At 59.0% G+C, this 461,373-nt stretch carries 392 protein-coding genes, 4 tRNA genes, 3 pseudogenes and 2 riboswitches (1 of these 401 cut by a window edge); of the genes and pseudogenes, 175 read left to right on the forward strand and 224 right to left on the reverse strand.

Going from position 1 to position 461,373, the window contains the following annotated elements:
- On the reverse strand, positions 1 to 313 hold the 5' portion of the coding sequence (locus EDC38_RS07290) for an ExbD/TolR family protein (RefSeq protein WP_123637935.1). 113 nt of this gene lie to the left of the window's left edge; 313 of the gene's 426 nt are visible here — the first part of the coding sequence; it begins with the start codon at positions 311 to 313; its stop codon lies beyond the left edge, outside the window.
- Between the two features lie 199 nt (positions 314 to 512).
- Positions 513 to 1,571: a DNA polymerase IV gene (gene dinB / locus EDC38_RS07295; RefSeq protein WP_123637936.1), complete on the reverse strand. Its 1,059-nt coding sequence runs from the start codon at positions 1,569 to 1,571 to the stop codon at positions 513 to 515.
- Positions 1,572 to 1,879: 308 nt separating this feature from the next.
- Here dinB and EDC38_RS07300 point away from each other — a divergent pair, with 308 nt between their 5' ends.
- Positions 1,880 to 2,695, forward strand: a complete 816-nt coding sequence (locus tag EDC38_RS07300; RefSeq protein ID WP_123637937.1) for a hypothetical protein — start codon at positions 1,880 to 1,882, stop codon at positions 2,693 to 2,695.
- Positions 2,696 to 2,760: 65 nt separating this feature from the next.
- On the opposite strand, the gene EDC38_RS07305 is transcribed toward EDC38_RS07300, so the two are convergent.
- From EDC38_RS07305 to EDC38_RS07315, 3 genes are all read right to left on the reverse strand, one after another.
- Positions 2,761 to 3,513 carry a hypothetical protein gene (locus EDC38_RS07305; RefSeq protein WP_123637938.1) on the reverse strand — a complete coding sequence of 251 codons (753 nt, stop codon included), beginning with the start codon at positions 3,511 to 3,513 and terminating at the stop codon, positions 2,761 to 2,763.
- Complete coding sequence (locus tag EDC38_RS07310) at positions 3,485 to 4,162, reverse strand: flagellar brake protein (protein WP_123637939.1); 678 nt, start codon at positions 4,160 to 4,162, stop codon at positions 3,485 to 3,487. Before EDC38_RS07310 ends, EDC38_RS07305 begins: the two co-directional genes overlap by 29 nt.
- Before the next feature lie 85 nt (positions 4,163 to 4,247).
- A complete protein-coding gene (locus tag EDC38_RS07315; RefSeq protein WP_123637940.1) occupies positions 4,248 to 4,892 on the reverse strand; it encodes a cyclic nucleotide-binding domain-containing protein in 645 nt (214 codons plus the stop codon).
- 310 nt (positions 4,893 to 5,202) lie between these two features.
- Between EDC38_RS07315 and EDC38_RS07320 the strand changes: the two genes are divergently transcribed.
- Positions 5,203 to 6,348, forward strand: a complete 1,146-nt coding sequence (locus tag EDC38_RS07320) for a TonB family protein (RefSeq protein ID WP_123637941.1) — start codon at positions 5,203 to 5,205, stop codon at positions 6,346 to 6,348.
- 77 nt (positions 6,349 to 6,425) lie between these two features.
- Here the strand turns inward: EDC38_RS07320 and EDC38_RS07325 are convergent, their stop codons facing one another.
- The 6 genes from EDC38_RS07325 to EDC38_RS07350 form a co-directional block, all read right to left on the reverse strand.
- Positions 6,426 to 8,009, reverse strand: a complete 1,584-nt coding sequence (locus tag EDC38_RS07325) for a peptide chain release factor 3 (protein WP_123637942.1) — start codon at positions 8,007 to 8,009, stop codon at positions 6,426 to 6,428.
- Between the two features lie 92 nt (positions 8,010 to 8,101).
- A complete protein-coding gene (locus EDC38_RS07330) occupies positions 8,102 to 8,623 on the reverse strand; it encodes a response regulator transcription factor (protein ID WP_211331049.1) in 522 nt (173 codons plus the stop codon).
- Positions 8,616 to 9,842: an ATP-binding protein gene (locus EDC38_RS07335; RefSeq protein ID WP_123637944.1), complete on the reverse strand. Its 1,227-nt coding sequence runs from the start codon at positions 9,840 to 9,842 to the stop codon at positions 8,616 to 8,618. The genes EDC38_RS07330 and EDC38_RS07335 overlap by 8 nt, the downstream gene beginning before the upstream one ends.
- The gene (locus tag EDC38_RS07340; RefSeq protein ID WP_123637945.1) at positions 9,829 to 11,226 is read right to left on the reverse strand and encodes an MATE family efflux transporter; all 1,398 of its coding nucleotides are present in this window, start codon (positions 11,224 to 11,226) and stop codon (positions 9,829 to 9,831) included. Before EDC38_RS07340 ends, EDC38_RS07335 begins: the two co-directional genes overlap by 14 nt.
- Positions 11,227 to 11,384: 158 nt before the next feature.
- Positions 11,385 to 11,876 carry a ribosomal protein S18-alanine N-acetyltransferase gene (rimI, locus tag EDC38_RS07345; RefSeq protein ID WP_123637946.1) on the reverse strand — a complete coding sequence of 164 codons (492 nt, stop codon included), beginning with the start codon at positions 11,874 to 11,876 and terminating at the stop codon, positions 11,385 to 11,387.
- A 14-nt stretch (positions 11,877 to 11,890) separates the two neighbouring features.
- Entirely contained in the window at positions 11,891 to 12,664 is a 774-nt protein-coding gene (locus tag EDC38_RS07350; RefSeq protein WP_123637947.1) for a hypothetical protein, read from the reverse strand.
- A 265-nt stretch (positions 12,665 to 12,929) separates the two neighbouring features.
- On the opposite strand from EDC38_RS07350, the gene cysQ reads away from it, so the two are divergent.
- The 5 genes from cysQ (at position 12,930) to EDC38_RS07375 (ending at position 15,961) form a co-directional block, all read left to right on the forward strand.
- Positions 12,930 to 13,700, forward strand: a complete 771-nt coding sequence (gene cysQ, locus EDC38_RS07355) for a 3'(2'),5'-bisphosphate nucleotidase CysQ (RefSeq protein WP_123637948.1) — start codon at positions 12,930 to 12,932, stop codon at positions 13,698 to 13,700.
- A gap of 4 nt (positions 13,701 to 13,704) precedes the next feature.
- Positions 13,705 to 14,268, forward strand: a complete 564-nt coding sequence (locus tag EDC38_RS16655) for a sugar O-acetyltransferase (RefSeq protein ID WP_281273513.1) — start codon at positions 13,705 to 13,707, stop codon at positions 14,266 to 14,268.
- 228 nt (positions 14,269 to 14,496) lie between these two features.
- A complete protein-coding gene (locus EDC38_RS07365) occupies positions 14,497 to 14,886 on the forward strand; it encodes a nucleotidyltransferase family protein (RefSeq protein WP_123637949.1) in 390 nt (129 codons plus the stop codon).
- Positions 14,876 to 15,292 carry a type VII toxin-antitoxin system HepT family RNase toxin gene (hepT, locus tag EDC38_RS07370; RefSeq protein WP_123637950.1) on the forward strand — a complete coding sequence of 139 codons (417 nt, stop codon included), beginning with the start codon at positions 14,876 to 14,878 and terminating at the stop codon, positions 15,290 to 15,292. Before EDC38_RS07365 ends, hepT begins: the two co-directional genes overlap by 11 nt.
- A gap of 51 nt (positions 15,293 to 15,343) precedes the next feature.
- Positions 15,344 to 15,961: a GNAT family N-acetyltransferase gene (locus tag EDC38_RS07375; protein ID WP_123637951.1), complete on the forward strand. Its 618-nt coding sequence runs from the start codon at positions 15,344 to 15,346 to the stop codon at positions 15,959 to 15,961.
- Here the strand turns inward: EDC38_RS07375 and EDC38_RS07380 are convergent.
- Both EDC38_RS07380 and EDC38_RS16505 read right to left on the reverse strand, forming a co-directional pair.
- Positions 15,949 to 17,130 (reverse strand): serine hydrolase domain-containing protein, encoded by a 1,182-nt coding sequence (locus EDC38_RS07380; RefSeq protein WP_123637952.1) that lies wholly within the window; start codon positions 17,128 to 17,130, stop codon positions 15,949 to 15,951. The genes EDC38_RS07375 and EDC38_RS07380 overlap by 13 nt on opposite strands.
- A gap of 155 nt (positions 17,131 to 17,285) precedes the next feature.
- A complete protein-coding gene (locus EDC38_RS16505; protein WP_123637953.1) occupies positions 17,286 to 17,780 on the reverse strand; it encodes a pilin in 495 nt (164 codons plus the stop codon).
- 456 nt (positions 17,781 to 18,236) lie between these two features.
- On the opposite strand from EDC38_RS16505, the gene pilB reads away from it, so the two are divergent.
- From pilB to maoP, 12 genes are all read left to right on the forward strand, one after another.
- On the forward strand, positions 18,237 to 19,961 hold the full coding sequence (gene pilB, locus EDC38_RS07390; RefSeq protein WP_123637954.1) for a type IV-A pilus assembly ATPase PilB: 1,725 nt from the start codon (positions 18,237 to 18,239) through the stop codon (positions 19,959 to 19,961).
- Positions 19,962 to 19,966: 5 nt separating this feature from the next.
- Entirely contained in the window at positions 19,967 to 21,241 is a 1,275-nt protein-coding gene (locus EDC38_RS07395; RefSeq protein ID WP_123637955.1) for a type II secretion system F family protein, read from the forward strand.
- A gap of 10 nt (positions 21,242 to 21,251) precedes the next feature.
- Positions 21,252 to 22,115 carry a prepilin peptidase gene (locus EDC38_RS07400; protein ID WP_246004429.1) on the forward strand — a complete coding sequence of 288 codons (864 nt, stop codon included), beginning with the start codon at positions 21,252 to 21,254 and terminating at the stop codon, positions 22,113 to 22,115.
- A gap of 3 nt (positions 22,116 to 22,118) precedes the next feature.
- Positions 22,119 to 22,709: a dephospho-CoA kinase gene (gene coaE / locus EDC38_RS07405; protein WP_123637957.1), complete on the forward strand. Its 591-nt coding sequence runs from the start codon at positions 22,119 to 22,121 to the stop codon at positions 22,707 to 22,709.
- A 373-nt stretch (positions 22,710 to 23,082) separates the two neighbouring features.
- Complete coding sequence (locus EDC38_RS07410) at positions 23,083 to 25,896, forward strand: monovalent cation/H+ antiporter subunit A (protein ID WP_123637958.1); 2,814 nt, start codon at positions 23,083 to 23,085, stop codon at positions 25,894 to 25,896.
- Positions 25,896 to 26,243 (forward strand): Na+/H+ antiporter subunit C, encoded by a 348-nt coding sequence (locus tag EDC38_RS07415; RefSeq protein ID WP_123637959.1) that lies wholly within the window; start codon positions 25,896 to 25,898, stop codon positions 26,241 to 26,243. Before EDC38_RS07410 ends, EDC38_RS07415 begins: the two co-directional genes overlap by 1 nt.
- Positions 26,240 to 27,757, forward strand: a complete 1,518-nt coding sequence (locus EDC38_RS07420) for a monovalent cation/H+ antiporter subunit D (protein ID WP_123637960.1) — start codon at positions 26,240 to 26,242, stop codon at positions 27,755 to 27,757. The genes EDC38_RS07415 and EDC38_RS07420 overlap by 4 nt, the downstream gene beginning before the upstream one ends.
- A complete protein-coding gene (locus tag EDC38_RS07425; RefSeq protein ID WP_123637961.1) occupies positions 27,754 to 28,281 on the forward strand; it encodes a Na+/H+ antiporter subunit E in 528 nt (175 codons plus the stop codon). The genes EDC38_RS07420 and EDC38_RS07425 overlap by 4 nt, the downstream gene beginning before the upstream one ends.
- Complete coding sequence (locus EDC38_RS07430) at positions 28,266 to 28,535, forward strand: K+/H+ antiporter subunit F (RefSeq protein WP_024460871.1); 270 nt, start codon at positions 28,266 to 28,268, stop codon at positions 28,533 to 28,535. The genes EDC38_RS07425 and EDC38_RS07430 overlap by 16 nt, the downstream gene beginning before the upstream one ends.
- A 10-nt stretch (positions 28,536 to 28,545) precedes the next feature.
- A complete protein-coding gene (locus tag EDC38_RS07435) occupies positions 28,546 to 28,884 on the forward strand; it encodes a Na+/H+ antiporter subunit G (RefSeq protein WP_024460872.1) in 339 nt (112 codons plus the stop codon).
- Positions 28,885 to 28,988: 104 nt separating this feature from the next.
- Positions 28,989 to 29,255: a 30S ribosomal protein S20 gene (rpsT, locus tag EDC38_RS07440; protein WP_123637962.1), complete on the forward strand. Its 267-nt coding sequence runs from the start codon at positions 28,989 to 28,991 to the stop codon at positions 29,253 to 29,255.
- Between the two features lie 202 nt (positions 29,256 to 29,457).
- Positions 29,458 to 29,751: a DUF413 domain-containing protein gene (gene maoP, locus EDC38_RS07445; RefSeq protein ID WP_123637963.1), complete on the forward strand. Its 294-nt coding sequence runs from the start codon at positions 29,458 to 29,460 to the stop codon at positions 29,749 to 29,751.
- Positions 29,752 to 29,758: 7 nt separating this feature from the next.
- On the opposite strand, the gene EDC38_RS07450 is transcribed toward maoP, so the two are convergent.
- Positions 29,759 to 30,793 carry a LacI family DNA-binding transcriptional regulator gene (locus EDC38_RS07450; RefSeq protein ID WP_123637964.1) on the reverse strand — a complete coding sequence of 345 codons (1,035 nt, stop codon included), beginning with the start codon at positions 30,791 to 30,793 and terminating at the stop codon, positions 29,759 to 29,761.
- A gap of 125 nt (positions 30,794 to 30,918) precedes the next feature.
- Between EDC38_RS07450 and EDC38_RS07455 the strand changes: the two genes are divergently transcribed.
- The 3 genes from EDC38_RS07455 to EDC38_RS07465 all read left to right on the forward strand — a co-directional run bounded on the left by EDC38_RS07455 (position 30,919) and on the right by EDC38_RS07465 (position 34,983).
- Positions 30,919 to 31,443, forward strand: a complete 525-nt coding sequence (locus EDC38_RS07455) for a gluconokinase (RefSeq protein ID WP_246004359.1) — start codon at positions 30,919 to 30,921, stop codon at positions 31,441 to 31,443.
- A 35-nt stretch (positions 31,444 to 31,478) separates the two neighbouring features.
- Positions 31,479 to 32,828, forward strand: a complete 1,350-nt coding sequence (locus tag EDC38_RS07460) for a GntP family permease (RefSeq protein WP_123637965.1) — start codon at positions 31,479 to 31,481, stop codon at positions 32,826 to 32,828.
- 403 nt (positions 32,829 to 33,231) lie between these two features.
- Positions 33,232 to 34,983 carry an alpha-amylase family glycosyl hydrolase gene (locus EDC38_RS07465; protein ID WP_211331050.1) on the forward strand — a complete coding sequence of 584 codons (1,752 nt, stop codon included), beginning with the start codon at positions 33,232 to 33,234 and terminating at the stop codon, positions 34,981 to 34,983.
- 202 nt (positions 34,984 to 35,185) lie between these two features.
- Here the strand turns inward: EDC38_RS07465 and EDC38_RS07470 are convergent, their stop codons facing one another.
- The 3 genes from EDC38_RS07470 to EDC38_RS07480 are packed head-to-tail and all read right to left on the reverse strand — an operon-like array spanning position 35,186 to position 38,210.
- Positions 35,186 to 36,397, reverse strand: a complete 1,212-nt coding sequence (locus EDC38_RS07470; protein WP_024460879.1) for a glycosyltransferase family protein — start codon at positions 36,395 to 36,397, stop codon at positions 35,186 to 35,188.
- A 26-nt stretch (positions 36,398 to 36,423) separates the two neighbouring features.
- A complete protein-coding gene (locus EDC38_RS07475; RefSeq protein WP_123637966.1) occupies positions 36,424 to 37,242 on the reverse strand; it encodes an HAD-IIB family hydrolase in 819 nt (272 codons plus the stop codon).
- Positions 37,239 to 38,210 (reverse strand): kinase, encoded by a 972-nt coding sequence (locus EDC38_RS07480; RefSeq protein WP_123637967.1) that lies wholly within the window; start codon positions 38,208 to 38,210, stop codon positions 37,239 to 37,241. Before EDC38_RS07480 ends, EDC38_RS07475 begins: the two co-directional genes overlap by 4 nt.
- Positions 38,211 to 38,353: 143 nt before the next feature.
- On the opposite strand from EDC38_RS07480, the gene EDC38_RS07485 reads away from it, so the two are divergent.
- The 4 genes from EDC38_RS07485 to EDC38_RS07500 all read left to right on the forward strand — a co-directional run bounded on the left by EDC38_RS07485 (position 38,354) and on the right by EDC38_RS07500 (position 43,161).
- A complete protein-coding gene (locus EDC38_RS07485; protein ID WP_342769064.1) occupies positions 38,354 to 38,899 on the forward strand; it encodes a GbsR/MarR family transcriptional regulator in 546 nt (181 codons plus the stop codon).
- A gap of 154 nt (positions 38,900 to 39,053) precedes the next feature.
- On the forward strand, positions 39,054 to 40,424 hold the full coding sequence (locus EDC38_RS07490) for a cytochrome ubiquinol oxidase subunit I (protein ID WP_123637968.1): 1,371 nt from the start codon (positions 39,054 to 39,056) through the stop codon (positions 40,422 to 40,424).
- Positions 40,424 to 41,428 carry a cytochrome d ubiquinol oxidase subunit II gene (locus tag EDC38_RS07495; RefSeq protein WP_123638888.1) on the forward strand — a complete coding sequence of 335 codons (1,005 nt, stop codon included), beginning with the start codon at positions 40,424 to 40,426 and terminating at the stop codon, positions 41,426 to 41,428. Before EDC38_RS07490 ends, EDC38_RS07495 begins: the two co-directional genes overlap by 1 nt.
- A 257-nt stretch (positions 41,429 to 41,685) precedes the next feature.
- Positions 41,686 to 43,161: an AAA family ATPase gene (locus tag EDC38_RS07500; protein WP_123637969.1), complete on the forward strand. Its 1,476-nt coding sequence runs from the start codon at positions 41,686 to 41,688 to the stop codon at positions 43,159 to 43,161.
- Between the two features lie 6 nt (positions 43,162 to 43,167).
- Here EDC38_RS07500 and EDC38_RS07505 read toward each other — a convergent pair whose 3' ends face one another.
- The 7 genes from EDC38_RS07505 to EDC38_RS07535 all read right to left on the reverse strand — a co-directional run bounded on the left by EDC38_RS07505 (position 43,168) and on the right by EDC38_RS07535 (position 49,290).
- On the reverse strand, positions 43,168 to 43,629 hold the full coding sequence (locus EDC38_RS07505) for a DUF4442 domain-containing protein (protein ID WP_123637970.1): 462 nt from the start codon (positions 43,627 to 43,629) through the stop codon (positions 43,168 to 43,170).
- Between the two features lie 3 nt (positions 43,630 to 43,632).
- Positions 43,633 to 44,760: a glutamate 5-kinase gene (gene proB, locus EDC38_RS07510; protein WP_123637971.1), complete on the reverse strand. Its 1,128-nt coding sequence runs from the start codon at positions 44,758 to 44,760 to the stop codon at positions 43,633 to 43,635.
- Positions 44,761 to 44,776: 16 nt separating this feature from the next.
- Positions 44,777 to 45,970 carry an Obg family GTPase CgtA gene (gene cgtA, locus EDC38_RS07515; RefSeq protein WP_123637972.1) on the reverse strand — a complete coding sequence of 398 codons (1,194 nt, stop codon included), beginning with the start codon at positions 45,968 to 45,970 and terminating at the stop codon, positions 44,777 to 44,779.
- A gap of 467 nt (positions 45,971 to 46,437) precedes the next feature.
- Positions 46,438 to 46,695, reverse strand: coding sequence for a 50S ribosomal protein L27 (rpmA, locus tag EDC38_RS07520; RefSeq protein ID WP_024460889.1), 258 nt, complete (start codon positions 46,693 to 46,695; stop codon positions 46,438 to 46,440).
- Positions 46,696 to 46,709: 14 nt separating this feature from the next.
- Positions 46,710 to 47,021: a 50S ribosomal protein L21 gene (gene rplU, locus EDC38_RS07525; protein WP_024460890.1), complete on the reverse strand. Its 312-nt coding sequence runs from the start codon at positions 47,019 to 47,021 to the stop codon at positions 46,710 to 46,712.
- A 365-nt stretch (positions 47,022 to 47,386) separates the two neighbouring features.
- A complete protein-coding gene (locus tag EDC38_RS07530) occupies positions 47,387 to 48,160 on the reverse strand; it encodes a rhamnogalacturonan acetylesterase (protein WP_123637973.1) in 774 nt (257 codons plus the stop codon).
- Between the two features lie 215 nt (positions 48,161 to 48,375).
- Entirely contained in the window at positions 48,376 to 49,290 is a 915-nt protein-coding gene (locus EDC38_RS07535) for an alpha/beta hydrolase (protein WP_123637974.1), read from the reverse strand.
- 155 nt (positions 49,291 to 49,445) lie between these two features.
- On the opposite strand from EDC38_RS07535, the gene leuS reads away from it, so the two are divergent.
- The 5 genes from leuS to EDC38_RS07565 all read left to right on the forward strand — a co-directional run bounded on the left by leuS (position 49,446) and on the right by EDC38_RS07565 (position 57,548).
- Entirely contained in the window at positions 49,446 to 51,908 is a 2,463-nt protein-coding gene (leuS, locus tag EDC38_RS07540; RefSeq protein ID WP_123637975.1) for a leucine--tRNA ligase, read from the forward strand.
- Between the two features lie 57 nt (positions 51,909 to 51,965).
- Complete coding sequence (locus tag EDC38_RS07545; RefSeq protein ID WP_123637976.1) at positions 51,966 to 52,532, forward strand: LPS-assembly lipoprotein LptE; 567 nt, start codon at positions 51,966 to 51,968, stop codon at positions 52,530 to 52,532.
- Positions 52,513 to 53,562 (forward strand): DNA polymerase III subunit delta, encoded by a 1,050-nt coding sequence (gene holA, locus EDC38_RS07550; RefSeq protein WP_123637977.1) that lies wholly within the window; start codon positions 52,513 to 52,515, stop codon positions 53,560 to 53,562. The genes EDC38_RS07545 and holA overlap by 20 nt, the downstream gene beginning before the upstream one ends.
- 287 nt (positions 53,563 to 53,849) lie before the next feature.
- Positions 53,850 to 55,550 carry a family 15 carbohydrate-binding domain-containing protein gene (locus EDC38_RS07560; protein WP_170162872.1) on the forward strand — a complete coding sequence of 567 codons (1,701 nt, stop codon included), beginning with the start codon at positions 53,850 to 53,852 and terminating at the stop codon, positions 55,548 to 55,550.
- A 327-nt stretch (positions 55,551 to 55,877) separates the two neighbouring features.
- The gene (locus EDC38_RS07565; protein WP_123637980.1) at positions 55,878 to 57,548 is read left to right on the forward strand and encodes a hypothetical protein; all 1,671 of its coding nucleotides are present in this window, start codon (positions 55,878 to 55,880) and stop codon (positions 57,546 to 57,548) included.
- A gap of 67 nt (positions 57,549 to 57,615) precedes the next feature.
- Here the strand turns inward: EDC38_RS07565 and EDC38_RS07570 are convergent, their stop codons facing one another.
- Positions 57,616 to 60,141, reverse strand: a complete 2,526-nt coding sequence (locus tag EDC38_RS07570) for an efflux RND transporter permease subunit (protein WP_123637981.1) — start codon at positions 60,139 to 60,141, stop codon at positions 57,616 to 57,618.
- A gap of 187 nt (positions 60,142 to 60,328) precedes the next feature.
- Between EDC38_RS07570 and EDC38_RS07575 the strand changes: the two genes are divergently transcribed.
- Positions 60,329 to 61,162: an FHA domain-containing protein gene (locus EDC38_RS07575; RefSeq protein ID WP_123637982.1), complete on the forward strand. Its 834-nt coding sequence runs from the start codon at positions 60,329 to 60,331 to the stop codon at positions 61,160 to 61,162.
- A gap of 72 nt (positions 61,163 to 61,234) precedes the next feature.
- Positions 61,235 to 61,768 (forward strand): inorganic diphosphatase, encoded by a 534-nt coding sequence (gene ppa / locus EDC38_RS07580; RefSeq protein ID WP_024460900.1) that lies wholly within the window; start codon positions 61,235 to 61,237, stop codon positions 61,766 to 61,768.
- Here ppa and EDC38_RS07585 read toward each other — a convergent pair.
- A complete protein-coding gene (locus EDC38_RS07585; RefSeq protein ID WP_123637983.1) occupies positions 61,765 to 62,487 on the reverse strand; it encodes a hypothetical protein in 723 nt (240 codons plus the stop codon). The two genes, ppa and EDC38_RS07585, sit on opposite strands and share 4 nt — an antisense overlap.
- Before the next feature lie 196 nt (positions 62,488 to 62,683).
- Here EDC38_RS07585 and EDC38_RS07590 point away from each other — a divergent pair, with 196 nt between their 5' ends.
- Positions 62,684 to 62,932 (forward strand): hypothetical protein, encoded by a 249-nt coding sequence (locus EDC38_RS07590; RefSeq protein WP_123637984.1) that lies wholly within the window; start codon positions 62,684 to 62,686, stop codon positions 62,930 to 62,932.
- Here EDC38_RS07590 and cysE (EDC38_RS07595) read toward each other — a convergent pair whose 3' ends face one another.
- The 3 genes from cysE (EDC38_RS07595) to EDC38_RS07605 are packed head-to-tail and all read right to left on the reverse strand — an operon-like array spanning position 62,933 to position 65,759.
- A complete protein-coding gene (gene cysE, locus EDC38_RS07595; RefSeq protein ID WP_211331107.1) occupies positions 62,933 to 63,730 on the reverse strand; it encodes a serine O-acetyltransferase in 798 nt (265 codons plus the stop codon).
- 53 nt (positions 63,731 to 63,783) lie between these two features.
- Entirely contained in the window at positions 63,784 to 65,133 is a 1,350-nt protein-coding gene (locus tag EDC38_RS07600) for an MFS transporter (RefSeq protein ID WP_123637986.1), read from the reverse strand.
- The gene (locus tag EDC38_RS07605; RefSeq protein ID WP_170162873.1) at positions 65,130 to 65,759 is read right to left on the reverse strand and encodes a M15 family metallopeptidase; all 630 of its coding nucleotides are present in this window, start codon (positions 65,757 to 65,759) and stop codon (positions 65,130 to 65,132) included. The genes EDC38_RS07600 and EDC38_RS07605 overlap by 4 nt, the downstream gene beginning before the upstream one ends.
- 302 nt (positions 65,760 to 66,061) lie before the next feature.
- On the opposite strand from EDC38_RS07605, the gene EDC38_RS07610 reads away from it, so the two are divergent.
- The 4 genes from EDC38_RS07610 (at position 66,062) to EDC38_RS07625 (ending at position 69,515) form a co-directional block, all read left to right on the forward strand.
- On the forward strand, positions 66,062 to 66,340 hold the full coding sequence (locus tag EDC38_RS07610) for a TfoX/Sxy family protein (RefSeq protein WP_024460906.1): 279 nt from the start codon (positions 66,062 to 66,064) through the stop codon (positions 66,338 to 66,340).
- Between the two features lie 45 nt (positions 66,341 to 66,385).
- Complete coding sequence (locus EDC38_RS07615) at positions 66,386 to 67,156, forward strand: cyclic nucleotide-binding domain-containing protein (protein WP_123637988.1); 771 nt, start codon at positions 66,386 to 66,388, stop codon at positions 67,154 to 67,156.
- 401 nt (positions 67,157 to 67,557) lie between these two features.
- Positions 67,558 to 68,448 (forward strand): protease HtpX, encoded by an 891-nt coding sequence (gene htpX / locus EDC38_RS07620; protein WP_211331051.1) that lies wholly within the window; start codon positions 67,558 to 67,560, stop codon positions 68,446 to 68,448.
- Positions 68,449 to 68,468: 20 nt separating this feature from the next.
- Positions 68,469 to 69,515 (forward strand): S1C family serine protease, encoded by a 1,047-nt coding sequence (locus EDC38_RS07625; RefSeq protein ID WP_123637990.1) that lies wholly within the window; start codon positions 68,469 to 68,471, stop codon positions 69,513 to 69,515.
- Between the two features lie 13 nt (positions 69,516 to 69,528).
- Here EDC38_RS07625 and sfsA read toward each other — a convergent pair whose 3' ends face one another.
- Positions 69,529 to 70,263: a DNA/RNA nuclease SfsA gene (gene sfsA, locus EDC38_RS07630; protein WP_051174352.1), complete on the reverse strand. Its 735-nt coding sequence runs from the start codon at positions 70,261 to 70,263 to the stop codon at positions 69,529 to 69,531.
- Between the two features lie 252 nt (positions 70,264 to 70,515).
- Here sfsA and dksA point away from each other — a divergent pair, with 252 nt between their 5' ends.
- The 10 genes from dksA to pelA all read left to right on the forward strand — a co-directional run bounded on the left by dksA (position 70,516) and on the right by pelA (position 82,208).
- Positions 70,516 to 70,959, forward strand: coding sequence for an RNA polymerase-binding protein DksA (gene dksA / locus EDC38_RS07635; protein WP_024460912.1), 444 nt, complete (start codon positions 70,516 to 70,518; stop codon positions 70,957 to 70,959).
- Between the two features lie 48 nt (positions 70,960 to 71,007).
- Positions 71,008 to 72,015, forward strand: coding sequence for a tRNA glutamyl-Q(34) synthetase GluQRS (gene gluQRS, locus EDC38_RS07640; RefSeq protein WP_123637991.1), 1,008 nt, complete (start codon positions 71,008 to 71,010; stop codon positions 72,013 to 72,015).
- The gene (locus EDC38_RS07645; protein ID WP_024460914.1) at positions 72,008 to 72,187 is read left to right on the forward strand and encodes a hypothetical protein; all 180 of its coding nucleotides are present in this window, start codon (positions 72,008 to 72,010) and stop codon (positions 72,185 to 72,187) included. The genes gluQRS and EDC38_RS07645 overlap by 8 nt, the downstream gene beginning before the upstream one ends.
- Positions 72,177 to 75,143: an ATP-binding protein gene (locus EDC38_RS07650; protein WP_123637992.1), complete on the forward strand. Its 2,967-nt coding sequence runs from the start codon at positions 72,177 to 72,179 to the stop codon at positions 75,141 to 75,143. Before EDC38_RS07645 ends, EDC38_RS07650 begins: the two co-directional genes overlap by 11 nt.
- Positions 75,144 to 75,237: 94 nt before the next feature.
- Positions 75,238 to 76,641 (forward strand): sigma-54-dependent transcriptional regulator, encoded by a 1,404-nt coding sequence (locus EDC38_RS07655; protein WP_123637993.1) that lies wholly within the window; start codon positions 75,238 to 75,240, stop codon positions 76,639 to 76,641.
- An 874-nt stretch (positions 76,642 to 77,515) separates the two neighbouring features.
- A complete protein-coding gene (gene pcnB / locus EDC38_RS07660) occupies positions 77,516 to 78,859 on the forward strand; it encodes a polynucleotide adenylyltransferase PcnB (protein WP_024460917.1) in 1,344 nt (447 codons plus the stop codon).
- 2 nt (positions 78,860 to 78,861) lie between these two features.
- Positions 78,862 to 79,362 carry a 2-amino-4-hydroxy-6-hydroxymethyldihydropteridine diphosphokinase gene (gene folK / locus EDC38_RS07665; RefSeq protein ID WP_123637994.1) on the forward strand — a complete coding sequence of 167 codons (501 nt, stop codon included), beginning with the start codon at positions 78,862 to 78,864 and terminating at the stop codon, positions 79,360 to 79,362.
- Positions 79,363 to 79,374: 12 nt separating this feature from the next.
- The gene (locus EDC38_RS07670; RefSeq protein ID WP_123638889.1) at positions 79,375 to 80,049 is read left to right on the forward strand and encodes a deoxynucleoside kinase; all 675 of its coding nucleotides are present in this window, start codon (positions 79,375 to 79,377) and stop codon (positions 80,047 to 80,049) included.
- A gap of 19 nt (positions 80,050 to 80,068) precedes the next feature.
- Complete coding sequence (panB, locus tag EDC38_RS07675) at positions 80,069 to 80,893, forward strand: 3-methyl-2-oxobutanoate hydroxymethyltransferase (RefSeq protein WP_123637995.1); 825 nt, start codon at positions 80,069 to 80,071, stop codon at positions 80,891 to 80,893.
- A 115-nt stretch (positions 80,894 to 81,008) separates the two neighbouring features.
- Complete coding sequence (gene pelA / locus EDC38_RS07680) at positions 81,009 to 82,208, forward strand: pectate lyase (RefSeq protein WP_123637996.1); 1,200 nt, start codon at positions 81,009 to 81,011, stop codon at positions 82,206 to 82,208.
- On the opposite strand, the gene EDC38_RS07685 is transcribed toward pelA, so the two are convergent.
- Together EDC38_RS07685 and EDC38_RS07690 are read right to left on the reverse strand one after the other, a co-directional pair.
- Complete coding sequence (locus tag EDC38_RS07685) at positions 82,205 to 83,242, reverse strand: Gfo/Idh/MocA family protein (RefSeq protein WP_123637997.1); 1,038 nt, start codon at positions 83,240 to 83,242, stop codon at positions 82,205 to 82,207. The two genes, pelA and EDC38_RS07685, sit on opposite strands and share 4 nt — an antisense overlap.
- A complete protein-coding gene (locus tag EDC38_RS07690; RefSeq protein ID WP_123637998.1) occupies positions 83,182 to 83,646 on the reverse strand; it encodes a nuclear transport factor 2 family protein in 465 nt (154 codons plus the stop codon). The genes EDC38_RS07685 and EDC38_RS07690 overlap by 61 nt, the downstream gene beginning before the upstream one ends.
- Before the next feature lie 578 nt (positions 83,647 to 84,224).
- Here EDC38_RS07690 and EDC38_RS07695 point away from each other — a divergent pair.
- Positions 84,225 to 85,244 carry a hypothetical protein gene (locus tag EDC38_RS07695; protein WP_123637999.1) on the forward strand — a complete coding sequence of 340 codons (1,020 nt, stop codon included), beginning with the start codon at positions 84,225 to 84,227 and terminating at the stop codon, positions 85,242 to 85,244.
- A 30-nt stretch (positions 85,245 to 85,274) separates the two neighbouring features.
- Positions 85,275 to 85,880 (forward strand): hypothetical protein, encoded by a 606-nt coding sequence (locus tag EDC38_RS07700; protein WP_123638000.1) that lies wholly within the window; start codon positions 85,275 to 85,277, stop codon positions 85,878 to 85,880.
- A gap of 9 nt (positions 85,881 to 85,889) precedes the next feature.
- Here EDC38_RS07700 and EDC38_RS07705 read toward each other — a convergent pair whose 3' ends face one another.
- The 4 genes from EDC38_RS07705 to EDC38_RS07725 form a co-directional block, all read right to left on the reverse strand.
- Positions 85,890 to 86,531: a hypothetical protein gene (locus EDC38_RS07705; RefSeq protein ID WP_123638001.1), complete on the reverse strand. Its 642-nt coding sequence runs from the start codon at positions 86,529 to 86,531 to the stop codon at positions 85,890 to 85,892.
- Between the two features lie 55 nt (positions 86,532 to 86,586).
- Positions 86,587 to 86,829: a helix-turn-helix domain-containing protein gene (locus EDC38_RS07710; protein ID WP_123638002.1), complete on the reverse strand. Its 243-nt coding sequence runs from the start codon at positions 86,827 to 86,829 to the stop codon at positions 86,587 to 86,589.
- A 632-nt stretch (positions 86,830 to 87,461) separates the two neighbouring features.
- On the reverse strand, positions 87,462 to 87,911 hold the full coding sequence (locus EDC38_RS07720) for a hypothetical protein (protein WP_123638003.1): 450 nt from the start codon (positions 87,909 to 87,911) through the stop codon (positions 87,462 to 87,464).
- A 248-nt stretch (positions 87,912 to 88,159) separates the two neighbouring features.
- Positions 88,160 to 88,236, reverse strand: a tRNA-Pro gene (locus EDC38_RS07725).
- Positions 88,237 to 88,414: 178 nt separating this feature from the next.
- Between EDC38_RS07725 and EDC38_RS07730 the strand changes: the two genes are divergently transcribed.
- Positions 88,415 to 88,813 carry a tetratricopeptide repeat protein gene (locus EDC38_RS07730; protein ID WP_024460925.1) on the forward strand — a complete coding sequence of 133 codons (399 nt, stop codon included), beginning with the start codon at positions 88,415 to 88,417 and terminating at the stop codon, positions 88,811 to 88,813.
- 270 nt (positions 88,814 to 89,083) lie between these two features.
- On the opposite strand, the gene mrcB is transcribed toward EDC38_RS07730, so the two are convergent.
- Positions 89,084 to 91,423, reverse strand: coding sequence for a penicillin-binding protein 1B (gene mrcB, locus EDC38_RS07735; protein ID WP_024460926.1), 2,340 nt, complete (start codon positions 91,421 to 91,423; stop codon positions 89,084 to 89,086).
- 142 nt (positions 91,424 to 91,565) lie between these two features.
- Here mrcB and EDC38_RS07740 point away from each other — a divergent pair, with 142 nt between their 5' ends.
- A complete protein-coding gene (locus EDC38_RS07740) occupies positions 91,566 to 92,567 on the forward strand; it encodes an adenosine kinase (protein WP_123638004.1) in 1,002 nt (333 codons plus the stop codon).
- A gap of 90 nt (positions 92,568 to 92,657) precedes the next feature.
- Here EDC38_RS07740 and EDC38_RS07745 read toward each other — a convergent pair whose 3' ends face one another.
- The 4 genes from EDC38_RS07745 to hemA are packed head-to-tail and all read right to left on the reverse strand — an operon-like array spanning position 92,658 to position 96,622.
- On the reverse strand, positions 92,658 to 93,407 hold the full coding sequence (locus tag EDC38_RS07745; RefSeq protein WP_211331108.1) for a HesA/MoeB/ThiF family protein: 750 nt from the start codon (positions 93,405 to 93,407) through the stop codon (positions 92,658 to 92,660).
- Positions 93,397 to 94,263, reverse strand: coding sequence for a peptide chain release factor N(5)-glutamine methyltransferase (prmC, locus tag EDC38_RS07750; protein WP_123638006.1), 867 nt, complete (start codon positions 94,261 to 94,263; stop codon positions 93,397 to 93,399). Before prmC ends, EDC38_RS07745 begins: the two co-directional genes overlap by 11 nt.
- Entirely contained in the window at positions 94,263 to 95,339 is a 1,077-nt protein-coding gene (prfA, locus tag EDC38_RS07755) for a peptide chain release factor 1 (RefSeq protein WP_024460930.1), read from the reverse strand. Before prfA ends, prmC begins: the two co-directional genes overlap by 1 nt.
- A complete protein-coding gene (hemA, locus tag EDC38_RS07760; RefSeq protein ID WP_123638007.1) occupies positions 95,336 to 96,622 on the reverse strand; it encodes a glutamyl-tRNA reductase in 1,287 nt (428 codons plus the stop codon). Before hemA ends, prfA begins: the two co-directional genes overlap by 4 nt.
- A gap of 206 nt (positions 96,623 to 96,828) precedes the next feature.
- On the opposite strand from hemA, the gene EDC38_RS07765 reads away from it, so the two are divergent.
- The 7 genes from EDC38_RS07765 (at position 96,829) to pth (ending at position 102,742) form a co-directional block, all read left to right on the forward strand.
- On the forward strand, positions 96,829 to 98,613 hold the full coding sequence (locus EDC38_RS07765; protein ID WP_123638008.1) for a tetratricopeptide repeat protein: 1,785 nt from the start codon (positions 96,829 to 96,831) through the stop codon (positions 98,611 to 98,613).
- Positions 98,610 to 99,197: a lipoprotein insertase outer membrane protein LolB gene (lolB, locus tag EDC38_RS07770; RefSeq protein WP_123638009.1), complete on the forward strand. Its 588-nt coding sequence runs from the start codon at positions 98,610 to 98,612 to the stop codon at positions 99,195 to 99,197. The genes EDC38_RS07765 and lolB overlap by 4 nt, the downstream gene beginning before the upstream one ends.
- A complete protein-coding gene (gene ispE, locus EDC38_RS07775; RefSeq protein ID WP_123638010.1) occupies positions 99,194 to 100,042 on the forward strand; it encodes a 4-(cytidine 5'-diphospho)-2-C-methyl-D-erythritol kinase in 849 nt (282 codons plus the stop codon). Before lolB ends, ispE begins: the two co-directional genes overlap by 4 nt.
- A gap of 53 nt (positions 100,043 to 100,095) precedes the next feature.
- Positions 100,096 to 100,170, forward strand: a tRNA-Gln gene (locus EDC38_RS07780).
- A 224-nt stretch (positions 100,171 to 100,394) separates the two neighbouring features.
- Positions 100,395 to 101,324, forward strand: coding sequence for a ribose-phosphate pyrophosphokinase (locus tag EDC38_RS07785; RefSeq protein ID WP_036160594.1), 930 nt, complete (start codon positions 100,395 to 100,397; stop codon positions 101,322 to 101,324).
- Positions 101,325 to 101,432: 108 nt separating this feature from the next.
- A complete protein-coding gene (locus EDC38_RS07790) occupies positions 101,433 to 102,083 on the forward strand; it encodes a 50S ribosomal protein L25/general stress protein Ctc (protein WP_211331052.1) in 651 nt (216 codons plus the stop codon).
- Between the two features lie 74 nt (positions 102,084 to 102,157).
- Positions 102,158 to 102,742, forward strand: coding sequence for an aminoacyl-tRNA hydrolase (pth, locus tag EDC38_RS07795; RefSeq protein ID WP_123638012.1), 585 nt, complete (start codon positions 102,158 to 102,160; stop codon positions 102,740 to 102,742).
- Here the strand turns inward: pth and EDC38_RS07800 are convergent.
- The 4 genes from EDC38_RS07800 to EDC38_RS07815 form a co-directional block, all read right to left on the reverse strand.
- Complete coding sequence (locus EDC38_RS07800) at positions 102,725 to 104,890, reverse strand: glycoside hydrolase family 32 protein (protein WP_123638013.1); 2,166 nt, start codon at positions 104,888 to 104,890, stop codon at positions 102,725 to 102,727. The genes pth and EDC38_RS07800 overlap by 18 nt on opposite strands.
- Positions 104,891 to 105,006: 116 nt before the next feature.
- Positions 105,007 to 108,216: a LamG-like jellyroll fold domain-containing protein gene (locus EDC38_RS07805; RefSeq protein ID WP_123638014.1), complete on the reverse strand. Its 3,210-nt coding sequence runs from the start codon at positions 108,214 to 108,216 to the stop codon at positions 105,007 to 105,009.
- A 246-nt stretch (positions 108,217 to 108,462) separates the two neighbouring features.
- Positions 108,463 to 110,796: a GH32 C-terminal domain-containing protein gene (locus EDC38_RS07810; protein WP_123638015.1), complete on the reverse strand. Its 2,334-nt coding sequence runs from the start codon at positions 110,794 to 110,796 to the stop codon at positions 108,463 to 108,465.
- A 76-nt stretch (positions 110,797 to 110,872) separates the two neighbouring features.
- The gene (locus tag EDC38_RS07815; RefSeq protein ID WP_123638016.1) at positions 110,873 to 113,416 is read right to left on the reverse strand and encodes a hypothetical protein; all 2,544 of its coding nucleotides are present in this window, start codon (positions 113,414 to 113,416) and stop codon (positions 110,873 to 110,875) included.
- A gap of 430 nt (positions 113,417 to 113,846) precedes the next feature.
- Between EDC38_RS07815 and ychF the strand changes: the two genes are divergently transcribed.
- The 3 genes from ychF (at position 113,847) to hpf (ending at position 115,633) form a co-directional block, all read left to right on the forward strand.
- Complete coding sequence (gene ychF, locus EDC38_RS07820) at positions 113,847 to 114,938, forward strand: redox-regulated ATPase YchF (protein WP_123638890.1); 1,092 nt, start codon at positions 113,847 to 113,849, stop codon at positions 114,936 to 114,938.
- Positions 114,939 to 115,000: 62 nt separating this feature from the next.
- A tRNA-Met gene (locus EDC38_RS07825) sits at positions 115,001 to 115,077 on the forward strand.
- Positions 115,078 to 115,294: 217 nt separating this feature from the next.
- Positions 115,295 to 115,633, forward strand: coding sequence for a ribosome hibernation-promoting factor, HPF/YfiA family (hpf, locus tag EDC38_RS07830; RefSeq protein WP_123638017.1), 339 nt, complete (start codon positions 115,295 to 115,297; stop codon positions 115,631 to 115,633).
- 80 nt (positions 115,634 to 115,713) lie between these two features.
- Here hpf and EDC38_RS07835 read toward each other — a convergent pair whose 3' ends face one another.
- From EDC38_RS07835 to EDC38_RS07860, 6 genes are all read right to left on the reverse strand, one after another.
- A complete protein-coding gene (locus tag EDC38_RS07835; RefSeq protein ID WP_123638018.1) occupies positions 115,714 to 117,219 on the reverse strand; it encodes a tryptophan halogenase family protein in 1,506 nt (501 codons plus the stop codon).
- Between the two features lie 29 nt (positions 117,220 to 117,248).
- Positions 117,249 to 118,760, reverse strand: a complete 1,512-nt coding sequence (locus EDC38_RS07840) for a putative 2OG-Fe(II) oxygenase (RefSeq protein WP_123638019.1) — start codon at positions 118,758 to 118,760, stop codon at positions 117,249 to 117,251.
- Between the two features lie 143 nt (positions 118,761 to 118,903).
- Positions 118,904 to 121,417 (reverse strand): TonB-dependent receptor, encoded by a 2,514-nt coding sequence (locus EDC38_RS07845; protein ID WP_211331053.1) that lies wholly within the window; start codon positions 121,415 to 121,417, stop codon positions 118,904 to 118,906.
- Between the two features lie 632 nt (positions 121,418 to 122,049).
- Entirely contained in the window at positions 122,050 to 123,774 is a 1,725-nt protein-coding gene (locus tag EDC38_RS07850; protein ID WP_123638020.1) for a RagB/SusD family nutrient uptake outer membrane protein, read from the reverse strand.
- 49 nt (positions 123,775 to 123,823) lie between these two features.
- Positions 123,824 to 126,739, reverse strand: coding sequence for a SusC/RagA family TonB-linked outer membrane protein (locus tag EDC38_RS07855; RefSeq protein ID WP_211331054.1), 2,916 nt, complete (start codon positions 126,737 to 126,739; stop codon positions 123,824 to 123,826).
- 69 nt (positions 126,740 to 126,808) lie between these two features.
- Positions 126,809 to 129,541, reverse strand: coding sequence for a glycoside hydrolase family protein (locus tag EDC38_RS07860; RefSeq protein ID WP_123638022.1), 2,733 nt, complete (start codon positions 129,539 to 129,541; stop codon positions 126,809 to 126,811).
- 314 nt (positions 129,542 to 129,855) lie between these two features.
- Between EDC38_RS07860 and EDC38_RS07865 the strand changes: the two genes are divergently transcribed.
- The 3 genes from EDC38_RS07865 to EDC38_RS07875 all read left to right on the forward strand — a co-directional run bounded on the left by EDC38_RS07865 (position 129,856) and on the right by EDC38_RS07875 (position 133,935).
- A complete protein-coding gene (locus tag EDC38_RS07865; RefSeq protein WP_246004361.1) occupies positions 129,856 to 130,782 on the forward strand; it encodes an ROK family protein in 927 nt (308 codons plus the stop codon).
- Between the two features lie 87 nt (positions 130,783 to 130,869).
- Positions 130,870 to 132,267, forward strand: coding sequence for a sugar porter family MFS transporter (locus EDC38_RS07870; RefSeq protein ID WP_123638024.1), 1,398 nt, complete (start codon positions 130,870 to 130,872; stop codon positions 132,265 to 132,267).
- Positions 132,268 to 132,312: 45 nt separating this feature from the next.
- Complete coding sequence (locus tag EDC38_RS07875) at positions 132,313 to 133,935, forward strand: glycoside hydrolase family 32 protein (RefSeq protein WP_123638025.1); 1,623 nt, start codon at positions 132,313 to 132,315, stop codon at positions 133,933 to 133,935.
- Positions 133,936 to 134,018: 83 nt separating this feature from the next.
- Here EDC38_RS07875 and EDC38_RS07880 read toward each other — a convergent pair whose 3' ends face one another.
- The 4 genes from EDC38_RS07880 to EDC38_RS07895 form a co-directional block, all read right to left on the reverse strand.
- Entirely contained in the window at positions 134,019 to 135,239 is a 1,221-nt protein-coding gene (locus tag EDC38_RS07880; protein ID WP_123638026.1) for an ROK family transcriptional regulator, read from the reverse strand.
- A gap of 175 nt (positions 135,240 to 135,414) precedes the next feature.
- Positions 135,415 to 135,951, reverse strand: a complete 537-nt coding sequence (locus tag EDC38_RS07885; RefSeq protein ID WP_123638027.1) for a hypothetical protein — start codon at positions 135,949 to 135,951, stop codon at positions 135,415 to 135,417.
- Positions 135,952 to 136,034: 83 nt separating this feature from the next.
- The gene (locus EDC38_RS07890) at positions 136,035 to 136,802 is read right to left on the reverse strand and encodes a sulfite exporter TauE/SafE family protein (RefSeq protein ID WP_024460947.1); all 768 of its coding nucleotides are present in this window, start codon (positions 136,800 to 136,802) and stop codon (positions 136,035 to 136,037) included.
- Positions 136,803 to 136,859: 57 nt separating this feature from the next.
- A complete protein-coding gene (locus EDC38_RS07895; protein ID WP_024460948.1) occupies positions 136,860 to 137,093 on the reverse strand; it encodes a hypothetical protein in 234 nt (77 codons plus the stop codon).
- 79 nt (positions 137,094 to 137,172) lie between these two features.
- Here EDC38_RS07895 and EDC38_RS07900 point away from each other — a divergent pair, with 79 nt between their 5' ends.
- The 8 genes from EDC38_RS07900 (at position 137,173) to EDC38_RS07935 (ending at position 146,497) form a co-directional block, all read left to right on the forward strand.
- On the forward strand, positions 137,173 to 137,730 hold the full coding sequence (locus EDC38_RS07900; RefSeq protein WP_123638028.1) for a glutathione S-transferase family protein: 558 nt from the start codon (positions 137,173 to 137,175) through the stop codon (positions 137,728 to 137,730).
- 90 nt (positions 137,731 to 137,820) lie between these two features.
- Positions 137,821 to 138,849: a LacI family DNA-binding transcriptional regulator gene (locus EDC38_RS07905; protein ID WP_123638029.1), complete on the forward strand. Its 1,029-nt coding sequence runs from the start codon at positions 137,821 to 137,823 to the stop codon at positions 138,847 to 138,849.
- 118 nt (positions 138,850 to 138,967) lie between these two features.
- On the forward strand, positions 138,968 to 140,710 hold the full coding sequence (gene araD / locus EDC38_RS07910; protein ID WP_123638030.1) for an L-arabinonate dehydratase: 1,743 nt from the start codon (positions 138,968 to 138,970) through the stop codon (positions 140,708 to 140,710).
- A gap of 57 nt (positions 140,711 to 140,767) precedes the next feature.
- Positions 140,768 to 141,661, forward strand: coding sequence for a dihydrodipicolinate synthase family protein (locus EDC38_RS07915; RefSeq protein WP_211331055.1), 894 nt, complete (start codon positions 140,768 to 140,770; stop codon positions 141,659 to 141,661).
- Between the two features lie 370 nt (positions 141,662 to 142,031).
- Positions 142,032 to 142,973, forward strand: a complete 942-nt coding sequence (locus tag EDC38_RS07920; protein ID WP_123638031.1) for a tripartite tricarboxylate transporter substrate binding protein — start codon at positions 142,032 to 142,034, stop codon at positions 142,971 to 142,973.
- Complete coding sequence (locus EDC38_RS07925; RefSeq protein WP_123638032.1) at positions 142,970 to 143,491, forward strand: tripartite tricarboxylate transporter TctB family protein; 522 nt, start codon at positions 142,970 to 142,972, stop codon at positions 143,489 to 143,491. The genes EDC38_RS07920 and EDC38_RS07925 overlap by 4 nt, the downstream gene beginning before the upstream one ends.
- The gene (locus EDC38_RS07930) at positions 143,484 to 144,968 is read left to right on the forward strand and encodes a tripartite tricarboxylate transporter permease (RefSeq protein ID WP_123638033.1); all 1,485 of its coding nucleotides are present in this window, start codon (positions 143,484 to 143,486) and stop codon (positions 144,966 to 144,968) included. Before EDC38_RS07925 ends, EDC38_RS07930 begins: the two co-directional genes overlap by 8 nt.
- The gene (locus EDC38_RS07935; protein WP_123638034.1) at positions 144,965 to 146,497 is read left to right on the forward strand and encodes an aldehyde dehydrogenase (NADP(+)); all 1,533 of its coding nucleotides are present in this window, start codon (positions 144,965 to 144,967) and stop codon (positions 146,495 to 146,497) included. Before EDC38_RS07930 ends, EDC38_RS07935 begins: the two co-directional genes overlap by 4 nt.
- A 179-nt stretch (positions 146,498 to 146,676) precedes the next feature.
- On the opposite strand, the gene EDC38_RS07940 is transcribed toward EDC38_RS07935, so the two are convergent.
- From EDC38_RS07940 to EDC38_RS07950, 3 genes are all read right to left on the reverse strand, one after another.
- The gene (locus tag EDC38_RS07940) at positions 146,677 to 148,047 is read right to left on the reverse strand and encodes a glycoside hydrolase family 28 protein (RefSeq protein WP_123638035.1); all 1,371 of its coding nucleotides are present in this window, start codon (positions 148,045 to 148,047) and stop codon (positions 146,677 to 146,679) included.
- A gap of 92 nt (positions 148,048 to 148,139) precedes the next feature.
- Positions 148,140 to 149,384: a glycoside hydrolase family 88/105 protein gene (locus EDC38_RS07945; protein WP_123638036.1), complete on the reverse strand. Its 1,245-nt coding sequence runs from the start codon at positions 149,382 to 149,384 to the stop codon at positions 148,140 to 148,142.
- A gap of 144 nt (positions 149,385 to 149,528) precedes the next feature.
- A complete protein-coding gene (locus EDC38_RS07950; RefSeq protein WP_123638037.1) occupies positions 149,529 to 150,959 on the reverse strand; it encodes a Gfo/Idh/MocA family protein in 1,431 nt (476 codons plus the stop codon).
- 180 nt (positions 150,960 to 151,139) lie between these two features.
- Between EDC38_RS07950 and EDC38_RS07955 the strand changes: the two genes are divergently transcribed.
- Both EDC38_RS07955 and coq7 read left to right on the forward strand, forming a co-directional pair.
- On the forward strand, positions 151,140 to 151,868 hold the full coding sequence (locus tag EDC38_RS07955; RefSeq protein WP_123638038.1) for a type 2 periplasmic-binding domain-containing protein: 729 nt from the start codon (positions 151,140 to 151,142) through the stop codon (positions 151,866 to 151,868).
- A gap of 87 nt (positions 151,869 to 151,955) precedes the next feature.
- Positions 151,956 to 152,600 carry a 2-polyprenyl-3-methyl-6-methoxy-1,4-benzoquinone monooxygenase gene (gene coq7 / locus EDC38_RS07960; RefSeq protein WP_123638039.1) on the forward strand — a complete coding sequence of 215 codons (645 nt, stop codon included), beginning with the start codon at positions 151,956 to 151,958 and terminating at the stop codon, positions 152,598 to 152,600.
- 247 nt (positions 152,601 to 152,847) lie between these two features.
- Here coq7 and EDC38_RS07965 read toward each other — a convergent pair whose 3' ends face one another.
- Positions 152,848 to 153,270: an OsmC family protein gene (locus EDC38_RS07965; RefSeq protein ID WP_123638040.1), complete on the reverse strand. Its 423-nt coding sequence runs from the start codon at positions 153,268 to 153,270 to the stop codon at positions 152,848 to 152,850.
- Positions 153,271 to 153,546: 276 nt separating this feature from the next.
- Here EDC38_RS07965 and crp point away from each other — a divergent pair, with 276 nt between their 5' ends.
- The gene (gene crp / locus EDC38_RS07970; protein WP_024460962.1) at positions 153,547 to 154,182 is read left to right on the forward strand and encodes a cAMP-activated global transcriptional regulator CRP; all 636 of its coding nucleotides are present in this window, start codon (positions 153,547 to 153,549) and stop codon (positions 154,180 to 154,182) included.
- 127 nt (positions 154,183 to 154,309) lie between these two features.
- On the opposite strand, the gene trpC is transcribed toward crp, so the two are convergent.
- The 5 genes from trpC to rpe all read right to left on the reverse strand — a co-directional run bounded on the left by trpC (position 154,310) and on the right by rpe (position 159,444).
- Positions 154,310 to 155,107: an indole-3-glycerol phosphate synthase TrpC gene (gene trpC, locus EDC38_RS07975; RefSeq protein ID WP_123638041.1), complete on the reverse strand. Its 798-nt coding sequence runs from the start codon at positions 155,105 to 155,107 to the stop codon at positions 154,310 to 154,312.
- A gap of 35 nt (positions 155,108 to 155,142) precedes the next feature.
- A complete protein-coding gene (trpD, locus tag EDC38_RS07980) occupies positions 155,143 to 156,183 on the reverse strand; it encodes an anthranilate phosphoribosyltransferase (protein ID WP_024460964.1) in 1,041 nt (346 codons plus the stop codon).
- A 158-nt stretch (positions 156,184 to 156,341) separates the two neighbouring features.
- Positions 156,342 to 156,920 carry an anthranilate synthase component II gene (locus EDC38_RS07985; RefSeq protein ID WP_123638042.1) on the reverse strand — a complete coding sequence of 193 codons (579 nt, stop codon included), beginning with the start codon at positions 156,918 to 156,920 and terminating at the stop codon, positions 156,342 to 156,344.
- Positions 156,917 to 158,458, reverse strand: coding sequence for an anthranilate synthase component I (gene trpE / locus EDC38_RS07990; RefSeq protein ID WP_123638043.1), 1,542 nt, complete (start codon positions 158,456 to 158,458; stop codon positions 156,917 to 156,919). The genes EDC38_RS07985 and trpE overlap by 4 nt, the downstream gene beginning before the upstream one ends.
- Positions 158,459 to 158,763: 305 nt before the next feature.
- A complete protein-coding gene (gene rpe / locus EDC38_RS07995; RefSeq protein WP_123638044.1) occupies positions 158,764 to 159,444 on the reverse strand; it encodes a ribulose-phosphate 3-epimerase in 681 nt (226 codons plus the stop codon).
- Positions 159,445 to 159,544: 100 nt separating this feature from the next.
- On the opposite strand from rpe, the gene EDC38_RS08000 reads away from it, so the two are divergent.
- Entirely contained in the window at positions 159,545 to 160,669 is a 1,125-nt protein-coding gene (locus EDC38_RS08000) for a DUF3530 family protein (RefSeq protein ID WP_123638045.1), read from the forward strand.
- Between the two features lie 27 nt (positions 160,670 to 160,696).
- On the opposite strand, the gene EDC38_RS08005 is transcribed toward EDC38_RS08000, so the two are convergent.
- Positions 160,697 to 161,893, reverse strand: coding sequence for an amino acid aminotransferase (locus tag EDC38_RS08005; RefSeq protein ID WP_123638046.1), 1,197 nt, complete (start codon positions 161,891 to 161,893; stop codon positions 160,697 to 160,699).
- 725 nt (positions 161,894 to 162,618) lie between these two features.
- Between EDC38_RS08005 and hisC the strand changes: the two genes are divergently transcribed.
- Together hisC and EDC38_RS08015 are read left to right on the forward strand one after the other, a co-directional pair.
- Positions 162,619 to 163,680, forward strand: coding sequence for a histidinol-phosphate transaminase (gene hisC / locus EDC38_RS08010; RefSeq protein ID WP_123638047.1), 1,062 nt, complete (start codon positions 162,619 to 162,621; stop codon positions 163,678 to 163,680).
- A 303-nt stretch (positions 163,681 to 163,983) separates the two neighbouring features.
- Complete coding sequence (locus tag EDC38_RS08015; RefSeq protein WP_123638048.1) at positions 163,984 to 166,275, forward strand: putative bifunctional diguanylate cyclase/phosphodiesterase; 2,292 nt, start codon at positions 163,984 to 163,986, stop codon at positions 166,273 to 166,275.
- Between the two features lie 115 nt (positions 166,276 to 166,390).
- Here the strand turns inward: EDC38_RS08015 and EDC38_RS08020 are convergent, their stop codons facing one another.
- The 4 genes from EDC38_RS08020 to EDC38_RS16350 are packed head-to-tail and all read right to left on the reverse strand — an operon-like array spanning position 166,391 to position 169,091.
- Entirely contained in the window at positions 166,391 to 167,503 is a 1,113-nt protein-coding gene (locus EDC38_RS08020) for a succinylglutamate desuccinylase/aspartoacylase family protein (protein ID WP_123638049.1), read from the reverse strand.
- 5 nt (positions 167,504 to 167,508) lie between these two features.
- Positions 167,509 to 168,417 carry a 30S ribosomal protein S6--L-glutamate ligase gene (gene rimK, locus EDC38_RS08025; protein ID WP_024460973.1) on the reverse strand — a complete coding sequence of 303 codons (909 nt, stop codon included), beginning with the start codon at positions 168,415 to 168,417 and terminating at the stop codon, positions 167,509 to 167,511.
- A 20-nt stretch (positions 168,418 to 168,437) separates the two neighbouring features.
- On the reverse strand, positions 168,438 to 168,920 hold the full coding sequence (locus tag EDC38_RS08030) for a putative ATP-dependent zinc protease (protein WP_051174362.1): 483 nt from the start codon (positions 168,918 to 168,920) through the stop codon (positions 168,438 to 168,440).
- A gap of 3 nt (positions 168,921 to 168,923) precedes the next feature.
- Complete coding sequence (locus EDC38_RS16350) at positions 168,924 to 169,091, reverse strand: hypothetical protein (RefSeq protein ID WP_170162874.1); 168 nt, start codon at positions 169,089 to 169,091, stop codon at positions 168,924 to 168,926.
- Here EDC38_RS16350 and EDC38_RS08035 point away from each other — a divergent pair.
- Complete coding sequence (locus tag EDC38_RS08035) at positions 169,090 to 169,302, forward strand: PA3496 family putative envelope integrity protein (RefSeq protein WP_238559225.1); 213 nt, start codon at positions 169,090 to 169,092, stop codon at positions 169,300 to 169,302. The two genes, EDC38_RS16350 and EDC38_RS08035, sit on opposite strands and share 2 nt — an antisense overlap.
- On the opposite strand, the gene EDC38_RS08040 is transcribed toward EDC38_RS08035, so the two are convergent.
- From EDC38_RS08040 to EDC38_RS08075, 8 genes are all read right to left on the reverse strand, one after another.
- Positions 169,299 to 170,150 carry a LysR family transcriptional regulator gene (locus EDC38_RS08040; RefSeq protein WP_123638050.1) on the reverse strand — a complete coding sequence of 284 codons (852 nt, stop codon included), beginning with the start codon at positions 170,148 to 170,150 and terminating at the stop codon, positions 169,299 to 169,301. The genes EDC38_RS08035 and EDC38_RS08040 overlap by 4 nt on opposite strands.
- Before the next feature lie 130 nt (positions 170,151 to 170,280).
- Positions 170,281 to 170,988: a putative porin gene (locus tag EDC38_RS08045; RefSeq protein WP_170162875.1), complete on the reverse strand. Its 708-nt coding sequence runs from the start codon at positions 170,986 to 170,988 to the stop codon at positions 170,281 to 170,283.
- A 119-nt stretch (positions 170,989 to 171,107) separates the two neighbouring features.
- Complete coding sequence (locus tag EDC38_RS08050; RefSeq protein WP_123638052.1) at positions 171,108 to 171,932, reverse strand: symmetrical bis(5'-nucleosyl)-tetraphosphatase; 825 nt, start codon at positions 171,930 to 171,932, stop codon at positions 171,108 to 171,110.
- A gap of 11 nt (positions 171,933 to 171,943) precedes the next feature.
- On the reverse strand, positions 171,944 to 172,315 hold the full coding sequence (apaG, locus tag EDC38_RS08055; protein ID WP_123638053.1) for a Co2+/Mg2+ efflux protein ApaG: 372 nt from the start codon (positions 172,313 to 172,315) through the stop codon (positions 171,944 to 171,946).
- 76 nt (positions 172,316 to 172,391) lie between these two features.
- On the reverse strand, positions 172,392 to 173,225 hold the full coding sequence (rsmA, locus tag EDC38_RS08060; RefSeq protein ID WP_246004362.1) for a 16S rRNA (adenine(1518)-N(6)/adenine(1519)-N(6))-dimethyltransferase RsmA: 834 nt from the start codon (positions 173,223 to 173,225) through the stop codon (positions 172,392 to 172,394).
- Entirely contained in the window at positions 173,222 to 174,232 is a 1,011-nt protein-coding gene (gene pdxA, locus EDC38_RS08065; RefSeq protein ID WP_123638054.1) for a 4-hydroxythreonine-4-phosphate dehydrogenase PdxA, read from the reverse strand. Before pdxA ends, rsmA begins: the two co-directional genes overlap by 4 nt.
- Positions 174,229 to 175,533, reverse strand: coding sequence for a peptidylprolyl isomerase (locus EDC38_RS08070; RefSeq protein ID WP_123638055.1), 1,305 nt, complete (start codon positions 175,531 to 175,533; stop codon positions 174,229 to 174,231). Before EDC38_RS08070 ends, pdxA begins: the two co-directional genes overlap by 4 nt.
- A 22-nt stretch (positions 175,534 to 175,555) precedes the next feature.
- Positions 175,556 to 178,135, reverse strand: a complete 2,580-nt coding sequence (locus tag EDC38_RS08075) for an LPS-assembly protein LptD (RefSeq protein WP_170162876.1) — start codon at positions 178,133 to 178,135, stop codon at positions 175,556 to 175,558.
- 260 nt (positions 178,136 to 178,395) lie between these two features.
- On the opposite strand from EDC38_RS08075, the gene EDC38_RS08080 reads away from it, so the two are divergent.
- From EDC38_RS08080 to EDC38_RS08090, 3 genes are read left to right on the forward strand one after another with little or no spacing between them, the layout of a single operon-like run.
- Positions 178,396 to 179,463 carry an aminoglycoside phosphotransferase family protein gene (locus EDC38_RS08080; RefSeq protein WP_123638057.1) on the forward strand — a complete coding sequence of 356 codons (1,068 nt, stop codon included), beginning with the start codon at positions 178,396 to 178,398 and terminating at the stop codon, positions 179,461 to 179,463.
- A 5-nt stretch (positions 179,464 to 179,468) separates the two neighbouring features.
- Positions 179,469 to 180,146 (forward strand): N-acetylmuramate alpha-1-phosphate uridylyltransferase MurU, encoded by a 678-nt coding sequence (gene murU, locus EDC38_RS08085; RefSeq protein ID WP_342769072.1) that lies wholly within the window; start codon positions 179,469 to 179,471, stop codon positions 180,144 to 180,146.
- A 5-nt stretch (positions 180,147 to 180,151) separates the two neighbouring features.
- Positions 180,152 to 180,841 carry a glycerophosphodiester phosphodiesterase gene (locus EDC38_RS08090; protein ID WP_246004363.1) on the forward strand — a complete coding sequence of 230 codons (690 nt, stop codon included), beginning with the start codon at positions 180,152 to 180,154 and terminating at the stop codon, positions 180,839 to 180,841.
- Positions 180,842 to 180,854: 13 nt separating this feature from the next.
- On the opposite strand, the gene EDC38_RS08095 is transcribed toward EDC38_RS08090, so the two are convergent.
- The 3 genes from EDC38_RS08095 to EDC38_RS08105 all read right to left on the reverse strand — a co-directional run bounded on the left by EDC38_RS08095 (position 180,855) and on the right by EDC38_RS08105 (position 185,211).
- Positions 180,855 to 183,140, reverse strand: a complete 2,286-nt coding sequence (locus tag EDC38_RS08095; protein ID WP_170162877.1) for a TonB-dependent receptor — start codon at positions 183,138 to 183,140, stop codon at positions 180,855 to 180,857.
- A gap of 270 nt (positions 183,141 to 183,410) precedes the next feature.
- Positions 183,411 to 184,067 carry a TorF family putative porin gene (locus EDC38_RS08100; RefSeq protein WP_123638061.1) on the reverse strand — a complete coding sequence of 219 codons (657 nt, stop codon included), beginning with the start codon at positions 184,065 to 184,067 and terminating at the stop codon, positions 183,411 to 183,413.
- Between the two features lie 235 nt (positions 184,068 to 184,302).
- A complete protein-coding gene (locus EDC38_RS08105) occupies positions 184,303 to 185,211 on the reverse strand; it encodes a DMT family transporter (protein WP_123638062.1) in 909 nt (302 codons plus the stop codon).
- Between the two features lie 371 nt (positions 185,212 to 185,582).
- Between EDC38_RS08105 and EDC38_RS08110 the strand changes: the two genes are divergently transcribed.
- Complete coding sequence (locus EDC38_RS08110; protein WP_123638063.1) at positions 185,583 to 186,812, forward strand: multifunctional CCA addition/repair protein; 1,230 nt, start codon at positions 185,583 to 185,585, stop codon at positions 186,810 to 186,812.
- A 185-nt stretch (positions 186,813 to 186,997) separates the two neighbouring features.
- Here the strand turns inward: EDC38_RS08110 and EDC38_RS08115 are convergent, their stop codons facing one another.
- Positions 186,998 to 189,559 (reverse strand): PQQ-dependent sugar dehydrogenase, encoded by a 2,562-nt coding sequence (locus EDC38_RS08115; protein WP_170162878.1) that lies wholly within the window; start codon positions 189,557 to 189,559, stop codon positions 186,998 to 187,000.
- Between the two features lie 97 nt (positions 189,560 to 189,656).
- Here EDC38_RS08115 and EDC38_RS08120 point away from each other — a divergent pair, with 97 nt between their 5' ends.
- Positions 189,657 to 190,400: a pteridine reductase gene (locus EDC38_RS08120; RefSeq protein ID WP_123638065.1), complete on the forward strand. Its 744-nt coding sequence runs from the start codon at positions 189,657 to 189,659 to the stop codon at positions 190,398 to 190,400.
- A gap of 115 nt (positions 190,401 to 190,515) precedes the next feature.
- Positions 190,516 to 190,947, forward strand: coding sequence for an Hsp20/alpha crystallin family protein (locus tag EDC38_RS08125; RefSeq protein WP_123638066.1), 432 nt, complete (start codon positions 190,516 to 190,518; stop codon positions 190,945 to 190,947).
- A gap of 32 nt (positions 190,948 to 190,979) precedes the next feature.
- On the opposite strand, the gene EDC38_RS08130 is transcribed toward EDC38_RS08125, so the two are convergent.
- From EDC38_RS08130 to tsaD, 4 genes are all read right to left on the reverse strand, one after another.
- Complete coding sequence (locus EDC38_RS08130; protein ID WP_246004364.1) at positions 190,980 to 192,389, reverse strand: MFS transporter; 1,410 nt, start codon at positions 192,387 to 192,389, stop codon at positions 190,980 to 190,982.
- A gap of 67 nt (positions 192,390 to 192,456) precedes the next feature.
- Positions 192,457 to 192,975, reverse strand: a complete 519-nt coding sequence (gene folK / locus EDC38_RS08135) for a 2-amino-4-hydroxy-6-hydroxymethyldihydropteridine diphosphokinase (RefSeq protein WP_123638067.1) — start codon at positions 192,973 to 192,975, stop codon at positions 192,457 to 192,459.
- Positions 192,972 to 193,331: a dihydroneopterin aldolase gene (gene folB / locus EDC38_RS08140; RefSeq protein ID WP_024460995.1), complete on the reverse strand. Its 360-nt coding sequence runs from the start codon at positions 193,329 to 193,331 to the stop codon at positions 192,972 to 192,974. The genes folK (EDC38_RS08135) and folB overlap by 4 nt, the downstream gene beginning before the upstream one ends.
- 12 nt (positions 193,332 to 193,343) lie before the next feature.
- Positions 193,344 to 194,378: a tRNA (adenosine(37)-N6)-threonylcarbamoyltransferase complex transferase subunit TsaD gene (tsaD, locus tag EDC38_RS08145; protein ID WP_123638068.1), complete on the reverse strand. Its 1,035-nt coding sequence runs from the start codon at positions 194,376 to 194,378 to the stop codon at positions 193,344 to 193,346.
- A 191-nt stretch (positions 194,379 to 194,569) separates the two neighbouring features.
- On the opposite strand from tsaD, the gene rpsU reads away from it, so the two are divergent.
- The 6 genes from rpsU to rdgC all read left to right on the forward strand — a co-directional run bounded on the left by rpsU (position 194,570) and on the right by rdgC (position 202,029).
- Positions 194,570 to 194,785 (forward strand): 30S ribosomal protein S21, encoded by a 216-nt coding sequence (gene rpsU, locus EDC38_RS08150; protein ID WP_024460997.1) that lies wholly within the window; start codon positions 194,570 to 194,572, stop codon positions 194,783 to 194,785.
- Positions 194,786 to 194,874: 89 nt separating this feature from the next.
- Positions 194,875 to 195,327, forward strand: coding sequence for a GatB/YqeY domain-containing protein (locus EDC38_RS08155; protein WP_123638069.1), 453 nt, complete (start codon positions 194,875 to 194,877; stop codon positions 195,325 to 195,327).
- Between the two features lie 222 nt (positions 195,328 to 195,549).
- Positions 195,550 to 197,538 (forward strand): DNA primase, encoded by a 1,989-nt coding sequence (gene dnaG / locus EDC38_RS08160; protein ID WP_123638070.1) that lies wholly within the window; start codon positions 195,550 to 195,552, stop codon positions 197,536 to 197,538.
- A gap of 96 nt (positions 197,539 to 197,634) precedes the next feature.
- On the forward strand, positions 197,635 to 199,512 hold the full coding sequence (gene rpoD / locus EDC38_RS08165) for an RNA polymerase sigma factor RpoD (protein ID WP_123638071.1): 1,878 nt from the start codon (positions 197,635 to 197,637) through the stop codon (positions 199,510 to 199,512).
- Positions 199,513 to 199,933: 421 nt separating this feature from the next.
- Positions 199,934 to 201,022: an AI-2E family transporter gene (locus EDC38_RS08170; protein ID WP_123638072.1), complete on the forward strand. Its 1,089-nt coding sequence runs from the start codon at positions 199,934 to 199,936 to the stop codon at positions 201,020 to 201,022.
- A gap of 89 nt (positions 201,023 to 201,111) precedes the next feature.
- Complete coding sequence (rdgC, locus tag EDC38_RS08175; RefSeq protein ID WP_123638073.1) at positions 201,112 to 202,029, forward strand: recombination-associated protein RdgC; 918 nt, start codon at positions 201,112 to 201,114, stop codon at positions 202,027 to 202,029.
- A 245-nt stretch (positions 202,030 to 202,274) separates the two neighbouring features.
- Here rdgC and EDC38_RS08180 read toward each other — a convergent pair whose 3' ends face one another.
- The 13 genes from EDC38_RS08180 to EDC38_RS08240 form a co-directional block, all read right to left on the reverse strand.
- On the reverse strand, positions 202,275 to 202,814 hold the full coding sequence (locus EDC38_RS08180) for a GNAT family N-acetyltransferase (RefSeq protein WP_123638074.1): 540 nt from the start codon (positions 202,812 to 202,814) through the stop codon (positions 202,275 to 202,277).
- Positions 202,815 to 202,822: 8 nt separating this feature from the next.
- Complete coding sequence (lipA, locus tag EDC38_RS08185) at positions 202,823 to 203,836, reverse strand: lipoyl synthase (RefSeq protein WP_024461004.1); 1,014 nt, start codon at positions 203,834 to 203,836, stop codon at positions 202,823 to 202,825.
- Positions 203,837 to 203,928: 92 nt separating this feature from the next.
- A complete protein-coding gene (gene lipB / locus EDC38_RS08190) occupies positions 203,929 to 204,594 on the reverse strand; it encodes a lipoyl(octanoyl) transferase LipB (RefSeq protein WP_246004365.1) in 666 nt (221 codons plus the stop codon).
- Between the two features lie 4 nt (positions 204,595 to 204,598).
- Positions 204,599 to 204,877 (reverse strand): YbeD family protein, encoded by a 279-nt coding sequence (locus EDC38_RS08195; protein ID WP_024461006.1) that lies wholly within the window; start codon positions 204,875 to 204,877, stop codon positions 204,599 to 204,601.
- 109 nt (positions 204,878 to 204,986) lie between these two features.
- The gene (locus tag EDC38_RS08200) at positions 204,987 to 206,135 is read right to left on the reverse strand and encodes a D-alanyl-D-alanine carboxypeptidase family protein (RefSeq protein ID WP_123638895.1); all 1,149 of its coding nucleotides are present in this window, start codon (positions 206,133 to 206,135) and stop codon (positions 204,987 to 204,989) included.
- A 70-nt stretch (positions 206,136 to 206,205) separates the two neighbouring features.
- Positions 206,206 to 207,018 carry a septal ring lytic transglycosylase RlpA family protein gene (locus EDC38_RS08205; protein ID WP_123638075.1) on the reverse strand — a complete coding sequence of 271 codons (813 nt, stop codon included), beginning with the start codon at positions 207,016 to 207,018 and terminating at the stop codon, positions 206,206 to 206,208.
- Positions 207,015 to 208,016 carry a lytic murein transglycosylase B gene (gene mltB, locus EDC38_RS08210; RefSeq protein ID WP_123638076.1) on the reverse strand — a complete coding sequence of 334 codons (1,002 nt, stop codon included), beginning with the start codon at positions 208,014 to 208,016 and terminating at the stop codon, positions 207,015 to 207,017. The genes EDC38_RS08205 and mltB overlap by 4 nt, the downstream gene beginning before the upstream one ends.
- 9 nt (positions 208,017 to 208,025) lie before the next feature.
- A complete protein-coding gene (gene rodA, locus EDC38_RS08215) occupies positions 208,026 to 209,177 on the reverse strand; it encodes a rod shape-determining protein RodA (RefSeq protein WP_123638077.1) in 1,152 nt (383 codons plus the stop codon).
- Entirely contained in the window at positions 209,174 to 211,051 is a 1,878-nt protein-coding gene (gene mrdA, locus EDC38_RS08220; RefSeq protein ID WP_123638078.1) for a penicillin-binding protein 2, read from the reverse strand. The genes rodA and mrdA overlap by 4 nt, the downstream gene beginning before the upstream one ends.
- A gap of 26 nt (positions 211,052 to 211,077) precedes the next feature.
- Complete coding sequence (rlmH, locus tag EDC38_RS08225; RefSeq protein WP_123638079.1) at positions 211,078 to 211,545, reverse strand: 23S rRNA (pseudouridine(1915)-N(3))-methyltransferase RlmH; 468 nt, start codon at positions 211,543 to 211,545, stop codon at positions 211,078 to 211,080.
- A 3-nt stretch (positions 211,546 to 211,548) separates the two neighbouring features.
- Entirely contained in the window at positions 211,549 to 211,890 is a 342-nt protein-coding gene (rsfS, locus tag EDC38_RS08230; protein ID WP_123638080.1) for a ribosome silencing factor, read from the reverse strand.
- A gap of 42 nt (positions 211,891 to 211,932) precedes the next feature.
- Positions 211,933 to 212,577, reverse strand: a complete 645-nt coding sequence (gene nadD, locus EDC38_RS08235) for a nicotinate-nucleotide adenylyltransferase (protein WP_123638081.1) — start codon at positions 212,575 to 212,577, stop codon at positions 211,933 to 211,935.
- Between the two features lie 3 nt (positions 212,578 to 212,580).
- Entirely contained in the window at positions 212,581 to 213,846 is a 1,266-nt protein-coding gene (locus EDC38_RS08240) for a glutamate-5-semialdehyde dehydrogenase (protein WP_123638082.1), read from the reverse strand.
- 178 nt (positions 213,847 to 214,024) lie between these two features.
- Here EDC38_RS08240 and EDC38_RS08245 point away from each other — a divergent pair, with 178 nt between their 5' ends.
- From EDC38_RS08245 to EDC38_RS08260, 4 genes are all read left to right on the forward strand, one after another.
- The gene (locus EDC38_RS08245) at positions 214,025 to 214,342 is read left to right on the forward strand and encodes a PepSY domain-containing protein (RefSeq protein ID WP_123638083.1); all 318 of its coding nucleotides are present in this window, start codon (positions 214,025 to 214,027) and stop codon (positions 214,340 to 214,342) included.
- Between the two features lie 22 nt (positions 214,343 to 214,364).
- Complete coding sequence (locus tag EDC38_RS08250) at positions 214,365 to 215,054, forward strand: response regulator transcription factor (protein WP_123638084.1); 690 nt, start codon at positions 214,365 to 214,367, stop codon at positions 215,052 to 215,054.
- Positions 215,051 to 216,421, forward strand: a complete 1,371-nt coding sequence (locus tag EDC38_RS08255; RefSeq protein ID WP_123638085.1) for an ATP-binding protein — start codon at positions 215,051 to 215,053, stop codon at positions 216,419 to 216,421. The genes EDC38_RS08250 and EDC38_RS08255 overlap by 4 nt, the downstream gene beginning before the upstream one ends.
- Positions 216,422 to 216,652: 231 nt before the next feature.
- Positions 216,653 to 217,597: a DegV family protein gene (locus EDC38_RS08260; RefSeq protein WP_123638086.1), complete on the forward strand. Its 945-nt coding sequence runs from the start codon at positions 216,653 to 216,655 to the stop codon at positions 217,595 to 217,597.
- A 177-nt stretch (positions 217,598 to 217,774) separates the two neighbouring features.
- Here EDC38_RS08260 and EDC38_RS08265 read toward each other — a convergent pair whose 3' ends face one another.
- Both EDC38_RS08265 and galE read right to left on the reverse strand, forming a co-directional pair.
- Complete coding sequence (locus tag EDC38_RS08265) at positions 217,775 to 218,725, reverse strand: calcium/sodium antiporter (RefSeq protein ID WP_123638087.1); 951 nt, start codon at positions 218,723 to 218,725, stop codon at positions 217,775 to 217,777.
- 138 nt (positions 218,726 to 218,863) lie between these two features.
- Entirely contained in the window at positions 218,864 to 219,922 is a 1,059-nt protein-coding gene (galE, locus tag EDC38_RS08270) for a UDP-glucose 4-epimerase GalE (RefSeq protein WP_123638088.1), read from the reverse strand.
- 75 nt (positions 219,923 to 219,997) lie between these two features.
- On the opposite strand from galE, the gene EDC38_RS08275 reads away from it, so the two are divergent.
- From EDC38_RS08275 to EDC38_RS08305, 7 genes are all read left to right on the forward strand, one after another.
- Complete coding sequence (locus EDC38_RS08275; RefSeq protein ID WP_123638089.1) at positions 219,998 to 220,210, forward strand: hypothetical protein; 213 nt, start codon at positions 219,998 to 220,000, stop codon at positions 220,208 to 220,210.
- 85 nt (positions 220,211 to 220,295) lie between these two features.
- Positions 220,296 to 222,218: a PrkA family serine protein kinase gene (locus tag EDC38_RS08280; protein WP_123638090.1), complete on the forward strand. Its 1,923-nt coding sequence runs from the start codon at positions 220,296 to 220,298 to the stop codon at positions 222,216 to 222,218.
- Positions 222,219 to 222,267: 49 nt separating this feature from the next.
- A complete protein-coding gene (locus tag EDC38_RS08285) occupies positions 222,268 to 223,554 on the forward strand; it encodes a YeaH/YhbH family protein (protein WP_123638091.1) in 1,287 nt (428 codons plus the stop codon).
- A gap of 3 nt (positions 223,555 to 223,557) precedes the next feature.
- Positions 223,558 to 225,066 (forward strand): SpoVR family protein, encoded by a 1,509-nt coding sequence (locus tag EDC38_RS08290; protein ID WP_123638092.1) that lies wholly within the window; start codon positions 223,558 to 223,560, stop codon positions 225,064 to 225,066.
- Between the two features lie 372 nt (positions 225,067 to 225,438).
- Positions 225,439 to 226,320, forward strand: coding sequence for a hypothetical protein (locus tag EDC38_RS08295; RefSeq protein ID WP_123638093.1), 882 nt, complete (start codon positions 225,439 to 225,441; stop codon positions 226,318 to 226,320).
- Between the two features lie 70 nt (positions 226,321 to 226,390).
- Entirely contained in the window at positions 226,391 to 227,422 is a 1,032-nt protein-coding gene (locus tag EDC38_RS08300; RefSeq protein ID WP_123638094.1) for a YaaC family protein, read from the forward strand.
- A gap of 102 nt (positions 227,423 to 227,524) precedes the next feature.
- Positions 227,525 to 229,258 carry an ATP-dependent nuclease gene (locus EDC38_RS08305; RefSeq protein WP_123638095.1) on the forward strand — a complete coding sequence of 578 codons (1,734 nt, stop codon included), beginning with the start codon at positions 227,525 to 227,527 and terminating at the stop codon, positions 229,256 to 229,258.
- 109 nt (positions 229,259 to 229,367) lie between these two features.
- On the opposite strand, the gene EDC38_RS08310 is transcribed toward EDC38_RS08305, so the two are convergent.
- Both EDC38_RS08310 and EDC38_RS08315 read right to left on the reverse strand, forming a co-directional pair.
- The gene (locus tag EDC38_RS08310) at positions 229,368 to 229,853 is read right to left on the reverse strand and encodes a VOC family protein (protein ID WP_123638096.1); all 486 of its coding nucleotides are present in this window, start codon (positions 229,851 to 229,853) and stop codon (positions 229,368 to 229,370) included.
- Between the two features lie 20 nt (positions 229,854 to 229,873).
- The gene (locus tag EDC38_RS08315) at positions 229,874 to 230,668 is read right to left on the reverse strand and encodes a VOC family protein (RefSeq protein WP_123638097.1); all 795 of its coding nucleotides are present in this window, start codon (positions 230,666 to 230,668) and stop codon (positions 229,874 to 229,876) included.
- A gap of 427 nt (positions 230,669 to 231,095) precedes the next feature.
- Between EDC38_RS08315 and EDC38_RS08320 the strand changes: the two genes are divergently transcribed.
- Together EDC38_RS08320 and EDC38_RS08325 are read left to right on the forward strand one after the other, a co-directional pair.
- Complete coding sequence (locus EDC38_RS08320; RefSeq protein ID WP_211331057.1) at positions 231,096 to 232,574, forward strand: TolB family protein; 1,479 nt, start codon at positions 231,096 to 231,098, stop codon at positions 232,572 to 232,574.
- Between the two features lie 18 nt (positions 232,575 to 232,592).
- Complete coding sequence (locus EDC38_RS08325; RefSeq protein WP_024461040.1) at positions 232,593 to 232,793, forward strand: DUF2905 domain-containing protein; 201 nt, start codon at positions 232,593 to 232,595, stop codon at positions 232,791 to 232,793.
- A gap of 1,166 nt (positions 232,794 to 233,959) precedes the next feature.
- On the opposite strand, the gene EDC38_RS08330 is transcribed toward EDC38_RS08325, so the two are convergent.
- The 9 genes from EDC38_RS08330 to EDC38_RS08370 form a co-directional block, all read right to left on the reverse strand.
- The gene (locus tag EDC38_RS08330) at positions 233,960 to 235,066 is read right to left on the reverse strand and encodes a sulfite exporter TauE/SafE family protein (protein WP_123638099.1); all 1,107 of its coding nucleotides are present in this window, start codon (positions 235,064 to 235,066) and stop codon (positions 233,960 to 233,962) included.
- Complete coding sequence (locus EDC38_RS08335; protein ID WP_123638100.1) at positions 235,056 to 236,645, reverse strand: NAD(P)-binding domain-containing protein; 1,590 nt, start codon at positions 236,643 to 236,645, stop codon at positions 235,056 to 235,058. The genes EDC38_RS08330 and EDC38_RS08335 overlap by 11 nt, the downstream gene beginning before the upstream one ends.
- Entirely contained in the window at positions 236,642 to 238,309 is a 1,668-nt protein-coding gene (locus EDC38_RS08340) for an aromatic amino acid ammonia-lyase (RefSeq protein ID WP_123638101.1), read from the reverse strand. The genes EDC38_RS08335 and EDC38_RS08340 overlap by 4 nt, the downstream gene beginning before the upstream one ends.
- A 23-nt stretch (positions 238,310 to 238,332) precedes the next feature.
- Positions 238,333 to 240,279, reverse strand: a complete 1,947-nt coding sequence (locus EDC38_RS08345; RefSeq protein ID WP_123638102.1) for an NAD(P)-binding domain-containing protein — start codon at positions 240,277 to 240,279, stop codon at positions 238,333 to 238,335.
- Between the two features lie 156 nt (positions 240,280 to 240,435).
- Positions 240,436 to 242,118, reverse strand: coding sequence for an FAD-dependent monooxygenase (locus tag EDC38_RS08350; RefSeq protein ID WP_123638103.1), 1,683 nt, complete (start codon positions 242,116 to 242,118; stop codon positions 240,436 to 240,438).
- A 50-nt stretch (positions 242,119 to 242,168) separates the two neighbouring features.
- Positions 242,169 to 243,389 carry a hypothetical protein gene (locus tag EDC38_RS08355; RefSeq protein ID WP_123638104.1) on the reverse strand — a complete coding sequence of 407 codons (1,221 nt, stop codon included), beginning with the start codon at positions 243,387 to 243,389 and terminating at the stop codon, positions 242,169 to 242,171.
- Positions 243,390 to 243,415: 26 nt separating this feature from the next.
- On the reverse strand, positions 243,416 to 244,237 hold the full coding sequence (locus EDC38_RS08360; RefSeq protein ID WP_123638105.1) for an outer membrane lipoprotein-sorting protein: 822 nt from the start codon (positions 244,235 to 244,237) through the stop codon (positions 243,416 to 243,418).
- Positions 244,218 to 246,590, reverse strand: a complete 2,373-nt coding sequence (locus EDC38_RS08365; protein ID WP_123638106.1) for an efflux RND transporter permease subunit — start codon at positions 246,588 to 246,590, stop codon at positions 244,218 to 244,220. The genes EDC38_RS08360 and EDC38_RS08365 overlap by 20 nt, the downstream gene beginning before the upstream one ends.
- A gap of 117 nt (positions 246,591 to 246,707) precedes the next feature.
- Positions 246,708 to 247,238, reverse strand: coding sequence for a redoxin domain-containing protein (locus EDC38_RS08370; RefSeq protein ID WP_123638107.1), 531 nt, complete (start codon positions 247,236 to 247,238; stop codon positions 246,708 to 246,710).
- A gap of 297 nt (positions 247,239 to 247,535) precedes the next feature.
- On the opposite strand from EDC38_RS08370, the gene EDC38_RS16720 reads away from it, so the two are divergent.
- Positions 247,536 to 248,090 (forward strand): TetR/AcrR family transcriptional regulator, encoded by a 555-nt coding sequence (locus EDC38_RS16720; protein WP_425462028.1) that lies wholly within the window; start codon positions 247,536 to 247,538, stop codon positions 248,088 to 248,090.
- A gap of 40 nt (positions 248,091 to 248,130) precedes the next feature.
- Positions 248,131 to 249,546: a hypothetical protein gene (locus EDC38_RS08380; protein ID WP_123638109.1), complete on the forward strand. Its 1,416-nt coding sequence runs from the start codon at positions 248,131 to 248,133 to the stop codon at positions 249,544 to 249,546.
- Between the two features lie 93 nt (positions 249,547 to 249,639).
- Here EDC38_RS08380 and EDC38_RS08385 read toward each other — a convergent pair whose 3' ends face one another.
- Together EDC38_RS08385 and EDC38_RS08390 are read right to left on the reverse strand one after the other, a co-directional pair.
- Entirely contained in the window at positions 249,640 to 250,488 is an 849-nt protein-coding gene (locus EDC38_RS08385; protein ID WP_123638110.1) for a hypothetical protein, read from the reverse strand.
- Positions 250,489 to 250,763: 275 nt separating this feature from the next.
- Positions 250,764 to 252,005, reverse strand: a pseudogene (locus EDC38_RS08390) (methyl-accepting chemotaxis protein); the annotation flags it as partial.
- 242 nt (positions 252,006 to 252,247) lie between these two features.
- On the opposite strand from EDC38_RS08390, the gene EDC38_RS08395 reads away from it, so the two are divergent.
- The 3 genes from EDC38_RS08395 to EDC38_RS08405 all read left to right on the forward strand — a co-directional run bounded on the left by EDC38_RS08395 (position 252,248) and on the right by EDC38_RS08405 (position 255,028).
- Positions 252,248 to 253,861 carry an ABC-F family ATP-binding cassette domain-containing protein gene (locus EDC38_RS08395; RefSeq protein ID WP_123638112.1) on the forward strand — a complete coding sequence of 538 codons (1,614 nt, stop codon included), beginning with the start codon at positions 252,248 to 252,250 and terminating at the stop codon, positions 253,859 to 253,861.
- Positions 253,862 to 254,005: 144 nt separating this feature from the next.
- Complete coding sequence (locus EDC38_RS08400) at positions 254,006 to 254,464, forward strand: SRPBCC family protein (protein WP_123638113.1); 459 nt, start codon at positions 254,006 to 254,008, stop codon at positions 254,462 to 254,464.
- Positions 254,465 to 254,602: 138 nt separating this feature from the next.
- Positions 254,603 to 255,028 carry a glycosyltransferase family protein gene (locus tag EDC38_RS08405; RefSeq protein WP_123638114.1) on the forward strand — a complete coding sequence of 142 codons (426 nt, stop codon included), beginning with the start codon at positions 254,603 to 254,605 and terminating at the stop codon, positions 255,026 to 255,028.
- Between the two features lie 54 nt (positions 255,029 to 255,082).
- Here EDC38_RS08405 and EDC38_RS08410 read toward each other — a convergent pair whose 3' ends face one another.
- Positions 255,083 to 257,002: a CHRD domain-containing protein gene (locus EDC38_RS08410; RefSeq protein WP_170162879.1), complete on the reverse strand. Its 1,920-nt coding sequence runs from the start codon at positions 257,000 to 257,002 to the stop codon at positions 255,083 to 255,085.
- A gap of 425 nt (positions 257,003 to 257,427) precedes the next feature.
- Here EDC38_RS08410 and EDC38_RS08415 point away from each other — a divergent pair, with 425 nt between their 5' ends.
- The gene (locus tag EDC38_RS08415) at positions 257,428 to 258,402 is read left to right on the forward strand and encodes a glycoside hydrolase family 5 protein (RefSeq protein ID WP_123638116.1); all 975 of its coding nucleotides are present in this window, start codon (positions 257,428 to 257,430) and stop codon (positions 258,400 to 258,402) included.
- Between the two features lie 60 nt (positions 258,403 to 258,462).
- Here EDC38_RS08415 and EDC38_RS08420 read toward each other — a convergent pair whose 3' ends face one another.
- The 3 genes and pseudogenes from EDC38_RS08420 to EDC38_RS16680 form a co-directional block, all read right to left on the reverse strand.
- Positions 258,463 to 259,014 carry a hypothetical protein gene (locus tag EDC38_RS08420; protein ID WP_123638117.1) on the reverse strand — a complete coding sequence of 184 codons (552 nt, stop codon included), beginning with the start codon at positions 259,012 to 259,014 and terminating at the stop codon, positions 258,463 to 258,465.
- Positions 259,015 to 259,292: 278 nt separating this feature from the next.
- A pseudogene (locus EDC38_RS08425) lies at positions 259,293 to 260,618 on the reverse strand (endo-1,4-beta-xylanase); the annotation flags it as partial.
- 21 nt (positions 260,619 to 260,639) lie between these two features.
- Positions 260,640 to 260,990 (reverse strand): annotated as a pseudogene (locus EDC38_RS16680) (cellulose binding domain-containing protein); the annotation flags it as partial.
- Between the two features lie 475 nt (positions 260,991 to 261,465).
- Here EDC38_RS16680 and EDC38_RS08430 point away from each other — a divergent pair.
- The 3 genes from EDC38_RS08430 (at position 261,466) to EDC38_RS08440 (ending at position 267,075) form a co-directional block, all read left to right on the forward strand.
- Entirely contained in the window at positions 261,466 to 264,366 is a 2,901-nt protein-coding gene (locus EDC38_RS08430) for a TonB-dependent receptor (RefSeq protein ID WP_123638119.1), read from the forward strand.
- A 165-nt stretch (positions 264,367 to 264,531) separates the two neighbouring features.
- Positions 264,532 to 265,365, forward strand: a complete 834-nt coding sequence (locus tag EDC38_RS08435; RefSeq protein WP_123638120.1) for a 3-keto-disaccharide hydrolase — start codon at positions 264,532 to 264,534, stop codon at positions 265,363 to 265,365.
- 150 nt (positions 265,366 to 265,515) lie between these two features.
- Entirely contained in the window at positions 265,516 to 267,075 is a 1,560-nt protein-coding gene (locus tag EDC38_RS08440; protein WP_123638121.1) for a cation:proton antiporter family protein, read from the forward strand.
- On the opposite strand, the gene EDC38_RS08445 is transcribed toward EDC38_RS08440, so the two are convergent.
- Together EDC38_RS08445 and EDC38_RS08450 are read right to left on the reverse strand one after the other, a co-directional pair.
- Complete coding sequence (locus EDC38_RS08445; protein ID WP_170162880.1) at positions 267,076 to 267,783, reverse strand: glutamine amidotransferase-related protein; 708 nt, start codon at positions 267,781 to 267,783, stop codon at positions 267,076 to 267,078.
- Between the two features lie 22 nt (positions 267,784 to 267,805).
- Positions 267,806 to 268,765 (reverse strand): HPP family protein, encoded by a 960-nt coding sequence (locus EDC38_RS08450; RefSeq protein WP_246004366.1) that lies wholly within the window; start codon positions 268,763 to 268,765, stop codon positions 267,806 to 267,808.
- A gap of 106 nt (positions 268,766 to 268,871) precedes the next feature.
- Here EDC38_RS08450 and trhA point away from each other — a divergent pair, with 106 nt between their 5' ends.
- On the forward strand, positions 268,872 to 269,531 hold the full coding sequence (trhA, locus tag EDC38_RS08455; protein ID WP_123638124.1) for a PAQR family membrane homeostasis protein TrhA: 660 nt from the start codon (positions 268,872 to 268,874) through the stop codon (positions 269,529 to 269,531).
- A 28-nt stretch (positions 269,532 to 269,559) separates the two neighbouring features.
- Here the strand turns inward: trhA and EDC38_RS08460 are convergent, their stop codons facing one another.
- From EDC38_RS08460 to EDC38_RS08495, 8 genes are all read right to left on the reverse strand, one after another.
- Positions 269,560 to 269,874: a hypothetical protein gene (locus EDC38_RS08460; RefSeq protein WP_123638125.1), complete on the reverse strand. Its 315-nt coding sequence runs from the start codon at positions 269,872 to 269,874 to the stop codon at positions 269,560 to 269,562.
- Positions 269,874 to 270,263: a PH domain-containing protein gene (locus EDC38_RS08465; RefSeq protein ID WP_024461068.1), complete on the reverse strand. Its 390-nt coding sequence runs from the start codon at positions 270,261 to 270,263 to the stop codon at positions 269,874 to 269,876. Before EDC38_RS08465 ends, EDC38_RS08460 begins: the two co-directional genes overlap by 1 nt.
- A gap of 98 nt (positions 270,264 to 270,361) precedes the next feature.
- The gene (locus EDC38_RS08470) at positions 270,362 to 272,701 is read right to left on the reverse strand and encodes a hypothetical protein (RefSeq protein ID WP_123638126.1); all 2,340 of its coding nucleotides are present in this window, start codon (positions 272,699 to 272,701) and stop codon (positions 270,362 to 270,364) included.
- A gap of 75 nt (positions 272,702 to 272,776) precedes the next feature.
- Positions 272,777 to 273,553, reverse strand: coding sequence for an energy transducer TonB (locus tag EDC38_RS08475; RefSeq protein WP_123638127.1), 777 nt, complete (start codon positions 273,551 to 273,553; stop codon positions 272,777 to 272,779).
- The gene (locus EDC38_RS08480; protein ID WP_024461072.1) at positions 273,550 to 273,966 is read right to left on the reverse strand and encodes an ExbD/TolR family protein; all 417 of its coding nucleotides are present in this window, start codon (positions 273,964 to 273,966) and stop codon (positions 273,550 to 273,552) included. The genes EDC38_RS08475 and EDC38_RS08480 overlap by 4 nt, the downstream gene beginning before the upstream one ends.
- A gap of 30 nt (positions 273,967 to 273,996) precedes the next feature.
- Positions 273,997 to 274,392, reverse strand: coding sequence for an ExbD/TolR family protein (locus tag EDC38_RS08485; RefSeq protein ID WP_123638128.1), 396 nt, complete (start codon positions 274,390 to 274,392; stop codon positions 273,997 to 273,999).
- Positions 274,382 to 275,125 carry a MotA/TolQ/ExbB proton channel family protein gene (locus EDC38_RS08490; RefSeq protein WP_123638129.1) on the reverse strand — a complete coding sequence of 248 codons (744 nt, stop codon included), beginning with the start codon at positions 275,123 to 275,125 and terminating at the stop codon, positions 274,382 to 274,384. The genes EDC38_RS08485 and EDC38_RS08490 overlap by 11 nt, the downstream gene beginning before the upstream one ends.
- 92 nt (positions 275,126 to 275,217) lie before the next feature.
- On the reverse strand, positions 275,218 to 276,549 hold the full coding sequence (locus tag EDC38_RS08495) for an alkaline phosphatase PhoX (protein WP_123638130.1): 1,332 nt from the start codon (positions 276,547 to 276,549) through the stop codon (positions 275,218 to 275,220).
- Positions 276,550 to 276,892: 343 nt separating this feature from the next.
- Here EDC38_RS08495 and EDC38_RS08500 point away from each other — a divergent pair, with 343 nt between their 5' ends.
- From EDC38_RS08500 to EDC38_RS08515, 4 genes are all read left to right on the forward strand, one after another.
- Positions 276,893 to 279,730 (forward strand): TonB-dependent receptor, encoded by a 2,838-nt coding sequence (locus tag EDC38_RS08500; RefSeq protein WP_123638131.1) that lies wholly within the window; start codon positions 276,893 to 276,895, stop codon positions 279,728 to 279,730.
- 167 nt (positions 279,731 to 279,897) lie between these two features.
- A complete protein-coding gene (locus EDC38_RS08505) occupies positions 279,898 to 280,980 on the forward strand; it encodes an SO_0444 family Cu/Zn efflux transporter (RefSeq protein ID WP_123638132.1) in 1,083 nt (360 codons plus the stop codon).
- 519 nt (positions 280,981 to 281,499) lie between these two features.
- Positions 281,500 to 282,573: a glycoside hydrolase family 11 protein gene (locus EDC38_RS16660; protein ID WP_123638133.1), complete on the forward strand. Its 1,074-nt coding sequence runs from the start codon at positions 281,500 to 281,502 to the stop codon at positions 282,571 to 282,573.
- A 73-nt stretch (positions 282,574 to 282,646) separates the two neighbouring features.
- Entirely contained in the window at positions 282,647 to 282,913 is a 267-nt protein-coding gene (locus tag EDC38_RS08515) for a hypothetical protein (protein WP_123638134.1), read from the forward strand.
- A gap of 21 nt (positions 282,914 to 282,934) precedes the next feature.
- Here EDC38_RS08515 and EDC38_RS08520 read toward each other — a convergent pair whose 3' ends face one another.
- From EDC38_RS08520 to EDC38_RS08535, 4 genes are all read right to left on the reverse strand, one after another.
- Positions 282,935 to 283,648, reverse strand: a complete 714-nt coding sequence (locus EDC38_RS08520; RefSeq protein WP_246004367.1) for a GntR family transcriptional regulator — start codon at positions 283,646 to 283,648, stop codon at positions 282,935 to 282,937.
- A 101-nt stretch (positions 283,649 to 283,749) separates the two neighbouring features.
- Entirely contained in the window at positions 283,750 to 285,948 is a 2,199-nt protein-coding gene (locus tag EDC38_RS08525) for an alpha-glucuronidase family glycosyl hydrolase (RefSeq protein WP_123638135.1), read from the reverse strand.
- 139 nt (positions 285,949 to 286,087) lie between these two features.
- Positions 286,088 to 286,438 carry a PilZ domain-containing protein gene (locus tag EDC38_RS08530; RefSeq protein WP_024461082.1) on the reverse strand — a complete coding sequence of 117 codons (351 nt, stop codon included), beginning with the start codon at positions 286,436 to 286,438 and terminating at the stop codon, positions 286,088 to 286,090.
- Positions 286,431 to 288,773, reverse strand: a complete 2,343-nt coding sequence (locus EDC38_RS08535) for a DUF1631 family protein (RefSeq protein ID WP_123638136.1) — start codon at positions 288,771 to 288,773, stop codon at positions 286,431 to 286,433. Before EDC38_RS08535 ends, EDC38_RS08530 begins: the two co-directional genes overlap by 8 nt.
- A 636-nt stretch (positions 288,774 to 289,409) precedes the next feature.
- Here EDC38_RS08535 and EDC38_RS08540 point away from each other — a divergent pair.
- Positions 289,410 to 289,991 (forward strand): sigma-70 family RNA polymerase sigma factor, encoded by a 582-nt coding sequence (locus EDC38_RS08540; protein WP_024461084.1) that lies wholly within the window; start codon positions 289,410 to 289,412, stop codon positions 289,989 to 289,991.
- Entirely contained in the window at positions 289,988 to 290,698 is a 711-nt protein-coding gene (locus EDC38_RS08545) for a ChrR family anti-sigma-E factor (protein ID WP_123638137.1), read from the forward strand. The genes EDC38_RS08540 and EDC38_RS08545 overlap by 4 nt, the downstream gene beginning before the upstream one ends.
- A 128-nt stretch (positions 290,699 to 290,826) precedes the next feature.
- Here the strand turns inward: EDC38_RS08545 and pnp are convergent, their stop codons facing one another.
- The 8 genes from pnp to EDC38_RS08585 all read right to left on the reverse strand — a co-directional run bounded on the left by pnp (position 290,827) and on the right by EDC38_RS08585 (position 300,178).
- The gene (pnp, locus tag EDC38_RS08550; protein WP_123638138.1) at positions 290,827 to 292,959 is read right to left on the reverse strand and encodes a polyribonucleotide nucleotidyltransferase; all 2,133 of its coding nucleotides are present in this window, start codon (positions 292,957 to 292,959) and stop codon (positions 290,827 to 290,829) included.
- Positions 292,960 to 293,184: 225 nt separating this feature from the next.
- Positions 293,185 to 293,454: a 30S ribosomal protein S15 gene (gene rpsO / locus EDC38_RS08555; RefSeq protein WP_024461087.1), complete on the reverse strand. Its 270-nt coding sequence runs from the start codon at positions 293,452 to 293,454 to the stop codon at positions 293,185 to 293,187.
- Between the two features lie 133 nt (positions 293,455 to 293,587).
- Positions 293,588 to 294,553 carry a tRNA pseudouridine(55) synthase TruB gene (gene truB, locus EDC38_RS08560; RefSeq protein WP_123638139.1) on the reverse strand — a complete coding sequence of 322 codons (966 nt, stop codon included), beginning with the start codon at positions 294,551 to 294,553 and terminating at the stop codon, positions 293,588 to 293,590.
- Positions 294,553 to 294,948 (reverse strand): 30S ribosome-binding factor RbfA, encoded by a 396-nt coding sequence (gene rbfA / locus EDC38_RS08565; RefSeq protein WP_123638140.1) that lies wholly within the window; start codon positions 294,946 to 294,948, stop codon positions 294,553 to 294,555. The genes truB and rbfA overlap by 1 nt, the downstream gene beginning before the upstream one ends.
- A 97-nt stretch (positions 294,949 to 295,045) precedes the next feature.
- Complete coding sequence (gene infB / locus EDC38_RS08570) at positions 295,046 to 297,772, reverse strand: translation initiation factor IF-2 (protein WP_123638141.1); 2,727 nt, start codon at positions 297,770 to 297,772, stop codon at positions 295,046 to 295,048.
- 65 nt (positions 297,773 to 297,837) lie between these two features.
- Complete coding sequence (gene nusA, locus EDC38_RS08575; protein WP_123638142.1) at positions 297,838 to 299,310, reverse strand: transcription termination factor NusA; 1,473 nt, start codon at positions 299,308 to 299,310, stop codon at positions 297,838 to 297,840.
- A gap of 35 nt (positions 299,311 to 299,345) precedes the next feature.
- Positions 299,346 to 299,807 carry a ribosome maturation factor RimP gene (gene rimP, locus EDC38_RS08580; protein ID WP_123638143.1) on the reverse strand — a complete coding sequence of 154 codons (462 nt, stop codon included), beginning with the start codon at positions 299,805 to 299,807 and terminating at the stop codon, positions 299,346 to 299,348.
- Positions 299,808 to 300,101: 294 nt separating this feature from the next.
- Positions 300,102 to 300,178 (reverse strand) — tRNA-Met (locus EDC38_RS08585).
- Between the two features lie 210 nt (positions 300,179 to 300,388).
- On the opposite strand from EDC38_RS08585, the gene EDC38_RS08590 reads away from it, so the two are divergent.
- Positions 300,389 to 300,802 (forward strand): DUF4399 domain-containing protein, encoded by a 414-nt coding sequence (locus EDC38_RS08590; RefSeq protein ID WP_123638144.1) that lies wholly within the window; start codon positions 300,389 to 300,391, stop codon positions 300,800 to 300,802.
- Positions 300,803 to 300,847: 45 nt separating this feature from the next.
- Here the strand turns inward: EDC38_RS08590 and EDC38_RS08595 are convergent, their stop codons facing one another.
- The 7 genes from EDC38_RS08595 to bioB all read right to left on the reverse strand — a co-directional run bounded on the left by EDC38_RS08595 (position 300,848) and on the right by bioB (position 307,153).
- Positions 300,848 to 301,030, reverse strand: coding sequence for a DUF3094 family protein (locus tag EDC38_RS08595; protein ID WP_246004368.1), 183 nt, complete (start codon positions 301,028 to 301,030; stop codon positions 300,848 to 300,850).
- A 108-nt stretch (positions 301,031 to 301,138) separates the two neighbouring features.
- Entirely contained in the window at positions 301,139 to 302,164 is a 1,026-nt protein-coding gene (locus tag EDC38_RS08600; RefSeq protein ID WP_123638146.1) for a putative metalloprotease CJM1_0395 family protein, read from the reverse strand.
- 15 nt (positions 302,165 to 302,179) lie between these two features.
- Positions 302,180 to 302,425: a hypothetical protein gene (locus tag EDC38_RS08605; RefSeq protein WP_024461096.1), complete on the reverse strand. Its 246-nt coding sequence runs from the start codon at positions 302,423 to 302,425 to the stop codon at positions 302,180 to 302,182.
- A gap of 148 nt (positions 302,426 to 302,573) precedes the next feature.
- Complete coding sequence (bioD, locus tag EDC38_RS08610; RefSeq protein WP_123638147.1) at positions 302,574 to 303,257, reverse strand: dethiobiotin synthase; 684 nt, start codon at positions 303,255 to 303,257, stop codon at positions 302,574 to 302,576.
- A 27-nt stretch (positions 303,258 to 303,284) separates the two neighbouring features.
- The gene (gene bioC / locus EDC38_RS08615) at positions 303,285 to 304,898 is read right to left on the reverse strand and encodes a malonyl-ACP O-methyltransferase BioC (RefSeq protein ID WP_246004369.1); all 1,614 of its coding nucleotides are present in this window, start codon (positions 304,896 to 304,898) and stop codon (positions 303,285 to 303,287) included.
- The gene (gene bioF, locus EDC38_RS08620) at positions 304,895 to 306,088 is read right to left on the reverse strand and encodes an 8-amino-7-oxononanoate synthase (protein WP_123638148.1); all 1,194 of its coding nucleotides are present in this window, start codon (positions 306,086 to 306,088) and stop codon (positions 304,895 to 304,897) included. The genes bioC and bioF overlap by 4 nt, the downstream gene beginning before the upstream one ends.
- Before the next feature lie 3 nt (positions 306,089 to 306,091).
- Positions 306,092 to 307,153 (reverse strand): biotin synthase BioB, encoded by a 1,062-nt coding sequence (gene bioB / locus EDC38_RS08625; RefSeq protein WP_123638149.1) that lies wholly within the window; start codon positions 307,151 to 307,153, stop codon positions 306,092 to 306,094.
- A 204-nt stretch (positions 307,154 to 307,357) separates the two neighbouring features.
- On the opposite strand from bioB, the gene EDC38_RS08630 reads away from it, so the two are divergent.
- The 3 genes from EDC38_RS08630 (at position 307,358) to EDC38_RS08640 (ending at position 310,906) form a co-directional block, all read left to right on the forward strand.
- Positions 307,358 to 308,143 carry a ComF family protein gene (locus EDC38_RS08630; RefSeq protein WP_123638150.1) on the forward strand — a complete coding sequence of 262 codons (786 nt, stop codon included), beginning with the start codon at positions 307,358 to 307,360 and terminating at the stop codon, positions 308,141 to 308,143.
- 123 nt (positions 308,144 to 308,266) lie between these two features.
- Positions 308,267 to 309,868 carry a glycoside hydrolase family 43 protein gene (locus tag EDC38_RS08635; protein ID WP_123638151.1) on the forward strand — a complete coding sequence of 534 codons (1,602 nt, stop codon included), beginning with the start codon at positions 308,267 to 308,269 and terminating at the stop codon, positions 309,866 to 309,868.
- Between the two features lie 51 nt (positions 309,869 to 309,919).
- Positions 309,920 to 310,906, forward strand: a complete 987-nt coding sequence (locus EDC38_RS08640; RefSeq protein WP_123638152.1) for a serine/threonine protein kinase — start codon at positions 309,920 to 309,922, stop codon at positions 310,904 to 310,906.
- A gap of 29 nt (positions 310,907 to 310,935) precedes the next feature.
- Here the strand turns inward: EDC38_RS08640 and hflC (EDC38_RS08645) are convergent, their stop codons facing one another.
- From hflC (EDC38_RS08645) to EDC38_RS08655, 3 genes are all read right to left on the reverse strand, one after another.
- On the reverse strand, positions 310,936 to 311,874 hold the full coding sequence (gene hflC / locus EDC38_RS08645) for a protease modulator HflC (protein WP_123638153.1): 939 nt from the start codon (positions 311,872 to 311,874) through the stop codon (positions 310,936 to 310,938).
- Positions 311,874 to 312,884, reverse strand: a complete 1,011-nt coding sequence (hflK, locus tag EDC38_RS08650) for an FtsH protease activity modulator HflK (protein ID WP_123638154.1) — start codon at positions 312,882 to 312,884, stop codon at positions 311,874 to 311,876. Before hflK (EDC38_RS08650) ends, hflC (EDC38_RS08645) begins: the two co-directional genes overlap by 1 nt.
- A gap of 95 nt (positions 312,885 to 312,979) precedes the next feature.
- Positions 312,980 to 313,699 (reverse strand): glycerophosphodiester phosphodiesterase, encoded by a 720-nt coding sequence (locus tag EDC38_RS08655; RefSeq protein WP_123638155.1) that lies wholly within the window; start codon positions 313,697 to 313,699, stop codon positions 312,980 to 312,982.
- Positions 313,700 to 313,821: 122 nt separating this feature from the next.
- Between EDC38_RS08655 and EDC38_RS08660 the strand changes: the two genes are divergently transcribed.
- On the forward strand, positions 313,822 to 315,249 hold the full coding sequence (locus EDC38_RS08660) for a phospholipase D-like domain-containing protein (protein ID WP_123638156.1): 1,428 nt from the start codon (positions 313,822 to 313,824) through the stop codon (positions 315,247 to 315,249).
- 38 nt (positions 315,250 to 315,287) lie between these two features.
- Positions 315,288 to 316,010, forward strand: coding sequence for a DUF599 domain-containing protein (locus EDC38_RS08665; RefSeq protein WP_246004370.1), 723 nt, complete (start codon positions 315,288 to 315,290; stop codon positions 316,008 to 316,010).
- Positions 316,011 to 316,016: 6 nt separating this feature from the next.
- Here EDC38_RS08665 and EDC38_RS08670 read toward each other — a convergent pair whose 3' ends face one another.
- Positions 316,017 to 316,901, reverse strand: coding sequence for a cation diffusion facilitator family transporter (locus EDC38_RS08670; RefSeq protein WP_123638158.1), 885 nt, complete (start codon positions 316,899 to 316,901; stop codon positions 316,017 to 316,019).
- A 122-nt stretch (positions 316,902 to 317,023) separates the two neighbouring features.
- Here EDC38_RS08670 and cysE (EDC38_RS08675) point away from each other — a divergent pair, with 122 nt between their 5' ends.
- From cysE (EDC38_RS08675) to EDC38_RS08695, 5 genes are all read left to right on the forward strand, one after another.
- Positions 317,024 to 317,824, forward strand: a complete 801-nt coding sequence (gene cysE, locus EDC38_RS08675; protein ID WP_123638159.1) for a serine O-acetyltransferase — start codon at positions 317,024 to 317,026, stop codon at positions 317,822 to 317,824.
- A gap of 1 nt (position 317,825) precedes the next feature.
- On the forward strand, positions 317,826 to 318,347 hold the full coding sequence (locus EDC38_RS08680; RefSeq protein ID WP_123638160.1) for a DUF411 domain-containing protein: 522 nt from the start codon (positions 317,826 to 317,828) through the stop codon (positions 318,345 to 318,347).
- A 643-nt stretch (positions 318,348 to 318,990) separates the two neighbouring features.
- Entirely contained in the window at positions 318,991 to 319,365 is a 375-nt protein-coding gene (locus EDC38_RS08685; protein ID WP_024461112.1) for a hypothetical protein, read from the forward strand.
- Positions 319,366 to 319,466: 101 nt separating this feature from the next.
- Positions 319,467 to 320,003, forward strand: coding sequence for a DUF6436 domain-containing protein (locus EDC38_RS08690; RefSeq protein ID WP_123638161.1), 537 nt, complete (start codon positions 319,467 to 319,469; stop codon positions 320,001 to 320,003).
- A 61-nt stretch (positions 320,004 to 320,064) separates the two neighbouring features.
- Positions 320,065 to 321,561: a methyl-accepting chemotaxis protein gene (locus EDC38_RS08695; RefSeq protein WP_123638162.1), complete on the forward strand. Its 1,497-nt coding sequence runs from the start codon at positions 320,065 to 320,067 to the stop codon at positions 321,559 to 321,561.
- A gap of 26 nt (positions 321,562 to 321,587) precedes the next feature.
- On the opposite strand, the gene EDC38_RS08700 is transcribed toward EDC38_RS08695, so the two are convergent.
- The 3 genes from EDC38_RS08700 to pomA all read right to left on the reverse strand — a co-directional run bounded on the left by EDC38_RS08700 (position 321,588) and on the right by pomA (position 324,330).
- Positions 321,588 to 322,160, reverse strand: a complete 573-nt coding sequence (locus tag EDC38_RS08700) for an HNH endonuclease (RefSeq protein ID WP_123638163.1) — start codon at positions 322,158 to 322,160, stop codon at positions 321,588 to 321,590.
- A gap of 405 nt (positions 322,161 to 322,565) precedes the next feature.
- Positions 322,566 to 323,549, reverse strand: coding sequence for a MotB family protein (locus EDC38_RS08705; protein ID WP_123638164.1), 984 nt, complete (start codon positions 323,547 to 323,549; stop codon positions 322,566 to 322,568).
- 13 nt (positions 323,550 to 323,562) lie between these two features.
- Complete coding sequence (gene pomA, locus EDC38_RS08710) at positions 323,563 to 324,330, reverse strand: flagellar motor protein PomA (RefSeq protein ID WP_123638165.1); 768 nt, start codon at positions 324,328 to 324,330, stop codon at positions 323,563 to 323,565.
- A 183-nt stretch (positions 324,331 to 324,513) separates the two neighbouring features.
- On the opposite strand from pomA, the gene EDC38_RS08715 reads away from it, so the two are divergent.
- From EDC38_RS08715 to EDC38_RS08735, 5 genes are all read left to right on the forward strand, one after another.
- Positions 324,514 to 324,765 (forward strand): exodeoxyribonuclease VII small subunit, encoded by a 252-nt coding sequence (locus EDC38_RS08715; RefSeq protein WP_024461118.1) that lies wholly within the window; start codon positions 324,514 to 324,516, stop codon positions 324,763 to 324,765.
- Positions 324,762 to 325,652, forward strand: a complete 891-nt coding sequence (gene ispA, locus EDC38_RS08720; protein ID WP_123638166.1) for a (2E,6E)-farnesyl diphosphate synthase — start codon at positions 324,762 to 324,764, stop codon at positions 325,650 to 325,652. The genes EDC38_RS08715 and ispA overlap by 4 nt, the downstream gene beginning before the upstream one ends.
- 64 nt (positions 325,653 to 325,716) lie before the next feature.
- Entirely contained in the window at positions 325,717 to 327,585 is a 1,869-nt protein-coding gene (gene dxs / locus EDC38_RS08725) for a 1-deoxy-D-xylulose-5-phosphate synthase (RefSeq protein ID WP_123638167.1), read from the forward strand.
- 356 nt (positions 327,586 to 327,941) lie between these two features.
- The gene (locus tag EDC38_RS08730; RefSeq protein ID WP_123638168.1) at positions 327,942 to 329,171 is read left to right on the forward strand and encodes a cellulase family glycosylhydrolase; all 1,230 of its coding nucleotides are present in this window, start codon (positions 327,942 to 327,944) and stop codon (positions 329,169 to 329,171) included.
- Positions 329,172 to 329,268: 97 nt separating this feature from the next.
- On the forward strand, positions 329,269 to 330,294 hold the full coding sequence (locus tag EDC38_RS08735; RefSeq protein ID WP_211331058.1) for a cupin-like domain-containing protein: 1,026 nt from the start codon (positions 329,269 to 329,271) through the stop codon (positions 330,292 to 330,294).
- A gap of 77 nt (positions 330,295 to 330,371) precedes the next feature.
- Here EDC38_RS08735 and EDC38_RS08740 read toward each other — a convergent pair whose 3' ends face one another.
- From EDC38_RS08740 to grpE, 6 genes are all read right to left on the reverse strand, one after another.
- Positions 330,372 to 331,961 carry an MFS transporter gene (locus EDC38_RS08740; protein WP_123638169.1) on the reverse strand — a complete coding sequence of 530 codons (1,590 nt, stop codon included), beginning with the start codon at positions 331,959 to 331,961 and terminating at the stop codon, positions 330,372 to 330,374.
- 107 nt (positions 331,962 to 332,068) lie between these two features.
- Positions 332,069 to 333,220, reverse strand: coding sequence for a Gfo/Idh/MocA family protein (locus EDC38_RS08745; RefSeq protein WP_123638170.1), 1,152 nt, complete (start codon positions 333,218 to 333,220; stop codon positions 332,069 to 332,071).
- Positions 333,220 to 334,281: a sugar phosphate isomerase/epimerase family protein gene (locus tag EDC38_RS08750; protein WP_123638171.1), complete on the reverse strand. Its 1,062-nt coding sequence runs from the start codon at positions 334,279 to 334,281 to the stop codon at positions 333,220 to 333,222. Before EDC38_RS08750 ends, EDC38_RS08745 begins: the two co-directional genes overlap by 1 nt.
- Before the next feature lie 481 nt (positions 334,282 to 334,762).
- Positions 334,763 to 335,893: a molecular chaperone DnaJ gene (dnaJ, locus tag EDC38_RS08755; RefSeq protein ID WP_123638172.1), complete on the reverse strand. Its 1,131-nt coding sequence runs from the start codon at positions 335,891 to 335,893 to the stop codon at positions 334,763 to 334,765.
- Positions 335,894 to 335,988: 95 nt separating this feature from the next.
- Complete coding sequence (gene dnaK / locus EDC38_RS08760; RefSeq protein WP_123638173.1) at positions 335,989 to 337,917, reverse strand: molecular chaperone DnaK; 1,929 nt, start codon at positions 337,915 to 337,917, stop codon at positions 335,989 to 335,991.
- Positions 337,918 to 338,091: 174 nt separating this feature from the next.
- Positions 338,092 to 338,682 carry a nucleotide exchange factor GrpE gene (gene grpE, locus EDC38_RS08765; RefSeq protein ID WP_281273517.1) on the reverse strand — a complete coding sequence of 197 codons (591 nt, stop codon included), beginning with the start codon at positions 338,680 to 338,682 and terminating at the stop codon, positions 338,092 to 338,094.
- 196 nt (positions 338,683 to 338,878) lie between these two features.
- Here grpE and recN point away from each other — a divergent pair, with 196 nt between their 5' ends.
- The gene (gene recN, locus EDC38_RS08770) at positions 338,879 to 340,555 is read left to right on the forward strand and encodes a DNA repair protein RecN (protein WP_123638175.1); all 1,677 of its coding nucleotides are present in this window, start codon (positions 338,879 to 338,881) and stop codon (positions 340,553 to 340,555) included.
- 67 nt (positions 340,556 to 340,622) lie between these two features.
- On the opposite strand, the gene fur is transcribed toward recN, so the two are convergent.
- Positions 340,623 to 341,030, reverse strand: coding sequence for a ferric iron uptake transcriptional regulator (gene fur, locus EDC38_RS08775; RefSeq protein WP_024461128.1), 408 nt, complete (start codon positions 341,028 to 341,030; stop codon positions 340,623 to 340,625).
- A 77-nt stretch (positions 341,031 to 341,107) separates the two neighbouring features.
- Between fur and EDC38_RS08780 the strand changes: the two genes are divergently transcribed.
- Positions 341,108 to 341,569, forward strand: coding sequence for an outer membrane protein assembly factor BamE (locus EDC38_RS08780; protein ID WP_024461129.1), 462 nt, complete (start codon positions 341,108 to 341,110; stop codon positions 341,567 to 341,569).
- 59 nt (positions 341,570 to 341,628) lie between these two features.
- Here the strand turns inward: EDC38_RS08780 and EDC38_RS08785 are convergent, their stop codons facing one another.
- The 3 genes from EDC38_RS08785 to EDC38_RS08795 are packed head-to-tail and all read right to left on the reverse strand — an operon-like array spanning position 341,629 to position 343,783.
- Positions 341,629 to 341,949 (reverse strand): RnfH family protein, encoded by a 321-nt coding sequence (locus EDC38_RS08785; protein WP_123638176.1) that lies wholly within the window; start codon positions 341,947 to 341,949, stop codon positions 341,629 to 341,631.
- Positions 341,950 to 341,961: 12 nt separating this feature from the next.
- Complete coding sequence (locus tag EDC38_RS08790) at positions 341,962 to 342,396, reverse strand: type II toxin-antitoxin system RatA family toxin (protein WP_123638177.1); 435 nt, start codon at positions 342,394 to 342,396, stop codon at positions 341,962 to 341,964.
- 28 nt (positions 342,397 to 342,424) lie between these two features.
- The gene (locus tag EDC38_RS08795; protein WP_123638178.1) at positions 342,425 to 343,783 is read right to left on the reverse strand and encodes a sodium-dependent transporter; all 1,359 of its coding nucleotides are present in this window, start codon (positions 343,781 to 343,783) and stop codon (positions 342,425 to 342,427) included.
- Positions 343,784 to 343,982: 199 nt separating this feature from the next.
- On the opposite strand from EDC38_RS08795, the gene smpB reads away from it, so the two are divergent.
- On the forward strand, positions 343,983 to 344,465 hold the full coding sequence (gene smpB, locus EDC38_RS08800; RefSeq protein WP_024461133.1) for an SsrA-binding protein SmpB: 483 nt from the start codon (positions 343,983 to 343,985) through the stop codon (positions 344,463 to 344,465).
- A 417-nt stretch (positions 344,466 to 344,882) separates the two neighbouring features.
- On the opposite strand, the gene EDC38_RS08805 is transcribed toward smpB, so the two are convergent.
- From EDC38_RS08805 to EDC38_RS08860, 12 genes are all read right to left on the reverse strand, one after another.
- Complete coding sequence (locus EDC38_RS08805) at positions 344,883 to 346,178, reverse strand: adenylosuccinate synthase (protein ID WP_123638179.1); 1,296 nt, start codon at positions 346,176 to 346,178, stop codon at positions 344,883 to 344,885.
- Between the two features lie 45 nt (positions 346,179 to 346,223).
- Positions 346,224 to 347,402, reverse strand: a complete 1,179-nt coding sequence (locus EDC38_RS08810) for an ATP phosphoribosyltransferase regulatory subunit (protein ID WP_123638180.1) — start codon at positions 347,400 to 347,402, stop codon at positions 346,224 to 346,226.
- A 60-nt stretch (positions 347,403 to 347,462) separates the two neighbouring features.
- Positions 347,463 to 347,648 carry a DUF2065 domain-containing protein gene (locus EDC38_RS08815; protein ID WP_123638181.1) on the reverse strand — a complete coding sequence of 62 codons (186 nt, stop codon included), beginning with the start codon at positions 347,646 to 347,648 and terminating at the stop codon, positions 347,463 to 347,465.
- Positions 347,649 to 347,747: 99 nt separating this feature from the next.
- Complete coding sequence (hflC, locus tag EDC38_RS08820; protein ID WP_123638182.1) at positions 347,748 to 348,623, reverse strand: protease modulator HflC; 876 nt, start codon at positions 348,621 to 348,623, stop codon at positions 347,748 to 347,750.
- Positions 348,623 to 349,789 carry an FtsH protease activity modulator HflK gene (gene hflK, locus EDC38_RS08825; RefSeq protein WP_123638183.1) on the reverse strand — a complete coding sequence of 389 codons (1,167 nt, stop codon included), beginning with the start codon at positions 349,787 to 349,789 and terminating at the stop codon, positions 348,623 to 348,625. Before hflK (EDC38_RS08825) ends, hflC (EDC38_RS08820) begins: the two co-directional genes overlap by 1 nt.
- 119 nt (positions 349,790 to 349,908) lie before the next feature.
- A complete protein-coding gene (gene hflX, locus EDC38_RS08830) occupies positions 349,909 to 351,225 on the reverse strand; it encodes a ribosome rescue GTPase HflX (RefSeq protein ID WP_123638184.1) in 1,317 nt (438 codons plus the stop codon).
- Positions 351,226 to 351,245: 20 nt separating this feature from the next.
- Positions 351,246 to 351,506: an RNA chaperone Hfq gene (gene hfq, locus EDC38_RS08835; RefSeq protein ID WP_024461140.1), complete on the reverse strand. Its 261-nt coding sequence runs from the start codon at positions 351,504 to 351,506 to the stop codon at positions 351,246 to 351,248.
- Between the two features lie 112 nt (positions 351,507 to 351,618).
- On the reverse strand, positions 351,619 to 352,611 hold the full coding sequence (gene miaA / locus EDC38_RS08840) for a tRNA (adenosine(37)-N6)-dimethylallyltransferase MiaA (RefSeq protein WP_123638185.1): 993 nt from the start codon (positions 352,609 to 352,611) through the stop codon (positions 351,619 to 351,621).
- Between the two features lie 619 nt (positions 352,612 to 353,230).
- Positions 353,231 to 355,102: a DNA mismatch repair endonuclease MutL gene (gene mutL / locus EDC38_RS08845; RefSeq protein ID WP_123638186.1), complete on the reverse strand. Its 1,872-nt coding sequence runs from the start codon at positions 355,100 to 355,102 to the stop codon at positions 353,231 to 353,233.
- A gap of 45 nt (positions 355,103 to 355,147) precedes the next feature.
- Positions 355,148 to 356,440, reverse strand: a complete 1,293-nt coding sequence (locus EDC38_RS08850; RefSeq protein ID WP_123638187.1) for an N-acetylmuramoyl-L-alanine amidase — start codon at positions 356,438 to 356,440, stop codon at positions 355,148 to 355,150.
- Between the two features lie 145 nt (positions 356,441 to 356,585).
- Entirely contained in the window at positions 356,586 to 357,098 is a 513-nt protein-coding gene (gene tsaE, locus EDC38_RS08855; RefSeq protein ID WP_123638188.1) for a tRNA (adenosine(37)-N6)-threonylcarbamoyltransferase complex ATPase subunit type 1 TsaE, read from the reverse strand.
- Positions 357,091 to 358,614 (reverse strand): NAD(P)H-hydrate dehydratase, encoded by a 1,524-nt coding sequence (locus EDC38_RS08860; RefSeq protein ID WP_123638189.1) that lies wholly within the window; start codon positions 358,612 to 358,614, stop codon positions 357,091 to 357,093. Before EDC38_RS08860 ends, tsaE begins: the two co-directional genes overlap by 8 nt.
- Before the next feature lie 69 nt (positions 358,615 to 358,683).
- Here EDC38_RS08860 and queG point away from each other — a divergent pair, with 69 nt between their 5' ends.
- Together queG and gnd are read left to right on the forward strand one after the other, a co-directional pair.
- Positions 358,684 to 359,799 (forward strand): tRNA epoxyqueuosine(34) reductase QueG, encoded by a 1,116-nt coding sequence (gene queG, locus EDC38_RS08865; RefSeq protein ID WP_123638190.1) that lies wholly within the window; start codon positions 358,684 to 358,686, stop codon positions 359,797 to 359,799.
- Between the two features lie 195 nt (positions 359,800 to 359,994).
- Positions 359,995 to 361,446, forward strand: a complete 1,452-nt coding sequence (gnd, locus tag EDC38_RS08870) for a decarboxylating NADP(+)-dependent phosphogluconate dehydrogenase (RefSeq protein ID WP_123638191.1) — start codon at positions 359,995 to 359,997, stop codon at positions 361,444 to 361,446.
- A 136-nt stretch (positions 361,447 to 361,582) separates the two neighbouring features.
- On the opposite strand, the gene orn is transcribed toward gnd, so the two are convergent.
- The gene (gene orn / locus EDC38_RS08875; RefSeq protein ID WP_123638192.1) at positions 361,583 to 362,143 is read right to left on the reverse strand and encodes an oligoribonuclease; all 561 of its coding nucleotides are present in this window, start codon (positions 362,141 to 362,143) and stop codon (positions 361,583 to 361,585) included.
- 144 nt (positions 362,144 to 362,287) lie between these two features.
- On the opposite strand from orn, the gene rsgA reads away from it, so the two are divergent.
- The 3 genes from rsgA (at position 362,288) to EDC38_RS08890 (ending at position 365,699) form a co-directional block, all read left to right on the forward strand.
- Positions 362,288 to 363,298, forward strand: coding sequence for a small ribosomal subunit biogenesis GTPase RsgA (gene rsgA, locus EDC38_RS08880; RefSeq protein WP_123638193.1), 1,011 nt, complete (start codon positions 362,288 to 362,290; stop codon positions 363,296 to 363,298).
- Between the two features lie 102 nt (positions 363,299 to 363,400).
- Entirely contained in the window at positions 363,401 to 364,210 is an 810-nt protein-coding gene (locus EDC38_RS08885) for a sulfurtransferase (RefSeq protein WP_123638194.1), read from the forward strand.
- A 4-nt stretch (positions 364,211 to 364,214) separates the two neighbouring features.
- Complete coding sequence (locus tag EDC38_RS08890) at positions 364,215 to 365,699, forward strand: RimK family protein (RefSeq protein WP_123638195.1); 1,485 nt, start codon at positions 364,215 to 364,217, stop codon at positions 365,697 to 365,699.
- 16 nt (positions 365,700 to 365,715) lie between these two features.
- On the opposite strand, the gene EDC38_RS08895 is transcribed toward EDC38_RS08890, so the two are convergent.
- The 7 genes from EDC38_RS08895 to EDC38_RS08925 all read right to left on the reverse strand — a co-directional run bounded on the left by EDC38_RS08895 (position 365,716) and on the right by EDC38_RS08925 (position 374,342).
- Positions 365,716 to 366,105 carry a DUF3859 domain-containing protein gene (locus tag EDC38_RS08895; protein WP_123638196.1) on the reverse strand — a complete coding sequence of 130 codons (390 nt, stop codon included), beginning with the start codon at positions 366,103 to 366,105 and terminating at the stop codon, positions 365,716 to 365,718.
- A 431-nt stretch (positions 366,106 to 366,536) separates the two neighbouring features.
- Positions 366,537 to 370,151, reverse strand: coding sequence for an urea carboxylase (gene uca / locus EDC38_RS08900; protein ID WP_123638197.1), 3,615 nt, complete (start codon positions 370,149 to 370,151; stop codon positions 366,537 to 366,539).
- Positions 370,152 to 370,434: 283 nt separating this feature from the next.
- Positions 370,435 to 371,073 carry an urea amidolyase associated protein UAAP2 gene (locus tag EDC38_RS08905; protein ID WP_123638198.1) on the reverse strand — a complete coding sequence of 213 codons (639 nt, stop codon included), beginning with the start codon at positions 371,071 to 371,073 and terminating at the stop codon, positions 370,435 to 370,437.
- A 22-nt stretch (positions 371,074 to 371,095) separates the two neighbouring features.
- Positions 371,096 to 371,815: an urea amidolyase associated protein UAAP1 gene (locus EDC38_RS08910; RefSeq protein ID WP_123638199.1), complete on the reverse strand. Its 720-nt coding sequence runs from the start codon at positions 371,813 to 371,815 to the stop codon at positions 371,096 to 371,098.
- Positions 371,805 to 372,605 carry an ABC transporter ATP-binding protein gene (locus tag EDC38_RS08915; protein ID WP_123638200.1) on the reverse strand — a complete coding sequence of 267 codons (801 nt, stop codon included), beginning with the start codon at positions 372,603 to 372,605 and terminating at the stop codon, positions 371,805 to 371,807. The genes EDC38_RS08910 and EDC38_RS08915 overlap by 11 nt, the downstream gene beginning before the upstream one ends.
- Before the next feature lie 6 nt (positions 372,606 to 372,611).
- Positions 372,612 to 373,439, reverse strand: coding sequence for an ABC transporter permease (locus tag EDC38_RS08920; protein ID WP_123638201.1), 828 nt, complete (start codon positions 373,437 to 373,439; stop codon positions 372,612 to 372,614).
- Positions 373,440 to 373,678: 239 nt separating this feature from the next.
- Positions 373,679 to 373,809, reverse strand: a riboswitch (guanidine-I (ykkC/yxkD leader).
- A 332-nt stretch (positions 373,810 to 374,141) separates the two neighbouring features.
- Complete coding sequence (locus EDC38_RS08925) at positions 374,142 to 374,342, reverse strand: hypothetical protein (RefSeq protein ID WP_123638202.1); 201 nt, start codon at positions 374,340 to 374,342, stop codon at positions 374,142 to 374,144.
- Positions 374,343 to 374,640: 298 nt separating this feature from the next.
- On the opposite strand from EDC38_RS08925, the gene EDC38_RS08930 reads away from it, so the two are divergent.
- Positions 374,641 to 374,805, forward strand: coding sequence for a DUF1328 domain-containing protein (locus EDC38_RS08930; RefSeq protein WP_123638203.1), 165 nt, complete (start codon positions 374,641 to 374,643; stop codon positions 374,803 to 374,805).
- 74 nt (positions 374,806 to 374,879) lie between these two features.
- Here EDC38_RS08930 and EDC38_RS08935 read toward each other — a convergent pair whose 3' ends face one another.
- The 3 genes from EDC38_RS08935 to EDC38_RS08945 form a co-directional block, all read right to left on the reverse strand.
- On the reverse strand, positions 374,880 to 375,167 hold the full coding sequence (locus EDC38_RS08935) for a hypothetical protein (RefSeq protein ID WP_123638204.1): 288 nt from the start codon (positions 375,165 to 375,167) through the stop codon (positions 374,880 to 374,882).
- 71 nt (positions 375,168 to 375,238) lie between these two features.
- Complete coding sequence (locus EDC38_RS08940; RefSeq protein WP_123638205.1) at positions 375,239 to 376,825, reverse strand: carbon-nitrogen hydrolase family protein; 1,587 nt, start codon at positions 376,823 to 376,825, stop codon at positions 375,239 to 375,241.
- 35 nt (positions 376,826 to 376,860) lie between these two features.
- On the reverse strand, positions 376,861 to 378,204 hold the full coding sequence (locus tag EDC38_RS08945; protein ID WP_211331059.1) for an MFS transporter: 1,344 nt from the start codon (positions 378,202 to 378,204) through the stop codon (positions 376,861 to 376,863).
- A 114-nt stretch (positions 378,205 to 378,318) separates the two neighbouring features.
- Between EDC38_RS08945 and EDC38_RS08950 the strand changes: the two genes are divergently transcribed.
- Positions 378,319 to 380,667, forward strand: a complete 2,349-nt coding sequence (locus EDC38_RS08950) for a fatty acid cis/trans isomerase (RefSeq protein WP_246004371.1) — start codon at positions 378,319 to 378,321, stop codon at positions 380,665 to 380,667.
- A 4-nt stretch (positions 380,668 to 380,671) separates the two neighbouring features.
- Here the strand turns inward: EDC38_RS08950 and EDC38_RS08955 are convergent, their stop codons facing one another.
- From EDC38_RS08955 to purE, 6 genes are all read right to left on the reverse strand, one after another.
- Positions 380,672 to 382,348: a putative bifunctional diguanylate cyclase/phosphodiesterase gene (locus EDC38_RS08955; protein WP_123638206.1), complete on the reverse strand. Its 1,677-nt coding sequence runs from the start codon at positions 382,346 to 382,348 to the stop codon at positions 380,672 to 380,674.
- Positions 382,349 to 382,525: 177 nt separating this feature from the next.
- Positions 382,526 to 382,801: a helix-turn-helix domain-containing protein gene (locus tag EDC38_RS08960; protein ID WP_024461165.1), complete on the reverse strand. Its 276-nt coding sequence runs from the start codon at positions 382,799 to 382,801 to the stop codon at positions 382,526 to 382,528.
- Between the two features lie 177 nt (positions 382,802 to 382,978).
- On the reverse strand, positions 382,979 to 383,797 hold the full coding sequence (locus EDC38_RS08965; RefSeq protein ID WP_170162881.1) for a M90 family metallopeptidase: 819 nt from the start codon (positions 383,795 to 383,797) through the stop codon (positions 382,979 to 382,981).
- A gap of 46 nt (positions 383,798 to 383,843) precedes the next feature.
- A complete protein-coding gene (gene hemN / locus EDC38_RS08970; RefSeq protein ID WP_123638208.1) occupies positions 383,844 to 385,235 on the reverse strand; it encodes an oxygen-independent coproporphyrinogen III oxidase in 1,392 nt (463 codons plus the stop codon).
- Between the two features lie 318 nt (positions 385,236 to 385,553).
- Entirely contained in the window at positions 385,554 to 386,618 is a 1,065-nt protein-coding gene (gene purK / locus EDC38_RS08975) for a 5-(carboxyamino)imidazole ribonucleotide synthase (RefSeq protein ID WP_123638209.1), read from the reverse strand.
- 5 nt (positions 386,619 to 386,623) lie between these two features.
- Positions 386,624 to 387,133 carry a 5-(carboxyamino)imidazole ribonucleotide mutase gene (purE, locus tag EDC38_RS08980; RefSeq protein ID WP_123638210.1) on the reverse strand — a complete coding sequence of 170 codons (510 nt, stop codon included), beginning with the start codon at positions 387,131 to 387,133 and terminating at the stop codon, positions 386,624 to 386,626.
- Positions 387,134 to 387,327: 194 nt separating this feature from the next.
- Between purE and senA the strand changes: the two genes are divergently transcribed.
- Together senA and EDC38_RS08990 are read left to right on the forward strand one after the other, a co-directional pair.
- Positions 387,328 to 388,665: a selenoneine synthase SenA gene (gene senA / locus EDC38_RS08985; RefSeq protein WP_123638211.1), complete on the forward strand. Its 1,338-nt coding sequence runs from the start codon at positions 387,328 to 387,330 to the stop codon at positions 388,663 to 388,665.
- A gap of 3 nt (positions 388,666 to 388,668) precedes the next feature.
- Entirely contained in the window at positions 388,669 to 389,412 is a 744-nt protein-coding gene (locus tag EDC38_RS08990; protein WP_123638212.1) for a putative 4-mercaptohistidine N1-methyltransferase, read from the forward strand.
- Between the two features lie 93 nt (positions 389,413 to 389,505).
- On the opposite strand, the gene EDC38_RS08995 is transcribed toward EDC38_RS08990, so the two are convergent.
- The gene (locus EDC38_RS08995) at positions 389,506 to 390,099 is read right to left on the reverse strand and encodes a hypothetical protein (protein ID WP_123638213.1); all 594 of its coding nucleotides are present in this window, start codon (positions 390,097 to 390,099) and stop codon (positions 389,506 to 389,508) included.
- Between the two features lie 239 nt (positions 390,100 to 390,338).
- Between EDC38_RS08995 and groES the strand changes: the two genes are divergently transcribed.
- From groES to selD, 3 genes are all read left to right on the forward strand, one after another.
- Positions 390,339 to 390,653, forward strand: a complete 315-nt coding sequence (gene groES, locus EDC38_RS09000) for a co-chaperone GroES (protein WP_123638214.1) — start codon at positions 390,339 to 390,341, stop codon at positions 390,651 to 390,653.
- The gene (groL, locus tag EDC38_RS09005) at positions 390,650 to 392,278 is read left to right on the forward strand and encodes a chaperonin GroEL (protein ID WP_123638215.1); all 1,629 of its coding nucleotides are present in this window, start codon (positions 390,650 to 390,652) and stop codon (positions 392,276 to 392,278) included. The genes groES and groL overlap by 4 nt, the downstream gene beginning before the upstream one ends.
- Before the next feature lie 135 nt (positions 392,279 to 392,413).
- The gene (gene selD, locus EDC38_RS09010) at positions 392,414 to 394,690 is read left to right on the forward strand and encodes a selenide, water dikinase SelD (RefSeq protein ID WP_123638216.1); all 2,277 of its coding nucleotides are present in this window, start codon (positions 392,414 to 392,416) and stop codon (positions 394,688 to 394,690) included.
- Between the two features lie 176 nt (positions 394,691 to 394,866).
- On the opposite strand, the gene EDC38_RS09015 is transcribed toward selD, so the two are convergent.
- The 4 genes from EDC38_RS09015 to EDC38_RS09030 all read right to left on the reverse strand — a co-directional run bounded on the left by EDC38_RS09015 (position 394,867) and on the right by EDC38_RS09030 (position 397,828).
- Positions 394,867 to 395,265, reverse strand: a complete 399-nt coding sequence (locus EDC38_RS09015) for a hypothetical protein (RefSeq protein WP_123638217.1) — start codon at positions 395,263 to 395,265, stop codon at positions 394,867 to 394,869.
- Positions 395,266 to 395,321: 56 nt separating this feature from the next.
- Positions 395,322 to 395,720, reverse strand: a complete 399-nt coding sequence (locus EDC38_RS09020) for a hypothetical protein (RefSeq protein WP_123638218.1) — start codon at positions 395,718 to 395,720, stop codon at positions 395,322 to 395,324.
- Between the two features lie 23 nt (positions 395,721 to 395,743).
- Complete coding sequence (locus EDC38_RS09025) at positions 395,744 to 396,778, reverse strand: LysM peptidoglycan-binding domain-containing protein (protein ID WP_123638219.1); 1,035 nt, start codon at positions 396,776 to 396,778, stop codon at positions 395,744 to 395,746.
- A gap of 507 nt (positions 396,779 to 397,285) precedes the next feature.
- On the reverse strand, positions 397,286 to 397,828 hold the full coding sequence (locus tag EDC38_RS09030) for a ferritin-like domain-containing protein (protein WP_123638220.1): 543 nt from the start codon (positions 397,826 to 397,828) through the stop codon (positions 397,286 to 397,288).
- A 265-nt stretch (positions 397,829 to 398,093) separates the two neighbouring features.
- On the opposite strand from EDC38_RS09030, the gene EDC38_RS09035 reads away from it, so the two are divergent.
- The 3 genes from EDC38_RS09035 to EDC38_RS09045 are packed head-to-tail and all read left to right on the forward strand — an operon-like array spanning position 398,094 to position 402,174.
- Positions 398,094 to 399,374, forward strand: coding sequence for a cytochrome c (locus EDC38_RS09035; RefSeq protein ID WP_123638221.1), 1,281 nt, complete (start codon positions 398,094 to 398,096; stop codon positions 399,372 to 399,374).
- A gap of 6 nt (positions 399,375 to 399,380) precedes the next feature.
- The gene (locus tag EDC38_RS09040) at positions 399,381 to 399,875 is read left to right on the forward strand and encodes a (2Fe-2S)-binding protein (protein ID WP_024461177.1); all 495 of its coding nucleotides are present in this window, start codon (positions 399,381 to 399,383) and stop codon (positions 399,873 to 399,875) included.
- Positions 399,868 to 402,174: a xanthine dehydrogenase family protein molybdopterin-binding subunit gene (locus EDC38_RS09045; RefSeq protein WP_123638222.1), complete on the forward strand. Its 2,307-nt coding sequence runs from the start codon at positions 399,868 to 399,870 to the stop codon at positions 402,172 to 402,174. The genes EDC38_RS09040 and EDC38_RS09045 overlap by 8 nt, the downstream gene beginning before the upstream one ends.
- Positions 402,175 to 402,517: 343 nt before the next feature.
- Here EDC38_RS09045 and EDC38_RS09050 read toward each other — a convergent pair whose 3' ends face one another.
- Entirely contained in the window at positions 402,518 to 403,114 is a 597-nt protein-coding gene (locus EDC38_RS09050; protein ID WP_123638223.1) for a nucleotidyltransferase family protein, read from the reverse strand.
- Positions 403,104 to 404,072, reverse strand: coding sequence for an XdhC family protein (locus tag EDC38_RS09055; protein ID WP_123638224.1), 969 nt, complete (start codon positions 404,070 to 404,072; stop codon positions 403,104 to 403,106). Before EDC38_RS09055 ends, EDC38_RS09050 begins: the two co-directional genes overlap by 11 nt.
- Before the next feature lie 264 nt (positions 404,073 to 404,336).
- Here EDC38_RS09055 and EDC38_RS09060 point away from each other — a divergent pair, with 264 nt between their 5' ends.
- Both EDC38_RS09060 and EDC38_RS09065 read left to right on the forward strand, forming a co-directional pair.
- Positions 404,337 to 405,248, forward strand: coding sequence for a histone deacetylase family protein (locus tag EDC38_RS09060; protein WP_123638225.1), 912 nt, complete (start codon positions 404,337 to 404,339; stop codon positions 405,246 to 405,248).
- Positions 405,249 to 405,531: 283 nt separating this feature from the next.
- On the forward strand, positions 405,532 to 406,497 hold the full coding sequence (locus tag EDC38_RS09065) for a pectinesterase family protein (RefSeq protein ID WP_123638226.1): 966 nt from the start codon (positions 405,532 to 405,534) through the stop codon (positions 406,495 to 406,497).
- A gap of 21 nt (positions 406,498 to 406,518) precedes the next feature.
- Here the strand turns inward: EDC38_RS09065 and EDC38_RS09070 are convergent, their stop codons facing one another.
- The 5 genes from EDC38_RS09070 to senB all read right to left on the reverse strand — a co-directional run bounded on the left by EDC38_RS09070 (position 406,519) and on the right by senB (position 411,488).
- Positions 406,519 to 407,442 (reverse strand): metal ABC transporter permease, encoded by a 924-nt coding sequence (locus EDC38_RS09070; RefSeq protein WP_123638227.1) that lies wholly within the window; start codon positions 407,440 to 407,442, stop codon positions 406,519 to 406,521.
- The gene (locus EDC38_RS09075) at positions 407,439 to 408,650 is read right to left on the reverse strand and encodes a metal ABC transporter permease (RefSeq protein WP_211331060.1); all 1,212 of its coding nucleotides are present in this window, start codon (positions 408,648 to 408,650) and stop codon (positions 407,439 to 407,441) included. The genes EDC38_RS09070 and EDC38_RS09075 overlap by 4 nt, the downstream gene beginning before the upstream one ends.
- On the reverse strand, positions 408,647 to 409,441 hold the full coding sequence (locus EDC38_RS09080) for a metal ABC transporter ATP-binding protein (protein WP_123638228.1): 795 nt from the start codon (positions 409,439 to 409,441) through the stop codon (positions 408,647 to 408,649). Before EDC38_RS09080 ends, EDC38_RS09075 begins: the two co-directional genes overlap by 4 nt.
- Positions 409,438 to 410,415: a metal ABC transporter solute-binding protein, Zn/Mn family gene (locus EDC38_RS09085; RefSeq protein ID WP_211331061.1), complete on the reverse strand. Its 978-nt coding sequence runs from the start codon at positions 410,413 to 410,415 to the stop codon at positions 409,438 to 409,440. The genes EDC38_RS09080 and EDC38_RS09085 overlap by 4 nt, the downstream gene beginning before the upstream one ends.
- An 89-nt stretch (positions 410,416 to 410,504) precedes the next feature.
- Positions 410,505 to 411,488: a selenoneine biosynthesis selenosugar synthase SenB gene (gene senB / locus EDC38_RS09090; protein WP_211331062.1), complete on the reverse strand. Its 984-nt coding sequence runs from the start codon at positions 411,486 to 411,488 to the stop codon at positions 410,505 to 410,507.
- Positions 411,489 to 411,725: 237 nt separating this feature from the next.
- On the opposite strand from senB, the gene EDC38_RS09095 reads away from it, so the two are divergent.
- From EDC38_RS09095 to EDC38_RS09105, 3 genes are read left to right on the forward strand one after another with little or no spacing between them, the layout of a single operon-like run.
- Entirely contained in the window at positions 411,726 to 412,595 is an 870-nt protein-coding gene (locus EDC38_RS09095) for a putative selenate ABC transporter substrate-binding protein (RefSeq protein ID WP_123638230.1), read from the forward strand.
- Positions 412,595 to 413,248, forward strand: a complete 654-nt coding sequence (locus tag EDC38_RS09100; protein ID WP_123638231.1) for an ATP-binding cassette domain-containing protein — start codon at positions 412,595 to 412,597, stop codon at positions 413,246 to 413,248. Before EDC38_RS09095 ends, EDC38_RS09100 begins: the two co-directional genes overlap by 1 nt.
- 19 nt (positions 413,249 to 413,267) lie before the next feature.
- On the forward strand, positions 413,268 to 414,740 hold the full coding sequence (locus EDC38_RS09105; RefSeq protein WP_123638232.1) for a PhnE/PtxC family ABC transporter permease: 1,473 nt from the start codon (positions 413,268 to 413,270) through the stop codon (positions 414,738 to 414,740).
- A 14-nt stretch (positions 414,741 to 414,754) separates the two neighbouring features.
- On the opposite strand, the gene EDC38_RS09110 is transcribed toward EDC38_RS09105, so the two are convergent.
- The 5 genes from EDC38_RS09110 to EDC38_RS09130 form a co-directional block, all read right to left on the reverse strand.
- Positions 414,755 to 415,522, reverse strand: coding sequence for a peptidylprolyl isomerase (locus EDC38_RS09110; RefSeq protein ID WP_123638233.1), 768 nt, complete (start codon positions 415,520 to 415,522; stop codon positions 414,755 to 414,757).
- Between the two features lie 136 nt (positions 415,523 to 415,658).
- Positions 415,659 to 416,357, reverse strand: coding sequence for a respiratory nitrate reductase subunit gamma (gene narI / locus EDC38_RS09115; RefSeq protein WP_246004372.1), 699 nt, complete (start codon positions 416,355 to 416,357; stop codon positions 415,659 to 415,661).
- Positions 416,354 to 417,079 (reverse strand): nitrate reductase molybdenum cofactor assembly chaperone, encoded by a 726-nt coding sequence (narJ, locus tag EDC38_RS09120; RefSeq protein ID WP_123638234.1) that lies wholly within the window; start codon positions 417,077 to 417,079, stop codon positions 416,354 to 416,356. The genes narI and narJ overlap by 4 nt, the downstream gene beginning before the upstream one ends.
- An 11-nt stretch (positions 417,080 to 417,090) precedes the next feature.
- Positions 417,091 to 418,623: a nitrate reductase subunit beta gene (gene narH / locus EDC38_RS09125; RefSeq protein ID WP_024461195.1), complete on the reverse strand. Its 1,533-nt coding sequence runs from the start codon at positions 418,621 to 418,623 to the stop codon at positions 417,091 to 417,093.
- 8 nt (positions 418,624 to 418,631) lie between these two features.
- Complete coding sequence (locus tag EDC38_RS09130; RefSeq protein WP_123638235.1) at positions 418,632 to 422,396, reverse strand: nitrate reductase subunit alpha; 3,765 nt, start codon at positions 422,394 to 422,396, stop codon at positions 418,632 to 418,634.
- 359 nt (positions 422,397 to 422,755) lie between these two features.
- On the opposite strand from EDC38_RS09130, the gene EDC38_RS09135 reads away from it, so the two are divergent.
- The 3 genes from EDC38_RS09135 to chrA all read left to right on the forward strand — a co-directional run bounded on the left by EDC38_RS09135 (position 422,756) and on the right by chrA (position 427,152).
- Positions 422,756 to 424,033 (forward strand): O-acetylhomoserine aminocarboxypropyltransferase/cysteine synthase family protein, encoded by a 1,278-nt coding sequence (locus EDC38_RS09135; protein WP_123638236.1) that lies wholly within the window; start codon positions 422,756 to 422,758, stop codon positions 424,031 to 424,033.
- A gap of 62 nt (positions 424,034 to 424,095) precedes the next feature.
- A complete protein-coding gene (locus EDC38_RS09140; RefSeq protein WP_123638237.1) occupies positions 424,096 to 425,916 on the forward strand; it encodes an ATP-binding protein in 1,821 nt (606 codons plus the stop codon).
- Between the two features lie 21 nt (positions 425,917 to 425,937).
- The gene (gene chrA, locus EDC38_RS09145; RefSeq protein ID WP_246004373.1) at positions 425,938 to 427,152 is read left to right on the forward strand and encodes a chromate efflux transporter; all 1,215 of its coding nucleotides are present in this window, start codon (positions 425,938 to 425,940) and stop codon (positions 427,150 to 427,152) included.
- Positions 427,153 to 427,158: 6 nt separating this feature from the next.
- Here chrA and EDC38_RS09150 read toward each other — a convergent pair whose 3' ends face one another.
- The gene (locus tag EDC38_RS09150) at positions 427,159 to 428,520 is read right to left on the reverse strand and encodes an alpha-amylase family glycosyl hydrolase (RefSeq protein WP_123638239.1); all 1,362 of its coding nucleotides are present in this window, start codon (positions 428,518 to 428,520) and stop codon (positions 427,159 to 427,161) included.
- Between the two features lie 303 nt (positions 428,521 to 428,823).
- On the opposite strand from EDC38_RS09150, the gene EDC38_RS09155 reads away from it, so the two are divergent.
- From EDC38_RS09155 to gloA, 4 genes are all read left to right on the forward strand, one after another.
- Entirely contained in the window at positions 428,824 to 429,354 is a 531-nt protein-coding gene (locus EDC38_RS09155; protein WP_123638240.1) for a protein tyrosine phosphatase family protein, read from the forward strand.
- A gap of 158 nt (positions 429,355 to 429,512) precedes the next feature.
- Positions 429,513 to 431,180 carry a hypothetical protein gene (locus tag EDC38_RS09160; RefSeq protein WP_123638241.1) on the forward strand — a complete coding sequence of 556 codons (1,668 nt, stop codon included), beginning with the start codon at positions 429,513 to 429,515 and terminating at the stop codon, positions 431,178 to 431,180.
- Between the two features lie 180 nt (positions 431,181 to 431,360).
- On the forward strand, positions 431,361 to 432,530 hold the full coding sequence (locus EDC38_RS09165) for a helix-turn-helix transcriptional regulator (protein WP_123638242.1): 1,170 nt from the start codon (positions 431,361 to 431,363) through the stop codon (positions 432,528 to 432,530).
- Between the two features lie 52 nt (positions 432,531 to 432,582).
- Positions 432,583 to 433,113, forward strand: a complete 531-nt coding sequence (gene gloA, locus EDC38_RS09170; protein WP_123638243.1) for a lactoylglutathione lyase — start codon at positions 432,583 to 432,585, stop codon at positions 433,111 to 433,113.
- A 15-nt stretch (positions 433,114 to 433,128) separates the two neighbouring features.
- On the opposite strand, the gene EDC38_RS09175 is transcribed toward gloA, so the two are convergent.
- From EDC38_RS09175 to EDC38_RS09195, 5 genes are all read right to left on the reverse strand, one after another.
- Positions 433,129 to 435,396: a xanthine dehydrogenase family protein molybdopterin-binding subunit gene (locus EDC38_RS09175; protein ID WP_123638244.1), complete on the reverse strand. Its 2,268-nt coding sequence runs from the start codon at positions 435,394 to 435,396 to the stop codon at positions 433,129 to 433,131.
- A 12-nt stretch (positions 435,397 to 435,408) separates the two neighbouring features.
- Positions 435,409 to 435,864: a (2Fe-2S)-binding protein gene (locus EDC38_RS09180; RefSeq protein WP_024461204.1), complete on the reverse strand. Its 456-nt coding sequence runs from the start codon at positions 435,862 to 435,864 to the stop codon at positions 435,409 to 435,411.
- A gap of 58 nt (positions 435,865 to 435,922) precedes the next feature.
- Complete coding sequence (locus EDC38_RS09185) at positions 435,923 to 436,897, reverse strand: AraC family transcriptional regulator (protein WP_123638245.1); 975 nt, start codon at positions 436,895 to 436,897, stop codon at positions 435,923 to 435,925.
- Positions 436,898 to 437,072: 175 nt separating this feature from the next.
- Positions 437,073 to 437,531 carry a nuclear transport factor 2 family protein gene (locus EDC38_RS09190; RefSeq protein WP_123638246.1) on the reverse strand — a complete coding sequence of 153 codons (459 nt, stop codon included), beginning with the start codon at positions 437,529 to 437,531 and terminating at the stop codon, positions 437,073 to 437,075.
- A 98-nt stretch (positions 437,532 to 437,629) separates the two neighbouring features.
- Positions 437,630 to 438,532, reverse strand: coding sequence for a LysR family transcriptional regulator (locus EDC38_RS09195; RefSeq protein WP_123638247.1), 903 nt, complete (start codon positions 438,530 to 438,532; stop codon positions 437,630 to 437,632).
- Between the two features lie 341 nt (positions 438,533 to 438,873).
- Here EDC38_RS09195 and EDC38_RS09200 point away from each other — a divergent pair, with 341 nt between their 5' ends.
- Both EDC38_RS09200 and EDC38_RS09205 read left to right on the forward strand, forming a co-directional pair.
- Positions 438,874 to 439,998 (forward strand): alpha/beta hydrolase, encoded by a 1,125-nt coding sequence (locus EDC38_RS09200; RefSeq protein WP_123638248.1) that lies wholly within the window; start codon positions 438,874 to 438,876, stop codon positions 439,996 to 439,998.
- A gap of 160 nt (positions 439,999 to 440,158) precedes the next feature.
- The gene (locus tag EDC38_RS09205; RefSeq protein ID WP_211331063.1) at positions 440,159 to 441,301 is read left to right on the forward strand and encodes a cupin domain-containing protein; all 1,143 of its coding nucleotides are present in this window, start codon (positions 440,159 to 440,161) and stop codon (positions 441,299 to 441,301) included.
- Between the two features lie 79 nt (positions 441,302 to 441,380).
- On the opposite strand, the gene EDC38_RS09210 is transcribed toward EDC38_RS09205, so the two are convergent.
- A complete protein-coding gene (locus EDC38_RS09210) occupies positions 441,381 to 442,022 on the reverse strand; it encodes a flavodoxin (RefSeq protein ID WP_123638249.1) in 642 nt (213 codons plus the stop codon).
- A gap of 395 nt (positions 442,023 to 442,417) precedes the next feature.
- Here EDC38_RS09210 and EDC38_RS09215 point away from each other — a divergent pair, with 395 nt between their 5' ends.
- A complete protein-coding gene (locus tag EDC38_RS09215) occupies positions 442,418 to 442,906 on the forward strand; it encodes a (2Fe-2S)-binding protein (RefSeq protein WP_123638250.1) in 489 nt (162 codons plus the stop codon).
- Positions 442,893 to 445,094 carry a molybdopterin cofactor-binding domain-containing protein gene (locus EDC38_RS09220; RefSeq protein ID WP_123638251.1) on the forward strand — a complete coding sequence of 734 codons (2,202 nt, stop codon included), beginning with the start codon at positions 442,893 to 442,895 and terminating at the stop codon, positions 445,092 to 445,094. The genes EDC38_RS09215 and EDC38_RS09220 overlap by 14 nt, the downstream gene beginning before the upstream one ends.
- Before the next feature lie 41 nt (positions 445,095 to 445,135).
- Here EDC38_RS09220 and EDC38_RS09225 read toward each other — a convergent pair whose 3' ends face one another.
- Together EDC38_RS09225 and EDC38_RS09230 are read right to left on the reverse strand one after the other, a co-directional pair.
- Complete coding sequence (locus tag EDC38_RS09225) at positions 445,136 to 447,796, reverse strand: nitrate/nitrite transporter (protein WP_123638252.1); 2,661 nt, start codon at positions 447,794 to 447,796, stop codon at positions 445,136 to 445,138.
- Positions 447,797 to 447,959: 163 nt separating this feature from the next.
- A complete protein-coding gene (locus EDC38_RS09230; RefSeq protein ID WP_123638253.1) occupies positions 447,960 to 449,459 on the reverse strand; it encodes a hypothetical protein in 1,500 nt (499 codons plus the stop codon).
- 238 nt (positions 449,460 to 449,697) lie between these two features.
- Here EDC38_RS09230 and narL point away from each other — a divergent pair, with 238 nt between their 5' ends.
- Positions 449,698 to 450,348 (forward strand): two-component system response regulator NarL, encoded by a 651-nt coding sequence (narL, locus tag EDC38_RS09235; RefSeq protein WP_024461215.1) that lies wholly within the window; start codon positions 449,698 to 449,700, stop codon positions 450,346 to 450,348.
- On the forward strand, positions 450,348 to 451,571 hold the full coding sequence (moeA, locus tag EDC38_RS09240; protein WP_123638254.1) for a molybdopterin molybdotransferase MoeA: 1,224 nt from the start codon (positions 450,348 to 450,350) through the stop codon (positions 451,569 to 451,571). The genes narL and moeA overlap by 1 nt, the downstream gene beginning before the upstream one ends.
- Before the next feature lie 283 nt (positions 451,572 to 451,854).
- Here moeA and EDC38_RS09245 read toward each other — a convergent pair whose 3' ends face one another.
- The 3 genes from EDC38_RS09245 to trhP form a co-directional block, all read right to left on the reverse strand.
- Positions 451,855 to 454,263 (reverse strand): M56 family metallopeptidase, encoded by a 2,409-nt coding sequence (locus EDC38_RS09245; RefSeq protein ID WP_123638255.1) that lies wholly within the window; start codon positions 454,261 to 454,263, stop codon positions 451,855 to 451,857.
- On the reverse strand, positions 454,260 to 454,649 hold the full coding sequence (locus tag EDC38_RS09250) for a BlaI/MecI/CopY family transcriptional regulator (RefSeq protein WP_123638256.1): 390 nt from the start codon (positions 454,647 to 454,649) through the stop codon (positions 454,260 to 454,262). Before EDC38_RS09250 ends, EDC38_RS09245 begins: the two co-directional genes overlap by 4 nt.
- A 277-nt stretch (positions 454,650 to 454,926) precedes the next feature.
- The gene (trhP, locus tag EDC38_RS09255; protein ID WP_123638257.1) at positions 454,927 to 456,192 is read right to left on the reverse strand and encodes a prephenate-dependent tRNA uridine(34) hydroxylase TrhP; all 1,266 of its coding nucleotides are present in this window, start codon (positions 456,190 to 456,192) and stop codon (positions 454,927 to 454,929) included.
- 186 nt (positions 456,193 to 456,378) lie between these two features.
- A riboswitch (molybdenum cofactor riboswitch) is annotated at positions 456,379 to 456,532 on the forward strand.
- Here trhP and moaA point away from each other — a divergent pair.
- Both moaA and moaB read left to right on the forward strand, forming a co-directional pair.
- On the forward strand, positions 456,521 to 457,498 hold the full coding sequence (gene moaA, locus EDC38_RS09260) for a GTP 3',8-cyclase MoaA (RefSeq protein ID WP_123638258.1): 978 nt from the start codon (positions 456,521 to 456,523) through the stop codon (positions 457,496 to 457,498). (Overlaps the previous riboswitch by 12 nt.)
- A gap of 41 nt (positions 457,499 to 457,539) precedes the next feature.
- Positions 457,540 to 458,055, forward strand: a complete 516-nt coding sequence (gene moaB, locus EDC38_RS09265; protein ID WP_024461221.1) for a molybdenum cofactor biosynthesis protein B — start codon at positions 457,540 to 457,542, stop codon at positions 458,053 to 458,055.
- 9 nt (positions 458,056 to 458,064) lie between these two features.
- Here the strand turns inward: moaB and EDC38_RS09270 are convergent, their stop codons facing one another.
- The 3 genes from EDC38_RS09270 to EDC38_RS09280 form a co-directional block, all read right to left on the reverse strand.
- Positions 458,065 to 458,439 carry a putative zinc-binding protein gene (locus EDC38_RS09270; protein WP_123638259.1) on the reverse strand — a complete coding sequence of 125 codons (375 nt, stop codon included), beginning with the start codon at positions 458,437 to 458,439 and terminating at the stop codon, positions 458,065 to 458,067.
- Between the two features lie 91 nt (positions 458,440 to 458,530).
- Entirely contained in the window at positions 458,531 to 459,193 is a 663-nt protein-coding gene (locus EDC38_RS09275; RefSeq protein WP_024461223.1) for a TSCPD domain-containing protein, read from the reverse strand.
- Positions 459,194 to 459,207: 14 nt separating this feature from the next.
- Positions 459,208 to 461,346 (reverse strand): adenosylcobalamin-dependent ribonucleoside-diphosphate reductase, encoded by a 2,139-nt coding sequence (locus EDC38_RS09280; RefSeq protein WP_123638260.1) that lies wholly within the window; start codon positions 461,344 to 461,346, stop codon positions 459,208 to 459,210.
- Positions 461,347 to 461,373: the final 27 nt, after the last annotated feature.

The following is a 461,373-nucleotide window of genomic DNA, read 5'->3' on the forward strand; positions in this document are numbered from 1 at the left end:
TACGAATAATCACGGTAGCGTCCGGCAACTCCGCCCGCATCCGCTCAATGTTTGAACGAATTGCCCGGGTATCCACTCGACGGTTCTCCATCCACACCTGGTTATCCTGACGGATATCGACCACGATGTTGGGATCCGCATCTTCCGGCGGCGGCTGGTCATTCTCTTCGGGAACATTGGTGTCGAGGCCGATCTCTTTGACGAACGACGCCGTCACAATAAAGAAGATCAACATAATGAACACCACGTCCAACATGGGGGTCAAATCGATATCGTTACTATCATCACCGCTACGGCTCTTCTTTCTTCTCACCGCACTTACTCCCGTTCTTATCTGAAATCACTGGGTGTCTGAAATCACTGGGCGCCCTTGAGCCCCCCAGAAACAGACCCGAATACTAACAGCTTTTACCGCTGCATGACCATCGCTTTCTTGCCATTGTGGCCATCCCAGCGCCCGCTAATAGTCCTTTTTACACCTTGATGGGTGTAAAAATGCCCTAAAAATGCGGCTAAGAGAATAAATCAAGCTGGTAAAAAGCCTGATCTTCCCGTAAATCCACAAACCGCACCCCAACGCCGAGCAGCCTGACCGGTCGATCACCGCGCACAAACGCTTCCTCACACAACGCCCGGTAAGCCGCCTGATTGACATCGGTACCGGCACGCTCAAGGGTTGTGGAGGTGAAATCCTCAAACTTCAGCTTCACGAACCGCTTGACCACCCGATAATCGCCATCGACCCGGCGCAACCTGAGGGCCAGTGACTGCAGCAGCCCCGGCAACTGCCCTAGGCAATGCTCGAGATCCGGCAGGTCCTGGGCAAAGGTGTGCTCCACACTCAGGGATTTGCGACGTCGACTGACTGTCACCGCCCGCTCGTCACGCCCGTGGCACAGGTGGTGCAGACGTACGCCGAAGGCCCCGAAGCGCTCACTGAGCTCGAACACATCAAAAGCCTGCAGGTCGCCACAGGTTGCCACACCCATCTGCGCCAGTCTCTGCGCTGTGGCCCGGCCGACACCGGGCACGCGCTCCACGGGCAACGCCCGAACAAACTCCGCCACCTGCTTTGGCGGCACCACGTACAACCCGTCAGGCTTGCGCCAATCACTGGCCACTTTGGCCAGAAATTTATTGGGTGCAACGCCCGCCGAAATGGTGATACCCAGCGCGTCATGAACCCGCTCGCGAATCGCCTCGGCAATCCGGGTGGCGCTACCTTGACAGTGTTCACTGTCGGTTACATCCAGATAGGCCTCATCCAACGACAAAGGTTCCACTCGTTCGGAAAAATCATAGAACACATGACGCATTTGCAGGGACGCTTCCCGATAGGCATCCATCCGGTGCGGGACAATCAGCAGGTCCGGACACAAACGCTTGGCGTAAGCCGAAGCCATAGCCGAGCGAACACCGTACCGGCGCGCCTCATAATTACAGGTGGAGATGACGCCACGCCGATCCGAGCTGCCCCCTACCGCAATCGGACGATGACGGAGACTCGGATCGTCCCGCATCTCGATCGCGGCAAAAAAACAGTCCGCATCACAATGAATAATTTTACGCACAAAGCGTGTCCCGCCCCTGAATCATACCTGTGATTATATACAGAAAACGCACTCAAGGATAACGCCCGCAGTCCACTGACGAATCAGGGACGAGCTTTCCGCCAAACCACAAAGCGACTGGCAAACAGTTCAATCGACGGATCAAAAAACCCGAAAACGGGTTTTTTTTACGAAAAAGCGGTTTATTTTCCTGATTTCGCAATAAAAAACTTGAATTTTCACCACAAAGTTTTAACTTATCACCTGTTTGTATTTTGCTTTTTATTCATCCTTCATTTTTTCTTCCAAAACAATAAGGGAAGCAAACCATGGCTGCACGCAAAAAATCGTCCGTTGACGCTGTTGCGCAACTGGAAAAAGAGCTCGCTCAGGTCAAAGCTCAACTGAGCAAAGCCCGCACTCAACAGGAAACCGATGCCCAGAAAACCGTAACAGCACTGACCAAGGAAGCCACCAAAGCGGCGACCAAAGTCAAGTCAGCCCGTGCCAAGCTGGCCACCGCGCGCAAGAAGAAAACTCCCGCCGCGGCCAAGCAGGCAGAAGCCGCCAAGGCCGCAGTAAACACGGCGAAGGCCGCTCACGATACGGTCAAGGCTGATCTGGCAGCCGCCAAGCAGACCCTGGCTGAAATCAAGGCCGCCAACAAACTGGCCAATGAGCACGACAAAGCCGTAGCCAAAGCCGAAGCCGCCATGGCCAAGGTTCAGCAGGCCGCCGCTCGTAAAGAAGCCGCTCGCGCCAAAGCCGCCGCCAAGAAAGCGGCCGCCAAAGCCAAAGCGAAAGCCAAAAAAGAAGCCGCCCGCGCCCGCGCCGCCGCCAAGAAACTGGCAGCACGCCAGAAAGTAGCGGCCAAGAAAGCCGCCGCCAAGGCCAAGGCGAAAGCCAAGAAAGCCGCGGCCAAAGCAAAGGCAGCCACCAAAAAGACCACCGCTAAGAAAAAAGCGGCGACCAAAAAGCCAGCAACCAAGAAAACCGCTGCGCGTAAGAGCACTGCCAAGAAGACCGCCACCAAGAAAACCGGCACCCGCAAAACAGCGGCCAAAAAAACCACCGCTAAAAAAGCAGCGGCGAAAAAGGCCGGCGCCCGCCGTGGCCGCCCTGCCAAGGCAACCCCTAGCGCCTAAACGCTGATGGCGGTTCCCCAAAAAAGGGTCCTCAGGGACCCTTTTTTGTGTCTGACCATTTTTATCTAGTCCCTTCGCGCCTTGATATCCAGCTCTAGTTCCCGTTGGTCGTCCTGGCGACAAGACGCCCGATAAAACAGCGCCTCGCCATAATAGCTCTCTGCATTGAAGTCGATCACATAGGTGAGCGGCGGATGGCTTTCCAGGTTTGGCTCCTGCCCCAACTCGGGCTCAGGACGCTCGGTAGTCAGCCATTCTAGTGCCTGCATCCCGCCCACTCGCTGCTCCAGTGCCGCGACACATTCCTTCCAGAACGTCTCCCGCCGGGCAAACTCATCCTCCCACCATTGCAACCACTGTTGGCGCTCCTGCTCGGTCTGTTGCTTTTGCGCTTCCAGTGCGGCGAGCTCTCGGGCCTTCTCTTGTCGCTCCCGCTCACGCTGCTGAGCCAGCTCATACTCTTCCCGCAGTTGCTCGAAGGACACCAGGCCACCGGGACGGGTGTCATCCACTTTCATCAGGCTGGGGCCGTCGACCATCAGGCTGAAAGTCTGGCCCGATGGATTGCGGCACTTGAGGGTGAAGACGGGATGCTCGAGTGTGCTCCGTCCGAGATGACTGGTGCCCTCCAGCAGCTCTTCACAGCCCGGGGATTCCTCCACCAGGCGCGCAGCGTCATACAGACGGGGAAGATGTCGTAGATAGGATTTGGGCAGCCACAGCTGCTCCAGTTCAACCGACTGGACCGGAGCGGCCGCGCTCAGACACAGGCACAACGCCAGACCGGCGCTAAGGTGTGGGTAATTGATCCTGGGCAATTTTCGCATACACATAGGCGGCCAACAGCAAGCGGCGATCTTCATCTGCCTCAACGAATTCCAGCCCGTACACTACCGGGGTGTTCTGCTTGAGTTCCTGGGTACTGCGCTCAACCCGGGAGCGGATGACCGCTTCGAGGCGCAGGTCGCGATAGAGCCCGGCCACTTCAACCTGGGCGGTAATGGATACTTTATCTCCGATATCGCCCAGAATACGATCCAACTCCAGGCGCGCACCCGACAGGCTGATATCAACCACACGAGCGTCTACTTCAGAGGCCTCGAGGCTACTCTGATTGAGCACGACGACCGGCAATGCAATTTCCACACGGGTGGATTGTCGAATGCCTTTAAAGCCGACTTCCTCGGGGTAATCAAGGTGTAGCAGTGGGTAGGGATCCGTGGCCTGGCTCTCCACCGAGCAGGTAAAAACCCCGACCCCGTTCGCCACCATCATCCGGGCCACGACCTTCTGCCCTGGACGCAAGCGCAGAAAACGACCATTGACACGGGGCACGGACAGCAATAGCGCCCGCCCTGGCATGGCCCCCACAAAGCGGCACGGATAACGCTCGGACATCCCGGTACTGGTTTCGACTTGGACTTGAAGCGGGTAGCCCGGCCGAAGTTTCAAATCGTCAAAGTTCATAGCGGCCCTGAACAGAGTACAATCGGACCCGGCCGTTGGCCGCCGGGCGCGTAACAAACCTCATGATAGCAAATTTACAGGCCAGCTAACGACGCGCTGCTCCAAATTCACCATTCCACTCCAGCAACAGGCGCGCCAGCGATTGCGCCTGGGCGTGCAGGGCTGAAAGCTCCTCGCGGGTGTCTTTGGGGCCAGTGTACAACCGGATCTGTCGATGGCGATTGGCAAAGCTGTGCTGCGGATTCTGGGCGCGGTACACCTCCAGCTTCCAGCGCAGGCTGTGCACGGTATTCCGATAGTAGGCGATCTTGGTGGCCAAAGTGATCGGCCGATTGGACTCCAGGTTGGCAAACTCGCTGAAGTCCGAGGCCAATACAACCACTTGCCGGCAACCCGGTGAGGCGATGAGGGTCGCCGTGCGCTCATGACCAATCAGCATGGCCAGGTCGCCGAACACTTCGCCCGGTGTAATCTGATTGATGGAGGGGCCTTCCACCTGCTCATTGGGGTACACATCCAATTGCCCTCTCAGCAGAAAATACAGCCACTGATCCCGCTCACCGCGCTGCAGTACCTGTTCACCGGGTTCGTAATAGGCGATATGGGCCCGATCCAGCAGAATTTCGAACTGCCAGTTGTCTTGCTGTTTGACGGTTTTGTAAAAAGGAATGGTGAGCAACCAACGTTCAACGGTATCTCGGGGAAATTTGTTGAGGGGTTTTATTTCCATAGTTGCCAAGTTCTCTGCCCCGGAGCGGTCAGTATATTGTTTATTATTCCCCCCCGGCCGGCTCCACCGCCCACAGGGGTTGCTCCGCATCATAGCCTTGTCCATTGACGTCTGACAACCGGCGCTGCTCCGTGTTGAGAAATCTGCACGGTTATGACACAAAGGAATAGACCTGCCCCATTTTCGCCCAAATTCGTCCGACCCACCGTGCCCATCGAATCAACATTTTATTGTATGATAGCTGTCTGATGCCCGACGAAGTGCGGAATTACGGGACGCACATAATAATGATGTGAATTGGGATTCGCTTATGTTCAAAGCCTCAGTAATGTCTGTCTTGCTCTCGTTTGCCTTGTACCTCGCCCCCTCGGCAATGGCGGCGTCAAGCCTGAACGGCCTGGCGTCTCATCAGGAACTGGGCAATGAAATGTTCATTGGTGCACTCTATCTTGAGTCCAGAACTGATAGCGCCGACACGGCACTCAACAGCCCTGGCGCCAAGCGTATGGAGCTGCGTATCACGGCCGACAACGGCATCCCGTCCCGACGCTTCAGCCGGATGTGGATTGAAGGGGTCTCCATCAATAATAGCGGCAGTGCCCTCACGGCGCAGGCCGACAACATGGTGGCCTTCTCCAATCTGTTCCGGGGGCGTTTGCGTCGAAACGATGTTGTCACCATTGAGCTCAACCCCGGCACTGGCGTTGCAGTGGGCTTGAATGGCGTTGAGCTCGGCGTGATTGAGGATGAGCCCTTCTTCAACCTGCTGGCCCGCGCCTGGGTGGGCAATGTCCCCCTGTCATCGACCTTCCGGGACAACCTGCTCTCTCCGAGCGAGATCCCCGGTGACCTGCGTTCGCGCTTTGAAGCCATCGAGCCTTCAGCCGCACGGATTGAAACCGTGGCCCAGTGGAACCAGCCGGAGCCGGAACCTGAGCCAGCGCCCGAGCCGGAATCCAGTGCGCCGCCGGTCGCCGCGACCGCCCCGCTGGTGACTGCTCTGGACATGCCGAAGGCGTCTCTGGAGCCAGAGCCGGAGCCCGAACCAGCGCCAGAACCCGAGCCTCAGCCAGAACCGGAGCCCGAGCCTGAACCCGAACCGGCGGTAGTTGCCGAAGAAGAGGAAGAGGATGACGAGCCTCTACTGACCGCCGAGTCTCTGCGGGCGCAACAGCTGTATTTCTCCAACCTGATGCGCAGCATCCTGCAAAACACCAGCTACCCTCGACGCGCCCTTCAGCGCGGACAGGAAGGGGAGATTCGCGTGGCAGTGGTAATCGATCGCGCGGGCGCCATCCAGAGCATGAATATGCTGGAAGAGTCGGAACACTCCCTGCTCAACCGGGAGGCCGAGCGGGCCATCCGGGAAGCAGCACCCTTCCCGGACGTGCCCGAGGTCATTCGCGGAGACGTGTACGAGTTCTCGGTACCCTTTACCTTCGTGGTCCCGGAATAGCAGCGCCGAAACCGTTGTACCGATACGAAAACGGCGCCTTAAGGCGCCGTTTTCGTAATCAGAACATGATCCGTTGATCAGTGCTCCCGTGTCGCCCGCAGATTCACCTCGGGGTAACGTTCCTCGGTCAGGGACAGGTTGACCCGGGTTGGCGCCAGATAGGTGAGGTAGCCACCCCCATCCAGGGCGAGATTGTCCGCACACTTGCGCTTGAACTCCTCGAGCTTTTTCGGATCTTCACACTCCGCCCAGCGCGCGGTCGCCACATTGACCGGCTCGTAGATGGCCTCAACCTTGTATTCGTCTTTCAGCCGGTAGGCCACCACCTCGAACTGCAGCACCCCAACGGCGCCGACCACGATATCGTTGTTATTGAGCGGGAAAAACACCTGGGTAGACCCCTCTTCCGCCAACTGCTGCAAGCCCTTCTGCAACTGCTTGGTTTTGAGCGGATCTTTCAGGCGGATGCGACGGAACAGTTCCGGGGCAAAGTGCGGGATGCCGGTAAACTTCAGCGGTTCACCCTCCGTGAAGGTATCGCCAATCTGAATCGTACCGTGGTTGTGAAGCCCGATGATATCGCCAGCAATGGCCTCATCCACCGCACTGCGGTCGCCGGCCATGAAGGTCACCGCATCGGCAATCTTCACATCCTTACCCAGGCGCACATGACGCATCTTCATGCCCTGGCGGTAGGTGCCCGAGCAGATGCGCATAAACGCAATACGGTCCCGGTGTTTCGGGTCCATGTTCGCCTGAATCTTGAACACAAAGCCTGACAGTTTTTCTTCGTTGGGCTGTACTTCCCGATCATGGGTCATGCGAGGCATGGGCTTGGGCGCCCAGTCCACAAAGTGATCCAGCATTTCGCGAACACCAAAGTTGCCCAGGGCCGTACCGAAAAACACCGGCGTCATACGTCCCGCCAGGTATTCCTCGACATCAAAGGGCGAGGTCGCGCCGCGCACAAACTCGATCTGCTCGCGAATATCCTCGGCATCATCACCCAGCAGCTCACTGGCTTCGGCGCTGTCCAGCCCCTGAATCTGAGTGTCAGCGGGAATGGTGTGTCCCTGACCTTTCTCGTACACGTGAATAGTGTCCGTGTACAGGTTATAAACGCCCTTGAAATCAACCCCCATACCCAGCGGCCAGTTGACCGGAGCGGCGGTGATGTTCAGAACCGACTCGATTTCATCCAACAGGTCAACCGGATCCCGGGCTTCCCGGTCCAGCTTGTTCACGAAAGACAGAATCGGGGTATCGCGCAACCGGCAGACATCCATCAGTTTGATGGTTCGGTCTTCCACACCCTTGGCCCCGTCCAGCACCATCAGCACCGAGTCCACGGCGGTGAGGGTGCGGTAGGTGTCTTCCGAGAAATCTTCGTGCCCGGGGGTATCGAGCAGGTTGACGATGCGCTCCTTGTAGGGGAACTGCATCACCGAGGAGGTCACGGAAATACCGCGCTCCTGCTCCATGGTCATCCAGTCCGACTTGGCATGGGGCCCACGCTTACCTTTGACCGAGCCGGCCTGCTGGATCGCGCTTCCGAACAGCAGCAGCTTTTCAGTGATGGTGGTTTTACCGGCGTCCGGGTGGGAAATGATGGCAAAAGTGCGCCGGCGCTGGATTTTCTCGGCAAAGCTGCCAGATGACATAGTCAATCGACCTCGGAGTTGCGCAAAAAACGCGCATCATACCGGAATTCCGGACGCCTGGCAGCCGTGTATCGCGGCCGACCGATGCCCGGCTAGAAAGGCGAGTGCTTTTTCAGCTTGCGCTGCAGAGTGCGCCGGTGCATACCCAGGGCCCGGGCGGTGGAGGAAATATTGCCATCGTGCTCCAGCAGCACCCGCTGCAGATGCTCCCATTCCAGCTCGGCGGGGGTGACGTGACGGCCTGCAAGCGGCGCGGTTTGTGCCACGTCGGAGCCTCTGAGCACCTTGAGGAGCTGGGTCAGGTCCACCGGCTTGGCCAAGTAGTTGGTGGCACCGCGCTTCATCGCTTCCACAGTGGTGGCGATGCTTGCGTAACCGGTGAGCACCACCAATTCACGGGGCTGAAAGCGCTGCTTGAGTTCCGCAATCAGGTCCAGCCCGGACCGCTCGCCCAACATCAGGTCGAGCAGAATCGCATCCAGGGGCTCGGGATCAAAGGCGAGCGCGTCCGCCGCATCGGCGCAGGCGCTGACCTCAAAGCCCTCGCGACCCAGGCGGCGAGTCATCAGGTCGCGAAACAGCGCATCATCGTCGATCAGCAACAGCCTAGTCACCTTCAAAACACTCCTGAATGGGCAATTCCAACCGGGTTCGAGTGCTGCGATCGTCACCGGACCAGTACACCCGCCCGCCAAACCGCTCCAGCGTGGCGTAGCTGACCAGCGCGCCCAAGCCAAACCCGTCATCGCTGGGCAGACATTCGGCCCCCAGACGCGCCCGCTGCTCCGGTGTCAGAGGCCGGCCGGTGTTATCGATGTCGAGTCGCCACAGACCTTCAGAACAGTAACCACTCACCCGCACCGAGCCGCCCGCATCCAGGGCATTGTTGAGCAGGCTCAGGATGGCCGGCATCAGCGTGCGATCGGCCCGCACACAATAACCGGCCAGCCCTTCCATCTCGCCCCACTCCACCGGCTCTCCGGGACGCGTAATGCTCAACAGCTGACGGACCGACTGAATCAGTTGGTCCAGTGGCAACGCTTGCACGCGTCGCGCGCGGACATCCTCGGCAATCAGTCGCCAATCAGCCAACAACCCCTGAATACGCGCAAGCTGCTGGCGGATCAATTGGCGTTCGGTCTCCGTCACTTGACGGTCGGCGGGCGCCAGAGCGAGCTCCACTTCCTCCAACAACAAGCCGATCGACTGCACCGGTGTGGCCATTTCGTGGGTCAACTGGGCGGCGGCGGTTCCCACCGCCAGGAGTTGCTCATCGCGCAACTGGGTTTCCCGCAGCCGCTGCAGATCCAGATCCCGCTGATGCAGTTGCCGGCGAAGATAGAGTAAAGTCAAAGCCAGCAACAGGGCCGCGATCACAAAACCCGCCACCATGGCCTGAAAGTGGCCGCCCATGGCGCCTTGCCCCAGGTGCGTACCGGACACCGCCATCAGTTGTACCAGCTGACCCGCAATACTCGCGATCAACAGCAGAGCTGCCCACGGCCAGGGCAACAACAGGAAGGCCAACACCAGAGGAATCAACAGCAACGCGGCGAAGGGGTTGGTAGCACCGCCGGTGAGCCAGACCACCCCATTCCAGAGCGCAATATCGCATAACAGATGGAGACTGAGCCGCCGATGTTCAGCACGCGGCCACGGCGAGTAAGCGACGAGCTGCACCGCCAGGGCAAAGCACCACAAGCCCAGCCAGCCATCCACCGTCAGCGCGGCCCCGGACAGGACGTCTTGACCCATGGGCACCAGCAGCACGGCAATCAGCAGCCAGCGCACCCACTGAAGGTACTGCTCCGGGCTGCGCTCAGCGGGGGTCATGGCCCGCCTCCACCGGCGTCAATGCGCGCTCACCGCCCTCGGACCGAACCTGCTGGACGTAGCGGCGCAGCCACTCCCAGGCCCAGAGGCCGACCAGACAGTTGGCCAGCGCCGTGGCCATAAAGATGCCTTCCAGCCCCCAGATCCACTGGCCCAGCAGCGCCAGCGGCAAAAACACGTAGGCTACCCGACCAGCGGACAGCGCCATTGCCGGCATCGGACGCCCCAGGCCGTTAAAGGCGGCATTGACCGACATCACTATGCCGTAAGCGCCGTAACTGAAAGGCACCACGGCCAGATAGAAAGCCGCCACCCGCAACACTTCTTCATGCTCACTGAACAGGCTCGCCAGCAACCCGCCAAAAAGCCACAGAAAGACCGCGAGCAGCAGACCAAAGCCCAGGCAGAAGAGCGACAGCACCTTCACCGCTTCATTCAACCGATGGTGTTGCCCGGCCCCGAAATTCTGCCCGAAAAACGGGCCGATAACGCCGGACAGCGCATAAAACACGATCAGCATCAGCGGCTCGATACGCATGGCCACGCCCAGCCCGGCCACCGCGTCGGTCCCGTAGCGGGCGACCATGACCGTCACCACCGCACTGGCCAGCGGGACAATCACGTTGGTGGCCATGGCGGGAACACCGACATGCACAATGGTTTTCCAGGAGCGCATAAGCGCCTGCCAGGCCACCCAGGGGTAGGTCAGCAGCCGAACCCGCACGGCGAGAATGTAAAAGGCCACCAGAAAGGTCAGCAGACGGGTAATCAAGGTAGCCAGCGCCGCGCCCTGAAGCTCCAGGGCCGGAAAGCCCCACAGCCCAAAAATCAGCAGCGGGTCCAGCGCGGCATTGAACAGCGCCGCCGCGCTCATCAGGTATCCCTGGATATGGCTCATCCCCAGAGCGCGCAGGGCCGACAGGCAGACCATGGGCACCATCAGAAAGGGCGCGCTGATAAACCAGATGGACATGTAGTCGCGAATCAGGGGCAACAGATCGGGCGTGGCGCCCAGGAGGCTGAACAGCGGGTCCATCAACAGCCAGCCGAGCAGGCACATGCTGGCCGATACCAGAAAGGTCAGGCTGATCGCATCGGTGGCCAGGCGGCGGGCGTAACTGGCGTCCCCTTCACCGATGGCGCGGGAGATGGCCGACGAGGAGCCCGCTCCCAGGCCGATGCCCAGGCTGGTAATGATCATCACGATCGGGAAGGTAAAGCTCATCGCCGCCAGTGGCTGGTTGCCCAACTGCGCCACGTAGAAGGTATCCACCACATTGAATGACATGGTGGCCAGCAACCCCCAGACCATGGGAATGGCCAGGGTCCGCAGCTGGCCGGCCACGGGACCTTCGGTGAGCGTTGCAGTAAGCGGTCGTGACATAAACCCCACGGCGGCAGGCGGATTCAAAGCGGGACAGTATACCCGAATGACAAGGACGGGCGGCACTGAAGGTACCCGTAGGGCGGATCGGTCCGACGCATCGGAGGGCAAAGCCCGCATCCGCCGTCACCCAAACGACGCCTACATACGTCAAACGCCTACAACTGCCGCGCCAAAATCAACGCATCCTCCCGCCCCCGGGCAGTAGGATAATAATTCGGCCGCTGCCCCAGCTCGAAAAACTGCTCCCGCTCATAAAACGCGATTGCCGAGTGATTGGACACCCGCACCTCAAGAAACACCATACTGGCAAAGGGCTTGACCTGTGCCAGCATCAGATCCAACAGCGCCTGCCCCACGCCCTGGCGCTGTCGATTCGGCGCGACCGCAATATTGAGCAGCTCGGCATCCCCCGCGGCCCAGGTCACCACCACAAAGCCCACCAACTGCCCCCGATGCTCGGCGAGCCAGCAGTGATGACGACCGGTCAGGCAGTCGTCATAACTGGAGCGTCGCCAGGGGTGGCTCTGAACCTGCTTCTCCAGCGCCATGACGACCTCGATATCGGCGGACGCCAAAGGTCGAAAAGTCAGCTCAAGACCGGTGGCCGTGGTTACCCTGGAGGGCGAGGGATGGGGAGTCAGCGTCATGGAGGTCAAGGGGATCAGCTCGCGGGCACGTCCATTGGCAACCAGGGCTGCACTGCCGCCCAGAGCGGCCTTTTCAGGTCCGGGTTACGCAGTATTTCCAGCAGACTGGGCGCGACCAGCGTTGGCATGTCGAACGGCGAGAGGGGCAGCGACTGCCAGAGAACCTCATCGTATGGCTTGTCTTCCGGCAACAGGAAGCGCGCGGCCGACTCCCCCATCAGCAACAGATGGCGCACCGGCCGGTTGGTCAGCTCGGTTTCCAGCCAGGTACTCAGCTCCGCCCGGGCATCATCGGCGCTCAGACGCACCGCCTTATGGTTGACCAGCGGCCAGGGCAACACCTCTTCGCTGACCCGCTGCGCATCGTGGGGCGCCAGCGCCTGCAGCAGATTGCGCAGCAACCGGTCCGTGGGCATGGCCGCGCGGGGCTGGCGGGCATCCACCACCAAAATTGGCAGGGGCGAGCGCCAGATACTGAGGGTAAAGGGCTCGATGCGCTCGGCGGGCGGCTCCGCCGCGGCCACCCTCTCCGGCTCCGGCGGCGCTTCCCGCCGCGTCGGTTTGGCCGGTTCGCGCATATCATTCAGGAAATCCGCCACCGGACGCGGTGTCTCAGCGGGCGCCCGCTCAGTTGCAGGCTCCCGAGCCACCGCAGGCGCCGCCGACGGCGGCTCAACCACAGGGAGCTCGCAGGCGGTGGGCATTGGCGCATAAGGCATCAGCCAGCGCGGAACATACTGCTCCATGCCCAGGGCGTCCAGATAAGCCTGTCGCTGATATTCATTCATAAAAAAGGTCACAGTGCCCAACCAGATCAATCCACCATTCTAGCAAACATCACCCACAATGTCGGGCTGGTTACGGCGGATGCGCTTCGCTTATCCGCCCTACGCAAACCACGGCGGATCGCGTAGGGCGGATAAGGGCGAAGCCCGCATCCGCCGTAAACCAACGTGCCCCCCAAAAACCACCCCTACTCGGCCCCCACCCCACTTTTCGGTATACTCCACCCACACGTTCGGCACCCACTCTCTCAAGGAGCTTTACCCAAAGATGCCAACCATCCCCTATTCCGACATCATCCAGGCCGCCCAAGCCGCCGGCGACGCCATCATGACCGTCTACCAGAAGGACTTCGAGGTCTATCAAAAGAACGATGACAGCCCCCTCACCGAAGCGGACCTGGCGGCCCACCGCGTCATCGTCGACGCCCTGCAGCGCCTGACACCAGACCTGCCCATTCTGTCCGAAGAAAGCGAAAATGCCCCTTGGGACGAACGCAAAACCTGGGACCGCTATTGGCTGGTGGACCCCCTGGACGGCACCAAGGAATTCGTGAAGAAAAACGACGAATTCACCGTCAACATTGCCCTGATCGAGCACGGCGAACCCACCTGGGGCGTGGTGGACGCGCCGGCACTGGGCTGTACCTACCACGGCGGAACCGCGACTCAAGGCGCCTGGAAATCCGTGAACGGACAGGACACACCAATCACCGTCAGTAAAGCACCCGAAAGCAACGCCGGCTGGCGCATCGTGGGCAGCCGCTCGCACCAGAGCGACGCCTTCAAGGCCTTTCTTGACGACTTCGACGCCCCGGAAATCAAAAGCATGGGCAGCTCCCTGAAAATCTGCCTGATCGCCGAGGGCGAGGCCGACCTCTACCCCCGCCTGGGACCCACCAGCGAGTGGGACACCGGCGCCGCCCACGCGGTACTGCTCGGCGCTGGCGGACAGCTGAACGTCGCCGAAAGCGGCGAACCGCTGCGCTACAACCAGGAAGAGTCGGTACTGAACCCCTTCTTCATTGCCCGAGGCGCCTGATGCTGTGAGCGATCACCAAACCGAGCGGGAGAAAATGCTGACGGGGGCGCTGTACGACCCCATGGATGCCGAACTCTGCGCCGCCCGTCGCCGGGCGCGTCTGCTGTTCGAAAGCCTCAATGCCAGCCGGGATAACGAAGTGAGAAAGCGTCGCCAGCTACTGCGCGAGCTGATTCCCGACGGCGGCGATACCGTCTGGATGCAGCCGCCCTTCTATTGCGACTACGGCGACAACATCCACCTGGGTGAAAAGGTGTTCTTCAACTTCAACTGCGTGGTGCTCGACGTGGCGGATGTCTACATCGGCGCCCGCACCCTGTTCGGCCCCGCCGCCCAGGTGTACACCGCCACCCACCCAATGAATGCCCAAGAGCGCGCCTCGGGGCTGGAGTCCGGCAAACCGATCACCATCGGCGAAGACGTCTGGATCGGTGGCGGCGCCATCATCTGCCCCGGCGTCACCATCGGTGACCGCTCCGTCATCGGCGCCGGCTCCGTGGTCACCAAAGACATCCCCGCCGACCACGTCGCCGCTGGCAACCCCGCCCGCATCATCCGCCCAATCTAAAACTCAGCTCCCCATAAGGTCCGCGTAGGGCGGATCGGTCCGACGTTTCGGAGCGAAGCGCATCCGCCGTAACTGCACGAAACGCTGCCCCACCCACTGCGATAACAAAACCCCAACCAAGACGAACGCAAGCCGCGCTAATAACGCACGATATCCACCCAACTTGCCGCCCGCCACTCCGCCCCGTAGAATCAAACCATAACCTCATGAACCAGACCCGCAACGGCTATGACAAACAATGACCTTGATCGCTTGAGCGCCCACCTAGCTAACCGTTTCCCGGAGCTGGAAATTTGTGCGCTTATCGGCAGCCGGGCCAGAGGAGACGCCCACCCCGACAGCGACTGGGATTTTGCCATCCAGTGGGTCAAAGCGCCGAACGATACATGGAGCACGCTCACCCAAACGGAAACATTACGACTGGATCTCGCCAACTGGCTGTCAGTCCCGGCAGAAGCCATCGATCTGGTGGAGCTACCGACGGCGGGACTGGCCATGAGAGCGGCGGTTGCTGAAGAAGGGCTCCCGCTGATAACCCGGCTTCCCTGGTTTCATTTTTTAAGCCGAACCTGGCGCGATCTGGAAGAACACTACTGGAACGATGTCTATGCAGCTTGATCTGTATTTACAGGAAACGGCCCGACTCGCAGAGCGGCAAGGACGTCTATTAAACCAGGCCGCTCAGCGTGTCCGTTCAGGAGAGACTCTGACAGAGCTGGAACAGAATGGTGTGCTCCACGCCATTCAAGTGCTTACCGAAAACGCGATAGGTAAGGCCAAGCATCTCTTGAAAACCAAAGGGCATCAAGTCCCCGTATCCGCCTATGATGCGTTCCGGGCCTTATCGGAGGCAGAGGTTATTTCCAAAGAGGACCTGACAAGCTGGAATGCCATCGTGGGTCTGAGAAACCGCATCGTGCACGATTACCTGAATATCGACTTTCACATCATTGAAACATTGCTCGTTGAGAGTCACCACCAGATCATTGTGGATTTCCTCACCCGCAAAGAAGAGATTCGCTAATCGCGCGCGGCTCTTCACCGGCCTGAGACATAGCACCCTGGACAACTATCCATGCACACAATCCGACCGCTACGTCTCTCCGACAATGACCAAGTAACCAACATCTGTGGCCGCACCGGCTTTAACGGTGGAGAAACACGTGAACTAATTCGCGAAGACGGGATAATCGCCAATTACTTTGCCTTACCCTATCTCGCCTACCCCGAGGCGCTGGCCTTGGGCATTGACACGCCATCGGGGCTTGGCGGTTACATTCTCGGCGTGCCGTCCACTGACGCTTTTAACCAATGGATGAACCGGCATTGGCTCACCAACGTTCGAAACCGCTACCCGGTCACCCTGGAACCGCAGAGCGACTTCGAACAGTTCCTGCTGGACTGTATTCATCGTGACTGCATTTTCCCAGACTTCTGCGCGGGCTACCCCGGCCACCTACATATTGACTTGCTGCCTGCTCTCCAAGGTCAAGGCTGGGGAAGAGCGCTGATGGATAGGTTCCTGCAGGAGCTGCGCGAACAGGGCTGCCCCGGCGTGCATCTGGCGGTGAGCACCAACAACCCCGGCGCGATTCAGTTTTATCTTGCGCTCGGGTTCACTGTTATTCAGGAGGAACCTGGCACAATGTTTATGGGGAGGAGAACAAAACGCACGAAAAACTACTCGTGTTGATTCAGCAATAACTTCACAACCTCACCCGCCATTCGATCTCTGTATTTTGCCTCAAGAGGTGCGCCCGGCGCCGTCCATACCAGCACTTCGCCGCGAGAACTGATCGCAACCAGAGAGCTGGCTCCTGGCAAATAACCTTGCTGTACTCCGACCTTGATGCCATTGTCACCCTCGTGAATGACAAATGTATTTGAGTAACAACGATCAAGGCCCTTTTCGCGGCACTGCTGCAAATTGGCCGCATTGAGCACATCCGGGTTATCACGGTATAAATGCCAAACCAGTCGAGCGAACTCTTCTGGCTTACCCATCAACCCCGCCGCAGGTGCGATGGCATGGAAGTCCAGCCAAGACACGTAGGACTCATCAAAACGATAATCGTTGGAGAAGTCATAAGCCGGTTCTGTCGGCAAAAACTCTCCCTGAATGAACTGCAAAGACGGATATTGAGACAAATAATTTTGCTCGATATATTTCTGGTACTCAACGCCTGAAACACGAGAAATCACTTCTCCGAGAAGACAGTAAGCCACATTACTGTACAAGTGGTTGGTGCCAGGCTCGCCGGCAAGGCGAATGGTTTCCATTGCCGCAAGGTTATCGGGGCACCACGGTGACTCACCTTGCTTGATCATGTTGTCCGAGCCGAACGGGCCACCGAGACCTGAAGAATGATTGAGTAAGTGCCTGAGGGTAATTCTAAGGACTCTCTCGTCCTGCACCTTCTCCAGGCTTAACTCAGGAAAGTAGGAAACAACCGGTGTGTTGAGGCTAATTGAAAGAGATTCCGCGACTTCCAGCATCGCGACCCCTGTCAAAACTTTGGTCATACTGGCAAACCGGAAAATCTCCGCATTCGGAGCGACTCCCGTATTGACTCCGCAACGCCCCACATGTCCCTTACTGTCGATGAACACAAGCTGGCCGTCCAGCGAGAAAAAAGGAAGGGAAATTTGCCTGAGCAGATCATCCAGACCGGTCGGCACTGCAGCACGGCACTCAACATCGAATCCTGCTCGGAACGCGTTGGCAAAATATGGCAGCTTTTTAACATATAGAGGATAGACAACGTAGACGTGAATCAGCGCAGCGAACACGGCTATTAGGACGCCATACCCAAGGAAACGCAACAGCATGGTTTTCAGCCAGCAAGAAGCTAACACTTTCACGTTTAACTAGACCTCGGCATAAGAGAACTGGGGCAAAGTCAAAACTTTGGCTTTACTCGAATACTTGGCGCATCGACCGAAGAGTCAGGAGCCAAAATAAAAGAGGGCGCCTAAGGGCGCCCTCTTTGGTACTAACGGCTGTCAAGTGCGACCACTTATCCCGCAGCAGGTTCCTCTGCAGCTCCACCGAGATCAGTAGTGCAGCCAGCTGGACGGTAGCGAGTATCTACGTTAGTGGAGCAAGTCCAAACACCAGCATCACTACGAGCCCACTGGAGTTGATCGCCATCAAGAGCAGCTGCCGCATTGCCCCCGAAAGTAGCATCAATCAGAGCAGTATTATCAGCAGCAGTAATCGTAATAGACAGACCTGGATCCTGAACCGCAACTTGTCCAAGAAGGTTGCTGTTGGTCCAGCCAACATTACACTCTGCCGGCCCTGGATCACCGGTTACAACGGTAGTGCGGCCTTGCAGCATACAATTTTCAATAGCTGTGCGCAGAGCGCCAGTCTCGCTCATAACACGAGAAACCTGAGAGCCAGAGATATAGTTCTGGTACTGCGGAATGGCTACTGCAGCCAGAATACCGATAATCGCAACAACGATCATCAGTTCGATCAATGTAAAACCTTTTTGCATCTGTTTCATGGTGTGTATCTCCGTTGGTGGAAAAAGTTACAGACAGGGGTGAGGTAGCATAAGCCGTGCCAAACCGTCCAAGCCCACCACCTGAGCCATGACCGACACCTCAATCAACCCAACGCCATCTAAAACAATGATTTTAGCGACAAATCTGGACGCGGCCCGCCGGCTAGTGACATTTTTCGTCACACCGGCCGGTCGGGCGAAGCTTTTCCCGGCTAAACAGTCAGACAGAGCCACCCCTCGATTCTCAATATTGTGAACCACATCACATTCTGTCTCAGGGCTGGGGATTGGGTGTAAAAACACCAAGAACGATTCCTGCGCTAGAATTGTAGATATCCCATGGACTTATCGTATACAGTTAAGATTCTGCTTTGACTTTCACGCCACCGGCCGGCCTCTATCAGCCGTGGTACATTGTCAGCAAACAGAATAAAAGCTCTTGGAAATCAGGCATTTATGAATACCTCTGCACCCGCTCTCAGCGGCCTGGCACGCCGGTTGGTCCACGATGGCCTACTGGATTCCGATTTGGCGAGCCAGGCTCAGGCCCAGGCGGCACGCGATCGCGTGCCTTTTGTGCAGCATGTGGTCACCCATCAGATTCTCGATGCTTCCACCGTCGCCCGGGTGGCCGCTGATGAGTTCGGTACCCCGGTATTCGACCTCGACAGTCTGTCCACCACCGCCATCCCCACAAAGCTGGTGGACCAGAAGCTGATCCAGAAGCACCATACTCTGCCCCTGATGAAGCGGGGCAATCGGCTCTTCCTGGCGGTGGCCGACCCGACCAATCTGCACGCGCTGGACGAGATCAAGTTCAACACCGGCCTGAACACAGACCCGATTCTGGTGGAGGCGGACAAGCTGGCTGCCGCCATTGAGCGCTATGTAAACGCTCAGGAAGAGTCCATCGGGGATACTCTGGGCGGGCTCGACGACGATGCACTTGATGGTCTTGAGACTGAGGGTGGCGAGCCAGAGGCGCCGAAGGATGAGGGGAAAGAAGAAGACGAGGCCCCGATTGTCCGTTTTATCAACAAGATTCTGTTGGACGCCATCAAAGGCGGTGCGTCAGACATTCATTTCGAGCCCTATGAAAAGGCCTATCGGGTGCGGTTTCGCACCGACGGCATCCTGCAGGAGGTGGCCAAGCCGCCAATAAACCTGGCGACCCGCCTGGCAGCGCGCCTGAAGGTAATGTCCCAGATGGACATTTCCGAGCGCCGGGTGCCGCAGGATGGCCGGATCAAGATGAAGATTTCCAAGAGCCGGGCAATCGACTTCCGGGTGAACACTCTGCCTACCCTGTTTGGAGAGAAGGTCGTGCTGCGGATTCTTGATCCCAGCTCCGCCAAAATGGGTATTGATGCACTCGGTTACGAGGATTATCAGAAGCAGCTTTATATGGACGCTCTGGAGCAGCCGCAGGGCATGATTCTGGTGACCGGTCCCACGGGGTCCGGTAAAACGGTGTCTCTCTATACCGGCCTGAATATCCTCAATACCAGTGAACGCAATATTTCCACCGCCGAGGACCCCGTGGAAATCAATCTGGAGGGGATCAACCAGGTTCAGGTGAATACCCGGGTGGGGCTGACCTTTGCGGAGTCCCTGCGCTCCTTCCTGCGTCAGGACCCGGACGTGGTGATGGTGGGGGAAATCCGGGACCTGGAGACGGCGGAAATCGCCATCAAGGCCGCTCAGACGGGCCACCTGGTGCTTTCCACTCTGCACACCAACAGCGCCCCGGAAACGCTGACCCGCCTGCTCAATATGGGCGTACCGGCCTTTAACGTGGCCACGAGCGTGAGCCTGATTATCGCTCAGCGCCTGGCCCGTCGACTGTGTAAAAGCTGCAAGAAGCCCGCAACGGATATTCCGGATGCCGTACTGAGTGAAGAAGGCTTCGATGAGATCGGAATTCCCCGCAGCGAACTGGAGCTATATCATCCGGTGGGCTGCGCACAGTGTACCAATGGTTATAAGGGTCGTGTCGGGGTCTATGAAGTGGTTCGCATCACACCGACCATCGCCAGCCTTATAATGGAGGGAGGCAACTCCCTGCAAATTGCCAAAGCCGCCAAAGAGGCGGGCTTTAATAACCTGCGGATTTCAGCCCTACGCAAAGCGGCCCAAGGGTTGACCAGCCTTGAAGAAGCCAACCGAGTCACCAAGGATTAACGCTTATGGCCACCACCGCCCAAGCCCAAAAAGCCGCGCCCACCGCGACCCGCAAAAAGCCGGTTGCGAAAGGCTCCACGTCGGCAACCTACACCTATAAAGGCCTGGACAAAAAAGGCAATAAAATTGAGGGTGAGCTGGAAGGTGTCAGCCCAGCTCTGGTCAAGGCTCAGTTATTGAAGCAGGGCATCCGCGCCAATCAGGTGCGCAAAAAGCCGAAGCCCCTGTTTGGGGGCGGCGGCAAGAAAATCAAACCGAGCGATATCGCGGTCTTTTCACGGCAGATGGCCACCATGATGAAAGCCGGGGTGCCGCTGGTGCAGTCTTTCGAGATTGTCGCTGACGGGCTGGACAACCCAAGCCTGCGTAAACTGGTCATGCAGATTCGAGAGGATGTCGCAGCCGGTGGCGGTTTTGCGGCGGCGCTTCGCAAGCATCCTAAGTATTTTGACGATCTCTTTTGCAACCTGGTGGAAGCAGGCGAGCAATCCGGTGCGCTTGAAACCATGCTGGATCGGATTGCAACCTATAAGGAAAAGACGGAAGCGTTAAAAGCGAAAATCAAAAAAGCGATGACTTACCCTATCGCGGTAGTTGTGGTCGCAATGATCGTTACGGCCGTGCTGTTGATCAAGGTGGTACCCGCGTTCGCCGAGACATTCACCAGCTTTGGCGCCGAACTGCCAGCCTTCACCCTCTTCGTTATGGGGTTATCCGACCTCATGATTGCCTATTGGTTGTATGTGCTATTGGGAATAATTGGGGTGTTCGCCCTTTTCAAAGAGGGCAAAAAACGGTCAAAAGGCTTCGCGTATGCCGTAGACAAATACGTTCTGAAAATACCAATCGTCGGCCAGATTTTGTACCTCTCGGTGATGGCCCGTTTCGCTCGGACACTATCGACCACCTTCGCCGCCGGTGTGCCGCTAATCGATGCCCTTACCTCGGTTGCGGGGGCTGCTGGTAACCGGATTTACAGCGACGCCATCTATAAAATTCGCGAAGAGGTCTCAACCGGTATTCAACTCAACACCGCGATTCGGGCTCAAAAGCTGTTCCCCAGCCTGCTTATTCAGATGGCCGCTATTGGTGAAGAATCCGGCGCTCTGGATGAGATGCTGGAGAAAGTTGCGGTCTACTACGAAAATGAAGTCGACAACATGGTCGACAGCCTGACCTCCCTTCTGGAGCCCATTATCATGTCCGTGCTCGGCGTTCTGGTCGGCGGCCTGTTGATCGCCATGTACCTGCCAATCTTCCAGATGGGGTCGGTTATTTAACGTGTCCTCCATATCCGAAGTTTTCGTTCTCTACCCCTCAGTGGCGCTCATCAGCGCCACTGTTTTAGGTCTGCTGGTTGGCAGCTTCCTCAATGTGGTGATCTATCGTCTGCCCAAAATGCTCCAGTCGGAGTGGCGGTCGCAGTGCTGCGAGCTGCTGGAACAGGCACCGCCGGAGCCGCAGACAACGTTCAACCTGATCACCCCCAACTCCACCTGCCCCCACTGCGGGCATGGGATCAAGCCCTGGGAGAACGTCCCGGTGATCAGTTACCTGGTGCTGCGGGGCAAGTGCTCGGCCTGCAAAGGCCGGATTTCCGCCCGCTACCCGATCATTGAGTTGGTGACGGGCCTGTTGAGCCTGTTTGTGATTCACCAGTTTGGCGTGACCGGCGTCGGCCTGGCGGCACTGGTGTTTACCTGGTCGCTGATTGCGCTCACGATGATCGATATCGATACCCAACTGCTGCCCGATGTCATCACGCTGCCGCTGCTCTGGCTCGGACTGATCGTCAATCATCTGGGGGGCTTTGTACCGCTGGAGGACGCCCTCTGGGGCGCGGTGGCGGGCTACCTGTCGCTCTGGTCGATTTACTGGCTGTTCAAGCTGCTGACCGGCAAGGAAGGCATGGGTTACGGCGATTTCAAACTGCTCGGCGCGCTGGGCGCCTGGCTCGGCTGGCAGATGCTGCCCCTGGTGGTACTACTGTCTTCCCTGGTGGGCGCGGTGATCGGCATCGGCATGATGCTGATCCTGGGCCGGGACAAAAACATCCCCATTCCCTTCGGCCCCTACCTGGCCATTGCGGGCTGGATTGCCTTTATCTGGGGCGACAGTCTGCTCCAACAGTACCTTCAGTTCGCGGCTCCCTGAATCATGGCGGAGCGGGTTATCGGCGTTACCGGAGGCATCGGCAGCGGCAAGTCTTCCGTCATGCGGGCCTTCCAGGCAAAAGGCATTGAGGCCGTGGATGCGGACGATATGGCGCGGGTGGTGGTCGAACCCGGCCAGCCCGCGCTGAATGCCATTGCCGAACACTTCGGCCCGGATATTCTGACGCCCGAGGGCACCCTGAACCGCCCATCCCTGCGCACCATCATCTTTTCCGATCCCGACGCGAAAACCTGGCTTGAGGCTTTGCTGCACCCTCTGATCAACCGCGAGTTGCGCTCGCGGCTTGCTGCGGCGCAAGGCCCCTACGCACTGCTGGTGTCTCCCCTGCTGTTTGAGACCGGGCAGGACAAGCTGGTCGACCGGATTCTGGTGGTGGATGTGCCGGAGTCCGTCCAGCTCGCGCGAGCCAGTGCCCGGGACGGTGCGGACCCGGAGCAGATTCGGCGGATCATGGCCAGTCAGATGTCCCGGGAGGAGCGGTTACGCCGGGCGGATGATGTGTTGGATAACAGTGGGGATTTGGCGGATTTGGAGCGGCAGGTTGGGGAGTTGCATGGGAAGTATAGGGTGTAAGGTGGGGAGCGGCGGATGCGCTCCGCTCCGATACGTCGGACCGATCCGCCCTACGCGGCTACTCGGCCCACTGTCGGTTGGTTAACATAGGTTAAGAGGCCTCTGCAATACTGGTACTGGGCCCCCTTAACAGTGTATAAAAGCATTTGCCGGTTTCTGGTACGACGTCCACAACGACCTAAGACACGGGAATGACCGCGATGCCGCACCACCATGAGCCCCAAGGCTTCACTTTGAAACGCCGCCCCTTCTTTACCGACCCACCCGCGTCGCTGTAACCCCGTCTGTTCTTACCCACAACGAATCTCAAGGTATCCCCGGTTATACTTGTCCGGGCGGAGATGAATAATACCCACAAGGTGTGAGAGACCTTATGACACTGCTATTGATTGTATTCCTGCCGCTCCTGGGCGCGCTGGTCCCCCTCGCCACGGAGCGCTTCGGGCGCAACCTGTGCGCCTGGTCGGCGGCGCTGGCGCCTTTGATCTCCCTGGGGCTGTTGCTTTACCTGACGCCAGCGGTGCTGGCCGGCGAGACCTTTCGTTTCCATCAGGCGTGGCTACCCGGGCTGGGATTGGACCTGAGCCTTCGCCTGGACGGCCTGGGGCTGATGTTCGCCTTGCTGATCACCGGGATCGGCCTGCTAGTCATGCTGTACGCCCGTTACTACCTGTCTTCACGGGACTCTCTGGGCAAGCTCTACGCCCTGCTGCAGATATTCATGCTGGCGATGCTCGGCATTGTGCTGTCGGACAACATCCTTCTGATGTTGGTGTTCTGGGAGCTCACCAGCCTGAGCTCGTTCCTTCTGATCGGCTATTGGTCCCACCAGTCCGAGGCCCGTAAAGGGGCGCGGATGGCGCTGGCGATTACCGGGGCGGGCGGCCTCTGCCTGCTCGCGGGTGCACTGCTGCTGGGACACATTGTCGGCAGCTTTAATCTGACCGAGATTCTCGCCGCCGGGGATCAGATCCGCGCCCACGCGCTCTACCCGATCACCCTGATTCTGGTTCTGCTGGGCGCCTTTACCAAGTCCGCCCAGTTCCCGTTCCATTTCTGGCTGCCGCACGCCATGTCCGCCCCCACCCCCGTGTCGGCTTATCTGCACTCGGCCACCATGGTCAAGGCCGGGGTGTTTCTGCTTGCCCGGATGTACCCGGCACTGGCGGGCACCGAGCTGTGGTTCTTTATTGTCAGCTTCGTGGGCCTTGCCACGCTGGTGTACGCCGCCTATACGGCCCTGTTCAAACACGACCTGAAAGGCCTGCTGGCCTACTCCACCATCAGCCACCTGGGCTTGATTACCCTGCTGTTCGGCTTCAGTACCGAGCTGGCGGCGGCGGCAGCGGTGTTTCACATCATCAACCACGCCACCTTCAAGGCGTCGCTGTTCATGGCAGCCGGGATCATCGATCACGAAACCGGCACCCGGGATATGCGCAAGATCAATGGCCTGTGGAAGTACATGCCGCATACCGCGCTACTGGCCATGGTCGCGTCCGCCGCCATGGCCGGCGTACCGCTCCTGAACGGCTTCCTGAGCAAGGAGATGTTCTTTGCCGAGAGCCTGCACCTGGAGTATCTCGGTCAGTTCTGGTGGATCATGCCGATGCTGGCCACTCTCGGGGCCCTGTTTTCAGTGGCGTATTCCTGGCGCTTTATCCACGATGTCTTTTTCAATGGCGAGCCTCAGGATCTACCCAAGTATCCGCCCCACGAGCCGCCCCGCTACATGAAAGTACCGGTGGAGATTCTGGTGGTGCTCTGTCTGGTGCTGGGCATTTTGCCCCACTACACCATTGAGCCCTTTATCCACGCGGCTGCCACGGCGGTTCTCGGGCACGAGATGCCGGAGTACCACATTGCGCTCTGGCACGGGTTCAACCTGCCGTTGTTGATGAGCGCCATCGCCCTGGCCGGCGGCATTCTCCTCTACACCCAACGCAAAGGGCTGTTTGCGTTTTACGAGCGCAAGTTCCGCAAGGACGAGAAGCTGGTGTTCGAGCATCGGGTACAACGCAGCGTCCTTGCCGCCCAATGGGTTACCGACCGGCTTGAGAACGGCTCGCTCCAGCGCTATCTGGCGCTGTTCTTCGGTTCAGCCCTGGTCGTGGGCGCCGCGGGGCTCTGGCCTCTGGCCGAGTGGACCGGTTCCGCTTCGCTGACCCCGATGGACCCTGTAAGCCTGGTCGCCACCGCCTTGCTGGTGATCGCGGCGTTCGGCACGGTACTGATTCATCACAACCGATTTGCGGCCCTGCTGATGCTGAGCGTGGTGGGCCTGATCGTATCGCTGACCTTCATCCGGTTTTCCGCCCCGGACCTGGCGCTGACCCAGCTGTCGGTTGAAGTGGTCACCATCGTTCTGCTGATGCTCGCGCTCTACTTCCTGCCCCAGATGACACCCAACGAGTCACCACCCAAACGCGTGGTTCGGGATATTGCCATTGCCGGCAGCGCCGGGGTGGGCATTGGCGCCCTGTGCTGGGCGGTGCTGACCCGGCCGTTCACCCCCATTTCCAACTACTTCCTGGAAAACAGCGTCAGTGGTGGCGGTGGCACCAACGTAGTCAACGTGATTCTGGTCGACTTCCGCGGTTTCGATACCCTCGGAGAGATCACCGTGCTGGCTCTGGCGGCCGTTGGTATCTATGCGATGCTGCACGGCCTGAAGCTGCCACTGCCTCAGGCTGACGGCGATGGTCGTCGCTGGGCCCGTGAGCCGCATCCGCCGATTCTGTCGGTGATGACCCGCATCCTGCTCCCGCTTGCCATCATGGTGTCCCTGTACATCTTCCTGCGCGGTCACAATATGCCCGGCGGCGGGTTCATTGCCGGGTTGGTCACCAGTGTGGCGCTGATCCTTCAATATATTTCCACCGGTACCGAGTGGATGCAGCAGCGCCTGCGCTGGAATTACCGGAAAGTGGCCGCCACCGGCGTGTTGATCGCCACGCTCACCGGGCTGGCAAGCTGGTTGTTCGGTTATCCGTTCCTGACCTCGACCTTCACGCATGTGCATTGGCCCTTTGTGGGCGACTTTGAGCTCGCCTCCGCCATGGCCTTCGATGTCGGCGTCTATGTCACGGTCGTGGGTGCCACCATGCTGATTCTGGCGCACTTGGGCAAGCTGGCGCAGACCACCCACGAAGCCCCGGCCACCAATGAACAAGGGGAGAAGATTTAATGGAGCTGTTGATTTCAATCATGATCGCGGTGATGACCGCCTGCGGCGTGTACCTGATGCTGCGCGGCCGGACCTTTCCGGTCATTGTCGGGCTGACCCTGTTTACCTATGCGGTCAACTTGTTCATTTTTGTGATGGGACGTTTGACCTCCGGCGCACCGCCGGTGATCGGCACCAGCGATCACTACGCCGACCCACTGCCTCAGGCTCTGGTGCTGACCGCCATTGTGATCAGTTTTGCCATGACCGCCTTTGTCCTGGTGCTCGCCCTGCGGGCACGGGCAGAACTTGGCAATGATCATGTCGACGGTACGCTGAGCGACGCGTCGCAGGAGGACCGGGCATGAGTCACCTGATTGCACTGCCGGTGCTTTTGCCACTGATCACCGGGGTCCTCCTGCTGCTACTGGCCGGCAAAGGCTTTGTGCTGACCCGCACAGTCAGCCTGATCAGCGCAGGCCTGCTGGTCGTCGTTTCCCTGTTGCTGTTCTATACCGCCAGCAGTGGCGTCATTCAAGTCTATGCCATGGGGGACTGGGCGCCGCCGTTTGGCATCGTTCTGGTTCTGGATCGGCTCAGTGCCTTCATGGTGTTGGTGACCAGTGTGCTGGCGTTTTTTGCCATCTGGTACGCGGCGAGCACCATGGACCACCCGGCCTACAACCTGAACGGCCTGCTGCACCTGCTGCTGCTTGGCGTCAATGGCGCCTTTCTCACAGGCGACCTGTTCAACCTGTTTGTCTGTTTTGAGGTGTTGCTGCTCGCCTCCTACGCACTGCTGGTGCAGGGCGGAGGCCAGGAGCGGGCGCGAGCCGGTCTGCACTATGTGGTTTTGAACCTGGCAGGGTCCAGCCTGTTCCTGATTGCCGTGGCCACCCTGTACGGGATTACCGGCACCCTGAACATGGCGGATATGGCCGCCAAGGTGGCCAACCTGCCCGCCCAGGACGCGCCGATTGTGGCTGCTGCGGGCCTGCTGTTTATGGTGGTATTTGGGCTCAAGGCCGCTATGGTGCCTTTGTACTTCTGGTTGCCCCGGGCCTATAGTGCGGCCAGTGCTCCGGTTGCGGCCATGTTCGCCATCATGACCAAAATCGGGGTCTACTCCATCGCCCGGGTCTACACATTGATCTTTGGCGATCACGCCGGCGAACTGGCCAACCTGATCCAACCCTGGCTGTGGCCACTAGCCCTGGTCACCCTCGCGCTGGGGGTTATTGGTGTACTGGCCGCCCGCAACCTGCGTATGCAGGTGTCCTACCTGGTGATCATCTCGGTGGGTACCCTGCTCGCCGGTCTGGCCCTGAACACCGCAGAGGCGCTGAGTGCGACCTTTTACTATCTGGCCCACTCCACCTGGGTGTGCGGGGCACTGTATCTGATTGTCGACCTGATCCGCCGCCAGCGTCAGGACGGTAGCGACGCCATCCATACCGGCCCCGCCCTGCCCCAGAGCACAACCTTGGGGCTGATGTTTTTTGTGGCTGCCCTGAGTGTGGCCGGCATGCCGCCTTTGAGTGGCTTTGTCGGCAAGGTACTGCTGTTGCAATCGGCCGGTACCGGCTATGCCGCCATCTGGCTGTGGGGGCTGGTGCTGCTTGGCGGACTTGCCTCCATTACCGCCCTGAGTCGCAGTGGCAGTACTTTTTTCTGGCGTACCACGGAAGTAGTGGCCAATACCCAGAAAGCCTCTCTGCTGCCGCTGGCCGCTGCGCTGGGCCTGCTGGCAACGACACCGGCGCTGGCGCTGTGGGGCGAGCCGATCATCGCCTACACCGACGCCTTGGCCGAGCAGTTATTGAACCCGGGTCAGTACATCGACAGCGTACTGCGCCACACCACTGTAGGGGGTAACCCATGAACACCCTGACCAATACCCGACGCCGGCGCCGGCGGCTTTTACCGCACCCGGTACTCAGTCTGTTCATGCTGTTTCTGTGGTTTCTTCTGGCCAATGACGTCAGCGGTGGCCACTTGGTTCTGGGCGGCCTGCTCGCCTGGTTCATCCCCTTTGTCACCCAGTCCTTCTGGCCCCAGGAAATGACCCTGAGCCGCCCGGGTGTGGCATTCAAGTTTGTGGCAGTGGTGCTCTGGGATATCGTGGTTGCCAACTGGACCGTAGCACGCCTGATCCTGGGCTCCCCCAAGTCCCTCAAACCGGCCTTCATGACCCTGGAGCTGGACCTGGAACAGGACTTTGCGATCACCATTCTGGCGAGCACCATCTCCCTGACTCCGGGGACCGTGTCCGCCGATTTAAGCGCCGATGGCAAGCGGTTGATCATCCACACGCTTCACGTGAATGATCCGGCCGAAGCTGTGGCTACCATCAAACAGCGTTATGAAGCGCCGCTTAAGGAGATTTTCGAATGCTCGACATCGTAATCCAGATCAGCCTGGTGATGATGAGCCTGGCACTGGTGCTGAACCTGTGGCGCCTGGCGGTAGGTCCGTCGCTGCCGGATCGGATCCTCGCGCTGGACACCATGTATATCAATTCCATCGCTCTGCTGGTGCTGTATGGGCTCTCGAAGGAGTCCATGCTGTACTTCGAGGCGGCGCTGCTGATTGCCGTCATGGGCTTTGTCGGCACCGTAGCCCTGTCCAAGTACCTGTTGCGCGGCGACATCATCGAATAGGAGCAAGACCATGAGCGAGACAAGCTGGATCGAATGGCTGGTGTCCATTCTGTTGTTGATTGGCGCCTCCTTTGCGCTGATCGGCTCCTTTGGGCTGGCGCGTCTGCCGGACTTTTTTATGCGCCTGCACGGCCCCACCAAGGCCACGACTCTGGGCGTGGGGAGCATGATCGTCGCCTCCATGGTGTTTTTCAGCACCCGCGGCGACGGCCTGAGCCTGCACGAGCTGCTGATTGCGCTGTTTTTGTTTATCACCGCGCCGGTGAGCGCTCATATTGTGGCCAAGGCCGCCCTGCATGTGCGCCTGCCCTACCGCAAGGATACGCGTCATTGGCATCGGGACAGTTGACATACGGCTCCAAATGGGCATAATGTCGCGTCCTTGATTCCGGCTTGTGCGAATGGCTGCCGGACGACCGAATTTCAGTCTGATTACGTAACAGGAGCTCCACGGTGGCAAATACACCTCAATCCAAGAAGCGCGCTCGCCAGAACGAAAAGGCTCGCAAGCACAACGCCAGCCTGCGCTCCATGACGCGCACCTACCTCAAGAACGTGGTCAAGGCCATCGAATCCGGCGACCAGGAAGCGGCCAAAACCGCTTACACCGCCGCTGTTCCGGTCATCGACCGCATGGCCGACAAGGGCCTGATGCACAAGAACAAGGCCGCTCGTCATAAGAGCCGCCTGAACGGCCACATCAAGGCGATGGCTTCCTGAGCCTGACCTGACTGTGACCCGCGCCACGGCCTGACCGCGGCGCCAGAAAAAACCGGCCTCGTGCCGGTTTTTTTGTGCCTGGGAGTCCGGCCTCAGGTGGCTGCTGAAAAATTCACTCCGCGCTGACATATTTCTGCCAGAAACATCGTATAACGTGATCGAGGTGTCAATTCCACCCACGTTACGGTAAAGGAGAGCAACCATGTTGCCGCGCGAGCACTACCTCAAGCAGCCCTTTCAGGACCGGGAGCACTTTCCCGCCGGTTTTGACCACTCCAGCCAGTTATCCGGCATCCAGGCCCGCCTGATCCGCAAACACGGCGCGCTGATCCACGCCCTGTGCCGAGGCGAGGTGACCGACCCCACTGATGAGGACCGCCACCTGCTCAAGGTCATCGCCAAACAGGCCGCCCCGAAGAATCCCGTGGAACAGGCCTGGCTGAAATACCTGAGCATCGTCCAGAACTCGTCAACCGGTCTGCGCAAAAGCGCCTGATGCGCTCTTAGAGATGATCGGTAGACTGTCGGAGCGCGACTTCAAAACCGAGGTCGCGCCTCTTCTGCCCGACCTCACCGCCGTTCAAGGCGGTAATGATCATCTCCGCCGCCGTCACCCCCATCTGGTATCGGGGCACGGCCACGCTGCTCAATGACGGGTTGGTAAATGCCGACACTTCGAAGTCGTTGAAGCCGCACAGGCCAATATCACCCGGCACATCCAGGCCCATACGCTGACTTTCGAATAACGCCCCCAGGGCCAGGTCGTCGTTGCAGCAGAACACCGCGTCCACTACGCCGCCGGCTTGCCCCATGAGCGCCCGAAACAGCTCGCCCCCCAACTCGATGGATGAGGGCCGATCGGTCACCTGGACGAAGTTCCGCCAGAACCGCCCCCGGCTTTCCAGCACCGACTTGAAGCCCGCCAGACGCTCCCGAACCCGCTTGTCCATACGGGCACCGATAAAGCCCAACTGACCGTACCCCGCCGACAGCAGTTGCTCCGCCACGGCGGCACCGGCCTCAAAGTGCGATACCCCGACGTTCATATCCATTGGCTCATCCAGCAGGTCCATGATCTGGACCACCGGGATCTTGGCCTTCAGCAGCAGGCGCTCACAGGCCTGGGTCTGCTCACCACCGGTGAGAATCATGGCCTCGGGCGACTGACTGAGCAGGGTGCGTACCATGCGCTCCTCCTCCAGCGCCGAGTAGTGGGTGTCCACCATCAGCACTTTATAGCCCGAGGTGCCCGCGACATCGTAGATGCCGCGCAATACATCGGTGAATACAATATTCGACAGCGACGGAATCGCCACGCCGATCACGCGTGAGCGCGCTGATGCCAGAGAACTGGCGGATTGATTGGGAATGTAACCCAGCATATCGATTGCCTCCTGCACGGCCTGCCGCGTTGCCTGCGACACTTTATTAGGATGGTTAATGACCCTCGATACAGTGATACCGCTGACGCCGGCGTATTGCGCCACATCCGCCAGGGTGACGGCCTGGGAGTGCTTTTTTCTCGCCCGGGTGCTCACTGTCCAACTCCCTCTTCCAAAAACCGGCAGATTATCACAGCCCAAATGTTTGCGCTAACATAATAAGTGCGCTAACCTCCTCCCGCGTTATAATCCGTATTTTTTGGGAATGAGGGTGACACACCTTGGCAACTCTGCTGATCATGATGGGCGTCTCCGGGGCGGGCAAATCCACGATGGCCTCAGCGCTGTCGGAACACTTCGGCTTTACCTACCTGGATGCGGACGACTTTCACAGTGACGCGGCCAAAGCGCACATGGCGGCGGGCAAACCCCTGACCGATGAAATGCGCGCGCCGTGGATTGCCCGGATGTGCGACTACCTGAAAGAGCATGCCGACAGCGATGCCACCTTTGTCCTTGCCTTCTCCGGCCTGAAGCGCAGCCATCGTGAACCCTTCCGGCACTGCGGTCTCGATACCCACTTCCTGTTTCTGGACGGCGATGCGGACACTATCGCCGACCGGATCAGCGCCCGTCAGGGGCATTTCATGCCCCCGGAGCTGCTGGACAGCCAGTTCGAGGCCCTGGAGCGCCCGGACCTGCAGAAAGAGCCCGATGTCACCCCCCTGAACATTCACCCACCGGTACCCGGCGTGCTGGACCAGGCCATTGATTACATAGAATCCCTCAAGGCCCGCTCCGACTAAAACGGCGCCCACAAACGACAGGAGATAATAACAACATGTCAGCCACCTACTTGCTCTCGGTCACCGTTGTCAGCATCGGTGTTCTACTGTTTCTGATCATGGCCCTGCGTCTGCAGGCCTTTGTCGCCCTCCTGCTGGTGAGCATGGGGGTTGCCATCGCCGGCGGCGTGCCCCTGCCCGAAGTGGCGGACGTCATCCAGCAGGGCATGGGCGGCACCCTGGGCTATATCGCCATCGTGATCGGGCTGGGCACCATGATCGGGGAAATCCTGCAGGTTTCCGGCGGCGCCCAGCAGATTGCCAACACCCTCACCCGCAAAGCCGGCGAAGACAAAGCCCCTTGGGCCCTGATGACCCTCGGCCTGATTGTCGCCATTCCGGTCTTTTTCGAGGTGGCGCTGATCCTCTTTATTCCACTGGTCTACAGCCTGGCCAAGCGCACGGGCAAATCCTTGCTGTTTTACGGCATGCCACTGGTGGCGGGTATTGCCGTGGCCCACTCGTTCATCCCCCCGACCCCCGGCCCCGTGGCGGTCGCCTCGCTGCTGGGCGCTGACCTCGGCTGGGTCATTCTGGTGGGCCTGCTGGCGGGCATTCCCGCCGCGATTCTCGGCGGCATCGTCTTCGGGCGCTTTATCGGCAACCGCATCCACGCCGAGTTACCAGACACCGCTCAGGTCCAGATGGACAGCCACCACCAGAACGATCGCCCACAGCCGGGTTTCGCCCTGGTATTGAGCATTATCCTGGTGCCCCTGGCGATGATCCTGCTCAACACCGCCACCAAAACCTGGCTCGGCGAAAGCCACGATGCGGCCCAGATTATGGCCTTTGTCGGCCACCCCTTCACCGCCCTGCTGGTCGCCGCCCTGCTCTCCTTCTACTTCCTGGGCACCCGCCTGGGCTTCAGCCGAGACGAAATCCAACGAGTGGCGACCCGCTCCATGGAGCCGGTGGGCATGATCATCCTGCTGACAGGCGCCGGCGGCGTATTCGGCAAAGTCCTCATCGCCGCCGGCGTGGGCGATGCACTGGTGGAGGCCATGACCGCCTCAAACCTCCCGGTCGTCCTGTTCGCCTTCCTGGTCGCCACCGTCATCCGCGTCTCCCAGGGCTCCGCCACCGTGGCCATGGTCACCAGCGCCGGGCTGGTGGCGCCCCTGGTCAGCGCCGGCGGTTACTCTGACGGCGTAACGGCCTGCATCGTCATTGCCATTGCCTGCGGCGCCACGGTGCTGTCCCACGTCAACGATTCGGGGTTCTGGCTGGTGAAGCAGTTTATGGGGCTGACCGAGCGCCAGACTCTGGCTTCCTGGACGGTTCTGGAAACCATCCTCGGGGTGGTTGGCCTGATTGTTGTGGTGATTTTGAGTACGGTTTTGTAGCTTCTAATCCGGTGCGAGGGTGGGCGCAGGGTAGAGCGGTTGGAGACCCGCCGTGAATACATCCCTGTAGGCTTCTCGTCGGCTCCCTGCCTCCGAGAGTCTCCAACCGCTCTACCCTGCGCCCGTCACGCTCATTCGCACAGATCACCTACTGGCACGGAGGTTTGGTGTGGGGAATGGTCCTCCAAGACCGTGGAGCGGGGGACCCGCGATCCGAGCCCCCAGGGGCCGCTCTATGGCTCCTGCCACCGCGGCATTCGTGCTTCCATGCACATCATGGGTTTACGGCGTGTCTTGGGGGACCATTCCCCACACCAAACCGGACTGCGACAACACTCATCGGTATAGATCTTGCAGCTCTTAAAGAGCAATCTGGCCCCATACCGAAGAGAGAGCCCCGTCTATGACCACCGACTTCCTGTCCCTGCCCGAACTGAAAAACAAACTGGGGGCTCTGCTCAACTACCTCTACCCCAATGCCGACACCGACGCACTGACCCAACAGTGCCTCGAGGCCATCGGGCCGCGGATCAACCGCGCCATCGTACCGCCCGAGCAACTCTGGTCCGAACAGGACGCCCTGCTGATCACCTACGGCAACTCCATTCGTAGCCCCAACGAAAAACCCCTCGATACCCTCGAACAGTTCCTGCACAAACACCTGCAGGACACCTTCAGCGCCGTGCACGTGCTGCCCTTCTTCCCCCACAGCTCCGACGGCGGCTTTGCCGTCATCGACTACACCCAGGTCGACGCCGAGCTGGGCGAATGGGACGATATTGAAACTCTGGGGCAAGACTTCAAACTCATGGGCGATCTGGTGATCAACCATGTGTCCAGCCAGAGCGGCTGGTTCCGCAACTACCAATATGGCAAAGACCCGGGTCGGGATTACTTTGTCGAGGCGAGCCCCCACTACGACCTGTCCATGGTCGTGCGGCCGCGCACCAGCCCGCTACTGCGCGCAGTGGAAACCAACGAAGGCGTGAAGCACGTCTGGTGTACGTTCAGTCATGACCAGATTGATGTCGACTTCCGCAACCCCAAGGTGCTACTCGAATACCTGAAGATCATCGGGCTCTATCTCGACAAGGGCGTTCAGTGGCTTCGTCTGGATGCCGTGGCCTTTCTGTGGAAGGAAATCGGAACGCCCTGTATACACCTGCCGCAAACCCACGAAGTCATCAAGCTGCTGCGGCTGCTGATGGAGTACAAAAATGCCCACGCGATTCTGATCAGCGAAACCAATGTGCCCAACCGGGAAAACCTGACGTACTTCGGCAACAGTAACGAAGCGCACATGATCTACAACTTCAGCCTGCCACCACTGGTGATTCACGCGCTGCTGTCCGGCAACGGCCAGTATCTGAAAGGCTGGTTGATGAGCATGCCGCCCTCGCCGGTCGGCTGTGCCTATCTGAATTTTACCGCCTCCCACGACGGTATCGGGTTGCGTCCGGCGGAAGGGTTATTGTCCGACGAGGAGCTGGAAACCTTCCTGAAAACGCTGCAGTCCTTTGGCGGTCGCATTTCCAGCCGCACCGGACAGAATGGCGAAAGCAAACCTTACGAGGCCAACATCAGTCTGTTCGATGCCTTCAAGGGTACCTATCAGGGTACCGATCGCTGGCAGGAGGCACGGTTGCTCTGTTCACAGATCATCATGTTGGCCCTGGAGGGTATACCGGCGTTTTATATTCACACCCTGTTTGCGACGCCCAATGACCTGGACAAACTGGAAGCCACCCAGCACAACCGTTCCATCAACCGGACCAACTGGCACAAGGGTGAACTCGAAACGCTTCTAGCCGACCCGGAAACACCTCAACACCGAATCTTCAATGCGCTGCAGAGACTGATCCGGATCCGCTGTGCGCAGCCGGCGTTTCACCCGAATGCTACTCAGTTCACTTTGCACTTGCAGCCGGAGGTGTTTGGTTTCTGGCGGCAGAGCCTGCGCCGGACCCAGAGTATTTTCTGTCTGAATAACCTGAGCGATCGGCCGCAGGAAATCAGTTTGACCAATATCAATTTGATCAGTACAGAGAATTGGCGGGATTTGATCAGTGGGGAGGCGGTGACGGATCTGTACGGGACTTTGACTCTGGCGCCGTATCAATGTGTCTGGTTGACGAATTATGAGAAGAAAGTTTGAGGTATATTTTGGGTTGGGTAACGGCGGATGCGCTTCGCTTATCCGCCCTACGCGGACTGCCGTGGTATGCGTAGGGCGGATCGGTCCGACGCTTCGGAGCCGAAGGCGCATCCGCCGTAATCCAAATGTGAACCCCAGTTGTATGCGTAGGGCGGATAAGGGCGCAGCCCGCATCCGCCGTCACCAAACGAGCGCAACCCACTCACCCCCGATCCTGCGCAACCGCCTCCAACAACTGATCGTACACATCCGGCACGGCGCTTAACACGCGCGACCAATTGGCCATGAATGGCCGCTCGGTGGGATCGTTCAAAAACTGCTCCCCCGCCCGCATGATGCACTTGGTAAACAGCTCCACGGTGTTCTCTTCCTGGTTGCGGTCCAACGTCATGCCGTTGATGACGGCATCGTTGTGATACCGGTCAATCAGATCCAGCGCGAGGCGATAATAACTCGCCTTGATGGTACGAAACGCTTCTGGCGTAAACACGGTGCCTTTGATTGCCAGTTTTCGGAACAGCGATTTGGAAATGTCCGTGCTCATTTTCGACAGCCCACCCTCCGGGTTGTCTTTGGACAGATCCTGATGCTTGTGATCGTAGGCATCGGCAATATCCACCTGACAGACCCGCTCGTCGGAGTAGCGACGATTCACTTCCGACAGCACACCAATTTCCAGGCCCCAGTCGCTGGGAATCCGGATGGAACTGACCACATCCATGATCATGGAAAACTCACCCGCCAGCGGGTAGCGAAAGCTGTCAATGAATTCCAGATAATCGTCGCGGCCAAACACTTTCTCCAGCGCCCGCACCAGCGGCGATACCAACAGTCGACTCACGCGACCGTTGAGTTTGCCGTTGGCCGCACGATAGTAATACCCCTTGCAGAAGGCGTAATTGAATGTGGGATGGACCACCGGATAAAACAGCTTGGCAACAATATCCCGCTTGTAGGTGAGAATGTCGCAGTCGTGCAGCGCGACGGCTTTGGCCCGCCCCTGAGCCAGCGCATAGCCCAGGCAATACCAGACATTGCGCCCCTTCCCCAATTCGTTGGGCGCGAGGCCATATTCATCGAGGACCTTATCAATGGCCTTCAGGCGCGGCCCGTCATTCCACAGAATGTGGTGACGCTGAGGCAGTCGGGAAAAAAACGTCTTGGCATGCTCGAATTCTTCTTCGGTAGCGCGATCAAGCCCGATGATGATCTCATCAAGGTAGGTGACCTTACTCAGTTCCTGAATGATGTTTTCCAACGCCGGCCCCTGTAGCTCAGAGTAGAGACAGGGCAACACCAGGCACATGGGCTTTTTCTCCGCCCATTCATTCAGCTCCGCCTCCATCGCCTCCAGCGGGCGATCCCCCAGGTTGTGCAAAGTGGCAATACGACCGTTCTGGAAAAAATCACTCATCGGTTCATCCTCGTCAGTGCGATCGCCTATTGGTCGATCAGGGTAAGAACGGCGGTATTCCACCCCGCCGCGCCCTCTTTTGGTGCAATGAAGGCCCGTTTTAGTGCAGGGTCCTCCAGGTGTGAACCATCGCTGTGCGGAATGATGGCCGGTGCATCCACCGCTTTGAGCATGTCCAGATCGTTGGGGCTATCCCCCAGGGCAATACTGAACGGTGCTGCGCCGAAGTGGTGCTCATAGCGTTTTTGCAAGTACCGTACCGCATCGCCTTTATCGCACTGTCCCATGACGTGATAGAAGCGCCCTCCCTTGACCACGCGGAGATTGTGACGGGTCAGTCGCTCGGTGAACTCCGCCAGAGCCTCCGGCGTATCGCGCCACACAATAGGCTCCGAGGCCTTACGCTGGCTGGCCAAGCGGGCGGCCTCCAACGTCAGGCCGGTATGTTGGGCGATGTCCTCATCGGTCATCCAGGCAAAACCGGTAAACCGATAATCCGCCTTCAGCTCGTTGAGCAGCGTCAGAATCTGCTCCCGTGACAGGCCCCGGTATTCGTAGTGGTACCCATCGCTGATCAGGCGCGAGTCCGCCGACAAGCCCAGCGCCTCCAGCAGGTTCTCTGGTATCAGAAGCAGGCTGCCGTTCTCACAGACCAGAGGATCCGTGTTGCCCAGCGCACGGCGCAGCTCGAGCATCTCCACATCGGTTTTGCTGGAAACCAGGACCAGAGGAACCTTGCGCTGTTTGAGCGCGGCCAGCGCCGGCTTCGCCGCCGACCAGTCGTAGTCATCATGATTAAGCAGGGTGCCGTCGAGATCGGTAAATACCACCATGGGTGTGCTCATAACCTGGTTGCTCCAGAGGCCGTAATCCGCTCAACGCGGTGATGGGTGTCCAGCGCCAACACCAGGTCGGCCCGCTCCGGCATTTCCTGGAGAATCCAGCGGGTGAGCCGTTCGTAGTGATCGATGAAGCGCTGCAACATGGGGGGTGTCATCAGGTGAGTGCCGGTACGCCGCTCATCCTCGAGCTGCTTTTTCAGAGCGGCTTCCTGCTCGGAGCGCCACTGAAACACCTGCTCAAACGACGGTGCCCGCAATAGAATCAGGTGATTGAGACGGGCAAACAGACGTTGGTAGCCCTTCAGTTGCTCATTGACATAGCGACGCCAGCGGCCGTCGGGGTCTTCCTCACGTTCCAGGGCATTGAGCGCGGGCTCCAGCGCCGCCTCCTCCTGGGGTCGGGCGCCGACGCACCAGCCTTCGAAAATGATCAAATGAGGGCGACCCTGCCACAGCTCACCTTCCGCACGGCGGTCATCCTGGGCTTTGTCAAAACGCGGCAGGGTCACCCGGGTATCGGCATCGGCCTGTGTCAGCGCCTGCAGCAACGCCTCCCCCATGGCGATATCATGGGTGCCCGGCACCCCCCGGGTTGCCAGTAGCGGGTGCACCTCGTCCGCCAGCCGTCGCCGCTCAGTCCGGGTCAGGTACAGGTCATCAATGGACAAACGACACACCTGGAACCCTCGCAGCTCAAGAAGATGCGCTATCACCTCCGCCGCGGTGGACTTCCCCGTCCCCTGGGCGCCGTTTATGCCCAACACCAGGGGGTCAGAGCGCGTGGGCAGGCAGCGCGCCAGGCGCTCCGCCAGCGGGCTATACAGCCGAGCCAGGTAGCCCGCCAAAGCTTCGGTGACACGGAGATGCCGGGAAAGCAATGGGATATCGGCCGGGGCTTCTCGCCCCCTGACACCCCACCCCTCCAGCAAAGCAGCCGGCCATAGTGCTGTGGTTTCCTCCAAATCAATCATGACGCAATCCTTCTGGTTAACTCGAACCCACACCTGGGACCTTATAAGCATAGCAGTGCAGGATTTGGGCCACCGGACACTTGACGGCTACCACCCGTTACTGTAATTTCAGTAATTACTGAAATTTGTGGAGTACCCCATTCGTGTCAGACCAACTTACCCCGATGATTCAATCCTGCGTGCTGCACTTCGGTGAAATGGGTAGCCGTTGGGGCATCAATCGCACCGTGGGCCAGATGTACGCTCTTTTGGTGTTGAGCGAAGAACCTCTGTGCGCAGAGCAGATTGCCCAGGCACTGGGCTTCTCACGCTCCAATGTCAGCATGGGACTCAAAGAGCTGCAGTCATGGGAGTTGGTGCGTCTGCAACATATTCCCGGCGAGCGCAAAGAGTTTTTCTCCGCTCCGGATGATGTCTGGGAAATCGCCAAGACGCTGATCGAGCAGCGGCGCAAGCGGGAAATCGACCCGACCCTGTCGACCCTGCGCGGCCTGCTGCTGGAGCAGCCGGCCAATCGCCAGGAGGAGTACGCTCAGGCGCGCATGCAGGAAATGCACGAACTGATCGAGATGCTGACCCAGTGGACCACGGAAATTCAGCGGCTCAATCAGAGCAATCTGAAGAGCCTGCTAAAGCTCGGAGGGAGCCTGGGCAAAGTGTTGGATATGAAGGATCGGTTTTTGAAGTAGAGGCGCTTGCATCGACGTATTGTTACGGCGGATGCGCTGCGCTTATCCGCCTTACGGATAACACGGCGGGTTGCGTAGGGCGGATAAGCGCAGCGCATCCGCCGTTACCAGTCCCCGCGCATCCGCCGTCACCTGAACCAACGAGGTACCAACAATGGAAACCCTGTTGTTATCGCGCATCCAATTCGCCGCGAATATCAGTTTCCACATTCTGTTCCCCACCATCACCATCGCCCTGGCGTGGTTTCTGTTCTATTTCCGGGTTCAGCACAACCGCACCGGTGACGAAGTGTGGATGCGGGCCTACCGCTTCTGGGTGAAGGTGTTTGCGCTGAGCTTTGCCCTCGGCGTGGTCAGCGGTATCACCATGTCCTTTCAGTTCGGCACTAACTGGCCAGGCTTTATGGAAACCGTGGGCAATATCGCCGGGCCACTGCTCGGCTATGAAGTGCTGACTGCCTTTTTCATGGAGGCGACTTTCCTGGGCATCATGCTGTTCGGCATCAACCGGGTCTCCAATCGGGTTCACACCATCGCCACCTTTCTGGTGGCCGTCGGTACCAGCCTGTCCGCCTTCTGGATTCTGTCCCTCAACTCCTGGATGCACACGCCCACCGGTTTTGAAATGCGCGATGGGGTGGCCTTTCCGGTGGACTGGTGGGCCATCATATTCAACCCATCCATGCCCTACCGACTGGCCCACATGCTGGTCGCATCCGGGCTGACGGCGGCCTTTTTGATGGCGGGCCTATCGGCTTATCGCCTGCTCAAGGGCGATCACAAGCCCGCTCCACGCCTGGCATTGAAAACCGGCGTCTATGCCGCCGCACTTCTGATTCCACTGCAGATCCTGCTGGGCGATCTACACGGGCTGAACACCCTGAAACATCAGCCCGCCAAAGTGGCGGCCATGGAAGGCCTGTGGGAAACCACCGAAGGGGCCCCTCTGGTGCTTTTCGGGCTTCCCGACGAAGAACAGAAACGCAACCATTTTGCCCTGGAAATTCCCGGCGGTGCCAGTTTCATCCTCACCCACGACTGGCAGGGTAAGGTGCAGGGGCTGAACGAATTTACCGATGAACATCCGCCCGTCGCGCCGGTGTTCTGGGGTTTTCGCATCATGGTCGGGCTGGGCTTTCTGATGCTCGCGGCTTCCTGGTTAGGGGCCTGGCAGCTGTGGCGGCGCGCCTCGGTGCCCCCCTGGATGCTCAAGGTATTCGTGGCCATGACCTTCTCGGGCTGGGTCGCCACCCTCGCCGGTTGGTACGTCACCGAAATTGGCCGCCAACCCTGGCTGGTAACCGGCGTTCTGAGCACCAGCGAGGCCGTCACCACCGTCCCCGGAGGCAATGTGGCCATATCGCTCGCCATCTACCTGACGCTGTATGCCGGTCTTCTGGTGGCCTACATCAGCGCCCTGTTCCTGATCGCCCGCAAGGCGGTACTGGTCGACCGCGAAGAAGAGGTCAACACCCTGCAGGATCAATACAACCCGATGGTCCGCAATGAAGGAGGTGCCCTGTGATGCCGACCGGAGAAGCCTTTTGGCTACCTTTGATCTTCATGGCACTGATGGGTGTGGCGTTTCTCATCTATGCCATTCTTGACGGTTATGACCTCGGAGTGGGCATCCTGTTGCCGCGAGACTCGGAGCGCCAGCGCGACACCATGATCGCGTCCATCGGCCCCTTTTGGGACGCCAATGAAACCTGGCTGGTGTTGGGTGTCGGCATTATTCTGATTGCCTTTCCCGCCGCCCACAATGTGATCCTGTTTCAGCTGTATATGCCCGTAACGCTGATGCTGGCCGGATTGATTCTGCGCGGTGTCGCCTTTGACTTTCGGGCCAAAGCGCCGGTGGATCACAAAACCCGCTGGGACTTCGCATTCTGGGCCGGCTCACTGCTGGCGACCTTATCCCAGGGTTACATGCTCGGGCTTTACGTCATGGGCTTTGAACAGAGCCTCGCCGCCTACGCCTTTGCCGCTCTCAGCGCGGTGTGCGTGACCGCCGGCTACTGCCTGATTGGCGCCGCCTGGCTGGTGATGAAAACCGAAGGCGAGCTGCAGCTGCGGGCGGCTCGCTGGGCACGCCGCTGCGCCTGGTTGATGGCGTTGGGGCTGGTCGCCGTATCGGTCATCAACCCGATGATCAGCGAGCGGGTGTTCGACAAGTGGCTGGGGGGAGACCTGACGCTTCTGCTGCTGATCATCCCGGTACTCAGCTTCTTCCTGTTTTTGATCAATGACCGCTACCTGTCCAACTTTCCCTACGACAATGACTTTGGCTGCTGGCTGCCATTTGCCATCGCCATCGCCCTGTTCGTGCTCGCGTTTTCCGCCTTGGCGTACAGTTTTTTCCCCTACGTGGTGCCCGAACAGCTCACCTTTTGGGAAGCCGCCAGCGCCCCGGAATCGCTCAAGTTCATTCTGGTGGGTGTGGTGATTGTGTTGCCGGCGATCATTGCCTACACGCTGTTTGCCTACCGCGTATTCTGGGGTAAGGCGCGGGAGTTGACGTATTACTAAGGCTACAAAATTGCTCGTGTTAACGGCGGATGCGCTTCAATACCGCTGCGCTCGGCCCCTACGCGACCTGCCGTGCTATCCGTAGGGCGGATAAGCGAAGCGCACCCGCCGTTGCCACACCAGCCGTCACATAAGATGGATCGGTCCGATGCATCGGGGCGAAGCGCATCCGCCGTTACCCCTCTTCGCCTATTGACAAGCGAGACGCCGCTTCCTATCGTTTCAGCGTCACTTTTCAGTTAAGGAACACCAATAAGATGCAAGACGCACACGATCTGTCGCTGATGCTGGACTCCAAAGTCCCGCTGGTGGTCATTGAGACTCATGAAGAAAACAAGGCCATCAACTTACTCCAGCGGGTCGCGCGGGATAAAGCGCGGCCGCTGTATCGCTGGTCGGTGACCGACGGATTGACCACGATGGGTTTCGGCCCCCAATTGGTTCCCAAAGGGCGTGAACATCAGGAGCCGGCCGAAGTGCTGGAGCACATCAAGGCACAGGATACGCCGGGAATTTATCTGCTGTGCGATTTGCACCCCTACCTGAACGATCAACCCCATACTGTGCGTCTTCTCAAGGACATTGCGCTTAAACACGAGCAGACACCCCATGCCATCGTGTTGCTGAGTCACCGGCTGACGCTGCCGCCGGAAATCAGCCGCTACAGCGCCTCCTTCCAACTGTCTCTGCCCACGGACGAACGCATTCTGGCGATCATCCGGGAAGAGGCGCGTCACTACGCCGAGCAGAACGGTCAGAAGCGTATCAAAACCGACAACAATACCCTGCGCCGACTGATGGCCAACCTCCAGGGATTGAGCGCCAGCGATGTACGGCGATTGGTGCGGGTGGCCATATGGCAGGACGGCGCCATCACCGAAGAGGATCTGCCGGCGGTCAATAAAGCCAAGTTTTCCCTGCTGGATATGGGCGGGGTCATGAGTTACGAGTACGAGACGGCCGACTTCTCCCAAGTGGCGGGGCTGCACAACCTAAAACGCTGGCTGGAGGCGCGCGGCAAGGCCTTTCACAGTCGGGACCCGGGGGTAGAACAACCCCGGGGCATCCTGTTGCTCGGGGTCCAGGGTGGCGGTAAAAGCCTGGCCGCAAAGGCCGTGGCCGGCACCTGGAACCTGCCGTTGCTGCGCCTGGACATCGGTGCTTTGTACAATAAGTACCACGGCGAGACCGAGCGCAACCTGCGCGAAGCTTTGGCGATGGCGGATGCCATGGCGCCCTGCGTTCTCTGGCTGGATGAAATCGAAAAGGGCCTGGCACAGGGCAACAGTGACGACGGCACCTCACGTCGGATGCTCGGCACCCTGCTCACCTGGATGGCGGAGCGCAAAAACTCGGTCTTTTTCACCGCCACCAGCAACGATATCAGCAAGCTGCCACCGGAGCTGATTCGCAAAGGTCGGGTCGACGAGATCTTTTTTGTCGATCTACCCGATGCCGACGTGCGCCGGGCAATTTTTGACATTCACCTACGCAAGCGGGATTTGAACCCCGAGCAGTTTGACCTGGCACTGTTGAGTGAAGCGAGCGACGGTTTTAGCGGTGCCGAGATTGAGCAGGCCATTGTCGCTGCGCGCTACAGCGAGGGGCGAGACGGGATTCGTACCGAGTGCATTCTAAGGGAGATAGGCAACACCAGCCCACTCTCGGTGGTGATGGCAGAGCCGCTTAGGCAGTTGCGGGAGTGGGCCGCGGAGCGCACCATCCCCGCCTGAGCCGCGTCAGCCTAGCGGGCGTTTGTGCGGTTTGGCGCGCACATACAGCGTGCGATGTACACGAGCCACCAGGTGGCCATTATCGTCGACAATATCGATCGCAAAATTGGGCAGATACTTTTTCCCATCGGCGGTATGGGCCCGGATGCGCTCCAGGGTGGCATCATCAAGATTGAACACCGCTCGGACCGCCGTGCGTCCCGGGGCGATAAAATCGATGTGAGCGCTTTTGTCCCAGACAAAATAATCCCTTCCCAGGTTGTAGGTCAGCATCATCATGTACCAGGGGTCGGTCATGGCAAACAGGCTACCCCCAAACTGGGTACCCACCATATTGCGGGTGTGGAAGCGGCGCTTTAAAACCACCTCGATGCGCCGAAAATCTTCACTGATTGACGTCGCTTTGATGCCGGCAAAAAACAACGGTGGCCAGAAATTTACCAGCCGACGGGCCCATTTCCAGTTCATTCCCTACCCTTCCGTGAGCACCAGGTTATCCCGGTGAATCAGTTCATCGTCGTCCTTGTAACCCAATAAGGCCAGAATATCGCCGCTGGGTCGACCGAGAATCTTGCGCGCCTCATCAGCGGAATAATTGACCAGACCCCGGGCAATTTCCGTCCCATCGGGTCCGACACACACCACCATATCGCCCCGGGTAAAAGCCCCCCGGATTGATTTGACGCCCACCGGCAGCAGGCTGCGGCCTTTCTCCCGCAGCACCCTGACCGCCCCCTCATCCAGAACCAGAGTGCCACGGGTCTGCAACTGACCGGCGATCCAGCGCTTGCGCGCCGCCTGTGGTTCCTGACCGGCATGCAGCAGAGTTCCCAGCGGTTCGCCCGCCCGGGCACGCAGCAGCGCCCGCTCGGTGCGTCCGCCGAGAATCAGGGTATCGGCACCAGAGCGAGCGGCGACCCGCGCGGCTCTAACTTTGGTCAACATACCGCCGCGCCCCAGAGCACCGCCTCCGCCGGCCATGGCTTCCAGGGTCGGATCATCTGCGGACAGTTCCGGCAGCAGCTTCGCGTCGGGGTTGGAGCGCGGATCGCTGTCGTACATGCCGGACTGGTCCGTCAGAATGACCAGCAGATCCGCTTCAATCAGGTTGGCCACCAACGCACCCAGGGTATCGTTATCACCAAACCGGATTTCGTCGGTGACCACGGTGTCGTTTTCATTCACGACGGGCAACACGCCCAGATCGAGCAGCGTGCGCAACGTGGAGCGGGCATTCAGGTAGCGCTGGCGGGACGAGAGGTCATCGTGGTCGAGCAGCACCTGAGCGGTGTGCAGACCGTATTGCTGGAAGGCGCTTTCGTAGGTCTGCACCAGCACCATCTGGCCGACCGCCGCAGCGGCCTGCAGCTGATGCACCGCGGTCGGGCGACGCGTCCAGCCGAGCCGGGTCAGGCCGGCGGCCACCGCGCCGGAAGAAACCAATACAATCTCGACACCGGCATGACGCAGTTCGGCCATTTGCGCCACCCAGTCGTTAATCGCGCGGACATCGAGCCCTCGGCCATCGTTGGTCAGCAGGGAACTGCCAATTTTAACGACCCAGCGCTGAGTGGTGGTTACCGAACTTCTGTCTGCCATGTTGAAAGGGTTCCGTTTAACGTACGTATTCTACTTCGACATCATAATCGTCATCATCGAAGTCGTCATCATCGTCGTCACCCTTACGGGCCGCACGGCGACGCAAGCGAAGCTCCTCGACACGTTCGCGCACTTCCGCAGCCATATCTGCCTGGAATTGCGCCTCGCGCTCGCGGGCCTCTTCATTTTCGGATTCGGTTTCCCAGATGTTTTCCAGATGCGTCATCAGCTCGCCGCACAGGGGCTCTGTGCCCTGCCGTTGCAGCGCCGAGATACGGAACACCGGCCCTTCCCAACCGAGCTTGTCCACCAGGGCCTGGCAGCGCGCGTCGGCTTCATCCTCCGGCAGCAGGTCGATTTTATTCAACAACAACCAGCGCTCCCGCGTGGCCAGGGTTGGGCTGAAACTCTCCAGCTCGTTGGCAATGGTGCGCACCTGCTCGACCGGGTCAGAGTCGTCCAGCGGCGCCATGTCGACGATATGCAACAACACCCGGCAGCGGGTGAGGTGCTTGAGAAAGCGAATACCCAGGCCGGCGCCATCCGCGGCACCTTCGATCAATCCCGGAATGTCGGCGACCACAAAGCTGCGATGTTTCTGTACTTTGACCACACCGAGGTTGGGCACCAAGGTGGTAAAGGGGTAGTCGGCCACTTTCGGTTTGGCGGAGCTGATGGCGCGAATGAAGCTGGATTTGCCGGCATTGGGCAACCCGAGCAGGCCAACATCGGCCAATACTTTCAGTTCCAGTTTGAGGTTGCGCATTTCGCCTTCGGTACCATGGCTGGTCTGCCGGGGCGCGCGGTTGACGCTGGATTTGAAGCGGGTGTTACCCAGCCCGTGAAAGCCGCCCTGGGCGACTTTGAGTTTCTGACCGATTTCGGTCAAATCGCCAAGCTGTTCGCCGGTGTCGCTATCGATGACGGTGGTGCCGACGGGTACCGGCAGCAGCAGGTCTTCGCCTTTGCTGCCGGTGCAGTTTTTACTCCCGCCTTTTTCGCCATTCTGGGCGCGGTAGCGGGGCTGGAACCGATAGTCGATGAGGGTGTTGAGGGCTTCGTCAGCCACCAGGTACACACTCCCGCCGTCGCCACCATCACCCCCATCAGGGCCACCTTTGGCAATAAATTTTTCCCGTCGGAAGCTGAGGCAACCGTTGCCGCCTTTGCCCGCTTCGACGTGAATGGGCGCTTCATCTACAAATTTCACTTTCTTACTCCCGACAGAATCTATTTAACTGGTGCCAATGGTGGGGCCAGCCAGGAAGGCGGTGTACTGATCCCGGACACGCCGTAAACCCATCCCTGGGGGCTCGGATCGCGGGTCCCCCGCTCTACGGTCCGGGATCAGTACACCGCCTTCCTGGCCTAAGTGCCATCATTTGAGTTGAGTTCGCTTTCTACCCACTCTCAATAACCTTGCGTTTGTGTGGGGAGCTGCCCAACGTGAAGGGCTCGGCGGGGTATACCCTTGCAAGACCGTAGAGCGGGGGACCCGCGATCCGAGCCTACAGGGACGTATGTACGGCGTGTCTTGCAAGGGTATACCCCGCCGAGCCCCCGCTCCCAACTTCCCCAAAGAAACCAGTCTAAACCAACAAAAAAGCCCCATCGATAGTTCGACAGGGCTTTCCGAGGTGTGTTCGCCCGAGGGCGACAACCGTATTTAAGGACGTCTTAAGCGACTTCGACGCTGACGAACTTACGGTTTTTCTCACCTTTGGTTTCAAACTTCACCCGGCCTTCGGCCTTGGCGAACAGGGTGTGGTCCTTACCAATACCCACATTCACACCGGGGTGAAATTGAGTGCCGCGCTGGCGAACGATGATGCCGCCGGCGGGGATGGCCTGGCCACCGTATACTTTAACGCCAAGGCGTTTACTTTCGGAATCGCGCCCGTTGCGCGTACTACCGCCTGCTTTTTTGTGAGCCATTGTCTAAACTCCTCTTAACCTTTGATTCCAGTGATTTTCACTTCAGTGAACCACTGACGGTGACCCTGACGCTTCATGGAGTGCTTACGGCGACGGAACTTGATGATCCGCACCTTTTCGCCACGACCGTGGCTGACCACTTCGGCGGTCACTTTGGCGCCGTCTACGACGGGAGCGCCCACTTTTACGTCGTCGCCATTGGCAACCAGATAAACCTTGTCGAATTCCACGGTTTCACCGGTGGCGACTTCGATTTTTTCCAGCTTGAGGGTTTCCCCTTCCACGACGCGGTGCTGTTTGCCACCACTTTCAAAAATTGCGTACATAGTTGCTCCAAATACTCAGTTTGGACGACACGAAGCAGCGTTCAGGGCGCTTTCCGGGGCTTGCGTCGTTGGTTCGGTTTTTCAAGGGCGGCGATTGTATGCGAAGTGGCGCCCGATAGCAATAGGCTTGTTCTACAGCACCTTTCCTTGGAATCGAACTGACGTCAGCTCGCCCGGCCTGAGGCGGAGAAGCCCTTTCAAGACACGCCGTAAACCCTTGATGTGCATGGAAGCACGAATGCCGCGATGGCATGGATGCCAGAGAGCGGCCCCTGGGGGCTCGACGCGCGGAGTCCCTCCGCTTACGGTCTTGAAAGGACTGCTCCGCCTCAGATCTCATTGCCACAAATAACGTCGGGCGGGCGCTAGCGGAAATAGTCGGCTAGAGGCAGGGATTGACGGCGGACGCCCTGGACGAAAAGCTCCGCGACCTGTCGGGCGCCCCGGCGCTGCAGGTGGGTATTGTCGTCTTTGCCATCGGGCAGGTTGGCGTACTCGCCTGCCGGAATCTGCATATAAATGTTGGCTGAGCCCGCTACGCCGGCATCCAACAGCAGCTGGCGGGTCATGACATTCAGATCCACCAGAGGCACGCCCCGCTCGCTGGCGACGGCGCGGGTCACCTCCGGGTAGTCACCCAGGGTAGCTTCGGGCTGCCCGTCATCGGTGAATGCCCGGCGGTAAATGGAGGTTACCAGGATGGGCTTAGCGCCCCGGGCCAATACGTCATCGACCATCCGCTCCAGATTGGCCCGATAGTCCGTCCAGGGGGCGGCGTAGCGGGTTTCATCGTAGTCTTTCTGGTCGTTATGGCCGAAGCCCATCACCACGAAATCCCCAGCCTGAAGCCGCTCCATGACGGCCTCCCAGCGCCCCTCGTCGATAAAACTCTTGGTGCTGCGTCCGTTTTTGGCGTGGTTTTCCACTTCGATGTCGTCGGTCAGATATTCCGGCAGCGCTTGGCCCCAGCCGGTTTCCGGGTATTTTTCTTTCGGCTGGTCCGCCATGGTGGAGTCGCCGACCAGGAACAGGGTGGGCTTGGTCGCCTCCTCGACGGGGGCCTGGGTGGCGCAGCCAACCAGGAGGGCAGCGGCGGCCAGTAAGGGGGTGAGGCTGTGTAAAAAGGAGGTTGATGTCATTGCTCTGGTTCTCTCTGTATTTATGGTGCTTTTAAAATTGGGTTGCGGCGGATGCGGGCTGCGCCCTTATCCGCCCTACGGGTGGCTCGGAGGTTGCGTAGGGCGGATAAGCGAAGCGCATCCGCCGTAACCGACGTCAATGTAACACCCATACGTTGTGCAGGGCGGATCGGTCCGACGTATCGGAGCGAAGCGCATCCGCCGTTACAGTCTACCTACTCGCCCAACACTTCGTTCAGCCGCAGCCAATCCTCGGCGGCGCGGGGCCAATTAGAAGCAGTGCCCTCATTGGGCTCCAGGCCAAAACCGTGGCGATCGGTCTGGTAAATGTGCAGTTCCGAGGCCGGGCTGTGGGGCAGCGCCGCTTGATAGAGCTGCAGGCTGTTGGCCACCGGTACACTCTGATCGCCGTTGCCGTGCACCAGAAACAGGGGCGGCGCTCCCGGTTTGACTTGATTTTCCAGAGAGTGTTCAGCGCGATCCTGCGCACTCGGCTCTTCCCCCAGCAGCGCCTGGCGGGATCCCTTATGCGTATAGGGGTCCTCCATGGTCGCCACTGGGTAAAGCAGCATAGCGAAATCCGGCCGCGCTCTGACACGCCCCCAGGGGTCGTCCTTCAGACTCTCGTGGGTAAACCCTGAGCGCAGCGCCACGCTGCCCGCGAGATGCCCTCCGGCCGAAAAGCCCAGTACGCCAATGCGCTCCGGGTCCAACCCCCAGGTGGCGGCATGCACCCGCACATACCGAACCGCCCTCAGGCCGTCCAGCAGCGGTGCCGGGTGGCCGTAGTCTTCCAGGCGGTACTTGACCACAAAGGCAGCCACCCCTAGCTCATTCAGCCAGCGCGCCGCCTTGACGCCCTCTTTTTCAAACGCCAGCCACTTATAGCCACCGCCCGGAAAAATCACGACGGCCGCGCCGTTCGGCTTTTCCGGCCAGAAAGGCGTGATACTGGGGTTATCGACCGCCACGACACGGTCATTGCGAATATGCTCACGGTCCGGCTCGACGGGCGCCTGCTCGGACCAGATCCGGAACGGAGATTGTGGGCGCTCACTCTGGGCCTGAGCCACAAGGGGCAGGCACAGCAGCACGCTCAGGACAGTATAAAACCTAAGACTCTCTCTCATGGAAACTCCCTCTGTTGTGGGGCAATTGTTCTGTTTATAGGCGACCAGAGCTTACCATAATCAAACGGCGTCCGCGGCCCTTCGCTTTATCGCCTCCAAGGCTCTATAATTGCGCCTTTTACCATTTCGCAGACCGAAACAGGCCCAACACCCCGATGGAAGAGCAATATCATCCCGCGCATGTCGAAACCCAGGCCCAGAGTTACTGGGACGAGCATCAGACCTTCAAGGTCGTGGAAGATCGCAGCCGCGAAAAGTTCTACTGCCTGTCCATGTTCCCCTACCCCAGCGGCAAGCTGCACATGGGCCATGTGCGCAACTACACCATCTCCGATGTGATCGCTCGCTATCAGCGGATGCAGGGTAAGAACGTGCTCCACCCGATGGGTTGGGACGCATTCGGTCTGCCGGCGGAAAACGCCGCCATCAAGCACCACACCGCGCCCGCAAAATGGACCTACGCCAACACCGACGCCATGCGTCAGCAGCTCAAGGAACTGGGGTTCGGCTTTGACTGGTCCCGCGAAGTAACCACTTGCAAACCCGACTACTACCGCTGGGAGCAGTGGTTCTTTACCCGCCTGTACGAAAAAGGGCTGGTGTACAAAAAGAACTCGGCGGTGAACTGGTGCCCGGAAGACCAGACCGTACTGGCCAATGAACAGGTAGAGGAAGGCTGCTGCTGGCGCTGCGGCACCCAGGTGGAACGCCGGGAGCTGGCCCAGTGGTTCATCAAGATCACCGACTACGCCGATCAGCTGCTGGCCGACCTGGACAAGCTGCCCCACTGGCCGGATCAGGTCAAAACCATGCAGCGCAACTGGATCGGCAAGAGCCGGGGCGTGGAAATGCGCTTTGAGCTGGTCGAACCGGTGGCGAAGCACCAGAGCTTTGATGTTTACACCACGCGTCCCGATACCCTGATGGGCGTCACCTACGTCAGCCTTGCCGCTGAACACCCGATCAGCCTGGCGTTGGCGGAAAACAACCCGGAACTGGCGACCTTTATCGAGGCCTGTAAAAAGCAGTCCGTGTCCGAGGCCGATATGGCCAACATGGAAAAGAAAGGCATGGATACCGGCATCAAGGCCAAGCACCCGATTACCGGCGAGCCGGTTCCGGTCTGGATCGCCAACTATGTGCTGATGGACTACGGTTCCGGCGCTGTCATGGCGGTGCCCGCCCACGACCAGCGGGATTTCGAGTTTGCCCATAAGTACGATCTGCCGATCAAACAGGTGATCGCACCGAAAGGCGATGAGCCCTGTGATATCAGCCAGGAGGCCTTTACCGAAAAAGGCGTGCTGGTCAACTCCGGCGAATACGATGGTCTGGATTTTGATGCGGCCTTTGAGGTGATCGCCCAGGCCCTGAAAGCCGCCGGTCAAGGCAAAGTCACCGAGAATTACCGCTTGCGCGACTGGGGGGTCTCCCGTCAGCGCTACTGGGGTGCACCCATCCCGATGTACAACCTGCCCGACGGCGGCGAAATCCCGGTGCCAGCGGACAAACTGCCGGTATTGCTGCCCGAAGAGGTGGTCATGGACGGCGTCCAGTCGCCGATCAAGGCCGACCCCGAATGGCGTAAGGCGGAACTCGACGGCCAGGCAGTGGAAAAGGAGACCGACACCTTTGACACCTTTATGGAATCGTCTTGGTACTACGCCCGCTATACCTGCCCGCAGTACGACAAAGGGATGCTGGACCCGGAAGCCACCGCCTACTGGTTGCCCGTGGACCAGTATGTGGGCGGCATCGAGCACGCCATCCTGCACCTGCTGTACGCCCGCTTCTTCCACAAGCTGATGCGCGATGAGGGCCTGGTCAGTTGCGACGAGCCGTTCGACCGCCTGCTCTGCCAGGGCATGGTGCTCAAAGACGGCGCCAAAATGAGCAAGTCCAAAGGCAACACCGTGGACCCGGGCGAATTGATTGAACAATACGGCGCCGACACCGTGCGTCTGTTCTCCATGTTTGCCGCTCCGCCGGAGCAGAGCATGGAGTGGAGCGACTCCGGTGTGGAGGGTGCCCACCGGTTCCTGCGCCGGCTCTGGAAAACCGTGCACGCCCACCTGCAGGCTGGTGAGCCGGGCGACCTGAATGCCGACACCCTGCCGGACAGCCAGAAAGATCTGCGCCGCAAAACCCACGAAACCATCGCCAAGGTCAGCGATGACTACGGCCGTCGCCAGACCTTCAACACCGCCATTGCGGCGGTGATGGAGCTGATGAACGAAGTGGGCAAGCGGGCCGATCGGGCAACCCCGGAGGGGCTCGCGGTGGAGCGCGAGGCACTGGAAGCCTCGGTCCTGCTGCTCGCCCCCATCGTGCCCCACATCACCCAGGCGCTGTGGTCGGCACTGGGGCACCAGGATATTCCGCTGGACGCCCGCTGGCCCGCGCTGGATGAGTCCGCCCTGACCCGCTCGAGCATTGAAATCGTGGTTCAGGTCAACGGCAAGGTACGGGACAAGATGCAGGCGCCGGTTGACGCCCCCAAAGACGACATCGAGCAGCAAGCCAAAACCCTGCCCAATGTTCAGCGCTTTCTCGACGGGGTGACGGTACGCAAGGTGATTGTCGTACCCAACAAACTGGTCAATATCGTCGCCAACTGAGTCCTGCCGGGCGGGAGTTTCCCGCCCGGCGCGATCGCGAGTGCCAAGGGGGCCTCAATGTCTGTCCGCTCAATGATGATTGCTGTTTTGATACTGCTGACCGGCGCCTGTGGCTGGCAATTGCGCGGCTCCGTCGCCCTCTCCAGCCTGACAGACACCCTGCACCTGACCAGCCCGGACGATTATGGCGCGCTCATGGTCGAGTTGCGCAACCGGTTGTCGGCGGATGATATCCGGCTCACCGACTCACCGACCGAGGCCCGGTATACCTTGCGGGTCAATCGGGAGCTGGTGGACAAGCGGGTCGCCGCCGTTGGTAGCGATGCCTTGGCCAGCGCCTACGAGCTCACCCTGAGGGCCGAGTTTGACGTGCTGGACCAGCGCGGCATCCCCATCGCCACCCGCTTGGTCAGCAGCGTGACCCGCTCCTACAACGCCAGCTCCGGCAGCGCCGGCAGCAGCGCCCAGGAAGAAGTGCTGCTGACCCGGGAGATGCGCACCGAGTTGGCTCAGCAGATACTCCGCCAACTGCAGGCCGCGATCAATGCGGCACAAGCCGAGGGACTGGTTTCCGACGCACCCGACGCTCCGGATGAGACCCCCAATGGCGAAACTACGCCCTGAACAACTCGGTCAGGCTCTGAATAAAAGCCTAGCGCCCATTTATCTGGTCAGTGGTGATGAGCCCCTGCTCGTCCAGGAAGCCTGTGACCAGATTCGCGCCGCCGCCCGCTCCCAGGGGTTCGGGGAACGGGAGCTCTATCATGCCGACGCCAGTTTTGACTGGACTCAGCTGCTCAGCGCCGCCAACAGCCTGTCGCTGTTCGCCGACCGGAAGATTCTGGAAGTCCGCCTGCCCACGGGCAAACCCGGCGACAAGGGAGGCAAAGTGCTGCAGGAGTACGCCAAGGCGCCGTCGGAAGACAATCTCCTGCTGGTGGTCACCGGCAAACTGGATCGCAACGCGCTGAAAGCCAAGTGGCTCAAGGCCCTGGAAGACAGCGGCAGCCACGTGCAGGTCTGGCCGGTTACCCCCGCCCAACTGCCCCGCTGGATCGCCCAGCGGATGAAAGCTGCGGGCCTCACCGCCGACTCGGCAGCCATCGACCTGTTGGCCTCCCGCGTCGAAGGGAACCTGCTGGCGGCCGCCCAGGAGGTCGAAAAACTCAAACTCCTGACCGACAGCCCGGAAATCAGTACCGAACTCATGGCCTCGGTGGTCGCCGACAGCGCCCGCTACGACGTCTTCGGCCTGGTGGACAAGGCCCTTCATGGAGACGCCCGCGGGGCCGTAAAATCGCTCCAGGGGCTGAAAGTGGAAGGTACCGAGCCCATTGCCCTACTCTGGGCCCTGGCCCGGGACCTACGCGCGCTGGTCCAGATTTCCCAGGCCGCCTCTCAGGGCATTCCGTTTGAACGGGCGGCCCAGGCCGCCGGCATCTGGAATAAACGCCAACCGCTGGTACAGTCCGCCCTGCGCCGCCTCTCCCCGGGCCAGCTACAACAACTCCTGCGCAAAGCCAACGGCATCGACCGGGCCATCAAGGGGATGCGTCAGGCCGACCCCTGGGCCGAGCTGCTGGACCTGACGCTTAACCTCGCCGGAGTGCAGAGCCTGCAGCCGGCCAACGAGCGACTGTCGCTCAAGTTATAACCTTCCAGCCCCTGCCCGCCGGGGCCTCCCCGCCTTTTTTCACATCTCTTATGGCGTTGTCAGCGGTTTTGGCATAACAATATCGTCATTATGACCATAAAATTTTACGCGACTTATGGTCAGTTAGAACATTTGTGTGCTATGTTATCGCTCATGCAGTCTCTCCGAGGGCTTTTGGCCCCAACATACCCCGCCGGGCCCCGGGGGAAGACCGCAAGAAAGATGGCGGCAAGCCAGCCGAGTTCGGTCAACTTACGCTAAAGACTAGAATAATAGAGGGTTTAGATATGTTACAAAAACTGCTCATCGCGCTCTGCACAATTTTTGTGCTCTCCGCCTGTGGCGGGGACCTTGATCTGGGGCCGGACACTCTGCCTAACCAGAACCCCGACAATCCCGAAGAACCGGAAGAGCCAGAAGAACCCGAGGAGCCTGCTGAACCTCGGATCCTGACATTTGTTCCGTTTAACGAAGCTGCACAGGCCGACGGCTGGGCCAGCCGTTGCGTTGAAACCTGCAACGCCACTGCCGAGCTGAGCTGGAATGAGTCCGAGGAAGTCCTCGCCATTGAGCCCGCTTGGGCCAGCGATGAAGACCAGTTGGAAGTTTTCAGCCCCATTGATGAAGTCAATGACCTGGAAGGCTCACACATCAGCGCCTGGGTCTTTGTCACCGACGCCTATGTCAGCGATGGCAACCTGGCGGCGCACCTGGTTCTGGGCAACGCCGCTGGCGGCACCGCCTACAGCCGTGCCTTCGAGGTCGAGGCTGGCTGGAACCGCATCGAGATGTGGGAAATGATGGCCGGTACCGGCGAAACCGTCATCGACGATGAAGGCAACGAGTCGGTAGACTATGGCACCTTCCTCACCCACTCCGACGGCTTTGAGCTGCGCAACGTCAACGAATTCGGTGTCGCCTTTGCCGCCAATGGCAAACCCACCGATGTCGTCGGCCAGCTCTGGTTGGACAACGTGACCGTCACTCCGGCTTCCGGAACCGGCCCGCTGATCGTTGAGGCGGATGACGAAGCATGGACCGTGATGGACGCGCCCGGCGAAGTGACCGTTCAGCGTGACGGCGAAGGCGGCGTTTACTACGAGCCGACCGCAGCCGATCAGAAGCTGGTTTATCTGCTGGAAGGTCCGGTGGACCTCGTCGGTCGCAGCTTCGACATGACCTTTACCGTCGACCAGGCGTTCAAAGACTCTGGTGCCGATGTCCAGCCCATCATTCAGCAGAATTTCGGCAGCTATACCGGCGAATTCGGCTGCTACGTGGGCAACGGCTCACTGACCGCAGGCGAACCCTATGAAGTGACCTGTGCTACCGAAAACGAAGCGTTTGTCGCTGAAGAAGGCCAGAACATCCGTGTCGGCCTGCAGGTGAAAAACGAAGTCGCTGGTCGCGTCACCATCAACAGCATGCAGATCAACATTGTTTCCAGCAGCGGCGACTCGGGTCCGTTTACCATCACACCGACTCAGGAAGCCATTGATGCCGGAACTTGGGATGTCGACAACTGGCAAGGCCTCGCCGGCGCAGCTGAGCTTTCCTTCGATGCAGGCCAGGGCGCACTGAGTATCGCCCCCAACTGGCAAGTGACCGATCCAGACGAGCAGTACAGCGAAGGCGAGCGCACCGTCATGTACGTCGCGGGCGAAGGGGAGCTGCCAGATCTTGAAGGCGCGACCGTGGGTGTAGAGCTCTACCTCGGCAACTACTACACCACCGAGAACCCGGGCCTGGCACTGCAGATTTTCATCCAGCAGAACAGCGGCAGCTACACCGGCAACTATGGCAGCAACATCGCCGTCGCCGCGGCCGAAGATCTGGGTGATGGCTGGTACCGGTTCGAGCGGGTCATGACCGGAGTGCCCACTGAGCCTACCGCGCAACGCGTGGGACTGAAGCTGCAGGGCGCCGGACTTGAAACCCGGGAAGCGGAAGCAGAACCGATTCTGCTGCGTGCCATTACGGTCGAATAAAAGACCGGCAACACCTGAAGTAAATAAAAAACCCGGCTCTGGCTCAGAGTCGGGTTTTTTTTGTTTTTGAGTACTCCCGCCCGCAATACCGACCTTCCCGTATAAAGCGAATTTAGCCTTATAAAAAGTGGCGTCTAAATAGCAAAAAATTATTGAGACGACTTATAGTCTTTTAGAACATTTGTGTGCTATGTTTAGTGAACCAGCCTGGGAGTGGCCAGCGTTTTCAGCGCCGGGTCACGTCGCTATCTGGCTCTGTGAGTGGCCCCTGGCCCCGACAGTCATCAAGCCTCTCACCATTTACAATAACGATAGAGGAACAACACGATGTTACAGAAATTCATGATTGCACTGTGTGCAGTGTTTGCACTTTCCGCTTGCGGCGGCGACGATCAAGACGATCAGAGCCGTATCGTTCTCAACCCACCGGAAGACCTTAATGCTGGCGAAGATGAAGAGCCAGAAGAGGAAGAGGAGCCGGAAGAAGAGCCTCCGGTAGAACCCTGGGTGAGCGTGACCTTCGATGCTGAAACCGACATCGACTCCTGGGAGGCCGTGTGTGTTAGCGCCGAATGCAACGCCACGACCACTCTCGCCTATAACGCTGACGCTCAGGCCATGGACGTAACGCCCGACTGGCTTACGGCGGGCGACGAGATCGAAGTGTCCACGCCGATTGATCCGGAAATCGCTGACCTGAGTGGCGGATTTGCCCACCTGAACCTCTTTGTGCCCGTGAGTCATTCCGGCATGATCGCCCAGGTATTCTTCCAGGATGCGTCCGACCGTAAAGGTTACATCGGGTACACAACGACTACCGCCGGCTGGAACACTTTCTATCTTGAGAGCATCGCCCTTGAAGACTTTGGCTTTGCCAACGAGGGCTTTGACCTGACTGCAATCAACCGGATGGGCGTTCAGATCCAGAGCGCTGAGGGTTTTCTTGATCTAAATGACACCCTGCATATCGATGATGCCATCATTTCCTCCGAGGCGATTACCGTCGAGGAAAAACCGGTCATGCCAGTGACACTTGAGCCTCTGGCCACCGGTGATGAAAGCTTTACCTTTGACAGCGATGTTCAGGGCTGGAGCAATGACGGCAGCGCCGGTTCTGCGGTAAGCCACGACGCGGATGCCGGTGCGCTGGTGATCACCCCTGATTGGGACAACGCCGATGAAGGCGGCAACCGTCCCAAAGCCATGGGCGTAACCACCAACGTAATCAGCAACGCGACCGTCCGTATGATTGTCACCCTGACCGAAGCCCAGGTCGAAGGTGGCATGGGTGTGCAGCCCTATATCCAGCAAAACTCAGGCTCCTACACGCAAGCCTTTGGCCCTATCATTACCGACGGTCTGGTCGCCGGTGACAATCTGGTCACCTACGAAGCCGGCGAACTGGCAGACGCCATGCGTATTGGTGTGCAATTGGTCGGTCCCATCACCGAAGGCTTGGGGGACGTAGCGCTCATCAAGCAGGTGGAAGTCGATCTTCCTGGCACCGGTGGTGACGAAGAACCGTCTCTGGACCCTCTGACCACTGGCGATGAAAGCTTCACCTTTGCCTCTGGCGTTGAGGGCTGGGGCGTTGACGGTTCCAGCGGTTCATCGGTCAGCCACGACGCCACGGCCGAAGCACTGGTCATTGAGCCGGACTGGGCCAATGCCGATGAAGGCGGCAACCGCCCGAAAGCCATGGGGGTTACAACCAATGTCATTACCGGTGCGACCGTTCGCTTCGTCGTGACACTGACCCAGGCTCATATCGACGCCGGCCTGCAACTGCAACCCTACGCTCAGCAAAACTCAGGCAGCTACTCACAGGAGTTCGGAGGCTACATCAGCAGCCTGACGGCGGGTGACAACGAGCTCAGCTATACTGTGCCAGCGAGCTTGGCGGACGCACAGCGGTTTGGCATTCAGCTTATTGGCGGCACCACCCCTTCTGGGGAAAACGTTCTGGTCAAACAAGTGGAAGTCGACCTCGCTGAGTAGATCAATTCCTGAACCACAAAAAAACCCGGCCTAGTGCCGGGTTTTTTCGTTTTCATACCGCTACGGCTTACTCTTCTTCCTTACCAAATGGGCGAGTCATCAAGATCAACTTGGGCAGCAGCGTCAGCGATCCCAGAATGGCCGCAAACATGGCCAGCGCGGTCAGCAACCCGAAATAGATGGAAGGAATAAACTCCGACAGCGCCAGTATCGAAAACCCGACGATGATGATCACCGCCGTGTAGTACATGGCGCGGCCGATGGATCCGTGGGAAGCGTGCATGGAGTCCACGTAATTCTTCCGCTGCGAAAACTCATTGCGGAAGCGGTACAGGTAATGAATGGCATGGTCGACACCGACGCCCACCGTAATGGCAGCGATGGTGATGGTCATCATGTCCAGCGGTATACCCGCCAGCCCCATGCCGCCAAGCACCACCCCCGCCGCCAACATATTGGGCAGGATGGCGATGATGGCAATGGTCAGCGAGTGGAACAGCACCAGGAACATCACCATGATGCCTATGAAGACCGCCCCCAGGGTCACAATCTGGGAGCTGAACAGGCTCTGCAACATGTTGTTATACAACACCAGCATGCCGGTAAAGCGGATATTGTCTTCCTCAAAGCCCAGCTCCTGCACCGCATGCGTGCGAATTTTCTCCACCAGTTCGGTGCGTTTGAGTTCCGGGCTGGTTTCCTGGACCCGCAGAGAAATACGGGCCTCGTTGTGCTCATCCGACAGGTAAGGCTCAATCAGCACCTGTTTGATGTTGTCCGGCAGGGCATTGCGCATCACCCCCAACTCAAAATTATTGAGCCGCCCGCCGTTGATATCGGAAGCCACTTCATAGGCGATGGCCAGGGAATTCACCTTGCCGATTTCCGGGAGCGATTCCAGGTACTGGTGCAGCGACTGAACCTGCTCCAGTCCGGCGCGGGTAAACCAGACGCTGTCGTTGCTGGCCTCTCCCTGGTCGCCTTCGGTGGCAAACGGGTCGTCGCTCTGCGGCGTCGCAAAAGGGTCGGCCTCCTGCTCCGGTTCGGCGAACGGATCGTCCTCTCCAGCGGCTTCTTCCTCCGGACTCTTGGTAAGAATAATGTCCAGATTGATGGTACCGCCCAGCTGCTTGTCGATAACCGACATGCCCTGGTAGATCTCGGTATCTTCATGGAAGTAATCGATAAACCGGTTTTCCACCTCCAGGCGTGTGCTGCCATAGGCGCTGACCAGTGCGGCGGTCAGGGCAATAAAAATCACCAGCGCCCCGTGGCGCTCGGCAAACCGGGAGAAGATCAGAGTGAAGGCCCCGGACTGATCGCCCTTGTCTTTGGGCTCCCCTTTACGCCATAGCATCAGTCCGGCCGGAATTACCACGAACGCCAGCACGAATGCCACACTCAGACCGATGGTCATCATCCAGCCGAAATCGATCACCGGCCGAATATCGCTGACCACCAGAGAGACGAAGGCCACAATGGTGGTCAGGGCCGTATACAGACAGGGCCGTGCCATAAAGCGCACGGTGGTGAGCACCAGCTCGTCTTTGGATGTCTCGGGCGACTGCCGGTGGAGCTCGCGAAAACGCACAATCAGGTGAATGGTCAGTGCCAGGGTCATGATCAGCAGCAGGGCGACAAAGTTGGAAGAGATGACGGTCATGCGCCAATCGATCCAACTGAGCCAACCCAGCATCAAGACCACGGAGAGCACACAGGTCGACAGAGGCAGAATCACAAAACGCCACTGCCGGAAGATGATGGCCAGCATGGCAATGATGAACACCAGAATGGCACTGCCAAACACCACCAGATCGCTCTTGATGAAGGCGATCATGTCCGCCGTGATCATGCTCACGCCACCCAGAAACAACTCGGCCCGGTCTTCGTAGCGACTGAGAATATCCCGAACCTCTTCCACCCGGGCGTGATCCCGCTCGGTCAGCTCGGTGCGATAGGCCCGAAACTCCTCGCTCACCGCCTCCAGCTCTTGAGCTTCCCCTTCATCGAGTTCACCCTTAGAAGCCTTCGCCCGCAGGGCATCGCGTTTTCGAGCCAGGTTGAGGTAGCGATTGTTTACCTCGAGGTTCAACTGGATAGCCGTGGTTTCCAGGTCGTCACTGAGCAGCGTGTCGCGGTAGATGGGGCTGGTCAGAAACTCTTCTTTGGCCGCTTCCCGGTCTACACCGTCGGTCAACAGCGTCCGTGTCGACTCCTGCTGCTCGGACAGCGGGCGCATCGGGCTGTAGAGCAGGGGCACATCCAGAATCGAGTTGATACTGGCCACGCCGCCCACCTCGGCCAGGTCATCCCGCAGGGCCTTGAGCGTATCGATGGACTCGTCGGAAAACATCTCGGCTTCGGGGCTGTAGGTCACCACCAGGAAGTCGCCACTCTGGTACCGCTGGTTGATCTCACGGAAGTAGTCGATTGACCGATCATTTTCGAGGGTCAATGAATCTGCCGATGCATCCAGCTTAAGGTTGGGCAGCCCGGCCGCCGCCACCGCGGCAAGCAGAACCACGACCGCCAGTGCAATGCCGGGGTGGCGCAGAACCGTTGCCCGATACAGGGCATCAAGCATTTTCAGCATAGGTGAACCTTAAAATCCATAGAGGGTCAGGGGCCCACAGTGTACCCGAAACCGCGGATGCAGGCGGTGCCCGGCCCAACATTCCTTTACCTTCTCCCACCAGATTTGCCAACCGGGTTATGGTAAAGTCAGGAAAACACCCGATATAATCGGGCATTGACCGCATTCGCTCGAGATGGAAGAGGTTATGCTCAAGCTCCAGTTCAAGGATCAGCGACAACCCGCCTTCTGGGTGGCGGAAAAGCTGTACAGTATTGGAAGCGACAGCAACAACCACCTGGTCCTGCCGGATGATGGCATTGCCCCCCTTCAGGCCCGGCTCATCACCACCGCGGACAAAATCTTCCTCAAGGACAATAACAGCCCCAGCGGCTGCTTCGTCAACGGCCAGCGCATCACCCAGAAAGAGATTCTGCCCGGCGACGAGATCCGTCTGGGACCGGTCGCATTCGATGTTCTGCCCCCCAACGACGCGCCAGACCCCGGAAACAACCCCGCCGACCCCTGGCGTCTGGTCGCCAGCGGCAGTTGGTTGGCCGGACAGAGTTATGAGATCCCTCCTGAGGGTACGGTGGTGCTCGGACGCTCCAACCAGTGTGATATCGTCATCCCGGGCACCCACCTGTCCCGACGCCACGTCGAGCTCAGGGTTCAGGGCGGCAGCCTAAGGGTCAAGGACCTGGGATCGGTGAACGGCACCTACCTCAACGACCGCCCCGTCACCGACGCGCTGGCCCACGGCGGCGATCAACTGCGCCTCGATGTGTACACCTTCAAAGTGGTCAGCCCGTCCGGTGACCGGGAGCGCACCCGCCTGCGGGCCACCAGCACGGTCAACCGTCCCCCGGAGCCACGCCCGAAAAAGCCCCTGGACGACAAGCCCCGCCGCTGGAAAACCCGCCCCACCTCGCCGGGGAACCGGCAGGAGCCCACCTATCAGGAGCGCCGCCAGGAGCTGTGGCTCTGGCTGGTGGTTCTGGCGGCGGCCATGCTCCTGATTGGCGGTTTCTACTGGGTGTGAGTGGGTCCTCCGGGGAACTGTGGTAAAATCCCGCCGCTTTTTCATTCATTGAACCAGTAGGATCATCAACCCATGAGCTTTGACAAGGTAGCTTCCGGCAAAAACCTGCCCGACGACATCAACGTCATCATCGAAATTCCGATGAACGGCGAGCCCATCAAGTACGAAGTGGATAAGGACAGCGGCGCGATTTTCGTGGACCGCCTGCTGGGCACCTCCATGCACTACCCCTGTAACTACGGCTACGTGCCCCACACCCTGTGCGGCGATGGCGATCCGGTGGATGTGCTGGTGGTATTCCCCCACGCCCTGCCCGCCGGCTCGGTCATTCGCTGCCGCCCGATTGGCGTGCTCAAAATGACCGACGAATCCGGGGAAGACGCGAAGGTCCTGGCCGTGCCGATCGACAAGGTCACGCCGATCTACAGCCAGGTGAAAGAAGCTCAGGATCTGCCCGAGCTGACCCTGAATCAGATCAGCCACTTCTTTGAGCATTACAAGGATCTGGAAAAAGGCAAGTGGGTCAAGATTGATGGCTGGGCCAACGCCGAAGCGGCTCGCCAGGAAATTCTGGACTCCGTGGAACTGTACAAGAAAGAGGGCTAACCCTCTCCTTCCAGTCGCAGACCGCTGATATCGGGCGCCACAGGCGCCCGATCTCGTTTCAGCTCCCCCATATCGGCACCCACCGGCGCCACCTCAAAGTGGGGAGCCGCCACCGGTGGCGGTTCGGGCGCACGCTCCTCGGCCCGGAGCAGTTCGGCGCCAACGTCCGCCAGACCCCAATCGTCCGGCTCCACCGCCATCAGGGGCAGATCGGCCCGCTCATGCTCCGGGAGCAAATCCTCTCCGGGCTCGGCCAGTTCAAACGTTGGTATCGGCACGTCCTTCACCTCGCCCGAGGCCCTTTCGCTGGCATCCAACAGAAGCCCCTGTGCCGGGCGGAGGCTCAGCCCGCTGATATCCACCGACACGGGAGTCAGGCGCGGTCGCTCAGAGGGCTTCAGCAATGGCCCTACCGGCGCGAGGCTCAGACCTGGTGCAGCCGGGCGCTGGGGACGGCTGGGCCCGGCGCCCCTATCCGCCTCGGCACGGGCCGGCATGAGTTCAACCAGTGCACCGGCCTTTTGCAGGACCTGTTGGTACTTCTGCGCCGTGGCCCGATCCAGCCGCCGCTTGACCGCCACCGGCCGGCCGGTGAACAGCCGCTCAATGGTCGCCGCATCGGCCTTGAACAGCTGCTGCAGACGCTCCTTGACCTTTGCCAGAGGCTGCCCGAGGACGATGTCCCCCCGAAAAATCAGATCGTACCGCTCATCTGCCATGCCAGGCTCCGTCAGGTGAAAACCGCGGTGTTATAGAGTAATACCATACCCTGATCTTAATCAGCCCTATGCTCACTCGCAATATAAACCCGCTCTTTTAGTGACAAAACAGTCTCTGATAATGCTGGCGGCTGATCAATATTCGGCCAATACTGAAGGTCCGGATTTTGATTCGGACAACCTTGGAGGGTAGCTTATGAATGCCTATTCACGTCCACAGCTGGTGTCCCAAGGCCAGTTGAAGCAGGCCGATGAGGTTCGGCGGAAAGTGGAGCAGGATATCGCCTTCCTTTGCGACCGCATTGCCGCCCTGGAAGCTCAATCGCGCCCCAACCGGCCGGTGATTGAGACCTACCGGACCATGCTAGCGAGCCGCCAATCCGTTCTCAAATGGTTGCAGGATGGGGAGCTCCGGCACCAGGCACCACGCGCCCGCGCCCTCTAGTCAGTCTGAATCGGTCCCATTCAAACCCTGATCCATATCCCTGGCGGGCACGTCTCCTTTTGGGTGACCCACTACTCGTGCCGGCACGCCAGCGACCGTGGTATGGGGTGGCACGGGATGAAGTACCACACTTCCGGCACCGATCTTCGCACAATCGCCGATATCGATATTTCCCAGAATTTTGGCACCGGTACTGATAAGCACACCCCGCCCCACTTTGGGGTGCCGATCGCCACTGAGCCGCCCGGCACCGCCCAAGGTGACCGAGTGCAACATGGAGACATCATTGCCAATGACGGCCGTCTCTCCAATCACTACCCCAGTAGCGTGATCAATCATGATGCCACTGCCGATGCGGGCCCCCGGATGGATGTCCACGCCAAACGCCTCAGAGATCTGATTCTGTAGATACAGCGCCAGGCCCCGCCGTCCCTTCAGCCAGAGGTGGTGAGCAAACCGGTAGGACTGCAGCGCATGAAACCCTTTGAAGAACAGAAAGGGCGTGGAGTATTTCTCGCAGGCCGGATCCCGTTCACAGTGCGCGTAAATATCAGCTCGCATGGCCGATTCGATCTCCGGCGATTCGGCCATCGCCGCTTCAAACACTTCCCGGATCATCATCGCCGGGACCGCCTGGCTATCGAGTTTATTGGCCAGATGGAAGCTCATGGCACTGGCAAAACTGTCGTGATTGAGCAGGGTGGCGTGATAAAAACTCGCCAGCGCCGGCTCCTCCTCGGAAGCCGCCTGGGCTTCTCGCCGAATCGAGTGCCAGAGTTCATCGGTAAGCGGGGTCAAGGGCAAAGTGTGTTCTCCTGAGTTCGCCGTATGCGGTCTGTTGTCACGACGCCCTATTGTCGCACAGGCACAAAGCGTGCGCGAAACCGCACCAGGAATTCAGGCTGCTTCAGAAACACCCCGATACACAGCAGGACATGCAGCACCGCCACGGTGAGAAACAACTGGGGAATGGAAAGCCCCAGGCCGCCCAGCGCGCCCAGCCCCACCAGCGCCGCCGCCACCATGAACAGGGCGTTGATCACATTACCGGCCGCAATCACCTGCGCCCGGTGCGTCGGTCGGCTGCGCTCCTGGATCAGGGCCGTCAGCGGCACCACATAGAGACCGCCGGCCACCCCCAGCATCAACACATCCACCGCCACCCGCCAGGTACGGGACCACTGGGCCATGGATGCCAAGGGGTGCAAGGCCCCCTCGACCGCCGGATGTGCCGCCGCGAACGACTGCCCGGCCAGGGCCAGATCCACCCCGAACACCAACACCAGAAGCGCCCCCAAGGGCACCAGTGCCGGTTCGATGTGCCCGCGGCTCAAGCGGGCACACAGCAGGGCCCCAATACAGATACCCACCAGAAACAGCACCAACAGCAGGCTGACCACCAGCGAGGCGCCAGAGAGCACACTGCGGGTAAAGTTGGGCAGTTGGGTCAGATACACCGAGCCCAGAAACCAGTACCAGGAATTGCCAATGATGCACCAGAACACCATCGGGTTCTCCCGCGCACAGGCCAGCGTTCGCAGCGTCTGCTTGTAAGGGTTGGCCTCCAGGCGTAACTCCGGGTCCGCCGAGGGCGCCGGCGGAATCCGCAGACTGGCACGCCAGCCCAACCAGGCAACCAACAGTGCGCCCGCCGCCACCCACCAGTAGCCCCCGGCCACACTCAGGGCCAGGGTGCCAGCAATCATGCCCAGAAAAATCGCGAGGGACGTGCCGGTATGCATCAGGCCGTTACCTCCGGTCAGCGCCTCCGCCGACAGGTGCTGAGGCAGGATCGCGTATTTGAGCGGGCTGAAGCAAGCCGATTGGGTCCCGGTCAGAAAGAGGACCAGCAATAACAGCGCGGCACTGTTCAGCCAGAGCGCGACCGCCCCCAGCGACATGATCGCGATTTCGGCGACTTTGATTCCGCGAATAAAACGGGACTTTTCGAATTTGTCGGCGTACTGGCCGGCAATGGGGGCGAACAAAAGGAAAGGTATGATCAGGGTCGCCGCCACCAGATTATTGATGACGTCGATACTCAGCCCCCAGCGCTCAATGCCGCCGTAAGTAAACAGCATCAGCAGCGCGCTTTTGTAAAAGTTATCGTTGAAGGCTCCGCCAAGCTGGGTCAGAAACAGCGGCAGGAAACGCCGTTGCGAGAGCAACGAAAACTGGGGGGACGCTTCAGGCGAGCTCACAGGGAGGGCTCCGGCCCCGGGGGCACGGTCACGTAACGCTGGAACAGTTCGGGCAGGTGCGCCATCACGGTCTCCTTTAACGCAAACGATTCGGTCTGCAAGTAATTCGCCAACACCTCGGGCGTCATCGCCCTGGCGTAACGGTTCGCCAAGGGCGCATAACTCAGGTGCCAGGGCTCCGGCGACACGCCACCGCGGTCCCGATCGTAGGGCCGGTAAAAACCGGGGTTATCCGGGCCCGTCAGGTACCCATCCAGCCAGTCGTGAAAGGCCTCGAATGGCCCTCCGGGTTCGCTTTCCCGACGGGTCAGTTGCACGGTTTCACCCTCCGCCAGGCCACCGGCATCATACACATCAATATCGGTTCCCCAGTGATGGCGCGAACTCCCCGGCAAGGCCGACCAGCGCAATATCGCATGGACCAGTGCCAACTCATCCAGCGCAGCGGTGTCGAGCGGCGCTCCCTGCTCATCCAGCACCGGTCGTGCGCCCCCGGCCTTGGCATTCCAGATGGCACACTGGCGATCAAAGCCACGATAGCCGCTGGCCAACTTCAGCGTGAACCCGGCTCCCTCGGCCGCCTCGGCCAACCTCATGAGAGGGTGGTAGAGGTCCCGATGAATCAAACCGCTTCCCCAAGGGCAGCTTACCAGCGCTGATTCATCGCGCCCACAGAGCTGCTCTGGCGTCAGAGTTTCCAAGGCAGGCGAGTCGTCTGCCGGGCGTTTTCCGGGGATATTATCCGCCGATTGTGTCAATGTTTGGCCCCCACGACTGTAAAATGCGCCAATGCGCGGAAATGTTTTGCGCTCGCGGTTTAAACCGGTACTATTGGACTCATGCAGTGGCTTTTGTGTACCGGATGGCACGCACTGCATTGGGACAATATCACAACCATAATCATAATGAAGAATGGAGCGTAACCCGTATGACCGCCAGTCATAGTGAATTACTCCAGCTCAAAAACCTGGGGATGGCGACGGTAAACATTCTGCACGCCATTGGCATCAACAGCTATGCCGAGCTACGCGAAATCGGCGCCGTTGAAGCCTATCGTCGTATCAAAGCCCGCGACATCAATGTTTCCAAAGTGATGCTCTATGCGCTTCAGGGTGCACTGATGGATGTTCACTGGAACGACCTGTCGCCGGACCTGAAACAACAGTTGGTGATCGAGGCCGAACAGGATACGCTAAGCGAAGCCTGAGTTCCGGCATTGCCGGCGAGGCGCGCAGTCAATTCTGGAGGTTCTATGTATTTGCCCCATAAGCAGTCGGATACCATCACTGACTGCGCCGCCCAGCTCGATGAAGCCGGCGCGGAACTGATGGCCTCGCTGAGCCCGTGCGGTGCTCCGGTCAACCACAACACCAACCATGACCTGTTGGCCGAGAGCGACAATCAGACCGTGTGGCTGATCACTGACGGCGAGGCCTATTACCGGGTTGGTGGCAAACAGGTAGTGCGCTTGAGCGCCGGTGATCTCATCGGTCTGCCGACGCTGGATTGCGAACAGGGCGTCTACGGGACCACGGGCCCCCTGACCATGGAGCCCTACCGCCTCGTGGATATCACTGGACGCCACCCCACCCGCTTTATCCGCTACCTGATCTGTGCCAACGCCTTTCACCGGGCAGCCCTGGCCCAGGAAATCCGGGCGGAATTCCAGCCCTCGGCCGGCTTTATGCACTTCCACGCCGGAGAGACCATCATTCAGCAGGGCGCGGAGGCCGACCGGGTCTATACCCTGCTCGAAGGGGAAGCCCACGCGTTGCGCGATGGCGTGAAGGTCGGAGAGATTCAGGCGGACGAGATTTTCGGTGCGCTGGCGGTGTTCACCCGTCAGAAGCGCATGGCGTCTGTGGTGGCCGTGAGTGACTGCACGGTACTGGCCGTGCGCAAGGAGGAGTTCGCCGACCTGGTTGAGCTGCAACCCCAGATCTGCCTGGGCCTGGTGGAAGAGCTGGCGGCCAAGATCAATCAGCTCAACGGTCAACTGCTGGCCTCGCAAGCGAAAGGCTGATCGGGCAACCATCAAAAAGCCGAGACAACGCTTGACAACGATAATGGTAATAATTATCATTTGAGTTGTTGAGTGATTGCATCTCCCCACTCAACGAGGTGAAGGCGGTACGAGACGCTGCCCAGCGTAGCCTCTGTCGCGCACGCCGGATCTTCTCCTTTGAGGTCAGGCAAGTCCCTCTCCGGGCTTGAAGACCTTTGGCTAATCACGGTTGCTTGGGCCACCCTCTGGGTGGCCATTTTCTTCCGCCCTACCCGTTTTCTCACACATCGCATCTTTACACATCCGCGATATTGAATTTCTTGCGCCGGCACCTATATAACCGGGAGAATAGCGGAGCACTGCCGGACGGGCCGGCAGCGCTCCGCACTGTGTGCGACCGACTGTAGGAGATCACCGCTTTGATGCGCATTGGCTTGTTTTTATTAACCAACCTGGCCGTTCTGATGGTGGCCAGCGTCACCCTGTCTCTTTTGGGCGTGGACCACTACCTGCAACAAAACGGCAACCTCGATCTGCAGAGCCTGTTGATTTTTTGCGCGATTTTCGGCTTTGCCGGCTCGTTCATTTCCCTGTTTCTGTCCAAGTTTATTGCCAAGAAAACCACCGGCACCCAGATCATTGAAACGCCGCGCACGGCCGATGAACAGTGGCTGGTCAGTACCGTGCAACAACTGGCGCGGGAAGCGGGCATCAAGACGCCGGAAATCGGTATTTTCCCCGCGCCCCAGGCCAATGCGTTCGCCACCGGCTGGAATCGCAACGCGTCGCTGGTCGCCGTCAGTCAGGGCCTGATGCAGCGCTTTGATCGCGACGAGGTGCGCGCCGTGCTGGCCCACGAAATCGGTCACGTCGCCAACGGCGACATGATCACTTTGGCCCTGATTCAGGGCGTGGTGAACACCTTTGTGATGTTCTTCGCCCGGATTATTGGCCACACTGTCGACCGGGTGATTTTCAAGAACGAGCGCGGCCACGGCATCGGCTTCTATGTGGTGACCTTCATTACCGAAATTATTCTCGCCGTGCTCGCCTCGATGATCGTGATGGCCTTCTCCCGCTACCGGGAGTACCGGGCGGATGCCGCCGGCGCCAAGCTGGCCGGCCGCGGCGCCATGATCCGGGCGCTCCAGCGGCTGCAGGCCGAAGTGCAGGCCGGTGTGGAGAACCCCATGCCCGACAGTATGAAAGCCTTTGGCATCAGCGGTGGCTTCAAACAGAATCTGGGTAAACTGTTCGCCAGCCACCCGCCACTGGAAGAACGCATTGCGGCGCTGCAGAACGCCCGCTAATTAGAGAAAGGAGTTTCACCATGGGAACTCGGACCCTGCTCGTCGTCGCCCTGTTGTTGCTGCCCTGGAACCCACTGCAGGCCCAGGAGTTCGCTACCGACGACGAGCGCAACACAATCGAAGTGTTCGAGTACGCCAGCCCCAGTGTCGTTTATGTGACCAACCAGCAGGTCGTGCGGGACCCGCGCTCCTTCGACCTGCTGACCGTACCCCGTGGCGCCGGCACCGGCTTTGTCTGGGATGAACGCGGCTATATCGTGACCAACTTCCACGTCATCGAGAACGCCCGCAAAGTTGTCATTACCCTGCAGGACCAGAGCATCTGGCCCGCCGAGGTCGTGGGCCTGGCACCCGAAAAAGACCTCGCCGTCCTGAAAATCAACGCCCCGGACAAAAAGCTCCAGCCCCTGCGTCGGGGCGACTCCAGCGAGCTCATGGTGGGGCGCAAGGTGCTCGCCATCGGCAACCCTTTTGGCCTGGACGCCACGCTGACCACCGGCGTGGTCAGCGCTCTGGGGCGGGAAATCGAAGCCCCCAACCAGCGCAAAATCCGCAACGTGATCCAGACCGATGCCGCCATCAACCCCGGCAACTCCGGCGGCCCGCTGCTGAACTCTCAGGCCGAACTGATCGGCGTCAACACCATGATTTACAGCCCGAGCGGCGCCAGCGCCGGCATCGGGTTCGCCATCCCGGTGAACACCCTGAAAGACATAGTGCCGCAACTGATTGAACACGGGCGGATTGTGCGACCGGTGATTGGCATCGATATCGCGCCCGACCAGTGGGCTCGGCAATCCGGCGTCAAAGGGGTGGCGGTGCTGCGGGTCGCACCGGGCTCTCCGGCCGACCGGGCGGGCTTGCGCGGAGCACAGCGCAGCCGCTGGGGCACCATTATCCTGGGCGACATAATCACCGCCATTGACCAACACCCCACCCGCAACTACGACGAGCTGATGACCGCACTGGAAAAATACGCGCCTGGCGACCGGGTGGAGTTGGTGTTTGCGCGCGACGGGAAAACCGAACGGCGCTCACTGACCCTCGCCGCTCCGGACGGGCTCTAATGTATTCCCACCACTAATAGCGAACCGGCACCGGGTGGACCAGCTCAATGTGGGCGTCATCCGGTCGGATGTCCGCCCGGTAGGCCAGCATCTCGACCCCAGCGGCGGCCGCCTCCCGCAGCGCCTTACCGTACGCCGGATCGATGGCATCCGCCGGCTCCACCCACTCCACGCCCGTGTGCTGGACGCAGAACAGCAGCACCGCCCGGTCGCCCTGCTGGGCAATGCTTGCCAGCTCCCGCAGGTGCTTGCGCCCGCGCTCGCTGACCGCGTCGGGAAACAGCCCCTGCCCCGGCTGCTCCATCAGCGTCACACTTTTGACCTCCACATAGCACGGAGCCCTGCCATCCTCCGTGAGCAGAAAGTCGATGCGCGAGCGCTCCTGTCCGTAGGGCACCTCGCGGCGGACCGTCGAGTAGCCGGCAAGCGCCTTAATCCGACCCGCCGTCAGCGCGGCCTCCACCAGGTGATTGGCCCGACCGGTATTGACCCCGGCCAGGTGCCCACCAGGCACCGTGGCCACTTCCCAGGTATGGCGATATTTGCGCTTGGGGTTGCCGGAATCCGAAAACCAGCAGGGTGAGTCCGGCACCACACAGTGGCGCATGGAACCGGTATTGGGGCAATGAATGGTCATTTCCGTGCCATCGGCGAGACGAACATCAGCCATAAAGCGCTTGTAGCGCCGCAACAGCGTCCCGGATTGCCAAAGCTGACTCAATTTCACCTCCTGATAGCACGCATTCATCGAAAAGTCCGCTATTGTTACAGTTAGGGTCCACGGGCTCAAACCAGGCTGTCATTAAGCGCCGAAACAGGCAAAAAAATACTGGCGGAGCCCCGGGATATCTGGTAGCTTGCCAACCCTTCAAATTTCACGGCCCTAAAGCCGGTGAACAGGAGCAGAATGACGGTCAGGGCCAAGGCGCCCAAAGGGTGAAACCCCGGCCAGTCATGACTGTCGGCCAGTTAAATGGGAAGTCATACGAGGCGCGCAACCATGCCGAAAAGTTCATCTACCGCGGAAAACTATTCAATGAGTAACTTCACCCCTTACAAGGAGAAGAAGGGCGAGGAGTACATGAACGAAAATCAGCAAGAACATTTTCGTCAGTTGCTGCTGGCCTGGCGGCGCGAGTTGATGGAAGAAGTCGACCGCACCATGAGCCACCTGAAAGACGAAGCGGCCAACTTCCCGGACCCGGCCGATCGCGCCAGCCAAGAAGAAGAGTTCAGCCTGGAGCTGCGCACCCGGGACCGCGAGCGCAAGCTGATCAAAAAGATCGACAGCACCCTTGAGCTGATCGAGAACGACGATTACGGTTTCTGCCACGCCTGTGGTGTGGAAATCGGCATCCGTCGCCTGGAAGCCCGTCCGACCGCCACACTGTGTGTCGACTGCAAAACCCTTGATGAAATCAAGGAAAAGCAAGTCGGAGGTTAATCGCCGGTCGGGGCTCGCGCCCGCGTGAGCCCGGCGGCAAACCGCCGTATGCCGTACCCAACCTCTGCCAATGCTTCAACGCCCCAGGGCGCTGCCGAACCCTATGTGGGCCGGTTCGCGCCCTCCCCAACCGGCCCTTTGCACTTCGGCTCTCTCGTCAGCGCACTGGCGAGCTATGCTCACGCCCGGAAAGCCGGCGGCCGTTGGCGGGTGCGGATGGAAAATCTGGACCCACCCCGAGAGGAACCCGGCGCCGACGACGAGATTCTGCGTTCACTCGAAGCCCACGGACTGCACTGGGACGGCGAGGTGCTCCACCAGAGCGACCGACTCGACGCCTACGCCCAAACGCTGGATGAGTTGCAGAGGCAGGGCCTAGCCTACCGCTGCCAATGCACCCGCAAGGATATTCATGCGCTGGGCGGTGTCTATGATGGCCGCTGCCGGAACCGGGTTATCAAGCCGACCGAGCCCCACGCCTGGCGGCTGAAACTGTACGACGTACCCGAGGGCTGCCCTGAACCCGCCGATCCCTACACCTGGCACGATCTGTTTCAGGGGCCTCAGACGTTGAGCCTGCGCCGCGATGTGGGCGATCCGATCATCAAGCGCAAGGATGGACTGTTCGCCTATCAGTTGGCAGTGGTGGTGGATGATATTCACCAGGGCATCACCCACATTATTCGCGGCGCCGATCTGCTACCGGTCAGCGCCGGTCAGGTCGCCAGCTTCGCCCTGCTGGGCGGACAGACGCCGGCGTTCGGGCACGTGCCGGTCGCCCTGAATGAACGGGATCAGAAACTGAGCAAGCAGCACCACGCACCGGCGCTCGACCCCGACCGGGCCGGTGCGAACCTGTGGCACGCACTGCACTTTTTAAGGCAGAATCCACCCAGGGAGTTGTTAGATGCCACCCCCGAAGCCCTGCTCGACTGGACCCGCGAACACTGGCGCAACGATCTCGTCCGGGGCATGCAGGCCCGGGCTCCGGAGGCTATTTTGAACCCAGACGACGCACGCAGCTCCGATACCGCTCAGAGGATGCCCCATGAATAATCAGCGCCTGGTGATCCTGCTGCTGCTGATCGCCTACATCTTTTCGCCCACCCTGTTCACCTGGATCATCAATCCCGAGGGTGCCTGGTTCCGTCCTTACATCATCTGGGCGCTGGTCATTGTCATTGCCTACGCCGTTCAAAACCGCAAGAAGAGGCCCCATGATCTTTGAGTTAAGCCATGTGGCGCTGATCGGCGTCAGCTACTTGCTGGTTTTGTTCGGTATCGCCTGGATCACTGAAAAGGGCTGGATTCCCGACGCGGTCACCCAGCACCCTCTGACCTACATTCTGTCCCTGGGCATCTTTGCCAGTGCCTGGGCGTTTTACGGGGTCATCGATCTGGCCTTCCAGTTTGGCTACGGCGCCCTGGCCTATTACCTGGGCACCGGCGCCCTGTTTCTGTTCGCCCCGGTCGCCCTGGCACCGCTGGCGGAGCTGGCCCGGCGCCATCAGGTGCACTCCCTCGCCGACCTGCTGGTATTCCGCTATCACAGCCACGGTGTCGGTGCCCTGACCACCCTGTGCATGCTGCTGGGCATTCTGCCGCTGATGGCGCTGAACATTCAGGCCATTGCCGACACCATGTACATTCTGACGGTGAGCAGTAATCCCAGCCTGCCGGCCATGGGCACCGGCTTTACCTTCAAGGACCTGATGGCCATGGCGTACTGCGCCCTGCTCGCGGTGTTCACCATCCTGTTCGGCTCCAGCCGCGACCAGCACCGCGGCCTGTTCACCGCCATGGCGTTCGAGTCCCTGATCAAGGTCTTCGCCCTGTGTGCCATCGGCCTGCTCGCGGTGTACGGCGTGTTCGACGGCTTCAGTGGCCTGGACCAGTGGCTCTCCCAGAACCCGGAAAACCTCGCCCTGCTCCACGCCCCCATTCAGGACGGCGCCGCCCACACTCTGCTGCTGGTGTTTGTGGCCACCGCCATCACCATGCCGCACATCTTTCATATGGGCGTGACCGAGAACCTGCTCACCCGCAACGTGCACACCATTACCTGGGCGTTCCCGCTGTTCCTGCTGCTGATGGCGCTGCCGATCTTCCCGATTCTGTGGGCGGGCTTCGAGCTGTCTGTTCCGCTACCCGCCCAGTATTTCACCCTCGGGGTACCGATTCTCGCGGAGTCCACGGGTCTGACCGTGCTCGCCTTTATCGGTGGCCTGTCCGCCGCCACCGGGGCCATGGTGGTGATGATGCTCGCCCTGGCCACCATGGTGATGAACCACTGGATTCTGCCGGCGCTGAGTCTGCGCAACCGGGATGACCTCTACCGGCAGCTGCTGTGGTTGCGCCGAGTGCTGATCGCCACCCTGTTTTTCGGGGGCTATTTCTTTTACTGGTTGCTGGACAACCGCCACAGCCTGACCAACCTGGCACTGCTCACCTTTATTGAAACCCTGCAGTTTCTGCCCGGCATGTTTGCCATCGTGTTCTGGCCTCAGGGGAACCGGCGCGGCCTGCTGAGCGGTTTGACGGTGGGCACACTGATCTGGGCGGTAGGCCTGCTGTTGCCGGTACTGACCGGTCTGACCTCGCTTCCCCTGCCGGGAACCGACCTGGTTCTGCCCCTCGGAATGGAGCAGTGGAGTGCCATTGCCCTGTTGTCGGTCGGCGCCAACACCGCCATATTCGTCGGGCTGTCGCTCATCACCCGGCAAACCGAAGAAGAGCAGTACAGTGCCGAGCTGTGCGCCGCCGACGAACTCAGCCAGCCGGTGCGGCAGGCTCTGGATGTGCACAGCGCGGCGGAGTTCAAAACCCGCCTGGCCAAATCCTTGGGCAAGGTCACCGCCAGCCGTGAGGTGGATGTCGCCCTGAGCGAGCTGGGGCTGCGCATCACCGAGCGGCGCCCCTACGCCCTGCGCCGGCTGCGGGACCAGATTGAAGCCAACCTCTCCGGCCTGATGGGCATTCATGTCGCCGGCGAAATCATGGACCGCCACCTGCCCTACACCCTGGCGGAGCGGCGCGACACGTTGGACATCAACCTGATTGAAAACCGCCTGGCCCAGTACCGGGACCACCTGACGGGCATGGCGGCCGAGCTTAACAACCTGCGGCTCTACCACCGGAAAACCCTGGAAGAGCTGCCCATGGCCGTGTGCTCCCTGGGCCGCGACGGTGAAATCCTGATGTGGAACCGGGCCATGGAGCTGCTGACCCAGACCCCGAGCGATGATGTCACCGGCTCGCGCCTGGACGACCTGTCCGAGCCCTGGCGGGCCCTGTTGATCGATTTCAGCGAAAGCACCGAGCCCCACTACTACCGCCAGGAGATCGATCTGAACGGGCGTCCGCACTGGATCAGCCTGCACAAAGCCAATATTGAGGGTAGCATCCACAGCGGCGAGTACGACCAGGTAATCCTGCTCGAAGACGTGACCGAGACCCAATTGCTGGAGCAGGAGCTGATTCACAGTGAGCGTCTGGCCTCGGTGGGCCGACTGGCCGCCGGCGTGGCCCACGAGATCGGTAACCCCATTACCGGCATTTCCAGCCTGGCCCAGAACCTGCGCTACGAGTCCGACGCCCCGGAAGTGTTGGAAACCGCCGAGCACATCCTGAGCCAGACCGACCGGGTGACCCGCATCGTCCAGTCCCTGGTGAGCTTCTCGCACAGCGGGCAGAACAAGAAGAGCGAGTTCGAGGCGGTGGACCTGCGCGCCTGCGCCAACGAGGCCATTCAGCTGCTGTCGCTGCAGAAAGACAAAAATCAGGTGGAGTACGTCAACAATATCGCCCAAAACGCCATTATTGCGGGCGACAGCCAGCACCTGATCCAGGTTTTCATCAACCTGCTCTCCAATGCCCGGGATGCCAGCCCAGCCGGCAGCCGTGTTATGCTGGACAGCAGCGAAGATGAATACAGCATCATTTTCTCCGTGACCGACCAGGGCAGCGGCATCCCGGCGGACAAGATGGACCAGATTCTCGAACCCTTCTTTACCACCAAGGACCCGGGGGATGGCACGGGGCTCGGGTTGGCCATGGTGTACAGTATTGTGGAGGATCACGGCGGCAAGCTCGACATCAAGAGCCCGGTGGATACCGTGCACCAACGTGGCGCACAATTCACCATCAAATTACCGCGCCATATTGATTCCATGCGGCCGGAGTGATATTTTCCGGCATCAAACAGGCCTGCAGGGGCCCGGCGAACGGCAGCGCCCGGCCCCTTTCGCAACCTGCCAGACCATAGGCGATGTGAGCACTATGAGCAAAATCCTGATCGTTGAAGACGAACCCATCATCCGCACCGCGTTGCGCCGCCTGCTGGAGCGCAACAAGTACGAGGTGAGCGAAGCGCCCTCGGTCAAAGAGGCCACCGGCAAGTTCACCCTCGCGGATTTTGACCTGATCATCAGCGACCTCAGACTGCCCGGCGCGCCCGGGACCGACCTGATCAAGCTCGCCGACAGCGTGCCCGTGCTGATCATGACCAGCTATGCCAGCCTGCGCTCGGCCGTCGACTCCATGCGCATGGGCGCGGTTGACTACATCGCCAAGCCGTTCGACCACGAAGAGATGGTCACCGCCGTCAAGCGGGTCATTGGCAAGGCCAACGCTGCCAACCTGCAAAAACACAGCTCCACCACCGCCAGCCATGCCATAGCCGGCATGATCGGCGCCAGTGACGTGATGCACGACCTGTACAACCGGATTCACAAGGTGGCCCCCACCAAGGCCACCGTGCTGGTGCGCGGCGAAACCGGTACCGGCAAGGAGCTGGTGGCCCGGGCCCTCCATGAAGAGAGCCCCCGGCGGGAAAAGACCATGATCTCCGTCAACTGCGCGGCCATCCCGGAAACCCTGATTGAATCCGAGCTGTTCGGCCATGAAAAAGGCGCTTTCACCGGTGCCGCCAGCACTCGCGAGGGCCTGGTAGCGGCGGCCGACGGCAGCACCCTGTTCCTCGATGAGATTGGCGAGCTGCCCCTGGAGGCCCAGGCGCGCCTGCTGCGGGTCCTGCAGGAGGGCGAGGTACGCCCGATCGGCTCGGTGGAGTCCCACAAGGTGGATGTCCGCCTGGTCGCCGCCACCCACCGGGACCTGCGCAAACTGGCTCAGGAGGGCAAGTTCCGGGAAGACCTGTACTTCCGCATCAACGTGGTGCAGCTGGAGCTGCCCCCGCTACGCGACCGAGGTAAAGACATCATCACCCTGGCCGAGGCTCTGCTGGCCCGCTATTGCCAGGAAATGGAAAAACCCAACCTGAAGCTGTCCCCAGAGGCGGTGCAGGCCATTACCACCTACACCTGGCCGGGGAACGTGCGCGAGCTGGAAAACGCCATGCAGCGCGCGGTCATCCTGTGCGAAGACACCCAGGAAATCAGCCACGAGCTGCTGGATATTGATCTGGATCTGGTGCGTTTTGAAGAGGATGACGAGGACGATACCCGCTCCTCACCCGAGCGCATCCAACCGCGCGGCAAGGCGCCCCAGGACCCGAACGAGGATCTCTCTCTGGAAGACTATTTCCAGCGCTTCGTGTTGGAGCATCAGGACACCATGAGCGAAACCGAGCTGGCCCGTAAACTGGGCGTCAGCCGCAAGTGTCTCTGGGAGCGTCGGCAGCGCTTCGGCATTCCCCGCAACAAGGCCGCTGGCGCCAAGTAAGCCCCTTCTCCCCTCCTTTTCTCGATCCTTCGGCGCGCACCCTCAGCGCCGGAGGGCTCTGCCTGTCTAACCGCCGTAACACCCAGAAAGACCTTTAATGTGCCACAAAAACGATTTTGGCGCCATAAGCGTTACGCAGGGTTACCCCCGGCCAAGGCTGTTACCTGCACCAGAGTTGTTACCCCCCACAAACGACGTAACAGTCTGGCTCAGGAACTGTAACCGTTCGAAATGGATCAGGATGACGAGAGATCATACAAATAAACTAACTTATTGATTTTATTGAACTTTACATTTCTGGCACGGGACGTGCTCTATATCCGGGCACATAACAACAACAAACAATAAAAAGCACGCCAACAATAACAACAACAAACAATAAGAAATGAAACGAACATAATTACAACAATAGACAATAAGAAAAGAAGAAGTTCAAAAATAACAACAACAAACAATAAAAAACGAAAGCAACATAATAACGACAAGAAACAATAAAAATAGAAACGTAAATAATAATAACGAAACAACAATAAAAAGAAGCGAAAGCCTTGTGCTTTACGCCCATAAAAAAATGATAATGATAACTACACAAGAAAAGCGGAAAGACTGACTAGACACTGGAGCGGGATTGCAAGCACGCACACTTGATACGAGGGCACGGACGCGCCGATTTGCAGGCCAAGGGAACCTTGGCGAATCGATCCCACGGGAAAGCTTCGGCTTTCCCGTTTTGCTTTCTGACCCCCGTCAACACGGGCCCCTCCCGGCTCCCAACGTTTCCACCATCCCCCGCCCGTGCTAAACTGCCCGGCTTTCAGACTCGAGTCCGGCACGGCTGCCGGCGAAAGCACTCACTGACAGTAACCCAATGCCCATGCTTAGACGGCTTATCGACAAACTGCGCCCCCGTTCACGCCCCACCCCCCAACTCCGGGTTATCCCCCGCGACCAGCACAAGGTCTCCCGCCGGGACATCAGTCAGGCGGCCCTGCGTATCATGAAACGCCTGGACGAAGCGGGTTATCAGGCCTTCCTGGTCGGCGGCGGCGTGCGGGACCTGCTCCTGGGCGGTCACCCCAAGGACTTTGATGTGGCCACTGACGCCACTCCAGAGCAGATCAAGCGGCTGTTCCGCGGAGCGCGCATCATTGGCCGGCGCTTTCAGATTGTGCACGTACGCATGGGACGGGAGATCATTGAGGTCACCACCTTCCGGGGCCACCACGAGCAGTCCCGCAGTGAAGACGGCATGCTCCTGCGGGACAACGTCTACGGCTCCCTGGAAACCGACGCCGTGCGGCGGGATTTCACCGTCAACGCGCTCTACTACACCCTCAATGACTTCGCCATCCACGACTATACCGGTGGTCTGAAGGACCTGGAGAAGCGCACCCTGCGCATTATTGGCGACCCGGAAACCCGCTATAAGGAAGATCCGGTGCGGATGCTGCGCGCGGTGCGCTTTGCCGCCAAACTGGGCTTCAAGATAGAGCCCGGCACCGCCGATCCGATTCTGGAGCTGGGCGAGTTGCTGCGCAACATCCCCCCGGCGCGCCTGTTTGAAGAAGTGTTGAAGCTGTTTATGGCCGGCTCGGCGACCGCCACCTTTACGCTGATGCGCGATTACCACCTGCTCGAGCACCTGTTCCCGGGCACCGAGGCAGCGCTGCAGGCCGGCGACGAGCAAGGCCTGGCCCTGATCGAAGAGACCATGGCCAACACCGACAAGCGGGTGCGGGCCGACAAACCGGTGACGCCGGCCTTCATTTACGCCGCGCTGCTCTGGCCGCCAATGCGCGCCCGGGCCGACGAGCTGGTCAAGAACATGCCACCGCAAGCGGCCTATCAGCAGGCCGCCACCGAAGTCATCGGCCAACAGCTGGGACACACCGCCCTGCCCAAGCGCTTCCTGATACCCATGCGGGAAATGTGGGACATGCAGCACCGCCTGGTACAGCGCCGCCACCCCCAGAAGCTGCTGGAGCAGTCCCGGTTCCGCGCTGCTTACGACTTCCTGATTCTGCGCGAAGCCTCCGGCGAGCGCCTGGATGGCGCGGGCAGCTGGTGGACCCGATTCCAGGAAGTGGATGAACCGGAGCAGCAGAAAATGATTGCCGAGGCCCGCCGTCAGGGGCCGGGCGGCAAGAGCGGCCGGCGACGCAACCGGAAACGGCGTGCGCCCCGCCAGGAAAGTCCGACCCCCAGTTCCCAGGACTGAGCGTGACCCCTTGCTATATCGGCCTCGGCAGCAACCTGGACGATCCGTTCGGGCAACTGAGCCGCGCCTTCGAGGCGTTGGCCGGGCTGCCGGAGAGCACCCTGGTGGCGCGCTCGCCACTGTATTCCAGCAAACCGGTGGGCCCGCCCCAACCGGATTACCTCAACGCCGTCGCCCGCCTCGATACCCGCCTGGAACCACTGGCACTGCTGGATGCCCTACAGGGCATCGAACAGGCCCACCAGCGGGTGCGCAGCCAACACTGGGGGCCGAGAACCCTGGACCTGGACCTGTTGCTCTACGGCGACGAGACCCTGAGCACACCGCGCCTGACCGTTCCCCACCCGGAAATGACCCGGCGCGCCTTTGTTCTCTACCCTTTAGCGGATATCGCCCCGCACCTGACCCTTCCCACGGGCACCTCACTTGCGTCATTATTGAAGGCCTGCCCTTACGAGGGGCTGGAGCGGTTCAACCCTGACAGTCAACACCGGGAGTCGTAACGCGTGGCAGCGATGTTTGACGATCAACAACTGGATTTTTCCCAGGCCGACCTTCCCCGCTACATTGCCGTGGAAGGGCCAATTGGTGTCGGGAAAACCACCCTGGCCAAAAACCTGGCCCAACTGTTCAATTACGACGTGTTGCTTGAGCAGCCGGAAGAGAACCCGTTTCTGGAGCGTTTCTACCGCTCCCCGAAAACCGCCGCCCTGCAGACTCAACTGTTCTTTCTGTTCCAGCGTGCCAACCAGCTTGAGCAACTGCGCCAGAACGACATGTTCGAGCCGGTACGGGTCGCCGATTTTCTGATCGAGAAAGATCAGTTGTTCGCCCAGGTCACCCTGGACGATGACGAATTGGCCATTTACCAACAGGTGTACGATCGGCTCACACTGGACGCCCCTCGACCCGATCTGGTGATTTATCTTCAGGCCCCCTCGCGCGTTCTGAACGAGCGCATCCGCGAGCGCGGTATCGCCAGCGAACAGCGCATAAGCCCGGAGTACATTGAGGCCCTGAACGAGGCCTACACCCAGTTTTTTCACTATTACGACAGCTCACCCCTGCTGATCGTCAACGCCCAGGATCTGGATCTCGCCCGAAACCGGGAACACTTCCAGCAACTGATCGAAACCCTGTTAACCATCAAGAGCGGGCGCCACTACTACAACCCGACGCCCGCCCTCTAAGCCCGTTACGGAGAACCCTATGCCTTACGGAGCCAACGCCGATACCGCCCTGAACAAGCCGGTGACCGTCAAAACCCTGCAGAAGCTCAAGGGCTCCGATGAGAAGTTTGTGGTGGTGGCCCTGTACGATGCCCCCATGGCCGCCATGGCCCAGAAATGCGGGGTCGAAGCCGTACTGGTGGGGGACTCCCTGGGCATGACGGTACTGGGCTACCAGAGCACTATTCCGGTCACCATGGAGCAGATGATCTACCACGTGGAGGCGGTGGCGCGCGGCAACCAGAAATCCCTGATCATCGCCGACCTGCCGTTCATGACCTACGCCACCCTGGACGATGCCCTGAAAAACGCCACCCGCCTGATGCAGGCCGGCGCCCAGATGATCAAAATCGAGGGTGGCCGCTGGCTGACCGAGACCGTGCGCCGCCTGTCCGAGTGCGGTATTCCGGTATGCGCCCACCTGGGCCTCACGCCGCAATCGGTCAACAAGTTCGGCGGTTTTCGGGTGCAGGGGCGGGATGCCGCCCAGGCCGATGAAATCGCCGAGGATGCCGCACTGCTGGCCGAGGCGGGCGCCGATCTGGTGGTGCTCGAGTGTGTGCCCTCGGCACTCGCCGCCAGAATCACCCAAAACACCCCCATTCCGACCATCGGCATCGGTGCTGGCCGGGATACCGACGCACAAGTGCTGGTGATCAATGACATTCTGGGCCTGACTGAGCAGCCGCCGAAGTTTTCCAAAAACTTCCTGACCGAAGCCGGCGACATTCCCGGTGCCATGAAAAAGTACGTGGCCGACGTCAAGTCCGGCGTATTCCCTGGCGACGACCATATATTTCTGTAAACTGTAATCGCGATACTGAAAACACCGGCACCCACCCCAAACCACAACATCAACCCGGGTGCCGGGGCTCCCCGGAGCCACCCATAAAAAATAGACCGTGAGAGTGAGAGACACTATGAACATACGCATCCCCGCCTGGTGGGCGGTACTGGGCTGCGCCAGCCTATTGTTGGCTTGCCAGAATCAACCGGCCGAGCCGGAACCTGCCGACACCATCGCCACCTCCGACGCCGCCTGGGAGGATTACCGGGCCCGCTCCGATCATTGGCGCTCAGTCGATCGGGACTTCATTCGCGGGGAAGTGGCCGCCGAAGGCCTCGACAATCCCAGGCGACCCGCCCGTACCCACCGCTTCGGGTTCGACCCCAATCAACCCACCGAGTGGTACAGCACCGACGAAGGGCGCCGAATCGCCGACATCGTGCTGTCTTTTCAGACGCCTTCCGGCGGCTGGTCCAAACGCACCGACATGAGCAAGCGACCACGCCAGCCCGGCGAGCACTTCGGGTATGAATTCAGCTACATTCCCACCTTCGACAACAGTGCCACCACCACCCAGATCGAGCTGCTGGCCAAAGCACACACCGCCACCGGTGATACTCGTTACTTGGAAGCCTACGTGCGTGGCGTCGAGCTGATTCTGGAAGCCCAGTACCCCAACGGCGGCTGGCCCCAGAACTTCCCCCTGCGCGGCGGATACCATGACTACATCACCTACAACGATCAGGTCATGGAAAACAATATGACCGCGCTGCACCGTGTCAGCCTGGGCAAAGCGCCGTTCGCGCAGGCCCCGAACGACCTGCGGGCCGAATCCGCCGCCGCCCTCGACCGGGCCCTGGACGCCGCACTGGCCACGCAGGTGGTGGTGAACGGCAAGCCCACCCTGTGGGGTGGACAGCATGCCCCCAGAACCCTGGAGCCCATGAAAGCCCGCGCCTATGAAATGGTCGCCCTGGCCACCGCCGAGAGCGTCTCATTGCTGGATTTCATGATGGATCTGGACGATCCCTCCGCCGAGATACAGCACGCCATTCACTCCGCCATGGCGTGGTATGAAAACAACGTGATCACCGGCTACCGATGGGACAGTGACACCCGGGAAATCGTACCCGAGGCGGACGCGCCACCCATCTGGTCCCGCTTTGCCGAAATCGGCACCAACCGCCCCCTGTTTGGCGACCGGGACCACTCAGTGCATTACGACATCAAAGACATTTCCATGGAACGCCGCGAAGGCTACGGCTGGTACACCACCGCCCCGAGCGAGGTCCTGGAAAAATACGAAGACTGGAAGCGTCGCTTTCCGCGTTAAACCGCGTTCTGATAAATCGACAGAATCAGCTCCGTGGTCAGTCGGGCCGAGGTCGCTCCGGCCAGAGGTTCACGGCCATCACGAACGGCCGCTTCAAAATCCTCGATGATTGCCTGATGCGCGGTAGTGTCCGTCACCGCCGCGCTGGTCGCGCCATCGTGCTGATAGTGATCCCCGGGTGCACTCGGGTTGTCCACCCCATCCACCACCCACTGGGTTACCACATCGTCGGTCAGGGTAAAACTGCCGCGCTCGGCATGCACTTCCATCCGCGCCGCAAAACCGGGCCGGGCCGCAGTTGAAGCCACCACCGTACCGATCATCCCATCCTCGTGACGCATCAGCGCCGCACCGTGATCCTCCGCCTCAATATCGTGGGCAAAGGTCCCCAACATACTGACCACCTGCCCGGGTAAACCGAACAGCCAGGTATAAATATCCAGGTTATGACAGGCCTGCTGCATGAAGGGACCGCCACCATCCAGTGCCAGGCCACCGCGATAATCGCCGCTGTCATAGTAGGCCTGATCCCGATAAAACTTGGCTGCCAGATCCACCGCGTAAATTCGTCCGAAGGCACTCTGCGCCATCAAGGCCTTGATGGCCTGATTATCCGGTCGGGTGCGCCGCTGGTAACAGACCGCCAGCACCACACCCGCCCTGTTACAGGCGTCGGTCATCCGATCCATCGCCTCGATACTGATATCCAGCGGTTTCTCGGTCAGCACATGCTTGCCCCGCGCCGCCGCATCGATCGCGCCCTGGTGATGCAACCCATTGGGCGTGGCCAGAATCACCGCATCGAAATCGGCATCCACCGCGTCAATCGAAGGCCAGACCGGCAGTTCCGGCGCCGCTGACAGCGGCCGTCCGGAACGGGACACCGCCCCCACCAGCTCACTGCCCGGCCGCTCGGTCAGCGCATTGATATAAGTATTGCTGATATTCCCGGTACCTACGACCACATAGCGCATCAGTTCACCTCCTCTTCCGAGCTCCAGACCTTCATGGTCTGATTGGAGAGCAGGTGACATTCACCCTCCACCGCAACGTAGGTGCGCATAAAGTGATACTTGTTGCCCCGCACCTCACCCCCTTCTTCACGAGGCGCCTTCTCTACCGTGGTAAAGCCACTGAGCACCGCCGTGTTATCCAGACGCCGATACGCCACCTGCTCCGAACGACGGGCCAAGGGCACTTCATGCCCTTCACCCAATCGACCGACCAGCGTCGCTTTATCCTCCGCCGCCACGGCATGGTTGTGCACCCAGACAAAGTCATCGGCCAGAAGAACGCGCATAAACTCAGGATTGCCCACCCGCAGCGCGTCTTCGTACTGGCCATCCAGACGTTTGAGGGCATCCGCCTCCAGGCAATCAGCAGAAAACGCTGGGGTGGAACACAGGACAAGCGCCGCAGCGCCAAGGAAGGCTTTCATAGGGGTAACTCCGGTGGTTGATTTGTTATGCCACCGAGTTTAGCAAACTCATGCAGGGGTACGCGGGTGTTTCAGTTGTTTGAAAAGCGACCTGGCAGGACGACTCAGGAGCGGAAAAATTACAGCAACAGGGAGGGTAAAAACTAAAATCCCCCTATGATTCACTAGTAAAATTAGTAACTTACGGGATTCTGTAGTGGTCGGAGCGTGAGGGTTCGAATACGTCTTTTCCCTACTTCATAGCACACCATGAACCATAATACCTTTAAAATCAGTCATTTAGCGAAATAAGGCGACCACAGTAGAACACTGTGCATCACAGCGTTTTCGACGCTAGTGGTTACAAACGCCAATTCAACGTGTAAGCTTTCTACTCATAAACAATAGAGAGAAGGATGATAGCTGTCACGCTTCGCTGCTTTCGCATACTCCGGCGCTTGCTCCGAACTTTTCGCATTGTGAAGCACACCCTCGCTTGTCACTCGTCCTACCTATCTCTTCCTTTTTCAATTAGGTTGGTATTTATCCATTCCACAAGTGCTTAATAAAACCATACGCAGCGTGTTACAGGAGGTTTCGTGCCAGATATAAGGTACCCATCAAATTGCAGCGCTAGAGCGATCTTTAACTTTTGTGATGAAATTGAACAATATTCCGGTTCAGATCGAGTATTAATAGATTTTTCGGGTATGTATCGGATTGAACCCTTCACGATGGTATATGTAGCAAAATACATTAGGGAGTTTAATCGCAGAAATAAAAAAACTAAAGTCTCCTGCATTGGCCACAAGAATAAGGATTACGCCGCCAACATGGGTTTTTTCAGAGCGTTTGGCCTAAAACATGGAAGAGAGCCCAATTGCGTCGACGGCAACGACAGATTCGTTCCCTACACAATCCTTCGAACACAAACTATTATCGATGAAGCTACTAAGGACTGGGAGCCCGAACAAGATGTTATTGAGCGTCGTGCTGCCCATTTGTCCGAGATTCTTGCACAACAATCAACCGGTAATTTAGTAGACGCTCTCACCTACTCTATTCGGGAGATAATGCGCAATGTTTATGAACACAGTCAATCCAAAAGTTTAGATTATTGTGCCCAGTACTGGCCTTACTATAACCGAGTTGAAATAGCTATTGTTGACCACGGAATAGGCCTAAGATCATCGCTACAGAAAAACCCTTTCGTCCAGGTCGATTCTGATAGCGACGCCATTCAGCAAGCATTGATGCCAGCAATCTCAAGCATAAACTACAGGGGCGCGGTCATCGACACTAACGATCCTTGGCATAACTCTGGGTTTGGACTGTACATGAGCAACAGAATTTGCAGGCTTGGTGGAAGCTTCTTAATTTGTTCTGGCGATCATGGCATTAAACTTGATGAAAATGGGAAAGAGCACATAGAACTCCCACATAAATGCAGAGGCACTGCTGTCAGAATGGTTCTCAACACCAAAAGATTAACCGAACTTGCAGATATGCTAGCTACGTTCAGAGAAGATGGATACCGCATCGCTAGACAAATTAAAGGTGTCGGCGCTTACGAGGCTTCCGCCGCATCCCAAATGCTTTCAAGAGATTTTACCAAGTAAATTGACACATAAATGAACACGGGGTCGACTATGCCTTTAAAAATCGAGAACGACGATCAGTTAAGGGGTGTTCAGTATCAAGTTAGCGAAGGGGTACAAGCCATACAGGACTACTTAGTTCACAGAAATTGCGAAGACGGAAGAATAAAGTTTCCGTGGGGTTACATCAGGAGAGCCAATATCCACTTGGAGCGATACTTCTTTATTAGTGATCAAATTCTTAGACGCAATTTTGCATACGCACTTATAGGCTCCGACGTTTTTCGCTGGATACTCAATAGAACTACCATCAAGGGCGTTGCTAGAGACATGATAATAAAAGAGAATATATGCCTTATGGCTCAATTAATAGAGAGCCTTACATACGACATTCTTAGGCCGCACTACTCAAAAAAACAAATAAACAACTATAAAAAAAGAACCAATCTTTTACATGAAGCAGGAATCATAACCGAAAAATTGCGCACCGAACTGAACTGGGTTTGGGATGCAAGACAAAGCCAACACCTTTTTCTAATGGAAATACGTGAACATGATCACTATGACATAAAACAATCAAACAGAGCTGTTCGCGCAGCAAGTAAACTAAGGGACTTGGTAGAGGCTCGCTTTAACGAAAGAGGTTCGTTAATGTAACCACAAAAATTAGTACAACAAACTAATAACAATCGCAAATATTGCAAAAATATAAGGAGCAAATATTTCTATGCTATACCTCATTTGAAAAACAACCGATAACTGACACCTAAACTCCACCCACAATATTTTGAGAAAATCAAAAGCTGACCATTTTTCATTAAATTTATTTAGGCTAATATATACTCTTTCGCTCGGAGCCTCTGGATCTACTGATCTCCAATAAACAACTCCTCTTCTGAAACACCCTCCAACCACGTATTCTGCACTTAGGATAGATGGATCTGGGATATCGCCAGTAACCTTAGTTAAGTGGCCAAAAATTAAATCATGCTCACTGCTTAGTTCAAAAACTTCCGGATCACTCATTAGCTTCTTTGCCCATAGCGATGAAAGCTCCTTTCTTATTTCTTCAGAGAACCCGTAATATCTTATAACCAAAAAAATCAGAAGAATATACAAAAGGTTCTTTACGTTATTAAAACTTCCCACTGAAAACTCTATAAAAAAAGTGTTCACTTTATGAACTTCTATCTCTCCCATAGCAATTACAGCAATCACTATAGATAAGGATAGAACCTGCCTTTTTATGCTTTTAAGCCCTCTATCTCCCTCAATTTTTTCTCCAATCCTGTTTATCGTATTGTGCACCTAGCTTTTCCCTCTCTATCTATCTGCAAACATCAGCTTTATGACCTCAATTCTTTCAGTCTTTACTTTCCGGGCTTATCTGTCCTGCTTCTGGAAGCTCTTCTCCAAATACTATCCAATGTTTATCTTCCGGAAATGCTTTTCCTGTTAATACGATCTCTTCGGGCCGCATCACTCCTCTGTTATTCATCAAATTATGCCACCGGGCATAGTTCATCCCCGTTTTTGATACCAGCTCTTCCCGCGTCAATCCCTCCGATTTACATATAACTTTAATTCGCTCTATGACGTCGCCCATATCCGCAACTCATATAAAAATAAGCATGCAATTAAAAACTATGCTTAAATTGATATGTAATTTAATACATATCAAGATTAACACGCCCAATGTGAAACATAGTGAGACAAAGTGCATTGACTTTCAAGATGTAGATTCAAACACCCTTCTAGGCGCCCCACCGGTCTTCCCCTGGACCCTCTTCGCCGACTGGATCGGCCTAGGCGATGAGCCCCAAGTAGTCCAGGGCTGGCTGGATCGCGGCCACCCCCTCCATCCGCATTGGCAAACGCCTAATGGTCAACGTCGAACTGTCTCGCAAAGTAACATAGGATGAATGACAAGGGCGATCATTTATCAATGACCGGTTTACACACCCCTTCGATAACCTTTGAAAGCCACCAGTTCAGAAGCGTGTGTGTTTGTGAAACACCCGATCTGGACAAAATAGACTGATGTTGGCAACAGAGAACAACTTACACGGCCTTAGTTTCCGAAAAATTCCCGCTGACCAATCCGTATTCTTTCCAGTCTATAAAATCTGTTCGTCAGCTAATCTGGGAACGTGAGCTACACTTTTCTGTTTTCGAAACGGTTGGCGTGTCGCGTCTTGGATTAATACGATCTCTCAGTCTCTGATAGCACATAAAGCACTAGTAGCAGTGTCTTAATGCAGCTTTTCCATAACAGCTCTTCCCTGTACCGTAATTTATGTAGTAACCACTGGACTCTGTATATGTCCAATAGTTTTTGTTTGAATCATAACCTTTCATATCACCATTTTCGGAAAAGTAAGTCACCCAGCTGGTTCCATTAGAATAGTTGTAACCATTAAGCTTTAGAGTGCCGTCCGCCATCCAGTTACAATGATATGAGTTACCTGACTGGTAGTCATAAGAAGAACCTGTAGAAGCACATTGGCCAATTCCAGAATCATCGGTTGTGCCCTGATAGTACGCCCGCGCCCCTGTTTGTTGCCGACTTGCGCCAGCTAGCATGCCAGCTACCAACGCGTCCAGTTGAGCCTGAGTTAACGATTCGCAGCCCAATAAACACAAAATAGCCACGGAGACCGCAGCTGCTCGACCAGATATGAGAACCATCAGCCTCTCCGTGTATATTGCATTCAATAGTTGCTCACTTCAGGGCATCCAGCATCTACCCAGCTCCACTCGACAGATGTGGATGCTACAAAATATAGAGGACGTACCTCATTTAACCGATTATGGCTCAAAGGACTGGGGTTCGCTGAATTTCCAAGGCGGAATTAGTAGCTACGGTACAGAAAGGGTTTAAAACGAAAAGGCCCCCGAATTTCTCTAGGAAAATCAGGGGCTTAGACTGGAATTAGTGGTCGGAGCGAGAGGATTCGAACCTCCGACCCCCTCGTCCCGAACGAGGTGCGCTACCAGACTGCGCTACGCTCCGACTGGGTTGGCCTGTGCCAACGAGGGCGGAATTATAACAGCTGTTTTTCTGCTGTAAATGGGGAATTGGCATTTCTTGCGTCACAGTTTGATGGATTGGCGGGAGGATGGAGCCCCATGGCGGGCCGCAACTGGTATCATGCGCCCATTATTGTCTGACCCGAATGAGGAATTGACGCGTGAACGCCGCTTTTCGACTTGCTGCTGTAACCACTCTGGCTCTGGTAATGACCGCCTGCGTGGGCCCGCTGGACCGACCCGATGAGCCGGAAGGCCCCCAGGTGGACCCCCAGGCGGCCGCTGTGGTCAGCCTGATCGATCAGGCTCGCCTGGCCTATGAGCAGGGCGACTATATGGGTGCCATCGCTGCCGCTGAGCGCGGCCTGCGGATCGATCGGCGCGAGCCCGAGCTGTATCTGGTGTTGGCCCAGAGCTACTTTGACCTGGCGCAGATGGAGCAGGCCCGTCAGTTTGCGGAACAGGGGCTGCGCCATAGCCCGCCGGACTCCCGCCTGTATCAGGCCCTGGAAGCGGTGCGCGGCCGCGCAGCCCAGAGCACCGGCACCCTGCGCTTTTAGCCTTCCCCCTGGGCGTCACTGCATGAGATTCGGCTAATATATAGCCAAATCTCATGTACAAGCCCAAAGCTATTTCCAATTGGTTTAATTAAGCGGCCGGAAAAACTGGCGATTTTCTGATCAGCGCCGATACTGTAAGTAACTGGTGTTGGCAATCCTCTGGTTTTATCAACCACCAGTTGGGTCCGGTGGACCTTGTCAGGAAACTTTCCTTATTGTGTACTCCTATCTTGCCGGTGCTTGAAGCACCGGCTTTTTTTGGTGCGGCGCTCATTGCCAGAGGCGCTGCCACCAGCTGGGGCGGGACGAGCGGTCGATGCGACACCCAGCGGATTCCTCCAGAACCTGACCTTCCCGCAGCGGCAACCAGACGGCGCCCTCGCAGCGCTCGGCGCTGAGCTTTCCGGTGGCGCTGTCGATCCAGTCAAAACTCACATCGCCCGGCGGCGTGAGGGGCAGCCCCTGAGTGGGCAGGTCCGCCATCATGTCCGCCCAGGCATGCAGGGCGCCCGAGGAGCCGGTGAGCGGGGTTTCCTCGTTGTTGTCCCGCCCGAGCCAGACCACCGCCAGGTGCTGACCGCTGAAGCCGGCAAACCAGCTGTCCCGGTAGTCGTTACTGGTGCCGGTTTTACCGGCCATGGCCAGTCCTTCCGGTAACCGCTGGTAGACCGACCGACCGGTGCCTTCGCGCAGAGCAAGCTGCAGCAGGTACTGCATCTGGAAGCTGGCCTCGGGGCTGAACCGCTGCTCCATCTTCAACGGATAGCGGCGTAGCGGGTCGCCCTCGGCGGTCAGCACTTCGCGAATCGCCCGCAGCGGGGTATAGACGCCTTCGGCGGCGAGGGTGTGGTAAATACCGGAGACCTCGTAGGGTGTCATTTCCACCGCGCCAAGAAGGATGGCCGGTACCCCGGGGATAGTCCCCTCAAAGCCGGCGGCACGCAGTGTGTCGTACACCGAGCCGAGCCCCAGGTTCATACCCAGCCGGGCGGTGGCCTGGTTGTAGGAGTGCACCAGCCCCTGATAGAGAGGCACTTCCCCGTGATCTTCCAGGCTGGCGTTGCGGGGTTCCCACAGGGTGCCATCGCCCGCTTCCACGGTGACCGGGTCATCGCTGATCAGGGTGCCGGGGTGATACTCATCCGGACGCTCCAGAGCCGTGAGATACACGAAGGGTTTGACCAGCGAGCCGATCGGACGGCGGGCATCCAGGGCGCGATTGAAGCCATTGAACCGCCCGTTGCGATCGCCCACCAGGGCCAGCACCTCACCGGCGCCCACCGAGGTGACCATGGCGGCGCCCTGCAGGCCTTCGGTGCCGTGTGCCTGCTCCAGGCGGTGTAACCGCTCACTGATCACCCGCTCCAGGCGCCGTTGAATCATCGGCGAGAGGCTGGTGAAGATGCGGAGCCCTTCGCTGCGCAGGTCTTCCTCCCGGTAATCCCGACGCAGTTGCCGATTCACCAGTTCGATAAAAGCCGGGTAACTCTGCAGGCTGTAATCAACGTCCGGCACGATGCCCAGAGGGGCTTCGGTGGCCGCGTCCAGTTCAGCCTGGTCAATCAGCCCTTCCCGGTGCATGACCCGCAAAACCAGATCCCGGCGCTCCTTGGCCCGCTCCGGGTGACGCCAGGGATTGTAGTAGGACGCCCCTTTGACAATGGCAATCAGCAGCGCGATCTGCTCAGTTTTCAGTTCGTTCAGGGGCTGGCGAAAGTAATGCTGCGCGCCCAGGGCAAAGCCGTGTACCCCCCGGGAGCCACTCTGGCCCAGGTAGACTTCGTTGATGTAGGTTTCAAGAATTTCCGACTTGCTGTAATGCACTTCCAGCAGCACGGACATGATGGCTTCCTGGAATTTGCGTTGCAGGCTGCGCTCATGGGTGAGATAAAAGTTTTTCACCAGTTGCTGGGTCAGCGTACTGCCGCCCTGCACCACCCGCCCCGCCTGCAGGTTGGCCCAGGCCGCGCGCAGAATGGCTGTGGGCGATACCCCGAAGTGGTCCAGGAAGTCGCGGTCCTCCACCGCGAGCAGGGTTTCGCCGAGCAACGGCGGCAGGTCTTCCAGGCGCACCAGTAACCGGTCCTCGCCGTGGGCAGGGAATATGCCACCGATCTCTTCGGGCTCCAGCCGCATCAGTGGCAGCGGCTCCCCCTGCCCGCCCTGCAGACGGGTGACCCGACCGGCGTCCAGCGTCATCCTAAAACGCCGGGCCGGCTCGTCGCCGTCCCAGAACTCAAAGCCGCGGCTGTAAACGTCATAGTGCCGGGTGTTGCCCTCAAACCGGCGCGCGTACTGCCCGGGGCCACTGACGCGCTCCACCGGCCGGTAACCCAGTGCCAGCATTTCCTGCTCAAACAGGTCGGGGGGCAGCGACACCCCTTCGTACAACTCCAGCGGACGGGCGTAGACCCGCGCGGGCACCGACCACTTTTTGCCCTCAAATTTCTCGCGCACCACGCCGTTCAGATAGATCACCCAGAGCACAAACAGCAGGGCAATCACGCCCGCCGCATACAGCAGCCATAGGCGCAACAGCGCCCAGCCGTGGCGCCCCTGAGTGGGTCGTCCTTTGCGGCGGGTTCGGGTTTTGTGGCGACGTCGGGTCATAATCGGAGGTCAACTCGTTACTGGTGAAGCCCCGCGCGTTCGGGGCGCTTTCGTACGGGGCGCTTATTTTGCATAATGGTCGGCCAAAACCCAACCGGAAGCGCCACATAGCGCTCAATTTCGGACAGACAGCGAGGCATTCATGAACGATCACTATCACATCTACGGCATTGGCGCGGCTCTGGTGGACACCGAAATCGAAGTCAGTGACGCCGACCTGAAAGCCATGGCGGTCGCCAAAGGTGTGATGACGTTGGTCGATGAGCCCCGCCAGTCTGAGCTGATTGACTACCTGAGCGACCACTTGGTTCATTCCAATCGCGCCAGCGGCGGCTCCGGGGCCAATACCGTGATTGCCGCCAGCTACTTCGGTTGCCGCAGTTTTTATTCCTGCCGGGTCGCCAATGACGAGAACGGCGAATTCTACCTGAACGACATCAAGGCCGCCGGCGTGGACTATCCCGAGCACCTGGGCAGCGATGAGGGCATCACCGGTAAATGCCTGGTGATGATCACCCCGGATGCCGAGCGCAGCATGAACACCTTCCTCGGCATCAGCGCCGGACTGTCGGTGAACCAGCTGCACACTCCCGCCATTGATGCGGCGGACTATGTGTATATCGAAGGTTACCTGGTCAGCTCCGACACCGGTCGGGCCGCCGCCATTGAACTGCGCGAGCGGGCGGAGAAGCGTAACACATTGACCGCGCTGAGCCTGTCGGACCCGGCCATGGTGCAGTTCTTCCGCGACGGACTGCTGGAGATGATCGGCAAGGGCGTGGACCTGCTGTTCTGCAACCGCGAGGAGGCCATGGGCTTTACCGGCACCAACACGCTGGAAGAAGCCGCTCAGTCACTGCAGGATTACTGCCGCTCCTTTGCCATCACCTGCGGCGCAGACGGCGCGCTGGTCTTTGATGGCCGCCACTCGTATCACATTGATGCCCAGCCGGTGAAAGCGGTGGACACCAACGGTGCCGGCGATATGTTTGCCGGTGCGTTTCTGTACGCGCTGAGCCAAGGGCACGGGTACGATGTCGCCGGTCGGTTTGCCAGTCTGGCCGCCAGCAAGGTGGTGACCCAGTACGGCCCGCGGTTACGCCCCGAGCAGCATCAAGAGTTGAAGCAGGCGTTTTTTGGGTAGTTAAATTCGAGAGCTGGCAACGGCGGATGCGGCCTTTATATCGCTGCGCTCGGCCCCTACGCATACCTGTGTGCCACACTCCAGCCCAATTTAATGGACGCTGCTGCAGACCGGGCAGTCCGGGTCGCGGGGGAGTTTGAGTTCGCGCCATTGGCTGGTGGTGGCATCGAACAGCAGCAGCCGGCCGGCGAGGCTGGTGCCGACACCGGCGAGCAGTTTTACCGCCTCAAGTGCCTGCATGCTGCCGATGACGCCCACCAAGGGTGCCAGTACGCCGCTGCTGGCGCAGTTGAGTTGCTCGTCTTCACTCACGTCGTACAGGCAGCGATAGCAGGGGCTGTCATCGCGGCGCGAGTCGAACACCGTGACCTGCCCTTCCAGGCGAATCGCGGCGCCGGACACCAGCGGTGTACGGGTAGCGACACAGGCTTCGTTGATGGCGTAGCGCACGCTGAAGTTGTCCGTGGCATCAATGACCAGATCCACCTCGCGCACGCGGGCGATGAGCGCCTCGCCGCTGAGTTTTTCTTCAATGGGAACCAGTCGTACGTCCGGATTCAACGCCTGCAGGGCGGCGGCGGCCGAGCGCACCTTGGGCTCGCCGACACGTTCAGTGGTGTGCACTATCTGCCGCTGAAGGTTGGACAGGTCGACCTCATCGTGGTCCGCCAGCCATAGCTCGCCGACCCCGGAGGCGGCGAGATACATTGCCACCGGTGCGCCCAGGCCGCCGAGGCCCACGATCAACACCCGGGCGTTCAGCAGTCGCTCCTGCCCTTCGACATCCACCTCGGGTAACAGGATGTGTCGGCTGTAGCGCAGCAGTTGGTTATCGTTCATCATCGGCCACCTCCTTTGCGGGCCATTGCCCCAGTGTGACTCGGTCGCGTTCGTTCAGGTCCTGCTCGGTGCGCACGGCGCGAAAGCCCCGTACCGTGAACAGCTCTCGCACCGCCGATCCCTGTTCCCAGCCATGCTCTATCAACAACCAGCCGCCGGGCAACAAATGCCGGGGCGAGAGATTCACGATGTGCTCAATGTCCGCCAGCCCCTGGCGTTCGGCCACCAACGCTGAGCGGGGCTCAAAGCGCACATCGCCCCGGTTCAGGTGCGGATCGCAGTCAGCAATATAGGGCGGATTGCTCATTACCAGCTCAAACCGCTCGTCCATTGGCAATGCCGAATACCAGTCGCTGTGCAGGCAGCGGACTCGCTCCAACCCGAGGCGCCTGGCGTTGCGCCGGGCAAGCTCGATCGCCGCCGTCGAGGCATCCAGAGCGGTTACCTCCCAGGCCGGTCGCTCACTGGCAAACGCCAGCGCGAGGGCACCGGTGCCCGTGCCGAGATCCAGCGCGCGGCCAGAGGGGGCGCTTTCCGTCAGCGCCAACGCCAATTCCACCAGTCGCTCGGAATCCGGGCGGGGAATCAGTGTGCTGGCATTGACGTACAGCGGCAGCGACCAGAACTCCCGTTCGCCCATGATATGGGCAATCGGCTCGCCTTTGCGGCGCCGGGACAGCGCCCGGTCAAACTCGGCCTGCTGAGCGTCGCTCAGTTCGGTTTCCGGCCAGGTGTACAGCCAGACCCGCTCCTTGCCAAGCACCCAACTCAACAATAGCTCCACATCAAGGCGAGGAGAGTCACTTACCGGGCTCAGTTCGATGGCCCGGCGCAGCGCTTCACTGACGGTGCGCATCACTCCGCCAGGGACGCGAGCTGGTCGGCCTGATACTCATGCACCAGGGGCTGTACCACTTCATCGAGCGCGCCCTGAATCACCTCATCCAGTTTATAAAGGGTCAGGTTGATGCGGTGATCCGTCACCCGCCCCTGAGGAAAGTTGTAGGTGCGAATACGCTCGGAGCGATCGCCCGAGCCCACCAGGTTGCGCCGCTCGTCCGACAGGCTTTTGGCGGCGGCCTCTTCGCTCTGGCTCTTCAGTTTGGAAGCCAGCAGTGACATGGCCCGGGCCCGGTTTTTGTGCTGGGAGCGCTCGTCCTGACACTCCACCACAATGCCGGTGGGAATGTGGGTAATGCGAATCGCCGAATCGGTTTTGTTCACGTGCTGACCGCCGGCGCCGGAAGCGCGGAAGGTATCGACCCGGATATCCGCTTTGCTGATGTCCACCGCTTCCACTTCGTCGGCTTCGGGCAATACCGCCACGGTACAGGCCGAGGTATGAATGCGACCCTGGGACTCGGTTTCGGGCACACGCTGCACCCGATGCGCGCCGGATTCAAATTTCAGGCTGGCGTACACGCTGTCACCGGACACCCGACTGATGATTTCCTTATAGCCGCCGTGTTCACCCTCGTTCTGACTGATGATTTCGATACGCCACTTTTTCTGTTCAGCGTATTTGCTGTACATGCGGAACAGGTCGCCGGCGAAAATGGCCGCCTCGTCACCGCCGGTGCCGGCGCGAATTTCCAGAAACACGTTCTTGCCATCGTTGGGATCTTTAGGCAGCAATAGGCGCTGCAACTCTTCTTCCATCGGCCCCAACTGTTCGTCACAGGCATCCAGCTCCTCGCGGGCCATGTCACGCATTTCCGGGTCGGACAGCAAGGTTTCCGCCTCGTCGCGGTCGGCCTTCATCTGATGGTAGCGCGAATAGCTCTGCACCACCGGCTCCAGCTCGGCGTACTCTTTGGACAAGTCCCGAAACCGATTCTGGTTGCCGATGATGTCCGGATCGGACAACAGCTGGCCGACTTCTTCGTAGCGCTCGGTCAGGCGGGACAGTTTTTCTTCAATGGATGCTTTCATTCGGGTTCGCTTTTCTCTTGGGTCTCGATGTCATCCGCCTGCAGCCCAAACAGTTCGCGCGCCGCGGCGACCAGTTCTGTGCGCCCCTCGGCGCTGGCCTGACGCAAAGCCACACTGGGCGGATGCAATAATTTGTTGGTGACGGCGCGGGACAATTGCGCCATCAACTGGGCCGGATCACCGCCGGCCTCCAGCGCCTTCTGGGCTTTGGTCAGCTCCCGGGCCGCCAACGCTTCAGCCTGCTGCCGATACGAGCGGATGGTGACCGCCGCGTCCTGGGCGCGTTGCATTTTCAGGTATTGGCCGACGCCTTCGGCAATAATTTCCCGGGCCTTGTCGGCGGCGGCCTCCCGGGACTTTTTGTTCTGATCAATGACCGCGTGCAGATCGTCCACCGTGTACAGGTAGACATCGTCCAGCGAGCCCACCTCCTCTTCGATATCCCGGGGAACCGCAATATCAAGCATGAACATCGGTTTGTGTTTGCGCTTTTTCAGCGCCGACTCCACCGCCCCCTTGCCCAGCAGGGGCAACTGGCTGGCGGTGGAGGAAATCACAATATCGGCCTTGTGCAGGTGTTCCGGAATGTCCGCCAGCAGAATCGCCTCGGCCCCCAGTTCCTGGGAAATGACGTGCGCCCGCTCCAGGGTCCGATTGGCCACAACCAGCCGGCGAATTCCCTGCTCTTTGAGGTGCCGGGCCACCAACTGGATGGTTTCACCGGCGCCAATAAGCAGAGCGGTGTCTTCTTTGAGATCGGAGAAGATCTGTTGGGCCAGGGTAACCGCCGCGTAGGCCACGGACACCGGATTCTCGCCGATGGCGGTTTCCGAGCGGACCCGCTTGGCCACTCCGAACACCTGCTGAAACGCCGAATGCAGAGTCGCCCCCACGGTACCCGCCTGGCTGGCCACAGCGTAAGCGGATTTCATCTGGCCCAGAATCTGGGGCTCCCCCAACACCAATGAGTCCAGCCCGCCGGCGACTTTCATCATATGCCCCACCGCCTCGGCATCTTCAAAGCAGTAGTAACACCGGCTCAGGGCGTCCTCATCCATCTGGGTATGCTCTAGCAGCCAGGCCAACAGGGCGTGAACCTCGGCGTCGCTGGCGGCGTATATCTCGGTGCGGTTGCAGGTCGAGAGGATGGCGACTTCATTCAACCCCGCCCGCTCGCGGGCCTGCATCAACGCATGCTCCAGGCTGTCGGGTCCGAACGCCACGCGCTCGCGGATCGCCAGGGGAGCCGTATTGTGATTGATACCGAACGCCAACAGGGTCATAGAGTAGGAGCAGGTTTTGCCAGCAAAAGGGACGCCATTGTCCGGCCCTGGAGGGCCGGGCGCAAGGGGCGAGCAAGGAAAACGCTCTCCACCCCGGGAATTATCGCCGCAATGGGGCGTCGAAGCCAGCCGGAGAGCAACCCGACTGGCGAACCCGGCCCGCTCTGTTTATGATGCCGGAATAGCCAATCAACCGATGAGACCTTATGAACGCCAGTGTCCCGTTAGTGACCGCCTTGGCGCTAAGTGCGCTGCTACTCGGCTGCGCCCAACAGCCCACAGGGCCCGAGCGCGAGCCAGCGTCGGCCAGCGAACCGGCTGAGCCCTCGTCCGACCGCGCGGACGCGGCCCAGAAGCCCGAGCCCCGCGCCGCGCAACCGGCGCCCACTCGCCCATTCACCAGCGATACCCTGTACGCGCTGCTCGCGGCGGAAATTGCCGGTAGCCGGCAGCAGTTTGATATTGCGCTGTCCAACTATCTCCAGCAGGCCCACCAGACCCGGGACCCGCAGGTGGCGGCCCGGGCCACCCATATCGCCCGCTTTCTCTCGGCCAACAACGCCCTGCTCGATGCGGCACTGCTCTGGGTAGAGGTCGCCCCGGACGACACCGAAGCCCAACTGAATGCCGCCCTGGCCCTGGTGCAGAACGGTCGACTGCAGGAGGCCTTCGACCTGTCCCGGAAGCTGCAGGCCAAGGGCGAGCACACTCTGTTCCAGAACATTGCCGCCAGCGCCTCCGAGGCCACAGACACCCAGCGTGAGCGACTGATCGACGGCTACCTGACTCTCCTGGAAGAGTACCCGGAGCACCAGGAGCTGCTGATTGGCACCGGCCTACTGATGCAGCAACAGGGGGACCTGGAGCCGGCCCTGGACTATGCCTCTCGCGCACTGAAGGAAGCGCCGGACAGCGTGGCGGCCACCATCCTCAAGGCCACACTGCTGAACCAGCTGGAGCGATCCGACGAGGCCCTGCAGACGGTGGTGGGAGCTTTGGAGGATAACCCGGAAAGCCTGCGCCTACGGCTGCAATACGCCCGTCTGCTCACCCAGCATGACCTGGCGATGGCCCAGGAGCAGTTTGAGGTGCTGGTACGTCAAGAGCCCCGGGACCCGGATCTGCGACTGTCACTGGGTATTGTCGCTCTGGAACGGGGCGACACCGAGACCGCCCAGACCAGTTTTGAAAGCCTGCTCGACAGCGACGAACACGCCTCCAGCGCCAACTTCTACCTGGGTCAATTGGCCGAGCGGCAAGGGCGCAACGAGGAGGCGCTGCTGTACTACCTACAGGTTGAACCGGGCAGTGATTTTCTTCAGGCCACCATCAACATCATGGAACTGCTGATTGACAGCGGTCAGCTGGAAGCCGCCAACGATCATATGAACCGGATGCGTAACCGCTTCCCGGACCGTGCCGCCGACCTCTATCTGTTCCAGGCCCGGGTTCTGCTCCAGAAGGGCCACGAGGAGTCCGCTGAAGCCCTGCTGGTCAACGCGCTGGAGGCGCATCCGACGCACAGCGACCTGCTCTACTCCCGCGCCATGCTGTACGACCAGCAGGGCCGCCTGGAGGCCGCCGAGCGGGACCTGCGCAACATCCTGACCTACGACCCTCACAATGCCACGGCGCTCAATGCGCTCGGCTACATCCTGACGGACAAAACGGATCGTCACGAAGAGGCCTATGAACTGATTCGCCAGGCCCTGGCTCTCAACCCGGAAGAACCGGCCATTCTCGACAGCATGGGCTGGGTGCTCTACAACCTCGGCCGCCCCGAAGAGGCCCTGCCGTACCTGCAGGACGCCATGAGCGCTTATCCGGATCAGGAAATTGCCGCCCACCTGGGCGAGGTTCTGTGGCAACTGGGCCGAAAAGAGGAAGCAAGGGCCGTCTGGCAGCAGGGTCTGGAAACCGACCCGGAAAGCGAGCTGATACCCGCCACCCGCGAACGCCTGGGCGTCGATGCGGAGGGCGCGAATCAATGAGCCGCGTCCTCGCTCTGACACTGATGCTGCTGGTCGTCGGCTGTGCCCGCCAACCGCTGCAGCCCGTCGAGGACTGGGAGCGCCACCAGGCCGCTGCCCAGCGGCTCAACAGCTGGCAACTCAGCGGCAAGCTGGGAGCGAGGCTCCCCGACAACAGCGGCAGCGCCCGGCTGCGCTGGCATCAGGACCAGAGCAACTACCGGATCGACCTGAGCGGCCCCTTCGGCCAGGGGCGGGTCATCATCGAAACCACCGATAGCGGCGTACGTCTACGCCAGGGCGGTGAGCCACCCCTGGAGGCCGCCAGCGCCGAAGCCCTGATGTGGCAGACCACCGGCTGGCGCGTGCCGGTGGCGGAACTCACTTACTGGGTGCGGGGCATCCCCGCCCCGGACAGTCGCCATCGGATACTTGAGCGCACCCCCCAGGGACTGCTGAAAACCCTGCGCCAGAGCGGCTGGACACTGCACTACAGCGACTATGAGGCCGTCGGCCTGCTACCGCTGCCCGGTCGCATTGTGGCCGAACGCAAAGACACCCGGCTGACCCTGATTGTCTACGATTGGTCACTCCCCGAATCATGAACCCATCAGTCACCCTGCCCGCGCCGGCCAAGCTGAACCTGTGCCTGCACATCGTCGGTCGACGCCCCGACGGCTACCATGAGCTGCAGACCGCCTTTCAACTGCTGGACTATGGCGATGAGCTGACTTTCAGCCCGAGGTCAGACACCGACATCCATCTGCACCCGGCCATTGAAGGCGTGCCCCTGAAGGACAACCTCATCTGGCGGGCGGCCCAGCTTCTGCGTCCACGCGCCCGGGCCTATACCGGTGTCGATATCACGCTGCTCAAACGCCTTCCCATGGGGGGCGGCCTGGGTGGCGGCAGTAGCGATGCGGCCACAACGCTGCTGGCACTCAACCAACTGTGGGACTGCCAGTACTCCAACAAGGAACTGCAGACGGTGGGATTACAGCTTGGCGCCGACGTCCCGGTGTTTGTCGCCGGCCACAGCGCCTGGGCGGAAGGCATTGGCGAACAACTGGTGCCCATCGAACTGCCCGAACGCTGGTTTCTGGTGGTCACGCCACCCACGCCCGTGGCCACTGGCACAATTTTTTGTCACAAAGATTTGACAAGAGACACAGCGCCCATTACAGTAGCGGCCTTTCTCGAGCGGGGCGGCAAAAACGATTGCCAACCACTGGTCAGAGAACTTTATCCGGAAGTTGATAAAGCGCTGATTTGGTTGGAAAATTTTGTCAGCAACGCTACAATGTCCGGCACCGGCGCAAGCGTCTTCGCCAGCTTCGAGAGTGAAACCGAAGCGCGGGAAGTACAGGGAAAAACGCCCACTGATTGGTCCAGTTTTGTGGCCAGAGGCGTCAACCTTTCACCGGTGCACGATCGACTGTTCAATGCATGATGACAGTCGAACATTGTAAAAGCGGTTTCCGTAATCGCTGAAACGACGACTACTGGGGCGTAGCCAAGCGGTAAGGCAGCGGGTTTTGATCCCGTCACGCGTAGGTTCGAATCCTACCGCCCCAGCCATTATTCGTTAACGCGCCGCTGCCTCAGCGGCGCTGTTCGTTTGGGTCGATGCCTATAGCACCTCTCCTACGTGTTTCCCGCGGATCAGATAACGGAACCGGCAACCTGCCTCACCAAGAGCTCAGTTTTCCCTCCATCTGTCCCGCATTGGCTCGACGCCAGACAAGAATACGGCTGTAATAAAGCGGCAATGCAAACAAAAGGTACCGAACGTGACTGAGTTAATGGTATTCACCGGCAACGCCAACCCGGAACTGTCCCAGAAGATTGTGGACTGCCTGGGCATCGACCTTGGAGACGTATCGGTCTCCCAGTTTTCCGATGGCGAAATTGCCGTTGAACTGAACACCAACGTTCGTGGCCGCGACGTATTTATCGTCCAGCCCACCTGCGCGCCCACCAACCGCAACATCATGGAACTGATGATCATGATTGATGCGTTGCGCCGCGCCTCCGCCGGACGCATTACCGCGGTGGTCCCCTACTTCGGCTACGCCCGCCAGGATCGACGCGTTCGCTCCGCCCGGGTCCCCATTACCGCCAAAGTGGTGGCCGATATGCTCGTGGGCGTGGGTATTGACCGCCTGCTGACTGTGGACCTGCACGCGGAGCAGATCCAGGGCTTTTTCGACGTGCCCGTGGATAACGTTTACGGCTCGCCGGTATTGCTGGAAGACGTCGAAAAACAGAATTTTGAAGACCTGATTGTGGTCTCTCCGGACATCGGCGGCGTGGTTCGCGCCCGCGCGGTGGCCAAACAGCTTGGCGTGGACCTGGCCATCATCGACAAGCGCCGCCCCAACCCGAATGTGGCGGAAGTAATGAACATCATCGGTGAAGTGGATGGCCGCACCTGCCTGCTGGTGGACGACATGGTCGATACCGCCGGCACCCTGTGCAACGCCGCCGTCGCCCTGAAAAAGCAGGGTGCCAACAAAGTGGTGGCCTACTGTACCCACCCGGTACTGTCCGGCAGCGCCATTGACCGCCTGGACAACTCGCAACTGGATGAGCTGGTCGTGACCGACTCCATCCCGTTGAGTGAAGCGGCGCGCAACTGCTCACGGGTACGCACCCTGACACTGTCGCGCATGCTCGCCGAAGCGGTTCGCCGCCTGAGCAATGAAGAATCCCTGAGTGCAATGTTCAACTGAAGAACGGTGCACTCAGCTAACCGCGGCCGACACGACTGTCCGGTCGCTTTTTGAACCCCGCTGGTGATTCTGGTCGCGGATTCCAGCGGATAACATCGAGGACTTATCATGTCTGAAGATTTTAAATTGAACGCCGAAGCCCGAGAAGACCTGGGGAAAGGTGCGAGCCGCCGCCTGCGTCGTCTCGAGGGCAAAGTACCCGCCATCGTGTACGGCGGCAAAGCCAAGAAGCCTGCCTCCATCATGGTCAGCCAGAAAGAACTGACCAAGCACCTGGAGAGCGAAGCTTTCTTCTCGCACATCATTGAGCTGAACATTGACGGCAAATCCGAAAATGTGATCCTCAAGGATCTGCAGCGTCACCCGGCCAAGGGTTACACCATGCACGCTGACTTCCAGCGCGTATCCAAAACCACCAAGCTGAACACCAGTGTACCGCTGCACTTCCTCAACGAGGAAACCGCCAAGGGCGTTAAAATGCAGGGCGGCAAGATTGTGCACAACATGGTTCAGCTGGAAATCAGCTGCCTGCCGGCCGATCTGCCCGAGTACATCGAAGTGGACGTGGCCGACCTGGAGCTGGGTCACAGCCTGCACATCTCTGACCTGAAACTGCCCAAGGGCGTTGAGTCCGTGGAACTTAGCCACGGCGCGGATCACGACCAGCCGGTTGTATCCATCAACAAGCCGCGCGGCATGGCCACTGATGACGCCGACAGCGAAGACGGTGAAGAAGAAGGCGGCGAAGAGGAGAAGTAAGCCTCACTCGCCCGAAAACACACCCCGACGGGCTCTGCCCTCGGGGTGTTTTTCTATCTGAAAGGTGAACCCCCATGGACACGCCCCTACAGATGATTGTCGGCCTGGGTAATCCGGGCACCGAATACGACCGCACCCGCCACAACGCCGGAGCCGACTTTGTCACCGAGCTGGCCTACCGAAACGGCGCGACACTTACGCCCGAGAACAAATTCCACGGCCTGACCGCCCGCATCACCCTGGACGGGCAAGACCTGCGCCTGCTGATTCCCACCACCTTCATGAACCGCAGCGGTCAGGCGATCAGCGCCATGGCGCAGTTTTTCAAGATTCCGCCCGAGGCCATTCTGGTCGCCCACGACGAGCTGGATCTGCCCCCCGGCACCGCCCGCCTCAAGCACGGCGGCGGCCACGGCGGCCACAACGGCCTGCGCGATACCATCAAGGCCCTGGGCAACAACAAGGAGTTCAATCGCCTGCGCCTGGGCATTGGCCACCCGGGCTCGGCGCCACAGGTCGTGGGCTTTGTACTGAAGAAAGCGCCCACCAGCGAACAGCAGGCACTTCACGACGCCATTGACCGGGCCATCGACGTACTACCACTCGCCGCGAAGGGCGAGTGGGCGAAGGCGATGAATCAGCTACATACCAAAGCCTGACGGCCAGATGGAAGTGAGCTCCCAGGCCTCTGCGGAGCTCACTTCGGCGGCGCCACCTTTGCTGTAAAGGTGCAGCGTGCGCTCGCCCTCCGACATGAAAAACCGGCTTGCCAGTACGGTTTCCCCACCGTTACCAAAAATTTCCACCATCGACCGGTCAAAATAAACACGGATCTCGACCTCCTCGTTGGTCACCGACAATGGCCCCTCGTATAAGCTATTGAAGTCTGGATGAATAAACTGTCGATTCGCTTTCCGGCGATCCACAAAAAGCGCTCCCTCTTCGACAGAAAACCCTATAGTCAGAGATTCGCCTTCCCCAGACTCAAGACGAATGCCAACCTCGTCCGCCGAACCGAGTGTCAACCGCACGTTCACTTCTGCGACTCGCGGGTCAATCAAGCCCTCACCCAAGGGCGTCGATTCATTGTCTAGCGTAACTTCAGGCAAAGCGGTATAGGTAGATTCATCCCTAAGGTCCTGAACCTCCCTAACCGGAGTTTGAACAAGCTGAATTTCCCCATCGACCGTCTCAAGGCTCAATTCACGCGCAAGGCTCATGCTACCCCGCCAGCCGCTTGTAGGGATCGCTCCCGCATAGCGCCAGTTATTGGCCCAACCCATGGCGACACGTCGATCAGCCGGCATATTATCGAAAGTGATCGGTGCGTAAAAATCCGGGCCATAGTCCATCCAGAGTGCGGTGTCTTGTGGTTCAAAGGGTTCGTCAGAAAACCAGATGTGATCGACATTGATATGCCCCCACCCTCCAGTATTCTGATCGACAATGCGAAGCTTCGCCTCATCGCCACGGTATTCGCTGACATCAAAAGAGTGCCACCGCAGTTGCTCGGCATCCTCACCGGTCGCTGACTCCACCCTCTGGCCGTCAACAAGGAGATTGAACGTGGTCTCGTTGCTCCCGGTTGCCGGATGATGTCCACCACCAATCAGAAAATGAATATAATCTGCGTTGATGGTGAACGTCTCTGAAGTCAGTGTCCCAGTGCTGGCATCTCCGTTGCGGTAGGAATTGACCAGATGGTGGCCCTCGTAGCCAGAGACCATTTGCTGATCCGGGAGCGTCCCCTCGGCTGGTGATGATCCGAAGGCTTCACCGATAACGGTCCACTGACCGTAACCAGCCTCAAAGTCTTCGAACAGTTCTCCATCGTGGGCCTCGACAGCTTCGCCCTGAGTGTTGTCGGCGGTAAAGGTGGTGCCATCAAAGTCACCCACAAAGTACTGTACGCCGGAACCACCATTGGGTGCTCCGCCATCGCCCACGCTGAGCAACATGACCCATTTGACGTTATTTTCATCGCCATCAACCGGTAGAGGAAACAGATCCGGCATTTCCCAGAGTCCATCAACAGCATTCACCGGACCAAAGGTACTGGCCAGATTCCAGTCAATCAGATTGGTGGACTCGTATATGGCCACCTTACGCTCGACCGATAGAGTGACCAGCATCACCCACTTTTTGGAATCACCGTCGATATAGGGAATCACTTTCGGGTCTCGAAAGTCCGCCGATCCGATATCAATCAGCGGATTGCCTTCATACCGAGCCCAGGTGGTTCCGCCATCGAGGCTGTAGGCCAGCGACTGGGCCTGAATCAACCGACCCGGATATTGTGGCGAGCCCTTCGGGTAGTGGCTTGTATAAAACGCCAATAACGCATTGTCTCCAAATCCGGCCAGATTCTGCTCGTCGAGCACCGCCGAACCGGAGAAAATCATCTCGGTCAAAGCATCTGCGGAAGTGGTCTGACTGGGCTGATAGGACAACGCAAGATCCTGCTCGTCCCAGTGCACGAGATCGGTACTGGTCGCATGCCCCCAAGACATGAACCCCCAGCCTGTTCCGTTGGGGTTGTACTGGTAAAACATATGATAGGTGCCATCGGCGTACACCAGCCCGTTCGGGTCATTCAACCAGTTCTCCTTCGGAGAAAACCGACTCTGATTCCGGTCGGGCTCTTGGTAAAGCTGGCCTGAAGAATTACTGGTGGAGCTTGAGTTGGCCTCGGAGCTGGAAAGACTCGAGTCGGCCCCCTGCCCGTCGCCTCCCCCACCGCAACCGGTCGATATAATGCTCATCAGGGAGAAAGCCGATATTCCGGCAAGCGTTGCGGTTATACGCATGAAATTTGTCCTGTAATCGATACTTATTGCGAGAGATCCATGCGCACACTGTCAATGCACGCATGAATTTACTGTCTGAAATGCCCTTCCAGAGCAAGGAAAACTCTACGCTGAACTTAATCAGGCACCACCGGCGCCCGAATATAATCGAGGTTCAGGTGGCCCCACCCTCCTGTAGAATTGTCCACCGCTTTCAGATAAACCGGCCGGCCCACCGAATCGCGGCCATTCAACTGCTTTTCAACCAGCGTCTCGCTGTCGTTACCAGTGATCCGATCCAGTTCAATATCGAACTCCGCATCCATCAGCGCCAGATACTGGTTATTGATGTCCGCCCCACCGCTGATCAATACATCAATCAGCCCGTCTCCGGACAGAGTGAAAGTGTCCGAGTGCAGCTCACCGGTCAGATCGTCTCCTCCATCCTTGAATCCCCAAAGGTGATAATCACCTTCACGGTCAAAACTGAAACATTCGATCCAATAGCAGGCGTCATCACTTACATCCGCGACGGAGAATGCGTCACCGTAAGCCGTCCAGCCGGTCAGGTCACCGCTTTCAAAATCAAACACCCGAACTTCCACAGGCAGTGCCGCCGGCGCCGGTCGAGCCAAGGGAACCTGTACCGCATCCAGATTCAGGTGTCCCCAGCCACCGGTCGCATCATCCACGGCCTTCAGGTAACAGCTCTGGCCCACGCAGGCCGAGCCGTCGAGCTCCCGGTAACTGAGTGCCTCGCTGTCGGTACCGGTCACCCGGTCCAACTCCAACCCGGAGTCACCGCCGATCAGTGCCACATAAAGATTGTTGAGGTTGTCGCCGCCGCCGATCAGCAGTCCGACGGTACCGTCGCCACCCAGCTCAAACGTCGGGGATTGCAACTCACCGAGCTGATCGTCCCCACCGTCTTTGAATCCCCACACGTGGAAGTTCCCGTTGCGTTCGAAAGGGTAGCACTCAACCCAGTAGCAACTGTCATCCGCAACATCCAGCGAAGAGAATGCATCGCCGGTCGGTGTCCAGCCATTCAGGTCGCCCTCAAAGTCATACATGAGGCCGTCATTGTCGGCTCCCTGCAAGGGAAATGCCTGCACGGAGGTAAACGTCGTGGTGCCGCCGTCGGCTATCAGCCCCACCTGAACGCTGTCTTTCCGGGAGGGGTAAATTCGATGATGAAAGGCCGCCTTGTCATTGATGAACACCGCGATCACCGAGTGATCAATGTATACCCTGAACGTTTCCGGCTCACCGAAGGCAACTTCGTCGTAACTGCCAACATAAACCCCACTCTCTTCCATTCCGGCGTACTGGCTCATGTTGCTCTTATCAATGATCAGGTCTTCCCCATCGTAGTAGATGCGCGTGACCTCCTGCATATCCGGCGAAGCAGCGACATAGAAACCGTATTGATTGCCGGTGCTGTTGGGGTCCAACTCGATCAGAAGCTCGACTTGAGCGCTACCGAAATCCAGTGAAGTGTCTGAATCGATCGACAGATTCCCGGCCAGGTTGCGCGCCTCGTGCGTTCTCAAGCTTTCCAGTTCAGTGAGAGGCCGCTGACCCAGGGTTTCTCCGTCGTCAAGCAAGCGCCACTCCACCGGCAGGCTGAAGGTATGAGCCCAACCCAGATCATTCTGCATCTGGGAATTGGTTCGCTCATCCACAATTCCGATGGCCACCAATTCACCATTGCGGCGCGCGATGGTCGGCGAGAGATGGCCGTGCAGTACATCCAGGTTTTTAGGCTGATCATAATCCGGCACAAACTGGCCCACCCCCTGGCCATCTACCTGCCAGGTTCCCGTCCAGTACTTGCTGCGAATGAAGGGGGTGCTGTTCTTCTGCATGCTCCCGCCAATCGGGGACACTACCAGCACGTATTTATCCACCCCATTCACGGTTCCCAGGTACTCGAATACCGGCATCTCCCAAATGGCGGAACCGGGATCCATGGAAGCGTAAGGGATGGACGTAAAGCCGGCCGATGACCGCTCCCAGTAGCCGTCGCCCAAGTGCGTCGTATGGTAATACTCGAGGCCACCGCCATTTTGCGTGGCTGCGCCGATGATCATGTGCCAGCGGCCATCCGAATGCCACACATAGGGGTCGCGCAAATCCAGGACGTTGCCCGGGTTGGGATCGTTTTTGTCGATGATCCCACCATACTGGGTCCAGCGCTCAAGATTTCCATCATTGCTGGTGGCCCAGGCCACACCCGGATTGAAATCGCCATCGTAGTTCACCGTGGTATAGAAGGCATGCGCCCAACCGTTGTCCATCACTACATCGCCGGACCAGATACCCTTGGATCCCAGGCCAGATTGACCGCCCGTATTCTCTTTTGGATAAAAGGCGTCCTTGGTGTTGGTCCAGCTCACCAGATCGTCGGAGAACATATGCCCCCAGTGCATCATCCATTTGTAGGGGCCGTTGGGCGTGCGCTGATAGAACATATGAAAGCGACCATCGTGCTCCACCAGCCCGTGGGGCTCGTTGGTCCAGTTAGCGGGGGGAAGGGGATGGTAGCGAGGACGCAGGTGATCATCGGCGAAGCGGGTATCCGGCACAACAAGTGCACTCTGCCAGGGCGTAAACCGATGCGCTTCATACCGACTCTTCAGCTCCGCCTGAGAGACCGCCACATCTTCAATGGCCGTTTCATCGTAGGCGGCGCTGATGGCGTTCACTTCAAAAACCCCAAAGGAAATCTGCGGGTTACTGCTTCGCCCAACCACCAGCTCACCGTTGGTGGGCAATTGAATGTCGGTCGCCGGAAAGCTCTGGGACGCCTGCTCTACGCCATTGATATACAGCGTGACGGTTCCCGCATCGACGGTCGCCGCCACATGGGTCCAGGCATACAGAGGGAAAGGTTCCGGCGCAAACACCGTCCGCGCCTGCCCGCCAATGTAAACGTGAAACCACCAGTTACCGTAAGTATCAATGCCCAGATTGAAATCGTCCTCACCGGTTGCGTGAATCAATGACGACGCCTGATGGTTGCCCTCCTCGGTCGAGGGATAGCTCTCCAGCGCAATCCAGGTCGATAGTGTCATCTGGTCGCTAACTGACACGGACAGGTCCCCGGACAACCAGGTAGAGTAACCGTCGGTACGCAGAGCGTTCCCTGTCACTCCGGGCACTCGCTCCGGCGGGTTGTTGACGTGGCGAATGGAATACACCTGACCCGCCACCTGGTCGATGACATCCTCCTCGCCATTTGATTCATCGTACTTCAGATACAAAACGGATGAGGAGTAAGCATGGGCCTGAAGCGAAAACAGGCTCAAAGAAACAATCAGTAGTGCGACGTGTTTTATTGTCATAAGGCCTCCAAGGGACCGGGCACGCTGACTCGGACTTCATGACTCGCAGGTCATTTGAGAACGTAAAACCCCGGTTATTATGGTTAGTCGGGTTTTTTTGAAATACAACACTTCAGGGGTACATCAGTAATGGGAGCCTGTCCTTGGCTCAGGGGAATTCATCAGTGGCACCGCATGGGTGTCCTACGGTGGTTGCGGGCTCTGGTCTCCGCGCCGTCAGCGTAGGGCGCCCATGGGGTGCCGACTTTAGGGTTGGCGCAAGGTCCAGGCCTCTACGTTCACGACCTCCGTCTCACCCCCGTCAGAAAACAGGTAGACGTTGTCGCTGTCGTCCCGGGTGGGATAGATCCGGAAGGAGAAAGCGGCGCTGTCGTTGATGAAGACATCCACCACTGATCCGTCCACGAAGACATGGAAGGTATGCGGTTTGCCAAAGGCCACTTCATCGTAGGCTTCACGGTAAACCTTTTTGTCTTCGACCTGATCCGAGAGGCTGGATTTGAATTTATTCAGCACCACTTCCTGACGCTCGGCATCGTAGCTCAGCCGGGTCACCTCTTCCTGATCCGGCGAGGTCGCCAACATAAGGCCGTACTGAGAGCCGGTCACCTCGGGATTCACTTCCACCCGGATTTCTTTCTGCCGTCCCTCAATGCCCGGATCAAATTCGCCGGTCACAGCGCCAGGGGCAATACTGAGATGAGAATCCGGGTCACGCAGGGTCTGCAAGTCATCCGCGGGAGACTGTCCCAGAGTTTCCCCGTCTTCCAGCAAACGCCACTCGCGAGGGAAGCTGAAGGTATGGGTCCAACCGGCATCCAACTGAGCCTGGGAAGAGCGTCGCTCGTCAACAATGCCAATACCTACCAATTGATTCTCACCATTGCGGGCGACGGTAGGTGACAGATGGCCGGCGATGACATCCAGATTCTTGGGTGTCAGGTAATCCGGCGTAAAGGAGCCGTTTTCCCAAGTGCCCGTCCAGTAGACGCCGCGAGTGGGTTTGTCGTCATCGTACTTGCCAACTTCACCACCAATCGGGTTGACCACCAGAATATGCTTGCCATCACCCAGCGGCTCAAACACCGGCATTTCCCAGATCGCGGATCCGATATCCATCTGGGAGTAGGCAGGCACCGTGAAGCGTGACTTGCGGGACCAGTTGTAGAGATCGGTGGAGGTATAGTAATCAAGGCCGCCACCTCCACTGACCCGGGCGCCAATGATCATGTGCCAGGTATCACCTTCTTTCCACAAGTAGGGATCGCGGAAATCTTCCACCCGGTCGGAATCAATGATCGGCCCCTGCTTCTCCCAGTCCCGCAGGTTTTCATGGTCACTGGTCGCCAGTGCTACACCCGGGTTGTAGGGGCCAGAGTGATTGACGTTGGTATAGAAGGCGTAGGCCGTGCCATTTTCATACACCACATCACCGGACCAGATGCCTTTCATATCATAGCCACGCGTGTCTGATAGCTCCAGCGTCGGCCAAAGCGCATCTTCTTCATCTTTCCACTGCACCAGATCATCCGAGTACATATGCCCCCAGTGCATCTGGGTTTTGAAGGGACCGTTGGGCGTACGCTGGTAAAACATGTGGAATCGGCCATCCACATTGACCAGACCATGAGGTTCGTTGGTCCAGTTGGCGGGCGGCATGGCATGGAATTGCGGCCGCTGCAGGTCACCGGCAAACCGGCTATCCGGCACGATCAGTGAGTCGTGCGCAGCGCCATCGGCTTGCGCCACATTCACATCCAGGCTGTCCTGAATCAGTTCCGGGGTGCGTGCACCCGGGTAAACTCGGGTTTCATCAAAGGCGCCGTTGAGCGCATTGACCAGGAAGATTCCCAAATACTTGTCGGTGTGACTTTTGCCAACCAGAAGATCACCGCCGGCATAACTGATTTGGCTGTCTTCGGAAATGGTTTCACTGGCCACCGGTTCGCCGTTCAGATACAACGACACGGATTCGTTGGGCGTATCCACCACGGCGGCCACATGGACCCACTCATACAGCGGGAACACATCCGGCGCATTCAGCATTACCGCTTCGCCATCCAGATACACGGTAAAGCCCCACTGTCCAAAGGTGTTGATGTCCAGCGAGAAGCCCGCCAACTCATTCCGTTGACTGATAAACGAAGAGGGCGTCAGTGCAGCGTGCGGCACTTCCGCATCCGAGGGATAGCTTTCCAGAGCCACCCAGGTTTCCACGGTCAGGGTTTTATTCGAGGCTGGGTCCAGATCCGCGTTCACCCAGGTTGAGTAGCCATCCGTGCGCAGCGCCTGCCCCTCGACGCCGGGCACCAGCTCCGGCGCATCGAAGGCGTTTTCAACGGGAAAGTTGTTAGTGCCCGCCTCATTGCTGACCCTCACGCCATCGACCAGCGTGTTGTAATCCAGATGTATCAACGCACCGGCGTCGGGTGACGGGATCTCATCAGCCGGCGGCTCATCATCCGGATCCTGTGGCGTCGGGTCGTCGCCATTGGAGCCGCCACCTCCGCCACCACAACCGTTCAGGGCAACCAACAGTGCGAGGCTGGTCAGAGTGAGGGTTCGTTTTTCGAAAAACATCGTGTTGACCTCATTGGTTTGCGACAAGGCCCCGGCATGAATGCCGGGGCCTGTGCTACGGAACGCGTCCGGTTGATCAGGGCGTATAAACCGTTCCACTGGTCATATGCACGTGGTCGAAGCTGACGAAACCGCAGCCTCCGGGCTCGTTGTCATAGATCTCGACTTTGACATCGTCACCGGCGTAGGCGCTCAGATCAATCTCGACCCAATCGTCGTCACCATCAATATGAGATGGACCACAGCTGTTTGGCGTGTAGTTTTCCAGCTCGCTGTCATCTGCAGCAGACAGCACCCGCAGGCCGACCGGCGCGGTGCCATTACCACCCTTCATCATGAACGCCAGAGTGGGCTTGTCAGCCGACACGGTAAAGGTCGGCGAGGTCAGCGTACCAGTTGGGGCATCACAGCCGGAGGCATTGTTATTCAGCTCACAGGTGCTGACCGCACCCACACCGATGTGCGCCGCCGCGGCAATTTCATCACGGGTAGTCCCCTGCCACGCCTGGCCGTCAGCCGGGTTGGCGAAGTCGCCCGTCGCCACCCAGCCAGCGGCCAGCTCGGCTTCGGCATCGTCAAAACGACCGATGACCGTTTCATTGGAGTCTGCGTACGGCAGCGAGCTGTTAAAGCCAATCGACTGCATCTGGGTATCATCCAGGAAGATGGCCCCACCGTTGGTCATATCCGCCGGCAATACCCCATCGGTCGACGCCGGATCACGGTCGGTCTGATAGAGGTGATCGAAGCTGACAAAGCCGCAGCCGCCCGCCTCTTCATCATAGAGTTGGTAATGCACCTTGGCGCCCTGAATCAGGGACTGATCAATAAAGGTCCAATCGTCGTTGCCATCGATGTGGGAAGGACCACAGGTGGCGGGCGAGTAATTGATCAACTCGTTGCCAATGGAGTCCAGAACCCGAAGGCCCACCGGTGCATCGCCATTGCCACCGGCCATCAGGAAGTACAGATAGGGGTCGATGATGGTTGTCAGCGGTGAGGTCAGAGCGCCCACCGGGGCATCGCAACCGGCCGCGTTATCGTTCAGCTCACAGGTACTCACCGCCTGAATACCGACTCGTGCCGAGGCATCTACTACCGTGGTCCCCGCCCAGGCAGTCTCGCTCGCCGGGCTTGCGAAGTCTCCGCTGGCCGTCCAGCCGGCGTCCAGCATGGCCTGCGGGTCATCAAAGTTGGCGACAACCGCACCTTCCTCAAAGGCATCTGCGGCCACTTCGACGTTATAGCTCTTGAACTCCGCCGGAATATCTGCCACGCCACCCACATCGGGAATCACCTCAACGCCATCGTCATCTTCAAAGGACAGTGCGCTGGTCTGGTAGGCGTGATCGATGCTGATGAAGCCACACGCTTCCGTCGAGTTGTCCACGATTTCCAGCCGCACGTTCTGGCCCTGAATGGCACTGACGTCCATGTGATACCAGTCATCATCGCCATTCATATATGTGGGATCACAGGTTTCCGGGGTGAAGCTGGCCAGAACCTCGTTGGTGCCAGCGCGCAACAGGTTGATACTGACCTCCTGGTTGTCCGCCGAACCGCCCGCCGCGAGGAAACGGATGTAATCACTGTTGATTGCGAAGGCCGCGGAGGTGATGGTACCGGTCTGCGCTTCGCAGGCGGTATCGCCGGTTGCACAACTGGAGAAACCACGATCACCAATGCGCGCCGCGTTCAGGTTGCCTGAATTACCCTGCCAGGCATCGACACTGGCGGGCGCTTCAAAATCACCCGTGGCGGACCAGCCTTCACCGTTCTCTTCCACGCTGGTGGTCATTTTCACGGCGTTATCGAACCGGCTGATCACATTGGCGGAGGCATCCTCCGGCAATGTCACATTGAACGGTTCCAACGGAACCTCGGCCACATCACCGACCGCACCAACCGCCATGCCACTCTGGTAGAAGTGATCGAAGCTGATGAAGCCACAACCACCTTCTTCGTTGTCGAACAGGTACAGCTGAACCTCTTCGCCGCGCAACGCACTGATATCAAAGTGGAACCAGTCATCGTTATCGGTAATGGTGGCTCTGCCACAAGAGTTGGGCTGGAAGGCAGCCAACACGGTATCGGTACCGGCGAGACGAATTTCGGCACCCACGGCGGTGGCCCCACCGGTCATCAGGAAATTGAGGTAATCAGAGGTGACGGTAAACGGTGGTGTCAGGATGGAGCCGACATTGGAGTCGCAGTCATTGCCGCCGATTTCACAGGTGCTTACCGCTGCGCTTCCCACTCGGGCCGCCCCTTCGATGGAGCTGGTCACCCCGGTCCAGTCGTCCACATCGGCAAATACACCGGTCAGGGTCCAGCCGCTGCCGGACGCCTGAATGGCGTCGATATCTTCGAAATCAGCCACGATATTCGCTTGAACAAACAGGTCGGGATCGTCGTTGCTGACGTTGACCAGCTCTTCATTGTAGGTTTCATCGCCCGGTTCTTCGGGCTGCTCGGGCTCTTCCGGCTCACCGATCACCACATCCAGGTTCTTGCCCGGCAGGGTGTCGGGCACATCGGAATCCGAACTGCCGCACGCCGCCAATACCAGACAACTGACGGCCAACGGGACCAACCCCATTCGCTCACTAAACTTATTCATATTATTTATCCTCTATTATGGTCGCTGTTCTCAAAGCCCCCGGACACAACGCAATTGCCATATCCGTGAAGAGGCCTTTCGATTAACTTACATCACTATTAATTAAATATCAATTATTTGGTCACACCACAGAACAATAATCTTTTATTCTATAAATCATGCACTTATAAGACATAACTTGCGTTATTTATTTTTTACATACTGTTATTTAAATTTATTCCACAAAATCAGCGTGATAGAAGTCATCGCACAGAGAGCATGCCACCTCCCCCGGAGCCATTGACCCGAAACCCGAAAAGAGCCGGGACCTGGTGGAACAGTGCCCACTGGCGGATTACGTCCCCGCGAGCCCAATTCGACCTACTACGTCGCTGGCTGGATCTGTATAATCCGGGCCTGTTTTTTCATTCTCTGGCTGGATATCAATTTCATGGGCTTTAACTGCGGCATCGTTGGCTTGCCCAACGTCGGAAAATCCACTCTTTTCAACGCACTGACCAAGGCGGGCATTGGCGCCGAGAACTTTCCGTTCTGCACCATTGAGCCCAACGCGGGGTTGGTCATGGTCCCCGACCCGCGCCAGGAGAAGCTCGCCGAGATCGTCAAACCGGAGAAGGTGGTCCCCACCACCATGGAGTTTGTGGACATCGCCGGGCTCGTGGCGGGCGCCTCCAAGGGTGAGGGGCTGGGGAACAAGTTCCTCGCCAACATTCGCGAAACCGACGCCATCGCCCACGTGGTGCGCTGCTTTGAGGACGACAACGTCATTCACGTGGCCAACAGCGTCGATCCGGCGGCCGATATTGACGTGATCAACACCGAACTGGCCCTGGCGGACCTGGAAACCGTGGACAAGGCAATGCAGCGCTACGCCAAGGCCGCCAAGGGCCAGGACAAGCACGCTATCGCTATGAAAGCACTGCTCGAGAAGGTTCAACCCCATCTGGACGAAGCCAAGCCCCTGCGCTCCTTTGGCCTGTCTGACGACGAGCTGGACCAGCTGCGCGAGCTGAACCTGTTGACCGTCAAGCCGACCATGTATATTGCCAACGTCTCCGAAGACGGCTTTGAGAACAACCCACTGCTGGACAAGGTGCGGGCCATTGCCGAGGAAGAGAAGGCCGTGGTGGTACCCATCTGCAACAAGCTGGAAGCGGAAATTGCCGAGCTGGAAGACGACGAAAAGGCGGAGTTCCTGGAAGAAATGGGCATGGACGAGCCGGGCCTGGACCGGGTGATCCGCGCAGGCTATGAGCTGCTGGGCCTGCACACCTACTTTACCGCCGGGGTGAAAGAGGTGCGCGCCTGGACCATTCCCGTCGGCGCCAGCGCCCCCCAGGCGGCCGGCAAGATCCACACTGACTTCGAAAAGGGCTTTATCCGGGCGGAAGTGGTCGCCTACGACGACTTTGTGGCCTATAAAGGGGAGCAGGGGGCCAAGGACGCTGGAAAATGGCGCCTGGAAGGCAAGGACTACATCGTCAAAGACGGCGACGTGGTGCACTTCCGCTTCAACGTATAAAACCCGCGAATCAGGGTTGACTTTAGGGGTGCAGACAGGGAAAATACGCGCCCTCACCAAGTGGCTAGGTAGCTCAGCTGGTTAGAGCACAGCACTCATAATGCTGGGGTCGGCGGTTCAAGTCCGCCCCTAGCTACCACTTTTGAGAAAACCCGCGCCTTGCGCGGGTTTTTTTTATGGGTATTCATCTCCACCTGCCTTGACTTTCCCTCTCCTCGGACACATGTTTGTAACAGGAGGACAGAAAACGGGTTGGCACCGGGAACTCGCGGCCCAACCACGCAGTCCTCTTCCTTGAAGGCCTGGCCACGGCGTGGCAGGTCAGGGTTGCAAACTGAAAAGGTATTGGAGTCACTATGAATATACAGTTGTCCGGTCACCACGTGGATATCACCGACGGCATCCGCGAGGCCGTTGATAGCCGCTTCAAGAAGATCCAGAACCACTACCCCGACCTTGGAGACCTCTCCATGGCCCTCACCGTCGAACGGCACGCACAGGCCGTCGAGGTTACCACCCAGTTCAAAGGCGCTAAGGTGGCCGTACACGCCGAATCCCAAGATCTGTATGCCGCCATTGCCGATTCCGCCAAAAAGCTGGATGCCGCGCTAGCCAAGCGCAAAGGAACAACCCAATCCCACCGTCATGAAAAACCGGAACTTATGACTGAAGAGCCAGAATCCCTCAAAGATTGAGTCGTCTCCCCTGGATCCCTCGCGGGAGGGCCCAGGGGAGTATTAAAGGGGGGCAATCCGCCTTAGACCATTGTAATTTATTAACCGCCTGAGCAATATTTGTGAATAAATGCCTGATGCTCTGGCATTTGGTCTGCCGCCGCTGTCACGGCGGCACGCAGCTTTTCCAGCCAAGTACCGCCGTCCACAGTTCTGAACGCCAATAGCGGATCCACACGCTTCGGCCAGTGGTTCTGACCGACATGTACCGCCAGCCAACTATCCGGCCCGAAAAGATCAGCGCCATCCGCGATCAACCGGCCATAAGCGCCAAAGTGGTAAAGTTTGTTTTCCAGCGGTGTCGGCACGGACATATCCCGACACTCCCGCCACAGGGGAGCATCGTCCCGCTCTGTGAGCTTATAGTGCAGAATCAGAAAATCTCGTATACGCTCAAACTCGTTGATGGTTATGCGGTTGTACTCGTCGATGACCGCCGAGTCAAAATCCCGATCCGGGAAGAAGCCGAGCAACCTGGATATAGCCGCCTGCACAAGATGTAGACTGGTGGACTCCAGCGGCTCCATAAAGCCACTGGAAAGACCAACCGCCACGACATTTTTTTCCCAGAATTTTTCCCTTCGTCCGGTAGTGAACGCCAGCTCCCTGGGCTCGCCGAGGCGTTCGCCATCAAGATGCTTCAGCAAAGTCGCCGCTGCCTCATCGCTGCTGATATGGCGACTGCAGTACACATAACCATTACCGGTCCGATGCTGTAGCGGAATACGCCACTGCCAGCCGGCTGCATGTGCTGTTGAGCGCGTGTAGGGCGTAAGCTCACCTGGCGCACTGGCGACGGTCACCGCCCGATCGCAGGGCAACCAATCGCTCCAGTCCCGGTACCCGACCTTCATAGCCTCACCAATTAGCAAGGCTCTAAATCCCGAGCAATCGATAAACAGGTCGCCCTCAATTCGATCCCCGCTTGCCATCTGCACCGATTCAACAAAACCGTTTTCAGGATTCAAAAGAACGTCGGTGACGGTACCCTCCCGGCGCTCCACACCCTTGGCTTCAGAATACTCGCGCAAAAAAGCCGCGTAGAGGCCAGCATCGAAATGATAGGCGTAATCGTAAGTGGAACGTACATTGCGGGGATCTTGCACCGGAGGTGCGAATCGATTGCGGGAGGCCGCCGCCCAGGCCATGCTGTGTTCGTGCAACGGTGTGCTGGTCTCCCCACTCTCCCGTGACCGAAGCCAATGGTGGTGCAGCGAGACGGTATCAAAATTCCGGCCGTGGGGACCGAAGGGGTGGAAATAACTGTGCCCCTGATGCGCCCAGTCGACGAACTGGATACCCAACTTGAACGTACCTTTCGTGCGCCGCAAAAACTCTCGTTCATCCAACCCGAGAACCCGATTGAACAGTCTTATCGGAGGTATCGTGGCCTCGCCCACGCCAACCGTGCCTATTGCATCGGATTCCACCAGGGTGATTGCACACTGCCCTTGCGTCGCGTTGGCGAGCGCAGCAGCCGACATCCAGCCGGCGCTGCCTCCGCCTACAATCACTATTCGGCGGAGTCGACGATCATCAGTATTCATTTGCTGTCATCCTGTCATTTCCGGCTGCATCAACGCCCGGTAGCGGCAGGTGCCGCCACCGGCGGCGCCTGCACGTCAAACGCAACCGCCAGGCGCTCGCCATCATTAAAAGGGACGGTAGAATGCCACAAGGTTGAGGGGAACAGCACCAACCGAGCGGCTTTGGGCTCAACCTTCTTGTAGGCCTGGAGATCAAGCTCAAGTTCCGGCGGTGGTGTACCGAACTGAAGCCAGCCCGCTGGCGGCTGCCCCATCCGCTCCCCCTTGGGCAGAGAAATATAGAGCGCCGAGCTGATCCAGCCCACCGGATGGGTATGACTGACATTGTAACCCTGGGATTTCAGACGCACCGACCAACTGCCGGAAAAGTGGACCCGCCCCCGCAACACTTCCCGTCGGTTCACTCCCAGTAGGGGATGACCGACCGCTGGCTCCGGCAAACGGCTGACATAGTTTTGCACCGCCGATTGAACACGCGCTCTCAAATCTCGCAGTATGGGTTCGTGACGCAGGAACAGGTTCTGGTCGGTTTGCGTGCCTCCACGGACCGACTGCTCTGCATAGGGCGAGCGGGCGGTGTGCAGTTGCCGCAAGAGCAGGGTGAGCTGAGCGAGTTCATCCCCGCTCAGCTCCAGCTCAAACGTTTGCGCACGCCGGGCTCCCTCGTCCAGCCACTCGGCGCGAGGATCCTTACGCAGCCGCCAGATCAGAGACAGATAAGGCCAGATGACCGGCGCGGAGCGCGTATTCATATGGCGCAGCGCCGCCTGTTCTGCACGCTCCGGGTCACCCCGGCGCAGACTGTACCGGATCAGCGCCATATCACGCACCACATCTTTGACCGAGGTGGTCTGTTCAAACAGCGTGGCTGCGCGCTCATCATCACCCGACTCACTCGCGACAAACAGCTCGGCCACCGTCAGCTGGGGATGTCCCTCAAAACGCTTTTCGGCCGCCTCAAGTACGCGACGGGATCCGATCCAGTCGCGAACCTGGGCAAGACTCCGGAACCATTCCAGCCACAAGGCCAGGTTGTCGGGCTGCCGAGCGCAGGCATCCTTGAAGCTATCGGTAAAATGCGTGGCATCACCACCAGTAAAGCGCAGACTGGCGATACTTTTATGGCCAGCCAACCAGCCGGGTTGCTGCTTCAAAGCATCCTGCAGAAGACCAATGGCCTTATCCCGTTGCCGCTCGGCGGCCAGCGCCGAGGTATAACCCCGCAATACATTAAGGTCATGAGGCGCCAGCTGCAAAACACGCTCAAAGGAGGCCGTTGACGGAAGGCCGGCCAGAAACCGGCTTTGAGCCAACGCCATCGCCGTATCCGCATTTCTCCCATCCAGCGCACAGGCCCGGGCGAAGGCCTCAGCGGCTTCCGGCTCCCACTGTTCCTGATGCAGCGCAAATCCCAACTGAGTCCAGATCGCTGCGCTATCGGGGTATTGCCCGGAAGCAGCCCGCAGTCGCTCAACCGCAAGGTCCGCGCGCCCTTCATTCATAGCCTGCTGTGCGTTTTGCAACACTTTATCGGTGGACACCACGTTACTCCGCCAGCACTGTCATCCACAAAAAAAACGGGGCCGTGCCTCTTGCCACCACCCCGTGTACATTCGAAAAAGCCCACCGCCCCTGAACGCCAGGTTGCGGCGATCAGGGACAACGGGCTTGGGACCATCCCGTCTTAGAACAGGACTTTGATGGAGGCCCGGGCCGTCCGACCCAGGGCGGCGTTGCCGCTCAACACCGCTGGCGTAACCGACGTATCGTTTACGCCTCCCGCCCCGCGAAGATCTAACTCGTCCAGCAGATTATAGACCTGAAGTCCGAGCTCGAGGTTCTCTGTGGGGCTGTACTTGGCATTCGCCCCCCAGGTCGCCGAACCGGGCCACTCCCGCTGACCCGCATCCAGAGTATCGGTTTGCCCGGTCACGTTGAGTCCCACACTGAACTGGTCGGTCAGCTCATAGCTGGAGTAAATGGTGTAGGTCAGATCCGGAATACCACTGGCGCGACGGAAACTTTCATCACCCACACCCAACTGCTCGGCATCGGTAAAGGTGGCATTGGCGGTCACCGACAGACGGTCCCAGAAATAGGTGCCCAAGAGCTCGAAACCCTGCGACTTGTACTCGGCATCGATGATACAGCCACCGACATCCCCGAAGCCCAGGTCCCGACACACGGTCTGTGACAGCTCAAAGGTACTTTGTTTGAAATCACCTTTGAGTAGCGTCAGCTCAATCGAGTAGAGACCATCAAACAGCTCCCCGCGATTTTTGATACCCACCTCGTATTGATTGACGAAGTCGACATCGGCCACTCGGCCTGACTCATTCAGCGAACCATCAGCATTGATTTTTCCACTGACGGTCTGGCGATCCCCGTTGAAACGCCCGCCTTCGGAAGCACGTACAAACAGACTGGTATCGCTGGACGCCTTCCACAAACCGCCCACCGTCCAACTCTCATAGCTGGTGTCATAGTCCAGATTTTCCCGAGCGCCCTGCGCCTCCATGGTAGGAATCATCACGGTGACCTGATCACCGTTGAAGTCGGTGGTTTGCACGGGGGTATCGCCGGTCACCAAGCCGGCAACCGTCCATCCCGAGGATTTCACGTTCTCAAATCGGGTACTGACATCAAAGATGAACAGATCATTCTCCCAGTCCAACACGACATAGGGTGCCGTATTCGTGTAAGAAAGATCGTAATCCCTGGAACAGCAGTCCCCCCAGTTATCGTTGAACCCGGCAATACCACGGGCGGTGAGCAAGTTACCTTCATCGTCATACAGGTCCAGCATCGCCGGGTTATCACCACTCACTTCGGTATAGGCCCGATTGATGTGCCAATCCATGGCGATATCCTGCTTCATATGGAAATAGCCGGCACGTACCGTCAGATCACCATCTCCCAGCCAATACTCACCAATCAGGGTCAGGTCATTCACAAAGCTGCCCACATCACGCATATTGGTGTGCACATTGGGGCCGTTATCCAGATACTCCCGGTCATACAACTGGCCGGCATTCGGGCCGTTGGCGTAACGGATTTCACCGACGGTCGCGCCGTTCACCATTGAGCCGGTCACGCTATCGGCACGAACCACGTTCTGAAACGGCGAGTAGAAGGTACCGCTCTGTTCGGTCCAGCGCATTTTGTTTTCGGCCCGAAGGTTATCGGTAAAGACGTACTGGAGCTCATTACCAATGGCCGTGGTTTTTGTGGCAATGCCATTCATCGGAACGGTTTCCAGATCGCCCTCACGGTTCACAATCTGGTTCTGATTATTCAGGATAGAGTAATTCGACTGGTCTCTGCCATCAAAGCCGGGAAACGCCTTGATGTTACTCACCCTGTCGCCGTTAACACTACCGAGAAACGGGCTGCCAGTGTAATTGGCTTCCTGAGTATCCGCGAACTTCCCCAAGAACCGGATATAGCCCTGGTTGTCGTCAAAGTACTTGGTGATATTACCTTTGATCTGAACACTATCGCTGGCTCCGTAGGGAATTTCCAGCGGCCCTTCACCTTGCCGAACGAAACCGCCGATGTGGTAGTTGACCGAGTCGCTCGCGGGTCCACCGTAACGAAAGTCGATACGACTCTCATCAAAGCCCAAACCGGTGTTCGCCTGTATATAGCCACCTTCCTCCTGACCATAGTTACTGATGTAGTTAATGATCGCCCCAGGAGCCTGGGAGGTGTAGGTTCCCGCCGTACCACCACGAATACCTTCGACCTTATCCACCGATGCGTCAAAGCGGGTCCAGTAGTCATTGTTGCCAAACTGGATATCACCAAACAGGACCGTGGGCAACCCATCTTCCTGAATCTGAACAAAAGGCGAACCGCCGGTCGCGACCGGAAGACCACGTACGGCGATATTGGCGTTACCGCCCGGCCCGGAGGTACCAGACACCTGAATCCCCGGAATCATCCGCAGCACCTCTGACTCGGAGCTGGGCTGAAAATCCTGAATGGCGTCGGTATTTACAGCAGTTACCGCGACGGAGCTTTCAATCTGCGATCGCCCACCACCGGCCGCGGCCGTGACCAGGATCTCTTCCAGGGCTGGCTGTTGCTGAGCTTGAGCGCTGAAGGGAAAGGCCAAAGCCAACACTGACGATGACGCCAGAGCCATTTTGATGGCTGAAGCCAGAGGGGCTTTTTTGATACCCGGTTGTTTATCCACGTTACACCTCACATGTCTTAGTGATGAGGAGCCTATATGAGTCAACCGCCCGGCCATGGCGGACATCAGAGGAGGATTGCGCCGACGGGAACACTACATGCCCGAGCAGAACAACAGATTACTTACTCATAATAGCTCACACTTTTATTGTTTGCCCTACTACCTGCAACCCCAACTCGCCGGGCTCCAGATAAAAGGAGAGCTCTATTTTGAAAGCTGAACGACCGCTTCCGGTATTGACCTGAATTTATCCCTAGCCTTTTACCGCTTCTTCCATGCAGAGCAACTTACAGAATTCCCCGACTTATTTCAACACGTTTATTAAATAACAGGATTTGGAAATAATGTAATATAATTACTGCAACCTTCTGTTTTTAAAGGGTTTTATAATTACTGTTATAATGAACACACTGTTATATATTAATTTACGATATTGATTCCGGAATGATAACTCTCGCTATCGCCGGAATACCATTCAAACAAAAAAGCGCGACCCCTTAGGGCCGCGCCTGCACTAACGTTGTGCCAATATAGGGAGAGACATTCCCTGGGAGAGCTCCAGCACCCAACACGCTGGAGAGCGTCCTGCACCACGGAGAGCCGGGCGCAGGACGTGTTCAAAACACCCGGTTTCAGTAGCCCGGGTTCTGCTGGTAAGCACCGCCACTGAGGTTAATCTGCTGCTGCGGGATCGGCATATACTCATGCTTGCCGGCGGTGAACTCCGCATCGGTCAGATACTCTTTGCGCGTCTGCTCGACTTCCAGGTACGTGTCCAGCGTTTCTTTGGCCACCCCCCAACGAACCAGATCGAAGAACCGATGCCCTTCCAGACCCAGCTCCAGGCGACGCTCCCAGCGCAAGGCCTGACGGGCTTCGTCCTGATCGGCAAAATCGCTGTAGGTGCCAATGTTGTAGATGCTGAAGTTGTTACCGAGACGACCGGTACTGCCCGCTGCTCGCTGACGAATCCGGTTGATGATCGGCAGTGCCTCATCTTCGCGATTCAGCTCAATCAGTGCCTCGGCCTTCCACAGCAGAACATCGGCATAGCGAACCAGAATCGTATTTTTGGAGGTCACGGTAAATGGACCATTCTGCATACGACACTCACAGTCCGGGTGCTCCAACTCTTTCATGGACACAAAATTACCGTAGGTCGCTGGGTTACGCGCCCAGGAATCACCATCTTCGATAATCAGATCTTCATCGTATTTGAACGGCTTGTCTTCCATCCCTACGGTGTGATCCAGGCGCGGGTCAACCATATCGGAGGACGCGTCGTAATTGGCATCGTTGAAGGTATCAAACAGGGGTAGACCATCAGCCCCGGTTTTGAAGGCATTGACAAAGTTTTCGGTCGGCACATGGAAACCACAGCACCCGAAACCACCGGCCATTGGGGTATTCAGAGCCACGCCCCAGGAGCCTCGGCCATCGGGGCTGCCATCTTCACGGGAACGCTGAATTTCAAACACGGACTCGCGATTGTTCTCGAACTCCCACAAGAAGTTCTCCGCGTAGTCATTTACCAGTCCATAGTGGCCATTTTCTTCAATGTCATCGACCAAACTGACCACCTCTTCCAGGTTGTCGGAATCGATACTGGTCACCTGGTGGTTCTCGTCCTGCACGTAGGCCTGATAGAGAAGCGTCTTGGCCAGGTAGGCGCGCGCCGCATCACGATCCGCCCGGCCCACTTGCGCCTGATCCTGAGGCAACGGCAGGTTTTCCACACCAAAGCGGAAATCAGCAGCGATCTTGTCCCACAACTCTTGCGAGGTCAGATCCACATTGCTCGCGGTTTCCACCTGCTCTGGAGTCATGGTTTCATCGATCCAGGGCACCTGGTCGTAGTGGATTTTAAGGTCGAAGTAAAACACCCCGCGGATGAAGCGAAGCTCCGCCTGACGAGCCGCTTTGTTCGGGTAGACACTTTCGTCCACCTCGTTCATGACCTGAAGCGCCGAGTTCACCCGGGAAATACCCGTGAAATCACGTACCCACTTTTTGTTGTTCAGGTCAATGAAATCCGGCGGGAAGGACTCACCGTCGGCCACCAGAGGCTCGTACAGCGACAGAGCGTGATAGGCGAAAATGTCCGCCGCACCGTTACCGCCCTTGTGTGCATCACCCGCGCGCAGGTTGCCCGTCGGCCACAGGTACATCGGGGCCGTGTAGTGGTCGTTGCCCAGGTAAGAGTAGGCTGACGTCACCAGAGCATCCAGATTATCAACGGTTTTTACCTGATCTTCACTCAAGGCCGACTTCGGCTCAACGTCCAGAGAGTCGCTGCCACACGCCGTAATGGCAAAGGCCATCACCGCGGACAGTGCTAACTTATAAGTCTTATTCATGATGTTAACCTCAATTGTTCAATATTTGAATTCGTTATAGGGTCCCGGTTTAGAAGGTGACATTCACACCCACATTGATGCTGCGCGGAATCGGGAAAGTCGCTCCCGGCGTTTCCGGGTCCTGAGCCAGGGTGCCGTCCGGCGTAATGGTCAGCAGGTTCTGCCCCTGAATATAGAAGCGACCTGTGCTGGCACCAATGGCACCCCAGAAGGTATCCGACGGGGTGTAACCCACTGACAGGTCACGCAACTTGATGTAGGACGCATCTTCCCAGAAGAATGTGGAAGAGCGGGCTTCGTTGTTGTTGTCGACCAGGGTCAGCGCCGGCACATTGCTGCCGGTATTGTCCGGGCTCCAGGCTCCCAGTACGCGATCACCGTAGTTGGAACCGGCGTTGAGCGAGGTGAAGTCGGTGAAGAAGCGCCAGTGGTTACGAATCTGCCCACCGTGAACGCCTTGCCAGAACATATTGAAGTCCCAGTTTTCATAGCCGAGCTTGAAGTTCACGCCATAAATCAGATCCGGATCGGAAGTCGTGAAGAAGGTCTGGTCCGCCTCGGTGATTTCGCCGTCGCCATTGAGGTCGGAGTAGCGAATTCGACCTGGCGCCGCGCCGCCCTGAGTCGCATGCGCGTCGACTTCGTCCTGATTCTGGAACAGGCCGTCAGCTACGTAACCATACACCGCATTAATGGACTGACCGAGAATAGTCTTGTCACGCCCATCACCCGGGAAGGAGTTCACCACGTCGGCGGGCAGTGAGATGACCTCATTCTCGGCACTTGAGACGTTACCGCTGATCTCATAATTGAATACACCGACGCCATCAATCTCGAAGTCATTGGCATAGTTCAGCACCAGCTCGAAACCGGAGTTCTCGATGGTACCGCCGTTAACAATCTGGGAGGCGCCTTCACCCTGAGTTGCCAGAGGCTGGGTGCGGGTCAGAATATCTTCGGTGGTCTTGTCGAACCAGTCCAGTGAACCCCAGAAGGAACCACCGAACATTTCAAAATCGATACCCACGTTGGTCTGTACCGATGTCTCCCACTTCAGGTCCGGGTTACCGATCTGCACCCGGGCGAAGCCCGACGGCAGGTTGCCGGTATCCGCACCATTCAGGTCGTACGCGGTGCCCTCATCCTGCTGAGTGGTAAACAGAGAGGTCGTCGCATAACGGCTTTCGTAGATGGTGGAGGTCGCCCGGGTATCGATTTCCTGGTTACCGTTTTCACCCCAGCTTGCACGCAGCTTCAGCTCGTCGATAAAATCGACGTCGAAAAAGGCCTCATCAGAAACGAACCAACCAGCCGAAACGGCCGGGAAAGTACCGTACTGATTGTTGTCACCAAACCGGGAAGAGCCATCGCGCCGCACTGTGACAGACGCCAGATAGCGACCTTCAAAATCGTAGTCAATCTGAGTGAAATAGGACTGCATATTCCAGGCGTCACCGGAGCCGCCCACCTCAGTCCCGGATGTACCCTGAGACAGGAATGCAAAGTCGCGACTATCCGAGGCGTAACCCTGGTTGCTACCGGAAAACCCTTCGGTTTCAAAATCAACCGTTTCCGCACCCACCAGCACTTTCAGGAAGTGGCCACCGTCAAAGTCCCAGCTCTGCTCGGCCGTATTGGTCCAGACCAGTGTTTTGTTCCAGTTATGGTTGGTATTCAACTGATCTTCAAAGTTGAGGTTGCCCGCCTGAAAGGCACGCGTGTAATCGCGATAATAGAACTGACCGTAATCTACCCCCACATTGGACCGCAGGATCAGATCATCCAGTGGACGGTATTCAACATAGGCGTTACCGACCATCCGGTTATAGGTGTTTTCATTGTCCTTGTTCATCTCGATCAGACGCACAGGGTTGTCCCGGTCGGTGATACCCGCGGCCGGCCCCCCCCAGCCCAGACCATCTTCCGTGCGGATCGGTACAATGGATTGCTGTTCAATGGACAGATTGAGAGCCCCTTCGGCCAAATCATTGACTTTATTGGACACCTGATTGGTAAAAGTGAAATTCTCACCAATCGTCACATCGCCATCAAGAAAATCCAAACTGGAGTTCACACGAAAGGCCAGACGCTCAAACTCTGACTCATCCACAACGCCCTGCGCATTGTAGTAGCCAAATGACGCGTATACGTTGGACCTATCGGAGGAGTTCCCCATGGAAACATGCAGATCGCTCACCTTGGCAGTTCGGGTTACCGCATCAAACCAATTGGTGTCAGCCGGTCGCATTGTCTGCGCCGAATCGAGATATTCGGGCAAGCGAATCTCATTAAGCTGGGGATTACTGAAATCCCCGTTCCAGTCATAGTTATACAAGGGGCTGGCATTGTTGGGATCAGAGCCATCATTGACGGCTGCCTGAAATACGGCACGCGCCCGCTGCTGAGTATTCAGAGGGTTCAGGTCATAGGAGTAATCCTGATAAGACTGATTGAGCTTGACTTGAACACCTTCCGCGTCAGAACCCTTCTTGGTGGTGATCACGATGACACCGTTGGCAGCTCGGGCACCGTAGACGCTGCCGGTCGCCGCGTCCCGCAGGACCTGGATGGAGGCAATATCGTTGGGGTTCAGCTCATGCATGCCTTTGGTGGTTGGCACGCCATCAATCACGTAGAGCGGGTCATTGAAACCAAGGCCGCCAATACCCTGCCCCCGAATACGCACGCGAGAGGATGGATTGGGGTTGCCGTTTGAGCTGATCTGAACACCCGGAAGGCGCCCCTGGAGGTTCTGCATGATATTACCGGAAGGTAAGTCCTGAACGTCGTCCAGGTTCACCGCATTTACGGCACCAAGCAGTTTCTTCTCCTCGGTCGTGCTGTAGCCTGTAACTACAACCTCTTCCAGCGGCTGCATCGCTGGGCCACTGTCAGACTGCGCATAGGCCAGGCCCGGCGTTATCGCGCACGCCAGTGCGCTTAAGGTAAATAGTGACTTGTTCATAGAGTGCATCCTCTTACTTATTGTTGAAACATGGTCATCTCAATGACTCAGAATGAAAACGGGTTGGCGTTACTCAAATCGCTTTATAGAACTGACATTCAGGCCCGACTCGGAATAAAGGCCTATGTCGTACTGCTCCAGCTCGTAAAAGCGGAAGGTCAATGCACGGAAGTCATCGATGTAAACGACGCCATACTCCAGAACCGGATCCAGCAAAATCTCCAGCTCTATGGGTTCACCTTCAGTCAGCGGGGCGCTGACGATCGGGTCGAGGGGGTTACCCCGACTACCATCCAGCGAGAAAGACACTTCATTCGCACTGGCATCAAACGCTACGCGGGCCATTCTGCCTGTTCCTGCATCTTTGAAATCGACACCAAAAGACGCATCCACTGGAAATTGGTCAATACTTAGTGTCATCCGAGTCAACTGGTTGACAGCCTCAAACAGGACCGAACTTTCGCCCGTAAGCACAGCATTTCCATCGCTCACCGCGGCCCCATCTGTTTGAGCTACGACGTTTAACGCTACCTCGGTGGAAAGCTCTGCGCGTAGCGCATCAGGCAAAGCGACTGCCAACCCCTCGGCATCCGTTTTATACAATTGGTGCGTTACCAAATCACCGCCCCAACGGAATCGGCCACTATCGACTGATCCCAATTTGTGTGGCACCCAGCCAAATAGTAGCTTATTACTCTCCGGGCCAGCGGATCGACCAGCGTAGTAACCACGGCCGTCCAATGCGTCAAACTCCGGGTACTCCCAGTCACCCGCACCGTCGGGCACCAGGTGTCGAACCTGCCGGGAAGCGTCTCTCTGATCTGAATAAATCAAGTACTCATCACCGGACAACTGAAGCAAGTCAGGGACTTCGAGGTTAAGATCAGAGGACTCCTGGTACAGAGGCGCTTCAGCGGTCCATGAATCAAGATCAGGGGAAGTGTATAGAGCAATCGCAGCCTGACTGTTGTAACGGGAAGTCAGCAGCATCCAGTAGGCGTTGTCACTCTCATTCCAGAACACCCATGGATCACGGAAATCAAAGTCGCTGTAACCGTCGCCTCCGGTAAAGGTTGCCTCGGCCTGTTTGGTCCAGCTATCCGAGTCAGGGCTATCCGCCGTTGCCAGCATGACGGCTTCGACGGGTTGAATCGTCTGGTTATGGCCGGTGTAGTACATACGGTACTGACCCAGGTCATCTTTAATGACACTTCCGGAGCCGGTCCAGTAATCCTGACTATCAGACTCGCTCCCGGGAGAGAGAACCTCGTAGGCGCTAGAGAAGTTCACCAGATCGTCTGTTTGGGAAAGATACCAGGGGTGTCGTCCGTCATCATGAAGGTAGTACAGATAGAATGTGCCGTCCTCATAATAGGGATTTGGATCACCCACCTTCAGGCGACTGGCCAGAGGCCCCGGCAACGTATTGGTTACCACGCTATCTTCCGCAGGTTCCACCGCCACCTTGTCAGCAGCCCGGAATTCGTCTGCGAGGATATAGGGGAGAGCCTCATCAGAGCCATCATCCGGGTGCATATCAATAATTTCGATCACCCCTTTATGACCTTTCAGCGCAGAAACATCCCAGCTCACCCAGGCCAATGCATTTTCAACATTGGCGCCCGAAGCATGGCGAACGACTTCGCCCTCAACTCGCAGAACCACTGCGGTGGCATTGGGTTCGTTATAGTGGTTGTCACCACCGCCAACCAAAAAGTTGATGAAGTTACTACCAATGACAAATTCCGGGGAGCTCAACCGCCCCCTGGCATTCCAGCCCAGGAAGAAGTTTCCCTCATCCTGATCAAAGGCATTACCGAAGCTCGCGAACACACGCTCTCCCTGCCTGCCGTCAAATGCTTCGGCCCACTCTCCTCCATCAAGGTAGACAAAGTCCCCGGTCACACCAAAGCTGTGCTCCTGGTATGTATCAAAACCACCACAGCAGAATTCAAAACCGGCGATATTCTGTTCAGATCCGGGGCGGGAAAACAGGCTGAAGCCTTCGGTTTCGGGAGCGTCGGTAAATACCAGCTCGACTTCACCGCCTTCAGTTACTCCAGAGGGAGTTGTCTCGGCACTGGAGCTGGCTTCAAACCGATCTGCAAGGATCATGGGAAGAGATCCATCATCGCCTGCATCGTCATGTCCATCAATAATTTCTATGCGCGCCATCTGGCCGATGTAGTCCTGCACATCCCAGGTCACTAACGACAGAGTCGCTTCCTGACCGTTACCTACAGCGTGCCGAACAATATCGCCACCCACTTTCAGTACAATGGCCGTTGGGCGCTCAGAGTCAAATGGATTGGTTCCACCGCCCGCCAGAAAATTAATATAACGAGCCGGAATCTCGAATTCAGGCGACGTCAGAGAACCGGTGAGCTCCCAACCTTTCCACTCGGCGGTGGAATCTCCTTCATCATCGAAGCCATCACCAAAGCTGGCAAACACCCGCTCTCCCTCGGCACCATCTATATCGGCCGCCCATTGGCCTCCATCCAGCATCTGAACAACGCCGGAAGCAGCAAAGCCGTGTGACTCGTACGTCCCAAACCCTCCACAACAGAACTCAAAGCCTGAATGCTCAAAAAGAGGTGTGGGCGGGTAATTTTCAGAGCTGCTTGAAGAAGAGCTGCTGGCGCCACCAGCACTTGAACTTGCGGAGCTGCCTGATTCAGCCACCACATCAACAACGCTTTGCGGCGGGCTATCCTCGGGACCCATCTTACAGCCCACTACTGAGGCTGTGATGACCATGAGGAAAGCCGGGAGCACTTTGACTTCTTTGTATAGTTTCATCGCTTTGTCCTCGCTGCGCCATCACTCATCTAGCTCAGTACAGAGCCTTCAGGTGAGGCGTTATTTGTTTTATATGCTGACTTCCGGTGATCTTATAATTCCATTGCCACCCAAATTACAGAATGATTTATTTTATTTCAACTACTTTATTAACCTTGTGTTAAGAATATATATTATATAGGCCCCGTTTTTAGAGCGCAAAATCATATAAATACCAATAAAACCAACATTGACACACATTCTTAACCGTGATTTACTTAGTCGGAATGAGCGTAAGCCACTATTCAGCAAACCTAATAAGAGCGAGAATCAACGTGAAGTCACTACCCTGCCTGTATGCAGGCATCGAAGCCGGCGGCACCAAGTTCAATTGTGTGCTGGGTCGCTCTCCGACGGAGATTCTGGAGCGCGCCAGCTTTCCGACGACCCGCCCGGATGAAACCCTCGGTGCCGCCATCCAGTTTTTTGAGCAGGCCCAGGCCCGGCACGGTGCCATCGCATCGCTTGGAGTGGCCTGCTTTGGCCCGGTGGACCTGTCTCTGGAGTCCCCTACTTACGGCTTCATCACGGACACACCCAAGGCGCATTGGTCAAATACCGATGTGGTGGGGACGCTGTCTAAAGCATTGGGCGTACCGGTGGCCTTTGATACCGACGTCAACGGCTCCGCATTGGGGGAAGGTTCTCTGGGCGCCGCTCAGGGGCTGGACGACTATGTGTATGTCACCATCGGCACGGGCGTGGGCGCCGGCATTGTGGCCAATGGCCAACCGGTGAAGGGGGCCATGCACCCGGAGGTCGGCCATATGCTCCTGCCCCATGACCGGGAGGTCGACCCCTTTCCCGGCGCCTGCCCTTTTCATGGAGACTGTGTCGAGGGCCTGGCCTCCGGCCCGGCGATCGAAAAACGCTGGCAGCAGAAGGCCGATACCCTCCCCCAGAATCACGAGGCGTGGGATATTCAGGCTGATTATCTGGCCGCCCTGTGCTGGAACCTGACTGTCACCTACTCCCCCCAGCGGATCATTCTCGGCGGCGGGGTAATGAAGCAGGACCATCTGTTCCCGCGAATTCACCAGCGCTTTCAGGGCCATATCAATGGCTACCCCTGCGGCGCCGCTGCCAAAAACCCGCAAGACTATATTGTGGCCCCCGAGCTCGGCGGTCATGCGGGCGAAGTCGGTGCACTATTGATGGCACAGGCCATTGCGCCTTCGATGACTTCAACCGCAGCCGGCTGACGGCTCTGATCATTCATTAATACAGAGGAGCCACGCACGATGGCTCCCTAAAAAATCACAAACAATAATCCAAGCGAGGTAGTAACCATGAACTATTCACCGGGGGCCGCGCCGCCCCGTTCTCATCGAGTTGTCATCTTCAGCACCATCGTGGCCGCCCTCGGGGGGCTACTGTTCGGCTTTGATACCGCCGTTATTTCCGGCACCACCGGTGCACTGGAGCGGGAATTTGAACTCAGCAGCAACGGGCTGGGCTTTACCGTTGCCATCGCGCTGATCGGTACGGTCATCGGCGCATTGAGCGTGGGTAAACCGGCCGACTGGCTGGGCCGCAAGCGCTCCCTGATGGTCATTGCGGTGATGTATTTCATCTCTGCCGTGGGCAGCGCACTGGCCACGGTCTGGGGTGAGTTTCTGGTCTATCGTCTGATTGGCGGTCTGGCGGTGGGTGCCGCCTCGGTGGTAGCACCGATGTATATCGCGGAAATTTCCCCCGCCGCCATGCGCGGCCGGCTGGTGGCGATCAATCAGTTGAACGTGGTCGGTGGCATTCTGCTGGCGTTTCTATCCAACTATGTGATTGGCCTGTCCATTGACGATGCGACGGCATGGCGCTGGATGCTGGGTATCGAAGCGGTACCCGCGGCACTGTTCCTCGCCCTGCTGTTCCTCATTCCCTACAGCCCGCGTTGGTTGGTCAAGAAAGGTCGCACCGTTGAAGCCCACGACGTTCTGGTCAAAATGGGCGAGCCCAACGTCGAGCAGGAGCTGGCGGATATCGAACGTTCACTGAAAGATAACGACAACGGCGCTTCGGACCGCCTGTTCCAGCGCAAATATATGTTCCCGATTTTCTGCGCCTGGGCCATTGCCATGTTCAATCAGCTCTCGGGCATCAATGCGTTAATGTACTACGCGCCCCGCATTTTTGAGAGCGCTGGCTTCAGCACCGAGGCATCCCTGCTGCAGGCGGTTCTGGTGGGTGGCACCAATTTCATGTTCACCGTCATCGCCCTGTTCATGATCGACAAGCTCGGCCGTCGTCCCCTGCTGTTCATCGGCTCCATCGGTACCGCCGCCTCGCTGTTTCTGGTCAGCTTCCAGTTTATGGCCGAGGAAATCTCCGGCAGCCTGGTGCTCTACGGTCTGCTAGGCTTTATTGCAGCCTTTGCCATCTCTCAGGGCGCCGTCATCTGGGTGTTCATCTCGGAAATTTTCCCCAACCGGGTGCGAGCCAAAGGCCAGGCGTTTGGCAGTTTCACCCACTGGTTCATGGCGGCCGCGGTGTCCTGGCTGTTCCCGGTGTTTGCCGACGGCAATGGCGGGCTGGTGTTTATTTTCTTCGGTCTGATGATGGTCCTGCAGTTCCTGTTTGTCTGGAAAATCATGCCGGAAACCAAAGGCACATCACTGGAAGATCTGGAGTACACACTACACGTGCGCGACAACGCACCCGACAACGCGAAAACCGCCGCATCGGCCTGAATCAGCGAATAATCAATCACCATAAATCGTATAGCGAGGTTTACCATGCGCAAGACATTCACCCTTCCCCTGACCTCCGCGCTGGCGCTGGCCATCGCCGGCTGTACTGGCAGTAACACCACCAGCACACCGAACGACACCGCCGCGTCAGCAGAAACCAGCGGTCCGGCAACCACGGCTCCTTACCAGGAGACGTTCCGTCCGCAGTTCCACTTCACCCCCAAAGAGAACTGGATGAACGACCCCAACGGGCTGGTATACCACAACGGTGAATACCACATGTTCTACCAGTACAACCCCTACGGCGACAAATGGGGCCACATGAGCTGGGGTCACGCCATCAGCAAAGACCTGGTGCACTGGGAAGAACAGAAGGTGGCCATTCCCGAAGACGAGGAGTACATGATCTTCTCGGGCAGCGCTGTGGTGGACCATCACAACACCTCCGGCTTCGGCACCAAGGACAACCCACCGATGGTGGCCATCTATACCGGCCACAAACAGGAACCGGAAAAGGGGCAGGATCAGCAACTGGCCTACAGCCTGGATAACGGTCGCACCTGGACCAAGTATGCGGGCAACCCGGTGCTGGATGAAGGCATGGAGAACTTCCGTGACCCGAAAGTGATCTGGCACGAAGAGAGCGAGCAGTGGATCATGGTGGTGGCCTTGTCGACTGACTACAAGATCGCCTTTTACAGCTCACCCAACCTGAAGGATTGGACCTTCCTGAGCCACTTCGAATCCCCGGGATCCGAGCTGGGCATCTGGGAATGCCCGGATCTGTTTGCTCTGCCGATTGACGGCGATGAAGACAAGCGCAAATGGGTGCTGGAAGTGGACCTGGGTGCGGGCGAGGAAGGCTCTGTGGCCGGGGGTTCCGGTGGCCTCTACTTTGTGGGCGAGTTTGATGGCAAGCAGTTCATCCCCGATGAAGATGCCATGCCCGAGAGCGAATCCGGCCCGCACCAGTGGGTGGACTACGGTAAGGACTTTTACGCCGCCGTTTCCTGGTCCGACGTGCCGGAAGAAGACGGGCGCCGTATCTGGGTCGGCTGGATGAACAACTGGCAGTACGCTCAGGAGCTGCCCACCTCGCCCTGGCGCAGTTCCCAGAGCATTCCGCGCACCCTGGAGCTGGCGAGCCACGACGGCGGCCTGAAAATGGTTCAGGAGCCGGTGGATGAACTGCAGACCTTACGGGGCGAGCAAAAATCACTGAGCAACCTGACCGTCACCAATGACACCCGTTCACTGGCCGACTGGAACATTCAGGGCAAGGCACTGGAAATGAAAGTGACCTTCACTCCGGGCAATGCCGAGGTGGTTGGCCTCAACCTGCGCACCGGTAACGATGAAAAAACCGTGCTGCGCTACGACGTGAGCGAGGAAACGCTGGCGCTGGATCGCACCCAGTCCGGACAGGTGGACTTCCACGCGGATTTCCCGGGCGTTCATGTGGCACCGCTGCCGCTGGATAACGGTCAGGTGGAGCTGCACGTGTTTATCGACTGGTCCTCGGTGGAAGTCTTTGCGCACGACGGCGTGGTCGCCATCAGTGACAAGATTTTCCCACAACCGGACAGCGAGGGCGTTGAAGTGTTTGTCGAAGGCGGTAGCGCCACCTTTGACCGCATCGAAGCCTGGCCGCTCAAGTCCATCTGGTAAGCGCTCACCGAAGCAACGTAACAAAAAAGCCCCGGCACTTGCCGGGGCTTTTTTGTTGGAGCCGCCATTACATCGACGCCGACTCAGATCATGCGCCGCTCCGGCACACTGCCCTTGAGCAGTACGGTTTTATCCGCGCCGAAAGACGAATAGAACGGCAGAATGCCGCCGCCCACCGCAATCGCGTCCGGGCCCAGTTGCCCCGGAATGATGGCCGGCACAAAAATATCCTTGGCCGCCATGCTACCCAGGCGCCGCTCTACCATCGCCACCAGCTCTTCAATGATAAAGCGCGGCAGGTTGGCATCGATCACAATGGCTTTCAGATCCAGAATGCTGATCGCCGAAAGAAAGGCAAACACCATGGCATCGGCACAGTCGTTCATCCACTCCTGGATGTAGATACGGGCATTATCGATGTGCTCGGGCAGCTCGCCGATGTGACTGATCTCGATGCCCTTCTGGTTCAGGTACCGGCGGAGTGTCAGCAGCGACGCCCGCTGGGTCAACATGTCAAAACCGCCCTTGCCCGGCTCATGGCCGAACAGCTCGGAGTGGGGAACAGGCATTGACGCCAGCTCCGCCGCGTTGCCATGCACACCGGGCTCCAGGTTACCGTGCAGCACCAGGCCACCGCCGATAAAGGCGCCGATATTGACGTACAGAAAATCCGAAATATCCCGCCCGACGCCGAGCTGCAACTCCGCCACGGCCGCAGCGGCCCCGTCGTTTTCAAAAAACACTGGCAGGTCAATACGACTGGAAATCTCTTCGCTCAAATTGATATTGCGCCAGCGCTCAGACAGCTCATCGGCCATTTCCAGATCGCTCGGCCAGGCGCCCAGGAACCAGGGCATGGCCACTCCGACCCCACGCAGGCGCTTCTGACCGGATTTGTCCAGGTGGTTGCGCAACTCGGGCAGCAGCAGATCGATCTGTTCGATGATGTAGTCCGGATCCGGCTGATCGAATTCGCGCTTGAACTGGGCCAGGGTCTTGCCGCTGAAGTCCAGCAACAGCAGCTCCAGATCGCGCCGCCCGATCTTGATGCCAATGGAGTAAGCACCGGCCGGGTTGATGGCGTAGAGGGTCGAGGGCTGACCGAGACCACCGAGGCGGCGTCCTTCACGAACCACCAGCTCGTTCTGCTCGAGATCATCGACGATGCGGGTCACCGCCTGGGGCGTGAGGTTGGTGGCCCGCGCCAGATCGGATTTGGACGCGGTGCGGTATTTGCGCAAATGGGTGAGCATCACCCGTTCGTTGTAGCGACGCAGGCCGCTGGAATTACTGCCCTGACTCATGTGTTCCGGCTCCCGATTGGACTGACGGCTACCGAATCGATGATTGAATGCGTATTCAACGGCAGCCCTTTGTCAAACATCACCGCAGTTTAACAAGGCGCGGACCATTAAGGCTAGCACCTTGTCAGTTCTGGGCTGGAACCCCAGCAGTCCGGTTCATTAGTCTTGCAGCTTATTATTCCAGCCAGACCGGATAGTAGTCGTACTCGCAGTAGCTGGAGTCCAGATCACACACTTCCAGTACCGCATAGAGCTTCTCGGGCAATTCGTAAATCAGCGGGCTCACATCGGTCACATAATCATCCAGGCCGCAGGCCATGGTCAGGTCCGGGTAGTACTGACAGATGCGGATGGCCTCCTGGTCACAGGGCAGACCTTCGCCGCAGACTTCGGTATACACCCCATAGCTGCCGGTCAATGACGGGCGGTCGTTCAGGCGGAAACTCACCTGATAATCTTCCAGGCTGTTCACCTGCCAGTCGATCTCGAAAATGCCCGCATCCACATAGGGATCAAACGTCAGCGGCACCCCCGGATCCAGCGCGGTATCCACACCATAGCTGTCGATGATATTGAAGGTTTTGAGATAGGGCACAAAGTCCGAACCCCGATGGGGACTATCGTTGACGTGCGTGACCTGCACATGGCTTTCATCGCACCCCATCAGGATCAACGAGGCAGTCATCACGATCAGGCTCAGTATACGATTCACGGGGCACCCCCTATGCATTCCGGTTAACGTAATGCCAGATTACCCTCCGGGATCTGAATCGAAACTGAACGCGCGGGCGAAAATCAGGCGGCAAGCAAGCCGGCCGCCCCCTCCACCAGAAGCTTGATGCCGGCGACCAGCAACAGGCCATAGCAGGTCCAGTAGAACCAGCGATCGGACACCCGCTTGTGCAGGTAAACGCCCAACAGCACCCCCAGGGGCGCGAATGGCAGAAGCACCAGTGCGGTGGTGATATTGCCGATATTCAACTGACCAAAGAAGGCATAGGGCACCAGCTTGGTGTAGTTGACCACACTGAAAAACAGCACCGTGGTGCCCACAAACACGGTTTTGGGCAGATGCTGAGGCAAGAGATAAATCGCAATGGGTGGGCCGCCGGCGTGAGCGATATAGCTGACGTAGCCGGACACACCGCTCCAGAAACCGCCTCGCCAGACGCTGGGCCCGTGGGCATGGAGCCGCTGCAACAGGTATTTGCCCCAGAGGTAGTGGCCCACAAAGTAGAGCGCCATGACGCCGATCATCAGGCGGATCATGTCCACGCTCATGTACTGAAAGGTCAATGCACCGCCGAGCAGGCCCACCATGGCCCAGGGAAACATGATCTTCAGGTTGGCCCAGTCCCAGCGGCCGCGAAAGCTCCACAGGCTGACCAGATCCATGGTGCACAGAATGGGCAGAAGGATACCGGCGGCCATCCGGGGGTCGATCATCAGGCTCAGCGCCGGCACCGCCAGGGTGCCCAGGCCGCCACCAAAACCGCCTTTGGACAGGCCAACAAGCAACACCACCGGAATCGCCAGTGCGTAGAACTCCCAACCGCCAATCATCCGCCGCTCCCGTCAAAAAGCGGCCATTGTACCAGTGAGTTACCCCCTCAAGCGCTGCTATCCTTTATCGGGATCGCCACTTGAGCCCCCGGGGCCTTCTTTGTCCAGTCGCTCCAGTTCTTTCTGGTAGGCTTCCAGATCCTCCCAGTCATAAGGCGTCCCGGCGTTCAGGTGATCCGGGTGACGGGCCCGCTCTTTGGCATGGGCCTGCAGGGAGTGATCCTCCTGTTCATGTTCTTTGGCTTTTTCGCGCTCACGCTCGTACTTTTTCAGAAATTCCGACGCTTTCATCGCACACCTCCGGGCCCATTGGCCCCAAAAACCACACTTTTCCGTTATCATTAGGACAACACCAGAGGAGTCACTATCCATGCAACTGTTTGGCAGCTACACCTCCCCCTATGTTCGCCACTGCCGCATCGCGCTGGCCGAAGCCGGCTTGCGTTGCGAGTTCATTGAAAGCGACACCCGCACCAGCGCCGAGCGCTCGCCCAGTCAGAAACTGCCCTTTCTACAGGACGGTGAACTGCTGTTGACCGACTCGTCTTCCATTCTGCGCTATCTACGGGAAAAAGCCGGCCAAAGCTTCTTTCCCAGTCTTCGGGATTACGACGATTTCTGCCTGACCAATACCCTGATGGATGCCGCTCAGATTCTCCTGGTGCTGGAGCGTGACGGCCTGACCCCGGAACAAAGCCCCTACCTGGAGCGCCAGCGCCGTCGTATCGACACCTGCCTCGATGCGCTGGCCCAACGCCCTCTGAGCGGCCAGGCGCCCTACAGCGACTTTGAACTGCGCCTGGGGTGCGTTCTGGCCTGGGGCCGCTACCGGGACCGCTTCAACTTTCACCAGTACCCGAGTCTTACGGAGCTGCTGGAAGGCCTGGATCAATATGCGCCATTTGCCGACACGGCGCCACCTCAGTGATCCGACTGAGTAACGCGTCAGTATTTTTATAAGAAGACCGACCGCTTCCGAGGCGGTCGACTCCGACCAACCACGAGAATCAACACGACCATGACTGAGCGACAGACCCAGCACCCACAACGCGGCCGGGCGCCCACTCTGATCGACGTGGCCAAAGTGGCGGGCGTCTCGCCCATTACCGTTTCCCGGGCACTGAACCAGCCCGAACGGGTGTCGGAAAAGGCGCGAGCCAAAGTCACCGCCGCGGTCGAGAAAACCGGCTACCTGCCCAACATGCTTGCCGGCAGCCTGGCCACCCAGAGCAGCCGCCTGGTGGCGCTGATCGTACCGACGATCGCCAACCCGATTTTCGCCGAAACCGTCCGGGCCATCACCGAAACCCTGGAACAGGCCGGTTACCAGACCTTGCTCGGGTTATCCGGGTACTCCGAGGCCCAGGAGCAAGACCTGCTGGAGGCCATTCTCTGTCGCCGTCCGGATGGCATCATCCTCACCGGTCTGAACCACACCGACATCAGCCGAACCCGCCTCAAGGCCGCCGCGATTCCCATTGTCGAAACCTGGGATCTGGGGGATCAGCCCCTCGATGCCCTGGTCGGCTTCTCGCACCTGGACGTGGGCCGCAGTGTCGGGCAGTACCTGCTGAACCAGGGACACCGACGCTTCGCGGCCATCAGTGCCGACGACCAGCGAGCCGAAGACCGTCTCGCAGGCTTCATTCAGGTCCTGGACGAGGCCGGTATCAGCCCCGACGCCGTGGAGCGACTGGAAACTCCCGCCCGCTTCAGCCAGGGCCGGCAGGCCTTTGCCCGCCTTCTGGAGCAGGAAATCCGGGCCGAGGCGGTTTACTGCAGCTCCGACACCCTCGCCCAAGGGGTATTGACCGAGGCCAGGGCTCGGAACATCGACATCCCCGGCGACATGGCGTTAATCGGGTTTGGCGACCTGGATTTCGCCGCCCACACCCTGCCCTCGCTCACCTCGGTGCAGATCAACGGCGCCGAAATCGGGTATCGCGCGGCCCAGCACCTGCTCAGCGCCATGACCGGCGAACACCCTCCGACCGAGCCCGTGACCATCGACGTGGGCTTCCAGATCGTCAAACGCGACAGCGCCTGATTTTCCGTCTTTTTGCCATCGGGTCTTGCAATCCAAAAATGATTGCGCAATCATAGCAGCCATCAACCGGGCCCAGACGGCCTTAAAACAGCTATAAAAACACGACAGAGAGAACCCTATGAGCCAGCCCAAACGCTCTCCCGAAGAGCTGCGCAGTCACCGCTGGTACGGCGTCAAAGACCTGCGCTCCTTCGGCCACCGATCCCGGACCGCCCAGATGGGCTACACCCGCGACGACTACGCCGGCAAGCCGGTGATTGCCATCGTCAATACCTGGAGCGACATCAACCCGTGCCATACCCACTTCAAACAGCGAGTGGAAGAGGTCAAGCGCGGCGTCTGGCAAGCGGGGGGCTTCCCGGTGGAGCTGCCGGCGTCCACCCTGTCCGAGCCCTTCCAGAAACCCACCGCCATGCTCTATCGCAATATGCTGGCCATGGAAACCGAAGAGCTGTTGCGCGCCTATCCGGCCGACGGTGTAGTGCTGATGGGCGGCTGCGATAAAACCACCCCCGCCCTGATCATGGGGGCCATTTCCGCCAACCTGCCCGCGATTTTTGTACCCGCCGGGCCCATGCTGCGCGGAAACTGGCAGGGCAAGACCCTGGGCAGTGGTTCCGACACCTGGAAATACTGGGCCGAACTGCGCGCCGGCAACATCACCGAGGAAGACTGGCAGGGCGTGGAAAGCGGCATTGCCCGCTCCCCGGGGCACTGCATGACCATGGGCACCGCCTCCACCATGACCAGCGTGGCCGAGACTCTGGGCCTGAGCCTGACCGGCGCCGCCTCCATTCCCGCGCCGGATTCGCGCCACGCCCAGATGGCCTGTAGCACCGGCAAGCGCATCGTGGAAATGGTCTGGGAGGATCTGACCCCGAAAGACATTCTCACCGAGACGTCATTCGACAACGCCATCAAAGTCGCGCTGGCTCTGTCCGGCTCCACCAACTCGATCGTGCACATCATCGCCATGGCCCGGCGCGCCGGTTTCCCACTGACCCTCGACCGCTTTGACGCCCTGGCTCGACACACCCCGGTGATCGCCAACCTGCGCCCCGCCGGCGCTTACCTGATGGAAGACTTCTACTACGCCGGAGGCCTGCCCGCCCTGCAGGAAGTGATGAAGTCCCTGCTGGATCTGAACCAACTCACCGTCACCGGCAAAACCCTCGGCGAAAACATCGCCGGCGCACGGGTCTTCAACGACGATGTCATTCGCTCCCTCGACAACGCGCTGTCCGAGCGGGACGGCATTGCCGTGCTGCGTGGCAATCTGGCCCCCGATGGCGCGGTGATCAAACCCCCCGCCGCGGAACCGCACCTGCTGGTGCATACCGGCCCGGCGGTGGTGTTTGAAAACCATCAGGAAATGAGCGAGCGCATCGATGACCCGGCCCTGGAGATCACCGAAAACTCCATCATCGTACTCAAAAGCGCCGGCCCTCAGGGCGCACCAGGCATGCCCGAGTGGGGCCAATTGCCCATCCCGAAAAAACTGTTGGAAAAAGGCGTGCGCGACATGCTGCGCATTTCAGACGCGCGCATGAGCGGCACCAGCTACGGCGCCTGCGTCCTGCACGTCGCCCCCGAGTCCCATGTGGGCGGTCCCCTGGCCTTCGTGCAGACCGGCGACCAGATTGAATTGAACGTACCCGAGCGCAAACTCAATCTGCTGATCGACGAGGACGAAATGGCCCGCCGCCGTGCCACCTGGAAAGCCCCGGAACCCAAGTTCAGCCGCGGCTGGGGCGCGCTCTATCAATCCCATGTGAGCCAGGCCAACGAAGGCTGTGATTTCGACTTCCTGGAAACCATTCCGGTGACCGACATCACCGATCAGGAACCCGATATTCACTGAGGCCGCCACGCGGTAAAAAACACTCGCGAGCAACACAAAAAACACGAGAGAACTGTTATGTACGAAGCCATGCGCAACGCCCTGAACGGCATCTCCGGAGTACACATCACCCCCTATGACAGCGCGGGGGAAGTCGACCAGTCGCTGCTGCACAAGGTGGTCGATCGCATCGCCAGCGCCGGGATTCACAACATCGTCACCGGCGGAAACACCGGCGAGTTTTACGCCCAGGACCTGGACGAAGTCGTGCTCGGTTACCGGATCGCTGTTGAAGCCAACGCCGGGCGCGCCAAAGTCACCGCTGGCGTGGGCCGCAGCGGTCGGGAGGCGATTCGTCTGGCAAAACAGGCACAAGAGGCCGGTGCCGACGCCCTGATGATCCACCAGCCACCGGACCCCTTCTGCTCGCCCCGGTTGGTCATCGACTATATTCAACAGATCGCCGACAGCACCGACCTGCCCATCATTGCCTACGCCCGCAGCCCGGGCCTGGAGCCGGGGCACTTCGTTCGCCTGGCGGAAATAGAGAATGTGGTAGCGGTCAAGTATGCTGTACCCGACCCGATCCGTCTGGGTGAATGCATCCGCGCCACTCAGGGCAGCCCCCTGCAGTGGTTGTGCGGTCTGGCTGAAAGCTGGGCCCTACCCTTCTACGCTTGCGGCGCCCGGGGTTTTACTTCGGGACTGGTGAATGTGGCCCCGGAGTTGTCTCTGGCGATTCACGCGGCGCTGGAGCGCGAGGCGATGAGTGAGGCTCGGGCTTTGGTGGACCGGATTGCCGAGTTTGAAAAAATGCGCACCTTCGAAGCCAATGGCGCGAACGTGACGGTGGTGAAAGAGGCGATGCAGATTCAGGGATGGCCCGTGGGGCCGACGCGGGCGCCGGGGGTGACTGAGTTGAGTGAGACACAGCGAGAGGCGTTGAAGGAAATTTTGAAGGGTTGGGAATGACAACGGTCTTCAGGAGACAGCGCTTCGAACGGAATGCTGCGGTTGGGTAGGGCGGATAAGGGCAAAGCCCGCATCCGCCGTTACCCAAGTTGCAGTACATAAGGGGCTATTCCCCGCGTCAAGTTCAGTAACGGCGGATGCGCCTTCGGCTTATCCGCCCTACGCGATCTTTGGGTGCTAGCTCCCGAAACGATACGATGCTGCCGCGGAGGCTGGGTATACCCTTGTGAGACCGTCACCCGCCTGGACGGCGGGTGTCGAGCCCCCACGGATAGGTTCACGGCGTGTCTCACAAGGGTATACCCAGCCGCAGCACTCTATTCAGAGTACCGCTTTTAAAAAACACATAACAACCAACAGGTGAGAGACTATGCGACGGTTGATCGACCGCTGCTTGATGATAGTGGTCCTGATGATGATCGCGGGGCCACTGCAGGCAGACGACCACTACCCGGCTGAGCTGGTGAAAATTTATGTTCCCTCTTCACCGGGCGGATCCACCGATGCCATTGCCCGGGTGTTTGCCAAACACTTTGAGCAGGTGACCGGCAGCGCCGTGGCCATCGTCAACCAGACCGGCGGTGGCGGCGTCATCGCCGCGCACTCCGTCGCGCGCTCCAAACCCAACGGCGGCACCCTGCTGCTCTACCACACCGCTCTGCACGTCTCCCACGCCCTTGGGCGTTCACCTTATCAATACAAAGACTTTACCCCACTGGCCACCCTCAGCATGGTCAACGACGTCTATGCCGTGCGCGCCGATGCGCCCTATAAAACCCTGCAAGAACTGCTCGACTACACCCGCAAGCACGAAGGCAAAATCACCGTGGGCTCACAGTTCGGTGCCACCACCCAGATCAAGGGCCAGGCGCTGACCCAGTTGTATCCCGAAGGCTTCCGGGTGGTGGACTCGGGCAGCGAATCCAAACGAATTACCGCCCTGCTGGGTGAGAAAGTGGACCTGATCAGTATGAGCGTTGCGAGCGCACTACAGTTCGAGCGCAATGGCGATGTGCGCATTCTCGGGGTCATGAACAACACCCCGGACGCCTTCGCGCCAGATTGGCCCACCGCGCCCAGCCAGGGAGTGCCCGCGCATCTGCCACAAGTGTTTGCCGTTTACGGTCCGGCCGAACTACCGCAACCGATCATCGATCAGTTCGACAGAATCATGGCCGGGATTCAGCAGGACCTCGCCTATCAAGAGGCAATCAGGAAGGTGCGCCAGAGTCCCGAATACCGGAACCACAAAGACGCGGCCATTTTTCTGGCCGACGAGTACCGGTTTATTGAAAAAGTGGTGAACCCATGAGCCGGTCCTTCACTGAGCGTCTGAATACGGTGCCCACCGACCGCTGGTTTGGCCTCGCCACCATCGGCTGCTCCGGTCTGCTGTATAGCATTTTCTGGCAGGACACTTTGAAGCCCACCCTGGGCGATCCGGGACCGACCTTGCTGCCCGGATTGATCGCCGTACTGCTGACCCTGATGGGGTTGATTCTACTCATCAGACCTCCGACGGACCGCGAACCGGCAGAGGAAACGGATAACGCCGGGACCTTTCGGCCCTGGCGCGGCGCTTTTTCCATTGTCGCGGTCCTCGCCTACGCGTGGGTACTGCCCAATCTAGGCTACGCGGTCAGCACCGCGGTCTTCTTTGCCCTGAGTACCTGGCTGCTCGGTCGACTGTCATTGAGGGCCGGCGTGCAGTGTTGCCTCATTGCGATTCTGGTCGCCGTTGCCACTCACTATCTGCTCGCCTCGGTACTGAACGTCAGCTTACCCGAGGGGGAATGGCTCTACGCATTGAAAGGAGTGCTTTATGATTGAGCTGTTCGCCGCCGGTGTCTGGGAACTGTTGCAGCCCCAGGTACTGATCGTGCTGTTTCTGGCCTGTATCGTCGGCCTGGTGATTGGGGCTCTGCCCGGGCTTAACGCCACCATGGCGGTGGCGATCATTTTGCCCCTGACCTTCAGCTTCAACGCTCACCTGGGAATGGCGACTCTGGTGGCCGTGTATATCGGTGGTATCTGTGGCGGACTGGTATCGGCCATTCTGCTGCGGATTCCGGGCACGCCTTCATCGGTGGCCACCACCTTTGACGGCTATCCGCTCGCCCAGCAGGGGCAGGCGGTCAAAGCCTTGGGCACTGCCATGCTCGCCTCCTACGCCGGGGGCATGTTCAGCCTGCTGGTGCTGGTCATGTTTGCCCCGATGGTGGCGCGCCTGGCGATCAATTTCGGCCCCGCCGAGTACTTTGCCCTATCGGTCATGGCGCTGACCATGGTGGCCGCGCTGGCCGGCAAGAGTCTGGTCAAGGGCGCGATCACCGCGCTGTTGGGTATGGCGTTCAGCATGGTGGGCATGGCGCCGATTGATGGCACCCCGCGTTTTACTTTTGGGGAAATCAACCTCTGGGCCGGGATCGGGCTGGTACCATTCATGATCGGCCTGTTTGCGATCTCCCAGGTACTGCGTGAACTGTTTCGGGAAACACCCCGGCCCAAGGTGGATATGACCATCAAAGGCGTGGGCGTCACCCTCAAAGAAATCAGGCGCAACCTGGTCAATGTGTTCCGCTCATCCGGCATCGGTGTGGGCATTGGCGTGCTGCCGGGGATCGGCGGCGCGGCCTCGAACATGATCGCCTACGCCACCGCCCGCCAGAGCTCGAAAAACCCGGACAGTTTTGGCAAAGGCAATGTCGACGGCGTCTGGGCGTCCGAGTCGGCGGGCAATGCCAGTATCGGCGGCGCGCTGCTGCCACTGATCACACTGGGGATTCCCGGCGATGGAGTCACCGCCATCATCATCGGCGGCTTCATGATTCACGGATTGCAGCCGGGCCCCCTGCTGTTTACCGACAATCCCGACATCGTCGGTATCATCTACGCCGCTTTCTTTATTGCCTGCACCCTGACATTGCTGTTCCAGTTGGCGACCCTGAGAATTTTCCCTCGGGTGCTGTTGATGCCGCGCCGTTATTTACTGCCCGCCATTACCGTCCTGGCGGTGGTGGGCGCCTACGCGGCGGACAATAACCCGTTTGATATTGGCGTAATGCTCGCTTTCGGGGTGCTGGGTTTTGTTCTGGAAAAATACCGCTACCCGCTCAGCCCCATGGTGCTCGGCTTTATCCTCGGACCCATTCTGGAAACCAACCTGCGTCGGGCGCTGATGCTCACCGACGGCCAGGTATTACCCATGGTGACCCAACCGGTGGCCGCCGGCTTTCTGGTGGTTGCTCTGGCCATTCTGATTATTTCACTCATCCCACACATTCGCCGCAAACAGGTGTCAACATGAAACTGACCGGACAGGCTTTTATCGGTGCCACCCGGGTCGCGGGACAGGGCGATGCTCTGCAGGCCATCGACCCGGCCAACAACACACCCCTCGACCCGGTGTACGCCAGCAACCAAACGCGGGACGTCGACCGCGCCTGCGAGCTCGCGCAGCAAGCGTTCAGACCTTACCGCAAAACCGACTCAGAGACACGGGCCCGTTTTCTGGAGACCATCGCAGAGAACATTCTCGAACTCGGTGACGCCCTGATCGAGCGGGCGATGGCCGAAACCGGCTTACCGCGACCGAGACTGGAAGGCGAGCGGGGTCGCACCGTCAACCAGTTGAAACTGTTTGCCGAGGTGCTGCGCAAAGGCCTTTGGCTCGGCATTGAGCATGATCCGGCACTTGGGGAACGCACCCCGCCGCGCCCGGACCTGCGCTCGCGCAATATTCCCGTGGGCCCGGTGGTCGTATTCGGTGCGAGCAATTTCCCGCTGGCGTTTTCGGTCGCCGGCGGTGACACCGCCTCGGCACTGGCCGCCGGTTGCCCGGTGATCGTCAAGGCCCACCCGGCTCACCCCGGCACCTCGGAGTTGGTCGGACAGGCCCTTCAGCGGGCCGTCCAACAATGCGATCTGGACGAAGGTGTGTTCTCCATGCTGTTCGATGCCGGCCACAACGTCGGCGCCGCTCTGGTGGCTCATCCTGCTATCAAGGCGGTCGGTTTTACTGGTTCCCGCAAGGGCGGGACGGCGCTCATGGCCATTGCCGCCGCGCGTCCGGAGCCCATTCCGGTGTATGCGGAAATGAGCAGCATCAACCCGCTGTTTCTGCTCACGGATGCGCTGGAAGCCGACCCCGAGGCTCTGGCCGAACAGTATGTGGATTCCCTGCAGATGGGCGCGGGGCAGTTCTGCACCAACCCGGGCCTGCTGATTGCCCGCACTGGCCCGGCACTTGACCGTTTTATCACCCGGGCCACTGAGAAGCTGCAGGGCTCCCAGGGTCAGACCATGCTGACCCCGGGCATCGCCCAGGCGTACAACTCCGGTCTTACGTCTCTGGCTGAGCAGCCTGGAGTGGAACTGATTGCCCGCGCGCCCGACGTTCAGAGCCCCAACCAATGTCAGAGCTCACTGCTCGGTACAGGGGCAGAGCAGTTTCTGGCACAGCCGGAACTTCAATCAGAAGTGTTTGGTTCAGCGGCCTTGTTGGTGCAATGTGACAGCGATGCACAGATGCTGGCCATCGCCGAGGGATTGGAAGGGCAACTGACGGCGGGACTGCACTTGACCGATCAAACCGATAGTGCATTGGCGGCCGAGCTGATCGACCGGCTGGAAACCAAGGCCGGTCGATTGCTGATCAATGGTTTTCCCACCGGGGTCGAGGTGTGCAGCGCCATGGTGCACGGCGGTCCCTATCCCGCCACCTCGGACGGGCGCACCACTTCAGTGGGCACCCGGGCGATTGACCGTTTTCTGCGGCCGGTTTGTTATCAGAATTTTCCAGAGGCTCTGTTGCCGCTTGAACTTCGGGGTGTTTAACGTCGAATGGGTCGGGACGTTCCTACGCATTGGCGCGAAGCGTGATCCGACACCACACAGCTGTTCTTGTCGGATTACGCTTCGCTAATCCGACCTACGTCGACCGCGGAATGCACTCACGGCTTTCTGAAATGAAAAGGCGGGCCTTGGCCCGCCTTTTCATTCCGCTCAACGGGAGTTTATTTCCAGTCGAGCTGACCGTTTACCCGGTTGCCATTGATTTTGACATTGTCGAACACCAGGTTCTGGACATTGTCGAGAACAAACAGGTCGTCGGCTTTCTTGATGGTAATGTTGCGCAGTGTCACATCCTGCAGCGGATAGCCTTCGGGCGCATACACTTCCAGCACACTACCGGTGGATTCCACGGTAATATCTTCGAACACCAGATCGCGATAGACCGTCGGGTAGTTACCGCCCAACTCACCAGGGTAGTTCAACTGAAACCAGAACAGTTGATCAAAGGACTCAATGGTCATGTTGCGCACCCGGATATGCTCGGCCACACCACCACGATCCAGGTTGGCTTTGAAGCGCACCGCCGCCTTTCCGCTGCGCAGAATGTTATCGGTAAAGTAGACGTGGCGAATACCGCCGGACATTTCGCTACCCAGGGCGATACCATCTTCGCCCCCCATGTCATTGTTACGTACCACCACATACTCACTGGGGCGGCCGACCTGGCGGCCATCGTAGTCCCGACCGGATTTGATCACCACCGAATCGTCCCCGGTGCGGAAGAAATTGTTCTCCACAATCACATAGCGACTGGAGTCCACATCAATCCCATCGTTGTTCGGGAACATGCTGTCCACTTTCAGGCCGCGCACAATGGCATGATCGGTATAGACCAGGTGGTTGATCCAGAAAGGTGAGTTTTTGATGGTGTAGTCTTCCAGCAATACACGCTGGGCATCGACAATCTGCAGCATGCTCGGGCGCAGGAAGTGCCCCTCGGCAAACTGACGCTCTTCCACCGGGTTCCCTGCGGCACCCATGGCTCGAAGCGCGTCCATATCCGGACGCTGTTTGTCGTACCAGGGGTGAAATTCGCTGTCTTCGTTGCCATCCAGTGTGCCTTTGCCGGTCACCGCGACATCCTGTACCTGGTAGGCGTAAATCAGAGGCGAGTAGCCATACATTTCGGTCCCTTCCCAACGGGTCAGCACGGCGGGCAGGTAATCTTCCGGCTCGGGACTGAACAACAGCGTGGCCCCTTCGCTGATGTGCAGATTGATCCGGCTTTTCAGATGAATCGGACCGTGACTCTCCCATTTGCCCTCGGGAATGATGACCCGGCCACCGCCGTCCGCACTGGCCTGTTCGATTGCCGCCATGATTGCCGGGCGGGCATCGCTGCGTTTGGCATCGAAGTCGGTGATCAGATAATCGCGATTGGGAATATTCGGTGGCTGGACCGCCTGGACAATTTCAGAGGCTTTATTCCAGTCCGCCTGGGTGTCATCGTGGCTGTCCAGCGCCTGGCTCAGGGATGCCGAGGTGGCCAGCACCGCGGCAAGCCCCCAGCGGAACAATGGGTTGATGGTCATAGGATCCTCACTACTGCTGAGTTGTTGTCATGATTTATAGAGGCGCTCTCACACGCCCCGACTATTGAAAAGCAAGTCTCGTCCGAACGCAATCAGCGGTCAAGCTCCAGTGCGGCGAGAATAAACGGACCGGTACCATGGGGGTCGTTCACGCGAATCGCCTCACCCACATAGTACTCGAAGGTTCCCGGCCGATAGGGGTCATTACCCAGGCCGGCGCTGCCACAGATCTGGGTCAGATGGATCTCGCCATTGGCTTCCACGTCCACCAGTTCCTGAATCAGGCCGTCGAAACCCCGTTCGGCCACCGCCTGGAACTTCTCCGGCAAGTAGCCCATGCGCACGCCCTTGGCCATGGCGTAGACGAACATGGAGGAACCGGAGGCTTCCAGATAGTTACCATAGCGATCGCCCTGATCCGTCACCTGATACCAGAGGCCAGACTCGTGTTGCACCTTCTCCAATGCCACCACCAGACGATTGAGAATATCGATCAGCGCCTGACGGTCGGGGTGGTCTTCGGGGAAGAAGTCCAGGGTATCCACCAGCGCCATGGCGTACCAGCCCATGGCCCGGGACCAGAAGTGCTCGGAAAGGCCCGTCTCATCATCGGCCCAGGTCTGGAGGGTACTTTCGTCCCAACCGTGGTACAGCAGCCCACTCTCCAGATCGCGGGTTTTGGATTCAATCAGTTTGAACTGATGGGCGATATCGGAAAAGCTCTCGTCGGAGTCTTCAAAGGTGGCTGCGTACTGGGCCCAGTATGCCGCGCCCATGTACAGACCATCGAGCCACATCTGCCAGGGGTAGATGCGCTTGTGCCACAGGCCGCCGGAACGGGTGCGCGGCTGCCAGTCCAGCTGCTTGCGCAGGGTCTGCATGGCCGTCAGGTAACGTTCGTCCTGGTATTTTTCATACAGCAGGAACAACAATTTGCCCGCATTGACATCGTCAATATTGAAGTCCCAGATGTGATAGTTCTTGATCTGGCCCTGATCATCAATCAACTGATCCACATACACTTTCCCGTATTGCAGATAGCGGTCATCGCCGGTGCGCTCATAGGCTTTCTGCATCGAATACAAGGTCAGTCCGTAGGTGTAAGCCCACTGGGGAGAACCCAGCAGTTTGTAGTCGCGCATGGCCCAGGCTTCCGGGCTGCGTTTGATGGTAGACAACGCCATCCGGTCCGACCACTTGCCGTCTTGCGGCACAGTGACGGTCGACTCGCCGGTCTGGGCGCTGGCACACCCCATGGTCAGACTGACCAGTGCCAACACCATCAATGGGAAGCGGATCCCAAGCTTGATCCATTGGCCTATCGGGTTGATCAACATGTCTCTCTCCTATCGTTATATCAGGTGGTAATGTGTTGGGGGTTGAGCAAAACGTAATCCAGCGGTTAAAAAAAGGCGCTGCCGGCGTAGGTCCGGACAGCGCCAAGCTGGAGGCAAGCAGTACACCATGAAAACTTATCTGACTCAGGCCTTCATGCGTTTGACCTGAGGCTTGAGATCGGTCAGCTCTTCGATTTTTACCGGACGGCCCTCGTCAATACTTTTTCGCGCCGCCACGCCGATCAGCACCGACATGGCACCATCGCGAAAGTTGGCCTTCTGACCGAAATTACGCTCGGGTGGAATTCCCTTGAACACATGGGCATTGAGAATCGGGTCACCGCCCCAGTGCGCTTTGCGAATATAGGGCAACTCAATGCGCTGGTAGTCACCAAAGTTTTTGGCGATGATCAATTCGTGTCGACCCTCTTCGCGGGTGCTGTGACTGGTCAGCCCCATTTCCTTTTCATACACCTTGGATTGATCGGTTTCCTGCTCTTCCAACCAGGGGATGCCTTCCCAGGTTTCCACCCGGCCATGCTTACCGTTCAGCGCCAGACGAAAGCCTTCAAATGGCGAATAAGTGGTCAGCGAGTAATTGACGATAACGTTGTTCGCGTAGCGCACCTGCACGCTCATCTTGTCGAAAATGTCGATTTCTTCGCGCCACAGGCAATTGTCGCGGATGTATCCGTCGTGGTGCTCATTTTCAACGTAGAGCTTGGTGGCCAGCTCGTCTTTGGTGATGTCCCAGTAGTAATCGCATTTTTTCTGATGCGGGCACTCCCGGCAGTTTTTACCCCGGAAGTCATTATTGTGGCCGTAGTGCTCCAGCGCACCGTAGGCGGATACCTCTACCGGGTCGGATTCGATAAACCAGTTCAGCAGATCAAAGTGATGGGCCGACTTGTGCAACAGCAGCGTACCGCCCTTTTCACGCAGACCGTGCCAGCGCCGGAAATAGGAGGCACCGTGGTAGGTGTTCAGATACCAGTTGAAGTCCACCGACACCACATCACCGATCTCCTTGCGATCAAGCACCTCCTTGAGCGAGGTGAACATGTGACCGTAGCGGTAGTTGAAGCTCATGATCAGCTCGGCGTCGGAACGCTCCACCGCTTTCTGGATGGCGGCACATTTGTGCTCATCCGTGGTCATGGGCTTTTCGGTGATGACATTGATATTGCGATCCAGCGCCTTGACGATAATCTCATCGTGGCTGGCATCATCGGTGGTCACCATCACCATGTCGATGGGGCCGCTGTCGAGCAGGGCATCAATGTCGGTAAAGGTAGGGCAATCGACCCCGATATAGTCTTGGGCGAACTGCAGGCGGCCCGGGTTGGTATCGCACAGGCCGACAAATTCCACGGCGTCGGAAAAGCCCTGCACGAGATCGCGCCCCCAGAAGCGGATGCCCCGGATGCCGGTACCGACCAGGGCCACGCGCATCTTGCGGCTGGCTTTCTCCGCCATGGCGCCAGCACTGGACGACACGAGCGCTGTTCCCGCCAGAATCTGGCCACTGCCGCGCAGGAAGGCACGACGATCAATCAAGCTGGTTGATTTGCTCATAGTTCTCTCGCTTTATTGTTATCTTTAAGACTCTCACGACCAAAATGATTGCGCAATCACTATAGATTTGCAAGTGAAAAAGTGAAAAGTTGCTTTTGTGTGATATTTGCCGCCAAAATGGTGCCCATAAATGTCTGGGGCGGGTAGCACCTGGACCGATCCGCCCGCACTGGAGGGTCCATGACAAGCCGACACCGACGTTGCCATCACGTCTTCCTGCTTCTGGGCTGGCTCCTATTCTCATCTGCCGCCCTTGCAGAAGAGTCTCGCCCCAAGATTGTGTTTTCCTGCTGGATTCCGGCGACCGTGCCCCTGCATCAGCGGGTGAACACCCTGTTCTCCGAGTCCTTCGATGCCCTGGGCTACGATTTCAGTATGCATTACCGCCCCAACCAACGCTCCTTGATGGAGGCCAACGCGGGCATCAGTGACGGCGACTGCGCGCGCACGCGGGGCTACCGCGACAATAACCCTGAAAGCAACCTGATTCGCATTGACGTACTACTGGCGCGAACCTCCATGGAGGCCTGGAGCCGCAATCCGGAACTCACCCTGAACACCGAACAGGACCTGACCCGTGAGTCCCTGCGCATCGGCTATGTGCGGGGTCATGTCGTGATCAAGGAGTTGATGCAGCGCCACGAGCTGCCAAACGTGATCTCGGTAACCAGCACCGAACATGGGTTGAAGATGGTCAGTGCCGGACGGCTGGACCTGTTTATCGGCACCTCCGTATCAACGCGGCAGGAAATGCAGCAGATCGAGCTGACCCAGCCCATCTACTCGGCCGGCCATGTTCTGGAGATTGAGGGATATGCTTACCTGAACGAGGCACACCGCGCACTGCTGCCGTCGCTGGAGCGGGAACTGCGCGAGCGACTGCCCACCGATGGCTGGCAGTTCGAGTGACCCGATCAACGCTGGGCAGGCCATTTCATCCGCGAGTACAATAGCCGCGTATACCCCTCTGAATCAGACCCGAACAAGGCAATCACCATGACACAGCGAGCCCTGTCCCGACTGGACCAAATGATTATCGGCATCGACCGGGTGGTGCGCACCCTGGCGGACACGCCGGGAGAAGAGCGCCGCCCCTCCCCCGCTCGAGACCTGCCAAAATCCGAGCTGGATGACGCCGAGCGCCGCCACGCCGCAGGCCTGATGCGGGTGAACCACTCCGGCGAGGTCTGTGCCCAAGCGCTTTACCAGGGCCAGGCCCTGACCGCCAAGCTGCCCCAGGTACGCGCGGAAATGGAACATGCCGCCGAGGAGGAAATTGATCACCTGGTCTGGTGCCGACAACGGTTGGACGACCTGAACAGCCATACCAGCTACCTGAACCCGCTGTGGTACGGCCTGTCCTTCGCATTGGGGGCGGGGGCTGGTCTGGTCAGTGACCGGGTCAGCCTGGGGTTTGTGGCAGCGACCGAGGAGCGCGTGTGTCAGCACCTGCAAACACACCTGGAGCAGTTACCCGAAACCGACCGGCAGAGCCGGGCGGTGGTGCAACAGATGCTGACCGACGAAGCCAAACACGCCCAGACCGCCCTCGCCGCCGGCGGCCTGGATTTCCCGGCACCGGTAAAAACGGCGATGAGTCTCGTAGCCAGGGCGATGACCGCTTCCAGCTATAGGCTTTGAGACAAACCTTAATCGGTGGATGACGCCGCAGTGCGGCTTATCCACCCTACGCGACGATTGGCACTGAGGGACGGGAAGGGGAAGCCCTTTCAAGACCGTAGAGCGGGGGACCCGCGATCCGAGCCCCCAGGGACGGGTTTACGGCGTGTCTTGAAAGGGCTTCCCCTTCCCGGCCCGGACGAGACAACAACCTCCCAGGGTGGATAAGCCGTACCGCGGCGTCATCCACCACAGTATGTGAAAGTATTTACTCCGCGTCGCGGATTTCGTAATCATGGGTGATTTCCACGCCCGCCGCTTCCAGCATGATCGACGCGGAACAGTACTTGGTGGCCGACAGTTCCACCGCGCGCTTGACGTGCGCTTCCTTGAGATCCTTACCGGTCACCACAAAGTGCAGGTGGATTTTGGTGAAGGGTGACGGCACGCCATCGGCCCGCTCAGCGTCCATATCCACATAGCAGTCCGTGACCTTCTGGCGGGACTTGCCCAGTATGCTCATCACATCAAAAGAAGAGCAGCCGCCGAGCCCGAGTAGCAACATCTCCATCGGGCGCACACCGGTGTTGCGGCCGCCATGATCCGGCGGGCCGTCCATCAGTACGGTATGACCACTGCCGGATTCACCCAGAAACTGGGCGCCATCTATCCACTTTACCTTACCTTTCATGCAACCTACCTCGCCGTAACCTGTGGGCCTGATATCAATGGCGCAGAAGGTTACCATAACCGCTCCAAAAACCCATCACCGACGTCTACCTGTCGCCCCTTTCATCCTTCACCAGCCTTCTGCGAGGTTCTACTGGACATGAAGGCGCCTTGGGCTTATAACTGGTTCACAAACTTGCTAGCATGTAATCGGTGCCAACTGGCAAGGGCTCGCGTTTAGGTTCATAATGCCCGCCGTTAACCCATTGATAACTCAGAAAAAAGCAGGAGCTGCACCTTGGTCGCCGTATCCTTGACACCCCACATTACCCATGTGGACGAGTTTCTCAGCCATTGCCATCGCCGCCGTTACCCGGCCAAAAGCACCATTATTTACGCTGGGGACAAGAGCGATTCTCTCTACTATATTGTGCGCGGTTCGGTCACGGTTCTGATTGAGGACGATGAAGGCCGGGAAATGATTGTCGCTTATCTCAACGACGGAGATTTCTTCGGCGAAATGGGCCTGTTTGATCAGGAAGACTCGCGCAGCGCCTGGGTACGAGCGAAAACGGAATGCGAAGTGGCTGAAATCAGCTACAGCAAATTCCAGGAGATCGCCGGTGAGAACCCGGAGTTCGTTTTCGCTCTGAGCAGCCAGATGGCCCGCCGTCTGCGCGCCACCACCCGCAAGGTGGGGGACCTCGCGTTTCTGGACGTTACCGGCCGGGTGGCCCGGACGCTACTGGACCTGTGTAAGGAGCCGGACGCCATCACCCACCCGGATGGCATGCAGATCAAGATCACCCGCCAGGAGATTGGCCGGATTGTGGGCTGCTCCCGGGAGATGGTCGGTCGGGTTCTGAAGACTCTGGAAGATCAGGGATTGGTGGAAGTGCGCGGCAAAACCATGGTGGTTTACGGAACGCGGTAGCGGCCTGGGCAGACTGTGTGGGGATGTCGGATTACGCTTTCGCTAATCCGACCTACCAGGAAGCTCGATCAAATCCCACAGTATCCGTAGGTCGGGTTAGCGCAACGCGCGTAACCCGACGCATCACTCAATTGAAAAACCGCGCCAGGGCCTCACCTGGATCATCGGCGCGCATGAACGCTTCGCCCACCAGAAAGCTGTGCACGTGACGGCGGCGCATTTCCCACACGTCGTCCGGCGACAGAATTCCACTCTCTGTGACTACTATGCGTTCGCTATCGATGGCGGGCAGCAGGTCGTAGGTGGTTTTCAGGTCCACCTCAAAGGTGTGCAGGTTACGGTTGTTGATACCGATCAGTTTGTTGGGGAGCTCCAGCGCCAACTCCAGCTCGGCCAGATTGTGCACCTCGACCAGAACATCCAGCCCAAGCTCCAGAGCCAAGGTGTTCAGCGCGCGCATCTGGCTGGGTTCCAGTGCTGCGGCAATCAGCAATATGCAGTCCGCCCCCAGCGCTCGCGCCTCATAGACTTGATACTCATCGACGATGAAGTCCTTCCGGATCACCGGCAGGCTCACCGCTTCTCTGGCCTGTTGCAGGTAGGCATCGGCACCCTGGAAAAAATCGACATCGGTCAATACCGACAGGCAAGTGGCGCCACCTCGCTCATAGCTGCGAGCCAACTCGGCCGGTTCAAAATGCTCCCTGATAACACCCTTGCTGGGCGACGCTTTCTTGATCTCGGCAATCACCGCCGCCTGCCCATCGGCAATCCGGTTGGCAATGGCCTGAACAAATCCGCGAGTTTCCGGCGCCTGCACCAGGCTCTGACGCAACTCATCGAGAGAGCGTTGCTGTTTGCGCTCGGCCACTTCCTCGTGCTTGCGGGCAATAATTTTGCGCAGCACCGTCGGGGTGTCACTCACGGGTCAATCCTCTTGGTTCATATTCAATTCGGTGTTCAGCTGTCGCTTTTAAAGCACTGGGTAAAGGCCGCCAGTTCGCGAATCTTTTCGCCGGCCAGGCTGCTGCCAATGGCATCCCGCGCCAATTCCACCCCTTCTTCCAGGCTTTCCGCCACGCCGCTGACGTAAATCGCGGCACCGGCATTCAGGGTAATAATATCCGCCGCTTTTTCAGCGTACTGCCCGCGCCGGTTGCCCAGCGCATCTTTGATCAGCGCCAGAGACTCCTCGGCATTGGTCACGCCCAGGCCAATCAGACTTTTGCTCTGGATGCCGAAGTCTTCCGGCTTGATTTCGTATTCGGTGACTTTTCCGTCTTTCAGTTCGGCCACATGGGTTTCAGAGGCCAGGCTGATTTCATCGAGACCATCTTTGGCGTGAACCACCATCACGTGTTCACTGCCCAGGCGGTGCAGCACCTCGGCCATGGGGCGACACAGCTCACCATTGAACACGCCAATCACCTGGCGGCGCACATTGGCGGGGTTGGTCATGGGGCCGAGCATGTTGAAGATGGTGCGCAACCCCAGCTCTTTGCGCGGGCCAACGGCAAACTTCATGGCGCCGTGATGCACCGGAGCAAACATGAAGCCCACGCCGATCTCCCGGACACAGCGGGCCACTTCCTCCGGGGAAATATTCAGATTGATACCGGCCTCTTCCAGCACATCCGCGCTGCCAGTGGAGCTCGACACCGAGCGGTTGCCGTGCTTGGCCACCCGGCCGCCGGCCGCGGCCACCACAAAGGCACTGGCGGTGGACACATTGAACAGGTTGGCACCGTCGCCGCCAGTGCCGCAGGTATCCACCAGGAAGTCAGCTTCAATATCGACGCTCTGTGCCAGCTCGCGCATGGCCATGGCCGCGCCGGTAATCTCGTCCAGCGTCTCGCCTTTCATACGCAGGCCGATCAGAAACCCTCCGATCTGCGCCTCCGTGGCAGCACCGGTCATAATTTCTTTCATGACCGAGGTCATTTCCTCGGTACTCAAATCAATCTTCTCGACCACTCGGGTCAAGGCTTGCTTGATGTCCATGTGTTTCTCCCGTTTATTATCGTGAGTCGTTTTTGTCGCACTCTCTCACTCACTCCCCAGGGGCGAACACTCGGTCAGCCGGGCGCAATTCTTGTTGTAAGTTGGGTCTGGCGATCCCTCGCGAACGATTTACGCGACCTGATTCTGACACGAGTCATTCAGTCGCGCAAAAAATTATTCAACAATTCGTGTCCCTGCTCGGTCAGGATCGACTCGGGGTGGAACTGTACGCCCTCCACCGCCAGTGTCTTGTGGCGCACCCCCATGATTTCGGCCGGCTGGCCCTGGTCATTCTGGGTCCAGGCGGTGACTTCCAGACACTCTGGCAGAGTGTTCCGGTCGATCACCAGCGAGTGATAGCGGGTGGCCTGTAAGGGGTTGTTCAGTCCGCGAAACACCCCTTTATCCGCGTGAAAAACCGGCGAGGTTTTGCCGTGCATCACCTGGGGTGCCCGGATCACATCACCGCCGAAGGCCTGACCGATGGCCTGATGGCCCAGGCAGATGCCGAGCAGCGGTACTTTGCCGGCAAACGCCTTGATTACCGCCAGGGATACCCCGGCCTCATTGGGCGTACAGGGCCCCGGAGAGATCACGATCTTCTCCGGCGCCAACGCCTCAACCTCTTCCACAGTGATTTCATCGTTGCGCACCACCTTCACATCGGCACCGAGTTCCGCCAGGTACTGCACCACGTTGTAGGTGAAGGAGTCGTAGTTATCAATCATCAGAATCATGGCTGCTCTCCACCTTTGGCATTCGCGCCACCTTTGGCATTCGCGCCGCCTTGTGCGTCCGTATCGGCGCCGCGATTGACCATATCGACGGCGCGGAAAATGGCGCGCGCCTTGTTCATGGTTTCTTTCCACTCCAGCTCGGGTACCGAGTCCGCCACGATGCCGCCACCAGCCTGAACGTACAGCTTGCCGTCTTTGATGACAGCAGTACGGATGGCAATGGCGGTATCCATATTGCCGTTCCAGGCGATATAACCCACAGCGCCGCCGTAGATACCGCGCTTTTCGCTTTCCAGTTCGTCGATGATTTCCATGGCGCGGATTTTCGGCGCACCGGAAAGCGTCCCCGCCGGCAGTGCCGCCCGCAGCACATCCATGGCCTCCAGACCCGGCTTGAGACGACCGGTCACATTGGAGGTGATGTGCATGACGTGGGAGTAACGCTCCACCACCATCTTGTCGGTCAGCTTCACTGTGCCGGTTTCGGACACCCGACCGACATCGTTGCGGCCGAGGTCGATCAGCATCAGATGCTCGGCAATCTCTTTGGGGTCGTTGACCAGGTCCTGCTCCATGGCCAGATCTTCTTCCGGGGTACGGCCGCGTCGGCGGGTGCCCGCAATCGGGCGCACCGTTACGGTACCGTCTTCCAGCCGGGCAAGAATTTCCGGGCTGGAGCCCACCACCTGATGGTCTCCCAGATCCAGGAAGTACATATAGGGGGACGGGTTTAAACAGCGCAGGGCGCGATAGAGGTTGAGCGGCTCGGCCTGATAGTCAATGGACAGCCGCTGGGAAGGCACCACCTGCATCACGTCCCCGGCCAGGGTGTACTCCTTGATTTTCTCCACCGCCGCTTTGTAGCCCGCCTCGCCCATGTGGGAGGTGAAGCTCTGCTCCGGGCCTTCCACTTCAGGCAGACCGACTTCCGGTACCGAAGGCACCGGCGCGCGCAGCTGCGCCTCCAGCTCCCGCAGGCGAGCCTGGGCTTTGGCGTACGCGTCATCGATTTCCGGATTGGCGTGGACCACCAGAATCAGCTTACCCGCCAGGTTATCGAACACCAGTACTTCGTCGGAGACCGTGAGCAGGATGTCCGGCGTACCCAGTTTGTCCGCCGGCATGGATTCCTGCAGGTGCGGCTCGACATAGCGCACGCAGTCGTAACCGAAATAGCCGACCAGCCCGCCAGTAAAGCGCGGCAGGTCCGGCAAATCCGGCGCCCGGTAGCGGTGCTTGTACTCTTCGACAAACGCCAGGGGATCGGCGCACTCGAATTGCTCTTCGATCTGACCATCGCACTCCAACTGCACCCGGGAGCCAAACGCTTTCAGCACCCGGCGGGCAGGCAGGCCGATCATCGAGTAACGGCCCCACTTTTCGCCGCCCTGTACGGACTCGAAGAGATAGGAGTAGGGGCCACGGGCCAGTTTCAGGTAGGAGGACAGGGGAGTGTCCAGGTCCGCCAGCACTTCGTGCATTACCGGAATGCGGTTATAGCCTTCCGAGGCCAGCCGGGAAAATTGTTCTGGAGTCATGCTTATACCTTTAGTTTTGCATCACCACCGCTCACGCCGTGTCGCCGGTGCAGTCAAATCATGAACGGTTGTATTCGAAACAGCAGCACGCCAACGTCGAGTAACGTGCCGAGACAGCGAGGGCCCGGCTCAGGCCTTGGGGGCCAACACCAGGCAACAGAAAGCTAGCCACGCCATCGGGCGGGGTGTTTAGCGGGGATATGCAAATATAAGCCTGACGAGATCAACGTGCTTCTCCTCAATACGTCGTGAGCCTGAGTTTACTCAAAACCGGCGCCGGGGGCCAGCCCCGGCGGGGGTGAATCTCACACTTCGGCCAATTGCTGGCGCATCTGTCCGATCACATCGGCGTAGTCCGGCGCATTGAAAATGGCGGAGCCGGCCACGAAGGTATCCGCACCGGCCTCGGCCACGGACTTGAGGGTTTCCAGGTTGACACCACCATCCACTTCCAGGCGAATGTCACGACCACTGGCATCAATCAGGGCCCGGGCCTCGCGCAGCTTGTCCAGGGTCGCGGGAATGAACTTCTGTCCGCCGAAGCCGGGGTTCACCGACATCAGCAGCAGCATATCCAGACGCTGCACCACGTGTTTGATCAAATCCAGACTGGAGGCCGGATTGAGCACCAGCCCGGCCTTACAGCCCGCGCTTTCGATCAACTGTAGTGAGCGGTCGACGTGGCGGGAGGCTTCCGGGTGAAAGGTGATGTAGCTGGCGCCGGCCTCGGCAAACTGCTCAATCAGATCGTCTACCGGCTCCACCATCAAGTGCACATCAATGGGGGCGGTAATGCCGTACTGGCGCAAGGCCTTGCACACCATGGGCCCGAAGGTCAGGTTGGGCACATAGTGGTTATCCATCACATCAAAATGGATCATGTCGCCGCCGGCGGCCAGCACCGCGTCGGCCTCTTCCCCCAGGCGGGCAAAGTCGGCGGAGAGGATCGAGGGGGCAATTTTGTAATCCCGCTTCAAGTTCTGCATAAATTGTCCGATGATGGTTGATAGAGGTTCGTGATCGTTGGAATCAGTCGGTCATTGTACCCAAAGATGCACCCCGATAGGCAGCCAACGGAAATCGCCCATGCGCCGCACTGAGTCCCCCCTCTTCCTTCGGCTTCGCTGGAGCCTGATTCTGGCCCTGCTGGTTGCCCCCGCCTGGGCCCAGGACGAGAACGCTCCGGCGCCGGGTACTGAGGGCGACGGAGAGGCGGCGGAAACCGCTGTGGAGGCAGCTCCGCCCGAACCGGAGCCGCCACAGTACGCATCGCGCCGCGACCGGGACCAGACCCTGCTGGCCGAGCGTTTCCCCGACGACACCCAGTGGCTGTCCCTGCCCGAGCCGGAAAACGAGACGCTCGCCCTTTTCCGCCCGGCGGCCGCCGAGCCCAAGGGCGCCCTATTGATGTTCTATAGCGCGGAAAACCCACCCCACTGGCCGGCCCCACTGGCCAATCTTCGTCAGGCTTTACCGCGCCACGGCTGGGCCACCTTCGCCGTCACCTTACCTTTGCCGCCCAAAGCACCCGTCCCCGAGCGCCCGGAAGACACTTTGCCCAAAACTCCAGCACCAGCCACCGAGACGCCCGATGAAGAGGAGGCAACCGGTGAAGAGGCCGGTGAGCCGGACGAGGAAAACGCGCCCGCCGCCGAGCCGTCTGCCAACGAGGAAGCGGAGGAGGACCTGGCGCCACCACTGCCCGACCATGAAACGCGCATAGCGCAGCGGGTCAATGCCGCCCTGAACTGGCTCGACGCCAACGGGCAGGGCAACCTGGTGGTACTGGTGGACCCGATCAGCGCCCCAGAGGTGATGGCGGTACTGCGCCCCCAACTGGAAGCGGGGGCACAGGGCGAGCCGCCCAGTACCGGAGAAAGCCCGCTATCCGGCCCCATAAGGGCGTTGATTCTGGTCAATCAACATGGCGCCATAACGCTGGACCGAGCCGAACTGGAAACCCTGTTCGCGGTGCCTGCCCTTCCGCTTCTGGACGTGTTTCTCGGCCCCGATGCCCGCACCCGCGAGCAACAGCGTCGCCACCGGGACAGCGCGCGCCGGCTTCGTCTTGAGCACTACCAGACGCTGGTGATCGGACGCCCCGATGCTCAGGACCCGGAGGACGAACGCAGCTTCTGGGTGCGTCGCATTCAGGGTTTCATGCACCGTCAGGCCGAAGGCCGGGAGGTGCGCCTGAACCCGCCGCGCTAGCAAGCAGCGCGGCAAGTTAAGCAACACTCAGCCGCGCAGCACCTCGGCGATGGCCCGACTGACATAATCCACCTTGTCCAGATTCAACCCGGCGACGTTGATGCGGCTGTTGTCGGTCATGTAAATGCTGTAGCGATCCTTTAATTGGCCCACCTGGGCCTCGGTCAGTCCGAGAAACGAAAACATGCCCCGCTCCCGGGCGATAAAGCCAAAGTCCTGACCGGGCACCGTCGCGGCCAGCGAGCCCACCAGCGCTTCGCGCAGCGTCTGGATCCGCCCGCGCATCTCGCTCAATTCGCTCTGCCAACGCTGGCGCAGTTCGTTGGACGCCCAGATCCCCGCCACCAGAGCGCTGCCGTGAGCCGGCGGCATGGAGTAAAGCCCCCGGGCGACGCTGAGCAGCTGCGACTGCACCGCTTCGGCCCGGGCAGAATCCGCCCCAACCACCGCCAGCGCCCCGGCCCGCTCCCGATACAGACCGAAGTTCTTGGAGAAGGACACCGCTACCAACACCTCGGGCAGTTGCTCCGCCATCCAGCGGGGCCCGAAGGCGTCGGCGTCCAGGCCTTCACCAAAGCCCTGATAGGCCATATCGATAAAGGGCACAAAGCCCCGCTCACTGGCCAGCTCGGTCACCTGACGCCACTGCGCTTCGGTCAGATCCGCCCCACAGGGGTTGTGGCAGGCGGCGTGCAACAGCACCAGATCCCCGGCGGGCACTTGAGCTAGGGCCGCCATCATGCCGTCAAAATCGAGCGCATGCCGCTCGAAGTCATAATAGGGGTACTCTTTAAGCTCCAGCCCTGCGCTGCCCAGCAGCGGCACGTGATTGGCCCAGGTGGGGGTACTGACCCAGACCCGGGCGCCCTTTCTGGCCCGCTGAATGAGTTCCGCCGCCAGCCGAAGTGCACCGCAGCCACCCGGGGTCTGCACACTCGCCACCCGACCCGCGGCCAGCGCGGGGTGCTCCGGGCCGAATGCCAGCTCCTGCACCGCCTCGTTCGCGCCCGGATAACCGGCCGGAGCGGTGTAGGCCTTGGTGATTTCCGCTTTGAGCAGCTGCGCTTCCGCTTCATGCACCGCGGCCATCACCGGGGTGTTGCCGGACGCATCACGATACACTCCCACGCCGAGATCGACTTTCTCCGGGTTGGGGTCGTCACGAAAGGCGATGCTCAGTCCCAGGATTGGGTCGTTGGGTAGCTTGGGTAGGGATTCGAACATGCGGGGCTCCTGAGGTTTATTGGTTGGGGGCATTATACAGGGAGCGTGCTTCGAAATGCCTGATCAGACGAGTGTACTTCGGACATACTGCTCCGCCTGGATATACCCTTGTGAGACACGCCGTGAATACATCCGTGTAGGCTCGACACCTGCCGGCCCCCTTCGCGCTCCCGGCGCTTCGGGACACTTCCCACATCCATGTGGGGCGTCCAAAGGCAAGTGACGGTCTCACAAGGGTATATCCAGCCTCCGCGGTGCCGGCGTCACGTTTCGGGAACTAGCACCTTTTAATTTGCACCTTGGGTAACGGCGGATGCGCTTTGCTTATCCGCCCTACGCAACCTACCGTGCTATCCGTAAGGCGCATCGGTCCGACGATTCGGAGCAAAGTGCATCCGCCGGAACCATAGCGCCGTGAGTTAAACATGGCACTGAGGGACGGGGAGGGGAAGCCCTTTCAAGACCGTAAGCGGAGGGACTCCGCGCGTCGAGCCCCCGTGGACGACCCACATGGATGTGGGAAGTGTCCCGAAGCGCCGGGAGCGCGTAGGGACCGGGTTCACGGCGTGTCTTGAAAGGGCTTCCCCTCCTCGGCCCGGACGTGATGAAAACTCCGGGTCTCCAAACGGTATACCCCAAGGAAGCCGGACTTCCTACGAAGCACGAATCAACAAGCACCTCATGTATAATGACGGTTTTGACGTAAACCCAAAGAAGGTCTTTACATGTCGCGTTTCTGGAGTGAGCGGGTCCGTGAGCTTGAGCCCTATGTGCCGGGTGAGCAGCCCAAAATTGATGGGCTGATCAAACTCAACACCAACGAAAGTCCGTTTCCGCCCTCCCCCCGGGTGCGGGACGTGCTGACCGATGGGGCCATCGACAAGTTGCGCCTCTACCCCGACCCCAACTCCAGCGCCCTCAAGCAGACCATCGCCGATTATTATGGGCTCAAACCCGAACAGACCTTCGTCGGCAACGGCTCCGATGAAGTGCTGGCCTTTGCCTTCATGGCCTTCTTCCAGCAACCGCGCCCCCTGCTGTACCCGGACATTACCTACAGCTTCTACCCGGTCTATTGCCAGCTGTTCGACATCGACTATGAAATGCTGCCCCTGGCCGACGACCTGAGCATCAATCTGGCCGACTACCGGCGAGAGAACGGTGGCATCATCTTCCCCAACCCCAATGCGCCCACCGGGCGAGCACTGCCCCTGAGCGATATTGAGGCACTGCTGAAAGAGAACACCGATAGCGTTGTGCTGATCGACGAAGCCTATGTCGACTTCGGGGCCGAGAGCGCGGCGCAACTCGTGGACCGCTACCCCAACCTGCTGGTCACCCAGACGCTGTCCAAATCCCGCTCGCTGGCCGGCCTGCGCCTGGGTTTCGCCCTGGGTTCGGCGGAGCTGATCGAGGGGCTGGAGCGGGTCAAGAATTCGTTCAACTCCTACCCGGTGGATCGCCTGGCCGAGGCCGCCGCCATTGTGGCCATCGAGGATGACGACTATTTCCGTCAGTGCCGGGATCAGGTCATCGCCACCCGGGAATGGACCGAGGCTCGCCTGCAGGAGCTGGGCTTCCAGACCGTGCCCTCGGCAGCCAACTTTGTCTTCGCCCGCGTTCCCGAGGGTGAGGACGCGGCCGAACTGTCCCGCCAACTGCGCGACGCCCGCATTATCGTCCGCTATTTCAACAAACCCCGCCTGTCCGAGTACCTGCGCATCTCCATCGGCAGCGACACCGAAATGCAGGCGCTGATCACCGCGCTCAAGGCCATCCTCTCCTGAACAAAGCAACAGCCGCCAATCGGGCCTTGATTCTTGCGCCAAAGGCGGCTTATGATGCAGGTCTTATGAAAAAAAATAATAACCTGAACAACAGGTCGTTGGGGTCATTCGATCAGTACGCGCGTCAGGATTTCTTGCGTATTGTGAAAGAATTTAATAGATTGGCGCTATCTGGCACGTAAAGCAACGCAAGCCAGATCACCAGGAGCAAGGCGCCTTGTACAAGGAGCTGAAACCGACACGCCGTAATAAGCGGCGATCGGGTTTGATGTTAGCCACGAAGACCACCCAAACTGGGCGACTATGCAGACGAAATTGACGGCGGTTGAACTGATCAAGCGTTTCCAACGATTGTTCACCGACCTGAACCACAAACAAATCGCCGAACGTCTAGTAAAGCTGGTCATGGCCAAGCCTGCGGTGAGCCGGGCCGCGCTGATCATAGAGCGGGACCGACGACTCTTCGTCGAATCCATCGCCCGCCTGAACGCCCAGAAACAGCCCGAAATCGATACCGTCGCCACCGCCCTTAACAAGCTCCGAGGCTTTCCCCACAACCAGATCGAGCGCGTCTTTGCCGAGGGACAGCCCATTGCCCTGGACAGCAGCGCCATTGTCCGCCTGGGTCACGACATCACCCCCAAGGGCACCCGCTCCGCTTATCTCTACCCCATTTTCGAGCACGACAAGCCCATCGCCGCCTTCTATCTGGAAAGCCAGGACGATCTGCCCGCCCTGGAGCGCAGCGTTCAGGAGCTGGATACCGTATGGGCCTTCAGCGGCCTGCTGGCCCGACAGATCATCGAAATGTGGCGCCACGACGAGCAGAGCGAGCGCCACCGCCTGGCCGAGCAGGCCCTCTGGGCCAGCGAGACCTACCTGCACGCCATTCTGCACCACTCTCCGGCCCTGATTTCGGTCAAGGACCTGAACGGCAATGTGGTACTCGCCAGTGAGCACTACAAGCAGCTGCAGAACGTGGACGAGCAGGGGTTTGTCGGCAAGAACGTCTTCGACGTCTACCCCAAGGAAGTGGCTCAGGCACTCTGGGATATTGACCTGGCCACCCAGGACAAGCAGCAGACCTTCGAGACCGAACTGGAGCTGATGCACAAGGACGGCAGCCTGCACACCTATCTGATGGTGAAGTTCCCCCTCAGAAACCCGAATAACGATGTGTTCGGTGTCTGTACCATCTGCACCGACATCTCCGAGCGCAAGCTGGCGGAAAATGCTCTGCGCGAGCAACAGTCGCGCCTGAACTACATGGCCTTCCACGATTCGCTCACCGCCCTGCCCAACCGCTCCCTGTTTTACGACCGCATCTATCACGGCCTGGCCCGAGCCCAACGCAGCAACAGCAAACTGGCGTTGATGTTGCTGGATATCGACCGGTTCAAGAACATCAACGACAGCCTCGGACACGACTCCGGGGACCTGCTGCTCAAAGCCATCGCCATGCGCCTGAACGAAGGCGTGCGCGACATGGATACCGTCGCCCGTCTGGGCGGCGATGAGTTCGTGGTGGTGCTCGAGGGCGTGCACGACATGGAAGATGTGGTGTTCATCGCCAACAAGCTGCTGGTGACTCTGGCCCGGCCGCTGGAGATTGCCGGTCACGAGATCACCACCACCGTGAGTATCGGGGTGAGTGTCTACCCGGATGACGGCACCGATACCGACGAGCTGCTCAAGAACGCCGACATCGCCATGTACAAGGCGAAAGAAGCCGGCAAAAACAACTGTCAGTTTTACGCCAAGGGCATGAGCGCCACGGCGGTCAACTACCTGCTACTGGAAAACGATCTGCGCCGGGCGGTGGAGCAGGAGCAGCTGATTCTGCACTATCAGCCCCAGATCGATCTGAAAACCGGCGAGCTGATGGGTGTGGAGGCGCTGGTGCGCTGGCAACACCCGGAACGCGGTCTGGTCTCCCCGGCTCATTTCATTCCCCTGGCCGAGGAAACCGGCCTGATCGCGCCCATTGGCGAGTGGGTGCTGCGCCAGGCCTGCTATCAGCAGAAACGCTGGTTGGACTCGGGCAAGAAAGTGGGCCGCATGGCGGTGAACCTGTCACCGCGCCAGTTCCGCCAGCGTAATTTCCCGGAGAAGGTGGAAAGCATTCTGCGGGAGACCGGCTTACCAGCGGAGTATCTGGAACTGGAGATCACCGAGAGCTGTGCCATGGAGCACGCGGGTGAGACCATCAATCAGCTCAAGCAGCTCAATCAAATGGGGCTGTATCTGGCGATTGATGATTTCGGCACCGGCTATTCGTCCCTGGCGTACCTGAAGCGCTTCCCGATTCAGAAGCTGAAGATCGACAGCAGTTTTATTCACGATATTCAGAGCGACCCGAACGATGCGGCCATTGCCAAGTCGATCATTGGTCTGGCGCACAACATGCAGCTGTCGGTGGTGGCAGAGGGGGTGGAGAAGCCCGCTCAGTCGGATTGGCTGTGTGATGAGGGCTGCGATCAGGGCCAGGGCTTCCTGTTCTCCAAGCCTCTCACCGCCCGGCAGTTCGAGGCACGCTTTGTGGGAAAGCACTTCGCCTTTGACGGCAATGTGGTGAAGTTGAACGCGTTGGCGTGATTTAGCGGTTGGGTAACGGCGGATGCGCTTCGCTTATCCGCCCTACGGCCGAGCGCAGCGGTATAAATGCGCGTAGGGCGGATAAGCGCGAAGCGCGCATCCGCCGTTCCCAAACTCAGTTTTCCAACGAATCATCCCATCCGATAAAGAACGGTTCTTCTTCCTGATCACTGAAATGCTCGTGGAAGCCCTGCACCTCGGAGGCGACCTTGCCGGTGCGGCGATGGAAATTCGCCAGGTGGTACAGCGCCTCGCCCTCGTGGACCAGCGGCAGGTGGGTCATGCCGATCACGATGGCCTCGGCGGGTGCCAGCACCGGGGATTCATTCAGCCCCAACGGGTCCGCGATCATCCCCAGCACATCGCCCTTCTTGACCCGCGCCCCCAACTGCACCCGCGAGCGCATCACACCACTGGTGGGCGCGCGCAGCCAGCGGCTGTCTGAGGCGACCACGGCCTGGGGGATTTTGGCCGGGCGTTTGCGCTGGGGCAGCATTTTCAGCTCGCGCATGACATTGATGATACCCCGGGCACCGGCACGGATGCTCAGCTCATCGAAGCGCAGAGCCTCCCCGGCTTCATACAACAACAGGGGAATGCCCATATCAGAGGCCGCCTCGCGCATTGAGCCGTCCCGCAGCTTGGCATCGAGCACTACCGGCACACCGAACTGCATGGCCAGATTGCGCGTCTCGTCCGAGCTCAGGTCGGCGCGAATTTGGGGCAGGTTACTGCGATGGCGGGCGCCGGTGTGCAGGTCGATACCGTGGGTGCAGTTTTTCAGGATATCGCCCACGAAAGTATTCGCCACCCGCCCCGCCAGGGAGCCCCGCTCACTGCCCGGAAAACTGCGATTCAGGTCCCGGCCGTCGGGCAGGTAGCGGGACTGGTTCAGAAAGCCGTGCACGTTGACCACGGGAATCGCGATCAGGGTACCGCGCAACTGGTTGAGCTGTTTGTAGTTGAGAAGCCGACGGATGATGTCCACACCATTGAGTTCATCGCCGTGAATGGCGGCGCTGACAAACAGGCAGGGACCGGGCCGGCGACCGTTGATGACGTGTACTGTCATCTCCACATCCGAGTGGGTGTACATGGCGGCCAGGGGGATATCCACCGACGTACGCTCCCCCGGGGCCACCTTGACGCCACCAATGTCCAGGGTGCGGTTTTTTTCCCGGGCGCGTCGGCCCGGGTCGGTTTTGGCGGCGGGTGAGGAGTTGGCCATAGACGTTACCCTTTACCGCCCCGGGTGCGGGTTTTGTTGGGCTTGGCGTTTTCCTCGACAAACTTGATGATCGCACCGGCCACATCTTTGTGCGTGGCCCCTTCTATACCTTCCAGACCCGGCGAAGAGTTCACCTCCATCAGCAGCGGGCCCCGGCTCGAGCGCAGCAGGTCAACACCGGCGATGGACAGCCCCATGGTCTGGGCGGCTTTGACCGCCGTCTGGCGCTCGGAGGGCGTCAGCTTGACCAGTTGAGCGCTACCGCCTCGGTGCAGGTTGGAGCGGAACTCCCCTTCCATGGCGGTGCGCTGCATGGCCGCCACCACCTTGGTGCCGATCACCAGGGCGCGGATATCGCTGCCCCCGGCTTCCTTGATGAACTCCTGCACCAGAAACTCGGCGCGCAGTTCGCGGAAGGCCTCAATCACACTCTCCGCCGCCTTGGCGGTTTCCGCCAGCACCACGCCACGGCCCTGGGTGCCTTCACACAGCTTGACCACCAGCGGCGCGCCGCCCACCAGCTTGATCAGGTCTTTGGTGTTGTGCACGTGGTAGGCGAAGCTGGTGCGCGGCATGCCCAGCCCTTTGCGGGAAAACAGCTGCATGGCCCGCAGCTTGTCCCGGGAGCGCCCCAGCGCGACCGACTCGGTCAGGCAGTAGACGCCCATCATTTCAAACTGACGGATCACCGCCAGGCCGTAGTGGGTCACCGAAGCGCCAATACGGGGGATGACCGCGTCGAACCCTTCGAGCTTCTCGCCGATGTACCAGATACTCGGGTTGGAGGGGGTGATATCCATGTAACACTTGAGGATATCCAGTACCCGCACCTCGTGGCCGCGTTCCTCGGCGGCTTCAATCAGACGTCGTGTGGAGTACAGTCGACGGTTGCGCGACAGAATGGCAATTTTCATAGACGGTCCAAAGGCTCAAATCAGGATAGGTTCAGTTCACCGGGGGGCTGGAATTTGGAGCCCCCCAGCAGAAAGGATTGGTCGCTATCGACCAGAAAGCGCGGCTTGAGCGCGCCGCGCCCTAGCAGCATTCGAAACAGCATATTCTCCCGGTCGGTCAGGGTCACCTCGGCATCAAACGCCTGATCCCCAAGCACCATAGTGGTGGCGATGACGTAGCGCATTTCGGCGTGACCGCCGGAGTCCGTGACCCGGCGCTGGTCAATCACCGGTGCCTCGCACTCGATCTGCACCTCGGTATCCTTCTGGCGAGGGTGTAACCCGAAGCGCACCCAGGGGCGACCATCCAGCTCAAAGGGCTCCACAAAGTAGGCGTGCAGCGCACTGGTGCGCGCTCCTGTGTCGATTTTTGCCTTGATTTCGGCCTGGCCCAGGGCGGGCATCCGCACCCATTCGCGCCAGCCGATCACGGTCTTGTCCTGGATATCCACTGATTTCCTCACTGCTCACTCAGGATCAGAAAAATTAGGGATGACGGCAAATTTTTTTTGCTTTGCCATCGGCACTCCCCGTGGTAAATAGCGCCACATGGCCTGGTGGTTAGCGGCATGAACCAACTGGCTCATGACACAACCCGCTTGTGCATTGTCATTTCTTACGCTGGAGATGTCCATGGCTGTGAACATTGATCATTCCGATGACGATACCGACTACATCAACGATATGCCCACCGAGGCCGAGAACGACGAGGAGCCGGTGAAACTGACAGGCCGCGAGGCCAACCAACATATTCTGGATATGCGCCGGAAGATCGAAGACCGGTTGGAACGGCGTCGGCTGAAGGAAGAGCTGGGCTGTGACGATCTATGGGAACTCGATTTCTAAGAGGATTGAGAGGGCGATAGCGCATCGCCCTCGACCAACACATCCAGCACTCGCTGCACACTGGGGCTGAACTCCTGCTCCGGTCGAAACGCCGCGTACAGGGGCCGGGTAAACTCGGGCGCCCCCCTTACCGGATACACCCCCTCGCCAGCCAACTCTTCCGGTAAGTAAGCGCTTGCCTTTCGCTCGCGAAAAGTCGCCAGCGCCACACTGGCCTGGTTGGTATGCAGGCTGGCCGTCACCTCGCCAAAGCGCTTCGCCTGAAACAGGGCAAAGGCCGCGCCCCAGTCCACCGAAACATACCCGTCGGCCAGTGCAGCCTTCACATCCAGATCCGGCTGACTGCTGAACAGAGCCAGGCGCACCTGACCAATACGGCGGGACTTCAGGGCGCCATCGCCCGGTAGGTCGTACAACAATGCAAGATCCAACTGCTCGGCCGACAACCGGTCGAGCAGCTCGTCGGGCGACCAGGCTTCGGCGCGCAAGGTCATATCGGGTAGTTCCCGCTGCAGGCGGGCGGGCAGGCCCGCGAGCAAGAACTGCCAGAGCCCCGGCGTGGCACCGAGGCGAAGGTGGCGGTCGGGTTCGGCCTCCCGGGCCAGCTCGCGTCGAGTGTCCGCCCAGGCCTCCAGCAGGTGGTGGGCGTGCGGCAACAGCCGCTCCCCTTCTGCGGTCATCTGGATATTGCCCCGGGTGCGGAAAAACAGCGTGACCCCCAGGGTCTGCTCCAGCTGACGAATACGGGCACTGACCGCCGCGGGCGTAATAAACAGTTTATCCGCAGCACGCCCGAAGTGTCGGGTCTGGGTCACCTCCAGAAAGGTTCTGAGCAATTCAATATCCACGGTCGCCCCCGGTCAGTGGTGTAGGGGAAATCTATCGGGGCGTTCTCACAAGTGCAAGGGAAACCCGACCTTCAGACACAAAAAAACCCGGCCAGGCCGGGTTTTTTTGACATCACCATCGTTTCTGTTTTTAGAAACGAACGGCACCGCCAATGGTGAAGACATTGCCAGCCGCATCGGAGTCGGTGAACGACAGACGACCGCTGATTTCGTTGGTGAAGAACTTTTCAGTGCGCAAGGTAAACTGATCATCACCCAAAAAGTCCGTATAACCGGCACCGACACTCCAAGTACGATCGAAATAGAAATCGGCACCCAGAGACAGGATATCATCATCGAAATCAGTATCCTGATACGTCCCTTCCAGGTTGACGAAGTTACCGCCACCCAGGCTGGTCACGTATTTGGCACTGATGTTGGCATCGTAGCCATCCTCAGAGAATTCTGTAGTAACCAACAGACCGTCGACCGGTGTCAGGCCCAGAGTGGCATAAGCGGTGGTTTCATCACCGGCCGCATTATCAACGCGGGTCACACGACCACCCACGTAAAACATGGTATCGGGAACATACAGTTCACCGCCCACGGTCAACGCATCAAAATCGTCATCCGCTGCAGCATAGACATTGGAAGAGCGCTCAAGGAAAGCGGCTTCCGCCAGCGGGTGATTGCGAGTCTGTACCGGAGAGAAGTGGAACTCGCCATACATGCCAAAAACGCCATCGCCGTTCTCGACATCAGTGTAACTAGCGCCGACTTCGGCTTGATAGCTGTTTGCCATCGCCAGGCCGGACGTCAGGGAAAAAGCGGTTGCCAGTGCCAGAGATTTGATTTTCATGAGTGCTCCTTTTGTGTACATCAATTGTCCAATCAGAAACGCATCGGGCGATGCGCGGGACGCATTCTAATTGGCGGCGCTCAGTTTGTCACACTCCCTGTGCAATTTTGGTGCACAGTTCACAAATTCTTTAACAGCGAGCAATCACAACGAAAAGTTTTCTGATCTTCCAAACGAATCGCGGTCAGCGAACCGCCCCAGACACAACCGGTATCCAGTGCGAACACATTGGGTGCGTCGGCCTTGCCTTCCAGGGCTGCCCAGTGACCGAACAGAATCCGTTCGTTGCGACACTTGTGTTTCGGGTGTGCAAACCAGGGAGCGAATCCGGGCGGATGAGAACCCGCCTCCCCCTTGTTATTCAAGTCCAGATCACCGTCGGCCGTGCAAAAACGCATGCGGGTGAAATAGTTGGTGATCATCCGCAGCCGATCCATACCATACAGCTTATGCTTCCATTGACTCGGTTCGTTGCCGTACATATGGGCCAGAAAGTCATCCAACTGACTACTCTGCAGAACCGCTTCAACTTCACGCGCGTGGGCCTTGGCCCGCTCAAGATGCCACTGTGGAGGAATGCCGGCATGAGTCATAACGAAATTCAATGTCGGATCGTGATGCAGCAACGGCATGTGACGCAGCCACTCGATCCATTCCGGATGCTCGTCGTGGCCGAGAATATCTTCGAGGGTATCTTTATTGTTCGGGGCGCGATGTCCTCGCGCCACCGCAATCAGGTGCAGATCGTGATTGCCCAGCACCACCGTCAGGCGGTCGCGCATCTGGTACAGAAAGCGCAGGGTTTCCTGCGAGCTCGGACCGCGGTTGATCAGATCGCCGGCAATCCACAACCGGTCTTCGGCGGGATCGAAGTTGACCTGATCCAACAACTGTCTCAACGGACCCAGACAGCCCTGAATGTCCCCGATGGCATAGGTACTCATGAACGCTCCGGTCAGTGAATCGCGTGGGGCGGTACCAGTGCGAAGGCAGGGATGGGCACATCAAACAGTTGGCCATCCTCGGTCTTCATCTGGTAGCTGCCCTCCATGATACCGGTCTCGGTATCCAGAATCACACCGCTGGTGTAAGTAAAGCGTTTGCCGGGCGGCAGGTGTGGCTGTTCACCGACCACCCCGATGCCACGCACTTCCTGTTTCTTTTCGTCGGCATCGCGTATGACCCAGTGCCGACCGATCAGTTGCGCAGGCACATCACCCTGATTGTCGATGGTGATGGTATAGGCGTACACGAAGCGGTGTTCAGCGGGTTGGGACTGCTGTTCAATGTAGGCGGGTTTTACGGATACCCGAATGTTGTGCGTCATAGGACCAGGCCACTCCAGAGTGCGGGCTCGCCAGGGCGACGCCCTTGAAGGCGGAAACTGCGTCTTACTGTGGGGGCTAAGACGCCGAATTCAAGGTGTCGATGGCGTTGGCCAGGCGAACGTAGTCTTCCAGTGACAGGGCTTCCGGACGCAAACTGGCATCCACCGGCAGCTGGTCCAACTGCTCAGGCTCCACCAGATTCTTCAGCGCGTTACGCAGGGTTTTGCGCCGCTGCTGAAAGGCGACATTGACCAGTTGGGAGAGGGTCTTCCGGTTGGTGGCGGTAAACGGGCGCCGGGCGTGGGGAGTCAGCCGAACGACGGCGGAGTCCACTTTCGGCGCCGGGTCGAAAGCACCGGGCGGTACTTCAAACAACGGTTCGACCTGGCAGTCGTACTGCACCATGATGCCCAGTCGGCCATAGGCTTTTTCACCCGGGCCGGCAGCCATTCGCTTGACCACCTCTTTCTGCAACATGAAGTGCATGTCTTTCACTTGCCCGGCGTAGCTGAGCAGATGGAAAATCAACGGCGTGGAAATATTGTACGGCAGATTGCCGACAATTCTCAGCGACTGCTCGTCATTCATCAAGGTAGTGAAATCAAACTTCAGCGCGTCGGCCTGGAACAGCTCAAAATCCGGGTGCTTTTCAAACTGCACTTTCAGCCAGGGCACCAGGTCCCGGTCCAACTCAATGACCCGTAAATGTTCGGCCTTGTCCGCCAGGCGCGCGGTCAGCGCGCCTTTACCGGGGCCAATTTCCACCAGCAGCTCGCCGGGTTGAGGGTTGATGGCCCCAACGATGCGATCGATGACGTTGCCATCCACCAGAAAATTCTGACCGAACCGTTTGCGGGCGCGGTGGGGGGCCTCGCCGTTGCCCATGCGTTGCTTGCCCGGCCGACTCATGAGCGACCTCCGAAGCGGGCCGCCGCCATGGTGCGCGCGTAATCCAGCGCGGTCTGCAGACTCCCGGAATCGATTCGGCCCGTGCCCGCGAGATCAAGCGCCGTGCCGTGGTCCACGGAGGTACGAATGATGGGCAGCCCCAGAGTGACGTTCACCGCCTGACCAAAGCCTTTGTACTTCAATACCGGCAGCCCCTGATCGTGATACATGGCCAATACCGCATCGGCCTGCTCCAGGTGCTTGGGCGTAAACAGGGTATCGGCGGGTAGCGGGCCGATCAGTGTCTGACCTTTGGCCCGCTGCTTCTCCAGTACGGGTTCGATCAGATCGATTTCTTCCCGCCCGAGGTGTCCGCCCTCGCCGGCATGGGGATTCAGGCCACACACCAGAATGCGCGGCTCGGCGATACCGAAATCCCGCTGCAGATCGCCATGCAGGATATCCAGCACTTCCGTAAGCAGCGTTTCGTTCAGGGCATCGGCAACATCGCGCAGGGGCAGGTGTGTGGTCGCCAGCGCCACTCGCAGCCCTTCGGTGGCGAGCATCATCACCACCCGGGGAGTACCGGTTTTGTCCGCCAGGTATTCGGTGTGACCGCTGAACGGAATACCCGCTTCATTGATCACCCCTTTGTGCACCGGGCCGGTAATCAGTCCCTGAAACGTCTCCGCCTGACAGCCGGCGATGGCAAAGTCCAGGGTCTGCAACACATAGGCGCTGTTGGCCGGGTTCAGTACGCCGGGCTCACAAGGCGCGCGCAGGGGCACAGGAGCGACGGTCAGCTCCCCTGGTCTCTGGGGTTGCGCCACATCGGCGGGATTGAATTCACGGACAGTCAGAGGCAGTCCCAGTTGCCGGGCCCGGTCCTGCAACAGTGCCGGGTCCGCGATCACCACAATTTCATCGGCGCGTTCGGTCTGGGCCAACTGGACCGCCAGATCCGGCCCGATCCCGGCCGGTTCGCCCGGCGTCAGCGCCAGGCGTAAAGGGTTACGAGCCTCGGTCACAACTTCTCTTCCACGTAAATCTCTTCCCGGATTTCCGCCAGCCAGGTCTGCAGCTCTTCGTCGAAGCGACGCTCGCGCAGCATGTTTGCGGCCTGATTGCGGATCATCTGTTCACTCATGTCCTGCTCGCGGCGATCTTCGACCGTCAGGATGTGCCAGCCAAACTGGCTCTTGAAAGGTTCACTGACCTCACCCACATCGGTCTCGTTCATGGTCTGATCAAAGGCGGGAACCATCTGGCCGGGCATGGTCCAGCCCAGATCGCCGCCCTGGAGCATGGAGCCGATGTCCTCGGAGTGCTCCCGGGCCAGGTCGGCAAAGCTCTCACCGTTGAGCACCCGCTCGCGCAACTCGGTGAGTTTCTGCTCGGCAGCGGCATCGTCGACAATTTCCGAGGTCTTGATCAGAATGTGTCGGGCCTTGGTCTGCTCCACCATGCTGTTGCCGGTGTTGCTGCGGGTCTCATGTACTTTCAGGATATGGAAGCCAGCACCACTGCGCACCGGCTCGGACACATCGCCCTCTTCCAGTCCCGCGACCACATCGGCAAACAGCTCCGGCAGTTGCTCCAGTTTGCGCCAGCCAATTTCACCGCCCTGCAGGGCGTTGGCGTCGTTGGAGTGGGTGATGGCCATCTGTTCAAAGTCGGCGCCGTCCACCAGTTCCTGACGGATGCGCTCCGCCTCTTCCTGCACCTCAGAGGCCTCTTCGTCACTGGCACTGCTGGGCACCGAGAGCAGGATATGACCCAGGCGGTAATTCGGGGAGGTGGCAAACTTGCCATCGGTGGAGGCCAGGAAGCTTTCAATATCCTGTTGGTTGACGTCGATCCGACTGTTCACCACCGCCTGCTGGATCTGGTTGACCCACATCTCCCGGCGAATCTGGTCCCGGAAGCCCTCCAGCGTCTGCCCCTGGCTTTCCAGGTCGGCGCGCAGCTGCGCTTCAGTCAGGTTGTTGGTCTGCATGATGCGCGCGATGGTCTGATCCAGTTGCTGATCGGACACTTCAATGCCGAACCGGCGCCCCATTTCCATCTGCAGACGCTCGAGAATCAACTGGTCCAGAATCTGGTCCCGCAATACGCTGTCCGGGGGCAGATTCTGATTGCTGTCCGATTGCTGAATACGCGCCTTGATGGACGCCAGCCGCTCTTCCAGCTCGCTTTCGAGCACCACGTCTTCTCCGACGATGGCCACTACGCGGTCGAGCATTTCGGTTTCTGCCAGCGCCAGAGGGCTGGCCAGCAACAACGCCAGAACAGCGGGAATCAGACGTTGGGTAATCCGGTTTGCTTGCATAACAGTCAGTTATCTCTAATGGTTAGCGGATCGAACCGTCCCGGACGCCGTAGCCCGGAATGGCTTTCTCAAGCAGATCATTGACCTTGCGGTTGATGCTGCCCAGACCCTTGAATTGAAAATCAAAAATGATGCTCTGGTCGTAATCGTCAGCGTCTACCCGCTCCAGAAAGTTCGGCGTGTAGTCGAAGTCCAGCCAGCGCCGGGCCAGCAGCCGGACCCGGTAACAGCAGTCGTTGTATTCGAGTCCGACGAAGGTATCGAGTTCCTTTTCATAGGTAAAGTCATAATTGGCGCGCCCGACCAGGCTCCACTGCGCCGCCACAGGCAGGTGGAAGGCAAAATCCACCTGGTCCAGGGCCCGCTCCTGCACCGCGGTCGGGTCTTCCAGGCCCGGAGAGGGCGGCCGGTGGGTGTAGCGGTAGCCCAGATGCATGATCCGGTCAGCCTGGTCCATGTAGCGGATACTGGCGTTGGCGCTGCCCAGACGGCTTTCAAACTCGTTATAGGCCACATTGGCGTTGACGTTGAGCCGGTCGCCCACCCGGGCGGTGAACTGACCGGCCAGCTCGGAGCGCTCGTAGGTCTCTTCGGGGCGCTCCGCGTCCGGATTCTCCTCGGGGTCATACTCAAGGTCCGGGGTGTTCAGACCGACCCGGCGGTCGGAAAAGTACAGAATCTGCCCCACGCTGAGACTCATCTGTTCCACCCCGGTCAGAGGGTCGATAAATCGGCTGGTCAGACCCACCGAAAGCTGATTGGCGTCCTCAATCCGGTCCCCGCCGGCAAAGCGGGAGGTACGATACAGCTGGTTGTACTGGAAAGTCAGCGGCTTGGCATCAAACAGCACCGGACGATTGTTCCGGCTCACGCCGAACAGGTCGCTGTGATCTTCAAAGTCACTGTAAAAATAGAACAGCCGGGGCTCGAGCGTCTGCAGGAACCCCTTGCCGAACAGCTGGCCATCCCGCTCGAAGTACAGCCCCATATCGAGTGTACCCTGGGGTACCACCAGACTGGGGTCGGGCTCAGCCCCTTCCGCCAATCGATCTTCGTCCAGTTGATAGCTCAGACTTTTGACAATCGCGCTCGGCTTGAAAAAGCCCCACACCCAGTCCTTGTCCCAGGTCAGGCTGTAATCGGTGCGGAACCGCTCACCCACCAGCAGGTTATCGATGAACTCCGGGTTATCATTCTCGAAGGTGCTGTTCACGTCAAAGTAGGTGTACTCATTGTTCAGCCCCAGAACCCAGTTGCCCCACTGGTAGCGACCGTCGGCATTGATCCGGGGCAGTTCCCGGTGCGGCCATTTGGCGGTGCTCAGCGCGCGCAGCTCCTCGCCCTTGATGCCCAGCAACCAGTGATCCCCCTGGTAGGCGGCCCGGGCCCGCTTGGCCACCTGGGCGGTCCGGTTCACGTCCAGGCCACTGCTGTTCAGGTCGCGCAGGTAGTCGTTGTCGCTGATTGCGGTGTAGTCGATTTCCGTACTCCAGCGCTGCCCCGCACCGCCCTGCTGCAGTATCTGATACTGCCAGCGCGACTCGCCGAAGTAGGGGTTGAGGTCATCGCCCTCTTCATCGCTCACATCCCGCTGCGCCCCGCTGTAGGGGTTCTCGTCTTCGTCCAGAAAACCGCCGCTCACCCGGGTTTCAAAGTGCCGGGACAGATGTCGGGTTTCCAGCCCCCAGAGCGTTCCGCGCTTGGACATGTACTCCGGCGTAATGGTCGCATCCAGGTTCGGGGCAATATTCCAGTAAAACGGAATCGAGGCCTCGAACCCGTTGCGCCGGCTCTCCCCCAGTGAAGGGAACAGAAACCCGGTCTGACGGTGATCGTCGATCGGAAAGCGCAGGTAGGGGGCGTAGAACACCGGCACATTGAACACTTCCATGCGGGCGTGCTTGGCCGTGCCATAGTGGCGCTCGGGATAAATGTTGATCGCCTGCCCTTTCAGGCTCCAGGCATCGCTGCCCGGCTCACAGGTGGTCAGAGCGCTGTCTTCCAGACCGATAAAATGATCGCCCAGTTTGGTCAGCCGATCGGCTTTCCCCCGCACCCGACTTTCGTAGAGCACAAAGCGGGCGTCGTCGAGCTCGGCATCACCGCTGTCGAGGTTCATCCGGGCCGACTCGCTGCGCAGCAGAACACCCGGCTCCCGGATCTGGATATCCCCGGACACCTGGGCATCGCGGGTGGTCTGGTCCACTTCCGCCCGATCCGCCCGCAGGCTGCGGGTTCCCTGGCTTACCCTGACATCACCCTCCAGGGTGTGGTGGGTCTGCCCGCGGGATTCGGAGCGATCCGCGCTCAGTCGGGTGGCCGCCTCATTCGGCGGTACCTGGGCGTCCGCATCGTCGCGCGCAGGCGCCATATAGACCCCACAGCAGCCGGTGGGCAGGGTCGCTTTCTGGGCCTCGGTCAACGCCTCGGCGGGCACCCAGTCAAGATCGCTGGCCTCTGCGTCACGCTCTTCGGTCTCCCGGGCTCCGTCAGCACCCGCCTGGGCAAGCACCTGAGGACTGGCCGCCAGCACCAGACAGCAAAGCCAGCGACGGCCCACCTCGGACCCTGCTGAGCGAAAAAGCGAATAGACTGAATCCATGTAGCTAACGATCTCGGTGTTGGGACTATCTGGATATTGACCTGGCCTTGATATCGACCTGGCTCGTTGCCTGGGTACCTCAGGCTGATGTGGGCCAGTGACAGGAACCGTGCGAAACGCCGGGAATTCTACTTGAATAAGCCCGGTCATGGAATGAAAGCCCGGGATTCAACCCTTTTTCCGGCTACCGGCTTTGACTTCTTGCGGTCAAACCGGGTTAGAATTCCAGTACGCAGTATCCACAATAACGAGGACGCCCCATGACCGACCCGCTCGCGGCTCGACAGGACCAACTGGAACACTGGGCCAGAGCCCAATTGGCCGAGCTGCACGCCCACAGCTCACCGGAATTGCTGCAGTTCACGCCCCTGAACGGTGATGCGGGCTTTCGCCGCTACTACCGCCTGAACACCGAGCCCTCGCTGCTGGCCGTCGACGCACCGCCTCCGCAGGAGAACGCTGGCCGCTTTGCCGAGCTGTCCCAGCACCTGCTCAACCACCACATCGCGGTTCCCAAGGTCGCCTCGGTAGACCCCGAAAACGGCTTTTTGTTGCTGGAAGATTTTGGCGACCGACTGCTGCACCGCGCCCTGCGCCAGCAGCCCGAGTCCGCCACCGCCCTGTACGGCGAGGCGCTGATGCAACTGCTCGCGTTGCAGCAGACTCCCGGCAGTGAGCATTTCCCGCCCTACGACCAGGCCTTCCTGCGCCGGGAACTCAATCTGTTTATCGAGTGGTTCCTCGAGGGCATGCTGGGGCTGGAATTGTCCTCCGAAGAGCAATCATTGCTGGACGATGTCTTTGACCGCCTGGAGCAGAGCGCTCTGGAGCAGCCCCAGGTGGCGGTACACCGGGACTACCACTCCCGAAATCTGCTGATCCGGCCCGACGGCTGTATGAGCATCGTGGACTTTCAGGATGCGGTCTGGGGCCCGATCACCTATGACCTGGTGTCCCTGCTGCGCGACTGTTACATCCGCTGGCCCGCCGATCAGATCCGCCAGTGGGCCCTGGGCTACGGCAATATGGCCTGCGGCATCGGGTTGCTGGAGGACGTCACGGAAAGCCAGTTCCTGCAGTGGTTCGACTGGATGGGGCTGCAGCGACATCTCAAAGTGCTGGGCATTTTCTCCCGCCTCGCCCTGCGCGACGACAAGCCCCAGTATCTGAAACACCTGCCCCTGGTCATTCGCTATGTGCTCGAAGTGGCCAGCCACTACCCCGAACTGGCCGATTTCCGCTATTGGTTTGAACACAAGGTGCTGCCCAAGGCCCAGAGCCAGTCGTGGTACGAGGACTATCGGCTGGCGGGCGAGACCACCCCGTGAAAGCCATGATCCTCGCTGCCGGGCTGGGCAAGCGCATGCGCCCGCTCACCGACCACACCCCCAAGCCCCTGCTGGCGGTGGGCGGCAAGCCACTGCTGCAGTACCACCTGGAGGCACTGGCACAAGCCGGCGTACGCGAGGTCATCATCAACACCGCCTACCTGGCCGAAAAAATCGAGCAGTTTGCCGGAGACGGCAACCGTTTTGGCCTGGCGATACACTATTCGCGCGAACCCGAGCCCCTGGAAACCGGCGGCGCCATCTACCGGGCCCTGCCCTTGCTGGGTGAGGCGCCCTTCCTGCTGATCAATGGCGATGTCTGGACCGACTTCCCGCTACCGACACTGACCGAGCCCACCCTGCCCGACTCCGCTCTGGGCCGGCTGCTGCTGGTCCCAAACCCGACATTTCACCCCCGAGGCGACTTCAGCCTGTCCGCCTCGCGGGTTGGCCTGGCGACAGACGCCGAGCGCTATACCTTTACCGGGGTCAGCCTTCTGCGCCCGGCGCTGGTGGCCCGCTACCCCGAGCGCCGGTCGGTGTTTCCGCTATTGGAAGCCCTGCGCCCCGCCATCGAGGCCGGACAACTGGAAGGTCGGGTGCACCACGGCCAATGGAGTGATGTGGGTACGCCCGAGCGCCTCTCCCAATTGGAGCAACAGCTGCAATCCACCACGGGGTAATCACTATGCTATGTATCGCACACCGGGGTGGGCCCGGGCCGGAAAACAGCCTGGAGGCCATCCGTCGCAGCCTGGCCATGGGCGCACCGGCGATTGAAATTGATGTGTGGCAGCTGCACGACGAGCTGTGGGTCACCCACGACCGCCGCCTGGGGCGTGAGATTGCCGGCTATCAGGTCCTGTCCGATCTGTCTCGGGATCACCTCGAAGCCCTGCGCCTGAGCAACGGGGAGCACCTGCCCCGGCTCAGCCAGGTACTGGAGTTGGTTGGTGAGCGCGCCCTGCTCAATATCGAACTGAAAGGCCCGGACTGCGTCGACGCCCTGGTACGCATTCTGACCGCTCACCGACAGAGCTCCGGGCAGAGCCCCAAATCCTGGATCGTCTCCAGCTTCGATCATTGCCAGTTGGCCCAGCTACAACAACGCCTGCCCGAGGTCCGGCGCGGACTGCTGCTCTACGGCGTACCGCTGGATCTGGCGCAGAGCGCGGATCGGATTGATGCGTACAGCGTGCACCTCAGTCAGGACTTCATGCCCGAAGTGCTGATCGAGGACATTCGACAGCGCGGCAGGAAAGTGTGGATCTACACCGCCAACCACCCGAAAGATTGGCGCCGCCTGATGGACGCCGGGGTAGACGGCATCTTCACCGACCACCCCGATGGCCTGATGCGTTATCTGGCCGAGAACTGACCGGCCCGCGCGATCAGAACTTCCACCCCACACGCACGCCGCCCATACGCGGCTTACCCCAGACACCGTAACCCCAATCGGAACCCAGGGTGTTCTGATAGGTGAAGTACTCTTCATCGGTCAGGTTGGTCACAAAGGCCGCCACCGTCCAGGTGCCCTCGGGGGACATCCAGCTCAGCTTGGCGTTGACCAGTCCGTAGGCCGACTGTTTCGAATAGGGATCATTTTCAATCTGCAGGAAATGGTCGTCCTGCCAACTGTAATCCACCTGATAGGTCAGCTCGCCGCGATCCCCCAGACCCTGGTAGTAACGGGCCACCAGGTTATAGGTCAGATTGGGAGCCGAGGGGAGTTCGTTGCCATCGAAGGTGTACTCATCCCCGGCCACGATGAAGATCTGCTCGGAATCAAACTCGGTATCGAGCCAACCCAACCCGGCGATCACTTCAAAGTTGTCGGTAACCTGCGCATTCAGCTCGACCTCGGCACCAGTGCCGGTCACATCGCCCGCATTGGTAATCACACTGCCATCGGCTACCGTCAAGAACACCTGAGCCTGATAACCTTCCACCTCATAGGTGAACACCGAGGCATTGAGCCGCACGCGGCCACCGGCCATGGTATTTTTGTAACCCAGTTCCAGGTTGGTAATGTCTTCCGCTTCCACCGGCCGGGTCGCTTCCAGGGAGGCGTTGTAGCTGCCCGAAAAGCCGCCGCTCTTGAAGCCGGTGGACACGCTGCCGTAAATCAGGGTATCCGGGTTCGGGCGCCAATCCAGACCCAGCTTGCCGGTTACCGAGTCCTCTTCCAGGCTGTCCCGAACATCGATCTCCTCATAGAAACTCGGGCCCGCATCCTGACGGAACTGACGCTTTTCTTCGGTATAGCGCACCCCGGCGATACCGGTGAGTTGCGAGGTAAAGTCATACTCATACTGACCGAATACCGCCCAGGACTGGCTGTCCAGTGACACATCCTCGCGATGGAAAAATTCATACCAGTCATCCGTTCGGGCGCTTTCGGTGGTGGGCGCCTCGGTCAGCAGATCGCGGTGATCATCGTAGTAATACAGCCCGGTGACCCACTTGGTTCGGGCGCTTCGGCCATTCAGACGGAACTCCTGAGTAAGCTGCTCAGCGTCCACCGAATACTGCTCATCAAAAAACACCACCGGCGTGCCATCGCCATCGTCCTGCATAAACTTGTCCAGGGTTTCCAGCGCACTGACCGAAGTGAAAGTCACACCCTCGGTGACCGGCAACTCCACGGTCAATGATGAGCCAAAGGTTTTGATGTCCGTGGTCAGGCCACCCGGCGAACTCGAAGCCACTTGGCCGGGATCGAAAATACCGCCAGCCGCTTCGCGCCCGGTCATGTCAAAAGTGGCGCTGGTGCACAGCCCCGACTGAATCCGAGCGATGCTACAGGTCGCCGCCGACTCATCCGCCGATTCCAGATAGCCCATGTGGGCAAAGCCCACGGATTGCTGGTCGGCCTGACTGCCATGAACGTTCAGCAACCACTGACCATCGTCACCGTAGTCGCGCAACAATTGCAGGCGGTAACCGAAACTGTTGGTGTCGTTCAGCTTCTGGCCATCCACCGCATTGACCTGCCAGCCGTCATTGTGAGTGCGCTTGATGGCGGCCCGCCCCATCAAACCATCTGCCAGCTGTCCCGACATCATGCCTTCGGCAATCACTTCAGCGTAGCGTCCGTAACTTACACTGGCCGAGGACTCAAAGGTTTCCGTGGGCCTTTTGGACACGTAGTGAACCAGGCCACCGGTGGTGTTGCGTCCGTACAGGGTGCCCTGGGGGCCACGCAAGACTTCCACCCGTTCAAGGTCAAACAGCTGAATCGCCGAACCGGCGGGATTGCCCCGATAAACGTCATCCACATAGAGTGCGACCGGCGATTCCCAGGAGTCGGAAAAATTCACCAGGCTGATACCGCGCAGACTGATCGACGGGCTGGACGCTTCGCCAAAGATGGCGAAGAAATTCATATTGGGTACTTGCTGGGTGATATCCAGGCCTTCTTCAAAGCCCATCTTTTCGATGGCCGCCCCGGAAAAAGCGGTGACGGCGACGGAGACATCCTGCATCGACTGCTCGCGTTTCTGGGCGGTCACCAGCACCTCTTCAATCACCGACTGAGAGGTGGCGGCAAAGACCGACGAACCGGCCCCCGTCAACAGCCCGGCCGTCAGAGCCAAAGCGATGCGGCGAGCGCGAAACGGCGAAGCGCCGTGGGTGAGACTGGACGTAATGAATTGGGTGGGTAACGTTCGCTGCATGCGCGTTCTCCTTTTATCCTTGCAGCACAAACCGGCAAACTCCTCGCCGAGCACTTCACATCGATGGCGTACCTCGAACTTGCCCCAAATGCCGTCGCCGACCGAAGGCCACGGCTGACCTAACCTTAGCATCCGCACTGCCCGGGTTCCACGCAGCGCGTCGGGTTGGCACATATGGGCGCATTGAGAGGGAATCAGATGCCGCCAATACAAAAAAAGGGCGCCTCAATGAGGCACCCTTTTCTCAGGTTTCAGGCCGGAAACGTGAGCTTATTCGATCGGAATGCTGAAGCCGACTACAAACTTCGGGCTATCCGGGTTCAGGCCGTCAACGTCATCGGCAACCAGACCCAAAGTGAAACTCAGGTTTTCATTGTAGGCATAGCCAAGATCGACGTGAGCGTATCCGTCCAGAGCGCCAGTGCCATCATGCGAGCCGTAAGTTACAGAGTAGTCTCCAAACGCCACACCCAGTGTGGTGTAAGAGTAGTCCTCGTTACCTTCTACGTCAGCATAGTGAGTCAGGGAGACCGGTCCGTATCCCAGGCCGATGACCGCTTCCACCAGATCGCCCGGCTCGGTAGGGGCCGTGGGATCTGTATTCGTCGGATACGAATAGGACCACAGGCTCACATCGAAGGAGAAGTCCCCGACCGAGCTACCGTAACCGGCGTAAAGATCATATTCGGTACCGAGGGCAGCATCACCGGAAGAAGCCCACATACCACCATAGAAACCGTTGCTGCTGACGTTGATATCACCCCAGACAGCCGGATCACCATTACCCAGATCCAGACCACGCCAGTAGTACATGTTGGCAGCACCCACCGAGGCGGAAACTTCGGCGTGAGCCACAGGAGCCAGAGCGGCGGAGGCCATTGCAGACGCGGCGACGGCACCAGCCAGGAATTTTTGCTTCATGTTCATGAGTACGTCCTCTAACGTTGGCTATCTTTGAGTTTTGACGCCACTGGCCCGTAATGAGCCAAGTGGCTTACCCGATTCTTGTACAGGTACGAAGGCTTTTGCGAAGACCGAGCCAACTTTTATTTTCCCTTTAAAATCATAAGGATAAGCCGCTTTGCTCACTATTTAACCAGCCCTTTCAAAATTGAAACGCACCATTATGGAACACTGGCGTGCACTCCTTTGCACCAGAACATTACACTCGCTCCACCTCCGGTGCCGCCATACGTCGACGCCACCAGCGGTCCACCCCCAGATCCAGATAGGCAAGCAGCGCCAGCAGCACCAGTGCCGCACCGCCCAGCAGCGAGGGGGATACCCGTTCGTTCGCCACCAGCGTCCCCAGCAGCAACGCCAGCACGGGGGTCATCAGGGTAATCAACGAAACCGCGCTGGGCGTCAATCGCTGCAGAACAAAATAGAACAGGGTAAAGCCCAACAGGGAGCCCAGGGTCGCCAGATACACCAGCCCGCTCAGGCTTTTGGTGGACAGGCTCTGCGGCACCTGGCCATCGAACAGCCACCAGCTCAGCAATAAACCCGGAAAGGCAAACAACAATGCCCCGGCGGTCTGCTCCAGCGGTCCCGTGCCCTGGTCCAGCCGCTTGAGGCTGACGCTGCTGAGGCTGAACAACCCGCAGGACAACAGTATGCCCCCGATGCCCAGCGCCGAGCGGGCATCGATATGGAGCTGATCCCAGAAAATGATGCACAGCCCGATCAGCGCCACCATAAGCGCGAGTACCCGGCGTGGGCTGAAGGGGTTTTCCCGAAGGATCAACCAGCTCAGTAACCCGGTCACAAATGGGGACAGAGCAAAAATCACCGCGATCAGCCCCGAGGGAATAAACTGCGCGGACCAATAGACCACCAGCATATTGGGGAAGATGCCAAAGGACGCGGCCAGGTAGACTTTCCACACCCCCGGCTGGGCGAACAGACGACGGCGCAGCACCGCCACAATCACCAGCGCCAGCGCGGCGGCCAGCCCCATCCGCATCAGCACCGCAGTGATAAACGAAACGCTGTCATTGCTCCACTGAATCGCCAGTGGCGTGGTCGACCAAATCAATACCACCAGGCCATAGGCCAGATACACCTGCACGGGTCACACTCCTTTTGTTGAGGCAGTAACGCCTGCGGCTCAAAACGAAAAAAGCCGCAGTGGTCGCTGCGGCTTTTTTGAAAACGGTAATGGCTGTACTCGTCAGGGTTGCCTCGTTTTCCGCCGCGCAATAGCTCGTGCACGCACCGCCCAACGCAGGGCGCGCGCCACCAGAATCACCACCGGCATACGGAAAACATTCATTGAATCACAGACCTCGGATAAAACAGGCAAACCTGCGGAAAACACATAACGAACCGATACATTAAGCGATGCTCACGCAAAGCACAACGAGCAAAGCCGATTTTTTTGTGCGAACATGATGCACCGTATAATTTTGTCGTTTATCTCCTTTTTGCAGTGAAGTCTCTATGGAAATTTATCTGGTGGGCGGCGCAGTGCGCGACAAGCGGCTCGGTTACCCCTACTCGGAAAAAGACTGGGTCGTGGTGGGCGCGCGCCCGGAAGACCTGCAGGCTCAGGGCTTTACGCCCGTGGGCAAGGATTTCCCGGTGTTTCTCCATCCGCAGACGGGAGAGGAGTACGCCCTGGCGCGCACCGAGCGAAAAACCGCACCCGGCTATACCGGTTTTCAGTTTCACACCGCCCCCGATGTCACTCTGGAGCAGGACCTGGCCCGGCGGGACCTGACCATCAATGCCATGGCGGAGAACGAGCGCGGCGAACTGGTGGACCCCTACGGCGGCGCCCGGGATTTAGAGGCACGTCTGCTCCGGCATGTCTCTCCGGCGTTCAGCGAAGATCCGGTCCGCATTTTACGCGTTGCCCGATTTGCGGCGCGCTATCACCATCTGGGTTTCACCGTCGCGGAGGATACCCTGGCGCTGATGCGCGACATGGTCGCCAGTGGCGAGGTGGATCACCTGGTTCCCGAGCGGGTCTGGAAAGAAATGGAACGGGCTCTGGGGGAGCGGGACCCGCAGGTATTTATTCAGTGCCTGCGCGACTGCGGCGCGCTCGCCCGGGTACTGCCGGAAGTGGATGCCCTGTTCGGTGTTCCCCAACGTCCGGAGCATCATCCGGAGGTGGATACCGGCGTGCACTGCCTGATGGTGCTGGAGCAGGCCGCACAGCTGACCGGAGATACCCGGGTCCGTTTTGCCGCGCTGATTCACGATCTGGGCAAGGGCGTGACGCCGAAGGAAGAGTGGCCCCGACACATAGGTCACGAGCAACGCAGCCTGCCCCTGGTGGATACCCTGTGCGAGCGCATCACCGCACCGAAAGACTACCGCCGCCTGGCCCGATTGGGGGCGGAATATCACACCCACAGTCATCGGGCGCTGGAATTGAAACCGGCCACGATACTGAAGTTGCTCAGGGCGGCGGATGCCTTTCGCAAACCGGCGCAGTTCGAGCAATTTCTGCTCTGTTGTGAAGCTGACGCCCGGGGACGCACCGGTTTTGAAGACCGGGATTACCCTCAAGCCGATTATCTGCGCGGCGCCCTGAAGGCCTGCCAGGCGATCGACAACCGCGAGATTGCGGCCCAGGGGCACACTGGAAAAGCCTTTGGTGAGGCGCTGGATCGGGAGCGGTTGGCGCGGCTTTCGGAGTTCAAGGCGAGCCGCGCGTCCTGACTGGGGGGGTGTCGGATGGTGTTGTCGGATTACGCGCGTTGCGCTAATCCGACCTACGCCGCTAATCTGACCTACGCGGCTGACGGGTATTGTCGGATTACGCGCTTTGTGTCATTCCACCTTTGCAGCATTCCATCAATGGTGGATGACGGCCTGCGGCCTCCGAGGCGTCGGACCGATCCACCCTACGGGTGCTGTCGGACTTGCCATATAGTGTTGTCATCCAGGTTGGCGGCATCTCTCAATTGCAGCTCACCGCTGGCCGCGTCGACGGACAGGTACTGATTTTCGTGCCAGCGGTTGCGCCAGCGAACTGAGTCGCCCTCGCGCTCGGGAAACCATTGGGCACTCAGCCAACCCGGTTCGATGGTCCCGACCGCCGGCCGCGCCTGCTCGGCATGAATGTACTGATCCGTCCCCGTCAAGCGAATCCGGTAGTAGCTCGGGCCCTCGGGCTCCAACTGCCAGGACGCGGCCAAAGGATCTTGCGTACCGTCCTCTCCCAAGGGTTGATCAATGCCGACATTGCGCAGAATCAACGCTTCACCCACGGGTGCGAAAAAGCCCGTGCACTCGTCCATCTGCGCGATCCAGTTTTCAATCAACCCGATCCCATGGTCATCCAGTACATGACTGCCCAGAGGCGGCATACGGTTGCCATCATTGGCCATCAAGCGCTGCCACAATAGCGAGCGCTCCGGCTCGCCCGGCGCCAGCAGGCGGGCGTCCTCAATGCCCAGATCGCTCTGCATTGGCCCCACATTACACAGGTTCATGGCCTCGGGCAGCGTATCGAAGCGCAGATCCATACTGGCCTGACTGGTCCCCCCGGGGCGGTGGCAGTTGGCGCAGTTGCTGTGCAAGTAGGCGCGGGCGCGCAAATCGAGTGGGTGCGACTCATCCCGGCTGTCCACCAGGGGGTTGGCTCTCTGCCGTTGAGTCAGCGGCTCGGTCAACACCCCGATGGCCGCCAGGGTATCCAGTTGATTGGCCGTGGTGCCGACGTAGTCGAAGTCGGTATTGAGCTGACGAACTTCCAGCCCGAGACTGTCTCCCGCCGCGCTGGTGTGACACTGGGAGCACTCGGCACTGCTCGGGTAGTGCCATAACTGGCCCTGGATCTCGACGTCCTCGGCCTCGATTACCCGGCGCGCATCGGTGCCCGTGCTGGTCCAGCGGTAACTGTGCCCGACCCACCCGGTCGCGGGCTGGTTGAGCATCAGCCTCGTTTCGATCAGCTCGTCGTGCCGATAGAACTGCTTGACCAATACCGACCCCACCGGCAGATCAAAATCACCCGTCTCATCCACGTCGATGGTGGCATCGTCAGGCAGTGCGAGATAGCGGGTTTTATCCGCCCCATCGGACCAGAAGGGCTCGCGGACGCCATAAGGGATCAGCCCGTCGCCCGGCTCAGCCGGGTTATCGGGATTCATACAGCCGGTTTCCGACAGCCACTCGGGAATCGGCTCCTGCCGGGAGTCCTGCGCCTCGGCCACCAACCGGGACACCTGGCCGCCCTCGTAGTCCACCAGTAGCAACTCGCCATCGAGTTCCTCCCCAAAGGACACCACCGAGCCGCCGGTATCGAGCAGTTGGCGGCGTTCAAGATCCCCCTCGGGGGTAGTGAACAGGCCCCAGAGCAGACCCGAGGCAAAATCGCTGAACAGATAGACCCCGTATAAGTTGTCGAGCTGCTCGCCGCGATAGACATAACCTCCGGTTACCGACCGGCCATCCCCCCGCTGGTAGGAAAACACCGGCGCCTCAAAGCCACTGGTATCGGAACAGGACTGCATGACGTCGGCGCCTTCCAGGCAGGGCCAACCATAATTGGCCCCGTTGACAATCCGGTTGATCTCTTCGGTCCGGCCCTGGCCGACATCACCGGCCCAGAGTTCGCCGGTCTCCCGGTCAAAACTCCACTGCCAGGGGTTGCGCAGGCCATAGGCAAACACTTCGGGCAGACCGCCCTCTACCTGATTGCCCGGTGCCGGTGCCCCCTCGTCGGTGAGCCGCAACAGAGTACCAAAGGGGTTGGTGGGATCCTGGGCATTGCGGTTGGGATCGCCACCCGGCCCACCGTCACCAAAGCTGACGTAAAGATAGTTGTCCGGGCCAAACGCCAGACGACCGTTGTTATGAATTTCGGTGGTCTGCTGGACATGGTAAATATCGGTACGCTCCAACTCGCCAGGCCCGGATTGCACCAGACTCATCCCTTCATCGTCAGAGCGAAACCGGGCGACATAGGATTCGGGCGCAACTTCGAATGCCTCTCCACCCTCGGTCAAAGACACATAGACAAAGCCGTTCTGCTCGAAATCCGGGTGGAACGCCATACTGAACAGACCGCACTCAAAACAGTGAGTGGGCTCAAACTGCACATCGGTGTAGTCCCTCAGGTCCACAAACAGCGCCGGCGTGGGGTTTGCCTCGGACAGGTCCAGGCGCCAGATGGTGCCCCGCTGCTCCAGTACATAAAGTACCTGCTCAAGACTCGGGTGGCTGACCGCCCCGACCGGCGCGGTGAAGGTACCTTCAGGCACCAGCGGCTTGAGCGCCACCGTCGAATCCTGAGTGAAACGGGTAGCCAGACAGGTCTGATTCTCCGGCCGCTCGCTCAGGCCAGACGGTCCCGAGGGCGCTCGGGCGTCGTCATCGCTCTGTCCGCCACCACAGGCGGCCAGCAGCAGTGCCAGCGCGACACTCACCCCAGTGTGAAGGCGACGGTGAAGCGGTACCATGAATGCACTCCGGACGGTTATTATTGGCTTATTCATCGTTTAATAGACCACCAGCGTACTACGTCGGACAGTTTATTCACAGATTCAAGAGGATTTTATGACTACTGACGCTCCCGTTGCCCTACTGACCGGCGCGGCCCGTCGCATCGGCGCGGTCACCGCAAAAACCCTGCATGCCTCCGGCTACCGGGTCGTCATCCACTACCGCGGCTCGCAGCAGGACGCCGAGGCACTCAGCCATGAGCTCAACGCGCTTCGTCCCGACAGCGCCGTGGCGCTGCAAGCGGATTTGAGTCAACTGAAAGACGTTCAACAACTGGCCGAGAACGCCTTGAAACAGTGGGGCCGCATGGACGCACTGATCAATAACGCGTCCAGCTTTTACCCCACTCCGGTGGGAGAGGCGAGTGAAGAACAGTGGAACGACCTGATGAGCAGCAACCTTAAAGCCCCCTTCTTTCTTGCCCAGGCTTTGGCGGACGCGCTGAAAGAAACAGAGGGTGCCATAATCACCATGGCCGACATCCATGCCGAGCGCCCACTGAAAAACCACCCCATTTATTGTGCCGCCAAAGCGGGCAACGTAATGCTGACCAAATCTTTGGCGCGAGAGTTGGCCCCTGAAGTGCGCGTCAACGGCATCGCCCCCGGCGCCATTCTGTGGCCGGAGCAGGAGGCGGAACTGGACGATGACGGGAAAGCGACCATTCTCGATCGGGTCCCGCTGAACCGCCCCGGTGATCCCCAGGATATTGCTGACACCATTCTTTTTCTTTTAACCAAAGCGCCCTATATAACCGGACAGATTATCGCTGTGGACGGCGGTCGATCGGTGAGCTGAAACAAGGGTTTTAACACCCATTTCTTGCGCTGGATCAATTGATAAAGGACGAAACAGGACCAATATAGGTAACGCAAACAGAGACAAGCTCTGGATGTTCAAAGGAGGTGTTCTTATGAACCTGATACCACGTAGTTCAGTATTTGATATTGATAGCCTGTTCGACAATTTCTGGGCACCGCTATCAAGAAGCTCTGCTTCGATGAACGCGGATGCGTTTTCGCCCAGAGTGGATATCACCGAGAAAATGGATCATTACGAATTGACCGCCGAGTTACCCGGCGTGGACAAGAAAGATATTGACGTGACCCTGGACAACGGCATGCTGACCATCAGCGCCGAATCCCGGTTTGAAAACAAGGAAGAAAAGGATGGACGCGTCATTCGTCAGGAGAGACGCTATGGCAAGTACACTCGAAGCTTCAACCTGGGAACGGACGTCAAGGAAAAGGATATCAAGGCGGAGTTCAACAACGGAGTGTTGAAATTGAACGTGCCCAAAGTGGAGCAGAAGACGCCGGTCAGTCATCGCATTGAAATTCACTGATGACCGAATGCTGACCCACTTGAAAGCCGGGCCTAATCGCCCGGCTTTTTCTGTTCTGCCCCGGACGCCCCGCGCAACAGCGAAATGAGTGTCGCACAGGTGAGAAACGCCAGAGCCAACAGCATCGCCTGACTGAAGGTGCGCAGCAGCGGCTCGGACAGGGTTTCGTTCAGCGGCTGGTTGCCCAGGTTCCAGTAAACGAACAGATTCACCAGACTCATACCCACCAGATTACCCACCACACGGGCGAGATTGAGCGTTGCCGCCGCGACGCCCACTTCACTGGAATGCGCCGACTGCATCACCACATGGTTATTCGGACTGGAGAAACAGCCGAAGCCCAGCCCCACCAGAAACAGCGCCAGGACAATAAAGCCCGGTGCCGTGGCGACGCCCAGCGTACTCAGCAACCCGTAACCGCAGAGGGTGCAGAAACAGCCCGCACTGGCCAGCCAGCGGGCCGGCAGATAGTCCGACAGGCGCCCCGCCAACGGCGCCACACAGGCCATGGTGAGCGCCTGCACCAGCAGGACATGACCGGCATCCGCCGCGCTGTAACCCCGCACATATTGCAGGTACAGGCTGAGCAGAAACCCGAGCGGATAACTGCTGGCGTACATGAACAGCGCCGTCATCAGGGAGAAGGAGAACAAGCGGGACTCGCGGAACATCTGTACGCGAATCAGCGGCTGCTCCCGGCGAGCCTGGCGGCGAATGAACACCACCAGTAAAACGAAAGAAAAGGCCAGTACCGCGCTCTGCCACAACCCGGGCAGCCCGGTCAGGCCGATAACCAGGGCAATGGCCCAGAGCGCAAAAGTCAGGGCGCCGCCCCAATCAAACCGGTTTTCGCGCTCGCCGAACCAGTCTCCGGACACCCGCCAGGCAATCAGTGACACCACCAACACCACAATCGGCAAAGGCAGCAGGAAGACAAACCGCCAGCCGAAGGCATCGGTCACCCAACCGCCCAAGGCCGGCGCCAAGGTCAGGCCGAAGTACACGCAGGCCGCATTGAGCCCCAGGGGTAAACCGCGCTTCTCCGGTGGAAACACCGAAATCAGCAGGGCCATGCTGGTGGCAAACATCATCGCCGCCCCCATCCCCTGAAAGAAGCGCAGCACCAGTACCATTTCAATGGAGTTGACGAAAAATGCCAGGGCACTGGCGCTACTGTTGAGCGCAATGCCCCAGAGAAAGACCCGTTTGCGGCCCACCTGGTCGGCCAGCTTGCCCGCCGGAAGCATGAAGATGATGTTGGCGATCAGGACAATGGTGGGCACCCAACTGACCAGCACCGCACTGGCGTTCAACTCCCTGGCCATAGTGGGCAAGGCGACATTCACCGAAGCCATTCCCAGAGGCGCGACAAAGGCCCCCAGGCACACAGCGATTAACACCCACCAGGGCGACACTGGCGCGGCGCGTTGCGGCTCGTTCACAGGCAACTCCACATAGAGGGCACGCCCTGCCCCGTGTCACAGGGGGCGGGCAGGGATCAAAATCAGGTCAGGACGCAGCGCGCGATACCGTCCGCCCCTGCCAGGTGAAATCCACCGGCCAGAGGTTCTGGCGCTGCTTATCGTAATCGGCCCACAGCCGGGCGTAGGTCTCGCCCTTGCTCGGGTGTAGATGGTTCGGGGCGATTTCCGCCATGGGCCAGAGTACAAAGGCGTTCTTGGTCAGCTCGTCCCGGGGCAATTGAACCCCGGCCTCCTCCCCCACGAAGTCACCGTAGGTGAGAATGTCGATATCCAGCGTTCGGGAACTGAATTTGGGGCCGGAACGACAGCGACCGTTGTCGTCTTCGATCTTTTTCAGCCGATCGGACAGCTCGGCGATGGGCTGATCGGTTCCCACCCCAACCACCAGATTGAGGAAGTTACTGCCATCAAAGCCCACCGCTTCGCTTTCGAATACGGACGAAATGGTCAACTCGCCGAAACACTCCGCCAGCGCATCCAGCGCGGCGGAGATGTGTCGATAGCGATCAATATTACTGCCCAGACTGAGGTACACCTCGGTCATGCCGGTTTTTCCCCTCGCTCGATAATCAGGCCCACATCCCGGGCACCGCGCAGGGCGCCGGGTTTGCTGAGTCGCAGGCGGACCCAGGGCACGTTGAACTCTTCCCGCACAATGGTGGCCACCTCTTCGGCCAGCGCCTCGACCAGCTGTGCATCCCGGTTTTCCAGGTGGGCGATCAGGCGCTTGGAAACCGCCTTGTAATTCAGAGCATACTGGATGTCGTCGGTTTGCGCCGCCCGGCGGATGTCCGCCGCCATTTCCAGGTCCAGACTGATGGTCTGGCGCACCTGACGCTCCCAATCATAGATACCGATGATGGTATCCACCTGCAGATCTCTGATGTAAACAATGTCCATTCCACTTCCTCGTTAAGCGCTCAGCGGCGGCAGGCTGTCCAGCGGCCAGCGGGCGCGCACGTTCACCGCCAGCGGCTCGGTCTGCCCGGCCAGCAGGCGCTGGCAGCCGGCGTAGGCAATCATGGCCCCGTTGTCGGTGCAGAACTCGTTGCGGGCATAGAACACCCGGGCGCCGATCTTCGCCAGCGCGGCCTCGAGCTCCTCGCGCAGACGCGTGTTGGCCGAGACCCCACCGGCAATCACCAGCGTTTTCTGCCCGGTCTGCTCCAGGGCACGCCGACACTTGATCACCAGGGTACCGACCACCGCCTCCTGAAAGGCATGAGCAATATCGGCACAGGTCTGCTCGTCCGGCAACCCGTCGGCCTGGGCATGCTCCGCCACCGTGTTGAGCGTATAGGTTTTCAGTCCACTGAAACTGAAGTCCAGGCCCGGTCTATCGACCATGGGCCGGGGGAAAGTAAACCGCCCTGCCCGGCCCCGCTCGGCCAGTTTGGCGATATGGGGCCCACCCGGGTAGTCCAGATCCAGCATTTTGGCGGCCTTGTCGAATGCCTCCCCGGCGGCGTCGTCGAGCGACTCCCCCAGCAGGCGGTATTCGCCAATGCCACGGACTTGTACGAGCTGAGTGTGCCCTCCGGACACCAGCAGGGCGATAAAAGGAAACTCGGGCGGGTTGTCTTCCAGCATCGGGGCCAACAGGTGGCCCTCCATATGATGAATACCCAGTGCGGGAATCCCCCACCCATAGGCCAGCGAACGCCCCACCGAGGCGCCCACCATCAGCGCGCCAATCAGCCCCGGGCCAGCGGTATAGGCCACCGCATCGATCTGCTCGGGCGAGGTTTCGGCCTCGGCCATCACCTGACGAATCAGCGGCAGCAATTTGCGCACGTGGTCCCGGGAAGCCAGCTCGGGCACCACACCACCGTATTCCGCGTGCACCGCAATCTGGCTGAACAGGGCGTGGCTGAGCAGGCCCCGCTCGCTGTCATACAGCGCCAGGCCGGTTTCGTCACAGGAGGTTTCAATACCCAAAACGCGCATAGAGAGCCTTCTAACTCGTACAGTGGGGCCAATCGAGGACCAACGGGAAAAACGAGCGCGTATCATATAGACCTGAAGCGGTAAGAACCAGTTGCAGTGCTGTCCATAACTGGTTAGAATCCACGCCCCTCGGATCCCGAAGCCACTTTTTGATCGCTTTCGGGGTGAATTAATTGAGTAAAGGTAACAGCATGCCTTCAGTAAAGATCAAAGACAACGAGCCGTTTGACGTTGCACTGCGTCGCTTCAAGCGCTCCTGTGAAAAGGCCGGCATTCTGGCCGAAGTTCGCAGCCGCGAAGCCTACGAGAAGCCCACAGCTGTCCGTAAGCGCAAGGCCGCTGCCGCTGTTAAGCGTCACGCCAAAAAAGTTCAGCGCGAAAACCGCAAGTTCCAGCGCCTGTACTAAGGCCGGAACCCGGCCTGGGCGCTTCGCGCCGGGCCCGCGCTGAATGGCACAAGCCAAGCGCTGAAGACAAGACAAACAGGAATACGCTGATGCCCCGTTCAGAATTGCAAACGCGCATCAACGACGCCCTGAAAACCGCCATGCGGGCCAGAGAAAAGGCCCGCGTGGCGGTTTTGCGTCTGGTGACCGCGGAATTCAAACGCATCGAGGTCGATGAGCGCATCGAACTCGACGACGCCCGTGTGCTGGCCATTCTGGACAAGATGGTCAAGCAGCGCCGGGACTCCGAACAGCAATACCGGGACGCCGGTCGCGCCGAACTGGCCGATCAGGAGCGCCTGGAAATTGATGTGATTCAGGAGTTTCTGCCCCAACCTCTGTCCGATGCCGAGCTGGATCAGCTGGTGGCCGACGCCATCGCCCAGTCCGGCGCCGAGGGCATGAAGGATATGGGCAAGGTCATGGGCATCCTCAAGCCCCAGGTGCAGGGGCGGGCCGATATGGCGGATGTGAGTAAGCGGTTGAAGGCGCGGTTGGGTTAAGCGTCACGTTTTGTTACGGAGGATGCGGCTCGATACCGCTGCGCTCGGCCCCTACACGACCTGCGGTGGTGTGCGTTGGGTAACGGCGGATGCGGGCTTCGCCCTTATCCGCCCTACACGACCTGCCGTGGTATGCGTAGGGCGGATAAGCGAAGCGCATCCGCCGTTACCCAAACCAAAATCCCGCTCCCCCACCCCAATTCCCCGCTACAATAAGGCGCTATGGCCGGACTGATTCCACAAAGCTTTATTGACGAGCTCCTCGACCGGGTTGACCTGGTGGAGATCGTGGACCATCGCGTCAAACTCAAGAAAACCGGCAAGAACTTCAGCGCCTGCTGCCCCTTCCACGACGAAAAAACCCCCTCGTTCACGGTCAGCCAGGACAAGCAGTTCTACTACTGCTTCGGCTGCGGCGCCAGCGGCAACGCCGTGGGATTTCTCATGGACTACGAGCGGCTCGGCTTTCCCGAAGCCGTCGAGCAGCTCGCCCATCACTGCGGCCTGGAAGTGCCCCGCGAGGAGCAGAGCCCGGCCCAGAAAGAGAAGGCCCAGGAGCGCAAGAGCATCTACAGCCTGCTGGAGCAGGCCGACCGCTACTACCGGCTGCAGCTGCGCCAGCACCCCAAGCGGATGGAAGCGGTGGACTACCTCAAGCGCCGGGGCCTGGACGGGCATATTGCCCGGGACTACGGTATTGGTTACGCCCCACCGGGCTGGGACAACCTGCTGAAAACCCTCGGCATTGGCGAACAGGAACGCCACCTGCTGACCGAGGGCGGCATGCTGATCCACCAGCCGGACCAGAACAAACGCTACGACCGCTTCCGCCACCGCATCATGTTTCCCATCCGGGACCTGCGCGGGCGGGTGATCGGCTTTGGCGGCCGGGTGCTGGGCGATGACAAACCCAAGTACCTGAACTCCCCGGAAACCCCGGTGTTCCACAAGGGACGGGAGCTGTATGGCCTGTACGAGGCCCGCCAGGCCTACCGCGAGCTGCCCCGTCTGTTGGTGGTGGAAGGCTATATGGACGTGGTGGCCCTGGCCCAGTTCGGCATCCGCTACGGCGTCGCCACCCTGGGCACTGCCTGCGGCGAGGACCACCTTGCTTTAGCGTTTAAACACACCCGGGAAGTGGTGTTCTGCTTTGACGGCGACAAGGCCGGGCGCAGCGCCGCCGAGCGCGCCCTGGCCGCCGCCCTGCCGGTGATGGAAGATGGCCGACAGGTGAAATTCCTGTTCCTGCCCGAAGGGGAGGACCCGGACACCCTGGTGCGCCAGATCGGCGCCGAAAAATTCAGCAACATGGTGGACATGGCGGTCCCGCTGGAAGATTACCTGTTCGATGCGCTCAGCGCCGACCTGAATCCGCGCAGCCTGGAGGGCCGGGCACTGCTCAGCAAGCGCGCCGCTCCCCTGCTCCACCAGTTGCCCCGGGGCGTCTTCCGGGAACTGATGTTCGACCGCCTCGCGCAGCGGACCGGCCTGAACCGGGACACCCTGATGGAGCTGGTGCACGAGCCGGTGGTGATCAAGGCCGAGCCAACCCGCGCCCCGGCCGCGCCGGTCGATATAGCGCCGGCGGACGATCGGCCGCCGCCCCCGGACTACGAAGAGCCCCCGGCCTACACCCAGGAGCCGGGCCCCACGGGGGAGGAGTACTTCGACAGCCCGGCGCCGGAGCCGGCGGCCGCCCCACCGGCACCGCCGAGCCTGTCCGGCAAGCGCTACCTGATGCCGCCGGCGCGCAAGGCCATCGGCCTGCTGCTGGCCAACCCGGCCCTGGCCGCCGAGGAGTCCCCGGAATTCTGGCTCGAACACAGCGAACCGGAGTTGCGGTCCCTGGGCCAACTGCTAAAGTTATTACGCGAGCGGCCGCACTATCAGCTACCTCACATTATCGGCCACTGGCGCGGCGTGTACGGCGCGAAGGAAGCGGAACAACTGGCGGCGATTGCCGGTCAGGATCTGCTGGTGGCCGCCGGCGCCCACGGCGCCAATCGGGCCATCAAGCCCTCCCGGGCCGACTACGACACCCGGGTGGCGTTCTGCGATTGCCTGAAGGGCGTTCATCGCCAATTGGCCGAACAGCAAAAAACCGAAGCACTCAGCCAACTGCGCCAAAAAAGCAGCGATTTTGCTGGATTAAGCCGCGAAGAGCGCGAAGCGCTGGTAAAAGCGGCTCTGGCGCACAAAACTCCACACTAAAACCGGGCGCGGGCGTTGATTTTATGGAATCAAGCCCAACATATGCGATATAATCCCGCGCTTTTCTTCCACACCTCAGGTTCGACAGGGTTCCGAATGGCAGACACCGCTCAACAGCAGCAACAATCTCGCATCAAAGAGCTGATCGCCCGCGGCAAAGAGCAGGGCTATCTCACCTATGCCGAGGTGAACGACCATCTTCCGGAGGATATTTCCGATCCGGATCAGGTGGAAGACATCATCCAGATGATCAACGACATGGGTATCCGTGTCTACGAGATCGCTCCGGATGCCGACACCCTGTTGATGACCGACGGCGATGCCTCGGCGGACGAAATTGCCGCCGCTGAAGCCGCCGCCGCACTCGCCGCAGTGGAAACCGAAGCTGGCCGCACCACCGACCCGGTGCGCATGTACATGCGCGAAATGGGCACCGTGGAGCTGCTCACCCGCGAAGGTGAGATTGCCATCGCCAAGCGCATCGAAGAGGGCGTGCGCGAGCTGATGTACTCCCTGGCCTACTGGCCCGGCGCGGCGCAGCGCGTTCTCGACGAATTCAAACTGGTTGAAGCGGAAGAGCGTCGCCTGCCGGATGTCATCATCGGCTGGCTCGACCCGTCCGACGACATCCCGTCCGTCACGGCCACCTCCAGCCAGCAGGCGGCCGCCGCTGCCGCGGATAAAAAGGAGAAAGGCAAAGACAAGGACGATGATGACGATGACGACAACAACGATCAGAACGACGAGGAAGAAACCACCTCCGGCGTCGATCCCGAAGAAGCCCGTCAGCGCTTCGACGCCCTGGCCAAGCAACTGACCAAGGCCGAGAAGACCGTCAGCAAGCACGGCCGCGACAGCAAGCAGGCCCAGAAAGAACTGGCCGAGCTGGGCGAGCTGTTCAAGTTCTTCAAGCTGCCGCCGCGTCAGTTCGACCCGATTTACAGCGAAGCCCGCACCGTACTGGATCGTGTTCGCCGGGAAGAGCGCGCCATCATGAGAATGTGCGTGCGCCAGTCCCGCATGCCCCGGAAAACCTTCATGAAGGAGTTCCCGGGCAACGAGACCAATGAAGACTGGATCCCGGGCATCATCAAGAAAAAGCGCGACTACTCCGACGCACTCAAGTCCGTCGAGGGCGAAATCGCCCGCGCCCAGCGCAAGCTGGCGCAACTGGAAGAAGAAGCGGGCCTGACCCTGGCCCAGATCAAGGAGATCAACCGGCGTATGTCCATCGGTGAGGCCCGCGCCCGCCGTGCCAAGAAGGAAATGGTCGAGGCCAACCTGCGCCTGGTGATCTCCATTGCCAAGAAGTACACCAACCGCGGCCTGCAGTTCCTGGACCTGATTCAGGAAGGCAACATCGGCCTGATGAAAGCCGTGGACAAGTTCGAGTACCGCCGCGGTTACAAGTTCTCCACCTACGCCACCTGGTGGATCCGGCAGGCCATCACCCGCTCCATCGCCGACCAGGCGCGCACCATCCGTATTCCGGTACACATGATTGAGACCATCAACAAGCTCAACCGTGTGTCCCGCCAGATGCTGCAGGAAATGGGCCGCGAACCCACCCCGGAAGAGCTGGGTGAGCGCATGGAAATGCCGGAAGACAAGGTTCGCAAGGTGTTGAAGATCGCCAAAGAGCCGATCTCCATGGAGACACCCATCGGTGATGATGAAGACTCGCACCTGGGTGACTTTATCGAGGACAACACTATTGTTTCGCCGGTGGACTCGGCCACCACAGAGGGCCTGACCGAGGCGACCCGCGAGGTGTTGGCCGGTCTGACCGCCCGGGAAGCGAAGGTGTTGCGGATGCGTTTTGGTATCGATATGAACACCGACCATACGCTGGAAGAGGTGGGCAAGCAGTTTGACGTAACCCGCGAGCGGATCCGTCAGATCGAAGCCAAGGCCCTGCGCAAGCTCCGCCATCCGTCCCGCTCAGACCACCTGCGCAGTTTCCTGGACGAGTAAATCAGACCTCGGCGGATCTAGTTAAGGTCCGCCAACGGAGAGGGTAAGTCTTTTCGAAAACGCGATGAATACATCCCTGTAGCTCCCTCTCTTCTTCCCTGAAGAGAGGGTTTCGAAAAGACTTACCCTCTCCGCTGGCTCCGCAGGATCATCAAGCAACCCGATCTGCTCACCCCTTGGGCCCCTCTTACCGCTACCACCTCTCAGCAAAAAACCATTCTGTGATGTATTATTCCATCCGGATTCCGTAAGAACCTCAGAGGGTCGGATTGCGGTGCTCTGTTCACAGACCGTAGAGCGGGGGACCCGCGATCCGAGCCTACAGGGATGTATTTACGGCGTGTCTGTGAACAGTGCACCGCAATCCGGCCCGGACGTGACGTCATCTACACACTCATAACCGAATTAAAAGGAATCAGACATGAACAGCAAAATGGAAACAAGAGCGTTTATCTGGCTATTGTTGCTGGTCTCGGTGGGTTTTCTGTGGGTGCTCAAGCCCTTCTTTGGCCCCATCTTCTGGGCCTGTGCCGTCGCCATCATCTTCTATCCCGTACAACAGCGGCTGCTGAACAAATTCAACCAACGCGAAAACATCGCCGCCCTCACCACCCTGCTGCTCTGCCTGGTCATCGTCATCCTGCCGGTGATCTTCATCATCACCTCCGTGGTCGCCGAGGGCGTCGGCATCTACCAGAAGCTGGATGAAGGTGACATCGATCTCGAACAATACATCGACCGGGTCCAGGAAAGCTTCCCGGTCATCCAGTCCGTGCTCGACCGCTTCAACATCAGTATTGATGAACTGCAGAGCCACGCGACCGACGCGGCCATGGCCACGGGCAAGTTCCTCGCGCAACACACCCTCGATATCGGACAGAATGCCTTCCGCTTCGTGCTCAATATCTGCCTGATGGTGTATCTCACCTTCTTCATGCTGCGCGACGGCTCGCGGCTGCTCGAGCTGCTGATCAAGGCGCTGCCGATTGGTGATGAGCGCGAACGGCTGCTGTTTCGCAAGTTTGCGGAAGTGACACGGGCCACGGTCAAAGGCAATATCGTGGTGGCAGCGGTTCAGGGGGGGCTCGGGGGCATCATCTTCTGGCTGTTGGACATTCCCGCCCCCATGCTCTGGGGCGTGGTCATGGCCTTTGCCTCCCTGATTCCCGCCGTCGGTGCCGCCATCATCTGGGCGCCGGTCGCCATCTACCTGCTCGCCACCGGCGACTACACCCAGGGCATTATCCTGGTAGCCTTCGGTGCGGGGGTGATCGGCCTGGTGGACAATATTCTGCGCCCCATTCTGGTTGGCCGGGACACCAAGCTGCCCGACTACGTCGTGCTGCTCTCCACCCTCGGGGGTATCGCCCTGTTCGGGATCAACGGTTTCGTCATGGGGCCCCTGGTAGCGGCCCTGTTTGTGGCCTTCTGGGGTATTTTCGTGCGCGAATTCAACTCCGAGAACACCCTGACCGGCGCCGACCGGGACTCGCTCGAGCACCAGAGCTAAGCCAACTCGCTGTGGTACACTCCCCCGCTTTCTGACCGGGCGCACTCCTTGAGAAATGCGCCCTTCACGCCTGCCAGACCGGATCGATTATGTGGTTTAAAAATCTACGCCTGTTTCAACTGACCGAACCCCTGAATGACAGCGCCGAAGCGCTCTCGGACAAGCTCAGCCAAGCGCCTTTCAAGCCTTGCGGAAGCCAGGATATGAGCCGTTTCGGCTGGGTACCGCCCGCCGGCCCAGACGCCCAGGACTACGTGCACGCCAGCAACGGCTACCTGATGGTATGCCTGAAGCGGCAGGAAAAAATCCTGCCTGCAGCGGTGATCAACGAGCATCTGGAAGAAAAGCTTGCGGACATCCGCGCCGAGGAAGGCCGCCCGGTGGGCCGCAAAGAGCGCCAGACCCTGAAAGACGAAATCATCTTCGACCTGCTCCCCAAGGCGTTCAGCAAGTCCGCCCGGGACTACGCCTTCATCGCCCCCCAGGAGCGTCTGATCCTAGTCAACTGCTCCTCCAGCAACCGCGCCGAAGAGCTGCTCAGCCAGTTGCGTGAAGCCCTGGGCAGCCTCAAAGCCATTCCCCTGACCCCGCAGCAGGCACCGGCCCAGTTGATGACCCACTGGCTGCGCGGCGAAGACCTGCCCACCGACTTTGTGTTGGGTGAAGAGTGCGAATTCCAGGCGGGCAAAGACAGCCGGGTGGTGCGCTGCAAGAACGTGGACCTGAGCGCGCCGGAAGTTTCCAGCCATCTGGAGGCCGGCATGTTCGCCAGCAAGCTGGCGCTGACCTGGAAAGAGGCGATCCATTTTGTGTTGGACGACCAGTTCGCGGTCAAGCGGTTGAAGTTTGAAGACCAGCTCCTGGAGCAGGCCAGCGACCGCAACCCGGAGACCGCCGCCGAGGCGTTTGATGCGGATTTCGCGGTGATGAGTATTGAATTGACGGCGTTGGTGAAGGCGTTGATTCAGGCCTTTGGCGGGGCGGTGGAGCCGGAGTCGGTGGTTTAGGTTTGGGGTTGGGTTACGGTGGGTGTGCGATTCGGGGTTAGGTTACGGCGGATGCGCGCTTCGCGCTTATCCGCCCTACGCATACCTGCGGAGGTTGTCGTGACGGTGGGTTACGGCGGATGCGCGCTTCGCGCTTATCCGCCCTACGCGTGTTTATACCGCTGCGCTCGGCCGTAGGGCGGATAAGGCCATAGGCCGCATCCGCCGTTACCGGACGTGACCACAAATCCAATACTTAATGCCCGCTACAACCGTCTTACGAAAATATCCACGTCGGACTGGCTGACTCTGGCCTCTCCGCCTGGCTGCCAGCCGCGTTTCTGGTAAAAGCCCTGCTGGTTGTCGGTAAACAGCCACAGCTCCGTTTCGCCCTGCTCATGGGCGTAGCGGCAGGCTTTATCCACCAACACACTGCCCAACCCTTGCCCTCTGAGCGCCTCCGGCACATACAGATTACTGAGCCATAACCGCTGCGCCCCGCCCGCACTCGCCTGATAGCGGACCAGACTGACACTGCCCAGAACTTCCGCTCCTTTACGGGCAATCAGCGTCACCGGGATGGCCTCGCGGGTGAGGTGGCGGTGCAACTGCTCCGCGCGGCGATCCAGCGAGGATTTCAGGCCGCGAGCCAGGCAATGTTCGTGGTGCCAGTGGGCGATGGTGTCGATAAAACCGCTGAGCCCCGCTGTGGAGGGCATCAGCGGTTCAATCACCAGAGAGGTGCCTGCCGCCACAGTGGCCTGTGGCGGGAAAGCGGTCGGTTGGGGGCTGGCCGTTTCGGCCATCTCGGCGCTTATTGTCCTGACGCCAGCAGCTCGTCAACCACACCCACGGCTTCCCCGTGGGCCTGTTTGTCGGCGTGGTAGCTGGAGCGCACCAGCGGGCCGCAGGCCGCGTGCTTGAAGCCCAGCTCGTGGGCAATGCGGGTGTACTCGGCAAACTCATCCGGGTGGACAAACCGATCCACCGGCAGATGGTCCCGGGACGGCTGCAGATACTGACCGATGGTGAGCATATCGATATCGTGCTCGCGCATATCCTTGAGCACCTCGATGATCTCTTCTTTGGTCTCCCCCAGGCCGACCATCAGGCCGGACTTGGTGAGCACGTCCGGACGGCGCTTCTTGTACTCTTTGAGCAGCTTCAGGGACCACTTGTAATTGGCACCGGGGCGCGCCTGACGATACAGACGGGGCACGGTTTCCAGGTTGTGGTTGAACACATCCGGCGCTTCCTGCTCGAGAATATCCAGGGCAATGTCCATCCGGCCCCGGAAATCCGGGGTGAGAATTTCCACCTGCAGATTCGGGCTGTGCACGCGGGACTCGCGGATGCAGTCGGCAAAATGCTGGGCACCGCCATCGCGCAGGTCATCCCGGTCCACCGAGGTGATCACCACGTACTTCAGGCGCATCTCGGCAATGGCCTTGGCCAGGTGCGCGGGCTCCTCTTCATCCAGCGGGTTGGGCTTGCCGTGGCCCACATCGCAGAAGGGGCAGCGGCGGGTGCAGATCTCGCCCATGATCATGAAAGTGGCGGTGCCGCCACTGAAACACTCGCCCAGGTTGGGGCAGTTGGCCTCTTCACACACCGAGGAGAGGTTGTTCTTGCGCAGGATCTGCTTGATCCGATCCACTTCCGGCGAAGCGGGTACCCGCACCCGAATCCAGTCCGGCTTGCGCTGCACCTCATCGGAGGCAATCACTTTCACCGGAATGCGCTCGACCTTGTCCGCATCGCGCAGCTTTTCACCCTGACGCAGGCGACGGGTGCGTTTGACGGGCTGTATTTCGGGGGTATCGGTCATGAAACTCTCTCGTCTCTCTATCTCTCGGCTCCGGGTAGAGCCGAGCGGCTAGTGCCTGAATGCTGTACGTACGGCCTTGTGGGCCTCCGCGATCAGCGCGGTGGGCCGGGCATTGTACACGAATAGCCTATTTTCTGTACAAAGTGCCCGACCAGGCGATCCTTGACCTCCGCCATATCCGGCGCCCTGGTCAATTGATCCGCCAATTGGGTCATCTGCAGCCCCTGATAGCCGCAGGGATTGATACGCCGAAACGGCTCCAGATCCATGGCCACGTTCAGGGCCAGGCCGTGAAAACTGCAGCCCCGGCGCACCCGCAACCCCAGAGACGCGACTTTGTCACCGGCGATATACACCCCCGGCGCATCGGGCCGGGGGTAGGCTTCAACGCCGTAACTGGCCAGCAGGCCCACCAGAGTCTCTTCCAGCGCGGTGACCAGGTCCCGCACCCCCATGCCCAGGCGGCGCAAGTCCAGCAGCGGGTAGGCCACCAGCTGGCCGGGGCCGTGGTAGGTCACCTGCCCGCCCCGGTCGGTCTGTACCACGGGAATATCCCCCGGCAGCAGCAGGTGCTCGGGCTTGCCCGCCTGTCCCTGGGTGAATACCGGGGGGTGTTCCACCAGCCAGAGCTGATCCTGGGTTTCCGCATCGCGCTCGTCGGTGAAAGCGCGCATGGCCTGCCAGACGGCGTCGTAGGGCCGACGACCGAGGTCGCTGACCTGCAGCGTCAGGGAATGCGGCGCGACAGCGGGCTTCACCGGCTCAAAGCACCATTTTGGTCACGGAGCTGGCCACCAGCTCCTGGTGAATGGTCTTCAACTGCTGTTCACCGGTGGCGGTAATCCAGACCGTCAGAGACTGGTAGGTACCATTGCGGCTGTCCTTGATCTTGATGCGCGTCTGGTCAAAACCCGGGGCGTGGCGCTCCATCACCTCAATGACCAGTTCGTGCAGCTCGCTACCCGCATCACCGAGTACCTTGATGGGGTAATCCTCGCAGGGGAACTCGATTTTGGGGGCGTCAGGGTTGGAAGCGGACATGGGGCCAGCGTGCCTCTCGAATAGCTTAAAACGCCGGCATTATAACAGGAGTGAGGGGGCTATGTCCGGGCCTCCCCCAAAGGAGGCAGGGCCCGGACAAGGCGGGGTATTACCCGAAGATTTTGAGGAAAAACAGCTTGATCGCGTCGATCAGGCGCTGGAAGAAGCCCGCTTCCTCCACCGGCTCCAGCGCCACCAGGGGCACATCCACCAGGCGCTCACCGTTGAGATCAATGGTCAGATTACCCAGCTCGTCGCCTGCGGCAATGGGGGCCTTGATGGTTTCATCGATATGCATCTGGGCTTCCAGGGCATCCTCTGCACCGCGGGGGATGGTCAGGCGGATGTCCTCGGCCACGCCCAGCACCACTTCCTCCTGCTTACCGTACCAGACGCGGTTACGCTGCAGTTCATCGCCCGCATCGTAGATAGACTGGGTCTGATAGTAGCGGAAGCCATAGGCCAGGAGCTTTTCGGTTTCAGCGGCCCGGGCATCTTCACTGCGAGTGCCCATCACCACGGAAATCAGGCGCATATCCCGCCGCACCGCCGAGGCCACCAGGCAGTAGCCCGCCTCTTCGGTGTGGCCGGTTTTCAGGCCGTCTACCGTCTCATCGCGGAACAGCAGGCGGTTGCGGTTGGCCTGATTGATGCCGTTGTAGGAAAAGTACTTCTCGCTGTACATGGCGTAGTGATCGGGGTGATCCTTGATCACCGCCCGGGCCAGAATGGCCATATCACGGGCGGTGGTCAGGTGCCCCTCGGCGGGCCAGCCGGTGGAGTTTTCGAAATGGGTGTTGGTCATGCCCAGTTTGGCGGCGGTCTGGTTCATGATGTCCACAAACCCTTCTTCGCTGCCTGCCACATGCTCCGCCAGAGCAATGCTGGCGTCGTTACCGGACTGGATGATGACGCCGCGCTTGAGGTCCTCCAGGCGCACCTGGGTACCCTCGCGAACAAACATTTTCGAGCCGCCTTTGCGCCAGGCCTTGACGCTGATGTTGACCATATCGTCTTCACTGATACGACCCTGCTCGATTTCCTCCGAGACGATGTAGCTGGTCATCATCTTGGTCAGGCTCGCCGGCGGCAGCACCATATCCGCCTCGTGCTCCACCAGGATCGTACCGGTATCGGCATCCATCAGCAGATAGGCGCTGGCCGCGAGGCTCGGGGGAGCGGGAATAATGACCTGCTGTGCCTGCACGGCCAGAGTCAACAACATCAAGACGGTGGCGGAGAAAAGTTTTCGCATCATCATGTAAAACCGTTTTTTAAAAAGAAAAGATCCTTATCGCACAGACTCACTTTGCGCTGGAATTCTAGCACTATTCCCGCACGATATGGGTTTGCTCAATCGCATTTCTGCGCAGCTGCTCACGCACCTGCACAACTTCTTCGTTACTGCTCAGAGGCCCGATTCGTACCCGGTGCAACACCGGTTGTTCATCGGCACTGTGCACCTCGACCGGGAAGTCCGTCAGGGCACTGACCCGCGTCTGCTGGGATTTGGCCGCATCCAGTGAGCCAAAAGCGCCCACCTGCAAAAACGTTTTTTGGCTGGTCTCCCCGCTATCGGAAGACGTGTCCGCTTCGGCCCGCAGAGGCGCGGGAGGCTGATTACCGGGTACGATAATTTCCACTTCCACCTGCGCGGTTCCCTGGCCGGCAAACCCCAGTCGTTGAGCGGCGGCGTAGCTCAGATCGATGATGCGGTTGCCGTGAAAGGGACCGCGATCATTGACCCGCACCACCACCTGACGATTGTTGGCCAGGTTGGTGACCCGCACATAACTCGGGATCGGCAGCGTCTTGTGCGCGGCGGTCATGCCGTACATATCGTAGGTTTCGCCGTTGGAGGTTTTGCGTCCGTGAAATTTCTGGCCGTACCAGGAGGCGATGCCCTGCTCCTTGTAGCCGGTCTCATCGTCCATCAGGTAATAGGTTTTGCCCAGCACCGTGTAGGGATTCTTGTTGCCCGCCAGGGTGCGCACCTCCGCCCTCGGCGTGGCATCCGGCACATGGGAGAGATCTACCGGCTTGTCCGGCCCGCGATCCTGTTCTTCAACGGGCCCCAGGGGAGCACAGGCAACCATGAGGGCCAGAGGCCCCAGTACCAGGGCGGCGCGAACCAGTGTCATTGTTCGGTCTCCATCGCGGTTTTTATCTCTTTACTCAGTTGTTCTACTGCCAGGGCGTATAGATGGCTGCGGTTGTAGCGGGTGATCACATAAAAATTGTGAAACGCCAGCCAGAACTCCTCGCCAAAATCGCCTGCCAGCGCCAGCGCATTGGCGGGCAGCTCGGCCGGCAGCGGAAAAATCGGTGTCAGGCCGCGCTCGGCCCAGTCCGCCACGGTCAGCTCCGGCGGGTGAATGCGGTTCCAGTCCGAGGCATCGCCCCGCGCCAGATCGTCCGAGGCCCGGGCCCGCAGCGCTACCGGCGCTCCGCGCTGCCAGCCGTGCTCGGCAAAATAGTTGGCCACACTGCCAATGGCATCGGTGGGGTTATTCCAGATATCGGCAAAGCCGTCCCCGTCGAAGTCGATCGCGTAGTGCCGGTAGCTCGAGGGCATGAACTGGCCGTACCCCATGGCTCCGGCATAGGACCCCTTAAAAGCCAAAGGGTTCTGTTCGTGTTCACGCATCAGAATAAAATACTGCGCCAGCTCCTTGCGAAAGAAAGGCGCGCGCGGCGGGTAGTCAAAGGCCAGAGTACTGAGGGCGTCGATCACCCGGTGCGAGCCGGTGGTCCGACCGTAATTGGTCTCCACCCCGATAATCGCCAGTACGACTTCCGGCGGTACCCCCAGTTCCCGCTCGGCTCGCGCCAATGCTTCGCGGTGCTCCCGCCAGAAGGCGATGCCCCGGGTCACGCGCAGCGGTTGAAGGAAGATGGGGCGGTACTCGGCCCAGGTGCGGGTGCGCTCCGCCGGCCGCGCGATGGCCTCAAGAATGCCATCCTGCCGCTTTGCCTCGCCCAGCCAACCCTCGAGTCGGGACGCCTGAAAGCCGTGCTCTTCGACCAGCTCACTCACAAAAGCCTGCGCCTCTGGATGCGCTCGATAATCGGCGCTACCACCGGCGCTGGCCAATACCCCGACCAACGCTATCCCCCACTGTCGCCACTGACTGATCACGGTTGCTGTTTACTCCTGACGGGTAACACGTCGACGCTCGGTGGCAATCGACATGAGAATGCCGAAGCCGGCCATCAGGGTGACAATGGCCGTCCCCCCTTGGCTGACCAGGGGCAAGGGGACGCCGACCACAGGCAAGAGGCCGGACACCATGCCCACGTTCACGAACATATACACAAAAAAGGTAAAAGTGATACTCGCCGCCAGCAGCCGGCTGAAGCTGTCCTGGGCGCGCAGGGCGATCAGCAGGCCCCGGGCAATGATCAGCACATACAGCCCGAGCAGCAACAGCACCCCCATCAACCCGAACTCTTCACCCAACACGGCGATAATGAAATCGGTATGCCCTTCGGGCAGAAAGTCGAGCTGGGACTGGGTACCCTGAAGCCACCCTTTCCCGGAGTAGCCGCCCGAGCCGATGGCGGTTTTGGACTGGATGATGTTCCACCCGGCCCCCAGGCTGTCCTGCTCCGGGTTGAACAGCGTCAGCACGCGTTGGCGCTGATACTCGTGCATACCGAACTTCCACAGCGGCCAGATACTTGCGAGCACCGCGACAAAGGCGGTGACGATATAGCGCCATGACAGCCCCGCGAAAAACAGGACCACCAGCCCCGAAGAGGCTACCAACAGTGACGTCCCCAGATCCGGCTGCTGAACAATCAGCAAAGCCGGCACTGCGACCAGAATCAGGGTCAGCAGAACATGCTTCAAGCGCGGCGGCAGCAGCCGCTGCCCCAGGTAGGCCGACACCATGATGGGGGTCGCCAGTTTCATGACCTCCGAGGGCTGAAAGCGGAATCCGCCAATGCCGAGCCAGCGCTGTGCCCCCATGGCGCCGATGCCCAGCACCAACACCAGTACCAGCAACAAAACACCGCCGCCGTACATCCAGGGCGCCAGGCGACGCAACAGATGGGGGGGCACCTGAGCGGTAACGAACATGGCGACGAAAGCCACCAGAAAATAGGCACCCTGGCGCTGAATGCCAGACATTGACTGGCCGTTGGCGCTGTAAAGTACCACCAGACCGTAGGCCGCTACGGCCAACAGCAGCAATAAGAGCGTAAAGTCCAGGTGCAGTCGCTGCTGCAGCCGATCCCGGCGGCGCAACCCCTGGCCCGCCTCGGGCAGGCGGCGTAGAAAATCCTGATGACTCATGGTGTGCGCGCCCCCAGCACAGGATCCGCCAGAGGGTAAATACCCCGCAGATAGGCATCAAACACTTTCCGTGCCACCGGCGCGGCAACCCCGGAGCCGGACTCGCCGTTCTCAACGATCACCGCCACGGCAATTTGCGGGTCATCCGCCGGGGCAAAACCCACGAACAGCGCGTGGTCGCGCTGACGTTCCTTCAGCGCCTCCGAGTCGTACTCTTCCCCCTGGGGAATGGCGACCACCTGGGCGGTACCGGTCTTACCGGCAATCTTATAGTCCGCCCCATAGGCCGAACGCCGGGCGGTTCCGCGCTCGCCGTGCATCACCCCCACCATCGCATTGATGATGTAATCCCAATCCTCCTCGGCCACCTCCATCTGCGCCTCTTCAATGACCGGCCGCTCCTGATTCCCCACTTTGGCCACCATCTGGGGGCGCAGACGACGTCCACGGCTGGCCATGGTGGCGGTCATCTGGGCCAGTTGCATGGGCGTGGCCAGGGCATAGCCCTGACCGATGGCAAGGTTAAGGTTGTCCCCCGGGAACCAGGGCAGACCGCGTTGATTGCGCTTCCACTCCCGGGACGGCCAGATACCGCTGCGCTCCGAGGGAATATCCACCTCCGTCCGCGACCCCAGGCCAAACTGCACACCAAACTCATGAATGGAGTCGACCCCCATTCGATGACCCAGGTCGTAATAGTAAACATCACAGGACTCGACCACCGCCTGTTCGAGATCCACCTTCAAACCGTGCCCGGTCCGTTTCCAGTCCCGATACAGGCGATCATCGCCCGGCAGCCGATACCAGCCCGGATCGCGCACGGTGTGCTCGGCATCCACCACGTCATAGTGCAGGCCGGCCAACCCGACCACCGGTTTGGTGGTGGAGCCCGGTGGATACTGCCCCTGCAAAAACCGGTTGAACAGCGGCAGATCCAGAGATTGGTTCAGGCTGCGATAGTCGCGAAAACTGATCCCGGTGACGAACAGGTTGGGGTCAAAACTGGGCATGGACACCGCCGCCAGCACGCCTCCGGTTTTGACATCCAGAGCAACGACCGCCCCACGGTAGTCATCCAGGGCGCTGACCGCGGTCGCCTGCAGGCGGGAATCGAGGTGCAGCTGCAGATCTTCGCCCGGTTTGGGGTCGGTGCGATCCAGCACGCGCAATACCCGGCCCCGGGCGTTGGTTTCCACGTTCTGACTGCCCACTTCGCCCAGCAGTTGGGCTTCATACTCACTTTCCAGGCCGGTCTTACCAATCGAGTGGGTGCCGCTGTAGCGCTGGTACTGGTCCTCATCAAACCGGGCCAGATCCGCCTGGCTGATCCGCCCCACGTAGCCCAGCACGTGGGCAAACAGGTCACTCTTGGGGTAGTGGCGCACCAACTGGGCGTTCACCTCAACCCCTTCCAGGCGATACTCGTTGACCGCCAGGCGGGCGATTTCCTCCTCGGTCAGGCGATAGCGCAGGGGAATGGCTTCAAAGGGACGGCGCCACTGTTGCAGTTGGTCGTAGAACTTTTCCAGGTCGCTCTGGGGAATATCCACCAGTTCCCGCAGCAGCTCGACCGTGGCGGTCATGTCGCTCACCCGCTCGCGAATGACCGACAGGGTATAGCTGGGTCGGTTATCGGCGAGCAGTTCGCCATTGCGGTCGTAGATCAGCCCACGGGTCGGAGGCACCGGCTGCACGTGCACCCGGTTGCGGTCCGAGCGGGTGGCATAGTCCTGGTGATGGGTGACCTGCAGGCTGTAGTACCGCGCCACCAGCACGGCAACCAGAGCGGCCATGATCACAGAGGTGGTGATCACCCGGCTGAGAAAAACGCGGGCTTCCCGGTGGTGATCTTTAAAACGCTGGGCTTCAGACATGAATGAACGGTAACCCGTCGCGACCTTTACTTATGGTATGGGTGATTGTGCAGTATCGAGTAAGCCCGGTACAGCTGTTCAATGACCAGAATCCGCACCAGCGGGTGCGGCAGGGTCAGGGCCGAGAGCGACCACTTGGCTTCAGCCAGAGCGAGACATTCCGGGGCCAGTCCGTCCGGCCCGCCAATCAGTAAACTGTAATTGGCCCCGCTCATGCGCCACTCATCCAGGTTCCGGGCCAGTTGCTCGGTGCTCCAGGCCTTGCCTTTCACATCCAGGGCGATGACCCGGTCCCCTTTGCCGATGGCGGCCATCATGGACTGGCCTTCGCGCTCCATGGCCACGGCGGTGGAGCTGCTTTTACCCCGCGGGCCCAGCGGCAGTTCCACCAGTTCCACGGTGCAGTCCCGGGGCAGGCGTTTGGCGTATTCGCCGTAGCCCTGCTCCACCCAGTCGGGCATTTTGGTGCCCACCGCAATCAGGCGAATGCGCATGGGTTAGTGCTCCGTACGATTACCCGGTTCCATGGACCAGAGTTTTTCCAGGTCGTAGAAGCCCCGGGTTTCCTCCTGCATCACATGCACCACGATATCGCCGAAGTCCACCAGCACCCAATCACCGGAATCCACACCCTCGACACCCAGCGGCTGATGGCCGGCGTGCTTGGCATCCTCTACCACGTTGTTGGCCAGGGACTTCACGTGGCGACTGGAGGTGCCGCTGGCGATGATCAGGGTATCCATCACATCACTCAACTCCCGGACATCCAGTTGCACGATATTTTTCCCCTTCAGGTCTTCCAGGGATTCGACAATAAGCTCATTTAACGCTGCGGACATTCGCCACCTGTTTCAGTCATGTATAAAAAGAGTAAGGCCCGCTCAAGCACAGGCCCGATAAAGGTTGTTGTCCCGAATATACTGCCAGACCGCGTCGGGCAGTAAAAATTGCGGAGAGTGCCCGGCCTGGATCAGGGACCGGATTTCCGTGGCCGAGATCGGCAGCAGACGCAGGGCCTGCACGCCAATGGCGCCCGCCGGAGACGCGGTCAGCGCTTCGGGGGCCACCTGATGCTCGCTCAGCCACTCGGCCAGCGGCCCCCGGGAGGGCAGCTCCCAGCCGGGTCGGGCGATCACCAGCAGATGCCCCCAGTCGAGCAGCTCCCGCCAGCCGTGCCACTGCTCCAGCCCGAGAAAGGCATCGCAACCCAGAATCCAGATCAACGGCACCGCCGGCCCCAGCTCCGCGCGGAGGCTTTTCAGGGTATCCAGGGTGTAGGAGGGGCCATCGCGGTGCAGCTCGCGATCGTCCAGAACCAGGCTCGGACAATCGGCCAAGGCCAGGCGCAACATCTCGGTGCGCTCGACGCTGCTCACATCCGGCGTCGCCCGATGCGGCGGCTGGTGGCACGGCAGCAGCCGTACCTCATCCAGCGCCAGGGTTTCCCCGGCTTCCAGTGCCATGCGCAAGTGCCCGAGATGAATGGGGTCAAAGGTGCCGCCCAGCAGCCCGATCGCCTGAGTCATAAATCAGTTACGGATGTGTCCGTCGCCCAGCACAATCCATTTCTGGGACGTCAGCCCTTCCAGGCCCACCGGGCCCCGGGCGTGGATCTTGTCGGTGGAAATACCGATCTCTGCCCCCAGACCGTACTCGAACCCATCGGCAAAACGGGTGGAGGCATTGACCATCACCGAGCTGGAATCCACCTCGTGCAGGAAGCGGCGCGCCCGGGTGTAATCCTCGGTCACGATCGCCTCGGTGTGCTGGGAGCTGTATTGGGCAATGTGGTCCATGGCCTCATCCAGCCCGTCCACAACGCGGATCGCCAACACCGGGGCCAGGTATTCGGTGGCCCAATCTTCCTCGGTGGCCGTCTGCGCCTCAATCAGCGCCCGAGTGCGCTCACAACCGCGCAGCTCCACGCCCTTCTCGGCATAGGCATCCGCCAGGCGGGGCAGAATTTCGGCGGCCACGGTCTGATCCACCAGCAGGGTCTCCATGGCGTTGCACACACCGTAGCGGTGGGTCTTGGCGTTCAGGGCAATATTGAAAGCTTTATCCAGATCCGCTTTGGCATCAATGAACACATGGCAGATGCCGTCCAGGTGCTTGATCACCGGCACCCGCGCATCGCGGCTGATCCGTTCGATCAGGCCTTTACCACCCCGGGGCACGATCACGTCAACGTACTCGGGCATGGCGATCAGCTCGCCCACGGCGGCCCGATCGGTGGTTTCCACCACCTGCACGGCGGTTTCCGGCAATCCGGCCTCGGCCAGGCCTTTTTTCAGGCAGGCGGCAATGGCGCGGTTGGAATGAATCGCCTCGCTGCCGCCGCGCAGAATCGCGGCATTGCCGGACTTCAGACACAGGCTGGCGGCATCGATGGTCACATTGGGGCGGGATTCATAGATGATCCCCACTACGCCCAGAGGCACACGCATCTTGCCCACCTGAATACCGCTGGGCCGGAAGTTCATATCGGTGATCGCGCCGCAGGGATCCGGCAGTGCCGCGACCTGGCGCAGCCCTTCAATCATGCCGTCGATGGTCGCCGGCTTGAGCGCCAGGCGGTCCAGCATGGCCGCGTCGAGGCCATTGGCCTCGCCGGCTTCCAGGTCCTTGCGGTTTTCCTCGGCCAGCGTCGGGCGCGCCGCTTCCAGGGCTTCGGCCATGGCCAGCAGGGCCCGGTTTTTGGTGCCGGCACTGGCAGCAGCCACCACACGGGCGGCACGACGGGCATTGCGGCCCAGATCGGCCATATACTCGATGACGTTGCTCGAATCACTCATAGGGTCGGGAGGCTCTCACATCCTCAAAGTTGCGGTTTCAGAACACTTTCTCAACACAATGGCCGCGATTATACCCTGTTTGGCGGCGCTTTTTGGGGCTTTCAGCTCCCGTTCAGCCAGTTTCTCTTACGCTTGGGACAAGGTAAGCTACGTGGGTCACTGTATGGGGCTCCTGAATATGACACAACACCGGGGAACACTGATGGGCCGAGGCCTGCTGATCGCACTGCTGATGCTCGCTGGCGCACCGCTGTCGCAGACCGTCAGCGCCGCGCCTCAGTCCGCCCAGATCCTGCCGATCGCCCAGGCGGAAAGCCGGGTCAGTGCCTCCCGTGCCGCCGCCATCGTGCAGAAACGCTACGGCGGCAAGGTGTTGAAAGTCGATACCCAGAATCGCGGCGGCCGCGTGGTACACCGGATCAAAATCCTGCAGGACAACGGCCGCATCAGCACCGTCATGGTCGACGGCCAGTCCGGACAGATTCTCAAGCGCTAAAACAGGTGACAGGAGACCCGCCATGCGTCTGTTAGTGGTAGAAGATGACCCCGCCCTGCGCACCCAGATTCAGCAGCAACTGCACGCCGAGGGCTTTGCCATCGACCTGGCCCCGGACGGCCGAGAAGGCCTGTTTCTGGGGCAGGAGCATCCCTACGACCTGGCCATTATCGACCTGGGCCTGCCGGACCTGGACGGCGTCAGCCTGATCCGCACCCTGCGCGCCGAAGGCCACAGCTACCCCATCCTGATCCTGACCGCCCGCAGCGCCTGGCAGGACAAGGTGGAAGGCCTGGAGGCCGGCGCCGACGACTACCTCACCAAACCCTTCCACCCGGAAGAGCTGCGCGCCCGGCTCAATGCCCTGCTGCGCCGGGCCAGCGGCCTGGCCTCCAGCGTGATCGAGGGCGGCCCCATTGCCATTGATACCATCGCCCGCCGGGTGACCCTGAATGGCGAACCGGTCACCCTGACCGGCTACGAATACCAGGCGTTGGCCTATATGGCGCTGAACAACGGCAAAGTGGTGTCCAAAACCGAGTTGACCGAGCATCTGTACGATCAGGACTTCGACCGGGACAGCAATGTGATCGAAGTCTTTATCGGTCGCCTGCGCCGCAAACTGGACCCGGACGGCTCGCTCAAGCTGATCACCACCCAGCGCGGACTGGGCTATTGCCTGAACCTGCCCCAGGGGTCGGCCGATTCGTGAGTCAGCGCCCACTGTCACTGAATGCGCGCTTATTACTGGCCTCACTGCTGGTACTGCCCCTGTTTCTGGGGCTGACCGGGCTGGTTCTGGAGCGGGCCTTTGACCGCAGCCTGACCACCGCCGCCCGGGAACAGTTGCAGGGCCAGATCTACCTGCTATTTAGCGTGGCGGAAATGCAGGGCACCGGCGAGCAGGCCCAACTGGAAATGCCTCCGGCACTGCTGGAACCCAACTTCGAGCGTCTGAATTCCGGCCTCTATGGCTACCTTTCAACCCGGGCAGGACGCACCGTCTGGCATTCCAACTCGGCACAACTGCGCCCGGAGCTGCCCTCCACCGGGGAGTTCCCACAGCCGGGCGACTTGCTGCTCGACCAGATCGAGCTGGATGGCCAACCCCACTGGCGCGCCCGTTACGCGGTGATCTGGGAGGATGACGCCGGGCAGGATCACGACTATCTGGTGACCTTGTTGCGTGATCAGACGCCCTACCGGGCCGAGCTGGCCAGCTTTCGGCGCCAGCTCTGGCGCTGGCTGGGCGCCGCCGCCCTGCTCCTGGTGATTGCCCAAAGCGCGAGCCTGCGCTGGGGGCTGCGCCCGCTGGGCCGACTCGCCCGGGCGCTGGATGCCATGCGCGAAGGCTCCCGCCCGCACCTGGAAGGCCGCCACCCGGCGGAGCTGCAACCGGTGGTGGACAACCTCAACCAGGTGCTGGACCGGGAGCAATCCCTGCGCAAACGCTACCGGGACAGTCTGAGCAACCTGGCCCACAGCCTGAAAACGCCCCTGACCGTGCTGCGCAACCAGGCCAGCGATAGCGCACCGGATAAGGAAGCCCGAAGTGTGATCGCCGAGCAGGTGGCCCGTATGGATCAGGTGGTGAGTTACCAGTTGCGCCGGGCGGTGTCGGAGCAGCAACAGGGCAGCCACCGGCAGACCCCCATTCAGCCCGCCGCTCGGCGCATGGTGAACACCCTGGAAAAAGTCTACCGGGAGCAGGCACCGCAGTTTGAACTGGCCATTCCGGACGGGCTGGCCTTCCCCGGCGATGAGCAGGACCTGCTGGAGCTGCTCGGCAACCTGCTGGACAACGCCTGCAAGTATGGGCGGGGGCGCATACGCGTCAGTGCCCACGGCGATAGTGAGCATTTACATCTGACCGTGGAGGACAATGGCCCCGGTATTCCCGAGGACCAGCGCGAACAGGTAATCCGGCGCGGCCAGCGGTTGGATACCCTGCAGGCCGGGCAAGGGATCGGCCTGGCCGTGGCGGCGGATATTGTGGGGAGTTATGGGGGGCGGTTGACCATTGGTAAGTCCGAGATGGGCGGAGCGATAATAAAAATCCAGTTTCCAAACCACGCGTAGGGCGGGATAAGGCCGGAGGCCGCATCCGCCGTAACCCACGTTGCCGCATCCGCCGTAACCACAATTCGCGTCACCCCCTTCGCTCGCCCCACCAAAATCCGCAACCCTGTGCGCCAAATCGCACAAAACGTGCTGCTATCGCCGCACAAGCTCCATGGGTAATCCCCTATCCCCCCGGAACGTGAAAACACGCACACTGGCCGTGTTCAAATAAACCCCGGAGGGATAACCATGAACGCGCGTACCTGTATCGCAGTGGACTCCACCTGCGACCTGCCCGCCCAATTTATTCGGGACAACAACATTGAAGTACTGCCGATCTACATCCACCACGCTGGCGGTCGGCAACTGGACTACCGCAACCCGGCCAACACCCTGCGGTTCTATCAGTCCCACACCCGGGAGAAATACGGCCTGGCCCAGTCCGAGCCCCTCTCGGTGGAAGACATGACCCAGCTCCTGCAACGCAAACTGCTGCCCAACTACGACCTGGTTCAGGTAATCACCACCAACAGCAAGAAGAGCGAGGTGTTCAAGCGGGTGTCCGAGGCGGCCATGGTCAACGAGCCCAAGTTCCGGGCCATGGAGCGCCCCAACCGGCCGCCCTTCCGCATTCGCCTGTACGACAGCATGACCATGTTTACCGGCCATGGATTGTTGGTGTATGAACTGGTCAAGCGCCTAAAGGAGGAGAAAACCCCGATCAACCGCTCCATCCGGGCCATCGACCATATGCGCGAGGAGGTCTACGGTTACATCATTCCCAATGACCTAGCCTACATGCGCGAGCGCCGGCACATGCGCAAGTCCGACCACAAAATTTCCTGGGTGAACTTCAAGTTGGCCAGCGTACTGAACCGGCGGCCGATCATTCAGATCCACAAAGGCGACACCGCCAAAATGACCACCGGCAAGGGCTTCTGGGGCAGCCTGGAGGTATTGTTCGACCATGTGCGCAAGCAGATGGAGCAGGGCCTGACCTGTGATGCCATTACCATGAGTTACGGTGGCTGCCTGGATGAAATCAAGGATCATCCGACCCTGGTGCAGTTCCGGAAGGATTGTCAGAAAGCGGGGGTGAAAACCCTGCTCTCGATGATGAGCATGACCGGCACCGTCAACGTCGGCCCCGGGGCCTTCGCGTTGGCGTTTGCGACGGATAAGGCGTTGGTTTGAGGTTGGGTTAGGTTCGATACAGCGGGTACCGAGATATGCGTAGGGCGGATAAGCGCGAAGCGCGCATCCGCCGTAACCACACGTTGCGACATTCGCCGTTACCCAAATTCGACATTGGATGCCGAATCCCCCAAACGTCGGATTACGCGCTGCGCGCTAATCCGACCTACGGGCAAATCAAACGGCCATAAACCCAACGTACACGACGTAACCGGCCAACAACACCCCGGCTTCAACGCGATTCAACCGCTTCCCGGTCAACAGAAACGCCACCAACGCCAGGGCGGCCGCCAACATCACCCACTGATCAATGGCCAACAACCGCCCTGCCAGAGGCAATGGCTGGATGACGGCCGACACCCCGAGAATCCCCAGCAGGTTGAAGATATTACTGCCCAGAATATTCCCCACCGCCACATCCGCCTGGCGTCGCAATACCGCGATCAGGGACACCGCCAGCTCGGGCAGGGACGTCCCCACCGCCACTAACGTCAGGCCGATCAGCGCTTCCGGGATACCCAGCCACTCACCGATACCCACGGCACCGCGCAGAAACAGGCGGGCGCCGACAATCAGCAGCACCAGGCCACCCAGAGTCATTGCGACGGACAACCAGAGCGCCTGGGGGCGATGGGTGACTGAGGCGGCCTCGGCTTTGTGCAGCTCCGCTTCAGGCCCAAGGGGGTCCACCCGCTCGGTGCGATAAGACCAGATAAGGTACACGGCCAACGCCACCAGAAACATCACCCCATCGGTAAACCCGAGAGCGCCGTCGCGCATGATCAGCAGCGCGAACACCGTCGCCGCCACCATCGCCAGACCGTCCCGTTTGAGGGCATTGGTGTGCACGGTCAGGGGCAGTACCAACCCACAGAGGCCCAGAATCAGCAGGATATTGGCGATATTGCTGCCGATCACGTTGCCCAGAGCGATATCCGGGGTGTTTTCCAGCGCCGCCTGCAGGCATACCACCAGCTCCGGGGAGGAGGTGCCGAAACCGACGATCACCAACCCGGCCAGTAGTGGCGACACGCCCCAGCGGGTTGCCAGGGCCACGGCGCCGCGCACCAAAGTGTCGCCACCGCCGGTTAGCAAGGCCAATCCCAACAGTAGCCAGACAAAATCCATCAACACCCCCGTTGTTTTAACGATTCGTTATGGTGGATGCGGCAACGATTGGATACGGATAGCACGGAGTCCGCGTAGGGCGGATAAGCGCGCAGCGCGCATCCGCCGTAACCCAACCCCGACGCAACCCCCAAAACCTCAATACCCCTCCGGATTCTGCGACTGCCACCGCCACGCATCCACCATCATCCGCTCCAACCCGAACTCTGCCTGCCAACCCAACTCCCGCTTGGCCAAATCCGCATTGGCGTAACAACTGGCGATATCCCCGGGCCGACGCGGCGCGATGCGGTAAGGCACATTCCGGCCACTGGCTTTCTCAAACGCCTCGACCATCTGCAATACCGAATAGCCCACCCCGGTCCCCAGGTTATAGGCCCGACAGCCGGGGCCGGTTTTACTCAGAGCTTCCAGCGCGGCGACATGGCCTTTCGCCAGGTCCACCACATGGATGTAATCGCGCACCCCGGTGCCATCCACGGTGTCGTAATCATCGCCGAACACACTCAGCTCCTTGAGCTTGCCGATGGCCACCTGGGCCACATAGGGCAGCAGGTTATTGGGGATTCCGGCGGGATCTTCGCCGATCTGGCCGCTTTCGTGGGCGCCTACGGGGTTAAAATAGCGCAACAGGGTGATATTCCAGGGCGCTCTTCGGTGTTCCTCCGGCGCCGCCGCCACATCCCGCAGGATTTCCTCGATGATCAGCTTACTGCGCCCGTAGGGATTGGTGGCGCTGGTGGCGAAGCTCTCGTCAATGGGCACCGACACCGGGTCGCCGTATACCGTGGCGGAGGAGCTGAAAATCAGGTTGCCCTGACCGTAGGCTTCCATCACCTCGCACAGGGTCAGGGTGCCGCCGACATTCTCGCGGTAATAGGTCAGGGGAATCTGGCTGGACTCGCCCACCGCCTTGAGCCCGGCAAAGTGCATCACCGCACCAAAAGCGTGCTTCTCGAACACCGCCTCCAGGGCGGGCCGATCGTTCAGGTCCAGCTCGTAAAATACCGGCGCCTCGCCGCAGATGCTCGCCACCCGGTCGATCACTTCGCGCTTGCTGTTGCTCAGGTTGTCCACTACCACGGGGCGGTAACCGGCTTTTACCAACTCCACGCACACATGGCTGCCGATGTACCCCGCCCCGCCGGTCACCAGAATGTCCGGGCGGGCGCTGCGGTCTGTTGAGGGTGAGTGCATACTTAAGTCCTTCTTGTTCCGTCAATTTCAAGGGGCCGGGAGCGCGGCGTCACACCCCGGAAAGCTGGCTGCATTATGGCACATTCCGGTGTTCCAAAGGCGCTTTCAGCACGTATATACCGGAACCTGACGCGGTTTATCCGAGTCAAAGCAGAGCCAGAAAAACGACCTTTTCCTGACATCAACATGCAACAGATTCATACCGGCAGGCTTGGCACTGTTTTTCCATGGTTTTTCATGGAAAAGGCCGAATGCGTCAAAAAATTTCCTTGTAAAGACGCTGCCTGAATGACGGTTTTGGGACTATGCTTATCAATGACAGTGGTTAGCTGGCTGCTAAAGACTGTAATGCATTTAACGCAGGGGTGGATCGATGACGATTTTCAACCATTACCGCGAACGTTACATTTCAACCCAACAGGAAGAGTTGAGCATTCAGGAGTACCTGGACCTGTGTAAACAGGACCGCAGCGTTTACGCCACCGCCGCCGAACGGATGCTCATGGCCATTGGCGAACCCGAGCTGGTGGACACCTCCCTGGACCCACGGCTGAGCCGCATTTTTTCCAACAAAGTCATCAAGCGCTACGAAGCCTTCCATGAGTTCTACGGCATGGAAGAGTGCATCGAGCAGATCGTCTCCTTCTTCAAGCACGCTGCTCAGGGGCTGGAAGAAAAGAAACAGATTCTGTACCTGCTCGGCCCGGTCGGGGGCGGCAAGTCCTCCCTGGCCGAAAAGCTCAAAGCCCTGATGCAACAGATGCCCATCTACTGCCTCAAAGGCTCCCCGGTGTTCGAATCGCCGCTGGGGTTATTTAACCCCGACGAAGACGGCCAGATTCTGGAGGAAGACTACGGCATTCCCCAGCGCTACCTGAAAACCATCATGTCCCCCTGGGCGGTGAAACGCCTGCACGAGTACGAGGGCGACATCAGCCAGTTCAAGGTGGTGAAAGTCTTCCCGTCGATTCTGGACCAGATTGCCGTCTCCAAAACCGAGCCCGGCGATGAAAACAACCAGGACATTTCCTCCCTGGTGGGCAAGGTGGATATCCGCAAGCTGGAGGACTATCCCCAGAACGACCCGGACGCCTACAGCTTCTCCGGCGGCCTGTGCCGGGCCAACCAGGGGCTGATGGAATTTGTGGAAATGTTCAAGGCACCCATCAAGGTGCTGCACCCGCTGCTGACCGCCACTCAGGAGGGCAACTACAACAGCACCGAGGGTTTGAGCGCCATTCCCTTCGAGGGCATCATTCTCGCCCACTCCAACGAATCCGAGTGGCAGGCGTTCAAGAACAACAAGAACAACGAGGCCTTTCTGGACCGGGTGTACATCGTCAAGGTGCCCTACTGCCTGCGCGTGTCCGAAGAGGTGAAAATTTACGAGAAGCTGCTGGAAAACAGCTCCCTGAACAACGCCCACTGCGCCCCGGACACCCTGCGGATGCTGGCCAAGTTCGTGGTGCTCTCGCGCCTGAAGGAGCCGGAAAACTCCAACATCTATTCGAAGATGCGCATCTACGATGGCGAGAGCCTGAAAGACACCGACCCGAAAGCCAAGTCCATCCAGGAATACCGGGACGCCGCCGGCGTGGATGAGGGCATGACCGGGCTATCCACCCGCTTTGCGTTCAAGATCCTCTCCAAGGTGTTCAATTTCGACCCCACCGAAGTGGCCGCCAACCCGGTGCACCTGCTGTACGTGCTGGAGCAACAGATCGAGCGCGAACAGTTCCCCGCGGAAACCCGCGAGCGCTACCTGGGCTTTATCAAGGAGTACCTGGCACCGCGCTACGTGGACTTTATCGGCAAGGAAATCCAGACCGCGTATCTGGAATCCTACACCGAGTACGGGCAGAACATATTCGACCGTTACGTCACCTTTGCCGACTTCTGGATCCAGGACCAGGAATACCGGGACCCGGACACCGGGGAAATCCTCGACCGGGGCGCCCTCAACCAGGAGCTGGAAAAAATCGAGAAGCCGGCGGGCATCAGCAACCCGAAGGACTTCCGCAACGAGATCGTCAACTTCGTGCTGCGCGCCCGGGCCAACAACAACGGCCGCAACCCGGCCTGGAACAGCTACGAGAAGTTGCGCTCGGTGATCGAGCAGAAAATGTTCTCCAACACCGAGGACCTGTTGCCCGTCATTTCCTTCAATGCCAAGGCCTCCGCCGCGGACCAGAAAAAACACCAGGACTTTGTGGCGCGCATGATCGAGCGCGGTTATACGGAGAAGCAGGTCCGGCTGCTGTCGGAGTGGTATCTGCGGGTCCGTAAGTCCCAGTAAAGCCGGCACCCCACCCGGGGTGCCGAGGGTGGTTTTTCGAGGTTAGCGTATGAGTCATATTGTCGACCGTCGCCTGAACGCCAAAAACAAAAGTGCCGTCAACCGGCAGCGCTTCCTGCGTCGCTATAAAGAGCACATCAAAAAAGCCGTGTCCGGTGCGGTCAGCCGTCGCTCCATTACCGATATCGAGCAGGGCGAGAAAATCAGCATTCCCACCCGGGACATTCACGAACCGGTATTCCACCACGGCCAGGGCGGCCACCGGGAAAACGTGCTGCCCGGCAACAAGGAATTCACCCGGGGCGATCGCATTGCCCGCCCGCCCAGCGGCGGCGGTGGCGGCAGCGGCTCTGGAGCCAGCGACTCCGGCGAGGGCGAAGACGAATTTGTTTTTCAGATATCCCAGAGCGAGTTTCTGGATTTCATGTTTGACGACCTGGCGCTACCCAACCTGGTCAAACGCCAATTGATCGGCGACACCGACTTTCAGCGCCACCGGGCCGGCATCAGTAACGAGGGCAACCCCGGGCAACTGAACGTGGTGCGCTCCATGCGCTCCGCCCACGCCCGGCGCATTGCCCTGACCGCCAAAAAGCGCCGCCGCCTCAAGGAGCTGAAAGCCCAGCTCGAAGAGGAGCAGGCCAAGCAGGACATCCTGTACGACGCGCGCAAGGTCAAAGCCCTGGAAGAGGAAATCGTCGAGCTGGAGGCGAAGATCAAGCGCATCCCCTGGCTGGACACCTTCGACCTGAAATACAACCTCCACGTCAAACACCCGATACCGCGCAGCAAAGCGGTGATGTTCTGCCTGATGGACGTGTCCGGCTCCATGACCCAGTCCACCAAGGACATGGCCAAGCGCTTTTTCATCCTGCTGTACCTGTTCCTGCAGCGCAACTACGAACACACCGAAGTGGTGTTCATCCGCCACCACACCAGCGCCAAGGAAGTGGACGAGGAGGAGTTTTTCTACTCCCGGGAGACCGGCGGCACCATCGTCTCCAGCGCCCTGAAACTGATGCACAGCATCATGGAAGCACGCTACCCCACCAGCGAGTGGAACATCTACGGCGCCCAGGCCTCGGACGGGGACAACTGGAACGAAGACTCCAGCGTGTGCCAACAGGTGCTGTGTGAAGACATACTGCCCCACGTGCAATACTTCTCCTACATTGAAATCACCCAGCGGGAGCATCAGGCGCTCTGGCACGAGTACGAGGAGGTGCAGGAGCGCTTTCCGCACATCTTCGCCATGGAGCAGATCACCGACGTGCGCGACATCTACCCGGTGTTTCGCGAGCTGTTCCATAAAGACACGCACCGGCAGGCGGGTTAAGTCATGAGTGAGCGCAAACCCATATCCACCGGCGCCGACTGGACCTTCGAGCTGGTCGAGGAATACGACCGGGCCATCGCCGGCATTGCCAACGAGTTCGGACTGGACACCTACCCCAACCAGATCGAGATCATCAGCTCCGAACAGATGATGGACGCCTACTCCGCGGCGGGCATGCCCCTGGGCTACCACCACTGGTCCTACGGCAAACAGTTCCTCTCGGTAGAGAACGCCTACAGCCGGGGGCAGATGGGGTTGGCCTATGAAATTGTGATCAATTCCAACCCCTGCATCGCCTACCTGATGGAGGAGAACACCATCACCATGCAGGCGCTGGTGATCGCCCACGCCTGCTACGGCCACAACTCCTTCTTCAAAGGTAATTACCTGTTCCGCACCTGGACCGATGCCGGCTCCATCATCGACTACCTGGTGTTCGCCAAGAACTACATCGCCCAGTGCGAAGAGCGCTACGGCATCAGCGCCGTGGAAGAAACCCTGGACTCTTGCCACGCCCTGATGAACTACGGCGTAGACCGCTACAAACGCCCCTCCCCCATCTCCGCCTGGGACGAACGGGAGCGCCAGAAAGAGCGCGAAGAATACCTGCAGCGGCAGGTGAACGACCTGTGGCGAACCATCCCCCGGATGACCCCGGAGGCGGAAGACCCCGCCCCGAAACAGCGCTACCCCAGCGAACCCCAGGAAAACCTGCTGTACTTCATCGAGAAGAACGCCCCCCTGCTGGAACCCTGGCAGCGCGAAGTGGTGCGCATCGTGCGCAAAATCGCCCAGTACTTCTACCCCCAGCGGCAGACCCAGGTAATGAACGAAGGCTGGGCCTGCTTCTGGCACTACACCCTGCTCAACGAGATGTATGACCGGGGCCTGGTCACCGACGCCTTCATGATGGAGTTTCTGCAGTCCCACTCCAGCGTGATTTACCAGCCGCCCTACGACAGCCCCCACTATAGCGGCATCAACCCCTACACCCTGGGGTTCAACATGATGATGGACATCCGCCGCATCTGCGAGCGCCCCACCGAGGAAGACCGCTACTGGTTCCCGGACATCGCCGGCAGCGACTGGAATGAAACCCTGCACTTCGCCATGCGCAACTTCAAAGACGAGAGCTTCATCCTGCAGTTCCTATCGCCCAAAATCATCCGCGACCTGAAACTGTTCACCGTGGTGGACGACGATCGCGAACCCCATATCGAAGTCAACGCCATCCACGACGAAGAAGGCTACCGCGCCGTACGCCAGTCCCTCGCGGGCCTGTACAACCTGGGCAACCGCGAGCCCAACATCCAGGTGCACAGCGTGGATATCCGGGGTGACCGCTCGCTGACCCTGCACCACACCCGGCACTCCCGCAAGCCGCTGGATAACTCGGCCGAGGAGGTGCTGCGGCATGTGCATAGGCTGTGGGGGTTTGATGTGCATTTACATTCTATGGAGGGGGATAAGATTGCGCAGAGTTTTCATTGTCCGCCGGTGGCTGAAGCGTAAACAATAAACAGCCTTCGCCTGCAAGCATGGCGACGTAAAATTTTAGGGTTGTCAGCCTACGTATTATGTGGCAATTTACGACATAGGATGTCAGCCGACTAGGTCGGCTTTCTTATCAAGTGCGCGAATTGCGGCGAGGGATTGCTCGTTTGTAGCCCCTCCTCAGAAAAATTTCCGCTGAAACAACCAGTTACCTGATTCGGGTGGAAGGATATCGCGGAGTGATATCGAGCATGCGGGTATACATCCGAAGAAACATGCACCAGATCAATCTGAAAAACCGATATCTCAGTAACTTACGAAATCTTTCGAGAGTTTTTATCGGTTTGATATCGTGCATGCGGGATATACCAATGTTAACCAGAGGGCAAAATGTCAGACGAAAGAGAAGAAAAGGACGTCGAACAAGAGGTGGAATACCAGCCAATCTCCGAGTTTTTGGAGAGTTCGCCGCCCAACAGATTGGCTCATATTTCGGATTTAGCTGGGCCGAAGCGATACCCAGGAGGCGGTTTTAGACGTAACGTCCTCAATACTCCCGAATTGCAGCTTCACTGTCCGAGCGACGCTTGCAACGGAACTCGTTTTTTTCGCTGCATTTCTCAGCACATACCTCAACTGAAAGAAACGTACGAGCACCTCTACATTACGTATCGCTGCTCCAATTGCCAGGAACATCGGAAAACGTATGCGCTTGCCGCAAAAATAGATCGCGATGAGAGCAAGACAGGTGAACTGTACAAATTCGGTGAAATGCCAACCTTTGGGCCTCCGACGCCGCCGAGACTTGTAAAGCTGATTGGCCCCGATAGAACAATATTCCTTAAAGGTCGCCGCTGTGAAAACCAAGGGTTGGGTATTGGTGCGTTCATTTACTACCGAAGAGTGGTAGAAAATCAGAAAAACAGAATTTTCAGCGAAATTTTGAAAGTTGCCGAAAAGCTCAGCGCCTCGCCCGAAAGCCTCAAAATACTTCGATCCGCGATCGAGGAGACTCAGTTCAGGAAAGCCCTTGAGATTGCCAAAGACGCTATTCCAGAGTCTTTGTTGATTAATGGCCACAACCCAGTCGAACTATTGCACGGGGCTTTGAGCGAAGGTGTGCATGAACTTTCCGACGAGGATTGCCTTGAATTAGCAAGTAGTGTTCGGGTTGTACTTGGTGAGTTATCTGAACGTTTGGCTCAAGCCCTTAAGGACGAGGCAGAACTTTCGAAGGCTTTGTCTACATTGATGCACCGAAAAAATGGTTAACAAAGTGGTCAACGGGACGGCAACTACGCTGCGCTCCGTTGGCGCCCATTACCACTGGCGTTAAATTCTTATGGCACATAGAGACATAATCATAAACTCAAAGAAAGTCAGCCCTCATAAAGCATATGTCGGCCCAAAATTCAATGAGAAAACTATTTTGGTGGAGAGCCATTTTGAATTTATTGAAATGTGGCTTCAAAGGAATGGCAACGAAGACAGTCGCATATACTGGGATCAAGCAAAAAACTTCTATCATGCTGCAGCCAATACGGATGTTACTTCAAAGCCGCTAGTTGCCTACTACTGCATGCTGAACGCCTCTAAAAGCCTTTTGGCTTTAAAGGGGGTCGGGGTAAGCCCGTACCATGGCTTGGCTGGATCGCCAGCGGCGAATAAGGCGATGCTAGTGAACGAACTGATCGAAGTAAAAGCTAATGGAGTATTTGTCGCGCTATCTAACTATTTTGGTGCATCACTAGCCGGAAAGAAAGTCAACCTAAAGGACGTTTTATATAACATCCCATATATTCACCGAGCCTTTACCACCACTCATCCAGGTATGCAGGATCTTTTTATCCCCATCTCTGATCCGCATTTTGTTAGAAACATGAAGTCCGACGAAAGTTGGTTCTGCGCCACGGTGCGAGATTCTCAATATCAAAAAGAAAATATTTTTAAAAAGCAACGAGGATGGGAGATAGACGCATCTGAACACGGGTTTGTCATTCGCAGGAACAAACGATTCAGTTGGTCAACGAAAAGAGGGACATCGAAGTCCGACAGAATTAATGAGCTAAAGGACTATCATTCTAAAATCCGAAGAGATATTAAGTATATACACAGTCATCAGCGCCTTTGGTACTACAAAAGAAATGACAGAGGGGGATCTGTATTGCCCTGGCCAACTCCGTCTCTTATATACATGGGCATGCATCGATTAAGCGAGTTATGTCGGTATGAGCCATCCCGTCTAGCAAGGCATTTTAAAGCACAGCACAACTGGCTTCTGACGGAATTTATCAATCATTCACTTTCCAATTTTGTTGACCAGATAGCTTGTGAAATATGCGGATTAGAACTTATGAGCCCAAAAATCCGATGAATTTAACAAATAAGCTCACGGCGACAGCTTTTCCGCTGCGGCTGTCACATCCACTTCAAAGCTGCGCTTGCTTTGGACGTCAAGCCCCTACAAGGAGATAACATGGCTGCTAAGAAAAAATCAGTAGAGGTTGTTCCTCTAGTCGATGAAGAAGGGAACGCTCCTCGCCCTCGTCTTCATAAACTTCAGATCAACAACTTCAGATCAATTGGGACTGAGACCGTTGAGATCGAGCTTGACGACATCGTTGTTCTTGTCGGGCCTAATAATGTCGGTAAAAGCAGTATTTTGAGGGCATATGAAACAGTAATGTCCCACGGCTCCAAGGATGGAAAACTGACAATAAACGATTTCCCCAATGGGCAAGTTGACCCAGAAAATCTGCCCACAATTGAATTACATACAATCGTGTTTGATGATGCACCGGGTGAAAGATGGCTTGAGCCCACTGCAGATAACGAGTGGTTAATACGTGAAAAATGGGTTTGGGAAAGCCCAAATAAAGATCCTAAGAGACAAGGGTTCGATACCCAAAAAAATGACTGGGATGATCAAGTTCCTTGGGGAGCACCGAACGTTGCTAACTCTCGACGCCCCCTTCCACATAGGATAGATGCTTTCGCAACACCAGAAAAGCAAGCAGCTGAAATAACCAGGCTAATAACCAGCATACTAAAGGAAAAAATATCTGAAATTAAGTCAGATCCTGAGCAAGAAAAATCCGACTATGAGCTGATACTAGATAAAATCCGGAATCTTCAGACAAAAGTCGTACAAGCGACCGAGGATGAAGTAAAATTGATTGAAAGTGAAGTATCCGAATATTTGAGAAAATTATTTCCTAAGCATCAAATAAAGTTCGATGCAAAGCCAGAAGCTGATCTTGAAGGAGCATATCAACCCTTCAAAGGTAATGCAGATCTTCTTATGGGGCCAGAAGACGGCTACTTTAGTACTATTGAGCATCAAGGGAGCGGTGCAAGGAGAACGCTGTTATGGGCAACATTAAAATACTTATCTGAATCTCAGGATAAAAAGGGTTCTCGCCCGCATGTGCTATTGCTGGATGAACCTGAAATATGCCTGCACCCTTCCGCTATTCGGGAAGCCAGGTCGGTCCTTTATGATCTACCGGACAGCGGCAATTGGCAGGTTATGATTACATCGCATTCTCCAATATTTATAGATTTGTCGAAAGACAACACCACCATAATCAGAGTATTTCGGGACGAAGACAGTGAGGTCAAGAGTACAACATTATATCGTCCTGAAAGAGCCAAGCTGGACGAAGATGATAAAAGGAATTTGAAGTTGATGAATGTCTGTGATCCTTATGTTCATGAGTTTTTCTTTGGCGGAAGACAAATCATTGTTGAGGGTGATACTGAATATACAGCTTTCTCGATGTTAAAAGAGTTCTACCCAGAGGAATATGGTGATGTACAGATCATCAGGGCAAGGGGAAAAGGAATTATTCCGTCGGTAGCCAAAGTGCTCAAGCAATTCTCTAAGTCATTCTGCATTCTTCACGATACTGACGAGGAGCATACGACTAATGGGAACAAAAATCCCGCCTGGAGCATGAATAGAACTATCGCAGATTTACAGGAAAAAGATGGAAGTGTAAATCTCGTTGCTTGCAAGACCTGTTTTGAAACGGCTCTTTTCGGGGAAGAGGTAAAAAATGAGAAGCCATATAATGCGCTAGTGAAGATTAGAGAGGATGAAAATGTTCGCGCAAAAGTAAAAGCTTTGCTCGATTACCTGATTGGCGTGGAAGGTTCGGTACTACCCGATAACTGCATACACTGGGAGGCCGTTGAGGAGCTGGCTTAACAATAGGCTGAACGTCGACCGATTTTCCAACGCTCTGCGGCTCCAAACCGGCGCATGAGTCGGCGTTAGTGGACCGTGTTACCCACAATTGGTGGACGCCATTACTCGATCAGTAGAGATCGGCCACAGCTGCATCAAGCGTAGCAATATCAATCTTCTTCATCGTCATCATCGCTTCGAAAGCGCGCTGCGCCTCGGCCCGATCATCACTCGATATCAGGTCAAGCAGCCGCTGGGGCGTGATCTGCCACGCAAAGCCCCACCGGTCCTTACACCAGCCACAGTCGACCTCCACGCCGCCGTTGTTGATGATGGTATTCCAGTAGTGGTCCGTCTCCTCCTGGTTTTCGGTGACCACCATAAAGCTGACGGACTCATTTGGCGTAACATTCGGGCCACCGTTTAGGCCGAGGAAAGACCGGCCGAGCACGGTGAATTCGACGGTCAGCTCAATCCCTTCCTGACCGCCGGGAAAGTCGCCGGGGGCGGTGTTGATCCGGTCGACGGAGCTGTCGGGAAAAGTCGCGGCATAGAACTCGGCCGCCTTGCGGGCTTCGCCGTGATCGAACCACAGGCAGGTAATGAAGTTGGTCATATCGGCTCCTATTGTGTCAGCTATTTTCTTGCGCCCACCAGCGAGAACATGGCCCCCTGTGGATCGACTCCTTTGACCATGAATTCTCCACCGGGAATTTCTTCGGGCCCGAGCGTGATCTGTCCGCCGTTGTCGGTGACGGCTTTACAGGCGAGGTCAATGTCGGCGCAACGGAAGTAGTAATGCCACATCGGCGTGGGCATGTCTTCCGGTTTGGGCATAATGGCGCCAATCACCCCGTTGTGGCGGATAAATTCGTACGAGCCCATGGGGCCCATGTCCATTTCGCCGTCTTTGGTCCAGCCAAATGCCTTGAAGTAGAAGGCCTTGGCGGCTTCCGGGTCTGTGGTAATCAGTTCGTTCCAGGCACAGTGGCCCACGCGGGGTTTGTCGAAGGCGAAAGCCAGGCTGACTTCATCGCTGCTGCCTTTCATGACATAAAAGGGGGTGCCTTGCGGGTCGCTGACCATGGCCAATCGGCCGACGTCGGGAATATCGGTCGGGGGCATCTGCACACTGCCTCCCATCTCGGTGATGTTGGCCACCGCCTGATCGACATCCTCCACGGCGATATAGCCCAGCCACACGGGCTTGGCACCGCCCTGGCACATCTCTTCGGTCAGTTGCATCAGGCCGCCGACCTCTCGCTGGTCTCCCGTGTCCTCGTCCCGGGCGCTGAGAATGCGGTAGTCCATAGTGGGTTGCCCGCTGTCGGTGGCCTGCCAGCCCAGAATCGCGCCATAGAAGGCGAGCGCCGCATTGCTGTCGGTGGTGAGCAGTTCGTACCAGATAAATTCGCCGTGTCGGTTGGGCATGGTTTTCTCCTTGGGATCATAAGATGGGTCGTTCACTGACTGGTCGATGCCCGGCCGGTGATATCGACAGGATCACCATAGAAATTAATGATCGACCGACCCGTATCGATAGCCTTGACGCAAGTCTTCAAGTGCGACGGATAAATGTCGGGCAAGACGATAGGCCGCTACGGGCGTCTTCCAGACGTTGATCGAGCGTCAATCTATTTGCCGGGGCGTACGGAGTAGGATAGACCCTACGCGCCGAGAGCGCCTATTCAAGATCCGTGGTAGGCTTTTACGTTCGTTGGGCGCCAAAACGTCATCGCTACGCTTTGGGGGGCTATCCAGCGACCTGATTCAAACAATAAAAGGCAATGGAGACTCTTGAATGAGAAAAACTAACGGTCAATCCTCACTCCTTCCCCTAACTATCTCGGCAATGCTTATGTTCTGGAGCCTGAACGCGGCGGCTGAACCCGTCGGCCAATTCGAACACCACACCGATATCGGTCCGGTGAAGCATGCTGGCGGCCTGGAATACGCACCGGACAGCCAGAATTACGTCATCTCCGGCTCGGGTGCCAATATGTGGTCCGATCAGGATGAGCTGCACTACGCGTGGAACCAGATGGAGGGCGACTTTATTGTGCGCGCCCGAGTGGCGTTTATCGGCGAGGGGGTGGACCCACACCGAAAGGTGGGCTGGCACGTGCGCGAGGGTCTTGAACCGGACTCGGCCAATGTCCACGCCACGGTGCATGGCGATGGCCTGACGTCGCTGCAGTTCCGCTCCGCCAAAGGGGCGCAGACCGAGGAATACCGTCTGAAGGTTCAAGGGCCTGAAGTGATTCAGCTGGAGCGCCGGGGCGATACGTTCATCATGTCTGCGGCAAAATTCGGGGAGCCCTTCCAGGTCACCCAGGTGTCCCATCTGGATTTTTCCGATGAAGTCTATGTGGGGCTCGCCCTGTCCGCCCACGACGCCGATGAAGTCGAGAGCGCACAGGTATCCAACGTTCGCATTATCCGGCCAGCGGCGGACGACTTTGTGCCTTATCAGGACTATATCGGTAGCAACCTCGAAGTGATGGACATGGAGACCGGGAATCGGCGTATTCTTCACCGCTCGCCGGTCTCCCTCCAGGCTCCCAACTGGACCCACGACGGTCAGTATCTGATCTACAACTCGGAGGGCCTGCTTTACAGGTACGACCTGGAAACCGGCCAGATTAGCGAACTGAATACCGGCTTTGCCAATCAGAACAACAACGATCATGTACTGTCCTGGAGCGGCAAGGAGATTGCGATCAGCCATCACGCCGAATCCGAAGACGGGCGATCAACGATATATACCCTGCCCCTGACCGGCAGTGACCAGCCCCGACAGATCACCCAAAAAGGCGTCGGGCATTCGTACCTGCACGGTTATTCACCGGACGACAAGACACTGGTGTTTACCGGTCACCGAAAGGACAAGTACGACATCTATACCGTCGATATTGCCACCGGCGAGGAAACCCAACTGACCGACACGGCAACGCTGGACGACGGCCCGGAGTACAGCCCGGATGGACAACACATTTACTTCAACTCCAACCGCACCGGTACCATGCAACTGTGGCGAATGAACGCGGACGGGTCCAATCAGGAGCAGTTGACCTTCGATCGGTACAACGACTGGTTTCCGCACGTCTCGCCCGACGGTAAAAGCCTGGTGTTTCTGTCCTACCACGATGACGTGGACTCGGCGGACCACCCCTTCTACCGCCACGTTTACCTGCGCCAGATGCCGATCGAGGGCGGCGAGCCGACGATTATCGCTTACGTCTACGGTGGTCAGGGCACCATCAATGTGCCCAGTTGGTCCCCGGATGGTAAGCGCATCGGGTTTATCAGCAACACCAGGCTTCCGGGGGGCCAATAGGCTCGGCGGGGAGGTCCTATGCAACGCACTCTACTGATCATCGGCATTCTGTTGATTCTGGTCGCTCTGGCCTGGCCCTGGTTGAAACACCTGCCGTTAGGCCGGTTGCCGGGCGATATTGTGATTGAGCGCCCCGGCTATACCTTCTTCTTTCCCATTACCACGATGATTCTGGTGAGCCTGGTCCTGTCGCTTATCGCGATGTTCTTCCGCCGTTGACCGGCCGTTAATCCACTGGCCGGGAATTTCAGGACGGTTCGATCCTCTTGCGTGGATCCCCCGTGTTGCCACTATGCCCTCGGGGGAACTTTCACAGCACCTGCCAGTCCGTGAAGGACCGACCATCATGCAAGTCGTTTTATGGATCAAGATCTACCGGTAAAGGATTTTTGCCCTCTGCATCTGGCTTCCCTGGCCCAGGCTGGCACTTTAAGCGAGGATAAACCTGCGCGCCAAGGCGCCAGAAAGACTCTGTGGTTGACCTTACTGGCCTCCCTGCTGGTCCACGCCATTCTGCTGACACTATGGACGCCCCAGCCAAAAGATGTGAAATCGATAGCTCCCGCGCCGAACCTGCGCATCACTGTCAGCACCGCCGTGACAGACACTGCAACGGCAGAAACCGCGCCGGAGCATGAGTCGCCGGCGGTCGAAGAGCCCATCACATCAGGGCTGCCCCCACCCCCTGAAAACACAACCATGGCAGCAACAGAAAACGTTACCAGGGAAAAACCCCGGATTGACCTTCACGCTCTGGAGATACCGTCGCACCCCCTACCTGCTACCAGCGAGTCATCCACCGGCAATGTGTTTCACCCGGGCCTCAGGAGGCAAATCAGAGACGCCCGGACCAGACGCGAACGCTTGCGCAACACCGGGAAGTCCGAGCTCCACAGTTGGCAGGATGCCTCTGGCAGAACCTGGGTAGACCTTGGAGATGGCAAGTGTATGCGTAGCGCAGGTGACACGTGGGGAGCAACAGGCTGGGAATTGCCGACCCGATGCAAAGGTCAACTGACCGAAGGAGAGGGTATGCTGCGCTCTATGCAAGAGAGTCTGGATCGCCAATAATTGTGAAGTGCCTGCCAGGAATGCTTGGGGGCGGCGTTCAGGAATCGCACCTGGGGCAGTCCCGCTTGTCCCCGATTAGAACCTATAACCCAATGTTTAATTGGCAGTGCTGGGCGAGCAGGCCGGACTGACCAAAGGCTTGGAAGGCCCGGCGGGAGCGAGCGGGTGCCTCGGAACGTCCGGTATCTTCCCGTGCGAAACCAAGAAGGTATATTGGACCAGCCCGGAAAACCAGGAAATGAGGCGGGTGGAGGGCACGCGAGAGAGCCGTTTTCGACAGTGATGATCATTCATGGCTATCGAAAACGGTTCCTTCACTGCGTGTTTGGCGCCAACATTCCCGTAGGCCTCTCTACTTCCGGCATTATGTCAATCTTCGCTCGATATGACTGCGCCCTCCCTACCAAAACGATACCGTGAGCACGTAGCTTTTCAAATCCCCACAGGCAGATAGCTACTGCAGCACAGGCAAGGACAATGCCGCCGCTACCCAGGACAAATCGCTCGTTGACGCACGTCCAGACTAGCTGCCCCACGCATAGTGCAGCCACTACCAACAACGTCGGAGTTCGGCCAATCAGACCGACTATGAAAACGCCGAGAGGAGCACCCAACGCGACAACCGGGGCTGCAGCTAGCCAATTTTCATACACACCGGGCTGCCAGGAGTTGCTGAGTGTTTTCACCAAAACGCCCAGTACGGAGGCGAACGCCATGATGACAACTGAAGTGGGGATAGCGATTTTCAGATCCGCCCGGCAGAGAAGCACCAGAACAGCGTAGATCACCATATCGACCCCCACTCCCGTCACGCCCACTGCGAGTGCACAGGCCACGACACCGAGAATGAAGCCGACTTTTTGATCCCACTTTTCGTCAAACTCGGTCATGCCGGAGTGGCTGGCAATTTCCCGAATCCGATAGAGGTGGAGAATTCCAAAGCTCCCCCATATCACGGCGAATGTCATCTTTATCCACAAGTCCGGAATAAGCGGTGCCAATACCAGTATGCCTAGCGGCGTGCCCAGCAAGGCCCCCAACATGGCACCCTTGAGCATCGCCCCCGCCAAAGGTTGCCGGCGGACCAGGATAAAGATACTGGCACTCACCATGCCGATCGATTGCACCGCAAAGCTGAAATCCCGACCTAAACTCGCTGGCAGATCGAAAAACAAAACCAGGACCGGAAATCCCACCGTACCGCCCCCCATCGGGGTGGAGCCCGCCGCGTAACTACCAACAGCCATTGCCGTGGCTATAGGCCAGTGGGATTTGACCGCTTCCCACGCGCCATCTTGCTGAACCAAAAGCAGCCAAACCGCATAAAATACAAACATCGATAAGAACCACATCCAAAGCGGTCTTTTGCCGAAATATGATCCTGAGTCTTTGGCCACGGCTTTGAGCGTATCAGAGATCATAGTTGGCCACCTGCCCTTGCATTCTGGCGAGTTCAGAGTTCACAGCCCGTGCCTTTAGAAGACGTCCTTTCAGGTCATACATCACCTTTTTGAGAAGCAGCCCGTACATGCGCTTCTTGGGGTAAGCAATTGGGAAGGATTCCAGGAACTTTCTTGCCGCCTCCGGTTTTGCATGGGGTCCGTTGAGCCGGTACTGAGCAGAAAACTGCGTGCCAAACCACATTTTAAGGTACATTTTCCTATCCTTGAAAAAGGAAGGGATCTCAGGTTTACAACCCACCAGATCAGCCAAAGAATCAATGTAGGTGTTATAGTTCACAAGGGAGGAAACGTGGGGGGTCAAATGGTACTCATCCTCCCAAGACATGCGGTCCTTCTTCGCCTGCCGATCCCGCTCAGACTGACTGGGAAGCTCGCGTTTATCACTGCACAACAATGCGAAGTATCGGCTTTGCATCTCAGAAAGAGAGGGAATACCGCCCTGATGAGGCCTTGCAAAACCGATAAAGGCCAGCGTCTTATCAAAATCCCGGTGAAACATCTGCTTATAAAGATCTCTGGTATTTTGGATCTTTACGTCCATAAACGGGAAGGTGGTCTTGAACCCTGTGCAAAACATTATCGCATCAATCTTCTCGCTAATCCCATCCTTGAAAATTACGGAGTCTTTTGTGATCTGTTCGATACCACTGAAGTTCGCTTCCACCTCGCCATCGACGATGTGGGTGAATAACCGCTCATTTTTTGTAATCACTTGGTGGACCGGAGAACCTGAAGCTTTAGTCCACTCCGTGCGCCGAACCATGGCGGGGTTTCTACTCACCAAGGACTTACTCAAAAACTTATCCACCAGATTCCTGTGTTCTTTGTGCGGAAGGTGATGAATGACCCGGGAGGTGAAAACGGACGTATCGATGGTAAAAAACGGGTCCTTCTGAAAAGGAATAACACGAGGCGCCACTGCGGGGTATCGGCGCAAGGATAGAATACATTTATCACTGACCGTTGAAATCTCAGATGTTATGTCGGAAGAGCTCTCTCCTAGCCCAACGCATAACACTTTCTTGCCCTCGAAGGCCTCCTTGAAGACATAGTCTTTTGAGTGAAAGACACTGCCTTCAAAGCTATCGAGGCCATCAACATCAGGGATTTTCGGTTCCTGAAACATTCCCGAGCAGACGGCTACCGCATCGAACGTGTGTCTTTCAACGCCTGCACCGTCCTTCTGAGTTTTGACAACCCACTGCTCCCCTTTCTGCTCAATTGATAACACCACGGTGTTCAGCTGAATGCATGGGAAAATATCATTCTTGGCCATGTATCGGTTCAGATAGTCCCGATAGTTTTTCGCCGTCCAGAACTTGATCCGCTCCTCTGTTGGCACATAGTCTGAGAACGCCATAAAATAGTTGGTAACAGTGAGATTCAATGATTCATAAGAAAACCCATCCAGAGAGAACACGCCACCAAAACTGCTGTTTTTCTCGAAGCACGTCACCTCGTGGCCCTCCTCCTTTAGCTCCTTAACCGCTGCTATTCCGGAGAGCCCTGCACCTATAACTGCTACTTTTCGCTTCATACAATGTTCCTTTCAAAGAGTTTCGCATCCTTCATTGAAAAGGATGGCAGTGTCTGAGATAAGCAGTTAGCTCCGTGTATATCGTCCACAATGACATCGATATACTCGTCCAAGCCTTGATCTTCGTCGTTCCAAATGAAGGGTTTATCCGACGAGAATGGAACTTTCAGAAGGTTCATCGCAGCCTCATAGAATGACCGTGTGGACTCCGAAAGATACTGCCGGGGATCGTAAGTAGAGAACTTCTGGTGACTCCTAAGGTCCACCGCCTGCAAGCCGAATATGAGACATATCGCCACATAACGCTCCATCAGATATAGACTCTCCTTTGCCAGTGCGGCCGACCCCATGCTCAAGCTGTTGATATTCTGGTTAAACATCTCTGCGTGAGAGGGGAATTTGTCGGCGAGCGACTGCCCATAGAACCCGATCATGGGCATTATGGAGTTGCCACATATTTGCAGGCCATTCAACCCCATATTGGTAATCGCCATATTGCCTTTCAATCCCGGTGGGAGCCCGTTACTGAATGCAGGTGTCACCAATAGCGAAATCTGGACGTCCATATACTTCGCAACGACACCCAGGTTATATCTCAGCCTATCCATAGCCACACTGGGATACTGACCCAGGAAATTTCCACAGTGGTATGTGGTACCTGAATCCGCATCTATAAGGGGATTGTCTGTTACTGAATTTGCCTCAACAAGGATCTGGCGCTCCCCCGTGTCCATCTCCTCCACTATAGGGCCGAAATACTGCGGGTAGCACCGAAGTGAATAGCGATCCTGTATTAACTTTCCTTCCTCGTGAACGTGTTCCCCATCACGCTCTGTTCGACACAACTGGGACCCCTCAAGAAGAGAAGCCATGTGTCTGGCGGAGAACACCTGCCCTTGATGAGGCTTGTACAGGTGAACGAACGCGTTCATCGACTCACGACTTGCCTCCAAACCCTGATAAAACAGTGCATTGTTCCCTAAGGTTAGGGTCAGTAGTGTCTTAGCCCGACTGAGGCAGTTTGCTGCAACCCCTGTGTGTACTGAAGTACCATTGACGATCGCCAATGTCTCCTTAGGCATAAAATCGATGGGTTCAACATCCAGCCGCTCCAGCGCCTCTTTGCAGCTGATTAGCTCTCCCTTGAATGAAGCCTTATAGTTGGGTAGCCCCCGGAGTAGGCCCGCGAGATAAGACAAGGGAACCAGGTCACCACTGGCCCCGATTGACCCCAAGCTGAACATTGTCGGGCATACATCTTCATTCAGAAAAAGTATGATTCTTTCGATCAATTTCTTTCTGACACCTGAAACACCATGAGTTAACGATGTGGCCCTTAAAAGCATGCCAGCACGAACATCGGCGTTTGACAGCCTTTTTCCGGTACCCACCTTTTTATCCAGAAATATTTTGTTCTGAAAGGCAGCCAGCTGGTCCTTGGGTATCGACAAATCCGCCATGGCGCCGACACTTGAGGTAACGCCATATATAGACTCACCTCTTTCAGCAGCTTCCTGAATAAACCGATGGGATTCCGATATTCTCTTCAGAACTTCCGGATCATCAGTGAGACGGACTTTTCGGTGTTCGACAGCGACGGCCCTTATGGCCTCAAGGGTTAGCGGTTCTCCGACAACAACACATTCTTTTATCTTCATATCCATAGCGTTGACTCTCACTTCCTGTATTAAATGTTTGAAATATCAGACTGAAAGCGCCTGTTCCCTTGAACGAGACCTAGCGGCCAAACCCAGAAATGCAAACCCAACATGGTTAGAACTTCCCTCAAGTCATGCTCCCCTTTCAGGTAACATACGGTATCTTTGGCAACGGGTTTGGATCCAACGCCGTGCAAACGATAGTGAGCGCCATTGACAGCGCCCGTGAGCACTCGCCACAACAGCACAGGAGACGCTAACAGCCTCCATGGATCGGGCCTGCAGCCGATTAGCGTGGCGAGCTTATCCATGTAGGGGATCCAGCTGACCACCACATTTTTCTCCGGTGAACCTGGAAACCTTTCACGGTTCTGTCTTCTCTCACATTCAATGTGCTGCTTCCACTCTTCAATCGCCGGGAGCATAAGCCTTCCGGACACCACTCGGGCAAAGAGCCTCGCCTGAAGCTCACCAACAGGGGGAATTGCGCCCAAGGCAGGCCGCGCGAAACCACAAAATGCCAAACGACTACCCACATCGGGGTCAAACATATTCAGGTACATCTCGCTCGGGTGCTTCGCAGATTTTCCCCCTGGCAACTCCAAGAACGGAAAAGCGGGGACGTATCCGTGCGCAAACAACACGATGTCTGCCGACTCTCTTCTTCCATCAGAAAAAATCACTCCGTTTTCATCAAACCTGACAATATCACGCTCAATATCGAGCTTACCTTCCAGGATTGCCTTGATAAAATCATCGCTTTTGGTTGCGGTTTGCGTATTTGGCCCCGTATTCGAGACTTGCAGAAGCTTGGCCCTCACTGCTGAGCCAGGCGTGTGATTGCCCATATACTGACAGAGGCGGCGCTTCACAGACATAAAGCCGTTTTTAAGGAAAATCGGAGCGGCATTTCGTATTCTGTTGGTGTCATAATCGTTAGCTTTTCCGGTCAAAGGATTTATGCGGGGTATAACAAACTTCCCCCGTTTAACACTGACCGTTACCTTTTTTGAAAACTTACTGAGTTCGTAAGCAATGTCTGCCCCGGACTCACCCAACCCGGCAATAACAACTTTCTTATCTTTAAAATCTTCCGGCCCTTTGTACTGGGAAACGTGCCTAACGTCGCCTTTAAAGCCTTCAAGTCCGGGCAAAGAAATGGGCTTGGGCGTTTGGTGCGTACCGGTGCAGATAGATATATTGTCACAATCGACAACTTCTACACTGCCCGTGCCCAAATCACGCACCGAGACTCTCCAGCCACAACCGAGCGGCTCCACTTTTTCTACCTGGCAACCAAATCGGATACTTGAACTCAAATCAAAATGATCGGCATAGTCTTCCAGGTAGTCGACGTATTGCTCGTGGTTATGATGAATAGAAGAGGGACTTGAAGGCGGGAAATCCGAAAATGCCGTCACCCAGGGCGAAGAGGTCAATCGAGCACTCTTCCAAACACCACTGGGCTTGTTTTCGTCGTAACGATAAACACCTCCGACTCCGGGCTTACTCTCAAAGCAGGTTACCTTTATCCCGAGCTCGCGACACTCTTTGACGACAGCCAAGCCGACTGGTCCAGCGCCGATCACCACCACGGTTCCGGACTTTGGCTTTCGATCTTCAACAGGCCTCATCAGATGAGGCTTCTTGGAGATTAATCGAAGCTGGTACGCTAGAAAAGCAATTACCCAGACGAAAAACACTGATGCAAGAAGGTTAATCAGCGACGTTGAATTCCCACTGACCACCAGAGCCGGAAGAATGGCCAGCAATGCAAACGGTAAAAGCCCTACCACTGTGAGCAATGAATTTATAAACCTCGCTGCCATGCTCTGTGTCCAGTGGCGATTCTTACCGGTTGACATAGCAGCTTCCTTTATCGCAAAGGGGTCACCCTTAACAGGATCTTCAGAAAACGCCAATTCCCCGTGATCAACCGAAGATAATGATTGTTCTTCAAAACCAGCCGTATTCATATAAGTACGTCCTTTCCCAAGATATTTGATAAGTCAATTATCACCGCTTATATAGTGTTCTTAGAATTTCCCTGAAACTGGATACCGCACGCAAAACGATCCCCTGAACGCGCAAATACGCGACATCGCAGTTATCAGATTTAATAGTAAAAGAAGTTACCGATAGGTATCTCGACGGGATGACTGTGCTGTCATTCCTTGCCAAAGCCATCGGGATATTTTAGGCCACCATTCCTTTTCTGAATCATTTTTAGCGCTTATCGGCGCATTACCGACCAAATCCTCTTTAGGGAGGAACCATTCGTTCATATGGTTAGTGAGTAGGGGGACATCTTCAAGAAGACAGTGGCAATAGACATAGCCGTCTGGCCTGATCACATAAACATGCGGCTTGTCATAGCTACCATAGCTGGACTTGAAGCGCTCTCCAGCCTGTACTTTGTAGACGTTGGCGTTTCTTCCAAAATTCTCTGATAGTGAGCTGGCAACCGAAGCGGTTTCGGCCGGATCACTTTCCCCATCCTGCACGATCAGAAAAGACATTCGTGGGTGACGCAGAAGGTCGAACAACCACCTTTCTCCCTCAACTTTTACATTTGGAGCTCTCGTGCCGGGTGGAATGCCGTTGGGTAATCGAAGTTCCGGCGGCAGCGACATTGCTTCACAGTAGTTGTGGCTCAACCCCGAGATACGCATCACCGTGCTTTCGTGCCACCCCTTTGCTTGGGTAAGCTTCAGGCGGTCCTCCATTCCCTGGCCATGCGCCATGATGATGTCATGCATCGCGTCAGTACCTTCAAGAACCTGCTCTCCCACTGGCGAGCGCTCTGACGCATACGTGTCCAGCAAGCTGGAGGAAGCTTGATTGAGTGCCACGAGCGCCAGCTTCCAACCGAGATTGTAAGCGTCCTGCATACTGACATTCATGCCCTGCCCCCCGGACGGAGAGTGCACGTGGGCGGCGTCGCCCGCCAGAAACACGTTTCCAATGCGATATTTCTCGGCAATACGTCGTCGCACCTCCCACCGCCTCTCGAGCTTGGGCGTGGCCAGAGTGACTCCTTCAAGATGTTCATCTAAAAGGTTCTGGAAGCGCTCTCTTTGGGTAAGCCTTTGATCATCGGCCCGATTGACGCTCACCCCACTCACTCCAATCCGGTGGTGACCATCCGGCAGCTTGGTGATAAGTACAAAGTTGTCTTTTGAGATATAGTAATGGACAAGCTCGTCCTCTCCATTGAATCCATCGAGCTTTGTATCCATCATTTCCATGATCATTCCATCGTATTTACTGCCACTGTCGTCCAACCCCACCGACTTCCTTACAAAGCTATGAACGCCATCACATCCCACAATCCAGGTTGGCTCCACAGCTTCCTTGGCCCCTGTCTTCCCATGAGTCAAAACCGCTTTGCACTTATCTTTACCCTGCTCCAGGCCGACGATTTCGGTTGACCATTCAGGGCGAATGTCGTACGTCGACTCCAGGTGCTCTCTGAGGTGTTTGTCGGTCCAACCTTGATCGTAGATTAGGACGTAGGGATAGGTTGAATCCATTTTCGAAAAGTCCAGCGATGGGCGAACATCTTTTCCTTTGAAATTGAAGCTGAACCCCCTGCTTTTAATTCCGCCCTTAAGAAAATGGTGAACAACTCCCATATGCTCAAGCATCTCCATTGTTCGCGCATGTAGCGTGAATGCTCGCGGCATCATGGTTGGTCCGTCACGTTTATCAATCAAGCGAAACCTAACTCCTCGACGCGCCAGCTCAATTGCTAAAACCAGCCCAGTCGGACCGCACCCCACTATCAATATCTCATCCCTTCTTGAGTCCTTCATTCTCGTTTCTCCAAGTCAAAAATATAGACGTGTGCAAGACTGAGTAAACATTAAAAATATCGACGAAGATCCAGCTGAAAGTAATCATCCGCTCTGAAGGCGTAAATTGGGTCCTCTCTGCTAACATTGCTGAACATCCTTACTTCTGCTTCAAGGGACCAGCTGTCATTTAGCCTACGACTTCCTTCAAAAGAGAAAAAGCGTGAACCGTTATCAAGGTCTACACTGACCAAGGCCAGAAACTCTGTACTCTTGAAATCATTCAGCATCCACCGCGTTCCCAGCGCCAGATCGTTTTGATTGACCGTTTCACGAAGCCCCCTGCGATCGTCAAACTGGTACTCGAGTAAGACGCCAAGGTCTGAGGATGAACCACCGACCCCAAAAAAGCTGTATTCAAAGCCTCCTACCGCCGCAGTGTTTCGCTGCGCGTCTTTTTCCTTCAAGCTAATGGCTTCCAACTTCCAGAGCCATGCCCCTTTGGTCATTTGCAAGTCAAACCCGGTCTGCTCTACGAGCGGATAATATGGCGTTAAGGCTACAACGTCCCCTGCGGAGCCAACCGGGAGCAGTATTGGGTCTCTGGAAGTTCCGGAAAAATGAGAAGCGCCCACGTCCCAGTCACCCAGGACTTTGCTCCAACGCACTGCGAAGTCAATGTGGTCATCGCCCTCCTCCGCTTGATACTGCGCTTTGTCACCATCCACTACGACTGGCGTTCTGGGCCGCCCCTCACTTCCGGGAAACGTCCTCTCCCGAAATCCCAAAAGGGCGTACAACTCAAGCGTCCCCCAGCGGCGTTGCGTTAAGGCGCTGATCATCGGCTGACCGAGTTTGTCTTCGCCATCAATGTTTTCCACCAGATCATCCTGGTTAATCACATCGACCAAATGCACGGATTCCGTGACGCCCCAAAATACCTGACGAGCCCCCACATATAGCTCTGCACTATCGAACTTACGCCACCAATAAAACTGACGTATATCAGCGTGGGTTCGCTCCTCATCGCTACTATCAGCCCGCGCGAAACCAGAAACGACCATGCGCTGACGGTAGTCATCCCAGTCCCGATAGTACTCAATGTCCGAGGCAACTGAGATAGACGCATCGGACTGATCGGGGTGAAGGGCCTCCTCGGGGAAGAGCCTGGTTTCCAGGCTCAAAAACCCGGTGAAATCACTTGCCACTGTGGGCGTAGCGGCCAGACAGGTCATAATCACCAGAACTGAAAAGGTTGGCCCAAAGAAAGAGCTCTTAACGGAAGAAGACATATCCTTTAACACGTTTTACTGAGTCCTTACCTGGCCCGCCGCAAGCTATTCTTGTTGAAGTCCTGTTCGGAAAATCCGTTGTCGAATTGCCAATCGTTAAAGTGCAGGTCGGTGCTTTTCCCCGTCTGGTGATTGACCATCATGAACTGTCGGGCCCTCCAGTACTGATCCAGGAATAGTTTGTAATCCGATGCTGAGAGGGTTTTCAGAAGTTCGCCTTTCCGATCGTAAAAATCGATCTTCCAAACACGGTAGTGATCCTTGTCAAGCCAAACCTCCTGACGAGAGTACCCGGATTTTGGATCGACAGGAACACGCTCTATTACGAAGTGATCTCTCTCCTCCAGGATCTCATCCCGCAAGTACTTGTATGTGTACTTCTCAACCTCTTGGGAAGAAAGGTCTTCAAATGCAAACTCGCTTCCCATAAATGGGCCAGACTTGTTACTCGAAGAAATGCGTTTGACCCGCTTAAGTGCCGGAAGGTATAGCCATTGATCATCCGGCCCCGATTTGTGGGTAAACGAAAGGAAAGCGGTACCTTTTACATCTCGAGGGTTGTCGAACACGATTAGGGTTTTATCGCCATCATTCTCTTGTTCTAACGTTTTACTGCGCATTCTTCGCTCTGTTTCCTCCCCATGCCGATTGCGAAGAACCATCTCCATGCTGTTTCTAGAATCACCAAAGCCAGAGTCGCGCTTATCAGCCTCAACAGCGATCTCCAGACCTCTTTCTTGTGCTTGTGGATCAACAGGTTCCGCGAGGGCGGTACTACTACAAAGGGCGACTACAGCCAACGCTGCTAAAACAATCGATTGAAGTTTTTCAGGCAGGATTATGTACATAATCTTCGTCCTCGCTATCGCTGATCAATGCGGTTTTAGTGTCCTGTTGTTCACGCCTATGGTCGAGCAACAACAATGAAGGAAGCAATGAGAATACGGCTACCAACGCGAAAAATATGGTAATTGCGGTCAGAATGGCCATATTGGCGTTCATTCCGAACGTCGATTGCGCAAGCACAGTAAATCCAGAAATGAGAATGATGGATGTAACCAGTATGGCAACACCGACGGAGGAGAATGCGTACCGAATGGCGCCCTCAATATCGAGACTTCTTTCTCTGCGCGCCCGCTGGTACTTGCTAAGAAAGTGAACCGTGTCATCCACTACGATACCCAGCGCCATACCTGCCACCATTGACACTGCGACATTCACTTCTCCGACCAGAAGTCCCCATAGACCGAATGATAGTCCGGCCGGCAGTAACGTGGGGATCAGGCTAAGCGCACCCAATCGAACGCTCCTCAGTGCGATTGTAATCAGCAACGCAATGACGATGACCGCCAGAAATGTACCCATCAACATGTTTTTAATATTTCTCTCTGCGATGTAGGCAAACATGATTGCTGGGCCGACACCGTGCGCAACTATGTCCGCATTCTGCTCAAGCCACTGCGTTCCCCTCTCTGCAAAGTCGCGTAGTTGTGCAGAGGGCATATCCTTAAGGGTCACGACCAACTGGGTAGAGGACTTACTGACATTGAGCTGGTTATTCAGATCCAGGCCGTATGGAAGAGAGAGCTCATATAACAGTAGATACTGCGCCGCCAGCTCTGGGTTTTCGGGAAGGCGGTAGTATGCGGGGTCGTCGGCGTGCAGGTTTTTATTCAAACGCTGAAAGGTGTCGCTGATCGTATTGACATGACGCACTTCAGGCTGCTGTCTCAACCAACTAGAAAAACCCTCTACCTTTTCGAGAAAAGCTGGGTCGCTGACACCGTTATTGGTTTCTGAGTCCAGCGAATACTGTACCTGATAGATACCCGATAGATTGTCATTAATAAAGTCAGTATCTTGCCGAAATGACGTGGATTCATCGAAATAGGTGACAAAATTGTCATCCAGTGTGTTCAGCGGGATGAGGGCCAACAGCGTGACCGAAACCAGCATTACAGCCACCAACACTGGCCGATGGCGTAATACCACAAAGTCGCCCAAGCGGTTAATAGCCCGATCGACAGCGGTTTCGCTTTTTTTATCACGCGCTTTCACTGGCAGGACAGCCATCAGCGCAGGCAGAAGCCCCACTGAGAAGAAGAACGCCGCCATTACACCTATAGCGGTTATATTCCCAAGATCTCGAAATGGAAGTGCGTCGCTGAAGTTCATCGAAAGAAAGCCAACGGCCGTGGTCAGAGACGTCAAAAATACCGGACCAAAATTGACCCGAATGCTTTCCCTTAACGCCTCAATCTTGCCGAGCCCTTGACGCATTCCACCGAACATGGTGACCAGGATATGGATTGAATCAGCAACCGCGAGGGTCATAATGATCGTCGTCGCCGCTGAAGAGGGGGGAGTCAGCTGTATACCAATGTGGCCCGCCGCGCCCATAGCGGTTAGCGTAGAGAATACGATTACGGCTGTCGTTACGAAGGTGGCCGTCACTGAGCGAAGCAGAAGAAAGGTAATCAGAAGGATGACAAGGTACATCATCGGAACCAGTGTGCCCATGTCCTTCATGGACGACTCGAAGAAGGCGTTGAACAACATGACCGTGCCGGTCGCACGCACTTGTACACCGTATTTTTCTTCAATATCGGCTATCATTTCTCGCGCAGCGGCTACCGCCTCTGGTCCTGCGTCCATGGACTTTTCTGGAAGCTGGAATGTCACGTTGACGCCGGCAATTGACCCTTCAGCGTTAACCAACTTTCCTGACAGCGCCGGCTCATTCAACGCAACCTGTTTAACTCTGGCCAACTCCTTCTGACTGAGGTCTTCGGCGCCCTCCACCAAGTCCTGTACCACCAGGTTGTCACCCTCGGCATAGGTATGCTGGAAGTTTGTTAACGAGTCCACCCGTAAAGAGTACGGCAATTGCCAAGATCGGTCCGTCAATTCCTCGACCGCCGCCAGCGAATTTTCTGAGAACGCGTCACCCTCTGCCGGTACTACGGCGAACAGAATATTATCCACCTTAGTGTACGTTCTCTGCACCTGCTCGAATTCCTGAAGCTGGGGATTGTCTTCACTGAAAAAGACTTTGTAGTCGTTGTTCATTTGAAGAAACCGACCGCCAGATGCTGCCATGATTGTCAGAACCACTGACGCGAACAGCACCAGCCAGCGCCAGCGAATCACCCAGTCAGCGAAACGCCCGGCCCATTCATTTCTATCGTTTTTGGAGTGCATTCACCCTCTCCCCAAGATGTAGAAGTATCGATTGATGTTCAATTTCCTGACATATCAGCCAGAGTCTGGATTACTCAAATCCTCACGAGCCTGAAGCTCCCGGAATAAGATGGATTTCTAATGAGCGCCCCGAACGGGGTAGTTATTGTCTGGATTGAGAATGAATTTCAGCCCCATCAACACTGAGGCTGGTTCGGGACGGGCAAAGGGAGCGTTGGATATATCAATGACTTGCAGGTCGCCCTGAGCGTTGACGACGAACAATGCGGGCTCAGCATAAGGCCGGTCGGTTTCAGACGACGAAACAGGGCTGGAAATGTAGAGACCTAACTCCCTCATTTGATTGACGCTCAAGTCGGACCCCACCTCGAAATCAGGGCTAACCTTTTCCATGTGGACTTTCGCTTTGTCTGCCGTATCGGCAGAAATGGCAACGACATCGACTCCAATTTGTCGGAACTCAGGAAGAAACTCATTCAATTTCGTCAAGTAACTTGTGCAAATGGGGCAGTGTTTGCCCCGATAAACCACTATCAATCGACACTTGAAGGAGTTAGCAGGCGTCGGCAGGTGGATTTCTCCACCGCCCAATTTCGCAACAGCAATATCAGGCAGAGCCTTCCCTGCCGCCAGTTTGGTAGAACTCACTGTCTTTCCTCCTGTCTAATTTTGTAACGATCGATATTTAATTAGATAAAGAAGAAAAGGTCAACAGTAATGAAGCGCATTCATTAAATTTTCAACATTTCGGAAATGACGTATTTATCGTATTAAATCATCGCCAAGAGCGCGTACAGCGTGCTAAAAAGTGCAAAAACTTGGTTTTATGTGACAAACAGTATAAAATTTGCACAGTTAAAACTTTAACGGGATTTGTATCGAATGACACAAAAAAGAGCTGGTAGACCGCTCTCCTTCAACCGAAATGAAGCGCTTTTGGCGTCAATGCATGTGTTTTGGGCGAAAGGCTACGAAGGAGCATCGATCAAAGATCTGACTTCTGCGATGGGAATTAATAGTCCAAGCCTATACGCCGCGTTTGGGGATAAGCACAGGCTTTACCTCGAGGCAATTGACTATTACGCCTCGAACGACGCTTGTGCGCCACTGGTTGTGTTTGAGACCGAACCAGATATTACTCAGGCCGTACGTTCTTTCTTGAAAACCGTTATCGACTACAGCACCGAAAACGCTAGCGGAGTGCGGGGCTGCTTTCTGAGCTCGTGCGTTTCAACCAGCGCTGGGGAAGTGGAGGGTGCGCAAGAACGACTGCAAAACGCCATTGTGGATACTGACGCACGAATTGCGAGGCGGTTTGAGCTCGAGAAGGCCAGGGGTGAGCTACCCGAGGACCTTCCTTCGCTGGAGCGGGCGAGACTTATGCTAGACCTTCGGCAGGGTTATGTATTTCGGTGTCGGGCCGGGTTAGATCCCGATAGCATGAGAGCCGACATTGAGTTCAGGGTACAGATGATCTTGGCTCCACCGTATAAAGGGTAAAGACCCTGGGTCATTGAACGATGCGATTAGCGGGGGTGTAGTGTTTTCATTAAGGCGCAAAGGCGATTACCGTCTGCAGTTTACTCGTGCGTTGAAGCGGCCGGGGAAGTACAGAGTCGAGCTCTATCTGTTTACGCCCTATGACGAGCGATTTTCTGAGTGGACGCTGTCTGAGCAGCAATTCTTTTTCAAGGCGCTGGAACATCGTTTTCGCCTTCTGGGGCACCCGGACAGCAGCCGAGCGGGAAAGTCCGGCAGCTCGTTCACGCTGCTGTCACCACACTATGAGATTCAATATGGGTCCTGGCTGTTTCAGTATCGAGCGTCCATCGACCACCTGCGCCAACAAATTCTGACCTCGGAGCTGGCGGACGAGCCGGTCAAGCGCGCACTTCGGCTGATCCAGAACTTCGCCCGGCGGCTAAGAAAATCCAACCCGGAGCAAGACAGCCATCATCGTTACTTTCGGCTGGTGGACGTTTATTTTTCCTGGCACGCGGAACAGTTCCTACTGGAGTGTATGGCGATGGACGGGTTTTCGGATCTGGACCATGAGCTGACGCAGTCCATCAGGGCGTTTCTGGAGCAGGAGTACCGCTACCGGCGCGAGGTGAAGTACGAGCCGGACTTCCGGGGCAGCCCGACACGCCTCTGGAACCGGATGAGTCTGTACCTGAGGTTGCTGGAGTTCCCGGTCGTGCTGCGCTCCAAGGTGAGCGAGCTGGGCTCCGGTACACGAAAGCTGGTGAAAGCCATCACGACGATGCTGGTCATGTCGTTGTTCACCTATTTTCTGTTCAATACCCGCGCCAACAGTCAGCAGCTTTCGCTGGCGCTGCTGCTCGCCATTGCGCTGACCTATGCGCTCCGGGACTTGCTGCGCGATGACATGATCGCGCGCCTCACCGGTTGGTTGCGAAAAGGCAGGCCTCGCTGGAAAATTCGCCTGCTGATGCCCTACACCAACAAGCTGCTCGCCTTGCAGAATGTATGGTTGGACTATCGCAAACGACCCGACTTGCCGCAGTCGATTATGGACGCTACGAGTACATGGGCCGCCAATGAAGAGCGCCAAATCATCTGTTTCCGGTCAATGTTGAACCTGGATAAGGCCGCGCTGGTTGAGAATCAGATTCAGGAGCGGCTCAGCGTGGACTGCGAAGAGCTCTGCTCGTTGATCCAGGCGACCCGAAACAAGGTGTTCACCTGGGCAGACACGGATGACCCAGCCTCCGGTGTTGAGGCTCACCCCATCGATAAGCAGCATGACTACGACCTGTTGCTGGTGACTACGGAACTCAGCCAAGGCTACTCCGCCGCTCAGCGGTGGCGCCTTCGCCTTGGGACGTCCGGCATCGTCAAGTGCGAAACCAGGAAGGTCGACTGGCCTAGTCCGGAGGAGCAGGAACCAAGGGGGATGATGAGAAGGCTGAGGAACCGTTTTCGAAAGCGCTGATCGTTCATGGCAAACGTGTAGTAGTCCAGACTTTACCCGACGTAAGAAAAAACCGGTAATTGTCAAATAAAGTCTGGACTATAACACCTTACTTCAGGAGCAGGGCCCCCCAACTACGTCCCCATCAGGGCATTGCTCGATAGTAACTCGCCCGGATTGAGTGGGCAAAAAATACCCGAAATCTATTATGAAATCGTTTATCTCCCTCGCCCTGTCAGCATCATTTAAATAGTAAGCCGTTGAACCCAAGTTTGTGACATCAAGCTCAATTTCATTGTTATCCTGATCAAATGCTTCGAGAACTTCTAAAGAAAACTCTGTATCAGCTCGTAATGTTAACTCAATAACAATATAGCCGCCGGCTTCCAGATCAAGTCTATATGTTCTAGGCAACTCATCTCTAATCAAATGAAACTCTGCGACCAGATCTGCGATTGTTTGTGAAACCCGCTCTTTGTGGTAACCAAATTTACCCTCTAGCCATTCGTGAACTCTGTCTTTGCAGTAGCCACAGCCCACAAATTCCCATGCATCTTCAATAACATCATCGGGCACAGTCATACTAAGTACCGTACCTCTAAAGTCATTCAAACTATGCTTTAGCTCATCCAGAAGACTCGCCACTTTTACGTCGGTTTCCGTTTGTCTTGCTATTACATGAAACTGCCTTGAGGCCCCAGGCGTATAAAAACCGTCCTCTTTCCACACTTTATATGTTGAAGCTTTTGCACCCTTTAGGTTTAGAATTGTAATGAGGGGCGGATCATACATATCAACGTATGGCTTGGGGATGTATGGCGCATTAATTTCGCCCCAGCTCAATGCCTTCGAATGCCGCTGTTCACTTGTGCATTCATAACATTCAATAACCACACTCTCCGCTGTCGTATTAAGGGAAAACGCCAAAGAGAGAAATATAAACACGCTTCTTATTAATTTCACCAATCCACTCCTGTTCGCTAGTAACCATTCCCTATCACTCTGATCCCAGTGATATAATGAGCCTTCGATGGCCTGTGGTGTTCAGGCTTTAGAAAAATACATCTTGGCCGGGCATCTGTACACCATAGGAGACCCTCTTTTACACTTGTTACAATAGGTACTCTATTTTTCATCCATTTTCGAATGCGCTGAGCTTTCCGCTATTGCAAACGGTTGGCAAAGCGCTCTACCGCGTCTACCACCTGTTTGGCGCCTTCCTGAATTTCCACAATCACGGCGCCCGCCTGGTTCGCCAGATCCAGGCCCTGTTCGGCCTCCTCCCGGGAACTGAACATCTGGCGCTTGACCTCATCTGAGAGCGTCTGGTTATTCTCGACGACGCTCACAATTTCTTCTGTGGCGTTGCTGGTGCGAGCCGCCAACTGCCGTACCTCGTCGGCCACCACGGCAAACCCACGCCCCTGCTCTCCGGCCCTGGCGGCCTCAATAGCGGCGTTCAACGCCAACAGGTTGGTCTGGTCCGCAATGCCGCCGATGGTTTGCACGATGGCGTTGATTTGCAGGGACTGTTCACCCAGCGCCTCAATGCTTTCGGTCGCCGCCTGCATTTGTGCGGCTATCTGCTGCATGGTTTCAACGGTCTTCTTGACGACGGCAGTGCCTCTTTGGGCGCTCACATCGGTCTCCTGTGAAACGTCATAGGCAACGCTTGCGCCCTCTCGGACCTGGGCTTCCCGCGCCACCTCGTCAGTGACCACATTGGCAAATTTCACGACTTTTGAAAGGTTGCCCTCGGCGTCGTAAACCGGATTGTAGGTGGCTTCAAGCCACACCTCAGAGCCACGGCTATCGATCCGCTTAAAGCGATCCGCGACGTACTGCCCGCTATTAAGCTTTTCCCAGAATGCAACGTATTCGGGCGAGCCGGCCTCCTCCGGGGTACAGAATATCCGGTGGTGCTGGCCAACGATTTGCTCAAGCCGGTAGCCCATGGCCTGCAGAAATTGCTGGTTTGCGGTGATAATGATGCCATCCAGATTGAACTGAATGACAGCGGTCGAGCGAATCAGCGCATCAATGAAAGCCTCGCTTTCTTTAGCCCCTTCCACGGACTTGGTGACATCGCGGGCATAGCCCTGCACATAGGCGAGCGTGCCGTCCTCCCCTCGTACCGGAAACCATTGAACGTTCAGCCAGACCAAAGGGCCACCATCGCCCCGCAAGTAACGGTAGTCATCACTGACGGGCTCGAACCTGGCAACGGCCTGATTAAAGTTACGGAAACAGGCCAGCTTTGGCACATAGGGTGGCACAATCTCCGACATCGGCCGCCCCAGCAGCTGATCTTTCCGGTAGCCGAGCGCATCGGCAAAGCCCTGGTTTACGGCCGAGATGCAGAAGTCCGCATCCAGCGTGATGGACAGCATGCCCCGGTCCATCTGCTCGGTCAGTTGCCGCAGCATTGCCAACTCTGCGCGCTGCGCTTCGAATTCCTGTTTCAGGCGGCGATTGAACATCAAGTAGCTCCATTAGACGGTAGTCCAACGCTATCGGCACACCAACGCAGCTCTTGAGTCCATAAGCAAAGGCAACCGTCTTGAGGTATTGCCCATCCGGAACAACACTTGTAATATTTTGGTTTTCCTTCCCCACTTAAAGGTATTAGTCCAATGCGTCATTGATGCCGCCGTCCTCAAGACGGCCAGTCTCCACCAGCCCCCAGTCGCCGGGGGAGTTCTTGGCATCCATGGAATATCGCATGACTACAACCTATCTCACACTGAAAGGTGTCTCCCAGGTTCTGCCGGATGGCAGAGCGCTATTCGCCGATCTGAATGAAACCTTCGATATGCAGCCGACGGGGCTGGTAGGCCGCAATGGCGTCGGCAAAACGGTCCTGGCGCGCATTCTGGCGGGGCAACTGCAGCCAAGCGCCGGAGACTGCCTGTGCTCCGGCCTGGTGCATTACCTGGCCCAACAAGTAACCTTCCCGGAGGGCGCCACCGTCGGTGACCTGGCGGGCGTTCAGCCTGCGCTGGATGCGCTGGCGCGCATTGAGTTGGGCAGTACGGCACCGGAGGATTTCGATGCCGTGGGCGAGCGCTGGGACATTCGCCAGCGACTGCGCCATGAACTTGAGCGCGGTGGCCTTGGCCACCTTGAGGCAACCGCCCCTGCCCGTCTACTCAGCGGTGGGGAGACCATGCGCGTCGCCCTGATTGGCGCCCTGCTCTCGGACGCCGACTTTCTGATTCTCGATGAACCCAGCAACCACCTCGACCGACCAAACCGACAGGCCTTGATCGAACATCTCAAGCGCTGGCCGGGTGGCTTGATCGTGGTCAGCCACGACCGGCAACTGCTGGACGCCATGGAGCACATCGTCGAACTGACCCCGCAGGGACTGCACCGCTACGGAGGCAACTACACCTTCTATGCCGAACGCAGGGCCGAGGAGCGACAGAACGCCCTGGATCAGCTTAATCAGCGCAAGCTCGAACGCCAGCGCGAGGAGCGGGCAATGCGCCAGCAGCGGGAACGTCAGGAACGTCGACGGGCCCGCGGCAATCGACAGGGCAAGGAGTCCAATCAGGCCAAAATTCTTCTGGACCGCCAGAAAGAGCGCAGCGAACACTCGACAGGCGCCTTACACCAGAAACACGCCACTGCTCGAGCCGAGCTGAACCAACAGGTACGCGAGGCGGCGCAACAGATCAATCATGAAGCCGAGATCACCCTGCATGCCATACCCATTTGGCAGGCACCAAAACGTCGGGTGGCGGAACTGGAGGCCGTGGAGCTGCCCTTTGTTGAGGGCCCTACGCGCACTATCAGCCTGACCCTGAGTGGGCAGCAGCGCATCGGCGTGGTCGGCCCGAACGGCTGTGGGAAGTCGACTCTGCTCCGCGTGCTCGCAGCCCAGCTCGCGCCCTTGTCGGGCACCTGCAAGGTGACGCCGCACTGCGCCTATCTTGATCAGCGGCTGGGCAACCTTGACCCTGAGAAAACGGTGCTCGAGCAGTTACAACTGGCGAACCGCACCACCCCCGAAGGGGACTTACGGATGCGGCTGGCACAACTGGGCCTGGACGCACCCAAAGTCGAGATGCCGAGTAGAAGGCTCAGCGGAGGCGAGCGCCTGAAAGGATCACTGGCGTGTATCCTCTATGCCGACCCGCCCCCGGAGCTGCTGCTATTGGATGAACCGAACAACCATCTCGACCTGCCTTCCACGGAGGCGCTGGAGGCTATGTTGCGCCATTACCCGGGGGCGTTGCTCGTGGTATCGCATGACGACCGATTTCTGAATAACCTCGGATTGACGGGTCGGCTGGTAGCTAACAAAAAAGGTTGGAATTTGGAGCCATTGTGACAACTGGGCTGTCGATTCTGTCGTGGTTCAACCGACCAGTTGAACAGAAGCAACGAGGTTCGGGCTCCAACCCCCCGGATTTTCTGCTTTACTTCAGCAACGGCCCCTGTGATGGGCTCACTGTTCAACTTTTGGAGGATTAATATGTCAGCCAACACCGGCACCGTCCGCCTGCACCGCGTCCTGCGCGCCCCCGCCGAGCGGGTGTACAAGGCCTTTACCAGTAGAGACGGCCTGGAATACTGGATCGCGCCCTACGGTTTTACCGGCAAAGTCCATGAAATAGACGCCAAGGTGGGTGGCGGCTACCGGATGTCATTTACCAACTTTGGCACTGGTAACAGCCACTCGTTTACCGTCGAATATGTGGAGCTGGTGCCCAATGAGCGCATCCGGCATACCGACCGCTTTGATGATGAGAACCTGCCCGGGGAGATGATGGTGACCGTCGACCTGAAAGCGGTCTCTTGCGGCACCGAGATTCACATTGTTCAGGAGGGCATCCCCTCGGTGATTCCGGAGGAGATGTGCTATCTGGGGTGGCAGGAATCGCTGGAACAGCTGGCCAAGCTGGTGGAACCGGAGATTCCCGATAACGGTTAACAAGTCTTACCATAGCCTCTGTAAAACCTGCTAACCAGACAGTGAGGTTATGCCACAACAGTCTTAGTTCCGGCCCCAGGAATCGCCTATTCTTGGGGTACCGGACAGCCCCTTCTGTTCGGTCAAAGGAGGTGACTTATGCGTACCCATGCAGGTGTCTGGATTGACCACCGCAGTGCTATTGTGGTGATTCTGGCCGATGGCAAATCGTCCACCGCAACCATTGCGTCCCAAACCGAAAAACCCTCAAGAACGTCCGGTGGCTCGCACCAGCGTGAGCCCTGGGCACATCAATCGGTGGTTGCCGAAGATCACCGGGACCGGGAGTACCGGCATGCACTCACCCGCTTTTACGAGGCGGTGGGTAAAGCGATCGCTCGCGCCGACGATCTGTACCTGGTCGGGTCGGGGGAAGCCCGAAAAGAGCTGCTGCATTATCTGGAAGAACACGACCGGTTTACCGGCCGGGTCAGGGAATCCAAGCCCGCTCAGGAAATGACCGAAGCGGAGATGGTTGCGGAAACCCGCCGTTTCTATCACTTGCCGATGCAGGAAGCGAGCTGAGTCGGCTCGATTGAACGCGGTGTGGCTGGAACTCCTTTTCCAGCGGTCCATCAACTACTGAGTAATCTGATCGCGCAGTTCCCCATTGGGAAAGGCATCACTGTGCACGTTCACATAGTGACCTTCGTCAAGCATGATGCCGATCAGTTCATCGGTGAGTACCGTTTCGGCGGGCACCTGGTAGCCGTTTTCCGTCGCGTCGAGCGCCAGAACCACGTCCCCGTTTTCACCGGCCGGGGCCTGATGAATATGGGCAGCAGTGCTGTCAATATCGCTCATAGTGAAGGCGCCGCGGAGGCTGCCGGTGACCGATTGCAGGGTAAAAGCCCCTTCGCCAGATGCAATGGTCTCGACTGGCGGCACTTCGTTATCGCCGGAAAGCATCAACGGGAACATGACGTGGTCCGTAGTCAGTACCTGGCCGCGGATTTCACCACCGGGATTGGCGGGGGTGTGGACGTTCACGTAGTGACCGGCATCCAGAAATTCGGCCAGAGTGGCTTCGTCCAGAGCCGTATCAGCGGGCAGACGCCAGGTGGCCACATCACTCTCGTCCTGCTCGAGTCCGACCACAACATCACCATTGGTGCCGGCAATACCGGCGTGGATGTGGGCGGCCGAGGCCGTATCCAGGTTGCGGGTGTTGACCACCAGCATCAGGTCACCGGAGTCGGTGTTGACCAGCGCGTAACCATCACCCTCGGCCTCGGTGATGACCGACGGAACTTCCTGCGTACCGCTCAGAGCGAAGGCGAGTACGTCCCAGGCTCCCGGGGTAATCTGGCCGCGAATCTCCCCATTCGGGAAATTATCGGAGTGCATATTGACGTAGTGGCCTCCGGAGAGCAGCAGGTCCTGAGTCTCCGCATCCAGGGCGGTATTCTCCGGTGTCTGCCAGAGGCCTTCGTTATCCATGTTCTCTTCCAGTCCAATCACCACATCGCCGTTCTCCCCGATGTTGGCCTGGTGGATATGGGCGGCGTTGGTGTCCATATTCATGGACCAGGCATTCAGGCGCAGACCACCCGACTCCGTATTGAGTGTGGCGTAACCGAGGCCACTGGCATTCGAGTCCGCTCGGGGTACCTCCTGTCCAGGAGACAGATCGAACAACACCAGAGCATAGTCGTCCGGCAAAATCTGCCCGCGAATTTCTCCGCCAGGATTGGCTTCGGTATGGACGTTGACGTACAGATTTGCCATTTCCAGAGCCGAGACTTCATCGGTGCCCAAGACAGTGTTTTCCGGCAACTGCCAGAGCCCTTCGGCATCAGCACTCTGTTCGAGCCCGACGATGACATCGCCATTGGTGCCCGCTTCGGCCTGGTGGATGTGAGCGGCGGTCGCGGTTAGGTCCCACGTCCAGGCATTGAGAGTCAAAGCGCCATTGCTGCTGTCATACAGCAGGTAGCCCTGACCGTAGGCCTCTGTTTGTACCGCTGGCACTTCCTGATCACCGGAAAGGCCAAAGACGTGAACGCTCTGGGTATCGGTCACAATCTGCCCGCGCAATTCACCGTCCGGATAGCTGTCGGTGTGTACATTGACGTACCAGCCGCCCGCGAGCAGCGCCTCATGCTCCTCTTGGGTGATGTCTTCACCCTCTATCTCCCAGACGCCATCTTCATCCGCGTCGGAAAATCCAAAGGCCACCGGCCCGTTGGTCCCGACCTCACCCGCGTGGATATGAGCGCCGGCCACTTCCTCAACGTCGGTCAAGTCAACTTCGCCCATAACCATCATATCGGTTTCATTGATGGTGACGGTTGCCACAGCGGACTGTTCTGTCTCCACCATGGGAACTTCCTGCCTCCCCTCTAGCGGCACATTGTAGCTTTGAAGCTCGGGTTCAGGTTCGGGGGAGTCAGGTATGGGGTCATCGCTATCGCTGCCGCAACCGGCGAGACCGGCCACCGCAGCAAGCACCAGAAAATGGGGCGTCGTCAGCCAATGATTCGACTTGGTGGTTAACATATCTGAAATTCCTTTGCTTTTTGACTTATGGATTTTGCGACTCTTCAGCATTCTGTCCGCCGAGACTGCCAGCCGCCATCGAAGAGTTTGTTGCGAAACGCAACCGGACCAGAAACGTCCGCTTTTACTCATTCGTCAAAGGCTTACTCTGAACGACAACAGGCAGATCATTTGCAGGGGGGGAATCGGCTGGAACGTCTTTCGATCTTGTGACTTGGTGCACAAAGCCGAGCGTAGGCGCCCTTCCCAAGCGCACCCATCTCACACCAACAGCCCAAAGGGCCGGCCCTTGGCTTTTTATGAGGAGTGCGATAATCTCGGTTTTCATATAAAACAACCTTGTTCACTTATGATAAATGAGCGCAATACTAATGACGCTCTGCCCCATAGCTTTCTAACAATAAAAGTGCCGAAGGAGATTCCCGATGCTGAACCTCAAGCCCGTACTGGCAGCCTTGCTGCTTTCCCTATTTTCGCTGAGCGCTTTAGCGGATGTCGCCCCTCTCACCACAAAAGGCAATCAGGTGCTGATCGGCGGCTCCACCGGCAGCATCGCCGGGCCCAGCCTGTTCTGGAGTAACGACGGCTGGGGCGGGGACAAGTTCTATACCGCGGGCGCGGTTAAGACGGTGGCTGAAGACTGGAACGCCGAGCTGGTTCGCGCCGCCATGGGCATAGAAACCCCCGGTGGTTATCTGGAGTCACCTGAGAGTAACCTGACCAAGATTCGCACAGTGGTGGACGCGGCCATTGCCAATGACCTCTACGTCGTCATCGACTGGCACAGCCACCACGCCGAAGATCACCCGGACAGCGCGGTGGCTTTCTTCACGCAAATGGCCGAGGAATACGGCGAGCATCCGAACGTCATTTACGAAATCTACAACGAGCCGCTGGATGTCTCCTGGACCGATACCCTCAAGCCCTATGCGGTGCAAGTCATTGAAGCCATCCGCGCTATCGACCCGGACAACCTGATTGTGGTGGGCACGCCCAACTGGTCACAGGATGTGGACGTCGCGGCCGAAAGCCCCATTACCGGTTTTCAGAACCTCGCCTATGCCCTGCACTTCTACGCGGGTACCCACACCGATTCTCTGCGGGACAAAGCCCGCGACGCCCTTGATAAAGGGTTGCCCCTGTTCGCGACAGAGTGGGGCACCGTAAATGCCAACGGCGATGGTGATGTTGCGACAGCGCAAACCGAAATCTGGATGGACTTCTTCAAGGAACACAATATCAGTCACGCCAACTGGGCACTGAACGACAAAGAGGAAGGTGCATCCGCGCTGGTCGTCGGCGCCAGCCCCGAGGGCAACTGGTCCGAGAAGGACTACACCGCCTCTGGCCGGTATGCTCGGGACATTATTCGCCAATGGGAGGCACGCGAACCTCAATAAACAACAAAGTTACGGTCTTTTTCCGGTCACTTCGGAAGTCAGCCAGAGGCTACAGCTCGGTCACAGCAACGGCACCAACCACTCAACAATGTCGCTGCTCAGATCCTTCAGGCATCTTTGGGTGGCCGAACAGACGGTGTAGGCGGTCCCCATGTCCAGCACGTTGCTGCTGGGTGTGAAATCCCTGAGCGAGGCAAAGCCGCAGCTGTGGCTGGCCGTAACCACGCTGTTGGGCGCGGTGGCGTGAATCAGCGCCGTAGTGACCTTTACCGCGGGCAGCTTGGAGTTGGATTTCATGCCAAAGGTGAATTCCTCGCTGCCCAACGTCAGGCCCTCGATGTCGATTGCCAACACGGGGACATCGCCAGTTTTAATTTTATCGGCGGTGCTGACGGCCTGCATGACCAGGCCCTGCTTCTCGGCCCGTTCAAGAATACTGCTTACCAGACTTTGCTCGATCTCACAGGGCAGCTCATCCTGGGCGTAGTTATAGCCCTCGATATTAAACCCCAGGTTTTCGTTCAGGTAAATCTGGGCCGGACGCTCATCGGCCGACACGGCCGCCGACATGGCACCCAAACACACCAGTGCCAAGAGACTTAAAGGTTTCATGGTCAATCTCCTCAAATTGGGATCATCAGCGCCGGCCTGTGTCCTGCCCGCCACATCTTCACTATAGCGCTTTAGGGCAAATTTTCCGCAGTATCAATCTAGTGACTCAAAAACCACGGTTTTAGATTCTCCGGGCTGATCTATTGTCAAAGGCCTAGCGGTGTAGCGCAAGAGGTTTAGGCGCATCAGTACTGGCGCGCGCGAGATACAATAATCGGGGGACGGGAAATCGAATATAACGGGGAGAAAACTGGAAGTCCTTTTCCAGTTTATTGCGTTTAGCGGTTCAGGTACTCCATCAACCACTGCATGGCCGGGCGCTGTTGACCACTACTGGTCATCAGGCCGGTGCCTTCACGCCAGGTGGCACCCACGATATAACCCCACAGGGTAATACCAACCACATTGGGATGGTTGTAGAAGATCGGGAAGTGCGTCTGCATGTACTCGAGCTGCAACTGGTCGTTGGACTCCTGAATGTCGTACTCGGAGATATACAGCGGCAGACCCAACTCAGAAATCTGATCCAGCTTGGCTTCAATCTCCGGACCGGTCCAGACGCGCGGGTTGTACAGACCGTGGGCTTGCAGACCCAGCGCATCCACATAACCGGAGTTCACGGCTGGGCGGATCATATCGATGATCGCGTCGGTGTCCCAGGTCATGAAGTTGAAGTCGTTATAGATCAGAACCGCGTTCGGGCAGTGCTCACGGGCAAGGCGGAACGATTCAGTGATCCAGTCACTGCCAAAGGCGCTCTCGGCGTAGTTGGCCGGTGCGTGCGAGGGCAGCGCTTCGTTCACCACGTCGATCATTTCGGTATCGGGGTAGCGGTCACAGTAGTCGCTGATCCACTCTTCGATTTCCGCGCGTTGTTCCGCCGGGCTCAGGCTATCGATCCAGCCGGGACGCTGACTGCCCCACACCAGTACGTGAGCTTTGACCGGAATGCCATTGGCGCGAGCAAAGTCATAGATGGCATCGAGCGGACCCCAGTTGTACTGATCACGCGTCCCTTCGACCGAGCCCCACTTGCCTTCGTTTTCCGGGGTGATCTGATCCCAGTACTGCATGAAGTCGGAGCGGACCTGGCCGCTGGTGGTGATGTTGCCCACGTGGAAGGGCGGGAAGTCCGGGTTGCCCGGATTCGGGTTGCTGCTGGAGCTGGAGGAGCTGCTGGAGCTGGAAGACGAACTGCTGCCATCAAACGGGTTGCCGAAGCCGATGGAACCGCTGCAGTGGAGCATTTCCGAATAGGAACCCGCACCGCACTCTCCGTCCCAGGCGCCGGTGTTGTCCTGTTGATCTTCCGCCTGGTAGGTGACGCCGTTGACGATCACATAGTCCACCTGCACGTCACGATCACCTTCATCATTGGTAAAGGCCACGCGAAGCTCTCCGGTGGCGTTGGTGCTCACGGTGTAATCCAGCATGCCGACACTCAACGTCCAGGTTTCGATCGTCTGGCCACCAATTTCGAGGCTGACGCTTTCGTCGCCGGTCACGCCACTCATGCGCACGGTCACGCTGTTGTCACCGCCGGCATCGGAGCTGCTGGAACTGCTTGAACTACTGGAGCTGTCGGAGCTGGAGCTGCTGCTCGATCCATCGCCCCCTGCCACATCAAGGGAGGCCAACTCCGCAATGCTGCCACCGTTGGCGCAGAAGCCGAAGCCGGTGCTGTTACCCGCTTGAATGGTGGCGTTATGAGCAGCGGGAGTCACTGAGGTTCCGCTCAGGTTGCCGTTCCAGAGGTTGTTGATGCTACTGCCATTAAGATCCAGGCCGACGGTCCAGTCCGTGATGGCACTACCGCCATTATTGTCGATGGTGACGCTGGCACAGTAGCCAGAGCCCCACTGGTTATCGACATTCAAGGTGGCCTCAGCGGAGCCGGAAGTTATGGCCTGCGCCGCCTGGGCGGATACAAATAACGCCGCCCCCAACATCAGTTTTCTGTGTAGTAAGTGGGTCATTTTCGAACTCCTGTTTCAAGTCATTATTGGCATGTGGAGTGTTGCAAATGAATGCAAGAAAACGCCTGCTCACCGACGGAGGTTCGACTCAATAACAACTTAAGTGAATAGCGCTGATTGTTGATTATTAGAACGGGTTATCAAGCGCTATTGGGTACCGCCGATCCGTAGGCGTCTTCTGGAGTTAACTACCGCACCTACATATTGTCAAATTGAACTTAAGGGGTTGGCGCCTGATCCTTTTATTGTTTCTCCGGTTTGTGCCACGCATCACGAAATCTGCCAATTTCCCCGTTCGCACTGCCCAATAAGTCACAGTCAAGGCTATTGACATACTTGTATACATGTCTTACTTTAAGACTTAGAGATCGGATGACTATAAGTTGACCGGTCTTACTTCGCCCTCCCACTTCTCGGGCGAAATGAATAATGCGCCAATTTTCATAACGATAAGCCAGCTTGGAGATTGTTCATCATGAAAACCCCAACCTTCCGCCTCAGCAAACTGGGTTTGCTGGGCCTTGCCATCGGTGCCGCCAGTTTTGCTCAGGCTCAGGAGGCCAATGAAGAGGCCGCCCCGGCCACCACCGGCCTTGAAGAGGTGGTCGTCACGGGCTACCGCGGATCACTGCTCAACTCGACCAACGCCAAACGGGACTCCAACGGATTCTCGGATGTGATTTTCGCCGATGATATCGGCAACATGCCCAGCCAGAACCTGGCCGAGTCCCTGGCCCGAATTCCCGGCGTTAAGATCAACCGTGAAGTGACCGGTGAAGGCCAGCAGATTTCTGTGCGGGGTCTGGGACCGAGCTTTACCAAAATTGCCCTCAACGGCAATGCCATGGCGGTGGCCTCTACCGGCAGCCTGACCTCCGGTAACCGCAACCGCGAAGTGGACCTGGACCTGTTCCCCACCGAGCTGTTCAGCAGCCTGGCGGTATCCAAAACCGCAACGGCCGGCCAGCTCGAAGGCGGGGTATCCGGTTATGTGAACATGCGCACGGCGCGCCCTTCCGACTTTGATGGCCAGCATTTCAGTTACTCCCTGGAAGGGGCCTATAGCGAGCTGAGCGAGGATGTCAGCCCCAAGTATTCGTTCATGTATAGCAACTCCAACGAACAGTTTGGCGTGCTGTTTGGTCTGGCCGGTGAGCAGAAAAGCTCCCGGGTGGACGGCTATGAAGCGGTTGCGCTCTACACCGACGGCTGTGTGGCCGAGTGGAGTAACCCCGAGCGCACCAACTCGGCCTGTGTCGAAGGCAGCGAAGGCTTCAACCACTTTTTCTGGAGCCCTGAAGCCACACCGGACTACGCGGCGGCCAAAGACGGCGTGGCAGTGGGTGACCCGGTCGATCCGGTAGCCACCTCTGGTCTGGACGCCGAGACACTGGACACCGCCCTGCTGCCCTATCTCGGCCGTCCGATGACCGCCGTGGGCGACCGCGACCGGATGACCGGCTTGCTCTCGCTGGAGTTCCGTCCCAATGACGATATGGAGTTCGTCCTGGACACCATGTATGCCCAGGCCGATCGTGACTTCACCCGTACCGAAGCCATGCTGTGGGGACGGCGCAACTACCTGCATCAAGGGGCGGCCATCATCCCCGAAGATGTCACGGTTGAGAACGGTTATGTCACCGACGCAACCTTTTACAACGCCCACATCTGGGTAGGCTCGCATCAGTACACCGAAGACCTGAACTTTGTCAGTTTCATGCCCAGCATGGCCTGGCAGATCAGCGATGACTTCAAGGCCGACATCTCGGCGAGCTATACCAAGTCAGAATTCGATCGCGATGAGCCTTATGTGCTGTATATGTCCCCCGGTGCGACCATGCAGTACACCGTGTCCGGCACTCTGCCCTCGTTCAACTTCAGTCTCGACCCGGCCAGCCCCGATATTGGCTGGACTTGGCAACAGGAGTTTGACCAGAATGAAGACGGTGTCATTCAGGACAATGAGAAGTTCGGCGACCGGTTCCGTATCCAGCGCAACCGCCGGGTAACCGAAACCAACGGTTTCCATGCGGACTTCGCCTGGGGCGAAAATGCCGACGTCAGCGGCATCAAGTTCGGCCTGGCCTGGGATGAGAATTCCAGCAACATGGACGCCTGGGGCGGCACGCAGGAGTTTCAGGAAAATTTTGTGGACGGCTCCGATGCCGACCTGAATTTCTCTGACTACCTCGGCCCATCACTGGTTGACGACCTGGGCAGCAACATCAGTGGCTATAACGGGTACTCCGGTATCGCCCAGGTGGACTGGGCGCGCATCAAGGAGGCCACCAACTATGACGACTTCGAGCCGATCAAAACCAGTGGCGACCAGTTTGGCCAGACCGTCGGTAACATCAGTGAAGAAATGCTGGGCCTGTATGTGGAAGGCAACGTTGAGCAGCAGGTGAATGATCGGCCGCTGCGCATCAACGCCGGTATTCGCTGGGTGGATACCGAACAGACGGTGAGCACCGACCAGAGCGAAACCAAGGCGGATTACAGCAAAGTGTTGCCCTCCTTCAGTATGGTGTACGACCTGCGGGACGATATCAAAGTGCGCATGAGCGGTTCGCGCAGCCTGACCCGTGCCAACCCGGCGGACATGTTCCCCAACTCAGCCTGGGGCAGCTCCGGTATCGAATCGGTGCGTGCCGGCAACCCCTTCCTGACACCGTTCGAAGCCACCAACTTCGACATTGGCGGTGAATGGTATTTTGAAAATACCGGCTATGTCGGTTTCACTCACTTCATCAAGGAAGTGACCGGGTTCACCCGCTCCGACACCCTGACCGTGGACTGGCTGGACCTGCCCAACTACGGCATGGACATCAACAACATCGGCGAGGACCGGGAGCAGGCACTGGCCGAGTGTGGCGGCCCGACCGTGTGTACGACTCAGGTGAGTACCCGCAGTAATGTGGATGGCTATACCACGCTATCTGGCTATGAAGCCATCTGGGTAATGCCGCTCGACTTTATTGTGGAAGGCCTGGGCTTTGACACCAGTGCCACCCACATTAACCAGAGCGCCAGTGACGAGGATGCCATTGTGACCGGCATTTCCGACTGGACCTACAACTTCACCGCCTTCTACGAAACCGACCGTCTGCAGGCTCGTATGACCTACTACCATCAGGATGGATCGGTGTCCGGGTACACCAATGGGTTCGAGCTCAAGTCCATGGACCGCTCCCAGGTGGACTTCTCCGGCAGCTATCGCCTACCGGTGCTTGAAGAGCAGAACCTGACCATCACCTTCGATGCCTACAACATCACCGACGAACCGGTCGGCACCTGGCATCAATACGAAGGCATTACCTTTGACGCCTTCTACCCCGGCGCCACCTATACCTTTGGTATTCGCGGCTCCTTTTAGCGCGGTGCGATGCTGAGACCTCCTGCCCAGGGATGGGAACACAACACTTTGGTCGGTGAATTCGTTCACTGGCCTTTTTTATATAAGAACTTTGTTTTTACATAATAAATTTGGCATCATTCCCACCCGGTACGATAAATCATAAACAAACGAGGCACCCCTCCAATGCGTTGGACCCAACCTTTGCTCTATATCGGATTGGCCACTGTGGTCATGACCGGCTGTAACAGCCAGCCCAACACCCCCAACCACTCCGACCGGGAAGAATGGATCGACCTGTTCAACGGCCAGGATCTGGACGACTGGATCATCAAGATTGCCGGCTCTCCTCCGGGCGAAAACACCCTGAACACCTTCCGCCTGGAGGACGGCAAGATCGTGGTCAGTTATGACCAGTACGATGAACTGAACGGTCGCTGGGGCCACATTTTTTACAAGGAGCCCTTCTCCCACTACCGCATCGAGGTGGAATACCGCTTTGTGGGCGAACAGGTCGCCGGTGCGCCAGAGTGGGCCATTCGCAACAACGGCATCATGTATCACGCCCAATCCCCGTATGAAATGGCAATCGACCAGGGCTACCCCGCCTGCATGGAGGTGCAACTGCTCGGTGGCAACGGCACCGATGAGCGCCACACCTCCAATCTGGTAACGCCGGGTACTCATGCGGTTTATGAGGGCGAGCTGCGCGAGGATCACATCATCGAGTCGACCAGCAAGACCTATCACGGCGATCAGTGGGTCACCGCTGAAGTGGAAGTGCACGGCAATGACCTGGCGATTCACCGGGTGGAAGGTGAAGAGGTCATCCGGTACAGCGGCATGCAACTGGATGACGGTACGCTACTGCACGAGGGCTATATCGCACTGCAGGCGGAAAGCGCCCCTATCGAATTCCGCTCGGTGCGCCTGCTCAACCTGAAGGGCTGCATGGACGACAGTGCCAGCAACTACAAGTCCTATTTTGTAGCAAACGACCCGGACGCCTGCACTTACTGATGATGCACCGGGGTGAGTGACCGGCCATCCCTCATTGACCATCTCGCTTGAGCCGCCGTCCGAGTCCGGGCGACGGCTTTTTTATTGGCGTTGGTCAGATATACTAGCCACCCGTATACTGGACCCCTTGTTTCACCATCGGAGCTTTTCATGCTGGAAGCCGTCTGGATCGCATTTGCCTTCACCCTGGGATTTCTGGTTCACCGGATGGGCCTGCCCAACCTGATCGGCTACCTGGCCGCCGGCTTTGCCATCAGTGCGGTCGCCCCGGCACTGAACCTCCCCGAAGAGAATGGTGAAATACTGGATCATATCGCCCACCTGGGTGTGCTGTTGCTGCTGTTTACAGTGGGCTTGAAGTTGCGCTTGCGCAACCTGGTGCGCCCGGAGGTGATCGGCGGCGGGCTGCTGCATTTTACCGTGTCCTGTCTGGTGCTCGCCCCGGCGTTTTATCTGTTTATGGATATCTCGCCCTACACCGCCGGCATGCTGGCGGTGGCGCTGGCCTTCTCCAGCACCGTGCTGGCGGCCAAGGTGCTCGACAGCAAGCGAGAGTTGCGCGCCTTTCACGGACGGGTGGCCATCGGCATTCTGATTGTGCAGGACCTGATCGCCCTGGTGGTCATGGCCTTTGCCAACGGTGAGACGCCCTCCTGGTGGGCGCTGCTGATTTTCGCTCTGCCGCTGTTGCGTCCGGTGTTCTATCGCCTGCTCGACATGAGTGGCCACGACGAGTTGCTGATGTTGCTGGGGTTGCTGTTGGCACTGGCCGTAGGTGGCCAGGGGTTCGAGTCTGTGGGACTCAGCTCCGAACTGGGAGCGCTGGCCTTTGGCGCCCTGCTGGCCAATCACCCGCGCGCGACCGAGCTGTCCAATTCGCTGTGGAGCGTCAAAGAGCTGTTTCTGGTGGGTTTCTTTCTGCAGATCGGCATGGAGGGGTTACCTGACGCCGACATGCTGATTTTTGCCGCCATCATGACGCTGGTGCTACCCCTCAAGGGGCTGCTGTTCTTCGTGTTGCTGCTGGCTTTCAAGCTCCGCGCCCGCAGTGCCTTTCTGACTGGTCTGAGCCTGAGTAACTACAGCGAGTTTGGCCTGATCGTCGCCAGTGTTGCGCTGCCGGAGTGGCTGGTGCCGATTGCCATTACCCTGGCGTTTTCCTTTGTGCTCTCCGCACCGCTCAACCACATCGCCCATCCGCTCTACGAGAAGCTGGCCAACCGCCTGCAGAAGCTGGAACGGGATAGCTGGCATCCGGACGAGCAGCCGATCTCCCTGGGTGATGCCGAGGTGGTGGTGATGGGTATGGGCCGCACCGGTGCCGCCGCCTACGAGCGCCTGCAGAAGCAGGGCTATAAATTGATTGCCCTGGACTCGGACCCCGGCAAGGTGGACAAACACCGTAAGGCGGGACGCAATATTCTGTTCGCCGACGCTGAGGATCAGGCCTTCTGGCAGGGGTTGGACATGACCCAGATCAAGGCGGTGGTCCTGAGCATGAGCGACTCGGAAGCGAAAATCATTTCCGCCAAAAAACTGCGCAGCAATGGCTTTGAGGGCTATATCGTGTCTCATAGCCTGTACGAGGATGAAGCCAACCGCATCGACGCCGCTGGCGCCAACCGGACTTACCTGACGATGAATGAGGCGGGCACCAGCCTGGCCGAGCACATCTGTCAGTACATGCAGACCGGCCGGGCCGAGCACTGATCAGGCGACGGCCTGCTCAAGGAACCGGCGCATCCACTGGCCAACACGCTCACCCTGGTGAGGAACCGAGTAGCTTTCAAGCACCCGGGCCAGGTGGTCTGGCGTCAGTTCCTGTTTGCGGTACTGCAACAGGGCCTGAGCGTAGTCCACGCTGAATTCCGGATGGCCCTGAATGGCCAGAACCCGACCGGGGATATGGAAGGCCGCATTCGGACAGAAGTCGTTACTGAGCAGACGTTCGGCGTCGGGCGGTAAGCGGGTCACCTGGTCGCGGTGGCTGATGATCAACGAAACCGATTCGGCATCATCCACAAACGGTGGCTTGGTCAGCAACGGATAGGTCATCACCCCCAGGCCCCAACCGGTGTCCGCGCGCCCGGCCTCTCCACCCAGCGCGTGCGCCAGCAGTTGATGGCCAAAACAGACACCCACCATCGGTTTACCCGCCTCGAACAGCGCCCGGACATACTCACGCAGTCGGCGAATCCAGGGCTCATCGGAAAAGGCATCGTACTGGCTGCCGGTGATCAGGTAGGCATCATACTGATCCATGTCCGACGGATAGTCGCCCTCAATGACCCTGAAAATGTCCATCTCCCAATCGAGCTGTTGACGCTCGAACAGCGCCTCAAACATTCGGCCGTAGCTGTGGTACTTAGGCTGCAACGCCTCTCTCAGAATATCCGCATCCAGAATGGCCAATCGCATGCACTGACTCCCGTCTTGTTGATCAACTGCCGCCCAGCTTAACCCACCTTCCGCCGGATTCCACCACTTCGAAGCGCGCCCACTGCCGGAATTCTTCCCGCTGACAAATGCCGGTCTCATAGGCGTTGGCGCCGGCGACGTTTTTATAGATCACCTGATCCCGGCGCTGTTCCGCGGCGTCCGCCGCATCAACGACTTGCCTCACACACCAGCGATTTCCCAACTCTCCGTTACTGTAGAAACGACCGGCATCAATTCGCTGCGGGTGCTCGACCTGCTGCTCGGCGTGTTCGCGTGCCAGCTGCGTCAGCTCCACCAGCTCTTCCGTTGTAATGTCGACGTAGGAATTCAGCTGCTCCATGGCGGCCGCCAGATCTTCCTGACTGAGGGTGATGGAGCCGACTTTGGGCGGCGCGTGTCTGGTATGGTCCAGGCGGCGACTCCAGTGGGCCGGATAGCGGCGCCACGCGAAAAAGCTGTTGAACACCACCGCCGTGGCCACCAGGGTGAGCGCATTCAGGGCCACCGGGGTGATCACATAGTGGTAACCCATGGAATGTACACTGGACCCACCGATGACCGCCACCAGAGCGGTGGCACCGCCCGGCGGATGAATGCAGCGCAGGTAATGCATGGCGGCCACCGCCAGTCCAACAGCCAGGGCCGGTGTCCAGAGCGTACCGGGGAACAACTTTTGGCAACTGACCCCGACTATTGCGGAGACCAGATGGCCGCCAATCACCGCCCAGGGTTGGGACAATGCCCCGTGCGGTACGGCAAACAGCAGTACCGCCGAAGCGCCCATGGAGGCGAGCATCAACAGGGCACCGACGTCGGCCAGATACCAGTGGGAGAAACCATAGACCGCCAGAATGCCCACGAAGGCACCCAGTGCCGATAGCAGCTTTTCGCTGTGACGGGTCCGGTTGCGCTCAATGCCAAGATAGGCAAGAATTTCTCGCCAGAGAGAGGAGATAGACACCAAACTGTCCTTATGCACCAAAAAAGTGCGCATAGTATCATTAGCCGGACCACCATGCGTCGGTTATGCTGGCGCTCAGCATAGGAATTCACGTCGGGAGCACTTGATGAACACAGCCACTCAGGCTCTGAAGGGCCGCTTGCAGACGGTGGGCGAAGAAGCCGCCAATACCATCAGCCACGGGATCGGCCTGATTGCCGCCATTATTGCCACACCGTTCATGGTGGCCCGGGCCATTCGCCTGGAGGACCCGGCTTTTGTGGTGGGCGTCAGCATCTTCTGCGCGACCATGATCGTGCTGTACCTGGCCTCCTCCGTGTACCACATGCTGCCGCAGGGACGGGCCAAACGGATTTGCAAGGACATCGATCACTCGGCCATTTACCTGCTGATTGCCGGCACTTACACCCCCTTTACACTGGGCGCCTTGAGCGGCCCCTGGGGTTGGACGCTGTTTGGCATCATCTGGGCGCTGGCGGCTTTTGGGGTGTTGATGAAGAGTCTGAGGAAGCTGCACCACCCGGTACTCTCGGTGGGGCTGTACCTGGTCATGGGCTGGATGGTGTTGGTAGCCATGCACCCGCTGACCCGCGAGGTACCGGCCGCCGGTATCGCCTGGTTAGTGGCGGGTGGCGCATCTTATACGCTGGGTGTGGTGTTCTATGTGATGGACTCGAAGGTCAAGTTCGCCCACTTTGTCTGGCACCTGTTCGTGCTGGGCGGCACCCTCTGCCACTTTGTCGCGGTGTTTGGTTATGCCCACTGAGGTGGGTCAAGCGACTTGAAACAGACGATCAAAAAATCCAGGCGATCATCAGCCAGAAAATCACAAAAAACAGGAAGAAGCCCAGCAGCATAAACTGCAACTCCCCCAACAGGCCGTCGCCGGAAGCCACGGCGAAGACCAGAAACAGCACGACGGTGACAAAGAAGGAGACAATGGCGGCGGTTTTCAGCCCCATGCCGGGTTCCAGATAGGACGCGGAGAATTCGGCCAGGGAGGGCAAAAGCAACATCGCCGCCACGCCCACCAACACCACCAGCGACACCAGGACAATGGCGATCTTGCGGGATTCGTTTTTATCCTTGCGATCTTCTTCCCCCACCATTACCGGGCGCCTCCGTTCTGGCGGGCCTTGATCAATTCACGCACCCGGTTGGGGTCAGGCATGCCCTTGGCTTCGATTTCCGGTTGGTCGCCGGCGGTAAAAATCTGGATGGTGCCAACACCAAAAATGCGATTGAAAAAGCTCTGATTGACCCGAACGGTGCGGATGCCTGAAATACTGAACTCGGCCCGGTTTTTACTGAGCAGCCCCTGTTCGTACAGGATGTCGTGTTCTTTCACCGTCAGCAGTGAGCCCTTGCACTGCAGGTACCACCAGAGCAGGATCAACAAGCCGACCCCGAAAACCGGAATCAGCAACAGGCTGACGATAAAACCGATGGGGTTGTTCTTGAACATGGCGGGGTGTTCGGAGTACAGGGGTTCGCTCATAGCCGGCTCCTTATTCTTGGGTCAATGAGCTTGATGATAGCACTCCCTTGCGCCCCCTGCAGCCGGGGTGGTTCACACCCCGGACGATTCACTGAACCTCAGCGTGCCTTGAGTGGCAGCTCCCGGTAGCGGTTCTTGCCGGAGCCACCGTCGGCGCCGCCGTCATAGACGTAGCCATAAGCCGCTAAAGCTTCATCCCGTTTGACCAGCGCACCGCGCACCCACTGCACCGATTCATCGTCGACCAACAACCGGGCTTCACTCCAGTCGCCCTCACCACGGTGTTCGGTGTGGTAGAGGTGGCCGGTATCCTCCTCAATAAACAGCACCTGGACACTGTTGCCATAGGCGATGACGTCGGCTCCGGTCTGATCGGCGTCAACGGCGTTCTGGACCACGGTGCGATCGCTCACCTGAACCGGGTCACTCCAGTTGCCCTCGGCGTCGAGCCGCCGCTCCCAGAGATAGCCGTCCGCCCGCCGATAAATCATCACGACCGTTTCGGACTCCGGCTGATACACCAGGGGCAGAATGGAGCCGATATCTTCACTATCGGTGCCGAGTCCCTCAGCAATGGTTTGCCGCTCGGTCAGTTCATCATTGGGTAGTAATTGACGGTAGAACGCCCTGCCGTCATCGCCGGTGTAAGCCAGGTGCACCACACCATGCTTGCCGAGCACCAGCGCCGGGCCTGACAGAGCCGGACCGATGTCGGCATCAATCACGGTTTCCTCGCTCCAGTCACCCTCGGGTGAGCGGGTGCGGGAGTGAATTTTATCGGGGCCACCGTATACCGCCACCACGCTACCATCGGAGCGCACCGCCATATCGGCCACCTGGGTAGGTGGCTCTTCGGGGGAGGCCAGTCGTTCGTCCCGAATGGCCCAGGTATCCGGTTGCTCGGGGTGATCTGAGGTGCGGAACACGTGATAGAACACATGATCGGAGGTCTGGTGCAGCATATGGATCCTGTCGTCCACCCGAACCGAGGCGAAGCCTTCCAGGTCGCCGGTTTTGGGTCGGTGTGCGCCATCCACTTCGTACCAGCTCTCTCCACCATTGGTGGACTTGACAGTCATCAGGGCATTCCAGGTTTCCGCCGGTTCCATCAGAAAGTAAAGATCGCCATTGCTCGCCTCCCAGGGGCCGATGCGCATGGGCGTTTCCACAAAGGTACCTCCCAGGTGACCATCGGCGACTTCAAGCGTTACCGAGGCCAGCGCCTCCGACGCCAGTGGCTCTCCCGTCTGATCCACCAGCCGATACTCGAAACGGTCACCGGACTCGTTGAGGGCGGCTTCGTCGGAAAAGCGGCGAATCACGATGGGAAATTCCCATTCACTGTGCCCGCCCTCAGGTGACCAGACCGGTGTACGATCCGCGAAGCTGACGCCGGCACCACCGGTGAACGGTAGCAGGGAGACGCTCAACAGATCCCGGGTTGGGGCACCGTGCCCGAACGATGCGCTGGCCATAATACTGGTGCGAGGCGAGCGAGGTTGGCCTTCCACTACCAAGGCCCGCACGTCCGCCCTACTTCCTTGCGGCACATACAGTCCGGCGACGGAAGGGGGAATGTCCCGTTTGAGGTTTTCCGTAAAGACCAGTGCCTCATCATGGTATTCCACGATCAGGTTCTGGCCCGCCAGGATCAGTTTCAGCTCAAACCACTGTCCGGGTTTGATGTCGAACGGGTGAGTGGCGAGTGTGGACTCCCTACCTTCACTGACGCGGACCACCTGCACGGCGTCACCGGCTTTTACGTCCACGCGCAAATAGTTTTCAGCATCCTCATAACCGAACACGACGCCTGCCTGGGCATCCACCTCTGGCAGGCGCAGATCAACCGCAAACTCCAGAGGCTCCCAATGGGTTTCATAGCGACCCAGGGCAAACAGGGCCTCATCGTCAGCCTGAAGCGTCAGATGTCCTTCATCGCCATTCGCCGTCCAGGACAGCGCCGAGGCGTCGCCGCTGATGAGGTGCCAGAGCTCGTCCATCGCGTCACTGGGCTGACGCTCGAAATCGAGTTCGTACACTTTGGCGGGCTGCGGGAAATTTTCGGCCCCCAGGGGCTCCCACTCGCCATTATTGCGGCGTACGTCAAGCCGGTAACGACGCGCGGTGTTATCCGCTTCGGTGGCTTCGACTTCAAAGCGAATCCGGAAGGGATCATCGGCGAACACGGTGGCCGGCTCGTTGGTGTCGCTGGCCCAACCACCATCGTCATTCAACGGCAAACCGAACTCCGAGCGCACTCGAAACGCGGTTTGCCGATCGATTTCCGTTTGGGCTACGGGTTGATTTTGTTTAGGTCCGGTATTGTTGCAACCCAGTAAAAGCAACGCGCTCAGCGCACCGGCCAACAGCGGGACTATGACGCGAGGCTGGCGCGCCACAGAGCCCATAGTCGGCGCAACATTCATGATGTGGTTCATGGTTTTCCTTAGGACGTACATTTGTTTATTTCGACATGGATTCAGGCTGACAGTGTCCGGTGAAGATACCGACGGTCAATTCAGTCGGAAGTACACCGGCAGCGTCCAGGTCATGCGGCTCTGGGCGATGTCATCGGGCATCTTGGGCAAGGGGTTGGCCTTTTCGAGCATTTCTTCAACCGCTTCGTCCAGGCTGTTGTGCCCGGTCGGACGCATCAGTTCGTAATCGAGGATGTTGCCGTCCCGGTCGAAGGTGAATGACACCATGGCCATGCCCTGCTCGGCTTTGCGACGGGCCCTCATGGGATACTCTTTGTGGCGTTCCAACCAGGCGCTGACCTGGGTGCGGTAATCCGGCGGCGCATCCTGAATGCCGCCCGTCGCACCGGCCTGCTGCCGATCCGCGGTGCGTTTGGCCTCCTGATCGCTGTGCTCATCAGCGGACTCGGTCGACTCGTCCGTCTCTACGATCTGTTCCGGCTCGGGTTGAACCTCGGGTTCAGGCTCCGGTTCGGGTTTTGGCTCCGGCTCAGGTTCTGGTTCCGGCTCCGGTTGTGGTTCCGGCTCCGGTTGTGGTTCTGGCTCCTCCTCGGGTTCCGGCGTTTTGACCGGAGATTCCAGAGGCTCGGGCTCAGGTTCCGGCTGCGGCTGAGGTTCGGGCTCGGGGGCCGGCGTCGGCTGAGCTGGCTTGGGTGGCGGTGCCAGCGCGATGGTGATCGACTGGGCCCCGGGATCTTCCGCGCGGTGCACGGTTTCCCGGTCTGAATCCAGACGCACCATGGCCAGGGTGTGCACAGCAAACGCCAGGGATAGGGCCAACAGCCAGTGGATGGGTCGCGGTTGTTGAATCATTCGCTTTCAGTCAGTAGTTGAATCTGGGCAACACCGCCGGCACGCAACTCGGCCAACAGTTCGGTCAGGACGCGGGCTTCCAGTCGGCGATCAGCGCGCACCTGCAAGGGAGCCTCAGGCTGCTCGCGCTGGGCAAGACGTTCCGCCAATCCGGCCGGCTCTATGGCCTCGCCCATCCAGGCCAAGCGCCCATCGGCACCAATGGCCAGGTATTCCGGCTGGCTGTCCAGTGCCTCAGCGTGACGGGTGGTTGCAGGGGTCACGGCAAACGGTGGTTCCTGGATCAGGGTGCCGCTGACCATAAAAAAGATCAGCAACAGAAACACCACATTGATCAGCGGCAGGACATTGTCCTCCGCATTGGTGGTTCGCCGGGGAATGGGCGGCAGGGAGAAATCGGTCTGTTTCAACATAGCGAGGTTTCGGTTACAGCGGTGGACAGATCAATCAGCGGTTTCGCCCAGCGCCAACGCCTGAATACCGGCATGGCCCAACTGGTCGAAGCTGTCGATCAATTCATGGAGCCTGACGCCATCCTCAGCGCGCAGTATCACCGAAGAAATACGCTCAGCCTCCAGGTCCCGAGTCAGTTGCTCTGCCAGTGCCTGGAGCGGATACGTTTGCTCGTCATAACGAAATTCTCCGTCGCCCAACAAATAGATATCGGCTGCGGGAATATCGTCATTGCTGGCCGTTTCACTACCGGTCGCCAACTCCAGGCCACTCCATTGGGCGAGGCTGGAGGCAAGCATAAAAAACAGCAGCAGGTTGAACACCACATCAATCAGTGGTGTCAGGCTGACGCTACGCTTACGACGGGGAGCGACTTCAATTTGCACCGGCCAGGGCCCCTTCCAACGAAGCGGACTTGGTGCGTTGTCCGGCTTTCGACGAGTTGCGCTCGCTCACCGATGGTTCGGTGCTATCAGCGGTGACGCGGTTGAAAACCCGACTGGTAAACACGCGACCCAGCGCATCCTGCATATCTTCGTGTAGGCGCTCGACACTGCGCTCCAGAAAGTTCAGAGCCGCCACCGTCGGAATCGCCACCACCAGACCCACGGCGGTGGTCAGCAGCGCTTCCCAGATACCGCCGGAGAGGACCGACGGATCCACCTGACTGCCGGCCGCTTCCAACTGGTTGAACGCGGCAATCATGCCAATCACCGTGCCCAGCAAGCCCAGCAACGGGGCGATATTGCCGATCACTTCCAACGGACGAAAATGCCGACGTAGGACATTGATGTCCCGGGCTGCGGTGCGGGCCACTTCTTCCCGCAGGCTGTCTTCGGGAATGCCCGCTTCACTGCCCTTGACCACCAGGTTCATGGCCTGGGCAATGGGGTTGGGCTGGCCTTTCAGACATTCGCCGGCTTTGTGAGTGTCACCCTTGCCCCAGGCGTCTATGGCCGGATCGATAAAACGGCGCTCGCCGAGACGGATGGTGCGGAATTGCCATAACTTCAGTACGACGATCGCCAAGGCGTAAATTGACATCAGCATCAGAACCATCACCACTGGACCACCCAGCTCCAATAATTCCGCTAACGTTGCCAAACTGAAACCGTTCATAATGACCTCTAATTCACTTTCGGTGTTGGTGGATGGCGGCCTTTGGCCTTATCCACCCGACATGGACTTGGTGATCATCGGCGTCGACGTGATTAACCGGCGTCTACAAAAAATGGGCCGCGCAGCTCGTAAATTCGGCCGTCGGTGTGATCGCCCGTGTAACCTTTCTGAGAGCTGAAGTACAGACGCTCGCCATCGGGACTGAATGCCGGACCACAGATTTCCGAGTCACGCTGACCGACCACATTCACCAGTTCAAACGGCGTGATATCGGCACCGACCACCACCAGACGCATTTCGCTACCATCTTCAGCCACCAGCACGTCACCACCGGCGGACACCACCAGATTGTCCACATCGTCAATGCCGGGATTGAAGGCCTGGTCGGACTGTTTGTCGTAAATCAGATCCAGCGTATTGGCGTTGGTATCCAGCGCCCACACTCGGTTATCACCTTTGGTGGTGAAGTACACCATGCCTTCGTGATACCAGCAGCCTTCCCCACCATCAAACCGTTCGGCATCGGCTACCTGTTTCCGGGTGGGCCGTTCGCGGCGTTCGGGATCTTCACCGCCCAGACGGGGAACCGGATTGGGCACTGTGTGCCACTGCACGGGACGGGTCTGCAGCGGATCGTCACCGGTCACGACTGCCACTTCCAGCCGCCCTTTGCTCAGATCGGCACGCCCACCCTCAGGGTAGTACTCGGGCACAAAGCGATAGAAGTTGCCGTCCTCGGTATCTTCAGTAAGGTAGATATGACGATGAACCGGGTCCACGGCTGCGGCCTCGTGTTTGAACACACCCAAGAGCGGTGCAGGCACGGCGAGCTGACGACCGGTGGGGTCGCACTCGTAAACCAGGCCTTCATCAATTTCTTCGCAGGTCAGCCAGGTTCCCCAGGGCGTGGGGCCACCGGCGCAATTGTTCGTGGTGCCGGTACAGATGGCGTAACTGTCGACCACCTCGCCTTGCGCGTTAAAGCGCAGTGCACCCACGCCGCCCTGGCGCCAGGCTCCCACTTCGGAGTTGGATACATACACCCAGCCGCCATCGTCCATCGGGAAGGTGGCGCCACCGTCGGGCAGTGCATGCCAAACATAATCAGAACCGGCATAGGCCCGCTGTCCCGTGCGCGCCACTTCGCGAACGGAGAAACCACGAGGCACCATCATTCGGGTGTTCGGATCATTCTCAACCACGACTTCGTGCAAGGTGCCGGCGAGGTTGGGAATGTTGCTGACTTTCTTTTTCAGCGCCAAGGGCTTGGCGGATCGGGGAGAACCCTGGGTGGTGCAACCCCACAGGCCCGGACCGACCGCGAGCACCCCCGAAGCAATCAGACTTCTCTGCAACAGGCGGCGGCGCTGTTCATTGACGAGGCCTTCGCGGTTCCCGGTCGCTTTGCATTCTACGTTTTTCATAACAGGCTCAGAAATCAAATGGTTTTTACAGATCACAATAAAGCGCCCTGACGCACTCTACCCTGAATGCATCGTTGCGCGCTCTGCATCGATTTTGATGAGCTTGAGTGTGCTCCCGGTATGTGACCCTGGCGTGACTGAACGGTGAACTTAAGGTGACAGTTGAGTGACAGCTCCGACCACACGCCTGTCATGAAAGCTTAACCTGCTGTTCAAATGACTGTCGCCCGACTGTCATATGAACCCGCTAGCGTGACGTCCTCTACCACAAAATCCGAGCCACTCCGGAAGAACAGGATGTTCTTCCGGAGATGGTTATTTCTTATGTTCAGGGGATAGCTCAATGTACACGATGAAAGTAAAACACCTCTTGCGAGGTCTGTTCGGTCTCTGGCTGGTTGCGCTCTGCGCAGCCGTCCAGGCCCAATCCACAGGGGCCATCAGCGGCCACGTGACCGACGCCACCGGCGAGTTCACCTTTCCCGATGCGGAAGTCCGTATTGAAGGCCAACGCCGCCGGGAAGTGACCGGTCGCGATGGCAGCTTCCGTTTTAACAATGTGCCGGAAGGCCAGTACGAACTGGTGTCAGAGTACGGCGGTGCCATGCCAGAGCGAGTGGCCGTGACGGTCATCGCCGGCGAAACTGCCGAGGTCAGCATCCGCATCGGTGGTGGCAGCGAGCAGGACAATGCCAATCAGTTGAAAGGTCTGCTGATCGACAGCCAGGCGGCGGGTCAGGCCGCGGCGATCAACCGTCGTCGTCGGGCGCCCTCGGTAATCGACGTGCTGTCGTCAGACTCGGTGGGCAACTTCCCGGACCAGAACGTCGCCGAAGCTCTGCAACGCGCCCCCGGCCTGTCCGTTCAGCGCGACCAGGGTGAAGGCCGTTTTGTGGTCATTCGCGGCATTGATCCGAGCTTCAACTCCACCACCATTAACGGCATGCGTATTCCGGGGCCGGAAGCCGACTCGCGCGCGGTAAACCTCGATGCGATTTCCTCGGATCTGGTGGAATCGGTCGAGATTACCAAGGCCATTACGCCGGATATGGACGGCGACGCCGTCGGCGGTAACATCGAAGTGAAAACCCTGACCGCCTTTGATCTGGGTGGCCGCAGCGGCAGCGTCACGGTGGGTGGCAGCTACAACACCACCAATGAAGAAACCAGCCCGGACATCTCGGCGTCTTACACCGACCTGTTCAGCATTGGCGATGGTGAAGATAACCTGGGGATTGCATTTGCCGTCAGCCAGTTTGATCGCGATACCGTCTCCGACGGCATCGAAGGGGCTCCCTGGGAAATGACCGAAACGCCGGAAGGCAATGAGGTCAACGCTCTGCTGGAAGGTGAACAGCGGGACTACGTTCTGACCCGCAAGCGCACCAGCGTCGCATTGAACTTTGACTATCGCCCGACCGATACCGACGAGTACTATCTGCGCACCATGTACAGCGAGTTCGATGACGCTGAAACCAAAGAAGAGAATATCTTCAAATTTGAGGAAGGCGACATTGAAGGTCTGGATGCGGACAGCGGCGAATTCGTTGGGGCTGAATACGAAAAAGCGCATTCCGACAGCAATAAAATTGTCGAAATCACCAGCTACAGCCTGGGCGGTAAGAACGAGCGCAATAACTGGACCTTTGATTACAACCTGGGTTATGCCACGGCCGGTGAAGCGGGCGACCTGGAAATTACCGGTGAGACTCTGGCGGAAGATGTCGCCATGGGTTACGACAAGTCCGGTGATGCCCAGCAGCCGCTGCTGTACGTTATTGGCGATCAGGGCAGCAACGCCAGCGACTTCATTCTCGAGTCCGCCGAAGGTGAAAGCGTGTTCAACGAAGAGCGCGAACTGGCGGTTGCCTTCAACGCCCAGCGCGATGTGATGTTCGGTGAAGTGCCGGGCTTCATCAAGTTCGGTGCCAAGACCCGTCAGCGCGAAAAAGAAAACAATATCGACATCAGCATTTACGAAGATTTTGGTGATACCTACAGTATTGCCGACTTTGCCCAGGACTCGCCCGTGGACTATCCGCCCCGGGGCGATTTTGGCCCGGCGGTGGATCGTGACAAGTATCGCGACTTCTTCTACGGTAACCGCGATAACTTCGAACTGAATGCCGAAGACAGCCTGATCGATAGCGCGGCCGAGGACTACGATATCGAAGAAGACATCAACGCCGCCTATGTCATGGCCCAAGCCGAGTTCAAGCGCCTGACCGTGATTGGTGGTGTGCGTGTGGAAGAAACCGACTACGCGGCCCGGGGCACCCAGGTGACGATCGACGAAAACGTCAATGACGGCGAACCCCAGTTGAACGCTTTCTCAGACAGCAAAAGCTACTCGCATGTACTGCCCAGCCTGCACCTGAACTACGCGCTGCAGGACAACATGGCCGTGCGGGCCGCGCTGACCAGCACCATCGCCCGTCCGGGATTTGAAGCCGCCGGTCCCTGGCAGATCATCGAAATCGAAGGCTCCGGTGATGATATCGAGCGGGTCGCTGAAACGGGTAACCCGGACCTGGAGCCACTGGAGTCCACCAACTTTGACCTGCGCTGGGAATACTACCCCACTGGGGTAAGCCTGATGTCCGCCGGTTTCTTCTACAAGGACATCAGCAACTACTTCCTGACCGCCAATGTCGCCGGTGAAGCCCCGTTTGAAGCCTTTGATGAGGTGACTCAGACCATCAATGGCGGGGATGCCGAGCTCTACGGTATCGAGTTGGCCTATATCCGTCAGTTCGATTTCCTGCCGGGACCCTGGGACGGTCTGCTGCTGGATGCCAGCTACACCTTCACTGACAGTGAATCCGACCTGCCCGAGCGCGACAGCGGTATCCCCCTGCCCGGCCAGTCTGACCACATTGCCAGCTTTGCTCTGGGCTATGAGAAGCACGGCTTCAACATTCGCGTCGCCGCGGCCTACCGCAGCGAGTTTTTCGAAGAAACCGATGACGCTTCCGATCCGATGTTTGACCGCTACCAGGACAACCACCTGCAAGTGGACATCACCAGTAAGTACCGGATCAACGACATGGCCCAGGTGTATCTGAACCTGGTCAACATCAATGACGAGCCGCTGTACGCTTACTGGGGCAGCTCTGAATTCAACTCCCAGTACGAAGAATACGGCCCCACCATTGAAGCCGGCGTGCGTCTGGACTTCTAAGCGCCGAATTTCAGGGGCCCATAGGCCCTTGACGTCAGCCCCCCGGTGCGCCGGGGGGCTTTTTTTTGTCTCCCCACTCTCCCGACCGCATCCCATGTCCCATGGGTGTACACTGGTCCCATAATCTCCCTTGGCCTGTCACCAGACCGGTTCTGGAGTCTCTTGCTATGGTGGTACTCGAACAGATTCTGAACGTTGCCCTGACCGCTGCGCCCTGGCTGCTGGCCGGCCTCTTGGCCGCAGCATTGATCAAAGCCCTGATTCCTGAGGCTGCCCTCTTGCGCTGGGTGGGAGGTCAGGGACTGGCCAGCGTCAGCCGCGCTGCGGTAATGGGTGCGCCACTGCCTCTTTGCTCCTGCGGCGCGATTCCCACCGCCTTTGCCCTACACCGGGGCGGCGCGGGGCGGGGGCCCACCACCGCTTTTCTGATCGGCACACCGGGGATTGGTGTGGACTCTATTGCCATCACCTATGCCCTGTTGGGTCCCTTCATGCTGGTCGCCCGAGCCACTGGCGCCGTCGTTACCGCCATTGCCACCGGCCTGTTGGTGACCCTGGCGGACCACGCCCCCCGGACGAGGTCCGCCACGTCAGGACACCATGAGCCCAAAAGGCACGTCGGCGACGAGGCAGGCTGCTGCCAGAGCAACACCTGTGGCACCCGCCCGGTTGCAGCGGGGTCGAATGCCGAGACCACACAGACCTCCTTGTCCCGTCGACTGCGGGACGGGTTGCGCTATGCGTTTGCCGACCTGCTGGATGATATCAGCCGCTGGTTGGCGGCCGGTCTGGTGATCGCTGGCATTCTGATGGCGCTGGTGCCGCCTCAGGCCATGGCCGAGCACGGCAGCGGCCTTCCCGCCATGTTTCTGATGGCGATTGTCGGTATACCGTTGTATTTGTGTGCCACCGCTGCCACCCCCATCGCTGCAGGCATGCTGGTGGCAGGCGTCTCGCCCGGAACCGCCCTGGTGTTTCTCCTCGCGGCCCCCATTACCAGCATGGCCACCCTGGCCGTCATGCGCAAAGAAATGGGCGCCGCCGTCATGGCGCTGTATCTGCTGGGGATTCTGGTATCGACGGTTCTTGTCGGACTGGTGGCGGATCAGACCGTGCAGTGGTTGGGTATCGCCCCTGAGGCCCAGGTTGGTGCCACCGGAGAACTTCTGCCAACCTGGTTCGAGGCGGTCGCGCTGGCGGTGCTTGCCGCGCTGGCAATAACGCCATTGCGAAGACGAGTGCTGTTCTGAATACGGTTACATGTTGTCGGTCAGCTTATATCAATTCGCAATATCGGGCGTTTATTTTGGCGACAAACCACGGATTTCGACATCCGCTTTTCAGATAACCTGACGATCGGCCGGATACCGCCTCCAAGTCGTTCCACAACTGCTTTTGGCAAAAATTTCAGCGCCGCTCCCTGTCAGTCTTCCGACCACAGCTTGTTATAGTCTTTCTGAATATATAGGCATGAAACAACCTTTTTACATTTATGGTTAATTTGACTTTAAGTTGTCTCGAGTCAACACTTCCCGACACTGATTCAACCTCAGATCACACTGAGGATTAAAAAGGACCTACTCGGGCCTGACGGGTGCATGCTAACCAACAATAATCATAACGCGCCCCCAGCCCATGAGTCAGTGATGTACTGTCAAACCTGACAAGGCCTCTAACGTGGCGGGCGTTCACAGTGACGAAAGCCTGTTTCGTCGATTACGGCGGATAGCCCGTGACGAAAAAAATAACTCAATCACGAGGATCAAAGTATGCCTTTATTTGAAACCAACGCCGGGGCGAGAAGCTGGATAAAATCTCTCTCTACCGCCCTGCTCACCTGCTCGGCCGTGCTGGGTATCTCGGCGGCCAATGCTCAGACCATCTGTGACAACCAGACCGGCACCAACGGTGGCTACTACTACACTCACTGGACCGATGGCGGCGGCTCCGCCTGCATGACGCTTGGCTCCGAAGGCAACTACGGCTACGAGTGGTCCAACACCGGCAACTTTGTTGGCGGCAAGGGCTGGAGCACCGGGGCGTCCAACCGGATCATCGGCTACAACGCCGGCAACTACTCACCTTCAGGCAACTCGTATCTCACCCTCTATGGCTGGAGTACCAACCCTCTGGTGGAATACTACGTGGTGGATAGCTGGGGCAGCTGGCGGCCACCGGGTGGTACTTCGGTAGGCACTGTGTCCACCGACGGTGGCACCTATGACCTGTATCGCACCCAGCGGGTCAATCAGCCTTCCATCGAAGGCAACACAACCTTCTATCAGTACTGGAGCGTCCGGACTTCCAAGCGTCCACAGGGCAACAACAACACCATCACGTTCCAGAATCACGTTGACGCCTGGGCCAACCAGGGCTGGTACCTGGGAACCCACAATTATCAGGTCATGGCGACAGAAGGTTACCAGAGCAGCGGCAGCGCCAATGTGTCGGTCTGGGAATCCGGCACTGGTGGTGGCGGTGGCGGCGGTAATGCCGGCGGCGGCAGCACCGGGGGCAACGAGATCGTGGTGCGCGCGCGCGGCACAAATGGCGATGAACAAATCAGCCTGCGCGTTGATAACAACACCGTGGCCACCTGGACCCTGTCCACCAACATGAGCAACTATACCTGGAACGGAAGCGCGACCGGCGGCATCACTGTGGAGTATGGCAACGACGCCAGCGGTCGGGATGTGCAGGTAGATTACATTCAGGTCAACGGCGCCACCCGTCAGTCTGAGAATCAGAGCTACAACACCGGAGTCTGGCAAAACAACCAGTGCGGTGGCTCCAATAGTGAATGGCTGCACTGCAACGGTGCCATCGGCTACGGCAACCTGTAACTCACTTACTGACCACCAGGTCGTTCTACCGGGGAGTGTGTCTTGCACTCCCCTTTTTGATGAGTCACCGGCTATGAATCGACTACACCTATCAATTTTCACGCTAACGCTGATCAGCGCCAGTTCATTGGTTGTTGCACAAGTGGATATTTACCAAAGCGATGCGTATTCCGTCGAAGAGATGTGTGCCAGGGAGGCCCAGCAGAGTGTAGAAACGGACTATAGTCAGGCATACGAACAGTGCATCGACAAAAATCAGGATAACGAGCTGTATCAGTCACGAGACGGCAACCCCAGCGCTGAGCAAGAGACAACACCCGAACATCATCAGGAAACCTGAAGCGCTACATTCACCCAGGCCTCACTCGTCCTGAAAATACTCCGGATGCTCGCGCGGGATGAGCGTCAGCACCTTGTACACATCCTGCATATGCACCGACATGGCCTTGCGGGCCGCCTCGGGGTCGTGATTTATTACCGCAGTGAGAATATCGCGATGCTGATCGAGCACCCGGTGGTACTGACCACTCATGTGCAGACTGAGGTTGCGCACTCGGTCCATATGGGCTTTTTCGGATTCGATCAATTGCGTAACACGATGATACCCGGTGCGCCCCGACAGCGTCTGGTGGAAGTTATCGTCCAGCTTCTGGAACGCCAGGGCGTTATCGTTTTCCGCCGCAATGCGCTGCTCCTCCAGAATGGCTTCACACTCTGCTACCAACTCATCGTCCGCATGCTCGGCCACGTGGGCAATGACGGCCAGTTCCAGCGCCTCGCGAATAAAACGGGCCTCCAGAATGTTCTCCATGCTGAACTTCGAGACGTAGGTGCCCCGCTGGGGGAGTACATCAACAAAACCGATATTGGCCAGCTTGATCAGCGCTTCGCGCACCGGCGTGCGGCTGACACCAAACTGTTCGGCCAGCGCCGTTTCGGGAATCATCTGCCCGGGCTGAAACTCCATGCTGACGATGGCATCCCGGATGAATTCAAAAATCTGAGCGGACACCGACCGGTTGCCAGCGATTCGGCGTTTTTTGGAGGAAGGAATGCTCGCTGCTGACTTTGCCACTATCGCCTCGTCTGGTCAGTTCTTGTCATCGTTTTCCGAGTATACCCCAGAAGAAGCCGGGCCCGACACTCCGTATCGGGCCCGACGGGTTCACCTCTCAATCAATAGTCGACCCGCCGGTCGTTGCCCTTCGGGTGCCAGGGGTCGGGCACGTAGAAGGTGTGCTCCAGCTTTTTATAATGCTCCAGATCGTGCTCCGGCTCCGGCGACCCTTCCGGCAGGGGCAGACCACTGAGGCTCTGGAAGTAACTCACGCAGGAGTCGCGCCAGCGAATGGCGTCGCGCAGCTGTACCTCCAGTAGCGCTTTGACATGCTCGTAGCGCTCCCGGTCGATCAGCCCCTGCACTTTCTCCCATTCGGCCTGCATGTTCCGCACCTGCTGCACGCCCTCGTCGTATTTCAGCACCAGTTCCTCCCAGAGAGTACGGCCGGAGTTCATTTTGTAGTCCCAGCCCACATGGTGGAACCACAACAGGTAATCTTCGTCGATCTGATCCAGAGTGCCGAAATGCTCCCGCACCGGTCCATGGTACTGCTCGATGGCGTTGGAGCCGGATTCGGTACGATCGAAACCGATGCCGTCTTCGTCCGCCCGATGGTAGTACCAGGCGGTCCAGTCCATCCGCTCGGCTTCGTCATACCAGGGCGCCGGACCATAGTGGTGGCCCTGGGCAAAAAGATGGGTCAGACCCAGCGGGTTGCGGTAGTTGACCCCCGCCTCGCGGGAGTACGCCATCACCTCACCAATGGGGTCGAGAAAGCGGCGGTCGTTGGTGAAGGTCATGCGCATCCACTCTTCGGCGATCGCCTCGGAGCTGAGCTCATAGTCCCAGGCCATGCGACCAAAGGCATACCAACTGGACTGAACGAAGGGGTGACCGGTCCAGTTGCGATCGGTTCCGGGGTTGATCACCGCCGCCATGCCGGTCTGTTCGTATTCAAAGACCTCACCTCCGAGAATTTTGCCGACGGTGCTGCCCTCGCCTTTAGCGTGGGTGTCGGCATCCAGCACTTCTTCAAACAGCGGGCCCTGGTAGGCCAGGTGATTGGAGAATCCAAAGTACTCCTGGGTGACCTGCAGCTCCATCATGATATTGGTGTCTTCCAGCGCGCCAAACAGGGGTGAGAAAGGTTCGCGCGGCTGGAAGTCGATGGGGCCGTTTTTGATCTGAACGATTACATTGTCCCGAAACTTTCCATCAAGCGGTTTGAACTCGTCATAGGCCTCACGGAAGCGGTCGCCCTGCTCCGGCGAGTAAACGAAAGCGCGCCAGAAAATCACCCCGCCGTAGGGTGCGACGGCATCGGCCAGGATGTTGGCCCCGTCGGCATGGTTGCGTCCATAACCCTGGGGGCCGGGCTGCCCCTCGGAGTCAGCTTTTACCAGAAAGCCCCCCAGATCCGGAATGTGCTTGTAGATTTGCTTGGCCTTGTCCTTCCACCACTGCTGTACTCGCGGGTCGAGCGGATCGGCGGTATCCAGATCACCGAAGGCCCGGGGCGAGTCATAATTGATGGACAGGTAGGTTTTGATCCCGTACTGGCGAAACACCTCGTTGAGCGCGGCCACTTTCTCCAGGAACTGATCCGTGAGAATACGCGGGTCGGCGTTGACGTTATTGATGGCGGTGCCGTTGATCCCCAGCGAGGCGTTGATCCGCGCATAATCCCGGTAGCGCGGGTTTTCATTGTACTCGGGCAGGGTGCCCCACTCCCAGAGTGACAGGCCGGCATAGCCGCGCTCCACCAGTCGGTTGAGATTGTCCCAGTGGTTTACCACGCGGTGCTGGACCTTGGGCGCCTCGGCGATGGCAAGCTCCTCAATGGCCTGTTGGGTCTGCAGCAAGCGAAGCAGATGAAAAGCCCCGTAGAGCACACCGCGGTCACCCTCAGAGGCGATCACGGTCACATCGCGACGTCCAATCCGGGTGGTTTCCAGCAGGAACCCCTCCGGCCCCTGTTGCGCCAAGCGGTCTTCCCAGCCCAGGCTGGCAATCAGCTCGGAGGTTTCGGGGGTACCTATGACCAGCGAGCCGCGCCGGGCCAGTGAGTCGCTGCGCTCCAGAGGCCTGTCGAGTAGGCCAGAAATGCCCCGTTGCAGCTCCTGCGCGGCCGACTCGATGACGGCCGGGCCGTCGGGAGCCACCAGGGTTCCCAGTTGTTTGCGGTAGTCCTTGACCAGGGAACTATCGCTCAGGGGCTGGTAACGCAGCCACATGTCGTAACCGTCTTCAGCGTGGGTAGCCAGGGCACTCAGGGTGCAGGCCAGGGCCAGACCGATCGCCAGGAGCTTTTTCATAGATAAGACCTACTCTCTTTGCGGGTTTCTTGGGTTATTGGGTACCAGACCGCATGATATAGTCATTTTTACTTTTATGGAAGTCTACTAGTATACAAGAAGCCGATGCAGCCCACGCCGCTATGCGCAACCGGAACGGTTACGCCAACGGCTGCCCCAGGCGCTGGATCAGGGTCTCGATGTCTTCCAGCGCCTGCGGGGAGGCGTCGATGATATTGAAGCCTGACCAGTGTTTGCCATTATGGTCGGCGTTGCGGGTCCAGAGGCAGTCCACTCCCAGGTGGATGCTGTTGCGACCATTGAGGGTTTCCGGCAGGTGCAGATCCAGTTTGTACAGCTTGTCCTCATCCAGAGGCTGATCCCCCATGATCATCAGACCGTGGGCGTTGATGTTGACCAGGCGCCCGAGATACAGGTCCCGCAGGTTGTCATAGACATCCACCGCTTCATCAATTGCATAGCGCGCCCATTGCCGCTGATGATCAATCATTCTGTGCTTCCTCCTGGGAGTGACCACCGACTTTGGCATTAAGCTGCTGGTAGATGTTTTCCAGGGCACGCTCAAAGAAGGGCTTGGTGCTTCCGGCAATAATCCGGGCCCGACCGGCGATCATATCGCGGGCCAACTGCAACCCGGAGTTCATCGCCACTTTGCGCCCCTGCTGATCCACCAGCATGTAGTGCAGGGTGCGCTTATTGTACCAGGCGACTTTCAGGCGTCGGCCACCCTCATACTCGAACCAGGTACCAAATTCGATCATTTTAAGATTGTCGACAATCTTCTGCTCTTCTTCGGTCACCGGTTCGTTCGCCACCCGACTATGTCCGGCCTTTTCGGCGGCGATACTCTCCAGCTTGGAGCGCATGGGTGCCGGGGCGGGCTCGGGACGACGACTCTGCAGCGCCATTTTCTGCAGCGAGGCGACCGCTTCGAGCAGTTTCTTGCCCTTGCCCTGATCGTAGCCGATGGTGTCAAAGCCGGATTGCAGCGCCCGGATGACCTGATCCTGAATATCCAGTTGGCGGGTTTTATCCGCCTCCAGGGTCTTGGGCTCCAGGGTCCAGAGCAGCTCGTCCATCACCTTCAGGCACTGCCGCCAGCTATCGGCATTTTCGCCGTAGCGAAGAATCACAAACGACAGGTAATCGGACCAGGGCTGCAGCAGCAACAGCAGCACCGCCGAGGGCAGTTCACGATTGTCGGTGCGCTTGCGCACTTCGTCGTTGACCCGCTGTTTGGCTTCGCGCAGCTTTTCCTCGCCCTGGACTTTCTCCAGCGCGCGGCGCTCCATCAGTTCCTGACGGCGCGCCAGGTTATGGGTATAGGCATTGAATTCGAGCAGCACCTCAGCAAACAGACGAACGTCGTTCTTGAACTCGGCCAACAACCGGAACACCGTGGTTTTGATCTTGTTGTACATGTCGTACTGGCTGGTGCCATCGTTGCTGACCCAGCGGGCCCCCGCCTCGGCGAGGCTGTTGAGCAATACCCGCGCCGGATGATCAGTCTGCTCAAAAAAGTCCTTATCGATAAAGGCCATTTTGAGAAACGGGGTGTGTAGGTAGCTGAGCAGCGCCTTGACCGAATCCGGCAGATTGTCATCCGAGAGCATGTATTCGAACAGCAGGCCTACCAGGTCGATCGTGTCCAGATCGCTGGGGTCGACGGTTCCGGGCTCATCGCTCTCGGCCGCCACCTGGGCCAGCATCTGCTGGCTGACCGTCTGAATCGATTGCGGCGTGGTGACCAGCCCGGCCTCGTTCTGGGACGCGGCCGCCTGGGTCTGGCTGAGTGCTTCGGCCTGCAGACTCTGCAGAACCCCCACCAGTTGTTGGCTGCTGTAGGGCTTGCCCCCTCCGCTCGGGTAGGGGGTGGCGCCCACGGCTGGCTCGCCGGCGGGACCTGACCCGCCGGGGGCTCCTCCGGTCGGGGCCACCTGGTGGGCGATATGGTTCTGCAACAGCCGGATGGCGTTGTAGAGCCCCGCCTGGTACTGGGTGTCGGCGGGAGTGGCGGTTCCACTGAGAAGACGGTCCGAGGCGCGCCGCTGGGGCACGCCGTCCTTCATGGGCACCTCTTCCCCGGCGTCGGGCTGTTCACTGGGCTCGGCGCCCTGGGGCGAGTCATCCACCAGAGCGGTATAGCGCAGGTTGGGAAGCAGGTTTTCCTCGATAAAGTACTTATTGAGCTCCTCATAGAGCTCATCCAGGGCGCCAATGACCTCTTTATCAAAGGTTTTGTAGCCAATGATTTTGGTTTTGTTATCGAGCGTGATATTGAGCAGGGCTTTGCGCAGCGCCTCGCAGAACTGCACCGGGCTGACCGGGTTGCTGCGCTCGTCGATTTTTTCCCCGCCATTCAACAAGGCCAGACGCTGCTGCAGCGCCCAGAGCTGACCGGCAAAAAAGCTGTCGGCCCGATGGGTAATGGAGGTGATCGCGATGGTCTCCTCGAGATCCGAATGCTCCACCAGAGCGAGCATGTCGCCGCTGAAGCGCTCCTCGCCGGTGAGGGTATTGAGCATCCGGTTTTTGAATTTGACGAACCCATTGCTGAGGCGTTGGCCAATATCCTCTTCCAGCTCGTGCTGGGAGGCCTCGATCATCCGCTTGTATTCGTACAGGGCCATCTGCTCCTTGTTGGAGCGCGCCCGTTCGGCATAGTCCTCCAGCCGAGCGCACCACTCGCGCCAGAATACGGGCAGCACCCGCTGGGCATAATCCATCATCAGGCTGCGGGCGTGCTTGAGGTGCTGCACCACCTGGGGGTCGTTCAGGCTATCCGGCGCCGATGCTCCGGCTCCGCTGTGTCGGGGGTCAGTCATGTTTTCTCCAGTGGTCGTTTCCGTGATCGTCACTGTTATTGTCCTCATCGGCAGATCATCCGGGATCCCGTGTCGTACCTACCCTGGATCGCCCTGGCATCAGGACGCTACCGCTTGCGGCGCAAGTCGGTTCTGGGACTTGCCCAAGCCCCACGAAAGAGGCTTCCCATAAGCATAGGTAGGGACTTGCCAATGTGCCACAGCGTGCGACATTTGTCACATTTTTCAGGCCGTTGGCCGCAAGGTGGCGCGCGCGGGATGAGCCGGAGGGCGAAGGGAGGTAAAAAAAGCCCGGTCAAGACCGGGCGAAAGGGCTAGCTCGCAGATTAACGGGGGTAACCCGTCAGACTCTGGAGGCGGGACGCTCAGAGTGCCGGGATTACCCGGAGAAGCGAGACAGGGTGCATGCCGATCTCCTATACTCTGTGATAGCGCTTGTGTCTTCAAATACGGGCGATTTCGCCCCCCGGATCACCGGTTCGGGGATTTTGTGTTCCAGGCAATGATCCGGACTCCGCGCACCTCCGTATATGGGTTTATTCCGTTGTTCTGCCCCCCACTGGCGGAGCCCCGGCCGAATCCGAAAAGAATAGAGGACGAGCGAGGCGCTGTATGTTGCGGACTAAGGCACAATCAATGAGTAAAACAGGCCCCGGTAACGGGGAGGGCCCCGATTGGGGGGAACTGCTGGGTCGGGTCGCCCACCATGGCGACACTGCCGCGTTTCGCAAGGTGTATGACCACTTCGCGCCCAGAATCAAGGCCTATGCCATCAATCAGGGGATGAACCAGCAGGCCGAGGAGCTCGTTCAGGAAGTCATGACCAGCGTGTGGCGAAATGCCGACAAGTACCGCGACTCTCTGGCATCCGCCTCGACCTGGATTTTCACCATTACCCGGAATCAGCGCATTGATCTGCTCCGTAAGAAGGGCCGTACCAAGGCTGAAATGACGGTGGATACGGAAGAGTTGTGGCAGATCCCCACAGAGGACACCACGATCCGGTCCATCGAGGCGGGCTCGACAGAGAAGAAGATGAAGGAATCCATCCTTGAGCTGCCGGAAGATCAGATGATTGCGGTGCGCAAAGTCTATTATGAAGGTAAGACCCACCAAGAGGTGGCGGAAGAGTTGAACGTCCCCCTGGGAACACTGAAAGGCCGCCTGCGGCTTTCCATGAAAAAGTTAAGAGTGATGTTAGAGGCGACAGAACTATGAGTGCACATCATCCCGACGACCTGACCCTGCTGGAGTACTCCGCCGGCAGCCTGGGGCTAGCACAGGCACTCGCGGTGTCCGTACACCTTGGGTATTGTCTGCAATGCCAGAGCCAGCTGCGCAAGCTGAACGCGCTCGGCGGCGTATTGTTGTCGGAAACCCGCCCCGCCAGTGTGGGGGCCAATGATGACCAGATTCCGGAGCGCAGCGATGTGCAGAACGAGTCTCTGGACAAGGGCTTCGAGCAGTTGATGGCACGCATCGGTTCTGAAGAGCCGCGCGCGGAAGCGCCAACCGGCACGTCAGTCTCCAAGCGCTACCATAACCCCCTGGAACGCTACCTGCCGTCCTCGCTGGATGAGCTTGACTGGCAGCAGCAGACCCGCGAGATTGCCAAGTACGATCTGACCAATGTGGTGGATATGGGCAGCGCCCGGATCACCCTGCAGCGCATCAAAGCCGGCGCCAAGGTGCCCGTGCACACGCACCGGGGCAACGAGTTGACTGTGGTCCTGAAAGGCGGGTTTTCCGATGAGCTCGGCGTGTATCATGCCGGGGACTATATCGCGCGGGACCCGAGCCACCACCACAGCCCGACGGCGCTGCAGAATGAGGATTGCATCTGTCTGACGGTGTTGGATGCGCCGATGCGGTTTACCGGGCCGTTGATGCGGTGGTTGAATCCTTTGTTGGCTTGGAAGGCGTAGGTGTATTGGTGACGGCGGATGCGGCGTTTTACCGCTGCGCTCGGCCCCTACACGACCTTTTAAGCATCGCCGTCCATAAAAAAACCCGCCGATTGGCGGGTTTTTTTATGGGTAACTCACCGGGAGGGTTACTCCTCGGTGGTTTCCTCGCTGGAGGCCGGAGCGTCCGCTTGCGCGTCGGCGTTGGCTTCCTTGATAGACAGTTTGATGCGGCCGCGCTGGTCGACGTCCAGACACTTGACCTTCACCATCTGACCTTCTTTCAGGTAGTCGCTGACCGCATTCACGCGCTCATCGGCGATCTGGGAGATGTGTACCAGACCGTCTTTACCCGGCAGGAAGTTGACGAACGCACCGAAGTCGACAATACGGACCACTTTGCCTTCGTAGATCGCGCCAATTTCCGCCTCGGCGGTAATTTCTTCGATCTTGGCCACAGCCGCCTTCAGCGCGGTGCCATCGTCGGCGTACACTTTCACGGTGCCGTCATCGTCGATGTCGATGGACGCACCGGTCTCTTCGGTGATGGAGCGAATGGTCGCACCGCCTTTACCGATGATGTCGCGGATCTTGTCCGGATGCACTTTCAGGGTTTCAAAGCGCGGCGCATTGTCGCTCACGGTTTCGCGGGACTTGCCCAGCACCTTGTTCATTTCACCCAGAATGTGCAGGCGGGCGCTCAGGGCCTGCTCCAGAGCGATTTCCATGATCTGCTCGGTAATGCCCTGGATTTTGATATCCATCTGCAGCGCGGTGATACCACTGGTGGTACCGGCCACTTTAAAGTCCATGTCACCCAGGTGGTCTTCATCACCCAGGATATCGGTCAGAACGGCGAAACCGTCATCGTCTTTCACCAGACCCATGGCAATACCCGCCACCGGCGCCTTCAGCGGCACACCGGCATCCATCAGCGCCAGACTGGCGCCACAGACGGAGGCCATGGAGCTGGAACCGTTGGACTCGGTGATTTCACTGACCACACGCAGGGTGTAGGGAAATTCGTCTTCTTTGGGCAGAACCGCGCCCACACCGCGACGGGCCAGACGGCCGTGACCGATCTCACGACGACCGGTACCGCCCATACGACCACACTCGCCTACTGAGTAGGGCGGGAAGTTGTAGTGCAGCATGAAGGGGTCTTTGCGCTCGCCTTCCAGAGCATCGATGATCTGGGAGTCGCGGGCGTTACCGAGGGTGGCCACGACCAAAGCCTGGGTCTCACCACGGGTAAACAAGGCCGAGCCGTGGGCCTTGGGCAGGACACCCACTTCCACTTCAATCGGGCGAACGGTGGCGCTGTCGCGGCCGTCGATACGGGGCTCACCGGCGATGATGCGCGAGCGCACCAGCTGCTTTTCCACGCTGGCGAACAGACCTTCGATTTCGCTGGCGCTGACACCGGACTCCTCGGTGGCCAGTTGTTCTACCGCCTGGGAGCGCAGCTCGGACAGCTTGGCATAGCGCTCGGCCTTGTCGGTAATGCGGTAGGCTTCGCCGATACCGTCTTTGAAACCGGCTTCGACTTTTGCCTTGAGTTCGGCATTCTGCTGGACCGGAGTCCAGTCCCAACGGGGCTTGCCACCGTCACGGGCCAGCTCTTCACAGGCCTGAATCACCACCTGCATTTCCTGGTGAGCGTACAGAACCGCACCCAGCATGATGTCTTCCGGCAGCTCTTTGGCTTCGGATTCGACCATCAGAACCGCGTCTTTGGTACCGGCAACCACCATGTCCAGCTCAGAGCCTTTCAGAGCAGCGTAGTTGGGGTTGAGCAGGTAGCCATTGTCCTGGGTGTAGCCCACACGAGCGGCGCCGATCGGGCCGTCGAACGGAATGCCCGACACGGCCAGACAGGCGGAGGTGCCGATCATGGCCGGGATATCCGGATCCACTTCCTTACAGGTAGACATGACGGTGCACACGACCTGCACTTCGTTCATGAAACCTTTGGGGAACAGCGGACGGATCGGGCGATCGATCAGGCGGGAGGTCAGGGTTTCTTTCTCGGAGGGACGACCCTCGCGCTTGAAGAAACCGCCGGGAATTTTACCGGCCGCGTAGGCGCGTTCCTGATAGTGCACGGACAGCGGGAAAAACGGTTGGTCCGGCTTGGCCTCTTTGGCCCCTACCACGGTACACAGAACCGAGGTGTCACCCATGGTGACCATGACGGCGCCGGTTGCCTGGCGGGCAACACGCCCGGTCTCCAGGGTGACGGTTTCGCCGCCGTACTGAAATTTCTTGATGATCGGATTCACTCTTCTATCCTTCTCTTCTTCACTTTCGTTCAATTGTGTGCGGTCACGACTCGGAATAATTCAAAGCAAATACTTCAACATAGCCTGGAAACAATTCGAGTTGTCGTGCAAGCGACTGGTGGCTCGCGGGGGATACAGTATTCGCCGGAGCCGGTTTTACAGCCCTCCGGCCCACCGGGGCCGAAGAGCGGAAAAAAATGTGCCCGCAAAGCGGGCACAGAACTCTTACCGACGCAGACCCAGTTTCTGAATCAGGTCAGCATAACGCTTGGTGCTCTTACCCTTCAGGTAGTCCAGCAGCTTACGACGCTGGTTAACCATGCGGATAAGACCGCGGCGCGAGTGGTGATCCTGTTTGTGATCTGCGAAGTGCTCCTGCAGCTTGTTGATGTTGATGGTCAACAACGCTACCTGAACTTCCGGAGAACCGGTATCACCTTCAGCCTGCTGGTACTCTTTAACCACTTCAGCTTTTTCTGCAGCACTCAGTGCCATAATCATTTCCTCTTGTAATATGCCGTAAAAAGAAACAGCCGCACCCGCGCATATTTACAGGTGGGTTGTGTACCCGAAGCCGAGGCTCCGGGGTTGCCGGCTTGCGCCGGCGAACGCTGTCATTCGCCGAGAGTCACTGGGGCACGCTGGCGGCCACCAGCCGCTTGGGCGCCACCCGACCCTCGTCGTCCAGCTCGCCAAGGCCCAGAAATCGGGGTTCTTCCGAGCTCGCGGTGCTTTCACCGAAGACCCGCACCATATCACCTTCATCGCCCAGACGGTAGACCTGGGGGTCCATCACCGGGTTGCCCTGGCGGAAGTAGTAGGCACTGTCGGCGGGCAGTACCAGTGCCGGCAGGGCCGCGACCGGGGTGTCCGCCGGGAGCAGGTGGTGGTCCAGCAGCTCCGCCATGCCCTCGCCCCGCTCCGCCTCCAGCGCTTCCAGGCTGACGGCGTTGGCCACATCGAAGGGCCCGCTGCGAGTGCGGTGCAGCCGCTCCACCCGGGCGCCGCAGTCCAGTGCCTGGCCCACGTCTTCCGCGAGGGTACGAATATAAGTGCCCTTGGTGCAGAGGACTTCGACGTCAATCTCCGCCTGGGGGCCCGGCCGAAAGTCCAGCAGGTCGATCCGGTGAATGGTCACCGGCCGGGGCTTGCGCTCGACCTCTTTACCTTCCCGGGCCAGTTTGTACAGCGGCTGGCCGTTGAGTTTGAGCGCCGAGAACATGGGCGGAACCTGCTCAATATCCCCAACAAACTGCTCCAGCGCCCGCTCTACCTGTTCGCGGGTCACGCCCGAGGCATCGGACTCGTGCAGCACCTCACCCTCGGCATCACCGGTGCTGGTGACCACACCCAGGCGAAACGTGCTCTGGTAACCCTTCTCCGCATCCAGCAGAAACTGGGAAAATTTGGTGGCCTCACCAAAGCACAGCGGTAACAGCCCGGTGGCCAGGGGATCAAGACTGCCGGTATGCCCCGCCTTGGCGGCGAAAAACAGCCTTTTGGCCCGCTGTAATGCATGGTTGGAGGACATCCCGGCAGTTTTGTTCAGCAGCAGTACGCCGTCAATCGGACGACCTTTGCGACGACGCGCCATCAGGCCTCCCCGTCGGACTCATCGTGGTGACGGGCCTTGTCATCCGCCACGGCCCGATCGATCAGGTTGGACAGCTCCTGACCACGAATGGCCGTCTTGTCGTACAGAAACTGCAGGCGCGGAACCGTGCGCATGTTCATTTCTTTGGCCAGCAGGGTGCGCAGGAAGCCCGCGGCACCGTTCAGACGCTTGGCGCCTTCCACGCCCTGCTCGTCGCTGTCATTGCCTACGAAGGTGACGTACACCTTGGCGAAGGCCATATCACGGGTCACGGTGACATCGTTGATGTTTACCATCCCGATGCGTGGGTCGCGGATTTCCTGGGGAATCAACTGTGCCAGGAGCCGCTGGATCGCATCGGACACCCGGTCCGAGCGGGTAAATTCTCTGGGCATTGCCAGCTCACCTCATATCTGATCGTGTTGCGCTATAAGACAGGAATGCCCCGGCGACTCTCATCACCGGGGCATGCGCTATCGAGCGGTGGGTGAATTACAGTTGACGGGCAACTTCCTTCACTTCGAACACTTCGATCTGATCACCGACCTTCACGTCGTAGTTCTTCACGCCAATACCGCACTCCATGCCGTTACGCACTTCGTTGACATCGTCTTTGTAACGACGCAGGGATTCAAGCTCCCCTTCGAAGATCACCACGTTATCGCGCAGAACGCGAATCGGCTTGTTCCGGTACACGGTGCCTTCGGTCACCATACAACCGGCGACTTGGCCGAACTTGGGCGAGCTGAACACTTCGCGTACATCGGCAATACCGACGATGGTTTCGACACGCTCCGGCTCGAGCATACCGCTCAGGGCGCTCTTCACGTCATCCAGCAGCTGATAAATGATGCTGTAATAGCGAATCTCGACGCCTTCGTTCTCAGCCAGACGACGGGTACCGGCCGGCGCCCGGACGTTGAAACCAAAGACAATGGCACCGGAGGTCAACGCCAGGTTGACATCGTTTTCGGTAATGCCGCCGACACCGGAGGATACGATGTTGACCTGCACTTCCTCGTTGCCGATTTCCATGAGCGAAGACTGGATGGCTTCCAGCGAGCCGCGCACGTCCGCCTTGACCACGACCGGCAGAATTTTCTTCTGGTCGCTTTCCATATTGGCAAACATGTTTTCCAGCTTGGCCGCCTGCTGACGCTGCAGCTTTTCCTTACGCTCTTTGTCAGCGCGGAACTCGGCAACTTCACGAGCCTTACGCTCGTCTTCCAGCACGGCGAAGTCATCACCGGCACTAGGGGCATTATCGAGGCCCAGGATCTCAACCGGCGAGGACGGCCCGACGGACTTGACCTGCTGGCCCAGCTCGTTGGTCATGGCGCGCACACGGCCATAGCTCTGTCCAGCCAGCACCAGGTCGCCGTGGTTCAGGGTGCCCTGCTGTACCAGCAGAGTCGCCACGACACCGCGGCCCTTCTCAACGCGCGATTCAACCACCACGCCCTGAGCCGGCGCATCTTCTACCGCTTTGAGCTCCAGAATTTCGGCTTGCAGAGACACGGCTTCCAGCAGCTCATCGATACCGGCGCCGGTGTGGGCCGAGACTTCGATGAACTGGGTATCACCGCCCCACTCTTCCGGAATCACTTCCTTCGCGGCCAGCTCGTTCTTCACCCGCTCGGGGTCGGCGTTTTCCTTGTCGCACTTGTTGATGGCAACCACGATGGGTACACCGGCGGCCTTGGAGTGCTGAATCGCCTCTTCGGTCTGGGGCATCACGCCATCGTCGGCGGCCACCACCAGAATCACCACGTCAGTACACTGGGCACCGCGGGCACGCATGGCGGTAAACGCGGCGTGGCCGGGGGTATCCAGGAAGGCGACTTCGCCCTGGCTGGTTTTCACCCGGTAGGCACCAATGTGCTGGGTGATACCACCGGCTTCGCCGGAGGCCACCTTGGTTTTACGAATGTAGTCCAGGAGCGAGGTCTTGCCGTGGTCGACGTGACCCATCACGGTCACCACCGGGGCGCGCGGCTTACCTTCGCCCTGCACCTTCACTTCCAGCTCTTCCTCGAGCTTGTGCTCGATTTCGTCTTCGCTCTTGAGCACCGCGTTGTGGCCGTACTCTTCGACCAGCAACTGGGCGGTATCCTGCTCCAGTGGCTGGTTGATGGTGGCCATAACGCCCATTTTCATCAATTGCTTGATCACTTCGCCCGACTTGACGCTCATCCGCTGGGCCAGTTCGCCCACAGTGATGGTCTCGGGAATTTCTACGTCGCGAATAATCTTACCTGTCGGTTTTTTGAATGCGTGTTTATTAGAGGCTTTGTGGGCCGCGCGAACACTGCGGCGACGAGCCAGAACCTCTTCGGATTCCGTTTCATCTTCCACCATCGCATAAATATCGGCCTTGGAGTTCTTCTTCGGGCCCATGGAACGCTTGCCCTTGCCGCCAGCGCGCTTGCGATGCTTGTTACCTTCTTCCTCATCAAACGGCTTACTGTGACGCTTTTCTTTCTTGCCGTGTTTGGTGTCTTCCTTTTCGGCCGGCGGCGCCACCGGTGCTGCCGCAGCCCGCTCTGCACGAGCTTCTTCCTGGGCACGACGCACTTCTTCAAGCGCTTTCAGCTCGGCTTCGCGCTTGGCTTCTTCCGCTTTGCGACGCTCCTGAGCGCGAATACGGATTTCTTCCGCGTCGTCGACAAAGGACGGACGCGTCGGCTCCGCCGGGGTCTCTTCGGACTTAGCCTCTTCGGTCTTGGCCTCGTCTGCAGGCGCTTCCGCGCTGCTCTCGGCCTGTTCGGCACGAGCTTTGGCTTCCGCTTCTTCCGCGGCTTTCGCTTCGGCCGCTGCTTTCTCTTCAGCCAACTTGCGTGCGCGAGCTTCTTCGGCCGCCGCATTTTCCGCCGCTATCTTCTCGGCCTCCAACGCCTCTTCCTCGGCCTGCACTTCTTGAGGATCGCGCTTGACGTAGGTGCGCTTCTTGCGCACTTCCACGTTTACCGTCTTGCGCGCCGCGCCACTACCGGTTTTCAGGGTAGTGGTGGTTTTGCGCTTGAGCGTAATCTTCTTGGGCCCGTCCGAAGACTCCCCATGGCTGGTCTTGAGGTAGGTCAGCAACGTTTGCTTTTCCTCGTCAGACACCAGTGCGTCTTCGGTTTTCTGGCTCAAGCCGGCCTCTTGCATCTGCTTCAGCAGACGCTCGACCGGTGCGCCCACAGATTTGGCGAGTTCGCTAACTGTTACTTCTGCCATTGTGTATCCTCAGTGTTGTTCGTTGCCCGCGGTACTCGACCTGAATCAATTTAACCGTTCAGGAATCAGGCAAACCAGGGCTCGCGCGCCTTCATGATCAGCGCCGCTGCGCGCTCTTCATCCATGCCGTCGATGTCCAGCAGGTCATCAATAGCCTGTTCAGCCAGGTCTTCCATTGTGACGATACCGCGGCCCGCCAGCGTTTTCGCCAGGGCCTCATCCATACCTTCCATATTGAGCAGGTCATCCGCCGGCTCTGAGCTTTCTTCCGAGGCCAGGGCCTGAGTCAGCAGCGCGTCTTTGGCACGCGCACGCAACTCTTCGGCAATGTCTTCATCAAAACCTTCAATGGCGAGCATTTCATCCAGCGGTACATAGGCCACTTCTTCCAGGGAGGTGAAGCCCTCTTCCACCAGAACGCCAGCCACATCTTCGTCGACATCCAACGCATTCATGAACAGCTCAATATAGCTGCCGGATTCCTCTTCCTGCTTGGACTGCCACTCTTCCACGCTCATCACGTTGATGTCCCAGCCGGTCAGCTCACTGGCCAGGCGGACGTTCTGACCACCGCGACCAATGGCCATGGCAAGATTGTCTTCCCCGACCGCCAGGTCCATGGAGCCAGTGTCTTCATCCACCACGATGGACTCAATTTCGGCCGGCGACATGGCGTTGATCACGAACTGCGCGGGGTTGTCGTCCCACAGCACGATGTCCACCCGCTCGTTGCCCAGCTCGTTGGACACGGCCTGAACGCGGGAACCGCGCATGCCCACACAGGCACCGACCGGGTCGATGCGGCCATCGTTGGTGTTGACGGCGATCTTGGCGCGCAGGCCGGGATCCCGTGCGGCGCCCTTGATCTCGATGACTTCTTCGGCAATTTCCGGCACCTCGATCTTGAACAGCTCGATCAGCATTTCCGGGCAGGAACGGCTCAAGAACAGCTGCGGCCCCCGCGTTTCATTGCGGACATCCTGCAGCAGAGCGCGCACGCGATCACCGACCCGGAAGATCTCCCGACCGACCAGTTGGTCCCGTGGCAACAGGCCTTCGGCATTATTGCCGAGGTCCACAATGATACTATCGCGCGTCACTTTTTTCACGGTGCCGCTGACCAGCTCACCGACCTGGTCGCGATACTCTTCCACCATCTGGGCGCGCTCGGCTTCCCGAACTTTCTGTACGATCACCTGCTTGGCAGTCTGGGCGGCAATCCGGCCAAACTCGACGTTTTCGATTTTCTCGCGGCAGATATCACCCACCTTGAGGTCGGGATCTTTTTCAGCCGCCTCTTCAGTGGTCAACTGGGTGCCCAGCTCGGCCACCACATCATCACTGACCACCTCCCAGGTACGGAAGGTTTCATAGTCGCCGGTGGCACGATCGATCAGAACTTCAATATTCGAGTCCTCATCAAAACGCTTTTTGGTTGCCGTGGCCAGCGCAGTTTCGATGGCCTGGAAAATAATTTCTTTTTCCACACCTTTTTCATTTGACACCGCATCGGCGACCAACAAAATTTCTTTGTTCATGAGCTTGCCTCGTTAAACTCCTTCACCGCACTTAATTAAAAGCGTGGGACCAAATTCGCTTTTTCAATCGACCCGATCGACAGCGTGTGCTCCGCACCATCCACTATCAAGACTACCGAGTCCCCCTCAACCGCCTGTAATTGACCTTTGAACTTGCGCCGACCCGCGACCGGGGCCCGGGTCTTCAATGAAATCACTTCACCGATATAGTGCGCATATTGTTCGGGCGTAAACAGTGGCCGATCCATTCCCGGCGATGACACCTCGAGGGTGTAGCGGTTGGTAATGGGATCTTCCACATCCATAAGGCTGCTCACCTGACGACTGACCCGTTCGCAGTCTTCCAGATTAACGCCTTCCTCACCCGGGCGATCAATATAGATGCGCAGCGTGGAGTAACGCCCCTGGGTCAGATACTCCAACCCCCAGAGTTCACACTCCAGCGCTTCAACAACGGGCGCGATCAGCGCGTGCAGCTGTTCCTGTTTGGACGCCATGAAATCGGTTCACCTGTGTGGCGGGGTGCCGCCCTGAAAAATAAACGCCGGGAGCGATGTAAACGCGTCCGGCGCGGGCCCGCAGAGCAACTGCCACGAAGGGCAGTTACAAAAAATGGGCCAGAGGCCCATTTTCGAAACTGCGGCCACAGGCCTCTGTGGCGGGGGTGCACCCCTTTTTACAAATACAAAAAAGCCCCATGACAGGGGCTTATTCGAGCGCCGGCTTCTTTTCGGACCGACTGGGAAAGCTGAACACCGTATAAAGGTCACTCATCAACTTTCCAAAATAAGTGGTAGCGGGGGCTGGATTTGAACCAACGACCTTCGGGTTATGAGCCCGACGAGCTACCAGACTGCTCCACCCCGCACCTTCAACTCGGTGGCACTGCCTAACCGAGGTGGCGAATTATAGGCATACACCCAGGGTGGGTCAACCCCAATTTCAACTTATTTCAAATACTTGCGCCATTAAGCTTCTTTACACTTGAGCATCCGGCCACGGTATCGAGCCGTATCCTTAACACCTATAATGACGCCATCAGGTTTCATTCCCATGACCCAATGCACGGAGGTTTTCGATGACACATCTACTACGCACTTTACTGGGCACCGCCACCCTTGCCCTGGCGGCGCTTTCCGCCCAGGCCGACAGTCCCAGCGCCTATATCATTTCCCCGAGCGATGGCGCTACGGTCACCAGCCCGGTCACCGTGAAATTCGGCCTCAAGGGCATGGGCGTGGCCCCGGCGGGCGTTGAGCGGGACAATACCGGGCACCATCACCTGTTGATTGACCTGGAGACACTGCCCGACCTGGACATGCCGATTCCGGCGGACGATCAACACGTCCACTTCGGCGGCGGCCAGACCGAGACGACGGTGGAGCTGGAGCCCGGCGAGCACACGCTGCAGCTCCTGCTGGGGGACCACCTGCACCGTCCTCACGACGAGCCGGTGGTATCCGAGAAGATCACCATTACGGTCAGCGAGTAACGTGCACGCAACCGGCGCCCCACCAGGGCGCGCCGGTTGCGTCACTCAGACCACGCCCTGAATACGGGCAATCATAAAACTCACCCCGCTGAGCATCGTCAGCACCAGCAAAATCACTCCCAGTAACGTCCAGAGCCGGAACGGCTTGCGCTCGACACTATTCACACCCCGACGGGTAACCGCATCAACGCGCGCCTGATCTTCCGGGGTCAATTGAGGGTTATGCACTGCCTGCCTCCACGAGTACATCATTCAACTGGAGCACCGACTCGGCGGCACCAAGGCAGACAGTATAGAACGGGAAACGGGCCGGCAAAAGCGGTGGTACGACGGGACTTAAATACGCTGATCCAGGCGATTACCGGATTTATCCTCACTGGTCAGGCCGCTGAGACCGACCAACTGAATGTAAGTGTTGATATTGCGCTGACGGGCATCCTCAACCAGCTCGCTGCGGCGGTTTTCCCGCTCCGCCTCTTCACGCTCACGTTCCGTGCTGAGCTCATCGCGCCGCGCACTGGATTCGCCCTCCTCATCCGGAGATGCGCGCTTTTCTTCAGCCTCTCGCGTTTCCATCTGGCGCAATTCGGCGCGCGCCTGAGCTTCCATTTGCGCCGCCTCTGCAGCCACCCGCCGATCAGTATCGGAGGGCTCGGCTGGCGCATAGGCCGCGCGCCGGATCTGTTGCGCTTTTTCAATGGTCGCCTGGGGGTCGTTCGGTATCCGGCTGGTATCGATGGGGACTTCCCCCGACACCGCATAGGAGACACCATCGGGGCCGCGCACGAAGTCATACTGAGGGGCACCGGCATAACGACCGCCGAGGGCCGCATGAGCCTGCTCGTGCTGACGAACCTCACGATCCCGAGCGGCCAGCTCGCGGATTTCGGCCTGGGTCTCCAACGCCTGCTGCCTCTCCCGGCTCTCGCGGAAAGCGCTGCGAGGATCATCGGATGAGGCGCTGGCCGGCGACACCTCGCCTGGATCAGCCGTCGACTCTGCGCCCTGAGCCCCAGAAGACTGTCCGGCACTCGCCTCGGACGCCAGGGCCGCCTGCCCGGAAGCGGACAGTGTGACCCGGTCGCTGCGATTGGTTTCAACGGGAGGCGGCTGATCGGTCTCTGGAGCGCTGGAGCGAATACGCGGGTCGCGGCTTTCCTGCTGTTGCCACTGCTGATCCGTTTCTCCGGGGCGCTGATCGGGGGAGCGGAAGTTCTCGCTTCGGGCGGTTTCGGCCGACTCCTCCAGCGGCTGAAGGCTGGAACCTCTGAGATCCTCGGTTTCCTGTCCCACAGGCGCACGTCCGGCGGGCACAAAGGGCGCCACGGCGTTGGCAAAATTGGAGGGGATGACCGAGGCCATGATTGAAGGTGGCTATCAGGCCATGGTATCAATCAGCCGACCGACATTTTCATCGGCGGCTTCAAGCACCCGGGCGTTACTGTCAAACACCTGCTGCTGGGCCTCGATATTGATCAGAGGCTCCACGATCTGCAGGCTGGAGGCCGATTCGGTCGCGGGCACGGTGCCCGACTGGACGATCTGCTGCGCCGAGCTGGTCATTTCAGACTGACTGCGCTGCATACCGATCAAGGCCTGATTGACGGCAGAACCAATTTCCATCGTGTACCCCCTTTCACTGCGGCCCGAGAGGCCGATCTGAGAACTCTGACCTTGCTAGTTTAGCGCGCCAACTGACCAAAAAACAATCAAGACCGGCAATTTATCAGAGTTTTTTGCAGTAAAACGGCCATTTATAGAACCGAACGAACTAACCGATCAGGGGGTCCAGGTTCAGGTGCTCGGCAACGGCAGCGGGGGTCGGCGAAGACAGTGTCGGTACCCAGCCAAGAAACGGCGCTCGCAGGCGTTGCCCAAGCGCGTCCACATTCTCCCGCAGACGCGGCATATCCGGGTCCAGCACGTTGGCTACCCAGCCGGCCAACGGCAAGCCATCGCGGGCAATCGCCTCGGCGGTCAACAGCGCGTGATTCAGGCAACCCAGGCGCACCCCCACCACCAGAATGACCGGCAAGTTGAGCTGTCGGGCCAGATCCGCCAGGGTTTCAGCCGGATTGAGCGGCACTCGCCAGCCCCCGGCGCCCTCGACGACGGTAAAGTCCGCCTGCCCCAGAACACCGCGGCAATAGCCTGCCAGACGATCGGTCGACAGGGGCCGCCGGGCTTCCAGCGCGGCAATGTGGGGCGCGATGGCCGGCTCGAGGGCCACGGGGTTGACCTGCTCGTAATCGAGGGGCGGATTGACCACCGACTGCAACAACAGGGCATCCTCGTTGCGCAATCCGTCCGGGGTCCGCTCACAGCCCGCGGCCACCGGCTTGAGCGCCGCCGTGGTCAGGCCCCGACTGTTGGCGGCCTGAAGCAGGCCGGCTGCGATACAGGTTTTACCCACACCGGTGTCCGTGCCGGTGACAAAAAACGCGTGTTTTGCCATGGTGTATTGATCTCTTGCAGAGTCTGGTTAATGAGGCTTGCGCGCTGCGGCGTAGTACACCTCGTAACTGGCGGGCAGAAGTCCGTCCTCTCGGAACGGCTCGTAGGCTGCCTTGAGCGCCTGAATTTTCTGCCGCCCGGTGAGCCCTTCCGGCTGCCCCCGGTTGACATTGTGCGCCCCGAGCGCCTTGAGCTCCCGGGTCAAGTCGGCCAGCGCCTCGTAGCGCAGCACCCGTTCCTCCCGCAGCCACTCGGTGCTCTGAAACCCCGCCTGGCGCAGCGCCTCGTCGACCGCGCGCTGGGGAGGAAAGCGGTTGACGTGAACGTAGCCGTCTACCCGCTGCCAGGCGCTTTTCAGCTCCCAGAGCGTGCGCGGCCCCAGGGTGGAAAACAGCAGCCGCCCGCCCGGTTTCAGCACCCGCTGCAATTCGCCGAACAGGCTCGGCAGGTGTTCACACCACTGGACCGACAGGCTGGAAAAAACCAGATCCACGCTGGAATCGGCCAAAGGTAACTCCTCGGCATCACCACACAGCCACAGGGCCGGAATATCGCGCTCCTGACGGGCAAAGCGGAGCATACCCTCGGCAATATCCAACCCGATCAGTTGCGCATCGGGGAGCCGGTGAGCCAGCCGCTCGCCGAAGTAGCCGGTGCCGCAGCCCAGATCCACCAGGGTTTCCACCACGCCAAGGTCCTGCCCTCCCAGCTGATTCAACAGCGTCTCTCCCACCGCGCGCTGCAGCCGCGCAACACTGTCATAACTGTTGGCCGCCCGACTGAATGAGTGAGCGACCCGGCGTTTATCCAGTTGCCCGGTGGTCAGATTCAGAAAATGCAGCACGGCCTCTCCCACCCGCTCTGGCTCACTCCAGTGCATGGCGTGCCCCGCTCCAGCCACCACGGACACCCGCTGGCGCTGGTTGAGTGCCGGTAGCTGACCCGCGGCGGCCAAGGGAACCAGAGCGTCGTGCTCGGCATACAGGTGCAGACCGGGTTGACGCAGTTGCTCGAAGGCACGGGCATTATCCAGATCGGACAACAGCGTCAGCGCCTGGCCCCATTGAGGCCGAACCTGTTCGGGCTCCGGCTGAAGGTTTGCCAGCGCTGCGCGCACCTCCCGCTCGCGCTGATCACCATGGGCAACCAGGCCAAGAAACCGCTTCAGCCCCTTGACGGGGGCGCGCTCGAAATCGCGCTTGAACCGCTCGTTGGTGGCCGGAGCCATGGCCTCTGGCCAGCTCGCATCCGCCACAAAGCGCAGATTGCTGGCAAGGGTGATCACGCGGGTGATGCGCTCCGGCCTCCGGGCGGCCAATGCCACCGCGAGCATGCCGCCAAGTGACCACCCCACCAGAGTGGCCTGCGCTGGCAGGCTCTGATCAATGGCATTGAGTACGCTATCGAGCGAGAAATCGGCACCGGCCGGACTGTCGCCAAAGCCCGGCAGGTCCAGTGCAATGACATCGCTGTACTGACGCAACCAGGGCAGCAGGGGTTCCCAGCTGCGGCTGTCAAAACCCCAGCCGTGAAGTAGCACAAGGGGCTCGGCCGAGGTCGATACGAGCGCGGGAAAGTGATGGGCGGCCAGTGGAGCATCGAGCTCCCGGGGCGCACTCAGGGGAATCATCGGGTCTGTCACGGCGCCTCCACCGACGCAAATTCATGGAGACTGTCCGCCAGCGCGGACAGCAGCCCGGCCACCTGTGCCCGGGAGTGGCTGGCACTCAGGGTCACTCTCAGTCGGGCACTGCCTTTAGGTACGGTGGGTGGGCGAATAGCGACCACCCAGTAGCCTTTCTGCTCCAGGGCGGAGGCCAGGGCGAGTGCCCGGCGGTCATCCCCAATCAGCACCGGCTGGACCGCCGTGCGGGAGTCCATCAGGGTAAGCCCGAGGGCGCGCGCGCCATCCCGGAACTGTGCAATGCGCTCATTGAGCTCCGTCCGACGCCAGGCCTCCTCCTGAACCAGCCGCAGGCTCGCCCGGGTCGCCGCCGCGACCGCCGGTGGCAACGCGGTGGTGTAGATGTAGCTACGGGCAAACTGGATCAGCGTTTCAATAAGGGCCTCGCTGCCCGCCACAAACGCTCCGGCGGTGCCCAGTGCCTTGCCCAGAGTCGCCATATAAATCGGCACCTGCGCTTCGGCCACGCCCTGAGCGTCCAGGGTGCCCGCGCCGCGCTCGCCCAAGCAGCCGAAGCCGTGGGCATCATCCACCATCAGCCAGCCGTCGTGCGCATTGGCGACCCGGGCGAGATCGACAAGTGGGGCGCAGTCACCGTCCATGCTGAACACGCCGTCCACGGCCACCAGGCGACGCCTGGCATCAGAGCCCGCGAGGCGGCGCTCCAGGTGTTCCGGGTCATTGTGGGAAAAGCGCTGGAAACGGGCCCCGCTCAGCAGCCCGGCATCGAGCAGTGAGGCGTGGTTCAGGCGGTCTTCAAAAATGCCGTCGCCCTTGCCCACCAGGGCAGTCACCGTGCCCAGGTTGGCCATGTAGCCGGTGGAAAACAGCAATGCCCGCTCGCGGCCACAGAACGCCGCCAGTTCCTCTTCCAGGGCATGGTGCTCGCGGGAGTGGCCGCAGACCAGGTGAGAGGCTCCACTGCCCACCCCCAGATCATCGGCGCCGGCTCTGAATGCCTTGATGACATCCGGGTGGTTGGCCAGGCCCAGATAGTCGTTGCTGCAGAAACCGACCAGGTGGCGGCCATCGACCACCACCTCGGGGCCCTGCGGGGAGGCCAGCGTCCGACGCTGGCGATATAGAGACTGGGCCCGACGAGCCGTCAGTGCGGGCCCGAGCGCCGCATCCAGAGAGGCGTGGGGCACGGCTTACTTGGCGGCGTTGTAGAAGTATTGGTCGTTGCGCGCCTCTTCCAGCGCCCCGGCCAGCTCGACCTCATCCTGCTCGGCTTCGTCGATATGCACTTCGCGCTGCTCGGGCTGAATCCCCAGGCGCTTGAACAACTGCATGTCCTTATTGGCTTCCGGGTTAGCCGTCGTGAGCAGTTTTTCGCCGTAGAAAATCGAGTTGGCGCCGGCCAGGAAGGCCATGGCCTGCATCTGGTCGTTCATCTCCTCGCGTCCGGCGGACAGACGGACATGCGACTGAGGCATCAGAATCCGGGCCACCGCAATGGTGCGGATAAACTCGAAGGGGTCCAGGTCTTCCTCTTCCGCAAAGGGTGTGCCGGCCACTTTCACCAGCATGTTGATGGGTACCGACTCCGGGTGGTCCGGCATGGTCGCCAGTTGCTGCAACAGACCCGCGCGGTCGGTCTTTTCTTCGCCCATACCGACAATACCGCCACAACAGACTTTCATGCCGGCCTTGCGAACGTTGTCCAGGGTTTCCAGACGATCCTGATAGGTACGGGTGGTGATCACCTCGCCGTAATACTCGGGAGAAGTATCCAGGTTGTGGTTGTAGTAATCCAGGCCCGCCTCGGCAAGGGTTTTTGCCTGCCCTTCGTCGAGCATCCCCAGCGTCATGCAGGTTTCCAGGCCCAGGGACTTGACCCCTTTGACCATGTCCGTGACGTAGTTAAGGTCCCGGTTCTTGGGGCTGCGCCAGGCGGCACCCATGCAAAAGCGGGTGGCGCCGCTGGCCTTGGCGGCCCGGGCTTCTTCCAGCACTTTCTCTACCGCCATCAAACGCTCGCGCTCCAGACCGGTGTCGTAGCGGGCACTCTGGGGGCAGTATTTGCAATCTTCCGGGCAGGCGCCGGTTTTGATCGAGCACAGGGTGCTGACCTGCACTTGATTGGGATCGAAGTGGGCGCGGTGCACGGTCTGTGCCTGAAACATGAGGTCGCTGAACGGCAGGTCAAACAGGGCGAGAATCTCGTCCCGGGTCCAGTCGTGGCGAATCGGCGGTTGTGCGGTGGCGTTCATGGTTCGATCCCGGTGTGTTTGAGGTCCAAAAGCCCTCTATAGTAGCGGCCCACAGGCCGCTGTCAACCAAAATGCCCTGATCGGGTTTACAGCGCCCTCGCCCACAGGGTCGCACCTCCGGCGGCCTGAGCCTTCGGGGCTGGACGTCAGCGGCCCGAGAAGTCATGATCTACCTGCAAGCCACCAACCAAAGGACTACCCCCCATGTGGAATGGATTGAAGTGGAATGGACTCAAGGGCCTCATGGCCACCCTGCCCCGGCTGCCCCGATCCTGTCTGCTGTGCTCGCAACCCGGTGCCGACCTGCTGTGCCCGGGGTGCGAATTCGATCTACCCTACCTCGCCCGCCACGACCATCAATGCCTTACCTGCGCCCTGCCGCTGTCGGTGGATAGCCGCTACTGTGGGTATTGCCTGCAGGCACCACCAGACTTTGAACGCTGCCGGGTCCTGGGAATCTACGACTACCCTCTGGACCACCTGGTCCACGCCTTCAAGTACCGCCACAAACTGGCATCGGGCCGGGCCTTGAGCGGATTGCTGGCCGGGCTGCTCAGGGCGGAGCGGGAGGAAGAGGGTGAAGAGACCTGGCCGGAGCTGCTGGTCCCGGTCCCCATGCACTGGACCCGTCGGCTAAAGCGCGGTTTCAACCAGACGGAACTGTTGGCCCACGACCTGGGCCGGGCGCTGAGTCTACCGGTGCTCAGCCGGGTGGCGCGAAGGCCGCAGCCGACCCGCGCACAACAGGGGCTGACCCGAACCGCCCGCATCCATAACCTGAGCCACGCCTTTTCCTTGAATCCCCGCACCGAAAAGCGCCTTGCGGGACGGCGGGTTGCCTTGATTGACGATGTGGTGACCACTACCAGCACCGTGCGGGCACTGAGCCGGCTTATACGGGAGGCGGGAGCCCGTTCAGTGGAAGTCTGGGCACTGGCCCGGACGCCGGAGTCGCCCCAGGCCCATCAAAGCACCCGATGTACCCGATAGCCTCGATCTATTTGTATTACCATATTACATCATGGTAGTTTGTTGAGCGTAAGTTCAATAAATACAACCTGGCGGGCGAACATCGCTTGTGGCGCTCCGCCTGATATCGCGAGGCAAAATACCATGACATCACGCAATACCAAGACCCCGGGGCTCCCCTTTCCGACCGCGGTCAGCGCGCTGGCCCTGAGTCTGTTCCTGACCGCCTGCGGCGGCGGTTCCGGTGGTGGCGAAACCCCGACGAATTCCGACGGCCCCGGTCAGGAGGCGCCTGAGAACAACGATAGTCCGGATCAGGAAACGCCAGAGGATGGCGGCCAGGACAGCCCTCAGGGATCGGTCAGTCCAACCTTTACCAACATCGCGGTCCACGACCCCTCGGTGACCAAGGTGGGCAGCGACTACTATGTGATTGGCTCGCACCTCTCCATGGCCAAAACGGATGACATGATGAATTGGGAGCGGGTCGCCGATGGCGTTACCCCCGCCAACCCCCTGTTTGACGACGTCACCGAAGAGCTGGCCGATGCCCTTGGCTGGGCCGATGCCGACACCCTTTGGGCGGCCGACATTATTCAACTGAGCGACGGCCGCTTCTACATGTATTACAACGCCTGTCGGGGCGATGCGCCCCAGTCGGCCATGGGGGTTGCCGTCGCCGACAATATCGAAGGTCCTTATGAGAATGTCGAAATCTTCCTGCGCTCGGGCTGGGAAGCGGACAGTGCACTCGAACCCGGTGCGGTGACCGAAGGCTATATCGCCGAGAATTACGACCCCCGTATTCATCCTAATGTGATCGATCCGCACACGTTCTACGATCATCAGGGCAACCTCTGGATGACCTACGGCTCATACTCCGGCGGTCTCTACATTATGGAAATGAACCCGGATACCGGCCTGCCCATGCCCGGTCAGAGTTATGGCAAGCATCTGATCGGCGGCAATCACAGCCGGATCGAAGCCCCCTACGTGCTGTACAGCCCCGAATCCGAGTACTACTACCTGTTCAGTTCCTTTGGCGGGCTGGACGCCGGAGGGGCCTACAATATCCGTGTCGCCCGCTCGCTATCCCCGGACGGCCCTTATCTCGACTACGAAGATAATGACGTGGCCGAGGTGAAGTCCGACCCGAGCTTGCCTCTGTTTGATGACGCCTCGATCGAAGACGGTGCAGTGAAACTGATGGGCAACTTCCAGTTTGCCGATGGCGGCAATGGCTACGTCTCCCCGGGACATAACTCGGCCTATTACGACGAAGGCCTAGGCAAACACCTGATGTTCTTCCACACTCGTTTCCCCGGACGCGGTGAACAGCACGAAGTCCGTGTGCACGAACTGTTCATCAATGCCGATGGCTGGCCGGTGGTGGCACCGCATCGCTATGTGCCCACGTCTGAGACGGACGAGACCATCGAGTCAAGCATCAGCGAAGCCGACGTACCGGGCACCTACGAGCTGGTCAACCACGGCCTGGACATCACCGCCCAGATCAAAAGCTCCGTGACCATCGAGCTGGAAGACGGTGGTCAAATCTCCGGCGAGGCCAGCGGTGACTGGATCCTCGGGGCGGACAACGCCATCACTGTAACCCTGGATGACGAAGGCACCTTCGAGGGCGTGGCCGCGCGCCTGTGGAGCCCGTCGGAACAGGAGTTTGTGGTGACCTTCAGTGCACTGTCGGTGGACGGTGTGGCCATCTGGGGCAGCCGCTCGCTCGACTGATCTCCCATCCGCCCTCCCATAACCGGTACAATGCCGGTTTGGGAGGGCACTATGAGCACATCCGCACATCCTTATGAAGCGCTCTCGCCGGATCTGGTCCTGGATGCGGTGGAAAGTAGCGGCTACCTGAGTGACATGCGCATTCTGGCGCTCAACAGCTATGAGAACCGGGTGTATCAGGTGGGCATGGAAGAGGGTCCGCCGTTGATCGCCAAGTTCTACCGCCCGGAGCGTTGGAGCGACGCGCAGATTCAGGAAGAACACGACTTTACCCGGGACCTGCTGGACCTGGAAGTGTCCGTCGTGCCCCCTTTACCCGATGTCGAAGGACACACCCTGCGCGAATACCAGGGCTTTCGTTTCGCCCTTTACCCCCGTCAGGGCGGCCACGCCCCGAATCTCGATGACTTCGACCAATTGCTGACGCTGGGCCGGGTACTGGGACGCATTCATGCCCTGGGCGAGGCCCGTCCGTTTGCGCATCGCCCGACCCTGGACGTCCAGAGCTTTGCGGTGGACAGTTACGAATTTCTGCTATCCGAGTCATTCATTCCCGAAAGTCTGCGCCCCTCCTATGAAACGCTGGGGGCGGATCTGATCCATCGCCTTGAGCGCATTTTTGCCGACGCCGAATACACCCCCATTCGCCTGCACGGGGACTGCCATCCGGGCAACATTCTGTGGCGGGATGATGCGCCGCACTTTGTCGACTTTGACGATGCCCGCAACGGGCCGGCGGTACAGGATCTGTGGATGCTGCTGTCGGGGGAAAGGGAGCAACAGACCGCACAACTGTCGGAAATCGTGGAGGGTTATCAGGAGTTCTGTGATTTCAATTTTGCGGAACTGAACCTGATTGAGGCGCTGCGCAGTTTGCGCATCATGAATTACAGCGCCTGGCTGGCGCGTCGCTGGCAGGACCCGGCATTTCCCAAAAGCTTCCCCTGGTTCAATACCGAACGCTATTGGGGCGAACACATTCTGGAGTTGCGGGAACAGTTGGCGGCTCTGGACGAGCCGCCACTGGCACTTTTCTAGAACTCTTCCAGAAAAACAGGCGGGCTCGCTTAACGCTCCTTGCTTTCCAGATAGCGGAAGAAGTCTGAGTCCGCCCGAATCATCAGTGTGGTGTTATCGCCCAGCGCCGAGTAGGTTTCCAGAGTGCGCAGGAACGCGTAAAACTCCGGATCCGCCCCAAAGGCTTCACCGTAAATTTTGATCGCTTCGGCATCGGCGTTACCGCGAATTTCCTCCGCGGTACGCGCCGCCTCGGAATTGATTCGGCGCAGCTCGCGCTCCATTTCACCGGTAATTTCCAGGCTGCGCCCCTGCCCCTCGGCACGGAAACGCTCGGCGATGGCCTGGCGCTCGGAAATCATGCGATTCTCCACTTGGCGGCGCACCGAATCGATGTAGTTCAGGCGCTTGATACGCACATCGATCAGTTCTATCCCCAGACTCGGGGTCATCTTGGCGGCGCTTTTGAGAATTTCCGCCTCGAGTTTTTCCCGCCCCAGTTTCGGCCGCTTGGTCAGGGCCACATCGTCCCGATCCTGTTCGACTTCGTCGAGGTCATCCACGTCCACATTCCAGTCACCGGAGCGGACAATCTCTTCGAGCTCGGTACCCGAGACAATATCCCGCACCACCGAATCGACAATATCATCCAGGCGGTTTCGACCGCCACGCTCGTCGCGCACGCTACGCAGGAACTGTAACGGATCAGTGATGCGCCAGCGGGCCGTGGTATCGACCTGAATGAATTCCCGTCCAAGGGTCGGAATCTGGGTGACGTCGCCGTCCCAGATCAACAGCCGCCGATCGAACCGGCGCACCTCCTGGATGAAGGGCAGTTTCCAGTGCAGGCCGGGCTCGCTGACCACGTCGCCCTGGGGCTCACCGAACTGGACAATGATGGCCTGCTCGGCCTCATCCACCACGTAGGCCGACGAAAATACGGTAACGGCAACCGCCGCCAGAATGATTGCAAAAATTCCACCTTTCATTATTTGGCCTCCTGGCGCGCATCGCGAATGTTCATCAGGGGCAAGGGGCCGACCTGATCGTCCTGAACCATCAATACCTGGCCGACCTTAGGCAACAAGCCGCCCATGGCTTCCAGATACAGACGCGAGCGGGTGACTTCGGGCACGTTCTGGTATTCCTCCAGCATGGCGCGGAAGCGGGCGGTTTCCCCGTAGGCTCGGTTGACCCGCTCGGTGGCATAGCCTTCAGCCTCAGCGATCAGACGCTGCGCTTCACCTTCGGCGCGGGGAATCTGCTGGTTGGCGCGCTTGGTGGCTTCGTTGATCATCCGCTCGCGCTCCTGTCGGGCTTCGTTCACTTCGTTAAATGCGGGGCGCACTGCCTGGGGCGGCACAACGTCTTGAAGCTCGACGGTAATGATGTGTAAGCCGGAGTTATAGCGATCCATGACCTGCTGAATTTCTTCACGCGCCAGTTGGGCGATTTCCACCCGCCCAACGGTCAGCACTTCCGAGCCGAGGCGGTTACCCACCACCCGACGCATGACGGATTCGGAAATGTCCCGCAGCGTGGTGTCGGGCTCGCGCTGCTGGTAAAGATACTTGATCGGATCCTGAATGCGATACTGCACCACCCACTCGACGTTGATCACATTGAGATCACCGGTCAGCATCGCCGACTCGCCGGTAAAATCCTGACTGGAATAACGACTGGCCTCATTGCCCCGCTGGCCGACAGTACGAAAGCCGAACTCCTGCTTGAGCACCCGGGCCGAGGCGACACGTTGTACTCTGTCGATTCCAAAGGGAAGTTTGAAGTGCAGGCCCGGATCGGTGATCGCCACCACTGCACCAAAGCGCTTGACCACTGCCTGCTGCTCAGGCTGAACAGTGTAAAAACTGGTAAAGCCGCCCCAGAGGATGAGGAGGGCGAGGGGAATCAGCAGGCCCAATCCGATTCCCGGAAGGCGAGGGAGATGCCGGGTGAGTTCGGCAAAATCATCCTTCAGATTCCTGTGTGAATTATTCATTGTCTGCTCCTTTCATGACCCGACGCAGTAAGCGCGCCGAGGCGGAACCTTAACAGAAGCGGTGGTCAGTGTCCCGCTTTGGGCGGGTCAGTCACTCATCCAGGGCGATAGTTGGTCAGCACCTCATCGACCCCGGACTCCAGCGCCCAATCGACCTCCCGCCCACTCTCCGGAAGAAATGCCAGCACCCGCCCTTGTCGGCGACGATAACGCTCCACCATGGCCGGGCGTAACAGGCGCACACCAGCCAGTCGGGGCGGTAGCGAGTAAGTGGCACCGGGCTGAATACCCGCCAGAGGCGGCAGCCCCGCCGCGCAGGCCAGTCCGGCGCGTCGACACTCGGGCATGGGCGCCATGCACTCGATCTCGGGCTGTTCGTCCAACAGCAGTTGCTGCTGACGAGGATCCCAGAACAGGAATCGGGCCCGTCCACTCAATAGCGCCTCACCTTCGCCTTGCCAGTGCTTTAGCAACAGCGCCAGGGTCCGCTCTCCGTATTCGGGCTTTATGTCGAGAATCCAGCGGTGCTGTCCGAATTCCTCCAGCCACTGGTCGAAAAACAACAGTGGCTCCCCTCCCGTCAGGCGAACCTGCTCAAGCTCGTGGCGGGTCGCTTCGGTCACTTTCAGTGGAAGCCCGGCAACCCGGCTCAGGTCTTCATCGTGGGCAAGCACCAGGTGCCCGTCCGCGGTGCTGCGCAGGTCGGTTTCCAGATGCGAAAACCCGGCATCCAACGCCGCCCGAAAGGCATTGGCCGTGTTTTCCGTGGCCCGGTCACACAGGCCACGGTGACTGATCCAGAGGGGGGCGGACATCAATCATTTCCTCCTGTTGTTCCGGGCAGGCCAATGGCGCCCAGGCGTGTCATTTTATTCTGCGGCCAATGCGGTAGCATAGGCACAGGACAGTATACCCCCGGACGCCCAACGGACCGCCTATGCTCTATTGGATAATTGCGCTTTTCCATCTGGTCGTGATGCCCATCGCCGCCGTGCACGCCCTGATTTACAAGCGGGATCACCGCGCGGCTCTGGGCTGGATCGGGGTCATTCTGCTTTTCCCCGTCGCCGGGCCGCTGCTCTACTTCCTCTTCGGGATCAACCGGTTGCGCACCAAAGCCCAGGTATTCACCGGCCACCACCTGCCGGTCATGTTCTTTGGTTACGACCGCACCAGCCCGCCCCTGCTGCTCAACCCCGATCCGCTGATCGACACTTTACCCAACCCGGATCTGGCCCGGGTGGGGAGCCGGGCAACCGGACAGCCCCTGCTGCCGGGCAACCAGGCCAACATTCTGATCAATGGTGAAGCCTTCTTCCCCGAGCTACTTCGGTCAATCGAAGAGGCCCGTCACTGGATTCTGCTGTCCACCTATCTGTTCGGACACCGGGGTGAGGCCAGGGAGGTGATTGATTCCCTGATCCGGGCCAAGGCCCGGGGTGTTGCCGTCTATGTGCTCGCGGACGGGGTCGGCACCAGCTATTCGTGGCGTATCGCCATTCGCGCGCTGCGCCGGGCCGATGTGAGCGTGGCCCTGTTCACGCCGCCCTCGCTGCTGCCACCGTCGCTGGATATCAACCTGCGCAATCACCGCAAAATTGCGGTTGTGGATCAGCAGGTCGGCTTTTTCGGTGGCATCAACATCGATGATCGGCATATGGTGGCCAACCCCGACAACCGCCACCCCACCGAGGATGTCCACTTCCGGGTGAACGGGCCTCTGGTGGCCGAGTTGACCCACCTGTTCTGCCACGACTGGGATCTGGTGACCGGCCGGAAGCCCGCGCTCACCGAGCTGCCCTGTCCCACGGCGGGCCGCAGCGTCTGCCGCCTGATTGATGACGGCCCCCACGACAACCTCAATCACCTGTCGATGACCCTGATCGGGGTATTTACGGCGGCCCGGGAGCGCATCCGGATCATGGTGCCCTACTTTCTTCCCAACCACGAAATGGTGGCCGCATTGCAGGCCGCGGTGTTGCGGGGGGTCAAAGTGGAGGTCATTCTGCCCGAGCGCAGCAACCTGCGCTTTGTCGACTGGGCGACCCGGAACATGCTCTGGGAGCTGTTGCTCTGGGATATGGACGTCTTTTACAAAGCGGCGCCGTTCGCCCACAGCAAACTGATTCTGGTCGACGATGCTTACGCCATGACCGGTTCCGCCAACCTCGACGCCCGCAGCCTACGCCTGAATTTTGAGCTGGGCGTAGAGTGGTTTGATGCGGACCTCACCCGACAACTGCACGCCCACCTCGACGAGGCCACCGCGCGAAGCCGGCGGATCACCCTGGCCGAGCTGGATCAACGCCCCCTCTGGCAGCGATTGCGCGATGCGTTTTTCTGGCTGTTTTCGAGCTATCTTTGACGTATGATTGAGGCACTTTCACGAGGTCCCTTCTGACAATGACTGCACATAACTGGCTGAACCTGTTGGCCGTCACCTGGTTTTTTGCCGTGTGGATTGGCTACGCCAGTTTCGCCCGACACCGTGCCCGGGTGTCCTACAGCCTGTCATCCGTACTGCAGATCTACCGCAAACGCTGGATGCATTCGATGCTGCGTCGGGACAACCGCATTGGCGATACCGCGCTGATCGCGGGATTGGAACGACAGACCACGTTTCTTGCCTCGACCTCGATTTTTGTGATCGCCGGTCTGATTACGGTTCTGGCGTCCATCGAACAGGTTCACGAAACCCTGACCGCACTGCCGTTTTTTAACCGGGAGATGACTTCCCGACAACTGCAGTTCAAGATCCTGTTATTACTGGCCATCTATGTGTACGCGTTTTTCACCCTGACCTGGGCCGTGCGCCAATACGGCTTCAGCTCCATTCTGCTGGGGGCCGCGCCACTGGCGAACGACACCGACATCACCGAGGAAGAGCGGGCCCGCTATGCCACCACCAGTGCGAAAGTCATTGATCAGGCGGGGCACAGTTACAACTACGGCCTGCGCGCCTATTACTTTTCGCTTTCGGTGCTGCCCTGGCTGTTCAATACCTGGCTGTTCATTCTGGCGGCGACGCTGACCGTGGCCGTTCTTTATCGGCGAGAGTTTCACTCCCGGCCGCTGCAGACGCTGGCCAACGAGGTGCGGGCGTCCGCCGATAGCGCCCACCGGTAATCCGCCTCAATGCTGCCGGGCATCGGTGCCGTGGCTGCCCACCGGCTCGATATGGACGGTCGCCACCACCCCCAACTCCGCCAGTCGGTGCTCCGCCGCATCGGCCAGGTCGTGGGCCCGGCGCACGGTCCAGTCGCCGGGCACCTGCAGGTCCACTTCGGCGAACTGCTGGGCGCCAGAGGCCCGGGTGCGCAGCCGGTGAAAGCCACAACTTTCCGGGGTCATGGTTTGCAGTGCTTGCTCAAGCTTCGTCAGGGTTCCGGGGCTCAGGGCCCGATCCATCAACCCGTTGGCGGACTTGGCCAGCAGCTGCCAGCCCTCATGAAGAATATGCAGCGCCACAGCAATCGCCACGACGGGGTCGAGCCACAGCAAGCCAGTCCACTTGGCCAGCCCGACGCCCAGCACCACCCCGACAGTCGTCCAGACGTCGGTCATCAAATGCCGTCCGTCACCTTCAAGCGCCGGCGAACGCAGTGCGCGACCGTAGCGTAGCAGCAGGCGGGCCACCGCCAGGTTGATCAGCGCGGCTCCCACCGACAGTCCCGTACCCAGATTAAGAGCCTGTAGAGTCTCTGGGTTCAGAAGTCGCTCGCCCGCCGCCACCAGAATGGCCAGCGCGGCCAGGAAAATCATGCCCCCTTCGAAGGCCGCTGCGAAATACTCGGCCTTGCCATGCCCAAAAGGGTGACCGTCATCCGGCGGGCGACGCGCGTATTGAAACATCGTCAGTGCAAACCCGGCCCCCAGAAGGTTGACCACAGACTCCAGCGCGTCTGACAGGTAACCCACCGAGCCGGTCAGTTGCCACGCCAGGGACTTCAGCCCCATGGTCGCCAGCGCCGCCGCCAGCGAGAGCCAGAGAATATGGTGAGCGTGCCATTTGCCCATTGTGTCCTTCCTGCCTTAATTTGCATTAACTGTATGGTAGCGGGGGTGGAAATCTCCGCGCCCAAGCCCAATAATGACCCAACAATACTCTGCAATGCACCCGAAACTCTACAGGATGGCCCATGACCGCCCAACTCGCCCCCGTCAGCAGTGACCCCGTATGGGAAGACATTCGCCGACAGACCCGCGCCCAAGCGGAGTCCGAACCGGTACTGGCGAGCTTTCTGCACACCACCATCCTCAACCACGACACCCTGGAAGCGGCCTTGAGTTTCCACTTGGCCAACAAGCTGGACAGCCCGGCCATGCCGGCCATGCTGATGCGCGAGGTCATTGAGCGGGCACTGGCGGACGACCCGGGTATTGGCGAGGCGGTGCGGGCCGACCTTCTGGCCATCAACGAACGGGACTCCGCCTGCGACTCATCCAGCACCCCCTTTTTGTACTTCAAAGGTTTTCATGCGCTTCAGGCCTACCGGGTCGCGCACTGGCTCTGGCAGCACGGCCGGGAAGCCCTGGCGCTGTTCCTGCAGAACCGTATTTCCGTGGTTTTCGCAGTCGATATTCACCCGGCGGCCCGCATCGGTCGGGGCATCATGTTTGACCACGCCACGGGCATCGTCATCGGCGAAACGGCGGTGGTGGAGGACAATGTCTCCATCATGCAGTCGGTCACCCTCGGCGGCACTGGGAAAGAGAGCGGCGACCGCCATCCCAAGGTCCGCAGAGGCGTGTTGATCGGTGCCGGGGCCAAGATTCTCGGCAATATCGAGATCGGCGAGTGCGCCACGGTCGGTGCGGGCAGCGTGGTGCTCAAGTCCGTTCCCTGTCGCAAAATCGCCGCCGGTGTGCCGGCCCAGATCATCGGTGACAGCCGCTGCCAGCAGCCGTCACGCACTATGGACCACCGACTGGATGACTGACATGTTCAAACACATAGCCGGCGCCTTCGCCCTGACGCTCGCCCTGACCGGTTGCGGAGAGTCTCCGGAGACAGAATCGAGCGCCAGCTCCGACAGCACCTCGGTCGCGCAGGATTCCGCTGCAACGACTGGGCTGACGGTCTACAAAAGCCCGACCTGCGGCTGCTGTGAAGACTGGATCACCCACATGGAGGGTGGGGGCTTTGAGGCGGCCATTGAGCATCCGAGCCGGATGGCGACCATCAAGGCACAATTGGGCATCGCTCCCGAGTACGCCTCCTGCCATACCGGTGTCTCTGAGGAGGGCTATATTTTCGAGGGCCACGTTCCGGCCAAGCTGGTCCGCCAGTTTCTGAACAGCCCACCGAAAAACGCTCTGGGGCTGGCCGTGCCCCGCATGCCGGTAGGCAGTCCGGGCATGGAGATGGGCGAGCGTTTTGACCCGTACGATGTGTTGTTGCTGAAGACCGACGGCAGCAGCGAGATTTATGCCCGGATTGAAACGCCCGAGCAGCAATACTGAACTGCCTGCACCATTTTAATGCACTGCACTGAATAATGATGCAAGGTGGTTCGTCGCGCCCGGCCCGGTGCGGGGTGAACCATTCCAAGACACGCCGTAAACCCATCCCTGGGGGCTCGGATCGCGGGTCCCCCGCTCTACGATCTTGGAATGGTTCACCCCGCACCGGGCCTCCGTGCCAGCATTAGCCATTGGGGCGTAGCAGGCCCATTTTTGGCTCATAGGGCCCTGAAGAAAAAGCCCTTTTAAGACACGCAGCAACCGTTAACCGACGGTAACGGCGGATGCGGCCTTTGGCCTTATCCGCCCTACGCAACTGCGTGCTATACAAAAACCCATGTGCCACTAGGTGGCACGGAGGTCCTCGGAGGAGGAAGCCCTTCCAGGACCGTAGAGCGGGGGACCCGCGATCCGAGCCCCGTGGACGCCCCACATGGATGTGGGAAGTGTCCCGAAGCGCCGGGAGCGCGAAGGGGACCGTATGTACGGCGTGTCCTGGAAGGGCTTCCTCCTCCGAGGACCGGACTTTCCCAAAAGCACCAAAACCCTAAAACACCAAAACCAAAGCAGTAAAAGCCCCACCATGGCCAGCTTTTTGCAGCATTCCTGATCGCCCCACACGTCACTACGACCGGAGACCGGAATGCAGTACACCAAACCCATGATTGAACTGGTGTTTGAGATTCGCCGGCGCGTGCCCGCCGATCTGAAACCTTCCGTCAAACTCGCCAACCCGGAACTTCTGGACGAACTGGTCAGCCACCATCGGCACAGCAAAGACGTCATATGTCAGACGCTTATCAAAGAACTGCTCCAACTGGCCGGAGACCCCTGGGACCACGCCCTGAACGATGCTCAACAGGACGCCGAGGAAGCCGAGGCCGCCGCCCGGCCGCGCAAGGTCACCAAAGTGTACCGAGGCCAGGTCACCCTGGAAGAAGCGCCTCCCAAAGAGAATCCCGACGCCCCACGAGAGCGCACCAAGCGGATGTATCGCGGGCAGGAGATTATCGACTGAGCCGGAATAGGGCCTTTTTGATCTATCGCAATGCTCTGACTATCACCTTTTATTACCCCCTGCTAATATGGCGCTTTGCCCCATTTGAGTGAGCGCCTCACTTGCCGTTTGACCACCTTCCCCCGATTCTCCGACGCCACTGGCTGGCCGCTACCATCACCCTGCTCTGGCTGGGTGTGACCGCCTATGGGTTTTGGTATTTCGAGTGGCAGTGGCAACGGCGCTTTGAAAATCAGCACGCCAGCTTTGACCTGACAGGTCGGCCTCCGCCCTCCGGCCTTCTGTCGCTGGAGGCTCCGCTAGTGGTGCACTTTGTGGATGCCGACTGCCCCTGCACCCGCTTTGCGGAGCCGCACATCGAAGCTGTCGACGCCCACCTTGATCCAGAGGTGCGCACAATGCGTATTTATGTGACAGATCCGCAAGCGGGGGCATTCGACTGGATTCCCGCCAGCCCTGCCGTTGCCATCTGGGACAGGCACGGTGAGCTGGCCTATGTTGGCCCGCACAGTGAGGGCGCGTTCTGCGGCCAAGGGGACGATCTGGTCGCGCGGGTCATGGGACATCTGCAAACCGGTAATAACCCCCGTTGGCTGAACCGCGAAGCTATCGGATGCTTCTGCACCTGGGAACTCTGATCTAACAGGCCCTCTTTTTTCGAGCTTGATCATCTCCTCCACCACTGAGCCCAACAACACCATGCCCATCACCTCAGACGATCTGCTGCACGAACACTACCAGCAAGCCGACCGGATCATGTTCCGCCTCGGTGCGATGCTGTTTGTCGCCAGCCTGATCATTGCGCTGTGGTATGACACCTGGGGCGCCGCACTGGTCATAGGAGGCAGCACGCTGGTGGCGACCTTCCTGCTGGTCCGGCTCGCCGCCGGGCAGGTGGTGACCCGGATCGCCCTGGGGGCCAGCCTGATGGTCTACTCAGCACTGCATATTCACCAGGCCCACGGCATGATCGAGTTCCATTTCGGGATTTTTGCCTTTATGGCTGCGCTGCTCTATTACCGGGACTGGATACCGATTGTGGCCGCTGCGCTCACAATCGCCGTACACCACCTGGGCCTGTTCGCGCTCCAGGACCGGGGCGCGACCGTCTGGGTCCTCCCCGATGCCGACGGACAGTGGTGGGTCATCTGGCTGCACGCGCTCTACGTGGTTCTGGAAGCGGCGGCCCTGATCTGGCTCTCGCTGCACGCTCGCCGCGATGCGGCCCAGGGGCTGGAGCTGGTTCGCTCGATCCGCCGCGCCACCCAGGCCGGGCATATCGACCTGAGAGAGGCGACCTCGGGGGAAGGAGAAACCCTGGAGCGTTATAACGGTTTTATCGACACTTTGCGTCAGCTGGTTGAACAGAGCCGCACGGTCAGTGAGCAGCTGTACCACCACGGGCAACAACTGAACGAGAGCACCATGGCCATCAGCGGTGAGCTGAACCAGCAGCGCGAACAGATCAACGATGTGGCCAGCGCCACCGAGGAGCTCTCCCAGACCGCCGGAGCCCTGACCGCCAGCGCCGAAAACGGCCTGGATACCACCGCGCAGGTGGCCGACGACTCGGCCCAGGCGCTGCAGGCCAGCGAGCGCAATGCCCAGGCCTTTGCCGCCCTGAGCGATGAAATCCGCGAAGCGGTAACGGTGATCAACTCGCTCAATGACGAATCCCGGGATATCGGCCGAGTTCTCGACGTCATTCAGGCGGTGGCGGAGCAGACCAACCTGCTTGCGCTCAATGCCGCTATTGAAGCCGCCCGTGCCGGCGAGCATGGTCGGGGCTTTGCCGTGGTTGCCGATGAGGTACGTACCCTGGCCAAGCAGACCCATGACTCGACCCGTGAAATTGGTCAGATCATTGAACAGTTGCAGCGCCGCAGTGAGCAGGCGGTGACGGCGATTGAAAGCAGCGAGGAGCAGTTGGCCCAGTGCCTTTCCAACAACTCGAATGTCCTGGCGGTGATACGCCGGACCGAGGCGGCTACCGAGTCACTGCAGACGATCAACCGGGGCATAGTGACCGCCACCCAGGATCAGGGGCGGGCCGCTGAGCAGATCAATCGGGCCATTGAAGAAATACTGTCCGCTGCGGAACGCAGCACACAGCGCAGTCAGGACGCGGCCAACGCCGGTCAGTCCCTGGAGCTGTTGTCCGAGCAGTTGCGGGACCTGCTGACCCGCTTTCGATGACCCCTTGGGTTCTGGGGTTCAGGACTTCAGGAGTCCAGACCGGCCCAGTCCCGGCGACGGGAAAACTGGGGCCGCAGAAACTCCATCTGATCACCCCGAATCCGGTCGCTGTTGATCAGCGCCAGGTACTCGGCGGTGTTGGGGCAGAATGGCAGGGCGAGCAGCTCCATACCGATTTCGGACAGCAGGTGGTTGCCTTTGTGTTGATTGCAGCGCTTGCAGGCGGTGACCACGTTATTCCAGCGGTCCCGGCCACCGCGGCTGATTGGGTGGACATGATCCCGGGAGAGGTGTTCCGCGGTAAACCAGCGGCCACAGTAGAGGCACTGGTGATGGTCTCGAGCAAAGAGGGCCGCATTGGTCAGCGGTGGGACGAGGCGCATGCGGGCGAGGCGGTTGCCGCCACAGGCGATGATGGCCGGCAGGTCAATCTGGGTACGCAACCCGGTCAGTCGGGAATGGCCGCCATAGACACGCCGGACGTGCCCGCCCAGGGTCCACTGCACCAGATCACGCGCATACAGGCACACCGCGTCTTTCCAGTGCAGCCACTCGATAGGCTGGCCGGCGATATTCAGTCGCAAAATACGCGCTTCCATCGACACCTCCAGGGGTCGCTCGGTGCGCTCTGGGCGGCCGACTGACTGCGGCAAAAAAGCCGCCAGCGTCCGGGGCGTACCGGCGATTGACGTCGTACCGATACCGTATAGCCTTACTATGACGCCATTATGTCAAAACTTCCACACTTTTTATTGACGCCGGATCAGGCTGCCCGGTTTGTGTAGCCCACTAAAAGAAACCCCCGCGATAAGGGGGTTATCGCGGGGGCTGCCAGCTACTTACAGGATGGGGCCCGTCCCGGGCCTGGTGGCGCGCTTCCTTTCAGTTCCGTGCCTTGCGTCCAGTGCCTGTATCCGTTAAAAGAGATTATGCGCCACCTGCCGGTCGAGCAATAGTGGCGAATGTCGGAAAGGTTTGTGCGAGATATCTCACAAACCGCAGGATCAGAAAATTTCCTCGGGCTCCAGATCAAACAGATAGTCAGGCGAAATATCCATATCCCGGGTGATGTTTTCCCCCTGATCCTGCAACAGTTCCCGCTCCTCGTCGTCCAGCTCCTGCTCCAGCCCCTGGCGGATCACCACCTCGACCCGTCGGTTCCTGGCCCGGTTGTCCGGGTTGTCATTCGGCGCCAGGGGCCGGGTGTCGGCAAAGCCGGTCACCTCGAAGCGATCCTCATCGATATAGTCGCCGCGCATCAGTTGGTGCGCCACGGATACCGCCCGAGCCGACGAAAGCTCCCAGTTGGAACGGAAGCGGGCCGAATTGATGGGAATATTGTCGGTGTGCCCCTGAACCTTGATACGCCCCGGCTGGAGCATCAGTACCGCCTGAATTTCGTCCAGAACATCAAAGTAATCTTCCGCCAACTCCGCCGACCCGGAGCGAAAAGACCCCTGCTCCCGAATCCGGATGATGATCTGACGCCCACGGGTTTCGATTTCAATCTGCCCGGAGGTGATCTGCGGCTGCAGACGCGCCGCCAGGGCCATGGCATCCTGCTCGGTTTCCCGGATCAGTTCCTCCAGCCGCTGCTTCAACTGCTCGCGCGCCGAGTCTTCGTATTCCGGCTCGCCCTGCTGGATATCAAACTCCTCGGCGCAGTAGACTTCCAGACTCATCTGGGTGGTGTCATCGGTGCTCTGGAAAATTTCGTTGATTGGAGTCGGCTCAGGCTTCCCCGGGCTGAACTCCTGGGCGATGATGCTGGTGCCTTTGGGCACCTCGTTGACCTGGAGCTCGGTCTGAACCCCGAACGCCTGCGCCAACGAGCCGGCCAGGCGCTTGAACTTCATGGCGTCCATTTCGGAAAACGAGAGCAGCAGTACAAAGAAGCACAACAAGAGCGCCATCAAATCGGCAAAGGTCGCCATCCAGGCAGGGAGGCCTGCGGCCTGACGTTTTTTACGGGGCGTATCGTCATCCATATCCTACTCCCCCTCAGGCGGCATCCGTGTCCGCGACGTCCCGCTTCCGCTCGGGCAAGTAGGTGCGCAACATGGAATCGATCACCCGCGGGTTCTGGCCGCTCTGAATGGCCAGCAGGGCATCGATGATCAGGCTCTGCACCAGTACCTCCTCATCCGCGCGCAACTTGAGCTTATCGGAAATGGGCAGGAACACGGCGTTGGCGAGCAGAGAACCGTACAGAGTGGTCAGCAGAGCGATGGCCATCGCCGGACCGATGGCTTTGGGGTCTTCCATATTCGACAGCATCGCCACCAGACCAATCAGGGTACCGATCATGCCCATGGCCGGCGCCACATCCCCGAGTGCGCTGAAAATGGACGCGCCCTTCAAATGGCGATCCTCCGCCAGGTAGCGATCCTTGGACATCATCGCCTTGACCACCTCCGGGTCGTGGCCGTCCACCAGCAACTGAATGCCTTTCTGCAGAAAGTCGCTGCTGACCTCCTTACCTTCCAGGGATAAGAGACCGCCTTTGCGCGCTGCGTCGGCCAGTTCGACAATCTCCTCGATCAGTTCCGCCGGGTCCGTGCTTCGATAGACAAAGCTCTTGGCGGCCACCTTGGTGGCACCGAAGAACTGCCCCAGACTGAACTTGGCCATTACGGCGAATACGGTGCCCCCGACCACAATCAACAGGGACGGCGCATTGACGAATATCATCAGGTCGCCGGACAGCACCATGGAGGCGACGATCAGACCAATTGCGCCGATGATCCCTACGAGGGTTGCTAAATCCACTGGTGGCTCCTCACACTAGGCTGAAACGGCGGATACGCCGTGTTGAATCTGCGGTAAAACCTGCATCTTAGCAGCAGTCGGTTTATAATTGCGCCCTTTATCACCACAGACATCCCGCCAGGAGTCTATCGGCCAATGCCGGAAAATCTTCACCTCGACCCTGGCCCAAACGACAGGTGCCCCATGCCCACGAAAAAGAAGTCCGTGGACTTTGAACAGTCACTGAGCGACCTGGAAGCGCTGGTGAACCAAATGGAGCAAGGCGAGCTCTCTCTGGAAGAATCCCTGAAAGCCTTTGAGCGCGGGATTCAGTTGACCCGGGATTGCCAGGAGCGCCTGAGCGCGGCGGAACAGCAGGTTCAGGTACTGATGGAACAGCAGGGTCAGATCAGCGTTCAGCCGATGACGCCCGGCGGCGAGGATGACGGTGAATGAGCACCGACTTCGACGCCTTCGCCGGCCCGTGGCGTGAACGCTTCAACCGGGGTTTGACCCGATTTCTCCCGCAACCCGATGCTCAGCGCCCACAGCTGGCCGAAGCCATGGCCTACAGCCTGGCCAATGGCGGCAAGCGGGTCCGCCCCATGCTGGTCTACAGCACGGGCGCGGCGCTGCGCTACGAACCCGACCAGGCCCTGGATACGGTCGCGGTTGCCCTGGAATGCTTACACGCGTACAGCCTCATTCATGACGATTTGCCCGCCATGGACGATGATGACCTGCGCCGCGGCCAGCCCAGCTGCCACATTGCCTTCGACGAGGCGACGGCCATTCTGGCCGGAGATGCCCTGCAGACGCTCGCCTTTGAGGTGCTCGCCCGGTGCGACCGCCTGTCGGCGGAGCAGCGCGTGGCGCTGATTGCCGACCTGGCTCAGGCCGCCGGCGCACAGGGGATGGTACTGGGTCAGGCCATCGATCTCGGCGCCGTTCACCAAAGCCCGGACATCGCCCAACTGGAGCGCATGCACCAACACAAAACTGGCGCCCTGATTCGCGCCAGTGTCGCCATGGCGGCCCGCGCCTGCGGCGCCTCGACCGGTGAACGCGAGGCCCTGAGCGACTACGCCGGCGCCATCGGCCTGGCCTTTCAGGTGCAGGACGATATTCTGGATGTCATCGCCGATACCAGCACGCTGGGCAAGCCCCAGGGAGCCGACAACGCGCGGGACAAGCCCACCTATGTGTCCCTGCTCGGGCTCGACGGCGCACAATCCAAAGCCCGGGAACTGCTCACTCAGGCCCTCGACAGCCTGAGCGGGTTCGACGACAGCGCCACAGCGCTGCGCAGCCTCGCGCATTACATTATTGAGCGCGGGCACTGACGCCCCGCTAGGCAGACGGGCTTCTGGCCCCTACAATGGCCCCTTTCCAATAACGACGTGACTCATGTTTGACGAAATTCCCACAGACCGCCCGGAAACGCCCCTGCTCGACCAGATTGACTCGCCAGAGCAACTGCGGGCGCTGAATGAGCGGGACCTGGAGCCGCTGGCCGAGGAGCTGCGCGCCTACCTGCTGTACAGCGTGGGACAGAGCGGTGGACACTTTGGCGCCGGACTGGGGGTCGTGGAGCTGACAGTGGCCCTGCACTACGTCTATCACACCCCGGATGACCGCCTGGTATGGGACGTGGGCCACCAGACCTATCCCCACAAAATCCTCACCGGCCGCCGCGAACGCATGAGCAGTATTCGTCAGGGGGGCGGCCTGTCCGGCTTTCCCAAGCGGGGCGAAAGCGAATACGATACTTTCGGGGTGGGCCATTCAAGCACGTCCCTCAGCGCCGCCCAGGGCATGGCTCTGGCCAGTGCCATGACCGGTAGCGAGCGCAAGTGTGCCGCCATTATCGGCGACGGCGCCATGACCGCCGGAATGGCGTTCGAGGCGCTCAACCACATTGCCCACACGGACACCGACCTGCTGGTCATCCTGAACGACAACAACATGTCGATCTCCCCCAATGTGGGTGGGCTGGCCACCTACCTGTCCAAGGTATGGGGCAGCAAGTTCTACAACTCCCTGCGCGAAGGAAGTAAACAGGTACTCACCAAGATTCCCTCCGCCTGGGAGTTCGCCCGGCGCACCGAAGAACACTTCAAGGGCTTCATGTCCCCGGGCACCCTGTTTGAGGAAATGGGCTTCAACTACGTCGGCCCCATCGATGGCCATGACCTGGGCAGCCTGGTGCGCTACCTGCGCAATCTTCGCGAAGTCAAAGGCCCCAAGCTGCTGCACATCATCACCCGCAAGGGCAAAGGGTTTGGCCCGGCGGAGGACGACCCCGTGGGCTACCATGCGCTGAACAAGCTGGAGCCCAAACCGGCCCCCCGCAAACCCAGCGGCCCCAAGTACCAGAAGGTGTTTGGCGACTGGCTGTGCGATATGGCAGCGCGGGATGAGCGGTTGATTGGTATTACCCCCGCCATGTGTGAGGGCTCCGGCATGGTGGATTTCGCCCAGCGTTTCCCGGAGCGCTTCTACGATGTGGCCATTGCCGAGCAACACGCCGTCACATTGGCCGCTGGACTCGCCTGTGAGGGCCAGAAGCCGGTGGTCGCCATTTACTCCACCTTCCTCCAGCGCGCCTACGATCAACTGATCCACGATGTGGCACTACAGAACCTGGACGTCACCTTCGCCATCGACCGGGCCGGACTGGTCGGCGAAGACGGGCCCACCCACGGCGGCTCCTTTGATCTGACCTACCTGCGCTGCATTCCCAATATGGTGATCGCCGCCCCCAGCGACGAAAACGAGTGTCGCCAACTGCTGTACACCGCCTGGAAACATGAGGGACCGGCGGCGGTACGCTACCCACGAGGCACCGGCCCGGGAACGGATATTGAGCAGGCGATGAACGAACTGCCCATCGGTCAGGGACGGGAGCTGCGCCAGGGGCGCGAGGTGGTCATTCTGAACTTTGGCGCTTCACTCGCCACAGCCCTCACCGTGGCGGAGCGGATCGACGCCAGCGTCTGTGACATGCGCTTTGTCAAACCCCTGGATACCGCTCTGATTGAGCGCATGGCCGAGAGTCACACCCTGATTGTCACGGTTGAGGAAAACGCCATCGCCGGCGGCGCCGGCAGTGCGGTGGGAGAGCACCTTGCCAGCCGGGCTATCGCGACCCCCTGGCTGCCCCTCGGGTTTCGCGACGAGTTCGCCGAACACGACAGTCAGAAAAAACAGCTGGCCAGCCAGGGCCTGGACGCGGACGGGATTGAGAGGGCTATCCGTAACCACCTCGGACATTAACCCGCCTCTGGTGAGCATTCAAAATCTGAATACTCGAAAGCCCTACCATTCACTTTTCGACTAATAATGGACTTGTTTAGTCCAGAAAATCTTTCTATCCTGACTGTAATCGGTTACAAGAATTTTGAAGTGACATTCAGTAAGCGCGGCCACTCGCGCCTGAAAGCCGAATAAGAAACTTGAACTCCGTCTGCGAACGAGCCAAGACAACTTCTATTTATTGGCCTCAAAACAAACGACGCAAGACCTTCGACCTCAATTAAACAAACCATCCATAGCTCAAACCAGGAGGACCATATAGCCCAAAATGTAACCGGTTACTTTTAATCAAAACTGATAATAATGAGGACTCAAGAATGACTGCATTCACTCGAACCATCGCAACCACCCTGCTGACACTGGCGGCGCTGTCAGTCCAAGCCGACCTGTCTGTCTCAGGCACACAGTTACTCGACGGAAACGGCAACGCCTTTGTAATGCGTGGCGTCAATGTGCCTCACGCCTGGTTCAGCGGACAAACCGATCAGTCTTTGCAGGATATTGCCACCCTCGGGGCCAATACCGTGAGGATCGTACTGAGCAATGGCGCCCAGTGGAACCGTACCCCGGCCTCTGAAGTGGCCAGTATCATAAGCCGGGCCAAATCAGAAGAGCTTATTACGGTGCTGGAGGTCCACGACACAACCGGCTACGGTGAAGCGGGCAGCGCGGCGACAGTGTCCCAAGCGGTCGATTACTGGCTGGACATTCAGAACGTTCTGCAGGGTGAAGAGGACTATGTGATCATCAATATCGCCAACGAACCCTTCGGCAACGGACCATCGGCGAGTGACTGGGTCAGCGCTCACACCCAGGCGATCAGCCGACTGCGCAATGCCGGCCTGAATCATACCCTGATGGTCGACGCCGCCAACTGGGGGCAGGACTGGCAGGGCATTATGCGCGACAACGCGCAGCAGGTTCTGGCCAGCGACCCTCAAAGTAACGTCATATTCAGCGTTCACATGTATGAAGTGTATGACAGTGACAACGCCGTCAACAGCTACCTGTCCAGCTTCAACAATCAGGGCCTCGCTCTGGTCATAGGCGAGTTTGCTGCCGATCACTACGGAAGCTACGTCGCCGCCGATGCCATCATGGCACGGGCCGAGCAGTACGGTTATGGCTACCTGGGTTGGTCCTGGTCCGGAAACAGCTCCGACCTGTCCTCTCTGGATATTGTCAACAATTTCAACGGCAGCAGCCTGACCAGCTGGGGCAATCAGCTGTTTTATGCCACCAATGGCATCGCCAATACGAGCAACTCCGCCAGCATCTTTGGTGGCAGCAGTGGTGACGGCAACAGCTGTGGCACTGCCTCCAATGGCTACCCCTATTGCTGTGACTCCAGCTCTGATACCGGCGGCGGCTGGGGATGGGAAAACGGAGAGAGCTGTGTCATGCCCGATGGCGGCTCCTCAGGCTCGGGCCCCAGCACCTGCAACTGGTACGGAAGCATTTACCCGGTTTGCCAGAACCAGAGCACTGGCTGGGGATGGGAAAATGACCAGAGCTGCATAGGCCAGAGCACCTGCGATAACCAATAACCCACCGGCGGTCCGCATCATGCGGGCCGCGCCCCCTGGCAATAAAGTCACAAAGACCGTAAGGTACAGAGCTGGTTATCTGAACAACGGTCCTGTCATGATGCACGCCCCTAAACTCGAACCTTCTCCGGTGACTGAATGGCACAATGTCACCCCAAAGCAGTTTATCACCGAGATCGCACCCCGATTCGAACCGGCGATTCTGCGCGGTTATACCCAGGACTGGCCCGCTGTCACTCACGCCCTCAAGTCGCAACAGGCGTTGCGCGAGTATCTTGTCGGCTTCAGCCGGGGCGAGCCGATCGAGCTGTTTTTGGGCGCACCCGAGATTGGAGGACGCTTTTCCTACGACGAGCACCTGCAGGGCTTCAATTTTGTTCGTCGTAAAGATCACTTTGAAACCGCCCTGCAGCGCCTCCAGCGCATGGAAGACGATGCCAATCCGCCGGCGTTTTATATCGGTGCCACCGCCATCCCACACACCCTGCCGGGACTGGAGCGTGACAACACCATGAACCTGGTGGACGAGCGGGTTCCCCCCAATATCTGGATTGGCAATCGCACCACCATCCCCACCCATTATGATGTTTCGGACAACCTCGCCTGCGTCGTGGCCGGGCGACGGCGCTTTACCCTGTTTCCGCCCGAACAGGTCCGCAACCTGTACGTCGGCCCCATCGACTTTACCCCCGCTGGTCAGCCCATCAGTCTGGTAGACCCCTACCAGCCGGACCTTGAGCGCTTCCCGAAGTTTGCCGAGGCCATGCCCACGGCGCGCGTCGCCGAACTTGAGCCCGGTGATGTGCTCTACATTCCGTCCCTGTGGTGGCACCAGGTGGAATCTCTGGCGAGGTTCAATGTGCTGATCAATTATTGGTGGGAGACCGGCGTACCAAACACCGGCTCACCCTTTGAGGCTCTGGTGCACGGTCTGTTGACGGTTCGTCAATTGCCGTTGGAAAAACGCCGGGCCTGGCAGACGTTTTTCGATCACTACCTGTTCAGCGAAACCGACCCGGCGGAGCACTTATCACCGGAACAACGACGGGCGTTGGGGGAAATGACGCCGGAGCTGGCTGACTACCTGAAGGGCTTTTTGCGCAACGCCCTGGACCGGCGCTGATCACGCTCCCAAAAAAGAAAGGGGCCCTCGAAGGGCCCCTTTCTATTCAGCGTCAAACGCTCTGATCTGCGATCCGATCAGGCACCACCGGTACCCGGCTCACCCCGATCCAGTTTGACGGCACGGTAGCCACCGCGCTTGCGATCGTAGATGAACATGCCGGCGAAGAAGGCAGCCACGATCAACGCAATAGGCGCAACCCAACGGAACGCCATACGGCCACCGTAGTTGTCGGCCGGACGCAACACCGCACCCGCTTCAGCCTGCAGATCGGCAGCCGCCGGAATGCCCGAGTCCAGCAAGGCACGCAGGGCATTACCGGTCAGAGGGCCGTTGAGTTCACCATCAGCGCGATAGTCCGACAGCGCGATCTCGTTCCGCTCGATCACGGTCTCGACGTCAGCGGGCAGATAGCCGAGCTCGGAGAGTGCGTCCAGATCGCCCGAGGCCTGCTCGGCGCGCTCCAGATACAGCGGGAAGGTTTCTTCCACCTCTTCAAGAATGGCGACTGTGCGCTGCTCATCCAGTGCCTCGGGCATATAGCGGTCGGCGACCACGCCCATCTGACCCTGCAGCGTACCGGAGACCCCCATACCCGCACCGATCATCAGCACGATACCGACCGAGCCGGCCTTGGGGAAACGCTCGCTCATCAAGCCCACCATGGTGGGGAAGAAGAAGGCCACACCAAAGGCAAACACGGTAGCGGCGAACAGCAGCTTGACCATACCGGTTTCAAAGATCGAGAACAGGATCAGACCGGTGCCGGTCAGAATCGCGGCGCAGAACAGCATGCCGGTCGGCGCCAGGCGCTCAACCACCGGGCCGGCGAACAGGCGCAGAACCGCCATCAAACCGGTCAACCAGGCAAATACCAACATGCCGTGCATGCCCGCATTTTCCAGTACATCCGGAATCCAACGCATGGGGCCCAGCTCCAGCGAGAGGGTGATCATCTTGATGACGATCAGCAGCAGCACGATGGGGTGGGTGATGGTATAGAGCAGCACTTCCTTGACCGGCACACCGGCTTCGGCGGTTTCGGTCTTGGGGAACTTGAGCGGCAGCAGCATGGCGCCGTAGATGAAAATCGGGATGTACATGACGCCGATGTGAACGGTCCAGTGGCCCAGGTCGATGGCACCAAGATCACCGATCTGCGACATGAAGAAACCCAACAGAGCACCAACCACCATACCGCCGGGGAAAAAGGCGTGGAAGTGGTTGAGCTTGACCGTTTTGCGCTCCGGGTACAGCGCCGCCGTCATTGGGTTACCGGTGGCCTCAATCAGGCCATTGCCAATCCCCATGACGATCGCGCCCAGGAACAGGACCCAATAACCGCTCGGCGAGCCGGATACGAAGTAGGCCGACAGCACCAGACTGACACCGATCAGGTGACTGAAAAACGCCCCTGTCGCCGCGACCCGCAGGCCGATTTTTTCCAGAAAGGGTGCAACAAAAATCAGGGAGAGTGCCATCCCCCACAGCACGGCGCCGCCGATCATACCGATATCGGCGTTGGTCAGAATAAACTCGGTTTTCAACTGACCGAGAATACCGCCCACCAGGGCGAAGGAAAACGCGGTGGGGAACAGGGCAATACACGCCCCGACAAATAACCGCTTACGATTGATGCCATTGGCATCGACAGTGGCTGTACTCATAACTCACATCCTCATTATTTTTATCAACGCACCCGCCAGCGGTTGCCGGCGGGTGCGTGACCGTTTCGGGCACTATCGCCCGTCTTTGGTTACTGCTTTACAGAACGTCAGGAAACCAGCGGCGTCCAGCGGCCATCGGCCTCGGACGAGTTCAGCACCGCTTCAATAAACCGCATGCCCAGCACACCGGTTTCAATACCGGGTATCCAGGATTCGATCGGGTGCTGTTCGCCCTTGCGCTTGGCCACCAGAACATCGGCCACGTCGGTGTAGAGCGTAGCAAACGCCTCCAGGTAGCCCTCCGGGTGCCCAAACGGAATGCGAATACCGCGGGTCGCAATATCACTGTCGATATTGTCGTCCCGACGGGTAATCCGCTGGTGATGTCCGGCCAGCGGCGTCAGCCAGAGCTCATTGGGTTTTTCCTGAGCCCACTCCAGCCCCGCTTTGTCACCAAAGATGCGGATCTTCAGACCATTCTCACAACCGGGCGCGATCTGACTGGTCCAGAGCATGCCTTTGGCACCGCCTTTGAAGCGCATCATAGCGTGGACGTTATCGTCCACCGCCCGACCCGGAACAAAGGCGGTGAGGTCCGCACTGACCGAATCCAGCTCAAGCTGAGAAATAAAGGTGGCCAACTGGAAGGCGTGGGTGCCGATGTCGCCCAGGCAGCCCGCTTTACCGGAACGCTTGGGATCCGTGCGCCAGGCCGCCTGCTTGTTGTCTTCCTCCGGAGCCTGGGTCAACCACTCCTGGGGGTATTCCACCTGCACCAGGCGAACCTGACCCAAATCGCCCCGCTCGACCATTTCGCGGGCGTAGCGCACCAGCGGGTAGGCACTGTAGTTGTGGGTCAGCGCAAAGAACGCATCGCTCTTGGCGCAGATCTGCTCCAGCTCCAGAGCTTCTTCCAGCGTGCGGGTGACCGGCTTGTCGCAGATCACGTTGATGCCGGCTTCCAGGGCGGCCTTGGCCACCGGGAAGTGCATGTGGTTGGGCGTGACAATGGCCACCGCCTCAATCCCGTCCTCACGCTTGGCCTCAGCGGCGAACATCTCCTCGTAGGAGGCGTAGGAACGATCTGGCGCAATGTGCAGCTCATCGGCGGAGGCTTTGGCCACGTCCGGCTTGGAGGACAGGGCCCCGGCGACCAGTTCATAGCGATCATCAATGCGCGCGGCAATACGGTGAACACCGCCAATAAAGGCGCCCTGTCCACCACCGACCATGCCTAGGCGAACTCGTGCATCAGCCATTACTTACCTCCCAAACCCAGAATGCGGCGGTTACTTTCTTCATCGGCGTCTCCTCCTGCAAAATCGTCAAAAGCCTTCTCCGTTACACGGATGATATGGTCATTGACGAATTTCACGCCTTCTTCCGCCCCTGCTTCGGGATGTTTCAGCGCGCACTCCCACTCAATCACGGCCCAACCGTCGAAACCGTTGGCGGTCAGAATCGAGAAGATGCGCTTGAAGTCGGTCTGCCCATCGCCCAGCGAACGGAAGCGACCGGCACGCTCGACCCAACCCTCGTAACCGCCATAAACGCCCTGTCGGGCGCTGGGATTGAACTCGGCGTCCTTGACGTGAAACATTTTGATGCGATCAATGTAGCGCTCGAGGAAACCGATATAGTCGAGATTCTGCAGGACCAGGTGGCTGGGATCGTACAGAATGTTGGCGCGCGGGTGGTTGTCCACTTCCTTCAGGAAGCGTTCGAAGGTAGCGCCATCGTGCAGGTCTTCACCCGGGTGAATTTCGTAGCACAGGTCCACACCCGCCTCGTCAAAGGCGTCCAGAATCGGCAGCCAGCGCTTGGCCAGCTCTTTGAAACCGGTGTCCACCAGGCCCGCCGGGCGCTGGGGCCAGGGGTACATGAAGGGCCACAACAGGGCGCCGGAGAAGGTGCCGTGGGTTTTCAGACCCAGGTTCTTGCTGGCCTTGGCCGCCAGCATCAGCTGGTTGACCGCCCACTTCTGGCGCTCATCGGGCTTGCCGTGCAGCTCCGGCGGAGCAAAGCCATCAAACATCTCGTCGTACACCGGGTGTACAGCTACCAACTGACCCTGCAGGTGGGTCGACAGGTCGGTAAGCTCCAGGCCGTAGCGCGCCAGGGTATCTTTCACTTCCTGGCAGTAATCGAGACTCTCCGCGGCCTTTTCGAGATCGAACAGGCGCTTGTCCCAGGACGGAATCTGGATGCCTTTGAAGCCCAGGCCACCGGCCCACTTGGATACGTTTTCCAGGCTGTTGAACGGCGCTTCGTCGCCGGCGAACTGGGCCAGGAATAGCGCGGGCCCTTTCATCGTCTTCATTATTGTCTCCCCCATCGGTTTGGTGGATTATCAACCGGGTACCGGCAAACCACTTCTCGCGAAGCGGGACCGAGCCAGTACCCACAATAGATTGCCGTGTCGTCATCGCTTCACGACAGCGCTGTCAGCAAATGCGGTTGGGCGATTATGGCATCACCGGCGCCATATCTCTACCGCGGAACCCGAGCTGCGCCCGTAAAGATACGATAATAAACGGGTTAATGTCGATTCGACCACTAAAGAGCGAGTTTTTCAACAGAGAATTACTTTTTATATAGTAAAACCCGGAAATAAAGGGTTGCGGCGGGACGAGCAAAGGGGGCAGGAAGTACGGAAGTGCTATATGTGTCGGGTTACGCGCTGCACGCTAACCCGACCTACGGGTGGGTCGCGTAGGGCGGATAAGCCGAAGGCGCATCCGCCGTTACCCCAACCTCTCACGGGTTAGCGCGCAGCGCTTAACCCGACACAGGTTTCAGCATCAGATTTTCATATCACCAAAGAAGTTCTTCATACCGTCAAACCAGCTGCTCTGCCGGGGCGAGTTCTTTCCGCCTTTCATGGTGGCCTGAAACTCCTTCAGCAGCTCTTTTTGCTTGCCGGTCAGATCCACCGGCGTCTCGACCACGACACGACACATCAGGTCGCCACGGGCACCGCCGCGCACCGGGGTCACCCCCTTGCTCCGCAGCCGGAACAACTTGCCGGTCTGGGTTTCAGCGGGCACCTTGAGCTTCACCCGACCATCGAGGGTGGGCACTTCCAGCTCTCCACCGAGCGCCGCATCGACAAAATCCACGGGGACTTCGCAGTACAGATCGGCCCCGTCGCGCTGGAAAATCTCGTGCGGTTTGACGTGCACTTCGACGTACAGATCGCCCGCTGGACCACCTTCGGCCCCGGCTTCGCCCTCACCGGACAGGCGGATGCGGTCTCCCGTATCGACACCGGCGGGCACCTTGACCGACAGTTTCTTGGTCTGCTCGACCCGGCCCTGACCGTGACAGCTGCCGCAGGGGTCGGTGATTATACTGCCCTTGCCACGACAGGTCGGACAGGCCTGCTGCACCGAGAAAAAGCCCTGCTGCATACGCACCTGGCCGATGCCGCCACAGGTGGTACAGGTTTTGGGCGAGGTGCCCTTTTTGGCGCCGCTGCCATCACAGGTGTCACAGGCCACCAGGGTCGGCACCTTGATCTGGACATTGGTGCCTCTGACGGCATCCTCCAGACTCAACTCAAGGTTATAGCGCAGGTCGGCGCCTCGACTCGGGCCGCCGCGGCCGCGACCACCCCCGCCAAAAATATCGCCGAACACATCGCCGAAAATATCACTGAAGCTGCCGAAACCACCGGCTCCGGCGCCACCGCCCATGCCGGCACTCTGGTCGACACCGGCATGGCCAAATTGATCGTAGGCAGAACGCTTCTGCGCGTCGGACAGGACCTCGTAGGCCTCACTCGCCTCTTTGAACTTGTTCTCCGCCTCTTCGTCCCCCGGATTGCGGTCCGGGTGATGCTTCATCGCCACTCGACGATAGGCTTTTTTCAAATCAGCGGCGGACACGTCCCGGGAGACGCCCAGCACTTCGTAATAGTCGCGTTTTGCCATGCTACAGTCGCTTTTTGGTCAGTTACTACAGACACAACAAATGCGGGCATGCCCGCATTTGTTGCTACCGTCTTTCAAGGATTGGAGAAGCGGAATTACTTCTTCTCGTCATCCTTCACTTCTTCGAACTCGGCATCCACGGCGCCGTCGTCGTCTTTCGGAGCCTCCTGCTGGTCCGCACCAGCTTCCGCGCCGCCTTGGCCCTGCTGCTCGGCATAGAGCTTCTGCGCCAGAGAGCTGGAGGCTTCGGTCAGCTTGTTGGTCGCCGCTTCCATCGCGTCCTTGTCTTCGCCCTTGACGGCTTCTTCAGCCTCGGCGATCGCCGCCTCAATGGCCGACTTCTCTTCGTCAGTCGCCTTGTCACCGGCGTCTTTCAGGGTTTTCTGGGTGGCGTGAATCAGCCCTTCCAGCGTGTTGCGCGCGGTGACGGTCTCGGCAAACTTCTTGTCCGCTTCCGCATTGGCTTCGGCGTCTTTCACCATCTTCTCGATCTCGTCATCCGACAGACCGGAAGAGGCCTTGATCACGATGGACTGCTCTTTGCCAGTGGCCTTGTCTTTGGCGCTCACGTTCAAGATACCGTTGGCATCCAGATCAAAGGTCACTTCAATTTGCGGAACACCCCGGGTTGCCGGCGGAATGTCAGCCAGGTCAAAACGACCCAGCGACTTGTTCTGCGCCGCCTGCTTGCGCTCGCCCTGAACCACATGAATGGTCACAGCCGTCTGGTTGTCTTCGGCGGTTGAGAAGATCTGCGATTTCTTGGTCGGAATCGTGGTGTTTTTCTCAATCAGCGGCGTGGCCACACCGCCCATGGTTTCAATACCCAGGGTCAGCGGCGTCACGTCGAGCAGCAGCACGTCTTTCACGTCACCGGCCAGTACCGCACCCTGAATGGCCGCGCCGACCGCTACCGCTTCGTCCGGGTTCACATCTTTGCGCGGATCCTTACCGAAGAAGTCGGCCACCGCTTTCTGCACCATCGGCATACGGGTCTGGCCACCGACCAGAATTACATCGCTGATGTCGCTGACGGATACGCCGGCGTCTTTGATGGCCATCTTCACCGGCTCGAGTGAGCGGGTGACCAGCTCTTCCACCAGAGATTCAAGCTTGGCCCGGGTGAGCTTCACTACCAGGTGCTTGGGACCGGTGTTGTCGGCGGTAATGTACGGCAGGTTCACTTCGGTCTGCTGGCTGGAAGACAGCTCAATCTTGGCTTTCTCGGCCGCCTCTTTCAGGCGCTGCAGGGCCAGCGGATCATTGTGCAGATCAATGCCCTGCTCTTTCTTGAACTCATCGGCCAGGTAGTCGATCAGGCGCAGGTCAAAGTCCTCACCACCGAGGAAGGTGTCACCGTTGGTGGACAGCACTTCAAACTGGTGTTCGCCATCCACGTCGGCGATCTCGATGATGGAGATATCAAAGGTACCGCCACCGAGGTCGTATACCGCGATGGTGCGGTCGCCCTTCTGCTGGTCCATACCATAGGCCAGCGCCGCCGCAGTCGGCTCGTTGATGATGCGCTTCACGTCCAGGCCAGCAATCTTGCCGGCGTCTTTGGTCGCCTGACGCTGGGAGTCGTTGAAGTAGGCCGGAACGGTAATCACCGCTTCGGTGACCTTCTCGCCCAGGTAATCCTCGGCGGTTTTCTTCATCTTCTTCAGCACTTCAGCGGAAATCTGCGGCGGTGCTTTCTTTTCGTCCTTCACTTCAACCCAGGCGTCACCATTATCGGCGGCGACGATCTTGTAAGGCACCATTTTGATGTCTTTCTGAACCACATCATCCTTGAACTTGCGGCCGATCAGGCGCTTGACCGCATACAGGGTGTTGTGGGGGTTGGTCACGGCCTGGCGCTTGGCGCTCTGGCCAACGAGGATTTCGCCATCATTGGTAAAGGCCACGATGGACGGGGTTGTGCGATCACCCTCGGCGTTTTCGATTACCTTGGGCTTGCCGCCTTCCATTACGGATACACAGGAGTTGGTGGTACCCAGGTCAATACCGATGATCTTACTCATGAAAATCTCCTAAAGATGTTCTGTCGAAACGCGAAAGATCAGCTCGCGCGCCTCGGTGTGTGTCTGCGGCTCCGACCCCGGAGTCCGCTTTCGCAATCAGTTACTTCCTATATTGGCCCTGTTCGATACTTTTCAAGGCCTTTATGCCGGCAATTTAAGGCTGCCGGCGATCCATCACGCATCCGCCGCCTTGGACACCACCACCATCGCCGGACGGACCAGGCGACCGTGCAGGGTATAACCCTTCTGGAACACGTCGATCACGGTGTTGGGCTCGACATCGGGGTTGGCCACCATGGTCATGGCCTGATGCAGTTCCGGATCAAAGGGTTCGCCCTGCGGATTGACGGGCACCACCTGGTGCTTGGCCAACACATCGATAAACGACTTGTGCGTCAGTTGAATACCCTCGACCACCGCCTTCAGCTCGGGATTGTCGGTATCCATGGTCGAGAGCGCCCGCTCCAGGTTGTCCACCACCGGCAAGAGGTCCTGCAGCAGCTTCTCCTGGCCGAACTTGTGTGCCTTCTCGACATCCTGCTCGGCCCGACGACGGGCATTCTGGGCTTCGGCCTGGGAGCGCAGCACCTGTTCTTTGGCCGAGTCCATAGCGGCGCTCAGGGATTCCACCTTGGCCTGCAGGGCCTCGACAGACGCCTCCTCAGCCCCCTCATCCTGAGCGGCATGGGTGTCGGCATCGGCCGACCCGGTTTCTGCCGCCACCTCTTCATACTCTTGAGCGTCGCGATTTTCTTCGTTAGCCACACTGATCTCCGTTGTCATTTACCTTGGCAGCCGGGAGCTGCAGAATAAGAACGTGGAGCCTATATGGGGCTTTGGCGGAAGGATTCAAGGGGCCCAAACAGGGCCCGATAAGATTTTCCTGCTGGCCCTCTGGCCGAACCCTGTGTTTTACTGTATAAAAACACAGATTATTTTCTCTCGCTCCGTGAGGGTCACCATGCTTACGCATCTCAGCATTCGCCATTTCACCCTGGTAGACCAGCTGGATCTGGATCTCAGGCCCGGCATGACCGCCATCACCGGGGAAACCGGTGCCGGTAAATCCATCGTTCTGGACGCGCTCGGACAGACGCTGGGCGACCGGGCGGACGGACAGCGGGTCCGGGCCGGGGCCCGCAAGGCGGATATCCACGCCACCTTCGATACCCAGCGGATACCGGCTGCCCGCCAGTGGCTGGAAGCCCAGGAGCTTCTCCAGGAAGACGCCCCCAGTGAGTGCCTGCTGCGACGGGTGATTACCGCCGAGGGCCGCTCCAAGGCCTTTATCAACGGCCACCCAGTCACTCTGCAGCAACTGAGAACCCTCGGGGAGATGCTGATCGATATCCACAGTCAGCACGAGCATCAGTCCCTACTGCGCAAAGAAACCCACCGGCACCTGCTGGATGAATACGCCGGCCAGAGCGAGCTGGCGGGAAAGGTGCGCCAGGCGTACCGACACTGGCAGACTTGCAAGCGCGACTTTGAAGCCCTGCGCGATAACGCCGAAGAGGTCAGCGCCCGCTATCAGCTATTGAGCTATCAGGTGCAGGAGTTGGAGCAACTGGACCTGAAAGAGGGCGAGCTGGACGAGCTGGAAGCGGAGCAGCGCAGTCTCGCCCACGCTGAGGATATATTGCGTGCCAGCCACGAACTGTCGGCCCTGTGCGGCGATGATGACCAGGGGTTGAGTGTCCTGATGCACCGGGCCTTGCACCTGCTGCGGGACATGCCCGAGAAGTCCGCCGCCCTGCAGGAGGCGGAACAGCTGCTCACCAGCGCCCAGATTCAGGTCGACGAGGCCCAGCGTGAGGTGGAGCATCATATCGATGGTTTCAATCTCGACCCGGAGCGGCTACGCGAGGTCGAGGAGCGCTTGAGCGCGATTTATGACGTCGCCCGCAAGCACCGTATCGGGCCCGAACAGTTGCCCCAGCTGTTCGCTGACCTGGGCGATGAGTTGGCTCAGCTTCAGGGCGGCGACGAGCGGCTCGATGAGCTGGAGCAGCAGATGCAGGCCGCCGAAGCCGACTATCGCAAGGCCGCCAGTTCCCTGTCCAAAGCCCGGCAGAGCGCCAGCAGCAAACTGGCCAAAGCGGTCAATCAGCAGCTGAGTGATCTGGCCATGCCAAATGCCCGCCTGGAGGTCAGTCTGGCGCCGCTGGAGGACAAGCCCGGCCCTCAGGGTCTGGAAGAGGTGGAGTTCATCATCAGCACCAACCCGGGTCAGCCGGCCCGCTCGCTGAACAAAGTCGCCTCCGGCGGCGAACTGTCTCGGGTCAGCCTGGCCATTCAGGTGGTAACCGCCCGCACCTCGGCCATTCCGACACTGGTGTTCGACGAAGTGGATGTCGGTATCGGGGGGGCGACCGGGGATGTGGTGGGTCGCCTGCTACGGCAACTCGGCGAGGGCGGTCAGGTGCTCTGCGTCACCCACCTGGCGCAGGTAGCCAGCAAGAGCCACCAGCACCTCCAGGTCACCAAGACTGCGAAAAAGCAGTCGGCGGAGTCCACGCTGGTGACTCTGGAAGGAGAGCAGAAAATCGAAGAGATTGCCCGCATGCTGGGCGGCATGAAGGTGACCGAACAGTCGTTGGCTCACGCCAGGGAGATGGTGACCGAGGGAGCGGCCTGAGAGGACCGGAACAGGCGGCACCACATGGGTGCCGCCACCGGCAATACGGCCACTTTATGGCCGAGGACTACTTCTTGGGCTTTACGTACAACACCAGGTTGTGATCGACCAATTCATAGCCGTGCTGCTCGGCGATCTGCCGCTGCAGGCGCTCGATTTCTTCGTTATGGAACTCAATGACCTCGCCTGAGTCCATACAGACCATGTGATCGTGATGCTCACCGCGAGCAATTTCAAACACTGAGTGGCCACCATCAAAGTTGTGGCGCTCCACCAGACCGGCACTCTCAAATTGCGTCAGTACCCGATACACGGTGGCCAGGCCCACATCGTCACCCGCCTCCATCAGTGCCTTGTAGACATCTTCGGCGCTCATATGATGGTTTTCGGACGACTCCAGCATTTGCAGAATCTTCACCCGGGGCAGGGTGACTTTCAGCCCCGCTTTGCGCAGTTCCTGATTTTCTTCGGCCATTTAACCCCCAAACCCTTCTCAGTATTCGCGTCAATCGGGTATTATCCCCGTTCATTTTGCCAAGTGGAAGCCCTTATATGAAAATAGCCAGCAAACTCTCACTGGTCGCCGTCTTGTTCGCCAGCTTGACAGGTTGCTCCTATTTCCAATTTCCCGGCGTGCACAAAATCTATGTGCAGCAAGGACACATCATCACCCAGGAGATGATCGACCAACTCGAAACCGGCATGACCAAGCGTCAGGTGCGCTTTGTGCTGGGCACGCCGCTGCTTGAAGATGGTTTCAACCAGGATCGCTGGGATTATCACTACAGCCTGAGTCGCGGCGACGAGAACCTGCGCGAGCGCCATCTGACGGTCTACTTCGAAAATGATCAGATGACCCGCTATGAAGGCAGCGCGGTCCGCCCCGAAGAAAGCAGCGACGAGGACGAGACACCGCTGGTACCGACCAATATCGAGGGCGACCCCCTGCCGACACCGGGTGAAGACGTCAATGATGACACCGAGGCGACGCCACTACCCACCAACACCATGTGATCCTCGGCCACCCCCGCCCATCAATACCACCGGGGCCTCACCAACGAGGCTCCGTGCGATCAGGATTCCGCCTGTTTCTTCTGCGCCCTTTTGCGACGCACCTCTTTCGGATCTGAAATCAGCGGTCGATAGATCTCGACCCGATCCCCGGGCTGCAACTCGTGCTCCCGTGGCGGCTTAAGCCCCTTGGTTCCGAGCGCCTGACCAAAGATGCCCATCTTGGCGCTGTCCAGATCAATCTCCGGAAACACTTTCACAATACCCGAGCGCTCAGCCGCCTGATACGCCGTGGTACCCGGCTCCACCAACAGCTCTATGATCTTCTGTTGGTCCGGCCGGGCATAGGCCACTTCTACGGTAATCAAATCACCATCCGCCATGTTTGCAGCCCCTTAAACACCATAGATCTGTCGGGCACGGCTGCACAGTGCATCCACCTGCTGACTTGCCGCCGACTCGAAAAACTTACCCACCGCCAGGCTCAGCAGGCGGTTCTGCATATCAAACTCCAGCTCCAGGCGCACTCGGCAGCCCTCGCCCACCGGCTCAAAGGTCCACTTACCCTCCAGGCGGGAAAAGGGGCCATCCACCAGACTCATGGTCATGCTCTCCGGCGTCTTCAGCACGTTATGCGTGACAAAGCTCTGGCTGATACCCGCCTTCTGCAGCTCCAGGCGCGCCTCCAGCCAGTCGTCACCCCGGCGCAACACCTCGGCACCGACGCAGTCACTCATGTACTCCGGATAGGCCTCGATATCGTTTACCAGTTCAAACATCTGCGCGGGTGAATAGTTCACCAGCGCACTGCGTTCTACTCGATGGGTCAAGAAAACATCTCCCGTTGATTCGCGGCCATCAGGCCCAGAAGCCGCCGATCAGAATCAGCAATAACGCCGGCGGACAAAGGTATTTGAGGAGCGTCAACCAGAGCTCAAACTGGCGCTCGCTCTCCTGGCGCAGCTCATGGCGCAACAGCTCCCGACGGGCCACCCAGCCGACAAACAGCGCCATGGCCAGACCGCCCAGCGGCAACATCACCCGCTGGGTGACAAAATCCAGAAAACCAAACACGTTCATACCGAACAGTCCGGTGAAGTCGGCCCAGTGGTTGAACGACAGAACCGAGCCGATGCCCAGCAGCCAGGCACTGCCGGCAATCAATCCGTTCGCCGTGTACCGCTTGAGCCCAAAACGCTCAGTGATATAGGCCACACAGGGCTCGAGCAGTGAAATGGTGGAGCTCCAGGCGGCCAGGGTCACCAGCACAAAGAAGGCCGCCCCGAAGACGACCCCGCCGGGCATGCTGCCGAAGGCGACCGGCAGACTGACAAACATCAGGCCGGGACCGTCGCCGGGGGAAATGCCCGGGGTGGCAAACACGATCGGAAACATCGCCAGCCCCGCCACCAGCGCCACCAACGTATCCAGTACCGCCACCGTCAGAACCATCTTCCCGATTGAGGCCTTGCCGGGCATATAGGAGCCGTAAGCCATGATCGCACCCATGGCCAGACTCAAGGTAAAGAATGCGTGCCCGAGGGCAATAGAGGCGCCCTGCCAGGACAGGTCCGACACGTTGAAGTCAAACATGAAATGCAGTCCCTGAGCGAAATCTCCCGCCACGACGGCGTAGCCCAACAACAACAACAGGAGCACAAACAGCAGCGGCATCAAGACCCGAACTGCCGTTTCCAGGCCCCGGGTCACCCCGAAAGCGACCACCAGCACCGTCAAGCCGATAAACACCGTCTGCCAGAGCATCAGGCGCGTCGGATCCGCGAGCAGAGCGTCAAAAGCGGCGCTGGCCGACTCTCCATTCCAACCACTGAAGCCACCCTGCACCGCCGTACTCATATAATCCAGCGCCCAGCCGGCCACCACACTGTAGAACGACAGAATCAGAAACGCGGTCAATACCCCCAGGGCCCCGATCAGATTCCAATGCGGCGACACCCGGCTCTGCTGCGCCATTTTTCTGACCGAATCCACCGGGTTGGCGCGACCATGGCGCCCGAGCACCACCTCGGCAATCATCACCGGCACGCCGATCATGGCAATAAACACCAGGTACATAAGCACAAACGCCCCACCGCCGTTTTCGCCGGTGATGTAGGGAAACTTCCAGATGTTGCCCAGCCCCACCGCGGAACCGGTGGCGGCCAGGACAAAGGTGCCTTTATGTCCCCAAATCGCGTGTTGTTTGATGCGTTCCACGGCTAGCTCCGGGCTAAAGTCGGTTTGCGCCGCTCTGGCGCGCGCGGCCGACCCGCTGTTGCGGGCACAAAGGCGGCATTGTAACGGCAATTGTCGGGAATGTGCAGGGTTCGCCCCCGAATCCGGGCAGACAGAGAGGCCTTCAAGCCTTTATAATGCCCGCCGCACATTCACGCCCCGAGCAAGGTTGATCATTTCGATGAGTAAGAAGAAGGGTAAGAAACCCAGCGGCAATACCATTGCCCTGAACAAGAAGGCCAAGTTTGATTTCGCGCTGCAGGATCGCGTGGAGGCGGGCCTGTCGCTGCAGGGTTGGGAGGTGAAGAGCCTGCGCCAGGGTAAGGTGCAGCTGACGGATACCTATGTGCTGTTCAAAAACGGCGAGGCGTGGTTGCTCGGCGCCCACATATCACCGCTGCCCACGGCGTCGACTCATTTTGTGACCGATCCGACCCGCACTCGCAAACTGCTGCTCAAGCGCAAGGAGATTGCGAAGCTGCAGGCGGCGGCGGAGCAGAAGGGCTACACGGTGGTGGCAACGGCGCTGTATTGGAAGAAGCACTTGGTGAAGTGCGAGGTGGCGCTGGGTAAAGGTAAGCAGGAGCACGATAAGCGCGAGACGGAGAAGGAGCGCGATTGGAATCGTCAGAAGCGGGCGATCATGAAGGATGTGAATAGGTAGTTCTTTTTACCATTTTTCCCCTCCAGAGAGCCTGGCCCCTCCAGAGCCTCCGAGCCCTTTAGCGGGGTTCCTCTCTCTCCAGAAAACCCGGGCTCGCTATCAGGTGGGCTGTTTCGGAAACGCGATGAATACGTCCCTGTAGCTCCCTCGCTTCATCCCTGAAGCGAGGGTTCCGAAACAGCCCACCTGACATCGAGCCCTCTGGAGTAGAAGGCCGGTTCAGTGGGTATAGATAATTACACCAGAACGTGAATTCACCTCGGAGGGCACGGTATCGGGTGACCTGTTTTCAAACCCTCGCTTCAGGGATGAAGCGAGGGAGCCCCATGGATGGGTTCATGTGTTTTGAAAACAGGTCACCCGGTAGCGGGCCCGGACGCTCTGGAGAGAACGAAGCGCGACCGGGCGACGGAGGGGCTAGGCGGAGAAGGGGTGGCGCAGGACGATGGTTTCGATGCGGTCTGGGCCGGTGGAGATGATGTCTACCGGCGTCTTCAGAATCTCTTCCAGACGGCGGATATAAGCGCGGGCGTTTTCCGGCAGCTCATCCAGAGACTTGGCACCAACGGTCGACTCCTGCCAACCCGGCAGCTCCTCATACACCGGCTCAATCGCCTCCCAGCCCTCGGCATCGAACGGAATCCCTACCGGATTCCCCTGGGCATCGCGGTACTCAACACAGATTTTCACCGTGTCCAGACCGTCCAGCACATCCAGCTTGGTCAGACACAGGCCGGTGACGCTGTTGATCCGGTTGACGTGATGCAGAGCCACCGCATCAAACCAGCCACAGCGACGCTTGCGGCCCGTGGTCGCGCCAAACTCGTGTCCTTTCTCACCCAGGTGCTGACCCACACCGCAGTCAAGCTCGGTGGGGAATGGGCCGGAGCCGACACGAGTGGTGTACGCCTTGGTGATGCCCAGAACATAATCAAGGTACATGGGGCCAAAACCGGAGCCAGTCGCGGTGCCGCCAGCGGTGGTGTTGGAGGAGGTCACAAACGGATAGGTACCGTGGTCAATATCCAGCAGAGAGCCCTGGGCCCCCTCGAACAGAATGCCTTCGCCGCGCTCGCGGGCGCTGTGCAGCGCCTCGGTCACGTCGGTGATCATCGGGCGCAGCTCTTCGGCCCAGGCGGTGCAGGTGTCCAGCACCTGTTGGTAATCCACTGCATCCACGCCGTAATAACTGGTCAGCATGAAGTTGTGGTAATCCAGCACTTCTTTTAACTTGGTCGCAAAACGGTCCATATGCAACAGATCGCCCAGGCGCAGGCCCCGGCGGGCCACTTTGTCTTCGTAGGCCGGACCAATACCCCGGCCGGTGGTGCCAATCTTTGCGTTGCCACGGGCCGCCTCGCGCGCCTGGTCCAGGGCAATGTGGTAGGGCAGAATCAGCGGGCAGGCCGGCGACAGGCGCAGGCGCTTGCGCACGGGAACGCTCTTAGCTTCCAGCTCGGCAATTTCCTTGAACAGGGCCTCGGGAGACAGCACCACGCCGTTGCCGATCAGGCAAGTGACATCTTCACGCAAAATGCCGGAGGGGATCAGGTGAAGAACGGTCTTCTCACCGTCGATCACCAGTGTATGGCCGGCATTGTGGCCGCCCTGGAAGCGGGCCACCAGCGATACCTGATCGGTCAGCAGGTCGACGATCTTACCCTTGCCTTCGTCACCCCACTGGGTGCCCAAAATCACGACGTTCTTACCCATGTTTGTGCAACTCATTTTGTAACATTAAATGTGCTCCCCGGCCGATCAGGCCAGAGGAATAACCTGGTAGTGTCCGTCCTTCAGGACCAGTTGGCGGTCACAGCCCGCTTCCTCGGGCGGTGTTGGCTCTGCGCCGAAGACCACCCGCTCCCCTTTTGCCCGCAACGCCTGTACGGCCTGCCACTGCTCGGGCATGGCCTGATCGGCGGCCCAGATTCCCCTGGGGGCCTGGCGCTCGATCAACCCCAATTTACTGATCGCGGAAATATCCACCGCGAACCCGGTCGCGGGCCGAGCCCGGCCGAAGACTTCACCAATATGATCGTACCGGCCGCCACTGGCGATCGGGTTGCCATAACCGGGCGCAAAGGCCGCGAACACCAGGCCGGTCAGGTAGTGGTAACCGCGGACCTCGCCGAGGTCGAAGTAAAGTTCCGCCGCCGGGTAGCGCTCAGCCACCACGTCGGCGACCTGCTCCAGTTGATCCACAGCCGCCAGTACGGCAGGCGGGCACTGGGCAAAACAGTCCCGCGCCCGATCCAGCACGGACCGATCGCCGGCCAGCCCGGGCAGCGCGAGGAACACATCGGCCAGGGGCGAACCATTCAGGTTGTCCGCTACCCAGGCGCGAATTTCGGTGACGGCCTTGCGCTGAAGCAGGTCGAAAAAGATATCTTCCTGTGTCTGGCTCAGATCGGCGGCATCGGCAAGAGCTCGATAAATACCGACATGCCCCAAGTCTATGTGCTGGCGCGGAAGCCCCGCCAGGGCAAGGGATTCGAGCAGTAGCGACACCACTTCGATATCGGCCCGAGTGCCCGGCTCACCAAAGAATTCGACCCCGGCCTGGATGGGGGTACGGGTGGCAAGGGGGTTCTTGGGCTTGGCGTGAACCACATGGCCGGCGTAGCAGAGGCGATTGGCGCCGGGCAGCGTAAAGCTGTGGGCATCCATACGGGCGGTCTGCGGCGTAATGTCAGCGCGGATACCCAAGGTGCGGCCCGAGAGCTGATCGGTCACTTTGAAGGTGAGCAGATCTACATCGCGGCCCAGGCCGGTCAGCAAGGAGTCGGTGTACTCCAGCAACGGCGGAATCACCAGGTCGTAACCCCAGGTGCGGTAGAGGTCTACCAGGCGACGGCGCAGTTGCTCAATGGCCTCGGCCTCGGCAGGCAGAATTTCCTCAACACCGTCGGGCAACAGCCAGCGGTCAGCATAGGTCATAACAGACTCGAACAGTTGTTGGATTCAGCGTACGCAATGGTCCCGGCCGGGAGACAACGTCTAACGAAGCCACAGCAGCAGGCCGGCCCCGATAAGCATACTTACCAGACCCATGGTGCGCAGTCGGCGATCATCTACCCTGGCCAGCGTTGCCACGGCCTGGCGCCAGCGCTGGGGGTACAGAAACGGAAGTATGCCCTCGATCACCAGCATCAGGCAGAAGGCGCGCGCGAGGTCTTCCCACATGGCGGCCACTCCCAAACCGGACACAAAAAACCGGGCGCTTCACGCGCCCGGCGGCAGGATTTTAGCACTTTTTGCGGGCAAATGGTGCCCATTGCCCGGCTATTTTTGGCCTTCGGCGTTCTTCAGGTACTGGAAAAACTCGCTCGACGGGTCCACCACCAGAAGGTCATCACTGCCGTTGAAGGCATTCCTGTAGGCATTCAGGCTGCGCACAAAGGCATAGAAATCCGGGTTCTGGTTGAACGCCGCGGCGTAAATGGCCGCCGCCCTGGCATCGCCATCACCACGCAGAAGTTCAGCATCGCGATAGGCGTTGGCCTCGAGCACCGCGCGCTGGCGATCGGCATCCGCCCGAATCACTTCCGCCTGCTCGCGACCGGTGGCACGGTACTCGCGGGCCTCCTTCTCGCGGTCAGCGGCCATCCGGTCAAAAACCGACTCACTGACATCGTCAGGCAGATCGATCCGCTTTACGCGGATATCAATCACTTCAACCCCCAGCAGCTCCATGGCGGTTTCGTTCATCTGAGCGGTCAGATCTTCCATCAGCTTGTCCCGCTCACCCGAGACCACTTCATGCAGGGTGCGCCGACCGACCTCGTTACGCAGACCGTCCGCCACACGGGAGGCGAGACGGGCATCAGCCACATCTTCCTGACCACCGGTGGCCTTGTAGTAGGCCTCGACGTTCTTGACCCGCCACTTGGCATAGGAGTCGACGATCAAGCGCTTGTTCTCCACCGTGTAAAAACTCTCGGGACGGGCGTCAGCGGTCAATATCCGACCATCGAATTTACGGACACGGTCAGCGAAGGGAAGCTTGATGTGTACGCCGGGCTGTACATCCGCGTTCACCAGAGCACCAAAACGAAGCACAACGGCGCGCTCGTATTCATTCACAATGAATACCGTATTGGCGCCAACCAGAACCAGGACACCCAGTAGGACCAGGGTAAAGATACCTTTATTGGACATCAGCGAATATCCCCCCGAGTGTTGGTTCGCGTGGCGCTGGATGGGCGACGATTGAGCTCGCGGGTCACCTGCTCAGTGACATCCCGCAGCGCGTCGGCCGACATACCGGTCTGGCCGGCGTTGCCCGACGCCCCATCGCTCTGACGGTTCTGCAGACGGTCCAGCGGCAGATACATCATGTTGTTGCCATCTTCCACATCGACCATGACTTTGCTGGCCTTGGAAAACACTTCCTCAACCGCGTCGATATAAAGGCGACGCCGGGTCACCTCGGGGGCCTTGTCGAATTCGGCCATCAGCAGCTCAAAGCGGCGGGACTCACCTTCCGCCTCGGCCACGACGCGAGCCCGGTAGGCCTCCGCCTCCTCGATCATGCGCTGGGCCTGACCGCGGGCCTGAGGGATCACCGAGTTGGCGTACGCCTGGGCTTCGTTCTTGAGGCGCTCTTCGTCCTCTTTGGCCTTGATCACATCATCAAAAGCGTCGCGCACCTCTTCCGGTGGGCGAGCCTCCTGGATGTTCACTTCACGCACGGCGATACCCGCGCCGTAGCTGTCCAGATAATTCTGCAGGCGTTGCTGCACTTCATCCGCAATCAGCTGACGCCCCCCGGAGAGCACCTGATTGATCTCACTTGAACCCACCACATGACGCAGCGCACTGTCAGCGGCTTGGCGTAGGCTGTTTTCCGGGTCGCGGACGTTCAGCACAAACGCCTTCACGTCATTGACGTTGTACTGCACGGTAATCGGCAGCTCGACGATGCTTTCGTCCTGCGTCAACATCAGCCCACGGGAAGGGTACTGCCGCTCCTCAGTTACGTTCTCCACAAAGACAGTCGTGATCAGCGGCGCATTCCAGCGCAGCCCGGCATCCTTGATTTCCTGGAATGCACCGAACTGCAGCACCACCGCGCGCTCTTTGGCATCGACCACATAGAAACCGAGCACGAAGTAAATGGCGGCCGCAACCAGCAGCACAATACCCACCAGAGGTGCGGCACTGCCGGCATTGCCGCCACTACCGGAGCCACCGCCCGATCCGCCGAACAGGCCATTCAGCCGATCGCGAAATTTCTTCCAGGCTTCATCCAAATCCGGCGGGCCGCTGTTATTGCCGCCTCCCCAGGGGTCCTTACCCCCGCCTCCCGGTTCATTCCAGGCCATATTGACTCTCCGTCGATTAACGTCTTTCCCCAGCGACAGGCACTGCGGAATGGATATTCGGGTACCGTCAAGCAGATCGCTCCGGCAAGAGCGAGATTCTAGCAAAGTCGGGCGCCGCTCTAACAGGCAATTCGGCCGGAATCGTCTCCGTCGGCCCAGTGCAATTCGTCATAGCGCAGGTTTTCAGCGCTCAGCAAACGCATCAGATCACTTTTGGGCAGCCGTATCTCCAGTAACACCGAGCCGTCCTCGCCGTGCTGTTCGTCGGCCACCGCCTGCTGTTGATAGAGCTTGGCCCGCAGGCGCCCCTGCTCGGGCTTGAGCTGCAGCCGCCCGGCAACCATCTCCCGCCCCAGGGCATCGGAGATGGCTTCCATCAGCAACTCGACCCCCTGCCCGGTCTGTGCAGACAGCCACACGGCGATCGGCTTGCCGTGGTCATCACGATCGATACGGGGCTCCATACCGAGCAGATCAATCTTGTTGTAGACACGCAATTCCGGCAGTTCAGCCGCGCCGATTTCTGCCAGCACCTCCTCGACCTGCTCGATATTGTGCAGCCGCTCCTCCGCCGCCGCATCGATCACGTGGAGCAGCAGGCTGGAATTACTGGCCTCCTCTAGGGTCGCCCGGAAGGCCTGCACCAGCTTGTGCGGCAAATGGCTGATGAAGCCCACCGTATCGGCCAGAATCAGCGCGCCGACATCGGGCACTTCGAGCCGACGCATGGTCGGATCCAGGGTGGCGAACAGTTGGTTCTCCGCGAACACCTTGGCATCGGTAATCTGGTTGAACAGCGTGGATTTGCCGGCGTTGGTGTAGCCCACCAGGGACACCGTTGGAATGTCCGCTCGCTGGCGGGAACGGCGCCCCTGATTACGCTGGGTGCGCACCTTGGCCAGCCGCTTCTCGATGGCGGTAATCCGCCCGCGCAGCAGTCGACGGTCGGTTTCGAGCTGGGTTTCACCCGGGCCCCGCAGGCCGATACCGCCCTTCTGGCGCTCCAAGTGGGTCCAGCCGCGCACCAGGCGCGTGGCCATATGACGCAGCTGCGCCAACTCCACCTGCAATTTGCCCTCAAAGGTGCGGGCGCGCTGGGCAAAAATATCCAGAATCAGGCCGGTACGATCCAGAACCCGGCACTCGAGTGCCTGCTCCAGGTTACGCTCCTGACTGGGAGAGAGTGTGTGGTTGAAGATGACCAGCTCCGCACCATTTTCCTTCACCACCGCCTGCAGCTCTTCGAGCTTGCCGGTGCCGACAAAGTATTTGGCATGGGGAGCCGCGCGCTGACCACCCACCAGAGCGATCGGGTCGCCACCGGCAGACAATACCAGCTCTTCAAATTCTCGGGGGTCTTCCGGCGCCTGGCCGTGGGAGAGATCCAGGTGAACCAGCACCGCCAGTTCACCGGAGTCGGGACGATCAAAAAACAAGTAGTTACCTCAGCGGCAGATTACTCGGCCGGTGCTTCCTCGCCTTCGCCTTCCGCCGGATTCAGCAGAGGAACACGCACAGCGCGAGAGGGCACAACCGTGGAAATGGCATGCTTGTAGACCATCTGGCTGACAGTGTTCTTCAGCAGCACAACAAACTGGTCGAACGATTCAACCTGACCCTGCAACTTGATGCCGTTTACCAGGTAAATGGATACCGGTACACGCTCTTTGCGCAGTACGTTCAGGTAAGGGTCTTGTAAACTATGCCCTTTTGACATGGTTATTCTCCTTATCGAGATAGAAATTTATCCGCCTAAGTCCTCCCCACTGGAGCTGGAAAGGGGGCGGCCAGAAAAACATGAAAAACTGACTAGGATTCTCACACCGCTATTATATGGTCGTAGTACCCATAGAATTCAAGGTGTTCTTAACAATTTCTTGCAAGTTGAGATCTGAACCGGACTCGTCCTGCGTGTAAATCCACGAGAGTGAAGGCCAACCCCGCAGCCACGTCACCTGGCGCTTGGCCAGCTGGCGCGTCGCCACCACCCCCCGCTCACAGAGCTCGCTTCGGCTCATGGTCGGCCCCGGCCCTTCCTCAGCGTCCAGGTACTCCCAGACTTGACGGTAGCCTACCGCCCGTATCGCCGGCAGGCTGGGCTGGAGATCGCCGCGGGCACGCAGAGTTTTGACCTCATCGATCAGTCCCTGTTCCAACATCTGCTCAAACCGGGTCTGTATACGCTGATGCAGCACCTTGCGATCACGGGGAGATATGGCCAACTGGGTGACATCAAAGCGCTCGGTAAACGCCGGGCCCGCCTGGGCCTGCTGCTCGCGGCGCAGCTCGGTCATGGTTTTGCCGCTGACCCGGTAGACTTCCAGGGCACGACTGAGGCGCTGGGAGTGGTTGGGGTGAATCTCGGCCGCCATTTCGGGGTCCACCTCGGCCAATTGCGCGTGAATATGGGGCCAGCCGTGCTCGGCGGCCTCACGCTCAATGGCTTCGCGTACCGCCGGATCCGCCTCGGGCATGGGCGCCAGGCCGTCCAGCAGGGCTTTAAAATAGAGCATGGTGCCGCCCACCAGCAGCGGGATACGGCCAGCGGCGTGAATATCGGCGATTTCCCGCTCGGCGTCGGCCCGAAAATCCGCCACCGAGTAGGGATCGGCCGGGTCGCGGATATCAATCAAGCGGTGCGGCGCCCGAGCGAGCTCCTCGGCGGTGGGTTTGGCGGTGCCAATATCCATGCCCCGGTAGACCAGGGTGGAGTCGACACTGATCAGCTCCACCGGCAGGTGCTCGCGCAGGGCCATGGCCAGGGCGGTTTTGCCGGAGGCGGTGGGGCCCATCAGGAAGATGACTTTTTGGCGGTTGGTCATGGTTTATAGCGCCGTGTTTTAGTACTTCGTAGAGAGTCCGGTCCGGATTGGGGTAGACCCTTCCCGGACACGCCGTAAACCCATCCCTGGGGCTCGCATCGCGGGTCCCCCGCTCCACGGTCCGGGAAGGGTCTACCCCAATCCGGACCTCCTAGGTCGCCGCGTGCTTTGGTGGCTGCGTATTTCCAAAACGCAACAAATCTATCCATGGAGCTCCCTCACTTCATCCATGAAGTGAGGGTTTGGGAATGGTTTGCCCGATGGCGGGCCCTCAGAAGCAGCATCGTGGTTCGCGTAGGGCGGATAAGCGCAACGCGCGCATCCGTCGTAAATACCCTTACAACCCACGGATAAAAATCGGGGATTGGGTAACGGCGGATGCGGGCTGCGCCCTTATCCGCCCTACGCCACCTAAGTTGGACATGGCACTGAGGTCAGGGGTGGGGTATGGCATTCCGGGACCGTGGAGCGGGGGACCCGCGATGCGAGCCCCCAGGGGCCGCTCTGTGGCATCCATGCCATCGCGGCATTAGTGCATCCATGCACTTCATGGGTTCACGGCGTGTCCCGGAATGCCATACCCCACCTGACCGGACAATACTAAATCCACCCAAGCGCTCTACTGCCCACGCATAAAGAGCTTGTCGAGTTCGTCCAGGGACTGCAGGGCCCAGGTGGGGCGGCCGTGGTTGCACTGGCCGCTGCGCTCGGTGGCCTCCATATCCCGCAACAGGGCATTCATCTCCGGGATGGTCAGGCGGCGGTTGGCGCGCACTGAGCCGTGACAGGCCATGGTCGAAAGCAGCTCGTTGATCCGCTGCTGAATCCGCTCACTGCTGCCGTACTCGATCAGATCCGAGAGCACATCCCGCACCAACTGCGCCACCGGGGCGCGGTTGAGCAGTGCCGGCACTTGGCGGACCAGAAGCGTTTCCGGGCCGGCGCGCTGTAACTCAAAGCCCAACTGAGTGAAGGTATCGGCGTGCTCCTCGGCACAGTCCGCCTCCTTCTGGCTCACCGCAATGCTCTCCGGCACCAACAGCGGTTGGGTCTGCAGGCCACCTTGGCCAAACGCGGACTTCATCCGCTCGTAAGTGATGCGTTCATGGGCCGCGTGCATATCGACGATGATCAGCCCCTGGGCGTTCTCCGCCAGAATATAAATGCCCTTGAGCTGGGCAATGGCATAACCCAGCGGCGGCACCTCGCCATCCTCAGACTCCGGCATCGGTGTAGTCGCCGAAGGAGCCGCTGCCCCACCGTACTGGCCCTGGTAGCCGGCACCGCCATTAAACGGCTGATGCAGGCTGCCGTACTGGCGCATCTGCTCCGCGACCGCGCCCGGGGCGGGCGCACCGGGGGGCTGATACCCGCCGGCCGGGTGACTGGCGGCGGCCAGGCCCATGGGCGCCTGGCGAAATTCGCCTGCGGCGGCTCCGCTCAGGGCTGGTTCGGGCGCCTCGGTCTCCGACTCCAGACGATCCCCCGGGCGGACCTGAGCCAGGGCATGATGCAGGCTGCTGAAAATGAAGTCGTGCACCCGGCGGTTGTCCCGGAAGCGCACTTCGTGCTTGGTCGGGTGGACGTTGACATCCACGGTGGACGGGTCCACTTCCAGGTACAGCACAAACGCCGGGTGGCGTCCGTGATAGAGCACGTCCTGGTAAGCCTGACGGACTGCGTGCCCGACCAGCTTGTCACGAATGGCCCGACCGTTGACGTAAAAATGCTGCAGGTCCGCCTGGCTGCGATTGAAGCTCGGCTGCGCCACCCACCCCCACAGGCGCAGTCCGGAGCGCTCGATATCAATGTGCAGCGCCTGCTCCATAAACGCCGGGCCGCACACCTGAGCCACCCGGCGCTCGCGCTCAATCTGGGTGCTGGCTTCACGCCAGCTGTAAACCGCACGGTTATTGTTGCGCAAGGTGAAGGCGACATCGAACCGGGACAGGGCCTGGCGCTTGATGACATCGTCCAGATGGTTGTATTCGGTCTTTTCCGTGCGCAGGAATTTGCGCCGGGCCGGGGTATTGAAAAACAGATCCCGCACTTCCACCGTGGTGCCTTTGGGGTGGGCAGCCGGCGCCAGCTCGGCCTGCATATCCCGCCCTTCGGCGGTGACCTGCCAACCGGCGCTCTCGTCGCTGGTATTACTGGTCAGGGTCAGGCGCGCCACGGAACTGATACTGGCCAGGGCCTCACCGCGGAACCCCAGGGTGGCCACCGCCTCAAGGTCATCCAGCTCGCGAATCTTGCTGGTGGCGTGGCGACTCAGGGCCAGGGGCAGATCGGATTTGTCGATACCACCGCCGTTGTCGCGCACTCGCATCAACTTGATGCCACCGTCCTCAACGTCCACTTCAACGCGGGTCGCGCCCGCGTCCAGACTATTTTCCAGCAGCTCCTTGATCACCGATGACGGGCGCTCCACCACCTCGCCGGCGGCGATCTGGTTGGCGAGGCGCGGGTTGAGCAATTGAATTCTAGACATGCATTCTCAATAGGGTTAAAGGCTGGCGTAGGCCAGCCGCGAGCCTCAGCTCGATGGAATTTTCAGTACCTGTCCGACTTGGATCACGTGACCGTTGAGGCCGTTTTCCCGCCGGATGGCATCCACACTGACGTTGTGCTGGCGGGCAATGGCGCTCAGGGTGTCTCCGCGACTGATGGTGTACTCCCGCGCATCTCCACCGCCCTGACGGCGGCTGGCCAGATAGGTGCCGGCCGGTGGCTGGCGTTCGAAGTAACGGCGTACCCCCTGCCCGATACGGTCCGCCATCTGCTGGCGATACTGGGCCGTGGCCAGTTTGCGCGCCTCACCGGGATTGGAGATAAAACCGGTCTCCACCAGAATGGACGGCACATCGGGCGATTTGAGCACGGCGAAGCCGGCCTGCTCGACCCGGGGTTTGTGCAACCGGGAGATGCCGCCCATAGACTCAAGCACCTCCTTACCTACCGTCAGACTCGAGTTGAGCGTCGCGGTCATGGACAGGTCCACCAGTACACCGGCCAGCACTTCGTCTTTGTCTTCCAGGCTGACACTGCCCACCCCGCCAATCAGGTCGGCCTCGTTTTCGCGTTCGGCCAGAAACCGGGCGGTCTCACTGGTGGCGCCGCTGCGCGACAGGGCGAACACCGAGCTGCCATTGGCCGACGGGTGGGTAAAGGCATCGGCGTGAATCGATACAAACAGGTCCGCCTGCATCTTACGGGCGATATTGCGTCGCTCCCGCAAGGGCACATAATAGTCGCCGGTGCGCACCAGTTTGGCCTCATAGCCGGGAATCCCATTGAGCTCCCGGACCAGCCGCTTGGCGATATCAAACACCACGTTTTTCTCGTACAGTTTGCCGGGGCCAATTGCCCCCGGATCCTCGCCCCCGTGGCCGGCATCCACGGCAATCACCACGTTCCGATCGCCGCTGGTTGTGGCAGGGGTTTTATCCGCGAGCGCTTCCGCCCGACTTTTTCCCTGATCGTGCAGATCGATTACCAGCCGGTCATTGGTGCCGGCGTGGCGCTTGAGCAGGAAACTCTTGGGGCGCACGGATTCTTTCAGGTCGAACACCACCCGCAGAGTGCCATCGCTGCGATGCGCACTGCGTACCCGCCGGATCGGGGTATCGTCCAGCGCGAGATCATCCAGGCTGGCCTTGAGCCGGGTATCGGCAACGTCGACGACCACCCGGCTGGGCGAACTCAGGGAGAACAGCTTGTGGTCCACCGGGCCGCTGAGATCGAACACCAACCGCGTGTGGTCCGGTGCGCGCCACAGACGGACACTATCCACATCCGCAGCGCTGAGCGGAAAGGACCCACTACCCATCAGGAGCACCACCAGGGCCCACCGAGTCGCTTGTTGTCTCCAGGCTGTTTTCAAAGCGCTTTTCCCGACACGATTGTAGATTCCATAACGGACGGTCCGTCCCTCACACTATCGATTAATGGGGTCATTGATCACCCCGCTGGCGCTAGGTTCCCGCTCCGGGCATTTCGAGACCCGAAAAGTCGGCCCAGTGCTTCAGCCACTGCTCACCGAGCGATGTTCCACCCTGCAAGCGCGCGCGCCGGCCGCTTCCATCGACCGTCACTGTAACCCGCAGATCCGGTTCCGGCAAAACCCCGGCGCCCCGCTCTGGCCACTCGATGACGCACACGTCCCCGGCCTTAAAATAATCCCGGATCCCCATATATTCCAGCTCTTCGGGATCCCCGAGGCGATAGAGGTCAAAGTGATTCAGCGTCCGCCCGCCCAACTCATAGGGCTCCACCAGGGTATAGGTGGGACTCTTAACCGCACCTGAATGCCCCAGTCCGCGAAGGAGCCCGCGGCACAGCGTGGTTTTGCCCGCGCCGAGATTGCCCTCGAGAAACACCACCAGCCCGTTCGGCCACTCACGCAGCGCCTCTGCCAGGGAGGCACCCAGATCCAGCGTGGCGCTCTCATCGGCCAGGTAAACCGAACGATGGATCGGCTCAGACATGGCCCGGCTCCGCCTGCAACAATTGGCATAGTGCAGGGATCAGATCCGTGGCCAGCAGGCTGCGCTCGCCCCAGTCACCTACCGCCAGATCCGCCGCTTCCGCGTGCAGTCCCGCACCCAATGCTGCCGCCCGATCCACACTCAACCCCTGCGCCAGAAGGCCGCCCAGGATGCCGCTCAGTACATCCCCCATACCGCCGGAGGCCATGCCGGGGTTACCGGCACTGATCACTTCGAGCGGGCCCTCGGGTGTCGCCACCAGCGATCCTGACCCCTTGAGGATGACGGCGCCGCCGAAACGCTTTTGTAAGGCGGCGACGGCCGCAAAGCGATCGCGTTGCACCTCGCTGGTGACGCTCTGCAACAAGCGCGCCGCCTCTCCGGGGTGCGGCGTCAAAACCCAGTTATCCCGAGCCTCGGCCACGGCGGGCCGCTGCGCCGCCAGCAGATTGAGGGCATCGGCATCAAGGACGAGCGGCAGACCGGATTGGAGAGCCTGCTGCAACATCTGTTCTGACCAGGGCGACTGCCCCAGGCCTGGGCCGACCACCAGCACGGTGGGTCGCGCCAACCAGGGTTCCAGTTCCTGCCCCGAAGTCACCCCGCAGACCATGATTTCCGGACAACGGGTCAGCGCGGGTGCCACATGTTCGGGACGAGTCGCCAGACTGACCAGACCGGCACCGGTTCGAGCCGCCGCCTCGGCGGCCATAATGGCCGCGCCGCCATAGCCGGTGTCACCGCCAATAATCATGACGTGGCCGAAATCGCCCTTGTGGGCATCCACAGCGCGGGCCGGCAGGGCAGCCAGCGCCTCGGCCAGCTCAAACCGGTGGCACTCACCGGGCACCTCCGCGTATACGGCCTCGGGTACCCCCAGGCCGGCAAACACCAACTCCCCGCACAGAGCGAGCCCACGCCCCGTCAGCAGGCCTCGTTTGGCGCCGATGAAGGTCACCGTCAGGGCCGCGCGCACCGCCGTTCCCATTTCCGTTCCGGTATCCGCGTTGAGCCCCGAGGGAACATCCACCGCCAGTACCGGCAAAGCGGATTGATTGATCTGCGCAATCGCCTCGGCATAGGTCGGTCGCACCTCACCGCTGATACCCGTGCCCAGCAGCGCATCGACAATAACGCCCTCCTCGGGCCCGCGTTCTGGTAGGGCATTGACGTCTACGCCTTCCTGCAACGCATAATCCCGTGCCTCGGCCGCTTCTCCGGTGAGTTTTTGCGGATCACCCACGGCGATCACCCGAACCGGAATGCGACGCTGGGCGGCCAGGCCGGCGATGACATAGCCGTCCCCGGCATTGTTTCCGCCGCCGCAGTAAACCGTGATGGCGGCGGGACCAGGAAAGCGTTGCAGCAGTTGCCCAAAGGCGGCTCGCCCGGCCCGTTTCATCAACTGAGCACCCGGAATACCACTGGCAATGGCCCGCTTATCCAGCTGCCGGGTTTGTTCAGAGGTGTACAGAGTGCGGGGAAATTCTGGCGCGTCGACCGACGTCAATTTCATAGAATCCTCAATTTGGTCGCGATATCTGGCAGAATTATACGCGAACTCACCGGAATCCCGTAACGATCTATGCCGCACTCCGTGGACTTTCAACAACTCGCCGACGACATCAAACTGTGGGGGCGGGAGCTGGGCTTTCAGCAGGTGGGCATTACCGATACCCACCTGCAGGAGAGTGAGGCGCGACTGAAGCAGTGGCTCGAGCGCGGCTACCACGGCACCATGAACTGGTTTACCGCCCACGGCGACAAACGCTCCCGGCCACCGGAGCTGCACCCCGGCACCATCCGGGTCATTTCGGTGCGGATGGATTACCTCCCGGCCGATACCGATCAGATCAAGATCCTGAAAGACCCCACCAAAGCCTACATTTCCCGCTACGCGCTGGGTCGGGATTACCACAAACTGATTCGCAAACGCCTGGCGACCCTGGCCAAGAAAATCGAGGCCGCCCTCCCCCCGGAAATGATGGAAGGTCAACAGCGGCCCTTTGTGGACAGCGCCCCGGTGATGGAGAAACCGCTGGCGGACAAGGCCGGACTGGGTTGGACGGGAAAGCACACCCTGATCCTGAACAGCGAGGCGGGCAGCTGGTTTTTCCTCGGAGAACTATTCACCTACCTGCCACTACCGGTGGATCGATCCGAGCAACCCAACCAGTGCGGCACCTGCAGCGCCTGCCTGCAGGTGTGCCCCACCGACGCCTTCCCCGAGCCCTACACCCTGGACGCCCGCCGCTGCATTTCGTACCTCACCATTGAACAGAAGGGACCGATTCCCGAGGAATTTCGCGAGCCCATGGGCAACCGGGTGTTCGGCTGTGATGACTGCCAGGCGGTGTGCCCCTGGAACCGCTATGCCCAACACACCCGGGAACGGGATTTCTCCCCCCGGCACGATCTGGACCGGCAGGACCTGTTGACACTGTTTCAGTGGACCGAAGAGGAGTTTCTGACCCGCACCGAGGGCTCGGCCATCCGCCGAACCGGCTACGAGGGCTGGCTGCGCAACCTGGCGGTAGGCCTGGGCAATGCGCCCTCCGATCCGGACATCATCGCGGCGCTAGAGGCCAGGCGGCCCCTGGCCAGCCCGATGGTCCAGGAGCATATTGACTGGGCCCTTCAGCAGCAGGCTCGACCCAACCGCCGCCGCAAGCGGAAAATTCGCCGAAAGCGCGAATCATAGGTAAAAACAGCGTTATAACAGGGATTTAGATTATAACTATTAGCGCTATTGACCCGATCACCCTGTTAATTTGAGTGATAAACGTGAATAATACGCACCCTTTTTTGAAAACATCGACGATAAAGCGCGTACCGACGTCCGGGCGCCAATAATGACCATCACCCACATCAACCCGAGAGACAGGTAGCAGACTCTATGAAAGAGAAATCCGATATCGGCCTGGTTGGCCTCGCCGTGATGGGCGAGAACCTGATTCTGAACATGGCCAGCAAAGGCTATACCGTGACCGCGTACAACCGCTCCACCGACAAGGTGGAAAAGTTCGTCAATGGCCGCGCCAAAGGCAAAACCATTCGCGGCGCCTCCTCGGTTGAAGAGCTGGTGCAGTCCCTGGCCAAGCCGCGCAAAATCATGTTGATGGTCAAGGCCGGACAGGCGGTAGACGACTTTATCGAGCAGTTGATCCCGCACCTGGACAAGGGCGACATCATCATCGACGGCGGTAACACCCACTACCCGGACACCAACCGTCGCACCGAATACCTGGAAAGCAAAGGCCTGCTGTTTATCGGTACCGGCGTTTCCGGTGGCGAAGAGGGTGCCCTGACCGGCCCGTCCATCATGCCCGGTGGTTCTCCGGCGGCCTGGGAGCACGTCAAGCCCATCTTCCAGGACATCGCCGCCAAAGTGGACGATGGCAGCCCCTGCTGCGACTGGGTCGGCGAAGCCGGCGCCGGCCACTTTGTGAAAATGGTCCACAACGGCATCGAATACGGTGACATGCAGCTGATCTGCGAAGCCTATCAGTTGATGAAAGACCTGGTGGGCATGACCCACGATGAAATGCACGAGGTGTTCGCCGAGTGGAACGAGGGTGAGCTGAACAGCTACCTGGTAGAAATTACCCGCGACATCCTCGCCTATAAAGAAGACGGCGAGCCGCTGGTTGAAAAGATTCTGGACAAAGCCGGCCAGAAAGGCACCGGCAAGTGGACCGGCATCATCGCCCTGGACATGGGTATTCCCCTGACCCTGATCGGTGAAGCGGTCTTTGCCCGTTGCCTGTCCGCCCAGAAAGACGAGCGCGTGGAAGCGTCCAAAGTGCTGAATGGCCCGAAAGTGAAGTTCGAGGGCGACAAGAAAGCCTTTGTGGACGACCTGCGTCAGGCACTGCTGGCGGCCAAGATGATTTCCTACGCCCAAGGTTACGCCCTGATGCGCGAAGCGGCGAAGGAATTCGGCTGGCATCTGAACTACGGTGGCATCGCCCTGATGTGGCGCGGTGGCTGCATCATCCGCTCCGGATTCCTGGACAACATCAAGCACGCCTTCGACAAGAATGGCGATCTGAAGAACCTGCTGATGGATGACTACTTCAACGGTAAAATTGATGCCGCTCAGGACGGCTGGCGCCGCGTGGCCGCTACCGCGATCACCAGCGGTATTCCGGCCCCGGCCATTACCGCCGCCCTGAACTACTTCGACGGCTACCGCTGTGAGCGTCTGCCAGCGAACCTGCTTCAGGCCCAGCGGGACTACTTCGGTGCCCACACCTACGAGCGGGTCGACAAGCCCCGGGGTGAGCACTTCCACACCAACTGGACCGGGCGTGGTGGGGATACGGCTTCTTCCACCTATAACGTTTAAGTCCCGTTTGGGTTACGGCGGATGCGGCCTTTGGCCTTATCCGCCCTACACGACCCTCTAAGCTATGCGTAGGGCGGGTAAGCGCGAAGCGCGCACCCGCCGTTACCGCACTTCATTCCACCACTCAACTCAACCCTCACTCCATCCGAAAAAACGTCTCCCGGTAATGCTTTAACTCCTCAATCGAGTCCTTGATATCGTCCAGGGCCAGATGTGCCCCACTCTTCTTGACCCCCTCGGCCACCTCCGGCCGCCAGCGCCGGGCCAGCTCCTTCACCGTCGACACATCCAGATTCCGGTAGTGAAAATAACGCTCCAGCCTGGGCATACCGCGCACCAGAAAGCGCCGGTCCTGGCAGATGGAATTACCGCACATGGGCGACTTGCCCGCCGGTACCCATTGCTCCAGAAAGGCGATGGTCTGGGCCTGGGCCTCTTCCAGAGAAATGTTGCTGTCTTTCACCCGCTGGGTCAGGCCGGACTGGCCGTGCTGCCTAGTGTTCCAGTCGTCCATGGCCGCCAGTGCCGAATCCGGCTGGTGAATGGCGTACACCGGCCCCTCGGCCAGTACATTCAGATGGGCATCGGTCACAATGGTCGCAATTTCGATGATCACATCCGAATCCGGGTCCAGCCCGGTCATCTCCAGATCGATCCAGATCAGGTTGTTTTCATTGGGTGTGGCAGCATTTGACATACAATCGGTTCCTAGAGCGTGTTTGACGCGAGACTTTATCCAGACAGATAGGGCACAATGCCCGTAATCGCCACCAAGATTAACCCGCAGGCCCGCCGGGAACAACCGGCCGCCTCATTACCGCGCGGAGAACACACGCCCTGCATGAGTAAACGCAAACTGACCCGTCGCCAGAACTGGCGCATCCAGAAGATCCAGGAAGAACGCCAGGCCCGTGCCCAACGCAAGCAGTCGGGCCCCGTGGAGGATCTGGATGAAAACGCCCTGGGGGCGGAACAGGAAGGGTTGGTGGTGACTCACTTCGGTACTCTGGTGCTGGTTGAGGCCAACGGCGAGCGCAAACGCTGCCACTTTCGCAGCAACCTGGGCTCTCTGGTGACGGGCGACCAGGTCGTCTGGCGCGACGGTTCACCCTACGGTGTGGTGGAAGCGGTCATGCCGCGACGCTCCGAGCTGTGCCGCCCGGATCCCTACGGTGACCTGAAAACCGTCGCCGCCAATATAGACCGGGCGCTGATCGTGATTGCACCCTACCCCGAGCCCCACTTCAGTCTTGTGGATCGCTACCTGGTGGCCGCCGAAGCCAGCGATATCACCCCGGCGCTGGTGATCAACAAGTGCGATGCGATTGATGCCCGTATTGTCGACAAGATCAAACGGATGGAATCCCTCTATCGCAGCCTGGGGTATTGGGTCGTGCGAGTCTCCGCCGAGACCGGCGAGGGTATGGACGCGCTGGCCGACTACCTCAAGGACTTCACCAGCGTATTTGTCGGCCAGTCCGGGGTTGGCAAGTCTTCACTGACCAACTACCTGTTGCCGGACGCCGACCTGCGTGTGGGCGAACTCTCCGAGCGTCAGACCGGCAGTCACACCACCACCAATGCCGAGCTGTTCCATTTTCCCGGGGGCGGCCAGTTGATTGATTCCCCGGGGGTGCGGGAGTTCGGGCTCTGGCATATGAGTCGCGATCAGGTACTGGAAAACTTCATCGAGTTTCGTCCTCACCTGGGGCACTGTAAATTCCGCGATTGCGCCCATCAGGGCGAGCCGGGCTGCGCCCTGGAGAAAGCCCTTGAATCCGGCGAGATCAGCCCTCAACGAATGAGTAGTTGTGAACAGATTCTCGACAGTTTGAACTCACCACGCGGCTGAATGCGACAAAGTCCGCATTTTACTATTGAGTCCCGCGTATTCGGCGTTATGCTAACTGAAGACCATGCAGTAACCCGATGCAGTAACCAAAGGAATTTCACTATGGCCGACCTGCCACTGATCATCGAACCCGCTGACCTCGCTCAGCTGCTGAAACAACCGCCGGAAAACCTGCGCATTGTGGATCTGTGCAGCGAACCGAGCTATCAGCACGGTCACGTCGAAGGGGCCCTGCACATTCCACCGCAAATGCTGTTGAGCAATATCCCGCCCGCCCCGGGGCGCATCGCCAGCGTGGAGCAGCTCAATCGGCTGTTTTCCTACCTGGGTCTGACCCCCGATACGCACTTTGTCGTCTACGACGATGAAGGCGGCGGTTGGGCCGGACGCTTTATCTGGACCCTGGACGCCATCGGGCACAAGCATTACTCCTATCTCAATGGAGGGCTGCAGGCCTGGAAGAGCGATGAGCTGCCCCTGAGCCGGGAGATTCCGCAACCGCCCTTTACCGAAGCCCACGTCAGTCTCGACCCGAGCGTTGTGGTGGAAATTCCGGATATCCTCGAGGCGCTGGAAGATCCAAATTTTGTCGTCTGGGATGCCCGGGGACCGTCTGAATACCGGGGCGAAAAAGTGCTCGCCCAAAAGGGGGGGCATATCCCCGGCGCCGTGAATGTGGAGTGGACTCAGTTGATGGACCATCGCAACGGCCTGCGTATCCGCCCCGACGCCGAAGCCTTTCTGGCCAAACAGGGGCTGACCAAAGACAAACGCATTGTCACCCACTGCCAGAGCCATCATCGCTCGGGCTTTACTTATCTGGTCGGCAAGTCGCTCGGCTTTGACATCAAGGGCTATCACGGCTCCTGGTCCGAGTGGGGCAACCATCCCGACACCCCTGTGGAAATCTGATTGAATGTCACGACTGCTCATTGTTGTTGAGTCCGCCCAGGACTGGGCACCCTACTTCCCCAGTGAGCAGGTAATCACCTTTGATGATTACCTGCAGCTGCCGCCGGCGAAAACCAATCGCACCCGGGTCATCAACCTGTGTCGCAAATTCAGCTACCTGAGCAAAGGCTATTACTGCTCGCTGCTGGCGGAAGCCCGGGGGCACTCGGTGATTCCGTCGGTGAAAACCCTGAACGATCTGCGCAATCACAGCAGTTTTTCAGTGATTGCCGAGCAGCTCCACAGCCAGGCCGACAAGTTTCTCACCAAGCTGGCCAATCGCGAGACGAGTACCTTCGAGTTCTGGGTGTTCTTCGGAGAAAGCAGCGTGCCGGAACTGAAAAAGCTTGCCCGGGAACTGTTTGAGCAACAGCCCTGCCCGATTCTCAAGGTCGAACTGAACTGGCGCGGCGGTTGGCGCATCAACAGCCTCAAGGTGGCGCCGGTGCATACCCTGACCGAGCCGGAGCAGGAAGCCTTTGCCAACGCCCTGGATCGTTTCAGTGCGCAACTGTGGCGCAAACCCAAAGCCCAGAAGGTCAGCCGTTACGAAATGGCCATTCTGGTCAACCCGGATGAGAAGCTGCCTCCCAGCGACGACAAAGCGCTGAAGAAATTTGTGAAAGCGGGTAACCGGCAGGGTATCAATGTCGACTTCATCGGCCGCAAGGACATCCGCAAGCTACCCGAATACGACATGCTGTTTATTCGGGAAACCACCAATATTGACCACCACACCTTTCAGTTCGCCTGCCGGGCCGAGGCCGAGGGGCTCGCGGTGATTGACGATCCGCAGTCCATCATCCGTTGTACCAACAAGGTGTACCTGGCCGATCTGTTCAACGCCCGCAAGGTGGATACCCCCACCACCCGACTGATTTCCACCCGCTCCAAAGCCGCGCTCGATAAAGTCGCCGCCGAGCTGGGCTTCCCCATGATCGTCAAAATCCCGGACGGGTCATTCTCCCGGGGCATGGTCAAGGTGGAAGACCGGGAAGGATTGGACCGGGCCGTTACCGAGCTGTTGAAACAGTCCGCCCTTCTGCTGGCTCAGGAGTTCATGTACACCGATTATGACTGGCGCGTCGGGGTGCTGAACGGCAAGCCGCTGTACGCCTGTAAATACTACATGGCCGGCGGTCACTGGCAGATTTACGATCACAACAACACCGTAGATCCCTCCGGGGGCTATCAGACCATGCCCACCTATGAGGTGCCGCGCAAAGTCATCGACACCGCGATCAAGGCGGCGGGGCTGATCGGCAAGGGACTCTACGGCGTGGATCTGAAGCAGAGCGGCAAGCGGGTGGTGGTGATTGAGGTGAACGACAACCCGAGTATCGATGCCGGGGTGGAGGATGAATTTATCGGCGATGAACTCTACAACCTGATCATGCAGGAGTTCATCAATCGGGTGCAGACCATCCGCCGCTTGCGTGAGGCTCTGTAAGCGCCCCAGGTCAACGTTAAGGCAGGATGAGGGTCAGGGTCTCGTCGGCGATCAGTTGGCCGTCAATGGCCAGGGTAATGCGCCAGGGGCCCTGCTTGTTCTCTACCGGCTTCCAGATGGTATCGCCGATAAAGAAATCCCAGTCGTTCTGTTTGATATACACCTCACCGTCGAAGGGTGGCAGGGGGTTGCCGTCTTCATCGGGAATATTCGGGTGGTAGATGCAATACTGCAGCTTGCGGTTTTTGGCTTTTTTGATATTGACGATGTAGCCGAATTCGATATCCAGCTCGCAGGGGATGTCCCGCGTCATTTTGATCAGCTGCGGCAGCTCCTTGGAGTTGGGATCCAGCGGGGTATAGACGCCCCAACTGCGCAGTTTGACTTCCGGTTTTTTCTTGGCCATGGCACCCGAGTAATGGTTGGTTCAAAACCCGAATTGTACCATGGGTGGTTTCAGGGTTTTCGGTTCGTTATTGGGCCTCTGTATCATCACGCCCGGTCAGGCGAGGGGAAGCCCTTCCAAGACACGCCGTAAATACGGTCCCCTTCGCGCTCCCGGCGCTTCGGGACACTTCCCACATCCATGTGGGGCGTCCATGTAGGCTCGAATCGCGGGTCCCCCGCTCCACGGTCTTGGAAGGGCTTCCCCTCACCTGACCTCATCAGGAGAACGACCTTGGGCAAAGGTACCTTAGGGAGGAGTAAGGCAACGGCGGATGCGCTGCGCTTATCCGCCCTACGCAACCTGCACTGCTATCCGTAGGGCGGATAAGGTCGAAGACCGCATCCGCCGTTACCCAGCCGCAGCACTCCGATACGAAGCTCCACAACGACTCAACCCAACACCAACAACCGGTCCCCGGCATTAACGGACTGACCTTCGGCGCGGGAGAGAGAATCCACAACCCCCGCCTCCGGCGCTGCCACCTCAATCTCCATTTTCATCGACTCGAGAATGCACACCACATCTCCGGCCTTCACCTTATCGCCAGGTTTGACCATAAACTGCCAGATATTCCCGGCCACATGACTTTCCACCGCCGTGGCGCCCTCGGGCAACGCGTCCACCTGTTCTTCGGCCGCCTCCTGACCACTGGTGTCGAAATTCATCTGACCGTTATCGATCCAGCGCTGAAGCTCCTCGTTGAACGCACCATTGCGCTTCTTGACGAAGGCATCAATCTCCGACTGGTGCTGCTCGATGAATGCCTCGTAGTCGCTCAGCTTGAAAGTGGTTTCTTCAATGCGCAGCGGGTATTGGCCCTTCGGGAAGTCCCTGCGAATCTGTTGCAGCTCTTCATGGCTGACTTCATAGAAGCGAATCTGGTCGAAGAAGCGCAGCAGCCAGGGGTTGGTGAACTCCCGGGTTTTTCGGTAGCGGTTCCACATCTGCAGCGTGCGGCCGACGAACTGATAACCGCCCGGCCCTTCCATGCCGTAAACGCACAGGTAGGATCCGCCGATGCCCACCGAGTTTTCTGCGGTCCAGGTGCGCGCGGGGTTGTACTTGGTGGTCACCAAACGGTGCCGTGGGTCCAGGGGTGTGGCCACGGGCGCGCCCAAATAGACATCACCCAGCCCCATGACCACATAGCTGGCCTCGAACAGAATCTTCTTCACTTCATCGATGGAGTCCAGACCGTTGATGCGCCGGATAAACTCAATGTTGTCCGGGCACCAGGGGGCGTCCTTGCGCACCGACTGCATGTACTTTTCCGCTGCCTGACGACAGGCCGGGTCATCCCAGCTCAGGGGCAGATGAACAATGCGCGAAGGCACTTCCAACTCGTCGATGTTCTGTAACTTGTGTTCGGCTTTTTCCAGCAGGTCGAGCAGCCGGTCTGTCGACAACTGCTGGCTTTCATAGTGGATCTGCAAAGAGCGGATGCCCGGAGTCATTTCCATAATGCCGTCAACGCCCTGCTCCTGCAGAAAGAGCATCAATGCGTGCGCCCGGAAGCGCAGACGGATATCCAGCTGCAGAGGCCCGTATTCCACCAGCAGATATTTGTCGCCGGACGGTCGATAGACCACCGGCACGCCGGTCTCGTCACCGGAGAGGGTTTTGAGCACCGGAGTGCGGGCAATCAGCTCGTCGATGGCCAAAGGCTGCGCCGGTTCACTCTCGGTCGAGTCCAGTTGCGCCAGTTGGGTCTGTTGTTCCCGCTCCAGGCGATTGGCATCGGCCAGACTCACCGGGACGAACTGCAATTTGTCTCCCGCTTTCAGCTGACCGAGTTTCCACAGGTCGGCCGCGATCACGGTCACCGGACAGACAAAGCCACCCAGGGACGGACCATCGGGGCCCAGGATCACCGGCATGTCCCCGGTGAAATCCACCGTGCCGATGGCGTAGGCGTTGTCGTGAATATTGGACGGGTGGAGCCCGGCTTCACCGCCGTCGGAGCGGGCCCACTCGGGTTTGGGACCGATCAGGCGGATGCCCGTGCGACTGGAGTTGTAATGCACTTCCCAGCGATGCTGGAAAAAGGTGCGCATATCCTGTTCGGTAAAGAAATCCGGGGCGCCGTGAGGCCCGTAGATGACCCGCAACTGCCAGTTGCCGTCAATATCCGGGCGCAGGGCCTCCGGTGCCCTGGAGCTCTGCTCCGACAGTGGTTGCTCCACCAGATGCAACACATCGCCGGTGCGCAAAGCCCGTCCGGCAAATCCGCCAAACTGCCCGAGGGTAAAGGTGGACTTCGACCCCAGGTAATCCGCACACTGAATGCCTCCGGCCACCATCAGATAAGCGCGCGCGCCGCTGGCGACGACTTTTCCGATGGTCAATACCTGCCCCGGCTCGGCGCGCACCACCTGGCAAAACAGAACCGGTTGATCGTCCAGGGTCGCGTGCAAGGCCGCACCTGCGAGAACAAAATCCGTGGCGGTATTGAACTTCAGAGTCGGGCCGTTGAGGGTAATCTCCAGGCCGGCGGTGCCTTCGGGGTTACCCAGCAGACGGTTACCCAGGCGCAGTGAATAATTGTCGAAAGGACCCGAGGGCGGCACCCCGATATCCCAGTAGCCGACCCGTCCTGGAAAATCCTGCACAGTGGTCATGGTGCCCGGTGCCAGTACGTCCATCGTGTGCGGCTGATACGCCAGATCATTCAGAAACCGGGTGTGCACTTCACCGGCGTGGAACTCGGGCGTCGCGATAATACGGCGCACGTAATCGCCATTGGTTTCGATGCCCTCCAGGGTGGTTTGGGCCAATACCTGGTCCAGCGCATCGATGGCCCGGGCGCGATCGTCCTGCCAGACGATCACCTTGGCGAGCATGGGGTCGAAGTACGGCGAAACCGTCAGGCCCGCTTCCACCCAGGTATCGATCCGCAGCGCCTGGCCATCCGCCGGGGGAAAGTCCACGGCGCTCAGCAAGCCTGCGCTGGGCTGGAAATTTTTGTTGGCGTCTTCGGCGTAGAGGCGCGCCTGCAGCGCATGCCCCCGGGGCTTCAGAGAGGCTCCCAGTGGCTTGATATCTCCCAGCTCTCCGGCGGCCTGGCGCAGCATCCAGGCCACCAGGTCCACGTCATAGACCTGCTCGGTCACGCCGTGCTCTACCTGCAGGCGAGTGTTCACTTCCAGAAAGTAGAAGGTGTTTTCACCGGCGTCGTAAATGAACTCCACGGTGCCCGCGTTGCGGTAGTGCACGGCTTCGGCCAGGCGCACGGCGGTGTCGTGCAGCTGTTTGCGCACGGTGTCGGGAATGTTCGGCGCGGGGCACTCTTCGACCACTTTCTGGTTGCGGCGCTGGGAAGAGCAGTCTCGTTCGCCCAGGGCGACGGCGTTACCTTGACCGTCGCCAAATACCTGCACTTCGATATGGCGGGCGGTTTCAATGTATTTTTCGACAAACAGACCATCGTTGGAAAAGTTGTTGGCGCTCAGGCGTTTGACGCTGTCGAAGGCTTTGCGCAGCTCGGCTTCGCTGTAGCAGGTCTGCATTCCGATGCCGCCACCGCCGGCGGTACTTTTCAGGATGACCGGGTAGCCGATGTGCTCCGCCGAGGTGACGGCTTCTTCCAGGTCTTTGAGCAGGCCGGTGCCCGGTAGCAGGGGAACCTTGTTTTCTTCGGCCAGGGCGCGGGCGGTGTGTTTGAGGCCGAAGGCGTTCATCTGTTCGGGGGTGGGTCCGACGAAGGCGACACCGCGCTGTTCGCAGGCACGGACGAAGTCGGGGTTTTCGCTGAGGAAGCCGTAGCCGGGGTGCACGGCCTGGGCCCCACTCTGCTCGATGACGGCGAAGAGTTTTTCCTGGTTGAGGTAGGTCTCGGTGGCGGCGCCTTCGCCTAACGAGTAGGCGTCGTCTGCCAGGGTGACGTGGAGTGAGTCGGCGTCGGCTTCGGCGTAGACGGCGACGGAGCCGATGCCGAGTTCTTTGAGGGTGCGGATGATGCGCACGGCGATGGCGCCGCGATTGGCGATCAGGACTTTGTTGAACATCGCATGGTCTCTCGATGTCGGTGCGGGTCGTCCCGCTTGATTCGTTGCCCTACCGGGTCGTCCCGATGAGGCTATATACAGGTCTGGAGGCTTTCAGTTGAGTCCGGTCTGGAGCGGGTACAACGATTCAAGACACGCCGTAAATACATCCCTGTAGGCTCGGATCGCCGGTCCCCGGCTCCACGGTCTTGAATCGTTGTACCCGCTCCAGACCTCCGTGCCAGCGGAAGTTTGCGTAGGGCGGATAAGCCGCAGGCGCATCCGCCGTAACCCAACGCCCCCCCTAATCCCAAACCAACACCTCAATCGGCGTCGGATCATACCCATTACACGGGTTATTCAACTGCGGACAATTGGAAATCAACACAATGGTGTCCATCTGGGCTTTCAACTCCACGTATTTTCCGGGCGCCGAGATGCCATCTTCGAACGTCAATCCACCGTCCGGGGTGATGGGCACGTTCATGAAGAAGTTGATGTTGTGGGTGATGTCCCGTTTGCTCAGGCCCAGTTCTTCGTGTTCGGCGATGGCGAGCATCCAGCTGTCGCGGCAGGCGTGCATGTGGCGTTTGTCGAGGTCGTAGCGCACGGTGTTGCTTTCGGTGGCACAGGCGCCGCCAAGGGTGTCGTGGCGGCCGCAGGTGTCGGCGACGATGTCGAGCATGACGCGGTTGTAGTTGGAGCGCAGGCGGGTGCCGGCACTCAGGTAGGCGTTGCCCTGTTCGCGGATGGTGTCCATGGCGCTGTAGCGCTCGGTGGGATCATCGGCGCTGTAGAACAGGGTGTCTGCGGCCTGGTTTCCTTCAAGGTCGAGGATGCGCAGGGTCTGGCCGGCCTTGATCACTTTCAGGTAGTAGTCGCCCGCGCCGACGGTGTCGCGGACGCTGGCGTCTTCGGATTTGAGTGTGCTTTCTTTGATCATGGGTGTTCTCCTCTGCCCTGACTCATGCGCCCAGGTAATAGAGACGGTTATTTTCAAAGCCGCGGCGGTTTTCCGGGCGGAAGTTTTTGCAGTAGTCGTCATCGGTCACCGGATCGGCCTGCAGCAGGCGGATGCCCACGGGCTTGCGTGGGTATTCAAGCTCGCGGTTCATTGGGTGCGGGCAGGAGTGAAGCACCACCAATGTGTCCATTTCAAAGCGCAGCAGGACGCGGCTGCCCGCGCTCGAGTGGTTCTCAGCCAATGCCAGGTTGCCTTCGGCATCCGGGGCGACTTTGCTGAACCAGTTGAGGTTGGCGGCCAGGTCTTTCGGGCCCAGTCCGTATTTTTCCAGCTCCACCAGAAAGCTACTGGTGCCGTCCTGATGCCATTGGTTCTGATCATTCTGATAATCGCGCTTGCCCCACTGCTCGGCCACTTGTTGCGCGTTACTGGTGCCGCAGACGGTTTCATGCCAGCCCAGGCTGTCGTCCACGATGGAGGCGAAAATTCGTCCCATGTCTGAATAAAGGCAGTGGCCGCGCGTAAGCTTGAAGGTATGCTGACACTTCAGCGTGTCTGGCGCGTTATAGCGTTCGAGCAGATTTTCCGGGTTATAAAACAACATGCCGACGTTGGCGCCGCCTTCGAGGTCGGTCAGCTCCATGGCCGTGCCGCGCCGCAGGCGCAGGGACCAGTGGCTGGCCGGTGGCAGGGTGTATTCGTACAGAGCTTCATTGGCCATGGTGAAGCGTCTCCTTTTTCTGTTCAGTTTGATTCAGGTTGTCGTCAATGGTTTTCAGTAGGGCTTCATCTGTCTCTCCCACCGGTAGGTCATAGGTTATCCGCGCACCGTAAGCTTCAGGCTCGTGCGGATCGATCCGGTCTTTGTCGAATACCCAGAGGCGGGTGCCAAGGTAAAAGCCCTCTTGAATGTCGTGAGTGATCATAAACACCGTCAGATTCAGTTCCCGCCAGAGTTTGATCACCAGTTCATGCATATCCTTCCTGATTCCGGGGTCCAGGGCTCCGAACGGTTCATCCAATAACAGGATGCGCGGTTGTTTGATCAACGACTGGGCAATGGCCAGTCGCTGCTGCATGCCCCCGGACAATTCATGGGGGTATTTTTGCAGGGCATGGCTCAGCCCTACCGCCTCCAGCATTTCCTCCGCCTTCTTCCGAGCCTGCCGGCGGGCACCCCCAAAAAGACGCGCCATCAGCGGGCTGCGCTCAAACTCCATGGATAGCATCACGTTTTCCAGCGCGGTCATATGTGGGAACACCGAGTAGCGCTGAAACACGATTCCCCGATCTTCACCGGGCTCCGCCACCAGCGGTTTTCCATCGAGTTCGATCATTCCCTGAGAAGGGGACTCGGTGCCCAACAACAATTTCAGAAAGGTGGTCTTGCCGCATCCGGAGGCACCGACAATGGTAATGAACTCACCGCGCTCCACGGTTTTGTTCAGGTTTTCCAGCACCACGGTGTCTCCATAGCGCTTCCACAGTTTGTCAATTTTGATGTAACTCATAACACCTCAGTGGCCGCTGCCAGTTTGTGCGTGGAACCAGGGGAAGCAACGGCGCGATAGCAACCGCAACAAGAGGTCGATGACAAAGGCGAGAATCGTGATCCAGACCACGTAAGGCAATATGACATCCATGGACAAGTACCGACGCACCAGAAAGATCCGATAGCCGAGCCCGTCAGTCGAGGCGATCGCCTCGGCGGCAATCAGAAATAGCCAAGCCGACCCCAGAGACAGGCGCACACTGGCGAGCAGGCGGGGCAGTATCTGGGGCAGAATCACCCGCTGGATGATCTGCCAACTGCTAGCGCCCAGTGTTTGCGCCTTGATGATCTGCTCGGCGGGAATTTCCTGCACTCGCTGCTGCATATCGCGACACAAAAACGGCGCCGTGCCAATGATAATCAACATGACTTTGGACAACTCCCCCAGGCCAAACACAATAAAAAGAATGGGCAATATGGCCATGGGCGGCACCAGAGAGACGGCCGTCATCAAAGGCGACAGGTTGGCGCTTACATAGGGAATGGCACCGCTGAGCACCCCGAATACCAGAGCGAACACGGCGCTGATGGTCACGCCAATAGCCAGGCGTTGGAGGCTGCTTTGGGTGTCTTGCCAGAACAGGTACTCGCCCGTTCGGGCGCTGGGTTCGAACGCCAGTCTTTCGATTGCCGCGCCAAAGCTGTCAAAAGAAGGTAACAACTTGTCGTTGGGATTTTCCGCCAGACGCGCGTTGGACGCCCCCACATAGAGGGCCAACAACAGCAGAAATGGCAGCAGTCCCAACAGCCAGCGGGCAACGCGATTGGGTTGTTGGTTGATCAGTCGCTTCATGCTTACCTCAGCGTGGATGAATTGGCTCTGGACCGGTATTCAATTACCGGCTGCCAGCAGCGGGAAGGGTTCGGGCGAGGCGACAAAAAAAGGTGACAAGGAAAAACCCGGAGGTTTTTACCTTGCCACAACAGTGGGTCGGAGAGGGAGAGTGATACGATGTGGTGCCTGACACGGTAAACCTCCAGCGGTTACACGGTTTCATGAACGAGGATTCAATGGCGACAGCGCCATCGCGAACCTCCCGGGCTTTTGTCCCGCCGTGTAACCTTGCACTGAAAATTCCCGTGTAAGGTCGGCTGCTCTCGGACCAGACACGCGAACCTGAACCTGTTCAAGTCATCACGCCGGAACCCTAGCGGCCTATTCAGCACTGCATCATCCGCCGCAGCGCCTTGGTCAAATTGTCTTTACTGAGTTGCTTCAACGGGGTGGTCCCATTGAATCCTCTGTGTACTAAAGAGTGAGCAATATGAATGCCAACCTTAAGAGGCGCCCAAATAGCGCTTTTACACCGTTTACGCAGGACAGGAACACCTCCTTCCGCACCAAGAAAGTGCAATTCTGCGTAAGGAGGCACCAGAACGAGGCTTGACTGAGTGACACCTGGAGGACAAGTAGGATGGTATGGAGGGGGGGGGGGGGGGAGCGCGCCCTCGAGCCACCGTAGTGACCCGAGGCGCTTACTGCTACAGTGACGACTTACTCAACGGCATCTTTTGCGTCATCTGCCGCATCGTCCATTGCATCACCGGCATCATCCACCGCATCATCGATCTTCTCGCCTGCCTCTTCTGCAGGTCCTTGATCACAGCCGGTCAGGAAAGCACCGCCGGAGAGAACCAGAAACATTGCCAGGGCCAGTGAACGGACGCGCTTGGTCAGAAGGTTTTCTTCATTCATGGTGTTGACTCCTTCATTCGATAAAAGAGGGCTTATTGCTGCCCCATGAGCCGTATGTTTGCAATTTTGGCGCAAGATGCATTAATAAAAGCCATTTTCCGCCAAAACCCTACGGTAATGTTTATCTTAGGCCAAGATTGCGGAATTCAACAGCGGCGGCATGAACAAGGCGCCAAATGAGACTTCATTCACAACTTTCACCGTAGAATGCAACTTTCCTCGATCGTTACGTCCAATCCTGTGAAGGCCGCGTTTTTGGCTATACTCACAGAACCTGCATCGTCAAAGGAGTCTGCTTATGTTCAGCTGGGCGTTTCTATTTCTGATTATCGCCATTATTGCCGGAGTACTGGGATTGAGCGGCATTGCTGGCGCCGCAACCAACATTGCCTGGATTCTTTTTGTGGTCGGCGTGGTGCTGGCGATCGTGTTCGCCGTTGTCGGACGAAAACCGCCGTTATAACGATCAGTGATCCCAGAGCATTGAAGAGTGAGCGCGTCGTAATCGTAAACGGCGCGCTCACATTGTCAGTGCTATCACGCCAATGCGTAATAACCAAAAATAACCGAAGCGATAACAATCCCCACAATCACCGGAGACTGATACCAGGGAAGCGTGATGGGCCGCTTGCCGCTTTTGTCCTTGCGGCGCTTACGCATCGCGTCAAGCTGCTCACGGGTCGCAAACAGCTTCTCCGGCAAAACAAAGCAGAGGATGCCGTATACGGCCAAAGGCACACTCAACAGATAATCGCCTAACACCAGAAACAGAATTGCCAGCCCCAGGCAAATGGCACCCACGGTGCGAGACTCTCGATGCTTCATATCAACGCGCTCCTCAATCAGATTATTGTTGGTCTGTCATCAAGGGCCCCATCCCTGGGGTTCTGACACGATTATTGCTTTTTATCCCCTCGCCACTGCATCCGGTACAGGTCGTGCCGACGATCTTTCAGGTTCTGCACGGTGCCGCTGTTGCGAGCCATGATCAATGACTCGGGACGCAAGTCGGCAAACGCCACGGTTTCCACATTGGGCGTGGTATCCGCGGCGATACCATCCCGCGCGAAGGGGAAGTCACAGGGCGTCAGAATGCAGCTCTGCGCGTATTGAATGTCCATATTGGAGACGTTGGGCAGGTTACCCACGTTACCGGACATGACCACGTACATCTGGTTTTCCACCGCACGGGCCTGACAACAGTAGCGCACGCGCAGATAGCTTTGCCGCTCATCGGTGCAGAAAGGTACAAACAGAATCTGAACCCCCTGATCCGCCAGGTGACGCCCCAACTCCGGGAACTCCGAGTCGTAGCAGATCAATACGCCAATCGGCCCGCAGTCGGTATCGATGGCGGTCAGACTGCTGCCACCTTCAATATCCCACCAGTAGCGTTCATTCGGCGTGGGGTGGATTTTGGGCTGCTCGAAAATCCGACCGTCGCGCAGAAAAATATAGGAAATATTTTCAATCCGGCCGTTCTCTACCCGAGTGGGGTGGGAGCCGGCGATAATGTTGACGTTGTAACTCAGTGCCATGTCCCGAAACGCATCTTTTAGCCGCGGCGTGTACTTGGTCAGCGCCTCGATCGACTCGAAGGGAGAGAGCTCCTGATCTTCAATCGACAACAACTGCAGCGTCAATAGTTCCGGAAAGACCACAAAGTCGCTTTTGTAATCCGCCACGACGTCGACAAAATATTCAATGTATTTCAGGAACTCGGCGAACGACGTGACCCGCCGCTGCATATATTGCACGGTGGCGATGCGCACGACGTCGGGCATCCGCACGCCGTATTTTTTCACCGGCTTTTCATCTTCCTGAGGCACTTTCGGGTTGTACCAGACCAGGTGGGCGGCGTAGTTCAGCGATTCGGTATCATCGTCGAGATAATTGGGAATGACCCCGATCACCTCAAAGCCATTGCGCAGTTGGAACGACAGGACCGGGTCCTTGATCTGCTTGTGCACCACCTGATCGATATAGTTTTCTACCGAGCCGACTTTTTTCAGGCGCTTGTGCAGGTTGGGCATTCGCCCGGCGAACACCACGCCTTTCAGACCCAGGGACTGACACAGCTTTTTCCGCTCGTTGTACAGGCGCTGACCGATGCGATAGCCGCGATAGGCGTTATCGATACAGACTTCCATACCGTACAGCCAGTCGCCATGGATGTCGTGACGGGACGCAAAGCCGTTACCGGTAATTTCATTCCAGGTGTGCGGCTTCAGCGCCACATCACCGGAGATGCGGAAGGTGGCGCAGTAACCCACCAGGGCATCCCCCACCATGACCACGATCTGCCCCTGGCGGAAGTTATTGATCTGCCCGACGATCGCCGCGCGCGGATAGGTCTCCATTTTGAGCGGACCATATACTCGGTCGGCGAGCGCCACAATGGCGGGCACATCCGCCAGGGTGGCATTGCGCACGGTCAGGTGAGCACCGGGCTGCTGCAGTTTGTTTTCCTCTTTCTTCGCCATACTGTTAACTGCCTCTACAACAGGGGAACAGCGGTTCAGCCGCTGATCTCTTTCAAATTGAGTCCATACAGGGCGGCGATCAGGGATATCCCGCCCAGCATTGCAATCACACCCGCGACACCGATCCACGTGGTCAGCAGCCCTACGCTACCGAGGGCGAGCAGTGCCAGCCCGATCAGCGTGTTGCTGACCGCCACATATTGCGCGCGGGTCTGCGCGGTGGCCATATCGACAAGATAGACCTTGCGGGCCAAGCGTGCCCCGCCGTGACAGATACTGATACCAAAGAACAGCAACGCATGCACCCAGGGCGAGGCGAGCAGCGTCAGTTCCAGCCACGCCAGCATCGCCGTAACGGCACACAGTGTTGCGCCCCCGAAGGCCGCCAGCGCCATGGTCCAACGGCTGGAGCGGTCACTCAGTCGGCCCCACACCGGCGAGCTCAGACTGGCCGCCAGGCCACTGGCAATGATCATCAGCCCCAGCCCCGCCGCGCTGCTGCCGGCGTGCTCCTGAGCGAGCAACACAAAAAACGGCGGAACCAGCGCGATACTCAGCAACAGCCCCCGGGCGAGCACAAAGCGCCGAAAGTCCCGGTCGGTCAACACAATACCCAGACTGCGTAGGGCAACGCTGGCCGCATTTCCGCCGCCCTCCGTCGCCCCCGGCGCTTCCTGAATCTGGCTGAACGCGAGCAGAGACAGCAACCATAACGCCGCCGCGCCTCCGAGAAACAGGGTCAGATTGACCGGCTCGGCCCCCGTACCAAATTCCGCATACAGGCCCACCAGCAAGGTGGCCACCCCGGCCACGCTGGCCGAGTAGCCCATCAGCGCACCGCGCCGGGTTTTCGAGACAGTTTTTCCGAGCACATCTTTGGCGGCAACCGAGCAGAGTCCCCTAGCCAGGCTGTACACCACCAGGGCGCCGACGACGGCCCAGCCCACCTCGGAGCCCTGCAGCGTCCCGGCGGCCAGGGCCATGGCCGCCAGCGCCAGCATGGACAGAAAAGCACCCAACAGCCAGACCACTTTGCGCCGGGCCAGGCGCCGGATAAAAGCCGCGACCATCAGCTGCGGAATCAACACCCCCGCCTCGCGGATCGGCACCAGAAAGCCGGCGAACCCCGATGAGGCCCCGGCCGCGCCGAGCAGCCAGGGCAGGATCAGTCGGGCACTGGAGAGCTCATCCGCCACTTTACTGAAGGTGTTGGCGACCAGGTAGGCAAAAAAGTTGCGCGGTTGATGTCGGCAGGCGTCCTCGGGAATATCCTTACAGACCCGTGCATCCTCATCGTCGTTCAATTGTTCGTAAACCCGGCTCAAGCGGGGGTAATCGGGGTACAGAACCTCGGGCTTGGCAGGCTGATGGTCACTCACAGGCACTTTCTCTCCGGTCTGGTGTAGGCCGCCGCTCAGTATCGGTGCTTATCCGAATGATGTAAACCACAGCCTGTTATACTCCCGAGACGATGAACGACCAAGGATCTTTCCATGGCAACCGGACACTGGCTGACCCGGGGCTCACTGGTGACGCTCATACTGATCGTCATTGGCTGCAGCGCGATCGGTCACCAACTGTGGAACCAACGCTATGGCGCCCCCACCCCGCGGGAGCCACTGCGCAATGCGTCGGAGGACGACCGGTTCCAGGCGCATATCAAACCGCTGATTGAGCACCGCTGTACCGTCTGTCACGGCTGTTACGACGCGCCCTGTCAGCTGAAAATGGAAGCCCGGGAAGGCCTGTTCCGGGGCGCCCACGAGGACAAGGTGTACGACGGTACCCGCCTGCTCGGTGCCGAGCTCACCCGGCTGTTTGAAGATGCGGACAGCACCGCGCAGTGGCGCGAGAAAGGCTTCTTCCCGGTCATCAACGAGCGCGCCGACAGTGCCCAAGCCAATCTCCAGGGTAGCGTGCTCGCGCGCATGCTCCAGCTCAAGCGGCAGCACCCCTTGCCCACCCAGCCCGTCCTGCCCGACAGTTTCGATTTTTCCCTTAACCGCGACTGGCACTGCCCCAAGGCCGAGACCTTCGACAACTATGCCGAGGACTACCCGCTGTGGGGCATGCCCTACGGACTACCGGGGCTGTCCGAGCGCGAGCACAACCGCCTGATCCACTGGCTGGAAGACGGCGCCCCCGCCGGGGCCCCCAACCCCATTGGCCCCGAGCTGCAACAGACCGTTCAGCAGTGGGAGCAATTTTTTAACGCCGACTCCCTCAAAGCCCGGCTGACCAACCGTTACCTGTACGAGCACCTGTTTCTGGCCAATCTGCATTTTGAGCCGAACCCGAAGGTGTTTTTCAAACTGGTCCGCTCCAGCACGCCCCCCGGTGAGCCCATTGAGCGCATCAGCACTCGCCGCCCCTTCGATGACCCGGGGGTTGACCGGGTGTACTACCGCCTCTGGCGGGACCCGAGCAGCATTGTGGCGAAGAACCACCTGCCCTACGCCCTGACGCCTGAGCGCATGACCCTCTGGCGAGAATGGTTTCTGAACGCGGATTACGCGGTCACCGAACTGCCGGGTTACCAGCCCGAACAGGCGGCCAATCCCTTTGCGACCTTTGTGGATCTGCCAGTAAAGGCCCGCTACCAGTTTTTGCTGGATGAAGCCGAGTTCACCATCATGAATTTCATCAAGGGCCCGGTGTGTCGGGGTCAGGTGGCGCTCAATGTGATTCAGGATCACTTCTGGGTGAGCTTTGTCGACCCGGCGTTTACCGCCGATAAATGGGATGGCGAGTTTCTGGCCAACAACAGCGAGCACCTGAAACTGCCTGCCGGAGTCGGCAACACCCTGCTGCCAATGACCAACTGGCGGCGCTACTCACAGCTGCAGAAAAATTACCTGGCCGCCAAAGCCACCCACCTGTCCAATAAGTTTGGCGAGCGTGAACCGCTCAACATGGAAATGATCTGGGATGGCGAAGGCCAGAACACCAACGCCGCGCTGACCATTTTCCGACACACCGACAGTGCCAGCGTGCACCGCGGTTTTATCGGGCCCGAGCCGAAAACCAGCTGGGTGATCGACTACCCCCTGTTGGAGCGGATTCACTACCTGCTGGTGGCGGGCTTTGATGTCTACGGCAATACCTCCCACCAACTGCTGAGCCGGCTGTATATGGACTTCCTGCGCATGGAAGGCGAGATGAACTTCATCAACTTCCTGCCCGAGCCAGTCCAGGAGCCGACCATTGCCCACTGGTATCGGGACGCCGAAGAAGACCTCAAGGAATACCTGGACGTTTACCAGAACAACCTCCAGGTAGAGACCGCCCTGGAATACCCGTCGGGCCAGGACCACCAACGGCGACTCTACCAGTTGTTGAGCAGGCGGCTTCAGCCGGTCCTCTCCGGCGAGCACCAGTTGGACGAACTGACGCTGAATGAGCGCACCAGAGAAGCGCTGCAGACACTGCACTCATTGGAGGGAGAGGCCCTGCGGGTACTGCCTCCGACAACGGTCATCTATGTGCCCGACAGCGCGCTGTTCACACTGATTCACCACAACGCCTACAGCAACCTGTCATCGCTGTTTATGGAGCAGGAGCGGCGCCTGCCGCAGGAAGACACACTGAGTGTGGCGGCGGGCATCATCGGGAGTTACCCGAACAGCTTTATGATGATGGATGAGCAGGACATTCCGGCCTTCGTGAATCAGGTGCGTGCCATGAGCGAAGAGCGGGATTACCGGAAACTGAAGGATCGCTACGGGGTGCGCCGGAGCGATCCAAACTTCTGGGCGATCAGTGACGACATCCACGCGCTATATCGTAAGCGCGCGGGGGTACGGGCAGGACTACTGGATTACAACCGGTTGGAAAACCGATAGGGCATCAGTCATCCACCGGACGATAGTGCTCACACCAGGCAGCAAACTGCCGACCCGGTAAGGCGGGCGTAAAGAAAAACCCCTGCACCTGATCGCAACCCATCGACCGGAGCAGCCGGTACTGCTCGGCATTTTCAACCCCCTCGGCGGTGACCACCAGGTCGAGGGCGTGCCCCATATCCACCAGGCTGGCCATCAGTTTGCGGGAGCGTTCCTGGCTCTCCAAAGGTTGAACAAACGCCCGGTCAATCTTGATCCCGGTGATCGGTAGGTGCTGCAGGTACTCAAACGAGGCAAAGCCGGTACCGAAGTCATCGATACTGACTGAAAATCCCATGGCTCTGAGCCGCTCAATTGCAACCCGAGCCGCTTGCAGATTCTGAATCAGAGCGCTTTCGGTTACCTCGACTTCAATGTGCGCCGGCGCCACCCCCAGGCGACGGACCTGCTGCTCGAGATAAGCCGGCATGCGCTCATCCATCAGATTACGGGCAGAAAAATTGATGCTGACCGGGTGGGACTGCCAGGCCACAAATTCACAGGCCGCCCGGCTGACAAATTCGGTCACCGGCGCAATCAGGGTCGTATCCTCCACCTTGGGCATAAACTGGCCGGGGGGAATCAATTGACGTTCGCTGTCACGCCAGCGGATCAGCGCTTCACTGCCCACCAGCGCACCGTCACGCAGACGTACCTTGGGCTGGTAGTGCAGCTCGAACTCGCCGCGTTCCAGCCCGCGCCGGACGTTGGAAATCAGAGTAATATGGGACAGCTTTTTCTTGGACAAGTCGGAATCGTAAGGGCAGTAGCTCACGCCTTTACGAATGGCCGAGAAGAGTGCAATCCTCGCTTCACTGATCAGCTCATCCGTCGCCGACCCCAGCCCCGATTTGAAAGCACTGCCCAGGACCAGCTGCACCCGGACCGGCACCGATTGAACGACCAGGTTATCTTCCCCGGCCTCGATGATGCGCCGGGCCATTGCCTGAAGTAACACCTCATCGGCCCCGGGCAACAGCACAATGAGCTCCGAAACACTGAACCGGTACACACTGGAGTCACCACCAACCAGGTGGCGCAGACGCTCGCCCACGAGCCCCGCCAGCTCATCCGACGCATCCGCCCCCATGGCCTCCAGCACGTCGGTAATGTCGGTCAGGCGAACAATGATCAGCCCAACGGGTGCCTCTCGCCACCCCTCACTGTTCTTCCAGGCGTGAAGATCCTGATCGAGGGCCACCTGATTGGGCAGGCCCGAGCGAGGATCGGTGCGCACCAGCGCCTCCCGTTCGCGATAGGCGCCCCGCAGGCTTTGAAACAGGCCGCCGGCGACGCCGCCCAGAAAAAGGTACAGCCCCATGCGCAGCAGCCAGTTGACCGGCTCCTGCATCACCGCCTGCTCCACATTCAGCGGCATCACCGCCATCAGGGAGCTGGCCAGCAGCGCAGCGAAAAGTCCGCCGGCGAGCCCGTACCAGGCCGAGGCGAACAAAACAGGGATCAACATCAGGTAGGGGTAGGCGTACGCGGTACCGCCGGTCTGATAGACCGTCAAAGTCCCGAGCGCCAGCAGCGCCAGGATAAAAAGAAGACAGTATAAGTGACGTATGGCCTGCGGACCGGCCAGAATATTGACCGTCGCCAGATGGCTGCGCTTCCGTAAACCCTCTGCAATATCCATTCTCTCCCCTCCCAAGTCCGCCCCCTGGCGGGAGACGGATGACCATCCACTACAAGCTTAGAACAAAAAAGCGTTATGAGATTTCTGGCCGCATAAAAGCCGAACGAGTGGGCCGTTCAAGGGAGAGTGTAGTATCTACTATTCAGATATACAAATAGGGAGGGAAGTCCCGGTCAGTTACTCCTCTTCATCCACCGGGGCCAGGTCGTGTCTTGCCAGGTGTGCTTCAAAGCGGCGTATCAAGGTGCGCAGACTGACCCCGAACACCCGACACAAGTCCAGTAGCTGGATCAGGTCGAGGCGACGAACACCGCGCTCCACATCACTTATGAAAGACTGAGGTCGACCCAGTGCCTGTGAACATTGTGTCTGTGTCAAGCCAGCCTCAGAGCGCAATTCTCTCAGCACTTCCAGCAACACTTTTGTTTCCGTTCTGTACAGCGATTTAGACATGGTTTCCTACCAAACTCGTGAGCAAGACTGCAATTTATCGTCACAGAGCTGATATCTGATTAATAGATACAAATCAGATGAAACTTTTAGCCATTCAAAACCCGTCTACTATCAACTGTAGCAGTTATAACGGAAAGCAGACGTCAAAATATTGTCAGAAAACGGAGGCTCGACGGGTCAGCGGACCCACAGAAAAGGGTCCAGATGGAACAACTGTTTTAACTCACGGTACACCAGGGGATAGGCGTAATACAAAGTCTCCGGACGCACGAAAAATGTTTCGCAGATCACCGAGAAAAACTCTTCCGGATTGGTTGCGGCGTATGAATCAATCATTCGCGCCGATTCAGAGTTCGACTGACTCACATCATCGAAGGCCGCGGACATGATGTCGGCCCATCGCTGAACACTCTGGGGATCGCGCAACGGTGGCGTACCGTCCATCACGCCGTCGTAACCATCCAACTGATGGGCGTATTCGTGAATCACCAGGCAGTGGCTGTCTTCGCCGCGCAGGTCCTGTTCGATGTCCGCCCAGGAGAGCACCACCTTGCCCTGCTCCCAGGACTCCCCCAGCAGCTCCTGACGCTCATAGGCGACCAGTCCCAACTCATCGGCCACCTCACCCTCGCGCACGAACGCCTCGGGATACAGCAGCACCACCGGAAACCCGGACCACTGCATGCGACCTTCACCGGCGTTCATCAGCGCTGCTTGAGCGAGGGTCAGCACGCGCATGGGTTCGGTCACGGTAAGGCCATTACAGCCGTAAAAACGGGTATGGGCGAGCATCACCTGCAACTGACGATGCAGGTTGAGGCGCACCGGCTCGGGAAGGTAGGGGTACAACCACCAGCGGTCCTGCAGCCACTGCTGCCAACTGGCCGGCAGGGGTTGCTCGGCCAGTGCACGGCTATGTCGATAGCGACGAATCGGGGCGTACACCAGCGCCGCCACCAGAACCCCGGTGAGTAAAAACAGCCAGAACAGTGCCACCACACGCCTCCCGATCAGTACTGGGAAGCATTGTACACGGATTGGCTCAGATCACTTTCGAATAGCGAATCTGGTTGCCAGTATCCAGGTATTGATCGAAGACCATGCACACGCGACGAATCAAAAGCCGCCCCTTGTTCAGCACGGTAATACCGGCCGGGGTAACCTCGATCAATCCGTCTTCCACCATGGGCGCCAACTGGGCCAGCTCATCCCGAAAATACTGATTGGGGTTGATGCCAAAGCGTTCGTAGAGTTGGCCAAAGCTGAGCTTGAAGTGACAGATCAACTGGTTGATCACCGCGCGGCGCAAATGATCTTCGGGCTGCAGGCGCACGCCTTTGATCAACGCGGGGCGCCCTTCATCGATGCGCGTCTGATACTCCTCCACTTTCTTGGCATTCTGGATGTAGGTGCTACCGTAATAACTGATCGCCGACACGCCAAAGGCGATCAGATCACACTCGGCGTGAGTCGAGTAACCCTGAAAGTTGCGTTGCAGTCGGCCTTCCTGCTGCGCCTTGACCAGGCTGTCGTCCGGCTTGGCGAAGTGATCCATGCCAATATACACATAACCCGCCGACTGCAGACGCTCAATGGCTTCGTGCAGAATGGCGAGTTTGTCCTGAGGCGAAGGCAGGTCCGATTCGTGAATCAGACGCTGGCTTTTGAACAGGTGCGGCAAGTGGGCATAGTTGAACAGGGACAACCGATCCGGGCCCAGGTCAATCACCTGATCCAGGGTTTCTTTTACACTGGCACGGGTCTGCAGCGGCAGGCCGTAAATCAGATCCATGCTGATGGACTGGTAGCCCTGATCCCGCGCCACATCCACCAGCTCGCGTACCTGCTCGACGCTGTTATAACGGTTGACCGCGCGCTGCACCTCGGGATTGAAATCCTGCACCCCCATGCTGACCCGGTTGAACCCCAACTGACGCATGTGAACCAGCTTACCCACCGACATACGCCCCGGGTGTACCTCCACGGAGTACTCCCCTTCGTCGTTATCCAGCAGTTGAAAGTGCCGACGGGTCGCATCCATCAGCCAGGTCATCTCGTCTTCACTGATGTAGGTAGGTGTGCCACCGCCCCAGTGCAACTGGCTCACCGGGCGATCGGTATCGAACACCTCGGCCTGCAGGGCCATCTCCCGATCCACGCGCTCCAGGTAGGGCATGGCCCGGCTGCGCTTGTGGGTCACGATTTTGTTGCAGGCGCAGTAAAAGCAGAGGGTGTCGCAGAAGGGAATATGAAAATACAGGGATAGCGGCTTGCCGCTGCGGTTGCTGCGCGCCACGGCCTCGAGCCATTGTTGACGGGAGAAGTCGTCCCGGAACTGGGGCGCGGTGGGGTAGGAGGTGTAGCGCGGTCCGCTCAGGTCGTAGCGGTCGATGACGGACTGATCCCAGGCGAGAGGCTCTTGGTATAAGGACATGGTGTGGCTCGGTTTGTTGACGTGGGCGTTAGTCTAGGGCGGCGGGATCGACGTTGCGTTGACCTTGGTCAAGCCGGTGTCATTACGTCACCTCCGGTTACGGCGGATGCGGCCTTTGGCCTTATCCGCCCTACGCGAACCACGGCAGTATCCGTAGGGCGGATAAGCGAAGCGCATCCGCCGCAACCAACACACAACCCCGCCGCTCCCATACCCCCAATCTACTGCCCAAGGACCGGCCAAACCATACCGCTCTTGGGGTATACCATTGGTTCATTGGTGGATAAGGCCCGAAAGGCCGTCATCCACCATCACGCTTTATAACTGCGCCAAGGCCCAATCAAACACACACTGATCCTCGGCATCCACCTGTCCCTGCATCTGCTTGAGGCTGTCCATCAAGGCCTCCACATTGGGTCGGTGCAGATTCACATGCCCCACCTTGCGCCCGGGGCGAATTTCCTTCGCGTACCAATGCACATGGGTACCGGTCACCCCGAGCCACTCGGTGCGCCAATCCCGCCCGAGCAGGTTGTACATCATGGTGACTCCGTACACTTCCGGAGTGATCAGCGGCAGGTCTGCCACGGCCCGCAAATGCAGCTCAAACTGGCTGATATCCGCCCCGGCCTGGGTCCAGTGGCCGGAGTTATGTACCCGGGGCGCCAGTTCGTTGACCAGCAGGTGTCCTTCTTCCACAAAGCACTCCATGGCCATCACACCGACATAGCCCTGATCATCCATAATACGACCGAGCCATTCCTCGGCCAGTTGCTGCTGCTCGGCGGGCACATCCAGATTGCCCACGCTCGCCCGCAATATGCCGCTCTCGTGCCAATTACGGGTGAGCGGATAGAAAACCTTCTCTCCAGCACGATTGCGCGCGCCCACCAGAGAAACCTCGTGGCTGAAGGGAATCATCGCCTCGGCGATACACTCATTGGCCCACTCGGCCAGCACCGGCTCGCCCGGCTGCCAGCGCCATTGGCCACGACCGTCGTAGCCTCCGCGGCGACGCTTGATCACCGCCGGGCAGCCCAGTTCATCGAGCTGTGCGGCCATGCCCGCCTCGTCCCCCAGGGACACCCAGGGGGCGGTGGGCACATTGAGTCGATCCAGCAGGCTTTTCTGCCGCTCCCGGTCGATCACCGAGTGCAGTGCCGTGGCGTTGAGAAAATTCGGGTGGTCTTTCAGTTGCACACCGCGCGGAGAGTCCGGCCAATGCTCCAGCTCGACGGTAATCACATCGCTGTCGCGCAGCTCCAGCCGGTCATCACTGGTGGGATTGACCGGCATCACTTCGATCTGCATGGGCGCGGCGGCCTGCTGCAGCATTTGGCCCAACTGACCGTTACCGGCCACGATAATACGCGGAACACTCATGAGGCTTATTCGCTCCTCGGATCGGGATTGTCCAGTACGGTCTGCGACTGCTGCTGGCGCCAGGCGGCGATGCGTCCGGCCAGCTCGGCATCGTCGGTCGCCAGAATCTGGGCCGCCATCAGGCCGGCATTGAATGCACCGGCACCGCCGATGGCCAGGGTACCCACCGCAACGCCTCGGGGCATCTGCACAATGGACAGCAGGCTGTCCTGACCATTGAGCGCCTTACTCTGCACCGGCACACCCAGCACCGGCAGAATGGTCTTGGCGGCGATCATGCCCGGCAGATGGGCGGCGCCGCCGGCACCGGCCACAATCACCTTGTAGCCCTGGTCCGCCGCGGTTTCGGCAAACTGGAACATTTTGTCCGGCGTGCGGTGGGCCGAGACCACTTCGGCGTGGTATGCCACCCCCAGAGTATCCAGAATCTGGGCCGCTTCGGCCATGGTGGGCCAGTCGGACTTTGAGCCCATCACAATGGCCACTTTCGTTGCCGTTACCGCTTTGTCTGCCATAGCGCTCTCCAATAAACGCCGCCGGACGGTGGTCAAGCCACCCCCGGCGAGGGGTCCCGGCACAGACCGGGAAATGGAAAAAGGGCGGGATTATAGCAAGGGATCCCCGAAATTGCCTGTTTTTCCGCCCAACGGGGCGCCTATTTAGGCAATGTGTTATCGTCCTCGTGTCATGCCATTTTGAGGAGTTCGCGATGGACGACAGAGACAGCCTGCTGCAGGCGCTGGACGACACCCACCATCGGATGCACGAATTGGTGGAGGCCCTGGGCAATGACCGCCTTCAGGTGCCCTACCGCCCCGGCGTCAATCCGCCGCTGTGGGAGTTCGGTCACTGCGCCTTCTTTTACGAAGTCTTTGTGCGCAAGGCGCTGGACGGAGTGGCCTCTTACGACCCCTCAATGGACGAAATCTGGGACTCCTTCCACCTGGACCACGAAGACCGCTGGCGGGCCGACCTGTTTCCCGGCAAGGCGGACACCCTGCGCTACGTGGACGCCATTCACCAGGCCATACGTCAACGTATCCTGGAGCAGCCCCTCACGGATCAGGCCCACTACCTGACCAAATACGCCATCTTCCACCAGAATATGCATCTGGAGTCGATGATCTGGTGCCGTCAGACCGAGGGTTACCCGGTGCCACCGGGCAGCCGCCCCGAACCGACCGCGAGCGCTGATCCCGCCGCTCTGGGCGATGCGGACATCCCTGCCGGGCGCTACACCATCGGTATGCCGGCCCATTCCCCGGAGTACGCCCGGCGCGACTTTGCCTTCGATAATGAAAAGCCCGGCTTTGAAGTGCACGTCCCGGCCTTTCGTATTGCCCGAACCCTGGTCAGCAACGGCGACTTCCGACGTTTTGTCGAGGACGGAGGCTACCAGCGGCCCGAGCTCTGGACCCAGGGCGGGCGCAAATGGCTGACCACCGAACAGGATCTGAACTTTGGCAGCGGCGCCCCTCAACGCGGTACGCCAACCCATCCCTATTATTGGCGCAAGACCGACAGGGGCTGGGAGGAGCGGCATTTCGACCAGTGGCGCCCTCTCCATGACGACTACCCGGTCAAGCATGTGACCTACTGGGAGGCCGAGGCCTACTGCCGCTGGGCGGGCCGCCGTCTGCCCAGCGAAGTCGAATGGGAAGTGGCCGCCCTGGGCAACCGTCCCGGCGAGCCGCATCGGCGCTACCCCTGGGGGGATACGCTGGATTCAAGCCGGGTGGATATGGACGGTACCGGTCTGGCCAGCCAGCCAGTCACCGCCCTGCCCGGGGGTGACAGCCCCTTCGGCTGCCGCCAGATGCTGGGCACCCTCTGGGAGTGGACCCGCGACCAGTTTTTCCCCTACGACGGCTTCGCCATCGACATGTACCCCTTTATGTCCACCCTGCAGTTTGGCGACCACAAAGTCACCAAAGGCGGCTCCTGCGGCACCTCATCGCGGTTGATCCGGGGCAGCTACCGCCAGGCCTACCTGCCCAACCGACACGATGTGTTTGTGGGCTTTCGCACCTGCGCCCTTGATGAGTAACCCATGACCGACAATCCTTACGAGACCGACGAACTGCTCGGCCAATACCTGGATTTCCACTACGGCCCCGGTCACTTTGACGTGCCTAACTACCCGAAGGCCTGTATCGAGCAGGCCCTGGCCCACCACACCGGCACAACCGGGCGGGCCCTTGACCTGGGTTGCGCCGTGGGCCGCAGCAGCTTTGAACTGGCCCGTCGGTTCGACGAAGTCATCGGCATCGACCTGTCCCGACGCTTTATCGACAGCGCCACCCGATTGGCCGAGCAGGGCCAACTTCAATATCAGGTCACCCTCGAGGGTGAGCTTATCGAACGCCGAACGGCAGATCTCGCGGCACTGGAACTGAGCAACACCGCCGGGCGCACCCGCTTTCAGGTCGGCGATGCCTGCGCACTGGATGACACTCTGGGCCGCTTCGATCTGATCTTCGCCGGCAACCTGATCGACCGGCTGCCCGATCCCGCCGCGTTTCTCGCCCAGTTGCCTGCACTAGTCCGCCCCGGCGGCCTGCTGATGATCACCTCCCCCTACACCCTGCTACCGGAGTTCACGCCCCGGGAACGCTGGATCGGCGGGTTCGAGAGAAACGGGCAACCGGTCCGCATGCTCGACGGCCTGCGCCACCACCTGGAGCCGGACTTTGTGCTGCTGGAACCCACCCGGGATATTCCCTTTGTGATCCGGGAAACCACCCGCAAGTACCAACACACGGTAGCCGAAGCAAGCCTGTGGAGAAGAGCTTGAGTGCTCTCAGTCGACCGATACACCTGCCCCTAAAGTCACGCTTGAGAGGCAACTACCAAGAATTTCTTAGTAGTTCGCCAACAGCGACGACCGCTAGTGCACCCCATCCCCACCGGACAGATCGATGCCCAGCGCCCTGAGCTGCCGCTCCAGGCGGTGGTCCCGACTCTGGCGCCAACGCTGGTAGAGCTGCAGCACATCCGCCGCATCAAACACCCGTTGGCGGGAGCAGGCGTCGGCGATCAACGCCAGCATGCGGGCGAAAGCCGCCGCCAGCTCCGAAAAGATATGCCGATTCTGAGGGGCATTTTCGGACAGGTAATCGTAAGCGCCGCCGCCCATGCCGATAAAGTAATCCTGATGAATACCCCGACGGGCATAGTTCTCCGGAAACAGCGCCCCCATGAAGAGCGCCAGATCGCCGAGCTGGCGCAGAATCAGGCAACGCTCCCGAGCGGAGCCCGCCTCGTGGGCGTCCTTGTACAACATCGCCAGCGGGCGAATGGTCATGGCCCCACCCTCGTAGCTGTACAACTGATCGGTATCGCCAAAGCGGGCCAGCATGCCGCCCACATACCAAAGAGTATCCTCGTGGGGCGGCGGGTCCAACTGCTCGGAAGAGACATGCAAACGCTCGCGGAAATAATCGGCCAGGGTCACATTGTCGGTTTGGGTCAGTAACACCATACATCAGTCTCCCAATCGTTCTTTCACTCTTATTAGATAGAATAATTTATAGCTAAATTCCATTTATTGCAGCGGACTTTTAAGAAGAAAAAGTCATAAAAAATATCTCTTCACGCCTCTTGAAAACCGTAAAACGGCTCCTATTTTGCGAATCAGGAGGGTTGGCAACCACCGCCCTCCGACCTTCTTATTTCATATCGGTTTCGATGCCTTATTCAGGTTTGTACGGAGGACATTCAATGAGTATCAAACCGTTATACGACCGAGTGGTGGTCAAGCGCCTGGCCGCGGAAACCACCAGCAAAGGTGGCATTGTCATCCCCGACAAGGCCGCGGAAAAATCCACCCAGGGCGAAGTGGTCGCCGTGGGTGACGGCGCCCTGCTTGACAACGGCCAACTGCGTCCGCTGTCGATCAAGGTGGGCGACCGTATTGTGTTTGGCCAGTACGCCGGATCTGAAATCAAAATGGAGGGAGACACCTACCTGATCATCAAGGAGTCCGACATTCTGGCTGTGGTTGAACAACCCCGTGCACAGGAGAAAGCCGCATGAGTGCCAAAACCGTCAAATTCTCCACCGACGCCCGCGAGCGGATGCTCAGTGGCGTGAACATTCTGGCCAACGCCGTCAAAGCCACCCTCGGCCCGAAAGGTCGCAACGTGGTGCTGGAAAAAAGTTTCGGCGCCCCCCGGGTGACCAAAGACGGCGTTTCCGTCGCCAAGGAAATCGAGCTGAAAGACAAGTTCGAAAACATGGGCGCCCAGATGGTCAAGGAAGTGGCCTCCAAGACCGCCGATGTCGCCGGTGACGGTACCACCACCGCCACCGTTCTGGCCCAGGCCCTGGTGCGCGAGGGCCACAAAGCCATCTCTGCCGGCATGAGCCCCATGGACCTCAAGCGCGGTATCGACGCCGCCGTCAAGGCCGCCGTGGAAGAGCTGGGCAAACTGGCCAAACCCTGCGATGACAACAAATCCATCGGTCAGGTGGCCACCGTCTCCGCCAACTGGAATACCGACATTGGCGACATTCTGGCCAAGGCCATGGACAAGGTCGGCCGGGACGGCGTGATCACAGTCGAGGAAGGCAAGTCCCTGGAGAATGAACTGGATGTGGTCGAGGGTATGCAGTTTGATCGCGGCTACCTCTCGCCCTACTTCATCACCAACCAGGAGAAAATGCAGGTCGAGCTGGACAACCCCTACGTGCTGCTGTTCGACAAAAAGATCAGCAACATCCGCGACCTGCTCCCGGTACTGGAAGCCGTGGCGAAGGCCAACCGCCCGCTGTTGCTGATTGCCGAGGACGTGGAAGGCGAAGCCCTGGCGACCCTGGTGGTCAACAACCTGCGCGGCATCCTCAAGGCCGCCGCCGTCAAAGCCCCGGGCTTCGGCGATCGGCGCAAGGCCATGCTGCAGGACATCGCCATCCTCACCGGTGGTACCGTCATCTCCGAGGAAGTGGGCCTGAGCCTGGAGAAAGTGGAACTGGAACAGCTCGGCAGCGCCAAGCGCGTGGTGATCAACAAGGAGAACACCACCATCGTCGACGGCGCCGGCAAGAAGGCCGACCTGGACGCCCGCGTCCAGCAACTGCGTAAGGAAATCGACAACAGCACCTCGGACTACGACCGCGATAAACTCCAGGAGCGGGTGGCCAAACTGGCCGGCGGCGTAGCGGTGATCAAGGTCGGGGCCGCCACCGAAGTGGAAATGAAGGAGAAGAAGGACCTGGTGGACGACGCCTTCCACGCCACCCGTGCCGCCGTGGAAGAAGGCATCGTCCCCGGCGGCGGCGTCAGCCTGATTCGGGTCGCCGACGCCATTCGGAAGTCCGGCCTCAAGGGCGCCAACGAAGACCAGAACACCGGCATTCGCATCGCCCTGCGCGCCATGGAAGAACCCTTCCGGCAGATCGTCGCCAATGCCGGCGTCGAGAGCAGTGTCGTCCTGGAAGGTGTGCGCAAAAACGACAGCACCACCTGGGGCTACAACGCCCAGACCGGCGAGTACGTCGACATGATCGAGCAGGGCATCATCGACCCGGCCAAGGTCACCCGCTCGGCGCTGCAGAACGCCGGCTCGGTCGCGGGCCTGATCCTCACCACCGAAGTGATGGTGGCGGACAGCCCGAAGGACGAGAAGTCCGCGGGGGCACACGCGCACGACTTCGAGTGATTCGTTCCTTCAACACTCATCGCATTGGGGCCGAAAGGCCCCTTTTTTTGTTTACACCACCCTTAGATGAGTGAGCACTCAGCATAGTGTATGCTGGAGGTCTTTGACCCCGTTTCAGCGAACCGAGGCCCGCTCATGCATCAACCCGAACAACCCATCCTGCGCGATATCGTGTTAATTGGCGGTGGCCACAGTCATGTGGGGGTACTCAAACGCTTCGCCATGAAACCCGAGCCCGGGGTGCGGCTGACGGTGATCTGCCGGGATACGCACACGCCCTACTCCGGCATGCTGCCCGGCTATATTGCCGGACACTACAGCTACGATGAAGTGCACATTGATCTGCGCCGACTGGCGGAGTTTGCCGGCGCGCGGTTTTTCAGTGATGAAGCGGTCAATATTGATCGGGCCAATCAGAAAGTCATCTGCCGCGGTCGGCCGCCGGTGCCCTACGATCTGCTCTCCATCAATATCGGTTCCACCCCTCAGGTCAGCCGGGTGCCCGGCGCGGAGCAGCACGCGGTACCGGTCAAACCCATCTATCAGTTCAATGACAGCTGGCAACAGTTGCTCGACCGGGTGACCCATCATCCCGGCATCACCCGGGTGGCCGTCGTGGGCGGTGGCGCGGGCGGCGTGGAGCTGGTGCTTGCCATGCAATATCGCCTGACCCGCGAGCTTCAGGCCATGGGGCGCGATCCCGAAGAACTGGTATTCGACCTTTACACCCGCGATGAAAAAATTCTGCCCACCCACAACCAGAAGGTGCGCAATCACTTTCATCAGGCACTGGCGATGGGCGAGATCAACCTCTACACCAACGCCGAAGTCACCGCCGTGGACGCCGGGCGACTGCACACCGAAGACGGCTATTGGCACGAGGCGGACGAAGTGGTCTGGGTAACCAGTGCCGGCGGCGCCGCCTGGCTGAAGGAGACCGGCCTGGAACTGGATGACAACGGCTTTATTCAGGTGCGCGACACCCTGCAATCCATGAATGATCCGAAGATTTTTGCCGCCGGGGATATTGCCACTCAGGTAAATCATCCCCGCGAGAAAGCTGGCGTGTTTGCTGTGCGTCAGGGACGCCCGATGGCGGACAACCTGCGCCGGGCCGTGCTGGGCCAACCGCTCAAACCCTATCGCCCCCAGAAAAAATGGCTGGCCCTGATTAGCACCGGCAATCAGCACGCGGTGGCATCCCGGGGCGGCTTTTACGCCGCCGGGGATTGGGTGTGGCGCTGGAAGGATTCGATTGACCGGCGCTTCATGGCCAAGTTTAACGAACTGCCGCCGATAGACGAGCAGGCCATGGCACCGACCAAGCCGAGCCGCGTACCACTGGAAAAAGACGAACAGGACCAGGCCATCTCCGCCATCGCCATGCGCTGCGGCGGCTGCGGAGCCAAGGTGGGGGCGACGGTGCTGTCCCGCGCCCTCTCCACCCTCAAGCCCGTGGAGCGGGACGAAGTGCTGGTGGGCCTGCACGCGCCCGACGATGCCGCCGTGGTGAAAATTCCCGCCGGCAAAGCGGCGGTCCACACCATCGATTTTTTCCGCGCCTTTATTGACGACCCCTATGTGTTCGGCAAAATTGCCGCCAATCACGCCCTGGGGGATGTGTTCGCCATGGGCGCCGAAGCCCAGACCGCCACCGCCGTGGCCACGGTGCCTCAAGGGCTGGAATCGAAAGTGGAAGACACGGTGTACCAGATGATGACTGGCGCGCTGGAGGTGTTGAACGATGCCAACTGTACCTTGGTGGGCGGTCACACCGGCGAGGGCAAAGAGCTGGCGTTGGGTTTTGCGGTCAACGGACTGATTGATGAAAACGACACGGCGCTGACCAAGGGCGGCCTTCAGCCCGGCCAGGTGCTGTTGCTCACCAAACCCATCGGCACCGGCACCCTGTTTGCCGCCCTGCCGCAACTGAAAATCAAAGGCCGCTGGATCGACGCAGCGCTCGCCAGCATGTGCGTTTCCAACCGACTGGCGGCGCAATGCCTGCGCGAGTATGGCTCAACGGCCTGCACCGACCTGACCGGCTTCGGCCTGCTGGGCCACCTGGTGGAAATGACCCGCGCCTCAGGCGTGGATGCCGAACTGAAGTTGGAGGTACTGCCGCTGCTGGAAGGCGCCGAAGAGACCGTCGCCGCTGGCGTACTCAGCTCCCTGCAACCGGCCAACGTCCGCCTGCGCCGCGCCATCAAGGATCAGGACCAGTGGGTCGACCACCCCCGCTATCCGCTACTGTTCGACCCCCAAACTGCCGGCGGCCTGCTCGCCTCCATTCCCGCCGATCAGGCGGACGCCTGCGTAGCGGCGCTACATTCTCTGGGCTACCCTCACACCCGGATCATCGGCCGGATTCTGCCCGAAGGCGATGCGCTGGAGCCGGTTCATTTGCGGTAGTCGCCGACGCGGCACGAATCGTAGGGTGGCATAAGGCCAAAGGCCGTCATCCACCGTTACCCTAAGGGTCAAAACTTGACCTCTCAACGGGTTCAAGGCTACCCTGGCCGATAACACGGTCCCCGCCTCTTGGTTTCCAGCGAAACCTACGCGGGGATTCTTATTTCCGGGCTTCGCTAGCTCAGCAACACCGACAGTGCGCCCGTGGTCATCAGAACGATGGCGACCAGCATCAAAAAAACGAGCAGTACCAACTCGACATAGCAAAGCGCCACCAAAAATCTGCTCAGTGGCAGTGTTTCATTGAACCCCTTAAATCGTTTCCACTTGGCCATCTTAGGAACGACTACCAACATCATGTAACCCATCGTTTTGACCACGGTAAATGGCCATATTGTCAGAACCGTCAATTCTTTCCTGTGAAAGTAAGGCTCTTGAAAGAGAAGCGGGTCGAGCCGGGTTATCAGCATGTTGTGGAGTACCAAACCAATGACGATAGCCGCTGGCGTGATCACCAGCGTCGGAAAGATAGAGTAATACCCTACTGTACTCACTACATCCAAAATCGTTTGCATCAACCAACCTTCCCTGAAGCGCTTCTTTCCCCTACGGTAAGCACAGGTATGCTCCTCTAGCTTAGAAGTACAGACAATGCCCCTGTGGTTATCATGACGATGGCAACCAGCATCAACAGAACGAGCAGCATCAGCTCGATATAGCACAGCGCCACCAAAAACCAAGCCAGCGGCAGAGCTTCCTTGAACCCTTTGAATCGCTTCCATTTGGCCATTTTCGGGCACGTCACCAGAAGAATGTATGCCATCGTTTTCAACCAAGTCAGTGGCCATACGACATAGATTCTCAGCTCTTTTTGGTGGAAGTATGGCTCCTTGAAGAGAATTGGATCCAAACGGCTTGCCAATGTGTTGTGAAGCACCAATCCGACGGCCACCGACAATACAATCAGCGGAACCGCCGGGATTACGGAGTACACGCCGATGGTGTTGATGAGCTCAAGTGCGTTCTGCATTGTGGAATGGACTCCCGTTATTATCAAAGTCGCATCGAGAGGCCTGGCGCGACGATTCGCCCTCGCGTCGAACTCTCTTTCTTAGCGCACAGCATGCTCACACCGGTCGCGGTGGTAAGGTCAATGGGGGTTCCCAGCGAATCATACATATTGCGTGCTGCTCGACCTGAGCCGTAGCTGACGGCTGCCACACCCGCTGCAATAACCAGGGATGCCACCCAGCCCACCGGAGTGGATGCAAAGGCAACCGCGATCGAAACACCGGCGGCTGCGCCCAGCCCAACCGCTGTTGCGGTAATCGTCTCGACCAGAATACCGCTTTTCTCTGCTTTGGATTCCGCTTCAGCGATCTGATCACACGCCATTTTGAGAGACACGGCCGTCAACACAATTCCACCCGCCGAAGCTAGCTTTGATGCACTCACCAGCTTTCGCGCCTGCTGCTTTAACGGCGCGACCGATTCGGCTCCGGCCTTGCGGGTGATCCTCAATACCTCGGATAGATCGGAGGTGCCGTTGAGTAGCCATTGGGTGGGGCCGAGCTTTTGGCTGAGTTGACTCACCAGCTTGCGTCGGCGGTAGTCGTACTGGCCTTTGGTGAGGTCGCCCGCCTTGTAGCTCTCGTAATTCTCAACCATTTCCCGCAATAGCGGGGCATTGTTCTTGAAGGTGCGATCCAGCGCGGCCAACTTGGCGCTGGAGCCACCCATGATCAGCGGTGTCAGCAGCGAGGTGACTTCCCGCTCCGCCGGGGAGGCGCTGGCCCAATGATTGTTCAAGGTGATAAACCAATCGTCCGACGCGCTGAGGTGATGGGGAAATCCCTTAGGCGCGGCGCAATATTGCCGTGGGACATCCAGCTTTAGTAGCTGACCGGCGTAAATGGTGTTGGCGTTCTTAGCGGAACGGTTATTGGCCACGATACGCTGAATCCAATCTTGCTGTTGCTGTGGGTTCATCGGACCGTAGTAGCGCTTAACGATGGCGCTTAGTGTATCACCGGGTTGGATCTGGTAGACGATAACATCCGTTTCTGACGATATGGCGGGATGGTTCATAGCGGCTCCTTGTCAGGCTATCCTTACGACGTTAGCTGCGGCTAAATTACCAAAGGGTAACCGGGCTCGCAAGCCATTTTGTTTTTTGTCAATTTCCTTTCAAAAGGACGCTGAAAAGGGTGATAAACATCACACTTTTCAGCGTGAAAAGAAGGCCAATTGCTTGTTAATAATTCAAAGCCCCTCTCCCCATGCTGTCAGCCAGTTAAGTTTAGCGCTTCGCCAGCTTCGATTGACGGGCTCTCTGTTGATTGCACATGGCCTGAATGATGCATTTGGTGCAGATATCGCGCTCGGACAATACCTTTTTGTTCATGGGCTCATTCCCGCAATTTCAGGCGACGTGGTGACTGTACCTTAAAGTTGTGTGGAGTTCACGGGAGGTGGGTTATTACGGCGGATGCGCGGTCCGGGGCGTTGGGTTACGGCGGATGCGGCCTTTGGCCTTATGCCGCCCTACGCGGGTGTTGTGGCATGCGTCGGGCCGATCCACCGTTATTTGCAAGGTTACTTGCCGTCGAGGCCTTCCAGCAGGCCGGCCATGTCGTCGGCGTGCTCTTCTTCCTGGGCGAGGATGTCTTCAATGATACGGCGGGAGGTGGGGTCCTGGTCGCCGAGGTAGGCGGCGATTTCCCGGTAGCTGTCGATGGCGATGCGTTCGGCCACCAGGTCTTCCACGACCATTTCCCGCAGGGTATCGCCTTCCACAAATTCCGCATGTGAGCGGGTCTGCAGCCCTTCCGGGGAAAAGTTCGGTTTGCCGCCCAGTTGCACGATGCGCTCGGCGAGCCAGTCGGCGTGCTGCTCTTCCTGCTGGGCGTGTTCCAGAAACTCCTGGGCCGCCACTTCGGCGTTGATACCCTCGGCGCGATAATAGTGGCTCTTGTAGCGCAGGGTGCAGACGATCTCGGTGGCCAGGGCCTCGTTGAGAACCTTTATCACATTGTCCCGGTTGGCCTTGTAGCCCTCGGTGACAGCCCCCTGCTCAATGTGCTTTCTGGCGCGTTCGCGCAGGGTTTTCACATCGGTCAGAAACGGTTGATCGGTCATAACTACCTCTCTTTCAGAATGGATAGGTTCAGCATAGCAGCTCGGTCAAGCCGGCGTTTCCGAACCACCTACCCTCCTTACGACAACTCTGACCCGGCAGACGTGCCCTGATCGCCGGGGCGCGCAAATCCGTACCCATGGTCTACACTGTAACGATAACAAGCAGTACCGGTAATACCGTGGTTTCCAGACCTGTCCTCAGCGATACCCCTGCCGCGACTGGCGCTCCCTGCGCTGAGCGGTAGGCCAACGAAGGAGATGCAAGGTGATCAAACGCATAGCGGTCGGCATTGTCGGCTTAATCATCCTGGGTTTTATTGTTCTGTTATTGCTCGCTTGGGAGGGCAGTATCGAGCCCCAGTCGCCGCCCTCGGCGGATAGCTTCTCGCAGGAGCAGATTGACCGGGGCCAGGTCATGGCCGGCATCGGCAACTGCCAGAGCTGTCACACCACCGACCCCGATCAGCCCTACGCGGGCGGTCTTGCCTTCGAGACGGAGTTCGGCACCCTCTATTCCACCAACATCACTCCGGACCCGGAGTCCGGTATCGGTCAGTGGTCCCAGGAGGCGTTCAACCGGGCCATGCGCGAAGGGGTCTCCCGGGATGGATCGCACCTGTTCCCCGCCTTTCCCTATACCCACTTTGCCAATGTCAGCGACGCGGATCTGGAAGACCTCTACGCTTACATGATGACCCGCGAAGCGATCAACGCGGAGCCGCCGGAGAATACCCTGCGCTTCCCGTTCAGCATTCGCATGCTGCAGGCCGGCTGGAAGCTGCTCTACTTCGACGGCGCCACTCTCGAAGAGGATGCCAGCCGCGGAGAGTACCTGGCCGAAGGCCTGGGGCACTGCTCTGCCTGCCATACGCCGCGCAATTCGGTTGGCGCAGAGGCCGACGGGCAAGACTACGACGGGGCCTTCGTCAACGGCTGGTTCGCGCCGGCACTGAGCGACAACCACAGCACCCCGGTGGGTTGGACCGAAGACGAGCTGTTCCTGTACCTGCGCAACGGCGTATCCATCTACCACGGTGTCGCCGCCGGCTCCATGGCCGATGTGGTGCATCAGGGGCTGGTTGAGGCCAGCGATGACGACATTCGGGCCCTGGCCCGCTATTTCCATACGGTTACCGGTGGCAGCGACGCGGCCCAGGCGGGCAGCCAGGCCGCCCGGGCGATTCGCACCGCCCAGGAGCGCAGCGCCGGCACCCTGAGCCGGGGGGAGGAACTGTTCACCTACGGCTGCGCCAGTTGCCACTACAACAATCCGGATGAGCCCAGCATCATGCGCCCGGACATGAGCCTGAACAGCGCCGTGACCGCCGATGACCCGACCAACCTGATCCGCTTCACGCTGGAAGGCATCTCCGACGAGGCCGGTATTCAGGGCGTCGTGATGCCGGGCTACACGGACTGGAGCAATGACGATCTGGTGGCCCTGTTCACATTCCTGCGCGACACCCACACCGATCGCCCCGCCTGGGACAATCTCGAACAACGTATTCAAGCGCTGCGCGATAACGCCGGCAACGGGAAGGAGTAACAGACCATGAGCACCACATTCACCCTCAATGGGCAAAAGGTCACTCTGGAGGTGACCGACGACACCCCGCTGCTCTGGGGCATTCGCGATGACGCCGGCATGACCGGCACCAAGTTCGGCTGCGGCATCGGCCTGTGCGGCGCCTGCACCGTGCTGGTCAACGGCCGGGCCACCCGCTCCTGCATTACGCCGGTCAGCCAGGTGGCCGGGGCCGAGGTCACCACCATCGAGGGGCTGGACGAGAACGGCCAGCACCCCCTGCAGAAAGCCTGGGTGGAAACCCAGACGCCGCAATGCGGTTACTGCCAGTCCGGGCAGATCATGCAGGCCGCGGCCATGCTCAAGGACTTTCCCAACCCCACCGATGAGCAGATCGACCAGGTGATGAGCGGCAACCTGTGCCGCTGCATGGCCTATGTGCGCATCCGGGAAGCCATCAAAATCGCCGCCACCGAAATGCGCGGCGGTGTCCAGATCCAGGAGGGTGCCTCCAATGAATAAGCTATTTCGCTCCTTGCTCAACCCCGATGTGGGCGCGGTCAATCACGGCCCCAGCCTGAGCCGCCGCGGCTTTCTGATCGGCGCCGCCGGTGCCGGCATCACCCTCGCCTTTTACCGCCCCGGGTTGAGTTTTGCCCAGCCGGAAGAGGTGATTGAAAACCAGACCTTTGAGCCGACCATCTGGTATCAGATCGAAAATGACGGGCGCATCATCGTCAACATTGCCGAGGCTGAAATGGGCCAGCATGTGGGCACTGCCCTGGCCCGCATTGTCGCGGACGAACTGGAAGCCGACTGGTCCAAGGTCGAACTGCACCACGTCGACAGCGATCCCAAATGGGGCCTGATGGTCACCGGTGGCAGTTGGTCGGTTTGGCAAAACTTTATGCCCCTCAGTCGCGCCGGTGCCGCCGGTCGGCAAGTGTTAATTGAAGAGGGCGCCAAACTGCTCGGCGTCAACGTCAGTCAGTGCCGCGCGCGCAACAGCGAAGTGATCGCGGGCAACCGCTCCATCAGCTACGCCGAGATCGTTCAGCGTGGCAACATGTCCCGCTCCTTCAGCGAAGACGAACTGGAAAAAATCCAGGTCAAAAAACCCGAAGACCGCCGCCTGATCGGTCAGGAAGCCCAGGCACTGGATATCCCCGATAAAACCGATGGTTCCAGTGTGTACGGCATCGATGCCAACGTCGAAAACATGGTGTACGGTCGGCCTCTGATTCCGCCCACCCGCTACGGTGCGAAGATCAACAGCATCGATGACAGCGAGGCGAAAAACGTCGAGGGTTACCTGCAGACCATTCAACTGAATGACCCGACCGACACCGTGCCCGGTTGGGCGGTGGTCATTGCCACCTCGTTTTACGCGGCGAGCAAAGCGGCCAGTAAAATCAAAGTGGACTGGACGCCGGGGGAAACCGCCAACGTCAGCGAGCAGGATATTCTCGATCGCGGTTTGGAATTGATTGAGAAAGGCGATGGCGGTGCACTGGTGGTGAATGAAGAAGGCGTGGACGACGCCTTCAGCAACGCCGATTCGGTGCTGGAAGAAGATTACATCGCCCACACCGTGTTGCACTTTCAACTGGAGCCGGTCAATGCCCTCGCCTATCAGAAAGACGGTATCTGGGAAATTCACACCGGCAACCAGTGGCAGTCCCTGATTCTGCCGACGCTGGCCAACGCGCTGGATGTACCGGAAAACAAAGTCATCATGCGTACCTATATGCTCGGCGGTGGTTTTGGTCGCCGGCTCAATGGCGACTACGCGGTGCCCGCGGCTCTGGCCTCAAAAGCGCTGAACCGCCCGGTGAAGCTGGTGTTCACCCGGGAAGACGACGCGCGCTTTGACTCGGTGCGCTCCCCCGCCTACCAGCGGGTGCGCATGGCCTTTGATGCCGAGGGCAACCCCACCGGCATGGAGCACCACGCCACCGCCGGCTGGCCCACACAGGTGATGGTGCCGGGCTTTATGCCCGCGGCCACCAATGGTGAGAAGTACGACCCCTTCGCCATTCAGGGCGCCGCTCACTGGTATTCGGTGGGGGCGCATCGGTTGCGGGCCATTTCCAACGACCTGGCCAACAAAACCTTTCGCCCCGGCTGGCTGCGCTCGGTGGGCTCGGGCTGGGTAAATTGGGCCCTGGAGTCTTTTATGGACCAGGCGGCCCGCAAGGCCGGGAAAGACCCGGTTGAGTTCCGTCTGGCCCTGCTGAAAGCGGAAGGCAAAAACGCCGGCGAAGCCCCCAACTCGGTGGGCGGCGCCAGCCGTCAGGCGAATGTGCTACGCCGGGTGCGGGAAATTTCCGAGTGGGGCCAGGAGATGCCGGCGGATACCGGCCTCGGTGTGGCCACCACTTACGGCCAGGAGCGCAACATGCCGACCTGGACGGCTTGCGTCGCCAAGGTGCATGTGGATCGCAATACCGGCAAGGTGACGCTGCAGAAACTGACGCTGGTGACCGATGCTGGCACGGTGGTGCATCCGGATGGTGCCCGGGCGCAGGTGGAAGGCGCGGCTTTGTGGGGTGCCAGTATGGCGCTGCATGAGGGGACGGTGTTTGAGAAGGGTGAGGTGAAGGATCAGAACCTGAATACTTATTCACCGATGCGGATTCGCGATGTGCCGGAGATTGAGATGGAGTTTGTGGACAGTACGGAGTTGTCGGTAGGCTTGGGTGAACCGGCAACCACGGTGGTCGGTCCGGCGATTGGCAACGCGATTTTCGCGGCGGTCGGAGTACGGATGACGGAGATTCCGATTCGACGCGAAGCGGTGTTGGCGGCTTTGAAAGCTTAGCTTGCCGACTTTTTAGTCCGATAGTCCGGTACGGGAAGGGGGACGTTGTTTCCAGACACGCCGTGAATACATCCATGTAGGCTCGGATCGCGGGTCCCCCGCTCTACGGTCTGGAAACAACGTCCCCCTTCCCGCACCTCAGTGCTTCGTAATAACGTCTCGCAGGGCACATGGCTCCTTTCGAAAAAACCGGAAGATAAAATGCATTCGCGTGGGAATTACCTCGGAGGTCGGAGGAGGGCACACCCTTTCAAGACCGTAAGCGGAGGGACTCCGCGCGTCGAGCCCCCAGGGATGGGTTTACGGCGTGTCTTGAAAGGGTGTGCCCTCCTCCGACCGGACGTTACAGAACACTCAAATCTTCAGGCCGATCCACGTCCCGCAACACCCCCACATCCGAAACAGGAATCAGACGGCAGGCGCTGTGGTGTTTTCTGATGATGGTGCGTGCACCCAGATCACCGTGGAGGTTGGCCAGCTCGGGCCAGAAGTCGCGGCCGAATAGTACCGGGTGGCCCGCATTGCCGTCGTAGACCGGGCGGATGATCGTGTCTTCCGTTGCGTGGCTCAACAACTCGCTGAACGCATCCGGTTTGATCCAGGGCATATCACCGAGAAGAACCGCCGCTGCAGTGGCGTCTTTGTTATCTACCTGTAGGTGCTGAAACGCGGCGGCGATGCTGGTGCCCAGACCAATGGGTTCTTCGGGAGCATAAATGACCGGCTCCGTCCCCAGCCCAAGATCGCGCTCTTCATCGTCGGAGCGGAGTACCACATAAAACGCTTCAAACACTGATCGGGTCATGGCAACCGTTGCCTGAAGTAGTGTCTGGCCTTCCGTGAGCTGGGCTCGACGTTTGTCCGCGCCGAACCGGGTGGAGTAGCCGGCGGCCATTATCAGGCCGACGACATCGTTGGAGGGGGTGAGGCTAGAGGGCATGGCGCGGTCGGCCCCGGTGCACTCGGATGATGTCGGCCATGACGGCCAGGGCGATTTCGGCGGGGGTTTTACTGCCTATCGCCAGGCCGATGGGCATGTGCAGGCGCTCGATATCCGCGTCGTTCAGTCCACCGGAGCGGCGCAGGCGTTCGGCGCGGTTAGCGGAGGTTTTGCGCGAGCCCATGACGCCGATGTAAAACGCCTCGGTGCGCACCGCTTCCATCATCGCCAGGTCGTCGATTCTCGGATCGTGGGTCAGAGCCACTACCGCCGTGGCGGCATGGGCGTGCTGCTCAATGTAGAGCGATGGCAGGACCGCCTCGACATTGACCCCCGGCACGTTAAAGGTGGCCACTTCGTCATCGCGTGGATCGCACACAATCACATCAAACCCCAGCGCTTGGGCAAACTCGGCGCAGGCAGCGGACACCGGGCTGATGCCGGCGATGATCAAGCGCAGCGTGGGGCCGACCCGGATGCGCACGGCCTGTTCATCACGCTCCACTCGCGGGCCGAGGGCCGAGCCCTCGACGAAGGTCGACTCACCATTGTCGAGCAGCACTGAGCGGATCAACGACTGCTGGCCCCGCATGGCCTCTCGCAACGTCTGAAGATGCGCGCGGTGTTCTTCCGTCGGGGTCAGTCGTTCAATCAGAACGTCGAGCACCCCACCGCAGGGAAGCGTGACCTTTGGGCCGGAGACTTCATCGTTGCCATAGCGGATCTGGGACAGCGGCTGATGAAAATCACCGGCGCGCAGTCGGGCCAGAAAATCTTCCTCGACGCACCCTCCGGACAGTGAGCCCACGTGTTGGCCGTCCGAGCGGGCCACCATCATGGAGCCGGGTTCACGCGGCGAGGAGCCAAAGGTGGCGAGAACGGTACACAGCCAGATGGGTTGGTCATTGTCCAGCCATTGTAGGGCCCGTTCGATGACTTGCAGGTCGAGGTGTTGCATGGTTTTTTCGCTTTGTTTCGGGTTTGGTTACAGCATAGCGGAGTTGTGTCGTATTGTCGTGGTTGTGGCGAGTGTCGGCAGGGTTGGGAACGGCGGATGCGCTTCGCTCCGAGACGTCGGACCGATCCGCCCTACGCGTACCACGGCAGTCTGCGTAGGGCGGATAAGCCAAAGGCGCATCCGCCGTAACCCAAGCCGCAGAGTGTTATTCGCTGGCGCCATACTTTAAGATGACTCATTCAATTAACGCAATTTATTCACCCTATGCCCTCATCCCTACCCCTGGTTTTTCACCCGGCCTACAGCTTCCCCTTCCCGGAGCGGCACCGGTTTCCCATGGCGAAGTTTGGTCTGTTGGCCGAGCACCTGCGCCGCATCGGTCTGCTGCGCCCGGAGAACAGCTTTCGGCCCGGGCCCTGCAAGCCGCTGTGGTTGGAGCAGACCCACTGCCCGGACTACCTGCAGCGCTTTATCTCTCGGGCCCAGTCACCTCGGGAACTTCGGCAGATGAACCTGCCCTGGAGCGAGGGGTTGGTCAAGCGCACGCTGATTGCGCCCTCGGGCACAGTGCTGGCCGCGCAGCTGGCACTTCATACCGGTCTGGCCTGCCATCTGGCCGGCGGCACTCACCACGCACACTATGACTACGCCTCGGGCTTCTGCATTCTGAACGATCTGGCGATAGCCACAAAGGTGCTGATTCGCCAGAGCGGTGTCGGGCGGGTGCTGATTTTTGACTGCGACGTCCATCAGGGGGACGGCACCGCCGCACTGCTGGCGGATGAGCCCCACGCCTTTACCTGTTCGCTGCACTGCGACAATAACTTTCCGTTCGACAAACAGCGCAGTGATCTCGATGTGCCGCTGCCCGATGGCATGGGGGATGAGGATTATCTGCGGGTGGTGATGGACACTCTCGAACAGGTACTTACGGATTTTCAGCCCGATATCGTCCTCTATGATGCGGGGGTAGACGTCTATGCCGGAGACCCGCTCGGGAGGCTGAACATCACGGAGGCGGGCATTCGTGAGCGGGATCGGCGGGTGTTGAGTGAATTGCTTAAACGGGATATTCCGGTGGCGACAGTGATTGGGGGCGGATACGATGATGACCGACATGCGTTAGCACGCCGACACGCGATTGTGGTGGAGGAGGCGGCGAAGTTACGGGGATGATGTTGTTGCAGTGAGTCGGTTGCGGCGGACGCGGGAACGTGAGGGAACGGCGGATGCGCTTCGCTTATCCGCCCTACGGATAGCACAGCAGTCGGCGTAGGGCGGATAAGCGAAGCGCATCCGCCGTTACCCAAACGCCCAAAAACACAAAGTACGCGTAGGGCGGATCGGTCCGACGTTTCGGAGCGAAGCGCATCCGCCGTTACCCAAGTTTGCAAAACACCAATGGTTTACAATAATACGTCAAACCAAAAAACAATGAACTGAGAGAGAGAAGTCAACCATGAAGATCGGATACCGTATCGTTGTATTTTTTATGCTATCACTGCTGGCGACCCTGCCTGTGCGGGCGGATATCGTCTATGAGATGACCGTTGCCCAGGACGGCAGCGGTGATTACGACACCATTCAGGCCGCGATCGATAACACCAAGGCCTTTCCCGACAAGCGCATCACCATCCACATCAAGAACGGCACTTATCGGGAGAAGGTCCGTGTGTATGAGTGGAACCCGATGGTGTCGCTGATTGGCGAGGACGCCGGCAAGACCATCATCACCTGGGGCGATCACTTCAAGCAGATCGACAAGGGCCGCAATAGCACCTTCCACACCGCCACCCTGCAGGTAGATGGCGATGACTTCCACGGTGAAAATCTGACCATTGAAAATACCGCCGGCCCGGTGGGCCAGGCGGTCGCTCTGGCGGTCAATGCCGATCGGGTAAGTTTTTACAACAGCCGCTTTCTCGGCCATCAGGATACGCTCTATCTGACCGGGGAAGGCAAACGGCAGTACTTCCGGAACTGTTATGTCGAAGGCACCACGGATTTTATTTTCGGTCGCGCCACGGCGGTGTTTGACCAGTGCCAGATCCACTCGAAAAGTGATTCTTATATCACGGCGGCTTCAACGCCGGAGGGCATTCCCCACGGTTTTGTGTTTCTGAACGCTACGCTCACTGCCGACAAGGATGTGGATGAAGTCTACCTCGGACGTCCCTGGCGAGACTTTGCCCGCACGGTGTTCATTAACACCGACATGGGGGCGCACATCAAGCCCGAGGGCTGGCATAACTGGTCCAAGCCGGACGCGGAGCACACCGTACTTTACGGTGAGTACGACAGCCGCGGACCAGGCGCGCAGCCCGACAAGCGGGTGAAATGGCAAACCACCTTGAGTGACGAACAGGCCGGCGATTACACGCTGGAAACGATTCTCGGTGAGGATGGCTGGTATCGCGCTCGATAAGCCGACGATCCGAAGTTGTGCTTAGGCGTTCGCAAGCACCGCTCGGCCGCGTCGCTGCGGGCCCCAGAGGCAGGTGACCAGCAGAATAAGCCCGGCCACGGTGGCGATCATGCCAGCGGCGCTCAGCGACATATCCAGCCCCAGCGCGATCAGGCCGTAGCCCGCCAACCAGTAGCCCACGACGGCGGATATCAGGGCAAAGAGCTGACTCCAGGCGAGCTGTTTGCCCAAGTGATTGGTCATCAGGCGGGCTGCCGCCGCCGGGCAGATGAACATGGCGATCACGATAATGGAGCCCACCGCTTCAAAGGCCGCGATGGCCGCCACCGCCACCATGGTGACCAGCAGAAGATCCACCAGCGCCGGGCGGGCGCGGATGCTGGCGGCGAATTCCGAATCAAAACTTCCCAGAATCAAGTGACGGCGGAACACCACCACGAACACCAGTACCACCAGTGCCACCACCCCGACACGAGCCAGTTGCGGTGGCAGAGTGGCCAGCGCCGCCGGATCAACCAGGGATGAAAGACCGACGCCTTCAAACCAGATCAGACTCTCCAGATTTCCGTATAGGGCGTGCTGCACATCAATGTGTACGCCGCTGGCCTGACTCACTTCCAGCAACAGCACTCCCAGGGCAAACAGGCTGGTAAAGGTCACCCCCATGGCCGCACTGATTTCCACTCGCCCGAACCGGCGTATGGCGTCGATCATGGCCACCGTCACCAGTGCCGAGACCCCGGCACCCAGCATCATGGCCGTGGAGGCAATGGTGCCGGTAAGCAGAAAGCTGGCCACGATGCCCGGCAGGGCGACGTGACTGATGGCATCGCTGATCAGACTCTGCCGGCGCAATACCAGGAAGTTGCCCAACAGCGCACAGGTCATGCTGATAATGATGGCCACGGTCATGGGCACCAGGCTGAACATCATGAAATCGCTCATGCCCTCCCCCCGCTCGCGAGCAACCGCTGTTCAAGCTCATCAATGGCATCCGGCGGCAAGACCCGTGCAATCGGATCCAGACCCGCATGCTCGCGGTGCAGGGCGTCGCCGGGATAGAGCCGCCGGTACAGGGCCCAGAGCCGCTCTTCATGCTCCGCCTCCCGGGCCGCCGCCCGCCCCTGGGCCGTGGCGACCCCATCGCGCCGGATGTGGCCCGCCCGACGTAACAACCGCAACGTGAGGCCATCAAAAATTGGCTCGTTGCGTGACATCGACAGCAGCCCCTGGCGCAAATGAACCCGCCGACGAAACCGCTGGTGGGCGAGCAAAGAGGCGAACACACCGCGACGCGGCGCGGCGAGGAACGACATCAGAAAAATCGCAAACGCCGACAAGACAATCAATGAGCCGGTGGGAAGACTCGCGCGCGCGCTCGACAGGGTAACGCCCAGATAAGCCGCCAAGGCGCCCAGCACCGCCGCCAGCGCCACCATGCGCGGCGGCCGGTTGGTCCAGAAGCGAGCACTTACCGGCGGGGTGATGGTGAGTGCCACCACCAGAATCAACCCGGTCACCTTCAGGCCGATGACCACCACCGCCATCAACAACAGCAGCAGTAACAGGTCTACCCGCCCGGTATTGACCCCCTGGGTTTGCGCAAACTCCGGATCAAAGCAGACCAACAAAAATTCCCGGCGCAAAATAAAGACCGCCAAGAGCAGCCCGAGCGCACAGGAGGCTATCAGCTTGGCCTCGACGGCCAACATTCCGGCAGTAGAACCCACCAGGTAGCCGGTCAGGCCCGATTGGCCGGTGACGTTCATGGATTGAATGACCGTAATGAGGACCACACCGAAGGCAAAAAACGTGGACAGGACCGCCCCAATCGCTGCGTCTTCACCCAGGCGGGTACGAGCACTGATCCACTGCACCAGCCAGAGCCCCAGGGCGGCACTCAGCGCGGCGCCCAATAGCAGTCCGGGCAGCCAGCGGCCATCGCCCTGAATCGCACCAATCAGTACAAAGGCCATCGCCAACCCGGGGAGGGTGGCATGGGTGATGGCGTCGCTGACCAGGGAGCGTTTGCGCAACAGGACAAACGCACCGATCATGCCCGCCCCGGCGCCCAACAGCATGGCTCCCAGAGTCACCAGCGTGGTGTTATAGCCCGCCGAGAAAATCAGTGCCGGCCACCAGGCGTCCATCATGGCTCCTCCGAGACCGCCGGCACCAACCGCTCCAACTGCACCGGATTGAGGCGCCCGCCATAGGTGGCCTGAAGGTTCTCCGCCGTGAATACCTGATCGACCGGACCGGCGGCCACGCGCCGCACATTGAGCAGCAACACGTCATCGAAGTAATCTCGCACCGTGGACAGGTCGTGGTGAACACACAAGAGGGTTTTCCCCTCTTCGCGCAACTGTTTCAAGACCTCGACAATGGCCCGCTCGGTGGCCGCGTCCACCCCGGCGAAGGGTTCATCGAGAATGGTCAGCGCCGCGTTCTGGACCAACGCCCGCGCCAGAAAGACCCGCTGCTGCTGACCACCAGACAGTTCACCGATCTGCCGATCCGCGAAGGCTTCCATCCCCACCCGCGTGAGACTTTCCATGGCCTTGTCGGTATGGCTGCGGCGGGTCAGCTGCCACCAGCGCAGTTTGCGAAACAACCCCATAGTGACCACATCGAGCACGGTGGCCGGGAAGTCCCAATCGACGCTGTTGCGTTGCGGCACGTAGGCAATGTCTTCGGTCATCTGCGCCAGCGGTCGGCCAAAAACCCTTACATCCCCGGTCAGGCTGCGGGTGATACTGAGCGCGGCTTTGAGCAGGGTTGACTTGCCCGCGCCATTGGGGCCAACAATCGCGGTCATACGGCCTGGCTTCAGCAACAGGTCCACGGAGTAAACCACGGGCCGGTGGTCATAACTGACGGTCAGCCCCTGAATCGATAATGGACTGGCGGTCACGGCTTCACTGAGTTGCCCTTTGGCGTTCATTCCCTGGCCCCGGCGTGTTTCAGTTTCCCGAGCCGGCCACCGGACGGGACTTCACCGCCCAACGCACGGGCAATGGTACTGACGTTGTGATCGATCATTCCCAGCCAGGTACCTTCGTAGGTGCCGGCGGGCCCCATGGCATCGGAGTACAGCTCACCGCCAATGCGCACCGAGTGACCGCGCGCGGCGGCGCCCTCAATCAACGCCCGGACGTTCCGATCCGACACCGATGATTCGACAAAAATCGCCCCGATTTCGCGCTCGACCAACAGATCAACCAGCGCTTCGATTCGCGACAGACCGGCCTCGCTTTCCGTCGAGAAGCCCTGAATCCCCAGCACCTCGAATCCGTAGGCATCCCCAAAGTAGCCGAAGGCATCGTGAGCGGTGACCAACACCCGCTTACCTTCCGGGACACTGCCCAACACCTGACGCGCGTAGTCATTGAGTGTTTCCAGCTCGCTCAGATAGGATTCAGCGCGCTGGTCAAAGTAGGCTTTCTGCTCCGGGCGGAGCTCCACCAATGCGCTGCGCACCGCTTCAACCCCATAGCGCCAGCGACCCGGGTCCATCCAGACGTGTGGATCCGACTGGTTCCGGTATTCTTCATCCGACAGACGCAAGCGCTCGGGCACTCCTTCCGCTACCGCGAAGACCGGACGACGCTGGGCCAGACGTTCCAGGAACTCTTCCAACTGGGCCTCCAGGTAGAGGCCGTTCCAGAAAACGGCATCGGCCCGGCTGAGCGCGGTAATATCGCGGCGGGTCTGGCGGTACAGGTGCGGGTCCACCCCCGGCCCCATCAGCCCTTCGACACGCACGTGATCTCCCCCGACCTCACGCACCACATCCGCCACCATGCCGGTGGTCGCCACCACCTGTAGTCGTGACTCCGCCGCAACGGACAGCATTCCGCCAAACAGGCCGGTGATTAACAGTGCCGCCGAAAGGGCAACACGCTTGGTCAGCGTCACAAAAACTCCTCAGATCGTTCAATCAATAACAACAGACTATTCCTTTCACAGCCATTTGTTAATTTATCATACTTTATAGATACCATAGCTCAGGCAGAGGTGACCCGTTCAATGATCTGCCCCAGAGCGCGCTGCTCCGCCTCGGGCTGAAACAGGGGAGCTCGAGCCATCACCTGGTCCCTGAGCCGGCGCCGCCAGACCGGGTCTCGTTCGATACGCAACAGACACTCCCGCAGGGCGACGGTGTTGCCCATCGGGTAATAGCCCACGTAGTCCTCCCCGAGCAACCCACGGTTGCCGGCAATATCCGACGCAATGATTGGTAACCCGGCGACACAGGCCTCGCTGACCACATTGGCACCGCCCTCCACTCGGGAGCTGATGACCATGGCCCGCGCCCGCCCCATCCACTGCCTGACCCGCCAACGGGGCTGATCCCCCAGCCAGCGATAGCGCGGATTACGTCGCGCCTCATCTTCGGCGACCTCGGCCCAGTCCTCCGAGAGCGCACCGCCCAACTGCACGACTCTCAGCCGGGAATCCAGAGGAAGATCCCGCACGGCCATGGCCGCCCGCAGGGAGTCCTTCTCTTCCCGCAGGTGCCCCGCGACAAGAATGTCCACCGTGCGCCGAACCGCTTGAGGGACTCCGGGCGGCAGCGGCTCGGCGGACTGATGCACCACATGCAACTTCGGCCAGTAACGCTCGGGCAGGTCCTCCTCCAGACAGTCGTGCAAGCCGATCAGAGCATCCGCCGCATCCAGGCTGGCGTAAACTGTCTCGGGCTCGCTGACCTGAAACCGGTACACGTCCGTTCCGGTCAGCACCACAACCAGCGGAGAGTCCGGATGGGCCCGCCTCCAGGCAAGGACGGCAGCGTGACTGCGCCAGGCGTGCAGGGCCAGAATCAGGTCCGGCGCACGGCCTGTCGGCGCATCCTCCGACAAATGAATCGAGACCCGATAGCCCAGGGGCCTCAACAATCCAGCCCAGCGGCTCGCCGTCGCACGGTTGCCGGCCCTGGAGCCCGGCGCCGCGGGCGTAATCAATGCGATGTGCCCCCGTTGTTTCACAATCACCACCTTTTGAACGATTTGCTGGCCGAAGATTAACACGACAGTCCAGCGCATATTCCGTTCATACGCCGCCGCGCGCCCCTCGGACGCGTCTGTTTACCCGGTATTCACGTATCGCGTAGTGGATCGGCCGGCACACTATACTCATCAGAGCACCCCGGACAGATCATCGGGATTCCGGTACCATACCGATTGAATGCCCATTCAGTTTTACTCACACCAGAGGATTTGACCATGTTAGGACGCAACCTCCTTCGCTTTGCCTTCACCGCTGTGGTGCTGGGCTTGACCTCCTTGGGTGCCAGTGCCCAGACCTTTGTGTTCACCGCCATTCCCGATGAGGATGAAACCCGGCTTCAGGAGCGATTTCAGGCCGTGGCGGACTATCTGGAAGAGGAACTTGGGGTCGACGTGCGCTTTGTACCGGTCAAGTCTTACGCGGCAGCCGTGAGCGCCTTCCGCAACGACCAAGTACAACTGGCCTGGTTCGGTGCGCTTTCCGGGGTCCAGGCCCGGGAACGGGTACCCGGCTCCCAGGCTTTAGCCCAAGGGACCGAAGATCAGGCGTTTTACACCTATATTGTGGCCCACAAAAGCACCGGGCTTGAACCCAACTCTGGGCTGACCGAGGCCATGCGGGGCATGACCTTCACCTTTGGCTCCAAAGGCTCCACCTCCGGCCGCCTGGTGCCCGAGTATTATATTCGCGAGGCCTTTGGCGAGGCGCCCGATGAGGTGTTCTCACGGGTCGGCTACAGCGGTAATCACAGTCGCACCGCTTCCATGGTGGCCTCTGGCGCTTATCAGTTGGGCGCCGTGAATTACACCGTGTGGGAAACCGAAATTGAAGCGGGTAATGTCGATCCGGACGAGGCTCACGTGGTGTATAAAACCCCCAGCTACCCCAACTACCAGTGGAGCATTCGCGGTGACGTAGACGAACGCTTTGGCGAGGGTTTTACTGAGAAAGTACGGGCGGCGCTGATTGGCATGGACGACCCGGCGATGCTGGAAAGCTTTCCCCGCTCTGCGTTCGTGCCCGCGAGTAATGACAATTACGCGGTCATCCGTGAGGTAGCCAAAGAAATCGGTCTGCTGGATTGATGACGGCGCTGTCCCTGACCGATGTGGTCGCCGACTACGGCGACCTGCGCGTACTCGGCCCTCTCAGCCTTGATGTGGTGCGCGGTCAGACTGTGGCCCTGGTGGGCAAGAGCGGCGCAGGCAAGTCCACGCTGCTCAGTCTGATGTACCAGCAGTGGCGCCCCCTGGGCGCGGCGTTGATGCCCCAGGACCTCGGGCTGGTTCCGGCCCTGAGCGTGTTTCACAACGTCTACATGGGCGGGCTGAAGCGGCACTCCACCACCCACAATCTGTTGTCTCTGCTGCGCCCGTTCAAACGGGATATCGAGCAGATTCGTCCAGTCCTGAAAACCCTTGATATCGACCACAAATGCTGGACTGCAGCCGGGGAGCTTTCCGGTGGTCAGCGCCAGCGCGTGGCGGCGGCGCGGGTCATTCACCAGAAAGGGGAAGTCCTGTTGGCGGATGAGCCGGCCTCGGCCCTCGATGGCCCCATGGCGGAACGGGTCCTGGCGGCACTCACCGACGCCTACCCCACGTCAGTACTCGCCATGCATGATGTCGAGCTGGCCCTGCACTTTGCCGACCGGGTGGTGGGCATCGCCGACGGCGGCATTGCCCTGGACGAACCCCGCGATCGACTGCAGGCCAGTGACCTGCTGACACTGTACTGAGTCGGGTAACGGGCTGTTTATGTGGCGATCCGCAAGTGTAAGAACCAGCCTGGCCTTTGTCGCGCTGGCCCTGGCCTGCCTGTTTGTCGCCGACCTGAGCATCAGTGCCCACGACCCCTGGGGCGAGCTGGGCCGGCTGTTTTCCGGGCTGATTCGCCCCGACTTCACCCAGATTGATTACCTCGGCGAGGCGCTGCTCCGAACCCTCGCCTTTGCCTTTGTCGGCGTGGGGCTGGGCGCGACCGCCGGGCTGCTATTGGCCCTGGTATTCGGCTCAAAAATCGTGCGCACCTTTTGCGCCTTTATTCGGGCCATTCACGAACTCTTCTGGGCACTGATCTTTCTGCAGTTTTTCGGCCTGCACCCGCTGACCGGGGTGCTTGCCATTGCCATCCCCTATGCGGGCGTGTTCGGCAAGGTTTATGCTGAAATACTGGAGGAGACCGACCCTCTACCGCACACCACTCTGCCCTTCGGTACGGGATCGGTGGTGGCCCTGGTGTACACCCGGTTCAGCCAGGCCTGGCCCCACCTGGTCACCTACACCGCCTACCGGCTGGAGTGCGGCATCCGCTCCAGTGCGGTGCTGGGTTTTGTCGGAATGCCCACACTGGGGTTTTATCTGGAATCGGCCTTTGCTCAAGGACACTACTCGGTGGTAGGCGCGTTACTGCTATTGTTCTACGTGTTAATCGGTACTCTGCGCCTGTGGGCCCGTCCTAAACTGATCCCGCTGTATCTGGTCGCCGCCCCCTTTCTGCTCGGCAGCGGCTTGCCGATTCGCTGGCAGAACGTCACCCGTTTTTTCACCGAGGACATAGTGCCCGCGCCCCTGCGCAACGGAGAGGGGCTGGAAGGGTTATGGGTTTGGCTGGCGGAGCTGTTCAGCACCCAGGCGCTGCCGGGCATCTGGAACACTCTGGTGCTGACCCAGATCGCCCTGGTACTGACCGGCATTCTGACCTTGCTGCTGTATCCGCTCGCCTCACGGCACTTTACCAATCGCCTGACCGGCCCTATCGGCCATACGGTGCTGGTGGTGCTGCGTTCAACCCCGGAATACCTGCTGGCATTTATTCTGTTGCAGCTCTGGGGCCCCTCCATGCTGCCAGCGGTGATCGCCCTGGCGGTGCATAACAGCGGTATCATTGGCCACCTGATCGGCCGGCGCACCAACGAAATCACCCTGCGCCCGGACGCCCCCCGAGGGGTCGAGCGCTACGGTTATGAACTGACGCCACGGATTTATGGCCCCTTCCTGGCATTCCTGTTTTACCGCTGGGAAATCATCATGCGCGAGACCGCGATTCTCGGGATTCTGGGTATTGCGACTCTCGGCTTTTATGTGGACAGCGCGATTCAGGAAATCCGCTTCGACCGGGCGATGGTGTTGATTTTGATTACCGCGTTGTTGAATATCGGGGTGGATATCCTGGCCCGGTGGTTGCGGGCCAGGTTGCGGTTAAGGCATACCGCGCAGAGTGAGCCTTGAGGTTTGCACCCGACCTACTGCATCAACGGCGAACCATCCACCTGGAGATCGTACCCCTCGATTTTCGCCTCCGCGATCAATACCTGAATGTACTGGGCAATCGCCTTGCGCCGGACTTTTTCATTCAGGTACTCGGCGATTTTTTCCCGGGCTTGCTCGAAGGTCAAAGGCTTCCCCGAAATCTTGCGCTCGATGTACACCAGATGAAACCCGTAGCGGGATTCCACCGGGCGGGGCATCAGGCCCGGCTCGGCGACGAACACCTGACGTTCGAACTCTGGAACGGTCTGCCCTCTGCTAAGCTGACCGAGGCTGCCACCGGTTTCTTTGGAGGGGCAGGAAGATTCCCGCTTGGCCAATTTACCAAAATCGGCACCGCCCTTGAGGATGTCCAATAGGGCATCGGCACGCATTTTGGCTTCGGCCCGTCCGGCGTCGTCTTCTTTCGGCACCGCCAGCAGAATGTGTTTTACCTCCAGCAGTGGCGAGGTTTCGAATTTGCCCGGGTTGGCCTCGAAGTACTGCCGGCAATCTTCCTCTGAAGCATCGGGTATGGCCACTTCCTGCTCGATCAGGGCTTCGATGAAATCTTCATCGGAGCTTTCCACGGTGTCATCACTGACCGGAATGCCGAGCGTTTTGGCGCGCTGTCGAAACAGCTCACCGATGATCAGGGATTCGGCCGCTTTGAACATGGCCTCCCGCCGGGATTCCGCCGGGTGGTATTGCATTTCCGCGAGGACTTTGTCTTCGGGGATTTGGGTTTGGTTGACGGTGATCATGGTGTGAGTCCGTTTTAAGGTGGAGTCGGGGTTTTGGGTTTGGTAGAAAGATCGCGTTTGGGTTACGGCCGAGCGCAGCGGTATAGACCCGCGTAGGGCGGATAAGCGAAGCGCATCCGCCGTAACCACACGTGATCTACATCGACGCTCTCGCCCGACGGCGAACCACCTGATAATTCCGGCCCAAATACTTCACCGGCACACTCAACAGATGCACCAGACGGGTAAAGGGGAACAACAGGAAGATGGTCAGCCCCAACACCAGGTGCGCTTTGAAGATCCAGTGCACACCGACAATGTATTCCGCACCACTCAACCCGCGCAGCAGGAAGATGCTCTGAGCCCAGTGCATCAGTTGCAGCATTACCGCGCCGTCCAGATGACCAACGGAGATGAAGATGGAAGCCAGGCCGAGCAACAACTGCGCCAACAGCAGGAACAACACCACGATATCCATGGGCTTGCTGTTGGGACGGATGCGCGGATGGAACAGGCGGCGCAGCGTCAATACCACCAGACCGAACAGACACAGCACCCCGAACAGGCCACCGGCCACCACGGCCAGGATCTGCTTGGCGCTGGCACTCACGCCCAACAGGTGCCACACCTCCACCGGGGTCAACAGCCCCACCAGATGACCAAAGAAAATGCCGATGATCCCGATGTGAAACGGAATGCTACCGATGCGCAGCCACTTCTTCTCCAGCAACTGACTGGAGCTGGCCTTCCAGGTGTACTGCTCCCGGTCGTACCGGATCCAGGTACCGATAAACATCACCGCCAGCGCAATATAGGGGTAGATGCCAAACGCGAATAGATGAAAAGTGGACATCATGCCTCCTGACGATTTTTTACTGGTTGAGGTTCCATCAGGTTCAGTATCTGCTCCTGATCCCGACGCTGGCCGGACTCCGGCCGGTATTGAACATTGCAGCCTTCAGCCTGGGCGTCCGGGCCGAAGGTTACGGCTTCTTCTTCCCACACCTTGTCCAGCGCCTCGGGGGTATCGTCCCGGGCTTCACCGGCCACCTGCTCCCGGATCTGCTCGATGTTGACCCGATCGCCACACCAATGCAGCAACGCTTCGAACAGCGCTGCGTAGTTGGAATCGCGCTCTTTCAGGCGAGCGGCGAGCAGCCCGAGAATATGCTCCACTTCCTGCAGCCCCGCGCGGGCATTGTCCGGCCCTTGGGTAGACAGAAACTCGAGATACAGCGGCAGATAATCCGGCAGTTCGTTGGCGTCGATGGCCAGGCCCGCCTGCTGATACTGGTTCATCAGATCCACCATGGCCTGACCGCGATCCCGGGATTCTCCATGCACATGCTCGAACAACAGTAGCGACAGGGAACGACCGCGCTCAAACAGCGCATCGTACTCGGACTGCCAGTCCATCAGGTCACCACTGGTGCGCTGCTCGACAAAGGCCAACAGCGCATCGCGCTGCTTGCCCTTGAGGTTCATACTGGCGACCAGAGATTTGAGCTCGTCTTGAGCTTCCATCAACTCTGCCGTGGGGTACTCCATCAGCAGAGAAATAACGCGTAAACTTTTCATCGGTCTTTCTCCTAATCCTGCAGGATGGCAGGAATGATCTGGCGAACCCCGGCGCGATTGCCGCCGAACAGGCTGGTTTCGCTGGTGCCGTCCGCACAGCCATTACCGAAACTGAAACCGCAGTCGCCTTTCATGTCGTAGGCGTCTTCGGCGTAGGCCCGGTGACTGGTGGGAATCACGAAGCGATCTTCATAGTTGGCGATGGCCATATAGCGGTACATGTCTTCCACCTGGGCCACACTCAGACCGACCTGCTTGAGCACCTCGAGATCTTCCACGCCGTCCACATGCTGGGAGCGCTTGTAGGCGCGCATGGCGATCATCCGCTCCAGCGCTTCCACCACCGGCTGCTCTTCCCCGGCGGTCAACAGGTTGGCCAGGTAGCGAATCGGAATACGCAGGGATTTCAAGTCGGGAATTTCGCCATTCATGCCAACATGGCCGGCTTCGGCGGCGCTCTGAATCGGTGACAGTGGCGGCACGTACCAGACCATGGGCAGGGTGCGGTATTCCGGGTGCAGCGGCAGCGCCACTTTCCACTCAACCGCCATTTTGTAGGTGGGCGAGTTCTGAGCGGCGTCGATCCAGCCCTGGGGAATACCTTCGGCCTGAGCCGCGGCAATCACCGCCGGGTCGTTCGGGTCCAGGAAGATGTCCAGTTGCGCCTGGTACAGGTCCGCCTCGTTGGCCACACTGGCCGCCTCTTCGATGCGGTCCGCGTCGTACAGCAATACGCCCAGGTAGCGGATACGGCCCACACAGGTTTCCGAGCAGACAGTGGGTTGGCCCACTTCGATGCGCGGATAGCAGAAGGTGCATTTCTCGGATTTGCCACTCTTCCAGTTGTAGTAGATCTTCTTGTACGGACAGGCGGAGACACACATGCGCCAGCCGCGGCACTTGTCCTGATCAATGAGCACAATACCGTCTTCCTCGCGCTTGTAGATCGCACCCGAGGGACAAGAAGAAACACAGGCCGGGTTCAGGCAGTGCTCGCACAACCGGGGCAGATACATCATGAAGGTGTTTTCAAACTGCCCGTAGATATCGGCCTGTACCTGATCGAAGTTCACGTCCTTACGACGCTTTTCAAACTCGGTGCCGAGAATCTCCTCCCAGTTCGGACCCCACTCGATTTTCTCCATCCGCTGACCGGATACCAGCGAGCGCGGACGTGCGGTCGGCTGGTGCTTTTTGTCACCGGCTGTGTGCAGGGTCTGGTAGTCAAAATCGAACGGCTCGTAGTAGTCGTCAATCTCCGGCAGATCCGGATTGGCGAACAGGTTGGCCAGTACCCGCAGCTTGCCGCCGATGCGTGGCTTGATTTTGCCTTTCTTGTCGCGTTTCCAGCCACCGTTCCACTTGTTCTGGTTTTCCCACTCTTTGGGGTAACCGACACCGGGTTTGGTCTCCACGTTGTTAAACCAGGCGTACTCGACACCCTCGCGTGAGGTCCAGACGTTTTTACAGGTCACTGAACAGGTGTGGCAACCAATGCACTTGTCCAGGTTCAGCACCATGCCGATTTGCGCTCTTACTTTCATGCCTTACCTCACTTAGCCAGGCTGTCAGTGGTCTGCTCGTCTTCTTCGAGCCAATCCACTTTATCCATCTTGCGGACAATGACGAATTCGTCGCGGTTACAGCCTACGGTGCCGTAATAGTTGAAGCCGTAAGCCTGTTGGGCGTAGCCACCGATCATATGGGTGGGTTTCATCACCGCACGGGTCACGGAGTTGTGAATCCCGCCGCGGGTTTTGGTCAGGTTCGATCCGGGCGTATTGATGATCCGCTCCTGGGCGTGATACATCATGCTCATGCCCTCGGGCACCCGCTGGGAGACGACCGCACGACAGGCGATGGCGCCGTTGACGTTGAACACGTCGATCCAGTCGTTATCCTCAATACCCGCTTCCTTCGCGTCTTTCTCGCTCAGCCACACAATCGGGCCGCCGCGCGAGAGGGTCTGCATCAGCAGGTTGTCCGAGTAGGTGCTGTGTATGCCCCATTTCTGGTGTGGGGTAATCCAGTTGAGCACCAACTCTTTGTTGCCGTTGCTGCGCTGATTGAGAATCGGCTCGACGGTTTTCAGGTTTACCGGCGGTTTGTACAGGCAGTGCTGCTCACCGAAGTCGAGCATCCACTCGTGATCCTGATAGAACTGCTGACGACCGGTGATGGTGCGCCAGGGGATCAGTTCATGCACGTTGGTATAACCCGCGTTGTAGGACACATGCTCGTCTTCCAGCCCCGACCAGGTGGGCGAGGAAATGATCTTGCGCGGCTGGGCGACGATGTCGCGGAAGCGGATCTTTTCCTCTTCCTTGGGCAGCGCGAGATGCTTGTGATCCCGGCCGGTAATTTTGCCCAGAGCGTCCCAGGCTTTTACCGCCACATGGCCGTTGGTTTCAGGGGCCAGCGACAGAATCACTTCACAGGCATCAATGGCGGACTCGATCCGCGGGCGGCCCTGATTGGCGCCCTCTTCGTGATGCACGCGGTTGAGCTTACCGAGGAATTCAACCTCCTCTTTGGTATCCCAGTTGATGCCCTTGCCGCCATTGCCCAATTTGTCCATCAAGGGGCCGAGCGAAGTGAAGCGGTGATAGGTGTTGGGGTAGTCCCGCTCCACCACGTTGATGTTGGGCATGGTCACGCCGGGCACAGCCTCGCACTCGCCTTTCCACCAGGCTTTCACACCGTAAGGCTGAGCCATTTCTCCCGGGGAATCGTGCATGATGGGTGTGGTCACCACATCCTGTTCCACTCCCAGATGGCCGTTGCTCAACGCGGAGAATTTTTTGGCGATGCCCTTGAAAATATCCCAATCGCTGCGCGATTCCCACACCGGGTCCACCGCTTCGGTGAGCGGGTGAATAAAGGGGTGCATATCCGAGGTGTTCATGTCGTCCTTTTCGTACCAGGTCGCGGTCGGCAGAACGATGTCGGAATACAGGCAGGTGGTGGACATACGGAAGTCCAGCGTCACCCACAGGTCCACCTTGCCCTCCGGTGCCTCGTCGCGCCAGGTGACATCTTCGGGCTTGGCCTCGCCGGTTTCGCCCAGGTCCTTGTTCATCAGGCCGTGCTTCGTGCCCAGCAGGTGGCGCAGCATGTACTCGTGGCCCTTGCCGCTGGAACCCAGGAGGTTGGAGCGCCAGATGAACATGTTGCGCGGGTAGTTCTTCGGGCTGTCCGGATCTTCACAGGCGAATTTCAGCTCGCCACTGACCAACTGATCGCGCACATAGTCTTTGACGTCTTTACCGGCCGCCTTGGCAGCTTGGGCCAGTTTCAGCGGGTTGGTCGCCAACTGCGGGGCAGACGGCAACCAGCCCATGCGCTCGGCGCGGGTGTTGTAATCCAGAATACTGGACTGCCATTTGTCCTTGTTCGCCAGGGGCGAAACCAGGTCGCTCATGTTCAGTTTTTCGTAGCGCCACTGATCGGAGTGGGCGTAGAAGAATGAGGTACCGTTCATCTGCCGGGGCGGACGCTGCCAGTCCAGACCAAAGGCCAGGGGCTGCCAGCCCGTCTGCGGGCGCAGCTTTTCCTGACCCACATAGTGCGCCCAGCCGCCGCCGCTCTGACCGACGCAGCCACACATCATCAACATGTTGATCAGGCCGCGGTAGTTCATGTCCATGTTGAACCAGTGGTTCATCCCGGCGCCGACAATGATCATGGAGCGGCCGCGGGTTTTATCGGCGGTGCGGGCAAACTCCCGGGCAACGCGGATCACATGTTCGGGTTTGACGCCGGTGATGCGCTCCTGCCACTTGGGTGTGTAGGGCTTGTCGTCATCAAAACTCCGGGCGCAGTTGGGATCGTCCAGACCATTGTCCACGCCATAGTTGGCCAGGGTCAGGTCGTACACGGTGGCGACCAACACCTCGCGGCCATCGGCCAGTTTGACGCGTTTGGCCGGCACCTTGCGCATCTGCACTTCGGCATGTTCGGTGTGCTGGAAATAACCATAGTCGTGTTCTTTACAACCGAAGTAGGGGAACGCGACTTCGGCCACTTCATCGCTGTTGCCTTTCAGGGACAGCTGCAGATCCACCTCTTCGCCGGTTTTGCCATCGCGGTTCTCCAGGTTCCACCGGCCTGTCTGGCCCTCAGGGCGGCCCCAGCGATAACCGATGGAGCCGTTGGGGCTGACCAGACGCTGATCGTCACTGTTGATGGCAATGGTCTTCCAGTCCGGGTTCGCTTCCTCGCCCAGGTTATCCACCAGATCCGCCGCGCGCAGGAAACGACCCTGCTGCAGGCGGCCTCCCTCCTCGTCGAGGATGACCAGGTTGGGCATATCGGTGTAGCGCTTCACGTAGTTAGTGAAGTACTCGCTCTGGGAGTCAACGTAGAACTCCTTCAGGATCACGTGACCGAAGGCCATGGCCAGGGCCGCATCGGTACCCTGGCGCGGTGCCAACCACTGGTCGGTCAGTTTGGCGACCTCGGAGTAGTCCGGCGTGATGCTGATGACCTTGGTGCCCTTGTAGCGTACTTCGGTCAGGAAGTGGGCATCCGGGGTCCGGGTCTGGGGCACGTTGGAACCCCAGCAGATGATGTAGGAGGAGTTGTACCAGTCGGCGGATTCCGGCACGTCAGTCTGCTCGCCCCAAACCTGCGGTGAAGCGGGAGGAAGGTCGCAGTACCAATCGTAAAAACTCAGGCAGTTGCCGCCAATCAGGGACAGATAACGGGCGCCGGAGGCGTAGGACACCATCGACATCGCGGGAATGGGTGAGAAGCCGGTGATCCGGTCCGGTCCGTAGGTTTTTGCGGTGTAGACGTTCGACGCGGCAATGATTTCATTCACCTCGTCCCAGTGTGCCCGCACAAAGCCACCGAGGCCGCGACGGGATTTGTAGCTTTTCGCCTTGGCCGGGTCTTCGACAATGGACGCCCAGGCGGCCACCGGGTCGGTGTGCTCCTGACGGGCTTCTCGCCAGAGCTTCATCAGAGACTGGCGCACCTTGGGGTATTTCAGGCGGTTGGCGCTGTAGATGTACCAGGAATAGCTGGCACCGCGCGGGCAGCCGCGAGGTTCGTGGTTGGGCAGATCGGGACGCGTGCGCGGATAATCAGTCTGCTGGGTTTCCCAGGTGACCAGACCGTTCTTCACGTAAATTTTCCAGCTGCAGGAACCGGTGCAGTTCACGCCATGGGTGGAGCGCACAATTTTGTCGTGCTGCCAGCGCTGGCGATAGCCGCGCTCCCATTGGCGATCTTCATCAGTGGTAACGCCGTGGCCTTCGGCAAAAGGTTCTCGCTGCGCCTGAAAGTAGCGCAGCTTGTCGAGAAGGTGACTCATTCGCGGACTCCTGAACAGAGGCTATGACAATGCCCGGATCAGGGCATCGCTCGGTATCAATTTCACCCGTTCATAGTGCGCAATAATCCGCGAACCCGCTACCGCCCCCAAAGCCCCTAAAATGCCCCCTTATACCCCCTTGGAGGTATCGCACCGAATCCCTAACCCATTGATTTCGTTGGCCTCATGGATTTCAACTGGCATCGAAACCACAACTTGGGTGCCCCTCAATTCATCGGTGGTATCCCGTAATAGACGTGGGGTTTTTGCGAGTCATTTTCATTCCTGAATGTGGTACAGTCTCCGCTCCCTTAAAACAACAATCCCGCGCCACCGGCGCCCTGTTTGGAGAACCGACCATGAAGCTGGAATCATTGGCCCTACACTGCGGTTATGAGCCCGAGCCCACCACGCACGCGGCCACCACCCCCATCTACCAGACCACCTCCTACACCTTTGATGACACCCAACACGGTGCCGACCTGTTCGACCTGAAAGTTCAGGGAAACATCTATACGCGCATCATGAACCCCACCAACGCGGTACTGGAAGCGCGGGTCGCGGCGATGGAAGGGGGTATCGGTGCCCTGGCGTTGGCCTCGGGTATGGCCGCGATTACCTACTCCATTCAATGCATCACCGATGCCGGCGACAATATCGTCAGCACCAGTCAGTTGTACGGTGGCACCTACAACCTGTTTGCCCACAGTTTCCCCCGTCAGGGCATCGATGTGCGCATGGCGTCTTTTGATGATCTGGAGAAAATGGAAAGCCTGATCGACGACAAAACCAAGGCGCTGTTCTGCGAGTCGATTGGCAACCCCGCCGGTAATATTGTAGACCTGCAGGCGCTTGCGGATATCGCCCACCGTCACGGCATTCCGCTGATTGTGGACAACACCGTCGCTACTCCCTTCTTGTGCAAACCCTTCGAGTTCGGCGCGGACATCGTGGTCCACTCGCTGACCAAATACATTGGCGGCCACGGCACCACCGTGGGCGGTGTTATTGTGGACTCGGGCAAATTCGATTGGGTCGCCAACAAAAAGCGCTTCCCGATGCTGAATGAGCCGGACCCCTCGTACCACAATGTGATTTACACCGAAGCCCTGGGCGAAGCCGCTTACATTGGCCGCTGCCGCGTGGTACCTCTGCGCAACACCGGTTCAGCCCTGGCACCGCACAGCGCCTTCCTGATCATGCAGGGCTTGGAGACGTTGGGCATTCGCATGGAGCGTCACTGCGAGAACGCATTGAAGGTCGCCCAACACCTGAAGCAGCATCCCAAAGTCAACTGGGTGAATTACGCCGCCCTGCCGGACAGCCCCTACAACGGCCTGTGCCAAAAAATCAGCGGCGGACGCGCCTCGGGCATTCTGAGCTTCGGCATCAAGGGCGGTAAAGAGGCCGGGGCGCAGTTCATCGACGCCCTGCAGATGATTCTGCGCCTGGTGAACATCGGCGATGCCAAGTCCCTGGCCTGCCATCCGGCCACCACCACCCACCGTCAGCTGAACGAGGAAGAGCTGAAATCCGCGGGTGTGTCGGCGGATCTGGTGCGACTGTCCATTGGTATTGAGCACATCGATGATATTATTGCCGATATCGATCAGGCCCTGGAGAAAGTCAGCGGCTGATCCCATCGGTCAAACGCCGGCCGGGGCTCAAGTCCCGGCCGGCCCGTTCAAACGGCACCGCTATGCGCACCCAATCCCTGGTTCTCAGTATCAAGCTCGCCCTCGCGGGCATCGTCGCTCTGGCCGCCCTGACCATGGCCGCGTCCTACTGGTTATCCGACCGGGCCGACAGTGACGCCCACGCCATCAACCTGGCCGGCTCCCTGCGCATGCACACTTACCACTTGTTGGCATTGGAAGAGAGCCCCGCCGCCAGCACCGAGCGCCGTGAACAGGTCCTCGGCCAACTGGAAAGCACCTGGAATCACCCCCTTTTTGAGCTGTTGCGTCACCGCAGCCCGGCGCTCGAACAGCGGCTGGAAACCACCGAAGCTCAGTGGCGACAGCTGCGCACGCAACTCAACAACCTGAGCGCCGACGAGCGCATTGCCGCCACCGAAGCCCTGGTCGACCAGATCGACGCCACGGTCGGTGAACTGCAACGTCACGCCGAAACCAATGCCTCGCTGCTGCGTCTGGTTCAGGTAATCGCCCTGTTTACCATTCTGGCCCTGGCCGCCGTGGTGGTGTACTGGCTTCACCTGCGGGTGGAACAGCCTTTGGCCGAATTGTTGGGGGTCACCCGCCGGGTCAGCCAGGGCGACTACCAGCACCGACTGGCGCCCCGCTATATGGATGAGCTCGGCGAAGTAGCCGAGTCGTTCAATCAGATGAGCCGCGCCATCGCCCATGCTCATGGAGAAATGGAGGCGCAGATTGAACAACAGACCCGGGAGCTGCAGCGCAGCAACACGACGCTGGAATTTCTGTACCAGACCGCTCAGGCAATCATTGCGCAAGAACCCGAGGGCATCGACTTTCAGCCGATTATCAACCGCGCTGCGGATGTCGCCCAAGTGGACGATCTGGAGCTGTGCCTGATTACTTCGGCAGGCGATCACCCCTACCGACAAGTCAAGCCTGAAGACAGCGACTACGACCTGTGTATGACCCGTAACTGTGGCGACTGCCTGAGCGGCGAGTTGCTGAGCAATGCTCAGGGCACCGGATTGCCGGACCCGGTCTATCGCTACAGCTTTCCCATGAACCGGGATCAACAGCACTACGGCGTATTGGTCTGCCGTATGGGGGAAGGCGGCAACCTCACCCCCTGGCAGCAACAATTGCTGCAGTCGGTGGCAGACCAGATCGCCATGGCACTGAGCCTGCAGGCGGAAGAAGACAACGCGCGGCGATTGTCCCTGGCCCACGAGCGTACGGTGATCGCCCGGGAACTGCACGACTCCCTGGCTCAGGCACTGTCCTACCTGAAAATCCAGGTCACCCGCTTGAACCGGGCGCTTGCCAAGGACGACAAGCAGACCCTGGAAGACGTCTCCAAAGAACTGCAGGAGGGGCTGAGCTCCGCCTACCGGCAACTGCGCGAACTGCTCACGACCTTCCGTCTCAAAGTGGACGGCCCGGGGCTGCTCGGCGCCCTGCAAACCAGCGTGCAGCAGCTCAGCGCCCAGACCGAAATGACCATTGAGCTGGATTACCAACTGGAGAGCCTGCCGCTGACGCCAAACGAAGAAATCCACCTGCTGCAGATTGTGCGCGAGGCGACCCAGAATGCCTTGCATCATAGCCAAGGCCAGCGCGTCGATATCCAGATCGAGCGCCGGCAAAACAAAGTGTCGGTCGTGATTGACGACGACGGGGTGGGTATTCCGGAGAATCCGGAAAAGTTGAACCATTACGGGATGGCAATCATGCAAGAGCGCAGTAAGAATCTCGGCGGTGATGTGACCATTGGCAACCGCACCGGAGGCGGCACCCGGGTCCAGTTCCTTTTCACACCGGATTGCCTGCGCCAGGCGAGCGTGTTTGCCCGCGAAGCCTAAACCCAACCACGGAGGATCGCTGTGCCCCAGGCGGACACCCCCACCACACGCCCGCGAGGCTCTGCTCGTGAAGTCTTTCTGGCGTTCCTCAAGCTCGGGCTGACTTCCTTCGGAGGCCCCGTCGCCCATCTGGGCTACTTCCGTGAAGAACTCATCAAACGCCGGCAGTGGCTGAGCGAACAGGGCTATGCCGACCTGATTGCGCTGTGCCAGTTTCTCCCTGGCCCGGCCAGCAGCCAGGTGGGTTTTGCCCTGGGCATGATACGCGGGGGGTTTATCGGCGCCCTGCTCGCCTGGGTCGCCTTTACCCTGCCCTCCGCCGCTCTGCTGTTCGGCTTCGCCTATCTCGCCGACGCCTTTGGCGGCCCCCTGGGGCAGAGTGCCATCGACGGCCTCAAGCTGGTGGCTGTCGCGGTGGTGGCCCACGCGGTCTGGGGCATGGCACGCAACCTCTGTCCGGACCGGACCCGTGCGCTGATTGCCCTGGGCGGCATTGCGGCGGTGGTTTTCATCCCGACCGCATTTGGACAGATTGGCGCCATCACCCTTGGGGCACTCGCCGGGTTGGTGTGGTGCCGAAACCTCCAACGCCCCGAGGCTGGACATATAGCGATGCCTTTGTCGCGCCGGGCCGGTAGCATGTTTCTGGTGGCCTTCTTCGCCCTACTGGGTGGCCTACCGCTGGCGGTAGCGCTCTGGCCCGCCCACGCACTGGCGCTATTCGAAGCCTTCTATCGCTCCGGCGCCCTGGTCTTTGGTGGCGGCCATGTGGTGCTGCCCCTGCTCGAATCCCGGGTAGTGGACACCGGCTGGGTCAGCGCCGATGCCTTCCTTTCGGGGTACGGCGCCGCCCAGGCGATTCCGGGCCCATTGTTCACCTTCTCGGCCTACCTGGGGGCGGTGGATGCCAACCTAGGCGGCCTGCTCGGGGCCAGCATTGCACTGCTGGGGATTTTCCTGCCCAGCATGCTTCTGCTGCTGGGCGTACTGCCCTTCTGGGATCAACTGCGCCAGAAGCGCTTCGCTTTTCCCCTGATGGCCGGCGCCAACGCCGCCGTGGTTGGGATACTGGCCGCCGCCCTCTACCAGCCGGTGTGGACCAGCGCAGTACGCGCACCCTCCGACTTTCTGATCGCCGCTGCGGGCTTTGTGTTGCTCTCGGTCTGGAAACTGTCACCGCTGACAGTGGTGACGGGCACAGTGCTGGCAAGCGTTTCCCTCGGACTCTTCTATTGATCTCCTCTACCGAACAAACACTTGGTAACCCCAGGGAGCCAGTGTAATACCGCTGCCAGCTTTCAGAGAAACGCGCTCACCCCCGAAAAGTGTTCTGTAGTCGCCATCGACAAGGCTTTCGGTAAACTCCACTTCCTGCTTCTTATTCGAGAAGTTGATGGCCACGACAACCTTATCCTGATGGTTCTCCCGCACAAAGCTGAACACTTCGTTGGGGGAGGTATTGCCCAGTTGTGTCATGGTGGCTCCCCAACGACCATGCCAGAGTGCGCTGTTGTTTTTCATGAGTGCCAGCAGGGTCTGATAAAGGTCGCCAATTTCATGCTCGCGCCATTCAATTGGATCTTTCTCGAAGAATTCCAGACGTTTCTTGTTACCAGCCTCTTGCCCGCTGTAGATCAACGGCATACCGTCACCGATAACGGATAGCACAATAGCGGCTTCCAGACCTTCGCCGAAGCGTTCAAACTGAGTGGCTTCCCAAGCGTTCAAATCGTGGTTGCTGACGTATGTCATGCGCATGGCATCTTTGGGGTAGGCGCCTTCGTTCCATGCGTAATAGGTGAACAGCTGGCCAAGGCCTTCGCCTTGAGTCGCCGCGTGCGCGGCATCATTCCAGCTCCAGGCGTACGTCATGTCAAACGCTTCGGCATGCAGGTCGCGCCAGTCCCACTCAGCCAGCATGAAGACGGGCTTTATTTCATCCAGCTCGCGTCGGGCATTATTCCAGAAGTCTAGCGGAACAAGGCCGGCTGCGTCCGCGCGATAGCCGTCCACATCAGCCTCTTCCACCCAGTATTTTAGGGCATCCGTCATGTACTCCCGTACTTCCGGGCGGCTGTAGTCCAGGTCGATAATGTCCGCCCAGTCAAACCAGGGTGTGGGGCGATATTGGCCTTTCCAGTCACGTTCAAACCAGTCCGGATTTTCGTCGACCATAACGTTATCCCATGCCGTGTGGTTTGCCACCCAGTCTAAAATCACATACATGTCCATATCATGAGCCTCATCAACGAATTCCTTGAGATCTTCAAGGGTACCAAACTCAGGATTTACGCTGTAAAAATCCTTTACCGCATAGGGGCTGCCCAATGTTCCTTTGCGATTCTTCTCTCCGATTTCATGAATCGGCATCAACCAGATAATGTCCGTTCCCAACGCTTTAAGACGAGGCAAATGTTCCCGGGCCGCATCAAACGTCCCCTCCTCAGTGAACTGACGGGTGTTGAGTTCATAAATGGCCGCGTTCTTGCTCCACTCCGGATGTTGAAGCTTGACGTAGGGTTCTGGCTGATAGGAATCGTCGGCCGGTTGGGTGCTGCAAGCGGCGAGCAACACAAGTAACAGCGCAATCAAACCTGGACGCATAGTGATTACCTCTATATTCGAAAGGCACCGAGTTTTACCGGGGAATGATCACCGGTCAAGCCGACGGCTGCTGAATACGTATGCAATAGGAGCGGCCCACTTTCCCCGCGCTTGGATAGCAATTGCGCCTATATTCCATCAACACCACTGGGCGATAGGTTGCAGTCGAGATTGCGCTGAAAATACCAGAGGGATAAGGAGGCGTCGGCCGTCTGAACCGATGACACCGCCGCTCTACTCCGACGCGGCGGCGCCTTAGCCGTGTTATCGTAATCACCTGATTTCAAGTAGGAGAGGATCACCATGAGTTCCATTGTCCGATGTGCCACTACCAGCCTATTATTGCTATGGGCCGTCAATTCTCTCGCCGGCGACTTGTCCGCCACCGCCGAGGCCCATGACTTTTACACACCGCGGGAGAACCTGGTGACCGGGGGCCAACCGTCGCGGGACGAGCTGGCCGCCCTCAAAGCGGCCGGGGTGACCAAAGTGATCAACCTGCGCGGACCGGAGGAAAAGGTCGCCTTTGCCCCCAGGGCGGAAGCCGAGGCACTGGGTATGGAGTATGTCTCACTGCCCATTTCCGGCGCCGGTGATGTGACCGCCGACAATGCGCGTAAACTGCACCAACTGCTGCAGCAAGAGGATGATGAACCGGTCTTCCTGCACTGCGCCTCAGGCAACCGGGTGGGCGCACTGCTGGCCATTGCCGCGCACCAGATTGAGGGACAACCGGTTGAAGAATCGCTGGCGTTAGGGCGCTCCGCCGGGCTTGGATCTCTGGAGGCAAAGGTGCGCTCGGTGCTCGACTCGACGTCTGCCTCCACTCAATAGAGGCCCTACGGGCCGATCCGGCCATCTTCGGACGCGACACCTGTTTTTTCGGGTGTCGACGTTCTTTCCATCCCAAAATCCCCCATATGGGGGATCTTTAGTGTCACTCAGCATGCTAATTTTGACGCCCTGGACAACAAAAACGACGAGGGCGGATCATGCACACTTCCTTTCAAACCATTGCATTATTGCTGGCAGCGAGCCTTTTCCTGAGTGCCTGTGGCAGCGACTCTGACGACGATTCTACGCCGGACACTCAAGACCCAACCCCTGAGCAGCCGACTCCCGAGCCGGAACCAGAGCCAGAACCTGAATTGCAGACCGGGGTGTTTATCGACAGCCCGGTTGGGGGCGTGCGCTTTACCACCAACCCGGGCGGGGAGGAAGGCATCACCGGCAGTGGTGGGGAGTACACCTACCGGGAAGGCGACACCGTACAATTCAGCATTGGCGGTATTCAACTGCCGGAAGTCACGGCCAAGCGCCAAGTCACCCCACTGGATATGGGGGGTGAAAATGCGGACTTTACGACCCCGGCGGTCATCAATGTGGCGCGGCTGCTGCAGACCCTGGACGATGACAGCGACCCCGAAAATGGCATTACCATCGCCGAGGCCACGGCCAGTGCACTGGTAGACACGGAACTTGATTTCACGGCCAGCACCTTCGAGACGGAAGCGACAGTCGCCGCGACACTGATCGAGCGCGCACTGGTGACTGAGGCGGATGCCATTGCTCACTTCCAGGGGTCGCTCAGAGACGGACTGACCGGTAGTTGGATGTTCGTGGAGGACAACGGCAACATCAACCTTCTGACATTCTTCCAAGACGGCCATTACGTGATTGCCCACTCGATGGCCGACGATGGCGACCAGCCCGCCGGTTCTGCTGAGTATGGCTATTACCAGTGGGACCCGGTTGACGGTTCTTTCTCGGTCGTTGAGGTGGTCCGGGAAACCGACGCCTCGGGCGGTCTGTACAACCGCGATGAACCCACCAACTCAGACAATATGACCTTTCTCCTGGAAGGAGACGTCCTGACAATGGTCATAGAAGACGAAGGGTCCTTCGAGTTCACCCGCGTATCGGACGACACCGATCGCCCACTGATCGGTACCTGGCGCTTCCGGGAACCCCGCGCAGACGATCCCGAAAGCAGCGATCTCCTGACCTTCTTCACCGCAACGGATTATGTATTTGTGCACCTATGGGACAGTGCTGCCAGCGGTAACATTTCCACCGAATGGGGCAGCTATGAGTGGACCTCTGACGGCGTCTTTACGGTCAGCGACCCCTTGGTGGAAACCGACGGCCCCGCCGGGCTCTACGATGTCAATGACACCGACCCGATGGAGCTGAGTGTCTCCGGCAACGGCGAACTGGCACTCGCAGAGGGCGGCTCAGCCGAGACCTGGGCACGCTTGGGTTCATACACCGTCGAGCTACGTGACTTTGAAGGTGATGTGGCCAGTGCCGTGGTGGAACGTGTCGAGGGGCAGTTCATCACTGACTCCACGCAAATATTCACCCTGGACGTCATTGCCGAGGGCACTGCGGGGCAATATGAAACCGCAATAGGCGAGCAACCGGTGGTGACGCTAGAGCCAGATGGTACCGGCACCATGATGTTTGGTGCAGACGTCAACACAATCACCGACTGGTCGAGATCTGACACGGGAGTGTTGACCATTTTGGAGTATGACGACGGTATCGACGATAACGCCATCTGGACACTCACACCCATTCGCAGCAAAACCGGCGACACAGTCCTGGTTCATCAATCTGACCTACAACTGAATTACATCGGCCGCGCCCATGCGGAGTAACACATTGGCCCCGCCGCAGCGGAGCGCTGCGGCTTGGTCTATAATCTGCCAGAGATAGACGAGTGGTCGGTCCTGAGGTGACCGATAGGACTCAATGAATAACATTACGGCTGTTTATGGGGCAATCAGGGCACGGAAGGATTCGCACCCCGATTGCCCCACCTTTTGTGAGCGAGACGCATGCACCAGACGCTTCAGAGAGACCCTCTGTTTTTCAACCCCGACTACCACGAACTGATTGGCCTGATTTACGACGGCATTTCAAGCCAAGAAGGTTTTCTTCCGTTTCTGAAACGATTTATTGAAGTTTTTAACGGCCACAGCGGAAGTTTTGCCATTTATGATACGCAGAGCAATACCCCCATCGGGGCCTGGATCATCAATATTCCGGAACACGCCCTGACTTTTTACATCGAACACGTCTCGCACCAGGACGCGCTCATTGAGACCGCCTTGTCCGTAAGAGAGCAGCACGGCCCACGCTTTGTCGCAAGCAACCTGGACATAGAGAACGTGGAAAACGTCAGGGAAACGACTCGAGCCCAGGAGTGGCTCGAAAGCTTTGGCGCCAATGAGGCCGCAGGAGCCATTGCCTATTCCAGTGGCAATTACCTCAATTTTTTCGGCATCCAGAGAGCCATTGGTCAACCGGACTTTACGCGGGAGGAACTGGCGATTTTTGACTTGTTCCTGCCCCATATCAATCGAGCGGTGGAACTTTACACTCGAATGAGTGACCTGAGCCTGAGCAATTTTCCCGAGCGTTCAGCGCTCGATCGAATGCAACAGGGCATCCTCATTTGCGACAGCGCGTTCAAGGTCGCGTTTAAAAACCACAAGGCGGAGGAGATCATTGCCAACAACCCCAGCCTTCATGTCAGCCCCGAAGGACTACTGAGCTGCCGCGACAAATCCTTTTCTCACGAACTCGTGTTGGGTATCTCCGCCGCCGTGAATAATGCGGCCAACACGGAGGCAAGCTCCGATAAAGTACTGTGCTACCGACAAGGCAAACAGAACCTGACCATCATCATTTCTCCACTGTCAGCCGAGTCTTCCGACAGTGACCAGAGCTCGCCACGGGGCGGCGCCATGATCAGTCTGTACGACTGGGCCAATCGCCCCCAAATTCGCCCCGAAGTCCTTCAGCGCTTTTTTGGCTTGTCTCGCTCCGAGTCTACCGTCTCAGCCCTGTTGCTCAGCGGCCAGAGCCCTGCCGATATTGCCGCCGAGCTCAACCGTTCGCGGGAGACCGTAAAGTCACACCTGCAATCCATCTATCGAAAAACCAATACCAACCGGCAGGGCGAGCTGGTGGCGCTACTCGCCGCCAGCGTGGGGCTCGCCTGACTATTCACCTTCTGTGGTATGGTATTACCATTGAAATACCACAGGAGGCACCATGAGTTTCAACACTGAATCCTACCCCGGTGTGGCCGACCAGGCCCCGGCGGAAACCGACGGCTTTCGCTTTAACCACACCATGCTGCGGGTCAAAGACCCGGAGCGCTCCCTGGCCTTTTACTCCCACGTGCTCGGCATGCGCGTGCTGCGCAGGCTGGACTTTGAGGAGATGGAGTTTTCCCTGTACTTCCTGGCCAAGCCCGATGCGGACGAGTCCCTGCCCGAAGACGTGCAAGAGCGCACCCGCTGGACCTTCAGCGAGCGCGGCATTCTGGAGCTGACCCACAACTGGGGCACCGAGAAAGACCCGGACTTTGAATACCACGACGGCAACAGCCAGCCCCAGGGCTTTGGCCATATCTGTTTTTCCGTGCCCAACCTGGAAAAGGCCGTCGCCTGGTTCGATGCCAATGATGTGAACTATGTAAAGCGTCCGGAAGACGGCAAAATGAAGCACATTGCCTTCATCAAGGACCCGGACGGCTACTGGATCGAAATTGTCCAGGCCGAGCGGATGGCGCCCTCCTGACGCCATCCCAACCCGCTAGCCTTTCTCCAGGGCTTTGATAAACGGCTGATCATACAGCCGTGTTCCCGTGGCCCGGTACAAGGCGTTAGCCAACGCCGGGAAGACCGGCGGAAACGGTGGTTCGCCCAGACCGGTGGGGTCTATGTCATTGTCGACAAAGTTCACATGGATCTGGCGAGGGATTTCGTTCATGCGGATTATCCGGTAGCGATCAAAATTACGCTTATCCGGCTTACCGTCAGTGAACGTCATCTCGCCGTACATGGCATTGCCGATGCCATCGATGACTGCACCCTCCACCATGTTGACCGCCGCATCGTGATTTACCACAACGCCACAATCCACCGCGCTGTGCACCTGGTCGACTTTGGGTAAGCTATCCCCCTCCTGGGTAACGGTTACCACCTGAGCCGCGTAGGAGTTATGACAGAAGTAGGCTGCTACGCCTTTCTTGACGTCCGAAGGCATGGAGTTCCAGCCCGACCGGTCGCGTACCAGTTTCAACACGCCCGCATAGCGACTCGGGTCGTAGTCATTGTTCTCGCCGACCGGATTGTTTTTCGCCCGCTCCAGCAAGCTCAAACGAAACGCAATCGGATCTTCTCCGGCCGCCTCGGCCACTTCATCCAGAAACGCCTGCTCGGCCAGCGCCATGAAGTTGGAGCGAGGTGCACGAAACGCCCCGGTGGTGATGTTGGAGGGAATCACCAAGCCCTCCGCCAGGTAGTGATCCACGGCCCCGGCGGGAAAGCGGTTTTCATGCACGCAATGCTCGGTCAACCCCACGCCGCGCACCTGATAAGCCACCAACTGGTTATTTTCATCCAGCGCTGCTTTGAGCTGAACGGTATAGGTGGGGCGATAGATCCCCATGGTCATGTCGTCTTCGCGGCTATAGATCAGTTTGACGGGCGCCTTGACCTGCTTCGAGATAACGGCCGCTTCCACCAGATAGTGGGAGTACGCGCGACGACCAAAGCCGCCTCCCATGCGGGTCATTTCAATGCGAACCTTATCGGTGGGCACATTGAGCCGGCTGGCCACAGTGCCTTCGATAAACGCCGGGGCCTGCAGCGGGCCCGCCACATGAACCTCGTCGTCGGTGACATGGGCAAAAAAGTTCATGGGCTCCAGTGTGTTGTGCGCGAGTAACGGTGCCCGGTATGTCCTCTCGATCACCGTTTCGGCCTGCTCGAACGCCGTTTTAGGGTCTCCGTCCCGGCGCAACACTTCCAGCTCGCCGTCCAGCGCATTGTCCATCGCCTTGCGGTGCCCGTCGGTACTCTCCAGACCGCCGGGCACCTTCACCTCAATGGCAGTGCCAAAGCGATCAATGGTCTCGGTCCGGGCAGGCATGGCCTTCCACTTCGCCGACAGGGCTTTTTTCGCCTTCATCACCTGCCAGGTTTTATGCCCGACTATGGCGATAAGGCTGGGGAAGGCGGTGGTATCAAAATAGTTCTTTTGGTAGTCCGGTCGCATGGACTCAAAGACAAAGGCATCCACAATGCCTTTCATTTTTTTGATCTCATCCAGATCTGCCGAGTCAACCGTCTGCCCAAAGGCCGGAGGGTGCTCGATCATCGCCACCAGCATACCTTCGGCCTGATAGTCGAGGCCAAACATCGGTTGGCCGGTCACAATCTTCAGGCCTTCCAGGTTTTTCCGGGACTGTCCGATCAACTCAAACGCACTCTTGTTTTTCAAGGGTACCTGCTTGGGCATCGGGATCATGGCCGCTTCGGACGCCATCTCTCCGTAAGTGCTGGTTTTTCCGGAGGCGGCGTGCGACAGAACACTTTTTTGAGTTGATACCTCTTCAACCGGAACATTCCACTTCTTAGCCGCCGCCTGACGCAACATGTGTCGGGCGCTGGCGCCGGCCATGCGTAAACTCTGCCAAGCGAGTCGGATAGACTGACTGCCCCCGGTAAACTGGCGCTGATAGTCCTCGGGTTCAAACTCGGCCTGTTTGGCCGTGACCTTTTCCCAGTCGGCGTCCAGCTCCTCCGCCAGAATCATGGGCATGGAGGTCATCAGGTTCTGACCAAACTCCGGATTGGGAACCATGGCCGTAATATCGCCCGAAGGCGCAATCCGAAGATAGGCATTCAGTTCAAAGGCCTGATCGGTCGCGGCTTCACCCGAGGCAGCCGCCGCGCCGCTCAGCCAGCTGAAGTTGATCAACAACCCGCCGCCAGCCGCCGCACTGGCCTTCAGGAAGGCCCGGCGGCCGATGGAGGTTTTCAACACAGTCGCTTCGCTTTCGGTTTCAGTGCTCATATCCCTACCTCCTTACGCCTTTGCGGCCGTTTTAATGGCTGTCTTGATCCGGCTATAGGTTCCACATCGGCACAAGTTACCGGACATGGCCTCCTCAATCGCCTCGTCATCCGGACTGGCATTACGGGCCAGTAAGGCGGCCGCCGACATGATCTGCCCCGCCTGGCAGTAGCCGCACTGGGCCACGTCGTGTTCCAGCCACGCCTGCTGAACCGGGTGGCTGCCGTCCTCGGAGAGCCCTTCAATGGTGGTAATTTTGGCATCACCGATTGCGGACACCGGGAACGAACAGGATCGAATGGCATTGCCGTTCATGTGCACGGTGCAGGCGCCACATTGGGCGATACCGCAGCCAAACTTGGTGCCCGAAAGGTTCAATTCGTCTCTCAGCACCCACAACAAAGGCGTGTCCTGATCGGCTTCGACTTCGTACTTCTGGTTGTTCACAGTAACGTTATAGGTAGGCATGGGACCCCCAGTTTGTGGTAACGCAAAGTTCAATGACCTGTACATCGAGTGGTTTGAATCAACGATCCCGGTAATGGCCGATATCCTTACTGGGCGCCCTTCCGAACATCCGGCTGTATTCACGACTGAACTGGGACACGCTGGCATAACCTACCCGGTGACAGGCCGTACTGATATCCACCGCCCGGGTCAGCAAGAGCTGCCTGGCCTCTTGTAACCTCATAGTCTTCTGAAACTGCAGAGGCGTCATCTTGGTTACCGACTTGAAGTGATGGTGGAACGATGACGAACTCATGTTGGCAAGCTCAGCCAAGTGGTCGATCTTGATCGGCTCCCGGAAATGTTCCTTGATCCAGGTGATTGCTTCGGCCACCTTGAAGGCGTGCGAGTCGGACAGGCCGATGTGCGCGATGGCCGCCCCGGCCGGACTGCGCAGCAGCCGGATAAGAATTTCGTCGATCATTAACGGAGCCAGAAGATCGGCATTGTCCTGGCTGAGAATCAGCTCAAGCATGCGAATGGCCGAGCGCACAATGTCGGGGTTCGCTTCATCGAGGTAGATGGCTTCGTTATGCCGAGTCATGGGCAAGCCGTTCGGGTATGCCCGGAAGATCAGTTCCGAGAGCTTTTTCCGATCGATATGCACCACCAGGCACAGATAGGGCTCCGCCTTGGACGCCTCAATGAATTTAACGCCAAGCGGCACTTCCGCCGCATACACCGCCATGCGGGACTCGTTGTACTCGTAACGTCTGTCGGCCAGGTACACGCACTTGGTTCCCTGAGCCACCAGACACAGCCCGGGCTTACTCAGCGTATGCTGCAATTCGGAGGACGGCGAGGACTGACGCAGGACATGAAGCCCCGGAACGGGCAGGTCAAAGCGGCCATCGTGCGGGGCGAATCGTTCGATGAGGCGCGCCAGAACACCCAGCTCCTGCGGGGCAGGCACTGATTGTTGCTTATCGGCCGACTTGTTCGACTCGACCGACTTGCCCGATTGGAAGGGAACGACATTTTGCTGCTCAGTCATAAAGAAGACCCACTGGCCGAAATGTGTACAGATCCGCTAAGTATATTCCCTGCTAACACCCACCACTTGCCCATAGCCACTAACCTTTTGCCTGATCCTGCAGGCGACCGGCGCCCTGCGCTATGCTTCCGGTACCGGTAAGCCCACCACCATCAGGCGCCCAAGCTCAACGGGACTAGTGTTCAATCTCGTGGGTGTCTCTCACGCTACTGAAAGTGAGATCGAGCATTTGCCAATCACCATCCAGCTTTTTATACACTTCAGTCACGGTAAATTCGTTGGAGACCTCGTTTCCACGCACCACCGCTACCAGTGTGATGCGGTTCCACGCGATGGCGGTGTCGCCGATCACCTCCACCGCCACATCATGAACCTCAGCGTCTTTGTACCAGATACTGCCGGACTCAATAATTTCCAGCTCCCGCTCTTTTTTCCAAGAGCCACTCATATGCACGAATTTGGACTGCTCATGGAAAAGCGCTTCCAGCTTTTCAACGTCTTTATCCGCCATCCACTGCCACTTGGCGGCGGAAATTTCCCGGATCTCACGTTCGCTCACGGAGCTATCGGCAAAACTCAGCTGTGATGCCAAAAGCAGTGCCAATAGGCCAAACAAGGATTGTCGTAAGGTCATAAGATCTCTCCTGCCGATTGATTCAGTCATTCGATAGTAGGAGAGCGAGAAGCGCTAAACAAGATCAAAAATCAGGATGCTTTATTGAATTTTATTCATCAATCAGCGGGAGCCGGCTCGCGCAACGCCTCAAGAACGACCGCAAAGGCGCCTGATGCCGGCTTTCGGCTTGGGTAATAAAGGTGGTAGCCGGTGTAGGGCTGACACCACTCATCCAATACTCTGATCAGCCGCCCAGCGGCCAAATGCTCGGTGGCCACATCCTCCGGCAGGTAGGCCAACCCCTGGCCAGCCAACGCCGCCCGAAGAATGGGGGAGACACTATTGAATATCCAGGAGCCGGTCACCTTGACGGTCAGTTCCCGCTTACCCTTCTCGAACTCCCAGGGCAGCAGCCCTCCATGGGTGGGCAGACGCAGGTTGATGCAGTTGTGCTCGGCCAGCTCATGGGGTGAACTGGGCTTAGGGTGGTGGGCGAAGTAATCGGGAGCCCCCACCACGGCAATGCGGGCATCCGGGCCGATGCGTACGGCGATCATGTCATTGGCCAGCTCTCCCCCGAGACGAACGCCCGCGTCGTAACGCTCAGCAACAATGTCGGTGCGAGCGTAGTTGACTGTGACCTCGACGGTGATATCCGGGTATTGGGGGAGCACCTTGGCCAGCTTGGGCCAAATCAGGGTGTTTGCGGCATGCTCGGCGGTGGTAATCCGAACCGTGCCAGCGGGCCGACTGCGCTGATCCCGCACGGCGGCCAGCTCGCTATCGATCCCCTCAAAGTGCGGGGCTATACGCTCAAACAGACGCTCCCCTGCCTCGGTGGTGGACACGCTGCGCGTGGTTCGAGTCAGAAGACGGACCTCCAGACGAGACTCCAGGGCCCGGATGGCATGACTGAGCGCAGAGGTCGAAATGCCCATCTGCGCCGCCGCCCGGGTAAAACTGCCCTCCCTCGCCACATGGATAAAGGCAAGCAGCTCGCTGTAACTGTTTCTGGCCATTATTGAGCTCTGTTCAACAAACCTTCCTGATTATAGAGGCTAATCATGGGAGTGTCCAAGCGGTAAGCTGGAACCTGCACTGGACGTCCCGCTTGAGACCAGAGGCAAGAACGAAGTCACTCAGAGCAGAGTAAGTACGACCAATGGCTCGCTCAAAACAGGCGTTTTCATGGCGTGGAGAATCAGGCAAACGTTCGACAAAATCTCGCATCCCTTGAGTCTCAGCGACGCCTACACTGAAGCTCGCGCTAAACGCCCCACGGCGACACTGATTAGAAATAGCCAAACGGTTAAGACCGGTAAGCCGGGCGATTAAACAGTCTCTATGAGGAATATTGACGATGACGACACATTCATCAGATCAGAGCTTGCCAAAAGACACCCAAGCAACGACGAAATCCAATCGCCAACGACTCCGGACATTATTTCATTCGAGCGTTCTCGCAACGACGTTCGCCATCTCGGGAGAAACTGCCGCTGCGGATTACAGAAACAACCCTTTCACATTGGTCTATGAGGGTGCCATCACCGAAAACGTCGAGGGCGAAGTCAATATCAACCCGGTTACCTATGACCTCAACGGCATCGACATTTCGGCGAATCTTTATACACCCGCGAACTACGATCCTGGCAATGAGTACCCCACAGTGGTGATTGCTCACCCCAATGGTGGGGTAAAAGAACAAGTGGCCGGTTTATACGCCCAGCGCCTGGCTGAACAGGGGTACATCACTATTGCGGCGGATGCGGCCCATCAGGGCGCCAGCGAGGGTACGCCTCGTCACGTGGACAAGCCAGCCAACCGCATTGAAGACATTCACGGCATGGCCGACTTTATCAGCCAGTACGCGGGTGCTGATTCTGAGCGTATCGGCCTTCTCGGTATCTGTGGCGGGGGCGGTTATGCCCTAAAGGCCGCCCAGACGGACAAACGGTTTCAGTCGATTGCCACCTTGAGCATGTTTAATTCAGGCCGAGTGAGGCGCAATGGCTACCGCGACTCCCAGCTTGACACCATCCAGCAACGGCTGAAGGAGGCCTCCGAGGCGCGAGCCCAGGAAGCCGCCGGTGGCGAAATTCTCTATGCGGCCGATCAAGAACTCACGGACGAGCAAATTGCTGCTCTGCCGTTTGCGCTGTACCGCGAAGGCTTTAAGTACTACGGTGACACTCACGCCCACCCCAACTCCACCTTCCGGTACACTAAAAGCAGCCTTCTGGCGCTAATGAACTTCGATGCAGCCACCAATATGGACCTGATTGATCAACCCTTGCTGATGATCGCTGGAAGCGAGGCGGGTTCGCTGTACATGAGCCAGGACGCTTTCAAGGAAGCCGACCAGGCAGAGAGCCGAGAGCTTATGCTCATTGACGGAGCGACCCACATCGAAACCTACTGGAATCCGGAGTACGTGAACCAGGCCGTTGACAAACTGACCCAGTTTTTCAACAAAACATTGAGATAGGAGGCAGCTATTGTAAACCGGGTTAAACCCTGGGAACGACCATCTGCTTCGCTCACAGCGGCCCCTATCTAGGCTGACCTTGCCGACAAGGGGCCGAACCAGGTGTTTTTATAGACATCACGTAACATATTCCAAGCTCAAGCATGCAACGGAGAACCACATGACCAGAACGCAACTGAAAGGTGCACTCATCTTGATGTTATTCACGGCTGGTGCACAGGCCAACAACGAGCAACCAGGCCAAACGATAGTCAAAGGGCAGGATCACGAGGTCAACCAAGCGCCCGCCAATCGCTTCTCAGGCGATGCCCATTTTTCACGCTTTCCGACTATGCCCTCCCCCGGTGACGTCGCGCCCGCCACGGTGACATTTGAGGCCGGAACCATCACCAACTGGCATATCCATCCCCACGGTCAGTACCTGATTGTGACTGACGGTGAAGGCCGAACCCAGGAGTGGGGAAAGCCCATACAGACACTGCAAGAAGGCGATGTGGTGATATGCCCGCCGGGCGTCAAGCATTGGCATGGTGCCAGTGAGCACCGTTCAATGACCCATATTGCCATCAGCCCGGTATCCCCGGACGGACAAGGCGTCACCTGGTTAGAGAAGGTGGAGCTCCCCGAGCCCAAATCAACGACACCCGACCAACCCGAAGCGCCCACCCCGGTGACGCTCACGGAAAAGCAACTGAGCCTGATCCCCATTGCGGCCTTCTCTGCGATCGGAGATACAGAGAAGCTCAAGCCAGCTCTCGTTCAAGGCCTGGAAAGTGGCTTGACCGTGAACGAAATCAAAGAGGCCTTTGCGCATCAATACGCCTATGCCGGCTTTCCGAGAGCCTTAACCGGCATGCTGACATTCAGAAGCCTACTGGAGGAGCGCAGAGAGAACGGTATTGAAGACGTTCAAGGTAAAGAGCCGAGCCAATTGCCCGATAGCACGGATTACTACCAGCTTGGTTCAGAAACCCTGGAGTACTTAACGGATCGAACCATGGAAGAAGCGTCACAACCGCTGTTTGGTAATTTCTCTCCCACCATGGACCATGCGCTGAAAGCCCATCTGTTCGGCTATTTGTTCAGCCGGGACAACTTAGGCTACCTTGAACGGGAACTCGTTGTGGTGGGTACGCTTTCAGCCATCGGGGATGTCAACGCTCAGCTCAACTCCCATTTGACCATTACGCAGGATCTGGTGGGTGATTCAGAGCAGATGGAAAGAGTCATGGCGACCCTGGAGAAGGAAGTCGGAAAAGACGTAGCCCGTAATGCTCGGGGTGTTTTGCGAGGCATTCAATAGCCCCCCCGAAGCATCATCAATCGCACCAAGGGAGACGTTTTCGTCTCCCTTGGTGCGAAAGAGTTGGTGACCCTAAGCGCTACAAAATTTCAATGCGTTCCAGCCAGTCGTGAACCTTGGATCGAACCTCATCCTTTCGCTCGCCCTCTATCGAGAGATAGATGCCGTCTCTTTCCAGACCACCTTTGACCGAGAAGCCCTCCAGAATAGTAGATTCCGAACAGAGCATCTCCACCGTCTCAAAACCGCTTCCGACACCATAGCCACCATGGGTATTGAACGGGATAACTCGCTTACCACTCAAATTGTTCTCATGCAGAAAGCTCTTCATTGGAGGCGGCATCTGCATATCCCAAGTTGGGAATCCCACAAATACTGTGTCGTATCCGTCGATGTTTTCGATCTCGGTTTTCAGCGGAGGGAGGTAACCAGTTTCATTTTCCTCATCAACCTGAGCGACAATCGCATCATAGTCTTCCGGGTAAGGGGTTTCGAGCTCCAGCGCGACACTATCTCCACCCACGGCCTCTTGGATGATATCCGCAACGGCTTTGGTGTTTTGCGTGCGACTCAGGTAAACAATCAGCACTTTATCACCCAACACCTCTCTCCCAACCTCTAGATCTTCGCTCGATACGTTTGAAGCAAAGCCAAGCAAAGCCGCCAAAAGTATGAGCCCCACCAAGACGGCTTTTATTGCTTCACTGGTCTCTTGAGTCATGGTAAAGCCTCTTCCGTTACATGCCTGGTCACAGGGTTCTGAAGGTTTACGACTATCGCCCTAAACACATTGACGATCTCGATAGCTACTGGTCTCTTTACTCGGCGAAGCACCAAATTATAGGTTTCAAACCTCTCGGCGTTTTGCCCATACAGAGCCAGCTTTTGCCCAATCCTTCTGGAGAGCATACCTCTTCACAAGAATAAGCGGTCCATTTGCCCCCCCTCATCGCGCAAAGTGCTATTTAATCATGCAGTTGCGCCCATCTCACTATTTCGCCATCCTATTGGTACACTCAAGCTCTAACTGGCTCGGTATACGCATGGTCTGACGGTGAAACGTCTCCTATACTGTGCCTAGTTTTTTAACACGTTTCACGCACCCGGAGACATACCATGAAGCTCACCATCAACGGCGAGACCAAAGAGGTCGACGTCGAGGACGATACCCCACTGCTGTGGGTGCTGCGCGAGCAGCTCGGCCTGACCGGCACCAAATACGGTTGCGGTATTGCCCTGTGCGGGGCCTGCACCGTCCATATTGACGGCGTGGCGCAGCGCTCCTGTGTGCTGCCGGTCAGCGCGGTGCGGGAGAATCAGAAGATCACCACCATCGAGGGCCTCGGGGTGCAGCAGTTTCACCCGGTACAGGAGGCCTGGGCGGAGATTGATGTGGCCCAGTGTGGTTACTGTCAGCCGGGCATGATCATGGCCGCCGCCTCGCTGCTGGCGCAGAACCCGGAGCCCACGGACGAGGAAATCCGGAGCGAGATCACCAACATCTGCCGCTGCGGGACTTATCCGAGGGTGCTGGAGGGCGTAAAGCGCGCCGCCCAGCGCATGGCGTCCACCCAGAAGGCCGGAGGTTCCAATGAACAAGCCTGAAGCTCAAGCGCCCGCTAATGGCGGCGTCAACCTGTCCCGCCGGGGTTTTCTCAAGGGTAGTGGCGCGGCCGCCGGCGCCTTTGTATTCGGTTTTTCCGTGCCCTTCAGCCCGTCCACCCTGGCGCAGTCCGACTCACCGGAAGTGAACGCCTGGGTGGTGGTTCAACCCGATGAGACGGTGCTGATCCGCATCGCCCGTCAGGAAATGGGCCAGGGCTCGTTGACCGGCCTGGCGCAGTTGGTGGCCGAGGATCTGGAATGTGACTGGGACAAGGTGGACTTCGAACTGGTCAAGCCGGGCCAGAACCGCGAGCGCGACAATGTCTGGGGGAGTCAATTCACTGCCGGCTCGACGGCGATTCGTGGCTCCCATGAGTATCTGCGTCAGGGCGGCGCCGCTGCCCGTATGATGCTGACTGAAGCTGCCGCCCGGCAGTGGCAGGTGCCCGCCAGTGAGTGCACCGTTTCCGAGGGGGTGATTACCCACGAGCCCAGCGGGCGCACCACCACCTTCGGCGCCGTGGCTCAGGCGGCCAATGACATCGAACCGCCCAAAACCGAGTCCATCCGCCTCAAGGACCCTAAAGACTGGCGTATTGCCGGTAAGGACAAGGCACGGCTGGACACCCTGGACAAGCTCGACGGCTCCCTGGTGTACGGCGCCGACTTCTCCATGCCCGGCATGCTGGTGGCGGTGCCCAAGGCCTGCCCAGTGCACGGCGGTAAGCTGAAAAGTTTTGACGCTGAGAAGGTCAAGAACATGCCCGGCGTCAAGCAGGTGGTGCGCGTCGACGATGAAACCGTCGCGGTGGTGGCCGATACCTTCTGGCGTGCCCAGAAAGCCTTGAAAGCCCTACCGATCGAATGGGATGAAGGCGAAAGCGCCAAGGTCTCCAGCGAAAGCATCGCCAAAAAACTGCGCGAAGGTTTGACCGCGGACACATCGTTTATCGGCAATCAGGCCGGGGATGCCAAAGACGCGCTGGCCAAGGCCGAGCGGGTCATCGAAGCCGACTACAGCTATCCCTATCAGAACCACGCCCAGATGGAGACGCTCGCCGCCACCGTGCGCTGGCGCAAGAACGGCTGTGAGATGTGGGGGCCGACTCAGGTGCCGGGAACGGCCCTGGAAGCCCTGGCCGAAGCGGCGGAATTGCCCCAGGACGTGTGCGAAATCCACACCATGCGCATCGGCGGCAGCTTTGGCCGCCGCGCGGCCACGGACTATATACGCCAGGCCACCTTGATCGCCAAACAGATTCCCGACACACCGATCAAACTGATGTGGACGCGGGAAGAGGACATGCTGCAGGGCCGCTTCCACCCTGTGACTCAGTGTCGTCTGCGCGCATCCCTGGACGATGAAGGCAATGTCCAGGCTCTGCATATGCGCATCTCCGGTCAGTCGATCATGGCCTACGCCATGCCCCAGGCGATGAGTGACAAGGGCGATCCGGTGGTGTACCAGGGGCTGGACCCCGAGGGCGATATGGCTCTGGGCTATTCGGTGCCGAATCTACTGGTGGACCACGCCATGTACAACCCTCACATCCGCCCGGGCTTCTGGCGCGGGGTCAACCTGAACCAGAACGCCCTGTACCTGGAAAGCTTTATTGACGAGCTGGCCCACGCCGCCGGCCAGGATCCACTGGCCTTTCGTCGCAAGCTGATGGCCAACCATCCAAAGCACCTGGCGGTGCTCGAAGCCGCCGCCGAAGGCATCGGCTGGAACACCAAGCCGCCGGAAGGCATCCATCGGGGCATCGCCCAGGTGAAGGGGTTTGGCAGTTACGTGGCAGCGGCGGCGGAAGTGTCAGTCACCGACGGCAAGGTCAAGATGCACCGCATCGTGGCCGCCACCGATCCGGGGCATGTCATCAACCCGCAACAGGTGGAGGCGCAGGTCGCCGGTTCATTCGTGTACGGCTTGTCGCCCCTGCTCTATAGCGAAGCGACGGTGAAAGACGGGCGCATTGAGCAGGAGAACTTCAACACCTACAAGGTGATGACGCTCCAGGATATGCCCAAGGTGGAGGTAATCACCATGCCCTCCGGCGGTTTTTGGGGCGGCGTGGGCGAGCCCACCATCGCGGTGGCCGCTCCGGCGGTGCTCAACGCCATTTTCGCCGCAACCGGCAAGCGTATCCGCGATATTCCCCTCAAAAACACGGACCTGACGGTCAGCTAGAAAACAATGTCTCCCCTTGAACGACAAGGGGAGACTTTGCATCAACAGGGCACCTCAGCTCCACGTCGGGCGTAGTACCACCAGGTTACGAACAGACAGCTCACGTAGAACACCACAAAGCCGGTCAGGGCCGCGGCGACACCGCCGGTCATATCGAATGAGGTACCGTAAGCTTTGGGGATAAAGAAACCGCCGTAGGCCGCGATGGCGGAGATGAAACCGAGTACCGCCGCCGCTTCCCTGTTGCCTTCCACCTGTGCCTGTTCGGTATCGCCCAGCGCGCGCTGGCGCAGGATCATAAACATCACCGGCACCATGCGGAATGTGGAGCCATTGAGAATACCCGAGGCGACAAACAGCACCAGGAACATTCCGAAGAAACCCCAGAAGTTACCGGCACTGTCTTCACCCGGCAGAAACTGCAGCACACCGACGACACCGGCAATCATCACCGCGAAAGTCCAGAGGGTCACGCGCGCACCGCCCAATTTGTCGGCAATCACCCCACCGGCCGGACGCGCCAAAGCACCGAGCAGGGGACCAATAAACGCGTATTTGGTCGGGTCCACATCCTTGAACAGCATGCCGGACAGCAGCGGGAAGCCCGCAGCAAAGCCGATGAAACTGCCAAAGGCACCCAGATACAACCAGCACATCAGCCAGGTGTGCTTGCGCTTGAAAATCACCGCCTGATCACTGAACGAGGATTTCGCCGAAGCAATATCGTTCATGCCAAACCAGGCTGCTATCGCCGCCACAATAATGAACGGTACCCAGAGCAGAGCGGCATTCTGAATCCACAGGTTCTCGCCCGCCAAGGCGCCGGACTGAATCACCATGGGGTCACCCCCGAACGGGCCCAACACACTGGCGGCGATCGCCAGCGGAGCGATCAGCTGCATGGCGGATACCCCGAGATTACCCAGGCCGGCATTCAACCCCATGGCACCCCCCTTCTCCGCTTTCGGGAAGAAGAAACTGATGTTGGCCATACTGGAGGCAAAGTTGCCGCCACCGAAACCGCACAGTAAGGCCAGAATCAACATCACCAGATAGGACGTATCGGTATTCTGCAGGGCGAAACCCAACCACAGGCAGGGCAGCAGCAACGAGGCGGTGGAAATCGCCGTCCAGCGGCGGCCGCCAAATATCGGCACCATAAAGCTGTAGAAAATACGCAGCGTCGCCCCGGACAGCGCCGGCAAAGCCGCCAACCAGAACAGCTGATTGGAGGTATAAGGGAAACCGAGCTGGGGCATTTTCACCACCAGAATAGACCAGATGGACCAGACCGCAAAGGCGAGAAACAGGTTGGGAATGGAGATCCACAAATTGCGTCGGCCGATTTTTTTGCCTTTCTCTTCCCAGAAGGTTTTATCTTCCGGACGCCAGTCCTCCAGCACAAAGGCATCGGGAGTGGAGAACTCCGGCAGGTCGGTGACGTCCCGCCCGGAACGCCACTCGTGCCGCTCCGCCAGGCGAATGGCGTAGTGCATCCAGGCCAGCGCCGCACCAGAAATCACAAACAGCAACATGAAGGCGCTCTGCCAGACACCGATTACGTCGTTGAGCATGCCGAAGGTCAGCGGCAGAAAGAAACCACCCAGGCCACCGATCATGCCGACGATACCGCCCACAACCCCAACGTGGGTCGGGTAGTACACCGGAATGTGTTTAAACACCGCTGCCTTACCGAGCGACATGAAGAAACCGAGAATGAACGTAAGCACCACAAAGGCGGGCAGAGTCAGTTCAAAGCTGAACTCCAGGGTGCGATCCACCCCCAGCACCCGGTATTCGGTGGGCGGATAGCTGAGCAGAAAACAGCAGATGACCGAGGCGATCAGGGTCCAGTACATCACCCGACGGGCGCCGTAACGATCGGACATCCAACCACCGAGAATCCGGAACAGCGAGGCGGGAATAGTATAGAGCGCGGTGAGAATACCGGCGGCGGCAATGCCCAACCCATAGACTTCCATCAGGTAGTGGGGAAGCCACAGCGCCAGGGCCACAAAGGCGCCGAACACAAAAAAGTAATAGAGCGCAAAGCGCCAGACCCGAAGGTCTCCCAGGGGCGCCAACTGCTGACTCAGCGAGGTGATGTTGGCACGACGTTTCGCCAGTCCGGGATCGGCCTTGGCGAACAGAATAAAGCCCACCCCCATCAGGGCAATCACCACCGCATACACCTGAGCCGTCACCTGCCATCCGAGCGCGAGCAACAGGAAGGGGGCACCGAAGTTGGTAATCGCCGAGCCCACATTACCGGCACCGAAAATTCCCAGCGCCGTGCCCTGCTTGCCCGCTGGATACCAGGCCGAGGTGTAGGCCACCCCGACAATAAACGAGCCGCCGGCCAGCCCCACACCGAGCGCGGCCAGCAACAGCAGATAATAATTCTGCGCCATGCTCACCAGCAGCACGGCCACACCGGTGGTGATCATCAACAGGCCAAACACCCAGCGGCCGTCGAACCGATCCGTGAGCACACCGAGGAACAGCCGACTGATCGACCCGGATAAGATCGGCGTTGCCATGAGCAGGCCAAGCTGGGTATCGCTCAGCCCCAACTCCTGCTTGATCTGGATCCCGAGAATGGAAAAAATCGTCCAGACCGCAAAGCACAGGGTGAACGCAAAGGTGGAAAGAAAAAGCGCACGCCGCTGGTCGCGGGGGGCAATGGCGCTGGCATCAAGCATGAGGCGTCTCCAGAGAACCGGGCCGATAAAAAACCCGACAATGTTTAGGGGTACTGCCTCATAGTAGAAACGATTGGCGCCCTTGCCTATTGAGCCGTTTAGGCACCACCTGCTACCTCTGAATGGGTAGGCGAAAGTTCTTTGGCATAAGGAGCAATTCGGCTTAGGGGTTATAGATGAACGCGTGGCGCCGCAGGTACAAGGCCCAGGCCGCCAACGCGCAGAGACCATAGAACAGCGCAAAGCCCAGAAATGCCTGATAGACGCCGTCCATTCCGCCGGCTCGATTCAGCGCCAGAGGGATATACACCATCCCCAGGGTCGCTACCGATACCAGCCACATTTGCGCCGGCTGTCGTCGGGTCGGGGGGAACACTTGGGGCAGTGCGCGCAGCAAGGCGGCGTAACCAATGCCCGAGGCCGCGAAAAGCAGCGCCATCGCGAGCAAATACGGCATAAGGTAGTCCAGAGGGAACTCGGACAAGGTCAGGGCACGCAAGCTCCAGAATACGGCCACCGCGCCCAGCGCCAGCCCGAGCATACTGACCGCCGCCACCCGTGCACCGCCCCAGCGCCCGGCCGCCCAACCGCCCAAGGGGCGAACCAGAATCGCCAACAGGGGAAACATCCAGGCATAAAGAAATACTCCGGAATACCCCTGCGTCTCACCGAACAGCTGACAGGTCACGATCGGGAACACCAGGGTCAGCCCCAGGAATGTACCCACACTGGCAAGCCACAACAGGCTCATCAACCAGAGGTGCCGGTGGGACAACAAACCGATCAACCGCTGACGCTGAGGCGCGGTGGAGAGCCCCGCAACCAGCAACACGCACAGGGCCAGCACACACATCAGCGTGAGCTCCACCGGCATCCAGACCGAGACGCCACCGAGCGAACGAGGTAAGGTCAACCAGCCGGCCAGCGCGGCCAGAAGTCCGCCGGCGAACAGCGCGGATACACCGCGACGCCAATCGCTCACCGCGAGGGACTGTCGCCAAGGCGCACGCAGGGACCAGAGCAGGAGAATGATCAGGGCGAAAATGGCCCAGAACAGACCGCTCCAGCCCAGCCAGATCGAAGTGTTTTCAGGCAGGCGCCCCAGAAAGTGACTGACGCTCAGATTGAGCCACTGGGGCTCACCCACCGGCAGCGGCACCGTAATAACCAGCGGTACCACCAACAAGCTGAGCACCACCCCCAGATGCCCCGCCAGCGAGGCCGCTTCCAGGCCGTAGCGCTGTGCCTCGTCTGAGGTTTCCGCCGGTCCGCCCAGGGCTGCCAGACCGCCACCGCCGAGCCCCACCAACAGAAACAGTGCCGGCAGCCAGGTCCGGCTCAGGGGCGCGCCACTGAGCATGAAGGTCAGCACCACCGCCACCAGCAGCAGAATCAACAATGTGCTGAGCACCAGACCGCGGCCATAGCTCAACAGCCAGAAGCCGAGCGTCAAGCGCAGGCAACTGGCCGATAAACCCGTCAACGCCAGCAGGGACAGTAAATCGGAATAGCTCAGATCGGTGCGGGTCGCCGCCAACAACACCACCCAGACCGACGGCAGCAGCCAGAGCCCGAAGCCGCAGACCAATACCGCCCCCACCCAACCGGGACCCGGACCGGTCGTGTCGGTCGATACCTTGGTCGGGGTAGACAAGTCACGCATAGGGAACGCACTGCTCGCAGGGTTGATCGTAATCCTCATCGCGCTACTATGGGCGCTGGGCAGAGGGCGCTCAATGCCCCCTTGGACATAGTGGCACTCGGGCGCCCCCCTCCAAAGGGCTACCCACACTGGACAGCTTGCGCCTCGCTCATCCTTGCGCTAAGGCCGCCCGCGACTTGCCAAAAAGAGGTAAGCCACTGACAATGCGGCGATATTGATTGATTTGGGAGACATCTTTATGAGCCACGACGCGGCCAGCATCATGCTGGTGGATGACCACCCCTTATTGCGCAAAGGGTTGCAGCAACTGATTGAACTGTCCGACGACCTGGAGCTGGTCGCGCAGGCCGGCAGCGGCGCCGAAGCCATCAAGCTCGGGGAAGAACTGGACCCGGACCTGATTCTGCTCGACCTGAACATGCAGGGCATGGACGGACTGGAAACCCTGGAAAAATTGCGCGGGGTGGGCGTGACTTCCCGCATCGTGATGCTCACCGTCTCCGACGCCGACGAAGATGTGATTGCCGCCATCTCCCGGGGCGCCGACGGTTATCTGCTCAAGGACATGGAACCGGACGAACTGCTCACCCAGATCGAGCGCGCCCTGCAGGGCAAGATGGTGATGAGCGAAGCCGTGACCCAGGCCCTGGCCACCGCCATCCGCAAGCCCCAGCCCAACAACGAAGCCAAGCTCGACAGCCTGACCGGGCGCGAGCTGGAAATTCTCAAACTGATCGCCAAGGGCCTGAGCAATAAACTGATCGCCCGGGAGCTGGACATTTCCGACGGCACGGTCAAAGTGCACGTCAAACATCTGCTGAAAAAGCTCGGCCTGCGCTCGCGGGTGGAAGCCGCCGTGTGGATGATCAACCAGGAAAAGAGTGACTGATGGCCTGCTGCGACGAACCCCAACTGATTCCGGTTCAGGACGCCATCGCCCGCATGCAAGTGGCGGTACAGGCAGTGACCGACACGGAAACCGTTCCCCTACCCGAGCTGCTCGACCGGGTCACCGCCGAGCCGGTACACGCCGGTTTTAATGTCCCCGGCTACGACAATTCGGCGATGGATGGCTACGCTCTGCGCGCCCAAGATGCCGGACAAGTGTTGACGCTGGTCGGACAATCATTGGCCGGGCATCACTTTGACGGCGAACTGAACGCGGGGCAATGCGTGCGCATTACCACCGGCGCCACGATTCCCGCCGGTGCCGATGCGGTGGTCATGCAAGAAAATACCGAGGTCGACGGCGATAGCATTCGCGTCATGAAAGCGCCTGCTGCGGGCGAGAACATTCGTCGCGCCGGCGAGGACATCACGCAAGGCCAGGAAGTGTTTCCCTCCTGCTATCGTTTCGGTCCCGTGGATATTGCCCTGCTCGCCTCGTTGGGTTTGGCCGAGGCCTCGGTCAAGCGACGCCTCAAAGTCGCGGTGCTGTCCACCGGCGATGAATTGACCCCACCGGGACAACCACTGAAAGATGGCCACATTTACGACAGCAACCGCTACGGTCTGATCGCCATTCTTCAACGCCTGAACGTCGAGGTGCTGGACCTGGGCCTGATTCCTGATCAGCCAGACCAGATCCGCGCCGCTTTCGAACGCGCGGGAGCAGAAGCCGACGCCATCATTTCCAGCGGCGGTGTATCGGTAGGCGATGCGGATTATGTCAAAGACATTCTCGGCGAATTGGGGGAGATCGGCTTCTGGAAAGTGGCCATCAAACCCGGCAAACCCTTTGCCTTTGGGCACCTTGGTAAGGCGGTATTCTTTGGCCTGCCCGGCAACCCGGTGTCCTCCATGGTCACCCTGCACCAGTTGGCACTGCCCATCCTGCGCACCATGGCCGGCGAAGCACCGGAACCGCCCTTGCAGCTGACCGCCAAGGCCGCCAGCGGCTACAAAAAACGCCCGGGCCGACAGGACTTCCAACGCGCGACTCTGCGCTGCGTCGATGGCGAAAACCAGATCGACAGCAACGGCGCCCAGGGCTCCGGTGTACTCACCTCCTTCCTCGGCGCCAATGCCTACGCCGTGCTCGAAGCCGAGCGAGGCAAAGTCGAAACCGGCGAGTCCGTCACCGTCATTCCCTTTGATCGGTTTATTACCTGACCAAAATTTTCCCATAGGGCATAACCGAGGCCCACGTAGGGCGGATAGCTCGATGGTCGCGTAGGGCGGATAAGTGCGAAGCACGCATCCGCCGCAACAAAACGGTACGCATCACCCAATGCTTCAAGCTTGGCAACGGCGGATGCGTGCGTTGCACTCCGAAACGTCGGACCGATCCGCCCTACGGATACTACCGGTTAGATAGGAGATCGTTTCGTTCATCACTCGGTAACAAAAAAGCCCGGGACAAGCCCGGGCAAAGCGCTAGGGTTTAGCCGATCAACTATCGCGCAGCGAGATCGGCATGGTTTTCCACCAATTGTTCAAACACTCCCTGCCATTGCTCACAATGCGTTTCATAGCCGTACAATGACACCGGCTGGGTAACCAACTCGTACCCCTCAGGGCGTTCGATGCCCTCACACACCTCAGCGACCTGGGCTACGGCTTCCGTAATTTTTTTATCTTCAATGATCAAGTCAAAGAGTGCGTCGGGCTCCTTGTTGCCAGGATAAATATTTACCCAATTGAAATCATCGGCCCAGACCGATATGGAATGGTGAGCCATCTCCAGCGCATCACGCTCCGGGTCTTGCACCGCCTCAAGCAAAAAATCGGCTCTCATTTTCTGGAAGATTACGGTGAATGTCCGTTTTTGTCGGTCACTCATAACAACGCCTGTTTGCAATGACCACGCTTGGAAATGACGCTCTAAATGCTTTTCCTGATAGAGGTAGGAATGCAAGTCGCTGGGCAGCTTGGCGAACAGACTTGCAAGCTCTTTCTCCCGCTCTTCCAAAAAGGGTAACTTGTCGCTATCCATAAACATCATCAAGCGGTTGGAAAGGTATTGTTCAGGCTCGGGATCAAACGCTATTTCCATTAGGCCTTCTCGACTGGCCCGAAACCCAAGCAGTGCGCTATAGCCTTCCGCGTCCTGACCAGTTAACACAGATTCAACAGCTTCTTTGCCCAACCACACCTGATAAAAGTCAGAGGTAGCCGCGAACGATCGAATGTGCCCCTGCTTGGGGTCATCATTATATGAAAAGAATTTCATCTTTCCCGCCAAGGCTCCATCACCGGAAAAGTCTTCCGATCCTACCTTGCGCGAGGTGACGAAATCCGGCATCTGCTCCCCCCGTCGAAGGGTCAAGAGCAGGCTGCCATCGTTCAAAGCGCGTAGAGAAAAAGGGCCGGCCTCCACTGACTCGCCTGGTTGATTTTGCAACGCTCGAATTGAACCGACGGGAACTTCCGCCTCCATTCGTCCCCCCTCATATGTCGCGAAACGAATTTTATCGGATTGATCAGACACCCGGGCGTCATGCTCTTCCAGTCGAACCAGTTTACCCTCCAGCGCCCGAAGGAAGTGCGCATAATGTTGCTCAAGCAACACCTGCCGCGCCTCCAACCACTCGTCCTCGTTGAGATGACTGAAGAACGGAGAACGCTCTTTGTCGCGATAAAGATCCTTCCACAACGCCGCTTTGAAGTGTCGAACGAACGCCGCCCGCTCCTGTTCCGACAGGGCCTGATAATCCGAGGTTGGCACCAGCGTGGTCACAAAGTGGGGCTCATCGTCGGCGTCTATCAACTGCGAACGAAAGGTGTCGATCAGGCTTTCCACCGAGGCATCGTCAAGGGTTTCAATGTCGGGGTATTGGTCCTCGGCTTGGGAGTGCATACTCAAGAACAACCCCAGCGCCACCAGCAGCAAGCTGGACACCAGCCCTTCAAACGGACGTGCGGTAGACGTCGCGGGCTCAAACAGTCGACGAATACGGGCGAGTAGGTGCGGGTGCTTTCCATTTATAGCCATGGTGAGTTCTCCATCATTGGAAGCCGAGCCGTCCATCTTCAGCGAGGAAAATCGGGCCAAGGTCTCGGCGTAAAAAATCCGGCTTTTACAACCGTCAGCGGCGATATCGTCGCAGGCATTTTCCCGCTCACGATCGATCTGCTCACTGATCCAAAGCACGGGCCAGTTAAAGAAGTACAGGGTTTTAATCAGGCTTTGGATCAGGCCGACCAGATAGTCGTTGCGACGGATATGGGCCAGCTCGTGTCGCAGGATCGCCTCCAGTTCATCGCGACTCATCTGGGTCAGGAGTGCAGCGGGCAACAGAACCACCGGCTTCAGATGACCGACAACACAAGGTCCTTCCAGGCGCTCGCTGAGTCTCAGCACCACGCCCCTGCCGATTCCGAGGCGGCTCCCCAGGGCATTGACCCGTGTCTGCCACGGCGACGATGCCGGATGACTCAGCCGGTTTTTCAGGCGATAGCAGTAAAGCAGCCCGCCGCAATATCGAGCCATAAAGAGTGCGAAGCCCAACATCCAGAGCAGCACGATGGCCGACATATGCCGGTTGATCCAGTCGGCCCACACCGCCGGCGAGAACAGCGAACCGGAGTCGGTCAGTACCGGCTCGGGGACGGCAGCGGCTTCTACCAACGCTACCTCCACTATCGCGTAGTAGCGGCTGTAGGTCAGTGCGCTCAGTACCATGACAACCCCCAGGGCCATCACCGCACTCAGGTAACGGGCATTGGCCGACCAGCGAGGTGTCACCGTCAACACCAGCGCCAAGCCGACGGCCACCAAGGCGCTCTGCCAAAGGGAGTGCAATAGGGTCCACCCCAGGGCGTAAACAAACGCCTCGCCCAGCCATTGGGTCAGCCAGTTCATGACTTGTCCTCCTCAATCCGATCGAGGTATTCCCGTATTTCGTCCAGTTCTTGACGGGACACGGTTTTATTGCCCAGCAGGTGCATCATCAGTTTGCTGGCGGAACCTGAAAAGGTGGTATCGATAAATGAGCTGAGCAGCGAGGCTTTGGTGTCCTGTTCTTCCACCAGGGGATAGTACACGTGGCTACGCCCTTCGCGCCGCCGCCCCAGAAGCCCTTTCTGGTGCATCAGCTGCATCATTTTGAGCGTGCCGGTGTAGCCCACCGAGCGCTCACCGCCCAGGGCGTCGTGAATGGTCTGGGCGGTGGCCTCACGACACTGCCAGAGCTGCTCCAGGATCTGCATTTCCGAGCGAGTTGGGGTTGAACGGGACGACTTGGGCATTGGGGTTCCTTAATTACGAAGCATTTCGTATTTATTCTACGAAATTTTTCGTAATTGGGAAGGAAGCGTTTTTAATAGCGGAGCAGATCGGCTATCAAGAATGGTTATAAGCGGGGCTGGCGTATGTTACGGCGGATGGGCTCGGCTGCGGACGGCTCGGAGGTCGCGTAGGGCGGGTAAGGCCAAAGGCCGCACCCGCCGCAACAAAACGGCACGCACCACCCAAACTTCAAGTTTGGCAGCGGCGGATGCGCGGTCTAACCGCTGCGCTCGGCCCCTACGGCAGGTTTTTAACCAGAAGTGCTGTGCTCGGATCGCAGTGAACCGGGAGTTGCAGGCGGACGCGGTGGCCCGAGCCGGGGGCGCGCACTATTGGGGTGCCGGTTTTATCCTGCAGTGCGGTTAGCTCAAACGGATGATTGCCCCCGGGCGTCAACAGGTACAACCGTTCGCCCACGGAGAAGCCATTTTTGGCCTCGACTTCGTACCAGTCCCCCACCCTCGCCTTGGGCTCGGCCACCCACTGCTGGGCACCGTTGTGGTGCGCACGCTCCAGGTTCTGCAGGGTTTCGGGGCGGGCGTGGCGGTCCAGCAGGCCGGCGGTGTAGCCTCGGTTGGCCAGGCCTTCCAGCTCAAACAGCAGGCTCGGATCAAAGGCTTTTCCGGCGACGGCATCGTCGATGGCGCGGCGGTAGACCTGGGCGGTGCGGGCCACATAGTAGGGCGACTTGGTGCGCCCCTCGATTTTGAGCGAGTGCACGCCCATCCGGGTCAGCTGCTCCACATACTCCACGGCACGCAGGTCTTTGGAGTTGAGGATGTAGCTGCCGTGTTCGTCTTCATCCATCGGCATCAGCTCACCGGGGCGGGTCTTGTCCTCGATCACCACGGGCTCCCACTGCCCTACCTCATCTTCCCGGGCGGGTTTGGCCTCGTATTTCCAGCGGCAGGCATTGGTGCAGGCGCCCTGATTCGGGTCGCGGTGGTTGAAGTAGCCCGAGAGCATGCAGCGCCCGGAATAGGCCATGCACAGGGCTCCGTGAACAAAGACCTCCAGCTCCATGTCCGGCACCTGCTCGCGGATTTCGCCGATCTCCTCGATGCCCAGTTCCCGGGACAGGATGATCCGCTCGACGCCCTGCTCCTGCCAGAATTTGACCGCCGCCCAGTTGACCGTATTGGCCTGGACCGATAAGTGCATGGGCATGCCGGGAAACTGCTGGCGGACCAGCCAGATGACGCCAGGATCGGAGACGATCAGGGCGTCCGGCCCCATATCCACTACCGGCGCCAGATGCTTGATCAGGGTGCGGACCTTGTTGTTGTGCGGCGCCACGTTGGTCACCGCATAAAAGCGCTTGCCCAGGGCATGCGCCTCGCTGATGCCCTGGGCCATGGCCTCGTGATCAAAGCTGTTATTGCGCACCCGCAGGCTCATGCGTGGCAGGCCGGCGTAGATCGCATCGGCACCGTAGGCAAAGGCCAGACGCATGGCGCGCAGGCTGCCGGCGGGGGACAGAAGTTCGGGGGCGAACAGGGGCATTGGGCAAAGATCCTCAGGAATTGGGCATCACAGCGGGCAAAAACCCGCGCATACTAACGGCACGCGCACGCTAAGTGGTTGATTTGACTCAAAACTGCCACCGAAAAGTGCCAACTACCCATGAGGAGGTAGGCGGGGTTATACCTCGGAGCCATAAACAAACCGCGCTGTTTTGCGCTAGACTTAACCATACACTCACACCGAGCCCATTGACCTAAGGCAACGCTAGGGTCCATGGGCCGTTACCCTCTCACCCAACCGGGTGAGCCGAGGTAACCGGGGCCGTTCGGGAAACCGGGCCGCCTCCCGCGCTTGGAAAGGTGTTTCTATGCTGACTGACTCTTTTGATCGGCGCTTCAGTTATTTGCGCCTGTCCGTTACCGAAGTGTGCAACTTTCGGTGCGACTACTGCCTGCCGGATGGGACCGATTGCGGCCCCGATGCCCGTGCTCAGGACCTGACCCTCGACGAAATCCGCCGTCTGGTGAATGCCTTTGCTCGCCTGGGCATGCGCAAGGTGCGCATTACCGGCGGCGAACCCTCCCTGCGCAAAGATCTGACCGAGATCATCCGACTGTGCAAGCAGACCCCCGGTATTGAAACCGTGGCCATGACCACCAATGGCTACCGTTTGACCAAGGACATCGACGCCTGGCACGCGGCGGGCCTGGATGCGCTCAACGTGAGCATCGACAGCCTGGATCACGCCAAGTTTGAGATGATCACCGGTCACAACAAACTGCAGGAAATTCTCAAGGGGCTGGAGCGTGCGGCCGAGTTGGGCATTCCCAACATCAAGGTCAACAGCGTGTTGATGAAGCATTACAATGACGATGCGCTAGATGACTTTCTCGACTTCGTCAAAACACGGCCGATCACCCTGCGCATGATCGAACTGATGCAGACCGGGGATAACGTCGAGTTTTTTGACCGCCACCATTTGAGCGGCGACCGGGTGATCGAGCGGATGCGCGCTCAGGGTTGGCAGGAGCGACTGCGCGGTCGGGACTCCGGCCCCGCCCGGGAATTCTGGCACCCGGATTACGCTGGCGGCATCGGCATGATCATGCCCTATAGCAAAGACTTCTGCGCCACCTGCAACCGTCTGCGCGTCTCCAGTCAGGGGCAGCTGTTCCTGTGCCTGTTTGTCGACGAGCACCAGAGCCTGCGCCACCTGTTGCAGTCCGATGATCCGGAGCCGGTGATGGCGTTTTTGCGGGAAGCCATCAAGGGCAAAGATTTCAGCCATCACCTGCACGAGCAGAACCCCGGCTCGACCCGGCAGTTGGCGATGATCGGCGGTTAAACTTTTACCTGACTCAATAGATTGTTACGGAGTAGCTGTTAATGGCACACGCCTTACCATCGGAAATGAAACCCCTGAACATTGCGGTTCTGACCGTTTCCGATACCCGCACCTTTGAGAACGACACCTCGGGTCAGTACCTGGTGGACGCTCTGCAGGAAGAGGGCCATACCCTCGCCGACCGCGCCTTATTGAAAGACGATATTTATCAGATTCGCGCCCAGGTGTCCGTCTGGATCGCCGATGCCAACGTGCATGTGGTCCTGATCACCGGTGGCACCGGATTTACCGACCGGGATTCGACCCCCGAGGCGATGAAGCCGTTGTTTGATAAAGAAGTGGAAGGGTTTGGGGAGATGTTCCGGCAGATTTCCTGGGGGGAGATTGGCACGTCGACCATTCAGTCTCGAGCGTTGGCGGGGTTGGCGAATCATACCTTGATTGCCTGTCTGCCCGGGTCGACCGGGGCCTGCCGCACAGGATGGACGAAGTTGTTGCAGCCGCAGTTGGATGCGCGGCAGGGGCCCTGTAATTTTGTGGGGCATTTGATGCGGTAGGAGAGTACGCTACTCCCCCGTCGCGATAATCCCCAACTCGCTATACACACTGCGCAACACATCGTAATGCTCCTGAATGGAGCACCCTTCCTGATTCCGCTTTTTGATGCCCTTGCGGGTAAGCTCAATATGCCACTTGGGCGTTACGCCGTGGCGGGCAAGGGAGTGCTTGACGCAGGCCAGGGCGCAGCCGTCGATGGCGCAGATATCGCGGCCGGATTTGGCGACCTTGACCAGACTCGGTACATCGCCGCCCACGCCCGCAATACAGGACATTTCAGCGTGGCCTTCCCGGTCCATAACCACGGCAATATCGTTCGCCAACTGGGCCACGTTGGAGCGGCCCGAGCAGGCGTAAACCAGCGGTTTCTGTGTGTCGTCCATAGTAAATTCCAAAGCTGACAACGTGTGAAGTTACTTTACGCTGACTGCACACATCCGCCTTGACGTAAATCAACTGAGCCTCAGTCGAGGCTCAGCCGCACTTGGACGCGCCGCAATTGAGGCAGGTTTTGCAACCATCCATGATGATCACTGCTTTGGTGTGGCACTTCAGACACAGGGTTGCGGTCGGCGGAAACTCATCACTGCCATGCTCGATGTGATGCTTCTGCTCGTACTCCACCTGCTTCTCCTTGAGCACCTCCCGCTGCGCTTCGGATAGCGCTTCATCCTGGATCAGGCCGATGCGCTTCATGTGGGTTTCGATGGCGTCGCCGATTTCCGCCACCAGCGAGGGCATAAAGCGGCCGCCGGATTTGAAGTAGCCGCCCTGTGGGTCAAACACCGCTTTCAGCTCTTCCACCAGGAAGGTCACATCACCACCCTTGCGGAACACCGCGGAGATGACGCGGGTCAGCGCCACCACCCACTGAAAATGCTCCAGGTTCTTCGAGTTGATGAAAATCTCGAAGGGGCGGCGCACTTCGTGGTCGGTGCCCGGGTTCAGCACCACATCGTTGATGGTGATGTACAGGGCGTGGTCGGACAGCGGTGTCTTGATCTTGTAAGTGCTGCCTTCGAGGGTTTCCGGGCGCTCGAACTTCTCGTGCATGCGCTCGATGTCCGGCTCTTTCTCGGGCTCCGGCTTTTTGATGGAGAAGCCGGTGATTTTCTTGTCAATAACTTTGGCGTTCATACAGACTGCTCCAATTAAAACTTGCCGTAATAACCTTCTTTCAAGGCCTCGTACAGATTGGCGGCGGTGTGCATTTCGCCGTCGTACTCCACCTCTTCGTTGCCCTTCAGTTCGAGCTTTTGACCGTCCTCCAGCTCAAACACATAGGTGGTATTTTCCAGATCCTGTTCTTTCACCAACACGCCCTGGAAAGCTTCCGGGTTGAAGCGGAAGGTGGTGCAGCCTTTCAGCCCTTTCTCGTAGGCGTACAGGTAAATGTCCTTGAACCGGTCGTAGGCGATTTCTGTGGGCACGTTGATGGTTTTGGAAATGGAGGAGTCAATCCATTTCTGCGCCGCGGCCTGCACATCCACATGCTGCTCCGGAGTGATCTGGTCGGATACCACAAAGTACTCTGGCAGACCGGTCTCCCCTGGCTGCGGGTAAGGTTTGGCCTTGGGCTCGACCAGCTGGCGATAGCGCAGCAGTTCGTAGGAGAACACATCCACTTTCTCCTTGGTTTTCTTGCCACTGCGGATCACATTGCGCGCGTAGTGGTGTGCAAAACTGGGCTCAATGCCATTACTGGCGTTATTCGCCAGGGACAGGGAAATGGTGCCCGTGGGCGCAATGGAGGAGTGGTGGGTAAAGCGGCCACCGGTATCCGCCAGCGCCGCCACCAGTGCCGGATCTTCCTCGGCCACCTGCTGCATATAGCGGCTGTACTTTGCCCAGAGCACTTTACCGGGCACCTGATCGCCCACCTTATACTCTCTGGCCAAATCGGGTTGCTTGGCCAGCATGATGGGCGTGACCTCAAAGGTTTCCGCCATGATGGGCGCCGGGCCTTTTTCTTTGGCCAGGTTCAACGACTCGCGCCAGCCGGCCAGCGCCAGCTCTTTACTCACCTGTTCGGTAAAGGCGATAGACGCGGGACTGCCATAGGGAATGGTGAGCATGGTCAGGGCCGAACCCAGCCCCAGAAAGCCCATGCCGTGGCGGCGCTTGCGCTCAATCTCCCGGCGCTGCTCCGCCAGTGCCAGCCCGTTGATTTCCACCACGTTATCCAGCATGCGGGTAAAAATGGACACCAGTTTGCGGAATTTCTCCCAATCAAATTCCGCCTGCTCGGTAAAGGGATGCTTTACGCACTGGGTCAGATTGACGGAGCCGAGCAGACAACTGCCATAGGGTGGCAGGGGTTGCTCACCGCATGGATTCGTAGCGCGAATGTCTTCACAGAACCAGTTGTTGTTCCACTGGTTGACCCGATCGATCAGGATAAAGCCGGGCTCAGCGAAGTCGTAGGTGGAACGCATGATCTGGTTCCACAGTTGCCGCGCCGGGACTTTCTTGTAGACCTTGCAGGCGATTTCACCGTCGTCGTTCCGCAGGTATTTGTCGGATACATGATCGAGGCGCCGCCAGACCACCTGTTCGGGGTCATCACCGTCCAGGCCCTCGCGCTTGAGGTCGTCCTCGGTGATGGGGAAACTCAGCGGCCAGGTGGCATCGGCTTTGACCGCTTGCACAAAGTCATCGGTAATCAGCAGCGACAGGTTGAACTGGCGCAGACGCCCGGCCTCGCGCTTGGCCCGGATGTATTCGCTGACATCCGGATGGTGCACATCAAAGGTGGCCATCTGGGCACCGCGCCGGCCGCCGGCCGAGGAAATGGTGAAGCACATCTTGTCGTAGATATCCATAAACGACAGCGGCCCGGAGGTATTGGCGCCGGCGCCGGCCACGTAGGCGCCTTTGGGGCGCAGGGTGGAGAACTCGTAACCGATGCCGCAGCCGGCTTTCAGCGTCAGGCCGGCCTCGAGGTTTTTGTGCAGAATATCTTCCATGGAGTCGCCGATGGTGCCGGAGACGGTGCAGTTGATGGTGGAGGTCGCCGGCTTGTAGGCCTGGGCCCCGGCATTGGAAATGATCCGGCCGGCCGGTATGGCGCCGTTGCGCAGGGCCCAGAGAAACTCTTCGCGCCAGTGGGCTTTGCGTTTGGGCTCGATTTCGGACAGCGCCTGCGCGACCCGCTCCCAGGTGGCGTCGATGGTCTGATCCACCGGTTGGTCCTGGTGGTCTTTCAGGCGGTATTTCTGGTCCCAGATGTCCTGGGAGGCGGGCTGAAGTTCGACCGCCGACTCGGTGATGTCCCTGGATTGCTCTGTCATTCGTCAGCCTCAATAAAGTCGTTGGAA

It is taken from the genome of Marinimicrobium koreense, from assembly GCF_003762925.1.
Classification (GTDB): domain Bacteria; phylum Pseudomonadota; class Gammaproteobacteria; order Pseudomonadales; family Cellvibrionaceae; genus Marinimicrobium; species Marinimicrobium koreense.

Bases quoted from the DNA above. Each gene is read 5' to 3' on its own strand.
- EDC38_RS07300 (WP_123637937.1), top strand. From the start codon at position 1,880: ATGGCTGCACGCAAAAAATCGTCCGTTGACGCTGTTGCGCAACTGGAA.
- EDC38_RS07310 (WP_123637939.1), bottom strand. From the start codon at position 4,162: ATGAACTTTGACGATTTGAAACTTCGGCCGGGCTACCCGCTTCAAGTC.
- EDC38_RS07315 (WP_123637940.1), bottom strand. From the start codon at position 4,892: ATGGAAATAAAACCCCTCAACAAATTTCCCCGAGATACCGTTGAACGT.
- EDC38_RS07320 (WP_123637941.1), top strand. From the start codon at position 5,203: ATGTTCAAAGCCTCAGTAATGTCTGTCTTGCTCTCGTTTGCCTTGTAC.
- EDC38_RS07325 (WP_123637942.1), bottom strand. From the start codon at position 8,009: ATGTCATCTGGCAGCTTTGCCGAGAAAATCCAGCGCCGGCGCACTTTT.
- EDC38_RS07335 (WP_123637944.1), bottom strand. From the start codon at position 9,842: ATGACCCCCGCTGAGCGCAGCCCGGAGCAGTACCTTCAGTGGGTGCGC.
- EDC38_RS07340 (WP_123637945.1), bottom strand. From the start codon at position 11,226: ATGTCACGACCGCTTACTGCAACGCTCACCGAAGGTCCCGTGGCCGGC.
- rimI (WP_123637946.1), bottom strand. From the start codon at position 11,876: ATGACGCTGACTCCCCATCCCTCGCCCTCCAGGGTAACCACGGCCACC.
- EDC38_RS07350 (WP_123637947.1), bottom strand. From the start codon at position 12,664: ATGAATGAATATCAGCGACAGGCTTATCTGGACGCCCTGGGCATGGAG.
- cysQ (WP_123637948.1), top strand. From the start codon at position 12,930: ATGCCAACCATCCCCTATTCCGACATCATCCAGGCCGCCCAAGCCGCC.
- EDC38_RS07365 (WP_123637949.1), top strand. From the start codon at position 14,497: ATGACAAACAATGACCTTGATCGCTTGAGCGCCCACCTAGCTAACCGT.
- hepT (WP_123637950.1), top strand. From the start codon at position 14,876: ATGCAGCTTGATCTGTATTTACAGGAAACGGCCCGACTCGCAGAGCGG.
- EDC38_RS07375 (WP_123637951.1), top strand. From the start codon at position 15,344: ATGCACACAATCCGACCGCTACGTCTCTCCGACAATGACCAAGTAACC.
- EDC38_RS16505 (WP_123637953.1), bottom strand. From the start codon at position 17,780: ATGAAACAGATGCAAAAAGGTTTTACATTGATCGAACTGATGATCGTT.
- pilB (WP_123637954.1), top strand. From the start codon at position 18,237: ATGAATACCTCTGCACCCGCTCTCAGCGGCCTGGCACGCCGGTTGGTC.
- EDC38_RS07395 (WP_123637955.1), top strand. From the start codon at position 19,967: ATGGCCACCACCGCCCAAGCCCAAAAAGCCGCGCCCACCGCGACCCGC.
- coaE (WP_123637957.1), top strand. From the start codon at position 22,119: ATGGCGGAGCGGGTTATCGGCGTTACCGGAGGCATCGGCAGCGGCAAG.
- EDC38_RS07410 (WP_123637958.1), top strand. From the start codon at position 23,083: ATGACACTGCTATTGATTGTATTCCTGCCGCTCCTGGGCGCGCTGGTC.
- EDC38_RS07415 (WP_123637959.1), top strand. From the start codon at position 25,896: ATGGAGCTGTTGATTTCAATCATGATCGCGGTGATGACCGCCTGCGGC.
- EDC38_RS07420 (WP_123637960.1), top strand. From the start codon at position 26,240: ATGAGTCACCTGATTGCACTGCCGGTGCTTTTGCCACTGATCACCGGG.
- EDC38_RS07425 (WP_123637961.1), top strand. From the start codon at position 27,754: ATGAACACCCTGACCAATACCCGACGCCGGCGCCGGCGGCTTTTACCG.
- EDC38_RS07430 (WP_024460871.1), top strand. From the start codon at position 28,266: ATGCTCGACATCGTAATCCAGATCAGCCTGGTGATGATGAGCCTGGCA.
- EDC38_RS07435 (WP_024460872.1), top strand. From the start codon at position 28,546: ATGAGCGAGACAAGCTGGATCGAATGGCTGGTGTCCATTCTGTTGTTG.
- maoP (WP_123637963.1), top strand. From the start codon at position 29,458: ATGTTGCCGCGCGAGCACTACCTCAAGCAGCCCTTTCAGGACCGGGAG.
- EDC38_RS07460 (WP_123637965.1), top strand. From the start codon at position 31,479: ATGTCAGCCACCTACTTGCTCTCGGTCACCGTTGTCAGCATCGGTGTT.
- EDC38_RS07465 (WP_211331050.1), top strand. From the start codon at position 33,232: ATGACCACCGACTTCCTGTCCCTGCCCGAACTGAAAAACAAACTGGGG.
- EDC38_RS07470 (WP_024460879.1), bottom strand. From the start codon at position 36,397: ATGAGTGATTTTTTCCAGAACGGTCGTATTGCCACTTTGCACAACCTG.
- EDC38_RS07475 (WP_123637966.1), bottom strand. From the start codon at position 37,242: ATGAGCACACCCATGGTGGTATTTACCGATCTCGACGGCACCCTGCTT.
- EDC38_RS07480 (WP_123637967.1), bottom strand. From the start codon at position 38,210: ATGATTGATTTGGAGGAAACCACAGCACTATGGCCGGCTGCTTTGCTG.
- EDC38_RS07490 (WP_123637968.1), top strand. From the start codon at position 39,054: ATGGAAACCCTGTTGTTATCGCGCATCCAATTCGCCGCGAATATCAGT.
- EDC38_RS07495 (WP_123638888.1), top strand. From the start codon at position 40,424: ATGCCGACCGGAGAAGCCTTTTGGCTACCTTTGATCTTCATGGCACTG.
- EDC38_RS07500 (WP_123637969.1), top strand. From the start codon at position 41,686: ATGCAAGACGCACACGATCTGTCGCTGATGCTGGACTCCAAAGTCCCG.
- EDC38_RS07505 (WP_123637970.1), bottom strand. From the start codon at position 43,629: ATGAACTGGAAATGGGCCCGTCGGCTGGTAAATTTCTGGCCACCGTTG.
- proB (WP_123637971.1), bottom strand. From the start codon at position 44,760: ATGGCAGACAGAAGTTCGGTAACCACCACTCAGCGCTGGGTCGTTAAA.
- rpmA (WP_024460889.1), bottom strand. From the start codon at position 46,695: ATGGCTCACAAAAAAGCAGGCGGTAGTACGCGCAACGGGCGCGATTCC.
- rplU (WP_024460890.1), bottom strand. From the start codon at position 47,021: ATGTACGCAATTTTTGAAAGTGGTGGCAAACAGCACCGCGTCGTGGAA.
- EDC38_RS07530 (WP_123637973.1), bottom strand. From the start codon at position 48,160: ATGACATCAACCTCCTTTTTACACAGCCTCACCCCCTTACTGGCCGCC.
- EDC38_RS07535 (WP_123637974.1), bottom strand. From the start codon at position 49,290: ATGAGAGAGAGTCTTAGGTTTTATACTGTCCTGAGCGTGCTGCTGTGC.
- leuS (WP_123637975.1), top strand. From the start codon at position 49,446: ATGGAAGAGCAATATCATCCCGCGCATGTCGAAACCCAGGCCCAGAGT.
- EDC38_RS07545 (WP_123637976.1), top strand. From the start codon at position 51,966: ATGTCTGTCCGCTCAATGATGATTGCTGTTTTGATACTGCTGACCGGC.
- holA (WP_123637977.1), top strand. From the start codon at position 52,513: ATGGCGAAACTACGCCCTGAACAACTCGGTCAGGCTCTGAATAAAAGC.
- EDC38_RS07560 (WP_170162872.1), top strand. From the start codon at position 53,850: ATGTTACAAAAACTGCTCATCGCGCTCTGCACAATTTTTGTGCTCTCC.
- EDC38_RS07565 (WP_123637980.1), top strand. From the start codon at position 55,878: ATGTTACAGAAATTCATGATTGCACTGTGTGCAGTGTTTGCACTTTCC.
- EDC38_RS07570 (WP_123637981.1), bottom strand. From the start codon at position 60,141: ATGCTGAAAATGCTTGATGCCCTGTATCGGGCAACGGTTCTGCGCCAC.
- EDC38_RS07575 (WP_123637982.1), top strand. From the start codon at position 60,329: ATGCTCAAGCTCCAGTTCAAGGATCAGCGACAACCCGCCTTCTGGGTG.
- ppa (WP_024460900.1), top strand. From the start codon at position 61,235: ATGAGCTTTGACAAGGTAGCTTCCGGCAAAAACCTGCCCGACGACATC.
- EDC38_RS07585 (WP_123637983.1), bottom strand. From the start codon at position 62,487: ATGGCAGATGAGCGGTACGATCTGATTTTTCGGGGGGACATCGTCCTC.
- EDC38_RS07590 (WP_123637984.1), top strand. From the start codon at position 62,684: ATGAATGCCTATTCACGTCCACAGCTGGTGTCCCAAGGCCAGTTGAAG.
- EDC38_RS07610 (WP_024460906.1), top strand. From the start codon at position 66,062: ATGACCGCCAGTCATAGTGAATTACTCCAGCTCAAAAACCTGGGGATG.
- EDC38_RS07615 (WP_123637988.1), top strand. From the start codon at position 66,386: ATGTATTTGCCCCATAAGCAGTCGGATACCATCACTGACTGCGCCGCC.
- EDC38_RS07625 (WP_123637990.1), top strand. From the start codon at position 68,469: ATGGGAACTCGGACCCTGCTCGTCGTCGCCCTGTTGTTGCTGCCCTGG.
- sfsA (WP_051174352.1), bottom strand. From the start codon at position 70,263: ATGAATGCGTGCTATCAGGAGGTGAAATTGAGTCAGCTTTGGCAATCC.
- dksA (WP_024460912.1), top strand. From the start codon at position 70,516: ATGCCGAAAAGTTCATCTACCGCGGAAAACTATTCAATGAGTAACTTC.
- gluQRS (WP_123637991.1), top strand. From the start codon at position 71,008: ATGCCGTACCCAACCTCTGCCAATGCTTCAACGCCCCAGGGCGCTGCC.
- EDC38_RS07645 (WP_024460914.1), top strand. From the start codon at position 72,008: ATGAATAATCAGCGCCTGGTGATCCTGCTGCTGCTGATCGCCTACATC.
- EDC38_RS07650 (WP_123637992.1), top strand. From the start codon at position 72,177: ATGATCTTTGAGTTAAGCCATGTGGCGCTGATCGGCGTCAGCTACTTG.
- EDC38_RS07655 (WP_123637993.1), top strand. From the start codon at position 75,238: ATGAGCAAAATCCTGATCGTTGAAGACGAACCCATCATCCGCACCGCG.
- pcnB (WP_024460917.1), top strand. From the start codon at position 77,516: ATGCTTAGACGGCTTATCGACAAACTGCGCCCCCGTTCACGCCCCACC.
- EDC38_RS07670 (WP_123638889.1), top strand. From the start codon at position 79,375: ATGTTTGACGATCAACAACTGGATTTTTCCCAGGCCGACCTTCCCCGC.
- panB (WP_123637995.1), top strand. From the start codon at position 80,069: ATGCCTTACGGAGCCAACGCCGATACCGCCCTGAACAAGCCGGTGACC.
- pelA (WP_123637996.1), top strand. From the start codon at position 81,009: ATGAACATACGCATCCCCGCCTGGTGGGCGGTACTGGGCTGCGCCAGC.
- EDC38_RS07685 (WP_123637997.1), bottom strand. From the start codon at position 83,242: ATGTCACCTGCTCTCCAATCAGACCATGAAGGTCTGGAGCTCGGAAGA.
- EDC38_RS07690 (WP_123637998.1), bottom strand. From the start codon at position 83,646: ATGAAAGCCTTCCTTGGCGCTGCGGCGCTTGTCCTGTGTTCCACCCCA.
- EDC38_RS07700 (WP_123638000.1), top strand. From the start codon at position 85,275: ATGCCTTTAAAAATCGAGAACGACGATCAGTTAAGGGGTGTTCAGTAT.
- EDC38_RS07710 (WP_123638002.1), bottom strand. From the start codon at position 86,829: ATGGGCGACGTCATAGAGCGAATTAAAGTTATATGTAAATCGGAGGGA.
- EDC38_RS07720 (WP_123638003.1), bottom strand. From the start codon at position 87,911: ATGGTTCTCATATCTGGTCGAGCAGCTGCGGTCTCCGTGGCTATTTTG.
- mrcB (WP_024460926.1), bottom strand. From the start codon at position 91,423: ATGACCCGACGTCGCCACAAAACCCGAACCCGCCGCAAAGGACGACCC.
- EDC38_RS07740 (WP_123638004.1), top strand. From the start codon at position 91,566: ATGAACGATCACTATCACATCTACGGCATTGGCGCGGCTCTGGTGGAC.
- EDC38_RS07745 (WP_211331108.1), bottom strand. From the start codon at position 93,407: ATGAACGATAACCAACTGCTGCGCTACAGCCGACACATCCTGTTACCC.
- prmC (WP_123638006.1), bottom strand. From the start codon at position 94,263: ATGCGCACCGTCAGTGAAGCGCTGCGCCGGGCCATCGAACTGAGCCCG.
- prfA (WP_024460930.1), bottom strand. From the start codon at position 95,339: ATGAAAGCATCCATTGAAGAAAAACTGTCCCGCCTGACCGAGCGCTAC.
- hemA (WP_123638007.1), bottom strand. From the start codon at position 96,622: ATGACCCTGTTGGCGTTCGGTATCAATCACAATACGGCTCCCCTGGCG.
- EDC38_RS07765 (WP_123638008.1), top strand. From the start codon at position 96,829: ATGAACGCCAGTGTCCCGTTAGTGACCGCCTTGGCGCTAAGTGCGCTG.
- lolB (WP_123638009.1), top strand. From the start codon at position 98,610: ATGAGCCGCGTCCTCGCTCTGACACTGATGCTGCTGGTCGTCGGCTGT.
- ispE (WP_123638010.1), top strand. From the start codon at position 99,194: ATGAACCCATCAGTCACCCTGCCCGCGCCGGCCAAGCTGAACCTGTGC.
- EDC38_RS07785 (WP_036160594.1), top strand. From the start codon at position 100,395: ATGGTATTCACCGGCAACGCCAACCCGGAACTGTCCCAGAAGATTGTG.
- EDC38_RS07790 (WP_211331052.1), top strand. From the start codon at position 101,433: ATGTCTGAAGATTTTAAATTGAACGCCGAAGCCCGAGAAGACCTGGGG.
- pth (WP_123638012.1), top strand. From the start codon at position 102,158: ATGGACACGCCCCTACAGATGATTGTCGGCCTGGGTAATCCGGGCACC.
- EDC38_RS07800 (WP_123638013.1), bottom strand. From the start codon at position 104,890: ATGCGTATAACCGCAACGCTTGCCGGAATATCGGCTTTCTCCCTGATG.
- EDC38_RS07805 (WP_123638014.1), bottom strand. From the start codon at position 108,216: ATGACAATAAAACACGTCGCACTACTGATTGTTTCTTTGAGCCTGTTT.
- EDC38_RS07810 (WP_123638015.1), bottom strand. From the start codon at position 110,796: ATGTTTTTCGAAAAACGAACCCTCACTCTGACCAGCCTCGCACTGTTG.
- EDC38_RS07815 (WP_123638016.1), bottom strand. From the start codon at position 113,416: ATGAATAAGTTTAGTGAGCGAATGGGGTTGGTCCCGTTGGCCGTCAGT.
- ychF (WP_123638890.1), top strand. From the start codon at position 113,847: ATGGGCTTTAACTGCGGCATCGTTGGCTTGCCCAACGTCGGAAAATCC.
- hpf (WP_123638017.1), top strand. From the start codon at position 115,295: ATGAATATACAGTTGTCCGGTCACCACGTGGATATCACCGACGGCATC.
- EDC38_RS07835 (WP_123638018.1), bottom strand. From the start codon at position 117,219: ATGAATACTGATGATCGTCGACTCCGCCGAATAGTGATTGTAGGCGGA.
- EDC38_RS07850 (WP_123638020.1), bottom strand. From the start codon at position 123,774: ATGAATAAGACTTATAAGTTAGCACTGTCCGCGGTGATGGCCTTTGCC.
- EDC38_RS07855 (WP_211331054.1), bottom strand. From the start codon at position 126,739: ATGAACAAGTCACTATTTACCTTAAGCGCACTGGCGTGCGCGATAACG.
- EDC38_RS07860 (WP_123638022.1), bottom strand. From the start codon at position 129,541: ATGAAACTATACAAAGAAGTCAAAGTGCTCCCGGCTTTCCTCATGGTC.
- EDC38_RS07870 (WP_123638024.1), top strand. From the start codon at position 130,870: ATGAACTATTCACCGGGGGCCGCGCCGCCCCGTTCTCATCGAGTTGTC.
- EDC38_RS07875 (WP_123638025.1), top strand. From the start codon at position 132,313: ATGCGCAAGACATTCACCCTTCCCCTGACCTCCGCGCTGGCGCTGGCC.
- EDC38_RS07880 (WP_123638026.1), bottom strand. From the start codon at position 135,239: ATGAGTCAGGGCAGTAATTCCAGCGGCCTGCGTCGCTACAACGAACGG.
- EDC38_RS07890 (WP_024460947.1), bottom strand. From the start codon at position 136,802: ATGATTGGCGGTTGGGAGTTCTACGCACTGGCGATTCCGGTGGTGTTG.
- EDC38_RS07895 (WP_024460948.1), bottom strand. From the start codon at position 137,093: ATGAAAGCGTCGGAATTTCTGAAAAAGTACGAGCGTGAGCGCGAAAAA.
- EDC38_RS07900 (WP_123638028.1), top strand. From the start codon at position 137,173: ATGCAACTGTTTGGCAGCTACACCTCCCCCTATGTTCGCCACTGCCGC.
- EDC38_RS07905 (WP_123638029.1), top strand. From the start codon at position 137,821: ATGACTGAGCGACAGACCCAGCACCCACAACGCGGCCGGGCGCCCACT.
- araD (WP_123638030.1), top strand. From the start codon at position 138,968: ATGAGCCAGCCCAAACGCTCTCCCGAAGAGCTGCGCAGTCACCGCTGG.
- EDC38_RS07915 (WP_211331055.1), top strand. From the start codon at position 140,768: ATGTACGAAGCCATGCGCAACGCCCTGAACGGCATCTCCGGAGTACAC.
- EDC38_RS07920 (WP_123638031.1), top strand. From the start codon at position 142,032: ATGCGACGGTTGATCGACCGCTGCTTGATGATAGTGGTCCTGATGATG.
- EDC38_RS07925 (WP_123638032.1), top strand. From the start codon at position 142,970: ATGAGCCGGTCCTTCACTGAGCGTCTGAATACGGTGCCCACCGACCGC.
- EDC38_RS07930 (WP_123638033.1), top strand. From the start codon at position 143,484: ATGATTGAGCTGTTCGCCGCCGGTGTCTGGGAACTGTTGCAGCCCCAG.
- EDC38_RS07935 (WP_123638034.1), top strand. From the start codon at position 144,965: ATGAAACTGACCGGACAGGCTTTTATCGGTGCCACCCGGGTCGCGGGA.
- EDC38_RS07940 (WP_123638035.1), bottom strand. From the start codon at position 148,047: ATGACCATCAACCCATTGTTCCGCTGGGGGCTTGCCGCGGTGCTGGCC.
- EDC38_RS07945 (WP_123638036.1), bottom strand. From the start codon at position 149,384: ATGTTGATCAACCCGATAGGCCAATGGATCAAGCTTGGGATCCGCTTC.
- EDC38_RS07950 (WP_123638037.1), bottom strand. From the start codon at position 150,959: ATGAGCAAATCAACCAGCTTGATTGATCGTCGTGCCTTCCTGCGCGGC.
- EDC38_RS07955 (WP_123638038.1), top strand. From the start codon at position 151,140: ATGACAAGCCGACACCGACGTTGCCATCACGTCTTCCTGCTTCTGGGC.
- coq7 (WP_123638039.1), top strand. From the start codon at position 151,956: ATGACACAGCGAGCCCTGTCCCGACTGGACCAAATGATTATCGGCATC.
- EDC38_RS07965 (WP_123638040.1), bottom strand. From the start codon at position 153,270: ATGAAAGGTAAGGTAAAGTGGATAGATGGCGCCCAGTTTCTGGGTGAA.
- trpD (WP_024460964.1), bottom strand. From the start codon at position 156,183: ATGGACATCAAGCAAGCCTTGACCCGAGTGGTCGAGAAGATTGATTTG.
- EDC38_RS07985 (WP_123638042.1), bottom strand. From the start codon at position 156,920: ATGATTCTGATGATTGATAACTACGACTCCTTCACCTACAACGTGGTG.
- trpE (WP_123638043.1), bottom strand. From the start codon at position 158,458: ATGACTCCAGAACAATTTTCCCGGCTGGCCTCGGAAGGCTATAACCGC.
- rpe (WP_123638044.1), bottom strand. From the start codon at position 159,444: ATGCAGAACTTGAAGCGGGATTACAAAATTGCCCCCTCGATCCTCTCC.
- EDC38_RS08000 (WP_123638045.1), top strand. From the start codon at position 159,545: ATGCGCCGCACTGAGTCCCCCCTCTTCCTTCGGCTTCGCTGGAGCCTG.
- EDC38_RS08005 (WP_123638046.1), bottom strand. From the start codon at position 161,893: ATGTTCGAATCCCTACCCAAGCTACCCAACGACCCAATCCTGGGACTG.
- hisC (WP_123638047.1), top strand. From the start codon at position 162,619: ATGTCGCGTTTCTGGAGTGAGCGGGTCCGTGAGCTTGAGCCCTATGTG.
- EDC38_RS08015 (WP_123638048.1), top strand. From the start codon at position 163,984: ATGCAGACGAAATTGACGGCGGTTGAACTGATCAAGCGTTTCCAACGA.
- EDC38_RS08020 (WP_123638049.1), bottom strand. From the start codon at position 167,503: ATGGCCAACTCCTCACCCGCCGCCAAAACCGACCCGGGCCGACGCGCC.
- rimK (WP_024460973.1), bottom strand. From the start codon at position 168,417: ATGAAAATTGCCATTCTGTCGCGCAACCGTCGACTGTACTCCACACGA.
- EDC38_RS08035 (WP_238559225.1), top strand. From the start codon at position 169,090: ATGGCTGTGAACATTGATCATTCCGATGACGATACCGACTACATCAAC.
- EDC38_RS16350 (WP_170162874.1), bottom strand. From the start codon at position 169,091: ATGGACATCTCCAGCGTAAGAAATGACAATGCACAAGCGGGTTGTGTC.
- EDC38_RS08045 (WP_170162875.1), bottom strand. From the start codon at position 170,988: ATGAAAATCAAATCTCTGGCACTGGCAACCGCTTTTTCCCTGACGTCC.
- EDC38_RS08050 (WP_123638052.1), bottom strand. From the start codon at position 171,932: ATGAGTACCTATGCCATCGGGGACATTCAGGGCTGTCTGGGTCCGTTG.
- apaG (WP_123638053.1), bottom strand. From the start codon at position 172,315: ATGACGCACAACATTCGGGTATCCGTAAAACCCGCCTACATTGAACAG.
- rsmA (WP_246004362.1), bottom strand. From the start codon at position 173,225: ATGAGTCGGCCGGGCAAGCAACGCATGGGCAACGGCGAGGCCCCCCAC.
- EDC38_RS08070 (WP_123638055.1), bottom strand. From the start codon at position 175,533: ATGCAAGCAAACCGGATTACCCAACGTCTGATTCCCGCTGTTCTGGCG.
- EDC38_RS08075 (WP_170162876.1), bottom strand. From the start codon at position 178,135: ATGGATTCAGTCTATTCGCTTTTTCGCTCAGCAGGGTCCGAGGTGGGC.
- EDC38_RS08080 (WP_123638057.1), top strand. From the start codon at position 178,396: ATGACCGACCCGCTCGCGGCTCGACAGGACCAACTGGAACACTGGGCC.
- murU (WP_342769072.1), top strand. From the start codon at position 179,469: ATGATCCTCGCTGCCGGGCTGGGCAAGCGCATGCGCCCGCTCACCGAC.
- EDC38_RS08090 (WP_246004363.1), top strand. From the start codon at position 180,152: ATGCTATGTATCGCACACCGGGGTGGGCCCGGGCCGGAAAACAGCCTG.
- EDC38_RS08095 (WP_170162877.1), bottom strand. From the start codon at position 183,140: ATGCAGCGAACGTTACCCACCCAATTCATTACGTCCAGTCTCACCCAC.
- EDC38_RS08100 (WP_123638061.1), bottom strand. From the start codon at position 184,067: ATGAACATGAAGCAAAAATTCCTGGCTGGTGCCGTCGCCGCGTCTGCA.
- EDC38_RS08110 (WP_123638063.1), top strand. From the start codon at position 185,583: ATGGAAATTTATCTGGTGGGCGGCGCAGTGCGCGACAAGCGGCTCGGT.
- EDC38_RS08115 (WP_170162878.1), bottom strand. From the start codon at position 189,559: ATGGTACCGCTTCACCGTCGCCTTCACACTGGGGTGAGTGTCGCGCTG.
- EDC38_RS08120 (WP_123638065.1), top strand. From the start codon at position 189,657: ATGACTACTGACGCTCCCGTTGCCCTACTGACCGGCGCGGCCCGTCGC.
- EDC38_RS08125 (WP_123638066.1), top strand. From the start codon at position 190,516: ATGAACCTGATACCACGTAGTTCAGTATTTGATATTGATAGCCTGTTC.
- folK (WP_123638067.1), bottom strand. From the start codon at position 192,975: ATGACCGAGGTGTACCTCAGTCTGGGCAGTAATATTGATCGCTATCGA.
- folB (WP_024460995.1), bottom strand. From the start codon at position 193,331: ATGGACATTGTTTACATCAGAGATCTGCAGGTGGATACCATCATCGGT.
- tsaD (WP_123638068.1), bottom strand. From the start codon at position 194,378: ATGCGCGTTTTGGGTATTGAAACCTCCTGTGACGAAACCGGCCTGGCG.
- rpsU (WP_024460997.1), top strand. From the start codon at position 194,570: ATGCCTTCAGTAAAGATCAAAGACAACGAGCCGTTTGACGTTGCACTG.
- EDC38_RS08155 (WP_123638069.1), top strand. From the start codon at position 194,875: ATGCCCCGTTCAGAATTGCAAACGCGCATCAACGACGCCCTGAAAACC.
- dnaG (WP_123638070.1), top strand. From the start codon at position 195,550: ATGGCCGGACTGATTCCACAAAGCTTTATTGACGAGCTCCTCGACCGG.
- rpoD (WP_123638071.1), top strand. From the start codon at position 197,635: ATGGCAGACACCGCTCAACAGCAGCAACAATCTCGCATCAAAGAGCTG.
- EDC38_RS08170 (WP_123638072.1), top strand. From the start codon at position 199,934: ATGAACAGCAAAATGGAAACAAGAGCGTTTATCTGGCTATTGTTGCTG.
- rdgC (WP_123638073.1), top strand. From the start codon at position 201,112: ATGTGGTTTAAAAATCTACGCCTGTTTCAACTGACCGAACCCCTGAAT.
- EDC38_RS08180 (WP_123638074.1), bottom strand. From the start codon at position 202,814: ATGGCCGAAACGGCCAGCCCCCAACCGACCGCTTTCCCGCCACAGGCC.
- lipA (WP_024461004.1), bottom strand. From the start codon at position 203,836: ATGACCGATACCCCCGAAATACAGCCCGTCAAACGCACCCGTCGCCTG.
- EDC38_RS08195 (WP_024461006.1), bottom strand. From the start codon at position 204,877: ATGTCCGCTTCCAACCCTGACGCCCCCAAAATCGAGTTCCCCTGCGAG.
- EDC38_RS08200 (WP_123638895.1), bottom strand. From the start codon at position 206,135: ATGATGCGAAAACTTTTCTCCGCCACCGTCTTGATGTTGTTGACTCTG.
- EDC38_RS08205 (WP_123638075.1), bottom strand. From the start codon at position 207,018: ATGACACTGGTTCGCGCCGCCCTGGTACTGGGGCCTCTGGCCCTCATG.
- rodA (WP_123638077.1), bottom strand. From the start codon at position 209,177: ATGAGTCATCAGGATTTTCTACGCCGCCTGCCCGAGGCGGGCCAGGGG.
- mrdA (WP_123638078.1), bottom strand. From the start codon at position 211,051: ATGTCTGAAGCCCAGCGTTTTAAAGATCACCACCGGGAAGCCCGCGTT.
- rlmH (WP_123638079.1), bottom strand. From the start codon at position 211,545: ATGCGCATTCGCCTGATTGCGGTGGGCACCAAAATGCCCGACTGGGTG.
- rsfS (WP_123638080.1), bottom strand. From the start codon at position 211,890: ATGTCCGCAGCGTTAAATGAGCTTATTGTCGAATCCCTGGAAGACCTG.
- nadD (WP_123638081.1), bottom strand. From the start codon at position 212,577: ATGACTCAGGCGATCGGGCTGCTGGGCGGCACCTTTGACCCCATTCAT.
- EDC38_RS08240 (WP_123638082.1), bottom strand. From the start codon at position 213,846: ATGAGTGATTCGAGCAACGTCATCGAGTATATGGCCGATCTGGGCCGC.
- EDC38_RS08245 (WP_123638083.1), top strand. From the start codon at position 214,025: ATGACACAACACCGGGGAACACTGATGGGCCGAGGCCTGCTGATCGCA.
- EDC38_RS08250 (WP_123638084.1), top strand. From the start codon at position 214,365: ATGCGTCTGTTAGTGGTAGAAGATGACCCCGCCCTGCGCACCCAGATT.
- EDC38_RS08260 (WP_123638086.1), top strand. From the start codon at position 216,653: ATGAACGCGCGTACCTGTATCGCAGTGGACTCCACCTGCGACCTGCCC.
- EDC38_RS08265 (WP_123638087.1), bottom strand. From the start codon at position 218,725: ATGGATTTTGTCTGGCTACTGTTGGGATTGGCCTTGCTAACCGGCGGT.
- galE (WP_123638088.1), bottom strand. From the start codon at position 219,922: ATGCACTCACCCTCAACAGACCGCAGCGCCCGCCCGGACATTCTGGTG.
- EDC38_RS08275 (WP_123638089.1), top strand. From the start codon at position 219,998: ATGGCACATTCCGGTGTTCCAAAGGCGCTTTCAGCACGTATATACCGG.
- EDC38_RS08280 (WP_123638090.1), top strand. From the start codon at position 220,296: ATGACGATTTTCAACCATTACCGCGAACGTTACATTTCAACCCAACAG.
- EDC38_RS08285 (WP_123638091.1), top strand. From the start codon at position 222,268: ATGAGTCATATTGTCGACCGTCGCCTGAACGCCAAAAACAAAAGTGCC.
- EDC38_RS08290 (WP_123638092.1), top strand. From the start codon at position 223,558: ATGAGTGAGCGCAAACCCATATCCACCGGCGCCGACTGGACCTTCGAG.
- EDC38_RS08295 (WP_123638093.1), top strand. From the start codon at position 225,439: ATGTCAGACGAAAGAGAAGAAAAGGACGTCGAACAAGAGGTGGAATAC.
- EDC38_RS08300 (WP_123638094.1), top strand. From the start codon at position 226,391: ATGGCACATAGAGACATAATCATAAACTCAAAGAAAGTCAGCCCTCAT.
- EDC38_RS08305 (WP_123638095.1), top strand. From the start codon at position 227,525: ATGGCTGCTAAGAAAAAATCAGTAGAGGTTGTTCCTCTAGTCGATGAA.
- EDC38_RS08310 (WP_123638096.1), bottom strand. From the start codon at position 229,853: ATGACCAACTTCATTACCTGCCTGTGGTTCGATCACGGCGAAGCCCGC.
- EDC38_RS08315 (WP_123638097.1), bottom strand. From the start codon at position 230,668: ATGCCCAACCGACACGGCGAATTTATCTGGTACGAACTGCTCACCACC.
- EDC38_RS08320 (WP_211331057.1), top strand. From the start codon at position 231,096: ATGTTCTGGAGCCTGAACGCGGCGGCTGAACCCGTCGGCCAATTCGAA.
- EDC38_RS08325 (WP_024461040.1), top strand. From the start codon at position 232,593: ATGCAACGCACTCTACTGATCATCGGCATTCTGTTGATTCTGGTCGCT.
- EDC38_RS08330 (WP_123638099.1), bottom strand. From the start codon at position 235,066: ATGATCTCTGATACGCTCAAAGCCGTGGCCAAAGACTCAGGATCATAT.
- EDC38_RS08335 (WP_123638100.1), bottom strand. From the start codon at position 236,645: ATGAAGCGAAAAGTAGCAGTTATAGGTGCAGGGCTCTCCGGAATAGCA.
- EDC38_RS08340 (WP_123638101.1), bottom strand. From the start codon at position 238,309: ATGGATATGAAGATAAAAGAATGTGTTGTTGTCGGAGAACCGCTAACC.
- EDC38_RS08345 (WP_123638102.1), bottom strand. From the start codon at position 240,279: ATGAATACGGCTGGTTTTGAAGAACAATCATTATCTTCGGTTGATCAC.
- EDC38_RS08350 (WP_123638103.1), bottom strand. From the start codon at position 242,118: ATGAAGGACTCAAGAAGGGATGAGATATTGATAGTGGGGTGCGGTCCG.
- EDC38_RS08355 (WP_123638104.1), bottom strand. From the start codon at position 243,389: ATGTCTTCTTCCGTTAAGAGCTCTTTCTTTGGGCCAACCTTTTCAGTT.
- EDC38_RS08360 (WP_123638105.1), bottom strand. From the start codon at position 244,237: ATGTACATAATCCTGCCTGAAAAACTTCAATCGATTGTTTTAGCAGCG.
- EDC38_RS08365 (WP_123638106.1), bottom strand. From the start codon at position 246,590: ATGCACTCCAAAAACGATAGAAATGAATGGGCCGGGCGTTTCGCTGAC.
- EDC38_RS16720 (WP_425462028.1), top strand. From the start codon at position 247,536: ATGCATGTGTTTTGGGCGAAAGGCTACGAAGGAGCATCGATCAAAGAT.
- EDC38_RS08395 (WP_123638112.1), top strand. From the start codon at position 252,248: ATGACTACAACCTATCTCACACTGAAAGGTGTCTCCCAGGTTCTGCCG.
- EDC38_RS08400 (WP_123638113.1), top strand. From the start codon at position 254,006: ATGTCAGCCAACACCGGCACCGTCCGCCTGCACCGCGTCCTGCGCGCC.
- EDC38_RS08405 (WP_123638114.1), top strand. From the start codon at position 254,603: ATGCGTACCCATGCAGGTGTCTGGATTGACCACCGCAGTGCTATTGTG.
- EDC38_RS08410 (WP_170162879.1), bottom strand. From the start codon at position 257,002: ATGTTAACCACCAAGTCGAATCATTGGCTGACGACGCCCCATTTTCTG.
- EDC38_RS08415 (WP_123638116.1), top strand. From the start codon at position 257,428: ATGCTGAACCTCAAGCCCGTACTGGCAGCCTTGCTGCTTTCCCTATTT.
- EDC38_RS08420 (WP_123638117.1), bottom strand. From the start codon at position 259,014: ATGAAACCTTTAAGTCTCTTGGCACTGGTGTGTTTGGGTGCCATGTCG.
- EDC38_RS08430 (WP_123638119.1), top strand. From the start codon at position 261,466: ATGAAAACCCCAACCTTCCGCCTCAGCAAACTGGGTTTGCTGGGCCTT.
- EDC38_RS08435 (WP_123638120.1), top strand. From the start codon at position 264,532: ATGCGTTGGACCCAACCTTTGCTCTATATCGGATTGGCCACTGTGGTC.
- EDC38_RS08440 (WP_123638121.1), top strand. From the start codon at position 265,516: ATGCTGGAAGCCGTCTGGATCGCATTTGCCTTCACCCTGGGATTTCTG.
- EDC38_RS08445 (WP_170162880.1), bottom strand. From the start codon at position 267,783: ATGCGATTGGCCATTCTGGATGCGGATATTCTGAGAGAGGCGTTGCAG.
- trhA (WP_123638124.1), top strand. From the start codon at position 268,872: ATGAACACAGCCACTCAGGCTCTGAAGGGCCGCTTGCAGACGGTGGGC.
- EDC38_RS08460 (WP_123638125.1), bottom strand. From the start codon at position 269,874: ATGGTGGGGGAAGAAGATCGCAAGGATAAAAACGAATCCCGCAAGATC.
- EDC38_RS08465 (WP_024461068.1), bottom strand. From the start codon at position 270,263: ATGAGCGAACCCCTGTACTCCGAACACCCCGCCATGTTCAAGAACAAC.
- EDC38_RS08470 (WP_123638126.1), bottom strand. From the start codon at position 272,701: ATGAACCACATCATGAATGTTGCGCCGACTATGGGCTCTGTGGCGCGC.
- EDC38_RS08475 (WP_123638127.1), bottom strand. From the start codon at position 273,553: ATGATTCAACAACCGCGACCCATCCACTGGCTGTTGGCCCTATCCCTG.
- EDC38_RS08480 (WP_024461072.1), bottom strand. From the start codon at position 273,966: ATGTTGAAACAGACCGATTTCTCCCTGCCGCCCATTCCCCGGCGAACC.
- EDC38_RS08490 (WP_123638129.1), bottom strand. From the start codon at position 275,125: ATGAACGGTTTCAGTTTGGCAACGTTAGCGGAATTATTGGAGCTGGGT.
- EDC38_RS08495 (WP_123638130.1), bottom strand. From the start codon at position 276,549: ATGAAAAACGTAGAATGCAAAGCGACCGGGAACCGCGAAGGCCTCGTC.
- EDC38_RS08500 (WP_123638131.1), top strand. From the start codon at position 276,893: ATGTACACGATGAAAGTAAAACACCTCTTGCGAGGTCTGTTCGGTCTC.
- EDC38_RS08505 (WP_123638132.1), top strand. From the start codon at position 279,898: ATGGTGGTACTCGAACAGATTCTGAACGTTGCCCTGACCGCTGCGCCC.
- EDC38_RS16660 (WP_123638133.1), top strand. From the start codon at position 281,500: ATGCCTTTATTTGAAACCAACGCCGGGGCGAGAAGCTGGATAAAATCT.
- EDC38_RS08515 (WP_123638134.1), top strand. From the start codon at position 282,647: ATGAATCGACTACACCTATCAATTTTCACGCTAACGCTGATCAGCGCC.
- EDC38_RS08525 (WP_123638135.1), bottom strand. From the start codon at position 285,948: ATGAAAAAGCTCCTGGCGATCGGTCTGGCCCTGGCCTGCACCCTGAGT.
- EDC38_RS08530 (WP_024461082.1), bottom strand. From the start codon at position 286,438: ATGATTGATCATCAGCGGCAATGGGCGCGCTATGCAATTGATGAAGCG.
- EDC38_RS08535 (WP_123638136.1), bottom strand. From the start codon at position 288,773: ATGACTGACCCCCGACACAGCGGAGCCGGAGCATCGGCGCCGGATAGC.
- EDC38_RS08540 (WP_024461084.1), top strand. From the start codon at position 289,410: ATGAGTAAAACAGGCCCCGGTAACGGGGAGGGCCCCGATTGGGGGGAA.
- EDC38_RS08545 (WP_123638137.1), top strand. From the start codon at position 289,988: ATGAGTGCACATCATCCCGACGACCTGACCCTGCTGGAGTACTCCGCC.
- rpsO (WP_024461087.1), bottom strand. From the start codon at position 293,454: ATGGCACTGAGTGCTGCAGAAAAAGCTGAAGTGGTTAAAGAGTACCAG.
- truB (WP_123638139.1), bottom strand. From the start codon at position 294,553: ATGGCGCGTCGTCGCAAAGGTCGTCCGATTGACGGCGTACTGCTGCTG.
- rbfA (WP_123638140.1), bottom strand. From the start codon at position 294,948: ATGCCCAGAGAATTTACCCGCTCGGACCGGGTGTCCGATGCGATCCAG.
- infB (WP_123638141.1), bottom strand. From the start codon at position 297,772: ATGGCAGAAGTAACAGTTAGCGAACTCGCCAAATCTGTGGGCGCACCG.
- nusA (WP_123638142.1), bottom strand. From the start codon at position 299,310: ATGAACAAAGAAATTTTGTTGGTCGCCGATGCGGTGTCAAATGAAAAA.
- rimP (WP_123638143.1), bottom strand. From the start codon at position 299,807: ATGGCGTCCAAACAGGAACAGCTGCACGCGCTGATCGCGCCCGTTGTT.
- EDC38_RS08590 (WP_123638144.1), top strand. From the start codon at position 300,389: ATGACACATCTACTACGCACTTTACTGGGCACCGCCACCCTTGCCCTG.
- EDC38_RS08600 (WP_123638146.1), bottom strand. From the start codon at position 302,164: ATGGCCTCGGTCATCCCCTCCAATTTTGCCAACGCCGTGGCGCCCTTT.
- EDC38_RS08605 (WP_024461096.1), bottom strand. From the start codon at position 302,425: ATGGAAATTGGTTCTGCCGTCAATCAGGCCTTGATCGGTATGCAGCGC.
- bioD (WP_123638147.1), bottom strand. From the start codon at position 303,257: ATGGCAAAACACGCGTTTTTTGTCACCGGCACGGACACCGGTGTGGGT.
- bioB (WP_123638149.1), bottom strand. From the start codon at position 307,153: ATGAACGCCACCGCACAACCGCCGATTCGCCACGACTGGACCCGGGAC.
- EDC38_RS08630 (WP_123638150.1), top strand. From the start codon at position 307,358: ATGTGGAATGGATTGAAGTGGAATGGACTCAAGGGCCTCATGGCCACC.
- EDC38_RS08635 (WP_123638151.1), top strand. From the start codon at position 308,267: ATGACATCACGCAATACCAAGACCCCGGGGCTCCCCTTTCCGACCGCG.
- EDC38_RS08640 (WP_123638152.1), top strand. From the start codon at position 309,920: ATGAGCACATCCGCACATCCTTATGAAGCGCTCTCGCCGGATCTGGTC.
- hflC (WP_123638153.1), bottom strand. From the start codon at position 311,874: ATGAAAGGTGGAATTTTTGCAATCATTCTGGCGGCGGTTGCCGTTACC.
- hflK (WP_123638154.1), bottom strand. From the start codon at position 312,884: ATGAATAATTCACACAGGAATCTGAAGGATGATTTTGCCGAACTCACC.
- EDC38_RS08655 (WP_123638155.1), bottom strand. From the start codon at position 313,699: ATGTCCGCCCCCCTCTGGATCAGTCACCGTGGCCTGTGTGACCGGGCC.
- EDC38_RS08660 (WP_123638156.1), top strand. From the start codon at position 313,822: ATGCTCTATTGGATAATTGCGCTTTTCCATCTGGTCGTGATGCCCATC.
- EDC38_RS08665 (WP_246004370.1), top strand. From the start codon at position 315,288: ATGACTGCACATAACTGGCTGAACCTGTTGGCCGTCACCTGGTTTTTT.
- EDC38_RS08670 (WP_123638158.1), bottom strand. From the start codon at position 316,901: ATGGGCAAATGGCACGCTCACCATATTCTCTGGCTCTCGCTGGCGGCG.
- cysE (WP_123638159.1), top strand. From the start codon at position 317,024: ATGACCGCCCAACTCGCCCCCGTCAGCAGTGACCCCGTATGGGAAGAC.
- EDC38_RS08680 (WP_123638160.1), top strand. From the start codon at position 317,826: ATGTTCAAACACATAGCCGGCGCCTTCGCCCTGACGCTCGCCCTGACC.
- EDC38_RS08685 (WP_024461112.1), top strand. From the start codon at position 318,991: ATGCAGTACACCAAACCCATGATTGAACTGGTGTTTGAGATTCGCCGG.
- EDC38_RS08695 (WP_123638162.1), top strand. From the start codon at position 320,065: ATGCCCATCACCTCAGACGATCTGCTGCACGAACACTACCAGCAAGCC.
- EDC38_RS08700 (WP_123638163.1), bottom strand. From the start codon at position 322,160: ATGGAAGCGCGTATTTTGCGACTGAATATCGCCGGCCAGCCTATCGAG.
- EDC38_RS08705 (WP_123638164.1), bottom strand. From the start codon at position 323,549: ATGGATGACGATACGCCCCGTAAAAAACGTCAGGCCGCAGGCCTCCCT.
- EDC38_RS08715 (WP_024461118.1), top strand. From the start codon at position 324,514: ATGCCCACGAAAAAGAAGTCCGTGGACTTTGAACAGTCACTGAGCGAC.
- ispA (WP_123638166.1), top strand. From the start codon at position 324,762: ATGAGCACCGACTTCGACGCCTTCGCCGGCCCGTGGCGTGAACGCTTC.
- dxs (WP_123638167.1), top strand. From the start codon at position 325,717: ATGTTTGACGAAATTCCCACAGACCGCCCGGAAACGCCCCTGCTCGAC.
- EDC38_RS08730 (WP_123638168.1), top strand. From the start codon at position 327,942: ATGACTGCATTCACTCGAACCATCGCAACCACCCTGCTGACACTGGCG.
- EDC38_RS08735 (WP_211331058.1), top strand. From the start codon at position 329,269: ATGATGCACGCCCCTAAACTCGAACCTTCTCCGGTGACTGAATGGCAC.
- EDC38_RS08740 (WP_123638169.1), bottom strand. From the start codon at position 331,961: ATGAGTACAGCCACTGTCGATGCCAATGGCATCAATCGTAAGCGGTTA.
- EDC38_RS08745 (WP_123638170.1), bottom strand. From the start codon at position 333,220: ATGGCTGATGCACGAGTTCGCCTAGGCATGGTCGGTGGTGGACAGGGC.
- EDC38_RS08750 (WP_123638171.1), bottom strand. From the start codon at position 334,281: ATGAAGACGATGAAAGGGCCCGCGCTATTCCTGGCCCAGTTCGCCGGC.
- dnaJ (WP_123638172.1), bottom strand. From the start codon at position 335,893: ATGGCAAAACGCGACTATTACGAAGTGCTGGGCGTCTCCCGGGACGTG.
- dnaK (WP_123638173.1), bottom strand. From the start codon at position 337,917: ATGAGTAAGATCATCGGTATTGACCTGGGTACCACCAACTCCTGTGTA.
- recN (WP_123638175.1), top strand. From the start codon at position 338,879: ATGCTTACGCATCTCAGCATTCGCCATTTCACCCTGGTAGACCAGCTG.
- fur (WP_024461128.1), bottom strand. From the start codon at position 341,030: ATGGCCGAAGAAAATCAGGAACTGCGCAAAGCGGGGCTGAAAGTCACC.
- EDC38_RS08780 (WP_024461129.1), top strand. From the start codon at position 341,108: ATGAAAATAGCCAGCAAACTCTCACTGGTCGCCGTCTTGTTCGCCAGC.
- EDC38_RS08785 (WP_123638176.1), bottom strand. From the start codon at position 341,949: ATGGCGGATGGTGATTTGATTACCGTAGAAGTGGCCTATGCCCGGCCG.
- smpB (WP_024461133.1), top strand. From the start codon at position 343,983: ATGAGTAAGAAGAAGGGTAAGAAACCCAGCGGCAATACCATTGCCCTG.
- EDC38_RS08805 (WP_123638179.1), bottom strand. From the start codon at position 346,178: ATGGGTAAGAACGTCGTGATTTTGGGCACCCAGTGGGGTGACGAAGGC.
- EDC38_RS08810 (WP_123638180.1), bottom strand. From the start codon at position 347,402: ATGACCTATGCTGACCGCTGGCTGTTGCCCGACGGTGTTGAGGAAATT.
- EDC38_RS08815 (WP_123638181.1), bottom strand. From the start codon at position 347,648: ATGTGGGAAGACCTCGCGCGCGCCTTCTGCCTGATGCTGGTGATCGAG.
- hflC (WP_123638182.1), bottom strand. From the start codon at position 348,623: ATGTCCAATAAAGGTATCTTTACCCTGGTCCTACTGGGTGTCCTGGTT.
- hflK (WP_123638183.1), bottom strand. From the start codon at position 349,789: ATGGCCTGGAATGAACCGGGAGGCGGGGGTAAGGACCCCTGGGGAGGC.
- hfq (WP_024461140.1), bottom strand. From the start codon at position 351,506: ATGTCAAAAGGGCATAGTTTACAAGACCCTTACCTGAACGTACTGCGC.
- miaA (WP_123638185.1), bottom strand. From the start codon at position 352,611: ATGACCAACCGCCAAAAAGTCATCTTCCTGATGGGCCCCACCGCCTCC.
- mutL (WP_123638186.1), bottom strand. From the start codon at position 355,102: ATGTCTAGAATTCAATTGCTCAACCCGCGCCTCGCCAACCAGATCGCC.
- EDC38_RS08850 (WP_123638187.1), bottom strand. From the start codon at position 356,440: ATGGGTAGTGGGTCCTTTCCGCTCAGCGCTGCGGATGTGGATAGTGTC.
- tsaE (WP_123638188.1), bottom strand. From the start codon at position 357,098: ATGTCTGAGCCGATCCATCGTTCGGTTTACCTGGCCGATGAGAGCGCC.
- EDC38_RS08860 (WP_123638189.1), bottom strand. From the start codon at position 358,614: ATGAAATTGACGTCGGTCGACGCGCCAGAATTTCCCCGCACTCTGTAC.
- queG (WP_123638190.1), top strand. From the start codon at position 358,684: ATGCCGCACTCCGTGGACTTTCAACAACTCGCCGACGACATCAAACTG.
- gnd (WP_123638191.1), top strand. From the start codon at position 359,995: ATGAAAGAGAAATCCGATATCGGCCTGGTTGGCCTCGCCGTGATGGGC.
- orn (WP_123638192.1), bottom strand. From the start codon at position 362,143: ATGTCAAATGCTGCCACACCCAATGAAAACAACCTGATCTGGATCGAT.
- rsgA (WP_123638193.1), top strand. From the start codon at position 362,288: ATGAGTAAACGCAAACTGACCCGTCGCCAGAACTGGCGCATCCAGAAG.
- EDC38_RS08885 (WP_123638194.1), top strand. From the start codon at position 363,401: ATGGCCGACCTGCCACTGATCATCGAACCCGCTGACCTCGCTCAGCTG.
- EDC38_RS08890 (WP_123638195.1), top strand. From the start codon at position 364,215: ATGTCACGACTGCTCATTGTTGTTGAGTCCGCCCAGGACTGGGCACCC.
- EDC38_RS08895 (WP_123638196.1), bottom strand. From the start codon at position 366,105: ATGGCCAAGAAAAAACCGGAAGTCAAACTGCGCAGTTGGGGCGTCTAT.
- uca (WP_123638197.1), bottom strand. From the start codon at position 370,151: ATGTTCAACAAAGTCCTGATCGCCAATCGCGGCGCCATCGCCGTGCGC.
- EDC38_RS08905 (WP_123638198.1), bottom strand. From the start codon at position 371,073: ATGATCAAAGAAAGCACACTCAAATCCGAAGACGCCAGCGTCCGCGAC.
- EDC38_RS08910 (WP_123638199.1), bottom strand. From the start codon at position 371,815: ATGGCCAATGAAGCTCTGTACGAATACACCCTGCCACCGGCCAGCCAC.
- EDC38_RS08915 (WP_123638200.1), bottom strand. From the start codon at position 372,605: ATGAGTTACATCAAAATTGACAAACTGTGGAAGCGCTATGGAGACACC.
- EDC38_RS08920 (WP_123638201.1), bottom strand. From the start codon at position 373,439: ATGAAGCGACTGATCAACCAACAACCCAATCGCGTTGCCCGCTGGCTG.
- EDC38_RS08925 (WP_123638202.1), bottom strand. From the start codon at position 374,342: ATGAATGAAGAAAACCTTCTGACCAAGCGCGTCCGTTCACTGGCCCTG.
- EDC38_RS08930 (WP_123638203.1), top strand. From the start codon at position 374,641: ATGTTCAGCTGGGCGTTTCTATTTCTGATTATCGCCATTATTGCCGGA.
- EDC38_RS08935 (WP_123638204.1), bottom strand. From the start codon at position 375,167: ATGAAGCATCGAGAGTCTCGCACCGTGGGTGCCATTTGCCTGGGGCTG.
- EDC38_RS08940 (WP_123638205.1), bottom strand. From the start codon at position 376,825: ATGGCGAAGAAAGAGGAAAACAAACTGCAGCAGCCCGGTGCTCACCTG.
- EDC38_RS08950 (WP_246004371.1), top strand. From the start codon at position 378,319: ATGGCAACCGGACACTGGCTGACCCGGGGCTCACTGGTGACGCTCATA.
- EDC38_RS08955 (WP_123638206.1), bottom strand. From the start codon at position 382,348: ATGGATATTGCAGAGGGTTTACGGAAGCGCAGCCATCTGGCGACGGTC.
- EDC38_RS08960 (WP_024461165.1), bottom strand. From the start codon at position 382,801: ATGTCTAAATCGCTGTACAGAACGGAAACAAAAGTGTTGCTGGAAGTG.
- hemN (WP_123638208.1), bottom strand. From the start codon at position 385,235: ATGTCCTTATACCAAGAGCCTCTCGCCTGGGATCAGTCCGTCATCGAC.
- purK (WP_123638209.1), bottom strand. From the start codon at position 386,618: ATGAGTGTTCCGCGTATTATCGTGGCCGGTAACGGTCAGTTGGGCCAA.
- purE (WP_123638210.1), bottom strand. From the start codon at position 387,133: ATGGCAGACAAAGCGGTAACGGCAACGAAAGTGGCCATTGTGATGGGC.
- senA (WP_123638211.1), top strand. From the start codon at position 387,328: ATGGACGACAGAGACAGCCTGCTGCAGGCGCTGGACGACACCCACCAT.
- EDC38_RS08990 (WP_123638212.1), top strand. From the start codon at position 388,669: ATGACCGACAATCCTTACGAGACCGACGAACTGCTCGGCCAATACCTG.
- EDC38_RS08995 (WP_123638213.1), bottom strand. From the start codon at position 390,099: ATGGTGTTACTGACCCAAACCGACAATGTGACCCTGGCCGATTATTTC.
- groES (WP_123638214.1), top strand. From the start codon at position 390,339: ATGAGTATCAAACCGTTATACGACCGAGTGGTGGTCAAGCGCCTGGCC.
- groL (WP_123638215.1), top strand. From the start codon at position 390,650: ATGAGTGCCAAAACCGTCAAATTCTCCACCGACGCCCGCGAGCGGATG.
- selD (WP_123638216.1), top strand. From the start codon at position 392,414: ATGCATCAACCCGAACAACCCATCCTGCGCGATATCGTGTTAATTGGC.
- EDC38_RS09015 (WP_123638217.1), bottom strand. From the start codon at position 395,265: ATGCAAACGATTTTGGATGTAGTGAGTACAGTAGGGTATTACTCTATC.
- EDC38_RS09020 (WP_123638218.1), bottom strand. From the start codon at position 395,720: ATGCAGAACGCACTTGAGCTCATCAACACCATCGGCGTGTACTCCGTA.
- EDC38_RS09025 (WP_123638219.1), bottom strand. From the start codon at position 396,778: ATGAACCATCCCGCCATATCGTCAGAAACGGATGTTATCGTCTACCAG.
- EDC38_RS09030 (WP_123638220.1), bottom strand. From the start codon at position 397,828: ATGACCGATCAACCGTTTCTGACCGATGTGAAAACCCTGCGCGAACGC.
- EDC38_RS09040 (WP_024461177.1), top strand. From the start codon at position 399,381: ATGAGCACCACATTCACCCTCAATGGGCAAAAGGTCACTCTGGAGGTG.
- EDC38_RS09045 (WP_123638222.1), top strand. From the start codon at position 399,868: ATGAATAAGCTATTTCGCTCCTTGCTCAACCCCGATGTGGGCGCGGTC.
- EDC38_RS09050 (WP_123638223.1), bottom strand. From the start codon at position 403,114: ATGCCCTCTAGCCTCACCCCCTCCAACGATGTCGTCGGCCTGATAATG.
- EDC38_RS09055 (WP_123638224.1), bottom strand. From the start codon at position 404,072: ATGCAACACCTCGACCTGCAAGTCATCGAACGGGCCCTACAATGGCTG.
- EDC38_RS09060 (WP_123638225.1), top strand. From the start codon at position 404,337: ATGCCCTCATCCCTACCCCTGGTTTTTCACCCGGCCTACAGCTTCCCC.
- EDC38_RS09065 (WP_123638226.1), top strand. From the start codon at position 405,532: ATGAAGATCGGATACCGTATCGTTGTATTTTTTATGCTATCACTGCTG.
- EDC38_RS09070 (WP_123638227.1), bottom strand. From the start codon at position 407,442: ATGAGCGATTTCATGATGTTCAGCCTGGTGCCCATGACCGTGGCCATC.
- EDC38_RS09075 (WP_211331060.1), bottom strand. From the start codon at position 408,650: ATGATGGACGCCTGGTGGCCGGCACTGATTTTCTCGGCGGGCTATAAC.
- EDC38_RS09080 (WP_123638228.1), bottom strand. From the start codon at position 409,441: ATGAACGCCAAAGGGCAACTCAGTGAAGCCGTGACCGCCAGTCCATTA.
- EDC38_RS09095 (WP_123638230.1), top strand. From the start codon at position 411,726: ATGTTAGGACGCAACCTCCTTCGCTTTGCCTTCACCGCTGTGGTGCTG.
- EDC38_RS09100 (WP_123638231.1), top strand. From the start codon at position 412,595: ATGACGGCGCTGTCCCTGACCGATGTGGTCGCCGACTACGGCGACCTG.
- EDC38_RS09105 (WP_123638232.1), top strand. From the start codon at position 413,268: ATGTGGCGATCCGCAAGTGTAAGAACCAGCCTGGCCTTTGTCGCGCTG.
- EDC38_RS09110 (WP_123638233.1), bottom strand. From the start codon at position 415,522: ATGATCACCGTCAACCAAACCCAAATCCCCGAAGACAAAGTCCTCGCG.
- narI (WP_246004372.1), bottom strand. From the start codon at position 416,357: ATGATGTCCACTTTTCATCTATTCGCGTTTGGCATCTACCCCTATATT.
- narJ (WP_123638234.1), bottom strand. From the start codon at position 417,079: ATGAAAAGTTTACGCGTTATTTCTCTGCTGATGGAGTACCCCACGGCA.
- narH (WP_024461195.1), bottom strand. From the start codon at position 418,623: ATGAAAGTAAGAGCGCAAATCGGCATGGTGCTGAACCTGGACAAGTGC.
- EDC38_RS09130 (WP_123638235.1), bottom strand. From the start codon at position 422,396: ATGAGTCACCTTCTCGACAAGCTGCGCTACTTTCAGGCGCAGCGAGAA.
- EDC38_RS09135 (WP_123638236.1), top strand. From the start codon at position 422,756: ATGAAGCTGGAATCATTGGCCCTACACTGCGGTTATGAGCCCGAGCCC.
- EDC38_RS09140 (WP_123638237.1), top strand. From the start codon at position 424,096: ATGCGCACCCAATCCCTGGTTCTCAGTATCAAGCTCGCCCTCGCGGGC.
- EDC38_RS09150 (WP_123638239.1), bottom strand. From the start codon at position 428,520: ATGCGTCCAGGTTTGATTGCGCTGTTACTTGTGTTGCTCGCCGCTTGC.
- EDC38_RS09155 (WP_123638240.1), top strand. From the start codon at position 428,824: ATGAGTTCCATTGTCCGATGTGCCACTACCAGCCTATTATTGCTATGG.
- EDC38_RS09160 (WP_123638241.1), top strand. From the start codon at position 429,513: ATGCACACTTCCTTTCAAACCATTGCATTATTGCTGGCAGCGAGCCTT.
- EDC38_RS09165 (WP_123638242.1), top strand. From the start codon at position 431,361: ATGCACCAGACGCTTCAGAGAGACCCTCTGTTTTTCAACCCCGACTAC.
- gloA (WP_123638243.1), top strand. From the start codon at position 432,583: ATGAGTTTCAACACTGAATCCTACCCCGGTGTGGCCGACCAGGCCCCG.
- EDC38_RS09175 (WP_123638244.1), bottom strand. From the start codon at position 435,396: ATGAGCACTGAAACCGAAAGCGAAGCGACTGTGTTGAAAACCTCCATC.
- EDC38_RS09180 (WP_024461204.1), bottom strand. From the start codon at position 435,864: ATGCCTACCTATAACGTTACTGTGAACAACCAGAAGTACGAAGTCGAA.
- EDC38_RS09185 (WP_123638245.1), bottom strand. From the start codon at position 436,897: ATGACTGAGCAGCAAAATGTCGTTCCCTTCCAATCGGGCAAGTCGGTC.
- EDC38_RS09190 (WP_123638246.1), bottom strand. From the start codon at position 437,531: ATGACCTTACGACAATCCTTGTTTGGCCTATTGGCACTGCTTTTGGCA.
- EDC38_RS09195 (WP_123638247.1), bottom strand. From the start codon at position 438,532: ATGGCCAGAAACAGTTACAGCGAGCTGCTTGCCTTTATCCATGTGGCG.
- EDC38_RS09200 (WP_123638248.1), top strand. From the start codon at position 438,874: ATGACGACACATTCATCAGATCAGAGCTTGCCAAAAGACACCCAAGCA.
- EDC38_RS09205 (WP_211331063.1), top strand. From the start codon at position 440,159: ATGACCAGAACGCAACTGAAAGGTGCACTCATCTTGATGTTATTCACG.
- EDC38_RS09210 (WP_123638249.1), bottom strand. From the start codon at position 442,022: ATGACTCAAGAGACCAGTGAAGCAATAAAAGCCGTCTTGGTGGGGCTC.
- EDC38_RS09215 (WP_123638250.1), top strand. From the start codon at position 442,418: ATGAAGCTCACCATCAACGGCGAGACCAAAGAGGTCGACGTCGAGGAC.
- EDC38_RS09220 (WP_123638251.1), top strand. From the start codon at position 442,893: ATGAACAAGCCTGAAGCTCAAGCGCCCGCTAATGGCGGCGTCAACCTG.
- EDC38_RS09225 (WP_123638252.1), bottom strand. From the start codon at position 447,796: ATGCTTGATGCCAGCGCCATTGCCCCCCGCGACCAGCGGCGTGCGCTT.
- EDC38_RS09230 (WP_123638253.1), bottom strand. From the start codon at position 449,459: ATGCGTGACTTGTCTACCCCGACCAAGGTATCGACCGACACGACCGGT.
- narL (WP_024461215.1), top strand. From the start codon at position 449,698: ATGAGCCACGACGCGGCCAGCATCATGCTGGTGGATGACCACCCCTTA.
- moeA (WP_123638254.1), top strand. From the start codon at position 450,348: ATGGCCTGCTGCGACGAACCCCAACTGATTCCGGTTCAGGACGCCATC.
- EDC38_RS09245 (WP_123638255.1), bottom strand. From the start codon at position 454,263: ATGAACTGGCTGACCCAATGGCTGGGCGAGGCGTTTGTTTACGCCCTG.
- EDC38_RS09250 (WP_123638256.1), bottom strand. From the start codon at position 454,649: ATGCCCAAGTCGTCCCGTTCAACCCCAACTCGCTCGGAAATGCAGATC.
- trhP (WP_123638257.1), bottom strand. From the start codon at position 456,192: ATGCCCCTGTTCGCCCCCGAACTTCTGTCCCCCGCCGGCAGCCTGCGC.
- moaA (WP_123638258.1), top strand. From the start codon at position 456,521: ATGCTGACTGACTCTTTTGATCGGCGCTTCAGTTATTTGCGCCTGTCC.
- moaB (WP_024461221.1), top strand. From the start codon at position 457,540: ATGGCACACGCCTTACCATCGGAAATGAAACCCCTGAACATTGCGGTT.
- EDC38_RS09270 (WP_123638259.1), bottom strand. From the start codon at position 458,439: ATGGACGACACACAGAAACCGCTGGTTTACGCCTGCTCGGGCCGCTCC.
- EDC38_RS09275 (WP_024461223.1), bottom strand. From the start codon at position 459,193: ATGAACGCCAAAGTTATTGACAAGAAAATCACCGGCTTCTCCATCAAA.
- EDC38_RS09280 (WP_123638260.1), bottom strand. From the start codon at position 461,346: ATGACAGAGCAATCCAGGGACATCACCGAGTCGGCGGTCGAACTTCAG.